Source organism: Sphingobacterium sp. LZ11T8, assembly GCF_024261425.1.
Classification (GTDB): domain Bacteria; phylum Bacteroidota; class Bacteroidia; order Sphingobacteriales; family Sphingobacteriaceae; genus Sphingobacterium.
This window is the reverse complement of the sequence record NZ_JANBZY010000002.1, coordinates 288358-749730: the sequence shown is the minus strand read 5'-3', so window position 1 is coordinate 749730 and position 461373 is coordinate 288358. Positions and strand designations below refer to the sequence as shown.

The 461373-nt window shown below is 37.9% G+C and carries 392 protein-coding genes, 6 tRNA genes and 1 pseudogene (2 of these 399 cut by a window edge); 209 read left to right on the top strand and 190 right to left on the bottom strand.

Features of this window, described 5'->3' with window-relative positions; genetic code table 11:
- Positions 1 to 212, top strand: the 3' end of a protein-coding gene (locus NLF99_RS08165) for a WbqC family protein (RefSeq protein ID WP_185212597.1). The gene continues 511 nt to the left of window position 1, outside the view; 212 of the gene's 723 nt are visible here — the last part of the coding sequence; its start codon lies beyond the left edge, outside the window; the stop codon is at positions 210 to 212.
- 120 nt (positions 213 to 332) lie between these two features.
- On the opposite strand, the gene NLF99_RS08160 is transcribed toward NLF99_RS08165, so the two are convergent.
- A tRNA-His gene (locus tag NLF99_RS08160) sits at positions 333 to 406 on the bottom strand.
- A gap of 157 nt (positions 407 to 563) precedes the next feature.
- The gene (locus NLF99_RS08155) at positions 564 to 2123 is read right to left on the bottom strand and encodes a serine hydrolase (RefSeq protein ID WP_185212596.1); all 1560 of its coding nucleotides are present in this window, start codon (positions 2121 to 2123) and stop codon (positions 564 to 566) included.
- 323 nt (positions 2124 to 2446) lie between these two features.
- On the opposite strand from NLF99_RS08155, the gene NLF99_RS08150 reads away from it, so the two are divergent.
- Positions 2447 to 2875: a four-helix bundle copper-binding protein gene (locus NLF99_RS08150; RefSeq protein WP_237219476.1), complete on the top strand. Its 429-nt coding sequence runs from the start codon at positions 2447 to 2449 to the stop codon at positions 2873 to 2875.
- 188 nt (positions 2876 to 3063) lie between these two features.
- Entirely contained in the window at positions 3064 to 3480 is a 417-nt protein-coding gene (locus tag NLF99_RS08145; protein ID WP_185212595.1) for a hypothetical protein, read from the top strand.
- Between the two features lie 3 nt (positions 3481 to 3483).
- Here the strand turns inward: NLF99_RS08145 and NLF99_RS08140 are convergent, their stop codons facing one another.
- Positions 3484 to 4875, bottom strand: coding sequence for a PLP-dependent aminotransferase family protein (locus NLF99_RS08140; protein WP_254527665.1), 1392 nt, complete (start codon positions 4873 to 4875; stop codon positions 3484 to 3486).
- Positions 4876 to 5017: 142 nt separating this feature from the next.
- Between NLF99_RS08140 and NLF99_RS08135 the strand changes: the two genes are divergently transcribed.
- The 5 genes from NLF99_RS08135 to bioA are packed head-to-tail and all read left to right on the top strand — an operon-like array spanning position 5018 to position 9606.
- Entirely contained in the window at positions 5018 to 5638 is a 621-nt protein-coding gene (locus tag NLF99_RS08135) for a hypothetical protein (RefSeq protein WP_254527664.1), read from the top strand.
- On the top strand, positions 5625 to 6737 hold the full coding sequence (locus NLF99_RS08130) for a pyridoxal phosphate-dependent aminotransferase family protein (protein ID WP_254527663.1): 1113 nt from the start codon (positions 5625 to 5627) through the stop codon (positions 6735 to 6737). Before NLF99_RS08135 ends, NLF99_RS08130 begins: the two co-directional genes overlap by 14 nt.
- Positions 6730 to 7347 (top strand): dethiobiotin synthase, encoded by a 618-nt coding sequence (gene bioD, locus NLF99_RS08125; RefSeq protein WP_254527662.1) that lies wholly within the window; start codon positions 6730 to 6732, stop codon positions 7345 to 7347. The genes NLF99_RS08130 and bioD overlap by 8 nt, the downstream gene beginning before the upstream one ends.
- Positions 7348 to 7351: 4 nt before the next feature.
- On the top strand, positions 7352 to 8350 hold the full coding sequence (bioB, locus tag NLF99_RS08120; protein ID WP_254527661.1) for a biotin synthase BioB: 999 nt from the start codon (positions 7352 to 7354) through the stop codon (positions 8348 to 8350).
- Entirely contained in the window at positions 8332 to 9606 is a 1275-nt protein-coding gene (gene bioA / locus NLF99_RS08115; protein WP_254527660.1) for an adenosylmethionine--8-amino-7-oxononanoate transaminase, read from the top strand. The genes bioB and bioA overlap by 19 nt, the downstream gene beginning before the upstream one ends.
- A gap of 64 nt (positions 9607 to 9670) precedes the next feature.
- Here bioA and NLF99_RS08110 read toward each other — a convergent pair whose 3' ends face one another.
- Positions 9671 to 10573 carry an SH3 domain-containing protein gene (locus NLF99_RS08110; RefSeq protein WP_254527659.1) on the bottom strand — a complete coding sequence of 301 codons (903 nt, stop codon included), beginning with the start codon at positions 10571 to 10573 and terminating at the stop codon, positions 9671 to 9673.
- Between the two features lie 378 nt (positions 10574 to 10951).
- Here NLF99_RS08110 and NLF99_RS08105 point away from each other — a divergent pair, with 378 nt between their 5' ends.
- From NLF99_RS08105 to arsB, 4 genes are all read left to right on the top strand, one after another.
- Positions 10952 to 14131 (top strand): SusC/RagA family TonB-linked outer membrane protein, encoded by a 3180-nt coding sequence (locus tag NLF99_RS08105; RefSeq protein ID WP_254527658.1) that lies wholly within the window; start codon positions 10952 to 10954, stop codon positions 14129 to 14131.
- A gap of 11 nt (positions 14132 to 14142) precedes the next feature.
- Positions 14143 to 15681, top strand: a complete 1539-nt coding sequence (locus NLF99_RS08100) for a SusD/RagB family nutrient-binding outer membrane lipoprotein (protein ID WP_254527657.1) — start codon at positions 14143 to 14145, stop codon at positions 15679 to 15681.
- A gap of 217 nt (positions 15682 to 15898) precedes the next feature.
- Positions 15899 to 16513: a low molecular weight phosphatase family protein gene (locus NLF99_RS08095; RefSeq protein WP_254527656.1), complete on the top strand. Its 615-nt coding sequence runs from the start codon at positions 15899 to 15901 to the stop codon at positions 16511 to 16513.
- 3 nt (positions 16514 to 16516) lie between these two features.
- The gene (arsB, locus tag NLF99_RS08090) at positions 16517 to 17560 is read left to right on the top strand and encodes an ACR3 family arsenite efflux transporter (protein WP_254527655.1); all 1044 of its coding nucleotides are present in this window, start codon (positions 16517 to 16519) and stop codon (positions 17558 to 17560) included.
- 52 nt (positions 17561 to 17612) lie between these two features.
- Here arsB and NLF99_RS08085 read toward each other — a convergent pair whose 3' ends face one another.
- From NLF99_RS08085 to NLF99_RS08075, 3 genes are read right to left on the bottom strand one after another with little or no spacing between them, the layout of a single operon-like run.
- Complete coding sequence (locus tag NLF99_RS08085) at positions 17613 to 18416, bottom strand: class I SAM-dependent methyltransferase (RefSeq protein ID WP_254527654.1); 804 nt, start codon at positions 18414 to 18416, stop codon at positions 17613 to 17615.
- Between the two features lie 12 nt (positions 18417 to 18428).
- A complete protein-coding gene (locus NLF99_RS08080) occupies positions 18429 to 19487 on the bottom strand; it encodes an endonuclease/exonuclease/phosphatase family protein (RefSeq protein WP_254527653.1) in 1059 nt (352 codons plus the stop codon).
- Positions 19488 to 19540: 53 nt separating this feature from the next.
- Positions 19541 to 20044, bottom strand: coding sequence for a GNAT family N-acetyltransferase (locus NLF99_RS08075; RefSeq protein ID WP_185212583.1), 504 nt, complete (start codon positions 20042 to 20044; stop codon positions 19541 to 19543).
- A 417-nt stretch (positions 20045 to 20461) separates the two neighbouring features.
- Between NLF99_RS08075 and NLF99_RS08070 the strand changes: the two genes are divergently transcribed.
- Positions 20462 to 20797, top strand: coding sequence for a phosphoribosylpyrophosphate synthetase (locus NLF99_RS08070; protein WP_185216808.1), 336 nt, complete (start codon positions 20462 to 20464; stop codon positions 20795 to 20797).
- Positions 20798 to 20807: 10 nt separating this feature from the next.
- On the opposite strand, the gene NLF99_RS08065 is transcribed toward NLF99_RS08070, so the two are convergent.
- A complete protein-coding gene (locus NLF99_RS08065) occupies positions 20808 to 21434 on the bottom strand; it encodes a metalloregulator ArsR/SmtB family transcription factor (RefSeq protein ID WP_185212581.1) in 627 nt (208 codons plus the stop codon).
- Positions 21435 to 21696: 262 nt separating this feature from the next.
- Here NLF99_RS08065 and NLF99_RS08060 point away from each other — a divergent pair, with 262 nt between their 5' ends.
- Positions 21697 to 21960 carry a hypothetical protein gene (locus NLF99_RS08060; RefSeq protein WP_254527652.1) on the top strand — a complete coding sequence of 88 codons (264 nt, stop codon included), beginning with the start codon at positions 21697 to 21699 and terminating at the stop codon, positions 21958 to 21960.
- Positions 21961 to 22722: 762 nt separating this feature from the next.
- On the top strand, positions 22723 to 23253 hold the full coding sequence (locus NLF99_RS08055) for a GNAT family N-acetyltransferase (RefSeq protein WP_254527651.1): 531 nt from the start codon (positions 22723 to 22725) through the stop codon (positions 23251 to 23253).
- Positions 23254 to 23395: 142 nt separating this feature from the next.
- Here the strand turns inward: NLF99_RS08055 and NLF99_RS08050 are convergent, their stop codons facing one another.
- Positions 23396 to 24148: a class I SAM-dependent methyltransferase gene (locus NLF99_RS08050; protein ID WP_254527650.1), complete on the bottom strand. Its 753-nt coding sequence runs from the start codon at positions 24146 to 24148 to the stop codon at positions 23396 to 23398.
- Between the two features lie 150 nt (positions 24149 to 24298).
- Positions 24299 to 24835 (bottom strand): GNAT family N-acetyltransferase, encoded by a 537-nt coding sequence (locus NLF99_RS08045; protein WP_254527649.1) that lies wholly within the window; start codon positions 24833 to 24835, stop codon positions 24299 to 24301.
- 757 nt (positions 24836 to 25592) lie between these two features.
- Here NLF99_RS08045 and NLF99_RS08040 point away from each other — a divergent pair.
- The 3 genes from NLF99_RS08040 (at position 25593) to NLF99_RS08030 (ending at position 29550) form a co-directional block, all read left to right on the top strand.
- Complete coding sequence (locus NLF99_RS08040) at positions 25593 to 26018, top strand: hypothetical protein (RefSeq protein ID WP_185212577.1); 426 nt, start codon at positions 25593 to 25595, stop codon at positions 26016 to 26018.
- Between the two features lie 244 nt (positions 26019 to 26262).
- Positions 26263 to 27426, top strand: coding sequence for an acyl-CoA dehydrogenase family protein (locus NLF99_RS08035; protein ID WP_254527648.1), 1164 nt, complete (start codon positions 26263 to 26265; stop codon positions 27424 to 27426).
- A gap of 24 nt (positions 27427 to 27450) precedes the next feature.
- Positions 27451 to 29550: a 3-hydroxyacyl-CoA dehydrogenase NAD-binding domain-containing protein gene (locus NLF99_RS08030; RefSeq protein ID WP_254527647.1), complete on the top strand. Its 2100-nt coding sequence runs from the start codon at positions 27451 to 27453 to the stop codon at positions 29548 to 29550.
- Positions 29551 to 30852: 1302 nt separating this feature from the next.
- On the opposite strand, the gene NLF99_RS08025 is transcribed toward NLF99_RS08030, so the two are convergent.
- From NLF99_RS08025 to NLF99_RS08010, 4 genes are all read right to left on the bottom strand, one after another.
- Entirely contained in the window at positions 30853 to 32301 is a 1449-nt protein-coding gene (locus tag NLF99_RS08025; protein ID WP_254527646.1) for a bifunctional 2-methylcitrate dehydratase/aconitate hydratase, read from the bottom strand.
- 23 nt (positions 32302 to 32324) lie between these two features.
- A complete protein-coding gene (gene prpC / locus NLF99_RS08020; protein ID WP_185212573.1) occupies positions 32325 to 33482 on the bottom strand; it encodes a 2-methylcitrate synthase in 1158 nt (385 codons plus the stop codon).
- A 1-nt stretch (position 33483) separates the two neighbouring features.
- Positions 33484 to 34362, bottom strand: coding sequence for a methylisocitrate lyase (gene prpB, locus NLF99_RS08015; RefSeq protein ID WP_185212572.1), 879 nt, complete (start codon positions 34360 to 34362; stop codon positions 33484 to 33486).
- A gap of 186 nt (positions 34363 to 34548) precedes the next feature.
- Positions 34549 to 35031, bottom strand: coding sequence for a very short patch repair endonuclease (locus NLF99_RS08010; RefSeq protein WP_185212571.1), 483 nt, complete (start codon positions 35029 to 35031; stop codon positions 34549 to 34551).
- Positions 35032 to 35216: 185 nt separating this feature from the next.
- Here NLF99_RS08010 and NLF99_RS08005 point away from each other — a divergent pair, with 185 nt between their 5' ends.
- Both NLF99_RS08005 and NLF99_RS08000 read left to right on the top strand, forming a co-directional pair.
- On the top strand, positions 35217 to 38177 hold the full coding sequence (locus NLF99_RS08005; RefSeq protein ID WP_185216796.1) for a SusC/RagA family TonB-linked outer membrane protein: 2961 nt from the start codon (positions 35217 to 35219) through the stop codon (positions 38175 to 38177).
- Positions 38178 to 38188: 11 nt separating this feature from the next.
- Complete coding sequence (locus NLF99_RS08000; RefSeq protein ID WP_254527645.1) at positions 38189 to 39877, top strand: RagB/SusD family nutrient uptake outer membrane protein; 1689 nt, start codon at positions 38189 to 38191, stop codon at positions 39875 to 39877.
- 49 nt (positions 39878 to 39926) lie between these two features.
- On the opposite strand, the gene NLF99_RS07995 is transcribed toward NLF99_RS08000, so the two are convergent.
- Positions 39927 to 41885, bottom strand: a complete 1959-nt coding sequence (locus NLF99_RS07995) for a M48 family metalloprotease (RefSeq protein ID WP_254527644.1) — start codon at positions 41883 to 41885, stop codon at positions 39927 to 39929.
- 321 nt (positions 41886 to 42206) lie between these two features.
- On the opposite strand from NLF99_RS07995, the gene NLF99_RS07990 reads away from it, so the two are divergent.
- From NLF99_RS07990 to NLF99_RS07980, 3 genes are read left to right on the top strand one after another with little or no spacing between them, the layout of a single operon-like run.
- On the top strand, positions 42207 to 42842 hold the full coding sequence (locus NLF99_RS07990; protein WP_254527643.1) for a DUF6266 family protein: 636 nt from the start codon (positions 42207 to 42209) through the stop codon (positions 42840 to 42842).
- The gene (locus tag NLF99_RS07985) at positions 42842 to 43303 is read left to right on the top strand and encodes a DUF5675 family protein (protein ID WP_254527642.1); all 462 of its coding nucleotides are present in this window, start codon (positions 42842 to 42844) and stop codon (positions 43301 to 43303) included. Before NLF99_RS07990 ends, NLF99_RS07985 begins: the two co-directional genes overlap by 1 nt.
- 25 nt (positions 43304 to 43328) lie before the next feature.
- On the top strand, positions 43329 to 43517 hold the full coding sequence (locus NLF99_RS07980; protein ID WP_185212565.1) for a hypothetical protein: 189 nt from the start codon (positions 43329 to 43331) through the stop codon (positions 43515 to 43517).
- 59 nt (positions 43518 to 43576) lie between these two features.
- On the opposite strand, the gene NLF99_RS07975 is transcribed toward NLF99_RS07980, so the two are convergent.
- From NLF99_RS07975 to NLF99_RS07960, 4 genes are all read right to left on the bottom strand, one after another.
- Entirely contained in the window at positions 43577 to 44701 is a 1125-nt protein-coding gene (locus NLF99_RS07975) for a peptidoglycan bridge formation glycyltransferase FemA/FemB family protein (protein WP_254527641.1), read from the bottom strand.
- A gap of 134 nt (positions 44702 to 44835) precedes the next feature.
- A complete protein-coding gene (locus NLF99_RS07970) occupies positions 44836 to 45039 on the bottom strand; it encodes a YwbE family protein (RefSeq protein WP_254527638.1) in 204 nt (67 codons plus the stop codon).
- Positions 45040 to 45093: 54 nt separating this feature from the next.
- Entirely contained in the window at positions 45094 to 45795 is a 702-nt protein-coding gene (locus NLF99_RS07965; protein WP_254527635.1) for a DKNYY domain-containing protein, read from the bottom strand.
- 86 nt (positions 45796 to 45881) lie between these two features.
- Positions 45882 to 46442, bottom strand: a complete 561-nt coding sequence (locus NLF99_RS07960) for a biliverdin-producing heme oxygenase (protein ID WP_254527633.1) — start codon at positions 46440 to 46442, stop codon at positions 45882 to 45884.
- 222 nt (positions 46443 to 46664) lie between these two features.
- Between NLF99_RS07960 and NLF99_RS07955 the strand changes: the two genes are divergently transcribed.
- Together NLF99_RS07955 and NLF99_RS07950 are read left to right on the top strand one after the other, a co-directional pair.
- A complete protein-coding gene (locus tag NLF99_RS07955) occupies positions 46665 to 48200 on the top strand; it encodes a glycoside hydrolase family 43 protein (RefSeq protein WP_254527631.1) in 1536 nt (511 codons plus the stop codon).
- Positions 48201 to 48394: 194 nt separating this feature from the next.
- The gene (locus NLF99_RS07950; protein WP_254527629.1) at positions 48395 to 50344 is read left to right on the top strand and encodes a glycoside hydrolase family 172 protein; all 1950 of its coding nucleotides are present in this window, start codon (positions 48395 to 48397) and stop codon (positions 50342 to 50344) included.
- Here NLF99_RS07950 and NLF99_RS07945 read toward each other — a convergent pair.
- The 11 genes from NLF99_RS07945 to NLF99_RS07895 form a co-directional block, all read right to left on the bottom strand.
- Positions 50341 to 52098, bottom strand: coding sequence for a hypothetical protein (locus NLF99_RS07945; protein ID WP_254527627.1), 1758 nt, complete (start codon positions 52096 to 52098; stop codon positions 50341 to 50343). The genes NLF99_RS07950 and NLF99_RS07945 overlap by 4 nt on opposite strands.
- 57 nt (positions 52099 to 52155) lie before the next feature.
- Positions 52156 to 52341, bottom strand: coding sequence for a hypothetical protein (locus tag NLF99_RS07940; protein ID WP_185216778.1), 186 nt, complete (start codon positions 52339 to 52341; stop codon positions 52156 to 52158).
- A 316-nt stretch (positions 52342 to 52657) separates the two neighbouring features.
- A complete protein-coding gene (locus tag NLF99_RS07935) occupies positions 52658 to 53107 on the bottom strand; it encodes a hypothetical protein (RefSeq protein WP_254527626.1) in 450 nt (149 codons plus the stop codon).
- A gap of 56 nt (positions 53108 to 53163) precedes the next feature.
- Positions 53164 to 54768, bottom strand: a complete 1605-nt coding sequence (locus NLF99_RS07930; protein WP_185212556.1) for a Na+/H+ antiporter — start codon at positions 54766 to 54768, stop codon at positions 53164 to 53166.
- A 249-nt stretch (positions 54769 to 55017) separates the two neighbouring features.
- A complete protein-coding gene (gene ubiE, locus NLF99_RS07925; RefSeq protein ID WP_185216776.1) occupies positions 55018 to 55755 on the bottom strand; it encodes a bifunctional demethylmenaquinone methyltransferase/2-methoxy-6-polyprenyl-1,4-benzoquinol methylase UbiE in 738 nt (245 codons plus the stop codon).
- Positions 55756 to 55954: 199 nt separating this feature from the next.
- The gene (locus NLF99_RS07920) at positions 55955 to 57454 is read right to left on the bottom strand and encodes a SusD/RagB family nutrient-binding outer membrane lipoprotein (protein ID WP_254527625.1); all 1500 of its coding nucleotides are present in this window, start codon (positions 57452 to 57454) and stop codon (positions 55955 to 55957) included.
- 16 nt (positions 57455 to 57470) lie between these two features.
- Complete coding sequence (locus tag NLF99_RS07915) at positions 57471 to 60608, bottom strand: SusC/RagA family TonB-linked outer membrane protein (RefSeq protein WP_254527623.1); 3138 nt, start codon at positions 60606 to 60608, stop codon at positions 57471 to 57473.
- Between the two features lie 440 nt (positions 60609 to 61048).
- Positions 61049 to 61465, bottom strand: coding sequence for an EamA family transporter (locus NLF99_RS07910; RefSeq protein WP_254527616.1), 417 nt, complete (start codon positions 61463 to 61465; stop codon positions 61049 to 61051).
- Between the two features lie 13 nt (positions 61466 to 61478).
- Complete coding sequence (locus NLF99_RS07905) at positions 61479 to 62273, bottom strand: phosphatase PAP2 family protein (RefSeq protein WP_254527614.1); 795 nt, start codon at positions 62271 to 62273, stop codon at positions 61479 to 61481.
- 82 nt (positions 62274 to 62355) lie between these two features.
- Positions 62356 to 63666, bottom strand: coding sequence for a sensor histidine kinase KdpD (locus NLF99_RS07900; protein ID WP_254527612.1), 1311 nt, complete (start codon positions 63664 to 63666; stop codon positions 62356 to 62358).
- Entirely contained in the window at positions 63663 to 64337 is a 675-nt protein-coding gene (locus tag NLF99_RS07895) for a response regulator transcription factor (RefSeq protein WP_254527610.1), read from the bottom strand. The genes NLF99_RS07900 and NLF99_RS07895 overlap by 4 nt, the downstream gene beginning before the upstream one ends.
- A 336-nt stretch (positions 64338 to 64673) precedes the next feature.
- Here NLF99_RS07895 and NLF99_RS07890 point away from each other — a divergent pair, with 336 nt between their 5' ends.
- The 5 genes from NLF99_RS07890 to NLF99_RS07870 all read left to right on the top strand — a co-directional run bounded on the left by NLF99_RS07890 (position 64674) and on the right by NLF99_RS07870 (position 73793).
- Complete coding sequence (locus tag NLF99_RS07890) at positions 64674 to 65264, top strand: RNA polymerase sigma factor (RefSeq protein ID WP_254527608.1); 591 nt, start codon at positions 64674 to 64676, stop codon at positions 65262 to 65264.
- Between the two features lie 77 nt (positions 65265 to 65341).
- Positions 65342 to 66433, top strand: a complete 1092-nt coding sequence (locus NLF99_RS07885) for a FecR family protein (protein WP_254527604.1) — start codon at positions 65342 to 65344, stop codon at positions 66431 to 66433.
- Positions 66434 to 66559: 126 nt separating this feature from the next.
- Entirely contained in the window at positions 66560 to 69970 is a 3411-nt protein-coding gene (locus NLF99_RS07880; protein WP_254527602.1) for a TonB-dependent receptor, read from the top strand.
- A gap of 16 nt (positions 69971 to 69986) precedes the next feature.
- Entirely contained in the window at positions 69987 to 71417 is a 1431-nt protein-coding gene (locus tag NLF99_RS07875) for a RagB/SusD family nutrient uptake outer membrane protein (RefSeq protein WP_254527600.1), read from the top strand.
- Between the two features lie 12 nt (positions 71418 to 71429).
- The gene (locus tag NLF99_RS07870) at positions 71430 to 73793 is read left to right on the top strand and encodes a PDZ domain-containing protein (protein ID WP_254527598.1); all 2364 of its coding nucleotides are present in this window, start codon (positions 71430 to 71432) and stop codon (positions 73791 to 73793) included.
- 6 nt (positions 73794 to 73799) lie between these two features.
- On the opposite strand, the gene NLF99_RS07865 is transcribed toward NLF99_RS07870, so the two are convergent.
- Entirely contained in the window at positions 73800 to 74858 is a 1059-nt protein-coding gene (locus tag NLF99_RS07865; RefSeq protein ID WP_254527596.1) for an alpha/beta fold hydrolase, read from the bottom strand.
- A 155-nt stretch (positions 74859 to 75013) separates the two neighbouring features.
- On the opposite strand from NLF99_RS07865, the gene NLF99_RS07860 reads away from it, so the two are divergent.
- Complete coding sequence (locus NLF99_RS07860; protein WP_254527595.1) at positions 75014 to 76078, top strand: class I fructose-bisphosphate aldolase; 1065 nt, start codon at positions 75014 to 75016, stop codon at positions 76076 to 76078.
- A gap of 40 nt (positions 76079 to 76118) precedes the next feature.
- On the opposite strand, the gene NLF99_RS07855 is transcribed toward NLF99_RS07860, so the two are convergent.
- The gene (locus tag NLF99_RS07855; protein ID WP_185212549.1) at positions 76119 to 77021 is read right to left on the bottom strand and encodes a hypothetical protein; all 903 of its coding nucleotides are present in this window, start codon (positions 77019 to 77021) and stop codon (positions 76119 to 76121) included.
- Positions 77022 to 77383: 362 nt separating this feature from the next.
- On the opposite strand from NLF99_RS07855, the gene NLF99_RS07850 reads away from it, so the two are divergent.
- From NLF99_RS07850 to NLF99_RS07820, 7 genes are all read left to right on the top strand, one after another.
- Entirely contained in the window at positions 77384 to 77551 is a 168-nt protein-coding gene (locus tag NLF99_RS07850; RefSeq protein WP_185212548.1) for a hypothetical protein, read from the top strand.
- 190 nt (positions 77552 to 77741) lie between these two features.
- Positions 77742 to 79211, top strand: a complete 1470-nt coding sequence (locus NLF99_RS07845; RefSeq protein ID WP_254527592.1) for a glycoside hydrolase family 76 protein — start codon at positions 77742 to 77744, stop codon at positions 79209 to 79211.
- A 100-nt stretch (positions 79212 to 79311) separates the two neighbouring features.
- Positions 79312 to 79950, top strand: coding sequence for a peptide-methionine (S)-S-oxide reductase MsrA (msrA, locus tag NLF99_RS07840; RefSeq protein ID WP_254527590.1), 639 nt, complete (start codon positions 79312 to 79314; stop codon positions 79948 to 79950).
- Positions 79951 to 80219: 269 nt separating this feature from the next.
- Entirely contained in the window at positions 80220 to 80957 is a 738-nt protein-coding gene (locus tag NLF99_RS07835; RefSeq protein ID WP_254527587.1) for a sterol desaturase family protein, read from the top strand.
- Positions 80958 to 82844, top strand: a complete 1887-nt coding sequence (locus NLF99_RS07830; protein WP_254527586.1) for a beta-ketoacyl-ACP synthase III — start codon at positions 80958 to 80960, stop codon at positions 82842 to 82844.
- A gap of 9 nt (positions 82845 to 82853) precedes the next feature.
- Positions 82854 to 83504, top strand: coding sequence for a hypothetical protein (locus NLF99_RS07825; RefSeq protein ID WP_254527585.1), 651 nt, complete (start codon positions 82854 to 82856; stop codon positions 83502 to 83504).
- Positions 83505 to 83542: 38 nt separating this feature from the next.
- Positions 83543 to 83749 carry a hypothetical protein gene (locus tag NLF99_RS07820; protein WP_254527584.1) on the top strand — a complete coding sequence of 69 codons (207 nt, stop codon included), beginning with the start codon at positions 83543 to 83545 and terminating at the stop codon, positions 83747 to 83749.
- Positions 83750 to 83822: 73 nt separating this feature from the next.
- Here NLF99_RS07820 and NLF99_RS07815 read toward each other — a convergent pair whose 3' ends face one another.
- Positions 83823 to 85454, bottom strand: a complete 1632-nt coding sequence (locus tag NLF99_RS07815) for an ABC-F family ATP-binding cassette domain-containing protein (protein ID WP_254527674.1) — start codon at positions 85452 to 85454, stop codon at positions 83823 to 83825.
- 135 nt (positions 85455 to 85589) lie between these two features.
- Between NLF99_RS07815 and NLF99_RS07810 the strand changes: the two genes are divergently transcribed.
- Positions 85590 to 87224, top strand: coding sequence for a glycoside hydrolase family 32 protein (locus NLF99_RS07810; protein ID WP_254527583.1), 1635 nt, complete (start codon positions 85590 to 85592; stop codon positions 87222 to 87224).
- Positions 87225 to 87810: 586 nt separating this feature from the next.
- Entirely contained in the window at positions 87811 to 88830 is a 1020-nt protein-coding gene (locus NLF99_RS07805; RefSeq protein WP_254527582.1) for an OmpA family protein, read from the top strand.
- 221 nt (positions 88831 to 89051) lie between these two features.
- Here the strand turns inward: NLF99_RS07805 and NLF99_RS07800 are convergent, their stop codons facing one another.
- On the bottom strand, positions 89052 to 89576 hold the full coding sequence (locus NLF99_RS07800; RefSeq protein ID WP_254527581.1) for a hypothetical protein: 525 nt from the start codon (positions 89574 to 89576) through the stop codon (positions 89052 to 89054).
- Between the two features lie 267 nt (positions 89577 to 89843).
- A complete protein-coding gene (locus NLF99_RS07795) occupies positions 89844 to 90056 on the bottom strand; it encodes a hypothetical protein (RefSeq protein WP_254527580.1) in 213 nt (70 codons plus the stop codon).
- 285 nt (positions 90057 to 90341) lie between these two features.
- On the opposite strand from NLF99_RS07795, the gene NLF99_RS07790 reads away from it, so the two are divergent.
- From NLF99_RS07790 to NLF99_RS07770, 5 genes are all read left to right on the top strand, one after another.
- Entirely contained in the window at positions 90342 to 90554 is a 213-nt protein-coding gene (locus NLF99_RS07790) for a hypothetical protein (RefSeq protein WP_185212536.1), read from the top strand.
- A gap of 4 nt (positions 90555 to 90558) precedes the next feature.
- The gene (locus tag NLF99_RS07785) at positions 90559 to 90750 is read left to right on the top strand and encodes a hypothetical protein (protein WP_254527579.1); all 192 of its coding nucleotides are present in this window, start codon (positions 90559 to 90561) and stop codon (positions 90748 to 90750) included.
- A gap of 112 nt (positions 90751 to 90862) precedes the next feature.
- Positions 90863 to 91906, top strand: coding sequence for an SMP-30/gluconolactonase/LRE family protein (locus NLF99_RS07780; protein ID WP_254527578.1), 1044 nt, complete (start codon positions 90863 to 90865; stop codon positions 91904 to 91906).
- A 51-nt stretch (positions 91907 to 91957) separates the two neighbouring features.
- Positions 91958 to 92347, top strand: a complete 390-nt coding sequence (locus tag NLF99_RS07775) for a nuclear transport factor 2 family protein (protein ID WP_254527577.1) — start codon at positions 91958 to 91960, stop codon at positions 92345 to 92347.
- Positions 92348 to 93028: 681 nt separating this feature from the next.
- On the top strand, positions 93029 to 93280 hold the full coding sequence (locus NLF99_RS07770) for a hypothetical protein (protein ID WP_185212532.1): 252 nt from the start codon (positions 93029 to 93031) through the stop codon (positions 93278 to 93280).
- A 53-nt stretch (positions 93281 to 93333) separates the two neighbouring features.
- Here NLF99_RS07770 and NLF99_RS07765 read toward each other — a convergent pair whose 3' ends face one another.
- Genes NLF99_RS07765 through NLF99_RS07755 form a run of 3 tightly spaced genes read right to left on the bottom strand, consistent with a single transcriptional unit; the run spans position 93334 to position 95881 of the window.
- Complete coding sequence (locus NLF99_RS07765) at positions 93334 to 94917, bottom strand: glycosyltransferase family 39 protein (protein WP_254527576.1); 1584 nt, start codon at positions 94915 to 94917, stop codon at positions 93334 to 93336.
- Positions 94907 to 95296, bottom strand: a complete 390-nt coding sequence (locus NLF99_RS07760; protein WP_185212530.1) for a GtrA family protein — start codon at positions 95294 to 95296, stop codon at positions 94907 to 94909. The genes NLF99_RS07765 and NLF99_RS07760 overlap by 11 nt, the downstream gene beginning before the upstream one ends.
- Positions 95297 to 95299: 3 nt before the next feature.
- Positions 95300 to 95881, bottom strand: coding sequence for a phosphatase PAP2 family protein (locus NLF99_RS07755; RefSeq protein WP_254527575.1), 582 nt, complete (start codon positions 95879 to 95881; stop codon positions 95300 to 95302).
- 265 nt (positions 95882 to 96146) lie between these two features.
- Here NLF99_RS07755 and NLF99_RS07750 point away from each other — a divergent pair, with 265 nt between their 5' ends.
- Together NLF99_RS07750 and NLF99_RS07745 are read left to right on the top strand one after the other, a co-directional pair.
- On the top strand, positions 96147 to 97220 hold the full coding sequence (locus NLF99_RS07750) for a tol-pal system YbgF family protein (RefSeq protein WP_254527574.1): 1074 nt from the start codon (positions 96147 to 96149) through the stop codon (positions 97218 to 97220).
- A gap of 38 nt (positions 97221 to 97258) precedes the next feature.
- Positions 97259 to 97792: a 5'(3')-deoxyribonucleotidase gene (locus tag NLF99_RS07745; protein ID WP_185216735.1), complete on the top strand. Its 534-nt coding sequence runs from the start codon at positions 97259 to 97261 to the stop codon at positions 97790 to 97792.
- A gap of 99 nt (positions 97793 to 97891) precedes the next feature.
- Here NLF99_RS07745 and NLF99_RS07740 read toward each other — a convergent pair whose 3' ends face one another.
- The 4 genes from NLF99_RS07740 to NLF99_RS07725 all read right to left on the bottom strand — a co-directional run bounded on the left by NLF99_RS07740 (position 97892) and on the right by NLF99_RS07725 (position 99677).
- Positions 97892 to 98347, bottom strand: a complete 456-nt coding sequence (locus NLF99_RS07740) for an Hsp20/alpha crystallin family protein (RefSeq protein WP_185216733.1) — start codon at positions 98345 to 98347, stop codon at positions 97892 to 97894.
- 19 nt (positions 98348 to 98366) lie between these two features.
- Positions 98367 to 98669, bottom strand: coding sequence for a hypothetical protein (locus NLF99_RS07735; RefSeq protein WP_185216731.1), 303 nt, complete (start codon positions 98667 to 98669; stop codon positions 98367 to 98369).
- A gap of 108 nt (positions 98670 to 98777) precedes the next feature.
- Positions 98778 to 99101, bottom strand: coding sequence for a hypothetical protein (locus NLF99_RS07730; protein WP_214656435.1), 324 nt, complete (start codon positions 99099 to 99101; stop codon positions 98778 to 98780).
- A gap of 24 nt (positions 99102 to 99125) precedes the next feature.
- Positions 99126 to 99677, bottom strand: coding sequence for an RNA polymerase sigma factor (locus tag NLF99_RS07725; RefSeq protein WP_185216728.1), 552 nt, complete (start codon positions 99675 to 99677; stop codon positions 99126 to 99128).
- A gap of 133 nt (positions 99678 to 99810) precedes the next feature.
- On the opposite strand from NLF99_RS07725, the gene NLF99_RS07720 reads away from it, so the two are divergent.
- A complete protein-coding gene (locus tag NLF99_RS07720; RefSeq protein WP_254527573.1) occupies positions 99811 to 100776 on the top strand; it encodes a YDG/SRA domain-containing protein in 966 nt (321 codons plus the stop codon).
- A 514-nt stretch (positions 100777 to 101290) separates the two neighbouring features.
- On the opposite strand, the gene NLF99_RS07715 is transcribed toward NLF99_RS07720, so the two are convergent.
- Complete coding sequence (locus NLF99_RS07715) at positions 101291 to 101524, bottom strand: hypothetical protein (protein ID WP_185212522.1); 234 nt, start codon at positions 101522 to 101524, stop codon at positions 101291 to 101293.
- Positions 101525 to 101658: 134 nt separating this feature from the next.
- On the opposite strand from NLF99_RS07715, the gene NLF99_RS07710 reads away from it, so the two are divergent.
- Both NLF99_RS07710 and NLF99_RS19785 read left to right on the top strand, forming a co-directional pair.
- A complete protein-coding gene (locus tag NLF99_RS07710) occupies positions 101659 to 101850 on the top strand; it encodes a CsbD family protein (protein ID WP_093097249.1) in 192 nt (63 codons plus the stop codon).
- Positions 101851 to 102053: 203 nt separating this feature from the next.
- Positions 102054 to 102269: a PLDc N-terminal domain-containing protein gene (locus tag NLF99_RS19785; protein WP_368041466.1), complete on the top strand. Its 216-nt coding sequence runs from the start codon at positions 102054 to 102056 to the stop codon at positions 102267 to 102269.
- Here NLF99_RS19785 and arsC read toward each other — a convergent pair.
- The 5 genes from arsC to NLF99_RS07685 all read right to left on the bottom strand — a co-directional run bounded on the left by arsC (position 102266) and on the right by NLF99_RS07685 (position 108811).
- Positions 102266 to 102613 carry an arsenate reductase (glutaredoxin) gene (gene arsC / locus NLF99_RS07705; RefSeq protein WP_254527572.1) on the bottom strand — a complete coding sequence of 116 codons (348 nt, stop codon included), beginning with the start codon at positions 102611 to 102613 and terminating at the stop codon, positions 102266 to 102268. The two genes, NLF99_RS19785 and arsC, sit on opposite strands and share 4 nt — an antisense overlap.
- A 1707-nt stretch (positions 102614 to 104320) precedes the next feature.
- Positions 104321 to 105460: a catalase family protein gene (locus NLF99_RS07700; protein ID WP_254527571.1), complete on the bottom strand. Its 1140-nt coding sequence runs from the start codon at positions 105458 to 105460 to the stop codon at positions 104321 to 104323.
- Positions 105461 to 105499: 39 nt separating this feature from the next.
- A complete protein-coding gene (locus NLF99_RS07695; RefSeq protein ID WP_254527570.1) occupies positions 105500 to 106852 on the bottom strand; it encodes a Dyp-type peroxidase in 1353 nt (450 codons plus the stop codon).
- Positions 106853 to 106855: 3 nt separating this feature from the next.
- A complete protein-coding gene (locus NLF99_RS07690) occupies positions 106856 to 107407 on the bottom strand; it encodes a hypothetical protein (protein WP_254527564.1) in 552 nt (183 codons plus the stop codon).
- A 312-nt stretch (positions 107408 to 107719) separates the two neighbouring features.
- Positions 107720 to 108811: a LytTR family transcriptional regulator gene (locus tag NLF99_RS07685; protein ID WP_254527558.1), complete on the bottom strand. Its 1092-nt coding sequence runs from the start codon at positions 108809 to 108811 to the stop codon at positions 107720 to 107722.
- Positions 108812 to 109025: 214 nt separating this feature from the next.
- On the opposite strand from NLF99_RS07685, the gene NLF99_RS07680 reads away from it, so the two are divergent.
- The 5 genes from NLF99_RS07680 (at position 109026) to NLF99_RS07660 (ending at position 116602) form a co-directional block, all read left to right on the top strand.
- Complete coding sequence (locus NLF99_RS07680; protein WP_254527556.1) at positions 109026 to 109976, top strand: cytochrome P460 family protein; 951 nt, start codon at positions 109026 to 109028, stop codon at positions 109974 to 109976.
- An 8-nt stretch (positions 109977 to 109984) separates the two neighbouring features.
- Positions 109985 to 110458: a cytochrome P460 family protein gene (locus NLF99_RS07675; protein ID WP_254527553.1), complete on the top strand. Its 474-nt coding sequence runs from the start codon at positions 109985 to 109987 to the stop codon at positions 110456 to 110458.
- Between the two features lie 781 nt (positions 110459 to 111239).
- Positions 111240 to 111578 carry a helix-turn-helix domain-containing protein gene (locus tag NLF99_RS07670; protein ID WP_185212513.1) on the top strand — a complete coding sequence of 113 codons (339 nt, stop codon included), beginning with the start codon at positions 111240 to 111242 and terminating at the stop codon, positions 111576 to 111578.
- A 223-nt stretch (positions 111579 to 111801) separates the two neighbouring features.
- Positions 111802 to 112197: a VOC family protein gene (locus NLF99_RS07665; RefSeq protein WP_254527551.1), complete on the top strand. Its 396-nt coding sequence runs from the start codon at positions 111802 to 111804 to the stop codon at positions 112195 to 112197.
- A gap of 124 nt (positions 112198 to 112321) precedes the next feature.
- Positions 112322 to 116602, top strand: a complete 4281-nt coding sequence (locus tag NLF99_RS07660; protein WP_254527549.1) for a DUF4157 domain-containing protein — start codon at positions 112322 to 112324, stop codon at positions 116600 to 116602.
- A 53-nt stretch (positions 116603 to 116655) separates the two neighbouring features.
- Here the strand turns inward: NLF99_RS07660 and NLF99_RS07655 are convergent, their stop codons facing one another.
- On the bottom strand, positions 116656 to 118425 hold the full coding sequence (locus tag NLF99_RS07655) for a RagB/SusD family nutrient uptake outer membrane protein (RefSeq protein WP_254527547.1): 1770 nt from the start codon (positions 118423 to 118425) through the stop codon (positions 116656 to 116658).
- A 2-nt stretch (positions 118426 to 118427) separates the two neighbouring features.
- A complete protein-coding gene (locus NLF99_RS07650) occupies positions 118428 to 121658 on the bottom strand; it encodes a TonB-dependent receptor (protein ID WP_254527545.1) in 3231 nt (1076 codons plus the stop codon).
- Positions 121659 to 121882: 224 nt separating this feature from the next.
- Here NLF99_RS07650 and NLF99_RS07645 point away from each other — a divergent pair, with 224 nt between their 5' ends.
- Positions 121883 to 122425, top strand: coding sequence for a dihydrofolate reductase family protein (locus NLF99_RS07645; protein ID WP_254527543.1), 543 nt, complete (start codon positions 121883 to 121885; stop codon positions 122423 to 122425).
- A gap of 10 nt (positions 122426 to 122435) precedes the next feature.
- Here the strand turns inward: NLF99_RS07645 and NLF99_RS07640 are convergent, their stop codons facing one another.
- Together NLF99_RS07640 and NLF99_RS07635 are read right to left on the bottom strand one after the other, a co-directional pair.
- The gene (locus NLF99_RS07640) at positions 122436 to 122609 is read right to left on the bottom strand and encodes a hypothetical protein (RefSeq protein WP_254527541.1); all 174 of its coding nucleotides are present in this window, start codon (positions 122607 to 122609) and stop codon (positions 122436 to 122438) included.
- Between the two features lie 80 nt (positions 122610 to 122689).
- Positions 122690 to 123094, bottom strand: a complete 405-nt coding sequence (locus tag NLF99_RS07635; RefSeq protein ID WP_254527539.1) for a hypothetical protein — start codon at positions 123092 to 123094, stop codon at positions 122690 to 122692.
- Between the two features lie 213 nt (positions 123095 to 123307).
- Here NLF99_RS07635 and rraA point away from each other — a divergent pair, with 213 nt between their 5' ends.
- Both rraA and NLF99_RS07625 read left to right on the top strand, forming a co-directional pair.
- Positions 123308 to 123793 (top strand): ribonuclease E activity regulator RraA, encoded by a 486-nt coding sequence (rraA, locus tag NLF99_RS07630; protein WP_254527537.1) that lies wholly within the window; start codon positions 123308 to 123310, stop codon positions 123791 to 123793.
- Positions 123794 to 123913: 120 nt separating this feature from the next.
- Positions 123914 to 125188 (top strand): DEAD/DEAH box helicase, encoded by a 1275-nt coding sequence (locus NLF99_RS07625; RefSeq protein ID WP_254527535.1) that lies wholly within the window; start codon positions 123914 to 123916, stop codon positions 125186 to 125188.
- Between the two features lie 4 nt (positions 125189 to 125192).
- On the opposite strand, the gene NLF99_RS07620 is transcribed toward NLF99_RS07625, so the two are convergent.
- The 3 genes from NLF99_RS07620 to NLF99_RS07610 are packed head-to-tail and all read right to left on the bottom strand — an operon-like array spanning position 125193 to position 128257.
- Positions 125193 to 126770, bottom strand: coding sequence for an ATP-dependent DNA ligase (locus NLF99_RS07620; protein WP_254527534.1), 1578 nt, complete (start codon positions 126768 to 126770; stop codon positions 125193 to 125195).
- A gap of 1 nt (position 126771) precedes the next feature.
- Complete coding sequence (locus tag NLF99_RS07615; protein WP_254527533.1) at positions 126772 to 127776, bottom strand: ligase-associated DNA damage response exonuclease; 1005 nt, start codon at positions 127774 to 127776, stop codon at positions 126772 to 126774.
- A 19-nt stretch (positions 127777 to 127795) separates the two neighbouring features.
- A complete protein-coding gene (locus NLF99_RS07610; RefSeq protein WP_254527532.1) occupies positions 127796 to 128257 on the bottom strand; it encodes a MaoC family dehydratase in 462 nt (153 codons plus the stop codon).
- 419 nt (positions 128258 to 128676) lie between these two features.
- Here NLF99_RS07610 and NLF99_RS07605 point away from each other — a divergent pair, with 419 nt between their 5' ends.
- Entirely contained in the window at positions 128677 to 129132 is a 456-nt protein-coding gene (locus NLF99_RS07605; protein WP_185212499.1) for a hypothetical protein, read from the top strand.
- Between the two features lie 47 nt (positions 129133 to 129179).
- Here NLF99_RS07605 and NLF99_RS07600 read toward each other — a convergent pair whose 3' ends face one another.
- The gene (locus tag NLF99_RS07600) at positions 129180 to 129578 is read right to left on the bottom strand and encodes a hypothetical protein (RefSeq protein WP_254527530.1); all 399 of its coding nucleotides are present in this window, start codon (positions 129576 to 129578) and stop codon (positions 129180 to 129182) included.
- 137 nt (positions 129579 to 129715) lie between these two features.
- A complete protein-coding gene (locus tag NLF99_RS07595) occupies positions 129716 to 129871 on the bottom strand; it encodes a PLDc N-terminal domain-containing protein (protein ID WP_254527528.1) in 156 nt (51 codons plus the stop codon).
- 246 nt (positions 129872 to 130117) lie between these two features.
- On the opposite strand from NLF99_RS07595, the gene NLF99_RS07590 reads away from it, so the two are divergent.
- Positions 130118 to 131419, top strand: coding sequence for an esterase-like activity of phytase family protein (locus NLF99_RS07590; protein ID WP_254527526.1), 1302 nt, complete (start codon positions 130118 to 130120; stop codon positions 131417 to 131419).
- 167 nt (positions 131420 to 131586) lie between these two features.
- Here NLF99_RS07590 and NLF99_RS07585 read toward each other — a convergent pair whose 3' ends face one another.
- The 19 genes from NLF99_RS07585 to NLF99_RS07500 form a co-directional block, all read right to left on the bottom strand.
- Complete coding sequence (locus tag NLF99_RS07585; RefSeq protein ID WP_254527524.1) at positions 131587 to 132057, bottom strand: hypothetical protein; 471 nt, start codon at positions 132055 to 132057, stop codon at positions 131587 to 131589.
- A gap of 64 nt (positions 132058 to 132121) precedes the next feature.
- Positions 132122 to 132253, bottom strand: coding sequence for a hypothetical protein (locus NLF99_RS19685; RefSeq protein WP_302328364.1), 132 nt, complete (start codon positions 132251 to 132253; stop codon positions 132122 to 132124).
- Between the two features lie 787 nt (positions 132254 to 133040).
- Positions 133041 to 133934, bottom strand: a complete 894-nt coding sequence (locus NLF99_RS07580) for an HNH endonuclease (RefSeq protein ID WP_254527522.1) — start codon at positions 133932 to 133934, stop codon at positions 133041 to 133043.
- 24 nt (positions 133935 to 133958) lie between these two features.
- The gene (locus NLF99_RS07575) at positions 133959 to 135065 is read right to left on the bottom strand and encodes a YaaC family protein (RefSeq protein WP_254527520.1); all 1107 of its coding nucleotides are present in this window, start codon (positions 135063 to 135065) and stop codon (positions 133959 to 133961) included.
- 117 nt (positions 135066 to 135182) lie between these two features.
- On the bottom strand, positions 135183 to 138197 hold the full coding sequence (locus NLF99_RS07570; protein ID WP_254527513.1) for a type I restriction endonuclease subunit R: 3015 nt from the start codon (positions 138195 to 138197) through the stop codon (positions 135183 to 135185).
- 30 nt (positions 138198 to 138227) lie between these two features.
- Entirely contained in the window at positions 138228 to 140042 is a 1815-nt protein-coding gene (locus NLF99_RS07565; protein ID WP_254527511.1) for a DUF262 domain-containing protein, read from the bottom strand.
- A 21-nt stretch (positions 140043 to 140063) separates the two neighbouring features.
- Positions 140064 to 140501: a hypothetical protein gene (locus NLF99_RS07560; RefSeq protein ID WP_254527509.1), complete on the bottom strand. Its 438-nt coding sequence runs from the start codon at positions 140499 to 140501 to the stop codon at positions 140064 to 140066.
- A gap of 21 nt (positions 140502 to 140522) precedes the next feature.
- Positions 140523 to 141335 carry a hypothetical protein gene (locus NLF99_RS07555; protein ID WP_254527507.1) on the bottom strand — a complete coding sequence of 271 codons (813 nt, stop codon included), beginning with the start codon at positions 141333 to 141335 and terminating at the stop codon, positions 140523 to 140525.
- A 25-nt stretch (positions 141336 to 141360) separates the two neighbouring features.
- Complete coding sequence (locus tag NLF99_RS07550) at positions 141361 to 142656, bottom strand: restriction endonuclease subunit S (protein ID WP_254527506.1); 1296 nt, start codon at positions 142654 to 142656, stop codon at positions 141361 to 141363.
- A complete protein-coding gene (rhuM, locus tag NLF99_RS07545) occupies positions 142656 to 143660 on the bottom strand; it encodes a RhuM family protein (protein ID WP_254527503.1) in 1005 nt (334 codons plus the stop codon). The genes NLF99_RS07550 and rhuM overlap by 1 nt, the downstream gene beginning before the upstream one ends.
- Positions 143661 to 143663: 3 nt before the next feature.
- Positions 143664 to 146006, bottom strand: coding sequence for a class I SAM-dependent DNA methyltransferase (locus tag NLF99_RS07540; protein WP_254527501.1), 2343 nt, complete (start codon positions 146004 to 146006; stop codon positions 143664 to 143666).
- 579 nt (positions 146007 to 146585) lie between these two features.
- A complete protein-coding gene (locus NLF99_RS07535) occupies positions 146586 to 148955 on the bottom strand; it encodes a hypothetical protein (RefSeq protein WP_254527499.1) in 2370 nt (789 codons plus the stop codon).
- Complete coding sequence (locus NLF99_RS07530) at positions 148942 to 149649, bottom strand: ABC-three component system middle component 1 (protein ID WP_254527497.1); 708 nt, start codon at positions 149647 to 149649, stop codon at positions 148942 to 148944. The genes NLF99_RS07535 and NLF99_RS07530 overlap by 14 nt, the downstream gene beginning before the upstream one ends.
- The gene (locus NLF99_RS07525; protein WP_254527494.1) at positions 149633 to 150955 is read right to left on the bottom strand and encodes an ABC-three component system protein; all 1323 of its coding nucleotides are present in this window, start codon (positions 150953 to 150955) and stop codon (positions 149633 to 149635) included. Before NLF99_RS07525 ends, NLF99_RS07530 begins: the two co-directional genes overlap by 17 nt.
- 30 nt (positions 150956 to 150985) lie before the next feature.
- Positions 150986 to 154138 carry a type I restriction endonuclease subunit R gene (locus NLF99_RS07520; protein WP_254527492.1) on the bottom strand — a complete coding sequence of 1051 codons (3153 nt, stop codon included), beginning with the start codon at positions 154136 to 154138 and terminating at the stop codon, positions 150986 to 150988.
- A gap of 6 nt (positions 154139 to 154144) precedes the next feature.
- Entirely contained in the window at positions 154145 to 155017 is an 873-nt protein-coding gene (gene fic, locus NLF99_RS07515) for a protein adenylyltransferase Fic (RefSeq protein WP_254527490.1), read from the bottom strand.
- Positions 155018 to 155022: 5 nt separating this feature from the next.
- On the bottom strand, positions 155023 to 156222 hold the full coding sequence (locus tag NLF99_RS07510) for a restriction endonuclease subunit S (RefSeq protein WP_254527484.1): 1200 nt from the start codon (positions 156220 to 156222) through the stop codon (positions 155023 to 155025).
- On the bottom strand, positions 156194 to 157759 hold the full coding sequence (locus NLF99_RS07505; RefSeq protein ID WP_254527480.1) for a type I restriction-modification system subunit M: 1566 nt from the start codon (positions 157757 to 157759) through the stop codon (positions 156194 to 156196). Before NLF99_RS07505 ends, NLF99_RS07510 begins: the two co-directional genes overlap by 29 nt.
- A 282-nt stretch (positions 157760 to 158041) precedes the next feature.
- Entirely contained in the window at positions 158042 to 158788 is a 747-nt protein-coding gene (locus tag NLF99_RS07500) for a metallophosphoesterase (RefSeq protein ID WP_254527478.1), read from the bottom strand.
- Between the two features lie 228 nt (positions 158789 to 159016).
- Here NLF99_RS07500 and NLF99_RS07495 point away from each other — a divergent pair, with 228 nt between their 5' ends.
- The 3 genes from NLF99_RS07495 (at position 159017) to NLF99_RS07485 (ending at position 160778) form a co-directional block, all read left to right on the top strand.
- Complete coding sequence (locus NLF99_RS07495) at positions 159017 to 159505, top strand: hypothetical protein (protein WP_254527476.1); 489 nt, start codon at positions 159017 to 159019, stop codon at positions 159503 to 159505.
- Between the two features lie 69 nt (positions 159506 to 159574).
- The gene (locus NLF99_RS07490; protein ID WP_254527474.1) at positions 159575 to 160162 is read left to right on the top strand and encodes a hypothetical protein; all 588 of its coding nucleotides are present in this window, start codon (positions 159575 to 159577) and stop codon (positions 160160 to 160162) included.
- 79 nt (positions 160163 to 160241) lie between these two features.
- Complete coding sequence (locus NLF99_RS07485; RefSeq protein WP_254527472.1) at positions 160242 to 160778, top strand: hypothetical protein; 537 nt, start codon at positions 160242 to 160244, stop codon at positions 160776 to 160778.
- Between the two features lie 56 nt (positions 160779 to 160834).
- Here the strand turns inward: NLF99_RS07485 and NLF99_RS07480 are convergent, their stop codons facing one another.
- From NLF99_RS07480 to mnmE, 10 genes are all read right to left on the bottom strand, one after another.
- Entirely contained in the window at positions 160835 to 161224 is a 390-nt protein-coding gene (locus tag NLF99_RS07480) for a hypothetical protein (protein WP_254527467.1), read from the bottom strand.
- A gap of 32 nt (positions 161225 to 161256) precedes the next feature.
- Positions 161257 to 161466: a hypothetical protein gene (locus tag NLF99_RS07475; RefSeq protein ID WP_254527465.1), complete on the bottom strand. Its 210-nt coding sequence runs from the start codon at positions 161464 to 161466 to the stop codon at positions 161257 to 161259.
- A 35-nt stretch (positions 161467 to 161501) separates the two neighbouring features.
- Positions 161502 to 162959, bottom strand: a complete 1458-nt coding sequence (locus tag NLF99_RS07470) for a relaxase/mobilization nuclease domain-containing protein (protein WP_254527463.1) — start codon at positions 162957 to 162959, stop codon at positions 161502 to 161504.
- Positions 162943 to 163278, bottom strand: a complete 336-nt coding sequence (mobC, locus tag NLF99_RS07465) for a plasmid mobilization relaxosome protein MobC (RefSeq protein ID WP_254527461.1) — start codon at positions 163276 to 163278, stop codon at positions 162943 to 162945. Before mobC ends, NLF99_RS07470 begins: the two co-directional genes overlap by 17 nt.
- An 83-nt stretch (positions 163279 to 163361) precedes the next feature.
- Positions 163362 to 164240 carry a toprim domain-containing protein gene (locus NLF99_RS07460; protein ID WP_254527459.1) on the bottom strand — a complete coding sequence of 293 codons (879 nt, stop codon included), beginning with the start codon at positions 164238 to 164240 and terminating at the stop codon, positions 163362 to 163364.
- Between the two features lie 219 nt (positions 164241 to 164459).
- A complete protein-coding gene (locus NLF99_RS07455) occupies positions 164460 to 165671 on the bottom strand; it encodes a primase-helicase family protein (protein ID WP_254527457.1) in 1212 nt (403 codons plus the stop codon).
- 101 nt (positions 165672 to 165772) lie between these two features.
- Complete coding sequence (locus NLF99_RS07450; protein WP_254527455.1) at positions 165773 to 166078, bottom strand: helix-turn-helix domain-containing protein; 306 nt, start codon at positions 166076 to 166078, stop codon at positions 165773 to 165775.
- A gap of 93 nt (positions 166079 to 166171) precedes the next feature.
- Positions 166172 to 166927 (bottom strand): hypothetical protein, encoded by a 756-nt coding sequence (locus tag NLF99_RS07445; RefSeq protein ID WP_254527453.1) that lies wholly within the window; start codon positions 166925 to 166927, stop codon positions 166172 to 166174.
- 4 nt (positions 166928 to 166931) lie between these two features.
- Positions 166932 to 168062, bottom strand: a complete 1131-nt coding sequence (locus NLF99_RS07440; RefSeq protein ID WP_254527451.1) for a site-specific integrase — start codon at positions 168060 to 168062, stop codon at positions 166932 to 166934.
- A 162-nt stretch (positions 168063 to 168224) separates the two neighbouring features.
- Positions 168225 to 169601 carry a tRNA uridine-5-carboxymethylaminomethyl(34) synthesis GTPase MnmE gene (gene mnmE, locus NLF99_RS07435; protein WP_254527449.1) on the bottom strand — a complete coding sequence of 459 codons (1377 nt, stop codon included), beginning with the start codon at positions 169599 to 169601 and terminating at the stop codon, positions 168225 to 168227.
- Between the two features lie 418 nt (positions 169602 to 170019).
- On the opposite strand from mnmE, the gene NLF99_RS07430 reads away from it, so the two are divergent.
- Positions 170020 to 171249: an MFS transporter gene (locus NLF99_RS07430; RefSeq protein WP_254527443.1), complete on the top strand. Its 1230-nt coding sequence runs from the start codon at positions 170020 to 170022 to the stop codon at positions 171247 to 171249.
- Between the two features lie 328 nt (positions 171250 to 171577).
- On the opposite strand, the gene NLF99_RS07425 is transcribed toward NLF99_RS07430, so the two are convergent.
- The 7 genes from NLF99_RS07425 to NLF99_RS07395 all read right to left on the bottom strand — a co-directional run bounded on the left by NLF99_RS07425 (position 171578) and on the right by NLF99_RS07395 (position 181450).
- Positions 171578 to 171745 (bottom strand): hypothetical protein, encoded by a 168-nt coding sequence (locus NLF99_RS07425; RefSeq protein WP_254527441.1) that lies wholly within the window; start codon positions 171743 to 171745, stop codon positions 171578 to 171580.
- 378 nt (positions 171746 to 172123) lie between these two features.
- Positions 172124 to 172546: a hypothetical protein gene (locus NLF99_RS07420; RefSeq protein ID WP_254527439.1), complete on the bottom strand. Its 423-nt coding sequence runs from the start codon at positions 172544 to 172546 to the stop codon at positions 172124 to 172126.
- Positions 172547 to 172617: 71 nt separating this feature from the next.
- Positions 172618 to 174645 carry a hypothetical protein gene (locus tag NLF99_RS07415; protein ID WP_254527438.1) on the bottom strand — a complete coding sequence of 676 codons (2028 nt, stop codon included), beginning with the start codon at positions 174643 to 174645 and terminating at the stop codon, positions 172618 to 172620.
- Positions 174646 to 174649: 4 nt separating this feature from the next.
- Positions 174650 to 176089, bottom strand: coding sequence for a hypothetical protein (locus NLF99_RS07410; protein WP_254527437.1), 1440 nt, complete (start codon positions 176087 to 176089; stop codon positions 174650 to 174652).
- Between the two features lie 12 nt (positions 176090 to 176101).
- The gene (locus NLF99_RS07405; RefSeq protein WP_254527436.1) at positions 176102 to 177568 is read right to left on the bottom strand and encodes a DUF4407 domain-containing protein; all 1467 of its coding nucleotides are present in this window, start codon (positions 177566 to 177568) and stop codon (positions 176102 to 176104) included.
- A 5-nt stretch (positions 177569 to 177573) separates the two neighbouring features.
- Entirely contained in the window at positions 177574 to 178053 is a 480-nt protein-coding gene (locus NLF99_RS07400; protein ID WP_254527435.1) for a hypothetical protein, read from the bottom strand.
- Positions 178054 to 178789: 736 nt separating this feature from the next.
- The gene (locus tag NLF99_RS07395; protein ID WP_254527434.1) at positions 178790 to 181450 is read right to left on the bottom strand and encodes a DUF5916 domain-containing protein; all 2661 of its coding nucleotides are present in this window, start codon (positions 181448 to 181450) and stop codon (positions 178790 to 178792) included.
- Between the two features lie 2052 nt (positions 181451 to 183502).
- Here NLF99_RS07395 and NLF99_RS07390 point away from each other — a divergent pair.
- Complete coding sequence (locus tag NLF99_RS07390; RefSeq protein WP_254527433.1) at positions 183503 to 184861, top strand: Gfo/Idh/MocA family protein; 1359 nt, start codon at positions 183503 to 183505, stop codon at positions 184859 to 184861.
- A 9-nt stretch (positions 184862 to 184870) separates the two neighbouring features.
- Here the strand turns inward: NLF99_RS07390 and NLF99_RS07385 are convergent, their stop codons facing one another.
- Together NLF99_RS07385 and NLF99_RS07380 are read right to left on the bottom strand one after the other, a co-directional pair.
- Positions 184871 to 185839: a YafY family protein gene (locus tag NLF99_RS07385; RefSeq protein WP_185216674.1), complete on the bottom strand. Its 969-nt coding sequence runs from the start codon at positions 185837 to 185839 to the stop codon at positions 184871 to 184873.
- Positions 185840 to 185846: 7 nt separating this feature from the next.
- The gene (locus tag NLF99_RS07380) at positions 185847 to 186683 is read right to left on the bottom strand and encodes an MBL fold metallo-hydrolase (protein ID WP_254527432.1); all 837 of its coding nucleotides are present in this window, start codon (positions 186681 to 186683) and stop codon (positions 185847 to 185849) included.
- A 203-nt stretch (positions 186684 to 186886) separates the two neighbouring features.
- Here NLF99_RS07380 and NLF99_RS07375 point away from each other — a divergent pair, with 203 nt between their 5' ends.
- Positions 186887 to 188011, top strand: coding sequence for an aldo/keto reductase (locus NLF99_RS07375; protein WP_254527431.1), 1125 nt, complete (start codon positions 186887 to 186889; stop codon positions 188009 to 188011).
- A gap of 62 nt (positions 188012 to 188073) precedes the next feature.
- Positions 188074 to 188517 (top strand): putative quinol monooxygenase, encoded by a 444-nt coding sequence (locus NLF99_RS07370; protein ID WP_254527430.1) that lies wholly within the window; start codon positions 188074 to 188076, stop codon positions 188515 to 188517.
- Positions 188518 to 188615: 98 nt separating this feature from the next.
- Here the strand turns inward: NLF99_RS07370 and NLF99_RS07365 are convergent, their stop codons facing one another.
- Positions 188616 to 188894 (bottom strand): hypothetical protein, encoded by a 279-nt coding sequence (locus tag NLF99_RS07365; protein WP_254527429.1) that lies wholly within the window; start codon positions 188892 to 188894, stop codon positions 188616 to 188618.
- Between NLF99_RS07365 and NLF99_RS07360 the strand changes: the two genes are divergently transcribed.
- Positions 188883 to 189068, top strand: a complete 186-nt coding sequence (locus tag NLF99_RS07360; protein WP_254527428.1) for a hypothetical protein — start codon at positions 188883 to 188885, stop codon at positions 189066 to 189068. The two genes, NLF99_RS07365 and NLF99_RS07360, sit on opposite strands and share 12 nt — an antisense overlap.
- 513 nt (positions 189069 to 189581) lie before the next feature.
- Here the strand turns inward: NLF99_RS07360 and NLF99_RS07355 are convergent.
- Both NLF99_RS07355 and NLF99_RS07350 read right to left on the bottom strand, forming a co-directional pair.
- Positions 189582 to 191771 carry a glutamine synthetase III gene (locus NLF99_RS07355; RefSeq protein WP_185216670.1) on the bottom strand — a complete coding sequence of 730 codons (2190 nt, stop codon included), beginning with the start codon at positions 191769 to 191771 and terminating at the stop codon, positions 189582 to 189584.
- A gap of 201 nt (positions 191772 to 191972) precedes the next feature.
- Complete coding sequence (locus NLF99_RS07350) at positions 191973 to 194768, bottom strand: prolyl oligopeptidase family serine peptidase (RefSeq protein ID WP_254527427.1); 2796 nt, start codon at positions 194766 to 194768, stop codon at positions 191973 to 191975.
- A 99-nt stretch (positions 194769 to 194867) separates the two neighbouring features.
- On the opposite strand from NLF99_RS07350, the gene NLF99_RS07345 reads away from it, so the two are divergent.
- Positions 194868 to 195602, top strand: a complete 735-nt coding sequence (locus tag NLF99_RS07345; protein WP_185212470.1) for an SIMPL domain-containing protein — start codon at positions 194868 to 194870, stop codon at positions 195600 to 195602.
- 844 nt (positions 195603 to 196446) lie between these two features.
- Here NLF99_RS07345 and NLF99_RS07340 read toward each other — a convergent pair.
- The 7 genes from NLF99_RS07340 to NLF99_RS07310 all read right to left on the bottom strand — a co-directional run bounded on the left by NLF99_RS07340 (position 196447) and on the right by NLF99_RS07310 (position 203871).
- Complete coding sequence (locus tag NLF99_RS07340) at positions 196447 to 196896, bottom strand: PepSY-like domain-containing protein (RefSeq protein ID WP_254527426.1); 450 nt, start codon at positions 196894 to 196896, stop codon at positions 196447 to 196449.
- A gap of 38 nt (positions 196897 to 196934) precedes the next feature.
- Positions 196935 to 197378, bottom strand: a complete 444-nt coding sequence (locus NLF99_RS07335; protein ID WP_254527425.1) for a PepSY-like domain-containing protein — start codon at positions 197376 to 197378, stop codon at positions 196935 to 196937.
- 81 nt (positions 197379 to 197459) lie between these two features.
- Positions 197460 to 198737, bottom strand: a complete 1278-nt coding sequence (locus tag NLF99_RS07330) for a cell wall metabolism sensor histidine kinase WalK (protein WP_254527424.1) — start codon at positions 198735 to 198737, stop codon at positions 197460 to 197462.
- Positions 198737 to 199408 carry a response regulator transcription factor gene (locus NLF99_RS07325; protein WP_254527423.1) on the bottom strand — a complete coding sequence of 224 codons (672 nt, stop codon included), beginning with the start codon at positions 199406 to 199408 and terminating at the stop codon, positions 198737 to 198739. Before NLF99_RS07325 ends, NLF99_RS07330 begins: the two co-directional genes overlap by 1 nt.
- Before the next feature lie 61 nt (positions 199409 to 199469).
- Positions 199470 to 201554, bottom strand: a complete 2085-nt coding sequence (locus NLF99_RS07320; protein WP_254527422.1) for a TonB-dependent receptor — start codon at positions 201552 to 201554, stop codon at positions 199470 to 199472.
- Between the two features lie 37 nt (positions 201555 to 201591).
- Positions 201592 to 202881 carry a BamA/TamA family outer membrane protein gene (locus NLF99_RS07315; protein ID WP_254527421.1) on the bottom strand — a complete coding sequence of 430 codons (1290 nt, stop codon included), beginning with the start codon at positions 202879 to 202881 and terminating at the stop codon, positions 201592 to 201594.
- Positions 202882 to 202980: 99 nt separating this feature from the next.
- Complete coding sequence (locus tag NLF99_RS07310) at positions 202981 to 203871, bottom strand: 1-aminocyclopropane-1-carboxylate deaminase/D-cysteine desulfhydrase (protein WP_254527420.1); 891 nt, start codon at positions 203869 to 203871, stop codon at positions 202981 to 202983.
- Between the two features lie 64 nt (positions 203872 to 203935).
- On the opposite strand from NLF99_RS07310, the gene NLF99_RS07305 reads away from it, so the two are divergent.
- Entirely contained in the window at positions 203936 to 204967 is a 1032-nt protein-coding gene (locus NLF99_RS07305) for an RluA family pseudouridine synthase (RefSeq protein ID WP_185212455.1), read from the top strand.
- Positions 204968 to 204982: 15 nt separating this feature from the next.
- A complete protein-coding gene (locus NLF99_RS07300) occupies positions 204983 to 205840 on the top strand; it encodes an aminotransferase class IV (RefSeq protein ID WP_185216655.1) in 858 nt (285 codons plus the stop codon).
- Here NLF99_RS07300 and NLF99_RS07295 read toward each other — a convergent pair.
- Positions 205822 to 206295, bottom strand: a complete 474-nt coding sequence (locus NLF99_RS07295; protein WP_254527419.1) for a DUF1572 domain-containing protein — start codon at positions 206293 to 206295, stop codon at positions 205822 to 205824. The genes NLF99_RS07300 and NLF99_RS07295 overlap by 19 nt on opposite strands.
- Positions 206296 to 206442: 147 nt before the next feature.
- The gene (locus NLF99_RS07290; RefSeq protein ID WP_185212449.1) at positions 206443 to 207033 is read right to left on the bottom strand and encodes a YceI family protein; all 591 of its coding nucleotides are present in this window, start codon (positions 207031 to 207033) and stop codon (positions 206443 to 206445) included.
- Positions 207034 to 207382: 349 nt separating this feature from the next.
- Here NLF99_RS07290 and NLF99_RS07285 point away from each other — a divergent pair, with 349 nt between their 5' ends.
- On the top strand, positions 207383 to 207970 hold the full coding sequence (locus NLF99_RS07285) for an ankyrin repeat domain-containing protein (RefSeq protein ID WP_185212448.1): 588 nt from the start codon (positions 207383 to 207385) through the stop codon (positions 207968 to 207970).
- 30 nt (positions 207971 to 208000) lie between these two features.
- On the opposite strand, the gene NLF99_RS07280 is transcribed toward NLF99_RS07285, so the two are convergent.
- Together NLF99_RS07280 and NLF99_RS07275 are read right to left on the bottom strand one after the other, a co-directional pair.
- Positions 208001 to 208354, bottom strand: a complete 354-nt coding sequence (locus NLF99_RS07280) for a hypothetical protein (RefSeq protein ID WP_254527418.1) — start codon at positions 208352 to 208354, stop codon at positions 208001 to 208003.
- A gap of 32 nt (positions 208355 to 208386) precedes the next feature.
- Positions 208387 to 208614 (bottom strand): hypothetical protein, encoded by a 228-nt coding sequence (locus NLF99_RS07275; RefSeq protein ID WP_254527417.1) that lies wholly within the window; start codon positions 208612 to 208614, stop codon positions 208387 to 208389.
- A 273-nt stretch (positions 208615 to 208887) separates the two neighbouring features.
- Here NLF99_RS07275 and NLF99_RS07270 point away from each other — a divergent pair, with 273 nt between their 5' ends.
- Together NLF99_RS07270 and NLF99_RS07265 are read left to right on the top strand one after the other, a co-directional pair.
- Positions 208888 to 209544, top strand: a complete 657-nt coding sequence (locus tag NLF99_RS07270; RefSeq protein WP_254527416.1) for a suppressor of fused domain protein — start codon at positions 208888 to 208890, stop codon at positions 209542 to 209544.
- Positions 209545 to 209565: 21 nt separating this feature from the next.
- Positions 209566 to 211230, top strand: a complete 1665-nt coding sequence (locus NLF99_RS07265) for an AarF/ABC1/UbiB kinase family protein (RefSeq protein WP_254527415.1) — start codon at positions 209566 to 209568, stop codon at positions 211228 to 211230.
- 133 nt (positions 211231 to 211363) lie between these two features.
- Here NLF99_RS07265 and NLF99_RS07260 read toward each other — a convergent pair whose 3' ends face one another.
- Together NLF99_RS07260 and NLF99_RS07255 are read right to left on the bottom strand one after the other, a co-directional pair.
- Positions 211364 to 213100: a thiamine pyrophosphate-dependent enzyme gene (locus tag NLF99_RS07260; protein WP_254527414.1), complete on the bottom strand. Its 1737-nt coding sequence runs from the start codon at positions 213098 to 213100 to the stop codon at positions 211364 to 211366.
- A gap of 162 nt (positions 213101 to 213262) precedes the next feature.
- Positions 213263 to 214162 carry a DUF3078 domain-containing protein gene (locus NLF99_RS07255; protein ID WP_254527413.1) on the bottom strand — a complete coding sequence of 300 codons (900 nt, stop codon included), beginning with the start codon at positions 214160 to 214162 and terminating at the stop codon, positions 213263 to 213265.
- Between the two features lie 369 nt (positions 214163 to 214531).
- On the opposite strand from NLF99_RS07255, the gene NLF99_RS07250 reads away from it, so the two are divergent.
- From NLF99_RS07250 to NLF99_RS07095, 32 genes are all read left to right on the top strand, one after another.
- Positions 214532 to 214957 (top strand): BT0820 family HAD-type phosphatase, encoded by a 426-nt coding sequence (locus NLF99_RS07250; protein WP_185212442.1) that lies wholly within the window; start codon positions 214532 to 214534, stop codon positions 214955 to 214957.
- Between the two features lie 467 nt (positions 214958 to 215424).
- The gene (locus tag NLF99_RS07245) at positions 215425 to 216582 is read left to right on the top strand and encodes an MraY family glycosyltransferase (protein WP_254527412.1); all 1158 of its coding nucleotides are present in this window, start codon (positions 215425 to 215427) and stop codon (positions 216580 to 216582) included.
- A gap of 14 nt (positions 216583 to 216596) precedes the next feature.
- Entirely contained in the window at positions 216597 to 217556 is a 960-nt protein-coding gene (locus NLF99_RS07240) for an NAD-dependent epimerase/dehydratase family protein (protein ID WP_185212440.1), read from the top strand.
- 44 nt (positions 217557 to 217600) lie between these two features.
- Positions 217601 to 219055 (top strand): lipopolysaccharide biosynthesis protein, encoded by a 1455-nt coding sequence (locus tag NLF99_RS07235; protein ID WP_254527411.1) that lies wholly within the window; start codon positions 217601 to 217603, stop codon positions 219053 to 219055.
- 8 nt (positions 219056 to 219063) lie between these two features.
- Entirely contained in the window at positions 219064 to 220473 is a 1410-nt protein-coding gene (wzx, locus tag NLF99_RS07230; protein WP_254527410.1) for an O-unit flippase-like protein, read from the top strand.
- Entirely contained in the window at positions 220470 to 221363 is an 894-nt protein-coding gene (locus NLF99_RS07225; protein ID WP_254527409.1) for a glycosyltransferase family A protein, read from the top strand. The genes wzx and NLF99_RS07225 overlap by 4 nt, the downstream gene beginning before the upstream one ends.
- Before the next feature lie 116 nt (positions 221364 to 221479).
- Complete coding sequence (locus tag NLF99_RS07220; RefSeq protein ID WP_254527408.1) at positions 221480 to 222502, top strand: glycosyltransferase family A protein; 1023 nt, start codon at positions 221480 to 221482, stop codon at positions 222500 to 222502.
- 48 nt (positions 222503 to 222550) lie between these two features.
- Positions 222551 to 223651 (top strand): glycoside hydrolase family 99-like domain-containing protein, encoded by a 1101-nt coding sequence (locus tag NLF99_RS07215; RefSeq protein WP_185212430.1) that lies wholly within the window; start codon positions 222551 to 222553, stop codon positions 223649 to 223651.
- 61 nt (positions 223652 to 223712) lie between these two features.
- Complete coding sequence (locus tag NLF99_RS07210; RefSeq protein ID WP_185216636.1) at positions 223713 to 224795, top strand: DegT/DnrJ/EryC1/StrS aminotransferase family protein; 1083 nt, start codon at positions 223713 to 223715, stop codon at positions 224793 to 224795.
- 3 nt (positions 224796 to 224798) lie between these two features.
- Entirely contained in the window at positions 224799 to 225440 is a 642-nt protein-coding gene (locus tag NLF99_RS07205) for a NeuD/PglB/VioB family sugar acetyltransferase (RefSeq protein WP_185212426.1), read from the top strand.
- A 130-nt stretch (positions 225441 to 225570) separates the two neighbouring features.
- Complete coding sequence (locus NLF99_RS07200) at positions 225571 to 226293, top strand: WbqC family protein (protein WP_254771280.1); 723 nt, start codon at positions 225571 to 225573, stop codon at positions 226291 to 226293.
- A 106-nt stretch (positions 226294 to 226399) separates the two neighbouring features.
- Complete coding sequence (locus NLF99_RS07195; RefSeq protein ID WP_254527406.1) at positions 226400 to 227371, top strand: glycosyltransferase family 2 protein; 972 nt, start codon at positions 226400 to 226402, stop codon at positions 227369 to 227371.
- On the top strand, positions 227361 to 228287 hold the full coding sequence (locus NLF99_RS07190) for a glycosyltransferase family 32 protein (protein ID WP_254527673.1): 927 nt from the start codon (positions 227361 to 227363) through the stop codon (positions 228285 to 228287). Before NLF99_RS07195 ends, NLF99_RS07190 begins: the two co-directional genes overlap by 11 nt.
- 45 nt (positions 228288 to 228332) lie before the next feature.
- Positions 228333 to 229277 (top strand): glycosyltransferase family 32 protein, encoded by a 945-nt coding sequence (locus tag NLF99_RS07185; RefSeq protein ID WP_254527405.1) that lies wholly within the window; start codon positions 228333 to 228335, stop codon positions 229275 to 229277.
- Positions 229278 to 229336: 59 nt separating this feature from the next.
- Entirely contained in the window at positions 229337 to 229840 is a 504-nt protein-coding gene (locus NLF99_RS07180) for a serine O-acetyltransferase (RefSeq protein WP_254527404.1), read from the top strand.
- A gap of 6 nt (positions 229841 to 229846) precedes the next feature.
- Positions 229847 to 230767, top strand: coding sequence for a glycosyltransferase family 2 protein (locus NLF99_RS07175; RefSeq protein WP_254527403.1), 921 nt, complete (start codon positions 229847 to 229849; stop codon positions 230765 to 230767).
- Positions 230768 to 230800: 33 nt separating this feature from the next.
- Entirely contained in the window at positions 230801 to 231730 is a 930-nt protein-coding gene (locus NLF99_RS07170; RefSeq protein ID WP_254527402.1) for a glycosyltransferase family 8 protein, read from the top strand.
- 39 nt (positions 231731 to 231769) lie between these two features.
- Positions 231770 to 232696 (top strand): capsular polysaccharide synthesis protein, encoded by a 927-nt coding sequence (locus NLF99_RS07165; protein ID WP_254527401.1) that lies wholly within the window; start codon positions 231770 to 231772, stop codon positions 232694 to 232696.
- Positions 232693 to 233532 (top strand): beta-1,6-N-acetylglucosaminyltransferase, encoded by an 840-nt coding sequence (locus NLF99_RS07160; protein ID WP_254527400.1) that lies wholly within the window; start codon positions 232693 to 232695, stop codon positions 233530 to 233532. Before NLF99_RS07165 ends, NLF99_RS07160 begins: the two co-directional genes overlap by 4 nt.
- A gap of 2 nt (positions 233533 to 233534) precedes the next feature.
- Positions 233535 to 234410, top strand: a complete 876-nt coding sequence (locus NLF99_RS07155) for a beta-1,6-N-acetylglucosaminyltransferase (RefSeq protein ID WP_254527399.1) — start codon at positions 233535 to 233537, stop codon at positions 234408 to 234410.
- 18 nt (positions 234411 to 234428) lie between these two features.
- Positions 234429 to 235415: a glycosyltransferase gene (locus NLF99_RS07150; RefSeq protein ID WP_254527398.1), complete on the top strand. Its 987-nt coding sequence runs from the start codon at positions 234429 to 234431 to the stop codon at positions 235413 to 235415.
- Between the two features lie 420 nt (positions 235416 to 235835).
- A complete protein-coding gene (locus NLF99_RS07145; RefSeq protein ID WP_254527397.1) occupies positions 235836 to 236717 on the top strand; it encodes a hypothetical protein in 882 nt (293 codons plus the stop codon).
- Between the two features lie 10 nt (positions 236718 to 236727).
- The gene (locus tag NLF99_RS07140; RefSeq protein ID WP_254527396.1) at positions 236728 to 237819 is read left to right on the top strand and encodes a glycosyltransferase family 4 protein; all 1092 of its coding nucleotides are present in this window, start codon (positions 236728 to 236730) and stop codon (positions 237817 to 237819) included.
- Positions 237816 to 238919: a glycosyltransferase family 1 protein gene (locus tag NLF99_RS07135; RefSeq protein ID WP_254527395.1), complete on the top strand. Its 1104-nt coding sequence runs from the start codon at positions 237816 to 237818 to the stop codon at positions 238917 to 238919. Before NLF99_RS07140 ends, NLF99_RS07135 begins: the two co-directional genes overlap by 4 nt.
- A 19-nt stretch (positions 238920 to 238938) precedes the next feature.
- Positions 238939 to 240054 (top strand): glycosyltransferase, encoded by a 1116-nt coding sequence (locus NLF99_RS07130; protein ID WP_254527394.1) that lies wholly within the window; start codon positions 238939 to 238941, stop codon positions 240052 to 240054.
- A gap of 137 nt (positions 240055 to 240191) precedes the next feature.
- Positions 240192 to 240641: a S24 family peptidase gene (locus tag NLF99_RS07125; RefSeq protein ID WP_254527393.1), complete on the top strand. Its 450-nt coding sequence runs from the start codon at positions 240192 to 240194 to the stop codon at positions 240639 to 240641.
- 3 nt (positions 240642 to 240644) lie between these two features.
- The gene (locus NLF99_RS07120) at positions 240645 to 240914 is read left to right on the top strand and encodes a PqqD family protein (protein ID WP_185212398.1); all 270 of its coding nucleotides are present in this window, start codon (positions 240645 to 240647) and stop codon (positions 240912 to 240914) included.
- A 55-nt stretch (positions 240915 to 240969) separates the two neighbouring features.
- Positions 240970 to 242016, top strand: a complete 1047-nt coding sequence (locus NLF99_RS07115; protein WP_185216608.1) for a nucleotidyltransferase family protein — start codon at positions 240970 to 240972, stop codon at positions 242014 to 242016.
- A 4-nt stretch (positions 242017 to 242020) separates the two neighbouring features.
- Positions 242021 to 243646, top strand: coding sequence for an ABC transporter ATP-binding protein (locus NLF99_RS07110; protein ID WP_254527392.1), 1626 nt, complete (start codon positions 242021 to 242023; stop codon positions 243644 to 243646).
- A gap of 23 nt (positions 243647 to 243669) precedes the next feature.
- The gene (locus NLF99_RS07105) at positions 243670 to 244584 is read left to right on the top strand and encodes a hypothetical protein (RefSeq protein WP_185216604.1); all 915 of its coding nucleotides are present in this window, start codon (positions 243670 to 243672) and stop codon (positions 244582 to 244584) included.
- A complete protein-coding gene (locus tag NLF99_RS07100; RefSeq protein ID WP_185212390.1) occupies positions 244577 to 245377 on the top strand; it encodes a polysaccharide biosynthesis/export family protein in 801 nt (266 codons plus the stop codon). The genes NLF99_RS07105 and NLF99_RS07100 overlap by 8 nt, the downstream gene beginning before the upstream one ends.
- Positions 245378 to 245384: 7 nt before the next feature.
- The gene (locus NLF99_RS07095; RefSeq protein ID WP_254527391.1) at positions 245385 to 247790 is read left to right on the top strand and encodes a GumC family protein; all 2406 of its coding nucleotides are present in this window, start codon (positions 245385 to 245387) and stop codon (positions 247788 to 247790) included.
- 50 nt (positions 247791 to 247840) lie between these two features.
- On the opposite strand, the gene NLF99_RS07090 is transcribed toward NLF99_RS07095, so the two are convergent.
- The 3 genes from NLF99_RS07090 to NLF99_RS07080 are packed head-to-tail and all read right to left on the bottom strand — an operon-like array spanning position 247841 to position 249739.
- On the bottom strand, positions 247841 to 248434 hold the full coding sequence (locus NLF99_RS07090) for a hypothetical protein (RefSeq protein WP_254527390.1): 594 nt from the start codon (positions 248432 to 248434) through the stop codon (positions 247841 to 247843).
- Positions 248424 to 248894, bottom strand: a complete 471-nt coding sequence (locus NLF99_RS07085; RefSeq protein WP_254527389.1) for an RNA polymerase sigma factor — start codon at positions 248892 to 248894, stop codon at positions 248424 to 248426. Before NLF99_RS07085 ends, NLF99_RS07090 begins: the two co-directional genes overlap by 11 nt.
- The gene (locus tag NLF99_RS07080; RefSeq protein ID WP_254527388.1) at positions 248894 to 249739 is read right to left on the bottom strand and encodes an alpha/beta fold hydrolase; all 846 of its coding nucleotides are present in this window, start codon (positions 249737 to 249739) and stop codon (positions 248894 to 248896) included. The genes NLF99_RS07085 and NLF99_RS07080 overlap by 1 nt, the downstream gene beginning before the upstream one ends.
- A gap of 260 nt (positions 249740 to 249999) precedes the next feature.
- Here NLF99_RS07080 and NLF99_RS07075 point away from each other — a divergent pair, with 260 nt between their 5' ends.
- On the top strand, positions 250000 to 250878 hold the full coding sequence (locus NLF99_RS07075; RefSeq protein ID WP_254527387.1) for a ChbG/HpnK family deacetylase: 879 nt from the start codon (positions 250000 to 250002) through the stop codon (positions 250876 to 250878).
- 961 nt (positions 250879 to 251839) lie between these two features.
- Here NLF99_RS07075 and NLF99_RS07070 read toward each other — a convergent pair.
- From NLF99_RS07070 to NLF99_RS07035, 8 genes are all read right to left on the bottom strand, one after another.
- Positions 251840 to 252700 carry a hypothetical protein gene (locus tag NLF99_RS07070; protein WP_254527386.1) on the bottom strand — a complete coding sequence of 287 codons (861 nt, stop codon included), beginning with the start codon at positions 252698 to 252700 and terminating at the stop codon, positions 251840 to 251842.
- Position 252701: 1 nt separating this feature from the next.
- Positions 252702 to 253340 carry a hypothetical protein gene (locus tag NLF99_RS07065; protein ID WP_254527385.1) on the bottom strand — a complete coding sequence of 213 codons (639 nt, stop codon included), beginning with the start codon at positions 253338 to 253340 and terminating at the stop codon, positions 252702 to 252704.
- Positions 253341 to 253514: 174 nt separating this feature from the next.
- Positions 253515 to 254183 (bottom strand): DNA alkylation repair protein, encoded by a 669-nt coding sequence (locus tag NLF99_RS07060; protein ID WP_254527384.1) that lies wholly within the window; start codon positions 254181 to 254183, stop codon positions 253515 to 253517.
- Positions 254184 to 254545: 362 nt separating this feature from the next.
- The gene (locus NLF99_RS07055) at positions 254546 to 255169 is read right to left on the bottom strand and encodes a hypothetical protein (protein ID WP_254527383.1); all 624 of its coding nucleotides are present in this window, start codon (positions 255167 to 255169) and stop codon (positions 254546 to 254548) included.
- A gap of 122 nt (positions 255170 to 255291) precedes the next feature.
- On the bottom strand, positions 255292 to 256569 hold the full coding sequence (locus NLF99_RS07050) for a TolC family protein (RefSeq protein ID WP_254527382.1): 1278 nt from the start codon (positions 256567 to 256569) through the stop codon (positions 255292 to 255294).
- 1 nt (position 256570) lies between these two features.
- Entirely contained in the window at positions 256571 to 257704 is a 1134-nt protein-coding gene (locus NLF99_RS07045; RefSeq protein ID WP_185216588.1) for an ABC transporter permease, read from the bottom strand.
- 4 nt (positions 257705 to 257708) lie between these two features.
- Positions 257709 to 258659: an HlyD family secretion protein gene (locus NLF99_RS07040; protein ID WP_254527380.1), complete on the bottom strand. Its 951-nt coding sequence runs from the start codon at positions 258657 to 258659 to the stop codon at positions 257709 to 257711.
- Positions 258640 to 259341: an ABC transporter ATP-binding protein gene (locus NLF99_RS07035; protein WP_254527375.1), complete on the bottom strand. Its 702-nt coding sequence runs from the start codon at positions 259339 to 259341 to the stop codon at positions 258640 to 258642. Before NLF99_RS07035 ends, NLF99_RS07040 begins: the two co-directional genes overlap by 20 nt.
- 156 nt (positions 259342 to 259497) lie before the next feature.
- On the opposite strand from NLF99_RS07035, the gene NLF99_RS07030 reads away from it, so the two are divergent.
- The 5 genes from NLF99_RS07030 to NLF99_RS07010 all read left to right on the top strand — a co-directional run bounded on the left by NLF99_RS07030 (position 259498) and on the right by NLF99_RS07010 (position 265687).
- Entirely contained in the window at positions 259498 to 261522 is a 2025-nt protein-coding gene (locus tag NLF99_RS07030; protein WP_254527374.1) for a beta-L-arabinofuranosidase domain-containing protein, read from the top strand.
- Between the two features lie 19 nt (positions 261523 to 261541).
- The gene (locus tag NLF99_RS07025) at positions 261542 to 262657 is read left to right on the top strand and encodes an acyltransferase family protein (protein ID WP_254527372.1); all 1116 of its coding nucleotides are present in this window, start codon (positions 261542 to 261544) and stop codon (positions 262655 to 262657) included.
- Between the two features lie 68 nt (positions 262658 to 262725).
- A complete protein-coding gene (locus NLF99_RS07020; protein WP_254527370.1) occupies positions 262726 to 263577 on the top strand; it encodes an AraC family transcriptional regulator in 852 nt (283 codons plus the stop codon).
- A gap of 98 nt (positions 263578 to 263675) precedes the next feature.
- Positions 263676 to 265013 carry an amidohydrolase gene (locus NLF99_RS07015; protein ID WP_254527368.1) on the top strand — a complete coding sequence of 446 codons (1338 nt, stop codon included), beginning with the start codon at positions 263676 to 263678 and terminating at the stop codon, positions 265011 to 265013.
- 2 nt (positions 265014 to 265015) lie between these two features.
- Positions 265016 to 265687 (top strand): ankyrin repeat domain-containing protein, encoded by a 672-nt coding sequence (locus NLF99_RS07010; protein WP_254527366.1) that lies wholly within the window; start codon positions 265016 to 265018, stop codon positions 265685 to 265687.
- Between the two features lie 42 nt (positions 265688 to 265729).
- On the opposite strand, the gene NLF99_RS07005 is transcribed toward NLF99_RS07010, so the two are convergent.
- Entirely contained in the window at positions 265730 to 267559 is a 1830-nt protein-coding gene (locus NLF99_RS07005) for an alpha-L-fucosidase (RefSeq protein ID WP_254527364.1), read from the bottom strand.
- A gap of 303 nt (positions 267560 to 267862) precedes the next feature.
- Between NLF99_RS07005 and NLF99_RS07000 the strand changes: the two genes are divergently transcribed.
- On the top strand, positions 267863 to 268672 hold the full coding sequence (locus NLF99_RS07000; protein ID WP_254527361.1) for a helix-turn-helix domain-containing protein: 810 nt from the start codon (positions 267863 to 267865) through the stop codon (positions 268670 to 268672).
- Here the strand turns inward: NLF99_RS07000 and NLF99_RS06995 are convergent.
- The gene (locus NLF99_RS06995) at positions 268669 to 271116 is read right to left on the bottom strand and encodes an outer membrane beta-barrel family protein (RefSeq protein WP_254527359.1); all 2448 of its coding nucleotides are present in this window, start codon (positions 271114 to 271116) and stop codon (positions 268669 to 268671) included. The genes NLF99_RS07000 and NLF99_RS06995 overlap by 4 nt on opposite strands.
- Positions 271117 to 271268: 152 nt before the next feature.
- A complete protein-coding gene (locus NLF99_RS06990) occupies positions 271269 to 273443 on the bottom strand; it encodes a DPP IV N-terminal domain-containing protein (RefSeq protein WP_254527353.1) in 2175 nt (724 codons plus the stop codon).
- Positions 273444 to 273841: 398 nt separating this feature from the next.
- Here NLF99_RS06990 and NLF99_RS06985 point away from each other — a divergent pair, with 398 nt between their 5' ends.
- Both NLF99_RS06985 and NLF99_RS06980 read left to right on the top strand, forming a co-directional pair.
- Complete coding sequence (locus NLF99_RS06985; RefSeq protein ID WP_254527351.1) at positions 273842 to 276916, top strand: TonB-dependent receptor; 3075 nt, start codon at positions 273842 to 273844, stop codon at positions 276914 to 276916.
- A gap of 15 nt (positions 276917 to 276931) precedes the next feature.
- Positions 276932 to 278443, top strand: coding sequence for a RagB/SusD family nutrient uptake outer membrane protein (locus tag NLF99_RS06980; RefSeq protein WP_254527348.1), 1512 nt, complete (start codon positions 276932 to 276934; stop codon positions 278441 to 278443).
- Between the two features lie 51 nt (positions 278444 to 278494).
- Here NLF99_RS06980 and NLF99_RS06975 read toward each other — a convergent pair whose 3' ends face one another.
- On the bottom strand, positions 278495 to 279037 hold the full coding sequence (locus tag NLF99_RS06975; RefSeq protein WP_254527346.1) for a hypothetical protein: 543 nt from the start codon (positions 279035 to 279037) through the stop codon (positions 278495 to 278497).
- Positions 279038 to 279536: 499 nt separating this feature from the next.
- On the opposite strand from NLF99_RS06975, the gene NLF99_RS06970 reads away from it, so the two are divergent.
- From NLF99_RS06970 to NLF99_RS06850, 25 genes are all read left to right on the top strand, one after another.
- Positions 279537 to 280250: a response regulator transcription factor gene (locus NLF99_RS06970; protein WP_214648416.1), complete on the top strand. Its 714-nt coding sequence runs from the start codon at positions 279537 to 279539 to the stop codon at positions 280248 to 280250.
- Between the two features lie 699 nt (positions 280251 to 280949).
- Complete coding sequence (locus NLF99_RS06965) at positions 280950 to 281546, top strand: DUF4255 domain-containing protein (protein ID WP_185216560.1); 597 nt, start codon at positions 280950 to 280952, stop codon at positions 281544 to 281546.
- 4 nt (positions 281547 to 281550) lie between these two features.
- Positions 281551 to 282873 (top strand): hypothetical protein, encoded by a 1323-nt coding sequence (locus NLF99_RS06960; protein WP_254527344.1) that lies wholly within the window; start codon positions 281551 to 281553, stop codon positions 282871 to 282873.
- 37 nt (positions 282874 to 282910) lie between these two features.
- Positions 282911 to 284332, top strand: a complete 1422-nt coding sequence (locus tag NLF99_RS06955) for a phage tail sheath C-terminal domain-containing protein (protein WP_254527342.1) — start codon at positions 282911 to 282913, stop codon at positions 284330 to 284332.
- A 35-nt stretch (positions 284333 to 284367) separates the two neighbouring features.
- Positions 284368 to 285393: a hypothetical protein gene (locus tag NLF99_RS06950; RefSeq protein WP_185216554.1), complete on the top strand. Its 1026-nt coding sequence runs from the start codon at positions 284368 to 284370 to the stop codon at positions 285391 to 285393.
- Positions 285394 to 285437: 44 nt separating this feature from the next.
- Positions 285438 to 286361 carry a hypothetical protein gene (locus NLF99_RS06945; protein ID WP_254527336.1) on the top strand — a complete coding sequence of 308 codons (924 nt, stop codon included), beginning with the start codon at positions 285438 to 285440 and terminating at the stop codon, positions 286359 to 286361.
- Positions 286362 to 286378: 17 nt separating this feature from the next.
- On the top strand, positions 286379 to 286843 hold the full coding sequence (locus tag NLF99_RS06940; RefSeq protein WP_093096915.1) for a phage tail protein: 465 nt from the start codon (positions 286379 to 286381) through the stop codon (positions 286841 to 286843).
- Between the two features lie 10 nt (positions 286844 to 286853).
- Positions 286854 to 287312 carry a phage tail protein gene (locus NLF99_RS06935; protein WP_254527334.1) on the top strand — a complete coding sequence of 153 codons (459 nt, stop codon included), beginning with the start codon at positions 286854 to 286856 and terminating at the stop codon, positions 287310 to 287312.
- A gap of 2 nt (positions 287313 to 287314) precedes the next feature.
- Complete coding sequence (locus NLF99_RS06930; protein WP_185212337.1) at positions 287315 to 287485, top strand: DUF5908 family protein; 171 nt, start codon at positions 287315 to 287317, stop codon at positions 287483 to 287485.
- Positions 287475 to 288197, top strand: a complete 723-nt coding sequence (locus NLF99_RS06925; protein ID WP_185212336.1) for a hypothetical protein — start codon at positions 287475 to 287477, stop codon at positions 288195 to 288197. The genes NLF99_RS06930 and NLF99_RS06925 overlap by 11 nt, the downstream gene beginning before the upstream one ends.
- Positions 288197 to 289972 (top strand): type VI secretion system tip protein VgrG, encoded by a 1776-nt coding sequence (gene vgrG / locus NLF99_RS06920; RefSeq protein WP_254527332.1) that lies wholly within the window; start codon positions 288197 to 288199, stop codon positions 289970 to 289972. The genes NLF99_RS06925 and vgrG overlap by 1 nt, the downstream gene beginning before the upstream one ends.
- Positions 289973 to 289988: 16 nt before the next feature.
- The gene (locus NLF99_RS06915; RefSeq protein ID WP_185212334.1) at positions 289989 to 290282 is read left to right on the top strand and encodes a PAAR domain-containing protein; all 294 of its coding nucleotides are present in this window, start codon (positions 289989 to 289991) and stop codon (positions 290280 to 290282) included.
- An 11-nt stretch (positions 290283 to 290293) separates the two neighbouring features.
- Complete coding sequence (locus tag NLF99_RS06910) at positions 290294 to 290719, top strand: GPW/gp25 family protein (RefSeq protein ID WP_185212333.1); 426 nt, start codon at positions 290294 to 290296, stop codon at positions 290717 to 290719.
- 27 nt (positions 290720 to 290746) lie between these two features.
- Positions 290747 to 295195, top strand: a complete 4449-nt coding sequence (locus NLF99_RS06905) for a hypothetical protein (RefSeq protein WP_254527330.1) — start codon at positions 290747 to 290749, stop codon at positions 295193 to 295195.
- 15 nt (positions 295196 to 295210) lie between these two features.
- Positions 295211 to 301546, top strand: a complete 6336-nt coding sequence (locus tag NLF99_RS06900) for a hypothetical protein (protein WP_254527328.1) — start codon at positions 295211 to 295213, stop codon at positions 301544 to 301546.
- 4 nt (positions 301547 to 301550) lie between these two features.
- Positions 301551 to 302873 (top strand): contractile injection system tape measure protein, encoded by a 1323-nt coding sequence (locus tag NLF99_RS06895; RefSeq protein WP_254527326.1) that lies wholly within the window; start codon positions 301551 to 301553, stop codon positions 302871 to 302873.
- Positions 302874 to 302923: 50 nt separating this feature from the next.
- Entirely contained in the window at positions 302924 to 304279 is a 1356-nt protein-coding gene (locus NLF99_RS06890; RefSeq protein ID WP_254527323.1) for a vanadium-dependent haloperoxidase, read from the top strand.
- Entirely contained in the window at positions 304269 to 305657 is a 1389-nt protein-coding gene (locus NLF99_RS06885) for an ATP-binding protein (RefSeq protein ID WP_254527322.1), read from the top strand. Before NLF99_RS06890 ends, NLF99_RS06885 begins: the two co-directional genes overlap by 11 nt.
- A 163-nt stretch (positions 305658 to 305820) precedes the next feature.
- The gene (locus NLF99_RS06880; protein WP_185212327.1) at positions 305821 to 307149 is read left to right on the top strand and encodes a gluconate:H+ symporter; all 1329 of its coding nucleotides are present in this window, start codon (positions 305821 to 305823) and stop codon (positions 307147 to 307149) included.
- Between the two features lie 27 nt (positions 307150 to 307176).
- The gene (locus NLF99_RS06875) at positions 307177 to 307647 is read left to right on the top strand and encodes a RidA family protein (RefSeq protein ID WP_254527320.1); all 471 of its coding nucleotides are present in this window, start codon (positions 307177 to 307179) and stop codon (positions 307645 to 307647) included.
- A gap of 2 nt (positions 307648 to 307649) precedes the next feature.
- The gene (locus NLF99_RS06870; RefSeq protein WP_254527318.1) at positions 307650 to 308756 is read left to right on the top strand and encodes a D-TA family PLP-dependent enzyme; all 1107 of its coding nucleotides are present in this window, start codon (positions 307650 to 307652) and stop codon (positions 308754 to 308756) included.
- A 7-nt stretch (positions 308757 to 308763) separates the two neighbouring features.
- Complete coding sequence (locus NLF99_RS06865; protein ID WP_254527317.1) at positions 308764 to 309852, top strand: dipeptidase; 1089 nt, start codon at positions 308764 to 308766, stop codon at positions 309850 to 309852.
- Positions 309853 to 310719: 867 nt separating this feature from the next.
- On the top strand, positions 310720 to 313890 hold the full coding sequence (locus NLF99_RS06860) for a TonB-dependent receptor (protein ID WP_254527315.1): 3171 nt from the start codon (positions 310720 to 310722) through the stop codon (positions 313888 to 313890).
- 8 nt (positions 313891 to 313898) lie between these two features.
- Complete coding sequence (locus tag NLF99_RS06855) at positions 313899 to 315728, top strand: RagB/SusD family nutrient uptake outer membrane protein (protein ID WP_185216526.1); 1830 nt, start codon at positions 313899 to 313901, stop codon at positions 315726 to 315728.
- Positions 315729 to 315739: 11 nt separating this feature from the next.
- Positions 315740 to 316708 carry a discoidin domain-containing protein gene (locus NLF99_RS06850; RefSeq protein ID WP_254527313.1) on the top strand — a complete coding sequence of 323 codons (969 nt, stop codon included), beginning with the start codon at positions 315740 to 315742 and terminating at the stop codon, positions 316706 to 316708.
- An 82-nt stretch (positions 316709 to 316790) separates the two neighbouring features.
- Here NLF99_RS06850 and NLF99_RS06845 read toward each other — a convergent pair whose 3' ends face one another.
- Positions 316791 to 317351 (bottom strand): hypothetical protein, encoded by a 561-nt coding sequence (locus NLF99_RS06845; protein ID WP_254527312.1) that lies wholly within the window; start codon positions 317349 to 317351, stop codon positions 316791 to 316793.
- Between the two features lie 225 nt (positions 317352 to 317576).
- Between NLF99_RS06845 and NLF99_RS06840 the strand changes: the two genes are divergently transcribed.
- Entirely contained in the window at positions 317577 to 318101 is a 525-nt protein-coding gene (locus NLF99_RS06840) for a hypothetical protein (RefSeq protein ID WP_254527310.1), read from the top strand.
- Between the two features lie 108 nt (positions 318102 to 318209).
- On the opposite strand, the gene NLF99_RS06835 is transcribed toward NLF99_RS06840, so the two are convergent.
- On the bottom strand, positions 318210 to 319505 hold the full coding sequence (locus NLF99_RS06835) for a CitMHS family transporter (protein ID WP_254527308.1): 1296 nt from the start codon (positions 319503 to 319505) through the stop codon (positions 318210 to 318212).
- Positions 319506 to 319718: 213 nt separating this feature from the next.
- On the opposite strand from NLF99_RS06835, the gene NLF99_RS06830 reads away from it, so the two are divergent.
- The 4 genes from NLF99_RS06830 to NLF99_RS06810 all read left to right on the top strand — a co-directional run bounded on the left by NLF99_RS06830 (position 319719) and on the right by NLF99_RS06810 (position 328547).
- Positions 319719 to 320840 (top strand): hypothetical protein, encoded by a 1122-nt coding sequence (locus tag NLF99_RS06830; RefSeq protein ID WP_254527304.1) that lies wholly within the window; start codon positions 319719 to 319721, stop codon positions 320838 to 320840.
- Between the two features lie 240 nt (positions 320841 to 321080).
- Positions 321081 to 325061, top strand: coding sequence for a LamG-like jellyroll fold domain-containing protein (locus NLF99_RS19680; RefSeq protein ID WP_302328318.1), 3981 nt, complete (start codon positions 321081 to 321083; stop codon positions 325059 to 325061).
- 216 nt (positions 325062 to 325277) lie between these two features.
- Positions 325278 to 325751, top strand: coding sequence for a hypothetical protein (locus NLF99_RS06815; protein WP_254527301.1), 474 nt, complete (start codon positions 325278 to 325280; stop codon positions 325749 to 325751).
- Between the two features lie 270 nt (positions 325752 to 326021).
- Positions 326022 to 328547, top strand: a complete 2526-nt coding sequence (locus NLF99_RS06810; protein ID WP_254527299.1) for a tetratricopeptide repeat protein — start codon at positions 326022 to 326024, stop codon at positions 328545 to 328547.
- A 142-nt stretch (positions 328548 to 328689) separates the two neighbouring features.
- Here NLF99_RS06810 and NLF99_RS06805 read toward each other — a convergent pair whose 3' ends face one another.
- The 4 genes from NLF99_RS06805 to NLF99_RS06790 form a co-directional block, all read right to left on the bottom strand.
- Positions 328690 to 328896 carry a hypothetical protein gene (locus NLF99_RS06805; RefSeq protein WP_185216512.1) on the bottom strand — a complete coding sequence of 69 codons (207 nt, stop codon included), beginning with the start codon at positions 328894 to 328896 and terminating at the stop codon, positions 328690 to 328692.
- 84 nt (positions 328897 to 328980) lie between these two features.
- Positions 328981 to 329967: a lipoate--protein ligase gene (locus NLF99_RS06800; protein ID WP_254527298.1), complete on the bottom strand. Its 987-nt coding sequence runs from the start codon at positions 329965 to 329967 to the stop codon at positions 328981 to 328983.
- 456 nt (positions 329968 to 330423) lie between these two features.
- Positions 330424 to 330615, bottom strand: coding sequence for a 30S ribosomal protein S21 (gene rpsU, locus NLF99_RS06795; protein WP_093097788.1), 192 nt, complete (start codon positions 330613 to 330615; stop codon positions 330424 to 330426).
- A gap of 82 nt (positions 330616 to 330697) precedes the next feature.
- Positions 330698 to 331330 (bottom strand): HAD family phosphatase, encoded by a 633-nt coding sequence (locus NLF99_RS06790; protein WP_254527295.1) that lies wholly within the window; start codon positions 331328 to 331330, stop codon positions 330698 to 330700.
- 86 nt (positions 331331 to 331416) lie between these two features.
- On the opposite strand from NLF99_RS06790, the gene NLF99_RS06785 reads away from it, so the two are divergent.
- Positions 331417 to 331490 (top strand) — tRNA-Ile (locus NLF99_RS06785).
- 1047 nt (positions 331491 to 332537) lie between these two features.
- On the opposite strand, the gene NLF99_RS06780 is transcribed toward NLF99_RS06785, so the two are convergent.
- The 3 genes from NLF99_RS06780 to NLF99_RS06770 all read right to left on the bottom strand — a co-directional run bounded on the left by NLF99_RS06780 (position 332538) and on the right by NLF99_RS06770 (position 335653).
- Positions 332538 to 332609, bottom strand: a tRNA-Arg gene (locus NLF99_RS06780).
- 89 nt (positions 332610 to 332698) lie between these two features.
- Positions 332699 to 333331 carry a hypothetical protein gene (locus tag NLF99_RS06775; protein ID WP_254527294.1) on the bottom strand — a complete coding sequence of 211 codons (633 nt, stop codon included), beginning with the start codon at positions 333329 to 333331 and terminating at the stop codon, positions 332699 to 332701.
- 12 nt (positions 333332 to 333343) lie between these two features.
- Positions 333344 to 335653 (bottom strand): TonB-dependent receptor, encoded by a 2310-nt coding sequence (locus NLF99_RS06770; protein WP_254527293.1) that lies wholly within the window; start codon positions 335651 to 335653, stop codon positions 333344 to 333346.
- Between the two features lie 171 nt (positions 335654 to 335824).
- Here NLF99_RS06770 and NLF99_RS06765 point away from each other — a divergent pair, with 171 nt between their 5' ends.
- Positions 335825 to 336010: a hypothetical protein gene (locus tag NLF99_RS06765; RefSeq protein WP_254527292.1), complete on the top strand. Its 186-nt coding sequence runs from the start codon at positions 335825 to 335827 to the stop codon at positions 336008 to 336010.
- A gap of 98 nt (positions 336011 to 336108) precedes the next feature.
- Here NLF99_RS06765 and xerD read toward each other — a convergent pair whose 3' ends face one another.
- Positions 336109 to 337002 carry a site-specific tyrosine recombinase XerD gene (gene xerD / locus NLF99_RS06760; RefSeq protein ID WP_254527291.1) on the bottom strand — a complete coding sequence of 298 codons (894 nt, stop codon included), beginning with the start codon at positions 337000 to 337002 and terminating at the stop codon, positions 336109 to 336111.
- A gap of 122 nt (positions 337003 to 337124) precedes the next feature.
- Between xerD and NLF99_RS06755 the strand changes: the two genes are divergently transcribed.
- The gene (locus NLF99_RS06755) at positions 337125 to 339983 is read left to right on the top strand and encodes a pitrilysin family protein (protein WP_254527290.1); all 2859 of its coding nucleotides are present in this window, start codon (positions 337125 to 337127) and stop codon (positions 339981 to 339983) included.
- A gap of 102 nt (positions 339984 to 340085) precedes the next feature.
- Positions 340086 to 340226, top strand: coding sequence for a hypothetical protein (locus NLF99_RS06750; protein WP_254527289.1), 141 nt, complete (start codon positions 340086 to 340088; stop codon positions 340224 to 340226).
- 499 nt (positions 340227 to 340725) lie between these two features.
- Here NLF99_RS06750 and NLF99_RS06745 read toward each other — a convergent pair whose 3' ends face one another.
- Entirely contained in the window at positions 340726 to 341124 is a 399-nt protein-coding gene (locus tag NLF99_RS06745) for a hypothetical protein (protein WP_254527288.1), read from the bottom strand.
- Between the two features lie 203 nt (positions 341125 to 341327).
- Between NLF99_RS06745 and NLF99_RS06740 the strand changes: the two genes are divergently transcribed.
- Complete coding sequence (locus NLF99_RS06740) at positions 341328 to 342314, top strand: hypothetical protein (RefSeq protein ID WP_254527287.1); 987 nt, start codon at positions 341328 to 341330, stop codon at positions 342312 to 342314.
- Between the two features lie 68 nt (positions 342315 to 342382).
- On the opposite strand, the gene lysS is transcribed toward NLF99_RS06740, so the two are convergent.
- On the bottom strand, positions 342383 to 344101 hold the full coding sequence (lysS, locus tag NLF99_RS06735; protein ID WP_185212242.1) for a lysine--tRNA ligase: 1719 nt from the start codon (positions 344099 to 344101) through the stop codon (positions 342383 to 342385).
- Between the two features lie 269 nt (positions 344102 to 344370).
- On the opposite strand from lysS, the gene NLF99_RS06730 reads away from it, so the two are divergent.
- The 6 genes from NLF99_RS06730 to NLF99_RS06705 all read left to right on the top strand — a co-directional run bounded on the left by NLF99_RS06730 (position 344371) and on the right by NLF99_RS06705 (position 349341).
- The gene (locus NLF99_RS06730; RefSeq protein WP_093096812.1) at positions 344371 to 344619 is read left to right on the top strand and encodes a type B 50S ribosomal protein L31; all 249 of its coding nucleotides are present in this window, start codon (positions 344371 to 344373) and stop codon (positions 344617 to 344619) included.
- A gap of 75 nt (positions 344620 to 344694) precedes the next feature.
- Positions 344695 to 345897, top strand: a complete 1203-nt coding sequence (locus tag NLF99_RS06725; RefSeq protein ID WP_254527286.1) for a putative sugar nucleotidyl transferase — start codon at positions 344695 to 344697, stop codon at positions 345895 to 345897.
- A gap of 23 nt (positions 345898 to 345920) precedes the next feature.
- Positions 345921 to 346688, top strand: coding sequence for a triose-phosphate isomerase (gene tpiA, locus NLF99_RS06720; RefSeq protein ID WP_254527285.1), 768 nt, complete (start codon positions 345921 to 345923; stop codon positions 346686 to 346688).
- A 3-nt stretch (positions 346689 to 346691) separates the two neighbouring features.
- Complete coding sequence (prmA, locus tag NLF99_RS06715; RefSeq protein WP_254527284.1) at positions 346692 to 347534, top strand: 50S ribosomal protein L11 methyltransferase; 843 nt, start codon at positions 346692 to 346694, stop codon at positions 347532 to 347534.
- Complete coding sequence (locus NLF99_RS06710) at positions 347535 to 348905, top strand: UDP-N-acetylmuramate--L-alanine ligase (RefSeq protein WP_185212238.1); 1371 nt, start codon at positions 347535 to 347537, stop codon at positions 348903 to 348905.
- 106 nt (positions 348906 to 349011) lie between these two features.
- Positions 349012 to 349341 carry a helix-turn-helix domain-containing protein gene (locus NLF99_RS06705; protein WP_093096800.1) on the top strand — a complete coding sequence of 110 codons (330 nt, stop codon included), beginning with the start codon at positions 349012 to 349014 and terminating at the stop codon, positions 349339 to 349341.
- A gap of 135 nt (positions 349342 to 349476) precedes the next feature.
- Here the strand turns inward: NLF99_RS06705 and NLF99_RS06700 are convergent, their stop codons facing one another.
- The gene (locus NLF99_RS06700; protein WP_093096797.1) at positions 349477 to 350337 is read right to left on the bottom strand and encodes an RNA polymerase sigma factor RpoD/SigA; all 861 of its coding nucleotides are present in this window, start codon (positions 350335 to 350337) and stop codon (positions 349477 to 349479) included.
- Positions 350338 to 350638: 301 nt separating this feature from the next.
- On the opposite strand from NLF99_RS06700, the gene NLF99_RS06695 reads away from it, so the two are divergent.
- Complete coding sequence (locus tag NLF99_RS06695; protein WP_093096784.1) at positions 350639 to 350845, top strand: helix-turn-helix transcriptional regulator; 207 nt, start codon at positions 350639 to 350641, stop codon at positions 350843 to 350845.
- On the opposite strand, the gene fmt is transcribed toward NLF99_RS06695, so the two are convergent.
- The gene (gene fmt, locus NLF99_RS06690) at positions 350842 to 351774 is read right to left on the bottom strand and encodes a methionyl-tRNA formyltransferase (RefSeq protein WP_254527283.1); all 933 of its coding nucleotides are present in this window, start codon (positions 351772 to 351774) and stop codon (positions 350842 to 350844) included. The genes NLF99_RS06695 and fmt overlap by 4 nt on opposite strands.
- A 92-nt stretch (positions 351775 to 351866) precedes the next feature.
- Between fmt and NLF99_RS06685 the strand changes: the two genes are divergently transcribed.
- From NLF99_RS06685 to NLF99_RS06670, 4 genes are all read left to right on the top strand, one after another.
- On the top strand, positions 351867 to 353084 hold the full coding sequence (locus NLF99_RS06685) for an ABC transporter permease (protein ID WP_254527282.1): 1218 nt from the start codon (positions 351867 to 351869) through the stop codon (positions 353082 to 353084).
- A 108-nt stretch (positions 353085 to 353192) separates the two neighbouring features.
- Positions 353193 to 355328: a cation:proton antiporter gene (locus NLF99_RS06680; protein WP_254527281.1), complete on the top strand. Its 2136-nt coding sequence runs from the start codon at positions 353193 to 353195 to the stop codon at positions 355326 to 355328.
- Between the two features lie 17 nt (positions 355329 to 355345).
- Positions 355346 to 356608, top strand: coding sequence for an NADP-dependent isocitrate dehydrogenase (gene icd / locus NLF99_RS06675; protein WP_254527280.1), 1263 nt, complete (start codon positions 355346 to 355348; stop codon positions 356606 to 356608).
- Between the two features lie 64 nt (positions 356609 to 356672).
- Positions 356673 to 356930 carry a hypothetical protein gene (locus tag NLF99_RS06670; RefSeq protein ID WP_254527279.1) on the top strand — a complete coding sequence of 86 codons (258 nt, stop codon included), beginning with the start codon at positions 356673 to 356675 and terminating at the stop codon, positions 356928 to 356930.
- Between the two features lie 225 nt (positions 356931 to 357155).
- Here the strand turns inward: NLF99_RS06670 and katG are convergent, their stop codons facing one another.
- Positions 357156 to 359435 carry a catalase/peroxidase HPI gene (gene katG, locus NLF99_RS06665; protein ID WP_254527278.1) on the bottom strand — a complete coding sequence of 760 codons (2280 nt, stop codon included), beginning with the start codon at positions 359433 to 359435 and terminating at the stop codon, positions 357156 to 357158.
- A gap of 455 nt (positions 359436 to 359890) precedes the next feature.
- Here katG and NLF99_RS06660 point away from each other — a divergent pair, with 455 nt between their 5' ends.
- Positions 359891 to 360277: a hypothetical protein gene (locus NLF99_RS06660; RefSeq protein ID WP_254527277.1), complete on the top strand. Its 387-nt coding sequence runs from the start codon at positions 359891 to 359893 to the stop codon at positions 360275 to 360277.
- 106 nt (positions 360278 to 360383) lie between these two features.
- On the opposite strand, the gene NLF99_RS06655 is transcribed toward NLF99_RS06660, so the two are convergent.
- The 3 genes from NLF99_RS06655 to NLF99_RS06645 form a co-directional block, all read right to left on the bottom strand.
- Positions 360384 to 360468: transfer RNA gene (locus tag NLF99_RS06655), tRNA-Leu, on the bottom strand.
- A 5-nt stretch (positions 360469 to 360473) separates the two neighbouring features.
- Positions 360474 to 360546, bottom strand: a tRNA-Gly gene (locus tag NLF99_RS06650).
- 64 nt (positions 360547 to 360610) lie between these two features.
- The gene (locus tag NLF99_RS06645) at positions 360611 to 361102 is read right to left on the bottom strand and encodes a regulatory protein RecX (RefSeq protein ID WP_254527276.1); all 492 of its coding nucleotides are present in this window, start codon (positions 361100 to 361102) and stop codon (positions 360611 to 360613) included.
- Positions 361103 to 361171: 69 nt separating this feature from the next.
- Here NLF99_RS06645 and NLF99_RS06640 point away from each other — a divergent pair, with 69 nt between their 5' ends.
- The 3 genes from NLF99_RS06640 to NLF99_RS06630 are packed head-to-tail and all read left to right on the top strand — an operon-like array spanning position 361172 to position 364853.
- Positions 361172 to 363607: a bifunctional UDP-N-acetylmuramoyl-tripeptide:D-alanyl-D-alanine ligase/alanine racemase gene (locus NLF99_RS06640; RefSeq protein ID WP_254527275.1), complete on the top strand. Its 2436-nt coding sequence runs from the start codon at positions 361172 to 361174 to the stop codon at positions 363605 to 363607.
- A gap of 1 nt (position 363608) precedes the next feature.
- A complete protein-coding gene (locus NLF99_RS06635) occupies positions 363609 to 364235 on the top strand; it encodes a DUF502 domain-containing protein (RefSeq protein ID WP_254527274.1) in 627 nt (208 codons plus the stop codon).
- Between the two features lie 9 nt (positions 364236 to 364244).
- Positions 364245 to 364853, top strand: coding sequence for a hypothetical protein (locus tag NLF99_RS06630; RefSeq protein WP_254527273.1), 609 nt, complete (start codon positions 364245 to 364247; stop codon positions 364851 to 364853).
- Positions 364854 to 364931: 78 nt separating this feature from the next.
- Here the strand turns inward: NLF99_RS06630 and NLF99_RS06625 are convergent, their stop codons facing one another.
- The 9 genes from NLF99_RS06625 to NLF99_RS06585 all read right to left on the bottom strand — a co-directional run bounded on the left by NLF99_RS06625 (position 364932) and on the right by NLF99_RS06585 (position 374051).
- Positions 364932 to 365324, bottom strand: coding sequence for a hypothetical protein (locus NLF99_RS06625; RefSeq protein WP_254527272.1), 393 nt, complete (start codon positions 365322 to 365324; stop codon positions 364932 to 364934).
- Positions 365325 to 365441: 117 nt separating this feature from the next.
- Positions 365442 to 366512, bottom strand: a complete 1071-nt coding sequence (locus NLF99_RS06620; protein ID WP_254527271.1) for a PA0069 family radical SAM protein — start codon at positions 366510 to 366512, stop codon at positions 365442 to 365444.
- A 55-nt stretch (positions 366513 to 366567) separates the two neighbouring features.
- Positions 366568 to 368700 (bottom strand): polyphosphate kinase 1, encoded by a 2133-nt coding sequence (gene ppk1, locus NLF99_RS06615; RefSeq protein ID WP_214648411.1) that lies wholly within the window; start codon positions 368698 to 368700, stop codon positions 366568 to 366570.
- Positions 368701 to 369298: 598 nt separating this feature from the next.
- The gene (locus NLF99_RS06610) at positions 369299 to 369679 is read right to left on the bottom strand and encodes a hypothetical protein (protein ID WP_254527270.1); all 381 of its coding nucleotides are present in this window, start codon (positions 369677 to 369679) and stop codon (positions 369299 to 369301) included.
- A complete protein-coding gene (locus NLF99_RS06605; RefSeq protein ID WP_254527269.1) occupies positions 369679 to 370257 on the bottom strand; it encodes a DJ-1/PfpI family protein in 579 nt (192 codons plus the stop codon). The genes NLF99_RS06610 and NLF99_RS06605 overlap by 1 nt, the downstream gene beginning before the upstream one ends.
- Positions 370258 to 370275: 18 nt before the next feature.
- Positions 370276 to 370842 carry an NADPH-dependent FMN reductase gene (locus NLF99_RS06600; protein ID WP_254527268.1) on the bottom strand — a complete coding sequence of 189 codons (567 nt, stop codon included), beginning with the start codon at positions 370840 to 370842 and terminating at the stop codon, positions 370276 to 370278.
- Positions 370843 to 371157: 315 nt separating this feature from the next.
- Positions 371158 to 371727 carry a pentapeptide repeat-containing protein gene (locus NLF99_RS06595; RefSeq protein ID WP_254527267.1) on the bottom strand — a complete coding sequence of 190 codons (570 nt, stop codon included), beginning with the start codon at positions 371725 to 371727 and terminating at the stop codon, positions 371158 to 371160.
- Between the two features lie 22 nt (positions 371728 to 371749).
- Positions 371750 to 372322: a Crp/Fnr family transcriptional regulator gene (locus NLF99_RS06590; RefSeq protein ID WP_254527266.1), complete on the bottom strand. Its 573-nt coding sequence runs from the start codon at positions 372320 to 372322 to the stop codon at positions 371750 to 371752.
- 43 nt (positions 372323 to 372365) lie between these two features.
- Entirely contained in the window at positions 372366 to 374051 is a 1686-nt protein-coding gene (locus tag NLF99_RS06585; protein WP_254527265.1) for an RluA family pseudouridine synthase, read from the bottom strand.
- A 145-nt stretch (positions 374052 to 374196) separates the two neighbouring features.
- Between NLF99_RS06585 and NLF99_RS06580 the strand changes: the two genes are divergently transcribed.
- The 3 genes from NLF99_RS06580 (at position 374197) to NLF99_RS06570 (ending at position 376621) form a co-directional block, all read left to right on the top strand.
- Positions 374197 to 375156, top strand: coding sequence for an aldo/keto reductase (locus NLF99_RS06580; protein ID WP_254527264.1), 960 nt, complete (start codon positions 374197 to 374199; stop codon positions 375154 to 375156).
- A 27-nt stretch (positions 375157 to 375183) separates the two neighbouring features.
- Positions 375184 to 375654, top strand: coding sequence for a Dps family protein (locus NLF99_RS06575; protein WP_185212218.1), 471 nt, complete (start codon positions 375184 to 375186; stop codon positions 375652 to 375654).
- A gap of 148 nt (positions 375655 to 375802) precedes the next feature.
- Positions 375803 to 376621 (top strand): ZIP family metal transporter, encoded by an 819-nt coding sequence (locus tag NLF99_RS06570; protein WP_185212217.1) that lies wholly within the window; start codon positions 375803 to 375805, stop codon positions 376619 to 376621.
- Positions 376622 to 377390: 769 nt separating this feature from the next.
- Here NLF99_RS06570 and NLF99_RS06565 read toward each other — a convergent pair.
- From NLF99_RS06565 to gyrA, 3 genes are read right to left on the bottom strand one after another with little or no spacing between them, the layout of a single operon-like run.
- Positions 377391 to 378566, bottom strand: coding sequence for a tetratricopeptide repeat protein (locus tag NLF99_RS06565; protein WP_254527263.1), 1176 nt, complete (start codon positions 378564 to 378566; stop codon positions 377391 to 377393).
- A gap of 17 nt (positions 378567 to 378583) precedes the next feature.
- Complete coding sequence (locus NLF99_RS06560; RefSeq protein WP_214648410.1) at positions 378584 to 379717, bottom strand: lipopolysaccharide assembly protein LapB; 1134 nt, start codon at positions 379715 to 379717, stop codon at positions 378584 to 378586.
- Complete coding sequence (gene gyrA / locus NLF99_RS06555) at positions 379680 to 382244, bottom strand: DNA gyrase subunit A (RefSeq protein ID WP_254527262.1); 2565 nt, start codon at positions 382242 to 382244, stop codon at positions 379680 to 379682. The genes NLF99_RS06560 and gyrA overlap by 38 nt, the downstream gene beginning before the upstream one ends.
- 341 nt (positions 382245 to 382585) lie before the next feature.
- Here gyrA and serC point away from each other — a divergent pair, with 341 nt between their 5' ends.
- The 4 genes from serC to lysA all read left to right on the top strand — a co-directional run bounded on the left by serC (position 382586) and on the right by lysA (position 387204).
- Positions 382586 to 383653 (top strand): 3-phosphoserine/phosphohydroxythreonine transaminase, encoded by a 1068-nt coding sequence (serC, locus tag NLF99_RS06550; RefSeq protein WP_185212212.1) that lies wholly within the window; start codon positions 382586 to 382588, stop codon positions 383651 to 383653.
- A 5-nt stretch (positions 383654 to 383658) separates the two neighbouring features.
- Positions 383659 to 384606 carry a D-2-hydroxyacid dehydrogenase gene (locus NLF99_RS06545; RefSeq protein WP_254527261.1) on the top strand — a complete coding sequence of 316 codons (948 nt, stop codon included), beginning with the start codon at positions 383659 to 383661 and terminating at the stop codon, positions 384604 to 384606.
- 115 nt (positions 384607 to 384721) lie between these two features.
- Positions 384722 to 386035, top strand: coding sequence for an aspartate kinase (locus tag NLF99_RS06540; protein ID WP_254527260.1), 1314 nt, complete (start codon positions 384722 to 384724; stop codon positions 386033 to 386035).
- Between the two features lie 5 nt (positions 386036 to 386040).
- Entirely contained in the window at positions 386041 to 387204 is a 1164-nt protein-coding gene (gene lysA / locus NLF99_RS06535) for a diaminopimelate decarboxylase (protein WP_254527259.1), read from the top strand.
- Between the two features lie 204 nt (positions 387205 to 387408).
- On the opposite strand, the gene clpB is transcribed toward lysA, so the two are convergent.
- The gene (gene clpB, locus NLF99_RS06530; protein ID WP_254527258.1) at positions 387409 to 390009 is read right to left on the bottom strand and encodes an ATP-dependent chaperone ClpB; all 2601 of its coding nucleotides are present in this window, start codon (positions 390007 to 390009) and stop codon (positions 387409 to 387411) included.
- Between the two features lie 244 nt (positions 390010 to 390253).
- Between clpB and NLF99_RS06525 the strand changes: the two genes are divergently transcribed.
- Positions 390254 to 390326, top strand: a tRNA-Thr gene (locus tag NLF99_RS06525).
- A gap of 51 nt (positions 390327 to 390377) precedes the next feature.
- On the opposite strand, the gene NLF99_RS06520 is transcribed toward NLF99_RS06525, so the two are convergent.
- The gene (locus NLF99_RS06520) at positions 390378 to 390614 is read right to left on the bottom strand and encodes a hypothetical protein (RefSeq protein WP_185212207.1); all 237 of its coding nucleotides are present in this window, start codon (positions 390612 to 390614) and stop codon (positions 390378 to 390380) included.
- A gap of 2 nt (positions 390615 to 390616) precedes the next feature.
- Positions 390617 to 391465: a universal stress protein gene (locus NLF99_RS06515; protein ID WP_254527257.1), complete on the bottom strand. Its 849-nt coding sequence runs from the start codon at positions 391463 to 391465 to the stop codon at positions 390617 to 390619.
- Between the two features lie 200 nt (positions 391466 to 391665).
- On the opposite strand from NLF99_RS06515, the gene NLF99_RS06510 reads away from it, so the two are divergent.
- Both NLF99_RS06510 and NLF99_RS06505 read left to right on the top strand, forming a co-directional pair.
- Complete coding sequence (locus NLF99_RS06510; RefSeq protein WP_254527256.1) at positions 391666 to 392274, top strand: RNA polymerase sigma factor; 609 nt, start codon at positions 391666 to 391668, stop codon at positions 392272 to 392274.
- A 12-nt stretch (positions 392275 to 392286) separates the two neighbouring features.
- On the top strand, positions 392287 to 393660 hold the full coding sequence (locus NLF99_RS06505; RefSeq protein WP_254527255.1) for a hypothetical protein: 1374 nt from the start codon (positions 392287 to 392289) through the stop codon (positions 393658 to 393660).
- A gap of 1 nt (position 393661) precedes the next feature.
- Here NLF99_RS06505 and NLF99_RS06500 read toward each other — a convergent pair whose 3' ends face one another.
- Together NLF99_RS06500 and NLF99_RS06495 are read right to left on the bottom strand one after the other, a co-directional pair.
- On the bottom strand, positions 393662 to 394273 hold the full coding sequence (locus tag NLF99_RS06500; protein ID WP_254527254.1) for an HAD family phosphatase: 612 nt from the start codon (positions 394271 to 394273) through the stop codon (positions 393662 to 393664).
- A gap of 87 nt (positions 394274 to 394360) precedes the next feature.
- Positions 394361 to 395551 (bottom strand): proline dehydrogenase family protein, encoded by a 1191-nt coding sequence (locus NLF99_RS06495; RefSeq protein WP_254527253.1) that lies wholly within the window; start codon positions 395549 to 395551, stop codon positions 394361 to 394363.
- A 95-nt stretch (positions 395552 to 395646) separates the two neighbouring features.
- Between NLF99_RS06495 and NLF99_RS06490 the strand changes: the two genes are divergently transcribed.
- The 14 genes from NLF99_RS06490 (at position 395647) to ruvB (ending at position 415297) form a co-directional block, all read left to right on the top strand.
- Positions 395647 to 395853, top strand: a complete 207-nt coding sequence (locus NLF99_RS06490; protein ID WP_093096688.1) for an RNA-binding S4 domain-containing protein — start codon at positions 395647 to 395649, stop codon at positions 395851 to 395853.
- Between the two features lie 87 nt (positions 395854 to 395940).
- Complete coding sequence (gene aroB, locus NLF99_RS06485) at positions 395941 to 397005, top strand: 3-dehydroquinate synthase (protein ID WP_254527252.1); 1065 nt, start codon at positions 395941 to 395943, stop codon at positions 397003 to 397005.
- Between the two features lie 5 nt (positions 397006 to 397010).
- The gene (locus NLF99_RS06480) at positions 397011 to 397736 is read left to right on the top strand and encodes a ThuA domain-containing protein (protein ID WP_254527251.1); all 726 of its coding nucleotides are present in this window, start codon (positions 397011 to 397013) and stop codon (positions 397734 to 397736) included.
- 517 nt (positions 397737 to 398253) lie between these two features.
- Positions 398254 to 401526: a TonB-dependent receptor gene (locus tag NLF99_RS06475; RefSeq protein WP_254527250.1), complete on the top strand. Its 3273-nt coding sequence runs from the start codon at positions 398254 to 398256 to the stop codon at positions 401524 to 401526.
- A gap of 28 nt (positions 401527 to 401554) precedes the next feature.
- Positions 401555 to 403246 (top strand): RagB/SusD family nutrient uptake outer membrane protein, encoded by a 1692-nt coding sequence (locus NLF99_RS06470; protein WP_254527249.1) that lies wholly within the window; start codon positions 401555 to 401557, stop codon positions 403244 to 403246.
- A gap of 120 nt (positions 403247 to 403366) precedes the next feature.
- The gene (locus NLF99_RS06465) at positions 403367 to 404662 is read left to right on the top strand and encodes a D-alanyl-D-alanine carboxypeptidase (RefSeq protein WP_254527248.1); all 1296 of its coding nucleotides are present in this window, start codon (positions 403367 to 403369) and stop codon (positions 404660 to 404662) included.
- Positions 404663 to 404705: 43 nt separating this feature from the next.
- Positions 404706 to 406022, top strand: coding sequence for an MFS transporter (locus NLF99_RS06460; RefSeq protein WP_254527247.1), 1317 nt, complete (start codon positions 404706 to 404708; stop codon positions 406020 to 406022).
- Positions 406022 to 406753 (top strand): (Fe-S)-binding protein, encoded by a 732-nt coding sequence (locus NLF99_RS06455; RefSeq protein ID WP_185212197.1) that lies wholly within the window; start codon positions 406022 to 406024, stop codon positions 406751 to 406753. The genes NLF99_RS06460 and NLF99_RS06455 overlap by 1 nt, the downstream gene beginning before the upstream one ends.
- Positions 406754 to 406773: 20 nt before the next feature.
- The gene (locus NLF99_RS06450) at positions 406774 to 407652 is read left to right on the top strand and encodes a sugar phosphate isomerase/epimerase (RefSeq protein ID WP_185216369.1); all 879 of its coding nucleotides are present in this window, start codon (positions 406774 to 406776) and stop codon (positions 407650 to 407652) included.
- A gap of 482 nt (positions 407653 to 408134) precedes the next feature.
- The gene (locus NLF99_RS06445; RefSeq protein WP_185216367.1) at positions 408135 to 409718 is read left to right on the top strand and encodes a peptide MFS transporter; all 1584 of its coding nucleotides are present in this window, start codon (positions 408135 to 408137) and stop codon (positions 409716 to 409718) included.
- A 202-nt stretch (positions 409719 to 409920) separates the two neighbouring features.
- A complete protein-coding gene (locus NLF99_RS06440; protein WP_254527246.1) occupies positions 409921 to 411711 on the top strand; it encodes a peptide MFS transporter in 1791 nt (596 codons plus the stop codon).
- Positions 411712 to 411732: 21 nt separating this feature from the next.
- Entirely contained in the window at positions 411733 to 413265 is a 1533-nt protein-coding gene (locus NLF99_RS06435) for a peptide MFS transporter (protein WP_254527245.1), read from the top strand.
- Between the two features lie 245 nt (positions 413266 to 413510).
- On the top strand, positions 413511 to 414245 hold the full coding sequence (locus tag NLF99_RS06430) for a polyprenol monophosphomannose synthase (RefSeq protein WP_254527244.1): 735 nt from the start codon (positions 413511 to 413513) through the stop codon (positions 414243 to 414245).
- Positions 414246 to 414274: 29 nt separating this feature from the next.
- On the top strand, positions 414275 to 415297 hold the full coding sequence (ruvB, locus tag NLF99_RS06425) for a Holliday junction branch migration DNA helicase RuvB (protein WP_185212191.1): 1023 nt from the start codon (positions 414275 to 414277) through the stop codon (positions 415295 to 415297).
- Here ruvB and NLF99_RS06420 read toward each other — a convergent pair.
- The 3 genes from NLF99_RS06420 to NLF99_RS06410 form a co-directional block, all read right to left on the bottom strand.
- The gene (locus NLF99_RS06420) at positions 415289 to 415846 is read right to left on the bottom strand and encodes a hypothetical protein (RefSeq protein ID WP_254527243.1); all 558 of its coding nucleotides are present in this window, start codon (positions 415844 to 415846) and stop codon (positions 415289 to 415291) included. The genes ruvB and NLF99_RS06420 overlap by 9 nt on opposite strands.
- Positions 415847 to 415908: 62 nt before the next feature.
- Positions 415909 to 418392 carry a DPP IV N-terminal domain-containing protein gene (locus NLF99_RS06415; RefSeq protein WP_254527242.1) on the bottom strand — a complete coding sequence of 828 codons (2484 nt, stop codon included), beginning with the start codon at positions 418390 to 418392 and terminating at the stop codon, positions 415909 to 415911.
- An 87-nt stretch (positions 418393 to 418479) separates the two neighbouring features.
- Positions 418480 to 419904 carry an ATP-dependent RecD-like DNA helicase gene (locus NLF99_RS06410; protein ID WP_254527241.1) on the bottom strand — a complete coding sequence of 475 codons (1425 nt, stop codon included), beginning with the start codon at positions 419902 to 419904 and terminating at the stop codon, positions 418480 to 418482.
- Between the two features lie 73 nt (positions 419905 to 419977).
- On the opposite strand from NLF99_RS06410, the gene NLF99_RS06405 reads away from it, so the two are divergent.
- Genes NLF99_RS06405 through coaD form a run of 3 tightly spaced genes read left to right on the top strand, consistent with a single transcriptional unit; the run spans position 419978 to position 421763 of the window.
- Entirely contained in the window at positions 419978 to 420763 is a 786-nt protein-coding gene (locus NLF99_RS06405) for a DUF3822 family protein (RefSeq protein WP_254527240.1), read from the top strand.
- On the top strand, positions 420754 to 421287 hold the full coding sequence (gene rsmD / locus NLF99_RS06400) for a 16S rRNA (guanine(966)-N(2))-methyltransferase RsmD (protein WP_185212186.1): 534 nt from the start codon (positions 420754 to 420756) through the stop codon (positions 421285 to 421287). The genes NLF99_RS06405 and rsmD overlap by 10 nt, the downstream gene beginning before the upstream one ends.
- Positions 421288 to 421289: 2 nt before the next feature.
- Positions 421290 to 421763, top strand: coding sequence for a pantetheine-phosphate adenylyltransferase (gene coaD / locus NLF99_RS06395; RefSeq protein ID WP_185212185.1), 474 nt, complete (start codon positions 421290 to 421292; stop codon positions 421761 to 421763).
- On the opposite strand, the gene NLF99_RS06390 is transcribed toward coaD, so the two are convergent.
- A complete protein-coding gene (locus NLF99_RS06390) occupies positions 421755 to 423065 on the bottom strand; it encodes a DEAD/DEAH box helicase (protein ID WP_254527239.1) in 1311 nt (436 codons plus the stop codon). The two genes, coaD and NLF99_RS06390, sit on opposite strands and share 9 nt — an antisense overlap.
- A 420-nt stretch (positions 423066 to 423485) precedes the next feature.
- Between NLF99_RS06390 and NLF99_RS06385 the strand changes: the two genes are divergently transcribed.
- The 8 genes from NLF99_RS06385 to NLF99_RS06350 all read left to right on the top strand — a co-directional run bounded on the left by NLF99_RS06385 (position 423486) and on the right by NLF99_RS06350 (position 429868).
- Positions 423486 to 423827, top strand: a complete 342-nt coding sequence (locus tag NLF99_RS06385; RefSeq protein ID WP_254527238.1) for a hypothetical protein — start codon at positions 423486 to 423488, stop codon at positions 423825 to 423827.
- Between the two features lie 1249 nt (positions 423828 to 425076).
- The gene (locus tag NLF99_RS06380; RefSeq protein WP_254527237.1) at positions 425077 to 425604 is read left to right on the top strand and encodes a phage integrase SAM-like domain-containing protein; all 528 of its coding nucleotides are present in this window, start codon (positions 425077 to 425079) and stop codon (positions 425602 to 425604) included.
- Positions 425605 to 425685: 81 nt separating this feature from the next.
- Positions 425686 to 426327 carry a site-specific integrase gene (locus NLF99_RS06375; RefSeq protein ID WP_254527236.1) on the top strand — a complete coding sequence of 214 codons (642 nt, stop codon included), beginning with the start codon at positions 425686 to 425688 and terminating at the stop codon, positions 426325 to 426327.
- Positions 426328 to 426535: 208 nt separating this feature from the next.
- Positions 426536 to 427990 carry an HAD-IIIC family phosphatase gene (locus tag NLF99_RS06370; RefSeq protein WP_254527235.1) on the top strand — a complete coding sequence of 485 codons (1455 nt, stop codon included), beginning with the start codon at positions 426536 to 426538 and terminating at the stop codon, positions 427988 to 427990.
- Positions 427977 to 428774, top strand: a complete 798-nt coding sequence (locus NLF99_RS06365; RefSeq protein WP_254527234.1) for a DUF488 family protein — start codon at positions 427977 to 427979, stop codon at positions 428772 to 428774. Before NLF99_RS06370 ends, NLF99_RS06365 begins: the two co-directional genes overlap by 14 nt.
- Positions 428767 to 429234 carry a DUF488 family protein gene (locus NLF99_RS06360; RefSeq protein ID WP_254527233.1) on the top strand — a complete coding sequence of 156 codons (468 nt, stop codon included), beginning with the start codon at positions 428767 to 428769 and terminating at the stop codon, positions 429232 to 429234. Before NLF99_RS06365 ends, NLF99_RS06360 begins: the two co-directional genes overlap by 8 nt.
- Positions 429231 to 429503 (top strand): hypothetical protein, encoded by a 273-nt coding sequence (locus NLF99_RS06355; protein ID WP_254527232.1) that lies wholly within the window; start codon positions 429231 to 429233, stop codon positions 429501 to 429503. Before NLF99_RS06360 ends, NLF99_RS06355 begins: the two co-directional genes overlap by 4 nt.
- Positions 429504 to 429607: 104 nt before the next feature.
- Positions 429608 to 429868, top strand: coding sequence for a hypothetical protein (locus NLF99_RS06350; protein WP_254527231.1), 261 nt, complete (start codon positions 429608 to 429610; stop codon positions 429866 to 429868).
- Positions 429869 to 430015: 147 nt separating this feature from the next.
- Here NLF99_RS06350 and NLF99_RS06345 read toward each other — a convergent pair whose 3' ends face one another.
- The 5 genes and pseudogenes from NLF99_RS06345 to NLF99_RS06325 all read right to left on the bottom strand — a co-directional run bounded on the left by NLF99_RS06345 (position 430016) and on the right by NLF99_RS06325 (position 432097).
- Positions 430016 to 430315 carry a helix-turn-helix domain-containing protein gene (locus NLF99_RS06345; RefSeq protein WP_254527230.1) on the bottom strand — a complete coding sequence of 100 codons (300 nt, stop codon included), beginning with the start codon at positions 430313 to 430315 and terminating at the stop codon, positions 430016 to 430018.
- Positions 430312 to 430608, bottom strand: a complete 297-nt coding sequence (locus NLF99_RS06340; protein ID WP_076752779.1) for a helix-turn-helix domain-containing protein — start codon at positions 430606 to 430608, stop codon at positions 430312 to 430314. The genes NLF99_RS06345 and NLF99_RS06340 overlap by 4 nt, the downstream gene beginning before the upstream one ends.
- Positions 430609 to 430709: 101 nt before the next feature.
- The gene (locus tag NLF99_RS06335) at positions 430710 to 431090 is read right to left on the bottom strand and encodes a hypothetical protein (protein WP_254527229.1); all 381 of its coding nucleotides are present in this window, start codon (positions 431088 to 431090) and stop codon (positions 430710 to 430712) included.
- Positions 431091 to 431596: 506 nt separating this feature from the next.
- A pseudogene (locus NLF99_RS06330) lies at positions 431597 to 431740 on the bottom strand (DUF3408 domain-containing protein); the annotation flags it as partial.
- A gap of 12 nt (positions 431741 to 431752) precedes the next feature.
- Positions 431753 to 432097 carry a hypothetical protein gene (locus NLF99_RS06325; RefSeq protein WP_254527227.1) on the bottom strand — a complete coding sequence of 115 codons (345 nt, stop codon included), beginning with the start codon at positions 432095 to 432097 and terminating at the stop codon, positions 431753 to 431755.
- 546 nt (positions 432098 to 432643) lie between these two features.
- On the opposite strand from NLF99_RS06325, the gene mobA reads away from it, so the two are divergent.
- Together mobA and mobB are read left to right on the top strand one after the other, a co-directional pair.
- Complete coding sequence (gene mobA / locus NLF99_RS06320) at positions 432644 to 433078, top strand: conjugal transfer protein MobA (protein WP_254527226.1); 435 nt, start codon at positions 432644 to 432646, stop codon at positions 433076 to 433078.
- 4 nt (positions 433079 to 433082) lie between these two features.
- Positions 433083 to 434342: a conjugal transfer protein MobB gene (mobB, locus tag NLF99_RS06315; protein WP_254527225.1), complete on the top strand. Its 1260-nt coding sequence runs from the start codon at positions 433083 to 433085 to the stop codon at positions 434340 to 434342.
- Positions 434343 to 434421: 79 nt separating this feature from the next.
- Here mobB and NLF99_RS06310 read toward each other — a convergent pair whose 3' ends face one another.
- The 5 genes from NLF99_RS06310 to NLF99_RS06290 form a co-directional block, all read right to left on the bottom strand.
- The gene (locus NLF99_RS06310; RefSeq protein WP_254527224.1) at positions 434422 to 435114 is read right to left on the bottom strand and encodes a M48 family metallopeptidase; all 693 of its coding nucleotides are present in this window, start codon (positions 435112 to 435114) and stop codon (positions 434422 to 434424) included.
- Positions 435114 to 438269, bottom strand: coding sequence for a type I restriction endonuclease subunit R (locus NLF99_RS06305; protein WP_254527223.1), 3156 nt, complete (start codon positions 438267 to 438269; stop codon positions 435114 to 435116). The genes NLF99_RS06310 and NLF99_RS06305 overlap by 1 nt, the downstream gene beginning before the upstream one ends.
- 75 nt (positions 438270 to 438344) lie before the next feature.
- Entirely contained in the window at positions 438345 to 438950 is a 606-nt protein-coding gene (locus NLF99_RS06300) for a site-specific integrase (protein WP_302910816.1), read from the bottom strand.
- A gap of 276 nt (positions 438951 to 439226) precedes the next feature.
- Positions 439227 to 439802, bottom strand: coding sequence for a restriction endonuclease subunit S (locus NLF99_RS06295; RefSeq protein ID WP_302328365.1), 576 nt, complete (start codon positions 439800 to 439802; stop codon positions 439227 to 439229).
- A 90-nt stretch (positions 439803 to 439892) separates the two neighbouring features.
- Positions 439893 to 440786 carry a Fic family protein gene (locus tag NLF99_RS06290; RefSeq protein ID WP_254527221.1) on the bottom strand — a complete coding sequence of 298 codons (894 nt, stop codon included), beginning with the start codon at positions 440784 to 440786 and terminating at the stop codon, positions 439893 to 439895.
- Between the two features lie 105 nt (positions 440787 to 440891).
- On the opposite strand from NLF99_RS06290, the gene NLF99_RS06285 reads away from it, so the two are divergent.
- The gene (locus NLF99_RS06285) at positions 440892 to 441446 is read left to right on the top strand and encodes a hypothetical protein (RefSeq protein WP_024566505.1); all 555 of its coding nucleotides are present in this window, start codon (positions 440892 to 440894) and stop codon (positions 441444 to 441446) included.
- On the opposite strand, the gene NLF99_RS06280 is transcribed toward NLF99_RS06285, so the two are convergent.
- Genes NLF99_RS06280 through NLF99_RS06255 form a run of 6 tightly spaced genes read right to left on the bottom strand, consistent with a single transcriptional unit; the run spans position 441439 to position 447299 of the window.
- Positions 441439 to 442710 (bottom strand): restriction endonuclease subunit S, encoded by a 1272-nt coding sequence (locus NLF99_RS06280; protein WP_254527220.1) that lies wholly within the window; start codon positions 442708 to 442710, stop codon positions 441439 to 441441. The two genes, NLF99_RS06285 and NLF99_RS06280, sit on opposite strands and share 8 nt — an antisense overlap.
- Positions 442711 to 442757: 47 nt before the next feature.
- Complete coding sequence (locus NLF99_RS06275; protein WP_254527219.1) at positions 442758 to 444287, bottom strand: type I restriction-modification system subunit M; 1530 nt, start codon at positions 444285 to 444287, stop codon at positions 442758 to 442760.
- Positions 444277 to 444873 carry a restriction endonuclease subunit S gene (locus NLF99_RS06270; RefSeq protein WP_254527218.1) on the bottom strand — a complete coding sequence of 199 codons (597 nt, stop codon included), beginning with the start codon at positions 444871 to 444873 and terminating at the stop codon, positions 444277 to 444279. The genes NLF99_RS06275 and NLF99_RS06270 overlap by 11 nt, the downstream gene beginning before the upstream one ends.
- A 60-nt stretch (positions 444874 to 444933) precedes the next feature.
- Positions 444934 to 445368 (bottom strand): hypothetical protein, encoded by a 435-nt coding sequence (locus NLF99_RS06265; RefSeq protein ID WP_254527217.1) that lies wholly within the window; start codon positions 445366 to 445368, stop codon positions 444934 to 444936.
- A complete protein-coding gene (locus NLF99_RS06260) occupies positions 445337 to 446539 on the bottom strand; it encodes a nucleotidyltransferase (RefSeq protein WP_254527216.1) in 1203 nt (400 codons plus the stop codon). Before NLF99_RS06260 ends, NLF99_RS06265 begins: the two co-directional genes overlap by 32 nt.
- The gene (locus tag NLF99_RS06255) at positions 446529 to 447299 is read right to left on the bottom strand and encodes a hypothetical protein (RefSeq protein ID WP_185242068.1); all 771 of its coding nucleotides are present in this window, start codon (positions 447297 to 447299) and stop codon (positions 446529 to 446531) included. Before NLF99_RS06255 ends, NLF99_RS06260 begins: the two co-directional genes overlap by 11 nt.
- Positions 447300 to 448001: 702 nt before the next feature.
- Between NLF99_RS06255 and NLF99_RS06250 the strand changes: the two genes are divergently transcribed.
- Positions 448002 to 448895: an OmpA family protein gene (locus tag NLF99_RS06250; RefSeq protein ID WP_254527215.1), complete on the top strand. Its 894-nt coding sequence runs from the start codon at positions 448002 to 448004 to the stop codon at positions 448893 to 448895.
- 70 nt (positions 448896 to 448965) lie between these two features.
- Here the strand turns inward: NLF99_RS06250 and NLF99_RS06245 are convergent, their stop codons facing one another.
- From NLF99_RS06245 to mazG, 5 genes are all read right to left on the bottom strand, one after another.
- Entirely contained in the window at positions 448966 to 449136 is a 171-nt protein-coding gene (locus NLF99_RS06245) for a hypothetical protein (protein ID WP_254527214.1), read from the bottom strand.
- An 805-nt stretch (positions 449137 to 449941) separates the two neighbouring features.
- Positions 449942 to 450715: a sulfite exporter TauE/SafE family protein gene (locus tag NLF99_RS06240; RefSeq protein WP_185216356.1), complete on the bottom strand. Its 774-nt coding sequence runs from the start codon at positions 450713 to 450715 to the stop codon at positions 449942 to 449944.
- Entirely contained in the window at positions 450705 to 451373 is a 669-nt protein-coding gene (locus NLF99_RS06235) for an HAD family phosphatase (protein ID WP_254527213.1), read from the bottom strand. The genes NLF99_RS06240 and NLF99_RS06235 overlap by 11 nt, the downstream gene beginning before the upstream one ends.
- A gap of 59 nt (positions 451374 to 451432) precedes the next feature.
- Complete coding sequence (locus NLF99_RS06230) at positions 451433 to 452602, bottom strand: serine hydrolase (RefSeq protein WP_254527212.1); 1170 nt, start codon at positions 452600 to 452602, stop codon at positions 451433 to 451435.
- Between the two features lie 52 nt (positions 452603 to 452654).
- Positions 452655 to 453458: a nucleoside triphosphate pyrophosphohydrolase gene (gene mazG / locus NLF99_RS06225; RefSeq protein WP_254527211.1), complete on the bottom strand. Its 804-nt coding sequence runs from the start codon at positions 453456 to 453458 to the stop codon at positions 452655 to 452657.
- Between the two features lie 83 nt (positions 453459 to 453541).
- Between mazG and NLF99_RS06220 the strand changes: the two genes are divergently transcribed.
- Positions 453542 to 453850 (top strand): hypothetical protein, encoded by a 309-nt coding sequence (locus tag NLF99_RS06220; RefSeq protein ID WP_093096607.1) that lies wholly within the window; start codon positions 453542 to 453544, stop codon positions 453848 to 453850.
- Positions 453851 to 453974: 124 nt separating this feature from the next.
- Positions 453975 to 454916, top strand: a complete 942-nt coding sequence (locus tag NLF99_RS06215) for a hydrogen peroxide-inducible genes activator (protein ID WP_254527210.1) — start codon at positions 453975 to 453977, stop codon at positions 454914 to 454916.
- A 14-nt stretch (positions 454917 to 454930) separates the two neighbouring features.
- On the opposite strand, the gene NLF99_RS06210 is transcribed toward NLF99_RS06215, so the two are convergent.
- The 4 genes from NLF99_RS06210 to NLF99_RS06195 form a co-directional block, all read right to left on the bottom strand.
- The gene (locus tag NLF99_RS06210; RefSeq protein ID WP_185216354.1) at positions 454931 to 455521 is read right to left on the bottom strand and encodes a riboflavin synthase; all 591 of its coding nucleotides are present in this window, start codon (positions 455519 to 455521) and stop codon (positions 454931 to 454933) included.
- Between the two features lie 547 nt (positions 455522 to 456068).
- A complete protein-coding gene (gene nhaA / locus NLF99_RS06205; protein WP_185216353.1) occupies positions 456069 to 457253 on the bottom strand; it encodes a Na+/H+ antiporter NhaA in 1185 nt (394 codons plus the stop codon).
- Positions 457254 to 457362: 109 nt separating this feature from the next.
- Complete coding sequence (locus NLF99_RS06200; protein ID WP_254527209.1) at positions 457363 to 458679, bottom strand: ABC transporter permease; 1317 nt, start codon at positions 458677 to 458679, stop codon at positions 457363 to 457365.
- Between the two features lie 14 nt (positions 458680 to 458693).
- Complete coding sequence (locus NLF99_RS06195) at positions 458694 to 459599, bottom strand: ABC transporter ATP-binding protein (RefSeq protein WP_185212174.1); 906 nt, start codon at positions 459597 to 459599, stop codon at positions 458694 to 458696.
- Between the two features lie 104 nt (positions 459600 to 459703).
- On the opposite strand from NLF99_RS06195, the gene yihA reads away from it, so the two are divergent.
- From yihA to topA, 3 genes are all read left to right on the top strand, one after another.
- Positions 459704 to 460315, top strand: coding sequence for a ribosome biogenesis GTP-binding protein YihA/YsxC (yihA, locus tag NLF99_RS06190; protein ID WP_185212173.1), 612 nt, complete (start codon positions 459704 to 459706; stop codon positions 460313 to 460315).
- 3 nt (positions 460316 to 460318) lie between these two features.
- On the top strand, positions 460319 to 461170 hold the full coding sequence (locus NLF99_RS06185) for a UbiA-like polyprenyltransferase (RefSeq protein ID WP_185212172.1): 852 nt from the start codon (positions 460319 to 460321) through the stop codon (positions 461168 to 461170).
- Positions 461171 to 461265: 95 nt separating this feature from the next.
- Positions 461266 to 461373 carry the start of a type I DNA topoisomerase gene (topA, locus tag NLF99_RS06180; RefSeq protein WP_254527208.1) on the top strand. The gene runs 2286 nt beyond the window's last position, so the window shows 108 of its 2394 coding nt (coding positions 1–108); its start codon is at positions 461266 to 461268; the stop codon falls past the right edge of the window.

The following is a 461373-nucleotide window of genomic DNA, read 5'->3' as shown; positions in this document are numbered from 1 at the left end:
TTACTTATGTTAATCCAATAGGCGGCATGAGTTTTTATAACCGGGAAAAATATATTCAGTCGGATATAGATATCTTCTTTCATGAAATAAAGCTCCGGGATTATCAACAAGGAGGGCGGGTGTTTGAGCCAGGACTATCCATTCTGGATGCTTTGATGTTCAATAGCAAAGAGGAGGTACATGAGATGTTAGATCAGTATAAATTAAATTAGGAGAGTAAAACGGGTTGATAGATTTCAATCCGTTTTTTGTTTAGGATTTTTTTAATCAGGAGAATGTTAAAGGGAATTTTAGATACAAAAAAAGGAGGCCTTTTGGACCTCCTTTAACCGGGTAAGTAATGGGGCTCGAACCCACGACCCCTAGAACCACAATCTAGTGCTCTAACCAACTGAGCTATACCTACCGTGATTTTGTGATACAAAAGTAGGATTAATCTATATATACTCCAAATGTTTTTACGCTAATCATTGGTTTAAACAGTGAAAAAGCTCATTTCTAATGAGATATTTTTATTTGCAGGATGAAAATCTCCTTTTGCTGCATTAATTATGCTTCGAAAATCAATCTATTCTTTTTAAATCTAAGTCATGGAAGTCAAAAGAAAAGTCTGTTAATGGAGAAACGGCTTTCATTTTTATGCTTTCTGCCTTGGCATTTTCATTCAGGTTGAACATAACATAAGAGTCTGCATTCATGCTGCGGTCATTCCAAGCGGCAACGAAGGTGTTCCCTTGGTAATAATACATTTTGCCCTGCAGCTGTGGAGATCTTGCTGATGTAAAATATAGTTGACCATTACGGTTACTGATTTCGATTTCTCCGAACCATGCGTCTTTATATTTACCAAGAAAAGGAGAGAAGTCTATTTTTTGGTCCTGAGCTTTGATTTTGGCCCAGACCTCATTGGTAACTTTGTCGCCTTCGCTTTCGTTTTTGGATTCCCTAGCTTTAAGTTCTGTCAGGCGGTCGGTTCCTTTGATCCCAAAATAGGAATCTTTGATCTGATTGGTAATCGTGGTAAAAGCATAGCCGGACTGTTGGTTGGTCAGCACGATAATGCCGAGCTTCAGTTCAGGAATCAAGGTCATTTGAGTAACCATGCCACCTAAGCCACCGGTATGTTCGGCAACAAAGTATCCATTCTGATCACTGAGAAAGAAGCCTAAGCCGTATCCTGTGAAGTGTGCATTATAGGGACCTGAACCTCCGATAACGGTCTGTAGGGTCATGATCTGCGCAAGCCGTCTTTCGGAAATGAGTTGCTTTTCCAGGTTGTTCCCATATTTTCCTTTGTTCAAAAGCATGGTTGCCCATTTGCTCATATCCTCTATGCTGCTGTTTATTCCGCCCGCTGCATTGGTTGTTTCGCTTAAGTACCTGGCAATGGTAATCAATTTGCCATCTATAGGGACGTGGGCATCGATTACATTGTTTTTTGACTTCATCCGGCTCAGGGAGGCAGCACTATTCGTCATGCCAAGAGGTGCCATGATCCTTTTCTCTATAAAGTCTTCCCAGCTCATTCCCGAAGCTCTTTTCAAGACCTCGCCAGCGACGATATAAAGTAGGTTGTCATAATCGAATTTTGTTCTGAAGCTGGATACCGGTTTAAGGTACCTCAGGTTATGGATCACTTCTTCAGTATTGAAGTTTGCAGAATCTGGCCAAAACATTAGATCACCAGCACCGAGACCTAATCCTGAACGGTGGGTCAATAGGTCCCTAACGGTAAATTCTGAAGTGACATAAGGGTCATGCATCTTGAATTCTGGAATAAAATCGGTGACTTTGCTATCCCAGGTTAGTTTTCCCTCATCCATAAGCATGCCCAAGGCAAATGCCGTAAAGGCTTTGCTATTTGATGCGATTGCAAAGGCGGTTTGATTGTCAACAGGTTTTTTACTGTTTATGGATCTTTCTCCATATCCTTTTAGGTGGATGGTTTTTCCATCTTTTATAATCCCTAATGCTATTCCCGGAACATTGAAGCTCTTCATGGTTTTTTCTACTAGCTGGTCCAGGTCTTTTTGAGGTAGTCCCTGTGCAATGGACTTGAAGGAAAAGGACAATAGAAAGAGTATTGCCAATAAGTGACTGAAAGAAGATTTGTAATTGTTCATGATTTTCAAATTAGGTTTGAATTGCAAAACGTTCAATTTTTCTGAGGACAGTTGCAATTTCTGGATAAATGTAGCTTGTATTTTTAGGATTATAAAATTCGGTTCTATTTATTTTAAAATACTGGAGTAGAGGGTTTTCTACAAAATTAAAAATACTACATTTACGGTTTTTGGCTAAAATTAATCGTTGATAAAACTGATAATGAGGTTTCAGAAAATAGTTTCAATAGATTCGTTTTTTATAAGAAAAAGATTATCAGTAATTGTAATTTATTTAATACAAATCAAAAATTAACTTATATAAATGAATTTAATTTGAACGAATGTATTGTGAAAGTGTTAACTTAATGGGTATCAATGCTAAAGCTATTGAGCTCAGTTTTATTATTAGCAATAAAAAGGAGAAGCAAATGGAACAAGATCAGTTGGTAAAGAATTGTATAGAGGCGTGTCAGCAATGTGTGGTTGCTTGTTTAAAATGTGCGCAAGCATGTTTGAGAGAGGAGAAACTTGAAATGATGCGCAAGTGCATTCAAACGGATCTGGAATGTGCAGAGATCTGTGAGTCTACCTATAAACTGTTGATTATGGACAGTAAACCTAAGTTGGAGTTAGTTAAGATTTGTTTGGATCTATGTGAAGCCTGTGCGGAAGAGTGTGAAAAACATGCTGCTCATGGAATGGAACACTGTCGTGAATGTGCCGAAGCCTGTAGGTCTTGTGCTGAAGCCTGTAGGAAATTGGTAGCATAATCTGCTGCCAATAAGTATTGATAATAAGCATTAAGAGTTAGATTTTCAAAGAATTAATAAAAAGATAATCTATATCTCCACTGCCATTGACTTGAGAAAGAGTAAATTAACCAATAAATGGATAATTAAGGGTTTTCCTGATAGATCTTTAATCATCTATTATTCACTAACACATAAATTATGAAGCTATGGTTACTAAAAACATACTGGTAGATTCGGCATTGATAGGCACTATCCACTTTTATGCTTATGTATTCAACACTGATAATGGTGTTATAGGGTTTGGCTTATTTCCAAATAATAGTCCCAGACCCATATTTTATCTTTTAAATTCCCAAGGCACGAAAATTTCCCTACATTTTGATGATGAGCTGATCCTAAAAGTTTGCCAACAGAGTAATTTCACTACCCATGAACGTCGGATGCTTTTCCGAGAATTCCTTGATTTTGCAACAAAAATGGAAAAAAAGGCCGCCCAGTTGGTCTTTAGGGATACGAAGATGAATTATTTGGCGGACTCTAGGGAGATGGTGAAATATAAACGCATGTATGTCCATTTTAGAGACGTTCAACCCAAAGAAAGCAGAACAATATTTGCAGACTAAACATTAGATTTCAGATAGGCTAGATCTTAAGATTTGGATGGCTTTTTCCATTTCTTCTAGGTTTAGATTGCCAAATCCTATACGCATTGCCTGAAGGTCCTTTTGTTGGTAAAGCAAGGTTTTCGGAATAAATAGGTTGTTCTTGGCCGCTTGCTGACTGAGCTTGAGCAGATTGATTGGCTTTTTCCATTTCAACCAAAATGCAAGGCCGCCATTGGGGATATTAAATTCCAGCAGGTCACCTAATTCTTTTTCAAGTAGAAAGGCCATGTAGTCCCTTCTTTCCTTGTAAACCTTCAATGATTTTTTGAGATGCCTGTGTATCGCACCTTCCTCGATCATCTCTCCCAAAGCTTGTTCCATTAAGATATCTCCCTGCCTGTCAATGATCCCGAGATGTTTTCTCATTTCAACCATTAGGTTTTCAGGGGCAACTATAAAGCTTGTTCGGAAGCCGGGAGCCAAGGATTTTCCAAAGGAACCAACATAGATCAGCATTCCGTTCTGGTCTGAAGTGGCAAGGGGTAGAAGTGGTTGCTTGTCGAATTGGAAGTCATAATCATGGTCATCTTCAACGATGATGAAGCCATATTGATTTGCCAGCTGCAGGATTTTCATTCTCTTATGGGCACTTAAGCTAGCAGTGGTTGGGTAGTGTTGCTGAGCTGTGAGGTAAAGCATCCTTATGGTCTGCTTTTGGCAGAGTCTTTCAAGTGCCTCCACGTCGATTCCATCATCCTCCAATGGGATTGAGATGATTTTGCTGCCAGACTTCTGAAAGATCATATTTGCAGCGAAGTAGCTCAGTTCAGCGACCAGCACGGTATCATCCTCTGTGAGCAAGATTTCCGAGATGATATAAAGGCTCATCTCAATACTCCTGCTGATAAGGAGGTTGTTCTTGTTGATTTTCAAGGCGCGGCTGCTCTGCAGGTAATCGAGCATCTGTTCCTTAAAATATTCGCTCCCTTCCTGATTGTAGTACCCCATCTTTGACCGGTTGCTCTTGCGTTTCATGTTGGAGCTATAGAATCTAGAGAGATCTTCAAATTGTGTCAATCGGATATCGGGACTGCCATCATTGAATATATAGTCGCAGTTTGTGTGTTCGAAAGGACTGTCCAAGAGAATGGATTTTTTGAAGGTATAGCCAGTTTCCTTTGGATATTGGAAGCTTGAAAGGTCTTGCTGTTCCTGTAGTGGAAGTTGTGAGGCGACGTAGGTTCCTTTATTGGGATGGATTTCTACCCAACCTTGTCCGAAGAGTTCCTCGTAAACCGCAGTAATCGTGTTTCGGTGCACTTCTAATAAATCCCCCAATGCCCTTGTCCCTAATAATTTAGTTCCCGGCTTAAGCTTACCCTGTGCGATGGCTTGGATAAATTGATTTGCCACCTGTAAGTAAATGGGGGTAGCGGAATTCCTCTCTATATGGATAAAACTTTTAAAGGGTATACTAACCGGACTAATCATATTCTTTAAACTGGCACCTTTGAACCATCCGGCAAGGTAGTACTTTTGGGCCAATTAGAAAAATATGAAAGCAATCCTGAATCAAATAGTGGCGGATGCCACGGTTCACGCCAAATGGCTGAATACCCTTTCTTTTATGGAAAATGCTGGTGCCAGAAAGATCTCGGCATGCGAAGACCCTGTTCGTACCGATCTTATCCAATTGAAGCATGCTGCCGAAGAACATAGACATGCTTATTATCTCAAGAAGCAAATTGGTAAGCTAGCTGTGTCTGGTTTTGAGTATTATAAGGAAGATTCATTGTTAGGAGGTAAATCTTCCATTCAATATTTACATCGTTTGGACCTTAAAGCCAGTCGATATCTAAAAGAACAGTTTAGCTTATCTGGTCAGGATTTACGCTATGCAGCCTATTTATTTGTGACCTATGCCATTGAGGTTAGGGCGGATGAATTGTATCCGATCTATCAAGATGTGCTCAGTGAAGCTGGTTCAAAAGTTATGGTGAAATCCATTATCCTGGAGGAAGAAGGTCATCTCGAAGAGATGATCAGCCAGTTGAAAGGTTTTGATGCAGAATGGGAGAGACATGCCCAGAAAGTCTTACAGATCGAGGCAGACTTGTTTCAGGATTGGATAGCTGAGCTGTCGAAGGAAGTTGAGAATTGTGATGTCCATAATTGATGGATTACTTCTTGAACTCCAGAATAGAAAGCTAGAAGGTCGGTACAGGCAATTGAAGAAACAAAAACAAGGTGTTGACTTCTTTTCCAATGACTACCTAGGTTTTGCAAGGAGTGAAGGGTTTAGATCTAGATTACATGATATTTTACTGCAGTACCCAGACTCCATAATGGGAGCGACAGGTTCCAGGTTAATTTCAGGAAATTCAGACTTAAACATGGAGATAGAGCAGTCTGTCGCAAGTCAGCATGGTGTTGAATCAGCCCTATTATTTCCCTCAGGCTATAGTGCAAACTTATCCTTGTTCTCGACATTGCCAAAGAAAGGGGATACGATCATCTTAGATCAAAAGGTCCATCGATCTGTTTATGATGGATGTAGGCTTTCAGCGGCGGTTCGCTGGAAGTTTCGGCATAACGACCTTGCACAACTTGAGGATTTACTGAAGAAGGCTAAAGGAAGAATCTGGGTGGGGATAGAAAGTCTTTATTCCATGGATGGGGATTTTGCGCCAATCCAAGAGATAGCAGCCCTCTGCAAGCAATATGCTGCAGCCTTGATAGTGGATGAAGCTCATGCTATTGGTACATGTGGATTGGGGCTTGTTGATCATTATAATCTGCAGGATCTGGTTTTTGCAACTGTAATCACCTACGGCAAAGCGATGGGCTTGTCAGGTGCATCTGTTTTGGGATCTAAATGCCTTATTGATTATCTGGTCAACTATTCTTCAACGTTTATCTATAGTACTGGACTCCCTGATTTCCACGCCTTAAGTATTAGGGCGTCCTATGAATTTTTAAGTGATAACATGCTGTTAATTAGCGTTCTGAAAGAAAATATTAAACAATGCGATCATGTTAAGGAGTCCGATTCTATTCCATTTAGAAGTCCTATCATACCGGTTAGATTCTCAGAGCCGAGAGATTTGGATAGGGCAACTGGTCTGTTGGAAAAACAAGGGATCTTGGGCTATGCAATCAAGTATCCTACAGTGCCAAAAGGCGAGGAGATGTTGCGCATTTCGATGCATGCCTTCAACTCAAGAGAAGAAATAGAATTATTGAAAAACTGTCTAAAGGAAGTAAATAATGAATAAGAAATACTTTGTAACAGGCATTGGAACCTCTGTAGGGAAAACCATTGTGTCCGCGGTCTTGGTAAAACTTTGGAATGCGGAATATTGGAAGCCGATCCAGTCTGGAGATCTCGAAAGCAGTGATAGCCAAATGCTCAGAACATTAGTAGGAGCTGAGCTAATAGTTCATCCAGAGCGATTTAAATTAAATACCGCTGCTTCCCCGCATTATGCCGCGGAAGTTGATGGGGTGGAGATCAAGCTCCAAGATTTCGAGCTTCCTGAAACTAGCGGAAACCTCATCGTGGAAGGTGCGGGAGGGATGTTTGTACCTATAAACGATCAGCATTTTATCCTTGACCTTGTAGCGTATCTGGACTTACCAGTGATCTTGGTCTGTTCAGACTATTTAGGAAGCATCAACCATAGTTTGCTGTCCTTTCACAGTTTAAATGAGCGGGGGATAGCAGTAGATTATATCGTGCTGAATGGGGAATTCAAGGAAGCAAGCAAAAGAATTTTGATCAAAAACAAACCAGCAGGAAGCAAGATCATCGAGATTCCCCAATTGGAATCATTGGATGCAGCGGGTCTAGAAAAAGCAATTTTAAAAATTAGAATAGAAAATTAAAGAAATGAGTGCTAATAAAACATTAAAACACGATTGGACGAAAGAAGAGCTATTAGAGATCTATAACAGGCCATTATTGGAATTGGTATATGAAGCCGCAACGGTACATAGGCAGTGGCATAATCCACAGGAAGTCCAGATTTCAACCTTGTTGTCAGTGAAGACTGGAGGCTGTCCGGAAGATTGTTCCTACTGTGGGCAGGCCGCACGGTACCATACCGACATCAAAGTGCAGGCCTTATTGCCAACAGAGACCGTTTTGGCCCATGCTAAAAAAGCAAAGGACAGCGGTTCTTCCAGGTTCTGTATGGCTGCTGCTTGGCGAGAGGTTAGGGACAATCGGGATTTTGATAGGATCATTGAAATGGTTCAAGGGGTCAATGAAATGGGCTTGGAAGTGTGCTGTACGCTAGGGATGTTAACCGAGGATCAAGCAAATAGGCTTCAGGAAGCAGGACTCTATGCCTATAACCATAACTTGGATACTTCTGAGGAGTTTTATGATGAGATTATCTCCACTAGGAAGTTCGACAATAGGATAGAAACCATCAAAAATGTCAGGAAAGCGGGGATTACCGTTTGTTCTGGAGGTATAATAGGTCTGGGGGAGAAAGCTGAAGATAGGATTTCGATGCTTCGCACTTTGGCCAATATGGAAAAACATCCAGAATCAGTACCAATCAATGCTTTGGCGAGGGTAGCCGGTACTCCTTTAGAGCATTTGCCAAAGATTGATGTGTGGGAAATGGTCAGGATGATTGCTACGGCGAGGATAGTATTGCCATCTTCTATGGTCAGGTTAAGTGCGGGGCGTATAGAGATGAATGAGGAGGAGCAGGCATGGTGCTTTATGGCTGGGGCAAACTCGATTTTCACGGGTGAAAGACAGACCCTTTTGGTGACTCCAAATCCTGGCGTGGATGAAGATATGCAGATGTTGAAGAACTTGGGATTAAAGCCAATGGAATTGAAAAAGGAGGGCTTTTGCAACAGCAATGCATAGACCGTGATATAGCGGTCAATTGGCATCCCTATTCGCAGATGAAGACCAGTACGCACCTTCCTATCGTACGTGGAAAAGATGCTTATCTTTTCGATATGGAAGGAAATCGCTATCTAGATATGGTAAGTTCGTGGTGGGTTACCCTTCATGGCCATTCAAATTCGTATATTGCCGATAAAGTCTATGAACAGCTTAATACTTTAGAGCAGGTCATCTTTGCTGGCTTTACGCACCTGCCGGCAATTACTCTTTCAGAACGGTTACTAGAATTGCTTCCTTCCAACCAGAAGAAGGTGTTTTATTCTGACAATGGTTCTACGGCAGTGGAAGTTGCCTTGAAGATGTGCATACAGTTTGCCTTCAACCAAGGCAAGCGCAAGAATAAGATTGTTGCTCTAAAGAACGGATATCATGGGGATACCTTTGGTGCCATGTCGGTAAGTGCTCGTGGACAGTGGACTGCTCCGTTTGCAGATTTGTTATTTGATGTCATATTTATTGATGCCCCGACGGCGGAAAACCTGGAAGAAAACAAAAAGATCATTGCTGAGCATGCCGATCAGATAGCCTGTTTCATTTACGAACCTTTGGTTCAAGGGGCAGGAGGGATGTTAATGCATCAGGCCGAACATTTGTCGGACTTAATGGTTTATTGTAAGTCGCATGGGATCATGTTGATTCAGGACGAAGTCTTTGTAGGCTTCGGAAGGACAGGGACTTTGTTTGCTGCAGATCAATTGAGCGAAAAACCCGATGTCATGTGTTTTTCAAAAGGATTGACCGGAGGAACGATGCCTATGGGTATTACGACTTGTACGGAGGAACTTTATCAAGCATTCTATTCGGACGAAAAGAAGATGGCTTTATTCCATGGCCATTCCTTTACTGCGAGTCCGATAGCATGTGCAGCTTCCTTGGCTAGCCTGGATTTATTTCTGCTTGATTCTACTCAGGTAAAGATAAAGGCCATAACGGAATGGCATAGTCAATTTGCTGAAGAGTTAAAGGGATATGAACAAGCAAAAAATGTCCGTCAAACAGGGACCATCCTTGCATTTGAATGGGAAACCCATACCGAGACCTCATATTTTAATAAGGTCCAGGAAAAGTTGTTCAATGAATTTATGGCGAGGGGGGTCTTATTGAGGCCAATGGGCAATGTGCTGTATATCCTGCCCCCATATTGCACGGAGAAAGAAGATTTAGATTATACCTATCAACAGATCTTGGAGCTGTTGAAAAACAATGATATTTAAGAAACTATTTGATAATAGTAGTGTGACTAAAAAGGCTTGCTGAGTTTACTCAAGCAAGCCGTTTTTATTTTTGTATGGTCCTTTCAGAAACCTTGAGATAGGCATTGCCATTTCGTTGATAGGTTTCTTCCTTTTTGGAGATTTTAAAATTGATCTCCTCTTCAGGATTGGCCTCTTCCTCAAACTCTGCCTCTCCTTCCTCCGATATTTTTAGGATAACATCATTTCCAAGCTGATGCTTTTTAGGGAAAACCAACTCCTCTGCATAATAAAAAACACCGGCATCCGAAACCGAAGTGGTTTTCGGTAGGGTCGTGAATTGTTCTCCATCCCAAGCGAAGTAATTTTCTTCGGAAGCTATTCCACAGGCCTCTCCTAGGAATTTAATTGCATAGATGGATTTCGCATAATTTAAACCAGGTTTGGTATTTAATTCACTTAAGGTATAGGATTGCTCAGAAGGATAGTAAGGAAAGCTTTTAGAGGCAAGCAATTCTTTGTTGGTGTTTAATATTTTGGCTTCTACCCAATAATAGTTTTCAAGCTCTTCATTGGATTTCCAAGCAAAGCCATACATGAAGGTTTCCCCGGACTTCTTATTCTGCACATGGTCTAGGCTCAATAGTCCTAACCAGATAAATCCAGTCTTTTTCTGATTGGCCTTCTGATATTCAATTTTATGCCAAGGCAGGTACATACCTCTTAAGGAGATGGGGTTTAATGATAATTCCTCCACAAATTTTACTTCCGTCCCTAAGGGAATTGAATCCAGCAATTCAGCTTTTGAGCTTGGCTCACTTCTGATATAGGCCATATTTACGAAAACCAAAGCTGAGCTATCCTTACTTGTATGGTAAAGGTTAAAGTCATCATAAACAAGGTAAGCAGCCGCTTCTTGTGATTTTGCCTGCTGAATGTTGAATATAAATAATGAAAAAATTATAAGAAGCGCGCTGAGCAATTTCATAGTGTGATTTTAAGACTATACAAAAATAACAAGATCCTTCTCAACAAATATAGCTGAAATCAGCTATTATTATCTATTTTAAGGAAGAGCCTTAAAATTATTTGAATACGGAGGCTTGGGTTTATTTAGTTGACTGTCAGAAACATGGGGGTATAATTGATATAAATCTAAACAATGTCTAGTAAAAAAGTATAGATTTTTCCAATAATATAATCTACTAATTAAGTAGATTTTATATATTTGCAGCAGAATTTATTAAATATGTATATCAAATCAACCCATAACAGTTTTCGAATGTGCGTAGGAGGTAGGTAAGCTAAGGAAGACTATCTCCAGTAATTTCTATTCCATTTTATTAATCCATTTCAAATTATTTACATGAACAGAACGATATATTTTTATCTCGTAGGGCTATTCTTTACCATAGGAATTGGTCAAACACAAGCCCAAAATATCATTAAAGGCAAGGTGCTGAATGAGCTGAATCAAGCGATTTCAGGAGCTACCGTTATCGATAAAACAACGCAGAAGCAAACCCAAACCAATGCTTCAGGGGAATTTACATTAGACTCTTCCAATCCGAGGACCCAGATCAAGGTTAGTTTTCTTGGCTATCAAGATCAGGATCTAGAGGTAAATGCTTCGGAGCCCATTACGGTACGTTTAGTACTTAGCAATGATGTCTTGGAGGAAGTGGTTGTGACCGCTTTGGGGATTTCAAGGGAAAAGAAAGCATTGGGCTATGCCGTGCAAGAAGTGAAATCAACAGAATTACAGACCAGACCTACCAATGCAATGGCTGCATTATCAGGAAAGGTAGCAGGTCTACAGATTGTCTCATCCGGGGGAAATATGGGTGGATCAACCCGTACGCTATTAAGGGGAATCAACTCCATTGCAGGTAGCAATCAACCGCTTTATGTGGTAGACGGAACTCCGATTGATAACTCGGATCTAAACTCCTCTTCGACCATCAACGGCTCGGCGGGTAAGGATGTTGGAAACATGATCCAAGATCTAAATCCAGATGATATTGAGAATATTTCAGTCCTTAAAGGGCCATCTGCTGCGGCGTTATATGGCTCGAGAGCATCCAATGGGGTGATTTTGATCACGACCAAACGTGCGGGAAAAGGCGAGCAAGTCAGCATTGATTTAAATACAGGTCTGGAATTCGAAAACATTGTCAGGCTCCCAAAACGCCAGCATCTATATGGTCAAGGCTATAGCCAAAACTTTCAAACGGTCAATATTGAAGGGAAAGACTATAAAATAGTGGATTACGCTGCTGATGAAAGCTGGGGACCAAAATTAGATGGAACGCCAGTTTTGCAATGGTACAATTTAAATCCAGAAGATGCTGCAGATTATTTAAACCCATCTCCTTGGTTATATCCAGAGCATGATGTCAGTTATTTCTTCAATACCGGTTTGGCAAATACCAACAATATCGCTATTGCGGGAAATTCAGGAAATACGAATTATAGATTTTCTTACACCAACAAGAATGTAAAAGGAACAGTTCCCAACTCTACCTTGGGGCGTAATACCCTAAATTTCTCAGGGGGTACCAAATTAGGTAAGTTGAGCATCAATTCCAGTATCAATTACATCCACAATACCTCTTTAGGTAAACCATGGACTGGAGCATCCAACAGAAATATTATCTTGGAGGCTTTCCAATGGGGAGCGGTGCAGGTAGATTATAAACGCTTAGAAAACTACAAGCGCCCAGATGGAACTCCATTGGCATGGAATAGAACAGGTTGGCAAAACACGCCAGCAGCAGAAGCGACCCGTTTTATCGACAACCCTTATTGGTCGGCTTATGAAAGTTATTTAGAAGAAAAGAGAGACCGTTTCTATGGTAATATTGGCGCACAATATGAAGTGACCGATTGGTTACAGATCGGGGCTAAAGTCCATGGCGATATCTACCAGTTCGGGACTCAGGATCGTATTGCGGTATACTCACGCAGTGCTTCCCAATATGAAGAGACCAGCAATAAATTAAACGAATACAACTATGAATTCTTGGCTACTGCCAAAAAGAATTGGGATAAGATTTCTTTGGTAGCCAACGTAGGAGCAAACTTAAGAGATCAGCACAGAAAAGTTGATTATGCCATCACCCAAGGTGGTTTGATTGTACCTAACTACTACAATTTAAAGAATGCATCCAGCGTAAAGATTGAAAACTTTACCTACAACCGCCGTATTGCCTCTTTGTATGGTAGTGCTTCCTTAGGTTACAATGACCTATTGTTTTTAGATGCTACAGTGCGTAATGATTGGTCATCGACCTTACCGAGCCATGCAAATTCCTTTATCTATCCATCATTTACCGGAAGTTTTGTGTTTTCACAATTGCCAGCTATCCAAAGTCTAGACTGGTTGTCTTTCGGAAAGGTCAGGTTAGGTTGGGCACAGGTAGGTAATGATACCGACCCATACCAATTGAACAAGGTTTATGATGTAGAACAATCATTTGATGGTAAACCATCCAATAAACTGCCTTCAACCTTGAACAATGCCGATCTAAAACCAGAGATCACCAGTTCGTGGGAGACAGGTCTTAACGTGCAGTTCTTCAGAAATAGATTAGGTTTTGATGTTACATACTATCACAACACCTCCAGAAACCAGATACTTCCCATTCCAGTTTCATCAGCTTTTGGCTATGAAGCGAAGGTCTTGAATGCCGGAAAAGTGGAGAATAAAGGTATTGAGGTAATATTGAATGCAACGCCAGTTCGATCTGAAAATTTTGAATGGAACTCAAGTATTAACTGGGCGAGAAACAGAAATAAAGTCCTTAAACTGGATGAACTCGTGAATACCTTAACCTTAAGTTCTTCCTTGATCAACTTGGTGGCTAGAGAGGGGCAACCATACGGACAGCTATTAGGTTATGATTTTGTCTATGCAGATGGGCAACGCGTGATCAAAGAAGATGGAACCTATCAAAGAACCTCTCAATTGGTTCCTTTAGGCTCTGTGTTACCAGATTATCTATTTGGATTCCAAAACAGTTTCCGTTATAAAAACTTCAACTTTGGATTCTTGATCGATGGTCGTGTAGGTGGAAGTTTCTATTCGCAGACCTATAATGTCGGCATGTATTCCGGAATCTTGGAGCGTACCGCTGAAAATAATGTCCGTGAAGATGGTATTGTCTTAGAGGGGGTAAAGGCTGATGTCGTATTTAATGCAGATGGAACCTATTCAACAAGCAATATCAGACCCAATGATACAAGGATTACCGCTCAACAATGGGGAAGGAATGAATCCAGTGGACCGACTACATTCTCCGTTTTTGATGGCACTTTCGTCAAGCTTAGGGAAGTCACTTTAGGCTATACCATTCCTTTAAACAACCCTAAGGTGGTAAAGGGAGTGCGATTATCAGCCTATGCGAGAAATGTTTGGAATATCTATACCAAGAGTAAATACATCGATCCAGAATTCACCAACAGTAGTGGGAATGTTCAAGGAATAGAGGGAGGAAATATTCCAACGCCACTGACCTATGGATTTAATGTTAACCTTAAATTTTAATGCTAGAAAAAATGAAAATTAAACATATCCTATATACATCTTTGCTGTCCTTGAGTTTTATCTCTTGTTCCAAAGATACCTTGCAAGAGATTAATGTCGACCCAAATAGGCCATCAAATGTACCTACACCCAGTCTTTTTCTGTCTGCTGAAAGGCAGGTGGTCAATGCCCTGAGAAGCGAGAGCATTCATTTCCGAGGAGCCCAGCTCTTTGCCCAATATTTTAGCCAGAATATCTATACCGATCAATCCAGGTATTTGGTTTCCGCAGGATATTCCGATGAATATTGGACCAATACGTACAAGGCCTTAAGCAACCTAAATGAAATCATCCTGCTGAATGAAGATGAAGCGACGAAAATACAGGCACAAGCAAATGGTGCTGGTGCGAATTCTACGCAGATAGCTATTGCTAGGATCTTGAAATCCTTTGCATTCCATTCCTTAACGGATGTTTTCGGTGATATCCCTTATGAGTCCTATGGTAACAAGGATGCTGATTTTGAAGCATTGAAGAGAAATCCAGATATCCTGACTCCTAAATATGCTTCTCAGGAGAAAATTTACAAGGATATCCTAAATGAGCTTAAGGTTGCAGCCGATACATTGGCGAAATATAAGGCTGGGGTGACCTTCGGAACTTCAGATATCGTATATCAAGGGAAGAATGAGAAATGGTTCAAGTTTGCCAATTCATTAAGGTTGAGGCTGGCGAATCGCATCCTGACCAAGGATAAGGCATTGGCGACCCAGCATATTGAAGATGCATTGAAAAAAGGCGTATTTACCTCGAATGCTGATAATGCCGGCTTTACCTTTTCCAGTGCTTCACCATATGAAGCTCCATTGTTTAGGGCTACCGTAACGGCAAATAGAAAGGATTTTGCAGTTTCTCATGTTCTTATTGACGTATTGAAAGGGGACCGAGGTCCATTTAAGATTGAAGACCCAAGGTTGAGCAAGTATGCAAAGCCAAACAGTAAAAATATTTATAAGGGTCAGCCTTATGGCTTACCATTAGCAGCTGGAAATCTTTTCCCGTTAGATAGTATTTCTTTGCCAGGAGACTTGGTCAATAGAGCAAATGCCTTTGAGGTTCTGCAGGAATATTCCGAAGTGGAATTCTTGATTTCTGAATATAAAGGTTGGGAACAGGCGAGTTATGAAAATGGTGTAAAAGCTTCCCTAGAACGCTGGGGAGCCAGTCCTGCTGAAGTAACGGCCTATTTAATGAAAGTCCCAAAAGCAAATAAGGAAAATGTCCTCTCTCAAAAATACTTGGCTTTGTACGGTCAAGGTATTGAATCCTGGACAGAGATCCGAAGAACAGGATACCCGCTGTTCCTGGTTAAAAAAGGAGAGGTGGTTTGGTCAGGAACGGTGGAAGGAAAACCAGTATCCTATTCTTTTGTGCCTGAGATAGGAGATGCCATTCCAAGTAGATTGGTGTATCCTTTGAAGGAGCAAAGTACCAACAAGACTAATTATCAATCTGCCTTAAGCAATCAAGGTGATGATGTGCAGTTCACGAAAATTTGGTGGAATAAGTAAAATGTAATCAATAATTGTAAGCGGAGATCATTTATGGGTCTCCGTTTTTTTTATGCACAGTTCTGAAAGCAGCTAGTTGAATAACTTATTGAAAAATTAATATTAAGAATTTGAAATTAAAATTCTAATATCGTAATATTGCGATGTTATTGTCCTTCTTCTCTCTCGGAGGTATGGTCAACAGCAGTATTATATGTTTATTTCTTTATTTCAATTTATGAATGCCAATTTAACAAACAGCATAAACCAATTAAACTGGTTAGGCTTTGACAATGCAGAGCGTAAAGAAACTCTAAGACCATTAATCGACTTCATCCAGCATAAATTAAATGCTCAGGAAAAAATCAACATCAACTTCATCTGTACACATAATTCACGTCGAAGCCATTTGTCTCAAATCTGGGCACAGACAGCAGCTTCCTATTTTAATATTCCCAATGTAAATTGTTATTCGGGAGGGACCGAAGAAACAAGATTGTTTCCAGCTATCATTGATACCTTGCTGGCGCAAGGCTTTGAGGTCCTGCAATTATCCGATTCGGAAAATCCCATCTATGCAATAAAGTACTCGAGAAAGGATTCTCCTATTATTGGTTTTTCTAAAAAACATGAGCATCCATTTAATCCTGACGCGGGGTTTGCCGCCATTATGACTTGTTCCCAAGCAGATGCAGGCTGTCCGTTTATTCCGGGTGCCGAAAAAAGAATTCCGTTGACGTATGAAGATCCCAAGATTTCAGATGGTACACCCGAACAAGCAGAAGTCTATGCCAGACGCAGTCTGCAGATTGCGGAGGAAATGTTCTATGTCTTTTCACAGATCAAATCCTAATAGATGAATTCAAAACTAAAATTCCTTGATCGCTACCTTACCCTTTGGATCTTTTTAGCCATGGCAATTGGAGTTGCTATTGGTAAAATGATTCCTTCATCTTCGCAATGGATCAACCATTTCCAAACGGGCTCGACGAACATTCCTTTAGCCATTGGACTTATTCTCATGATGTATCCACCATTAGCCAAGGTGAAGTATGAGCATATCGGGAAAGTATTCCGGAATATTAAAGTATTGACGACATCCTTAATCTTAAATTGGGTTATCGGGCCTATTCTCATGTTTGTCTTGGCAATATTGTTCCTCAACGGTTATCCCGAGTACATGACGGGATTGATTTTGATCGGTTTGGCTCGCTGTATTGCCATGGTGGTTGTTTGGAATGAACTCGCAGAAGGAAATCGGGAATATGCAGCCGGTTTGATTGCATTGAATAGTATCTTCCAGGTAATCTTATATAGCCTTTATGCTTACGTTTTTATTACCGTATTGCCCCCATATTTCGGTGTTGCTGGAATTTCAGTGGATATTTCAATCTTAGAAATTGCGAAGAGTGTGGGTATTTATCTGGGTATTCCATTTCTAATGGGGATTATTAGTAGATATGCATTAATTGCCTTAAAAGGAGAAGATTGGTTCCAAAATAAATTTATTCCATTCATCTCTCCAATCACTCTTATTTCGCTACTTTTTACCATCATCGTTATGTTTAGTCTCAAAGGGGAAATGATCGTGCAATTACCTCTTGATGTCCTTAGGGTAGCCATACCCTTAGTCATTTACTTTGCCATTATGTTCGTTGTTAGCTTTCTGGCAGGGAAAAGGGTGGGAGCAGATTATTCGCAAAGCACGGCTATAGCTTTTACGGCCGCCGGGAATAATTTTGAATTGGCCATTGCGGTTGCCATTGCGGTCTTCGGAATTAATAGTGGTCAAGCATTTGTCGGGGTGATTGGGCCCTTGGTAGAAGTGCCCGCATTGATAGCATTGGTAAATCTGGCCTTTTGGTTTCGAAAAAAATATTTTATGGTGAAACCAGTGTAATGAAAAAGCATCCAGTTCAAGATAATTCAACTGGATGCTTTAATTTCTTCACTTAGCTTTTTTTCCTTGCTGTAATGGAGTACAACATCGGAATGGTCTTCTCCAATCCTTTGATTTGATAATTGCCGGCTTCAATTTCTACTGTATTTTTAAAACAATTGTAAGGCGAATAATCATATTCTGCGAAGGATTCTATTTGAAGTCCATTGTTCAATAAACCTTGGAAAACTTCAGATAAGGAGTGGTTCCAAGAAACTTCCTCGGCAACAATGTCTGCATTCCGATCGGCATAAGTTCCTTCTTGGACTTCAATGATTGCACCATCATTAAAATAAGAATATTGGAACTTGCTGAAATCATAGTCAAACATCCAGACCACAGGATGGAACTCTACAAATACCAGTTTTCCTCCTGGCTTCAAGCATCTAGAAATGACCTCCGCCCAACGATTCAGGTCAGGTAGCCAACCGATAGTTCCGTAACTGGTAAAGACGATATCAAACTTTCCGTTCAGTGTAGCTGGGGCTTCATAGACATCCGAGCAGATAAATTCAGCATTTAGACCTAGTTGATCGTTTAATTTTTGAGCTTGTTCGATTGCTCGGTCAGAAAGGTCCAATCCCGTTATATTAGCGCCTAAGCGAGCAAGGGAAAGGCTATCTTGCCCAAAATGACATTGTAGGTGAAGGATTTCCTTGCCTTTAACATCTCCCAATAGCTCGATTTCAATAGGATTTAAAGAACTTTTCCCCTTTAAAAAGCCTTCGTTGTCATAAAAGTCACTGTCAACATGCGCTGCGGTTTTTTGATTCCACAGATTTTTGTTGATTTCCTTGTAATTATGTTGTTCTTTCATCGTTTATTGGTCCTACTGAGTGTCTGCATTCCGTTTCTCGGCAGCTACTTCTTTGTCTTCTTGGTTTGCTTCCAATTGATTGTCTTCTTGCTCTTCCTCAGCTCTTTCCTCAAATTGTATATGTACGAATATAGGAAAGTGATCGGAGTTATAGTTGTCCAATTTCTTTAATTCCCTCAATTTAAAATCGGCAGAGATAAATGCATGGTCCAAGGGGAATTGCATCAAAGGTTGTTTGGCGTGGAAGGTATTATAAAAACCTCTTCCTCTACGTGGATCGAGCAGTTCACTCATCTTAAGGAATAATTCGGTGGTATAGCTCCAGGCAACATCATTCAAGTCGCCAATAACTATCACCGGTAAATCACATTCCTTAGCTTTCTCTGCCACGATCAATAATTCCTTGTCCCTTTCTGTTGATCTTGGGTTTTCATTTGGAACAGGTGGAGTAGGGTGTACAGCATATACTTGGACAAGTTGTCCGGAAGGAAGCTCGATCTGGCAATCAATACTGGGTATTTCATCTTCCACAAGGTATTTCACCTCCGCATTATGGATTGGAAATTTAGAGTAAAATAACATCCCATAGGTATTGTCAATTGGAACTTTGACATGGTATTTGTATTCTGTTTCCAATGCCTGCGTTTGTCTATCCCATTCATGGCTAGTTTCTAATAGCAGCAAAAGATCAGGATTATTGCTATGGACAACACTCAAGCAACCTTTATAGTCATCGTTGTCCTCATACACATTGGAAATCATGACTTTCAGGCTATTCTTGTCATCAATTTTATCCGCCTTATAGACTTGTTTTTTCCAAACTGGAGTAAAGGGAAGGATTTGTTTGAGGAGATAGATGATATTGATGAGGATTAATATGCCAAAAACCAGCAGGACGGTATTTTGAAAATCTGCATGAATTAAATATATGATCAACCAGAGTATAGATAGGGCAAGTTTCTGGATTCTAGGGTATTCAAATACGCGAAAGGTCCAATGATCCTGACGGATCAGCGGCAGAAATGTGAAAATTAAAAGTAAACTCCCAAAGACAATTAGTGCGATCTCCATTTTACTAAAATAAGATAAAATTATTTTTGTTTGCCTAAGACTGAAAATGACCGCTAGGGAGTGATCCTTTTCCCCATGATGATGAGTCCCCTTTCCATGTCATCCAATTGCGCAATATTGGGCAGGTTTGCCCATTCCTCAAAATCAAAGTGCCTGAAAAGTTTCAGGCTTGGTTCGTTATGCGAGAATATAAAGCCTAACAGGGTTTTGATCCCCAGACTTGGAGCCTCTTTGATGGCATGTTCCAAAGCTGTTTTTCCCAGTCCCATTCCCCTTATGCTAGGGTCCAAATAAATGCTGATCTCCGCTGTAGCATTATAGGCCGGCCTGCCATAAAAGGATTGAAAACTGAGCCAGCCAACAGTTTTATCCTCCATTTCCAAAATCCATAAAGGTCTATGTTTGGCGTTATGCTCATAGAACCAATTGTTTCTGCTCTCAACGGATACAGGTTCTAGATCGGCGGTAACCATCCTGGAAGCAATCGTGCTATTGTATATTTCTACAATTCGGTCAAGGTCAGCATAGATGGCTTCTCTGAATTTAATGTTAGTCATGTGGATTTCTTTGGACAAATATAAGGTTTTGGGAGAGGTTTGAACCAGAATGCCTTTCCATCGTGCAATTATTAAATAATCTTGGTCCATCCTGTAATCATGTACCCTGAGCAGGGTCGGAGGGATCCTGGTTCAAACAGCAGGCGTATTAGGTACGCCCCAACAGTATTGGGGACAAGTATTTTTAATAATGCCTCGATTATATTATGATCTTGGTTTATCTTCTAATCCATTCTATCCTGGTTCATTTCCAGATCTTGGTCCATCCTCTTATCCATTCCATCCTGGTTCAAACAGCAACATATCAATCCCAGCATCCTCTTTTATTTATTGACTTTAAGATGTCCATTATTTTCGAATATTTTATTAAATTTCAATAATCTGAAAATCAGTGTTGTTACAATAAATCAATATACTATGGAACCAAGAAATAGGAAGAGTTACGATACGTTGAGCGAAGCGGTCAATGACTTGCAAAACATGGGTTATGTAGAGGATTTTGTGATTCAGGAAGATGGGGAGTGCTTGTTTTGCGTGGGGCGATCAAAGGAGCTTTCTCCAGAACAATTTGTGATTGATGAAATCTACCGTTTTGAGGGGATGACCGATCCGGGGGATGAAAGTATCTTGTTTGCTATTTCCTCGACGGATAATCTTATTAAAGGTCTTGTGATCAATAGCTTTGGTGCGGACTTTAGCTTTACAGCTTCAAGATTGGTGGAAGAATTGAACCGAAGAAAGAGAAATGATTAAACAGGTTGGTTTATTGTTTCTTTTCAATCTTGTACACGCATCGGTTTTCATCTGCTAATATATGTTTGACGCGATTCACTTCGAGGTCCTCGCCCAACAATGCCCTAAAGTTCTTGAGTTCTGCGCGGCAGAACTGCTGACATTCCGTTGCCGCAGCGCAAATGGGACAATGGTTTTCAATCAAGTAATAAGTCTGACCTTCCTTCTTCCATTCTGCCATATAGCCTTCTTCAGACCTGATTTGAGCCAACTTCTTTAATTTATCACTTGTGCTCTTGGAGCCCTTTAGTTTTTCCTCATAGCGTAAGAACGAACTTTTCTCACGATCGCTGATCAGCAGATCCAAGGCATTTTCACCTAATAGTGACTTGATGGATTGTAGGAGCTGTACCGTAATATCGGCGTGGTTATCTGGAAACTTTGCTAAGCCGGTCTGGCTCAAGGAATAATAGGTAAAGGGTCTGCCGACACCCGATTTCTTGCATACGCCATGTACCAGACCTTCCTCCGAAAGCTTTAATAATTGCTGCCTCGCACCTTCTTTTGTGATGCCTAATTCCTCCGCAATGCCAGCGGCATCAATTTCGCCGCGCATCTTCATCAACATAATTATTTTGTCTGAATTGTTCTTCTTCATTAGCCAAGTTATTTCTTGCTTTATTCTAACAAATATAATTAAATAATTTCAATAGATTTTTTCGAAGGAAAATAGGAAAAATCTATAATTACCAATAATACACTGTTTTTACAGCTGTAATAGGTTATTTTACTGTTAAACCGGTATTAATTCTATTTTAATAAAACAAGTTGAGGCTTGTTTTATTCAAGCTATTTTTTAACTTTGATTCATACGATCTAGAATCGATTGTTGGCTATTAATCCATTAATACAACCTTATCATGGAGAACTACATATTATCCTTTCGGGCGCCTTTAAATGCACTTTTGCAAAGGCAACAGATTTTTGAAAAGTTAGCTCGTGAATATCCTCAATTGGGTCCCATATCGATTGATATGGATGATAAACAATATGTCATGAATGTAAATGCTCCTGGGCGGCTGGAGAATGATATTCAAAACACCTTGTTGAGCTACGGATTCCGCGTCGCTTTCTTAAAAGCCGATCTGGTTAAAGTACTTGATCCTAAGGTCAAGATTGCTTAATATTTTTTCATTTCTATTTGTCAGGCGGGTCTTTCAGAAGAGGGATCCGCTTTTTTGTTGTGCTAAAAGCAGCATATTCTGTCGTAACCGAGCAAACCAGCCTAACTTTATGAAAGTTTTTAATAATTATTAAGTGTTTTATTTAATGATTTATGTGCCTAGATTTCGATTTAAGCAAGAAAACGCCTTTTAAACAAGAAATTTTACAGGATGGTACAGGATGGATCGATAATGGAATCTTTTTAGATTTGGACAAAGGGCATTGGTACTGCTTTAAAAATAAAACCTAAACTCAACCTTGGTGAAGGGTTATAATTACAATAGGATGGGCCTTGCATAATTATAACCCCTTACTTTATAAAAAAAATCATTGAATAAAAACATAAACAACATACAAGATCATCATTAATTAAATTGGTTCATAAGGGTTATCAATACCCGTTTCTGTAAATTCCCCAAAGCCCTTTGGGGAATTTTTTTTACCTTTCTCTTGTCGATAAAGTTTTGAAAATTTATCGATTTCCATTGGTCAAAATTCTAACTGAAATTCTTGGTTGCATTTAGGCCAAGTCTTGTTTTAGTCTTGGTCTTATTCGAGACATATTTTGAAATTTCCGAATATGTCTCGAACAAGACCAAAAGGAGGGTCGAAGGGTATATTCCATGAAAAATTTTTTTTAGAAAAAAAATTAGACAAAATTTTATCCTAAAATCTTAAGGTAAGAAGAAAACAGAATCTGATTAAATAATGTATTTTTGATTATGTCAAAAGAACAATTTTCGGGATTTACTTTTAGAAAAGCTTTGCCAGAAGAGGCAGAGTTGGTTTGGTCCATTATGCAAGAAGCTATTGATAAGCGGCGTGAAGAAGGGAGTCGGCAATGGCAAGATGGATATCCTAATCTGGATGTCGTGAAAACGGATATTGAAAAAGGATACGGATATGTGAGCATTGACCCTGCCGGTCAATTGACAGGCTATTTAGCCTTAATTTTCGACGGGGAACCAGCCTATGAGGCCATTGCTGATCAATGGTTGACTAATCGGCCTTTCTCGGTAGTGCATAGGATTGCCGTTTCCCAAACTACTTACGTAAAGGGACAGGCAACCTGGATGCTGGAGGAAGCACAGCAGGTAAGTTTGGATAAGGGGTACTTAAGCATGAAGGTCGATACCAATTTTGATAATACGGGGATGTTGCGGGTATTGGAAAAGTTAGGTTATGTATATTGTGGGGAAGTATACTTCCGTGGAAGTGCAAGGAAAGCTTTTGAAAAGAAATTAGATGAATAAAAAAGGGAAAAATAAAATCTTAAAATAAATAGAAAGAGGTTCTTAGGAACCTCTTTTTTTGATGAAATACTTTTTTTTCTGTCACCAAACCCAAAAAATAAACAGGATTTATTTAATAAAGTTTGTTTGGAAGATTAAAAAATTAACTCGGTAGTTTTCCAACACGCATAATGATCTTCCAAGTTACCTGTTTAGCCTCTTCTTCATCGGTCCAAAAAGGCTGTAATTCTTCCTTCAATTTAAAGAGAGGGTTCCTTTCCTCTTGCTGTATATACCGTTGGGTAGCTGACCAGCTCAACAGATGACCTAAAAAGTCCTGCAGTTTATATTTTTTACGGATATAGAATTCAGGGGGCTCGATTTCCCGGAAAGGGAAGGGTATGGTGGTGTATCCTTGTTGCAATAATTTGATTTCAGATGGCCAGTAAGGTCCGACGGTCTTATCATGGAAATTTTGGGTAATGGGGTCGATGTTCTTGTCGACCTGAGGGACAGCATAGGCCCATACCGCAATGATTCCATCTTTTTTTAGGACTCTTTTTGCAGCTTCGTAGAATTTATCGATATCGAACCAATGTATGGCCTGAGCTACGGTGATAATATCGACAGTATGTGCAGGAAGGCTAGGTTCTTCGGCTTTTTCCACATGGTAGGTAACCTTTTCATGCTGAAAAGCATTTTTGATCTGAGCCTCGCTAGGATCCGAGGCATAGACTTGGTCATAGAAATCGGCTAAATGTATGGCAGATTGCCCATTTCCCGTACCACAGTCCCACGCCAAGGCATGCGCTGGAGTTAAGTTGCTGAGATAATCATACAGTTCATGAGGGTATGATGGTCTAAACTGAGCATAAATAGATGCTTGTTTAGAGAAGTTGTCGCTAAATGTTGCCATAGTACCTTTTTATTACATCTATTTGTCTCTTAAATCTACGAATAATTGATGAGCAAAAAAGCTATTGTTTGAGATAATTTTTATTGATTATTAAGAGGATACGGATTTAGTAGATTTTTGTTGACAGAAGATTTGACAGACAGGTCTTTTTTAAAAAATGAATTTATCGAGATCTAATTCACAGAAAAAAGAAGGGGATCCTTCATAATCAAAAATTTCTCCGATTTCGAAGCCCATTTTTTTGAGAACGTTCAGCGACCCGATGTTTTCAGGATGTACGGTGGCATACAGATTTTTTAGGTTCATGACTTCTTTGGCATATATGACGGTCGCAATGCAGGCTTCTGAAGCGTATCCATTTCCCCAATGTTTTCTTTTCAATCTGTAACCCAGATCATAAAAATTGCTCCTGTCGTTTAAGGGGTAATCGATGTACTTTAAGCCGCACCATCCAATCATTTCCATATTGTCCTTTTTGACGATTGCCCAGCGCCCTATTCCATTTTCTTGGTATTGCTTTTGGATAAATTGTATGGCCTCATCGATTTCCTGTATGGATTCTATAGGTTGGTTGAAGATGTACCGATGGACTAGAGGGTCTGAATCCATCTCAAACATGTCGATTCGGTCTGTTAATGAAATTTGCCGGAGAATAAGCCTTTTGGTTTCAGAAATTGGAGACATCATTGAATTCAGTTTAATTTTTGGCTACTTGAAAATACAAAAATATAGTTGTTGGCGCAATTTTTAATTTATTTGTCGAAATAATCTGACAAAAAACAGGAGAAACTACAAATTATATTTGGCGATTTATGGCTTAATTATCTAATTTAGAGGCTTAATAAATCAAAAAAGTTTAATAAATCGTATTTTACCTACCTAAGAAAATCATAGTCAAAAGTCATCAGCCTTGATGACTTTTTTTTTGGGGTCATTGCTCAGGATCAGCCGAGTTTCTGTAGGGACCTTCTTGGTAATCGGGAAAAGCAGGAGTTTCCATCCTTAATAATTAACAATTACTTAATGTTTCTCTATCAAAATTTTATCTAACAATACCATCTTTTATAAAAAATTCAATTAATAAAATAATGAAAGAAATGTTTTTTAGATAAGTTTAAAGAGGTTAATGTCTTGGTTTTTAGTTTAGTGAAAAAATATTTGCAAAGAGTTATTTATTGTGAATCAATAATTCCGACACTTTCTCTTTATTAAAAAAATAATAAAAAATATGTTTTAATATTAAATTAATTTAAATATAGTTATTTTTGCAGAGGTAATTCCTTTGGGTAGTAGTTAAAATTTATTGCTGATTAAAAGTGCTAATCGCAGTGAACTGAACTGTATATGTACATACGATTCGGTTGAATAGTTTATTGACTAGGAGCGATTACGAACATGATTGGGGAGGAGTAGTAAGCTTTTGAAATATCTTAATTATTTTAATATGGAAATACCAAACAACACCTTGGAAGGGCAGGATCTTGAAAGGAAACTACAGGATGTCGCTGCGAATTGTTTTACCACATCAAAAAACTTGGAGAACTTGAGTGTTGAGCAACGGTCGCAGATTGTCGATTTATTTGATCGCATTAAATATAAGGACATTATCGATCAAGGATTTTGGAGTTTAGGCGGTGGATTGAACCATTATAAACTCAGTTTAAACGAGATCAAATTAACTTTATTGGAAATTTTGTCTTCGTGTTCAGACGAAAAGGAAAGATTGATCCTAAAGGAGATGTTTCTTTTCTTAAATATTCTTGATGAACCAAGTTTCTATCAGTTATTTGCCTTGAGACAATTGATACACTGTCCAGAAGAAATATTTGACGAGAAAGTCAAAGAAATCTCGGGAAATTATTTTGAATAATCATTCAACCCTTTTAGGCATCGGCAGATAGGGCAACCTCTCCATTAGTCCTGGTCTTCTGCTTGTTTTGAACCAGGGTAAATAAAAATCCTCTTATTTAGGGTGGGATTTGCCAGCTGACTGATGCCTTTTGTTTTAACGGATAATTTATGGAAAATTGACCAATATTTCCTAAATTTATCCCTAAAGGAGCAATAATTTATTTCTGTTTAAATAGATGCTCTGCAAAACCAAATAAACTTATATGTTTTTGACACCAATCAGCCCTGAGCACCAGTTTTTCAGGGAGAGTTTACGTTCATTTATTAAAAAAGAGATCCTTCCTCATATTGATCAATGGGAGAGTGAAGGTAAAATTGATAAAGCCATCTGGCGAAAAATGGGTGAGATGGGTTATTTAGGCTTAAATTTCCCTGAGGAATATGGCGGCTTGGACCTTGATTTTTATTACTCCCTTATTTTTTGTGAAGAACTATCCCATTGCTTTTCTGGCGGATTTACCATTTCAGTCCTAGTTACTGAATATATGTCTGCACCTTATCTATTAAAATATGGCTCAGCATTTCTGAAAGAAAAATACCTCAGTAAGGTGATTACAGGAGAATTAATCAGTGCTATCGCCATTACAGAACCTGGAGCAGGTTCCGATGTGCAAAATATAAAAACTACAGCGACTGATGAGGGTGATTATTACTTGGTCAATGGTTCCAAGACCTTTATCACCAATGGTTATTACGGTGATTTTTATATCACTGTGGTAAAAACAGATCCTAAAGCTGGATCTTCCGGAATCAGCTTGTTGTTAATTGATCGGGAATCTGAAGGTTTAACAACCAATAAAATTCAGAAATTGGGATGGCATGCTTCCGATACAGCAGAACTTGCTTTTGATAATGTAAAGGTTCCTAAAGACCATTTGATTGGCGAGTTGGGTAAGGGATTTAAATATTTGATGGGGGGATTGCAGCTGGAGCGTTTGACCGCTGCCATACATAGTCTGGCAACAGCGGAATCTGCAGTCGATTATACCCTACAGTATCTCAAAGAAAGGTCTGCTTTTAACAAACAATTGAAGGATTTTCAAGTTATTCGTCATAGGGTGTCGCAGATGATGGCTGATATTGAAGTGTTAAAAAGCTTTGTCTACCACTGCTGTGACCTGGAGAATCAGAAAAAATATGCCGTAAAGGAATGTTCCATTGCAAAACTGCAATGCAGTGAGCTGGCCATCAAGGTTGTGGGGGAATGTTTGCAGTTGTTTGGAGGCTATGGCTTTACAGAAGACTATAAAATTTCCAGGTTATACCGAGATGTTCGCGTAGGAACGATCATTGGCGGAACCTCCGAAATTATGCTTGAAATTCTGTCAAAGATATTCATTGATGAAGTGGATTATGAAAAACGTTAAATAACCGATGTAAATAAGAGGATAATGAGTAAAATTAAGGAGAGAATCAAAGAGCAAATCAGTGTCAGTAAAAATGCTGATGGGGTCTATCAATTGAGATGGATCAACGTAAGATCGCGCCCACATGATCTTTCATTGGATGAATTTAAGTTCTGTATCGAACTACTTCTTTCTGTCCTTAAAAAAAATGATTGTACCAGTCTACAATTGATCTTGGAAGGAAAGTTTAGGGATGCAGACTATGAAGAATTGATCTATACGGCCGGAAAGGAAGGCTTTCTGACAAAGTTAGAGCATATCGATGAAATGATCATCGAGCTTTCTGAAATCGACAAACCTACAGTTGTATTATTTGATAAAGCTTGTACAGGCTTGGCAGCAGCTTTTTTGTTGCTGTTTGATCAACGAATTGGGATCGGTCCTAAAGCCAAGATGGGATTTCCGGAAGGCGCCTTTGGTATGCTGACCGGAAACGGAAGCTTCACAAAGCTTTTAGGGCTTGTGGATGCAGAGTTGGTTTTTGACCTGTTGAACTCGGGTAGGATGATAAAACCTGAGGAAGCCGAAAAAGCAGGTCTTCTTCAAGACAGGATCAGTTCTTGGGAACAGGTCCAAGCTTGGCTTCAGGAAAATTCAACCTTCAACAGTGAGGATAAATTTAAATGGAAGGTAGATCCTGATCAGTTGTCAGCAGCTATACAGCAATTAAATGCCAAATCGATGAAGCCTTTGTTGATGACAGAGGTGTTGTTGAGTTTGATCCAGAACTCGGAAGGACAGAGTTTTAAAGACTTATTGACCAAGGAACACTTGGCTTATTTAGGACTATTGACCGCAAAGGAAACATTGGCAAGGGTAAGGACCTTCCATTATGCCGTAGAGGATGCAATTGCCATGTGCAAGGAGGTTGAGCAGGAAGAGATCAATAAGGTCGCTGTCATTGGGGCAGGGATGATGGGATCGGGGATTGCGTATGAGGTTGCAAAAGCAGGGATTGACGTGATCCTAAAGGATGTTGATCTGCAAAACGCAGAAAGGGGAAGAGCCTATTCCGAAAAGCTGTGCAACAAGCTGATCGAATTAAATAAAATGAAGGAGGATGATAAGCCTAAGATTTTGGAACGAATTCTTCCTACGGATCAATTAGAGGATTTAGATGGTGCTGAAATCATTGTTGAAGCGGTCTTTGAAGATAAACGGTTAAAAGCGGAAGTCATCAATGAAAGCAAGCGATTTCTAGCGCAGAGCGGTTTGTTTGCTTCCAATACAACTTCGCTTCCCATCAGTAAATTATCTAAATCATTTGATGATCCAAGTCGATTTATAGGTCTGCACTTTTTTTCGCCCGTTGACCGAATGGCCCTGGTAGAGGTTATCCGCGGCAAGGAGACTTCGGAGGAAACATTGGACAAAGCTTTGAGTTTTGTTGGCAAATTGAAAAAGATACCCATTGTGGTGAATGATGGGCCTGCATTCTTTACCTCGCGGATATTTTTCTATTACCTTTTAGAAGGAATCACCATGTTGTTGGAAGGTGTTCCTACGGAAAGAATTGAAGAAGCTGCAAAAAACGCGGGTTTTGGCGTTGGGCCATTAGCGGTTTTGGATGAGATATCCTTGCCATTGATGGTGCATGTATATGAGCAGCTTCCTGATATGAGCTTCAGCCAGAAAAGAGTTTATAACTACCTGCAAAGAATGATCAAGAAAGGGAGAACTGGCAGGAAATCTAGTCGTGGATTCTATGATTACCCCGATAATAAGCCGAAAAAATACTATGCCGATCCAGAGTTAAAGGATCTCGATAGCCAAATCTCGGCAAAGGATATCCAAGATCGATTACTGGCCGTCTTAGCCTTGGACAGTTACCGCTGTTTAGAGGAAGGGATTTTATTTAGCCCGATTGACGGTGATCTAGGTTCGGTCATGGGATTAGGATATCCGGTCCAGACCGGAGGCGTATTTGGATATATCGATATGATTGGGTTGGATGAATTCATCAAGATCTGCGAGAACTTTGGACAGTATGGTGATGAATGGGAAATTCCAGATTCATTAATCAAATTGAGAGACGAAGGATTCCAGTTCTATGATGGATTTGAATCTAATTGGGTAGATGAATAGGAGGCTGTTCAGAAAACTTTCAGATAAAGATAGTAGAATTGGGCTTATGAAGATAAGCCCAATTTTGTTTTATAGTCATCCTTCTGAAAGACTCAGCCAATGGTGATTATTAAGATTGTAATTCACCTTCTTTGTTACTTTTTCGTGGAAAATTATCCAAATTGAAGAAGGAGCTCATGGATACCAATTCTATTGTTACTTTTGACGCCTAAAAGTAACCAAACCGAAGAAGGAGCTGATGGATAACAATTCTATTGTTACTTTTGAAGCCTAAAAGTAACCAAACTTACAAAGGAGCTGATGGATAACAATTCTATTGTTACTTTTGAAGCCCAAAAGTAACCAAAAGGCTTCGGCTCATTTAAGATGGCTTTTCGCACGTACCTCCGCACATGAAAAGAATGCCTTGTTGTCGGGAATATCTTTCAAAAGATCATCCCTTTTGATGGGATGATCTTCTGAAAGCATTCCAAGGCCAATCCCATCGCACAGGGCAACGGCATTCTTTCCATTTTTCCGCCATTGGAAATGAGCCGGGGGCTAAAGAGCTTCCTTTGGAAGGATTATTTCTGTATTGAATAACCTCCAGGGGGTGGATCTTTGTGGAATCTGAATGTTTGAAATGGTGAACCCACAGCGTGGGTGAAATGTTTTTCTATACCCTTTCTGTGTCACCCTGAGGGCTCGCCGAAGGGTCTCGGAACTATCCATACTTCACTTGAAATGGTTTTCTCATCTTACGATTTCGAAATGACACACTTCTCTAAATAAAATAAAAAATAGATTCTTCGTTTCACTCTGAATCCCTCTTTAGTGCATTGTGATTCTGAACGGAATGTGAGGAATCTGTACGGTTCTCCTCACTAACTGCTTGTCATCCTTAACCGAAGGCTAAGGAACTGTACGCCAATGTTATGCGTCATTGATTAAGTCTGTAAAATTCCGATATCCTTCCTTCGTGCCAATGACAAGTCTGTTAAATCTGTGTTTTTCCTGATGAATTTTTCTTTTGGCGGACTACTGCCCATGGATGGGCGGAATTATATTAGGTGGTCTATTAACTAGAACATGGGTGGCTTCGTCAGAAATCTGAATTTATCTAAAGTATGTAAGTGGCGGGCGTATGTAATACGCCCCCCACGAAAAGGTGCTTAAATTTGGTCTAGAAAGCTATGTTCAATTCCACGATCTTGCTCTATCCTCTCATCCTTTTCATCCTGGTCCAAAACCTAAATCTTGGTCTATCCTCTAATCCTTCCCATCCTGGTTCAAAAAAAGCGGCCTGTTCAGCCGCTTCTTTATTTATACCATTAAATCCACTAATTCATGGACAGGGATATCTTTAATCTTATCGTAATCCAGGGTGTTTTCAAGAATTGTTTTCTGTTGTTTTTCTGCGAAGACCCTTGCAAGATTGATTTTATACTTTTCGATCAGTTTCGGGATTCCTTCATCACGGCGTCTACGGTGACCAATAGGATATTCCACTACCACCTCTTCCAATATCCTTCCGTCATTCAACTCAACGGTCAAGGCGTTAGCGATTGATCTTTTTTCAGGATCGTGGTAATCTTTGCTGAATTGAGGATCCTCGAAACAGGTTATTTTTTCCCTAAGGGCGTCGATCCTAAGATCTGCAGCAACATTATCTTCGTAGTCAGCAGCTGTCAGTCGACCAAAGATTAAAGGAACGGCCACCATATATTGGATAGCATGGTCACGATCCGCAGGATTATGTAGTGGACCTTTTTTATCTATGATCCGGATGGCTGCTTCGTGAGTCCTGATTTTGATACTCTTGATGTCATCGGATGATTTTCCGGCATCTTTTAATTGCTGATGCAAGGTCATCGCTGCCTCCACTGCAGTTTGAGAGTGGAACTCAGCTGGGAATGAAATCTTGAAAAGGACGTTTTCCATAACATAAGTTCCGTATGGGCGTTGGAATTTAAATGCATTTCCTTTAAAGGAGACATCATAAAATCCCCACACCGGAGCGGTCAATACGGAAGGATATCCCATTTCACCTTTTTGGGCAATCAAAGCCAAGCGAACTGCTCTGGAAGTTGCATCTCCAGCCGCCCAAGATTTACGGCTACCCGTATTAGGTGCATGTCTATAGGTCCTGAGTGACTGTCCATCTACAAAGGCAAGGGAAAGCGCATTGATCAGTTCCTCTTTGTTCAATCCCAATAGTTTGCTCACCACGGCTGTTGAAGCCACCTTTACCAAGATAACGTGATCAAGCCCAACCTTATTAAAGGAGTTTTCCAATGCCAGGACGCCTTGAACTTCATGGGCCATGATCATGGATTCCAAAACGTCCAACATGATCAAAGGTTTTTTGCCGGCAGCAACCCTGTTTCTGGAAATCCAATCGGCAACGGCGAGGATTCCGCCCAAGTTATCTGAAGGGTGTCCCCATTCTGCGGCTAACCAGGTGTCATTGAAATCTAGCCAACGGACCATGGCGCCAATATTGAATGCGGCTTGGATAGGGTCTAATTGAAAAGGTGTCCCTGGGACCTTAGCACCATTTGGAACTACCGTTCCGGGAACAATGGGGCCCATTAATTTTGTGCAAGCGGGATAGGTTAGAGCTTCAAAGCCACAGCCTATAGTGTCAAGGAAACAATAGTGAGCTGTTTTTAAAGCTAAATCACTATTGATTTTAAAATCAAGGATATAATCTGCAATATCAACCAAAACCTGGTCAGGATTTGGTCTGTTGTTTGGAATATGTGATGACATTCTAATATATAAGTGTTTTTGTATTAATTTTTTCTTTCTGCTATGGGGATAAATTCTCTATTTTCCGGGCCTGTATAATTGGCGCTAGGCCTAATGATTTTACCGTCTTGGCGCTGTTCAATCACATGGGCGCCCCATCCCGAAATCCTGGACATGACAAACAGAGGCGTGAACATATCGGTAGGGATTCCCATTATATGGTAGGCCACCGCAGAAAACCAGTCCAGATTCGGGAACATACGTTTTTCATCCCACATTACGGTTTCTATCCGCTCGGCGATATCGAATAAACGCATATCTCCACTTTCTTCGGAGAGTTTTTTTGCAATTTTCTTTATGACTTGATTTCTTGGATCGGCGATGGTATAGACAGGGTGTCCAAAGCCGATGATGACTTCTTTATTCGCCAATCTCTTTTTGATATCGGCTTCGGCTTCGTCAGCGTTGGCATACCGTTCCTGGATTTCATAGGCTACCTCATTTGCGCCGCCATGTTTTGGACCACGTAGCGCACCAATGGCCCCAGCGATACAGGAATAGATATCAGAACCTGTACCGGCAATGACCCTAGCTGTAAAAGTCGATGCATTGAATTCATGCTCAGCATAGAGGTTTAGGGAAACCTGCATGGCCTCTACCCAAGAATCACTTGGTTTTTTTCCGTGCAATAGATGAAGGAAATGGCCACCGATTGTCGCATCATCTGTTTTTACATTGATTTCCTTTTGATTATGACTGTAATGGTACCAGTAGAGTAGGGCAGAACCCATGCTTGCCATTAATCGATCGATAATATTTCTGGTTGTTTCCACCTCGTGCTGGAGGGGCTCGGGCTCAAGATTGCCAAAAACCGAAACCGAAGTCCGGAGTAAATCCATGGGATGCGCAAATTCTGGGATCAATTTCAGTACCTCTTTTAATTGCTGTGGAAGTCCACGGTCCTTGATCAGTTTTTGCTGGTAAGAATCCAGTTCTTTTTGAGTTGGAAGATGTTCATGGATCAACAGGTAAGCTACTTCTTCAAAGCTAGCTTTTTCTGCAAGGTCCAAGATGTCGTAACCTCTATAATGAAGGTCATTTCCGCTTTTACCGACGGTACAAAGGCTTGTATTTCCAGCAGGAACACCCGAAAGGGCAACGCTTTTTTTAGGTTTGAAACCTGATTCATTTGCTTCTTTCATATTATTTGTTTTTAAACAATTGGTCTAGTTCGTTTTCATACCGATAATAGTCGATACTTTGATAAAGTTCTTCCCGAGTTTGCATGCTGTCGATAACTTGCGCTTGGGAACCATCCTTTCTGATATGCTGGTAGACATTGAGGGCAGCTTTGTTGGCCGCACGAAATGCTGATAGCGGATACAGGACGATGGAGACGCGCACATCCTTTAATTGCTGAACAGTGTATAAGTCTGTTTTTCCAAATTCTGTTATGTTGGCTAGGATCGGTAAGCCTGTAGCTTCAGCGAATCGTAGGTAATCCTCCAATTTGGTCACTGCTTCTGCAAAAATGAAATCAGCCCCAGCAATTTGATAGGCAACGGCACGTTCCAAGGCCTTGTCCAACCCCTCGGAGGCAATGGCATCTGTCCTTGCTCCAATTTGAAAATCAGGGTCTGTCCGTGCATGCACTGCAGCCTTGATCCTATCAACCATCTCTTCAGTAGAGACCAGTTCCTTGCCGGGTCTATGGCCGCATCGTTTTGCACCGACCTGGTCTTCCATGTGGATACCGGCGGCACCTGCTTTTTCCAAGGATTTGATCGTTCTGGCGATGTTGAATGCCGAGGGACCAAAGCCAGTGTCGATATCTACCAATAAGGGCAGCGAGCACACGTTGGTGATCCGCTGCACATCGATCAGGACATCCTCTAACGTGGTGATCCCGAGATCAGGGATTCCTAATGAACCAGCTGCTACGCCACCACCGGATAGGTAAATGGCTTTAAATCCAGATTGTTCCGCCAATAATGCATGGTTAGCATTAATAGCGCCTACGACCTGTAAAGGGGTTTCAGATTGAATAGCTTCTTTAAATTTACGACCTGCAGAATCCTTCATATATGTGACGGGATAAATAGTTTATAAAATGATAATGGTAAGGGAAAATGAACTAAGGTAACGTCAATTTGCCTCTCTCTTAAAGGTAGGAAAATTTATGGGTTATCGGAATTTTTATGCTGGAAAAGATGAATAAGAAATTGGCCTTAATAGATAGGGAATAGACTGATTTTGAAAGCCATTGAATTAAGGGTAAAGGCTTCTGGTTTCAATAAACAGATCGATTTGGTTCAGGACTTTTTTCAGATCCTTAATTACTTCATGGGACCAGAACCTGAATACCGTATAGCCTAGATCACGCAAGGCCTTGTTGTTGAAGAAATCCTTTTGCATATTTCTTTCGATTTTTGGAATCCAAAAAGCTTGGTTGCTCTTTATTTTCGATTTTACATTTTCCCAATCATAGCCATGCCAAAATTCACCATCGACAAAGATGGCTAATTTGTATCGGTGGATGACGATATCTGGGCTTCCCGGAAGTTTCTTTTGATGGATTCGGTATCGGATGTTTTTATTCCAAAGTGCTTTGCGCAATATAAGTTCGGGTTTAGAGTTTTTGCCTTTGATCTTAGACATTATCTTACTTCGCTTTTTACTGGTATAAAATCCTTTCGACTCCTCAAAGCGAGGAACTTGTATTGGGCTGTCATTGTAAAACTTATTAACCATCTACTAAAATTAAGGAAAATGTGTGATTTCTGAAGTAATAGGAAAGGTTTTGTAAGAATAGTTATACTTATACTGGCTTGACTTTTCCTAGTAATATTTAATTTGCTGCAAAATTTGTTAAGTGTTGTTTTTTTTCTATTTTGAGTTACAGTAAACCTAGATTTCTAACAAAACCTACTTAACTAATGAAAAAACAGAAGAGTTATTTTAGGACCCTGACAAAGATTCTATTGTTCAGTGGCTCCCTTAGTATGGTTCCCATTTCTCCATTATTTGCGAGTCCGGCAGTCTATACGGCCCCTCAGCAAAAAATCACGGGAACGGTCAAAGACTCAAAGGGGGAGGCCCTTTCCGGTGCGACAATCACCTTGAAAGGAAGCAGAATTAAGACCCAGACGGATGTCAACGGGAATTTTGAATTGTCGGATGTGCCAGCAGGATCGACCTTAACGGTCACCATGATCGGCTTTTTAAACCAGGATGTTCCTGTAACAGGGAATTCAGTAAATGTAGTCTTATCAGAAGATGCGCAAGGACTGGATGAAGTGGTGGTGGTTGGTTATGGTTCCTTGGACAAAAAGGAACTGACCAGTGCCGTAACTACCATCAAGCCCAAAGATTTTGTTCCAGGTACAGTTTCGCCGTTACTTTCGATGCAGGGCAAGGTTGCAGGCCTGAATGTTTCATCAAACAACGGTAGCGACCCGAACTCATCGGTCAGTGTACAATTGCGCGGAGTAAACTCCGTTAACGCCTCACAAGGTCCATTGGTGGTAATTGATGGGGTACCTGGAGGTGATGTGAACTCGGTTGCCAAAGAAGACATCGAATCCATTTCGGTTCTTCGAGATGCATCCGCAGCTGCCATTTACGGTACACGTGCATCCGGGGGTGTCATCTTGATCACTACCAAAAGGCCACAGATCGGAAAACCAACTGTAAACTTTACATCCGAGTACTTTATGGAAACGGTTCGGAAGCGACCACAAGTTTTATCACCAGAGAAATTTGTGGAAGTTGGCCTTGGAGACGACCTAGGCCATAGAACCGATTGGTATGATGAAGTCACCAATAAGAACCCTTTCAGTCACCGTCAAGTGCTGAATGTCAGTGGAGGTTCGGAAGATGCCAACGTCTATGCCACTTTCGTAAAAAGAGATGCCAAGGGTATTGCACTTGGATCTAAAAGAGGGGAGATCGGCGGTCGTGTCAATACCAATTTCAGGTTTTTTGATGGATTTGCAGAATTGTCAACCAATGCCAGTTATAACCAAGTAGATGCCGATTTTACCAATAATGACATCTTCAATATGGCCATGGTATTAAATCCAACCGAAACGCCATACAATGCTAATGACCTGACCGGCTATAATGTTTTGGTCGGAGGTTATGATTATTGGAATCCAGTTGCTGAAGTTATGTTAAGAGATGATAGAAGGCAATATCGCTACCTATTAGCGAACTCAACCTTGAAATTGAATCTTACTGACTATTTAAGCACCAGTGCTACCGTTGGTATCAAAAGTAATTCAGAGCATGGAAGTTTCTTCCGTTCGGCACAACATCGCTTATCTAGACAGGACGGAATCGATGGATATGCAAGTCAGGCATTCCAACGTAATTTGGATCGTGTTTTTGAATGGACGGTAAATTATACCAGACGTTGGGAAGAACATTCGGTCAATGCCGTTGGAGGTTATAGTTATCAAGATTTCAATGGCCGCGGCTTTGATATGAATAACTCTGATTTTCCAGTTGACGGTATCAAAGAAAACGACATGGGGACAGGTTCGTTTTTGCCGGATGGGCGTGCTGGAATGGGTTCATGGAGAAATCCATGGGTGAAATTGGCTGCCTTCTTTGGACGTGTTAATTATTCCTATCTAGACCGATATATTGTGACAGCTACTGCTCGATATGAGGGCTCTTCGAAGTTTGCTCCAGAAAACCGTTGGGGATTCTTCCCAGGTCTATCCTTAGGCTGGAGAATGTCTCAGGAACCGTTTATGAAAGATGTCACCTTTATTGATGACTTAAAATTCAGAGCGGGATACGGTGAGACAGGAAATGAGGGCTTCGGTGCCGAGGTATCAACACGGATGTACTCAGCGGATACTTGGTTCTTGCAAAACGGACAATGGTTCCGTACCTATGGGGTGAAACATAACCAGAACCCAGGCATTAAATGGGAAGTGAAAAAAGAATACAACTTAGGAATGGACTTTACCATCCTGAACAATAAGTTGAGTGGTCGATTTGATATCTATAAACGTAAGATTGATGACCTGATCTATGATATTTCTGTTTCGCAACCTCCGGCGATCCACGATAAAACAACGATGAACGTGGGTAGTATGGAGAATAACGGTTTTGAATTTGAGTTGAATTACAATGCTGTTCAAAAAGAGAATTTCAGTTACAGAACTTCAGTTGTTGCTTCGCACAATACGAGTAAATTAAATTCACTATGGGGAAGCCAGACGTTTTCTGATCGTAAGGGATTCCCAGCTCCAGGTTCTCCGGGATCTGCTGTTAGGTTGTATCCAGGAGAGGAAATCGGAAGGTTCTTCTTATGGCAGTTTGCTGGATTTACCGATGATGGCTATTGGATGTTATACGATAAGGACGGTAATGCCTTCGACGTACGCGACAAGAACAAAACTGTAGGTGATAAGAAATTTGTTGGACAAGCGATTCCTACCATTCAGTTGTCATGGAACAATGAGTTTACCTATAAAAATTGGGATGCCAATATTTATATGAGAAGCTGGATCGGTCATGATGTTTTCAATATGATCAATATGTACTACAGCTTACCAAATGTAAAGGGACAGAATGTATTGGATGAGGCTTATGAAAAACATAAGGATATCAAGGGTGAAAAAGAACTATCTGATTACTGGTTGGAAAAAGGGACTTTCTTGAAAGTGGATGCAATCAATATTGGTTACACGTTCAACAGGGAAATGATAAAGCCATTTAAGAGCTTGAGAGTTTATGCAACTGGAAGAGATCTTTTTGTATTCACCAAATACAGCGGATTGGATCCTGAGGTGAACATCAACGGATTGGATCCAGGCTTTGAGGAAAGGAATGTTTATCCAAAGACAAGAACCTTTATGATGGGCTTACAACTTAATTTTTAATGAAAACGACCATGAAAAAATATATAATATTTCTATGTGCAGGTTTTGGTTTGTTGACAACAAACAGTTGTACCAAGCTTGATCAAGAGTTTTACAGCTCGGTAACACCAGAGACCTTTTTTAAGAGTGAGAAAGATATTCAAGCGGCCTTATTTCGCCCGTTTACCCATGCTAAATGGTATATGGGGGAAGACCGTTGGCGCTTGCAAGAATATACAGCAGATAATTTTGCCATTACCACCAAAGGTAGGCACTGGTATAATGGGGGTGAGAATGAAAGATTTCACTATCATCGTTGGACACCGGATGATGGATGGATTTGGGGTAGCTGGAGAGGCACACTAATGGGTGTAGCTTTGGCATTGGATGCGAAAAGCGATTTAGAGAAGTTAGATTATACGCAATTTGCACTGACCGATGAAATTAAAGCATCGCATTTGAGTCAATTGGATGCCTTGATTGCCTATTTCTATTTACGGGGTTTGGATTATTTCGGAGGGATGCCAATTTTCGAATCACTTGAAGGCGAGGCTTTACCACGAAATACCGATGTGGAACTGTTCAACCATATTGAAAAATTGTTGAAAGCAGCTTTGGAAAACATTCCAGCTAAAAAGGCTGGTGAGCAGGAAGACGGTGCCATTACCAAGGGAGCGGTTGCTGCCATGCTGGCACAGCTTTATTTCAATGCGGAGTCGTATATCAATAAACCGATGTACAATGAAGCGAAAACCTTGGCCCAGGCCATCATCAATAATCAATATGGCAGTTATTCTTTAGATACGCAATGGAATGGTCCCCATACCTTTACCAATGATAAATCGCCAGAAATCCTATGGTCTATGCCCTCGGAATTCAAAAAACTGGAATATAGTTGGTTCTATGCTGATTTTTATCATTATAACACCCGTCAGTATTTCAACCAAGATATGGGGGCGAACAATGGTGCCCACTTGACACCATCGCGCAAGCCAGACGGAAGTTTGTATACCACTGACTTTAAGTTAGGTGCTCCATATGAGAAATATTCAGCTGGCGATTTCAGAAAGAAGCCATACAAATACAATGGAAGTGGAAATTATGAAGGTATGTTCATTATAGGTCCACACTTGACTCCAGATGGAAAAGCAATAGTTGGAGGAGAGGAGTATAAGGATAAGCCATTGAATTTTGTGGATCAGGTAGGAAGGTTTACAGAAGTAGGAGCAGGCAAGAAATATTCGAGTGTCAGTCAATTACCATCTAAAATGTCAGAGGGAGAAGAGAATACGGGAGTTCGTTTGGTTAAAGTTCCGATTCCAAATCTGAACGACAATACCTTGAGATGGGGCGCAGATATGCCTATCATTCGTTTGGCAGAGGTTTATTACATGCTTGCCGAATGTAATTTCCGTGCAGGGAATGCTGCAGAGGCGGCAAATCTGATCAACCAAGTGCGTAAGCGTAATTTTGAAGGTGGAAAGGATCCTAATCCTGTGACGGTTGCTAACCTTGACAAATACCGCTTGCTTGACGAGTGGAGCATTGAGTTTCTAGGTGAAGGAAGAAGAAGGACTGATTTAGTTCGCTGGAAAGCCTTTACTACGGAGAAATGGTGGGATCATGTGGCCAGCAATTCTGCTCATTTAAACAGATTTCCTGTTCCGAATGAAGCTATTGCAGGTAATAATAACTTACAACAGAATCCAGGCTACGAATAATCATATTTGGATGAAAGAAGAAAGAGTGACTGCATCAGTCACTCTTTTTTTATGAACCTCTGTAGAGGTCCTTCTGAAAATTAAGTAGGTTGTACTTATGGAGGAAGTAAGCCCTAAAGGTCATGTAGTAGTATTGATGGATAGCCGTGAATAATAGATTTAAGTTGTCGTCGTGATAGGCTGATCCTTCAAAATATACCAAGTCGTTATTGACAAATCTGGTCAAGCCATCCAATGTATCCTTTGCGAGTTCTACGGTCAAATCTGAATTGCTAAGGAGCGTTGAGATTTCGGTCTTTAATCTCGTTTCCAGGGATTTGTTTTTCATTAAATGACTGATAATTTCAGAATACTCAATCTGTTCATAAACAAAGGCATACCTTTGCGTCAGGTCATAATAGAATTGGATGCGATTCTCAAAGCTTGCTTCCATTTCCTTCATCACTTCATATTTCTTCTTTAATTGGCTTTTGGTCAAATCGTTATCCGCAAGACTATAGAAGGTTTCAAATGATTTTGTGTTTATTTCATTTATCTGTGCCTGTTTAGCTTGAATTTCAATTTCTACGGATTTGAGGATTTGATTAGCATCCGAGCTTTTATATTTTACCCCATCATAATCAAATGATTTGATCTTATAGGTTTTGTTTTTGATATCAGTTAAGGTCTGTTTATCATTCAATAAGGAATTAAGGTCAAAGGAAAGGTCTCGATTATGATCGGAAAATAGTTCAGAGATTGAAATTGGCTCAGCATGGTAATCCAGCTTGGAGAAATCTTCAATTATCGGATTGATGAAGAAATAAAAGTCATTATACATTTCATCAAAATCATTTTTCTCAAAATCCTTCACAAAGTTTTGCTGGAATTCCAGAGTATCTAACTGTTTAATGGGGCCTTGGTGATTGAGGTTGACAAATAGATGGTTTTTTATTTTTTGGAATAAGTTATCCTTATTCTTGAGTAACTCGATAGCAGGAGATTGATTGTTGTAATCAACCTGAATATCCATTTTTGCAATGGCCCTGATGCGGTCTTGAGTTGATGGATGCGACTGCCATTGGTTTTCTATATTCAATTTAGATTTATTGTATTTTGACTCAGCATCCAAAGGTACCATGGGGAAGCCATTGTTGATTTCGTAATTGTTCTTTTTAGCAAGAAATAAATTAACCACCTGCTGGTTTTCATAGATGTCTTTGGGCAACCAGTTTTGGTTATGGTTCTTTTCATAAAAAGAAATGACGCTTTCCAAGGAATGATTTGCGAAGCTCAATCTTTGTAAACTATCTGCCATGGCCTTTGATCCAGCCACATTGGCCGCAATTTCATCAGCATGAAATTCCATTTCCCTGGAAAGGGCAAGATAATTTATGTTGATATAGTCATATAGTTTCTGGAGGATCTTTTGAATTCCATTTATGGAGAAAATGGAAATATATAATGGTAAGGCAAGATAGGAGCTCAAACCGGCAATGTTTTCATGCATCTTTCTCAAGGATTCATTGTTGTAGAGCATGTTGAAAATAACATTGTTCACATTATATACATAGCTGCCGACCTTCATGCTTCGTTGCGAAAAATGGCCGAATTCATGGGCTAGGATAGCCCTCAATTCTTGGTTGGTCAATGAATTTATTAATCCCACGCCAATCTGTAGGTTTTTTCTAACTGGAAAAAACATACTCCAAAAGCTAGAATTATAAAATACGGAAGCATTAACGTTGTAAGTCAAAAAGACCTTTTGAGGGAAGTCAGTTTTTATTTCATTTACTAATTGATGGATCATGGCAAACAATTCAGGTTGTTCTTCTTGGGTGACTTCGATGAACTCACTGGTGTCGGTCTTATTCGTTGCGAAAATAAATTTGATCAAGAAAAACAAGATCATAAACCCTGCTGCAATCAAACCTAATCCGAGTGTGATCGTCAAGAAATTAGGATAATTCACAATCGTCCAGATTCCGAAATAAGAGAAAGAAGCCGTGATTGCTATCGCAGTTAGCAAAAGGATGCAGTAGACTAAAATAAATACGAAAATTGAAAAAAGAGTTTTTTTAACCCGGGATTGAAAAGCTTGGGAAATTTGAATGTCCATAAATGTTAATTAGTTAAGTCTAATATAAAAATTTATACTAAACAAAATTCATAGTTTGTTTTTTAGGCTCCTCTCATTGAGTTGTTTTCTGTTCCATATTGTTCCATATCGTTTCAAACAGTGCCAAACTATTTCAACATGTATTTATGGGCAAAGAAAACTAGAGTTTAGCTGTCGATATCAAAACAGCATTGCATGCAATCGAATGGTTAAATTTTAAAAATTAAAAAAATGGCAATTATTTCAAACGGAATTTTAGGAAGTTTTTCAGGAAAAGTAGGTTCAGTAGTTGGTGGAAGTTGGAGGGGGATAGAATATATCCGCTCACTTCCAAAAAAGGTCAAAAGAGTACCTTCAGAAAAGATGTTGAACCAACAGGCTAAATTTAGCTTAGTCATGAGTTTTGTAAATCCATTGCGAGATTTTTTGAAGGAAAATTATGAGGATGAAAAAATCAGGTACATGACATCGGCGAACCTTTTGTCCAGCCATATTTTGCGGAATGCTGTACAAGGGAATTTACCTGAAATCAAATTGGATTACTCAAAAATTATTATCAGCAAAGGGACCGTAGAACAGATCATTGATTTAAGCGGAAAACAGACAGATCAGTCTATTTTGCTGACTTGGGCTCCAGAGGCGAAGTATTTGGTTCCATTAGCGGAAGTTGAGATTAGAGGGGTCATTTTTAATGAGCATAAAAAGCACTTCCATCACTTGTCATTAGGTACTCGAAAAATATCAACTGCAGAAATTTCAATGAATCTATTTGAGAAAGGCGATAAACTGGCAATATGGGTGTATTCTATTGATAAGAAGACCAAAAGGATTTCTGAAAGTCAATTTGTAAAAGAATTTATTGTCTAATGATCGAGTTGGTCAGAGTGTACAGTGCTGAAAATAGTACTTTATCTCATCTCTATATCGACGGTTTGTTTGCATTTTATATTTTGGAGGATAAGATCAGGTCTTCAAAAGTTTTCGGAAGAACCTGTATTCCTGAAGGGAATTATCCACTTGAGCTAAATAGCACGGCAGCGATGAACAGTCAATATGCGCCTAAATTTGGCAGACGTCACCAAGGTATGCTGGAGATCCGAAAAATTCCTGCCTTTTCACTCGTGTTTTTCCATATCGGAAATTATCATACCGATACTAAAGGCTGTCCGTTAATGGGAAGTTATTTCAGGAAGGAAGGTCAAGATTTTATGATTATTCAATCTGCCTTGGCCTATAAAACTTGGTATCCCGTTTTGGTAGAAAAGATAAGGATGGGGTCGGGAAGAATCAAAATTGTTAACCGCTTACAGGAGTTTAAATATGATTGATCCTCAGAGCAAAATTGGAAAATGAATGAAATTAATTTTAGAGGCATTATCCCAAATCCTATTGATGGTGAGGTCATCATCAATCAAGTTTCCTGGGAAAGTCATGATACTGATCAAATACTTAGGTTTGTTGCTTGATATCTTAAAGCAATGGTTTTATGCCAACCGAGATGTTAAAAAAGACGCTAAAGTAAAAAGATTTGTATTTAGATAATTGAAAGAATAATTAAAATGAGATTGGCAGTCCTTCATTGGACTGCCAATTTTATTTTTTTAGTTGAGATGATAGCTTTGGTTTTGAAATTCCATGGAAGCATAATAGTTGTATTTTTCTTTATTCAGAGGGTAGTCCCAACAACCCATCCGGTGATACACTTGTCCGCCAAAACCTGATTTGAATCGATATAATCCATACATAGGATGTGATTCATCCGCTTGCGGGGATATTCCAAAGAAGTCATATTCAGTACAGCCATTTTCTTTAGCTAACTGCATTGCTTTCCATTGCAGTGCATAAGTGGCCATATAATTTCTGTTTTCGGTAGCAGAAGCTCCGTAGAGGTAAGTTCCTCTATTGCCCGCAAGGACTAAAAACATGGCTGCAAGAGGTTGTTCATCTACTTGAGCGACCAAGAGAAATACCTGCGCAGGTGATTGGGTATCATTTGCCCGAGCGCTTAAAACCACCTTAAAATAGTTGATGTCATGCAGGAAGAAGTTGTTTCTCTGCGCTGTTTGGCGATAAAGTTCATACCAAACATCTAGGTTTTCTATGCCTAAGGATCGGATTTCTACACCTTTTCTTTTTGAGAGATTGATATTATAACGGGTCTTGGACTTCATGTTAGCCAAGATATCTTCTTCATTTTTTTTGAGATCCATGAAGATCGTATTGGAAGGGAGAATATCTGTATTAGCTTTACGAAGATTCCAATTTTCAGTATTGAAGTTAAACCTTAGTTCTTGAATTCTTTTTTCTGGAACACCGATCCAGTTTCCATGAATGTCATAGCAATCATCTTCTTTTGCCCATAAGGATTCCCATGATAGGTCATATCGGATCATGATACAGGATGAGGGAAGATAACTTCTGAGGCTTTCGGAAAGTTGTTCCAGGAAATAGCCTTGGTTTTCAGCCTCTGGTTCAATTTCAGGGCCATAAGGAACATAGGCAATACAGTGATCGGCATCAAGGTGCTGAATGATGATCAGCAGGTCGCCAATGATATAGGTGTCATCAGCTGGATGATTGAACAAATCGGATGACTTTACCTTAAAGTTATAGGCTACGCTTTGAACCCCTTGCATTTTCTTGACTTCAGACCAATAAGCGGTCTGTTGGATAATAGAGGTTCTGTAGATTTCTTTTATCTGTTTATCTTCTAAATCTGCGATCATGATGCTCTTTATTCTATAGGAAAGGCTGGCGAGAATAAATAAATCACCGGTCTTTGTGCCAAAAAGAGGCAAACATAACCAATAAAAGTTGGCTAAACGAATTTAATTGTCACGTTGTTGTTAGAAAGCGCTATTTAGTCTTCGTCGATAATTTCAGCGACTCTACCAACCTGGCCATCAGTGAGCCTAACTTTGATTCCCCGGCTATGGTAGGGAGCAGAAGTAAGGATATCTTTCACAATTCCTTCGGTGAGATTTCCAGATCTTTGGTCTTTTTTTAGGATAATATTAACCAAGATGCCCGGTTTGATGTTGCTTCTAGAATTTGGATCGCTCATTTTTTGCTTTGTTTATAGAGTTGCGAATTTAGCCATTCTAATGGATTTAGTCGATTAACTTTCTTGCTTTATAATTTTTGAATCATTTTGGATAGAGCGAGTGTATTCATATTTTCCATTTTTGTCCAATAGTATGATGGGCTGTTTGATGAGGTTATAATATTCCACTTCAAATGATTGGGGGTCTAATCCAATCTCGAAATCGTAATGAAAAATTCGGAATTGATCTTTAATAAAACCCCATTGATCCAGGGAATAATCATCAACGTCGATTGGAAGGATCTGGTCTTCATAATAGATATGTCGATTGTCCTTTCCATACAGAAAATCAAGGTATTGAAAGGATTTAGGGTCCACATTTACTAGTGCTTTCAGGTTTCCATCTTTTCTGATGTATATTCCGTTTTTATCTTTCCAATAAACGGTGTCGTATTTATCTTGGATATAATTAAATGACTTGCCGTCCAGGCCATCCACTATTACAATCTGCCATTTTGCTTCGGGGTTGTTCATTCGGTGTCCGTAGGCATTAACAATGGTTTTTGCAGGGGAATCATCTTGTAGGCATTCTCGATAGACATGGTTTTTGTCAGCAAAAAATCCCGAAACTTTTCTGAAAGTATCAGGGTCAGCTTTAGGGACTTCAATGACTTGGTTTGTATAGTCCCTAAATTGTAAGACTTTATCTCTATACTGATAAAAATTATCGAATAGTCTTTTGAGGTCTTCTCTTTTTAAAGTTTTGAAGAGTTCCATGGGTAAATTGTTTACATGGTTAGAAGATAAAGATGTAAAAATAAATATACCAAAAATACCAGTTCTAAGACTGTTCTATTTATTCGCTATTTTTCTATTTCAGCCATAAAAACTTCCTCAAAATTATCAAATGTTTGATTGGCAATATCAATTGCTGACTTTTCTTGAGAAGGGTCTGAAGCAAATTTGTTCAATGCATCAGTGTATTTTTTCCACATTTCTTCACTTTGATCCCCATAGCCTTCGAAAAATGAAAAGCCTTTTGTGATGCCATTTTTCTTTAACATTTGAACGATATATGGGCCGCCCATGATGGATCCTTCTAATACGTAGAATGAACTTAATGCCTGCAATGTATTTTCAACTTTGGGCGCTTCTGCTGGAGGTAGGCTGCTTAAATCGAACCCAAGGCTTTGGATGTCTGCTAGAATATAGGAAGAATCTCTGCGCATGGCTTTGTCAGGTAATATTTCGGTGTTAATGAATTTTCCGGTTTCTTGTTCTAAGGCATGGAAATAAGCGTAGAAACTTTTTAAAAAGGTCGCATATTCAGCTTCAGTTTTAATTTTTTTGATTATTCTAACCATTTTAGCTTCAAGCCTTTGGTGAGACCCTTTAGTTTCTTCCTTGATAATTTTACTTAGCATGATTTTTATGTGTTTAATAAATAAACCAATTTTTAGGGCATTAATTGTATTTAGGATGTAAAAAAAGGATTACGGAGATTCCGCAAGCTACAATTTGGATGCGGAAATTGCGTTCAATAATAATCTTTCATTGCATTCATATATAGATGGCTTAAACAATTTAGCTAAGCCTTGATTGGCTGTGAATTATTTGCTATTTTGCAGTTAATCAATACAAACCTTATGAATTACGAACTAACTTTTCAAAGAATATTAGCAGGTATTTTCCTGATTGTTGCTGTTTTCATTTCTTCGCCATTAAGGGCACAGAACCAAGCAAGAATAGTTGGTGATTTTGCAGACCCTAGCGTCATATCAGCCAATGGAAAATATTATGCAGTGGGAACTTCCAGTGAGTGGGCTCCCCATTTGCCCATTTATACCTCGACAGATTTAAGGGAATGGAAACAGGTGGGTTTTGTTTTTGAAAAAACTCCTGACTGGATCGCATCTTCCTTTTGGGCACCAGAATACTTTTATCAGAATGGGACTTACTACGTGTATTACTCCGCAAAGCGTAAGTCAGATGGAGTTTCCTGTATCGGGGTTGCAACTTCCAAATTTCCGGATCGAGGTTTTGTCGATCAAGGGATTGTTGTAGATTATGGAACCGAGTCTATCGATGCATTTGTTGTCAGGGATGGTAAGGATCTTTACATGACCTGGAAAGCCTATGGTCTTGATCAGCGACCTATAGAGTTATTGGGCAGTAAACTTTCAGCGGACGGTATGAAGCTTGAGGGCGAACCATTTTCTATTTTACAAGATACTGCAAAAATTGGTATAGAGGGGCAGAGTTTTATTAAGAAAGATGGGTATTACTATATGTTTTATTCTGCTGGAGCATGCTGCGGTCCAGGATGTGATTACCATGTACAGGCGGTTCGCTCAAAAACTATTAGAGGACCATATGAAGATGTAGGTGAGTCTGTGCTATTAGGAAGCAACGAAAGATGGAAATGCATGGGTCATGGTACTTTTGTGACCGACAAAAAAGGAGATTATTATTACCTATTTCATGGTTATAGCCAAGATGGGACGGTCTTTACTGGAAGGCAAGGTTTATTGGCAAAGTTGGAATGGTCAGATCAAAATAAGCCTGTTTTTGATTTCATAAAAAATGATAGTGAAGATGGATCATCAAGTTTCAGTTTGGATTTCAAGAATATTAAACGATCAGCTTTGTTTGGGCAATGGGATTTTAGGAATGCTATTCCTAAAATAGAATTGAATTCAACGGGCTTGGAACTATCTGCTGCTGAGATAAAAGCAAATGAAGTTGGGTCTGTGTTAACTTGGAGGCCTGCAAGCAAGAAATACGACCTAACTGCCAAATTGGATTTATTGAAGTCGGATCAAGAACTTCTGAAAGGGGTAGTGATCTATGGAGATAAAGATCGTGCTCTTGGTCTATCTGTTCAAGGAAAGAAAGTTATAGTATGGCAGGCAAGTGGGGAGGAGTACAAGATCCTTTCTAGCCAAGAAATTCCAGGGAATACGAAAGAAATTTCCCTAAGGCTTCAGACAAAAGATGATCTTAGCTGTACGGCATCCTTTTCGGTTCAAGAAGATATTTGGAAAGTTATGGAAATAAACGATGCAAGCAGCTTTAACCTTAAGGAACTTGCACCTTGGGACCGTAGTCCAAGGCCAGGCCTGCAAGTCAAAGGTGGTTCCAATAAAAAAGCAGTATTTACTGAACTGTCCTTAACTTATTAAAACATATAAAAACGCCATTCTATCCTAAAAGGTAAAATGGCGTTTTTGTATCCAGATTCCGTACAATTAAGTACAATCTTGACGAATTGCTATTCTGGAAAGAGGGTCTAATTTATGTTATTTTCTTTATCTTAGAGTAGCTTAAACGTTTAATACCTTTATAAACAGCAGTTTAATTTTCAAAATCCATTGCCATGAAAAGAGCTTATTACCTGTCAATTTTGGCCATTACTTTTATTGTTTTAAACAGTCATCCGGCATTTCCGCAAAAATCACCGTATAGTTTTGTTGAGGAGTTGGATAATTTAATCCGTCCTGATTTACTTCCATCCTATAGGACCGGCGAATATATTGAACAAATATCAAGTTATGATCGGACAGGTAAAAACGATGATGGATTTGGAGGAGCCTATTCTTTTATCCGAAAAGAAGGGAATCATTTGGTCATTGCAGATTTTAAGGGATCGGGTGTTGTCAATAGAATTTGGACACCGACCCCAACCGATGATACCCTGGCCTTCTATTTTGATGGTGAAAAAGAAGCTAGGTTGAGGATCCGTTTTTCAGATCTTTTTTCAGGGAATGTTTTTCCATTTGTGAAGGGAATTTCTGGGAATGAGGTCGGGGGCTATTTTACCTATCTTCCCATTCCTTATAAGAAGTCGTTGAAAATAGTTTTTGAAGGGGAGAAAATCCTGTTCTTACAGATCCAGAATAGGCAAATGCCTGATAGAAAAGTTGAATCTTATACCGGGACCTATTCGCCAATCGAAAAGGCCAAGATTGAGGAGCTAAGTAAAATTTATATGGGTATGGATCCAGGTGCCGATCTATTTGCTAAAGGCAAGTCAGCGGGTATTCAGGTCGTAGAAAAGACATTTGTAATCAACCCAGGTGAAGAACTTGACTTTTTTAAAGCAAATAAGGGTGGAAGGATTGTTGGGCTGGAAGTGGATGCAGGGACATCATTTGAAGGGATGGAAAAAGATATTGTATTGTCTGCAATATGGGATGATGAAAAAATTGAAGCTGTTTATGCTCCGGTTGCTGATTTCTTTGGATATGCCTATGGTAAAAAAGCTATGCGGGGTCTATTAATGGGGAGTAAGGGAAACCTAAACTATAGCTATATGCCTATGCCTTTTGACCGATCTGCTGAACTGAAAATGGTCTATAAGAAAAGAGCCAATCTGGAACAAGCGCCCATATCAATCAAAACTAAGGTTTACTATACAGATGAGGCAAGAGAAAAGGAGAAAGAAGGGAAGTTTTATGCGGTATGGCGAAGGGAAAAGCCAGAGACAGGTAAATATTATGAATTTTTAAAAACTAATGGAAAGGGTCATTATGTAGGGACCATTCATCTGGCTCAAGGCTTAAGGCCGGGCATGACCTTGTTCTTTGAGGGGGATGATGTCACCCATATCGATGGGAAACAAAGGTTGCATGGAACAGGTTCAGAAGATTATTATAATGGGGGCTGGTATGCTTTGTTGGACAGATGGGACCGTGGGATAAGTTTGCCCATCCATGGATCACTGGATTATAGTTTGCCAATGGGAAGGACAGGGGCCTATCGTTTTTTCATGACGGATAAAATGCCTTTTGAAAAGGAGATTGACCATGTTATAGAGCATGGTCCAGAAGGTAATGAGTTTCCAGTGGATTATACATCTATCGCCATGTATTATGCTGCCCAACCTTTGCGTTCAAAAATTGAGCCTACAGATGCACTTCGTCAGGTTTATTTGCCAACGGTTCATGAGTATTTCCCACAGTTGATGGAAGTAACACTTGGTGGTGGGGCAGAAGTCAAGCAAGACCGTGGATTAAGGATGCGTTCTGATGGGCATCATACCGTTCGAATTATGCTCACTGATGTTCCAGAAGGCGAGTATAAATTGTCGATTTCCTATTTTGAGAAGGAAAATGGGGCTGAATTCGCCATTTGGCAAAGGCAAAAGCTAATTGCAGATTGGAAGTCAAGCCTAGCTGCACAAGAGAAATTGAATGAGAAGGTAGAAATGGGAACTATTAAGATCACGAAACAAACCAATTCCATTACCTTTCACGTCCGGAAGCAGGGAGAGAAAGGTAATGAATTTGAGCTAGATCGGATATTTTTGGAAAAAATCGGCGATTAACCTTTTTTTCTGACACATCGGATGCAAGCATTCCAATTCGCTGTATAATTTCCGGTATTGATATAATTTCTGGACATGAGACTGTAATTGAACTGTGCAAATACAGCAGCTTCCTTGGTTCTCCAATAGCCTTTTGTTTGCATAAAGTTTAAACTGTTAGGGAAATATTGACTAAATCCTTCTGTGCTGATTCTTTTGTAACCCATTGGAACAAAATTAAGATACCCATCAACATATCCGATTGATAAGGATGTAGGATTTTGTGGGATTATTCTCGTATACCAATTTAAGCCTACAGTCTGTAACTCTTTGTTGGAATAATCATCCAATTGATTGAAATCATCTCTTGTTGGTAAATCCCAAACTCCTTCTGGATAGATTCTTTCACAGATGTTCTTGCCACCTATATTGTAGATATCATTGGTAAACATATCGGTCATGTGGGGGACATCATCGGTCGAATTGAAAATAGGGTTGTCATATCGGAATCTGTATTCATAAAAATTGCCAGGTAGTCTAGGGCTTTTAATATTTCGGTACACATTTGCTCTAGCCCACATGGTATTACCAATTGGAATAGCAGATTCAACCAATTTGATTGAAATAAAATAACTTTTTCCAGGTTGAGGGATAAAATTTGGGAAACTGAATGCACGATTATAAAACTCTCTTTCTAAATAATAAGGGTTGTCACCATATTCAGAAAGTCGCTCGCTTTTTATTTTAAGGGTGTCCAAAGAAACAACCAAGTTTACAGGTGCAGTTCCATTAGCAACTGTATAAAAGGTGTATCTTCTTTTCCAATCTGGTTCTGGAACAGAATCAGTTCCCACTGGTACGGAAAAACCAGAACCATGATGGTTATAGACATTCAAGGCACTTATCATAGTACTTGGGTTCTGGTAACTGCTATCGATTAATCTGAAATCAGCTCTGCTAAGACCTGAGTTGTCCTTGAATCGAGGGCTGGCATAAGCTATTGCGCCGAACATGCCCCTAGAGTTAATTTCAACGATGATCTGAGCGGTTTTCCTGGTCAAGACAATGTTGTTGATGCTGCTACTGCCATCGATGACATTGCCAGTAGTTATGAGGCCAGTAGCATAAGCAAAGTCCTGCCTCAATAAATTATTGTTTCCAGAAGGTTTTACTGGTAGGCTGTTTTGATTTGCTGTAAATACTTCTAAAGGACTGTTGTTGTTGTAAGTATATGCATACCATCGATAATTCGTGTTTCTGTATGCTTCAATGGAAACATCCGTACCACCAACCTGACCATCAGCTTGGTCAACAAATTCGATTGGCTTGCCATTAGGATCAGCTTTATATAGTACAATTTTATATCGCACACCATTTTTCAGTTGGGAGATCGCGCGGGCAAAATTTCCATTGCCCGAAGTTCTGGACTGTTTGTTCTTTACCGTGAGGGATTTCTTTTCCATCTTATCTGGGTAATGGCTGGGTATTTCCTCTGTTACCTTCATAATGGCATCAATACCATCTAAACTTACGATTTCACTTTCTGCTGCAATCTTTCGTCTCCTTGCTGTAACACTATTTGAAGCTTTACTATTATCATGATTCAATTCAGGTTCACTGATGTCTTGGACACCTTGAATTCTAAAGTGAAGTGAATTTTCTTTGGAAGGGTTAGGTTTCTCTGTTTCTCCAGTTTGCTTTTTACATGCTAGTATAGTTAAGATAAAAATCAGGAAAATAGCATGAAATAAATAGGTCTTATTAACTGTTATCATGTTAAATTAAGTATTGGTTTAATTTGAGCTTGGTTCTTAATTGTTTTTTTTAAGAATTTATAGATCAAAATTCTTGAATTTACCATCTGTGTTCATGTCCCAATCTTCTACTTTAGGTTCATTTGAAGGTCCTCCTGTCTTAATATTATAAGATCCGACTGCAATCCCTTCCTCTAATTCGAATTCTTCGATGAGGATAATTGGCTTGACATAAACTTTCTTTTTGTTAGTGCTGTGGTCCATGCTATTTGTTTGCAAAGAAATAGTTATTGTGTGTTTATTAACTAAATAATTAAAAATGTGAGCGAAAATATATTGTATTGTTTAAATAAATAAGTAAATGTATAACCAACATATATTTATGTTAATAAAATTAACTTTTATGTAGTAAGCTTTATTTGGTTTATTAGGATATAATCGTGGTTTTTAAGGAATTGTGGGTATGAAAATAATTTTTTGGAATTATTTTCTTTTGTAACAAAGTAAAATCCGCAACTACGCAGTAGTTGCGGATTTTATTTATCAAGTGTGTATTTTAGTATGGAAAGGTGGGGAGGGTTTATTTTAAAAGCCAGATATTGCTTTTGCCTTCCAAGGCTTCATAAGGTCTGGAGTTGCCATTCAGTAAATCTGTTTCATGGCCTTCTAAATGCCAGTTGAGGTCTTCTTCATTTACTTTTTTCATCTGAAAAATGGCTTCAGGGTCCTTGAAACTAATGTCACTTTTTAGCATGTTGATTTTATTGTCGGCAAAAAGCTGTTCAGCCTCATCTTTGCTAACCTGGATTAAGTTATTGGCTTTTTGGTCAAAATCTGCTAATTCCCTATCCATTTCCCTTGGATAATTATCTGCAAGGTAGGAAGCATATAAGTCCCGGTTTTTGGTTCGTAGGGCTTCATTTTTATAGGCAATGCGTTCAGGGTTCAGTTCAAAGTTAAAGTCTTCGGGATGTTCCCTAAATCCAAATTGTCTGTTTAATTCTTCAATTCTTTGTTCCAATGTCGGCATAAGTTTGATTTTATTGTTTCCTAATAAACGCTTTAAGGGCTGTTTTGTTATTTTTATTATGGCAAATGGCTTTTGAAAACCAAGATGATTCTTTCTTCTTCTAGGTCAATTTGATAGATCTGCTGACGTATCAATTCCTCATCATACTTTTCATCTTTGTTTAAGTTGGTCAAATATATCCTTTGTTCAGCGAAGATTTCCAGTAAGGTCTGCTTGCTTACTCCATTCATCCAACTGTGTTCTTGAACTTTGGATTGATCTTCCCAATACTTCAAGATCCTTTCCATGGCTGCATCGCCTTGATGTTGGTTTTCATATCTATCCTTGACGAAATTGTAGACATGGGATTTTAGTCCGAGCTTCATGTTCCGTCTATTTTCCTCTTCCATTTCTTCTTCATTTTTATAGCCTTTGAAGGGCTGGGTTTTAGCAATCAAATAAGGTAAGGTGAGTCCTTGTATGACCAAGGTCAATAGGATGGCGACAAAGGTGATAAACAAAATAAGGTTCCGGTGTGGGAATGCTTCGCCGTTTGGAAGGGTTAAAGGGATGGCCAAAGCCGCAGCCAGGGAGACCACGCCGCGCATACCTGTCCAGCCCATCAATAGCGGAGTATACCATCTTCGGGTACTAAACTGTTGTTGATGCGCAATCTGGGGCCTAAAAATGAGGGTTGCTAACATGGCAGCAAAGGCCGAAATCATTCGAGCTGCAATTAATACGATGGTGATGATGATGCCGTAGCCAATAGCCGTTCCCAACGGGGTTCCATGAGCCCGGATTCCAGCCACTATTTCGGGGAGGTCCAGTCCAATTAATAAAAAGACCATTCCATTCAATAGAAATACAAAGCTCTCCCAAACGGAGGCCCCCTTGATCCGACTGCTTGCTGCCAAGTACTTAAGCCTTTGTGAGGACATGTACAGACCACCTGCGACAACCGCGAGCACTCCTGAACAATGCGCCTGCTCTGCCAACCAATACATGAAGTAGGGGCTGATCAAGCTCAGGGCAATATCAGATGCTGCTTCGGTGCGCAGGTGTTTATGTATCCAAATAAAGATTTGAGCCACCAAAAGGCCAATGCCAACTCCCCCAAACAGCATCCATAGGAATTGCGTTCCTGCCTCTTGCCAAATAAATTGTCCCGTTCCTACTGCTACCAGAGCAAAACGGAAGATAATTAAGGAAGATGCGTCGTTCAAAAGGCTTTCGCCTTCTAGAATGGCAGTTGTTGATTTGGGGATCTTCACGAATTTGGTGATTGCCCCGGTGCTGACGGCATCTGGAGGGGAGACAATTCCCCCTAGGACAAAGCCTAACGCCAAACTGAAGCCTGGGATGATCTGATTGGATATGATGGCGACTAGAAATGCGGTGAAGAATACCACCAAAAAAGCAAAGCTTCCAATTATCCGCCACCATTTTTTCATTTCCTTGAATGAGACACCCCAAGCGGCTTCATAGAGGAGCGGTGGTAGAAAGACAAAGAAGATAAGGTCGGGGTCTATCTTTAAGAGGGGCAGACCCGGAACAAAACTAATGGCCAAACCTGCCAAAACCAAAAGAATAGGATAGGCTATTTTAAGCTGATTGGCGAAAATGGTTAAAAATACGATCAGAAGTATTAATACCAGGATAAAGGGTAGTAGGGTATGCATGGCAGATTAGTATTTAGTATATAGTATTTAGTATATAGTATTTAGTATATAGTATTTAGTATATAGTATTTAGTATATAGTATTTAGTATTTAGTAGTTAGTAGTTAGTATTTAGTATTTAGACAGGGAAATGGGGTTTTTGGTTGTAATAGTGTGATGTAAATGATTTAAGAAATTTGATATTTTAAACAATAAAAAAAGGATAGTGTTTTGTGACACTATCCTTTTTTTGAAGCTTTTATTTCTGATTTATTTCTTTATTCCTTGGTAAATGGTTGAGGCACCGAAAAATTGAGGCATTATCTTTACGTCGGTGAATCCGGCTTGTTCGAAGCGTTTTTTTAGTTCCTCGCCATACGGGAAGTTTAATGCGGATTTTGAAAGGTATTTATAGGCGGTTTTGTCCTTGCTAAACATACGGCTCAATAAAGGCATTACCCATTTGGTATAGATTAAATGGCCTGACTTCAGGATAAAATTTTGAGGTACGGAGGTTTCAAGGACGATAAGTTGACCACCTGCTGCTGTTACACGATATATCTCTTGTAGGCACTTGTCCAGGTTTTCAAAGTTTCGGATTCCATAGGTAATACTGATGGCATCAAAATTATTGTCTGGAAAGGCAAGGTTCTCTGCGTCTTGCTGATCTAGTTTAATTCTGTTTTCCAGTCCCAATTGTTTTACTTTTTCTTCCGCTACGGCCAGCATGCCTTCTGAAATATCCGTTCCGATAATTTCCGAGGCTTTGCTATTTGCGAAAAGCAGGAGCATGTCGCCGGTTCCGGTTGCAATGTCCAAGATTTTATTGGGACTTTTTGCTGCGACAAGATTGTAGACATTTTTCTTCCAACCTTTTTCCATGCCAAAAGTAATGACCTTGTTGAGTTTGTCGTAATTCCCGGAAATGGAATTGAACATTTTTCTCACCTGTACATGTTTTTGCTCTTGAGAAGCCTGATCTGGAAGAATAATCTTGTTGTCGCTCATTCTTAAATTTTTAATATCTGCCAAAGGTAAGTTAATTCGGGGATAAAACAGACTTTTTGGAGGGAAATTCTAAGGATAAGGAAGGGGAGAAGCATGCATTTACTTGCCCTATGAATGAAAAAAAACAGCAGTAACCATTTGGTTACTGCTGATCTTCTTTTATACTCTTAATCTGATTAACTCAGATTGGTTGTGCAAATTAATTCACGTCCCAGAAAATTTTGCTGGTCTGTGGATCGATGTCTCCTTGAGCAGTTACATTTGCATTGTTGTAGCTGTATTCACTTTGAGGATACATCAAACGAAGCGGGATCTTACGTCCTTGAATATTAGGATTAGCAGATAGAGGAACGTCAGTAGGGAATCCCAATCTTCTGTAATCTACCCAAGCTTCGAAGTTGTTGATACTAGGAAGGGATAGATATTTTTGGTTAATGATCAATTCCAATTTGTTGGCTGCATTATCCCAATTAGCTGAAGCCGCAAGAAGGTCGTCTGCTTCTGTTTGTGCATTGCTGACGTTTAGCCATTTGAAGGATTCCGATACGGCGTTTTCATATGTAGTTTTAGCGTTTCCAGTTAGCCAGCCGCGTTGAGTTGCTTCTGCTTGAAGGAATAAGCTCTCCACAGATGTAAAGAACCACATTGGGTCAGAACCAGAAGAAACGATACCTGGTCCAACTACTCTAGATTGGTTCGCAGAATACAATCCTTGAACGGTTGGTCCGCCAAAAATTGCACCTACATATTCAATGGTAGGATCTACAGGATCATCAGCCTTATCGAAAAGGTATTGATAACGGATATCATTATTTGATACATATCTATCTAATAAATATGCACTTACTCTATTGAATGCGTCTGTTTCAATTCCACTTTGATCTGCTACATAAGACATATAGACAGGGTTTACTTGGCCGTCGTTATTGGCAAAGCTCAAGGTTAAATTGGCTGAATTACCGGCTTCAATAAATCCGCTGCCATCAGCCGTAATTTTTGCAATTTCAGCAGTAGGGTTTTGAGCAAACTCTGATTGGTGGATCAATAATTTAAGGGATTGGGTATTTGCCAGCTTTCTCCACATGGTTAAATCGCCTCCAAAAAGGACATCTGCTGTCGCTGTTGCATCTGAAATTTCGGGGTTAGCCTTGAAAATTTGTCTTGCTTCCTCAAGTTGTACAAGTAAATCCGCATAGATGTCTTGTCCCTTTTCATATGTGGGAGCAATATTTGCATCTCCTTTTAATGCGTCTTTATAAGGAACGTTATTGTACATATCAACAAGGTACATAAAACCAATAGCCTTAATTACCTTGGATACACCTAAGAAAAATGTTTCATTGGTTTCTTCCGCTTTTTGAGCCATTAATTCGGCGTCGTTTAGGACATCAAACCAAGTGGTTGAACTATTAGCCCATTGAGCTTGCTGAAATGCAGGTGTGATACTGTAGTTTTCCAAAGGTAAACTTGGTCCATAACTAGCACCGCGACCATAATATCCGGTCCATGAGGCTGCAAAGGAGTATTGAGTTCCCATTCTTGTTGCTGTCTGCTTCAATACCATCGGTAAGATGTACTGAGGAGTGACAGAGGCAATCGTAGGTCTGTTTGGGTTGGTGTTGATATCAAAGAAACTATCTTTACAACCCGACAGTACTAAAGAAGTTGCTAGTACTGCCAATAATATTTTTTGTTTCATTTTCTTCTCGATTAAATTAGAACCTAGCATTTATTGTAAATCCAAAATTTCTAACAGGTGGGTTTGAAGTGTCATTGACATTACCATAAGCGTTCGGATAATCAGAAGCCATGCTGTCAAAATCAGGGTCCATGAATTTGTTTTCTTTAGGAAGCCATAAAGCTAAATTTCTTCCGACAAGTGCGATAGAAAGACCTTTCAGGGTTTTCTGTCTTGCTGAAAGCCATGCTTCAGGGATATCATACGATAATGCCAGTTCCCTAAATCTCCAATGGTTTGCACTTACAATAAAATTAGATGCAGTATTTCCGAATTCTCCTGTATAGTAGTTGTAAATAGGTTCGTTTTCACCAATTTTTGCAGTGGTGTTAGGTATGTATGAACCTGGGTTGTTTGGATCTTCAATCACAGAGTTAGGAAGGATAAAGGGCTCGCGGTTGTTGTAAGCTGTAGCTTCAGATACACCGGTCCATGCCATTGCAGAACCTAATCCGAAGAATGAAGTTACGTGGCCACCTTTATATTCAAATAACGCTGAAAGGTTGAAGTTTTTGTAGTTTACAGATGGGTTCAATCCGATTATCCATTTAGGAAGGGTTCTTCCAAAGTTTACATTGGTTGATGATTGGAAAGGGCGACCATCAGCTTCACTAACAATGATGCGGCCTTGGTCATCTCTCTCGTAGTCGGTGCCGCGCATAACAAATGCTGGTTCACCCACGATTGCATAGTTTCCTGCAGCAATATATCCACCAACAGCAAGTTCTTTTTGGTTCAATCCTTGAGCCTCGTAGATGCTTGTTACTTCTGAATCGTTCCATAGGAAATTTCCTCTGAAGCTGATACCACCATCATTAAATTTAATTAATGGAGATAAGTTGAAGTCAAAATCAACACCTTTGCTGTTGAATGAAGCGGCATTGGTATTTGTTCTTGAATAACCAGAAGCTTCTGAAGTACTCACCCTGATAATTTGGTCAGTATTTTTCGAGAAGAAGTAAGTAGCTTCTAACGTTAATCTGTTGTTCCAGAAACCTGCTTCAAAACCAGCTTCAGTGGTATTGATACGTTCTGGTTTAAGGTTGTAATTGTAAGATTCATTGTTGGCAGTCAAACCAGAAACTACACCAAATGGGAATCCATTGGCTTGAGAGAATGTTGCTTCAAGAAAGTAAGGGCTAATGTCTGAATTGGCGGTATTGGTCCAAGCACCTCTAACTTTCAAATAATTAAAGAAATCAGAAGTGATGTCAAGAGCATCTGAAACCACTACTGCAGCATTTACTCCAGGGTAAAAGTATGAATTGTTTCCTGGAGCTAAAGTTGAAGTTTTGTCCCAACGGCCTGTGAATTCTAAATTAGCCCAATTTTTGTAATTAAAACCAGCACTTCCGTAGGTAGAAAACAATCTTGTTTTATAACCGTCGGAGTTACCGGTTAAGTTTCCGGTCCTTATGCTGATGTTATATAGTTCTGGTATTACAAGGTTGCCTGCACCTACAGTTGTCGCTCTGTATTCATTCTGTCTTACAAAGGTTCCTAAGATACCGTTGAATTTGAAATCATCATTGATTTGTTTAGTGACATTAGCAAAGAATTCAGAGGTTAAAATTGTTTGGTTATAGCTATATTCTTCTAATGAAGAAGGAATAGGTGTCTTGCCACGAGATTCACCGAAAGGTGTAGATTTATTACCTACGGTAAGATCGCGTTCTGCAATTCCTCTAGACGTTAAACTTGCACGGTAGGTGAAGTCTAACCAATCGAATGGTTTTAAGCCAAGGTCGATATTAGTAATCAAATCCTGCTTTTTGCCAGAAGTACGCCAGTTGTCTAAGGTAAAGTATGGGTTCAAGCCGTAGTTAGTGAACCAGTTCTCGTAAGTCGCGAATTTATTGTTTTTGTAATCTTTATAGCTGGTAAGGGGGATATGCGCAGCTGTATTGATCAATTGGCTGAATAGACCGTCATTACCACCTGTACCTTGGGCTGTGAAATAGTTTTCTGGACCCGATTGGTTAAATGTGTTGTAGTTCTGTTGCGAGTAGTTGAAGTTAGCACCTGCTCTGAACATACCAAATTCACGTTTTGCGTTTAAGCGAATACCATTTCTTCTGTTTTTATCACCAGGTACTATACCTTTGATGTCAGAGTTTTCTAAACTTAAGAAAAAGTCTTTTGCGTTTATAGATACGTTGGTTTGATTAGTGACACCAGTGTCATAGAATTTTTCGCGCTCATCTGTACCGACATAAGGAGTAGTCTGTTGGCTACCATCAGGTAATTGCGGGCCGATATCAACTATTTGACCATCGTAAGCCGGTCCCCATGACCAGTTCTCAACTGGGTCGATGATGCCATCGTAACCCTGTCCAAATTGTTTTTGCAATTTTGGAAAGAAGGAGATGTTTTGCCATTGGGTAGAGTGGCTTACATTAATGTCAGTTTTTTCAGATCCGCTCTTGGTATTAACCAAAATCACGCCGTTACGTGCATCAGGACCATAGATTGCTGCAGCAGCAGCGCCTTTTAACACAGATACATTTTCAACATCATTTGGATTTAGGGAAGAAAGATATTTGATATCCATCTGTACACCATTCAATACCAATAATGGGTTGTTGTTACCTGTCAATGATCTGATACCGCGCAAATTGATGCGGACATCTTCAAAAACGCCAGAATTGTAGGTCGTTACATTCAATCCTGAAACTTTACCTTGTAAACCATTGGCGATGTTTACAGCACTGGCTTTGTTAACGGTTTTGCTATCTACTTGTTCAGCAGAATAGCCTAATTCTCTTTTTTCTCTTTTAACCCCTAATGCCGTTACGATAACTTCTTCAAGCTCGTTGTCAGAGGAGGTTAATTGCACATTTACAGTAGATTGGGTACCTACTGCTACTCTTTGTGTTGCATATCCAATATAAGAAAATACAAGAGTTGCATTTCCTCTAGATACATCGATGGTGTAGTTACCATCACCATCAGACTGGGTTGCAGTATTCGTTCCATCAACACGGATTGATACCCCGCTTAAGGAGGTGCCATCCAAGGCCGAAGTCACTTTACCGCTTACCTGCCTTAGTTGTGCATTTGCTACTCCTACGAATAGCAAGCACAGCAGAATAACGCTGAGTAATCTTTGTTTCATAATACTTCGTTGTTCGTAAATAAATTTTGTTAGTAATACTATTTGTTAAACATTTTCAATAAGTGAAGGCTTATTGATTTCATAATTATTGATTGTGTCAAATATAGAAAAACTTTAACATTTATAAACAAATTGGAATATTACTAAGAAAATATAATACTCTACTTGATAATTGGATTAATAAATAAAAGAATATAATCCTTTTTGGTAAAAGTTGGAAAATATGGGGTTTATATTAGTTAAAACTAATTATTTTGTGATGAATGGTTGTCTGACCCATCATATTTTAGGAATTAATTAAAGTTTTGATAAAATAACTCTTTCTGTCAGTAAAACTATTAATTAATTAAAAATCAATAAGTTAATTATTTGAATATTTTTTTGTAACAAGTTTGATTGATTTTTTGAAATTACACTTGATAATGCCTTAATAACCAACGCTATTTCATGGTAAGAACCAAGGTGCCTAAGATAATTAGCCCGGCCCCAATTGCAGTTTTCATTGTGAGTGCTTCTTTTAAGAAGATAATGGATAGGATAATAGTAATGGCTACGCTTAATTTATCAATTGCAGCAACTTGAGACACATTGCCGATCTGCAGGGCTTTGAAATAGAATATCCAGGATAGTCCGGTTCCAATACCTGATAAGATTAAAAATAAGATGTTCTGCTTTGAGATATTTGCAATTTCTTTCAGCTCCCCTTTGACTAACACGATGCTCCAGATCAGAAATAATACAATGACAGTTCGAATAGCTGTTGCTAGGTTGGAATTGATTTGAGTGACTCCGATTTTTGCGAAAATAGCAGTCAATGCTGCAAATAAGGCCGAAAGTAATGCATAAAAGATCCACATATTGAATAGATATTTAAAATACTCTACAAAAACTTAAGCCAAACGTTTTGTTTTGGTAAAATGGCATTATCATGGAAGCATTTTGAATGTCCTTTTTAGTTAATAGTTTGTTTATTAAAGGATAAGACCAATATGCAAGTTCTGTGGATATAATTCCAAATCCTGCGCCGGCTACTACATCACCGACCCAATGACGATTATTGATGGTTCGGTAAACTCCAGTGAAAAGCGCAAAAGAATAGCCAGAGATTCCAAGCCAGATATTACTGTCCTTATATTCCCTGAACATAAATTGTGCAGAAGAAAATGCCGTAGATGTGTGGCCAGAAGGAAAAGAAAGGTTGTTGGAGCCATCAGGTCTTTCTTCATGGATCAGGTGCTTTAAAGGCAAAACCATTGCCGCATTGAGCATTTGGGATGTGAGGTAGATTATTGTTCTATCGCGTAAATTGTGTTTTCCTTTAATTCCGGCCGCATTCAGACCGTATACTAACAAAGCTGGGGCATATTGGGTATAATTATCTAGCTGTATGTGATCAGGTTGATGTTCAAATATTTCATATCGGGTGGAGTTATTGAGTTCTTTCAAGGATTCATTACTCAGGCTAGCAATCCCAAAACCTATGAACACTGTAGGTGCAATGAGGTGCCTGTAATCCAATTTATAGTTATTTATGTCCTGGTCTTGAATGTCAATTTTAACTTGATTAATTTGGCTAGTGCTATCTTGGGTCTGAGCTGAAACCCTAACCATACTGGATAGCACGTAGGCCAAAGTAATTAGTGTGACTCTAAATTTTATAGACATTCTTGTAATGTTTCCTTTTGATATGGAATACAATATCATTGGAGATTTAGAAGAAATTTTGAATTGCAACAATAGGTATAACTTATATCTTTTGAATTGAAGTTTCCGGCATAAAATGAACTGTAAATTGATGTTTTTGCTGAGAGAATTGGTATTTGATTTCCCATCCTTGATTTTTACAAATCTCTTTTGCGATTGCTAACCCTAGGCCACTTCCGTGTATACTTTTTGAATTCTTGGCGAAACGTGTGAACAGGAATTTAGCTTCGAGTTCCTTTTGACCAGAATTAGAAATTTGAAAGCTTTCACCTGTCAGTATGATTCCTATTCTTCCATTTGGTTCGCTATGTCTCAAGGCATTAATCAAAAGATTGTGAATAAGAATTTCAACAAGACTGCTGTTTCCAAGCTGGTGAACACGAGGGGTGACATCCTTTGTTAAGGTAATCTGAAGCTCTTCAAAATGTTCTTTTAGATTTTCTAGGCTTTCATTAACTATATTGCTGATATTGATTTTCTCGGAGCTGTCGAATTGATTGTTTTCAATTTTGGCTAGCAATAGGAGGTTCTTATTGATTCTAGAGCTACGAGTTAATGCCTGGTTCATTTCTTCGGCAATGTGATATTGCTTTTCCGTCAAATCCTCACTTTGTAATAGGATGTCCAACTTATTTTTAAGGATTGCGAGTGGCGTTTGCAGTTCATGCGAAGCATTTTCGGTAAATTCCTTTTGCTGATTGAAAGTATTGATGTTATGTTTTAATAATTTGTCTAGGGTTTCGTTTAATTCTGCAAATTCCTTGATATCAGTATCCTGAAATTCTAAGGTATTATTTGAATTTAGTTTAAAGGATTTTAACTTTTGTAAAGTGTCTTGAAAAGGCAGCCAAACGGTTCTGGAAAGTCTTCGGTTCAATATCCAGAAGCCAATGATAAGAATCAAGAAGAAAACTAAAGTCGCAATAGCGATATATACAACTGTTTCCTCTGTTTCCTCCACATTGGTTTCAACAACTAAAACATAATTTTGCCCATTAATTTTAATGTTTGTCATCAAGCCTCTGAAACGATCAATGGATTCAGTGTCAAAGTAAATGTTCTGTCTGCGGATTGTGTAAAGACTATCGCTTTTTAAAGGGGCTTGGTTAGCCTTGATTTTGCTGACAGGTTGTATTTCATTCCAGAATTTGATGTTTTGTTGGATGTTTTCCCTACTAATGTTTTGAGCGTTGAATTCATTTTCAATTCTTTGAGCAATCAATTTGTTGTTTTCATCAAGCTCTTTAATCCATATCCAGTCAACTAATAAAAAATAGGAGGGTATACTCAATACAAAGACAATAAAAGCAAATATGCTTAGTTGCTTCAAGGATTTTTGCAATAAGTTTTTCATCCTTCCCATTTGTAGCCAGTTCCGTAGACAGTCTTTAGATAGTGATCACAGCCAGCCTCATTCAATTTCTTTTTGAGATTTTTGACATGAGCATATACAAAATCGTGATTATCGAGCATATCCGCAAAATCACCTGATAAATGTTCCGCTAATATACTTTTAGAAAGGACTCGGTTTTTATTGCCGATAAAATATAACAATAGGTTGAGTTCCTTTTTTGTTAATGGGATAATGTTATGGTTAGAAGAAACAGTTCTTGCTAATAAATCAATTTCCAGTTTGCCTTGTGTAATGATATTGCTGTTATTGAATTGTTTCCTTCTCATTAAGGAATAGATCCGTGCATTCAATTCGGATAGATGGAAAGGTTTCGTCAAATAATCATCTGCCCCGATTTGTAGTCCCTTTATTTTATCATCCAATGAGTCTTTGGCTGATATGATGATGACACCATCTTGTTTTCCTAAAGATTTCAATTCTTCCAAGAGCTTTAGCCCATTGCCATCTGGAAGACTGATGTCCAATAGAATACAATCATAGCTAAAGTTTTCAATCCTATCTTTGGCTTCAGAGAAAGTATTTGCTACTTCGCAAAGGTATCTCTCTTCTGATAGGTACTGAATCATGCTTTTAGCCAATTCGATTTCGTCTTCAATAATCAGAATTTTCATTTCATAGAAATAATTTCATGTAATTAAAGGTACAATTTTGAAGAAAATTAGAAGTAATGAGAATAGAAGAAGGATATATTAAAATGTTTAATAATTGGTTGCCTTCAGATTGAATATTGCAAATATGATCTTTTACTAAGAAATGTTAATTGATAAGTTTTTATTTTTTTTATATAAAATATTATCAATTAATGTTAGTATATCAATATCTTAATCTAAATTTATTAGAAATAATCAATTTACTTGTTGTTAAAAAACGCCATAAAAACTAATGTTATATTCTTTCATATTGTTTTAATAACCTAATAAATTATTAAATATTTAAGGATTTTTAATATGAGCATCGAAAATGAAACCGAGATTTTATGTTCTGTAGCAGACGGAAGTGAAAAATCATTTTTATTAATTTATAATAAATATAGGGAAGGTGTTTGCAATTTTGTGCTTAAATATGTAAAATCAAAAGAATTAGCAGAAGATATTTCTCAAGAGATATTTCTTAAAATTTGGGAAAAAAGGGAAAATTTAAGATCAGTTGAAAATTTTAAGAATTATATAATTACCATATCTAAAAATCACACTTTAAATCAATTAAGGAAAATTAGCAATACCACAATTGCATTTCAATATTTGATGAAGAGTATTTCAATTCAAGATACCTCTACTAATGATGAATTACAATTAAAAGAATACCATTGTTTCATCCGAAAAGAATTTGAAAAATTACCTGCTAAATCTCAACAAATTTATAACCTGTGTAAGGAGCAGGAATTAACATATGATGAGGTGGCAAAAGTAATGGGTTTCAGTCGACATGCTGTTAAAAAACACATGACCCAAACATTGAAAGTATTGAGAACTACAGCTAAAAAACGTTTGGATATTCATCTTTGCATACTTTTTGAAATTATTTTTCTATTGACTTAGAAAAATAATTTCAAAAAGTAGTACCCTACTATAAGAATCATGTGTCTATTAATTATAAGCCTTTATAATAACCATTTATGAATGAAAATCAAAAGTTTTATAATGAATTAGTTCAAAGGTATATTGATGGAAGAGCAAATGAAAAGGAATTAGCTTTGTTTTTTCATTTGTTAAAGGAGGGAAAACTCGATCAATATCTGGAAGAAAATGAGGTTCAAATTAATATTAGTAATAAAATAAATCCAAAAAAGGTTTTATATATCAAATATTTAAAGTATGCTGCGATATTGTTTTTAGTTGGGTTTACTACCATTTCAATAATAAAATATAGAAATACCTTAGAAATAAATGATCAGAAGGCTTTATTAAACAAAATACTTCCTGCTAGTGAAAAAGCAATTTTATTACTCTCTGACGGAGAAGAAATAAAACTGGATTCGAATTCAAATGGTCTTTATTTAAATGGTGGCCAATTGAAGAATGGCTACGGGAAATTAGTAAATGATAATATTAATGAACATTATTTAATTAATGTTCCTAAGGGAGGGACTTTTCACTTAGTATTAAGCGATGGTTCTAAAGTTTGGCTGAATTCAGATAGTAAGTTGAAATTCCCACAACATTTTAATGATGGAGTTAGACAAGTTGAATTGACTGGTGAAGGATTTTTTGAAATTTCGAAGAGAACTATGGAAAATGGAAAACAACAATCATTTATTGTAAAAACGAAACGACAATCAGTTGAGGTTTTGGGTACCTCTTTTAATATCAGGGCTTATGGAAATGAAGAAAATGTAAAGTCAACTTTGTTTTCAGGTATTGTTAAAACGAAGGACAATTACAGTAATCAAATAGCTACACTTGCTCCAGGTCAACAGGCTATTAGTGATTCAACTGGAGCGTTGAATGTATCAATTGCTGATTTAGAAGAAATCTCCGGATGGAGGTCAGGATCATTTATTTTTAATGATGCTCCTTTAAAAGAAATTCTATCCCAAATGAGCACATGGTACGATGTAAAAATAAAAATTAATGGGAATGAAGATTTTCGTTTTAATGGTTTATTTTCAAGAAATCTATCTTTAGGAGATGCCCTAAATGTAATAGGTCATTCGACTGATTTAGATGTTAAATATAAAGATAATCAAGTTATTGTGTCCGCTAAATAGTATAGCCTATGTAAAAGATCGAAAAATAAAAAAAACGGTGATTTTGCGCCATCACCGTTAATTGAAGCTAATCAATTCTATAGGGAAATTATCTCTATTATTAATCAACCAAACTCTTACAAATGTATGGAATTAAAAACCTTAATCAAACTCTCAAAGTTTTGGTCTAATAATCCTTTGAGTCTAAAAATTAGAAACCTTAATTTTTTATTAAAAATTTTCGTAATATCCTTTTTCCTGTTAAGTCAACAGGTTTGTGCAAAGGTCTTTTCGCAGAATATTACATTACAAACAAATTCTGAAAACATAAGCACTGTTCTTAAATCAATAGGAAAACAAAGCGGTTTTAGTATGTTTTATAATAGCTCATGGCTTAAAGGAACTAAACCAATAACAATTAATGTAAAGAATAAACCTATTTCTCAGGTTCTTGATTTAGTTTTTGCTAATCAGCCCATTAGCTATAAAATAGATGGTAAAAACATTCTCATAAAGCAAAATCCTGTTAATAATCAAGAATCTACCATTTCAAATAATAGATTGAATAATCAAGTCAAGATATCTGGAGTTGTATTAGATAGCTTAGGAAAGCCTTTAGAAGGAGTAAATGTAAAAATCAAAAATGCAAATTTAACAACTTTCACAGACGTCAAAGGAAATTTTAGCTTTGAAAATAATATAAATTCAAGTCCAATTATTTTGGTTTTTTCTTATGTTGGATTTCAAACAATCGAAAAGATATTTAACGGAGAAAATCTTCAAGTATTTTTAATTCCTGTTGTTTCTGATTTAGAAGAAGTTGTTGTTGTTGGTTATGGAGCAGTTAAGAAGACCGATTTGACAGGCTCTATTTCAACACTTGGAAAAGATCAAATTACACAAGTCAAAGGAATTTCTAATTTTGCACAAGCCTTACAAGGTCAGGCAGCTGGTGTCCAAGTTAATCAAGCATCTGGACAGCCTGGTGAAGGGATGAAAATCCAAATTAGGGGCTTGAATTCTCTCGGAGCAAGTAATGATCCGTTATACGTTGTTGATGGACTGCCATTAGACGGTTTGTCCGCTCAATTGAATCCGGAAGATATTGAAAACATTTCTGTATTAAAGGACGCCTCTTCGACTGCTATTTATGGGTCTAGGGGGGCAAATGGAGTGGTAATTATTACTACAAAAAAAGGAAAATCTGGAAAAACATTAATCAATTATAGTAATTATTTAGGGTCTCAAAAAATAAGAAAATTTGCTGATTTAATTAACGCTAAAGATTTTGCTAAGTTACAAAATGAAGTTGCTCTGAATGATAATAAACAACTTCCTTGGACTGATCAGCAAATAAAAGATCTCGCTGAAGGGACAAATTGGCAAGATTTAGTTTATCGAAATGCATTAGTTCAAAATCATGATTTAAACTTAAGCGGTGGAAATGAAAATACTAAATATTTTACTTCTTTTGGTTATTTTAATCAAAATGGAATTATTAGAAATTCCGGTTTTGAAAGAATGTCATTTAGAGGGAATATTGAACATAAGCTTTTTGATAAGTTGATCTTTAGTACTAATCTATCTATTCAGAATTCAAAATATAATCGAGCTCAGTATCAATCCGCTGATGGTGGTGGTGGAATTCCTTGGGCTACTATGGTTATGCCTCCAACAATTGGTGTTTATGATGAGAATGGAGAGTACACTAAATTTACTGGTGTATCCTGGGGAGAAACAAATCCTGTTGGTATTTCGGATAATTGGCATAATTCCTCAAATAGTTTAAGAATTATTGGTAGTTCAAGTATTTCATATGAAATCATAGATGGATTAAAATTTAAATCTAGTATTGGTATTGATCATAGTTATAATAAAGGGGATTTATACTATCCGGGTAATATTAGTTTAGGCCAGAAAACAGATCCTAATGGACAACCAATTTTTGGAGTTGCCCAAAAATCTTATGGCAGTACCTTTACTTTGGTTAATGAAAATATCTTGGAGTTTCAAAGAAATTGGGGAGATCATAAATTAGATGCTGTTGGAGGAATAACTTATCAATCAAGTAAATCCGATGATTTAAATAGCGGATCTGGGATAGGGTTTTTAAGCGATATTTATCTCAATAATAATATTTCTTCTGCAATTATTAAAGCCTTACCTAGTAGTAATTGGCAAGATAATAGATTAATGTCATTTTTAGGAAGAACGAACTATTCATTTAAAGATAAATATTATTTGACATTAACTGGACGATATGACGGATCTTCAAGGTTTGGAGCAAGTAATAAATTTGCTTTTTTCCCATCCGCCGCTATTGCTTGGGCAATAAGTAATGAGGAGTTCTTAAAAGATCATTTATGGATATCAAATTTAAAGCTTCGAAGTTCTTATGGTGAATCGGGAAATCAAGCTATTAATAATTATCAGACTTTAGCCAATATCTCAAATACTGACGTCGTATTTAATAATGAAATTAATATCGCGTTTATTCTAGCTTCTTTAGAAAATTCAAATCTCAAATGGGAAACCACAAGACAATTTGACTTTGGTTTAGATTTCAGTTTATTAAACAATAGGTTAGAATTTGTTTTTGATTATTATAATAAAAAAACAAAGGATTTATTATTAAACGTTACTTTGCCTGGTTCTGGTGGTTTTGGATCTGTTCTTCAGAATGTTGGAGTTGTTCAAAATAGAGGTATTGAATTCCTAATATCTGGGACTCCAATTCTTAAAGAAAATTTTAAATGGACTAGTTCTTTTAATTTATCAGCGAATAAAACTAAAGTCCTTGATTTAGGGAATGATGCATATGGCAATCCTATTGAATATAAGGAAATTGGAGCTGGAGGCAATTGGTTCCCTACAATTGTTGGTGAATCACGCATGCAATTATATGGTTATACAATAGAAGGAGTATATAAAACAGACCAGGAGGCTATTGATAATGGTGAGCCAAATAAAAAAGCTGGTGATTACAAATTTAAAAATTGGGATAATAAAGGTGTAATAAATGATAGTGAGGACAGAACTGTTTTGAGCAAACTTGAACCTGATTTTACTTTTGGATTTAATAATAAGTTTTCTATTAAGAATTTTGACTTTTCATTTTTGTTAGTTGGAAGTGTGGGGAATGATATAGTAAATGAATTTAGAAAATATAATATCACATTAAACGGAGAATGGGTTCCAACTTATGAAGCTTTCAATAATAGATGGTCAAATAATTCAACAGACAGCAAATTTGATAAGCCAAGTAATAAAAGCGGTAGTTCTATCCGAGATTATCCTAGCACTTTATGGGTTGAAAATGGAACATATGTAAGGTTAAGGGATGTAACTCTAGGTTATACATTTCCATCGAGGTTTGCCAATTCGATAAAACTTTCTAATATACGTGTTTATATAAGTGCTCAGAATTTTCTAACATTTACGAATTATACCGGATATGATCCTGAAGTATCCTGGTCGTCAGCAAGTATAAATGGCTGGGATCGCGGAAATTATCCTTCTTCAAAATCATTTATTGCAGGTTTAAGGGTTGAATTCTAATTGAAAAATGAAAATTATGAAAACTAAAAAGATATTAATCGCAATTTTAACAGTTTTTTTGTTCTCCTCTTGTGAAAAAATTTTGGAGGAGAAACCAAAAACAATTTTAAGTCCTAATCAATTTTTTAATAATCCAGGGAGTTATGAATCTAGTGTAAAAGGTATTTATAGCGGATTACCATTATATGTTCCATTTACTCATGAAATGATTACGGATTTATATGATGCACCATCTCCAAAAGTAGAACAAGCATTACCTATATATAATAACCAGCCATCTCCATCATATTATAATGCTAGGGATTCCTGGAATGGACCTTATAGAATAGTGAAAAATGCAAATTTTATTTTAAAATACCTTAATGATGCACCCCTTGAGGAGAAAAAGAAAAATGCTTTAATTGCTGAGTCAAGATTTCTAAGGGCCTATGCTTTTTTTAATCTTGTTCAATTGTTTGGGGATATTCCTTTACCATTAGAAGTTGCTAAAAGTTATGAAAGTTTAAAATTACCTAGGACTCCACAAGCTGAAGTTTATTCGCAAATACTTCAAGATCTTCAATTTGCCGAGGACAACCTACCAGAGGTTGAGCCTCAAATTGGAAGAGTGAATAAATTTGTTGCAACTGCATTATTGGCAAGAGTATATCTTACAATGGCAGGAGAACCTTTAAATAAAACTACATATTATAAAGATGCATTAGAAAAAGCAAAAACTGTAATTGGGTCGAAAAAATACTCTCTTGTTTTAGACTATGCAAAAGTATTCCAGCAATTAAATTATACAAGTGAAACCATTTGGGATAAACAATACGTTGCGGGAAGAGGAGGGAATTTTATTCATAATAATTCTAGCACAGCCAATGGATACAATCCTTCCTTAGTACCTTCACAAAATTTTATTAAAAGTTTTCCAAAGGGAGATAGAAGATCACAATGGGGAATAGTAGAGAATTATAAAATTGGGAACCAAGTTTTAGAACGTCCGTTTATTCGAAAATTTGTTGATATAAATCTGATTGATCGTGGTGTATTACCTTCGGCTGCTTCGGTTTCTTACAGTTTGCCTTTAATTCGATTAGCAGAAATGTATTTAATTGCAGCTGAAGCTGAAAATGAAATTAATGGTCCTCAAAATGCGTATTCATATATAAATGAAATAAGGAAGAGAGCAAGGCTAGACGAAAATGATATTACCCATGTACCAGACCTAGTTAATTTATCTAAAAATCAATTGAGAGAAGATATTAGAAATGAATGGAATTGGGAGCTTTATCAGGAGGGATTTTCCTGGATGATTATGAAAAGGACCAATTCTTTTGATAGAATTCAAAAGCAAAGAGGAAGTACATTGACTTTGCCAATTGGAAATTATAACCAAACATGGCCAATTCCGGTGGAAGAAATAATTAATAATAATATACCTCAAAATCCACTATATCAATAATTTAAAGAATCTATGAAAAAATTAAATATATCAGGAAATATTTATGTCCTAATAACTGTTGTTTTATTTTTTATAAGTAAGGAAACTTTTTGCCAAACCTCTGGTATTAAAGAATTTTATTTATCCACTAATGGTAAAAATAATTCTAATGGATCAAAAGAAAAACCTTTCGGTAAATCTGAAATCGCTTTGGAGCAAATTGCCATTTATAAAAAGAAGAATCCTAATTCTAGGGTAAAATTATTAATCAACGATGGTCAATATTATCTATCAAAACCATTGGAAATAAACTTCGATGGCATTACGATAAAAGCCATTAATGAAAGGAAGGTGACTTTTTCAGCAGCAAATAAACTGAATCTGAGCTGGACAAAATCCAAGAATAACCTTTGGACAACTAAGGTGCCAGCAGGGTTAAAATTTCAACGGCTTTTTGCAAATGGTGATTTATTAAATCGAGCAAGATATCCCAATTATGATCCTAAGATTCTTCCTTTCAATGGATATGCTGAGGACGCTATCAGCCCCGAAAGAGTTAAAGGTTGGAAGAATCCACAGGGAGCGATTGTGCATGCCTTACATATTGGTAGATGGGGTGGATTCCATTATTTGGTAACTGGTAAAGATGAGAATGGGGAATTAAAATTAGAAGGAGGGTTACAAAATAATCGACCTAGCAAAATGCATGAAACATATCGGTTTGTAGAAAATGTATTCGAGGAATTGGACACGTTGAATGAATGGTATTTAGATCAATCAAGTTCAACGCTATATTTAAATTTCGGAGATCAGGATCCAAATAACTTTGAATTTGAAGTTCCTCAACTAGAATCTTTGATCTCAGTTAAAGGATCAATGGAAAAACCAGTTCGAGAGGTGCATATAACGGGGATCCGTTTTGTGCAAACAGATCCAACTTTTATGAAAACGGAAGAACCATTATTGAGAAGCGATTGGACCATTTATAGACAGGCTGCGGTCTGTTTTGAAGGTGCAGAACATTGTAGTGTTTCCAATTCTGACTTTATCGATCTGGGCGGGAATGCCGTTTTCTTGAGCAATTATAATAGAGGAGTAAAAGTGAGCGGGAATTTAATGGAAAGGATAGGTGGGGGTGCTATAAATTTTGTTGGGGATCCTCAGGCTGTTCGAAGTCCTTCCTTCAGGTATGAGAAATTCGTTGCTGAAAATGAAATAGACACTATTCCAGGTCCCAAAACGGAAAACTATCCAGCAGATTGTGAGGCGAACGATAATGTGATTAGAAATATTGGCCTGATAGAAAAACAAGTTGCCGGGGTTCAAATTTCAATGTCAGCAAGAATATCTGTACTGCACAACAGTATTTATGATGTACCAAGAGCGGGGATTAATGTAGGTGATGGAACATGGGGAGGACATCAGATTTCATTTAACGATGTATTCAATACCGTCCTAGAAACTAGCGACCATGGTGCTTTTAACTCCTGGGGAAGAGACCGTTTTTGGCATCCCGATAGAAAAGAGATGGACCGAATTGTGGAAGCCCATCCAGACTGGGTTAAATTGGATGCAATTGAAACAACGATCATCAGTAACAATAGATTTAGTTGTGATCATGGGTGGGATATTGACCTTGATGATGGTTCATCGAACTATGAAATATTTAATAACCTCTGTCTTAGTGGAGGATTGAAATTGCGAGAAGGTTTCTATAGGACGGTCTACAATAATATCATGATCAATAATGGGTTTCATCCCCATGTATGGTTCAAAAACAGCCATGACGTTTTTAGAAATAATATTGTGATGCATTCTCATCAAGATATTCAGGTTAACTATTGGGGAGATAAGGTTGATGAAAACTATTATACCAGTTTAAAAGACCTGCAAGCAGACCAAGCCAAATCGGTGGATGCTAATTCATCGGTTGTGGATTTAAATTTCGTAGATGTAGCGATCGGAAAATTTGATTTAATTTCCGGTAACATGAATTTTCAGTCATTGAATTTAAGTGATGTAGGAGTAAGAAATACCAGATTAAAAAGATTGCTGGATTCGCCCCATATCCCTGAAATCCATAAAGAAGGAAATATTTCGAAAGGTGCAGTTTTTGAATGGAAAGGAGCTAAGCTAAAATCTATTGAATCCTTAGGGGAACAATCTGCTGCTGGGCTACCAACGATGGAAGGGGTCTTGGTTTTAGAGCTTGAGGAAAATTCTCCATTGGCAAAAGCAGGGATTCAAAAGTCTGATGTTATTGTTGGATGTCAATCAGTGGATGTCAAGGAACTGAAGGACCTACAGCTTGTATTGAAGAGGGATCAGTATATGAATAAATTGAATATTGAAGTTTTCAGAAATCAGGAGAAAAAAACTATGCAGGTTAATTTATAATGCAGGTCAAATTCCTTGCATAGATTTTATGATCTTAATAAACTCTGCCGGATGTTCATCATGAAAACCATGACCAGAATCGACGGTTATCAGTTTGCAATCTTGGATTAAACCTGCAGCTTTAATGGCATCCTCATCTGACATAGCAGCCATGAGGATGCCATTTTCATCATATTGCTTCCACTTAGAATTCTTGGTGAAAATCAATTTTGTTGGACAGTAAATCTTTTTTAGAGTTTCTGCCTGATCAAAATTCTCAAACCAGGAACAATCGTAAAAACTATCAGCAAATCTTTTGTCATATCGGTTATCTGATGCCGATTCCCATATCTTATTAATGGCTAATGGGATAAAACCTATTCTGAATATTCGATTAGGATATTTTGCTCGGAATTTATTTGCTTTTGAAATAATGGTTTTCCAGAGGCCTTTGAACTTATTTTTCCAATAGCTTCGAGGGAGGTAAAAGGTTAAATAATCTTTTATTTCAGATTGTTGAAGAAAGTCATGGGCTATACGAAAGCTGTCTTGCCAAGCGAAAGTTTTTTGACAACGGTCTTTCTCTGTGGAAAACAAGGGTGGATCTTCTAAGACCGTACTTTGAATCCGAATATGATTTGCAGAAATCCAAGCTGCCAGAAGACCTCCAGAGGAATGCCCTGATAGATAGACAGGTTCTTTTATGACATGATCAATGAACCAGATAAAATCAGTGCCCATTTTTTCTGCGGTGTAACTTTGTGCTTCATGGCTAGATTTCCCATGTCCATGGCAATCTATAGCGAATACATGCCAATCTTGAGATAATTCCGGAAGTACTTTTGCATAATTTTTCCAATCTACCCCTTGGCCATGGATCAACATCAGTGCTGGACCGTTATCAGGTCCCTCACCATAATTTAGCACAATCCCATTTTCTAAATTGACCTGTTTTTCTTCAAAACCGAATTCGGAAATCTTTAACCGTTCTCTATCTTCTGAATGCAAATTATGCTCTACATATATAAAATATAGAATGATTAACAGGGCCAAGATACTAATCAAGATTATTAAGAGGTTCATCATGATTGGTTTTCAATTAAATAGGATAAAATTTCGACCAAATTTAAATAAATATTTTTACCGATTGTTGGTAAATTATTCATTGTTACCAGAAACAATTCTAATGTCATCATGTTCAATTATTATAATAGCCTTTATAAAGATTTAAACATAATAAAATGAATATCAATAAATTGATTGAACACCTAGGATCTGAGGACTTGTTAAAATATCAAAGTAAGACAGTAAAAAAAGAACTGCTTCATTTACCCTCTCCATGCTTTATTGATGATGTATATGGACCGACTGACAGAAATCCGCAGGTCTTAAGGAGTCTAGGAAATATTTTTGGACATGGAAGGTTAGCAGATACTGGTTATCTTTCCATTCTTCCAGTAGACCAGGGCATCGAACATAGCGCTGGCGCTTCATTTGCTGCAAACCCTATTTATTTCGATCCAGAGAATATTGTCAAACTGGCAATCGAGGGTGGATGTAATGCTGTGGCATCAACATTCGGCGTGCTAGGCGCTGTATCTAGAAAATATGCGCATAAGATTCCATTTGTTGTCAAGATCAATCACAACGAGTTATTGTCCTATCCCAATAAAAGTGATCAGATTCTCTACGGAACAGTTCGCGAAGCTTGGAACATGGGAGCTGCTGCAGTAGGTGCGACCATCTACTTTGGCTCTGAGGAGTCAGGAAGACAGATTGTTGAAGTGAGCAAAGCCTTTCAAGAAGCCCATAGCTTGGGCATGGCAACCATCCTATGGTGTTATTTGAGAAATGATGCTTTTAAAAAGGATGGCGTGGATTATCATTTATCTGCTGATTTGACTGGACAAGCTAATCATTTAGGGGTGACCATAGAAGCAGATATTATTAAGCAGAAGTTACCAGAAGTCAACGGAGGCTATAAGGCCTTAAATTTAGGGAACAGTAGTTATGGTAAGCTTGATGAAAGAATGTACAGTGAATTGAGTTCGGACCATCCTATTGATCTTTGCCGTTATCAGGTATTAAATTGCTTTGCGGGAAGATCGGGATTGATCAATTCAGGCGGGGCTTCAGGTAAGAATGACCTTCGGGATGCTTTGCAAACAGCCGTAATCAATAAAAGGGCTGGGGGAACAGGCTTGATCAGTGGAAGAAAGGCTTTTCAAAAGCCAATGAAAGAAGGTGTAGAACTGCTTCAGGGAATTCAAGATGTCTATTTAATGAAGGAAGTGGATATCGCTTAATATTGAAAAGGATAAATGGGCAACCTATCTATTTGCCCATTTACTCTTCATTTTTACTGGTATCAGGTTCTTCGCCCATTGCATATTTTCGGATAATATATTCACTGGCGAGTTTTAGTCCACGTTCGCTATGTTCGGGATGCAATCCTGCCGTGGTGAAAAACTCAATTTCATTATTGACCTTCGAATACCAAATTCTATTTACATCCTTAAGACCTAAAGTATCATATCTCGTGATTTTTCTAAAGTTTTTTAATCTGTCTTCATCCAAAGCTATTACCTTTTGATTCCACATGTTATTGTCTAAACAGTCTACCACAATGTATCGGTCCTTAAACCAAACCATGCACTCCTTTTTATCCTTGAAGGTAATATAACCTAAACTTGCAGCAATAAGTCCGGCAGATCCCACCCACATTATTGCCTTTTTGTTGAATTTCGAAGTATTGGTTCCTGATTCCGGAGACGAGGAACCTATTCCAGAGCTTTGTCTACTTGTATCAGGAAATTTTGGATCCTCTTTTTCAAGAGATTGGTTTAAAGGTAATATGGATGTCTCTCTTGATTTAGGGTTTATATCCGCTACCCAATCATCGATCCTAAATGGTCTTGGTTGAAAGTCAATCAGCACGGCCAAAAGCTTTACAATAGTTTCATCGGGATTGCTGGTTTTACCATCAATAAAATATCGTACAGGTTTTAATTTGTCAATGTCAATTCCGGCTATTGATTTTTCGAGATCTCCAAGTTCATCCTTTAAAATAAAGAAATCTCTCAGCGTTTTTCTGTCATCAGGATTCATACCCTCATTCAAAAGGAATAGGGCATAGTCTCTAAGATTAGCAGAAGTTGGATTTGCTAATCGGTCATGTAATTCATTGTTTTTGTGTTTTTCCCAATAGTTGGCAAGAACGCGTTCTTTAAATTTATTGAATGCTGACATTCCTATAATTAAATATTTTCCTCCCCAAGATTTACGGATCCGTAATTCTAATTAATAATACATTTCACAGCCAAAACAGTTTCACAACAGATCGCTTTGGAAATACCGGAATTCACATGGAATTACCGGAAATATCGTAAAAGGTTGATTATGAGCGGCTTTTAGTGCTTTAGTTTTGCTTTTGAAATCAGCGGTTAATACTGTTTGTGCTTTCAAGGAAAGATACAAAAGAGATTTCAATATTGAGGAATTCATGCCCCTCAATTCCAAAAAATTCAGAAGGCCTTCTGGAAAATTTTCTAGCAATCCCATATAAGGTGTATGTGGACCTAGCAGGCTTTTACCTTCTAATTTTTTGAAAAATGTGGTACTTAATCCTTTACCATTTAATGAACACAGGCAACCCAACTATGCCTATTGAACCGATTGACAATGATGCAATAATAATCCAATCCAACTCCGATTCGGGAGATGATGACCCAGTATATGGGGATCAGGGGCAGGTACGACCTCCACGTCCTAAAAAATAATACAATTAGAATTTGGTTGCCATTTCTGGCAACCAAATTATTCTCTTTTAAATGCTATTCCTGTTGTCCAATTGATTCTGAATATATGGTAATTAATTTTTTGTTTAATTTTTATGTATCTTAATCTTCACATGCTGAATGTTCAGCTTGTGATGCTACAATAACTTAAACCCAACATTTCTTAAATCAAATGCTTAAAAGTACCAGTCTGCCATTCGCAATAGCTTCGATTACTATTGTAATCAGCTTAATTTTCTTTCCTTATTCCAAATCTTTTTCTCAAAATGCTGTAGCAAGCAATGCCACAAAGGATACTTTTTTTGATCTGCCAGATGAGAATCTGCAAAGATCTATGGCATTAGTTGATAGCACTATTGCAGTTTATTTTGAACCGAATTCCTTTAAGATGAGTAGATTTTACAATCCTTTCAATAAAGTGAAATCTGAAGAGACTGCAAGTGTGTGGATGTATTCAGCTGGGATAGAAGCGGTGAATGCAATTTTATCGGGTTTAAGTGCAAACAAAGAATATGGCAACCAAAAGATCTATCAGGCAAATTATGCTAAATATGAAAAGCTACTTTCAAAATTATATGAGAACCTAGATTATTATTTGGGAACATTTGAATTAGTATCCTATACTCAAACAAAAACTTGGTCCGTTTATGCGGTTGATCGGGTAGGAGAAAAAGGGAAAGCCAATGTGACAGGCATATTAAATGTCTATGATGATCAAATGTGGTTATTACGGGAATTGATCCATTCCTATAAATTGACTGGAAACAAGAGTTATCTGGAAAAGGCTGAATACCTCACGGCCTATGTCCTTGATGGATGGGACTCAAATGTAGATGAAAATGGAAAGGAAATTGGCGGTATATCATGGGGCCCAGGTTATACAACTAAACATGCCTGTAGTAATTCCCCATTGATTAGTTCTTTGGTTTGGCTACATGAAATTTATAAAAACAAAAATGATCAGATTGAACATCGTTCTATTGATGTTAAGGATGGCAAAACCAGACTTTCGAAAATGGAACCTAAGCAGGTTTATTATCTGAATTTTGCAAAAGCTATTTACAAATGGCAAAAAGAAAACTTATTAAACCAAGAGGGTGTATATACTGATATGATGGGGGACTGTGATCCTGATTGCAAAATCCGTTATGAGGAAATAAACGGTAAAAAATATCGTGCGAATACAAAATTGACCAAGGCAGTCGGGGAATCATACTCCTACAATTCTGGAACTATGCTTTCGGGAGCTGTTGATTTATTCCGGGTCACAAAAGATGAACAATATGACAATGATGCCAAAGAACTAGCCAAGAACAGTTTTTCTTTCTTTGCAAAAGAAGGTAAAGAGATCCCTGATTATTACTCCTTTGGAACAGAGGGTTTCAAGAATTGGTTTAATGGAATATTATTGCGAGGGTTTAAGGATTTGGCCATGAGCAACAGTAATTACGGGCAATATATACAACCATTTCAGAAGAATCTAGACTATGGCTATCAACATGCCAATAAGGATGGATTCTTGGCATCCAATCTCTTAAAGGGATGGGATGAAGGAAAGGATACTAATGGCTTGGAGGGAATGTTCATGTTTACCTATGCAGCAGAGTATGCCTTATTAGCAGAGTATTATTACGGACTATAGCTTTATCATCCCTATTATTTATCAACTAAATATCACATTTGAGACCCTAAACTCATTTTTTGTACAAAATCCTTAACTTTATGTTTCAAATCTTAAAGCCATGAAAAAATTAGCAGTAATTGCTTCAACAGTCCTAGTCACTGTAATCATCATGACCATGGGCTTTACGGAAGGAAATCAAAAGGAAGAAAAATCAGAAACTAATAGCACAATGAGTTTAACAGGAAAAGAAAAAGAGATATATTTTGCCGGCGGATGTTTTTGGGGAACCGAACATTTTTTCAAATTGGTAAGAGGGGTAGTGGGTACAGAAGTTGGTTATGCCAATGGAAACAAAACCAATCCTACATACGAAGAAGTTTGCACAGGCAGTACCGGAGCCACTGAAACCGTAAAGGTAATTTACGACCCAGAAGTAATTGATTTAGGGCTATTAATCGATCTTTACCTTGAAAGTGTAGATCCAACAACTTTAAATAGACAAGGAAACGACAGAGGAACTCAGTATCGTACAGGAATTTATTATACCGATAAAAACGACGAACCTCTGATCAAGGATAAACTTCATGCCCTGTCTTTATCCATTCAAAGCCCTGTGGTTGTAGAAAATGAACCTTTGAGAAATTTCTATGATGCCGAAACCTATCACCAAGACTATTTAGATAAGAATCCAGGTGGATATTGCCATATAGGTCCTGAGCTTTTTGAGGTTGCCAAAAAAGCAAATCCTAAAAAGTAAAAGGTAAGAACTTAAGAGTGAGGGAAGCAAATAATATTTTTTGCTTCCCTTTTTTTGTGTTTAACATGAATATAGCTGTTTTCAGGGGGAGTATTTCTTCATTATTTTTCGCTAATTTGAATCATTCGATGAGGAAGAATTACAAATTCTTATTTTATGGAAATTTACATTGACAAATATTTGCCTACATTCTACGTTTTGAATAATAAACAATCAATAATAAGAGTTAATATATAAATTGAATTTCAATAGCTGAAGCCTAATTATTAATGAACGAATTACTGGAAAACACATTCAATTTCGTGCTCTCGAAATGGTACTACACAAGTGTATTTTTCTTCGTGTTTTTTAGTGTCCTTTACTTTGTAGGAACCTTTATTACAGAAACTATTGTACAGTATAAAACGAAGAATGCGAGTTTGAGGCAGATCGTATTTGCTCAAAAACCTGGGCAAAGGGCTAAAGAAATTAAGAACTCCTTGCTTTCCATCCTTGTATTCTCACTACAGGCGATATTTTTTCAATATTTATTCTCCATAGGAGTGTTTAAGGTCAGGTTTGACAATAATTGGAATTGCCTCTGGGAAATTCCGTTGCTCTTTCTTTGGAATGAAATGCACTTTTATGCAGTCCATTGGCTATTGCACAGACCTTGGTTCTTTAGGAATGTCCATAAGGTCCATCATTGGTCGAAGGAACCTACAGCATATTCTATTTTTAGCTTCCATTGGATCGAATCCTTCCTTTTAGGGACCGTAATTTTCTTTCCATTGTTTTTCCATGATTTTCAGGTCTATTCCATTTTGAGTTTGCCAGTTATGAGTTTGGTCATCAATTTGCTTGGACATTGTAACCATGAGATACCAAGTGATAAACCAAATACGTCATTTTCAAAATATACTTTTAGGCACAGCATGCACCATAAATGGGGTAGAGGCAATTTTGGTTTTATGCTGGGCATTTTCGATAAGATCTTCAATACTCAAATTTCAGATAATAAACACTAAATGAAAAAAGACAATAGACCAGTTTATATAAATGCCATTGGGATGCATCTTCCCAATTCACCGGTTTTCAATGAGGACATGGAAGATTTCTTAGGCTTGATTGGCGGGAAGCCCTCCAGAGCAAAGGAAAGGATGTTGAAACAGAATGGTATCAAGACAAGATATTATGCCCTTGATAAAAGCCAGAACTCGACGGATTCGGTAGCAGGAATGGCTGATAAAGCCATTAAAAACTGTTTAGCAAAAGCAAATGTCAATAAGGAAGACGTGGAGCTGTTAACTGCTGGTACAACTCAAGGCGATGTGCCTATTCCTGGCTTTGCAAGCATGGTTCATGCAGAATCAAAATTGCCAGTGTGCAATATTGTCTCGCATCAGAGCGTCTGTTCATCAGGCATTATGGCCTTAAAAAGTGCCTATTTGCATATATTGACTGGAGAAAACGAAAATGCCATTTCTTGTGCAGCAGATATGCCCAGTCGTATGTTTAAGGCCTCACGGTTTGCGAATCAACCCGAAATTCAGGAGAAAGGCTTGCCATTGGATACCGATTTTTTGAGATGGATGCTTTCGGATGGAGCAGGGGCCATGTACCTATCTGATAAACCTAATGCCAAAGGATTGAGCCTTGAGGTTGAATGGATAGACGTAAAATCCTATGCCAATAGTTTTGAGGTCTGCATGTACACTGGTGCCAATAAAAAGAAGGATGGCACAATTGATAAATATTGGTTGGATTATCCAAGTTTTTCAGCCGCCGATGCCGATGCCGCAATTAATCTAAAACAAGATATTAAGTTGGTCAACAATACCGTTAACCTCGGTGTTCAACATCTTTTTCAATTGATTGAAACCGGGAAAGTTGATCCTAAAAGAATAGATTGGCTAGTATGTCATTATTCTTCAGAATATTTTAAACAACCTATTGTAGATCTTTTGAAAAAAGGAGGATTAATCATTGATGAAGATAAATGGTTTACCAATTTACATGATAAAGGTAATACGGGTGCAGCCTCCATCTACATTATGTTGGAGGAATTACTATATAGTGGGAAGTTGAAGCCAAATCAGGAAATCCTATGTATGGTTCCCGAGAGCGGCCGTTTCATTACCACCTTTATGCAGCTCAAGGTAGTGGGCAATGCTCAGGAAGAGAAAAAACCATTGATCTCAAAAGAAGATGAAATCTTAGCGCCTGAAATCCATATTGATAATAAACCTATACAGGAGAAACTCGTGCGTGACCTTACGCAGATTTGGGTAGATTTTGAACTATCTCTACGTAGCACGCCGATTATCGAAAGGATTTACAATGGGACGATCAGTCTGGAAGATTATAAACTCTTATTGTTAAATTTAAGGCAACAGGTTATCGATGGATCGCAATGGATTGCGCGGGCTGCCTCCAATGTGAGCATGGATTATTTTGATATCCGTTCTTCCTTTATTTCCCATTCTCGCGATGAACATAAAGATTATCAGATCCTTGAAAAGAACTATATCAATTGTGGTGGAAATAAGGAAGCCCTCTATCAGGGTGAGAAAAATATTGGTTCGGAGGCTTTGAGTGCCTATATGTTCCATAAAGCAAGTCAACCCAATCCTTTTGACTTGCTAGGAGGAATGTTTATTATTGAAGGCTTGGGCAATCGTTTGGCTGGAAAATGGGGCCGTGCTATCCAGCATCAATTGGATCTAAAAGATGATCAGGTTTCTTTCTTTATCTATCATGAAACCTCTGACTCCAATGACAACCATTTTGAGCGATTTGAAAAGGCTCTTAATTCAGAATTGTTAACTGAAGAGATGGCAAAAAGAGTAGCCAAAACGGCGAAAGTCGTGGCGAAACTATATCAATTGCAATTGGCAGAAATCGGAAATTATTAATCAGCTTCTATGTTACATACCAGCGAATATTTCGAACATAAAAAGAACAATCCCAGAGACCCAAGTCATTGGCATGCATTGTTCTTGGACAATAGTGTCCCCTTTAATAAAGATGCAAAGGCTGCTTTTTTGTTTGATTCCAATAGAAAGAGCAAGCAATTTATGTTGCCTTTTTTAAGGGTATTTGGACGATTGACCATTATTATCTTACAGATCTTTAAAGCAGTTGCTCCCAATCTGATCAATGCCCCTAAGACCCTACATCGCTTCCTTTATTGGGGCATGAAGTATTGGGTTTCTCCTGAAGCCAACTTTTTGATCTTGAGGCATTTTTACCTAGGGTCTGAGGTCTTGCGATTTATCAAAGACAATGTTAAGGGAGCCGAGGATATTCCAATGAATCCCTTAAAGCCATTGTCTTTAGAAGTGGTCAAGGATAACTTGTTCTTGGAACATGATCTTAACCTTTACAATTTCATTATCAATTTAAATACAGCAATTCAGGAAAAGGGATTGAAAATTGAACCAGTTTCCAGTCCAGATTTCTCTGCAGTCTCTGCGGGACCTATTCCCTTTGAGGAATTTCCGAATCGCTGGACCAATATGATGGACCTCTCCTCGGCGATTGAGGTATTCACACCATTTATCAATTCTTTTTAACCGATAATGATTTTTGGAGAGCATCTAACTCTTTGCAATTGGATGAGGTCATTGGAGTATATGCAGCTACGATAATGAGCTGCCCTGAAAAGCTCATTGCCTTGAACAATAAACATCCCATGATTCCATTGCCTACTTATGGAGCAGGATTTAGGCTAACCCTACATGGTTTATCTACCGAGGTCCTACATCATCTGATTTCACAACAGAAACTGCATTCCGAAGAGACTCCGGTCGTTGTATAATTGAGGAAAATTAATAAATTGAAAAAGGGTTAACACGATAAATGTTAACCCTTTTTCTATAATATCTGGAGATTTATTTCTCTATCTCTTTCAAGCTATTCATTTTCTTGTATTCCAAGAATCCTTTGATGTCTTCAAAATGCTCACGTACGCGTTTGTTTCCGAATTCAAAAACCTTGGTTGCCAATCCATCCAAGAAATCGCGGTCGTGGGAAACCAAAATCAAGGTGCCATCAAAATCCTGCAGAGCATCTTTGATGATATCTTTAGTTTTCATATCCAAATGGTTGGTAGGCTCATCCAGAATCAATACATTTACGGGCTCCAACAACAACTTGATCATGGCCAATCTCGTTTTTTCACCCCCAGAAAGAACCTTTACCTTTTTCGTCGTATCATCACCGCTAAACATAAATGCTCCTAGAAGATCCTTGATCTTAACCCGTACATCACCAACTGCAATCTGATCGATAGTTTCAAATACGGTTAGATCTTCATCCAATAAAGCAGCCTGATTTTGGGCAAAATAACCGATTTTTGCATTGTGGCCAACTTTTAAGGTACCTTCAAAGTCGATCTCACCCATGATCGCTTTGATCATCGTGGATTTACCCTCACCATTCTTGCCTACAAAAGCTACCTTCTGTCCACGCTCAATGACCATATTTGCCTTTTGGAATACCAAATGGTCACCATAGGTCTTGGTGAGATCTTCAACAATGACAGGATAAGTTCCTGACCTTGGTGAAGGCGGGAATTTCAGGCGCAAAGCTGAATTGTCAACTTCATCGATTTCAATGATCTCCAATTTTTCCAACATCTTAACCCTAGACTGAACCTGTAATGTTTTGGAATAAGTCCCTTTGAAACGGTCAATAAATTCTTGATTATCGGCGATAAAGCGTTGTTGCTCTTCATAAGCCTTCAATTGGTGCAATCTACGTTCCTTGCGAAGTTCCAAATAATGGCTGTATTTGGCCTTGTAGTCGTAGATTTTACCCATGGTCACCTCAATGGTTCTATTGGTAATATTATCTACGAATGCGCGGTCATGGGAAATCACGATCACCGCCTTTGCCTGATTGACCAAGAAATCCTCTAACCATTCAATACTCTCGATATCCATATGGTTGGTCGGCTCATCCAACAAGATCAGGTCTGGTTTCTTTAATAGGATTTTCGCCAATTCGATCCGCATACGCCATCCTCCTGAAAATTCAGAAGTTTGACGATTGAAATCTGAGCGCTCAAAGCCCAATCCCTTCAATACCTTTTCAACCTCAGCATCGTAATTTGTCTCTTCAATAGAATAGAATTTCTCGCTCAGTTCGGAAACACGTTCGATCAATCTCATGTAATCATCCGTTTCATAATCGGTACGGATATTCAACTGTTCATTAAGCTCCTCCAGTTCATCACGCATTTTATAGACCTCTTCAAATGCCTTTGAAGTTTCCTCAAATACGGTCATATTATCCTTGGTCAACAAATGCTGCGGTAAATATGCGATTACGGCATCTTTAGGACCAGTTACATTTCCTGTTGTTGGTTTCCCAACACCAGCAATAATCTTTAATAAAGTGGATTTACCCGCACCATTCTTACCCATTAAGGCGATTTTGTCATTCTCATTGATTGAGAAGGTCACATCGGAAAAAAGAGTTGTTCCCCCAAAGGAAACGGAGATGTTATTTACATTGATCACGATTCGCTCGAATTTATTTTGAGCTGCAAAGATAGAGGAAAAATTCATTCTTTCGACCGAGTTCCTAATTTTAGGATTTCAATTGAAGGCCTTTTGTTAAAAATTCTTATCTTACTCTTACCTAATCCATTCGCTATGAAAAAACTAACCCTGCTTATCCTGTCGGTCTTGCTGAGTGCTGGCCTTACTGCCGCTGAAATCACCTTAAAGATCAATAAGAAATACCTCAATTTTCCGATATCCAATACGCAGGATCGGAAGAAAATGGAATTTAAACCAGATGGACATGATACTTGGTCAGTAGTTGTTAGGCTAGCCCCTGAGCATGCAGATTATTGGGTGTTTTACGATGTGTCCCATTTAAAGGGGAAAAATCTAAAAATCACCTTTGATGGAGATGAGAAGGCCTTAAAGCAGATCTATCAAGCTGATGAGATCAAGGGTCAGGAAAGTCTATATCAAGAGCAGAATCGCCCTCAATTCCATTTCTCTACCAAAAGGGGATGGATCAATGATCCTAATGGTTTAGTTTACTATGATGGAGAATACCATTTGTTTTACCAGCACAACCCTATGGAAAGGGAGTGGGAAAACATGCATTGGGGCCATGCTGTCAGTAAAGATTTGCTTCATTGGGAGGAGTTGCCTACAGCCTTATATCCAGATAAATTGGGGACCATGTTTTCTGGTTCTGCAATTATCGACTATAATAATACCGCTGGTTACAATAAGGGGGAGAAGCCAGCCATGATTGCCTTTTACACAGCAGCTAGTGCCGACAGACAGGTTCAGTGCATGGCTTACAGTCTTGACAATGGAAGAACCTGGACCAAATATGATAAGAACCCATTGATTGATTCCAAGGAGAAGTGGAACAGTCAGGATACTAGGGATCCCAAAGTCTTCTACCATGATCCTTCAAAACATTGGGTGATGGTTCTCAACGAGCTAGATGGTCATTCCATTTACACTTCAAGTAATTTGAAGGACTGGACCTATCAAAGTCATGTCTCCGGTTTTTGGGAGTGCCCAGAATTATTTGAACTTGCGGTTGACGGCGACCAGAATAATAAAAAATGGGTTATGTACGGAGCTACTGGTACTTATATGATCGGTTCATTTGATGGCAAGAAATTTACGCCTGAGGCTGGCAAGTACTTTTATAATGCAGGACATCTCTATGCTGCGCAGACTTATAGCAATATTCCTGAAAAAGATGGCAGAAGGATTCAGATCGGCTGGGGGAGGATCCCTCAAGGTGATATGCCCTTTAATGGGATGATGATGCTTCCTACGGAATTGACCTTAAGAAATACCAAAGATGGACCGCGACTATTCAGTGTCCCAATTAAGGAAACCGAGAAACTCTTTAACAAGGTCGATTCCTGGACGAATTTAACGGCAGCGAAAGCTAACGAGTTATTGCATAAATACAGTGATAAGGACAAATTGCGCATAAAAACAAAGATCAAACTTTCCCATGCCACTGATGCAGGATTCAATCTATATGCCCAAAGGATGATCAGTTACGATATGAATTCCAACATGCTGAATGGCATGTTCTATTCACCACAGGACCCGACGAGCATGGAACTATCAGCTGATATCTATATCGACAGAACATCCATCGAAGTTTTTTTCGACAACGGAATCTATTCCAGCTACCTAGATCGCAAACCCGATAAAAACAATACGGAAGGCTACCATTTCTGGGGAAACAATATTGAAATATTAGAACTTGAAGTCTATGGTGTAAAAGGAATTTGGTAAAGAAACTGATGACTGGCTCTTGAATTTTTAAATATAGAACTCTATGGGCAAGGTCAATAAGTTAAGGTTTTTTTGTGTGATACTGAGGAACGAAACATCTCGGAACATTGCAAACCTAATTTTTGGAATGATAGCATTGGCGTGCAGGTCCTCAATCTTCGAATGAAAATGACAAAGTCATGAGGGGAAGAACCGTACAGTTTCCTCACTATACGTTCAGAATCACAATGCGCCAAAGAGGGATTCAGAGTGAAACGAAAAATCTATTTCTTATTTTTTTTAGGATTTTTGTCATCTTGAGCAAAGCGAAAGAACTGTTTTCTATCTTCAAAAATATTCATTGAAAAATATTTCACCTACGCTGTGGATTGGCCATTCTAATCATCCAAGTTCTACAAAGATTCCACCCCCTTTGGGGGTTTGCAAATCTATCAATGAGCAAATTATCTTGGCCCATCCTCTCATCCTTTTCATCCTGGTTCGACCCAACAAACCTTCCCCTCGATCACACTCCTTCAAAAACTCATTATTTTCGTGACAATTAACACCTATTATTCCTATATTTAGTTACACTAATTAATGAAAAATGAACAAAAAAACCATTTTATTAGGTATACTGCCGGCATTCCTGACCGTGATGTCCTGTAATAATTCGGCTAATAAAGATGCTGAGGCCAATCAAGATAGTATTACTTCTTCCACTGTTGATACAACGGTAAGTACTTCCACCGTTCCAGCCTCAACTTCCTTCAACCCGGAATCTTTAGCAGAAGCAACCGCAGATATGGGGCAATTTCCATATTATTCCATCCCAGAATGGGTGGATGCAAAAAGCAGCTATGGTTTCGATAGGGAATCGGATTTTGGAAAAATTGAGTTCTATACAGGAAATTCATTTTACCCACTGGAGGGAAAGGTCAAGGTGAAGGGATATGCCATGAATGGAACTTGGGATGAATATAAATTTGTTCAATCCTTTGCCAAACATTTCGAAAGCCTTGGCGCTAAAAAGTTGTTTGAAGGACAAATTCCACAGGACCAAATTGATGCCTTGAATAAAGCTAAGAACAAGGATAGCTATTATTTCGATTTTGCAACCTCCAATATGGAGAATCTTGTAACCTATGGCCTGAAGAAAGAGGGTAAACTGGTCCTTTTTGCTATTGCTAGCAATTCTGCCTATGCTGCAATTTATACGGGAGAAAGTGATGCTTTCAAACAGACTGTAGGCATCATTAAAGCAGATAAAATTGAAAAGGATTTGAACGAAAAAGGAAAATCTGTCCTACACATTAATTTTGATACGGATAAAGCCACATTGAAAGCTGATGGCAAAGATGTTGTTTCGGAAATTGGCAAGGTCCTGAATTCCAATGCGAGCTTGAAATTAGATATCAATGGATATACAGATAACGTAGGCAATGCAGACCATAATCTAAAACTATCAAAAGATCGAGCTAATACGGTTCTTTCTACTTTAGTTCAGGATGGAATCGATAAATCAAGGCTTACCGCAAATGGTTTTGGAGCCAATGATTTTATCGCTGACAACAATACCGATGTTGGAAAAGAGCAAAATAGGAGAGTCGAATTGGTAAAAAAATAAGCCTTATTTATTCATTTTATCAATAATAGAAACGATCAACATAATCAACCCTCCAACTATATAAATGGACATAGGGACCACAAAGAACCACTTAAATGCCCAGTATTGATATTTGGACATCTTATTGAACATTTTTGGACGTTTCATATATAAAGAACAATCCTAAAAGAAAAAGGGTCCGCATAATTTTATGCAGACCCTTTTTGCTTCTAACTGTTATTTTATTTTAAAACGAATTTAAATCCTAGCGAAAACCTAGAGGCTTCAAAATGTGAACCATGAGATAGGTTCCACCATGGTTTCCAATCTACGTGCATCGCTAATGGTGTTGAAGGAATTCTGAATTCCATACCTAAAGCTGGACGGATTGCAAAATCCGTATGGGTGTCCCCATCCCAGTGTTTGTCATCATCATACCAATCATCATCCCATTTTCCATGGTCGATAAATGATAATTGAGGACCTACACCTACATACCACGTTAACCCTCTGGTACCAGAGATACGTTGGTTGTATGAATAATCAACACCTACCACGGTAATGTGGTCTCCAAATAATACTTGGGCATTTCCTGCGTCTCGACCACTGAAGCTATGTTTGATCTGTGGTCCAAATAATGATTCTCCATCACCCACATCTACTCCCAGACCAATGGCAGTACGGTAAGGTGTCTGTGCGTTTGCCTGCTCATTGGCAGCAAACATTAAAATAAAAAGGGTTAGAATAGGTAAAAATACTTTCTTCATGATAATAAATAATTGTTTCAAATTTCAAACCTTCGATATGAAAGTTTCCGCTGTTATAACAAATAGTTTGCCAAAAGGCACCTTTATCCCCCTTTAAAACACTATATGACAGATTTAGAACAAAATAAAAACCTCAGGCAAATCTTTCCTGAGGTTTCAAGTTTTTAAAGATTTATTGAATTATAATAATTTGCTGTGTAAATCGCCAAGGTTATCAACTTCATCATCTTCTTCCTCATGATATGGCTTATTATTATCATTTAAAGTTTAACCTTCGCCTATAGGTTCATTATCATCTTTCAATGGATCTTCTTTTTGATCATATTCCTGTGAGCCCTGGTCGGAATCCGGATCATAGAAAGGATTTTGGTAATCAGGTTCATTATTTTTTTCGTTTTTATTGTCTTCTGGATCCTGAATTAAGCTAATCGCAATAATAGGTCCTTGACTATTCATTGCATAATTGACTTTTGAGTTCATAATCTTTTTTTATTAAGTAAACAGGTTGATAATGATTTAGTTGTAAAAATTATATTTGATGTCGAGTATAAATACCCTTTCTCAATATTTGTTCAACAAATTTCTACCTAGTGTTTTCATTATATAATAAATGAATTGTTTAATTATCCATTTTGCAAAGAACCAGGTTACTTTGATATTCTTTAGGGTAACCTGGTTTGTTTATTATCCAATAAACTCGTCGGACTTTGTGTTTTATTTGCCAACGAATTCATCTGCAATATGTTCTATATTAAAAAATGTGTTATGGCGACGAAAAATGAAAGTGCTACGGAAGGTTTAAATAATAAGGGAAGACCAGATAAAAAGAAAGATCTGACAGCCTTTATGAAACGGAAAGAAAAACATCAAGATGGAGCAGGGGAAGCCGGTGTTGACCCACAGCAGGAACAACTTAATACTATGCCTAATCCTCATGAATTTCCCAAAGAACCTAAAAAAAAGAAAACTAAAAAATGATCACATGAAAAAGTTAATCCTATTGACACCCGTTGTTGTCTTTACCTTATTGATGTTGGCATGTACGAATACAAAAAACATGGACAACCAAAATAAAATAGATCAACCCATTGATACTGCAGATAGGCTAGATAGTGTGGATAGTGCTAGAATCGATAGTACCCTAACGGAACAGCCAATCAATCCTGTGGAGTAGAAAATATGTGATTGTTATTCAAAGAAAATTGATTTAAGCATCATCCATATATTAAGGTTAAAGTATTCCGATAAAAAATCATATTTTTAAGAATACTTTTAAACCTATTGCAATGCATAAAATCTTCTTAACAACATTTTTGCTATCCCTTATTTTAGCCTCCTGTACAAATACCGCTAAAGACCAATCTAAAAAGGATGTTCAATCTGATACCAGCAGTATTTTTAAAGATTTTCCCAAAATTGGAAAGATCGAAGTTCTAGATCCCGCTATGTTGAATATTGTGGACAGTACTGCTCAAGTAGAGAAATTAGCTGATGGGATGACATGGGCTGAAGGTCCAGTTTGGGTGAAGGACGGCAACTACCTATTGTATTCGGACACTAGGCAGAATATTATCTACCAATGGTCGGAGTCTGCAGGGCTTCAGGAATTCATTAAACCCGCAGGTTTTGAAGGGCCAGAAGTCTATTCCGAAGAACAGGGGACCAATGGTCTGTTGATAAACCAACAGGGTCAATTGGTAGCATGTGATCACGGTAATCGTCGAATTGCTCAAATTGACCTGAAAACTAAGAAAAAAGAAACATTGGTTGGAAACTGGGAAGGTAAAAAGTTCAATTCACCAAATGATATTGCTCAACATCCTAATGGGGATTATTATTTTACTGATCCACCTTATGGATTACCAGGTCGTGAAAATGACACCGAAACAAAGGAAATCAAAGAAAATGGTGTCTATAAAGCTAACCAAAAAGGAGAGGCAGTTCAGGTTGTTTCCAATTTAGCAAGACCTAATGGTATTGCTATTTCCGCAGATGCAAAACAGGTTTTTGTAGCATTGAGCGATGGAAATAACCCTTACATCATGGCATATGACATCAAAGCAGATGGCTTATTGTCTGAAGGTCGAATATTCTTTGATTTCAAAAAGAATTTTCCAGAAGAATCCCTTGCAGCAGATGGTATCAAGGTCGATGCAAATGGAAATATGTATGCAGCTGCCGGTGATGGAGTTGTGGTCATTAATTCTACTGGAAAACCTATAGGAAGAATTCGCTCTACCGTGCATACTGCTAACTGTGCCTTTGGAGCTGATGGCTATCTTTATCTGACATCAACGGATCAGTTATTGAGAATTAAACTAAAGATCTAAAACAATGATGGGAGGCAACTGTCTTTATAGTGAACAAAAAACATTTTAGCTATGGAAGATCAAATCCTCGATTTAGAAAAGAAGTACTGGCAGGGAATGGCCAGTCTAGATTATGATACTGTCCGAGACCTTACCTATTTTCCATGTACCGTAGTCAGTAAGTATGGCGTAAAATACTTAGATGAACCGACCTATAAGAAAAACTTTGATATGGGGAAAGGTATGAAAATGGAAATTAAGGGAATTTCCGAAGCTGTCGTGCAAATGTTCAGTAAGAGTTTTGCAACCATTGGTTATTTAATCGATGTTGAATTTGAAAGCCAAGGGCAATTTCGCAAAGCCAAATGTGCATGTAGCTCCGCTTGGATCCAAGAAAACGGAAAATGGAAATGTTCCCTGCATTCTGAAGCAGATTATTCCCCAGCTGAACAGAAAAAATAAGAGAAATAACAGCTCATTAAAATAGAAAAAGGACTTGAATCAGTCCTTTTTCTATTTTTTATTTTCTCAACAATACAAACTTAATCATGTTTAAACAACTAATAAATAACTTGTTGCATTTGCTTCGTTGAAATCTTTTTAATTATTAGAGAATAACAATAAAAATATTACGGAATACCGTAATGTTAAATAGTATTTTTGAGATATATTTGCCTTAACCAAATCGTCAAATTATTAACAATTAATTAGTGTCATGCTAAACAAATGCTTCTATTGCGGGTTTAGGGCTTTGAGTAAAAAGCACCTTAAAGAACGTAAGTGCCCAAAAAAAACGTTTTTCCTGAAAATATTTTTTAAAAACTGCACAACAGGATTATTTTAATCGCCATTTGAACGTAAATGGCCTATTATTTTTGTGGTCTTGTTCTGGAAATATTGTCTCCGTATAATAATATTGCTTTTTATGGAAAACCGTAAAATTTTTGTTGATTTAAACAATATATTCATAACCCACAATTACCGGATATCGTTTATTAATTATTGATTATTATGAAATATTTTTGCATTCATTGTGGATATTGGTCTTTTGTGAAAGAACATTTAAAAATGCGTGAATGTCCGAAAAAGCCATTCTTGCTCAAGCTAATTAATAAACATTGTTCAACTAGATTTATTTAATTCATGAATTGGAAGAAAATCCTTTTGGGAGAGATTCTGGTATTGGTTCTTTTGAAAGCGGGAATCCTGCTCAATAACCTTGCAGGAAATACTTGGTCCTTTATTATCGGAATAGGTTTCCTTTTGATCTGTATAACCCTGTTCTCCTATGCACGTTTCAAAAAGCTGGAACAGCCAGATCTTGTTACTGCATTATTATTGACCATTATCTATATCCCGATGACCCTGATCAATTCTTGGCGGTATATCTTTTAAACAATTATATCTTTATATTTTAAACCTAAGGTTGTCATTTATGGCAACCTTTTTTATTCTTTGTATGACATAGGATGTCGATTTCCAATGGTTTCTTTGGCTGAGAAGAGTTGGTATATATACCAATACCTCACGGCTTGATGACTTCGTTCCTGCACCAAAACCTTTCTCAATTTTATTTCTTTGAATAGATTGGAATATTGATTTTCAACGGAAATATAATTATTGGAGGGAACAATAAAGTAGGCATTTTCACCCTTTTGTATAGGTGGAACCGACAGGTTTATCCAGGCATATTTATGGATGTCCGTCAGTTTTCCTTCAGCTATCATGCGCATTTCCATTGGCCTTGCCAAATAGAAGTATAAGTGGCCAGCGGGGAACCATTTATCTACCAATAGTGCATCATGGATGGACATTTCACCTTTGCTGATATCTTCTGTCCTTAACGCTTCAAATTGGCCCTTTAAATCCTTCCAGCCCATCATGTCAAGCGTAATATCTCCCTTGCCCAATTGATCGTTTGTCGAATTTGAAAAAAGGTTGCCGGGATAGAAATTGATCAGGAGAACCCCAATGGCCATGATAATAAGGGTAAAACTAAGCTGAAAATTTAATAATTTCCTGATTTTCGAAATCCTGTTAAGTATGATCTGTTGGTCGATCCACATGCTGCTTATTAGCATAATCCCAAAGAAACCTGGACCACTCCAATGTGGCAGGACTTGTCTGAACAGGGAAATTGCCGTAGTTGCGCCAATTATAGGTAGGGAGGTCAGTAACAAGAGGTAAACTATATCTTTTGACAGCCCTTTTATCTTAAACTTATCCTTGAATAAGGAAATAAGGATAAAAACATACATATAGATCAATAGGGGATTATTATAGAAGATCTGTCCAAAAAACGCTTGGGCAAAATAGTCCCATCGGATTCCCGAATCTAAGTAACTGATGCGCTGACTATGGAACTTCCAGGTGATAAAACCATATTCTTCATTCCAAAGCCAAATGGGAAGCACACAGATCATAAAGAGAACCATCCCTAGGTAGAACGATCTATTTTTGAGAAATGGTCTTTGGAAAAGGAGGATATAGGAAATAAAACCTATACCTAAAAAAATGGAATGTACCTTACTCATGCAGGCTAATCCTATCCATAGACCCAGTAGCAGAAATTGATTGCTTTGCTTATGTCGGTCTGTTGTGGTCAAAATCACTACCATACTATATATGGCAGCGATCCAAAAAGTATTTGCTATGGAGTCTGGTAGGATAAATAGGCCGGAAATGATACTGGAATAAATGGATGCCGTGTACAGGACGGCCGCAATCAATCCTGCTCTTTCGCTCATCAGATGTCTCGCTATTCCTGCGATTAACCAAGTGTTGAAAGCCGCCATGATGATTGCTCCAAAACGCATGGAAAAATCATTGACCCAATGAAGGTTAAGCGTAAAAAAACGGATCAATATACCAACCATAGGTGGATGGTCAAAGTGGTTCCAATCTAAGTGTTCCGCATAACTGTAGTAATAGACTTCGTCATTGCCCAGTTCGATAAAAAGGGCAAACAGGCATCGCAAGATGCTGCTAACAATGATTAGCCACCTCAGTTTAATCCTGTATTCATTTTCCATTGTTGAACGTAAAGAGTAGGTTGGCAGAAAAATTCCAGATGAAAACTATCCCAATAGCGAGGAGCTTACTGAAATAGAAGTTTAACTTTAACTTTTGGTGAAAAAGATATAGAAATGTACTGTTGAGTGCCAATCCAATGCTGCTGATCCCTAGGAAATAAAGGAATTGTTCTAAAACCTGCGGGTTTTTGCTGGAAAAGGTCCATATCCTGTTCAAGATATAATTATTGACCACGGCTAATGAAAAACCAATGGCATTGGCGATGAACTTATTTATCTTTAGTTTTTCCTTGCAGAGCCAGGTGAAAAAGAAATCGATGGCCATTCCCAAAAGACCTACCGCCGCAAATTTGGCAGCACTCAGCGCTATCTTTAGCATAGATTATACTTTAAAGTTATTAGGTATGGAAAGGCTGAAGCCATTTTCACCATAATAGGAAACCAACAAACCATATAAACAGGAGAAGCTAATTCCCAATAAAGAACCAAACCATACGTCATCAAGGTAGTGCTGACCTAGGTAAACCCGTGAATAACCCGTCAAGCAAGCTAGCAGGAATGCAATAATGGCCAAATTTCTATTTTTAGAATATAGGGCAATACAGGTGGCCAAGGCAAATGCCGAGGTAGTATGGCCAGATGGAAATGCGTTGTGGTAGGACATGGGCATCCAGGCCAAGGAATGAAAGGAGGGGTCATCATGAAGATTGAAACCCGGTCTATGGGTATGGAAGGTTCTTTTTAAGAGTGAACAGATCAATCCAGAGCCTATATAGGTTGCTGCAATTGCTACGCCCAGCCTTTTGGACCATAAAAAGAAACAAAGTAAGGCTAAGGCAATCACAATGATTCCATCGCCAAACTGTGTGATGACCGTGAAAAAATAATCGAAAAATAAAGAATGCTTGGAATTGATAAATAAAAATGACTCTTGTTTCGGAATTGAAAATACAATGCAACTCAAAAAAAAGTACCAGGTTAAAAAACAATTATAAAAATACCTGTTTTCATGGTAGAGTTTTAGGATACGTTTCATGAGGTTAATTTGCTTTGATCTTTAAAACATAAAATTATGGTTGAAATATTAAGAAAATGTTATCACAAATACTTAACTTCATTAAGTTTCTATTAATAAATAACCGCTGTTTAATGACAGTTCAGTTTAGGGGCAGAACCATTTCGAATTCTTGGGAAATATCTTTACTTTCAACTACTCTTAATCAATTATTATGAACTGCAAATATTTTGGAGGCATTCCAAACATGTTCCCTAGCAAGTCCTTTCTGCTTTTCTTTCTGTTTTGCTTGTTTTTCCAACCGATCAATGCCCAAGAGAATCGACTGATCGGGCGTTGGGTCCTTGATTTTGTCACCGATGCCAATAAGATGATTTCCGATATACATTCGCCCTTGTTTTCCAATGAAACCATTTATGAAATATCAAAAGATGAATTAAAAATCAACGATCAACCATTTAAGGCCAGATATGATGATCTCAAAAATATTGATATGGTCCACCGATCCCTTTTTTATTCTTTTGACTCAGATTACCTTGTGATACAAGAGCGTGGCGACCCTGATCATATCTTTTATTTTTTGAAAGACTCCATATTCATAAAAACATATCCTGAATTTCATGCAAAATATGCAGAAAGAAACGATGAGAAATTATTGATTGAAGATACCTTTAACAAGGTGAGGTTTACCAGCAATATGGATTTTGCAAGCAGTATGGCATTTTATTCCTCGGAACTAAAAAAGAAGTCAAGATCCGAATTCTTTTGTGAAATTGAATTTGTACTGGATACGAATAATGTAATCAGGGATGTCGTATTTCTAAATCCAGTTGACTTAAAACTGGAAACCGATCTCAGGAAAGCACTGAATAAGATCAGTGGTTTTTTCTTTAACGATTTTAAAGAGAATGTTCTTGTCGTTCAAAGGATCCATTATTCGACTTTCGATAAAAAAGATGTCGGAAAGGAGATCAAAGATGCAATTTCATCGTTCCAACTAGGGGATGACTTATACCAAGAAGGAAAATATGAAGAGGCCTTACCTCATTTAGAAAAAGCGATACAGGTTCCGGTCAATCGAAAACAATTTTTTTACTATAATGATTGCCTTCGAACCTTGGGGATCTGTTATCTGATGCTAAACAGGAACGAGGATGCCTGTAAAGTTTTTAATGATTGGGGAGACAGCTCAAATTTTAATGTCCGTAATTATTTAACGTTCTTTTGTAATAATAAGGTAATTCTCGAACCTCCTGATAAAGAAAGATTGATCGAAAATATCAATTAGATGATTTTTCGGTATCAAATAATTTCATATCTTCCAATATGTCAACACGTAAAACTATTGCCATCGATATGGATGGGGTCTTGGCCAATAACATGGCGCATTATTTAGCTTATCATTTCCAGGAAACAGGAATCCGGATCACTGAAGCCGAGATCCAAGGAAAACCAGAAGCCGAATGCTTTGAGGACCCTGCTGCAGTCTACCGATATTTGGAGAAACCTGATTTCTTTAGGACCCTTCCCCTGAATCCTGATGCCCAAGAAGTGGTCAAGCGTCTGAACGATAATTTTGATGTGTATATCGTTTCGGCAGCAATGGAATTCCCTTGGAGCTTGGTCGAAAAATTTGATTGGTTACAAGAGCATTTCCCATTTATTACTTGGCATCAAGTGGTATTTTGTGGCAATAAGGGCATCATCAAAGCAGACTATATGATCGATGACCATATCTATAATCTACGTTCTTTCTCGGGTACTGGCCTGATATTTAATTGCTATCACAATATCCATGAAACTGGTTTTGAAAGATTGAATGGATGGAAAGATGTGGAGCGATACTTCTTTGGATCATAATCCTTTCTTCAGCGATTTCACAAGGATAATTTTTTATACAAAGGAAAGAGCAACCTCATCAGGTTGCTCTTTCTATGGTTCTATGTTTTCTCAAGTCTACTAGGAGACCTGAACTTCCTGTGCCGGTTTTATTTTGGAAGGATCTTTCTGAAGGATTACCGTTAAGATACCATCCTCAAAACTGGCATGTACATTCCCTAACAAAATCTCATCCTGCAATTGGAAAGCTCTTTCAAACTCACCTAATTGCTGTTCTTGGTAGATATATTTTAATCCTGGCTCTAATTCTGCAGCTTTACAGGTGATTGTCAGGACCTGGTCGGTTATATTTACCTGAAATTGTTCCTTCTTCCTGCCTGCCGCATATACCTGAACCTGGTATAATTCTTCATTTTCTGCAATATTCACTGGGATGTTTGCTTTTTGACTTCTGTTGAAGGGATTTCCTTCATTGAAAAAGTGATTTTGAAAACGGTCAAATTTTCTCTTAAAATTGCTTCGGCAAAAATTTTGCTGAGCTTCTGCGTCTTGGTTATATGTTTCTCTTCTGAACATTTTTATCATTTTTTATTAATTAGTAAATAGGGACAATGCTGGGTTTGCTCGCTCTGTTCACATATTGAACAGGAACTATAGCCTGTGGATTTGCAGTAAGGTAAGGACCGTTTATCGTGCCCTCAAATGCTGCCCTGTAGGCAGGATAGTCTGCATGTTTTCTACGTCTGCTGATTTTGGAATAAACCAAGGTTCCGATGGAAAACAAGATGGTTGTAACCAACAGTACTTTAAAGATTGTTCCGATCAGCAATGTTGCAATACCTGCTATGGCTGTTACTACAAGTAATCTTGGGATTATTAATTGAAATTTATTTTTCATGTTTTTCTTATTTTGTTCTATTTAAAGGCCTTTGATGTAGTAGACGCAGGAACCCATCCTTTTACCTTAAATTATTTTGAAAAATATTCAATTTCCCCCTAGGCAAGCCTAAAACCCACATTTTGAATCAAAGCGGCGCTTCCATTCTTCCCGCAATCTTTCCTTTTCTTCCTCACTTAAGTCGGAACGATCTAGTTCTCTTTGTCGCATTTTACGGCCAAAGCCAGAACCTGGCTTTCCAAAGCCTCTACCAAATAGGAGCTTAGAAAGGATAAACAATCCGAGTGCCTGCCAGTAATCAATGGTTTTCAGACCGAATATCTCGGGCATCAGCTTGTTCCATAGAAATTGAAGCAAGGCAATGAGCAGGAAGAAGAAGATAACAATGGCTATTCCTATAAAGATCTTTTTCCCTTTTCTTTTAGTATTCATTGAGCTATTCATCGCTATTTTTTTTTAAGATTTTAATTCATTATAGAGACCCCGCAACCTTAATCTAAGATGCTTAACCGCATAGCTTTTTCGGCTGATGATGGTCTTGAGGTTTTCATTTTCAAGATTTGCAATTTCCTGTAGGGTCATCTCTTCGATTTCATTAAGGATATACACTTTGCGCTGTTTTTCGGGCAGTTCTTCCAGAGCCTTCATCAGCTCGTCCCAGAAGATATCCTTGAACATCTTGAGTTCGGGATTGTCCGTTTCATCGGCAACCAAGAGATGTGCAATAGGGAAGGAGTCCTCATCGGCAGCTTCGGTAAGCTCGTCCAGCGATTCATCCTTCTTTTTTCGATAACTATCTGTGATTTTATTTCGGGTAACGGAATATAACCATGCCCCAGCATTGCCCAAATCTTCAATATTGGTAACCCTCGAGAATTGATACCAAACCTCCTGCAGGATATCTTCCGCATCGGCAGTCTTTTTCACCCGCGCCTTGACAAAGCGCAGCAACTGGCCGCCATATTCCTTGACAACCTCCGAAAAAGTTTTGGCGTTTTTTTCCGACATACGTTCTAGCTGTGCCTCGTCCATAAAGACAAAGACGAATCAAAAGAGTTTTTACTTTAAAAAATAAAAAAATAAAGGGTTGCAAAATGGCATTTTAAAAACTACTTAATAAAAAAAATCAATAAAGATAGACTTGTTAATTCATTTATTCTATAAAAATCCTTATCATTGGTTACTACCTAATGAATTAATGATGAGCAATCGAAACTTTGGAAATATTAATGGTGTAATTGAAGGAGATAGGTTTGAAAATAGAATGGAGCTGTCAATTAAGAAAGTCCATAAACCTATTCAAGCAGGTATTAGTGGTGCAGCAGCCGAAGGTGCAGATTCTATTGTTGTGTCTGGTGGATATGAAGATGATGAAGATCTTGGAAATCTAATAATTTATACTGGACATGGGGGGAGAAGTGAAGGCTCAAAAGCACAAGTCTCGGATCAAACTTTAACCCGAGGAAATAAAGCCCTTGCTTATTCTTACGAAAATCAATTGCCAGTCAGAGTAATTAGAGGAGCATCAAAACATTCCGAATATGCTCCAGATCATGGATATCGATATGACGGTTTATTTTATGTAACAGATTATTGGCAAGAGAAAGGAAAAAGTGGATTTGTTATTTGGAGATTTAGATTAGAAAAAATAAATAACATTAATCCAATTTCTTTAGCAAAGGAACATATGGAAAATGATTTATTAAGGATTGATGAATTGCCAATAATAGATCAGGTTTCTAGAAAAGAGTATATAATTAGCAGAATAATACGAGAAACAAAGATTTCACAAGGAGTTAAAAGGCTTTACAAAAATACTTGCCAAATTTGTGGAATTAGATTAATTACTGCAGTTTCTTCCTATTCTGAAGCAGCACATATTAAGGGTTTAGGGAAACCTCACAATGGACCAGATTCATTTGAAAATATTCTGTGCCTTTGCCCAAATCATCATACTATGCTTGATTTGGGAATGATTACAATTACTGAAGACTTTCAAATCATTGGTTTTGAAAGAGCAAAATTGAATGTACATCCGGAACATAAAATTAATTTGGATTTTCTAAATTACCATCGAAAACATCATTATAAAGGTGATTTTAATTGAAAACAAAAGCCATGATTTATTTAACTATTTAAGTTTTGGGTTAATAAAATTATGAGTATTAATATATTAAAGAAGTCAACTAATTTTTGAATTAGAAATAATTAATGCAAGGCTTTGTCTTGGTAATAATTATAAAGTCAACATTCTGTCCAATCAACTAATTAATCTTGGCCCATCCTCTCATCCTTTCCATCCTGGTTCAAAACTTCCATCCCATCCATTCCATCCTGTTTCAAACCACCCTTACATCCACAAAACCACCCTCCCCATCCATTCCATCCAAATAAAATGAACTATTTTCTTTCCAGACTGTTCACCCAATGAATACTACCGATAAATAAGCTCGCAAAGGCATTATGAAGAAATAGTATGGACAGCTTACCTTAAGGCAGAAATAGGTAAAATGTCTAAATAATTGACAGCTCCAAATTAATTTTGGGGCTGTTTCTTTAAATAAAAAATGCAGGCATTTTGCCTGCATTCCGTGGGAAAACTAATTAAATTTTCTTTTTGCTTATACGAAGACTCCGAAACTTTTTTGGACCAACTGGGCCAATTTATCTACTGAAATACTAGGTCCAGGATCTTCGGTGCTTGTCCATTCCCGTGTCGCTGGGTTATAGGACAGGATATAATTGATGTTATCGTCCTCAACCACATTGAATGAATGGGTCTTAGGGTCATAAGTCACGCTGAATTGAATCTCACGGCCTTCATGATGATATGCAAAAGTTCTGTTTAAATCCATGTAATTAAAACAAAGAATCAATCATTTGGTTTTTGCAATCTTCTCCTTGAATTCAAAAAAAATAAAACTATTTAGGTTTAGCATTGTTCCTATTATACACACATATTTATTAATTCACTTAAAATAAAAAGCAAATGGATTCATTAGATTTAAAAGGAAGATGGAATATTTTAAAAGGAAAAGTAAAACAGCAATATGCAGATCTAACGGATGACGATTTATTGTATGTTGAAGGAAAAGAAGACGAACTATATGGTAAACTTCAGAAAAAAACGGGTAAAACTCGTGAAGAAGTTCAAACATGGTTAAGAGATTTGGATAAATAATATCCAAAACTCATATAAAGGAAAATGCCCAGCCATACGGTTGGGCATTTTTCATTCTATCCTAATTGTATGTACTTATGCAAAGGAGTTAATGTGATGTTGTTCCATACAAAAGTAAGGCTATTCTTACTTTCTATAAATACCAGTTTTTAGGTAATTATTGTACAGATTTTTGTTAATTTTAACTAAATAAAATCCTGATTATGAATTTACTGTTTATCAATATTGGCTCTATCGAGATTGTTTTTTTGTTAATAGGAGCATTACCGTTTTTTTATACCCTATTTCATATTATCCACAATAAATCCCTAAACGTCAATCAAAAATATCTGTGGACTTTCATTATATTAATTGGAAGTTTACTTGGTATCCTTATTTATTGGTTATGGGGAAGGAAAAATGAAGCTATTGGAACTTAAATTTTCAAGAGCTCAATGATCTTTTCAATTGGTCTACCGATTGCAGCTTTTCCATCCTTGACTACAATCGGTCTTTCTATCAGGACTGGGTTTGCAAGCATAATATCTATCCATTCCTCATCCGATAGGTTTTTATCTTTATAGTTCTCCTTGAATATAACCTCATTCTTACGGATCAAATCCAACGGCTTCATTTTCAGCATAGCTAAGATTTCCTTTAATTCAGCTTTTGATGGAACCTGTTTAAGGTATTCCTGAATTTTGATTTCCTCCTGTCCCTCCTGTAAAAGATTTAAAGTAGCCCTACTTTTACTGCACATGTTGTTATGGTATATCTTGATCATAATCTAATTTTTTTGAAAGCATTTATCATTCAACTCTTCAAAGTTAATCCATAGGATCTGAAATGCAGGTAGGTTTATATAATTCTCTTAGTTACTTTTTCGCGGAAAAGTAACCAAACCGACGAAGGAGCTCACGGATACCAATTCTCTTCGTTACTTTTGAGGCGCAAAAGTAACCAAAACGCTTCGGCTCATTTAAGATGGCTTTTCGCACCATCCACTTCACATGAAAAGAATGCCTTGTTGTCGGGAATATCTTCCTTCAAAATTCTCCCTTTTGATGGAGAATTTTGAAGGAAGCATTCCAAGGCCAATCACATCGCGCAGGACAACGGCATTCTTTCCATTTTTCCGCCATTGGAAATGAGCCGGGAGGCTAAAGGGCTTCCTCAGGAAGGTGAATGTTTGTATTGAGAAACCTCCAACAGGGGTGAAATGTTTTTCTATACCTTTCCTCTGTCACCCTGAGGGCATCCCCGAAGGGTCTCGGAACTATCCATACTTCACTTGAAATAGTTCCCTCATCTTACGATTTCGGGATGACAAACACCTCTAAATAAAATAAAAAATAGATTCTTCGTTTCACTCTGAATCCCTCTTTAGCGCAATTTTATTCTGAACGATCAGTGAGGAATCTGTACGGTTCTCCTCACAGACCGCTTGTCATCCTTAACCGAAGGTTAAGGACCTGTACGCCAATGCTATCTGTAATCGATTATGTCTGTAAAATCCCGAGATCCTTCCTTCGTCAGGACGACAGCAGGGGAGTAACCAATGCCAATTCCCTCGCGGGGGGCCACGACATTCTTTCCATTTTTCCGCCATTGGAAATGAGCCGGGAGGCTAAAGGCTTCCTTCGGAAGATTTTTGCTCGATTATAAGAGGAACCCCCAGCGGGGGTGAAATCTTTATAGAAGCGTGATTTGTCCTTCGGCCAACCCACAGCGTGGGTGAAATATTATTCTATACCTTTCCTATGTCACCCTGAGGGCATCCCCGAAGGGTCTCGGAACTTTCCATACTTCACTTGAAATAGTTCCCTCATCTTACGATTTTGGGATGATAAACACCTCTAAATAAAATAAAAAATAGATTCTTCGTTTCACTCTGAATCCCTCTTTAGCGTAATTTTATTCTGAACGATCAGTGAGGAATCTGTACGGTCCTCCTCACAGACCGCTTGTCATCCTTAACCGAAGGTTAAGGGCCTGTACGCCAATGCTATCTGTAATCGATTATGTCTGTAAAATCCCGAGATCCTTCCTTCGTCAGGATGCCCCCTGAAAAGGAGAGCTTTTTCTGCGATATACTGCCCTTGAAGGGCTGAATTATTTTAGAAATGATATTCAACAAAACAGGAGTAGCGAAAAACTGATGTTCGATTAATCGAACATCAGTTTTTCGCTACATCCAGGCTAACGTGCCATTCCAGCTAAAATAATGAAACCGCGATGGGGGTTCTTTTACTAAAATTTCAAGAGCCTAAATGTTTTCGTTGCTAAAAAGCTGCCATCACCTTTCGATAAATTTTATCAAAATTTTAAACCCTCAGGACGACAGCAGGGGAGGAAAGAAGATGGAGGACCTGTACGCCAATGCCATCCTTAATTAAATAAGTCCATAAAATTCCGAGATCCTTCCTTCGTCAGGTTGACAATCACGTCCAAAAAAAACCGCGATAAAATCAATTTACCGCGATCTTAAAATCTACAAATTATAAAAGCTTGGGTCAAATGCCTCTTTTAGGTTTTTAGGTTCCACTTTTTTCTTATGATTAAGGGCATGACGACTTGTTGATGAAGTGACATAGGCCTGTTGTCTGGTCCGTTGTAGATTGCCTATTGGGCTATTTTCCTCAATGGTCCTGAAAGGGGTAAAGGATAGATTTTCCATGATTTCAAAGTTGCCATCTGCGGGAACTTCCTGTTGAAAAATGCTGATCTTGGCTACCGTTTGAAAGGGCGAAAGCTCTTGATCCCATTCAACTGTCAGATCATTGATCGGCAGTTTGTCCAGATCATTGCAGAGCTGCACCTGCAGTTCAAAGGTCATATCGTTTTTAGCGATCTCCTCAATAATTGCAGAACGATAGGGCCAATCTTCGGATTCTATGTTCACATCTTTCTGTTGAACCCGCTGTTTGGTCTCCTCGGTTGGTTTTACCCTGACCTTAGCCATGTAATCTCCATGCCTCACTGCGCCCATACTATAGAATTCGTATAGAAAGCTATTGATGGCAGGGATCTTTTCAAAGGTTTTTAAGGCATTCAATTCCTTGAGCGCTTCCCAATTTGGAAAAGCCTTTTTATTTTCTGTGGCCCACAATGCGGCAAATTCCAGTTTACCTAAGGCCCCTTTTTCAAAGAAATCGGTCAACTTAAGGAATAGCTTGGAAATAAAGACATAATGTTCAGCCGAATTGCAGAAGAATACCGGATTATTGATCAGGTTATAATCCATATTAGGGGAATCTACCTCGTTAGGTGCCAATTTTTTCCCTGGTATATCAAAGACCTTAATGGCCATACCCTGGGCATTGCCACTTAATTTATCTGGCAGGACCCTTGACGAGCCATTGGAAAATCGGATGACAGCTTCGTGCTTTCCAGGCTGTGAATATACGCCCTGCGCAAGCTCGGGCGGAAGATTTCCCAAGATTTCAAACTCTGCCTTTAGGGCGGCATAGCCATTGGCATGTGCATCTCGGGTGTAATGGTTGATATTGCTCAGTTGCTTGGTTTCCTGGATGTAGTTTTGGATATCCTTATTGATGGTAGCCATATATTCTTCGAAATTCTCTGGGATTTCCTCCAAATCAGGGCTATATTTTATATACTCCTTGTTCATGTTCTATAGTTTAGCATTTTATGAATATTGTGTGATTATTTATGCCAGTTCACTGATCCATTTCAAGGCAGAAAGGCTTGGGATAAAACAATACGCTCCACCTTTTACGATGTTGTAGGTCTGGAGGTTATGGTACCGTTTGACCATGGGATCAGCGGGGACAGTGAACAGTCCATCTTTTTGAACTGATATCAAAGGGTCGGTTTCGGTTCCCAGGTTTTGGGAATTCCCATCGTTTACCCATTGGGCCTGTAAGAATTCCATGGTACCCATTGCATTGGCACTGATGGCGAGGAAATACTGACCACGTTCCTTGCCATCATTCTTGGTAACCTCAGGAGGGACGATATCTCCAAAGGTGACGCTCTTTCGAATGATGCGGTGCAAGCGAACATCTTCCATCACAAAGTTTTTGGAATCCCGAGGATTCATCCTGCGGATATGCGAAGAGAAAGGGCATTTCTTGCCATATTCATCGTGCTTGAATGAAAAATCATTGTTCTTGTGCATATTCTCGCCCAGTTCTTTATCATCCACATCTGGACTTAGGACCAAGGGAGCTCCACTTCGCCAACGGCCTACTGTCTTTGCTGCCAATAGCTCGCCTTCCTCTGGACTATTGCTGTTCTCTTGGATAAACTTATTGAATTCAGCAACCTGGCTTTGGTATTTACGCACTGCCAAAAAAGAACCATTTTTTCCCAGAACTTCCGGTTGAGGAAAAGGAGCGATTACTCCAGCTTCACCCGGATAACCTAAGATAAATTCCCCCGCCTTGATCGGACGGTCATAGCTGGCGGGTAATTCAATGCCGCTGCCCTCAATTTCCGGATTGCTGATGCCATCCCTGAATCCAAAGACATTCTTGACCTCTTCCGTTGCACCAAAATCATGCTGAAACAAGACCTCAATGCCGGATTTCCCCTCCAGCTCTTTCCTGAACTGTTGCAATAATTCTTGCCATGCGTCTGCAGAATCGGCAATTACGGCGGCAGCGACATGGATTTCCTGCTTAAAGGCTTTTTCCCAATGCTTGGGGTCATTGACACCCACATCCTTTAAGAACTTGGCTCGAGCGGCCATGCCTTCCTTGAACGATTCCGGAAAGGAATCCAGGGAGTCTTTCGGTAATCCCAATGCTTCCAATCCTTTATAGGTAAAGGTTAAAAATACGGTAGCCCCTTCGTTTTTGTCCCAATCTTGGGCAGAATGCACCAAGGGTAGGACGGCCTTGATCATTTCCTTTCCTGCTTCGGGAGACTTGATTCGGAGTGCTGCCATCGTCCCATAATAGGGAATGGGTCGGCTACGTAAGATCATGGATTGGATATCCTCCAATTCAATTTCCACCTTGTTCGGATTAAAAATCCTTTTTAAAATCTCAAATGCCATAGCCTAACTTGTATTCGCTTCATCAATTACCTTGTTCAGTCCAGATACGATCTTGTCCTGCCTTCGGATATCGTTCACCGTTAGGTGTGGCACACCAACATACCAACCCGTTGCAGTAATCTGATGATCAATGATAAATTGTTTGACGCTTGGATCCTTGATGCCAGGCCAGCCTTCCACATTTCCAAAGATGATATCCATCAATTCCGGGATTTTGGTCGCAAAATCATCGATATATGCATCCCAATCGCCATCGTAGGCCGTACAGAACAGTATTTTGCTGTCATTGTCCAACAGGACAATCCGCAGGTCATGTAAGGTACCTACGCGAGTTGCCCCGCCAAGATTACCATCGGCAATCTCCATGATTTTCTTTAATCGCTCTCCACCACCAGGTTTTAAATCCGCAATAGCTGTCAGTTCAGACACACGCCCTGAACGAAGACCTTTTTTTCCCGCGGACTCAATAGAATGGTCATAACCATCATTGGCAGCTTCCTTGAAATTGGCAATAATCAGGTCTTTCTTTAGTTTCAAATCTTCTAACATACTCATCGTTTAATCATTTAAATTTTAAAACTCTGTTTCTTATCCTCTTCAAAAAAACAGGTCAATTAATTAAATGTTTTAGAAAATACTTAGTGGTATTATTAAAATATTTGTTTAAACAATTAAAAAACAGGGATATAAACGATATTTACATAGATTTTCGGAAAGCAGGACTAAAGTAAGGAAACCTTAAAGATTAAATTTATTTTCTGCCCATGAATTTTTTATTTCCTTCGGTTCATGCGATTGAGCAATTGCAATTATATTGGGATTTTTTAGCAATATTTATCCTATGGAATGGCAACTTAAGTCAAATCTCTAACGATCTAACCACCTTTTAAATTCAGAGACCTTGTTCTTGCTAATAAGGATTGGGGTTTCACTTTTTGCCGTGGTTTCAATTCGCAGTTGATTCCTCCCATACACCCAGATATTGGAGATCGCTCGGATATTAATGATAAACTGTCGGTTGGCTCTATAGAAGACCTCTTGGTCCAGCTCATTGACAAGCTCATCCAAACTTCCATTGACGCTATAGGTGTTTTGATCAAATGTCCTTGCTATTATAGCATTGTTGTTCAACTCAAAATAGGCGATATCATCGGTATCCAAGGCAATAACCTCATCCCTGATATAGGAGAGGATACGTTTTCGAGTCGGTTTTTTATCGGAGAATTCTTGAGCGATATTGTTCTTTACTGTTTCGAGTTGCTGGTTCATGATCTGTAGGGTATTCACTTGCATGTTGAGTTCTGCAATCTCAGCCTCTTTTTGCTTTTCGTAAGACCTATAGATCAAGCGGATCAATAGGAAGGAAGAGAGGCTAATGAATAAAGTGAAAAGAATTCCACCCACAACAAATTTTAGGAATAGATCCTCTAACTGAGCCTGAACTGCAGCAATATTGGCATGGCTGGCCAGCATCCAATCTGTTCCCTGAACTGGGTAGACACTGACTATTTCGGAACTTCTTTGGCTATCCGAGGGGAATTCCCGGGTGCCAGAGCGTTCCTTTCCTTCCTTCAAGATCTGGCGAAATGAATTCCGTTGACCGGCTATATTGATGGAAGAATTTGAGGCGTCGATCTTTTGTCCGATCAAGGATGGATCGGGGTGGCATAGCTCAATGCCTTGGGTATTATACATGCAGACAAATTCACTCTGCACATCCGTGTTCAGGATGCTTTTCTGAAGGTTCGCAATCACCGTTTCCTTTGCAATCCCAGCATGGATCTGTTGTTCCAACAAAATGCCCAGTTCCCTGATTTCTCTTTTACCGGCACTTTCTTTCTGTTGCAGCAAGGAAGTCTTAGCTTCTTGGTAGTAATAGCTCAATGAGGCCGCAGAAGCCAGAAAAGCCAGCAGAGTTAGGCCTATAAATGTCCATAAGTAATGTTTGGAGCTTTTCATTTTATTTGTTGAGACATTCAAATGTATAGCTTTTGTGAGGGAATCAAAAATTCCTGGACTTAAACCTGATTTAATACTTTCCTTCACGGAACTGGATCCCCTTCAAGGCCAAATATTCACTTTTAGCTTCCATTTTATCCCTTTCAAGCTCCTTGAAGCGGCATTGCTTCAGGTTTCAAGCTAATTTTGAGCCATGAACCATCAATCAGTTAAGATGAAAAGATCACTTTATGTCCCCTTGGTTTTATTTGCGGGAATCATTGTTCTGCAATTTTTGCCCTTTGTAAGAGCGGATTCGGTACAGTCGGATCCAGCAAAACCACTGGCCGGAGTTCCGGAGGAAATCAATGCTATTTTAGAAAAGTCCTGTTTCGATTGTCATTCCTCCCAAAGCAATCTCAGTTGGTATGATAAAATCGTACCCTTAGATTATTTTGTCAATGGCCATATCGCAAAGGGTAGGGCAGCATTGGATTTCTCAAAGTGGGATTCCTTAGAAAACCCGGCCAGAAACAATCTCCTCTATTATAGCTTGAATAAAATATTGGAGGGTGAAATGCCCCTGAAATCATATAGCTATATACATGGGGATAACAAACCCACAGAGAATGATATCGCAATCCTAAAAAGGTATTTGACTGAGCGTACGCCTAGGAAAGCATTTGATCCCGCACTGGTTTTAGATAGCAATAAAAACCTCAATTCCCCAAAAGCGGTGGAAAAAATGATTGTTGCTCCGAATGCCAATGGAATCGAGTATATCCCTGATTATAAAGATTGGAAGCTGATCAGTTTTTCAGACCGATTTGATAATGCTACGATGAGGCTCATCTATGCCAATGATATCGCCGTAAAGGCCATTGAGGAGAATCGGGTTAAACCTTGGCCTGATGGAGCCATTTTTGCAAAAGCAGCATGGAAATCAAGGAGCAATGCGGACGGAACGCTATCAACCGGGGAGTTCTTTCAGGTAGAATTTATGATCAAGGATGCCCAGAAATTCAAAAGCAGCTTGGGTTGGGGCTGGGCAAGATGGCGGGGAAAAGACCTGAAACCGTATGGTGGAAAAGCGATTTTAACGACGGAATGTACCAACTGCCATAAACCACTCAAAGAAAGCGATTATGTTTTTACTAGACCTTTTCTGCTTAAGAACCTTAATTAAATCCTACCATGAAACATTTCCTATACATCTTGATTTCCTTCTTGTCTGTCCTTCAAATTAGCTGTAAGGACCATGCTGATCGTTTGCTGAACCGAGAAGCCTCCATAATAAGTCTTGGGAAACTGCCTGAAAACCCTTTGCTTTTGCATGCCATAACCCTTTCAAATAATCCAAAGGACAGCTGTATGTCGGTAATTTATGCCAATGATTTAGCTTGGCAGGAAATAAAAAATTTAAATCGACATAAATTTCCTGAAAAAGCTAACATTTATCAAGTATCTTGGGCAGTAGAAAATGACAAGGAATGGTTCGGCGTCCTAACGCCCAAAAGAATAGTACAGGTCGAACAGATTGAATTCCTTAAAGATTTTAAGTATCAGTACCGCCAATATCTGGATGAAGATTTAGATTCTAAATCAGAGCCTGGAAAGAAAAATAGGGCTGAAATAATACTTGAAAAACTGAAAAACTTAGAAAAATAATCCTTCGATAAAAAATTTCAATTTCCATCAGAATTTCTTGGTCTCATCCCAGTCTCATTCGAGACACATTCCGAATTTTCCGAATGTGTCTCGAATGAGAGTAAAACAAAGTCAAAATAAAATGTCTGATCAAAAACCAATTTTAAATGAAAAATTGCTACGCATCAAGGAAAATTCCATTTGTTAATTGAAGAATTCTTCCTTTTATCATTCCCTGGACCAATCAGGTATATATTCTGAAATTAATAGTCATTTCTAAATAGCCCATCAGAAGAAAATACTGCAATAAAGTCTGAGCAGCTATTAATTGTTTAAAAAATTTAAAAAAGATATTTAAATAATATTGGAGAAATGGTCAGCATAACTTTGGGCCGTTTTGACGCAATGGATATGAGCAAAAATCAGCATTCGTTTTTTCTTATTTACCGCTATGATAGACATAGGTATCTGAAGGAATATTCCCTAATCCTAGAGCTGCAGGATTTACTGCCTCTTTCTGGCATGTCTTTCAAGTATCGCTTTGGGCATTGCAGTCAAAAATATCGATTGATACCTAGGTTCGATGGGCCAAATGGTTGGAAATTAATATACTTTCAGGTAGCAGCATGCAGAAAAGATAAAGTAATTGCTGCAATGATAGCTGAGTCCAATAAGTACTTAATACATTTATTTCAATTTCTTAACGTAAAAGCCACGCAATGTGTTTAATTAAAAATTAAATTTGGCCCATTAGGATAGAGTAGCGAGGGGTTAGTACATGATAGAAATCAAATCATAATATATGAACGAAAATCCATCCAGACCAAGATTCAATGAATTGCTGCGGGTGAGAAGGTTGTTGGAAAAAATGTATGAAACGTTAGTCGATCATACCGAGATTTCCCGAACAAACAGTGAATTTTTTAAAAGTACCCAACTTTTTAACTCCCAAACCAAAAACATTAAACCAATTCCTGATAACTCACTTATTGATGTTGATGATCTGATTAAACTGCTAAAAATAAGTAAATCAACCTATTATAGGATGAAAAATGACCATATTATAAAACCCATTAAAATTGGTGGAAGAGATTATTTTACAATTGAAGAAATCAATAGATTGCTGGGAAGAAAGAGATAGGAGATGAAAGGATAATTTTATTATTAAAAGTGGCCATTTTTTATGGCCATTAATTTAACATACAATATTATTTTAAAATGAATTGAAATAATGCCAAATTCTATGATTCTTCAATGATTTGTAGGGGTATAAAAAGAATTTTCTTCAAAAAACAAATATCATCCATAGCTGTTTCCTCAAATAAATTCATTAAATTAGTTTAAACTAACCAAAACACATCGCTATGAAACTCAACAATATCAGGTTAATGGTCAGGGACTTTGACAGTTGCTTTACATTTTACAAGGAGACTTTAGGTCTGGAATGTGCACATGGGGATGTGGGGGAGGTTTACGCCAGTTTTAACATTGGGATTCCTGGGGGCTTGGCGCTTTTTAAGTCGGAGTTGATGAATATGGCCTTGGGTATTTCGGCGATGGAGAACAGGCGTGGGTCGAATGATCAATTTGCCTTGATCTTGGAGGTTGATGATGTTGATGCATCTTTTGAGGACTTAAAGAAAAAGGGCATTGATTTTATTACGGTTCCGATGGATATGGATGACTGGGGGATTCGGGTTGCCCATTTCCGCGATCCAGAGAGTAACCTGATCGAAATCTATACCGAGCTAAAGGGTTAAATATTCTGAGCTTTTCATTATAGGATCTTAGGCCGTCTCTTCTTTTATAAATTGACTACTGCTAGCTATTGCTATTTCTGCATTTCCTGCGGAAATTTAAGGGATATGTCTTAACGATTCCGATATGAAAGCTGCTGAAGCAAAGTCAGTGGCAAGTCCTGCCAAATCGAGCAGCTCTTTTTTCTCTAAAGGGGCTGATTCTTCATTTTTTTGCGATAGTGCCACCCATGCTGATTTCTTTCAGAGGAAGTCGGAGAGCTCTTCATTTTTTGTTCAGCCGAAGTTGAATGTTTCTGAGCCGAATGACCGGTATGAGAAGGAGGCCGATGCTACTGCCGATCGGGTAGTTCAGAAGATGGAAGAGAAGGAAAACGCGGGAAAGGAGAAGGATGAGCTGAAACCTTCGATTACACCATTGGTTCAGAGAAAATGTGATCAATGTGCGCAGGAGGAAAAGCTGCAACGCAAGGAAACAGGGAATGAAGAGGTTCAGTTGAAGGAGGAAGACAAAGATAAAAGCAAGCGGAAAGAGCAGGATCGGGAGGATAAAACGCTTCAGAAACAGGCGGATGCTAATGAGAGCCAGATGAGCGTAGTCCTGGAAGATGGGAAAAGGCGGGAGATGAAACTGCGGCCTCAAAATCGGCGAACCTTAAGGAACAGATCTAGACATCAGCTTCAAAATGAATCCGAGGTTAGAAGAGCGGTAAACTTGGAACGTAAGGCTGATGAAAGGGAAAGGGATAATACGATGCAGCGAAAGGCTAACAGCCTGAATGCATTCAGGAATAAGGCTCAGACGTCAGTAGAGAATAACCTATCTGCTTCGAAAGGAGCGGGTCGTCCATTGCCGGAGGCTTTATTGAGGCAGATGGAAAATTCCTTTGGGGTTGACTTTTCGCAGGTTCGGATCCATGATCATAGCATGGCGGTTCAAATGAGTAGGGATCTGCATGCGCAGGCCTTCACCCATGGGAATGATATTTATTTTAATACAGGAAAGTTTGATGTGAACAGTCATGCGGGCATGCATCTCTTGGCCCATGAACTGACCCATACCATACAGCAGGGCGGGGCAAGACCGAAGCAGGTGCAGCAAAAGTCTGCCCATACTGCTGGCCCTAATCCAGCACATGCGGCAGTAAATCCGAGTTTGAGCAGTACGGATAAGAAAATTGCCAAGCAGGATGAGGAGGATGGCTTTTTAATGGAGCAGGCCAAAGAGGCCCTTTGGTCCCTGCTGAGGGAGGCTTCGCCTGAGGTCTACGACATATTTAGGGTACAGGGTTTCAGCAATTGGGCGAAGGGGAAAGTAGCCGACTTTGTGAACAGCACCGTGAATACCTTTAGTGAACCGATTCGGTTGGGAGCTTCCATTATCAGTCTGATCAAGACCAATTTCCATCTTTTCAGGGCTTGGATGGTTACGGCCATTGAGCGCTTGAAACAGGGGGACTGTTCGCCATTTGTGGAAGCGACAGACTTTATCAACAATATATTGGAAGGGATTGCAGATCCCGTTCTCGATAGGATCAAGACCTTTTTGGCTCCGATCAAGCGATTTATCGACCATGTATGGAACGATATCGGGAAGCCGATCTGGGATTTTGTCTCCAGGATCTTCGGCAGGATCTGGGATGGTATCAAATGGGTAGCGGAAAGGATATGGAACCATATTCAGACCGTTATTTCGGTCTATGCGGATATATGGCATTGGTTTGCCAGGGCGATAGGTTTTGAAGGTGATGATCAGGATAGTCTTTGGGAACAGGTAAAAAGGAAGGTCCTGAGTCTATGGGAAGAGGTGAAGCAAGCCTTGGAACCTTATAAAACCCAATTGATGATATTGGGTGGCATTATTCTGCTGTTATCTCCTGCGGGGCCATTTATTGTTGCTGGAGCTATGATAACCGGCATTATGTATGCGGTATCAAGGATCAGGCATTATATCATACATCGGGATGCCATCATTCGAGAAAGAGGTTTTATCAATGGGGTATTGATTCCGGGCCTGTTTCAGGCGATCCAAAGTTTGAGTACTTTCTTGCGCGCTAAGATCGCAATGATCAGCGGTACTTTGCATACGGCAGTAATTTCCTTGCAAAGTATCCCGCAGGATGTTTCTGCCTTGATGCTTACGGCTATCAATATGGCGGTGAATTGGTTGACGGAAAAGTTTGTGGAGTTGGAAGCATGGGCGAATGTACAGGCTACCCAGCTGATCGTCAATCTGCAGCTTGCCTTTGCTCGGATCAGGATATTCTTACAACCGATCACGAGAATATTGGCAAAGATAGGCCGTGCGATGACCAATTATATTCAATTGGGATTCTTGATCTTGGATGACCTCTTCCATAGGATCCCGAAATGTATACGGGATAAAATAATTGCATTTTTTGTGAAATATATATTTAAGCATATTCCATTGCTCCGGGAGGTTCAGGATGTGGAAGGTGCTTGGACCGCCATGCGGACCCGGTGCATGCTCATACTGAACATGATGTTTGTCCATGGAGATGTAAAGGGAGCATTATGGGAGGTGTTTAATCTGTTGCTCGAGGTATTAAGGTTTCCAGCTGAGTTGGCAGTCAGAGTCTTCAATAAAGCCTTTGAAGTATTTGACAGTATCATCGAAAGGCCTAGGGTATTCTTTGTGAATATGCTGCAGACGGCCAAGCTGGGCTTTATCGGTTTCTTTGAGCGTAAATGGACCCATCTAAGGGAAGGATTTACGACCTGGCTGTTTGATGCCGTCCAAGGAAGTCCGATCTATATACCTAGGGCCTTTAATTTTACGGAGATCTTCAGGATGTTGGGCAGTCTGTTCAGTGTGGGAATGGAAAAGGTCTATCGGAGCATTGAGCGGAAAAGAGGGGCAGAATTGGCTGCAAGGGTAAGGCTGTGGATCAGTAGGATCGGTCGTGCCGCCGGACAGGCCTGGAGTTGGGTTGTTGCCCTGCATGAGCACAGCTTGGATGAGATCATTACGATGATCCGGGATCGTGGAGCTGAACTGTTGCAGACCTTGGTGGATTCGGTTATCGACTGGCTAGTGAGCAATATTATCACCCGGGTAAGTGCAAGGCTGGTCAGCATGTTGGATCCTACGGGTATCATGGCGGTAGTCAATTCCATAGTTACTTTTTATCGGGCAGTCGAAACAGCGATCGATAGGGCGAGGGAGATCTTGGAATTGGTAGAAGGCGTGCTGGATAATGTGGGGGAAGTAATGGCAGGTACCTTTATGAATGCCGCATTGCGTTTTGAAAACAATTTGCAGCGGGCAATACCGTTGTTCTTGGAGTTTTTGTCCAATCAGGTCAGCATGAGTCGGGTCGGAAGAAGGATTAGGGAAATGGCTACCCGAGCTGAGGAATGGATCGATGAGAAAATCGATTGGTTGGTAGACCGATTGTTGGCGGCCGGAGATTGGCTGGTCGACAGGGGTAGGGAAGCCATAGCAGCACTGGTTGGCTGGTGGACCGCGATGAAATCCTTCAGGGCCAGAGATGGTAGGGACCATGAGCTTTATTTTGATGGTGAAGAAGAGAATGCGACTTTGATGGTTGCCAGTAGAAGGGGGACCACATTTGAAAGTTTTATCCGTAATGTGCCTGTTGCCAATGATGATGACAAGCGAAGGGCACAGCAAGCGGCCTTACCTATAGCCCAGGAAATAGACCGGGAAAAAATGAACTTTATTCCTCGCACATTGCCTCCAGAAGAAAGACGGGCTGCCTTTTTAGCTAAAAAGGCCAGGTTGGATAGTCTGTTGAATAACCTTTCTGAACATGTCGCTATTTTGATCTCTGAGGGCGATCTGCCGGATGGTAGCTATGAAAATCCGATTGCAATCCGCTGGACCAAACGCGGGCATGTGCTTGCGATAACCGATCTGATTCCGAAAGATTCTTTATGGCGAAGTAGAGGCATGGTCCCACCAGATCCTATAGAATCAGCGCCAGCTGATCGTAAGACCCGTGTGGAGCTTCCGCCGACCACGAGAAGGGGCTATAGTGGCAGGAATGAAATGCCAGGCGAAGGGACTGAGTTTATTATGATTGGGGTGGACAGTGAGAACTTTGTGCGGATAGGGGATAAATTGCAACGGAGTTCAACTTCAGGTTCGGGTGCCGAAAAGGATAGGTTCAGGAGGTTGATGACAGAGAATTATCACTTGACCTTATCGGGTTATGATTTTGACCATGTTAAGGACCTAGGCTTTGGCGGACGCGATCAGGTTGCCAACCTGTGGCCATTGCAGAATGACCTGAATCGGAATTGGGGTAATTTTGTCTATAGGCAAACAGTCTCTTATCGGGATGCTGAAGGTAGGCCACAGGTTAGTACGCCTATGGATCTAAGGAATAAATGGTTTGTTGTCAATGAAATTGGGGATATATAAAAAAAGTGGCTGCTAGATCTAGCAGCCACTGGAAAACGATAATTCATTTTATTTTACCAACCTGGGTTCTGTACCAGGTTTTCATTTTTTACGATGGCTGTAGCCGGGATTGGGTACAGGTATTGTTTGTTATTAGGGTCCCAAGTACGGGGCTGGGCCTTGAACCATTCCAAATGTTTATCTGCAGTGAGGGTTTGAAAGTTGGTAGCCTTTCCACCGATAGCGACTTTAGCAACACCTGAAGGTACTGTGATGGATGGTCCAGATTGACTGCCATCGTAGAACACAACATCCATCTTACCATCATGGTCTAAATCCATTAAAGTATTCAAGGCTGGCACATAGATACCCGTCCAAGGTAGGTTTGCCATCAATTCACCTAATTTCCAACGCTTCAAATCATTGAATCTGAAACCTTCTAATGCAAGTTCTACCTGTCTTTCCCGACGAATCTCTAAGAGGATAGGGTCAGAAATCTTAGGGAAGAAGGTCTTTTGAAGGAAAGGGTCTACTTTTGAAGGTAATGCATTGGTTCCTCCAGTCACCCCCGCGCGAGCGCGAAGTGCACCAATGGTCTTTTGCCAATCTGAAGCCGATAATTGCTTTAATTCAGCTTTTGCCTCTGCATAATTTAATAAAACCTCTGCAAAGCGCATCAACGGGACAGCATTGGTGTTGTAGCCACCATTGTCATAGAAGCTATCATCCAAAGTATATTTGATAGGCTGATAACCCGTATAGGTAAAGCTGCTGAAGTTGGGCGGAGCTGGAGCATCATTGCGTTTGTAACCGGGTGTACGGATCAACTGCGAAAGGCGATTGTCCCTGTTTTGGGTTTCCTCAAAGAATTCTTCGGTTTTGTAGTTAGCACGGTCGGTATATGGAGTTCCATCGATATTCAATATGCTGTTCACAAATTCCCTGGACAAGCTCAATCTAGGACCGTAGGTTGCGGAAGTCCACCACCAGTTGGCATCATTTAAGATGGCCAATTCCTTGCTGAATGCTACAGCTAGCATAACCTCAGAGGTAACCGGCGTATTGCTGATAAACAGCTGCCTTTGGGATAATTTAACCCCTTGGGCAGTATTCAGGGAATAAGGACCTTTTGACATCAGGATATCGCCGGCATCAACCACCATTTTAAAGAAATCATCTGGTTTTGTTGGTAGATCAAGTGCATGGTATTTACGGAAGGTCCCTTCGAATAGTGCCACTCTGGTTTTTAGGCCAAGGGCAGTCCATTTGTTGATTACCGTACCGTCGCCTGCACTTTCAGTGATGTTTTGGTAGGCATAGTCAAGGTCTTCCAAGATGTGCTTTACTACTACCTCCCGAGAGTCCTGCTTTGCAAAAAGAACTTCCCTTTCATCTTGCGAGATTGGATGGTCTATCCATGGCACATCTCCAAATCGTACGACCATATTATAATAGAACCAAGCCCTGAAGAATCGAGCCAGTCCGGTATAGTTATTACGGATCGTTTCATTAACCTCCTCACGGTTGTTCTTGACGATCATTTGGTTGATGTTCCTTAAGGTAGACCAAGACCAGCCCGAACTCACTTCAGGAGAATAGGCTCCCTTGACCATAAAGTCATTAAGGCTATTGACCACAGAATAATCGGTCATGGCATCGCCCTTATAGGCATCTGAACCGGAGGTAATATTGTTGTAGAATGAAATACTGTAGGTTTTCAATCCGTTTTCGGTTCCAAAGATATCATCTTCGGTTGCGGTTGCTTGGGGCATTTCAGATAGTTCACAAGAACTGAACAGCAATGCGATAGCAGGTAGATATAATAAATTTCTTAATGTTTTCATGATTATAATCCGATAGATAGGTTAAAACTATAGCTTTTCATAACCGGGTAATTGAAACCATCACCATGTCCTGTCGAGATATCAGGATCTGAAGGTCTTAAGTTGCCGACATCTAGATCTTTTGTCCTTTTGTAGAATGGGGACCAAGTAAATAGGTTTTCACCAGATAATCCAATCCTTAGGCTCTGAACTTTAAGTTTTGAAGTGATTGAACTAGGGAAATTATAGCCTATCTGCAGGTTTTTCATACGGATGTAAGAGATTTCCTGTAAGAACCTTGTTTGTGGATTGACCTTAATGGATTCATTATATCCTGCATAACGTGGGAAGTATCCATTCGGATTGTCCTCAGTCCAATAATTGTCAACATGCCAAGATGGAAGGTTGTTGTAAGGTCTATTATATTGTCCCCAGAAGATTGATTCGTTTCCAGGATACCACTGTTGCTTACCAACACCTTGGAAAAAGGATGATATGTACACATTCTTCCAGTCCAAGTTGAGGTTGAAGCTATAGATGTAACGTGGTTCTTTGTTACCGATGATTCTTTTGTCACCATGGTCAGTCAAGGTATTTGTTCCATAATCAATGACACCATTTCCATCTAAATCAGCAAAGCGTACATCACCAGGATAGATCTTACCAGAATTGGATGATTTAATCAAGGATTGTGTAGCAGCAGCATCGATTTCCGCTTGGTTCTGGAATAGGCCTTGGGTTTCATAGCCCCATATTTCACCTAGGGTCTGGCCGATATAATAATCAGAAAGGTTTCCGGTTTCATTGTTGTAGCGATCGATGGTTGATTTATAATCAGCCAAAGTTCCTTTTACAGACCAGTTAAATGGACTTCCTGAAGCTTCAAAGCTATCTCTATATCCTAGTGAAAGTTCAAAACCTTGGGTAGTCATGTCGGCATAGTTTCCTTTAGGGGATGCTGCACCGAATACATCTGGCAATGTCATACCTACGGTGTACATATTCAATGTTTTACGTTGGTAGAAATCAGCCGTAAAAGTCAATTTATTATTGATGGCAGAAAGATCCAGACCTATATTGGCCGTTCTTGCAGTTTCCCAGGTTAGGTTGTTTGGAATAACCACTGGAACCCCTGTATATGGATTTTTAACCCCGCCAATCACCCTGTTGGAGATACTGATGGAATACTGATCCATAAAAGCATAGGGGTCAATATTACCATTTCCAAGTGAACCATAGGAACCTCTTAGTTTTAAATCGGAGATAGCGCTCTTGTCTACTTCAAAGAAAGGTTCTTCCGAGATTCTCCATCCCACGGATGCAGAAGGGAAAAAGGCCCACTGCTCATTGATAGGGAACTTGGAAGATCCATCGTAACGTCCATTGAATTCAAATAGGTATCGATCTTTATAGATATAATTAGCACGCATAAAGACGCCAACGTTTCTGTATTTGTTGTAACCAGCAGTTGCGGTGGTATTTTGACCTAAAGCTAGGTTGATATTGTCAACATCTTCGGTCAGAAGCCCTGTCTTTGTGATATAATCTGATTCGTAAACGCGTTGTTCATAGTTATAACCCAATAAACCTTTGAAATAATGGTCGCCAATGGTTTTTTCGTACTCACCATATAAGTTTCCAAATAGGTATTTCCATTGTTGGTCGACCAGATAGATATTGTTGTTCATGGAGGTTTCCAGTTTCAACATTTTTCCTTCAGCAACACTGTATGGAACTGGCACGCGGACGCGAGTAGAATTGAAATCACGGTTCCTGAAGGTGAAATCACCTTTTATTCTCAGGGAGTTATCCAAGAATTTAGTTTCGAATGCCGTGGTATTTCGAAGGTCAGCGTTTTTAGTGGCTGTACCATTCTTGCCGTAAATGAAATCACCGACAGTATAGGCTGCCGAGAAACTGAAGGAGCCATCAGGATTAAAAATTGGAGAGGAAGGGTGACCTTCATCAGCTATGTTTCTCCAGATATTTCCACCTTCACCAGCTGTCGAAGGATCCCAATATTTAGCATAGGAGTAGTCGATGTTATTGGTAATCCTTAACCAATCATTGACCTGCATTCCTGCTTTAGCTCTAGTGTTGTACGTGTTATAATTGTCGGTATTGAAATTATACATACCGTTGTAGTCATAAGTTCTGCCAGATAGATAATAGTCGAATCTACCGGAGTTTCCTGAAATGGAAAGGTTATGGTCCTGAACAAAGGTGTTGTCCTTGATCAGGGTGCCATAATAGTCCTCATTGCCATAATAAACGTAGTTTCCTTTATCATCTACTGTAACTTCTTCAGTAATGCCTTGTTCTTTACGGCGTTTGAATTCTTCTAACCATTCTGTAGTAAAGATCTGGGTCTTATTCAGTTTACTTGGGATTGATGAATAGTTGTTCCATGCATTATATGCTGTAAAGAAGTGGGAAGCATAGGTATATCCATCTGTAATAAAGTCGGGTCTAGCGATTGGCTTCTGGAATGAAGCATTTCCGGAGTAGGTAATGCTTGTTCGGTCTGCCTTAGCTCTTTTGGTTGTGATCAATACCACACCGAATGTACCGCGAGATCCATAAATAGCCGAAGATGAAGCATCCTTTAAGACCGATACAGATTCGATATCATTGGGGTTCAGTGAGGAAGGATCGCCTTCAACACCATCGATTAAGATCAAGGCACTTCCACCTTGCCCGATGGAGGTGGTACCACGGATGTTGAAACTAGGATTACGGGTTGGTTTACCGTCAGCAGGAACAATGTTTAAGTTAGGAACAGCACCCTGCAGCATTTGGCTGGCATTTGCCAAGACCCTTCCTTCGAAAACTTCAGGACCCACTTGGTCTACAGCTCCGGTAAGGTTGGCTTTCTTTTGTGTTCCATAACCTACAACGATCACTTCTTCCAGATTGGTGTCGTCAGGAGTCAGGGTTATCTGCACATTACTTGATGTTACCGTCACGTTTTGTGCTTCAAAACCTAGGTAACTGATTCGCAACTGCTGCCCTTGACTAGCTTCGATTTCAAACTCACCATTTTCATTGGTACTGGTAGACTTCTGTGTGGTCAGGTTAGTAATTGTTACTGGGGATAAAGGATTTCCATCTTTATCCTTTACAACACCTCGAATAGTCGATTGTCGTAGTTCTGAACCAATAGCTTTGAATGGCTCAGCAAGTCTCAAGTCCACATTTGCCCAACTGGGATAAGAAAGGCAAAGGGCGAGACTAACAATTAATGTTTTTCTCATAGTGATTAAAACGGTTTAGTGTTTTGGCAAAAATGTAGTTTTAAGATTGATTCAATGTTAAGCTAATATTATATTAACTTAAAAATCTTAAATAAGTTTGATAATAAATAGTTGAATATTAGTAATGTTGAAATGTTTTTAAAGATTTCTTAAGAAAATATTTGAAATTTATACGAGGATATTCTTGGGAAATACCGTTACTTTTTATCCATAACCTTGATGATATGAGAAAATTATCTCTCTTTATAGCTTGCAGTTTAGATGGTTTTATCGCTAAGCCAAATGATGATCTCAGTTTTCTGAATTTAGTTGAAAAACAGGGCGAAGACTACGGATACGCAGATTTTACCGCAGATATTGATACAATTATCATTGGTAGAAAGACTTTTGATTTTGTTGAGCGAACCATAGGTGTTCAACATTATGATCAAGCTGAACGTCAGGTTTATGTGATTACGAGCTCCGATAGACCGGCACAGGGAAATATTAAATTTTATAATGGTAATGTTATTGCATTAGTAAAGGATTTGAAAGCTGCTGATGGCAAAGGTATTTACTGTGATGGAGGGGCAGAGCTGATCAATGAGCTATTAAGAAATGAATTGATTGATGAATTGATCATATCTATAGTTCCAGTTTTGTTGGGAGAGGGGGTACGGCTATTTAAGGAACATATGACAGAACAAATCCTTGAGTTACATTCGGTTAAATCATTCGAGACTGGTTTGGTACAGCTTCATTATCGACGGAAGGAAAGTGCGAAATAGGATTGGGCAATCAATAGAATTCAATTAGTCTTTGATTGATGATGTCGTACTCATAAAGTTTTCTATTTTCATTATCGATATACAGCCATTGTAAAATATTCTGCTTATTATCTTGGTCTGTTCCAAGGCCAATGACCATATAGGGTCGGTCTTCAAAAGTTATTTCATCGATTTGATAAATCATCTTGGCCTGATCCTTTTCCTTTAGGATTTCTTTGGTGAGAGGTTGGGTGCTATAGGCAAGATAGTATTCTAAGTATGCAGTTAAAAATATGCAAGGTAGGAATCTGTTAATTGTAGATCAGGAGATTTGGCATATTGTAGGAGGTTTGGATAAGCTCTTCGGAGTGCATGTACCTTTCCATCCATTAATTTTGTATAATCCAAGAGGACTTGATTGATTTCCATCAAATCACCATCAATATTTTTAATTTCCTCCTCTTTCCATAGCACTTCAATGATATCACCACGCAGCAAATCCTTGCTAGGTTCTTTTTTAGCCATGAAGACCATTGGCCATGATTTATTTCCTTCTTGCACAAAGAACAGAGTTATGTCTCCCTCATCGTTATACTCCTTAAAGACCAAGGTATCTTTAACCTGCGCTTGAGTTGCATTTATATGAATGAATAGGAGTGCGAGGAAGAGTAGTAAATGTCTAGCTATCATGACTTATCAATTTGAAATTGAAGGAATTTAATTTAAATCATTCAAAATTTACGAATAAAGCTTTAAGAAATTAGTATTAGCCTTTATTATTAACTGAAAGTAAAAATTATGAAACATGTAAATATTCTTTTGAGTGAAGCTGCACAATTGCTTTTTTGAAAGCTATCTTTGCGCCATATTTATAAAAAATAGCTGTAATTAATATTAGAAAATATGAAGATGATTTTAACTGCCGATCTATGTGATGCGTATATGCCAAACCTTCAGGTTGTAAAACCCATTGGATTCATGAATTATGGGAAGAAGAAGAGTTTTCATGGACAGATTGTAACTGTGAAAGTTTTTGAAGCCAATGAATTGATCCGTGCGATATTGGAGGAAGATGGCAATGGAAAGGTGTTGGTAGTTGATGGTGCTGGTTCAGATCGTAGGGCTTTGGTCGGCGGCAATATTGCAGCTATGGCACAGGAGAATGGTTGGTCTGGCGTATTGATCAATGGCGCGATCCGTGACGTTTTGGAAATTGCTGAGGTGGATATGGCGGTTCTTGCCTTGTACAGCAATCCACACCGTAGCGCCAAAGAGGTGCAAGGCGAAAGAGACTTGACCCTTCATTTTGCCGATGTAGATTTTATTCCTGGCCATTTTATCTATGCTGATGAGGATGGAATTATACTTTCAGAAAAGGAACTTTCATAATATTTTACTCTAAAAAGGATCATTATGAAGTATCCTTGGCTGTAAATGATGCGCCAATACGCCTAGACTGTATTAATTTAACTAACTTTGTAGCTTTACATTCATTTTAAATATTCAGCAGTGTCTTTAGATAAATTAAAACTTAGCAAGCGTCTCCATGCATCGATGAACGAATTGGGTTATTTTACAGCCAAGGAATTCCAGTTAAATGCTCTTTCACGCATCGTCGGTGGACATAGCATCCTCGGCATTGCTCCAGAAGGTGCCGGAAAAACCACGACTTATGTCCTTGGGGTATTGATGCGGTTGAAATATACCGACGATGAAGCTCCTAAAGTTTTAGTCTTAGCACCAAATGAAGAAAGAATCGCTGAAATCGTAGAGCGTTTTTATGCCGTAAGCCGTAATAAGAATCTGCATATTATGGGACTTAAGACCAGCGGAGGGATGGAAGAGGAGATCGAAGACCTGGTCCGAGGTGTAGATATCGTTGTGGCTACACCTGCCCGTGCGCGGGCGGTCTATTTGAAACTGGGCCTTAACCTAAACCGTATCGAAACCTTTGTGATCGATGATGCAGAAGAAATCGTAAAGCAAGGGATGCAAACCAACGTTCGCGAATTGGCGCAAAGTTGTGGGAAAGTGCAATACCTATGCTTCAGTACCGTTGAACATGAAAAGCTGCATCTGATGATTGACGGTTTTATGCCTTATGCAACCCTTGTAGAAGTGGATGAGCTTGGCGAAAACAGTCATGACACCCATGAACTGATGCTTTATCAGGTGCCTAATTTCAGTACAAAGATCAACCTTTTGAATGATCTAATGGCTGATGATGAAGTTTTCGATAAAGTAGTTGTCTTTGTAAATACCAAACATACTGCCCATAACCTATTGGATAGGCTACATGCCAAAAAGGGTGTTGCTGCTATCTATAGGCCTATGTTCCATGATGACTATGGCTTTGATGATATCAATATCTTTAAACAGAGGCCCGAATGCCGTATCCTGATCGTAGCCAATGAAGGCCTTGAGGATATAGACTTAAGCGCTGTACCTTTTATCTTCCATTTTGAAATTCCAGAGAACAGGGAAGAATTTATTAAGCATGTCCTGAAGATTGGTGAAGATGAGGTTATCGCCATCAGCTTTGCTACCGACATTGAGCTTCCTGAGGTTAAGAAAATCGAACAGAGTATTGGCAAAAAGATCCCTGTGATGCCACTTCCGGAGGATCTAACGATCTATAAACCATCTGAGGTATCTAAAGAAAAAGCTGTTGAGGATGAAAGTAGAGGGGGAGCCTTCCATAAAAAGAAGGAAAGCAACAGTAAGACCTACAATTATGGGAGTGGAGTGAAAGCTAAGATGACCAAAAAGAATAAAAAGAGGTAAGCACCTAGATCAGCTTTTTGATTTCTTGGATATCATCTATTTCTGAAGGGAGTTTATCTTTTCGCCAGCGAACAATTCTGGGGAACCTGAGGGCGACGCCCGACTTATGTCTGTTACTTGGGGCAATGCCTTCGAAGGCTATCTCGAAAACCAATTCAGGTTTTACGGTACGAACAGGGCCAAATTTCTCTATAGAGTTTTCACGAACGAACTTGCTGACCTCAGCGATTTCCGTGTTACTGAGTCCTGAATAGGCCTTGGCAATGGTTACCAATTTATCCCCGTCTTTCACGGCAAAGGTATAGTCGGTGTAGTGCCCACTACGGCGGCCGCTACCCCGTTGTGCATAGATCAGTACGGCATCGATGCTCATCGGATCCACCTTCCATTTCCACCAGAAACCTTTCTTTCTCCCAACCTGATAGGCCGAATCTTTGGCCTTTAACATCAAACCTTCTGCATTTATATTTCCAGAGGATTCCCGAACCTTATTGAGTGAATTCCAATCGCTGAAATCCAATAATTCCGATAATAAGAAATTTTCTGAATTCAATTTACCCAGGAGGTCTTCTAATATTTTCCTTCTCTCCTTCAGTGCCATGTCTCGTATATCCTGTCGGTTCAGTTCCAAGATGTCAAAGGCAATAAATTTTATAGGGACCTCTTGCATCATTTTCTTGGAAATATTCTTCCGGTTCAGCCTTCTCTGCAATTGATTGAAGGTCATGACGCCATTTTCATCATAAGGAACGATCTCTCCATCGATGACAAAATCAAAATCCACCTCTTTCAGATCTTCCAATAGTTCGGGGAATTGCTCATTTACCAGCTCCTCACCACGCGACCAAATAAAGGTTTCGCCTTCCCGTTTGATTACCTGTCCGCGGATTCCATCCCATTTATATTCCACTTGCCAATCTTGCTCCATGCCTAGACTTTCAAGATCCTGAACCAAGGGATTTGCAAGGCTAAAGGGATAGGGAACGGATAGGTTGATGTTGATATGTTCCCCCTTGATAAATTTTTCAAAGGAGAGCAATTCAGGATCCCAATCCGACATAAGGCTATGGGCTACCAGGTTTGCATCCAAATCATAATACTTGGCAAAAGCATTAATGAGCGTTTTAGAAGATACACCGATCCTAAAACTACTGCCCATAAGTTTATTGAACACAAAGCGTTCGGTCTGTCCCAGGCTTTCCCATGAAGTGAGGATGTAAGATTTGATTACATCATCAGGTTTTCCCTGAAGAGCCATGATTTCCTGAATCCACTGGTCCAAGCTTTTTTCGACAGTATGTTTGGCGGGCGGTATGATCAAGGCAATGGTCTCCGCCAGATCACCTACAGCTGTATATGATTCCAGAAACAGCCATTCAGGAATGCCACTGTATTCAATGGCCAATTGACGCATGATATTGGTCTTGACAGAACGGCGCGGCCTTTTTCCCGTAAAGAGACGGATGAACCAATACTTATCCAATTCGGAAGATTCAGCGAGGAACTGTTCAATAGCTAGGATTTTGCTATTGGTCTTATTGCTGCTGTCCAGCGCATTTATCAGTCTTGCCAGTACCTTCATCTTATTCCTTGATTAGCTGTTCATCAGTTTCTTCTTCGCTGCCAAAAGCAGTTGTAATTTCCTCAGCTTCAATGCCTATTTCATTGAGGTACCTCGAAAATTCTGCTTTAAAACCGTGCGTAACATATACCTTTTCCGCAGCTGTTTCACGCACCGCAGTCAATAGGCCTGGCCAATCGGCATGGTCACTGATGGCAAATCCCGCATCAGCACTGCGCCATCGCCGGGCACCGCGAACCTGCATCCATCCAGAACAGATTGCCGTTTGTGCATTGGGAATATTCTTCAAGATATTGGAACCAAATAGGGAAGGAGGTACAATGATAATTTCGCCTTTCATGTCCTTTGGGCGATCATTGAAATCAATAGTTTTATAGGCAGGTAAGGAAATGCCACTTTCGGTAAAAGCTGCATTGATCCTGGAAATGGCATAATGCACATATAGGTCATCAAAACCTTCCAACGCCTTCATGATACGTTGAGCCTTTCCTAAGGCATAGCCGATGATTATCGAATTATTTCCATTTCGTTTATTATTGGCCACCCATTCCCCAAGGTTTTGGTTGATTTCGTCAACCGGTAGCCAATTGTAGATGGGCAGACCAAAGGTGCTTTCAGAAATGAACTCATGGCAACGGATCGGTTCAAAAGGAGTGGAGAGGCCATCATCCTGGATTTTATAGTCCCCGGAGACAACCGTTACTTTCCCCTGAAATTCCAATCGAACCTGTGCCGAACCAATTAAATGCCCTGCAGGGTGCAGGGAAACCCTTACCGAATTGATTTCGATAGCTTGGTTGTAATCCAGTGTCTGAACCTTAATATCCTGTCCTAGCCGCAGTTTGAGTATCGGAGCCGTCAGTTCATGGCATAGATACCGCTTCATACCTATCCGGGCATGGTCTGCGTGTGCATGCGTAATAATGGCATAATCCACCGGCAACCAAGGATCAATATAGAAGTTTCCTTGAGCACAATATATCCCTTCTCTCCGAAATTCCAACATAGGCCCAAGGCTTTAGGTTTTAGTCTTTAAAACTGTACAGAAAGATTACATCACCTACATAGACAGGTTTGTCAGACTCCTCACTCATGAGTTTAGCTTGAATGGTCGCTTTTACCGTACCACGCAGGTTGTTGATAGATTTCACCAGAGCATGCAATCGAACACGGGTATTCACTTTTACTGCTTGCCCGAATTTAAGGTTTTCAATACCGTAGTTGATTTCCATCTTCACATTCCTGACATCCGCAATCTGCTTCCATAAATGGGGGATAAGGGATAGGGTCAGGTAGCCATGTGCAATGGTGGTTCCAAATGGGCCTTCATTCTTCGATTTTTCCTCATCTACATGTATCCATTGATGGTCCAATGTAGCATCAGCAAATAAATTGATCTGTTTTTGGTCAATTAAATGCCATTCAGAAAGACCTAATTCTTTCCCTTCATAAGTTTTGTACTCTTCGTAATTATTGATGATTACCATAGGTATTATTAGTATATAAAAATAAGCTAGTGATTTTTTTTGATTAATTAAAGGTTTTTAATCCATGAAAATCCCAATCAGCTCAGTCTGTAGGGTTTAATTACCCTTATTTCTAACAATTGATAGCTCCATATGTTTGCACTGGAGCCTAGGTTTCCCTAAATGAAATATGAATTGCATATGGTTATTTGATAAAGCGTATTTCCTTTATCAATGCGTAATGTAATAGACAAACTTACCTACAGCTTCTGCAATCTTATAGACCATCAATACAGCAATCAAAGCTGCAAATCCTAGTATGATTTTTTTATTTTTCATAATCCGTTTTAATAATTGGTTATCCTAATTCGGTAATCGTTACAAAATTTACTTAATTTATGTAAAATTCTTTTTTCAGGCATTAATTTATCACAGATTTCATGCAATTATACATTCCAAAAATAGAGTTAGACAGCTTAGATAAATCTGGATTGGAAATCTACCAAGGTTTAGATGCTGAACCATATGGCCCGGACCTGGCGAGCAAAGTCTGCAAAAAGCTGATGCAAAATCCAGGAGAGGATACAGGCCTATATTTTTCCCATCGTGATTATTGCGGACTGGGACTGTATTTTATCAACCAACAATTTATGCTAGGCGTAGTAAATGATGGTTATGGACCAGAACCAATGCTGGCAAGCTGCGAATCAGATACTGATTTAGTAAACTGGCTGAGTCAAGAATCTGATCAAACCATGTCGCTATATGGAAGTCACTTTAATAACCAAACCATTACTAAGTCCCGTTTGGAATGGTATCTAGAAGAAAATTATTCACCTACCTGGAATATGTACTGTTTGTATATGAATGATAGGCGGGGAAAAGGAAGACCATGATAATATTTCGAATAAAGCCTAATCCGAAAAATTAGGCTTTATTGATTTTAATTGATTTTTTTACCGGTAATTAGGATCTGCTTAGTTGCTTTACTTCCAAGCGTAGAAACCGATAATGAGTTTTCGTCTTTGATATATACGAATACTCCCTTTGGATCATCGTCATCATTGCTCATCGTACCGTTCTGCTCATAGACATCAAAAGTTTCCGAAACACTTCCCGAAGCTGCATTTGTCGTGAATTTTAACTGGTCTTCACCCGCTTGAGTAACCGTTACGATGCTATTGTCATAACTGGTGAACTTGCCGTTAGAAAGATGAATGCTCAAATCTCCCTGGTAACTCCCCACAGCATCAATAGGCTTCAAATTACTGTCTTTGCTACAAGACGTTGTTCCAATAAGACCCAATGCAATAAATAGCATAAAGTGTAATTGCTTTTTCATATTAAGTAGATTGTGTGATTTCTTGACACGAAACAATTTCCCTGCCAAAGATAAAAATCTGTGGATCCGGTAAATGGTAAAATAGGGGATATACCAAAGAAAATAAAGGAAATCGGAAATGTTAAGCTAAATATAGGCTATGCTGCTTTTTTGGAATTATTCAAGGCTAAGTAGATAATTGAACCAATCACATTAAAAACCAATACAACCAATATCCAGACCACTCTTTGGCCACTGGATAGTTCTCGGTTCGTGACGATATGGTAGATGGAAAAGACTGTAATAAATAACATAATTATCCAAATCGCACTAGCTATTAAACTGCCTAAGAAAAGTAAGTTCATAATGATTGATAATTATGGTGATTGATGTTGTTATCATGAATTTAGAAAGAATTGTTGGGGAATCAAAATAGGGAGGGAGACTATTATGATATATCTAAGAAGGTATATTTCTAGCAATGATAATAATTTCACCATTGCTTAACATCTGTTTCATATTCAACATCTTTATTTGTGCCAATTTATTAAGCTATATTAATGATAAAACAAATTCACACACTAGCGACTGCTTTAACCTTTATTGCAGCACTAACTTCTTGCGAAAAAGATCAAGATCACAACCAGTCCAAAGTTGTAGACTATCCTGCTATGGCGGAAGTAGAAACTCCCAATGTACTGATGACGACCAAAGATGGCGTAAAAGTCTATAATGGTGGTTTTGGTTCCGCTATAGTGGCAGACCCGAATGATCCGGAAGTATTTTATATGATGACAGATCGAGGAGCCAATGTAGCTGGACAGGCTAAGAACGCTATTATCATTGGAAAGTCGGACTTCGCTCCACAGATTGGAAAATTCAGGTTGAAGGAAGGGAAATTAGTCCTGGAGCAAGTAATCGAATTGAAGAATGAAAAAGGTGCCAAGTTAAATGGCTTACCGAATCCAAAGGGAATGGGGTCAACGGGCGAAATTCCTTATGATCTGAATGGACAGCAATTGGCAGCATCGGCAGACGGTATCGACTCTGAAGGTTTGGTTATCGCCGCGGACGGCACGTTCTGGATCTCGGATGAATATGGTCCACATATCGTTCATGCCGATATCACTGGAAAGACCATTGAACGTATCAACCCTTTTGGAACTGGCTTCGGTGGCCGTAAAATTCCTGCTGTCTTTGCTAATCGCAGGGCCAATAGAGGGATGGAAGGCTTGACGATTACCCCAGATGGCAAGACCTTGGTCGGTATTATGCAATCCCCGATGTACAATCCCAGTTCGGCTGCCATATCAGGTTCAGTGATCATTCGTATCCTGACCTTTGACATCGCATCCGGAGCTACAAAACAATACGCTTATCTGATGGACAACCCCTCACTTACCGGTGTAAGTGAAATATTGGCCCTGAGTAATACGACTTTCCTAGCCTTGGAAAGAGACGGTCTCTATGGTGCTGATCCTGCAAAACCTGCACAATTCAAAAAGGTATTCAAAATCGACATCAGCAAAGCGACTGATATCTCTGATGCCTCAAATGCTGCTTCAGGGAAATTGTTTAAAGGAAAAACTGTTGAAGAACTAAAGGACCAAGCTGGACTGGCTGCTGCTGGTATTACCCCAGTTACAAAGACTCTAGCCATTGATTTATTAAAGGATCTACCAGAGGTCTATCCACACGATAAGGCGGAAGGTCTTACTATGTTAAAAGGAAATATTCTGGTGGTTTCTAATGATGATGATTTTGGAGTTGTCGATAATGGAAATAGTGGCTTTGCCCAGAAAATCCTTCCAAGTACCAAAAGCGTAGATAGGAATAGATTGTATTTCATTAAAATGAAATAAGAAGGAGTACTGTATTTTTATAATATAAATGAGGCCGTATCAAATATGAATTGATACCGCTTTTTTATTTTTGTTGGATTAAGGAAACTGGGTTTGTTCTAAGATTTTTCTAGTAATTGTTATTACCCTGAACCCTCAATCAAGAATGCTTTGTGTCAAATATGAATTTAAGGTACCTTATCAAGGGCAGTAAATTTTAAAAGATCATCAGACCTAAGCCAAATACCAAAATCAACGCCTTCATGACCAGGAGTAATTTCATCTTTAGCAATTATCTTATAGTATACTATATACGAAAGATAAGGTTCGCTTTGCCTGACTATGGACTTAGGAGCTGACTTTAATTTAGAAATTAATGTTGGAGTAAATATTTCCTGAACCCTTTCTGTAAAGAATATTTTAGAATCTATGTAGTTTTTTATTCCAGCCTCATTACATAGAATGCATCTAATTGAATCAGTACTATTACTGATTAAGGAGTCAATATTCTTGTTTTCAATCAACTTAATTATGTGTTCTGCTTTCTTGTAGATTAAACTTGAGTCAATCTGTCCATAAGATTTTGAACAGAGTAAAAAAGAAAAATTATAGCTAGTGTCTTCATGATCACATTTTGAGTATCGGATTGGTTTATACATCAATAATAATTACAAGCTATTTATCAATGAATCCTTTATACAAAGCCCCTCAAAAAGAATAGGTTTATTTTGTGATAAGCGAAATAAACTCACCAACGATAAAACCAAATCTATAAATAGCAAAAGCTGATAATAGGATTAATATTGCTACAACTAACTTTCTGTTCTCAATTAATATTTCAATTGCTCTATTCATAGCCTTAAGTTATTAAGAAATATTGAATATTTGAAGGTGTTTTTGTGCCTACTTTATTTGGAGGAAATAATTACAAATATATTAATGATAGGAACTTCTTTCGATATTAATAAGTAAATGATAATCTACCTGGACCTTATCAACACGATAAGGCGGAAGGACTACTATGTTAAAAGGAAATATTCTAGTGGTTTCTATTTAGGATGGTTTTGGAATTGTCGATAATGGGAATAGTGGCTTTGTCCAGAAAATCCTTCCAAGTACCAAAAGCGTGGATAGGAATAGATTGCATTTCATTAAAATGAAATAATAAGGAGTCTGTGATATTATAAAATATATGAGGCCGTATCAAAATATGAGTAAATGCAGTAGATGATCTAAGCTTTTACTAAATTTAAAAATTATCTTATAAGTGCCAAATTATCCAGTTAGGCTTTTTTAACTGTTAAATATTTTTAACTATTAATAGATTTACATTAATCTATTAATGATATTACGGATATAGTATTTTCTGAAAAATTATCTATAAAGGCAAGTTCACAATAATTGTTAAGAATATAACTGATGTAATGGATTTAGGATGATTTTTTGAGGATTAAATTAGGAGCAAGGATAGATGTGTTAGTATTTTTCTTAATCAATATTCCATTTCTAAATTTTCAAGTATTGATTCTTTGGATTTTAATTTCAATCTAATAAAATTAAGGTCGCTTAGAAGTATTTTTAAGTTTGTTAATGATATTTGTTTATGACATATAGTTAAGAATCTATTGCTCAAGGTTGTATTTTATAGTTTAGTGAACTTTAATGTTAAACGATCACATAGCTTTTTTATAGAAATTGAATTCAAAAAGGCACTTTTTTCTAATGATAGCTTGAAATTTAATAAAGCAATTTTGTGTGAGATGAAATTTAATAAAATTTGATTAGAGTCAGGGTCAGGGAAAAAAACACCAAAAGTAAACACTTCTTTTCCCAAGAACAAATTCATAACAACAATTACAGCTGTTTGGCCTTCTAAATTACAATAATAAATTCCTCTTTGTTCTTTGTTGAAAACATCAAACATATAAGCTTCATCATAATATAATTTGAGTGCCGGATTCATAATTTGATCTCGAATTATATTGAAGTTATTTTGTTTCAGCAGTCTATAACCTATTTTACTAAATAATAATAAGTACGCAGATTTTAATAAACCAACTCTAAATAAATGAATATCTATTTTTGGAACTATGGGTTTTAAATAAAGTAAATTTCCTGGATTAATATGGTTATTTACAAATAATTTCAATTTATCCTTATGATTATTTTTGTTACTGTGGGTCAATTGGAGAGTACCATCTTTATTAGAAGTAGCTGTCCCTTGAAAAACTTCATTATTTCCGTTATGTACCCTAAATTTTTGATTATTTAGATTCTGGAAAAAAGTTTTTCTATTGAATTTTATACCCTTGTATAGTTCATAATCAATGCTTGAGCCAGTTCTATTATTACAATCAACACAAGTATAACATCTTATTTGTCCCCCTAATGAATGAGGAGGGACATGCTCCTTAGTTAATCCTTGAGGGACATTAGATGGATTTTCAATACTAAATTCTTCATTACAAATAGGACATGAAATAGTATCTTTCTTTTCAAATACACTCAAATAATCACTAATGAAATCTCTAATCATTTAAAAACCGAAATAGTTTCTATATTAATTTATTTTAGCCATTGGAATAGCACAAACTTGTTTGGTTATGTAACTAACTAATATGTAAAAAAACTGATTGGGGCATGAGACAATTGCTTCATTAATTGCTGCTTGGTACTCTCCCTTTAAGATTTCCTCATTTAATGTTGGGCGGTACCTTGCTACAGTTCCTAAATAAAATGCAAAACCTAAAATACTATTTAGTCTATGCAGCCTAGAATTTTCTAAGTCCAAATAAAACCTATATCCAGATCTCGTAATCATTGGGAAAATTCCTAACTCCTTGATATTCTTAAGAAGCTTAGGATAGCAAATTTTCCAACTCCTGGATGAATTGTAAGTGTATTTTAGAACTAACTTTGATTTAAAGTGATGACAACGGTTATCATCTATTATATCTAGTTTTTCAAATAGGTCATTGAATTTACCTTTGTATAACTTTGTAGTATTCATCAATTTATCAAATTTTTTTTCATAAGATAAAGTCAAATAAATTTTTTTCCGAGTTCTATCTGTACGAATTTGAATATCTACTGGTAAAAATTTTCTCTTAGTTCCTGGAAATAAACCTAATGCATAGGAAATTTCATGAATTTCTGGTAAATCTCTTAATAAATCACTAAAAGTTATATCTACTCCGTCTTTGTTGCTTATTTCCCAATCTAAAGTCTTTGCAAATTCATGGAAAATAGAAATACCTGAACCATTTAAACTTGCCAACTTCAATGTCTCTTTACTATTCGGAGGTAAACTTAATCCATGATGTTCAACCTTTTTCTCTAGGTCATAACCATTTTGTATTAAATAGACCTTTACCAAATTAATAAATGAATAATATAATAATGTCCCTTTAGAAGGCATTGCTGCAGTCAGTGATGAATTATAAAAATCTTGTGAGAGCTTTGTGAAGTAAATAGACTTTCGTAAATTTTCTTTTCTTTTTTTTGCATCTCTTTTTACAGATGATAGTTCACTAGATAAAAATGCTTCTAAATAATTAAAGGGCTCAGATGTAAGAATAAAAGCCGAACCTGCTTCATTATTAAATGGAAAGTATTTTACAGGTCTATAATCTCTTAGTGCCATCTCCCCAATTTCTTCTAATTTCATAATTTATTTATTAATTGTAAATCATATAAAGGAATAAGTTAATTTTATTGCATCAATAAGTTTATTGAAATAGTGTATAATTTAATCTGTTCAAGAAATATTCTCATTAAAATAAATTTACCTCCCTATTGCTCTTTGTGTACTCAATTTAAAATCCTGTTTAAAATGATTATCTAGCCATTGCTTCGCAAAGTCCAACTGTACTTTACGCATTTGCAAGGCAACCTGATCTAAAATCTTATTATAAGCAATATCACGTGTATAGTTATCTTGGTTATTCAAATACTTTGATTCATAATCAGGATGCTGCTGAATTTTCTCCACAAAAGTCTGAAAGAACAAACGCTTATCATCAGGTGTAGCATCCCAATTTGCAAACCAGCGTTCATTAAATTCTCGAATGATACTATCCAGCTCAGACTTATCATCTGTTCCATGTGCTCCTCTAGGATTCGAATTAGTTGGATCTAACTCCGATTCGGAATCATCCAGACTTAATTTTTCGTTTAATCGTACACGTTCAATTCCATAAGTAGATAAGTCTACAGACTCCAGTAACTCATCCAAAAGATCTTCTTCGCGTTGCTTCACTTGCATCTTTGGAATCAAGAACTTTAGAAACCAGAAAAGTTTCTCCCAATTCATATTCTCAAATGAGATAATGGCCGCCAATTGACCATACACCTTTACAAAATGTTTAGCTTTAATTTTAATGTCTGCCTTTTCTTCCTCATTTAGTTCTAAAACCTTATTAAAACGTTGAGCCGCAGTATCTATAATTGGACTTAACTGATCTGCAGGAACACTCTTGAAGAACTTTGTATTGAAATCTTCCACTTCACCCCATTCATATATACTCGTTTCATCTAATGCATCTTTGAGATCATGCAAAACATTGACATCCGTTTCTGAACTCAAGGTTGTAGAAGTATAGAATGGATCAAATGAGGATTTAATGTCTGAACTATCATTAAAGAAATCTAATACAAATAGATTTTCAGTTTTCTTACCTAGTTTTGGTGCAGATCGGTTCAACCGTGACAAAGCCTGCACACAGAGTACACCCTGCAATTTCTTGTCAACATACATGGTTGTCAACTTAGGTTGGTCAAAGCCTGTTAAATATTTATTAGCAACAACCAGAATACGATATTCGTCCTTGTCAAATTCGTCTTTGGTGTCAGATTCTGGAAAACCATTCATTATAGCCTCGGTATATTCTATACCGTCTACAGTTTTAGCTCCCGAAAAAGCGATAATAATCTTAATTGGAGAACCCTTCTGTGCATTCAATTCCTTAAGTGTTTTATAATATCGAATAGCCGATTCAATACTTTGTGTTACGACCATAGCTTTAGCCTTGTTATGCAGAGTTTTTTTATAAAAGACTTTTTCCATGAAATGGTCTATTATGATCTGTGCTTTGGCCTTGATAGTTCGCGGATCTTTTTCAACAAAACCTTTCAATCTACGTTGAGCTTTCTTTGTATTGAACTCTGGATTATCTTCAATCGATTTATGCAGCTGATAGTAGCTTTTGTAGGTTGTGTAATTGGAAATAACATCTAAAATAAAACCTTCCTCAATTGCCTGCTTCATCGAATATAAATGAAAAGGTTTAAATGTATCATCAGGTTGTTTAGTTCCAAAACGCTCCAAAGTAGAATTTTTGGGGGTTGCAGTAAAAGCAAAATAAGATGCGTTTTTACGCATTTTTCGAGCTTGCATGGCTCGAACTATTAGGTCCTGGGCATCTACTTCACCTTCTTCATTTGATTCTATCGCACCCAAAACTTGATTCATCTTATCTGAGGCTGATCCACCTTGACTACTATGTGCTTCGTCAATAATAATAGCAAATCGTTTATCATTCATAGTGTCAATGCCATCCAAAATATGAGGAAACTTCTGGATAGTCGTGATAATAATTCGCTTTCCAGACTCCAAAGACCGTTTCAGATCTGTGGAGGAAAAGGCAGGTGCTACAATATTTTTGACATCAGAAAAGGATCTAATATTTTCTCGCAATTGCCTGTCCAAAATTCTCCTATCCGTGACAACAATCACTGAATCAAACATCGGCCTTCCTTCGTTATTTTCCACCTCAATCAGTTGGAAAGCTGACCATGTAATTGAATTGGATTTTCCAGATCCTGCCGAGTGCTGAATTAAATATGTTTCTCCAATACCTTTTTCGTGTACATCGGAAATAAGTTTTCTAACGACATCCAATTGGTGGTATCGGGGGAATATATAATATTTCTTTGTTAATGGGTCTTTGTCTTTGCCTTCTAACAGCATATAGTGCTGTATAATCTGTGCTAACTGCTCCCTGTTAAAAATCTCTTCCCAAAGATATGCCGTTTTATGTCCATTTGGATTGACAGGATTTCCCTTTCCATAATTATTTCCCTTGTTGAAAGGTAAAAAGAATGTTTCCTTACCCTGCAATTTCGTGGTCATAAATACCTCATCTGTATCCACAGCGAAGTGAACTAAACAACGACCAAATTGCAGCAATGGCTGTGAAGGGTCCCGAGCAAACTTATATTGATTGATACCTTGAACAGCAGCTGTTTGACCTGTCCATTCATTTTTTAACTCAATAGTACATAAAGGGATGCCATTCACAAATAACACCATGTCTATTTCTTCTCCTGGGTTAACAGATGAATAATGAACCTGCCTTGTTATAGAAAATTGATTGACTTCAAAATTCTCTCGAATGGATTGTGCTGAACTTGCACTTGGCGCTTCATAAAATAAATTGAAATAGGCATTATCAACTTCCAATCCTTTCTTCAGTAGCTTTAGTACTCCATCTTTTTTTACCTTACGGTCAAAACGCTCCAGAATTTTCAGTTTCCAATCACTACTCACCTTTAACTTAGCCAATTCCTTTGCTTGGGTCTTTTCCAAGAAATCCCAAAAACGTTTAGTATCAAGTGCATATCGCTTATCAAAATCTAAAGGGGACCCGATATAATAGTTTTTGCCAGTCAGGTAGCTTCCTTCAGATTCATAAAAAGAATTTACCGACAAAGACCTCTCTTTCAGCTCTTCTACCGTATAGCCTGTTAGATGTTTTTCTATTGATGATTCTAATGCTTGTTCGTTGTATTTTGAGGTCATGACTAATCAATAAGTATATGATAAAAAAAATTAAATCTTATTAATATTCTTTCCGTTTATCTTCCAGGTTTCGAAAGCTAAATCAAGCATAATGTTTTGCTTTTTATCTATACTTTCTTTATTCCAATAATCAAATTCAAAATTTATTTCAGACTTGAATCTATTTAATGCTGTATGAACTCCTACTGAGTATTTATTATCCAATAATTTTGTTGATATAAGATCCGATTTTGCATATTCAGATTTCTTTTTCTCATACCAATCTGAATCTAAATCATTAAAATTGTTTACAGCTTGGTTAATCATACCTTCTAATAAAGTTGTGTTTCCTAGACGATATGTAAAATATTTATAATCTTGCAGGTCAGTAAATTCATTTGGAATTATTTCATTCTTAGGGGTTTGCGGGTAAATATGTTCTATTTGAAGACTATTAATATAATCATTTCCTTGCAATGGTAAATTACATTTGTCACGAATTGTATTTTCAAGCTTTCCTAAAATATATCGTTCTCTGTATAATGGACTATAGTGTAAATGAGAAATGGTTCTAAATCTATTTTTAAATTCTGCTAACCTTTCTGTCAAATAAGGAATAAATTCTTCGTCAACTAATGGTATAATTTCGTCAACTGTTTTTTTACCACGTAATTTTACAGCCCACTTCGTAAAATTCGTTTCGTTTGCCTTTGCTTGAATATTAAGCGTGATTGAATAGAAGAATAAACTTTCTAGTTGTTTTGCCAAGTATTCGATACATGCATTTTCGGCTTGTTCACTTAGTGCCAACAATAATATTAAATGCTGTCTGGATCTATATTTATTTACATAGCCAATGCTAGTGACATTAGGGAATTGACCGCCATCTTTAACGAGTTCAGTAGCTATTACTAAATCAGAATATCGCTTTGACATTGCTTTCAGCTCTTTGGCGAGACCTAATGGATTCTTTTCGTAATTAAGTGCCTCTACACCTTCTTTTGAGATGAACCATCTATATAATTCATCTTCACGAATAATACCATTATGATATCTAGCTATGACAAAATATCTTAAAAAACGTAATGGAGATGAGTCTTCTCTACACTGCTGCAGATTTAACATGATTTCTTTCCATATATGTTTTATCTTTTGAAAATCAGCCTCATTAGCTTTAGCAAAGAGTAAATTCTTCACTAAATCCATTGCATTTAATCCCGCCCCTCGCTGATTTATTGTTTCAAATATTTTAAGTGCACTACTTAAATTTTCTGACTCTATGATAACTAACTCTACTCTTGTCAAAAAGTATTTCACATAATCTAATAGATTATCTGTTCCTTCATCAAGGATTTGGCTAAATGAGCTTTTTACCTTCAAGTACGCTTCTTGCATACGTTCAACAGAAGATGTGTAAACATCAGTATAGTCTTCATTATTGATTAATTTTCCTAAAAAACCACTACTTTCTTCATATTGCAATTCCAAACGTAATTGTTCTCTATCTGATTCTAAATCAAAATCAGTAAGTAATTCTTCTACATTTTTTAAGTATTTTTTTTGTTTGCTATCTAAATCTATAGTGTGTAACAAATCACGAAATGCACAAAGAGACAACATAATTGTCGTTAAACGCTGTTGACCGTCTATTACATCGTATTTCCCCTTATTCTCTACTATAATAATCGAGCCTATAAAATAGCTACTAGGATGAGAAGAGAAGGGTTCGTATTCATTCTCTATATCTATTAAAAATTGCTCTACTTGATTGTCCGCTTTCCAAACATACTCACGTTGATAGTCAGGTACAATGAAGAAATAGTCCTTCAGTCGACTAATACTTTTTACTTCTGCTTTAACTTCCATTATTTATAATTGGTTATTATCTTAAATCACTATACTATCTCTCAATATATAGTGTAATTTTTCACTATTCTTTAATTCTTCTTTACTAAGTTTACTCGCTATTAATATTTTGCCTTTAAACTCGAAACTATCTTCATTATAACATACAGACCATGGCTTTCCTAAGTCATTTGCACAAATCGCACCCTCCAACAAACGAATATACTCTATACGCTTGTATAAGATTTCATCTTCAAAATACAATGACATTTGATGATGGGCTTTTAAAAACTCAAATAATTCCCTCGGACTTACAAAAGATGGAGCAGGTACAATTCCTGTTTGTACAGAAAGGAATTGGCTCAAATATTTAGATCGTTCTACTTCGAAACAATCTGTAAATACATAACTCAAACGCATCGGCGTCTTAAAATTGAATGGTAGCGAGTCAAAAATATTTTCTAGACTTGGTTCTGTCATAATTTAAAATCTGTGTAATTATTAATCCTTCAAATTGGCAAATGGTCGTTGACCATAATAATGACTGAATTCTTTGATTAATGCAGTTTCTATTTTTGCAGGAATTCCATTTGGTAATTCAAGCCAACAAATAATTAAATTATCAGCATTAGCAAGCTGCCAAATGTACCTGCCACCCCAATGACCAACTGGTTTTCCTTCTCCAAATTGGAAATACTGCTTAAGTCTTGAATGTATTGTCGCAGTGCCTGTTTCGCTACCAGCCTTACCTATATATAGTATAGGGGAGTTGTTTACCCAATTGGATTGCAAATCATCTATAGGAACGTTTGGATTTCTACCCTTGAATGCTCCGCCTGAACCTATTGAAATAAACTCTGGTAATTCTGTAGAATAAAGAATAATATATACTCCTCTCACTTTAGGAAGAGTTTGGTAACTAGTATTCTTGATAGCCTCAATAGTAACAAAGCCTTTAAAACCCAATTCATTCAATTGTGGTATTATAGGTTTATTGTGATTTAGATTGATCGTATCATAAATATTATTTGTTATATCCTCAGATTTAGTTTGAGACACTATTGATTTTGAAATAGGTGGCTGAAAGAAAGATTTATCATCATTTCCTAAAACCTTAACTACTCGACGAAAATCAGCAACTGTATACCCACTTCCAATTCCCCAGTCCGTTGCATAAAAGCCTAAGGCTCTTATTTTATTGCGTATTTTTTTTTGCTCGTTGCTAGTAGCTCTTAGTTTTTGCTCAATCAGCATTTCTATTTGCGCAGCTTCTGTTACTGAAAATTCAGATTTTCCTTTCATATTTAAATTCATAATTGGTTAATAAAGAATCTTAGCCTTACGCTACTTTCACCTTACCAGTAACCACCTCGTTGATGAGGCTTTGCTTGTAGGCTTTGAGTTTTTCGATTTGTTCGGTTTTCAAGGCAATGGCTTGGTCTATTTTTTCCGTTTGCTCTTCAATAAACTCAAGTATTATCTTTTGTTCAAAGTATGGAGGTAAAGCCACATGTAAACTAAATAGTTCAGTAGTGTAGAGTCTAACCAAACCTTCAACTATTCCACTTGATTTAATAATAAATTGTTTAATATAGTCTGGTGTTCTAAACAAATATTCCAAATATTTTATATCATAAATAATTTTAGAATAGTACACCGCATAATCAGGGCTAACGATACCAATTATACCATTCGAATTCTTGAAAAATACTCCTAAATGCGGTTTGAGTTTATTAAAAACCAAATCATTTGGCATAACAATTTTATTTCCTTCATTGGTTTTTGCAACTTGCTCCTTCTCATGAAAGTCTTTTCTCGGTACTAATCCATGTGTTTGACTCATCATTAAAAGCGGTTCATTACCAAACTTAGATCTTTCATTTCTTTCTTTCAATATATTCTTCAACCTCTTCACCTCCCAATGGCTCGGTATTTCACCAATCCAATCGATACCAGAATCTTTTAATTCAACATTCGGTTGAATGCCTTTGGTTATGGCTTCGTGGATGACTACTTGGCGGCGTTCTTTTAATAAGGCTATTTGCTGTTCTTTTACCGAAACGAGTTCATCAATCTTCCCACATTTCTCATCCAAAAAAGCTGCAATGGCTTCCTGCTCAGAGATTGGGGGGAGGGTATAAATGAAATTATTTATAGCAGAAATTGCAACACCACCAATTAAACCGCTTAAAGAGTTTTTAAATTGATGTTGAAATACTCTACCTTTTAGCGAGTAATATATAAACTTTGAATTATTATCATTATTTGTATTTACGCAAGCTAATTTATTTACAAAACATACGGATTGTTTAGTAAAGGCAATCTTTCGTCCAGCACTCCCTCCTTCAATACATATTAAAGAAGATTTTTGTGGTGCGACTTTAAAATTTTGAAAATCAGAAATTCTTAGACCATTATCATAATTGATTGTAGAATAGTTTACATCAATATCCTTTGAAGATATATAAGCTAATTCTGTAACATCAGAACTTTCATATTTCTTCTTCTGGGAATCGTTTAAACTATCTCCGTAAAATATTTTATTTATGAATTTACTCTTAATAAGCTCCCAATGACTTGGAATTTCTCCCAGCCAGTCTATACCCGAGTTTTTGTATGAATCGTATGTTTGCATTAGTTCTTTTTCTTTTGCTCCAGCTGTTTAGCGGTTTGGTCAATAAATTTCACGAAATCTTGTTCAGCACGAGAGAGTTCATCTTGTGTTTGCGCCTTGTAGGCAGCATAAGCTTGTTCTGCCTTCTTCAACATCTGCTGATGACTCACTGTACCCGCATTGTCCAACACTTCATTTCCTGTCATGCGAATAAAATCATCCAAACGCGCAATCCAGTCTTTCATGTACATGGGTTTACGATTCAAGGCTTGCAACTCGGCCAATTCGAGATAAGCTGTTACTACGCGGTTCAAGATATTCAACTCCTCCTCGGTCAAATAATTTTTAGCCGTTGTAACCTCTTCTTTCGTTGGTTTAGCTCCTTTAAAATGCGTTAATCCCAAATTTGGTTTATCTGTCGAAATACGATGAAAAATCACTTCAGCAGCCGTTTGTCCATGCGCTGCAAAATGCATCTTGTTTTGTACTGTCTTAAAAAACAGTTGTGAACTTTCTGCTTTCGGGTCGTAATCAATACTGGTAGCATAAATATCTAAAACCTTGCGCCAAAACACTTTTTCCGAAGAACGTATATCACGTATACGGGCCAATAATTCATCAAAGTAATTACCACCACCTGCTTGCTTGAGCAATTCGTCGTTCATCGTAAAACCTTTCACGATGTACTCACGCAAACGCTGTGTCGCCCACTGACGAAATTTGGTTCCTTGCAAGCTTTTCACACGGTAACCTACCGATATGATTACGTCGAGGTTGTAAAATTTGGTGTCATAATTTTTCCCATCTGTAGCAGTTGTTCGGAAATTCCGAACAACTGAATCTTCCACCAATTCACCTTCCTCAAATATATTTTTGATATGTTCGCTAATCGTTGACTTTGCTTTCTGAAACAATTCAGCCATCTGCGCTTGCGTGAGCCAAACCGTTTCATTTTCTAGACGGGTTTCTATTTTCGTAACCCCATCTTCCGTTTGATATATTAAAATATTAGTAGCTTGTTCCATCGCTTAAAACTTTAGAATATCTGCTAATAAACCATCGCTTTGTTCTTCCAAAGCCAATAGATCTTTGGTAATGTCTTGCAACGCACGCAAAGGCGTATGTTGATAGAAATATTTATTGAAGGAGATTTCGTAACCAATCTTCACAGAATCTAAGTTAATCCACGCTTCCTCAACATGTGGTACTACTTCACGTTTGAAATAGGTTAATATCGTTTCGCTCAACGGAATTTGTTCGCTGTCACGTAAATCAGATTCCGTCTCGTATATAATATACTCTCCGGACTTGCTTGTCGCATAATAGCCAAAGTAAGGCAAATCCTCTTCACCACAGCCTAAATGATTCAACAGCTGATGCAATTTATCACCTTGTAATTTTTCAATCTTTTTGATGACTTTCTCCGCCTCAGCGTCATAGATTGATATCGCATTCAATATAGTTTTCTTTTCAGTCGCCCCTAAGCCCATCTTTTGCAATTTCACTTGCTCATCGATCACACTACTAAAAGCGTTGAAATCCATAAAGACAGCATCACCTACATATTGCCAAAGTTGAAGTGCAGCATCGTATAATGCCTTTGGCTTTAGCCATGTTGACTTATCAATTAATTTGCTAATTTGCTTTTTATTCAATCCCCATTCTTCCTTTTCTGCACGTTTGCTGATCTCCTCGGCATGCGTATCTAAGCCTGCATATACCAAGTCACCATAGGCCTCATACAAGGCTTGCATAGGTACTTGTAATCCTTTATCGAAACGTAGCACGTCCAAAGCCTCCTTGGTAAATTGACCCTTTAGCCGTTTAGGTCTCTCGATATTTACTTTGTAATATCCAAAGTCCATATTTTGGAATTGCTTGATTTTTAAAGCTGAATCTTTTGGATTCGTGTCCCAATTCTCCAAATAAGCTTGTGCTATTTGTGAAATTTGTTCTGGCGAAAACTCTGAGTTCTTATTGCCTAAATTCTTTCGTAGCTTCTGAAATAAGTTATTGGCATCCAACAATTGTACTTTGCCTATTCGCTCTTTGCTTTTATTATTGTTAAGCAACCAGATATAGGTTGTAATGCCTGTGTTGTAAAATAAGTTATTGGGAAGCTGAACAATAGCATCCAGCAGATCATTCTCGATGATATAACGTCGAATGTTGCTCTCTCCCGAGCCAGCATCTCCTGTAAATAGTGAAGACCCATTGTGAACGGAAGCAATACGCGAACCTACACGATTAGATGTAGGTGCTTTCATTTTATCCACCATCTCCATCAGGAACAATAATTGACCATCTGAAGAGCGTGGCGTAGCGTCTACCGTTTCCCAATTGCCCCAGTAGTCTTTGAGTTTGATTTGAAAACGATTATCAATAACATCTTTTCCATCTTTTATATATTTCTGTTCCGAAGCCCAAGATTTTCCGTAGGGTGGATTCGACAGCATAAAATCAAACTTCATGTTAGAAAACTCATTGGTCGATAGTGTAGAGCCAACACGAATATTCTCAGGATTTTTACCTTTGATCATCATATCCGACTTACAAATCGCATAGGTTTCATCATTAATTTCTTTGCCATACAGGTAAACATCACCTGTATAGCCTATTTTGCTCTCTTCATCTATGAGGTAGTTTTCACTTTCGGTAAGCATTCCTCCAGACCCACACGCAGGGTCATAAATGGTAATAATATTTGGTAGTTGGTCCTTTATTGGTTCGAATACCAAAGTGGTCATTAGTTGGATTACCTCCCTTGGTGTAAAGTGTTCTCCTGCCTCCTCATTATTCTCTTCATTGAATTTACGGATCAATTCCTCAAATACATAACCCATTCCAAGGTTTGAGAGTGCAGGCAATGGTCTCCCTTCAGGGTCGTTCTTCTCTAAAGGTGTAAGGTTGATATAAGGGGAGGTAAATTTTTCCAATACATCAAGCAAGACATCTTTTGTTGCCATATGTCGAATTTGGGACTTAAGCTTAAATTTCTCAATAATCTCTTTTACATTAGCAGAGAATCCATTAAGATATTCCTCAAAATTTGCGACCAATTTTTGTTGAGAATTAGTGGCCGTACCTTTGAGCTTTTCCATCGTCCATGATGAGGTGTTGTAAAAAACATAGCCTGATGCTTCTTGCAGACTACTTGCATCTAAATCTATAGTGCTAATATTTTCTTGCTGGTAACGTAATTCTTCCAAAACTGCTGCTTTAGTAGTTTCTAATAAGGAATCAATACGACGTAAAACCACAAAAGGGAGGATAATATCTCGATACTTTCCTCGGACATAAACATCACGCAAACAATCGTCTGCAATTGACCAAATAAAGCTAACTAATTTATTATGTGCAATATGATTCATTCTTTAGTAAAATAAAAATAAGTTGATGTATTATGGCAAATTAACATTTTTCTATTCCATTTCATTATGGGAATCCGTAAGAATTTCTTGATATGAAATTTTATAAAACAATAAGGTCTATTAATTCTAAATTGATTTAGATTAAAATTATTTTGTAATAATTAGTATGTAAGGAGATATAGGATTTTACTAAATTTTATAATGGAGTTAAATCAAATTAATTTGATATTATTTAACAGACTTACTTCCCGATACAATAACTAACAAGTGTTTAAATTTCAGTATGTTAGAGGTTATCAAGGTGTAGCAAAAGAACAGTTATTTTAGAGAAAAATAAGTTTTCAACATCTGAAGTAATTTCGCTTGTTATTTCACCAAATTCTTTTTTTGAGAGACACATGTACGGAGTTATATAGAGTTGAAAATTTACCGACTACGTGACTACATGGCTACAAAATGAAGTGACCAATGCTTATCTACCTGCTAATTAGGTGTTTATTTTATTTTTAACCGATTTCAATATTTTTATTTCACCGACTACAAGGGTTAGTTTGTAGTCGGTAAAATGAATAGTTGCAACTAATTTATTGTACCCTCCAACACTAGATCCTGTACATTTTGAATCGATGTTTTTATATTAAACTTTTCAAATTTGTAGCTCATATAGCGTGAGATAAAATCATCATGTGTTGAAAGGACTATTTGGTAATCTGAAAATTCATTTCTGAGAAGCTCAATAAAAGAGTGTACATTTAGATTATCCATTGTTTGAATTGGATCGTCAATTGCTAATAATTTAAAGTTCTCATTCGTATTGTATACTTTATTTAGAGACAAACAAAATGCTAAAGAAACAACAGCCATCTGTCCAGCACTCAAATGAAATACAATATCGTGATCTGAATCTTTCCCTGTTTTAAGAACAACATTATTTCGTTGATCAGTTTGCGAAATGTCTATGAAAATTCCGAAACCTTGCTGGTAATTTTGTAAAATCTTACCTGAATATACAAAGAATGGAATTTTGATTTTTTCAATCATTTCTGCTTTATGATTTTTTAAAGTTTGGAAAACAGTATCGTTTATTGATTGTAAACGATCGAGTAGTGTTGTAAGTTTATCTACTCTTTCCTTTAAAAATAAGAGTCTTTCGTTCGATAGTAAGCCTAGTTTGAAATGAAGATATTTCTTTTTTTGTTTAAGCAAATCAACAGAAACCAGATTCAATTGCTCCTCTTCGTTATCGAAATAGGTCGAGTATAATTCTTTGTTTTGAATTTTTTGATCTTCATATTTGTACTGGTTCAACAAAACATTTTCAAAATAATTTTTCAGTTCATCTCTTTTAGTATCTAAACTAGATACACTATTGGGTAACGTGGTTAAGAAAATTTCTAATGAAAAACCAAAATCTATTTTTAAGAAACGTTCTTTAATATTATCTATTTTAGTCTGTAAATTTGGATAATTCCGTAATAGTGTAATAATTGAAGCTTCTGTTGTTCTATTCTCTTTTAAATAATCATTAATCTTAGTTTTAATAACTGTGTGAAATTGTTTTAATTCCTCAAGCAATTTTTCTTTTTCATCAATTTTGTCTTGATTGAATTTTTTAAGATTCTCTATTTGTTTCTCGTATGATTCAGTAAGTTCTTGAGTATTGTTGAAATCTGAATTACAAAGAGGACAATGATTGTCAAATAACTGATCTTTTTCTAATGCATTCTGATAATGAGTCCATACCGTTTCATTTGCAGAAACTAAATTAGAAATTATTAAACCTATTTCTCCTAAATCTTTATCAATAGCCGTAATTTTTGTTTCTAACACTTCATACTTTATTTTTTGCTCGTCATCAAAGAATTCCTGTATTGTTTCTGGGGAAATTGATTGATCTTCTTTTAATTCTAAAAGTTTAACGTATTGTGTGATTTTCGAGTTTTTTGAATTTAATTGTTCGATTAAAATTTGATCATATAAATTTGAAATAAGTATAGAATTTAATAATGTTTGATTAGCCAAAATTTGATTATTGATTTCATCAAAAACTAATGATTTTTTATATTCCTCTGGATTGAAATTTGCTTTGAAAATAATTAATTTATCAAGTTCTTCAATGTGTTGGGAAATCAGTCCGTTTGCTTCTGCCAAATTTTCAAAAGGCTCCGATTTATCAAAATTGAATTCTTTTTGTTCAAATAACTTTTGATACTCTAAATTCTGCTCCTCCGTTTGCGATGATTCGAGAATAGTAATTTCTCTATCAAGAGCAATTTTTTGATTTCTGAAATTCCCCACAACTAACTGTAGTTGTGATTGTTCTCTTTCCTCTTTTTCAATGTTGAATAAAAAAGCAAGTGACGAACCTTTTACATCCTCTTTTAATTTGAGAAATCGTATACTATCTTCCTGTTGAATATAATTAAACAGATAATAAATTGAATCGAGACCAACTTTAGCATCATTACCAAGAAATAAATCATTGATTTTATTTTGATCTACCAATTGATTTTGATCTATATCTAAAGATATGAAGTTATGACCTCCTTCTGAAAGATAAGTTGAAAAGAAAAAATGAGAGTCTTCAGGAATAAAATCTTTAGCAATAGTCGCTCGTTTTGGTGAATTTACGTCATCATATAACTTTGTTATGACAATTTCTTGATAATCTTTTTCAATCAGTAACTTAATTACAACATTTTTCCCATCAGTATTTTGAAAGAATGGTTTATTTCTACCTCTAGTTTTAAACTGAACATCTTTAAACGTTTGTATCCTATCAAATTTACCAGTGATACACAGCTCTAACGCTTCAAAAATTGTAGTTTTTCCAAAACCATTAGGTCCGGAAAGAATCTGATTTTGATTTCTGGTTTTCTGAAAGTCAACAATTATTTTGTTTTTGACTCCTTTGAAATTATATATCAAAAGTTTTTTAATTCGGATCATTTGTCAATAAGGTAAGTAGGTTATTAATTTCAGATTCGTTTTCAATAGATGAAAAATCTAGATTCTGAATTTGTTCATCAGATTTCAATAGTTCTTGAAATATAGAATAATCATCACCTAATTTTTTCTTCAGTTTTTCTTCTAAAGTGATAAATTCATCTTCATTAAATTTCAATGTCAAGAATGGTAATTTGATGAATATTTGTAATAGCAACAAATAATCTTCTTGTTCTTTACTAAGACCATTCGATAGAATGTTTTGAAAAGCTATTTTGTTATTTACTGCACCTTGTAACTCCTCATTCGATGTATAATTTGAAATTTTTTCTAAAGCATCTGAAGTATATACAATCACATACTTTTTAACATAAAACTGATCCTCTTCAATTAATAATATCTGTGTTTGTAATCGCTCAATTTCTGCTATATTAGCTGAATTAACGAGAACAATAAGAGAGCTGTTTTTTTCCAAAGCGGGGTAATTCTCTTTAGAACACGATTGATTGAAATGAGTTAGAAACTCACGATACCATTCACTCTCATTTAATATTGTTTTATTCCTTACTTGTTCTAATTGATCAGAATCTATTTTTTTAACGAAGTAATAGGATTTACTCTCCTCCTGAAATCCATTAATTTCTTCATTAAAAATGAAATTATTATTATAAAGAATAGTTTTAATTATTGCTTCCATTGGTTAAGTTGGTTTTAGCGGTGTCTCTACAAACGAATGTAGTAGAACCATTATATTGCATAAATCCCTTGAAATCAATTGTTTTATCTTCAATTTTTCGAATATCAAAAAAATCAGGATTCAAGTCATGAAATGTACCGTTGATCTCTTTATTGATTAATGATGTTTTTTCCCAAAGTAATTTATGAGAATCTAGATTATTAAGAATGTTTTGTACTACCTCTTTTGCATCCTCCTTTTCCTCAATGATGGTAGTTAATACATATCTCAATGAAGAGTATTGAAGAGTAAATTCCTCTTTCATAATTTCAGGGTAAATGTTAGGTAAATTTAATAACAACTTAAAAAACACCTGTTTTAAGCCATCCGGATTGAACACCATGTGAGTATTATACTGATATTTTGGGTTTCTATTCAAGCTTAATCGACGAATAAAAAGTAAAAAATCTTCATCTGAAAAACCATGATAAATTTGATCAATGAGTTTATCAACCTCTGATAATTCAATTTCGTCAAGGGATGATTTCTTTTTTACTTCATCATATGAATCATAAAATAATTTTCTACAGATATAAATATCATTCGTTGAAACATCTACATTACTGTTTATTATTTCCATAATTTCTTCAAAACTGAACTTAATTTCATATTCGCTTTTAGAGTCTTTTGTCGCATGTTCAGACCTAATTTTCGAGTCCAGTTCAAAACATAATCTTTTAAGAGCCATTGAAGCTAGCCCTTCATTATCCGCGTGAAAATCAGCACTTTTCAAATGACCTATAATATATTGGTCTATTTGATTCGTACCGCAATGAAAAACGCCTATTTCATATTCAAATCTTTTGATAGAATTAGGGTTTCCTCCGACAGAAGAAAAATCATTATCCGTTGGCCAATTTGTTATGTTCTCAACTACATGTAAATAATTTGATCCGTTGCACCATTGACCAGGATTATAATTCCCTGTTTCAATTTTCTTTCCATCACCGTCCTTTGAAAGCGTTCCATCTGGTTCTCGTTGATAAATTGGAGCTCCTGTAAAGACAGATTTATATGTATTTATTAAATGTCCTTTTGAGTAATATGCTTTAACTTGGTGTACAGACAATAATTCCTTTATTGTACCAATCTCTTCTCTTGAAATCGCTACATCTTCGTTGTTTTCATATTCCAAAAAATGAATTCCAAATTCACCTTGTTTATATTCACTAATTAATCGACGTATTTCCTTAATCGCCACCAGTATTCCAACCAGACCTTGATGCGAGTATCCACTCCAGCTTGCGGTCGCATTTCTATTACTCATTATTTAAAATGTTAATATTATTAATTAGCTCTAACTTATATTAAAATACCTATCAAAGTAGACTTTCAGCTTCTCCAATACCGTTTCTTTTTTCTTGGCTAAATCACCAGTTGGTGAAAACCTTGAAACAGGTGGTAAGATTTTAGCAAATGAAGTACCTGCAGATTGGATTTCGCCATTCTTGAAAGAGTGATCAACGAAAGTTTTGGTTTCTTCTTCTTTCAAACGCTCTTCAGCAATGATTTGGTTGAGTTCTGCTTCCTTCTGTTCAGCAACATATTTTTGCCAGTCCTCATCTACATTCGATGAAGCAGTTAGTGAATCCACAAATTTTACGATAAGGTCTCGTTTATTTCTTAGGTCTACACTTGAATCAATAGCCTTTTGGATATTTACGACAATCTCTTTGTCTTTCAAATGACCTTCATGGTATTTTTTGATAAGCATTAGGATGTAATCAATATTGATTTCAACCTGCTTAATCAATTCCATTTCAAATTCGATATCATCAACTACATTTTCACGATCACCAGTACCTTGTCCTCTAAATTGATTGTACAATTCTATATACATGCCATGATAATCTTGAAAATCTCGATCCGATAGAATTTCATTACCTGCAAACTCATCAAAAGAACGTAAGATATTTACGAGCTTTAGAATAGCTCCATACAAGCGTATAAACTCTTTTTGAGCCTCTTCACTTATGATTGGCACACCAATAGGGAAACGCTCTAAAAGCTCTTCTACCATGTCTTTGTAACCTCTTAAATCCTTTTTGCCGTCGTTGTAACCATTATAGTATTCATCGAAAGTTTTGAGTAAGACGATACCCCCAGCTTCTTTATTTCCAAATAATGCTAAAGCTTCATTTGTAGCATCCTCCAAATTTCTAAAGCAAATGATATTACCAAAGGTCTTAATCGAGTTTAGAATACGATTAGTGCGCGAATATGCTTGCAATAAACCATGCATACGCAAGTTTTTATCTACCCAAAGTGTATTTAAGGTTGTCGCATCAAAACCTGTTAAGAACATATTTACTACGATTAATAAGTCGATCTCTCGATTTTTCATGCGTAAAGAAACGTCCTTATAATAGTTCTGAAACTTATCTGGAGAGGTATCGTAGTTGGTTTTAAATTCTAAATTATAATCGATAATGGCATGATCCAAGAAGTCACGATGAGAAGTACTTAATCCTTCTGTTGATTCTGAATTTTCGTCTTCTACACCATCTTCTTCGGCATCGTTCTGACCAAAACTAAATATCGTCGCTATCTTAAGTTTTCTTAACTCTGGAACTTCCTTCTGCTGACGTTTGAACTCTTCATAATAAAATTTTGCGGCATCAATAGAAGACACTGCGAAAATAGAATTGAACCCGCTACGACGAATTTTTTCTTTAATTTCCTCTATTCGATTACGATCCTTTGCAGATGCTACCTCATGCACATTAGCTAAAGCTGTCATGTAATAAGGCTTCGAATTACGCATTGTCTTTTGATCGAAATGTTCTAGTATATAACCGACATTATTAGCGATATATTTAGGCGATAATAGCACCTCCTCCCTATTAATATCACGTACTTTACGATCTGCAATATTGTCTTTCTCTTTTATCGTACGAATATAATCTACTCGGAAAGGCAATACATTTTTGTCTGCAATAGCATCGACAATTGTATAGGTATGTATAGCGGATTGATGTTTCTCCTCAGGGCAATTATTGGGATCACCATGCGGATAACAACCAAAGGCTTGAATAGTCGTTTTTAGATGTGCTTTACCTCCACTATTTGCATTTTTGGCAAAAATTGGTGTTCCTGTAAAACCGAACAAAAAGTACTTCTTAAAAGTCTTCATGATGGATTCATGCATATCACCAAACTGCGAACGATGACATTCATCAAAGATAAAAACTACTGGTTTGCTGTATATCGCATGATTCTTTTGCTTTTTAATCAGAATAGACAATTTCTGTATGGTCGTAATAATGATTTTCGCATTCAGATCATCCAATTGCTTTTTCAATACTGCCGTATTGGTATTGCTATTTGCTGCACCTTTTTCGAATTTGTCATACTCCTTCATGGTTTGATAATCCAAATCCTTACGATCGACAACGAAAATTACTTTTTCTATAAAATTTAATCTGCTAGCTAGTTGCGCCGTCTTAAATGAAGTTAAGGTTTTACCTGAACCTGTCGTATGCCATACAAACCCACCTGCATCAATAGTCCCATATTTTTTATAATTATAGGATATATTGATTTTCTGCAAAATGCGCTCTGTTGCTACAATCTGATAAGGACGCATCACCAATAGCAATTTATCAGATGTAAAGACACAGTATTTGGTTATAATATTTAGGATAGAATGTTTGGCAAAAAAAGTCTTACCAAAATCCATCAAATCCAATATCGGGCGATTACTGCCGTCTGCCCACCATGAAGTAAACTCGTAGCTATTGCTTGTTTTTGATTTTTTAGTCCCTTGTTTTTCCTTCTCTTTAAGGTGCGTATAGCGAGTGGTATTGCTGTAATACTTAGTCAATGTTCCATTAGAGATAACAAACAATTGTACATACTGAAATAAACCACTATCAGCCCAGAAAGATTCACGCTCATAGCGATCTATTTGGTTAAAAGCTTCTTGCAAAGATACGCCACGCTTCTTCAACTCAATATGTACAATCGGCAAACCGTTCACCAAAACTGTCACATCATAGCGATTCGCACGTTTTCCTTCAGCAGTCTCATATTGATTAATAACCTGAAGATGGTTATTGTGGATATTCTTTTTGTCGATCAAATAGATATTGCGCAGTGACCCATCTTCACATTGCAATGCTTGAATATAATCCTCTTGTATTAATCGAGTTTTATCCTCAATATTCGCATTGGGATTCGAAAGTTTACTTTCAAAAAACGATTTCCATTCCTTTTCGGTGAATTGGTAATCGTTTAATTTCTCTAGCTGTAGACGTAAATTATTAACCAATTCAGCATTCGAATGAATCGTAACGAATTCATACGCTTGTTTCTCTAATAGGGCTATAAAAGCCTTTTCAAGCTCTGCTTCAGATTGATAATGCACTTCTCTTTTGTATTCGGTTGTATATTCGGCCACTACCGTAGATTCCGAATTTTCTGATATGAGGTTATAATTGGTTACTGGCATTCTTTATTAATTTTCTTCGTAGTAATACGAATAGTCAATTCCTTTCATAAACATTTCTCGGCTATTGATATCCTCAGTCAATGCACCATTTAAGGTGGATTTTAAGACTTGGCTATCCATAACACTTTTAATCATCGCTTGATGATAATCATTCTTAGCGATCTTACTCCAATCCACACATTTCTTTTCGGCGCGTTTGAGCATTAGATCCAACCAAATACGTGTACTTCGACCATTCCCTTCCATGAATGGATGTGCAATGTTCATTTCTACATATTTGTCTACAATCTCGTCAAAAGTACTATCTGGCATAGCCTCAATGTCTTTCAACGTATTGGGTAAAAATTGCGCCATAGCAAACTGAAAACCGCCTTTAGCAATATTCTTCGTACGAATCTGACCAGCAAAATCATATAAGCCACCAAACAAATACGCATGAATTTGTTGCAGGCCTTTGATTGTACCGACTTCTATGCTATCAATAAACGAACTTTCGAATAGCGCATAGGCTTTCGTCTTACTTTTGCCGTCAATGGTTTTATCACTATAAGTAAACCACTCGATAAAACGATTGGCTTTAGTACCAGGGAAAGTCTTACCTAAAGCTATAATCCCTTCATAATTTAACACATCTGACTTATATCGTTTCCCATCTGATGCTAACAATTTCAGTTGGGTAGTGGCACTAACCAACTGATTATTCTCTTTCTTCAGCTTCGCTTTTAAGTATTTCCAATAATTTCGTGTTTTGGTATAATCATCTTGATCCGTCAGCACGGAAACAATATCCAATACCGAAAACCACCATTTGCTCTGCTCATCATCCCAAATGGCACGTACCTCACGATCATCGAAAAAACGTATCGAAACTTTATCCATAGTCTTTAAGCCGTTAAGGGTTCAAAAGTCAATAACTTGCCACGATAATATTCATACTGTTGTCTGCGTGCTTGTATCTCAGCTGGCAAACCTATAGAAATATCATTGACCAAAGCATCAAATTTATCTAATATACCTACTATGCGCTCTTGCTCTTCTATTGGAGGAATAGGAATTGGATATCTTTCTAACATTGGTTTTCTTAAAGATGTTACCGACGAACTAACTGAATTACCCATTATATACTTATAGAAAGTTTGTTTCATATAAAAGTATAAAAATTTAGTACTTAACAGACTATTGTTAACTAATATCCTATATGCTCTTTGGTGAAGTGCATATTTTCCTCTTACATAATGTAAAATTTTACCAACTCCAACACCATCTCCAGATGTTATAATACATTCTTTATCATCAAAATCATAACCATCAATTTTTAATACATCTTGAGACCTAACATAAAAGTCGAATTCTGCATCTAATATTGCATCAACAGTATTTCGTGAACCTGTCTTTAATAATGCTACTTCCTTCAAACTCTTCCACTCCACATCCTTACCTTCAAAAGAAAGCAGTTCATTACGGTAGTATTCGTATTGGTGCGTACGCGCCTCCAGCTCCGCCTCCAGCTCCGCCTGCAGCGCAGTAAATTTATCCAAAATAGAAACTATCTCTTCTTGAACTGGTAAGGGTGGAATGGGAACCTTCATATCTAAAATTTTTGACATATTAGGATGCTTTATTCCAGAACCTCTATAGAATGACGCAATTAGATCTATATTTTTTAAAAAAATATAATAAAGAAACTTAGTTAATAAACCTGAATTTTCATTAACAACAGCTATTCTATTATCAGAAGTAATAAATTTTCCATTGTAATATTGTACCACAGCATTACCTCCCCATGGAATGGCAATTATCTCATCTTCAATTGCATTCCCTTCAGCGAAAACTTCAGAAGTAAACAAATCAGATACATTAGTTGTTAAAATTTTGATTGTACCATTAGACACAATCATTGGTTTTAACTCATTCGCTAAATAATATTTATATTTTCTGACCTTCGGCTGTTTATAATTATCAACTGAGTTAAACTTTTTATCCCATGCAGTAACTTCCCAAACAGTCTTATATTCAACCCCATCAGGACAATATTGAGCAATTAATTCGTCTATTTTACTCATTGCACACTCCTTCCAAATCATTGACAATAGCATTTATAGAAATGCGTAATTCCTGCTGACGAGCTACAATCTCTTTGATACGTTGATTCAAGGCAACGATATCAGTAGCTTCTGTAGTATTTTCCTGTTCTACATACGAACTTACTGCAATATTATAATCGTTCTGTGCGATCTCCTCATTAGGCACTAATCTCGCGAAGTGATCCACTGTTTCACGAATGATAAACGCATTCAGAATTTTCTTTCGATTATCGTCCGACAATTTATTCTTATTACCACCACGTACAAATTCGGCAGAAGCATCGATAAATAAGGTCGCATTATCCTTTTTACTTTTCTTCAATACGATAATACAAGTCGCTATCGACGTACCAAAAAATAAATCTGCTGGTAATTGGACGACTGCATCTACATAATTATTGTCAATTAAATATTTACGAATTTTTTGTTCTGCTCCACCTCTGTACAATACCCCAGGAAACTCTACAATGGCAGCCGTACCCGAAGTAGCCAACCACGAAAGCATATGCATCGTAAACGCCAAATCGGCTTTAGACTTCGGTGCTAATACACCAGCAGGGGCAAATCGTGGATCATTAATCAATAGCGGGTTGGCATCGCCTTCCCATTTAATGGAATACGGTGGATTTGACACGATAGCATCAAAAGGCTCATCATCCCAGTGCATCGGATCCATCAAGGTATCGCCGTGGCTGATATTGAACTTCTCGAAGTTGATATCGTGCAAAAACATATTGATACGACAAAGGTTGTAGGTCGTGATATTCACTTCCTGACCATAAAAACCCTGACGTACATTATCTTTACCCAATACTTTGGCAAACTTCAACAACAAAGAACCCGAACCACAAGCTGGATCATATACTTTGTTTACTTGTGTTTTGCCTACTAACGTAATTTCAGCTAATAATTCAGAAACTTCCTGAGGCGTAAAAAACTCTCCTCCTGATTTTCCTGCATTACTCGCGTACATGGTCATCAGGTATTCGTACGCATCACCGAAAGCATCAATATTATTATCTTGATAATCGCCCAATCTTAGTCCAGCAATTGCATTTAAAATTTTGGCTAATCGTGAATTTCGTTGCTCTACCGTGCCACCCAGTTTATTGCTATTGACATCAACATCATCAAATAAGCCTTTTAGGTCATCTTCGCTATCTGTTCCATTAGCGGATGATTCGATATCTTTAAAAATACGGTGTAAATCCACGTTTAAGTTTGGATTGTTTTCCGCATTCCGTTGTACATTTTGAAATAACTCAGATGGAAGAATAAAAAATCCTTTTTCAGAAACGGTATCTTTTCGACCAAATTCGGCATCACCATCCGATAGTTTTGCAAAATCAAAATAAGTATTTCCAGTATCCCATTCTGCTTTATTGATATGTGAGGTTAGATTTTCAGATATAAAACGATAAAATAAAATGCCTAATACGTAAGATTTAAAATCCCATCCATCAACACTTCCTCTTAAATCATTGGCAATCTGCCATATTGCACGGTGTAATTGGTCTCTCTCTTGTTCTCTTGTCATCTGAAATATTTAATTTTTTGTCCTTCAAAAAGCTGAATTAAAATCATCTTTTATTTTCATAATTCTAATAATAAAAGTGATGCTAATAAATGGTCTAAATATACTCAAAAAATAGCTAGTATAATACGGTAAACCATAATAAAAGGCAATGCAGTAAAATAAAGATAACTGGCTATTGAAAAGAAAAAACCATTTTAATCGCCTTTAGATTCCACGAAATCTAAAATTGAAATCCCCCACTATCTAAGCATTGATTTTCAATGAATTTTAAATTGCTTAATTTTACACGTCAATAATCAATTCCTTTTGATAGCCATTATAGGGTTCATCAATATAACCATGAGGATTGCAAATAATTTCTGTTTTGCCAATATGATAACGTGTCGGGGTATGGATATGGCCATGAATCCAAAAGGCAGCCTGGTGCTTTAATATAAAATCTTCCATATTCGAAGCATAAGCAGCTGTTACTGGATCGTTTTTATATTGTTCCGAAACAGATTGCAAACTTGGCGCATGATGCGTAATGACAATATTTTTCGATTTCTTGGAATCTTGCAAACTTTCGTCCAGCCATTTGCGGGAGACTTGATGAATTTTATACGTATCAATAGTCCGTATTTTAGAATAAGAAGGATCTCGCTTTATCATCTTATAGTCGTTCATAACGGCTTGGCAAATGATACCATATTCCATCGGATTACCAAAAATGGAAAAGTCTGTCCATAAAGTACATCCATGAAATCGAATATCATCAATATCAAAAAAAGAATCTTCCAATACATGAATGTTAGTGTTTTTAGCCAATGTCCTTAGTTTATTTAGTATTTTGGGATAAGAGCTTTTATAATATTCGTGGTTCCCAAGCACATAAATCACAGGCTTATCTTTAATTCTTGATTGTATCCAATGCAATCCCTTTATCCCTAAGTTTATGTCGCCAGCAATCACAACAACATCAGTATTATCAAAAGACAATTCCGTAATACCAAACTCTTGATGCAAATCGCTGATTATTTGTATTTTCATATTGTAATTCGTTACACCATATCAAAATACAACATTTTAACTCATAATTTCTTTATCTTTACCCTAATAATTTATTGAACGAAACAGCGTAAGCTATCGTTATGGTTTATCAGAAATTGCGACCTTCAGATTACAACCGTTTTAGCGATAGACTTACGCCCGTGCCTCATAATGGGCGTGGGCTAAGTCTATCTGGTTGTAGGGCCGTCGCAAGCCTCTGATAAGGATATGATCTTAGTTTCACGCCTTTCTTTATTCTCATTAGAAGATTTCATTATGGTGCAAACAAGATATTACTTCAAGAACAAAAAGTCAGCGTTACAAAACTTACCTGAAGATCAAGTTGCATTAGCATTAAAGTTATACCAGCAAAGGACACCTATTGAAAAGATTAAAAATCAACTTGCTATACAAGGTGATTTAAATAAAAGGAATTTCTATAAGCTTTTACCGTACGAAAAGTCAACTGCTGATTGCTATTGTGGTAGCAAGCTATTTTACAAGATTTCACCTAATACAAATCCATTAAAAATAAAGTTTCTGTGTCTCTCTTGTGGTCACTACGAGGCACCGTGGTGCCAATGTGATGAGTGTGTAAAAACAAGAAATTTAAGACGAGAAGAAGGCATGAGGGAATTTACGATTTGTATGATGGATTATTTATTCCCTGATGAAAAACTATATGCAGATGATCCATTTGATACACCTAAAACATAGAACAATCACAAATTAATTTACATCAAACTTTATTAAAATATTTTAATATTAAAATTAACAAATACTCATATGAACATGGAGACACCTGCTACTATCCGAATTTTCCGCCTTGCTACTACTTTATTATTTATGACAAACTGTAAGCCTTCATTGACAAAGGAATCAAATGCAATAAAGCCAATAATTTCTGTACTAGATACAATTTCACATGATAATATTGTAATAATCCAAAATCAGATAAAAGAGGGTCATTCAAATTTGGAAGCTTATCAAAAGAAGGTTGAGGATATATTGGGATCTGATGATTCTGATTTCAAACTAAATGATTTCTTTTTAAAGCAAAAAGAATTAACAGCACTGTACAGCAATAATGTCGAAAGATATGACAAACACCTTACTGGAGCGCAACGTAAAGTTTTTAGAAAATCGATGTTAAGTGGGGTAAAAAGATCTTTTGAATTTGTATTAGAGCTCGATACCATTACAACTCCACAATTTTCTAACTTATCTAATGAGAGAAAATTAAAAATTGTAACAGATACGAAAACCAAGATCGCTAAAGAATTTGAGGGAATGTCTGCAGCGAATGAATACTTCAAGAAAAAAATTTACAACACTACGGAGGCGATATTGGGCACGAATGAATATCTTGACTAAGAATACACGTGCAACTCTATCTTTTTATAATATTGGCTTATATTAAGAGAAAACATTAATAATATTTATAAGAATTATCATGCAGCAGGCTATTTACCGAGGAAACCATCGAGAGTTCATCCGTGAGCTATTCTCAACTGAGTTTATAGAAATTTCGAAAAAAATCACCAACTTATTTATTGGTCAGCTACTTGAAAAGGTTGCTATTGAAAAGAATGACACATATTACGTTTACCCGACAAATCTTCTCGAAAGGCTAAGCTATGCTTGCGGCGATCACAACCCTGAGCTAGATTATGAATTGTATAAACTGTTAAATGGACTGAATATGTCCTCGCAGAAGATTCTTTCAATATTAGTAGCCGATATTATTAGCTCCGACGAAGAATCTCTGAGTTATTACTTAGAAGCTTTCAGTCAACAAAGTGAAGAAGTCCAGGGAGTCATGATCGAAGAGTATTTTGCAGAACAGCATGATTCCCTTCCTGATTACTTACGAAAAAAACTAAGTGACATGATTTATAATTTTGCAAGCGAATTTGATCTTTCAGATGGGCGTACCGATATTGAAACTTATATCGAGAAGCTTGAATACTACAAGAATTTATCCAGCTAAAACTAGCGATGTGGTACAGCTGTCTTACACTCCCAAGTTCAATAAACCCATATCTGTCAACGTCTTTTAAGAAAAGCTTGAACAACCATCTTTATCAATAAATAACCCCCATAGCCCAAAGCGATCAGAAAGCCTACCCCATAAAGGGTAGATAGCGTTTGAAAACTTGTCAATGCGATCAAACCAATAGAAAATCCTGCTATCCCTACAATGTATAGACTATTTTTCCAACCAAACCAATAGCTTAAATAACAATATGCACCAATAGCTCCAATTATTGGCATTATGTACAATGCTGGAGAATTCTTTAGGTCTTCAGGATAATTGGGGATATATAATAATTTATATAATATTATTACTATTGCAATATTAAAAGCGATTTTAAATAAGAATCCATAAAATTTCACAGATGATCTATAATCTTCCTCGTCCTCGTAGTAACTCATCGTAATTAATTGAAATTTAGCCTATTTAAAACTTACTCACTCCATAACGTTACGATATCAGTCCCCATATCAGATGGGAGAAATTTAAGTTTTGACAGCTTGCCGGTACTCAAATTTTTACCATACCATTCATCATCTTCACAATCCCTAGTTTTAAAAATCATTGGAACATTGGCTTTTTTACAGCGATCAATTATTCCTTCATGAATCTGTTCTAATAGTTTGCTTTTCTGTAGGCTCATGCTCTAAAGATACGGAAATATAAAAAATATTAATATTATAAAGATGGCTTATTTTTAACTTTCTTATCATTTCGCTGTGTATTTAGTCCATCTTTAGAATAACCAGGATTAAAAATACTGCTAATATTATTAATGAAATCAGTCGCCAATTTTCCAGTGATTTCTGCCTTTTCAGGAGAAATGTTATCTGATCTTGTTGTTCCTGAAGCTGATTTAAAATCTGGCTGCATAGTTTTTCGGATTTTGAGGTCTCCGTTTTTATTCGATTGAAGATTACGACCTGATTGTTTTTCAATGTTTCGAACCTCTCCAACACTTGCTTTTGGAATTTGATCTCCATGTCGCGCTCTTGTTGCAGCGTTTGATTTATTAATTGTCTCGCTGTCTCTAACTTGCTCATAACCTAGTTTTTTAAATATTTTGTTAGAACTAAAATTTCTGTCTATATCGCTTGATTTATAAGCTTTACCATTGTAGATTAAGCTCATGCCAGTCACTCGTCCAGTTTTGGCGACATTGAATAGGCAATTAATGCCACTTTGCTCTAAACTCCCTATAAATGAATCTATTGATTTATTTTGTGATAATGCTTGATTTACAGCTGCCTTTATAAATACAGAAGCCACACTTCCTCTGATTTTTACATATAAGCTATTGAATCCTTGCGACACCAACGCTTTATTAGTCCTTTCGTTGATGTAGTTGGCAAACTCAGGTAATTTAGAGTGATTTGTAAGTTCAAAGTGTTCCAAAACTCGGGGCAATACAAATTCTTTTTTGAGTTTAGAAGCAGGTATCACTTTCCCTTGATAGAGGAATAGTAGTCCAACTGGATTGCTATCGGTGTCTTGTCTGAAGAATATTTTTATTCCCTTTTGTTCTAATCGAATGACAAAATCATTTATATCAGCAGCTTTATCTTTCGAAACGGATACCAATAGTTCAAGCTCAGCTTTTAGAGTTGGTTTTTTAGTTCGCAGCATGTACTCGATTTCATTTTTTGTGATATTCTTATTGGTAGCATCGTAAATGCTATTGACTTTTATTAAACCATATTTATCTTCTAGACTCCGAAGAACCTCATTGCTTTTATGATAACTGTTACTATCAGAAACTGTCTTTCCATCTAGCTTAGTTCGGTGACAAAGAATATGGCAATGCGGATGATCCGTATCATTATGCCTAACAATAGCATACATATTATCTCCAAACCCCATTCCATGCATATATTCCTTCGCTATAGCCAGCATTAATTCATTAGATAATACTTCGCCTTTACCAAAATTTAAACTGGTGTGGAATGTAGTGCGTTCTAGCCCTGGATTTAATAGTTCTAAAAAAAGCAGTTCTTTTCTAACAGAATCTGTTTCCAACGAAGAAAAATTTGATTCAAGCAATTCAGCTCGCTCATCGATATCAGGGTGATTTATTTTGTTGGTATTGTATTCTAATGCACCTATAAAACTTTTTCCTATTTTAATCTTGGCTATCATGATGGATCAAATATTTAGTAAGCATCTCAACATTCATCCTGATAGATTGAATGTTTGTTAAAATCAAGTTCCCATCGATAGTTCCCGCGTTAATGCTTCGAGCAATCTGATTGATATTATTTCCAATCCTTTTAAGTTCGACAAATGAAGCTTGGTCTACTAAGGGTATATCTGCAGGTTTAATCTTTGCTGTAAGCACGGCCATTCGTACCAAGTCTGACATATTCATTCCGGCAAATCTACAGAGACGTTCTATTTCAAAAAGCTCAGCTTCAGAAACTCGGAAAGTAATTTTTATAGTTCTATTTTGTTTACTCATAATAATGCGAACACAGTGAGAATTTTGGAATGAGCAAGCGTGGTTTGTCCGACAACCACATAGCTTGCTCTTTTAATCTATACCTAAAAAATAGTTTTCTTTTCACTCGATAAGAAATCATTTAAATCTTTGTAATCCTTAAAGCGATATCTCATATCCGAAAATTTAGCTCCTATACTTTTTGAAATTTGCCGCAGTTTATTGGTAGCCGTATCTCCTGCTTTATCATTATCAAGACAGCCTATAATATGCTGTTTAGAAATCAGAAGCTCGCCCGTCATTTTGATATTATTAACTGAATTTAAAATACAATAGCCCAGCTTATATTCCTGATCAGGAAACAATATTAGAAAACTTAAAAAATCTATAATTCCTTCAAAACAAACAATAGCGTTTGTATTTGGGTTATCAAAAACTGTTACTCCCTGCTTAGTTGCACATTTGAATCCGCTTGCAAATAAGTTATGCCCATTAAGCTGATTTTTTGCACCAAGATTCCAATATATCTTATCATGAATCTTATATTGGTAAGCCTTTAAATACCTTGATGCTACTTCTAGATCAATTTTTCGATTACACTGTAGGTATTTACATAGCCCCGGATGATTCAAGATAGATTCGCTTTTGATTATTTTAAGGGAAGAGGAATTGTGTAATTTCACCTGTAACGAATTTGTTGGGTGGTGAAAAGAAAAATTGCCATTAGAGAATTTATCTATAATATCTTTTACAGTTAAACTCGGAAATAGTAGCAAAATTAGATCGATTAGGGTACCACCGAGATTATCTGCAGAATAATCGACCCATAGGTTGTTAGAAGACACTTTTAAACTTCCGGTATTCTGCTCCGGATTTATTAAAGATTTATACATCCAATATCCATGATATTTTCGTTCTGGGTAGATACCGTTTGTTGCCAAAAAACTGGTTATTGGCTGTTTGTTTATTTCTTGGGGTAACATAATGACATTTTTTTTGATGATTTGATGATAATACGATGTAATTGTCTTATAATAAAAAACATACAACATCATCAATTGATCATCAAAGCATCATTTTTTGATGATTTTTGATGATCTCAATTTGCTTTATAATAGCAACATTGATGATTGATGATAGTTTGATGACAACTTGATGATTAAATATCATATTGATAATTAAATAATTATAAAATTAAATCATCAAATCATCAAGATTTGATCAATGTCAGACCTTTTTATAGTATAGAACCGACCTTTTAATTGTGACTCATATAAGATACCGCTATGATCATACTTATATGTCGTGTAATTAAACGTGTTATCTGAAGCCGGTATATTCCAAACGTCTATGATCTTTTTCGCTTCTGCTCTGGTTACTTTTATATTATTGCTTCTCAATAATTCGATGGCATCTTTGTTCGTGAAGTTAAAGACCTCTATACCATAGCTGTCCATTATTTCCGACATTATTCCCAAGAGCTCTGTCTCAACTTTATTTCGGAACCTCTTTTTTATTTTTAACAATGAATCAGTAATCAACTGTTCTGGCGTAAACCACATTCTACTTTTCTTTTCACTAGCTATCTCACGTTCATTTAAGTAGTACATTAATGCTGGTACTTCAGTCTTCATTTTTTCAAAGAGAAACGGGTCCGTTGTTTTTAGCGCAGGAACCTTACGAATCCAATATCTGGTCTCTAAGGGATCTATAGTGATAAAATCCTCCTCATTATTCGAACAAAGTATGAACTTTCCAAAAAATTCAACTTCACTTCGGTCGATGCCCTTAGATTCCATCTTATATGCACGTGCGGTAGATAAATTTTTTATTTTTTCTGAATCTTCTCGACGATCAAGCAAGACTTCGTCAACTGCTATAACAAGTTTATTTATCCAGGAATCGTTGAAGTTCGATCTGAAATCTTCATTATTATTATAAGTCATATTGGCTCCAAAAATTTCTTTTAAGAGAGCCAAAAAGGTCGACTTTCCGGTTCCCCTCTCGGTACTAACTAAGCACAGGACGGGTAATCTTTCAGTTGGCCGTCTGTAGAGGATTGTTAGGTAATCTAAAGCAACGGTGATTTGGTCGCGGAATATGTGTTCTAAAAAGTACAGTATATTTTCAAAGTCACCCTTTTTGGGTTTGACCAGTAACGGTTCATACTGATTATAGAACCCTTTGTAAGACCGTTTATAATCCATGTGTGATGGAATATTACAAAAACCATCATACTTTGGTATTTGATCAAACACTTCGGACCATTTGCGTCCATAATCTTGTTTAATTACATCAAGTGACCATGGAGCTAAAGTTTCTACAAAGTCTCCAGATAAAAGTGGCTTTTTAATTTTTTTATAATAAGCAGTCCTGACCCTTATGTAAGGGTATGTAGTATTTTCATTCATCATATGGAATTGATTTATTGAGCAGGATACGCTATCTTTGACTGTCAGGTCTATAATCGGCATCAGCCCGTAAGAAATTTAAAAGAAGAGATAGGTAGCAATGCTTATCCCTTCTTTTTTGAAGTTGTTTTTGCGGTATAATTAAAGGCTTGAATTTGTGATTCGTTTGTAGACTTATATCGATTACCCATCAACCAGGAATCAATAGCTTTACGACTAAAAAACAATTTTGAACCACCAGCTTCCGATTTGGAATAAGGAATTTTGGATTCGTGTACGAGCTTATAGATATATGCAGGCTTATACCCTGTATAAAAAGCTAAGTCTTCAACATTTAAAATGTCCTTAAAACCGATTAGATATTTTTCTAATCGGTCTAATTTTTCTAAGATTAATTCGTTTTTCTCCATCTTGTACTTTGATTGTTAAGTCAAGCAAAGAAAGATGGAATAGTAATAAAATCCGGCCGTAAGTTAAGTTCTTAACCAAATTAACCAATATTCTTAACCGTATTTAGGTGCAGATAAAAATATCGACTCAATTATGCTTTGTTCACGCGCATATTGATTCTTTTTTTTAATGATCATTTTCTTTTTTGCCCTAGAAACTGATGATTGAAGAGCAGGAAGATTGATGTCACCTTTAAAATCTGTAAATATTCTTAAAAAATAATCCCAAGGAAATTGTGAAATTCTAGGTAACATCCTCTCGTACACAACATTGATCTGAAGATAATCCATCTGAAGAGAGAAGAGAGGCTTTTCTGGTAAAACTCCTTTTAATAGTATTTCTGTAAATTGCTTTTCCATAATCAATTGAACATTTACATCTTCAAAAATTAAATATCCATTTGAAACCAAACTTCTGTATATAGCAATAGCTTCTTCATATTGGTAATTAGATTTAAAATCAGAATAGGATTTGTTCAGCCTTTTCTTAACAGCGGGTACAAATCTCGTTTCAAATATATCATACCAAGTCAACTGAAATATTACACCAAAAAACAAAATAGCTATGAAAAAGAAAAACTGTAAATATAAATCAGAATTTTTCAATTGAAAAAAAGCTATTAAAGATAAGCCAACGGTGACTATATGAAAAAACAATCTGGGTTTTTCGACTTTCGATTTAAATTTATTTAATGGCTCATCAAACATAAATTTAACAAATAAAATACCCCAATGCCACCAAGCTCTAAAAATTTGATAAGTCAAAATAGCAGCTGCAGTGTAATATATTACATCTAGTAATGTTTTCATATTTTTAAAAATTAAGTTCTGGAATTATGTAAGCAGATTCACGCATCTTAGCATCCGCTATCTTTGCATAAATGGCGGTTGTTTTTATAACTTTATGACCTAACCGTTTTTGAACAGTGTACAAATCAGCACCATTCTCCAATAGCAACACCGCATTTGTATGGCGTCCAGAATGAAATGTTATATGACGCATAATTCCAGCGTTTAACACCCATTTGGCTAATTCATTATTGTAAGTCATGCCATACCTTAATCCCTTAAAAACACGTTCATTAGGGCTCCCTCTTTCTCCTAGAAGATCTACTGTCTGTTTAGATACGTAAAGGTATTCTACACCATCAGTTTTCTGTTGTCTGAAATTTATACGATATACACCATTACCTTCATCACGTACCTCAGACCAGATTAGCTTATTGCAATCGGACCATCGAAGTCCTGAAAGGCATGAAAATAGGAATGCGTTCTTTAGAACAGGGTATTTGCAGTCAGTAATAATTAGTTTTTGGAGTTCTTCAAAGGTTAAATATTCTCTTTGAGACTCCCCTTGCTCAAAGCTCTTTAGTTTTTGGGCAAGATTTACGGTTAAGTAACCGTCATTAAAAGCGCTTTTCAAGCACGCTTTAAATTTATTGAAATAGGTGTACTTTGAATTTGTAGAAAGAGGTAGATTACTTTTGGTTCGGGCATCACGATCAAAATAATTTCGAATCATTTTGCAAAAATCTTCCGTTACCTCATCAAAAATTAAATTAGGACTTATGATCTTAACCAAGTGAGATTGTACGGAAGTCCATACACCATAATTCTTATTCGAATTAATATGATCATTAGCTTTCTCCTTAAAATAATCTAAGAAAGGTCTCTTTGCCTTAATATTATTTTTAAGACCATATTTGCCCTGGGCATAATCTGCTTTACGTATAGCTAGTATACTCTCAGCGAGCTCAAGATTCTCTTTGTTATTTTTCTTTTCACTAGCTAGTTTAGGCTTTTCAAATTGGTATAGCTTAAGGTACTCAAAATCTCTAAGATGTGTGCGTTTTCCATTATCACCCACTGCCATGCCTTTATAAAATTCTATATAAAGACTAATCATTCCGCTCTTCAGCTTTTTCTCTTTTAGTGTTATTTTCATTAGACTATATTGAAGGTGTACATTGCTACACCTTCAATATAGTCGAGGTGTAGCAAATAGACAACGAATATAGTAATAAAGTAATCTAAAGAAAAGTGAAGCGTCTCATAAAACACTGACAGTCAAATAAAAGAACGCAAAGTAAACTAAAGAAAAACAGATTTATTTACCGATACAAAACTTACTAAAAATATTCTCCAGCAAATCATCTGTAGTCACCGTTCCAGTTATTTCCCCAAGATGGTGCAGCGCCTGCCTGATATCCATAGCAAGAAAATCCGAAGTAATCGGGTTCTCAACTCCATACAACACCTTCTCCAGCGCTTCCTGCGTATGCTGCAAAGCTTCCACATGCCTGATATTCGTCACCATGACATCATCCGTATTGATATTAGAAAGATTAACCTGGTTCAGGAGTTCATCCTTCAGTTCATCGATTCCGATTTGATGCTTGGCCGAAATATATAGCGGATTCAGTACCTCATAATCCTTTTTCTGGTCTTCCGAGAGAAGATCAGACTTATTGATAATGGTCACAAATGGAATATTCAAACCTTTGACTTCATCGATCTGCTCCTGTACGGCAGAGATCTGGTCTTGGGTAGGGTCGAAGAGGTAGATGATCAGTCGGGCCTGCTTCATTTTCTCACGGGTCCTTTCCACGCCGATGGCTTCCACCACATCTTCCGTATGACGGATTCCGGCGGTATCGATAAAGCGGAAAGTCACGCCATGAATATTGATCTCATCTTCGATGGTATCACGTGTTGTACCGGCGATATCGGAAACAATGGCTCTTTCCTCGTTCAACAAGGCATTCAATAGGGTAGACTTGCCCACATTCGGTTTTCCGGCAATCACCACTGGAACACCGTTCTTCAGCACATTCCCCTGTTCGAAGGATCGGATCAATTTGGCAATGACCGAGTGGATCTGCTGGATCAAGGCTTTCAGCTGGTCACGATTGGCAAATTCCACATCTTCCTCCGCGAAATCAAGTTCCAATTCGATCAGGGAGGCGAAATGTACCAGGTCCTCACGTAATTGCTTCAGCTGATTGGAGAATCCACCGCGCATCTGCTGCATGGCGATCTGATGGGATGCTGCAGAATTGGAAGCAATCAGGTCTGCAACCGCTTCTGCTTGGGAAAGGTCCATTCCACCATTCAGGAAAGCCCTTAAGGTAAATTCACCGGCACGCGCTGCTCTAGCACCTATCTTGATCAGCAGGGTGATGATGCGTTCGATGATATAGGCCGAATTATGGGTCGATATTTCAATGGTATCCTCCTTGGTATAGGAGTTAGGCCCCACAAAGAGGGTCACCAAAACCTCATCGATAATATGTTCGCCATCGCGGATGGTTCCGAAATGCACGGTATGCGAAGCTTGCTTCGTCAAATCCTTACCTTTGAAAACCTCATTGACCAAGTTAATGGCCTTGGAGCCCGATAGACGGATCACTGCAATTGCGCCATTGGCCCCTGGAGAGGTCGCCAAAGCGATAATAGTATCTTGTGAAATTAACCCTGTAGACATATCGCAAAGATAAGAATAGTCGGGAGTATTTGGAATGGAGCTTATGGATCCTGAGAGGAAACATAATTAAAAGTTTTAGAGATCCTAAGTCTGCAATTGGTTTTTACATTGTTCTGAAATCAAAAAACGGATTGTTAGTTCTATCGGGATTCAGCTTGGTCTCATTCGAGACATATTTCGAAATTTTCGAATATGTCTCGAATAAGGGTAAAGCAAGACTCGAAGAGTATTCAGAAGCAGCATCCAACCCAAAATTCAAGATTTTTGCCCAGTCTTATTTATTAAAAATTTGAGGGAATATTGAAGGACGGGAAATAGATTGTCAAAATTTCAATACGGAAATGCAAGTGCTCGATGCAATCCCTACCTTTGCTCGGCTTAGAAGATTATTACACATATTTAGCCGAGCATTTTTTATATGGAAGAATCCACTAAAGCACCGCTTTCTGCGTACCAGAAATTGGTGATTTTCATACTAGCTTTTACCCAATTTACCGTTGTCCTGGATTTTATGATCATGTCTCCAATGGGGGATATGCTGATGAAAGCAATCGACCTAAAGCCTTCTGAATTTGGTGTGGCCGTTTCTGCCTACGCCTTCAGTGCCGGGATTTCAGGACTCCTGACTGCAGGATTTGCCGATCGTTTCGATCGTAAGAAGCTGCTGCTCTTTTTCTATACCGGATTTATCATCGGAACTTTTCTCTGCGGTTTTTCCACCAGTTATCCCATGTTGGTGGCTGCTCGGATAGTGACGGGTCTGTTCGGTGGAGTGATCGGTTCCATTTCCATGGCGATTATCACCGATGTATTCACCTTGGACCAGCGTGGTCGGGTGATGGGGTTTGTGCAGATGGGTTTCGGTGCCAGCCAGGTCTTGGGGATTCCAATCGGACTCTATATCGGTAATGCCTGGGGTTGGCAAAGTGCTTTCCTGATGATTGCCATCGTAGCGGTCCTGATTGCCGTATTGATCTTCCTGAAATTAAAACCTATTACCGAACATATCGGCCTGCAGAAGAAACAATCTGCCCTGCAGCACCTATGGGGGACCTTTACCCGCAAGGAATATAGGATCGGCTTTATGGCGACCGCATTACTTTCCGTTGGAGGATTTATGATGATGCCATTCAGCAGTGTTTTCGCCGTGAACAACCTACATGTTACCCACGAACAACTGCCACAGCTGTTTATGATCTCCGGAATTGCCTCTCTTTTGATTATGCCAATGGTCGGTATGCTCAGCGACCGATTTGACAAATACAAGATCTTTGCCATCGCTACCACCTGGATGATGATCATGGTCTTGATCTATACCTCTTTAGGTCCGACAGCCTTCCCGATCGTAGTCGTATTGAACATCTTGATGATGATGGGGATCTTAAGCCGCGTAACGCCTTCTTCAGCCTTGGTGTCCGCAGTGCCTGAAAAAGAAGACCGTGGCGCCTTTATGAGCGTCAGCGCATCCCTGCAACAGATGTCGGGTGGGATAGGAGCCATTATCGCCGGCCTGATCATCGTCCAACAAACCAACGAAAGCCCAATCGAACATTATACCACGTTAGGTTATATCGTCGTCGTGATCAGTATTATTACGCTGCTGATGATGTATGGGGTGAGTAGGTATGTTAAGGGGAAGAGTAGTTAGTAGATAGTATTTAGTAGTTAGACGGTTGAACCAGGATGAAAAGGATGGGAGGATGGGCCAAGATCTGGGAATGAACCAGGATTAATGGGATGGGAGGATAGGCCAAGATCAATTTGTCGCTGGAAAGTCCCCGATACTGTAGGGGCGAATGGCATTCGCCCGCCACATACAAACTTGAAATAATTTCTCCCTTTAGGGTGAAAAAAACCTTCATCCATACCTTTAACTTTACAAAAAAATGGTTTCCTCATCTTACGATAGCGGAATGACAACCATCTCCAATTATTAAAATAAACAATAGATTCTTCGTTTTACTCTGAATCCCTCTTTAGCGCATTTTGATTCTGAACGAACAGTGAAGAATCTGTACGGTTCCCCTCCCAACAGGTCCTGTCATGCTGTACCGAAGGTACAGGAACTGTACGCCAATATAAATTAATTGTAGATAGAAGAACCGTGCAGCCAATGCAATGGTGTTTTCATTTGAATTTTGCATAGTTTCGAGATTCTTCGTTCCTCAGAATGACCCCGAAAAGGGACTAAATTTGAAGAAAAATATTTCACCCACGCAATAAGTTTCTCAATACAAAAATTCATTTCTCTTCCCAATGAAACCCTTCTGCAGTTGGTGGGTGGGGCTGAACCCATTATCGCCGGTCTGGTTTCGTCCAACTAACCAGCAAAAGCCCGATCATCCACTATACCTCCCTTAAGTACATCGTAATCGTGATCAGTATTATTACGTGGTAAGGATATATGGGCTGAGTAATTATGTTTGGAAAAAGATTAAGTAGTTATTATTCAGTATTTAGAAAGCTTGAACCATTTAGCGATGCTGGTAATTCCTGGAGTTCTATATTATTGTATATATTGTTTATTTAAAAAATGGAGTTTTGACACTTGGTTGATAAAAATTAAAAAATTCAACAACAATTGGACTGGCCGCCATTAGCATGATAATCAAAATTGCAGAAAAAATAATTTGAAGAACAATAGAAGAATTGGTTTCTTTTAATTGACTCTTCAGTAGTTTAAAAACCAATAGACTAATTAAATAACTTACTAATATTGAGATAAGTGTAATACCTGCATAGGTTAGTAAAATTCTGAAAAGTTTATTGCCATATAGCTCCTCCGATTGCATTGAAATTAAATTTAATGTTGAAGAAACAGTAGGGAATAAGTCTTTAAATATTAAACCTGTTGCAAGAAAAGAAATTCCAATTAAGAGGTTATTGTTATTTTTTTTGTCGTCACTTTCAACAGACGTAACAGGGAACCTTCCTAAATTGACCATTAATATTAGTGTTATTATTATGGTGACTAACGAAAAAATAAAATAAATAAAAAAGTAATTAGGGTTCATAACTATTTAGATTTTAAAGATATATACCAATTATTCATATTTGCGATTTCATTCGAAATGTATGCTGGAGGGCTTGATCTTACTGTTGTTTCAACTAAAGCAAATTTTTGATTTTCAAACAAATAATAGTTTCTGCCATTATAAGGTAAATTAATAGCAATTAAAGAATGACCATAGATTTCACTAGACAAAACAATTAAATCATAGCCGTAATTGGAGAGTATGGTGTAAATTAATAAAGTTCGGGAATCACAATCTGCATTTGATGTAACCAGCACTTCCATCGGTGTCATCAATCCAAAAGGCTCATTCGGTACACATACCGCATTTCCTTTGCTTAAATAAGACTGAATGAAATTATCTGAATATAGCTGTGGATTACATTCTTCAGGAAGAATTAAAGAATAATTGTAATCTTGAACAAAAGAAATTACCATGTCTGCAAATTGAATTTTATTCAGCTTTTTATCTACTGCAATGCTATCAAACATATTGTATAATCCAACTAATTTTTCTTTGTCAAATTCTTTTAATTTATGAATAACAAAATTGTAGTTATTCGCATTGGGAGAATGGGAAAGATTTCTTTTTAATGATCTAGATGCATTGTACTGTGATTTATATGCGAAATATTTTCCTGAATAATTATTCCCCTTATAATCTTTCCAATTTTTAGAGAATCTAAAAATTGTATCTTGACCACTATCTGTGATTATTTTTTCCAATTTTGGCTTTGGTAAATCTTTAATTGTATTGTCTGAAACTAGGATTTTTGGAATATTAACTATAGGTTGGAAACTTTGGGTAATTAGAGTTATTAGGAGCCATATGAGACCTCCAGCATAAAAAACTCCAATCAGTATAGCAAACCCTTTAAATATTATTTCCCAAAACTTTATTGGAATAATAACAAAGAGGATAATGAAACAGATTATTGGAAAAATAAATGACAACCCTGGAATAACTAAAAAAATCATTCCTAGAAAGATTAATGGAATAATCCAACTAATACCCAATTCTGATTTTTTATTTTCCCTAGATATGCTTTTTTTGGATGGAAAATTATTACTGTCGTGCTTTGGGTTCTTCAGACTGGAAGAGCTTGGTTGTTGAATTGCCGGATTCGGATTATTTCCATTATTTAATTTTATATTTTCTAATTCATCGTTTTCGTTATCAGTGTTTTCATTTTTAGAATTTATAGGCTTAGCATTATCAAATCTAAAATTCGCTTCAGGAAAGTAATTTGTTTTTATGGATGGAATAAATATTGGTCCTTTTTGATTTTCAGGAATTTCATTTTCTACTGAGCCAGGATTTGGAATTGCATTAGGAATTTTATCTTGAGAATATGGTTTTTGAGAATATTCCCTAACTACTTTTTTGTCTTTAATTATTTCTGATATATAGGCATTTACATCGCAATTTATTGTACCAAATATTTCTTTGTTTTCGATTTGGTGCATTTTTCGTAAATAAACTACATTATAAAAGTTGATGTTTTGTAGTTCTACTAGATGTTTCTCTCCTGTTTCCTGTGAAATTAATAAGTATTTTGTTGGAAGTTGTGTATTATCAAATGTGAATTTATCAGCATTAATTTGAAAGTCACCTTCTTGGTGAAGATGTAAACCGTTACATGTTTTTTTTTCTGAATTAATACATGTACAATCTAGTGCTGGGTTTAAATAAATTTCTGCTTCATAAATATTAACCTGATAAATGGGGAGGTCCAGTCGATTAGGTAAATATTCACCATTATACTTACCCATCATCTTTCCAAAAATATAAGTTTTTCTTTCCCAGAAATAAGGCACCTCGATTTCTCTATAATAAAGACCGAGTTCTTCGTCATATTCGTTGTATTGACGTTCCGCTCTTTGGTAAATAGTCTCAATTTTCTGTTTGTTTTCTGGAGAACTTTTTTCTCGCCCTTTGTTGTCAATTGAAACAGGTGATGATTTTTTTTTGGATCTTCCAAACAGAAACCAAAGAAGGAAAATAATGACAGAGATTATTAACAGATTCATAATTCTAACTATAAATTTTAGCTAATAAATCCTTGTTATTTGGATATTGGATGTCTGATTTTCTTAAAGTTCTAAAAGGTGCATCAGCCCAATGCTCATATTTTTCTAAAACGCTATATTCTTTTTCTATCTCCAATTCATGTTTTAATAATTCATATTTCGAGATGTTTATATCTTTCAGGATTTCTATCTTTTTTAATAGTCTTACCTTTATTTCCTCCTTTTGATTAATAACTTTTTGATTTAAAATTTGCTTGTAGGTTTCACAATTCATTTTATAAAAATCAATAATCATAGCATTTTCAGTTCCTGATCTAAACTTATAATAATTGAATTTTTTTCGAAGTAGGAACTTTGCTAATCCAGGAGCTAAGAAAAAACATATTGTTACTAAGGATAGAATTAATGCATATATATTCTCACCCATTAATAATTTGATTTTAAGGGTATACAAACTATTTCTATGTAAAAGCTCCTTTAATTGATTGTGGCTATCAATTTTTTCTTCCATAAAAGGTAGGGTAGAATTGATATAATGCTGGATAATTTCCTTATGTGGTAAATTTTCTAATCTTAAATTATTGAGATAAAACGTAAAGTTTTCGTCGCTAAGGAAAACATTTTCAATGAACGTGTTTAATTCAAAAATCAGATTTTCAGTTTCTTTGTAGTTTATCTTTTTTGAGAGGAAATTTTTGTTTAACTCTTGCAATCTAAATTTATAAGCTTTTAGTTTTTCAATTGTTATTAAATCTTCATCTTCCTTTTCCTTAATCTTATTAATAATATTAAACAATGATTGATCCAATGGAAATTGCCTAGAATATATCAGTTCCTCCTTATTATTTAAGTCTTTAAATAGTTTAGAATAATGCTCATCATTAATAATGTAGCTATCTAGTAAGGATTGTGATCTATAATTTTCAAGCTGTATAATCTCTTTTTTTCCGAGATTCAATATGTTTAAATCTATAAGTAACCATACATTTAATGGTTGTGAAATGGTCAATGCAATAAATACTATGAAAAAACCTCTAAAAAAAAATGAAGATGAGAGTAAAGAATTGATTTCTTGAGTGTTTCTAATGTCTTTTATTTTTGCAATTCTTTTTTTCTTTTTGTCCGCGGTGAACAAAATTGATGGGGTTATTGTGTATAATAGAAATAAATAAATATTTGCCAACAACAATCCTATAAAAAGCCCTATGGGAATACTTAATAATTTAGAAAACCCATCAAAAATATTGTAGATAAAGAAAATTGTGCTAATTGCAGTATAAACGAAAAATATTAGGACAGCAAAGCCAATTGTTAAAAAATAATATTTAATTGATAGCTCTTTTTTTGATCCACTTTTATTCTTTAAATATTTTTCAATAACATATACATCCTCAGAAGAGAAGAATAATAGAAATTGTTCAATTTTATTCAGATGTGCCTTCATTAATGAGTTCTTTTAAACGATTTCTCGTTCCTCCGAGTCTAGGGCAGTTTCTCCTTCAATTGTTGTTTCATTTTTTTGCATAACACTTTCTATATATTCATCTGGATTATTGATTACTATAGATTCTTCTATTTGTTTCTTTCTGGCAAATGCTAATGAAATCAACTCTTTTTGAAGCTTTGAGTCTAACTGTTGGGAATATTCTAGGATTTCTTTAGATAATTCTTCTTCAAATTCTTTTCTAGATTTTAAATCTGTGTTTTTCTTAATATAGAGTTGTGGATTGTTGTCAATAATTTCTTTTTCCTTCTCTTTGAATTGCTTAATTGCATAATCAGAGAGTTCTTTTTGAATATCAGATTCCTTTATCTTCTCATATAATTTAATATCTGCAGCGTGGTTAATAACTAAATGTCGCTCTAATCCTTTTTTATCTTCATAATAGTCATAGCGTATTTCGATCCCATTATTCGCCATCATTAAATCTTCTATATTTTCTTTTAGATAATCATAAGGGGTTTTGGTTAACATTAATTTGAAGAAAATAGGAGTAAGTTCAATTGCCATAAAAAGTAACGTAATAAACAATGTAATTGAAAATCCAGCTACTTGATGGGCAATTTTTATCCTTTCCAACAATCCATCTAATCCGTTGGCAGCTTTTTCATTGTTTTGTCGCTCTTCTTCTTTCTTTTTTCTTAAATCCTCTTTTCTTTCTTGAAGTACCTTAAATTCTGCAGCGTTTAGTTCATTGAAACGGAGTAATTGATTTTCTGCATTTTCCCTTTCTCGTCTTAATGCTAAGGCTACAGGTCCTTCACCTTTACCTCGTCCTCCTTGACCTTCAGTCATTTCACTTTGGAACCTATCGTCGTATTCATTTATTTTTTGGATTAAAGCAGCTTGTTCTTTGTTTAGTTTTTGGAAATCAAGGTCTAAGTTTTTTTCTCTTTCTGCAAAAGTCTTGTCCACTTCCGCCGCATATTCCGTTTGTTTCTGAATTTGGATTTTTCTTAATTCAGTGTCAATTTCTGTCTTAAACATTCTTATCTCCACTGGTTTAGAAATGCTGATTGCGATTATCATTCCCATTATTATTCGAGGTAAGGCTCCTTTGATTTCGTCCCAGGTTATTTTTTCTGTACCATCACCTTTTCCTGTGGCGGCTACTATAAAGCGGTCTAAATTAAAAATCATTAAACCCCATATTAATCCAAAAACAATTGCTAATAAGATAGTTGGCAAATGAATTGGATTTGTTAAAACATTTCCTCTCGGTTCAAAGATTGTATAAAATGCATATCCTCCAGAAAGTCCTGCCATTAATCCAGTAGCGAAGACTATTCCTCCCAAACAAGCATATTTCACCTGATCACTATAGGTTGATCGTTCTAGTATGAATTGATCACCTCCAGCAGAGGCCCATAAAAATTTAATAAACTTTCCAGGTTTTCTGGTGTTGTAAAATTGTGAATCCATAAAAATTATCTTATTTTATACTTAGGGGTTTGATTTATTGTTGAAGTATTATGTAAAGAATACTTTTGGAAATTTCCTGTATTTTTAATTTTGAATTTTTGTAGGTCATAAATATTTGGTAGAAATTTGGGCCGAAATGTATTATATTGACTATTAATAACATCTATGACTTCAATAATTTCTGTATGTTTTTTTCTATGACCGAAGAAAATAATTTGTAATCCTTTTGAAACATCTAGATTTTCAAGGTTTAAGACAATTCGACCTTTGCCTTTGTATATTTTTAAATTTTGAATTTTTATATAAAATAACCCCCTTGTCTTGTAATGGATTACCATTATTCCCTTTGAATTAATGTATTCAAAGTCAAAGTATTCTAAGTGGAATTTTGTGTTTTGGAATAAACACTTGAATTTCTTAATAATTAATTTGATCTCATTTCTTAATGAAAACCAAAGAATAGGTATAGTATCAAGTATTTTCATAATTTCACACCTAATAATTAATGATAGTTTTCAATTTTGATCGTTTGATTTCTCAAAAAATGAAGTTAGTTAATAATTATGTAAAAATATAAAGGATGAATCAAAGGGTTTTACGGTTTTCCGTAATTAATTTATTTTTTTAATTACATTCATTTTACAACAATAACTCAGTAGTTTAATTTTCTGAAGAAAGGGGGCTTAAAAAGAGCTCGGATGCTCATTTCCAATGGCGGAAAAATGGAAAGAATGCCGATGCCCTGTGCGATGGGATTGCTAAAATAATTGAACCCTTCTAGGGTTCTTTTTTGCAAGAATTCTGCATTGTAAGTGAGTTAAGGAACATTTCTCTTCTGACGGAAGCGGGGTGGTTAATTTGCGATCCAAAAGTAACAATGGGATTGGTAGGCTTTTCGGCGATCATCGATCGAAGCCGAGATGCCGCTCGACCATTGATCTTGGCCCATCCTCTCATCCTGTACCCTGAGCGGCGTCGAAGGGCATCCTGGTTCCTTACCAGATCATGGTCTATCCTCCCATCCCATTAATCCTGGTTCAAATGCATGGGCGGGAGAATGCAAATCGACCTTGCAAAATGTGATAATTTTTGCAGAATGAAATTCTGGCAATGATCCTGTTTCCTGGTCTCGTAGGTTAGCGAAGCCGAGGTGCCGCTCGATGATTCTTCGGAATACGGTAGAGGTCATCTCGACGCCGCTCGATGATCATGCAGTTGTTCCTACCAGCCGATCCAATAGTTCAGCTTCAGCATAAATGTATTCGTCGGAGCAATTCGCCAGATGTTATCGAGGTTGCTGCCCCAACCGGGTTGGTAAACTGGCATCCTGCCGGATCTGTTATGCTCCCAAACGAGGTAAAGGGTAGAACCGGGCAGGTATTCCCAGCGTGCTACCAAATTGGAACGGAATTCATTGAAACTGAAATTTGGATCCTTGAAGCTTCCTGCTTGTGCACCGGTGCCTACACTGTACATACCATCTGCATAGCTGATCTGCTCCGGACTGAATTCTTGGAATCGCTCAGAATAGGTTCTGGAAAGGGTATTTGTGGCGTACTTAAATCGATCGTATTGCGCTGTCGATGTAAACGGTGAGCCATAATATTGAATGGAAAGGTCAGGGGTGATGTTGCCCTGCAGCCTAAAGGTAAATCCATAGGTCTCCTGCCGCATCCTTCCCATCACATAGGTCACTTCATCAGCATTGATGCTAGGGAGCTCACTGCTGCTTACATATTGCAAGTTATCCTTGTTCCAGGCATAGTTGAATTGCGTAACCAAATGTATATGGTTTCCTAAGCGGAAAGTCAGGGACGGTCTGATTTCATTGTATCTTGTTTCTCCGTCCAGGAAATGCTTGCCGTCGTAGTCAACCTTGATGAAAATACGTTTTGCACGGTCGGAGTTCATGGAGAAAGTACTCGTAAAGTTCGGGTTATAGCGAAGGTCATAACCACCGCGGAGCATGCGGCTGTCAACTGAGTTCCAGCTAAAGGCTTCCTTTAGGTCCATTTCTATTCTTCGCTTGATGGTCAAGCTTCTAAAGCGGACTGCAAGGTTGTTGTCCATGGCCTTGCCACCATAGTTCCAAACGTTCCTTTGGGTCAAGGTGATACCAGCAGCGCGGAAAGGTCCCCATGGATCGGTCTTGCGGAAAGCAAGTTCCGATTCGTTCAGTTTATAGTCGGTTTGTTTAAGGTAACCGACCTCATTTAAATCGAAACCAGGGGAGGACCAGCTAAAGGTTTCCGCATAGTTCCATTGGGCATTTCCCTTTTTCCCGGCCTTGATGTATCCGCCGGTTCCACTAAGAGAAGTGGCGTCTGGATTCATGTTGAGGTATTCTGCTCCCGATTTTCGTTGGAAGAAGTGCGTGGCATTGGTCTTGGTGGCCATTAAGGCATCTTTCGTTCCCGAAAGCGTACTGTACATGGCTTTGGTTTCCACATAATAGAGGCGATTGGAGAAATACTTGGTAAAGTCAACTCCAGCGGTAAAAGCGTCTTTAACCAGGAACTCCTCTAGATGCGGAGCATCCATCTTGCGGTTTACCGAAGTGATCATACCGCCCAAAAGGGTATTTCCGTCCCAGTTTTTCTGCACCCTGGCTACGGTATAGTTGGTCAATGGTTCGGTTTGTATCCGTTCCTCAGCAGAACCGAGCTGGGTCACCTTTTGGGAAGTCTTGGCGGTTATACTTTCCAAGATCCCTATGGTAAGACCTTTGCGGTTTGTTCCGGTAAGTTTCATGGCACCAAGGATGGGCACGAAATCGGTGCTGCTGGCAAAGATCTGCTGATTGTCTACCAATGGGTATTGATATCGAGATCTGGAACCGATCCGGCGGGAATAGAACATCATTCCGCCTTCATTGTTGTCAAATTCCAAAATATGCTTTCCTTCCAAAAAGAAGGGTCTTTTTTCTTCATAAAATACCTCGTAGGCAGTTAGGTTCATGACAGAAGGATCCAGTTCGACCTGACCATAGTCAGGATTGATGGAAAGGTCCATGGTATAATCTGAAATGGCGAATTTAGCATCCAGACCCGCATTTGGTTTCCAGCGGTTACCATCTTGATAGGGACTGTTGGCGATCTTTGGTTCGCGGATCATTTTGTTCATCACATAGGGCAAGAACTCAATCCCTTTAGGTTTTGGTAGGTCCTGCATGCCATGCATGGTTCCGAAGGAGAACACATGCCCATTGTTCTTGATCGGGATCATGGACCAGTTCTGTACCTCGTTATTTCGGCGGATTATCCGGCGGACATGCAGTCCCCAGATAATGTCGTCGTTCTTTTGGTTGTATCGGATCTGGTTGAATGGGATTCTCAGTTCCGCGGTCCAGCTGGAATCGGCCAGGTCTTGATGGGTACGGCCTTCCCATACGGCATTCCAGGAAAGGTTGACCGATAGTTTGTCGGTTACCGTAAGGTCTGTTTTATTACCACCAAGGTTGATATTGAATTCCACGGCAGCGCGGTAATCGTGGTAAGGGTCGAAGGCAATACTGATCAGGTCGCCATTGCTGTTGTCGTCCCGGTTTCCGATAAAGGCGTTCATGGTCTCAGGGTGGATGTCCTTGCAATAAACCCCAACATAGATGTTCTTGTCATCGTAAAAGATCTTCATTTTGGTCCACGAGCCGGTATGTGCCCGTTCAAAGGGGATAACCTGGGAAAATTTCTCCGACCAGACCCCTTGGTTCTGCCAGAGGTCTTCATCCAGTTTTCCATCGACCTTAGGTTGATGTTCCGAGATTTTGGTGGCTTGGTAATCCCGTTTGTAGGCATCTTCAAAAGATACAACAGGCTTACGCTCATCTTGACAGAATGCAAAGCTTATATGGAAGAGTAAGATTAATGACAGTACGTATTTCATCGGTTGAGTTTAGGAAAACACGAGGTTTTAAATCGATCGTGCCAAATGTATTAAATTATTGATTAATAATAGGGGGAAGGGATGTTTAATTTCTGTTACCTGATAGGGAAAAAGGAGGGCGACATGTTTCTAGGGGATTGCATAGATCGGGTTTTGAACCAGGATGTTCGGGATGTGAGGATAGACCAAGATCATTGGTAAAACGTGGCGATATAGGCTATATTTGACCACAATCCTGGTTCAAACCATCCCATCAAATCATTTTTTATTCCATGTGACATTAGTTATTAATTTTTTTGTCCCTGATTATCAGTTGAATATACTTTTATTTAATATGTATATACTTATTAATTTTATTTGTATGATATTCTATGTTATTTTTGTGATATAAACGGTAAAATATTACCTATAGCACTGCTTTATACCTATGAAAATCAATAAAATACAACATTAGTAAGTTTTTATTATTTTTGTTTGTCCTGTATGTTTATACAATAACGAGTTAGCGCGTTAGGACATAAACGAATAATCAACCAGTAATTTTTACTGAAACCTAAGATTCTCGTTTAGTAAATTGAATTAATGTTACTTGTGGGGGATTATGAGGGTGATTCCCCATTAAGTAATATTGGCCTTATCGAATTGTTTGAATACCTCATTTGCATTTTTATTCTGAACGATCAGTGAGGAATCTGTACGGATCTCCACCTTATGACCTTGTCATACTCAATCGAAGATTGAGGACCTGTACGCCAATGCCATCCGTAATTGATTAAGTCCGTAAATTTCCGAGATCTTTCTTTCGAACCATTGACAAGTTGAATTTCAAATAATTTTCTTCGTTACTTTTGATGCGCAAAAGTAACCAAACCGACGAAGGAGCTCACGGATACCAATTTTTCTTCGTTACTTTTGAAGCCCAAAAGTAACCAAAAGGCTTCGGCTCATTTAAGATGGCTTTTCGCACGGTCATCCGCACATGGACAAGAATGCCTTGTTGTCGGGAATATCTTCCTTCAAAATTCTCCCTTTTGATGGAGAATTTTTTGAAAGCATTCCAAGGCCAATCCCATCCCACAGGGCAACGGCATCCTTTCCATTTTTCCGCCATTGGAAATGAGCCGGGGCTAAAGGGCTTCCTTCGGAAGGGAAATGTTCCTTAACTCATTATCAATGCGGAATTCCTGTAATAAAAAGAACCCTAGAAGGGTTCAATTATTTTAGCAATCCCATCGCGCAGGGCAACGGCATTCTTTCCATTTTTCCGCCATTGGAAATGAGCCGGTTGCTAAAGGACTTCCTTTGGAAGGATGGAGTTTGTTTTGAAAACCCCCAGCGGGGGTGAAATGTTTTTCAATAAATCTTTTGTGTCACCCTGAGGGCTTTCCCCGAAGGGTCTCGGACCTATCCATTCTTTATTTGAAATAGTTTACTCATCTTACGATTCGTAATGACAACCATCTCAAAAAAATAAAAACAATAGATTCTTCGTTTCACTCTGAATCCCTCTATAGCGTATTTTGATTCTGAACGATCAGTGAAGAATCTGTACGCCAATGCCTTCGGTAATTGATTAAGTCTGTAAAATTCCGAGATTCTTCCTTCGTCAGAATGACATCGTGGCGGAAACCGAAGGTGCAGGAAAGTACGCCATACAATCCTATTAAATGTTCCAAATATGAAGCGGGCGAATGCGATTCGTCCCTACCAAGCGTGATAAATTAATAACCGAAAGGCATATCACCAATGATTTTGGTTTAATAATCCTGTGCCGAGTCTCGAGAGATATCAAGCAAAGCCAAGATGCCGCTCGTCAATCAGAATTGATCTTGGTCTATCCTCCAATCCCGTTTCCTGAGTGGCGTCGAAGGACATTCTAGTTCGTTCCCAGTTCTTGGTCCATCCACTCATCCATTCAATCCTGGTTCAAAAAAACACCAGTCCTCCCAAGCCAGAAATGTCTCAAATCTCAAATCTCACATCTCACATCTATTGTCTAATATTTAATTTTTGCCTATCTTAAAAGCTATAAACCTTAAAACCTCTATCCTTATGGGAAACATAAACCTCAATCGTAGGCAATTTATTTTTGGAACTGGTGCCTTACTGTCCATTGCTGCCTTGCAGCAGGCGGGCTTTGCAGCGGAGATATTAAAAGCTAGAACGGTAGCCTTGATTGGTGCCGGATGGTATGGTAAAAGTGACCTGTTCAGGTTGCTACAGGTAAGTGATGTAGAGGTGGTTGCGGTTTGTGATGTGGACAAAAAGCACCTGGAGGAAGCCGCAAAGCTGATTTCCCAAAAGCAGAAATCCAAAAAGGTACCCAAGAAGTATTCGGATTATAGAAAGCTATTGGCAGAAAACAAGCTGGATCTGGTGTTGGTCGGTACGCCAGACCATTGGCATGCCCTGATCGGAATTGCTGCCATTGAATCGGGAGCACATGTGTATCTGCAAAAGCCCATCAGTGTGGATGTTATGGAGGGGGAAGCGGTAGTTGCAGCGGCAAGAAAGCATAATAGAAAGGTTCAGATCGGTACGCAGCGTAGAAGTACGCCGCATATGATCGATGCCAAGGAAAATATAGTGGAGAGAGGATTGTTGGGTAAAATTTCGCATGTGGAAATGTGCTGTTATTACCATATGAAGAGCAATGCCAATCCGCCAGAAGAACCGGTTCCAGATTTCTTGGATTATGAAATGTGGACAGGTCCTGCGCCATTGCGGCCTTACGATGGGCTTCCGCATGGTGGTTGGTGGCGCGCATTTATGGAGTACGGAAATGGGATAACGGGCGATATGTGTGTGCATATGTTCGATACGGTTCGTTGGATGTTAGGTTTGGGCTGGCCCAAAAAGATATTGGCAACAGGAGGGATCTATGTGCAGAAAGAAGCGAAATCCAATATCGCCGATACGCAGACCGCTATTTTTGAATACGATGACCTGAATTGCGTGTGGACCCATCGCACCTGGGGTACGCCGGCAGATCCTGAATACCCATGGGCATTTGTAATCTATGGCGATAAGGGAACATTGAAAGGAAGTACCATGAAATGGGAGTTTATTCCGGAAAAAGGGGAGAAGGTCGTGCGTGATGTGGTCTATGAAAGAGAGCAATACCCTGAGGACCTGAAGGAACCTCGGATTGAGCTCAATGCAGCACCAGCGACAAGAGGTCAGATGCGGAACCTGCTTTCTGCCATCGATAAAAATACATTACCGGTTGCAGATGTGCTTCAGGGACATATCTCTACAGCATCCTGTATTCTGGCAAACCTGTCCATGGAATTAAATCGTCCATTGGTCTATGATCCGGAGAAGAAAGTCTGTGTAGGAGATGAAGAAGCTACAAAGAGATTGAAAAGAGAATATAGGGCACCTTGGAAACATCCTTACCAAGGCGCTTAAAAAGAAATACTATTTTATGTTGTTTTGTATAGCCTGAAAGAGTTTATTAAAGCTGTGCTTAAGCTCTTCAGGCTCTTTTATTTCTATCTTGTCGCCAAACATCATGAGCCATCTCGGGAACTCATGTTCGATGTCTCGGCTTTCAAAAACCATTTCTATTTTATCCCCAACCTTAGCTTCAGATACAAATCCATAAGTGTTTCTTTGCCAGCGCATAAAAGGAGCGAAGTCACGGCTAACCAGAACCTTGGATTTGATCTTGGGTAGCTCGGGGGATTTCTGGTTCGACATGTATTCATCAATGCTGATATGCCTTTTGCTGAACTTGTTTTCTAGCGCTGTGACCTGTGCAATCCGATCGCTCCGGAACTGCCTGAAGTCCATACGTTGCAGGCAATAGGCAACGATATACCAAAACCCTATCTCGTGGACAATGCCAATAGGTTCGATAATCCTTAGGATGGCTTCGTCATCCTTGATGCCTTGGTATTCAATTTGGATCTGGGTTTTATTGGCAATAGCTTCAATGGCGGTACTCAATACATGCGGAACCTTTTCAGGGAAGATAGGTACATGCTGTTTGCGCATGATGATCTGTTCCTGCATATTCGTCACTAGGTCTTGGTCATTGCTCTTTAAGATGGCCTTGATTTTCATCAATGCGGAAGAGTAAAGCGAGAAACCTGCTTGATCAAGGTATTTCTCGGCCAACTTTTCCGTAGCGACAAAGCAAAGGGCTTCTTCCTTACTGAATGAAACCGGCGGAAGTCGGTAACCGTCCATAATGCTGTAGCCCATTCCAGCTTCACCAATCAATGGAACACCTGCCTGCTCCAGGCTTTTAATGTCCCTATAAATGGTACGAAGGCTGACATCAAAGCGATCGGCCAATTCCTGCGCCTTCACAACCCTTTTGGATTGCAATTGAATCAATATCTCAACAATACGGTCGAATCTTTTCTTGATATCTACGGACATGAATAGCTTAGATTTCGCTTAATTTAAAAGTGTCTTTCAGTCTAATTCCTTTTTCGGTGTACTGCAAGGTTGCGCACTCATTTACGGAGTCATGCTCGAAGAACATGATATATTCATTATCAACGATCTCTTTCCAGTAATCTTGTCTTTCCTGCATGGTTACCAGTGGTCTCACATCATAGCCCATGACATAGGCAATTGGAATATGTCCTACAGAAGGCAGTAAGTCCGCCATGTAGAGAATGGTTTTTCCTTTATATTGGATCTGCGGAAGCATCATGGCCTCGGTATGGCCATAGGCAAAGCGCATATGGATCTCAGTGTCGTATTGAGGACTTTCGATATCGATAAAGTTCAGTTGCCCACTTTCTTGGATTGGCATAATGTTCTCCTTCAAAAAAGACGCTTTCTCCCTTGGATTAGGATTAACTGCCCACTCCCAATGATCCTTATTGGACCAATATCTTGCATTTTTGAATGCTGGCAATAGTTTTTCACCTTCTCTTTTAATGGCATCACCACAATGGTCAAAATGCAAATGGGTCAATATTACATCGCTAATGTCATCACGGTGGAAACCAAGTTTAGCTAAAGACTTATCCAACGTATCGTCGCCATGCATATGGAGGTGGCTAAAGAATTTTTCATCCTGCTTGTCGCCGATCCCAGTATCGACCAGCGTCAATCGCTTGCCATCCTCAATAAGCATCAAACGGTTTGCCCAGGTACATAAGTTGTTTTCGTCAGCTGGATTCGTTCTCTGCCAGAGGCTTTTTGGTACAACGCCAAACATGGCACCGCCATCTAATTTGAAAAATCCAGTATCTATGCTATGTAGTTTCATTTGTGATTACATTTAATGTTCTCATTTGGCAGGTAAGCCAATTATTATAAAATTGATGTTTTATGTCGGCTAAACCAAGTATAATTTGAGATTTTCGGTATAATGAAAGTCAAAAGTAAAATTGGTAGTTAATCCTGTAATCCATATAAGCTTTTAATTGTTTATTCTACAGACCTTTGGAATACATTAAACCATCAGAGAATATGAGGACAAACAATCGTAGAGAATTTTTAAAGAATGGAGCATTAGCAGGATTGGGACTGATCAGCTCCAATGTTTTATTTGCTAGTTCAACCATGGAAATAAATAAAGACAGTAGCCTCAATTTTCAGGAAACAGGAAAGAGGCTGTTAGGATCTGGAAAACATCAATTAGCGGTGTCCGCATTTGGCTTAGGCTGTATGGGCATGAGTTTTCACCGCAGTTTTGTTCCTGACCGTCAGATGAGCATAAACCTGATTAGAAAAGCAGCAGAATTAGGCTTAAATTTCTTCGATACCGCCGAAGCTTATGGTCCGCGGATCAATGAAGAATTAGTAGGAGAGGCCTTACAGCCTATTCGTAAGGATATATTGATAGCAACCAAGTTTGGCTTTGTGGACGGAGTTCCGGCCAAAGGTTTGGACAGCAGACCGGAAACGATCAAGAAGATGGTGGATCAATCCTTAAAACGCTTGAAGACAGATTATATAGATTTGTTATATCAACATCGAGTTGATCCAAATGTTCCGATGGAAGATGTTGCCGGAACTGTAAAGGAATTGATCCAGGCAGGGAAAGTCAGGAACTTTGGCTTGAGTGAAGCGAGTGCTGAAAATATCAGGAAAGCCCATGCTGTGCAACAGGTTACGGCCTTGCAAAGTGAGTATTCCTTGGTTACCCGCCAACCTGAAACCACAGTGATACCTGTTTGTGAGGAATTGGGGATAGGTTTTGTTCCTTACAGTCCATTGAGCAGAGGATTGATAACGGGTTATATCAATGAACGGACGAAATATAATTCTGACAATGATAACCGACCAGCCTTGCCTCGTTATCAAAAGGATGCCATTATTGCCAATTGGCCTTTGATCGATGTGCTTAAGGATTTTGGTGACCATAGAGGGTTGACCGTAGCTCAGGTAGCATTGGCATGGCTATTGGCCCACAAACCTTTTATAGTTCCCATTCCGGGAACCACTAAACTGGCACACCTGAAAGAAAACATGGATTCTCGGGATTATCAATTTGATCCGGCAGAATTAAAGGATTTGACCGCCGCATTGGATAAGATCAAGATTGTAGGCGAAAGGGCAGTTGGTCAGCAGGCAAGTCAGATCAATAATTAAGAATTGCTGGCTCAACAATTTTACTGCTTTTGCGTTATTATTAGTAAAAAATCAGTTATGCTATGGAAATGAAAGAGTATTTGATGAGTTTTTTGGTTTTTTTAATGCTTTTTAGCTTTGGAAATCTGTTTTCTCAAGAAAAATCTGGGGGTTTTGGCGAAAAAAAGCAAATTCACTTGATCAGGATAGCAGAAATTGATGTAATTCCAGAATATTGGGAAGAATATAAGGAGATTGTTCTGCATGGAGCCAGAGAGTCTGTAGAGAAGGAGGAGGGTGTCATATCGATCTTTCCCATGGAGATCCAAGCCGAGAAACATAAAATCAGGATCTTGGAGATCTATAGGGATCAAAAAGCGTATGAGGACCATATCAAGTCCAAACATTTCCAACATTATAAATCGTCGACCTTAAAGATGATCAAGGATTTGAAACTGGTAGATATGAATGCCTTGGATGTTGGACTGATCAAGAAGATTTTTATTAAAGAAAATATCAGCGATTAGAAAAAGTAACTACCGTAATTGTGGTAGCTAATACCGTAATATGTATAAAAATAACAAGGCTAAAAGCGGGATATTTGAGGAGTTAGTTTGTTATTTTATTAAAGAATAGCATCAATTGAGGGGAAAGGGAAAATCCCCTCTTTTTTTGTGCCAGGATGCCCTTTGACGCCGCTCAGGGTACGGGATGGAGGTTCGACAGGCTCACCCACCGGCTGTGCCAAGAACTCTGTTACTTTTTCGCGGAAAAGTAACCAAACCGCTTCGGCCCATTTAAGATGGCTTTTCGCACCATCCACTACACATGGATAGAATGCCTTGATGTCGGGAATATCTTTTGCAAGATCACCCCTTTTGATGGGATGATCATGAAAAAGCATTCCAAGGCCAATCCCATCGCACTCGGCAACGGCATTCTTTCCATTTTTCCGCCATTGGAAATGAGCCGGTTGCTAAAGGACTTCCTCCGGAAGAATGGATGTTTGTTTTGTGAAACCCTTGGAAGGGGTGATATCTTTATAGAAGATTTGGCCAATAAGCAGACCAACCCCTAGCAGGGGTGAAATATTTTTCTGCAATTTGTCTTGAAGAAATAAAATAGTTCGTTCGCTGTGCTCACGATGACAACGATTCTAAAAAAAATACAACAATAGATTCTTCGCTGCGCTCTGAATCTCTCCCCAACCCATTTCCAATTCTGAACGATTAGTGAGGAATCTGTACGGTTCACTATAAAAATTGCCTGTCATTCTTTACCGAAGGTAAAGGACCTGTACGCCAATATAATCCGCAATGTTTTCTTTCAAAATATGCCCCTATGGTATTTGCCGCCTTTTCAATGGTGGGCAGGACATAATCATGGCCCATCCTCTCATCCTTTTAATCCTGGTTCAAAACCAGTTCTTGGCCCATCCTCTCATCCTTTCCATCCTGGTTCAAAAGCGTATCCAATAAACCCCAACGAAAGTATCTAAAAACTGCGTTTTGTTCCCTCTACTCCCCAGCAAAAAAGGGGCAATCTTTTCAGATTACCCCTTAATGGTTATTGTTTCTTGTTTAGTTAATGCTTAGTGGATGAAAAGCAATTCGCGTAATTTTGGCAAAGGCCATTTAGCGTCATCAACGATTTTTTCAAGTTTGTTGACATGGTAGCGGATTTCGTCGAAGAACGGTTTTACAACCTCGTCGTAAGCGATCGCTTTTTCACGCATGTCGTCGATGGTGTTTGCTTTTTTACGGGCTTGACGCATTTCCTCTGCCTGTTCAAGGATAATGTTCACGTGCTTGGAGATACGCTCCACATAGTTTAGCTGTGAACTGTAAGCCTCTTTGCTCAGACCTAAGTCCTTAAGGCCTCTTACGTTTTCAATCAATTGGTTTTGATAGATCAAACATGCAGGTGCAATCTGACTAGTTACGACATCACCAATCACACGAGCTTCGATTTGAAGTTTTTTGAAGAAGTTCTCCAATAAGATCTCATGTCTAGCTTCAGATTCACGTCTTGAGAAGATTCCTAGGGTTTCGAAAAGCTCTAGAGACTCTGGTTTTACATAGACATCAAGGGCTTTTGGTGTAGACTTGATGTTAGAAAGTCCTCTGCCAGCCGCTTCAATTTCCCATTCTTCGCTATAGCCATTTCCTTCGAAACGGATTGCTTTTGAATCTTTGATGTATTTACGGACAACGTTTAGGATCGCAAGGTCTTTCTTGATTCCTTTTTTGATCTGTTTGTCGACTTCATTTTTGAATTCAATCAATTGCGTAGCAACGATTGCATTCAAAATGGTCATTGGCAATGCTGAGTTTGCAGAAGATCCAACAGCGCGGAACTCGAATTTATTGCCGGTGAAAGCAAAAGGAGAAGTACGGTTTCGGTCGGTGTTATCCAATTTCAGATCAGGGATTTTTGGAATACCGTGCCATAGGTTTGCATCAGCCTTAACTTTTTTGGCAACGCGAGCAGATTCAACTTCTTCTAGGATTTCATCCAATTGAGAACCTAAGAAGATAGAGATAATCGCTGGAGGAGCTTCGTTGGCACCTAGGCGGTGGTCATTGGAGTGACTTGCGATAGATGCTCTCAGTAGGTCGGCATGCTCATAAACAGCTTTGATGGTGTTGACAAAGAACGTCAAGAACATCAGGTTGTTTTTAGGAGTTTTTCCTGGCGAAAGCAGGTTCACACCTGTATTGGTGATCAAGGACCAGTTATTGTGTTTTCCGGATCCGTTTACACCGCTATACGGTTTTTCATGTAATAAAACCTTAAAGTTGTGACGAATGGCAACTTGTTCCATTACGTTCATCAACAATTGGTTATGGTCGATAGCCAAGTTGATCTCTTCAAACATAGGAGCACATTCAAATTGAGAAGGGGCAACCTCGTTGTGACGAGTTTTCAAAGGGATACCTAATTTCAGGGCTTCGTTTTCAAGGTCCACCATGTAAGCTAATACACGCTCAGGGATCGCACCGAAGTAATGATCCTCTAATTGTTGTCCTTTAGCTGACATGTGTCCGAATAGGGTTCTTCCTGTCAATTGTAGGTCAGGACGAGCATTATATAAGGCAAGGTCAACCAAGAAATATTCTTGTTCGATACCCAAAGAAGCATTTACTTTGGTAACGGCTTTATCAAAATATTGAGCAACATCAGTTGCAGCTTTGTCAATAGAAGCGATAGCTTTTAATAAAGGTGCTTTGTAATCTAGGGATTCGCCTGTGTAAGAAACGAATACGGTAGGGATACATAAGGTTTTGCCAGCACCAGTTTCAAAGATAAAGGCAGGGGATGAAGGGTCCCAAGCAGTATAACCTCTAGCTTCGAAAGTATTACGGATACCGCCGTTCGGGAAAGAAGAAGCATCTGGTTCTTGTTGTACCAATGCATCCGCGTTGAATTTCTCGATTGCGCTTCCATCCGTGTCCGGTTCAAAAAAAGCATCGTGTTTTTCAGCTGTTGATCCAGTCAAAGGTTGAAACCAGTGGGTATAGTGCGAAGCACCATTTTCTAGGGCCCAAGTTTTCATGGCTTGCGCGATGTAATCTGCTAATTCTCTGCTGATCTGTTTTCCTTCGTCGATAGATGATTTTAATTCGCTAAAAGTAGACTTTGAAAGGTAATCTCTCATTTTAGAGATGCTGAACACATTTTTATTGAAAATGTGAATTGCGCGTTCTGAATTTACCTCAGTTGTTTCATTGAACATGTGCTTTGAGGCAGTTTCAACTGCGGCTAGTCTGGAGTTTAACATGCTGTTAATATTAGATATACTTAAGTTTTTGTTGATTACTGATTTTTTCTTCTAAATTTTTATCAAAAGTATAGTAAAAACATTTTACTTGGATAAAATTTTTGAAAAAAAATGTAAAAAAGTATGGTTTTTAGTGTTTTTTAACAAAAACAGGCGGTAATTCCCAAGAATTACCGCCTGTTTTGAGTTTCTATTGTAAAATTAGTTGACTTCAAGGCCCCAATCTATACCTTTTTCTGTTGCTTTGACTCCTTTTTTGATCCAATTTGCTGCTGGTTTTCCTTTTAGGAAGTGATCAAAGAATTGAGCTTCGCGAATTTGAATGTCTTTTCGGTTCTGTCTTTGGATTAGATTGTGGTCATCACCGTTATAGTTCAATAACCAAACTGGTTTATTCAATCTTCTCAATGCAGTAAAGAATTCAATCCCTTGGTACCAAGGCACAGCTCCGTCATTGTCGTTGTGCATGATCGCCACAGGTGTGTTGACCTTGTCCATAAAGAACAGTGGCGAGTTCTCTATATATAGATCTCTAGCTTCCCAAAGCGGCTTTCCGATACGGCTTTGTGTATTCTCATATTGGAACTGTCTGGACATTCCCGTTCCCCAACGGATTCCACCGTAGGCCGAGGTCATGTTGACAACGGGAGCACCAGCCCATGCTGCGGCATACATATCGGTACGGGTAATCAGGTGGGCAACTTGATAACCACCCCAGCTCTGTCCTTGGATTCCCATTTTAGTGGAGTCCACCCAATTGTTGTTTCTAGCCAAATGATGCATACCTGAATTAATAAACTCTTCAGCTGATCTTCCTGGATAGCCAGTTTCATAACGGATGTCCGGTGCGAAGACCAAATAACCGTTACTTACGAAATAAGGGATATTCAAACGGGATGGAGTAGGAGCCGGCGCTTGGTAGCCATATAGCCCATCTGATAGCGTTTCGTAGAAATAAGCAATAATCGGATATTTCTTATTCGGATCGAAATCTTCAGGCTTATAGAGAATACCTTCCGATTTATAGCCTTTTGGTGTAGTCCAATGTACCAATTCAGCCGTTCCCCAATTGTAATTCGCCTGTTGAGGGTTAATATCGGATAGTCTGGTTTCGTTTTTGAAATTCGCTAATAGATATAGATCCGGTGAATGCTGGTAATCCTCTTTTGTATAGATAAGCTTGTTCAATTTTTCATCCGCATTAAGCATTCTATAAGTATGCGGACCTGACCATAGTTTGCTGATTTCTTTTTTTCCTAATTTATAGAGACCTTGATTTTTGTCGATTTTATTGAAACCATTTAAGAAAACAGTCTTTGACTCATCGATCTGGTTGTAATTGATCCTTGGGTCATCGTTCCTATATAGGTTTTCCATACGATAGACCATTTGGTTTTGTCTTCCAAGGCCGTTGGTTAGGTTGGTTTTGTTTTTTCCATCAAGGCTTAATTTCCAGATATCATATCGGTCATTGATATAGATGTATTTGCCATCCTTTGACCATCCAGCGATTCCATAGGGTCCTGGAGCGGCAGGGACATCATTTTCTTCATCCACAAAGCTGACTTGCAAGCCTTCATTCAGTTGTTTCGTGCTTTCAGATGCGATATGGAAGCTGTACCAATTACCATTGCTACGGTTGAAATAAACGACATAATCGCCGTTTGGTGCTAATGCAGCATATCCAGAGTTGGATTTTGTGACCAATTTATTTTTACCTGTCAGGGTTGATATAGCGTAGATATCAGAACGCATGCCACCTTCCCATTGGGTTTCTATTCTGTATTCCTTGTCGGAAGTCGCCATCGCCCATTCGTTGTCAGCATCGCCGGTCAAGGAGATTCTATTGAATGTTTCATCAGATAATGGAATCACATTTCTATTGGAGGCCAGATTGACCATGGCGGTATAGTTCCTGGATAGGTCTCTTCTTAGGTTAACCAATTGCATAGGTTGCAGGTAATCATCTTGCCAGTGCCAGATATCCACTTTGGCATGCTCGAATTCCACTAAAGTGGTGTCCTTTACCCTTGGAATTGGAGCCAATCCGAAAAACAGTCTTTTTCCAGATTTGCTAAAGGTTAAGGAGCCATCACCGGATACAAACCAGTTTTGAGGAATCCCATTGGAATTTCTATCAGCCAATATCACGGCGGAGTCTTGGTTTGCGGTATAGTAATAAAGCTTATATTCCTTTAATAGGGATTTTTCAGGAGTCTTGTCCGCTAAGAAGCTCAGTTGCTTTGTAGCATCATCAAACTGAATGTTCTTATAGGTTCCTTTGCCTGAGCTTATTTTCTTTTTGGATTTGTTGGCAAGGTCCATAATAAATAGACCGGATTCATTTAAGGAGTCTTTTTCTGGACCTTTAATGGAGTAAACCAAGAATTTCCCGTCATCACTCCACTCGTAACTATCCGCTTTTAAGATATTGCTTGTATCAGCCGTATTTAAGTTGAGGACCGTTAAGGTAGGGGTAGGTTTTTCCTTTTTGGATGCAGATTTCGTTTTACTGCTGTCCGAGCTTTTGGGGATGATGGTTTCGTGCAGGAAGGCAACGAAGTCATTTCCATCCTTAGCGATTTTATAGGATTTCACCTGTGCAAATTTGCTGGACTGGTTTTTAGCGATATTAAAGACCAAAAGAGAGTCCTTCGGCATTTCATCAGGTTTCTTTTTCTTGATCTTTGCCTGCCTTACTTCCTGAAAAGGAGCTTTGATTAAACCAATCAAATGTTTTTCATCCTTGGTCAGCTTAAGGTCTGCACCTCTAGGGATTTGAAGCAGTTGTTGATTGTTTGCATTTTTTACAATGGAAGTCGCATCACCTTCTTGTGGGGTAATGCTATAATAAATCAGATTTCCAGATTTGCTGATCTCAGGTTTACTGATAACATTCCAGGAATCATAAACAGTGTGATCAATTGGTTTTTTCTGTGCATAAGTTAGTGAAATTGCACTTAAACCAAATAGTATTAAGCCAAATTTACGTTTCATATAAATTGATGTTTGGAATTTCAATAATACCCAAAATTTGTTAACTTAGGTTAGGTTAAAAGATAACAATTTTAGTATAATCGCATTAATTCACTTTATATGAAAAACACAGGTATTATAATCAGTATTATCGCCGGCCTATCCATCATTGTGTTTGCCATGATCTTTGGTAATGCCTATAAGTATAAGTACAGAAATTCCAATACGATTAATGTGACCGGTAATGCGATGACTAATTTTGAGTCTGATATCGTGAAATGGTCTGCAGTGTTCAGCCGTAAATCCATGGATTTAAGTGAAGCTTCCGAACAATTGAAGCGAGATCGTGAATTGGTGAAGGATTTTTTGGTTCGCCAAGGGATCAATGAAAAAGAGATTCTGTTCAATGCCGTTAATATTGCCCGTGACTTTACCTACCATACCGATCAGAATGGAAATAGCTTCAATACCTTTACCGGATATAGCCTTTCGCAAAATGTTTCCATTGAATCAAAAGATTTAGATAAGGTTGCCAACGCTTCGCGTGAAATCTCCACCTTGATCTCGCAAGGGGTAGAGTTGGCCTCCAATGCTCCTAACTACTATTTCTCGGGTCTTGAAGACCTGAAATTGAAGTTGATCTCGGAAGCTTCCCAGAATGCAAAGGTAAGGGCAGAAAACATTGCTAAAGAAGCTGGATCCTCATTAGGTTCTCTAGTGAAAGCCGATTTAGGGATTTTTCAGATTACCGGTCAGAACGAAAATGAAGAATATTCCTATGGTGGTGCCTTTAACGTGACCTCAAGAAAGAAAACCGCGAATATTACCGTGAAGACTAGTTATTTATCTGAATAGTATTTAAGTATATAGTATTTAAGTATATAGTATTTAGTATTTAGTATTTAGTATTTAGACTTGTGGTGGACTTGGTATTTGAACCAGGATTGGGGTTCGACTCCGCTCACCCACCGAGGATGAGAGGATGGACCAAGATCATGGTTTGAACGTAGTTTCTAAGACTATATTTAATCATATTTCCATAGGGGCGAATCGCATTCGCCCGCTTCATATTTTGAATAAATAATAGGTTTGTAATACGTGCTTTCCTACATTTTCGGTTTCCGCCACGGTGTCATTCTGACGCAGGAAGAATCTTGGAACTATGCAAACCTAATTTCATTGGCGAACAGGTCCTTGATCTTCGATCAAGAATGACAAGAACATTTTGAGGCATTCACGTACAGATTCTTCACTGATCGTTCAGAATTGGAAGCCTCCTGAGAGGGATTCAGAGTAAAACGAAGAATCTATTTCTTATTTTTTTAGGGATGCGGGTCATTTCGAATCGCAAGATGAGAAAACTGTTTTTGGCAAGCCTGCTTAGTTCCGAGACCCTTCGGCCGAGCCTTCAGGGTGACACAAAAGGGTTATAGAAAAATATTTCACCCCCCGCTAGGGGTTGTCCTTTTGACGATTTACCTTTCTATAAACATTTCACCCACTCTGTGGGTTGACCATTTCAAACATACAATTTCTATAAAGATGTCACACCCCGCTGGTTTCTTTCTCTACAGTAACAAACCGTCTTAATACTAAATACTTACTACTAAATACTAATTAATGATATAAAGAAAGGTCCTATGATGTTCCACAGGACCTTTTTGTCTAAATACTAAATACTTTCTACTAAATACTACTTTTACGGATCTATCCTAACGAATTTACCGTCTTTGTCGAATACAAGATCTAAGCCGTTTGTAAGTTCGACATCGTAGCCGTGTTTTTCTTTTTCAATGCTATTGATGCCAGCATTAGCATAGTTTTGTTTTACATAGTCTCTGATAGCTGTAGGGATCAAATTATCTGGTAATGTTGCTGTATCGGCTTTAGCATAGATATCTAACCATTGACCATTTTTGTCGAATTTGATTTCTATTCCGTTATCAAGGAGTACATCAAATTCTTTTCCAGAAAGCCCTTCTTTTTCTTCAACTACGGATAAGATTTTCACGCCTTTGAAGTTTTCGTTTAAGAATTGATTTGCACTTTGTGGAAGCTGATCCTCAGTAATTACAGACTCTTTATCACAAGACATCGTTAAAGTAGCGAATGATAGAAGAACAGTTAGTGCTAGAAGTAATTTTTTCATTTTAAAGTTTTATTAAGATTATTGTGTGTGTATTTCAATTAGTCATCAATCTTGATGAAGTCAGCATTTTTGTTGAATTTAACTTCGATTCCGTTGGTTAATTCAACTTCATATCCCTTTTTTTCTTTTTTGATCTGTACGATATTGTTGTCAGGGAAGCTTTTTTGAACATAAGATTTAATTTTTGCAGGAACGATGTCTTGAGGTACTGCAACAGTATTTGCATCTACTTCAGTCCATTCACCCTTGCTATCAAATTCTACTTCAGTTCCACTTGCAAGCACTACCTTGTATTCAATAGAAGATAATGTTTCCTTTTCAGATTTTGTCAAGGCAACTTTATCATTTGCATAATGCTTTTGAAGGAAGTTTTGCGCTGTTTTAGGCAAGTTTGCAACTTCAATTACTTTTTCCTGAGCCATTGCTTGGAAAGATGATCCAGCAATAAACAATAACATCAGTGTTTTTATTAGATTTTTCATGTCGTTTAATTTTTTGTTTAATCAAATTTCTATGTCAAATCTGGAAAGAATTGGGAAAAAGGGGATTATTTCTGAATTATTTCAAATTTTTAGTTTAAAATGCTGTTCTGCTTGGGCATATCCGTATTCAATTTGGATATGAGGGTATTTGTCCAGGATCGTTTGAACGATCGATAGACCTAGCCCATTGGATTGACTATCCTGATTGCCTTTATGGAAGCGTTTGAAGATATACTGTGGGTTTAAGGCTCCATTTTCACTGCTATTGGCAAAGTCAATCTCTCTTTTGTTTACCGTTATTCGGATAAACCCTTCTTTATAATTGTATTTTATGGCATTCCTAAGCAGGTTGGAAATCAAGATGTGGGCAAGGTCAAAGTTGAGATTAGCAATAAATTGATCATGCTGGATAAAATCGACTTTTAGTTCCTTGAATTGAATGAAATCCTCCAGTTCTTCCAGTTTCCTTTTGATCAGGTCATTGAAATTGACCTCAGTGCTGCTGCTGTATTGGTTGTTTTCGATCCTGGAAAGCATAAGCAAGGATTTATTCAGGGCCACCATCCGGTGAAGAGCCTGTTTAGCTTCAGCAATCTTAATGGTTTTTTCCTCAGGGAGGTCACCTTCTTGCAGGAGCAGGTCTAATTTGCCGATAGTAATGGCCAAAGGCGTTTGGAGCTCATGGGATGCATTCTCCAAAAACAGCTTTTGTTCTTCGAATAGGCCTTCATTGCGGTCTATCATTTGCTTGATCTGGGTATTTAGCTCTTCAAACTCCTTGACCTTGGTGACGGTGGATTCGAAGGTTTTACTATGACCAAATCGGTAGTTGCTTAGGTTTTTTAAAATATTTTGAAATGGTTTCCAGCCCTTGCTCATCACGAAATAATTGATGATCAATATGCTTAAAACGATTACAAGGTATAAAACTGCAAGCGCTATGGCGAGATTGATCAGGTAATCATCCTCTTCGACAGTGGATGTTCTGATGTCCAGGCCATAGGCTATCCTATCTTTTGAGTAGAAGCCCGTTCTTAAGATTCTGTATGGTTCATCCTCATCATCATAGGGCATATACATAAATTCCCTTGAAAAATGGTTTTTGTCAATATCTTCCTTGGCTTCGGTCGGGTAGATCTTGAACTGGTTTATCCCATATTCCTTGTTATTATTGATAATATCGGGATTGTTGTAGGCTTCTCGGATAATTTCTAGCTTTTGGTTCTTTAAGCCATCATCGATGTTATCATAGACCTCATCCATCAGGAAGGCATAGAACAGCAATGCCCATACTGCCATAATGATCAGGATGGCAATGGCCAGAAACTTATTGGTGTAATATTTTATTGATACCGACATTATACTAATTTATACCCGACCCCATAAACTGCCTGAATATCCATTTCCGCTGAAGAATCTTTCAATTTCTTGCGGATGTTTTTAATTTGTGAATAGATAAAGTCCAGATTGTCCGCTTGATCGGTATGGTCTCCCCAAACCGACTCCACTAAACTTGTTTTTTCCAGTAACCTGTTCGGTCTTAGTAGGAAATAGTGGAACAGGTCAAACTCCTTACGGTTGAAGTTGATGGGGTTTTCATTGATCTGGACAATTCTGCTCTCGGGGTTAAGACTAACATTTTTATATTTTACCCATTGTTCACCTTCATTGGAATTCCTGCGGATAATGGATTTCACCCTAGCCAGCAATTCAGCAAGGTGGAAGGGTTTGGCGAGATAATCGTCTGCCCCGATCTCTAATCCCAAGACTTTGTCCTCAACAGAGTCTTTTGCCGAAAGGATCAGCACCGGTTGTTTTTTATGCTCCTCTTTAAGTGCCCGCAAAATATCGAGTCCACTGCCTCCGGGGAGCATGATATCCAGTAAAATGCAGTCATATTGATAGTTCATGGCTTTTTCTAGGGCTGTATTGTAATCTGTTGCTGATTCAATTAGGAAGTTTTCAGATTTAAGGAATTCTTCCATGGTGAGCAATAGCTCTTTCTCGTCTTCAATAATTAGTATCTTCATCTTATAACAGTTTACAATAAAGCCAATAGATTCTGGAAAGAATCTGGAAAAAGCAAAAACCTTACAAAATTACCTTGACTCCGGCATAGAAATTCCGAGTAGGTGCAGCATTAAAATAACGGTTACCCATTGCATTTATGTCATTTCCTAAGCTGTATTTTTCGTTCAGGATATTATCGGCACCTGTAAATACCTGCAATTTGTATCTGCTGGAGATAGGGGTTAGCCAAGATATTTTGGCTTGCAATACATGGTATTTAGATGCTGAAACTGTATTGGCGTCATTTAATGGAATACTTGATGTGAAATTATGTAAGATGTTTAAATCTATATCCTTAATGAAATTGAATGAAAGTGTATTTGCCCATATCCAATTCGGAACGGAAGTAACTTTGTTTCCATTGAAATTGTTTTCTCCAATCACATATTCCTTGAATTTATAATCCTGGTAAGTTAAGTTGCTGGATAGGATCAAGCCATTTAAAAATGCTGAATGATCATTGGCAACCAGTTGAGTCAGGACCTGAGCTTCAATTCCCTTTTGGTCAATTCTACCTGCATTTTGGAAAAATTCATTTCCGGCATCGTTCAATTGTCTGATGATACCATTTTTCATTTGGTAGTTATAGGCAGCAAGATCGGCAATAAATCTACGGTCATGGGTTTCAAAACGAATTCCAGCTTCATAGTTTACACCGGTTTCAGTGTTGAGGTTTTGGTTGATCTGATTGTCTGAGGACCTAACTTCGGCAATGGTAGGAGTTGAGTATCCTTTGGAAATGGATGCCCTGATAGCGAAGTTATCTGTCGCTGCATAGGATAATCCCAATCTAGGCATCCAGCTCTTGTCAAAGTTGATTTCTCCATTTACATTGACTTCGCCTGCGGCTGTTTTCTTAAAGTTTATATCGTTAAAGTTCAAGCCGATAGATGCCTCTGCTGTAAGTTTTTGGTAAAGTTTGGTTTTGAATCTATAGAAATAGAAATGTTGAAAGTTTTCTAGCTTGTCATCATCCGTTAGGTTACCAATTTTTCCAAGGTTATTTGTGTAGTTCTTGACATTGTACCAGCCTTTTTGTCCTTCGCCTCCTAATTGCATTTCCCATTGGAAATCTTGCTTATCGATATTTTCGTAGGAGAAGTATGTCCTAAAACCTAGGTTTTTCTCAATCCTGGATTCGTAATTGGTAATAAATGGATTCTCCAGGTCGGTATAACTCCCAAATAAGGAAACCACATTTTTCAATCTATTTGTTATCTGGTATTCATTGGTAATACCTCCGATAAATGTTTTGTTGTAAATAGCAGCTTTTTGATCTTTGGCGCTTTGGAAAGGCCCGCCAGCTGGCCTGAACTGTGTTGGATCCTCATCATATTGCTGTTGGGTCAATGCACCAGGGGTTTGATAGCCCATGTCGGTATAAAGTGCGAATCCCTTTAATTTACCATGGGCATTGTATTTCCACTGATGTGCAGTCTGGAAAAACAATTTGTCCATTGCGGTATGTTGCCTATAGCCATCTGATCGCAAGTACGCTTGGTCAAATGAAAAATTATAGTTTTCATTGACTTGATGGTTAATCTGCAGTTGCTCATGGAATAAACCAAAGGAACCTCCAGAAAGCATTAAGTATTTTTCGTTATTGACCTGTCCGAAACCTTCAGGGATAAATCTGATAACACCACCTGAATTAGGACCATATAAGGAACCGTCTGGGCCTTTAATGATCTGGATACTGTTGATACCCACGGGATCAAGGATATTCAAATAGGTGTTGCCGCTAGCGTCGGTAAAAGGTATTTCATCTAAATATATCTTGGTATTCCTTACTCCAAATGGTGAGCGGAGCATGCTTCCGCGGAGTGCAAGTCGATAGCTTCCAGGTGATCTTTCTTCCATTCTCAATCCGCTGGTGGTATTGATTGCGCTCAAGAAACTGCTAGGGGATTGAGATTCTATCAATTTTTTGGAAACAACCTTGGCTGAAGTCGTTAGGTCCAGCATGGCTTGTGAGTTGAAATGTGCTTTTATTTCAATAGGTGCTATCTCGTTGATACTAGTGTCCCTTGAAATGGTTTGTGCATTTGCCGAAAAGAAAGAAATAGTCGCTGAAAGGCTGATTAAGCCAAATTGTTTAAAATACATGTAGGTTAATATTATTAAAATATTAATATAAAAATAATTAGAATGCTTCGTTTAAACCCAAGAATAAACCATGCTGCCCAAATTTACCAAAAGCATAATCAATACAAAGGTTAGTTCGGGTCGCTTTGTTAAATAATAATCTCAGGCCGGCGCCAGCAGCTGGTTGCCATGTCTGGAAAAGCTTGGTTCCCATTTTATCATTTGCTGTTTGGATATTTGCAAAGACGACACCGCTCAGGAACTGATTCCTTAAAATTGGGTATCTATATTCTACTTCTGAGTAAAAGAAGGAAGTTCCTTTGAAATATCCCATGGTATAACCGCGGCCACTACGGGCGTAAGTGTCTTTTGCAGTACCGGGAAGATCGATATATGGAAGTTTACCACCTAGGTTATAAGATCCAAAGTTCCAAAAAGCAATCACATGGTTTGGTCTATCTGTGGATAATTGCCAATATTTTCTGAAATCTGTCTGTAATTGATAGGCATTATGTGTGCTTCCCAGCCACGTTTGATTCATGCGAAGGACCATGTCCACATAATAGCCTTTATAGGCAGAGTTAGGGTTATCCCTGGTCATATATTGCATATTGACCATAAAACCGTTGTTGTTTACGCGAGTGGGATCGAAATCATTCCAACGGCTGTAAATTTCTACAGGAGACATATTTTCTTGGCTACCTACTGTACTTAACTGTCTTTTTAATTCGAAAAATACACCAACACCAACAAATGCTCCTGGGAATAACTGTTTATATACCCGTTCATTGATGGTGTAGGCCATATATTTGTTGACATATCGCTGTCTATCCGGGTTGTTCAGGATGAGTTCTTCTTCAGTGGGGTTCTCTAGTGTTCCGCCAATTCCAAGTCCGTAATCAAGTCCTACCGCTTTTGCTACCATGGCCCCGCCCTTTATGTTCCATTTGTTGCCAGGGGTGTAGATGTCATGCAATAGATAGCCCACGATAATACCACGGGTGGTGGCACTTAAAGCGGTGGCAGCAATAGACATGGCGGTATTGGGTTCATTACCGAGAACTTTTCCGCCCACGGCCTTAATCCCTATTTGGGCGCCTATGGAGGGGTTATAGTTAATATTGGGTAGATAGGAAATTGCAGATCTTTTACCAGAAGGTTGTTTGTTGTCTTTTTTGAAAGGATTAATATCCCGGAATGCATCAACGATATCGTATAAATGGGCCGTAGGCAGTACACTGTCCCTTTGTTCTTTCGTACTTACCGTATCGTGGATTTGTATTTGAAGCGCGAAGGATGGTAATTGAGCTAGGACAAATAATAGAAGTAATAACAGCTTTATGCGCATTTTATTTTTTTATTATTGGTTGATTTAGTGGTAAATGCTGATCCATTTGGCCGTAAAAATATTATTAATAAGTGATTTCACCTTAAGATTAATGTCATTTTACATGTTAAAAAGATCAAGGTATCCCAACAGACCCGTTATCCCACCTGTATGAATAACCAATATTTTGCTTTTCGGTTTGAAATAATCTTTTTCAATGAGATCATAAACCGCGTACATAAGCTTTCCCGTATAGGTAGGTTCGACCATGATTCCAGTGGAGCTGACAAAATTCTTGATAAAGGCGATCAATTCTGGTTTGGTCTTGGCATATCCAGAGAAATGATAATCAGGGTGCATAATTATCTTTTCGGTCGGTACATTCCATTGGGAGAAATCTGCCAACAAGCCATCGGCTCCTTTTAAAACAGGCACTGTATGGACCTGGGATTTGAGTTTTTCTTTTTCAATCCCTAGTTGAAGTCCAGCGACCGTAGTCCCTGTTCCTGAAGCTACAAAGATATGGTCGTATTCTTGTTTGAGTTCAGTTATTAGTTCAGCACACCCCAATAGTCCGCGCTCGGATTTTCCACCTTCATCAATAAATAGACTGTTAAGGGGGTCGTGCTTTTTTGAGTAAAGCTCGGTTTTGTGTCTATAAGATTCTCTATCTACGAAGTTGAGTTTGAGGCCGAATATTTTGCACATATCCAAAACGGGATTTCGTATTTCCTCGCCACGGACATAGGCGGTTGCCTGGAATCCGAAAGTTGCTGCTGCAGCAGCACAGGCCAACAGATGGTTTGACCAAGCGCCTCCAAAAGTCACTAAATTGTTGATGTCTTTTGATTTAGCATATTCCAGTTGATATTTTAATTTACGCCATTTGTTCCCCGAAATAAAGGGATGGATCTTATCATCACGTTTGATAAAAAGACTGATATCTTTTTCTTGGAATCGAGGGTCCGATATTTCTTCTTCGGGGCTGAAAATTTGAAATGGCAAATGCATGTGTTAAAATTATGCTTTTTTCTTGCAGGAAATAGAATGATTATAAAAATGCTATTTTTGCAGCATGACAGATCATTTGGATAACGAGCAAGAGGAGCAGGAGCTCTATGAACATTTAAGAATTGTTGCGGATAAAGGGCAGGCCTTGTTGCGCATCGATAAATTCTTGATGAATAGGGTTGAAAACACTTCACGAAACCGGATTCAAAATGCTATAGATGCTGGAACGGTAAAGGTCAATGATAAAGTAATCAAGGCAAGCTATAAGGTGAAGCCATTTGATGTCATTACCGTGGTATTGCCCGATCCGCCAAGAGATACCGAGGTATATCCAGAGGATATTCCCTTGGATATTGTATATGAAGATGAGGACGTTTTATTGGTTAATAAAGAGGCTGGTATGGTCGTTCATCCTGGATTTAATAATTACACCGGTACCTTGGTCAATGCCTTGACCTTCCATCTCAACCAATTGCCGACCCTGCCGGGTAATACCGGACGTCCTGGATTGGTCCATCGGATTGATAAGGACACTTCGGGACTACTCGTCATTGCCAAGAATGAATGGGCAATGACCTTTTTGGCGAAGCAGTTTTTTGAGCATAGCATCACCCGGAAGTATGTAGCCTTGGTTTGGGGTGATATTGCTGAGGACGGAACCGTATCAGGATATATTGGTCGTAACTTGAAGGATAGAAGGATCATGGATATGTACGAGGATGAAGAGAAGGGGAAGTGGTCGGTTACGCATTATCGTGTTCTGGAACGCTTAGGCTATGTTACCTTGATCGAATGTCAACTGGAGACCGGAAGAACCCATCAGATCCGCGCCCATATGAAATCCATTGGACATCCGCTTTTCAGTGATGAATCCTATGGTGGTGATAAAATCTTAAAAGGCACGTCGTTTTCCAAGTACAAACAGTTTGTTGAGAATACCTTTAGCTTGCTTCCCCGTCAAGCCCTGCATGCCAGGAGTTTAGGGTTTATTCATCCAAAATCTAAAGAATTTTTGCATTTTGAAGTACCAATGCCGGAAGATTTCCGTTTAGCATTAGAGAAATGGAGAAGTTACAGCTCAATTAATCAAAGTTAGATTCTAAATATATTTATGCCCACACATTTTATTAACTACAACGGTACTGTGGTACCTCAAGATATGGCTATACTAGACGCTGATAGCCGCGCATTTCGTTATGGAGATGGTATTTTTGAAACCATGTTATGGAAGGATGGGGATATCCGTTTTCTGGACCTTCATTTGGAGCGCTTGGCGGAAAGCATGAGCATGTTGCATTTTGATGATGCCGACCAATTTGATTCCTTTTTTATCCGCAGTAAAGTAGAAGAGTTGCTTCGCAAAAACAATATGGTGGGACAGCAAGCCCGGGTTCGCCTTATCGTCTTCAGACAAGGGGGAGGGCTGTATAGTCCAGAAACCAATAAAGCGGCCTATATTCTGCAAGTAGATCGAAAACCAGAAACCCTGAGGGATAAAAAGACTGGTTTAATCATTGATATATATACCGAATACAAAAAGGCTTATTCAGAGCTATCTAAGATTAAGTCCAATAATGCCTTAATCTATGTAATGGCAGGACTTTTCAAGAAAAAGAATGCCTTTGATGAAGTCTTGATCCTTAACCAATCTGGTAACCTTTGTGAGGCTTTGGCCTCAAATATTTTTATCTATTATGATAAGGTGCTCTATACGCCAGCGTTATCTGAAGGATGTATTGCAGGGGTTATGCGTCGAGTAGTTATGGATATGGCGCAGGAGCAAGGTATTGAGGTTGTTGAGGCTGAAATAAAACCTGATATTGTCAAAGTAGCCGATGAAATATTCTGTACCAATGCCGTTGAAGGGATTCAATGGGTGATGGGATATAAGCACAAACGCTATTTCAATAAGATTTCAAGGATATTCCAAGATAGGTTATTGTCTTGGTCCTATGAGACTGAGGAGTAAGTCAGCATTTTCTTGAGCAGGACTATTTGGCCAAGGTGATAATAGGCATGTTCAATCTGTCCATCGATATTTCTTAAATAGGAACCGTATTTTTCATCGAAGAAATCTTGCTGTAGTTTAGCATCATAGATTTCCTCAATGGATTTGGCGAGGGTTTCAGATTGGTAGAATAAATCATTTTTTAAAGATTGCCATTCTTCATTGTTCTTTAAATCAACCATGGGAAAGCTAAGGGAGTCTTTAATATCCAGGTTTCCGGTTTGGAAAAATTGGTTTATCCCTTTGATATAATAAAGGACATGGAAACTGAGGTCGTAAATTCGGTTTATATTAGGGACTTTTTTCATGGCCAGTTCTAAATGTATATCACTCAATTCTTTTTGCCAATTGCTGTTCGCGATCCAAGTCCCGGAAAGCATGACTTCCCTGAACCTATTAGCAAGGTATTTACACATAAGGAGGTTTATTGAATAGCATAAATGCTGTTTATTATCAAATATAACAAAGAAAAAGGGATAGTTTTTGCTATCCCTTTCTAATTAATATATAGTTATTTGTGATTCAAGGCTATAATCAACGTGGATTAATTTTCCCCTTAAGAGTTAGTTCTTAACCAATTCCACATTTACTGTGATGGCAACTTCAGGAGCGACTGCGTCGATTCCTGCAGCGGTTTTGTCTGCATATTTAATGTTGTAATCAAAACGGTTGATTGAAGTAGTAGCTGTAAATCCAGCTCTGGTTTTTCCCCAAGGATCTAGGATAGTACCGTTATTTTGGATCACATCAAAGGTTACACTTTTTGTTACGTCTTTAATGGTTAGGTCTCCTGTCAGTTTGAATTTACCTTTGCCAGCTTTTTTAAGGGTGGCATTTTTAAGGGTCATTTTTGGGAATTTCTCTGCACTGAAGAAGTCATCGCTCTTCAAGTGATTGTCTCTTGCTTCAATTCTAGTATCGATGCTGTTCACATCAATGTCAAATGAAACAGTAGCATTGTCAAAGTTCACAGAATCTTTAGATTCTACTTGACCTTCCAACTTGGTGAAATCTCCATCAACGAAAGAGATTCCTAAGTGTTTGATTTCAAAACGAGCATTCGTATGTGCAGGGTCAACAGACCATTTTGTTTGTGCGAATGCAACGTTGCTAACTAAAATCAGGGCTGTAAAAAAGCTTAATAGAGTTTTCATATTCATATATTTTTAATTTCGTTTTTGTTTATTACTGCAAATTTTGGGATAAAATTATACTTGCACATTGATCTATGATAATAAATGAAAATAGATTAAAAATGTTTTATTTGACTAGGATTTGAAGCCGATTAGCTACAATAAAATATAGATTGGTTTACGCTGTGATGTAATGTAAAAATTAAATATATTTATTGTGATTTCAGGTAAGAATGAGCTTATTATTGAAGTTAATAAATTCAATGAAGATTGGATTGATAGAGACTGTTTAATAGAAGGTTTTGAAATATTAATAACTGGCAATAAAGTTGTTTGTTCAAAATCTGAATAAATACAATGAAAAGCAAAAATGAAAATAGGATCAGAGATTGAAAGTGCAGTAAGGCGGGGAGATACTGTCTACCTTGAAAAGAACCTCATTGATAGTCAAGTTAATGACGTTAATGAACAGTCGCAAAACCTATTAATGATTGCGACCTATCAGAATGATTATCCAACGGCAGCTTTTTTGGTTAAGCGGGGAGCGGATCCCAACCAACAAGATGAGCTGTTGAACAGTCCCTTTCTATATGCTGCAGCATCAGGATATTTAGATTTAGTAAAATTGTACCTTGCCTATGGGGCGCGTTTTGATGTTTTTAACCGATTTAACGGTACGGCATTGATTCCAGCTGCTGAAAAGGGATATGTTGATGTAGTTCGGTTATTATGTCACACGAAGAACTTTCCAATAAACCATATTAACAAATTAGGTTGGACTGCATTGTTAGAGGCTGTTATTCTTGGGGATGGCAGCAAGGATTATGTGGATATTGTAAATATACTTTTGAAGGGCGGAGCCGATAAGTCTATCGCTGATAAAGATGGGGTATCTGCTTTGGAACATGCTGAACAGAAAGGCTTCTCTGATATCGTCGAAATATTACAGATGTATTAATCAAATATAAACATTCATAAAAGGGCTGGATCATGTTATTTTCTTGATTACTTTTTCGACTCTTTTTCGTTTACTGTCTTTTTCGATTTCCTCTAATCTGCCCGATAAAGTTTCGGTAAATTTCTTGGAATATGGTGATTTTATTTTAGTACTGACCAGCTCAGCGTACATTGCTAATTGGTTTGTAGGGCATTGCGATAATTGTTTGATGATTGCATTGAAAGCAAGTTCCTGGTATGGTGGGAGGCTTGTTAGATTGGTTAATATGGCGACATAATTGTCCCTGGTGATCACGGAACCTTGTTCTACCGCATTTTCAAGTGTCATGATGTTATTTGCGATATGATCGGCCTCAAGCAGGGATATGGTTTTTAATGCTGTCATAGCTCCCCATTGAAGTCTGTTGTTTTTACTTTTTAAGGCATCCATAAAATCATTACAATAAGGATTTGAGGTGATATTTCTCCTATCTCATAAAGAACTTTGATGCTGTCATTCTGTAAGTCTTTTTGTTTGCCCTGGATTAATTGGAATAGTTCCTCAATAGCATTTTTATCATTGTTTTGAGCTATTTCTTGAGCCAATAGAATGTTAGGTTCTTCATCGCGTCTTCCTAACACAGATGCTAATCTATCTTTTATCATGTTTTCAAGGTTTGATGGTGTAATTTATGGGAAATACAGAAGAGATTCCCATTTAGAATGAAATTTTACATTACTGAAAATCCGGTTAATTTTTGGATTATGATTTTCGATTATTAACTTATAACCAATTGAAAACTGAACATTTCTTGAATCATGCATTTGAATGAGTGGCTTGATTTTAGATGTATTTCAAGGAATAATCTAGGGAAAGCATTCCTATTTGTAAATAAGCTCAAACAATTGAGTGTGTAATGTATTAATTAAGTAAGCAATATGACTAAAGAAGAATATTTATCGAAATATAACGAGGAAGATACGGTAGGTTGGACCGCAATCGATGAACAGCTAACTACAGTGTATCCAGGAATTGAACCTAGGCATTATGGACCATTATGTGGTTTGCATTTTGCCGCAGGCGGAACCGATCCTATTGACGGTATAAGCGTATATGATAATAGGCAAGATCCAGCCCATTTACATTTAGTTACGTACGGTATGAGTGAACTTTACTATAATCCTGAAATGGCGAGTAGTGAATTTAGTAAATGGGGTTTTGAATTCACCTTTAGGTTGGTACCTTTTGCTGAAGATCAAGGTGATCCAGGATGGGCGATGCAGGTTTTCAATAATCTGGCCCGATATGTTTACCAGAGTGGAAGATGGTTTGAAGAGAATCAGTTCATTCCGGCAAAGGGTCCAATCCGATTAAATACAGACACAGCAATTGTTGGTTTTGTCACCACTCTTGACCCTCAATTAGGGCGGATCAATACAGCGCATGGAGAGGTGTCTTTTATCCAATTGGTAGGAGTTACGCAAAAAGAACTTGACTTTCTAATGGAGGCAGCTTCCACCCAAAAGGTTGCTGATTTTATTAGTGAAATGAAAATGGGTAATCCATTGTTGGTTACGGATTTAAATAGGAAATAAAAAGGCATCATAAATATCAATATGAAGCATATCAATGGTTTTCAAAAGATAAAGCGTGTTGGACAAATTCTAAAAATCCTTTCGAAACATGGATTTGATGAAGTTGTCTCCAGGTCCAATCTTGATAGGATATTGCCAGATAGTTTCTTGTTCTGGAATAATCATGCTCGAAAGGTATTTGAGGAAGATTTTAATGTAAGGGTCCGACTAGCTATTGAAGAATTGGGTCCAACATTTATTAAGTTGGGGCAATTACTGAGCAATCGCCCAGATATTATTCCCAAAGACCTACAGGAGGAGCTAATAAAACTGCAGGATGAAGTTGCTTTAGAAGGTATTGATATCCGAAAAAGGTTGGCCGATGAATTAGAGGTTGACCTTGATGAACATTTTATCTCCATTGATGAAATTCCTATAGCTTCAGCCTCAATTGCTCAGGTCTATCGAGCTACTTTAAAAAATGGTAAAGAGGTTGTATTAAAGGTAAAAAGAGAGGAAATTGACGAGGTCATTCAAGCTGACCTGGATTTTATCAAAGATTTAGTCAAGCTACTTCAGCGGAAATATGAAGTAGTCTATAAAATGAACCTTTATCAAATCGTTCTTTCTTTTGAAAGTTCCCTGTTGAATGAGCTTTCGTTTACCAATGAAATAAATAATATCGAGCGGTTTAGAAGAAACTTCAAAGAGAACAAGGATGTTTATGTTCCTAAAGTTTATAGGAAATTTAGTACAGATACCTTGATCTGCATGGAGTTTATAGATGGCGTAAAGGTTAATGATCAAGAAGGATTTAAGCAATATGGGCTATATCCAAAGTCGGTTTTGCAAAATGTATTAGATCTCTATTTAGAACAGGTGCTGATGCACGGTTTCTTCCATGCCGATCCCCATCCCGGAAATGTTTTTGTCAACCATCGTGGTCAGATCGTTTTTATAGACTTTGGCGCCATGGGATTTATGATTCCAGAGGATAGAAAGATCATAGAGGCCATGGTTCTTGATTTTCTGGCAAACGATGCCAAAAGTTTGATAAAAAACATAAAGAGACTTTCTGTAGCCCACCATATTGAAGATGAAAGGCGGTTGGAAAGAGATGCTTATGAAATATTTGAGATGATCAAGCAAAATGCCCTTGATGACATTGATATTTCAGTGATGTTGCAAAAATTAAATATCGTTTTGCAAAGTAATCATATCTTATTGCCAGATTTTGTTTACCTCTTGCTTCGTGGAGTTTCAATATTAGAGGGTACAGGTCGACAATTAGATGCTGATCTCAATGTGCCTGAGAGTATTGAACCCTTTGCCAAAAAGATAGCGGCTGAGAAATTTTCTTCAGAATATATTTTAGGGCAATTGAAGGAGAAAGCCAAATTTGCCAAGGATGTCCTGACTGAAGTGCCTTTGGATCTGTTGACCATTTTAGAAAAGGTAAAAGAGGACAAAATAACCGTAAACCACAAAATGCAAGATTTTGATAATCTTCAATTGATCCTGCATAGGATGGGAAATAAATTTTTGCTGTCCATTTTGGCAATGACCTTTGGAGTTGGGGCAAGTATCCTTGCGCATGGAAGGGTTGGTTATCTGATCTGGGGTATTCCTGTACTTTCGTGGTTTGGCTTTATCATGAGTTTTATCTTATGTTTCGCCTTGTTGAGCCATTTGTATAAGAGTAAATAGTATTTAGACACAAGACACAAGACATGAGACATGAGACAATTGTCAATTGTCCATCCCTAAATAGGGTTGACTGTTTAATACTTTTTGAAGGATAATAGGAAAGGGCAAACTGATAGTTTGCCCTATTTTATTTTTAGAATATGCTTTTTAAGTGTTTGTAGTTTGACTTAATGGTTTCAAAGACTTCGTCCATCCGGCCGCCAAGGATCAGTTTTCCCATACTTTCTGTCATGCCCACGACTTGATTTGCGCTGATGTGGGAAGGCATTGCCAATGCGCTAGGGTTGGTGAAGATGTTCAATAGGAATGGACCATCGACGCGTAAAGTTTCCGCGATGACCGAATCTACCTCTTCTGGCTTATGGATATTGATAGCTGGGATGCCGAAGGCTTCAGCAACCTTAGCGAAGTCCGGGTTTTCCATATCAGTTTGATTATCAACCAAACCAGCTACTTGCATTTCAAGTTTTACCATACCTAAAGCTCTATTATTAAAAACAATAAGCTTTATGGGAAGATTATATTGTTTTATGGTTGCTAAATCTCCTAACAACATCGAAAGGCCACCATCGCCGCACATAGCTATGACCTGTCTTTCAGGATGGGCTAATGCCGCTCCAATTGCCATAGGCATGGCATTGGCCATGCTACCATGATTAAAGGATCCAAGCATCTTCCGGTCGCCTGTTTGCTGTATATACCTAGCACCCCATACACAGGTCATTCCAGTATCAAGGGTAAAGATGGCATTAGGGCTAGCATGTTTGTTGATCACATCGGCAACAAATTCAGGTTGTATGGCATCTTTTGTGCCTATATCGTCAACATACTCATGAAGGTTATCCTGTACTTTCTTTGCGAAATTGCCCAATGAGTCCAGAAAGGCGCTGTCCACTTTTTCCTCTAAAAGTGGTAATAAAGCGAGTATGGTTTCTCGGATATCGCCTACTGCCGCGAGATCGAGCTTACATCTTCTGCCGAGCCTTTCTTCCGCTGTATCGATCTGGATTATTTTGTTGTCGGTTGGCATAAAATCATCATATGGCATATCAGTACCTAACAATAGCAGTACATCCGCTTCTTTCATCGCTTGGTAGCAGGAAGGGATGCCTAAAAGACCAGTCATTCCCACATCATAGGGAGCAGGCAGTTGGGCATTCATTTTTCCCCGAAAGCTATAGCCTACTGGTGCTTTTAGTTTCTGTGCCAGGAGCTGTAATTCTTGCCTAGCACCTATAGCGCCAATTCCAGCATAAAGAGTGATTTTCGATCCTTTATTTAGGAGGTCAGCAATTTTTTGAAGTTCAGTGTCCGAGGGTCTGATTAAAGGGTTACATCGGAAAATTTGGGTTGAGGTTATTGATTCTTTGGCCTTTAATTTAGAAACATCGCCCGGTAACCCGATGACACTGACTCCCTTTTGAGAGATTGCATGCTGAATTGCAGATTGAATGATACGAGGAGCCTGTTCGGCCGTAGTAATCAATTGGTTGTACCCACTACAGTCATCAAATAGTTTATAGGTGTTTGTTTCTTGGAAATAGCTGGTTCCCATTTGATTTGTTGGAATGGTTGATGCAATCACTAACATAGGTACATGCGCACGATGGGCTTCATAAACCCCATTGATTAAATGCACATGTCCGGGTCCACAGCTTCCTGCACAGCATGCTAAACCATCCAACTCTGCCTCAGCGGCAGCGGCATAAGCTCCAACCTCCTCATGCCTGACATGGATCCATTGGATTCTACCATCTTTTCTAATTGCTTCATTGAAAAAGTTCAAACTATCACCTGTTACTGCATATACTCGTTTAACTCCCGCTTCAACGAGCATTTCTACCAATTGTTCTGCAACTATTTTAGCCATTTTGAATAAGATTTTATGTTATATTTCCTTTATTAAACAACAGGTTTTCAGTCTTTTGGTTTCTTGAAACTTAAAAATATTCGAAACAGAAGTAGGATAAGGGCACAAAAAAAGCGGCCATTTAGCCGCCTTTAATAAATTTATTAATTTTCTGTAAGGTTCTTAAAACTTATAAGTCACACCCGCACCAAGGATCTGTCTTACTTGTAATCCTGGGCCTTTGGTGCCATCGCTTTTAGGAACATTCACGTTGTCATCATATACCAGTTGAACGGCCGCATTTACTGATATGAACCTATTTACCTGTAGATTTAGGTTTGCTAAATAGTCTACATCAATATTTTGTGGATCTTGAAGATAATTAGAGTATAATTTCAGGATGGTTTCAAAAGTAATGTTTTCCATTAACCCGACTTTATAGTAAGCATCTAAAGCTGCACCAAATTCGTTTCTTGAGAATTTATCTGGATCAACACCGTAATCTGGTCTTAGGCTTTCAGCTCCCACCATCACAAACCTTGCAGATGCCGGAGAGATATTGATTTTGAAATTGTCTGATTCTTTGAAAGCCATACCTGGACCGAAACTTAAATATGCAGGAGCAAATGGGGCAGAAATCTTTCTTCCTCTAATCTGATCCTTATATTCATAACCATTTGCAAATTGGGTATTGAAGTTCATGAAAAAGGTGTAATACCATTTTTCAGCAGCTTGGTAGCCTAGTAAACTGTTAATAGCGAAACGGTCATCGTTTTTTCTCCAATCTGTTTCTTTTTGGTAGGTCTGTCCATAGGCAGCGATCAATTTATTATCCCAATTCCATTTGTCTTTTTTGTAATTGAAATCGTAATTGAAAATCAGATTTCCAGCCAAGGAGTTTACACCACCCGCAGCCCAGTTTGAAAAGGAACTTTGGTTTAATAGAAAGGTGTTTTCACCCATGATGGTCCAAGTTTTGGTTGTGTCAATCTCTAGGTTTTCCTCACCTTCAGACTCTTGAGCTGAGACTTGCAAACTAAGGAAGGTAACAGCAGATAAAAAAGCAACTTTTAATACTTTCATGATTGATAATTATTTTGTGAATAGTTGTGAAATTTGCGGCGCTAAATTATTAAAACTTAATTTTTATCCAATGAGTGGCTGTGGGAGAAGGGGGTTCGGCTGGTTAAGGAAATTCAGGAAATCATAGGATAACTTTGATTTAAAGTCAATGGGGGTAGTTTATAAGGTTTTTAATGGTTGCCTAATTAAATTTTGAAAAAAATTAGGTATTGTAACTTTTACAAAATTATATTTTGAATAAAAGGATTTTTCATTATGAAAAAACGAACTGATTTTTCCCGAATTGGTCTTATAAATCTGTTTATGAGTTGACTGAAATCAGTAAGGTTTGGACTGGAATTTGTTGTAATAGATAAAAAATATTGAAAGATGGTAATTGCGGTTGATTTTGATGGAACCATTGTTGAGCATAGATACCCAAGGATTGGGAAACCCATTCCTTTTGCAATAGATATTTTGAAGCAATTACAGAATGAGCATCATATATTGATATTGTGGACGGTGAGGGAGGGTGAGTTGTTACAGGAGGCTATTGATTATTGTAAAGATCAAGGGTTGGAATTTTACGCACATAATTCGAATTTTCCTGAAGAGGACCGGAGTAAAGGTCCAAGAAAACTAAGTGCTGATTTATTTATTGATGACCGAAACTTTGGTGGGCTACCAGATTGGGGGATAATTTATCGGGCAATAAACAAAAAAATGGCACATGATCTAGCCTTTGATACGGATGCGGTTTTCGAAGAAGGCATTCGTCCCGCCAAGGTTTCAGCTTGGAAAAAGATCTTTAAATAATTTATTTATTAATTTAAATTTTCTATTTTTATAATATAATTATTGATTTCAGTTCCTTTTGCTGGGGTTATGGTATTAATTCCTTTGCAATAATCTAGATATTGTTCCATACCTCTAAATTATGGGTTTAATAATTGGCTTAATGGTATTAATTAGGGCTAAGTAAATTTGATAAGTCTTAGAAATTAGATGTTTAAGCACATAAATGAGGGTGTAAGGTTTGGGCTACAAATTGAGAAATATAAGGTGTGGATAGGCTTAATCAGTCGTTTGCCCTTTAAATATGTTATAAATTTGTTCCAAACAAATGCTCATTTTATAAAGCAAAATTAAATCGTTGGTTAGATATAGTGTTACTAAATCAGCTTTCAACTAAAGTCTAAAAAATTAAGTCGATGGAGTTTATCATTCTACTTGTTCCTTTCTTATTAGCCATATTTCTTGGGAAGATTATCATCCCATATATTATGCTTATAACATATAGGAAGAGGTTATTTGATCCCATCGATGCAAGAAAAGTCCACCAGAGTATTATCCCTAGATTAGGTGGAGTTGCATTTGTTCCCATTCAATGTTGTTTATTAGCCATTACCGTTGTATTAGTTTATAAGACTAATTTTGTCAATTTAGGCATTGTGACATGGGAAGTATTTCCGATGTTCATCATGTTAATTTGTGGTCTGGTAATTCTTTATATCATTGGGATAGCAGATGATTTAATTGGAGTAAGCTATAAATGGAAGTTTGTTGCACAGATTTTGGTAGCTACATTCTTTCCTCTAGCTGGATTATGGATCAATGATCTTTATGGATTGATGTTCCTAACTTATCTGCCAGCATGGGCTGGCATTCCGCTCACAATTTTTGCTGCTGTACTTATCATCAATGCGATCAATCTGATCGATGGTTTGGATGGATTATGTTCTGGCCTGGTTGGCGTTGGCTGTTTGGTATTAGGGACCTTATTTGCATTCTATCATGCCTGGATCCATGCCTTGTTAGCATTTATTACAACAGGTATTTTAATATCATTCTTCTATTACAATGTTTTTGGTGCATCCAAAAGGAGGAGAAGGATATTTATGGGTGATACAGGCAGTATGACCTTAGGATATACCATGGCATTTCTAGCCATTAGCTTTGCTATGAACAATAAGAGTATCAAGCCTTTTTCTGAAGGAGCTATTGTTGTAGCTTTCTCGACATTGATCGTTCCTGTTTTTGATGTAGCAAGGGTAATATTTATCAGATGGTACAAGGGCTTGCCTTTGTTCAAGGCAGATCGTAGCCATTTGCACCATAAATTACTTCGATCAGGTCTATCACATAAGAGTGCCATGATGAGTATCATTGGTCTCTCTTTGTTTTTCTGTGCTTTTAATATTATCACCGTTCAATTCATTAGCAATAATGTAGTTGTTCTTTTGGATCTTGTTTTGTGGTTCTTGTTTACATTGACTTTCAATTATTTTGTGAACAAAAGAAATGCTAAACTTGTTAATCAGGAAATGGAACAAGGAACGATAAAAGTAGAAACTGCTCAGTTTACTGAGGCTCAGGTTAAAGAGGTTAAAGCTGGGGAAGCTCCAGATGCAGTTTCAGTCACATTAATAAATAAAATATAACATTTAGATTTTAGATGAATATAGCTATTATCGGTGGTTCAGGTTTTGTTGGCACAAAGCTAATTGGAAACCTCATTGATACTCCCACACTAAACCTTATCAATATTGATAAACAACAAAGTTCTAGTTATCCACAGTTGACAAAAATTGCGAATGTTCTTGATAAAGTTCGATTAAAAGAGCTTTTGAAGGGCCAAGATGTGGTGATTTTGTTAGCAGCAGAGCATAGGGATGATGTTTCTCCGACGTCACTTTATTATGATGTGAATGTGGAAGGGATGAGGCATACCCTAGAAGCCATGGAAGCTAATGGTGTTAGCAGGCTGATCTTTACCAGTTCTGTAGCGGTTTATGGCTTGGATAAGGATAATCCGGATGAATCTTTTCCTGCGGATGCATTTAACCATTACGGTAAGAGTAAATGGGAGGCTGAGCAGGTTCTTCAAGAGTGGTATAAGACCCATGCTGACTGGAACATCAATATCGTTCGCCCTACAGTGATCTTTGGAGAAGGTAACAGAGGGAATGTTTTTAACCTGTTGAATCAAATTGCATCAGGTAAATTCATGATGATCGGTGATGGAAAAAATCAAAAGTCTATGTCCTATGTTGGGAATGTCGTTGCATTTCTAGAATTCTTGATTCAACATAAGCGAGAGGGTTATAATGTATATAACTATGTAGACAAGCCCGATTTTACTACCAATGATTTGGTTTATCATACTGGTGAGATTTTGGGTAAAAAGATTCCGACTACCCATATCCCTTACTGGATCGGGATGCTAGGAGGTTACGGCTTTGATGTATTGGCATTTTTAAGCCGGAAAAAATTGACGATCAGTTCTGTTCGCGTGAAGAAATTCTGTGCAGTTACTAAATATGATTCTACAAAAGCGATGTCTTCAGGTTTTGTTCCCCCATATTCTATGGAGGAAGGCTTAAGGAGAATGTTGAATGCAGAATTCGGGAAATAATATAAAATCATAATTTTATATTAAAAATTTTGAAACTATAAAGCATGGGGCTTAAAGAGCAAGCTGCTAAAGGAGTATTTTGGGTTTTTGCTGAACAGTTTGGTTCGCAACTGATCGGTTTTGTCATAAACCTGGTTTTAGCAAGAGTTTTATTGCCATCTGATTTTGGAACAATTGCTTTGTATGGGGTAATTATGAGTGTATCCGCTGTTTTGGTAAACGGGGGATTGACAAATAGCCTTATACGAAGTCAAGATGTCGACCAAAGGGATATGTCCACTGTGTTCTGGTTCAATTTTGGTGTCAGTGTTATCCTGTACTGCATCATCTTTTTTACCGCTCCACTTGTTGCCGCTTTTTATGAAATCCCAGTTCTTACAGGATTAATCAGGACTTATGCCATCATCTTAATCATTGATTCCTTTGCGGCAGTTCAAGCGACGAAGGTCATTAAAGAGATGAATTTCAAAAGGGCGTTCAAGATTCAGTTACCATCCATGCTGGCTGGCGGTGCATCTGGGATTTTCTTTGCGACCCATGGGTTCGGTGTCTGGTCACTGATCTATTCTTCCCTAGTTCAAAACTTTGTTTATACATTACAATATTGGTTGTATAGTGATTGGAGGCCTTCTTTTGTCTTTGATAAAGAGAAATTCAAATACCATTTTTCCTTTGGTGTGAAATTGACCGCTTCGTCATTGTTGGATACGATTTTCAATAATTTGTACAACATTATCATTGGTAAGAAGTTTTCTCCAACCCAATTGGGTTATTATAATAGGGCTGATTCATTAAAGCAATTGCCGATTACAAATATAGCTGGGGCTTTAAATAGGGTTACATTTCCACTGTTTGCCAAGCTAGCCCATGATGATGCTGCATTGAAAAAATATTATCAAAGTATTATTTTGGTTGTGATCTTTCTGATAGCTCCATTGTCAGTTTTAATGGTTGTAGTTGCAGAACCTTTGATCCGGTTTTTATTGACAGATAAATGGTTGCCTTCTGTCCAATACTTTCAAATCTTATCAATAGGAGGGATTTTTTATCCAATCCATGCCTATAACCTGAATATCTTGCAGGCAAAAGGTAGGTCCGACCTTTACTTGAAAATCGAGGTTTTCAAAAAGATAGTTATTGTTTCGGTCATTTTATGCTGTTTGCCATTCGGTATGATTGGTTTAGTCTGGGGTAGTGTTATTATTTCAGTCATTACGGTTTTCATAAATACCCATTACACTTCTAAGTTTATTAATTACCCTATTTGGAGACAATTTGCTGATTTGTTGCCGAGTATTATCAGGGCGTTAATTGTAGGTGGGCTCGTTTTCCTAATTGACCAATATTTACTTATAAATTACCACGATTTAATTCGTTTGATAATATCTGTTTCCATATATTTGTGTACTTATTTTGGCGTTGCTTATCTATTAAAGACTAAGGAATTGGCTATATTAATTGACTTAATTAAAGGTAGCCGCAAGAATAAAGAGACTTAAACAACTTTATGGGCGTTAAATTGACCAAAAAGGATGTTATTTGGAGTTATTTAGCGCAATTTTTTGGAATAGCTTCAGGTATTTTCATCCTTCCTATTATTTTAAGATTACTTTCAACAGAGGAAATTGCATTAAACTACTTGATTGGATCCTTGGGGTCCATGGTTGCTTTGTTCGATTTTGGTTTTGCACCGCAGTTCGGAAGGAATATTACCTATGTATTTAGTGGGGCCCAAGAAATTCAAAAAAAGGGTATCCAAGATGTAAATGGATTAGGAGAGATTAATTATAATCTTCTCGCCAATATGATCAATACGGCTAAATTCGTGTATCTACGGATTGCTATTTTTTCTGGGATAGTTCTTTGTACGTTTGGGACCTGGTATATCTACAGTGTCACCAACGGTTTTACAAGTGTGAACCATGTGATCTGGATTTGGATATTTACCATTATTTCCATCTTTCTGAGTTTCTATTTTACCTATTTTGATTCTTTATTGATAGGACGAGGATTGATCCGCAAAGCCAAAATTGCCGGGATCATCTCCAAAGTTGTCTATATTTCTCTAGCCATCTCCTTTTTGTACATGGGCTATGGACTTTTTGGAGTGGCGATTTCCAGTCTATGTTCCACCTTTGTATATAGATTCATTTCTTACCGGTTCTTTTATGACCGTGATTTCAAAGAAAAGCTGAAAGGGATAAAACCAAAGCCTGAAGAAAGAAAGGATTTGTTTCTAAAGATTTGGCACAATTCAAGTAGATTGGGATTGGTGTTTATCTCTGCATATGCCATAAATAACCTCAGTATGTTTTTAGCAGGTTTATACCTGAGCAGTGAGGAGGTCGCATCTTATGGTCTGTTAATCCAATTGGTGGGTATTATAGGGGTGGTTTCAGGAACATTGATCAACAGTTATAACCCTACATTTGCTTCGCTGCGAATCTCAGGGAAATCAAAGGAGGTGATGCAAACTTTCTCCTTTGCATTGTTCGTGTATCTTTCCTTATTCATTATGGGGGCCTCTTTTTTGATTTTCTTGGGCCCAATGGTACTTGAATTTATAGGTTCTAATGCAGTTTTGCCAAATGCCTATATCATGATGGCATATTGTTTAGTTGTCATTTTAGAAAATAACCATTCCAACTTTGGAACTTTGATAGTGACCAAAAATGAAGTTCCTTTTTTGAAGTCGTCCATCATTGCAGGATTTTTTGTTGCAATCGGTGATTTCCTGGTTCTAAATTATCTTTCGTTTGGAGTTTTAGGGTTAATTCTAGTCCAAGGGATAGTACAATTGGCTTATGCGAATTGGAAGTGGCCACTACTGGTATGTCAAGAGTTTTCAACCAGCTATTTGAAGATTTTGCGCCTTGGTTATAAGGAAACCATTTTAAAAGTTAAGCTCCTGAGATGAACGAATTAGCAATAGTAATTCCTTATTTCAAGATTGATTATTTTGAAGAATGTATAAAATCTTTAGCTAACCAAAGCAATAAGAGGTTTTCTGTTTACATAGGAAACGATTTAAGTCCGGATGACCCTTTACCTATCATCGAAAAATATTTATCATCAGACCAGTATTTCTATTTCAATTATTCCGACAACTTAGGTGGGAAAAATTTGGCTTTTCAATGGATGAGAATTTTGACTGAGGTTAAAGAGCCTTGGTTTCAAATATTGGGTGATGACGATTCCATTTCCTCAAACTTTGTAGAAGAGTTTTATAAGAATTTAGCCTTCATCGATTCTTGCTGTCATGTGTTAAAATTTAATACAATCCTTGATTTTGTAGGTGACAAGGAAGTTAGGTTTTATAATGGATTTAGAACTGGTTACTATGACACCTATAATCTAATATTAAGAAAGATTGCGGGAGGACTGAACAGTAGCCTAAGTGAGCATGTTTTTAGGAGAGAAAGGTTTAATGATGTCGGTTTTGAAATTTATCCTCTAGCTTGGCACACAGATGATTTTTTGATCTTGAGTATGTCAGGATTCAATAAAATTTACTTCATCAGTGATTCCAGTGTGGTAGTGAGGGTTTTTAGAAACAGTACCTCCGGTTCTGAAAAGAATCACGTTGAAAAGTCGGATGCTACAAAAAAGTATTTGAAGGATTTTGCACAGCTATTGATCCATAGCAATAGGGGGGTCCAAGATAAGAGGGACTTTTTAATTGCAATAAGAAAGTATAAATTTGAAGTCGGGTTAGACTATATATCGGAGATTTATTCCTTGTTTGGTCTATTAGGTACTGTGTATTTTCGGTTATATTCAATTGGCTTAAGTTTAAAGATAAAATAAGGGTTTTCGGTAGAGTAAAAATTAGCATAGTTCTTTTGTGTGAATTATTAGAAAATTGTAATTAAAATATTGTCCTAATATTTTACAATTTATTAATATATCCCTATATTGGACCCATGATCCAAGTAACAGTAATTGTTCCGGTTTTTAATGTTGAAAAGTACATCAGAGAGTGTTTTGAGTCGGTTGCTCTTCAGAATTATCCTTATTTGACCTGCATGTTCATTGACGATGGGAGTACTGATGCAAGCTTTGATATTCTTCAAAAGAAAATTGATAGCTATAATGGACCAATCAATTTTAAGTTGCTCAAGAATGATAAAAACCTAGGGGCTTCAGGAACTAGGAATCGAGGGATCAGAGAAAGCCAGTCCGATTATATTTATTTCTTAGATAGTGATGATGCAATTTCTTCAACTTGTATCGATGAGTTGGTATACCATGTATTTAAACATCCAGGTGTCGATATCGTTCAAGGGGAAATTTTAAGTGAGGTTGCAAATATCAACCATGTTCTGAAAATCTCTGGTAAAGGATATCCAGATTATTCTTGTGACATACATTGGGTCCGGTCAAACATTTTCAATAGCTTACCTATTTCACCTTGCAATAAGCTTATTCGCTTGGATATCTTAAAGAGGCATGAAATCTACTTCATGGAGGGTATTGTGAATGAAGATGTGCTGTGGACCTATCATTTAAGGAAGTACATAAAAAGTTTAGCCTTCAATTTCAGAGAAACTTATTTCTATAGACATAATCCTAATTCAGTTACTATTTCTGTACAAAATGAAAGACGGAGATTAGTGGATCAGTTCTTTATTTTGGACAGTTTTCTTCAAGATATTGATTCAAGCTATAAGGAAGTTGACAATTTTGGAATTCTAAAACAGTATTCTCATGTGAAATTAATGACTATTTCTCCCGAAAATCAGGAATATTTTATTGCAAGTTTAAACACCTGTATTCGGAAGGCTTTGAACACCCAAGGAATTTTGAAATTTTATAAGCCATTTTTCTACTATTTAACCATTTCAGGCGCGATTTTTGGTAGATCCTTATTCATTTGGCGTAAATTTCTTGGTATTTTATTTAGGTACAATAAAGTTATTGAGAAACAGCGACTTAGGGAGATTTAATCAACAAAACTGAACTATTTTATTCATTTACCTATTAGTTAATACATCATGGGGAAAGTAAAGGCAATCGCATTCTATCTTCCACAATTTCATCCAATTAAAGAAAATGATGAATGGTGGGGGAAAGGTTTTACAGAATGGACAAATGTTGCAAAAGCAAAACCAATGTTTCCGGGACACTATCAACCACATATTCCTGCCGACTTGGGTTTCTACGACTTACGTCTTTCTGAGGCACGGATTGCGCAGGCAGATTTGGCAAAGAAATATGGTATTTCTGCGTTTTGTTATTGGCATTATTGGTTTGGGAATGGGCGCCGGATATTGGAACGGCCATTTCAAGAGGTTTTGGAATCGGGTACCCCAGATTTCCCTTTTTGTCTAGCCTGGGCAAATGAAACCTGGAGCGGAATCTGGCATGGTAATCCCAAAACTATTCTAGTTGAACAGGTTTATCCTGGAGAGCAAGATTATATCGATCATTTCAATAGCATATTACCTGCATTTAAGGACAAACGATATTTTAAGGTTGATGGGAAACCATTATTTATGGTTTATAAACCAATGGAAATTCCTGATTTGCCGTTGTTTGTTTCCACATTTAGAAGATTAGCTACCGAGAATGGTCTCGAAGGCATTCATTTAGTTGCGACTAATGTCGATCCAGATTGGGATACTGAAAAGTACGGATTTGATGCTCTAACTCCTGCGGTTCATACAAAGGATTCTTATTTAAGATCTGCAAATAAATTTGTTGACATATATAGGAGAGCGAAGACAAGTAGATTAAATAAGTATTATAAAAAAATATTTAAGCGTCCTGTTAGGATTTATAACTATAAGGATGCTATTCAAGAGTTTGATGAGAATTCGGGCAACAATATTTATTATCCAACCGTGATTCCAAATTGGGATAACAGCCCAAGAAGCGGATTAAATGGATTTATACTTCATGATTCTACGCCTGAACTATTTAAGAAGGCAATGGTCAATGCGGTCAAGATGGTGAAAAAATATGATCCCGAGAATCAGATCGTTTTTATTAAATCTTGGAATGAATGGGCTGAAGGCAACCATTTGGAGCCAGATTTAAAATTCGGTCATAAATATCTAGAGGTTGTAAAGGATGTCCTACAAACAAAAGATTAATTAAGGCTTTTCAATAAAAAAAGGTATCATTTATTTAATTTTCCAACTCGAAATTAATTAGATGATACCTGTAACAAAACCATTTTTACCTCCAATAGAAGATTATAAGCAATACTTGGACAGTATTTGGTCTAGGAATTGGCTTACAAATATGGGTCCTCTTGCCAGTAAACTGGAGATGGAGCTGAAGGATTATTTCGATGTAAACCATTTATTATATGTTACTAATGGTACAGTAGCACTTCAATTGGCAATCAAAGCCTTAGACTTAACCGGAGAAATCATAACCACCCCTTTTTCATTCGTTGCCACTACGTCTTCCATTGTTTGGGAGGGCTGTACACCTAAGTTTGTGGACATTGATCCTAAAACTTTGAATATAGACCCCAAAAAAATTGAAGAGGCAATCGGACCAGATACAAGTGCTATATTGGCTACCCATGTTTATGGAAATCCATGTGATGTTGAAGCTATTGAAAAAATTGCCAAAAAGCATAATTTAAAGGTGATATACGATGGGGCACATGCATTTGGAGTAAAAGTGAATGGTAAATCAATTTTTGAATATGGTGATATCAGTACTTGTAGTTTGCATGCCACAAAGCTTTATCACAGTATAGAAGGCGGATTGGTTGTTACAAAGGACCCAGATTTGTTGAAGAAAATCGCTTACATGAGAAATTTTGGAATCTCTGGATATAGCAGTTTTTCTGAATTGGGGTTAAACGGTAAAAATTCGGAATTCCATGCAGCCATGGGCTTGGTCAACTTTAAGTGGTTGGACAAGATTATCAGCCGACGCTTAGAAATAATACAGCGATATTCCGAAAATCTAAAGAATTTTAAAGCAACAGTACCCGTTTGGCATGAAAATTCAAACCAAAATGGTGCATATTTGGTTTATGTAATAGAATCAGAAGATCTATTATTAAAAATCAAATCCACTTTGGATACATTTGAAATTTTCACAAGAAGGTATTTTTACCCTAGCTTGTCTTCAAGTCTACCTTATCTTGATCCAGTATCAATGAAGGTTACTGATGACATAGCGAAAAGGGTTTTATGTTTACCATTGTACTATGAATTGACAGATGATGAGGTGGATTGGATTTGCCGCATTATTTTAAGAAGTCAAAACAATTAGTACATGTTAATATTTGGAGCCAAAGGCCTTGCAAAAGAAGTTTTGGAGGTTTGTTTGGAAACAGTAAATAAGAGTAATATCGTATTTTATGATGATGTATCATCTGATTTACCTGATAAGCTATATAATGAGTTTTTAGTCCTGCGAAACCTAAGTGAAGCAAGTGATTATTTTGCAAAGGTCGATAAGAAGTTTGTTTTAGGATTAGGTGGGCCATTATTAAGAGCTGGAGCGTTCAGAAAATTTGTTGAAGCAGGAGGGATACCCCATTCATTGATTTCCCAGACCAGTAAGATTGGTTCTTTTGGGGTGGAGGTTTCAGAAGGGGTAAATGTAATGTTGAATTCAGTCATTACCAATGATGTTAAGATTGGGAAAGGAGTTTTAATCAATCAAATGGCATCGATTGGACATGATGTGATAATTGATGACTTTGTTGAAGTATGCCCTGGAACTGCGATTTCAGGACATTGTAAAATAGGTGAATTGAGCTTCTTAGGAACAAATTGTACCATCCTGCCAAATGTCACAATCGGAAAGAGAGTGGTAGTAGGGGCAGGTTCAGTGATAAATAGAGATATTCCGGATGGCAGTACAGTTGTGGGTGTGCCAGGGAAAATAATAAAAACCAACAATTATTATTAAGGTTAATAGTTAGAATAAAATTTATAATTTAAAACAAATGTGATATGATATAAAAAGGGATATAGTACTCGAAAAAATCACACACACTAAACACACGCTAATAATAGTAACATCTTAGAACAAGTTCATTATGCTTAGAAAAAAAATAGGTATAATGCAGCCATATTTCTTTCCTTATTTAGGATATATCAGTTTGATCAAACATACTGATAGGTTTATTCTCTTGGACACCGTCCAATTCATTAGACGGGGTTGGATAGAAAGAAATCGGATTTTAAAGCAAAAGGAAGGATGGTTGTATATCCAGGTTCCATTGAAAAAAGAAAATGGAAGATCTACCTTAATTAAAGATTGTGTTTTAGATAACACTAAACCTTGGAAAGAGAAAATACTAGCACAATTTCAAATCTATAAGAAAATTGCGCCGAATTACGAGTTAGTGATGGATTTTTTGAGAAAGACATTTTCAAAAGATTTTGATAATATCACTTCATTGAACCGCCATGTCCTTACTGAAATATGTAAGTATTTGGATATGGAGCGTGATATATCAATTTTTTCAGAAATGGGAATTAAAATTGATCAACCTCAAGATTCAGATGAATGGGCATTAAATATCTGTAAAAGATTAGGAGCAAAGCTCACTTACATTAATCCTATTGGAGGTATGAGTTTCTTCGATCGAACAAAATATTTCAATGCTGATATTGATATGTATTTTCATCAAATCAATCTTCAGGAATATAAACAAGGATACAGAGAATTTGAACCAGGATTGTCCATTTTGGATGCGCTGATGTCCAATACAAAAGAAGAAATCCATAATATGTTAGATCAATTTGAATTTATTTAGATCCCCTTTAATTACACCAAACAAACAACAATTTTAACATAAGTAGTAACTATTTATCAAATAATAGGTTTTTGTTTCATGACGGAAGCCTATTGAGAATTTAACTATGGACGAAAATAAACAAGGAAATGTAGATGTTTCAGTTGTAATGACTACATACGGACATGAAGATTTTATTTTAAAAGCAATCAATGGGGTTGTTAGTCAGGAGTTTAATGGTGTTATTGAATTAATCATTTCGAATGATAAATCACCAGATAATACTCACCAGGTGGTCGAGAAATATATAAAAGAGAATCCCTGTCCGCCTAATGTTATTATTAGGTATTATAACCATGAAGTTAATAAAGGTTCCATTAAAAACTTTATTTGGACCTTTAAGCAAGCGAAAGGAGAGTTTATCGCAGTTTGTGAAGGTGATGACTATTGGATCGATGTGAAAAAAATCCAGAGGCAGGTTGATTACCTGAATGAAAATCAAGATTGTAACCTTGTATACCATAGAGTTCTACTATATGAGAATGAGGAGGGTCGCTTTATGCATGAAACCTTGAATAAAGAGGAGGAAAGTTGTAAAAAAACTATTGAAGAGATATCAAACGGTAATTTTATCCATACTCCTTCTGTACTCTGTAGGAATAACTTAAAATCTATAGATCTTTTAGAACATTCACTTGTTGGGGATTATGTATTGTGGTTTCTAAATGGTGAAATGGGCAAATATGGCTATTTACCGCAATTTATGGCGGTTTATAGGATGTCTAATATTTCTATTTTTGGGAAGAAATCTATCTATTTCCAATCCATCCATGTATTGAAGGCTGTTTTAAATCTAAAAAACTACACAAAAGACAATAATATTAAAAACAATTTTGTTCTTCAGAGCCAGAGGATTTCTGAGGATATAGGTATATCGGCTTTGTCTGGGAAAGAGTTTATGGACCTTTTCAAGATCATGGTTAAGATTTCTCCTAGTAATGCTGCCTATTTAATAAAAAGGTTGGCTACCAAAATTTCATTTAAAAGAGCTGCCATAATCGCAATGATCTTTTCAAACCTTGAACTTTATGCCGCTTAATCTCTCAAAATATCCAAAGGTTCTGCGATGCCTTGCTGCTGGATATAGCAGGAGGATTTTCAATCTCCCGCTATTCTCCAATGAGGAAGCGGTAATTGAAATATGCCAATCTCAGGAGAGAAGAGATGATATTCCGAAATTAATCTGGATCTATTGGGAAGAAGATGAGTTGCCGCAAATTGTAAAAGGGTCAGTAGAAAAAATAATTAAACTTAATCCCGATTTTGAAGTAAAGGTTCTATCTAGTCATACTATTAAAAATTATCTGCCTGATTTTTATTGCCATGCGGAAGTTCCTATACCAAATAAGACCGATTTAATGAGATTAGAATTGTTGTTTCGGTATGGAGGTGTATGGATGGATGCTACTATCATCTTACAAGAAAGTTTAAACTGGATATACCAGGAGCCATTAAGAAACAAATATGATGTCATTGGTTATTATAGATCGGTAAATACCTATGATAACAACTTTCCGGTAATTGAAACTTGGTTTTTAGCCTCTCAGGTTGGCAATAAATTTATAAAAGATTGGCTGGATGTACTTAGTCCATTAAGGGATATGGGGAGTCCCCAGTACTTTAAGATGCTGCAGGAGAGGGAGGATTACGCCATTATCCAAAAGAATATTGAGCCTCCATCATATTTATTGGTTTACCTGGCATGTCAAATTGCTCAAAGAAACACACTTGGATATAATTTATATCTACGTAAAGCAGAGGCAAATGCATTTTTTTTACAAAATCACTATGAATGGAATTCTAATGTAATTTCTTATGCCCTAACTCGTTTGGACGCAAGTCAATCAAACTATAAACTCATTAAGTTGACGTCGGGGGATAGGTCTCTTTTAAGTAGTTTGGAGGAGTTGAGGTTGATTAATAAAAGAAGTTTTATCGGTCAGTTATTGAATTGAAAATCTTAATAAATATTGTTTTTGAATAAATAACAAACATGTTTTATGATTGAAAAGGAATTAGTTAATTTTATTAAAAGTTTTGGAGTTAATTTTCTAAAGAACAGTTTCATTAAAAATGGAACACATCATTTAGAAAGTAATATTTCATTGCTTAAAAAGAATGCTATTTCCTCTGTCAAAATACCTAAAAAAGTATGGATCTATTGGGATTCTTTACAGGTTCCTGATTTGATAAAGGCAATAATTGAAAACAACAAAAGGAAAAACCCTACCTATGAATTTACGGTGTTGAATGAAACCAATCTCTTTGATTTCATTCCAAAAGTTGATTTTCATAAAGACATGTTGGCTGCCCACAAAGCAGATTATATCCGGTTGAAATTACTATCTACAAATGGTGGTATTTGGTTAGATGCGACTACTATTCTGGTAGATAAATTGGATTGGATAGAAGAGATGAGTAATTCAAGCCATTATGATTTGATCGGTTATTACCGTGAGAAAAGTACTGTTTGTAAAGAATTTCCCATTGTAGAAACTTGGTTTTTAGCAACAGGGCCGAACAATTATTTTATTAACCGTTGGCTGGAAATGTTTTCCCCAATAATAAAATATGGTAGTAAAGGATTTTTTGAAGTATTAAAATCAAGAGCGGATTATAAATTGATATCACAAGACTTGTCAAATCCAGCTTATCTCATGTTAAATATGTGTGAGCAGATTGCTAGCCGAGAATTGAAGGATGTAAATATGTATTTGAAAAAATGTGAGGACAGTGCATTTTTTATCCAGGAGAATTGTGATTGGGATTTTAACAGGATTAATTATGTCCTATGTAGGCAAAAAATGAACATTAATAATTTTCCTGTTTTGAAATTGACATCAAAAGATAGAGAGTTAGTTGAATTTTATTCAAAGGTCAATTTGATAAAAAGAGAGAGTATAATAGGCCAAATTCTAAATAATAAATCGAACGTAGCATCATAATATTCATGTTGAATAAATATAAAAACTACACAAAGAGCCAATATATAAAAGGGGACAGAATGTATTATCCAGCAAGATTTTCTAGGGAAAATATTATTGATTGGATTCTTTGTTCTGAAAGATATCTTTTGAGGTCATTTGTAGTTGCCTTAAGATCTGAAGAATATTATACTTTTTTGCAACCTAATAAATTGTTGAAGTTTTATTATACGAGAAAGAAAAATAAACTAGGATCAAAGCTTGGGTTTTTTATTCCTGCCGGTTGTTTCGGGTTAGGATTGCACTTGGCACATTATGGTTCCATAATTATCAACCCAAAAGCAAGGATAGGGGAAAACTGTACCATTCATGGGAATTGTTGTATTGGTAATACCGGAAGTGATGATAATGGCTTGCCAGTCATTGGAGATTTTGTGGATTTTGGTCAAGGTTGCCAAGTTTTAGGAGATATTACAATATCGAATCATGTAAAAATTGGAGCAGGGTCAATTGTGTTAAATTCAATCCTTGAGGAAGGTGTTTCTGTTGTTGGAATTCCAGGTAAGGTAATCGTTAAAAAATAATCAAGTATGTTAATTTCATTTGTTCTTCCAGCATATAAATCGAAATTCCTTAAACAAGCAATCGATAGTATATTAGATCAAACTTATTCAGAAATAGAGTTAATAATTATAGATGATAATTCTCCAGAAAATTTATATGAAATAGTTTCAACTTATCAGGACCCAAGAATTTCTTATTATAAAAACGAAGTAAATATTGGAGGGAAAGATCTTGTAGCTCAATGGAATAAATCAATTGATTATGCTAAAGGAGATTATTTAGTTTTAGCTGCAGATGATGACCTTTATCATCCTGAATTTACCGCAAATTGCATAGAGTTGATTAAGAAATATCCAGAGGTTGATATTTTACGCGCTAGGGTCTCTGTAATAAATGATGCTGGTGACCTATTGGAAATCGATGGAATCTTGGCCGAAAAGTGTAGCCAGATGGAATATGTCTATGACTGGGTAAAAGGCATTCCGTTTGTATGTATTGGAAATTACATGTTTAAGACTAAAGTGATCCAAAAAGAAAGGTTTGACAGTTTGCCTTTTGCCTTTGGAACTGATACTATTAGTACAGTGAAACTGGCTAGAAATGGAATAGCTAATACAAGTCAATTATTATTTGATTTTAGGGTCTCAGATATCCATCTTTCAAGTGATAAAACGAAATATGAACACAAAATAAAGGCAATTACTCATCTTTATACCATGATGCGAGCAATTGATTATCATCAGCCAAAGGATGAAATTGAGAAGCTGTGTTTGCAGAAAATCCAATGGGACACCCTTTATCAAAAATGTGTTTATGATTATTATAATGTAGCTGTTAAGAATTTACCTATAAATAAAGCAAGATGTATAGAGAATTGTGAATTATTAAGTAGAAAGGATAAAATGATTATGTACTTTAGATTTTTTAAGGACAAACTACTACGTTAGTTAAGAGGAAAGTCCTAATAATTTATATTTTTTATGCGTGTTTCGGTTCCAATAGTAGTCGCATTTACTGAGAATTATTTTATTCCTGCAGTAACCTGTTTGTCTTCCATTTTAAAAAATTCAAATCCAAAATATCAATTTGAAGTAATCTGTTTATTAACAAAAGACCTTCCTGAGGATCTGCAGGGCTTATTAGCGAAGTTAAATCCACAACGGATGAAATTCACGTTTCTAAACCTTGACGGGGCATTAGAAGGCGTTTATGTAGATGAGCGATATACCATTGCTGCCTCATTTCGATTGTTATTACCCGAACTTCTAAAACAATATGATCGTGTAATTTATACCGATTGCGATGTTATCATTCAAAAGGATCTCGGTGAATTATATGAATCTATGGACTTAAACGGTAACTACCTAGCTGCCGTTTATGAAGCTGCATTGGAATCACAGATACCGTATTTAGAAGAAATTGGCTGTGAACCCGGTTTCTACTTTAATTCTGGTTTTTTGCTGATGAATTTGGAGTTAATGCGCCAAGACAATATGTCGAAAAAGTTTATTGATGGTCTGAAGGTTCCTTATTTACAATTCCCAGACCAGGATGTACTCAATATTTATTGTAAAGGGAAAGTATTGGGCCTATCGCCAGTATATAATGGAATTCGTACCTTTTTCCTTCCTCAATTCAAGCCTGATTTTCTGAAAAAATATACGGAGACTGATTGGAATCAAATTCAAAATACTGGAACAATACATTATACAGGTGGAAAACCATGGAATGAGTTGACCATAAAATTTGAAGTTTGGTGGAAATATTATTTTGACTTACCTCAAGAATATAAAGAAAAATGGAATCCAAATATGAAACTTCAATCATTAGCGAAGTTACTGCTAATGCCAATATTAGGAAAAGTTAGTTTAGGTTCAATTGCGTTAATTCGAAAAATTAAAAATATTTGATTTCTAATAATTTTTTTCAATTCTCTAATTTATTGAAAGGTGCTAGGAAGTATAAAAAATTTACCCATAATTAGTCAAATCTGGTCATTCATAAGAAAAACCAAGATTATCAAGAAGCATAAGGAAGTTGCTAGTTTTTGGCATCCTGTAATCGATCAATATTATTCTGGTCAAATTGTTCTTGAAAATTTAAAACCTAAAAAAGAATTTCAAACCGATAGGATTATTTGGCAGTATTGGGGTCAGGGCTGTAGCGATGCTTCTCTTCCTGAGGTTGTGAAACATTGTTTTGAATCAGTAGATCAATATAAAGCCGATTATTTAGTAATTCGAATTGACGACTCAAATTATAAGGATTATGTGGATCTTCCAGAATATGTCATTGAAAAATTAGAAAAGGGTATTTTTAAGAGAACTTTTTTTTCTGATCTACTTCGACTTTCATTACTCAGTCTTTATGGAGGCGTGTGGCTGGATGCTACGATTTTATTGACAGCTCCATTAGATGAAAAATTTAAATCCTTGCCTTACTTTATGTATCAAAGGGATAATAAGGAGCAAAAAAAGAGTTTTTGGGAGAACAGTTATGCCTTTTATTGGGGATGGGACAAAGAATTTAAAGTCAAGGTATTAAACAGCATTATCTATGCTGAGAAAGGCAATGACTTGATAACAGATATGTTGGAGTTGATATTATATTATTGGCGAACGCAAAATGAAATTATAGATTATTTCTTCTTTCAAATTTTATATAATGAACTTGTAGAAGGGGAATTAAAGGACAAGCAGTGTCAAGTGGTCAGTGATGTATATCCTCATATCCTTCAGACTAAATTCAATGGGTTAGAAGGATTAATGGAATATGGGGAGGCTTTGAATTTTACATCAACTCATAAAATGTCCTATTTTGATGCTGATGGTATGAAGAAAATGAATGCATTTTTACAAAACTCGAATAAATTATGAAACACGCATTCCTGATTATAGCTCATAATGAATTTGATATACTATCAATTCTGGTCGATCTTCTAGACGATAGTCGAAATGATATCTTCATCCATATTGATAAGAAAGTGAACGATTTACCTGCAATAAAAAGTAAATATTCGAATCTGTTTTTTGTAGATAATTCAAGCAGGATAGATGTTAGGTGGGGAGATATCAGCCAGATTGAAGCAGAATTTGCCCTTTTTGAATTGGCAAATCAAAACGGTCCTTATGCCTATTATCACATGATTTCCGGCGTCCATCTCCCATTGGTCAAACAAGATACCTTTCATGAATATTTCTCATCCATACCCATTTCCCAAGTATTCGTTCCGATGCCCTCGAGTCCTGAAGAACTTGAAAGAAAAGGGAATCGTATGAATTTATTTATGAAGAGCTTTAACTCCAGATTGATGTCTCAAAGGTTATGGAGGGTAGGAATCAAGGTGCAGGATCTACTTGGGGTATATGTGAATAAAGATCGCACCTTTATTAAGGCTTCAAACTGGGTTAGTATTACTGATGACGCCGTAAAATTCCTTTTGTCTAGAAAGAAAACAATATTAAAAAAATATAAATATACCATGTGCGGAGATGAGCTTTTCGTACCTACTGAACTTGTCTATTCTGGAAAAAATTGGAACATTATGTATTCTGATAGGGTATTGATGCATAAAGTTGGTAATGCAAATTCAACAATTTTTTCTCAAGAAGATCTTGGGTCTTTAATTGAATCTAATTGCTTATTTGCAAGGAAATTTAGCTCATCACATTTTGGAATAGTTGAAAAGATATTGGATAGAATTAAATCCTAATTATGAAACATGCATACCTGATATTAGCTCATAATGAGTTTGAGGTTTTAAACAGACTTATTGAATCACTTGATGATGTGAGAAATGATATCTATATCCACTTCGACGCAAAAGTTAAAGAGTTACCGACCTTAGCGGTAAAATTTTCGAAATTATTTATTCTGGAAAACCGCGTAGATGTTAAATGGGGAGATGTAACTGTAGTGGAAGCTGAACTGAATCTTTTCGAGGCAGCCTCAAAAAACAAGTCCTATCAATATTACCACTTATTATCAGGGGTAGATATGCCAATAAAGTCCCAAGATTTCATTCATCAATTTTTTAACTCCAACCAAGGAAAGGAGTTTATTGGTTTTTATACTGGGGACATAAGTAAAGAAATTGATAGGAAGGTAAGAAGGACCCATTTGTTTTCAAGTTCTTTTAGAACGAATGAAGGAGTTTCCAATCAACTGAAAAGAATTGTAAGAGCAAGTTTAATTCGAGTTCAGGAACTTATTGGTTATAAAAGGAATAAAAGTATTGAATTCAAGAAAGGGACGCAATGGTTAAGTATTTCTGATGGCTTGGTTAAACTAATATTAAAGGATAAAAATAAGATTTTGCGAATATATCAAAACAGTTTTTGCTGTGATGAAATTGTAGTTCAAACGATTTGTTGGAATTCCGTATACAAAAATAAAGTTTATGATTACAAGGATGAGGGAAGAGGCTGTATGCGAGAGATTCGATGGGAAAATAATGTGATCAGAGATTGGGAAGATGCTGATTTTGAGTATTTAATACACTCAGATAAATTGTTTGCACGGAAGTTTAATTCAAAGAGTATCAATGTTGTAGATAAAATTCTACAGTATGTTCAGACAAATAAAGCTTAGTTTTGTGGGGACTTGAAAATGAATAGAAAGCCACTAATTTCGATAATTGTTCCTGTTTATAATGCAGAGAAAACTTTGCATATATGTTTGGATTCTTTATCATCCCAGACTTACAAAAATTTACAGATAATTTTCATCAATGATTGTAGCACGGATAAAAGCTTACAGGTGTTGGAAAAGTTTAGAGACCAATCACAGTTTGATGTAGAAATCATTATCCATGAGGTGAATAGGGGTGTTGCAGCTGCTAGAAACACGGGGTTGGATGCTGTAAAAGGGGAGTATATTTATTTTGTTGATGCAGATGATGCAATTGACCATGATGCCTTGGAGTTGTCAGCTGAAAAGGCTGAAAAAGAGAATCTCGATATTTTGGGATTTAGTTGGTATCTGACTTTTGAGAAAAATGAAAGAAAGATGAATCAGCCAAATTTTGAATCACCGATGGAGGCAATTGAAAAGATGATGAGGGGAACGATGAGGTGGAACCTATGGCTGTTTTTGTTCAAGACAAAATTATTTGTTGATCACAATATTCGATTCATTGAAGGTAAAAATATGGGGGAGGATCTGATGGTAGCGATTAAATTGTTCTGTAGTGCGAAAAATGTAGCTTATTTAGATCGTCATTTTTATCACTATGGACAAAGTAATACCGCTTCATTGACAAAAACCTATTCCGATAGTCATATTGAACAAGTGTCAGCAAACGTAGAAGACGTTGAAAACTATTTAAAAAACAGTGAATTATCAGATAAGTTAGGTAACTTAATATATTATTTAAAATTAAATATAAAACTACCATTATTAATTTCTGAAAAAATCTCTCAATATGAAAAGTGGCTAAGCTGGTTTCCAGAGGCAAATCCGTATGTGATGGAAAACACAGCCCTTCCTATGAGAACAAGACTTTTACAATTAGCTGCAGTCAAAAAACAATTTTGGCTGATTAAACTTTATAATAGAGTTGTTTTGAGAATGGTTTATGGAGTATTGTATAAATAATCATTGTACTATATGATTCGATTGTTGCTTTATATTATTCTAGGAGCTTCGGTGAGTTTTTATCTCTTTCCGATCTCTTTCACTTTTCTACCTAGCCTAAACACCAAAATGATCCTAGCATTGCTAGGTGTTATGTTTGCTGGGATGAATTGGTTAATGGAAAAAGAAATTAAAATTTCAAAAGGGTTTTTAGTTTCAGTCATATTAGCTTTGTTGTTTTCATTCATCTGCTTCTATTCTACCGACATAAATAAAACTACCGATTACGCCTATGCTTCTTATATACTAAGTTTTGCTGTTTGGTACTTTGGCGCTTATGCTATCTGTACTATGATTAAATCTGTCCATGGGAAAGTTGATTTTAAGTTAATAACTTTTTATGCCACAGCGGTTTGTGTCTTTCAATGTATAGCAGCACTTATGATTGATAATATCCCAAGTGTCAAGCTTTTCGTAGATAGTTATGTGTCTCAAGGCCAGGAATTCTTTGAAGAGGTCGGAAGACTTTATGGGATTGGTGCAGCATTAGACCCCGCTGGTGTTAGGTTTACCATCGTTTTATTAATGATTACTGCAACCCTAAATAATGATGAAAAAGTTAGGAACAATACTTGGTCAATTAGTTTATTGTTAATCGCCTTTTTCTTTATTGCAATTATTGGAAATGCCATTTCTAGAACGACCATTTTAGGATTGGGGGCATCCTTAGGCTATTTAGTATTTGGTTCATCCGTTTTTAGACAAGCTGTAAAGAAGTATTCTGGAAAATTAAGTCTTTTGTTCGGACTATTTCTGGTTGTAGCCATTGGAGTATCCATTTACCTATACAATACCAACGCAGAGTTTTATGATCAAATGCGTTTTGCTTTTGAGGGTTTCTTCAATTACGTTGAAAAAGGTGAATGGAGAACAGACTCAACAGATAAGTTGAATAGGGAAATGTGGGTATGGCCAGAGGATCAGAAAACTTGGTTAATCGGTACTGGATTGTTTGACAACTTCGTATTCAGTACGGATATTGGCTATTGTCGTTTTATCCTTTACTCTGGCTTAATTGGTTTTTCTGTATTCGCCCTTTTGTTTGTGGTAAATGCATTGGTTTTTATGAAAAGACACCCTGATTATTGGATGTTTTTCTTGATTTTATTGGTTTTAACCTTCGTTATCTGGTTTAAGGTTGCAACTGATATCTTTTTTATATACGCAGTTTTTTATTGCATCGATTCGTTAAAGGTTACAGAAGATATAGCTGAAAAAGAAGAAGTTTATGAAGATAGTTTATTGCATCCTAGGTACATTTAACTCAGGAGGTATGGAGCGAGTATTGGCTAATAAAACCAATTATCTTGCTAAACTTGGACACGATATCAGCATCATTACTACTGATCAGAAAAATCGAAAACCTTATTTTGATTTGGATGAATCAATAAAGCAAATAGATTTAGGCATAAATTATACAGAAAATAATAGTTCTGGTCTTCTTAAAAAGCTTTTTGATTACCCCAAAAAACAGGCATTGCATAAAAAATTGCTAACAGAACAACTGTTAGCAATTCAACCTGAAATCTGTGTTTCCCTGTTCGATCATGAAGTAGACCTATTGCCTGAGATAAAAGATGGAAGTAAGAAGATTGTTGAAATACATTTTTCAAGATTTAAAAGATTGCAATATGGTCGGAAAGGAATTTGGAAGATTATTGATAGCTATAGAAGTAAAAAAGACCTAAAGACCGTTCAGAAATATGATAAATTCGTCGTCCTTACAGAAGAAGATAAATCCTATTGGGGCGATCTTCCAAATATCATTGTAATCCCAAATGCCAATAGCTTTCCAGTTTCGCAACGTAGTAATTTAACTTCGAAACATGTTATTGCTGTCGGACGCTATGATTATCAAAAAAGATTTGAGGATCTAGTGGATGTTTGGAAAATAGTTCATCAACAAGAGCCAGATTGGAAGCTGAATATCTTTGGAAAAGGACCAGAAAAGGAAAACTTACAGAATCAAATCAATAAGCTGGGACTCGAAAAGACTTTAATTCTTCAAGAACCAGTAAGAAATATAGACCAACAATACTTGGATAGCTCAATGATAGCCATGACTTCAAGGTATGAAGGTTTACCAATGGCCTTGCTAGAGGGGCAGGCGTCCGGATTGCCTATGATATCATATGCATGCAAATGTGGGCCACGTGACATTATCCAGGATGGTAAAAACGGATACTTGTTAGAAGAAGAGGATAAAGCAGGTATGGCAAATAAAATATTAGAGTTGATACGTGATCCAGAATTAAGAGATACGATGGGACAGCATGCATTTGAAATGTCTGGAGATTTTTCAGAAGCAGCAGTTATGAAAAAATGGATTCAATTGTTTAATGATGCCTTGAATAGACGCCAATGAAAACTATTGTAATATCTGCCGTAAATTTAGTTGAAGCCGGTACTTTGGCTATCCTTCAGGATTGCTTGAGGTTTTTGTCAGACTATGCAGTGAAGAATGGTTACCGTGTTGTAGCTATTGTATATAAAAGAGAATTAACTGATTTTCCCAACATTGAATATATAGAGACACAATGGCCAAAGAAAAGATGGGTTAATAGGCTTTGGTATGAATATGTCTCTTTAAAAAAGATTTCCAAAGAAATAGGTCCGGTTGAATTATGGTTTGCTTTACATGATACGAGCCCTTCCGTAATTGCCAATAGGAGAGCGGTATACTGTCATAATTCATTTTCCTTCTACAAATGGAAAATGCACGATTTGTTTTTTGCCCCTAAAATTGCCATGTTCGCAATCTTCACCAAACTTATCTATAAGACCAATATCCATAAAAATGAGTATTTAGTTGTTCAGCAAGAATGGTTTAGGAGAGGGCTAAGCAAAATGTTTCATATTGATCCTAAAAAAATTATTGTCACTAGACCGAAAATTGTTGACAATGCAGTGGAGGTCATTGATCAAGAGCGAAATTCCAATTATAACTTTTTATTTGCAGGTTCTCCAAATAGTCATAAGAATTTTGAAGTTATCTGTGAAGCAGCGAGAATATTAAAGTCAGATTATGGTTTAAATAATTTTAAGGCTACTATCACTGTAAAAGGTAATGAGAATAAATATGCCAATTGGCTGAAAAATAAATGGGGAAGTGTAAATAATATTGAGTTTTTAGGTTTTATTCCAAAAGCGAAATTGCTTGAACTCTATGGAATGACCGACTGTCTTATCTATCCTTCAAAAGTTGAATCTTGGGGCCTGCCAATTTCAGAATTTAAGAAATATGATAGACCTATGCTTTTGGCTGATTTACCTTATGCACATGAAACCGCAGAAGGAAGTAAATTGACGGCCTTTTTTAATCCGGATAAACCAAAGGAATTGGCTGATTTAATGGCTCAATTAATAAAAGGAGATTATTCTTCACTAAAACCAAAACCGGTTGTTCCACTTGATGAACCAAAAGCTGACAATTGGGATGAATTATTTAATATTTTACTAAAATAACCGACGTACAGTTTATCATATGAAAGTTCTACAATTAGGTAAGTTTTATCCGATCCGAGGCGGTGTTGAAAAGGTTGAATACGATTTGATGCTTGGTTTATCAAATCAAGGTGTTCATTGCGATATGCTTTGTGCTTCCACAGAAGATCATCCAGAGGCTACAATACATCTAAATAAGTTTGCAACACTATTTGTCGTTCCGACTCAAATTAATGCTGCAGCGACCAAATTAGCCCCTAAAATGATCAGCAAACTCCGCAAGATATGTAGGAACTATGATGTCATTCATGTACATCACCCTGATCCCATGGCAACTTTGGCTTTGTTTTTATCGAATTATAAAGGCAAGGTTGTTCTCCATTGGCATAGTGATATCCTAAAGCAGAAGACTTTATTGAGGCTGTACAAGCCCTTTCAGGATTGGTTGATCAGGAGAGCTGATATAATTGTAGGAACCACCCCAATTTACGTTGAGCAGTCCAAGTTTCTAAAGCAGGTTCAATCAAAAGTGGATTTTATTCCCATTGGTGTGGATGTTGATCCTGAAATATCTCCATTGCTTGAAGATATTAAAAGGGAATATCCGAATAAGAAGATAATTTTTTCATTGGGTCGGCTGGTTGAATACAAAGGCTATGAGTACCTAATAAAATCTGCCAAATTCCTGGACGATAGTTATCAAATTGTAATCGGTGGCAAAGGACCACTGAAGGAAGAATTAGATGCTTTGATCTCTGAAAATGGATTAGGATCCAAGGTGAAATTACTAGGATTTATGACTGATGAAGAAGTGGTTGGATATTATCAAGCCTGTGATTTGTTTTGTTTAAGCTCCATATTAAAGACTGAAGCATTTGCTATTGTTCAAATCGAGGCAATGGGATATGGAAAACCTATTGTTTCAACCAGAATCCCTGAATCTGGCGTAAGCTGGGTAAATCAAAATGGTGTTTCGGGATTGACCGTAGAAATAGAAGATGAACGTTCTTTAGCGGATTCATTCACTACAATCCTGACCAACGAAGATGTCTACAAAAATCTATCGGATGGAGCGAGAAAACGCTATTTTGAGCATTTTACGCGACAAAAAATGGTAGATAAATGTTTACAAATATATAATAAGATTTTAGCCTAATATTGCCAATACCTAATTTAGCGCAAAATCGTAGAAGATGATTTTTATTGACGTTCAACAAATTTTCTTGCGATTCTTTCGTTGTTCTTATTCTTTCTTGCTAAATTATCATTATTTAACCTAAAAAATATTGATTAATGGACGAAAACATGAATGCAAAGAGCCATAAGGTTCCTAATCAATTATTTTTCAATTTAATCCAAGAAGATCTTAACCTTGGAAAAACCGTGAAATTTAATGTTTCAGGAAACAGTATGTTGCCCTTTTTAAGGCATGCAGATCAAGTTACAATCAAACAACCCATTAATAATAATGTTAATATAGGTGACATTCTTTTAGCCAAACATGAAGGAAAAATTGTTTTACATCGATTCGTTGGAATTAAAGATGGTAAACTAGTCCTTGCAGGCGATGGAAATCTCTATCAAAAGGAATTCATCCTTAAAGATGATGTGTTAGCAATCGTAATGAACGGCTTTAGAGATCGTAAAGAGCTTAATGTTAATTCTTGGTATAAAAAGAAGTTAGGGATGTTGTGGTACTATTTAAGGCCATTTAGATACCTCATAAGTAAATTTAATAGTTGAAAAATGAAATTGAGAACTGATTTGCAGCTTCGGAAGTTAGGAAATGACTATATCATTATTGACCCAGGTCAGGAAATGATTGATATGTCCAAAGTTTTTACACTAAACGAGACTGCTGCATTTTTATGGGAAGAGTTACAAGGTAAAGAATTTACTGAAGAAACTGTTTCCGATATTTTGTTGGAAAATTATGAAGTGAATGAGGATGTGGCGGTAAAAGATGCCAAAAAGCTTATCCAGACCTTTATAAAAGGAGGTTTAATCAGAGATTAAAGTAATGCTAAATAACAGGATTATTAATATATTTTTTTTATTACTTAAATCTGGATTGTGGAAAAATGCTAATTTAGATACAGAGTTTTTTCCTTTAACTAACCGAGAATGGGAAGAAATCTATAAAATTAGTATAAATCAAACCGTAGAATGTATCGTATTTGACGGTATTCAAAAATTAGAGCCAAAATACCAACCTAGTAAAATTTTGTTGTTGAACTGGGCGGTGAGAGTTGAAAAGCATGCGCAAAGGAATGAAAGAATGAATGAGATCATCATCAAATTACATTCTCTGTTCCAGGAACATCAAGTAAACAGCATATTGTTGAAAGGTCAAGGCCTTGCAAAATGCTATGACAATCCTGCAAGAAGGGTATGTGGTGATATAGATCTATTTTTTGAAGACAAAAACACTTATACGAAAGCATTTAATATTATTAACGAAAAAGGGTTAGAGATCAATTCTATGCCCGGATTTAGTTCCGAGTACAATTTTGAAGGATTTGAAGTCGAACATCATCGCAATATGTTTGATATCCATAATCCATTCGTTCAAAATAAACTGGAGAAAATCCGACTGGAGGAGGTCAATAACTTCACAACTTTAAATATTGAAAACACTAAAATACAATTACCGTCTGCATTAGAAACAATTATCCAAGCTAATTCCCATATCCTAAAGCATTTGCTTTCCTATGGTATCGGAATACGTCAATTATGTGACTCTGCAAGGATTTATGCACATTATAATCAAGAGTTGAGGACAAGTAATTTAAAAGAAATTTATTCCTCATTGGGGATAAAGAATTGGATAGATATGTTGCACCTCTTGTTAGTTAAATATTTGGGTTTAGAAGAATCTAATCTGCCTTATAAACTGACAGCAAATTTAGACGCGGATTGGATGATGGAAGATATTTTGGTGTCAGGGAATTTTGGGTTTCATAATGCAAATTTTGTAGATAAAGAAATCAATTTGAATGGCGGACGAGCGAATAAGAAAAGTAGGATATGGAAAAGCTTTTTGAAATATGTTAAGGTAACACCTTCAGAAGCAATCTGGTTTCCAATTATGCAATTTTATTCAAGGTTCAAAATATAAGGTATTGTTAGCAGGAATTACATATCAGCTAAAATGGGCTTGGGAACAAGCAAAAGGTCATAAAAATGAACTGATAGTTTTTTTCATCCTTGAGTTAATTGGAATTGCCTGCTCGTTATATTTTGTTGTATGGTCGAAACATGCAATTGATTTTGCAATAAGCGGTGATAAAGCTTCCGTTGATAAAGCGCTAATATTAACCGTATTATTTATCGTTCTTGGACTTATTGTTAAAGCTTGGGGATCTTGGATCAATGAAAGGACAAGAGCAAAAATGCTCATTGAAGTTCAAAATAAACTGATCAAGATCCAGATGTTGTCAAGATGGAAAGTAATTAAGAATTGGCACACTGGAGACATGCAGATAAGAATAAATAATGACGCCAATGAAATCGTGCAGATGATTGGTTTCTCATTTATTTCCTTTCTGATTACAGTGATCAAATTACTTGCTTCGTTTGCATTGCTTTGGTCCATGGACCCAATGCTTGCATTATTGATTTTGGCAATTTCACCATTGTTCATTTTTACCAAAATTTATTTCAAGAAACTAAGATTTATCAATAGATCTTTGAAAAAAGCAGAATCAAATTTAGGTAAAGTGGTACAAGAAAACCTGAGATTCAGAATGGTTCTCAGAGCTTTGGGACTTCAGAATTTCAGATGGCAGAAAGTTGAAGAGAGCCAAGCTAACATATATGATTTAAAACTGAAATTGTTGAATTTTTCAACAATTTCACAGAGTTCTTTGAAGTTACTTATCAATATCGGTTTCCTACTGACTTTTGTCTGGGGAGTTTATAAATTGAGAACTGATGAAATTACATTTGGAATGATGACCGCTTTCCTTCAATTAGTTGGAAGGATCCAAGGGCCATTATTGCTCCTTATGAGTTTTATTCCTGTTTTTATAAAATTTAGAACAGCAGCTGAAAGGGTGGAAGAGGTTTATAAAACAGAAGTTGAAGAAGAATATACCCCTGAATTTATCAAAGACCCATATGAATTGATCATCAAAAACTTAAGCTTTAAATATGAAGATAATTTGGTGATCGATGATTTTAACCTGAAAGTGAAAAAAGGCGAGCCAACAGCCATCATTGGTTCAAGTGGCAAAGGAAAAACAACGCTGATTAGGTTGTTGTTAGCTGTAATCCAACCTAACAAAGGTGAAATTTATGTGGAAACAGGGCTAAAAACATATGCAATTAATCATAATCACCGTGTAAATATAGCTTATGTACCGCAAGGAGATAAACTGTTTTCAGGTACCATTAAGGAAAATATCCTGACTGATACTGAAAATGTTAATCCTGAAAAGATATATGAAGTCTTGTACCTGAGTTGTTCCGAATTTGTTTATGACCTTCCTGATGGTTTGGATACGGTAGTTGGAGAATCCGGGTATGGTCTTTCCGAAGGGCAGGCTCAGCGTATTGCACTGGCAAGGGCATTAATGAAGGAAAACAGCATTTGGTTATTTGATGAAGTAACATCGGCTTTAGATCATAAAACATCAGAACTATTAATAGAGAGATTGATGAGTGCAGCGAAGAACAAGATTGTAATTTTTGTAACACACGACTTAAAATTGGCCGAAAAATGTAGTCAATCGGTTTATATGCAGTAATAAAAAATTTTTTGAAGGAAATAATGAAAACAGTGGACTATTTAGTTGCTGAGAATTTGATTAGGATCGTATATGATGATTCAATTGATATTCAAAGTAGTTTATCTTCATTTATTGATTTTGAGGTTCCATTTGATCAAAACGCAGAGGCCATTGTACACGTTGAAATTGTTTTGGAACCCACTGACATTGACCTCACAAATGCCAAACTTCTAAGTGATGTTTCCATTATCTGGGGCGATAGGTTCAAATTTGAAGAAACAGAACAAAAGTATGTCACCTCTGTGGAAAATGGAAATGCTAAAGACACTGAAATTTGGAGAATGATAAGTGATAAAGACTTCCGATTCTCGAAAATTCACATAAAAAAACAAGAGTTGTATGACTCAAATATTTTAAGCTGGCTCATTATGGTTGCATTTGGTCAGCGAGTTCTTTCAAATAATACAGCATTGATACATTCCTCTGTAGTCGAGAATGGAGAATATGCTGTTTCCTTCTTAGGAAAAAGCGGAACTGGGAAAAGTACACACAGTAGGTTATGGATAAGTACCAATGATGGTTTTCAACTATTGAATGATGATAACCCAGCAGTAAGAATCGTGGGTGATGAAGTATTTATTTATGGAACTCCTTGGAGTGGAAAAACAGCTTGTTACATTAATAAAAAGCGAAAATTAATGTCAATTATTAGACTGACACAAGCAAAAGAAAACCAAATGGAATGGAAAAGCAAAGGTGTTGAATCCCTATTGGCTCTGTTGCCAAGCTTTACCGCAATCAGATGGAATGCAAATATTTTTTCTTCCATGGTTACCATCCTTGAAAACATTATCCAACGAACTAATGTTGGACAATTAAATTGTCTCCCAAACCAGGAGGCAGCTATACTATGCTTAAATGAAATTAAAAAAGTAAATAAACTTGAAAATGAATAGATTAATTATCAGCCTGTTTGCATTGACTTTGTTTGGACTTAGTTCATGCGTTGTTTCTAAAAAGGTAACTTACCTTGAAAATATGGTTCCAGGTTCTGAATATCCTATGCAGGAGATTCCAACCTTAAAGATTCAGAAGTATGATAGATTGAGCATTATTATCAGTTCAAAGACTCCTGAATTGGCAGCACCATTCAACCCTGATGGTGGAATTTATAATGTAGGTGATAAAGGTGAAATTACAACCTCAGCTACAGGAGTTCCAACTGAAAAAGGATATTTAGTGGATAAAAACGGAAATATCGACTTTCCAGTTCTTGGTGTCATCAAAGCAGAAGGTAAAACTGCCGAGGAACTTAAGAGTTTTATTACGGACAGGTTGGTTAAAGAAAATTTAATCAATTCTCCTTTAGTTAGAGTAGAACTGCTGAACATTAAAATCATGATGATGGGTGAAGTTGGTGCTGTAGGTATCCTGAATGTTCCTGATGGTCAGATTTCTATTCTAGAAGCAATTACTCGTAGCGGTGGTCTAACCACAAATGCTTTAACCGAAGCCATTACGGTCATCAGAGAAGAAAACGGCTACAGAAAAATGTATACAAGTAATATTGAAGATGTTAATCTATTCGACTCTCCAGTTTATTATTTGAAACAAAATGATATCGTCTATGTAAAACCTAGATCTGCCGTTCCTACTCCTAGAGAAGACTTAACATGGAGATACATTGGTTTTGCTACCGGTATGTTGACCCTTGGTGTGAGCCTTATAGCATTATTTAATAGAAACTAACAAATTAATGGTTAATCATTCAATAAATAAGCCTTTTCAAGGAAAAGGTAAACAAGATCAATCTCTTTATGTATTAGATATCTTGCGATATCTTTTGGGGAACTGGAAATGGTTCTTGTTATCGATATTGATCTTTGGTGGATATTTTTATTACCAATACAGTAAGACTCCATTTTTATATAAAAAGGATCAAACTGTAATGATAAAGACAGCCACGAACTCCATGAGTGCCTCTAGGATCACCAGACCTAATAACTTTTACAATTTTGTAAATGTTAACTCTGAAATCCTTCAGCTTAGATCGCAAGAGTTAATGCGTAATACCATTAGTCTCTTGAATGCGGATGTAAGCTATTCTAGGAAAGATGGACTGAGGTCAGTGGAACTCTATAAAACTTCACCGTTTATTGTTCGTTTTACAAATGTTCCTCCACATGCTGGGTTTTCATTTAATCTGAAATATAAAGGAAACAATCAGGTTGAACTATCTTCATTTTCAAACTCTGACCCAGATAAAACAGTAACAGTAAAACTTAATTCAGAAGCCAAAACACCAGTTGGAAATGTAATCATTTCAGCCAATTCTGATAAAGCATATCGTGTAAATCTTTCTGAGGATATTACGATTACCAAAAGCCCTATCGAATCTATGGTAGGTTACTTTTTGGGAAATCTTAATATCGTTCAAATGGAAGATGTAGAAATCCTTCAGATGACTATGGAAGATACTTCTCCATTGCGTGCAGAAGACATGATCACTAAGTTGATTGAGGTGTACAATCAAATGACCATTGAAGATAAAAAGACAGTCGCTAATAATACGGCTGATTTCATCAATGACAGGATTGTAATCATTGAAAAGGAACTAAGTTCAGTGGAATCTAGCTTGGAAGGCATGAAAACCCAAAACCAAGGGTTGGATGTTAAATCTGCAGGTGAGGCTTATTGGACCGAATCTAGAACTTACCAAAGCTCAAGTAAAGAGTTAGAAACGCAATTGAAATTGGTAGAGATCATGCGCCAAAGGTTAAGTGATCCTAGCCGAGTGGATGATCTTATTCCAAGTAACACTGGATTGGTAGATAATAATATCGAGGACATCATCTCTGAATATAATACGTTGTTATTGAGAAGAAACCGTTTGATGAGTGGAAACAGCTCAGAAAACCCAATTGTTCAAGATCTGAACAGTGCACTTTCTCAGGTAAGACAAAATATCGCCCGTGCTATTGATAACGTAATTTCTGGTTTTAGGATCAGAATGAATAACATGAGGGAAGAAGAGAATGCAGCGATCGGAAAAGCGAGAAGCCTTCCTTCAAAACAACGAATTATGTTGTCTGCTGAACGTCAGCAAAAGGTAATTGAAGAGCTTTATATTTTCTTGTTGAACAAACGTGAAGAAAACGCGATCAATAGAGCTATGACGGATGATAACATCCGTGTTATTGACTCTGCATCGGGTTCTAATGCTCCTTTCTATCCTAGCAAATTCAAAAAAGTTGCCATTGGTGTAGCCATTGGTATTGCAGTTCCAGCAGCCATATTGTTGTTGATGCTTTTATTGAATACCAAGGTTAGAAACCGTAAGGATATTGAAGATGTAGTAAGTGTTCCTTTCTTGGCCGAGATTCCTTTCTCAACAGAGATGAAAAATGCCAAGAGTGATATCGTTATCAAAGAACAAGGCGTTGATGAGGTGACAGAAGCATTCAGGATTTTCAGAACGAACCTAAGCTTTATGTCTTCTGGTGATAAAAAACAAAAGGTCGTAACATTTACTTCATTCAATGTAGGTGCCGGTAAAACCTTCTCCGTTATTAATTTAGGAGTGAGCATGACCTTCTTGAAAAAGAAAGTCGTTTTAATCGACTTAGACCTTAGAAAGGGTACTTTAAGTAACATCACAAAATTCCCTATGCCAATTGGTGTTACGCATTACCTTTCTGATAGTTCTGTTACGGTAGATGAAATCATCTATAAAGATAGAACAGATGCCGAGATAGACATCGTTCCGATTGGTGTGATAGCGCCGAATCCAGTTGAGCTATTATTAAGTGAGCGTTTGGATCAATTGATCGCTGAACTAAAAGAACGTTATGACTATATTATCGTTGATAATGTTCCATTGGGAATCGTTGCAGACGCTGATATCGTGAATAGGATTACCGATGTGACCATATTCGTTGTTCGTGCTGGTAAGATGGATAGAAGACAATTGCCTGATGTTCAGAAAATCTATGATTCTTCAGCATTGACCAATATGGCCATCCTATTAAATGGGGTGAAATTCGGAAATAACCCTTATGGTTATGGTGGATATGGATATGGTGGTTATGGCTACGGTTATGGCTATGGTTATTCAGCCCAACAGAAAAGAGGTTTCTTCTCAAGACTATTTGGAAGAAAATAAAATGAACAATACAGAAAAAGCCCTATAGAATATTTATAGGGCTTTTTTTGTTAATCATTTTCTGATTCTATGATTTTATGAATGGAATCGATGTATCCCTGTAATTCTCTATTTTGCTTTTTTACGATCCGTGGTTTTAAATAGAGCCAAACAAATAATAGCCAACCCAAGGTTAAGGCATAAGTAATAATAGCCATTCCGTAGCTCATCCTTAAACAGAATTCATAAAGGTAAATCAAGATACCAATGATAAGCAGTGAAAAATAAACATTCATAAAACGGCTTTCTATATTCCTTTGTTTCTCCTGGATATTAAGTAAGGAATTTAAATAAGCCTTATTGTCCTGATCTTTGTTTAACTCAAAAATGGATTTATAAAATAGATTGAACTTTATTAAGGAAAGGGAAATCGCCAGAATAATAAATGACATTCCAATTTTTGGATAAATAGTGCTAGCATCATATAAAAACCAGATTGAAAGAATAAAGATAACGGTTAGACCCAATGTGATATTTGAGGTCCATTTCTTCTTCAGAGAATTCTTTCTATATTTTGAAAGGCGTTGTTTTAGTTCTCTTAAATCTGGAGAGATAGCGGGTTGCTTCTTCCAAATGTGAGATAGATTTAACTCGTTATTTTCCATGATTTTTAAATTTTATATTTAATCTTTCTTTTATCCTATGGATTTTGACCCTAATATTGCTGTCAGATAATCCAACAATTTTTGATATCTCCTGTTGTTTGATCCCTTCCAATTCCAAAGAAATAATGATTCTATCCAACTCCGGAAGTTCAGAAATGAATTGATATAATAATTTTATCTCTTCATCCAATTCATGATCCGCATTGTCCTCCTCAGGAAGGAATGTTTCCACCTTCGAAATTTTTTCGTTTTTCTTGATCTGGCTTAAACAGGTATTGGTTGCTATCCTGAATATCCAGGTTCCTATACTGGCCTCATTCCTAAACGTTGAAAGCTTTTTCCAAACTGTAATAAAAGTTTCTTGGGCTAAATCCTTTGCTTGGTCTTGGTCATTGATGTAACCCATGCACAATCGATAGATTTTGTCCCAATATTCCTCGTATAATTTGTTGAAATCCATTACTTTAGAAAGTTTTGAACTTGTTGTAAATACCAATCTTTAGCATCATACATGATAAAGTGTAAACTGTTCTCAGCATACCTAAAATCAGCAGATCTCAAGTTGACATATTGTTGCTCTATTGCGGGTTTGATTTGTTTGAAGCTACTTTCAAGCAAAATCAAGGTAGGACATTGAATCGATTTTATCTCTTCCCTCAAATCGGTGTTGCTGAAATCGCAAAACATCTTTCCAAATGTTGATCGGTCAGATTTCATGGTCCAATCCAAAATTATTTGTTGTTTACTTGTATCTTGAACCATACCTGTCATTACTTGTTTTTGCATTGCTTTAAACTGTTCATCAGTAATTGAATTCATCTGATTGACAATTGCAGAACAATCAATATTAGGTTTTGATTTATAATTTGGGTCACTCAATGCAGCCAAGCAAGGAACCGCATCAACTACCACAATCTTGTTGATTAAAGTCGGTTCTGTAGCTGCAATGTCCATGGCCATCACTCCGCCCATACTATGACCGATGATAATTGGATTTAGAATTTTTTCGCTTTTAATATATTCAATAATATCATTTCGCCAACCTTTAAAGCTTGGGTCTGTTTGCGCAGGCACAGAAGCAAAGCCTGCCATGGTTAATACATAATAAGTGTAATCATTCCCAAGGGCATCAATCGTTTCTTTCCAAACCTCTCCAGATGATGCAAAACCCGGGATAAATAGGATGTTTTCCTTTCCATTTCCAATCTTTTCTATTTGGAAACTATTTTCTTTGGTTTGAGCGTCTGCTGTTGATACCAATGCTACAAAGGCGATAGCGGCTAGTAAAATGTTTTTCAAGTTCATAACTAATTGTTTTTGTTTTCCTTTAGATATGATTTTGAAAAAAATGTTACAGTATATTTCATAAATATATTACTATTTCAATATTGCGTTGAGTAAGTTGGTGAATAACAGTTCGATAAAAGAAATTGCTTTGTTTTTTTATTCAGATAATGTTGGTTTTATTACTTCCACTTCTTAGCATATTTTTTTAAATTTATTACATCCAAGCCTTAAGCTCTTGGTTTATAAATCAATAACCATTTCCTAATACAGCACTGATTATGTCCAAAAACCCCTTATTCCGAAAATTGATTGCCTTAATTTTGCTTACTTCGGTATTTGCTCCATTGTTTGGTCAAAAAGCTCCAAAACTCATCATCAGATCCGATGATATCGGTTCGTTTAATGCGACAAATCTTGCCATTATTGAAACCTATCAAAAAGGCATAACAACTTCAGTAGAACTGATGGTAAATTGTCCCTGGGCACCTGAGGCTGTGAAGATGTTAAAGGAAAATCCAAATTTAGATGTTGGAGTGCATTTGATGATTACCAGTGAATGGGAGAATTGTAAATGGCGACCTTTGACATCGGCGAAAAGTTTGGTTGATGATTATGGCAATTTTTTCTCTTTCATCTACCCAAATAAAAAGGTACCGATGGCATCCATTCAGGAGCACCAATGGAAATTGGCGGATATTGAAGCAGAGTTCAGGGCCCAAATTGAAATGGCGAAGAAATTGTTACCGCGAATTTCACATATATCCACACATATGGGTTGTGGTAATTGGGATAAGGAGGTTAAGGAAATGTTGATCAGGCTTTCTAAGGAGTACAATCTACCTCAGGATATGGATTATGAATTCTTAATGTTCCCAGATTTAGACCTGAAAAGCAAAGCTAATGTAGAAGAAAAAATTCAAGCTTTTTTGAAGGCGCTTGATGAATTAAAGGAAGATAAAGTATACTTGTTTGTGGAACATCCTGGCCTTGATGTCAGTGAAATGGAAAATGTAGGCCATGAAGGTTATAGAAATGTTCGTGAAGATAGGAGTGAGGTAACCAAAATCTTGCTAGATTCTAGGATTAAAACCAAAATCCATCATTTAGGAATTGAATTGACAGACTTCAAATCCTTAAAACAAAAGAGGGTTGAATAAAAGCCCTTAATGAATAAAATTAAAAAACGGATAAATATACATGAGATAAATGGATATTAATGCTAAAGCAGAAATCCATATGCGGTATAAATAATGCATCATTCGATAATCTCCTGTGATATACCAATTGGCATAGATAGCAGCACTTGAGAAAAAAATAATAAAGCTGAAGAATAAGACGATCACCATATAATAATTTTGTTCATTTGTTAATTTCCTTATTTCAAATAATTAGAATTTTTGGTTGGTCTGATAACTTCAGTTATTCTTCAAATATATATAATATATTCATAATAAGAAATTTTAAATCTTTGAAATTTCTAAATTATTTTTGAAATAAAATATAAAAGCTTTTTTTATATAGTTGTTTCGTTGTTGTGAATGAACTATTCTTAATAGAATTTAATATATTTGTTCTGTTAAAAAAAGAATCCCTTTTGGTTATGCAGTTCAAAAAAAGAACATTCACTTTGCTTGATAAGTTGTTTCTTTCCGTGTTTATCTTAAATATTCTGAATTATTTTCTGTTCGAAAAAACACTAATTTCCCTTAGGGTAATTTTTTTCTTTTTCCTTTTTGGAATGGTTTTCTATTGGTTGATCCGAAAAAATGACCTATTGCGTAATGTTGGAAAATTAGAAAGCATATTCTATAGTATAATCCTTACTGGATCCTACCTGACTTTTATTTTTCTAGGTCTAAATTATATGTTTTGCTCATCCGAAACCGAAGTTTCGACCTATAAGGTAAAATGTAAGATAAATAAAATTTGGTTTCCAGAGGAAGGAATGACACCAAAAGTAGTAAAAGCGGAATTCGAAAACGGATTCCATAAAAGAATAGGGCTCTCAGAAGGCATAAGAATTCAAAATGTACATCCAGATTCTTTGAATGTCTATTTATCCTTGGGCTTATTTGGAATTCCTGTAATCAAAAAAGTGGAATTTGATCATTCGCATTCTTAAAAACCGTTCAAATATGTGCCTCCGTCCATTTCAATAGCCATAAAATGGATGATACTTCCGTAATTATCTGTAGTAATCGGTTCTAATAAATATTTTAATATAGTTTTTATGGGATCGGGGTTGTTCAATTCTAAAGGGACATCTTCAAAAATATTATAGGAGAAAGTGGCAGTTTCTATAATTATCTTTTGCTCTTCTGTCAATGCTTCATCTTTAATATACCTATTCAATGCAACTTTTAAGCTGTTTTCATCAAAATCAGATTGAACAAAGATCAACGCCTTCCTTCCCCAAGTGATACTTATAACATAGATCAGGTCATCGTCTTTTAATTTAGCCAATTCCTCTAAATAATTCTTGATTCCATCGCCCCCTGGATCTATAAACATATCAAATAAGGGAATCTCATATTCCACAAGAATATTGGATTTTGGCATTTTGTTATTGACGTCTAATCCAAACCATTTTCCAAGGTCCATTTTTTGGCCAAAATTAGTATATAGGTCTTCGAGGTTTCGAATAGAGTAGAATGAATAACTCGCAATTCCTGCATTTCCTGTTGGAGCACCTTTTGCCTTCAATTCATCAGAAATTACCTTGTACATGTTTTCCTTGTTAGGTACTATTTCAGGAAACTCATATTTAAACGAGGTTGAAATGGGGGTAATCTTTTGATTGGTTTTGATATCCTTGAATTCATGCTTCTCTGTATTGATCGATTTCTTACTAAGTACGGCGCCTAGAAATAAGCCTTCCGGATTTTTACCAAAGTAAGTCGAAGAATTTCTTGGTTCCTGAGCCGATAGGAGACCCAAGGTTAATATATAAAGCAAAACAGTTATTAATCCAGTTCTCATTTTATTTCTTTTCAGGGGTAAATACATAATTCTTCTTTAACCAGATTAGTCTGGAATTATTCAAGGGCTCTGAATCAAGTAAATGTCGGTTATCGGGCATTTCATATTGTTGACCAATACTTAGCTGAGCTCGGTTCTTATTATTGGCGTTTTTTTTGAAAAAGCTAATTTTAAGGGTTAGGGTTGAATCAGCATTCCTTGTTGCCCAATTTTTCCAACTATTGTTTTTGGATTCATGGATTTGAAGAGTTTGCTCTGTCCATTTTATCTGATAGGATTCCATGGGCATTTTTGATTTATGCACAAACATGGAGTCTTCTTTGATCAGGATGGAATCTGGCTTGAAATAGGTCACACGGTTCCCGAAATGCAATTTGATATCTGCCTCGCTTAGGTCCTTTACCACAAAGCCCTTAAGGAATTCTATGAAATCTTCATTTTTTTCAGAAGTGAATTTATATAAAATAGCTTTGGGTTTTTCAACAGGTTCAGGCTCTGGCTCTGGTTCGGGTTCCGGTTTTGGAGCTGGCTTTGGTTCAGGTTCGATTTCACTTGGTCCGCAAGAATGTAAACTAATGAAGAAAATGGAGAGCGGAATTATTAATAAATAAATAGCAAAGCGATTGGTTATTAATGTCATACCTTAGTTATTAAAAAATTGGTAACAGCTAGAAAAAAAGTGTAATTAACGTAAATATAAAAATAATTTCTATTTATTTAATAAAATAAATAAGGTGGTTGAAAATTAGCATTTCCAACCACCTCATTTCGATTTGATATAAACCTATTGTTAAATTTAAATTAATAACCTTTCTTATTGCTTTTCTCTGCTTACAAAATAGTCGATCCAAATTGGCGCAAAAGGAGAGGTACAGCCCTTAGATACTGGATAGTCCTTGTAAACACCTAATTTATGTCCGATTGCAAGAGCACGGTCCCTATATTGAGGTTGCTTTATGCCAATTTGAGCTAAGGTACTGTTCATGGTCCATTGTATTTCAGGTTTTGCTTCGAGCATATGTTTTTCAATATAATCCAATAATTTTGGGCTGTCCTCCAATTCAGGATTCCTCGCTATATTTCCGGAAATCAAACTCCATGCTAGTCGCTGCAACATGACATTATCAGCTTTTTCCCACTCTAATCTTAAAGTTTGCTTATCTAAACTGTCTTTAACCAGGTAACTATAAAGCCAATCAATAACATTTGTGAATTTCTCTGATGAAACCATCGCCGTCAATTGTGCATTACTTAATTTTTTAGGGTCAAGAATAAGGATGGCTACACATCGTGCTTCCATGTTGTTGGTCTCCCATAGCTCAAGTCCAAGTTCTTGATCCTTTTTAATCTTAGTAGCTATCTTACGAACATCGCCCATTTTCACACCGTATTGATTATCGCCTGCACCTCTTTTTTTATTCTGAGCTATCAGTTTTTCAGATCCTAAGGACTTTAATTCCTCAAGAATTTCTTGTTTGGTCATCTTTGCCATGTCTTTATAGGAAGTTTAATGTGGTAATTCCTGTGATTAGATGTTGGTATGAACCATTTCATCTTACGTAAAAATAAGAAATCTTGAATAAGATTGATTCACAACATAAAAAAACTCCTTAGGCGGGGAACCTAAGGAGTTTTAACTAACCAATTATTAACCTAAATTATGAAATTTGATTAGATATATTCAATGTCTGTGCCGAAATGGAAATTAACATTTCGTTTAACTATTTTTAACATTTTCTTGTTGAATGCCAATAAAAACATCTTAATCCATTGCTATTTATTTTATTTTTAAGTCTGCTGACAATCTGACATTCAAAGGTATTGTACAATTTGTCATTCAGTAGATTATGTTTTTGAAACAATCAGTTCTCCTTTTATCATATTTAAATCTTCAACACATCGCTTGCAAGATTCGAAGCGTCTTATTGGGCTTGGCATCTCTTTGGCTTTTTCATTCGAATTAAATTCAACGACATATCCAATTTGATCCATAGTCGTAAAATATACGGTGTCTGCATTGTTTTTGTTGGCAGAATTGTATACCATTATTCTCTTATTGGCGGATCGGTTATCTATCCAAAGGTCCATTTTTTTAGAGGTCAACCAACCCGTAACCTTAGCATTATATTGAAGGTACAAAGGGTATTCTAGATAATTTAATAGATAACAATAATGTTTGAAATCAATTTCATAAGGGAACAGAAGCAAGCATGTATTGGGGTCAATCCGAATAAGTTTGATGATGACATGGTATTCCATTTCGTTGATCATCTCACAAAAATCCATGCAGGCTGCCTGGACCTCATTGTAAATTGGGCCTTCAACTAGGATACCTTTGTCATTATTTATTTGGGGATAATCATTTTCGGAAAATTCAGGCCGACTCGCAGTTGACTTACCAGTAATCCAGCTCACTATAAGAACAATAATGACTATAGCGATGATAACTATACTAATAATTGTACTCATGGCTTTCTTAAATTAATAATGGTTTGATAGACCGCTATAAGAAGGGCCGTTCACTTAAAAATAGAAATAAAATGTTGATAATAAAATAATTGCTGAATTTTATTGAAGCTTTTAATGTTGACTTATTGTTCCAAAATTATTTTCAAAAGATCATATTTAGCTTGCCAAATGTCCTGACATGATTTTAGGTAATCACTATTGGCTTTATTGAAGTCAATTAATAGTATTCTGCCCGCCTGATAGGCGGCCAACTTTTCTTCTTTGTTTTGTAATGCTAGGTCCTTGATTCTATTTAGACTTTCAATCTTTTGTTTTGAAAAAATGATTTTTTCCTGTTTTTGTTTTTTGTCGATTTCATCATTCAATTGAAGGTCTTCCAATTGTTGTATATAAACTTTTTCACTGAGTTCAGCTTTCTTTATCGCGTTGCTATTACTAAAATATGCTGAAATTGGAATTCTCAAACCTAGATTTGCATAACTATAGCCATACCAATTGCTTTTGTCAATAATATTAAAGGAATTACTGAAATACTGAGCCCCATAATAAGCGTTAAATGACAGGCTGGGTAGAACCTGTCGCTTTATTCCCTTTAATTGGACCATGGATAATTGCTGGTCAAGCTCAACCAGCTGTTGGTCATAGATCTTTTTTTCAAAAGCACCCAACTCCATTAATATTTCTTCCATATTGTTGCTCAGCACCCTAATGGAATCTAGCGGATAATACCTGCCTAATTCTAAATTTGCCTCTTTTAAAATTGACCATGATTCATGCATCAAGATCTTTTTTCTTTGTACTTCTTGCTGTGAAAGACTGTAATCTTCAGAACTTCCTCTACCTGCCAAAAATCTTTCCTTATTGATGTTGTTGATCTCTTCAAATAGAGCGGAATCTTTAAGGGCAAATTGATATTGTTCGGTTGCTAAAACAATCGAAGCATAGGCCAGGGTAGAATTAATCTTCCAATCCTGCTCTGCTAAAGATTCTTCCACCTTGGCTTTCTCTAAAGCGATCAGGTCCTCCTGTTGTTGGCTCTTCCTATTAGGATCGAAAAGGTTCCATTCCAATTGTAAACCAGCTTTGGAATTCCATTTTGTAGAAAATTTCAATGGTAATATAGCACCTTCCTCTGCATTGGGGTCAAAGGCAATTGCAGGAACCGGCGTCGTTGGAATAATTAGATTCCTCTGCAAATTGGCGTCGCCATAAATTACTGGAAATCGCTCAGACCTCCTTACATTCAATTGGGCTGCCTGAACTTCTTTATTCAGTTTCTTAACTTTTAGATTACTCGATTGACCTATATAGTTCCACAGATCCGAAATGCTCAGGCTCTGGGCATTTCCGGATAAGGTAAATCCAATTAAAAGTAAAATAAGATAGATAGATTTCTTCATGTTAAAAAACTGATGCGGGTTCTAATTTTGATATTTTTCTAACGGCAAAAAGAGATCCCCCAATGGATATTATCATGGTTACCAAAAGCAAAAACAAAGCAAATGGTATACTTACATTTATGTTTAATCCGCTTTTTTCAACCCCAAACTTAAACCCATAGATCAATAACATCGCTACAGCATATCCAATGGTTGCATAAAGAAACGCTTGCGCAATGATCAGGCGGTTTACAAATTTGTTTTTAGCTCCAATTGCTTTTAAGGTACCATAGTCTTTGATCCGGTCCAATGCAGAAGAATATAATGTGAGGCCAATAATAAAAAATCCAGAGATCATGGCGAATACCACTAATGTGCCAAAACTCATCCCCATATTCGATGAGACCAAGATTTCCTTGACTGTTGAAGATTTTAGTTTTTCAGCATCCCAAGCCCTTAAATGGGGAAAGTTCTGATTGATTACCTCGATCATCTCCTTTTTATCTTGCCCTTCGGCAAGCCTGGCAATGATTAAACTGACCTTATCATTCGGGAAGTTTCCAAAATAACTTGCATTTTCTAAAGTCGTATACATAAAGCTGGCTCCAAATGCCTGGGCATTTTTGGTGATGACCGCTAATTTTGCACTCTTGCCATTGATTTCAATTGGTTTATTAAGATATAGTGAAGTTTCCCAACTTCTTGCATTAAAATATTCTGCACTGACGGCGTATGGCTGTAACAGATCCTGAACTGAGCCGCTATCAATTTTATTTACCTCCGGTCCCATCAGAAATGCTGGGGCTGGTGCACCAACTAAAGTGACTGCAGCAGTCTTGCCATCCAGAAAAGTGGCCTGAGCGTTAGCCAATATTATTGGAGTTGCTGTTACTATTCCTTTTAAGCTGCCGATTTCTTGGACAGATCGCTGATCAATGCTGTTTATGGAATTTACATTTCTGCTTTGGGACTCAATTATCCATAAATCATCTTTTTCAACGGGCGCATTGTTAACCAAGTTTCCCATTAAACCCATCAGAAAAAATAGGAGGCTTAACTGTTGTCCAATGAGGAATACACTGATCACGATTGCAGTGACTATTCCAAAGCTTTTGGCCCGATCAAAACGAATAAATTTCCAAGCTAATCCCAACATGCTATCACAATTTTATCCTACATTCAACTTTAGAATTGATCAATAGAGTAGAATTGCCCTCAGGTTCTATGCGAATCCTTCTTACCCTTCGATCTTCTGCCTCATTTGCCGTCTCAAACAATATGGATTTGTTCATTAGGGTAGGACTCAAATAGACAATCTTTCCTTTTCCGATGACAGCAGGTTTACCCACAAAGTTGATGTCTACAGTTTGTCCGATCTTTACGCTATCCGCAAATAATTCATCAACCTCGGCCTCAATGACTATATTTTCGCTGTCGACTATTTTCCCTAATTCAGCTGTACCATTGATGGTTTGGCCAATCTCCACGTTTAGTTCAGATACTATTCCTTTCTTGATGGCTGTAACCTGATAATCCTTTAAGCTTTGTCTATTTTTTGCAATGATGATGGATTGTTCTTTTTCCGTAGCTTGATTGGCCCTGATCTGACTTTTTAAACCTGAAATTAATTCTTCCTGTTGCTTGACATTGGAAAGATCTTTGTCTACATTTTCCCTTGTTTCTGCATTTTTCGCTAAAAGGGACCTAGACGTTTCATATTTCGACATTAACTCTTTTAATATGATTTCCTGCTTGGCCAAATCCTTGGTACTTGCTTGATGTTGAGCTTTTAGGCTCTCTAATTGGCTTTGTGATTGAGCAAGATCTAATCCCTCCATATTTTCTTTCAAGGTCATTAAGACCTGTCCTTGTTCCACTACATCACCTTCTTTGACCATTATTTCCTTGACCTCGGCACTGATCGGTGAACTTATCTGTACCCAACCACCTTCCGGTAATACCTTACCGATTGCAATGACTGAGCCGTAAATTGCAGACAGCTTCGCTTTCTCTTGCTCTTCTTGTTTCTTCTTTTCGTTTTTGCAACCAATTAAAGCAGTCAAAATCATGAAACAACCAAAAATGCTTAACCTATTTATAATCTTCCTCATTGCGAATACTGTTTGAAACATTTCCTTCCTCTACATAAATGACATGATCAGCGAATTTTCTCAACCTTAGGTCATGTGTGACAATAATTACTGCCTTACCTTCTTGCGCGAGATCCTTGAGTTCCTCCATGATAATGGCTGCGCTTTTTGCATCTAAGGATGCTGTTGGCTCATCACATAAAATCATGGTTGGATTGGTCACTAAGGCCCTCGCTATGGAAACCCTTTGTTTTTGACCCCCACTTAATTTTTTGGGCAAGTTGTGCAAACGATCGGCAAGACCAACTGCTTCTAGGGCTGCAATTGCCTTTTCTTTCGCTTCCTTTTTATCCACCGCTTGCAGTAAAAGGGGTTGCATCACGTTTTCCAAAGCTGTGAGAGGCTCCAAAAGGTTGAACTGCTGGAATACAAAACCTATATCATGCAACCTTAAATCTGCAAGTTTGTTTTCCGACAGACTTGTTACCTCTTTGTCTTTATAGAAAACCTTTCCAGAACTAGGATAAATGATGCAACCAATGATGGATAATAAAGTTGTTTTTCCAGAACCGGAAGGCCCCATGATTAAGGTCAATTTGTTGGACTCAAAACTTAGGCTACTTTTAGCCAATGCAGTAATGCTAGTGTCTCCAGTTTGATATATTTTTTCAACGTTTTCCAGGCGAACGATTTCTTCAGGCATGCTTTTCCAGCTTTGTTTTTAAAAATAACCAAGAATTAGCCTAAAGCCAAAAACAAAAGCTAATTTCTTTATTAAAATGGGAAATGATTATTAAAAAAGCCTTAACTTCATGCTAAGGAATGTCCTTGCGGATTTATCTCAAATAAACCTAATACCATGAATAAACTAATCAATTTGTCTTTATGTGCCTTTCTATTGACATTCGGAAGTGTTCATCTTCAAGCTCAACCCTATAAACAGAATAAAGCGCCGCTCATCCAGAAACCTTTTATGGAGTTGCCTTTGGGAGCAATAAAACCTCAGGGTTGGTTAAAGGAAATGCTGAACTCCCAGAAAAATGGAGCTACGGGACAATTGGATCAGCTCTATCCATTAGTCATGGGAGACAGAAATGGATGGCTTGGAGGAGATGGTGATCAATGGGAGCGAGGACCTTATTGGGTGGATGGACTCTTGCCTTTAGCATACCAGTTAAATGATAAGGGATTAAAAGCAAAAGCGCAACGCTGGGTGGAATGGGCCTTACAAAGCCAATCTGAAGATGGCTATTTTGGACCTGCGAAGGATTATGATCATGAACCAGGAATTCAGCGGGACAATTCACATGATTGGTGGCCTAAGATGGTCATGCTCAAGATACTGCAACAGGATTATTCCGCAACTGAAGATCAAAGGGTAGTAAACCTCTTTACTAAATATTTTCACTATCAACTTAGAACCTTAGAAGAGAAACCACTAGGACATTGGACCTTTTGGGCTGAATACCGTTCAGCCGATAATCTTCAGGCTGTTTATTGGCTTTACAACATTACGGAAGACCCTAAATTGCTTGAACTTGCAGATATCTTGCATGCCCAAGGTTTTGATTTTACCCAAAAGTTCATTCAGCGGAATATGTTGGCTACTTTTAGAAGCATTCATTGCGTGAATTTAGCGCAAGGGCTGAAAGAACCAGTAATTTTTTACCAACAAAGTAAAGACCCAAAACATCTGGCCGCAGTGAAACAGGGCTTATCTGACATTAAATTATTTAATGGTCAGGCGCAAGGAATGTACGGTGGGGATGAGGCCCTGCATGGTAGTAACCCGACGCAGGGATCGGAACTCTGTTCAGCAGTTGAATTGATGTTTTCCTTGGAAAAGATGCTGGAAATAACCGGAGATGTTGGTTTTGCAGAACACTTAGAAAAAGTAGCATTCAATGCTTTGCCAACCCAGATTTCAGATGATTTTATGCGCCGTCAATATTTTCAGCAGGCCAATCAGGTTCAAATTACTAGACAGATGTACAATTTTGATGTCAATCATCAAGGGACCGATGTGGTTTTTGGACTTTTGACGGGTTACCCATGTTGTACTTCCAATATGCATCAAGGTTGGCCCAAATTCACGCAAAACCTTTATTATGCAACCGCAAATAAAGGAATTGCATCCATGATCTATGCACCTTCATCTGCAGTTGTAAAAGTTGGCCAGGCTGGAAAAATTGTTCAAGTTTCGCAAGAGACTTTTTATCCATTTGAAAACAGGATCAACCTTACATTTAATCACAGAGAAAGTGCTATTGAATTTCCTTATCAGCTTAGGATACCCACTTGGACAAAAAATGCCAAAATCCTGATCAATGGCGAAGAATTCAATGTAGATACAAAACCTGGTTCTGTAATCGAAATAAATAGAGCCTGGAAAAACAATGATGTCATGTCTTTGGACTTTCCAATGGAATTCAACTTTGAGACCTATCACGAAGGTTCTCGGGCCATAGAAAGAGGTCCATTGGTTTATGCATTGGATATCCCAGGTGAAGAAAAAGAAGTGTTCCTTGAAGACAAGGAAAAGGTCGCCTATGGAGATTCATTTATTGAGGTCCGGCCGACAGCAGATTGGAATTACGGTTTGCCTTTGTTCAACAAAAATGAAATGGCTTCGCTATTTCAGGTTTCTGAAAAAGACAATGCCAATAAAGCCTATCCTTGGAACCGTGAAAATGCACCAATTGAATTAAAAGTAAAAGCTAGGCAACTTCCGTTTTGGAAATTATATAATGGAATGGCAGGACCGATGCCGACAGCTGATATGTACGGATTAAATATCAATGATTTAAAAGAAGTTGAAATCCGTTTGATTCCATATGGTTGTACCACATTAAGGATTTCTCAATTTCCTATGCTTAGAAAATAAACCTATTGAACCCTATTTTATGAAAGTTATCCCTTCACAACGATTAGAGTCCCTAGATATACTCAGGGGACTGGACCTGTTTCTGTTGGTTTTTTTACAGCCTGTTCTGATGTCAGTTGGGCAAATATGGGACAACCCTGGATATCACAGCATGTTGACCCAGTTTGAACATGAAGCTTGGGAAGGTTTTAGACTATGGGATATAATTATGCCCTTGTTCCTCTTTATGACAGGGATTACCATTCCATTTTCTTTAGATAGAAAAATCGGAAACGATAGTCCCGACGTATACAGGCACATCATAAGGAGATTTCTGATTTTGTGGATCATTGGAATGATTGTTCAGGGTAATCTCTTGGCCTTTGACTGGAAAGTATTACGGTTATATTCCAATACCTTACAAGCTATCGCAACAGGATATCTAATTACCTCTTTGGCTTATCTCCATTTCAGCTTCAAAAAACTCATAGGTATGGGTTTGTCCTTATTGATCATTTATTCTATCCCCATGTCTACTTGGGGAGGTTATGAACCCAATTATAATTTTGCCATTTATCTCGACAAAATGTTCCTTCAAAATTTCATGGATGGAGTGAAATGGCAAGGCGATGAATGGGTGTTTTCTGAACATTATCAATATACCTGGATCTGGAGTAGTTTAACCTTTATCGTTACAGTTTTGATGGGATGCCTTACTGGTAAAGTAATTAAGGATGGCAAAGATAAAGACCCAAATGGAACAACCGTAAAATTGATCATTGCAGGTGTAATTTGTATTGCGGTTAGCTTAATATGGCAATTTCAACAACCAATCATCAAGAAAATATGGACAGGGAGCATGACCCTGTTTTCAGGTGGAATATGTATCTTATTAATGGCCATATTCTATTATGTGATTGATGTCAAGCAAATAAAGATGCCCTTTCGCTGGTTAAAAGTTTATGGAATGAATTCCATCGTTGCTTATGGATTGGCTGAAGTTATTGATTTCAGGAGCCTGGTTCATTCTTTGACTTTTGGTTTAGAAAAACACTATGAAGAATATGCCCATTTGATCCTGACCGTCGGGAATTACTCTATTGTCTTACTTATCCTTATTTTCTTGTACAAAAGAGGGATTTTTGTCAAAATCTAGATTTGAACAGATGATTCCGTTTGCTATTCCTTAATTTTAGGTTACTTAATCTTTTCTGAGGAAATCAAATGGATGACAAAAATGTAATTCCTACTCTAGATATGCATGGTTTTCGTGAGGAGCAATTCGCCGGTAAGAAAGAATTGCTCTTCAATGAAATCCTTGGCGAAAAGATAATTGAGAAACCCCATAAACATGATTTCTTTTTTATTATTCTTTTTGATCATGCCTCAGGAATCCACAATATCGATTCTGTTGATTATAGCATTGGAAATAGGGAAGTCCATGTGCTTTTTCCTGAACAGATCCATAAATGGCATATCCAGGAGGGTTCAAAGGGATATCAGCTCATGATTGACAAAACCTTTCTTGAACAGTTTGCACCAGCATTTCGTTATTCTTTTACAAATTATCAGAACCATCCTGTTATTAGGCTCAGCAATGAAGCTTTCGAAAAATTGCTATATGAGTTCAATGCGATTCGAGATGAATTGTTGCTTACTCAACCTGTCAACCAATTGATCTCTGCACGTGCCGCTGTAATTGCCGCATTAGTGAGCAAGGAGGCCGAATTTGATATTGAGGAATTTAAGGTCTATCAAACCAATCCACGATTGGCTAAGTTCAATTGGCTTATTGATAAATTTTACAAGGAACAGAAATCGATTACTTTTTATGCAGAACAATTAAACATCAGTGCTAATTATCTCAATATCCTTTGTAAGAAAAATCTTAAGGTATCAGCAAATAAGCTTATCCATCAGCGAATTACTCTCGAATCAAAACGGCTATTACAAACTTCTGAGCGAAGTATTAAGGAAATTGCTTTTGATCTCGGTTTCTCCGACCATGCCTATTTCTCCAACTTCTTCAAAAACCAAACAGGTTTAAATCCAAGTCAATTTCGTTCGCAGTTATAAAATTTACAAGAAATTGGATGTAATTTCCAAGATATTGGAACTAGATCATCCTACCTTTGTATTATAGATCACAATAGCTCATTCAAAATTAATTGAATATGAAACTTTCAAGAAAAGACTTCTTACGGAATTCAGCCATGAGCGTTGCAGGAATAGCATTTGGAACAAATGCGTTTGCTGCAAACGCTGATAAGACGGCTAGTGGGACTCCATCCATCAACTATTATAAAAACATGAAAAATCTTAAACTTAAAAATGTAAGGCTTGAAACTGGTTTTGAATATTTTGAAGATGAGGTGGCTTCTACAAAAACTGATCTCTTTTCCGTTGATATCGAAAATGGAAAAATCAAAAATATCAGTTCCAATACGAATGATCCCGATGCAGTTGATGCCAAAGGACTATTGATGTTGCCTTCCTTTAAAGATATGCATATTCACCTTGATAAAACTTATTATGGTGCTAATTGGCAGGCCGTAAAAAGAAGGAAAGGAGGAGTGAAGGGGATGATTGCCCTGGAACAGGAAATCATGCCGGAGCTATTGAAGAACTCAACCTTCAAAGCGGAGAAACTGATCGAGTTATTACAGTCCCATGGGTCTGCATTTGCAAGGAGCCATGTCAATATTGAACCCACATCGAAATTAGATTCCCTAAAAAACCTCCAAAAGGCATTGGACCATAAAAAAGATGGTTTTGGAGCTGAATTGGTAGCTTTTCCTCAACATGGGGTTTATTATACCGACTCTGTTCCATATTTAAAAGAAGCTGCTAAAATGGATATTGATTTTATTGGCGGTCTTGATCCCTTCAGTATTGATGGAGCTATCGAAAAAACTATGGACTTTACCGTTCAATTGGCTTTGGATAATCAAAAAGGAATTGATATACACCTCCATGAAACAGGTGATTCCGGAGTGCAGACCATTGAATACCTGATTAAAAAGGTTAATGAAAATCCAATCCTGAAAGGAAAAACTTATTTGAGCCATTGTTTTGCTTTAGGAAAAATTGACCAAGCAAAACAAGAAGAATTAGCCGAAAAATTAGCTGAAGCAAAAGTGGGAATAATATCCACGGTTCCATTTGGAGGATTAATCATGCCAATACCTACCTTAATGAACAAAGGGGTAGAAGTAATGGTCGGTAATGATAGCATAGTTGACCATTGGAATACCTTTGGTTCAGGAAGTGTTTTGCAAAAGGCAAATTTGGCAGCGCAATTATATGGTTACTCAACTGAATTGGCCTTATCAAGAATGTTGAGCTTAGCGACTGCAGGTATCACACCATTAGACGACAAAGGAAATCAACTTTGGCCAAAGGCGGGTGATAATGCAGACTTGGTTCTGATTGATGCCAGTTGTTCAGCTGAAGCAGTTTCAAGGGTTTCTGAAGTTAAATCTTTAATTTATAATGGAAAGGTAGTTTATTGATTATGAAAGCATTAACAATGAGTTTATGCCTTGCATTAGGATTTTCCTCATGCCAGGCCTCAACAAAGAAAGAACAGGAGTTAGAAATCGTGGATCAACAAGGATTAGTGAAAATGGTGGAAAGTAAAAATGTAAAGGCCGTGGAAACCGCATTGAAAGCTGGACAAGATGTAAATACGGTAGATGCCAATAAACGGAACTTGCTATTGATTGCTACGAAAAACCAAGATTTACCTATGGTAAAGTTGTTGGTTTCCTATAAAGCAGATGTTAACCAACAAGCTGACAATCTGGATAGTCCATTTCTGTATGCTGGTGCAACCGGTCAAACGGAAATGCTCAGATTATTTTTAGAAAATGGAGCTAGGTTTGATGTGTTCAATCGTTACCATGGATCGGCATTGATTCCAGCGTGTGAACGGGGGCATGTGGAGACTGTCAAGTTATTGGCAAATACTAAGGGATATCCTATCGATCATGTGAATAGATTAGGATGGACAGCCTTAATGGAGGCAATCGTATTAGGAGATGGCACCGAAAAATACCAAGAGATTGTTCAAATCCTAAAGGATGCAGGATCTAGAATGGATATTCCAGATAAAGATGGGATAAGTCCAGTTCAACATGCCAAAAACAGGGGATTCAAAGAAATCGTTAAAATAATAGAGGGATAAATCGAAAGATTTATCCCTCTATTATTTTAACGATTTCCATATTTAGAGATTACTTTCTATAGCACCTACCTCTTCAGAGAACAATTCAATAGGTTTATCGAGCAAAACAGCAATTACAGTTGTATTTTTATCCAATCTATCCTTAGGAATATCAATATAAACTATTCCAGGCGTAGCACTCCAATATAGCTTGTTATAAATCTCATGGCCAATCATAGACCCTTCACCAACAATACGGATCCTCGCAATATTGTTCTTCAATCCCTTGATGGCAATTGGACCTGTAGGTTTACCCTCCACAAATAGATATAGCGTTTGTTTGTCTGGGGATAAGGCCGTTTTTCCGTTAAAGTGATTTGCTGGGATTCCTTTAGCTGCATCTTGGAGAATTTCAGCATGTTTTTTAACCCAATTCTTAGTTTCCTCGCTATGGAAATTAAAGGATTCAGCTAATTTGCTGCCATCATCATTGATAGAACCTTTGAATAGGTTTGCACCAATTGAGGTCATATCCACAATTTTACGGATAGATTCTTGCGGGGTTTTCGCATAGAGAAAGTCAGTAATGCCAACTGGTTCTGGTAGGATGTGAGGATTAATAGATGGCTTTTTATTGAATTTTACAGCAACTACGGAAGCAACTGGGTCAAAATTAGCTGTAGGAATCTGCAACTTCAATTTGCCAAATTCATACTCAAAAGGAACATTTTCGTTTGTTCCTAGCATCTTTATTTCCAAAGGTTTATCATCAAAACCTTGCATCTCTACATAATCCTTAACCTGATCCAGGTAGATAAATAAGGCTTTTCCATCTTTAGAAAAACTGTTCTTTTCATTTACTAAATCTTGCGATAGACCAGCTCTAGTACCATAGATTGCTTCGGAATATTTCTTGGTCCATCTTGCTAATTCCTTCAGAATTGCAACCTGTTCTTCAGGAATTGTTCCGTCAGCCTTTGGGCCGATATCTAACAACAAGTTTCCACCCATTGCCAAACATTCAATCAAGGTTCTTACGATCATATTTGGACTCTTGTAATGTTTGTCAAAATGCTGGTATCCCCAAGAGTCATTCATGGTATAGCACAATTCCCAATATCTATGGTCAGGGCGTTGAACTGGAATACCTTGTTCTGGAGTAGCGTAATCCCCATGGTTATTCAATCGGGAATTGATAATGATGTTTTTATTATACTTACGAAGTAAATCTAAAGTTTCCTTGGCTTTCCATTCTTCAGAAGAATGCTCCCAGTCTCCATCAAACCAAATTAGGTCGGGTTTATAAGCAACTGACAATTCCTTTAACTGTCCTTGATAATAATCTTGAAATTTGGTCCATCGATTAGGCTCATCCTTGATATCATACCTTTTTTGGGTTCTCGTAATGATATCGTAATTCGGGTGGCTCCAATCAGGTAAAGAGAAGTAAAGTCCGGTTTTTAAGCCCGAAGCTTTTAGTTCCTTCACAAATGGAGTCAATACGTCTTTTTTTGCAGCAGCGTCTTTGGCAATAGTAGTTGGTTGGTCCATTTTACTGTCCCATAAGGCTACTCCATCATGGTGTTTTGTGGTAATAACGGAATACTTAGCACCAGAATCTTTAATTAATTGAACCCACTCTTTTGGATCGTATTTGTTAGCAGTAAATCCCCGGAGTTGTTTCATATAGTTATCATGACTCAGATAATTATTGAAAAATGCCCAAGATTCTGATATTCCATCCACAGAGTATATTCCCCAATGAATAAAAATTCCTAATTTAGCATCATCGAACCATTCCATTTTTGGGCTTTCAATGTCTTTTTTGTTTTCTTGCCCATTAACATGTGTCATCAAAATCCCTAATGCCAATGTGATTAGTGTGCGGCGCATAAAGTATATTAAAAAGTTTAAGTTTCTACTTGACAAATAATGATACGGATAAATTCTTTAATAGCTTAAATAAAGCTGAAAATTCACAAATTTTTCTGAGATGACTTTAGTCTTATTCGAGGCATATTCCGAATTTTCCGAATATGTCTCGAATAAGACCAAAGCGAAGTCTAGAGCATTGTCTAAAAGTTTTTTCATTTTTTTGAATTTCTAAATTTTCTGGTTATCATTTTTAGATGTCTAAAAAAATTAAGGAATTCCAATATATTTGATGGAATAGCGGAAATATAATAGTTTCACAAGATGCAAGGAAAGAAAATAACCATTAAGGATAAACTAGAGCCTCAGCGACTGATAAAAGTAGCTGCATTTGATCGAGCTAAAAATCGAACGAGACCTCATAAACATAATGGTTATCTAGAATTGGTTTTCCTTTCTTCGACCAGCGGTAGACATTATATTGATGGGAAGGAAGCAGAGGTGAAAGTACCCTGTATCTTGGTAATCCGAAAGGATAATGTACATCATTGGGAATTGGAAAATCCCGTAGAAGGCTATGTGCTTTTGCTGAAGAAATTATTTGTGGAGCAAAGCTTAGATTTTGAAATCAGTAGGTTAGTGGAAGAGGTTGTCCAATTTGACCAAATCTTCTTAAAAGAGAAACTTGCCATAGAACAGATTTTAGGATTGTTGGCGACAGAGAATAATAAAATCGTACAGGAAGGGTTGTTTAAAGCCATGTTGGCAAAGGTTTTGGAGAATGCTGATCAACAGATTTCTTCAAAGTTCATCCAGAACAACCTGTATATAAAGTTTTGCGAATTGCTGAACAAAGAGGCAAAAGTGGTCAACCATGTTGCTCATTATGCTTCCCAATTAAATACCAGTCCACAAAATTTAAGTGCTGCCTGTAAGAAGCATGTTAACCTTACGGCATCCGAGGTATTGGCGGGATATATTATCAAAGAAGCCAAAAGGCTATTGTTTTACACATCAAACAGCATTTCAGAAATTGCTTTCATGCTAGGCTTCTCTGATAAATCTAATTTTTCAAAGTACTTTAAACGCTATACAGGAATTACACCCACGGAATTCAAGAAACAAGATCCTTAAAATTCCTTCTCACCGAACTCACTTTTTGGAAGTTTAATGATCTGATTCAATTTATGTAGGTTGAAATTCAGATTGATCAAAAAGACATTCTTTTCATAGATGTAATTTGTCGTGGTATAGAAATCATTTGAATAGGTCGTAATTCTTTGTTCATTAACTCCCCATTTCTTGTTGAGTTCGATAAACTGCCATAGCAATTGAGCCGTAATGGCACCTTTTAAGAATCCCTTACTGAGGTTGAAATGTGGAGTCAGGAACCTTGAATCCTTTCCTTGAACTGTTGGTCTTTCGGATAGGTAATTGACCTGTAAACCGGTGCTCCAAGTTGGAGCAAAATCTGCTTGTATCCCAGCATTGATGGAGTACACCCAGTCTTGGTTTGTTCGGGTTTCTTGATAGTTCAGTACCTTTCCTGAAACCTTGTAATTATAAATATTTGCACCAGCATTGACCTTTAACCATGACAATGGCTTTCCCTCGCCACCGATTTCCATACCATATCTTGAAGCATAGTCTGCATTGGTAAATACACGGCGTAAGATCGTATCCGCATAAACAGAGTTTACACGCTGGATTGGATTTTTAGTATGTTGGTAGTAAGCATTCAAGAATAAACTACCTGCATTTAATTTTTTCACAAGTCCCGTTTCCGCATTTGTAGTGAATTCAGGTAATAACTCCGGATCACCTTGTTCCAATGTTTCCGAGTGTTCACGCTCAGGAATAGGGTTTAGCTCAAAGTTATTGTTTCTTTGCACCCTTCTTGCAGCTGCTAATTTCCATGACCAACCAGCTCCCAGATCATGCATCAGATTAAAGCTTGGGTAGAGTTGGTGGATGGAATAGGGATATTCTTGATTATTGTCCAATAGCAGGAGATCTCTTTGATAATACTCATAACGAAGGCCAAGGGAAAGTTGTGTGTTGTTGAATTTCCGGTCATATTGGCTAAACAGGGCATGTACTCGGTTGGTTGCATTTAAACGGCCCGTGAATTCAGGGTTTATTTGAAGGTATTGGCCACCCTTTTCCTTATAAAAGTATTCAAAATTTCCCTTTTGCCTATCATTCCTTAGTTGGTAACCTGAAATCAATTCTGCATTGTCGAATTTCCATTGATGTTGTAGGGAAAGCCGCAAACCATGCAATGGATTTGTATAGATATTATGGGACCATTGCACCGTATCGACGTTGTTTTCAATATTCCCATTTTTTGTGGATCCATAGATGTTGGCAAATTCATAGATGGCTCCCAATTGTAGGGAGTGCCTTGGATTTATTTTATATTGATAAGAGAAGTCCACTAAGTAAAACTCACCTTGTTTGTTCTGTAGATTGGAATTGAAGTAATCTAAGCTGGAGATTTGATCGCCGCTGGAAGGCTGGATAGTTCTGTTATTATAATGAATATCAGCGAGCCTATCTTGGAATCTTCTTGAAGCCAGAACCCCTAAATTCAGGTTGTGTTTTTCAGATAGTTCATATGCAGCGTTTAATCTTAATCCGTAATTGTATTTGTCAAAACTACGTTCTCCTTTTGAAGGGAAGAAGGTTTGTTTGTCTCCAATGATGGTATTTACATCACCATCCCTGAAGCCAGCATTATCATTTCGAAGGTAGTTGGCAGATCCATTGAGTTCCAGCTTATCTTTTTTCAATTGGAAAGAAATATCACCTCCGAATCGTTTTTGACTTTCGATATTGTCATAATCGTCGATGCTAGGTAAGCCAGTCTGAAGGTTTAAGATCCATGCGAATCCATTTGCTGCTGATTTCTTTGTTTTTAAATTGATAATACCACCTTTTCCATCTGGATCATACTGCGCAGTAGGGCTTGTGATATATTCCACTTCTGAAACATCATTGGCAGCAATCTGCCCGAGTATGGTAGCAGGATCTATAAAGGATGGTTTACCATTGATTAGTACGATAACACCTGAATTCCCACGCATACTGATGTTTCCATTGGCATCAACTGATGCTGAAGGAAGGTTTTTGACGATATCTAAAGCAGTTCCGCCGACAGCATTTTTATATTGGCTGGCTTGATAGGTCTGTCGATCACTGCTATGTTTCTGGGCAGCGATATTTGCCGTAACAGTTACCTGTTCTAAACTTTGCTGAGCACTAGAAATTAAGATGTTTCCTAAATCAATGGATTTTTGACCCTTTATTTCAATTGGACTGTTCTTTTGACTGTAGCCAATAAACTTGATCTGTAATATGTATGGACCATTTTTCAGGTCCGTGAACTGAAATCTACCGGTTGTATCGGTAATCATTCCATCGATTACCTTTTTGTTGACATCTAATAATCCTATACTGGCATAGGCTATTGGAGCTGATGATAGTGAATCTTTAACTGTTCCGGAGATTTTTGATGTTTGGGCGATGCTAAATTGAATAGAGAAAATGAAGCAAAGTATGGCAATAATCCTTTTCAATGGTTTAAGTTTTTTTTCAAAAATAGAAAAGTAAAATCAGGATATGGATTGGATTGGAAATTATACCATTATATTTTCAAATCGACTTTTTATTAATTGAAAAATCCCCAATACGATTAGGTATTAGGGATTTTTAATGGGCTTGATCCAATCTATTTCTTAAGATATAGATTGAAGTATTTTGCAATTTTATCGTACATGTGGATTCTATCCTTTCCAACTACATTATGTTCGTGTGTTGGGTATAGGAAGTAATCAACCTGTTTACCGGCTTCAATACATTTTTGGATAAATTCCATGCTATGTTGTTGAACTACTACAGGATCTTGAGCACCATGAATAATCAATAAGTGACCATTCAATCGATCAGCCTTGTCTAGCATAGAGGTTTTTTCATACCCTTCAGGATTTTCCTGTGGGGTATCCATATAGCGTTCGCCATACATCACTTCATAATATTTCCAATCGATTACCGGTCCACCTGCTACTGCAGCTTTAAAGATATCGTTATGTTTGGTCATCAATGAGCTCGTCATAAATCCACCAAAGCTCCAGCCAAATATTCCCAAGTTTTCTGCATCTACATAAGGTTGGGATTTAAGGTATTCAATACCTTTCAATTGATCAGCCATTTCGGCTTCACCTAGATTGCGATGGGTTATGCGGGTAAAGTCACGACCGCGTGCATCGGAACCTCTATTGTCCATCGTAAAGACAAGGTATCCTTGCTGTGCCATGTATAAATCGAAATAACCCACGCCACCTAGCCATTTGTCCGTAACCAATTGCGCATGCGATCCACCATATAAATAAACCATCACAGGATATTTCTTATTGGGATCGAAATTGACAGGATAGGTGATTCTAGCATTCAAAGGTGTTTTACCATCTGCTGAGGTAAGGGTTTTGAACTCAATTTTAGGTAAATCAACCTTTCCAGTGAATGGATTAGTTGCTGTAACCAGTTTTTCGGCCTTGTTAGATTTTTTGTCAATAACCTGAACGATATTAGGGATATCCAAATTGCTGTATTGATCCAAAATATACTTTCCAGAGCTACTAACAGTTGCATTATGCGTACCATTGATACTGGTCAATTGGGTAGTTTTTCCAGATTTCAGATCGACTTCAAATAAATGGCGTTCCATTCCCTGATTACTGGCGCCAATGTAATATCCTTTACTTCCTTTCGCATCAAATCCTTGAAAATCTGTTACTATGACATCCTTATAACCTAAGTTTTTGATCAGTTTACCATCTGTGGTATAAAGGTAAAGTTGGTTAAAGCCATCTTTATCGGTCTGGTATAAAAACTGATTCGGGTTATTTGGCAGGAATTCCAATGCTACCTGAGGTTCAACCCAAGAAGTTGAAGATTCTTCGAATAAAGTTTGCACAAGAGCTCCGCTTCTTGCATCATATTTATTCAATTTTAGATGGTCCTGTCCTCGGTTTAATACCCCAACATATACAAACTCATTTGAAGGATCCCATGTTACAATTGTTAGGTATTGTTCTTTTGGTTCCCCAGTTTGCAACTGAACATACTCTCCAGTTTCTGTATTGAAGATGTTCAATGTAACTTCCTCACTTTTCATACCAGCCATAGGATAGCGGATGTCCTTAATGCTGGCCACTCGGGTATCCCATTGCGGTAATGGATATTTGCTGACCATGGTTTCATCCTTGCGATAATAAAGCAGCTTTTTGTCATCTGGCGACCACCACATTCCTTTGGCAATACCAAATTCATTACGGTGAACGACAGAGCTCCCATTTACTATGCCATCAACTGTGTCTTTGGTGACGGTTATTTTGCTGCCATCGGCTTTAAGGATTTCAATATTATTACCGATCAGGTAGGCCGTGTTTTTATTTGCATGGCTAAATTCCTCAGCATCCCTGTTACTTGGAAGGGTCGCATTGAGCTTAGCTTTTTTGCTGTTTACATTGAAATTGATGTTATAGCTGTTTTTTTCACCATTGATAACCAGGTTGATGTTTTCCTTATCAATCCATTTGTAATTATTTGGAAAGGAGCGTAATGAGAATTTATCATTTGCGGCTATTTCCTTTAAGGCTTGTAGGATATCGTTGGTTGAAGCCAATTGAACAGGATTCCAATTATTCTTTGCTTCGCGAGCCAATAGGTTTTGGTAAGTACTGTCCAGGTTGGAGAATGCATCTGCATCTTTGATCCATTTTGCTGCAGTCAGTGTTTTAGGAGCAAACTTGCTTGGTCCATAAACCGTTTCATCGATTGTGAAACCTCTTTGACCATAAGCAACTGAAGAGCTTAATAATAGTAATGCCAGTAGCTTTTTCATTATTTAATCAAATTTTATGATGACGAAATTAAGGAATTGTTAGGAAAGGAAGGGAGAAAATGGTAAAAGTCAGGATAGTACAGGACACATAATCGGAAAGAGAGGACTATCTTAGTTTTAAGTTGAACTGGGACAACCACATATTGCTCAGACAATTAACCATATAACCTGTAAACACTAATTAAGAACAGACTCAGAATAATTAGATACAAAAGTTACATATAAGATCCAGGGTAATCCTGGGCTTTGAGTGGATTTCTACTCGATGGGATTTATTTGCCTTTAAATAGGGCGAGGTGGGTGTGTATTGGTTTTTGGTTAAGAGTTTTAGGAGCTGGTATTCCTGTTTTTTTAAGAAAACAAATAACACATAATATAAACCTTTTAAACTTAAAACCATGATGAGAACCTACATCCGATGTGTTCCTTTATTGTTATTTTTCTTGTTAGCAAAAATGACATATGCCCAGGAACTCACGATTACTGGACGAGTTACCTCGACTAACAACGAGCCCTTAGCAGGTGTTTCGATCAAGAGTAGCTCTGGCAATGCCAGTACAAGCACTGATACCAATGGTGTTTATGAAATCAAGACCAGTTCAAATGCTAACCTGACCTTTACATTTATAGGTTATATTACCCATAGCGAATCAGTTAACAACCGAACGGAAATCAATGTTCAGATGAGTACCTCCTCTGAATCCATTGAAGAAGTAGTGGTAGCTGTAGGGTATGGGGTAGTCAAGAAAAGTGATCTGACCGGTGCAGTTGGTACCGTTCAAGGCGAGGCATTGCGTGAAAGACCAGCATCCAATCTGAACCAAGCCCTAGGAGGAAAAATAACGGGTGTAAATGTTTCCACCAGCTCTGGCCGTCCAGGCGGTCGGGCCAATATCAGGATCCGGGGGTCAAGTTCCATCTCCACCACCAATAATCCATTGTACGTAATAGATGGTGTAATCATGAGTAGAGATGGATTACAGAATGGTAGTTCACCGATTGATTATATCAATCCAAATGATATTGCTTCCGTGGAGGTATTAAAGGACGCCTCATCAACAGCTATCTATGGTGCCCGTGGTGCCAATGGGGTCGTTATTGTAACTACTAAGCGTGGTACTTCTGGAGGTGGAAGAGCTACATATGATGCAGAGGTTGGGGTAGGGTATGCTCCAAAATTATTGCCGGTTTTGAGTTCAGAAGAATTCTTAGCTGTTGAAGAATTAGCCTATGAGAATGCTAAGAAATTTGACCCTGTAGGTTGGGCTACAGGCACAAAATATACCGATCCTAAAACCAAACGGACCAACCCATTACTTTTTGATTCCAATGGCAAACCGCTTTACAATACGGATTGGCAGAAGGAGGCTTTCCGAAATGCCATTACACAGAACCATCAATTGGCTTTTACCAATGGAAATGAAAAAGGTTCTTATGGTGGATTTGTGAATTACAGAAATGAACAAGGCGTTGCATATGGCTCATGGCAGAAAAGATATTCAGCAAGATTTGTATTTGATACTGAGATCAAAGATTGGTTAAAGGTAGGTGGTGTATTGAGCTATACGGATCAAAAGGATAAGCAAGTTGATGAATTGGGCGGTGGAGGAATTACCATGATGCGTCAGGTACTTGAGGCATTGCCATTGATACCTGTTCGATATGCAGATGGTAGATGGGCAAGTAACCGCGATTATCCAGGTATGGAAGGTGGGGATAACCCAATCCGTGTAGCTGATGAAAGACTTTATTACCTATCTACCCAACCCTTTATTGGTAATATGTATGCCAATATAAAATTAATGGATGGGTTAGAGTTCCGTACCTCGATTGGTACGAATATCATCAATCAACGAAAAGATTATGCAGCAGCTGTAGGTCTGCAATATATTTCAAGTGATGGTTCTGCCAATGTGGACAATAAACGATTCAACTCCTGGCAATTTGAGAACTATTTTACCTACTTAAAAGATTTTGGAAATATTCATTCCATTAATGCTATGTTAGGTTTTTCATGGCAGCATACCGATTATTTTGGTTCCTATGCCAGTTCCAGCAAGTACACGGATTTCTACTATCAATTCAATAATTTGGGAGCAGGGGCTACCATGAATGCACCTTCTTCAGGTGCGAATGCCAATGGATTGAACTCTTACTTCACGAGGATCAACTATACCTTGTTGAACAAATACCTATTCACCTTTACTGGTCGTGTGGATGGATCTTCCAAATTTGGACAGGATAACCAATATGCCTTTTTCCCTTCTGCAGCAGTGGCATGGAAAATCAATGAAGAGAACTTCTTAAAAGATTCGGAGAGCATCTCCAATTTGAAGTTAAGGATGAGCTATGGAGCAACGGGTAACTCTGAAATCCCAGCCTACCGCGCATTAGCCGGTATGGGGAATTATGAAATCATTCAAGGTGGTGATCGTATGGTCGGTGTAGGGACTGGCAGAATTGCCAACCCAACTTTAAAATGGGAGCGGACGGAGCAAGTCGATCTGGGACTTGAATTAGGTTTGTTCCAAAACAAGTTGAACTTCGAATTGGATGTATATCACCGTCAGGTTAACGATATGCTACTCGATGCCCCGATTCCATTGTCCAGTGGGTATGGAACCATTTTCAGAAATATCGGAAGTATGAAAAATGATGGGATAGAATTTGGCGTCAACGTGGCCAATATCGGCAATGATGTTTTCAGTTGGTCAGGATTGTTCAATTTCTCCTACAACAGAAACCAAGTTTTGAGATTGATTGGTGGTGCAGATATCTATAGTGGTGCGACCATTATCAGAGAAGGCGAGCCGGTTGGATCTTTTTGGGGTTTCCAACATCTAGGGACCTGGTCCAGCGCAGACGAAGCTGAAGCCAAGAAATATAATATGCTTCCTGGTGATGTGCGATATCAGGATATCAATGGAGATGGCGTCATCAATGATAATGATAAAACCATTATTGGTAGAGGGATTCCAGATGGTTATGGAACATTCTCCAACACCTTCAAATATAAAAATCTATCCTTATTGATCGATTTGCAATATATGTTTGGTAATGACGTGATTGATCGCAGTATTCACTCTGCTGAGGACAGACAGGGGATAGCAAACAGTTATAAGACGGTATTGAACGCTTGGACAGAGAGTAACCAAAACACTCCGATTGCACAGGTACGACCTATCAATGCCTATTATACAACAAATAACGATAGCCATAAAGTTTCAGATGCCTCCTTTATCAGAGGTAGAAACCTAATGCTTTCTTATACATTGAATCCAGATGTAGTTTCAAGAATGAAATTGGATCGACTACGCTTTTTTGCTTCCGTACAGAACTTCTTTGTGATCACGAAATATTCGGGTTATGATCCAGAGGTTTCTAATTCAGGCTCTGCATTTGATCAGGGATTTGGTCTATATGATTATCCAAGACCAAGGGTATTTACATTCGGATTAAACATTGGATTATAATAAAACAGGAAAATCATGAAATACATTAAATATATCAAGAGAACGATTCAAATAACTACAGCCGTAATATTAACGGCAGGTATAGTAGGCTGTTCGGGTTTTTTGGACGAATCCGATCCCAGTAATTTTACGGTGGAGAACTATTTCACCAAACCTGAACATGCCCGTAGTTCCGTAAGTGCTATTTACGCCAATTTAAGAAACCCAATGGTAAGTGGATTTGGTGGGGGAACCTGGATGATGCTTGAATTTGCTACCGGATTGGCGGGAACAGATTTAGGTCAGGCGGTAAACAGTTACTACGTAAAGGACCTCAGAAACACTTCAGACAATGGTTATGGCCTAGACTATTGGACGACCTATTATAAAGGTATCGGAAATGCAAACCTTTCAATTACGTATATTCCTCAAATCACGATGGATGAAGCTGAAAAGAAACGGATCTTAGGAGAAGCTCATTTCTTAAGGGCATTTTTCTATTTTAATCTGGTGCAGATGTTTGGGGAAATCCCTTTGGTAACGGAAGCTGTAAGTCTGACATCAGAGCAGCTTTACCCAGAACAGGCAACCGTAGAGAAGGTCTATGAATTAATAGTAAGTGATCTGAAAGTTGCAGAGAACTCCGGTTTGCCATGGAGTGATCAAAGTGGGAAAGTAAATATGGGAATTATTAAATCCTTGATGGCAAAGGTTTACTTGACCATGGCCGGTTATCCATTGAACAAAGGGGCAGCTTATTTTGACCTTTCAGCCAAAGCATCTGAAGAAGTCATCAACTCCAAGCAATATCAATTGTTCCCTGCCTATGCCGATCTACATGATCCCAAAAAGAAAAATGGGGTAGAGAATATCTTTAGCATTCAATATAAAACGCAGGTCATTGCCTCCAATTGGCAAGTCGCCATCATTCCTTACAACAAGAATATATCTGCGTATTCAGATGAAACAGGTGGAATCTATGCTACCAAGGATTTTGTGGAATCCTATGATGCAAATGACTTACGACGAGCTGAAAAGCAGTTTTTCTTTACCAAATATACCCATGAGTCTGATCGTAGCAAAGAAGTCAATTTAGGGGGATATTTCCTATATAAGCATTTTGATGAGGCGGCGCAGACAAGTACGACAAACAGTGACCTGAATTGGTCTATCCTTCGATATGCTGATTTGTTGTTGATGTATGCTGAGGCAGCAAATGAAGTGACTGGACCTAACCAAAAGGTGTATGATGCGGTCAATGCGATCAGAAAAAGGGCAGAACTTCCAAACTTGAGCGGTTTATCCAAGGATCAACTTCGGGAAGCTATCTGGAAAGAGCGTTGGCATGAGCTCTGCTATGAGAATGTCACTTGGTTTGATATGGTCCGCTTGAGGAAGGCTTTCAATGTGAGTACCAAGAAATTCGACAATTACGTAGGTCACAAATTCTCCTATGGTCCAGTTTTGACCGAGCGGGAGTTATTGTTTCCAAAGCCTACAGCAGAAATCAGGAATAATAATAAACTAGTGCAAAATAAGGGCTATTAAGTGTTATAGATGTTTATTTAGAAAGCCGTCGATTGACGGCTTTCTTTATTTTTAAAACTTATACCGTGCGACCATACTGCCCCGATTGGAGGTTTTTGTTCCAGAAAAACCAGTTTCAATCTCGATGATATCCTTATTGATCAATGGGATTTGGTAGCCGGCAACCAATGAACGATATAAAGCAGGTTTGAAATCAGGACCTATCCTTTGTCCATCTGCTTTTTGTAGGGTGCTGCCTTCAAAAGCTAACCCTAAAGATCCGGCAATATATAGGTTCTTCGAAAGATAATATCGAATTCCTCCATTCAGGGAAAAAACCTCATGTTTCCAGATTTCAGGCATCGTTAAAAGAACATTTTTGGATATACCCCGAACGGTGACCTCATAATTTAAGGTTGAAAAGAAACTTATTTTATTTAAAGGTCGGTATTCATAGATCATTCCTACTCCATAGGAAGCACCATGATGGGAAAAATCATAACCCAGCATCGGACCTATTCCGATTGAATGGGTTTTTGCAGGTAAAGAGTCTTGGGCGTAACTTATATTCAGGACGCAGCAGAGAATCAGTGTTGAAAATAAAGGATAGTTCATATGAAAATAATTTGTATTAAAACGATAATTATTTCTATACGGTAAAATTATTCCAAAGTAATTGAAAAAGAAATTTCTTTAACGTTTTTAACATAATAACCAGTTTATTATTAAAAAGTTAGCATTTTTTAACAGTTGGTTTGTATGAAAGCAATTAGATATTTTTAGCTCAATTAAAAGTTTGTTGTACGCTTATTTTTATTTATAATGATAATTAATTGATTTTTTTAGGTAAGCGATATATAATCTATTTCATTTTTATATATTTTTGCTTTCTGAAATTATAAGTCTTTAGTTATAAGATATTTCATAAGCAGTTTGAAAAATCAAAAAAGCCGTTCACTAATTATTTAATAGGCCTTACTCATTCAAAGTTATATCCTACTCATTGCCATTTAAATTATTGCCATTAAGCATTAGATTTAATTCAAATTGAATCAATATTGGTTAATTACTGATTTTGATTTTAGACGTTTCGCTAACTTTTAATACGCATCCGATGAATCTAACACAGGATACACAATCAAGCCAATATTACGATTTCAACGGTCATATTATTGATATGGTTGGCCAGATTCTGCAGCAGAAATTCCTAAAGGTGGAAATAGGTGATTTTGATGTAGGAAACTTAGTTGTTGAGAATCATAAAGAGCCAACGAATTCCTTCTTTTATAAATGTAGAACGGATGGGATGAATCATGCTAACCCAGAAACTGAACAGATCTGGTTAGCTTATTTTGATTTCTTCTTTCCTCCTGAAGATATTGTCCCTTTAATGCCGGAGCTTTTCCATGCTATCCGGCAAAAAGAATTGAATAAGGTCTATTTCTTTTTTCAGCGTGCAAGGCCACAGCAGATTGGCGATTATAAATGGCATTTTGCTACCAGTAAATTATTTGCCCTTGGTGATGAAAGCCAGCCTGGGATATTATTTCGATATGCTTTTGAGTTGAATAAGGCAGAGAATAAACCACTTTCCTTAAATGATGAATCCTATTTCCAAAAGTATTGTAACCGTGTGATGTTGCTGAGCAAACGTGAAAAGGAAGTCATCAAGTTGATTGTTGAAGGTAAGTCTAGCCAGGATATCTCGGAGTTGTTGTTTATTTCCATCCATACCGTGAACAACCATCGAAAGAACATTACCAACAAATTGGAGATTAATAATCTATGTCATCTGACCAAGTTTGCCATATTGTTCAATATGGTTTAGGATGAATGCCTTTAAGGTAAAAGCATTAAGTTTAATTTTTTGTGTCAATCTGAGGAACGAAGATTCTCGGAGGTATACAAACTATAATTGAAATGGCTTACAGGTCCTTTACCTTCGGTACAGGATGAAGGAATTGATGCTGGTAAACCATACAGATTCTTCACTTAGCGTTCAGAATTGGAGATGTACAAAAGTGGGCTTCATTGAAAAGCTTATCCAAATAACCATCGACTATATCCTAAAGGGTCAGCGAAGTCGAGATGACAACAATTTTCATTGTTTCTTTTTTGCGTAAATGTGAGAATTAAAAATTAGGACTAAATATCCCCCTGCTTGAGGTTCATTAAATGATAAATTTAATTTCGAAAGCTCGCATTTCTCCGAGATGTTTCGTTCCTCAACATGACACCAAAAAACTTAATTTAATGACATTTCACCTCTGCTGGGGTTAGCCATTATTACCAATCTTCCATCTACACATATTTCACCCTCGCTAGTTTTTTAAAAATGAGGCATGGATTGTTCCAAGACCCTTCGGGGAAACCTCAAGTTGACATTTAGAAAATAAAGGAATGACAGCTGCCTTCAATGAAATGACTATTGCTAGCTATTGATGTGGAAAGGTTTTATGCAGAAATTTATTCAAGAATTACAGTATCTAGGAACAAGCACTCTAGCTTCCATCAATAACCAATCATCATGATAGATCAAGCCCTTATATTGTTTAAGACTGAACTGCTGGCTTATTTAAGTTCTAAAGGAGATAATGCGGCCGGAGTCATCATCGATAATATTGGTTTGTCTGAAACTTCTGCAGGCAATGGTTTGCCCGATAATATTGTAATCAGTCTGGTCAATATTGAGGAGGAGAATACCCTGAAGAATCAATCGCCGTTGCGACGGATGCCAGATGGTTCAGCATACTATGAAAACCCTGCTATCTATATCAATCTTTATGTATTGATTACATGCAATTATGCTGGAGACGGTTATTTATTGGCCCTGAAAAGGCTATCCATGGTGATCCGTTTTCTGCAAAGTAAAAGCAGTTTTTCATCATCCAATCCTGTAAATATTAATCCAATTGATCCTGACAATACTGAACCCTTCCATTTTAATATGGAGCTCTTCACCTTATCCTTTGAACAGATCAATTACCTATGGGGATCCTTGGGGGGTAGGCAAGTGCCATTCGCGATGTATAAGCTCCGGTTGATAAGCCTGTCTGAACATGTGAAAGTGAGGAATGCTCCTCTAATTGAGGAAATTGAAACTAAGCTCAGCAAAATAAATTGACGCTATGAGAACGCTGTACAAACCGTTATTTGAGGTAAAACTCCTCCACGAATTCTATCTGACCGATAGAACTGGAAATAACGTTTTTGATTTGAGCGCACAAGCAGATCGACTGGATTTTCTCTTTCAGAAATATGAATCTTTTGCAGAAGAGATCAATAATGATCTGTCCTATGAAGTTTCGGAAAGTTATCAGGATATGTTAAAGAACTATGGCTTAAAATTATTGCCAAGTTATTCTGGATTAAAGGTATTGATAGAAGTTAAACTCAAGAAATTAGCAAGTGGAGTGAGTACTTTTGAACCTATACATAAGTTAGGGGATGACCTACATATCCCAGTTTTGATCAAGAGAAGAACTTCAAGATTTGATTCAATTAGCAATCAAAAAGTAGAACGAAATATCAATTTCACTTATTTATTCTGCAATGATTCCTCCTTATCTGGCTCCCGAAACTTTCCATATCTACATACTGAAGTGGCCAATCATGATGCCGCTCTTGAATATGAGCAAGGGGAATTGGCAAAGTTTGGTCCTAATGATATAAGGGCATTTTATGTAGATACGGCCAATAACAAGCAGTGGCTAAGTAAAGCTGGAAAGTCATTTGCCAATGAAAATGATCGGTTATTATGCGGGGCTAACTTTAGTTATTCCTTCGTAAATGCCAATAATATCAGCAAAGCAGATTTTATACTCAAGGATCATTTGGGGAATATTATCCAAGAACTACATTTTAAAGCTTCCAATCCATTTGCAAAGGTTCATTTAGCTTTTGATCCTAAACTATTGAAGATGCTACCAGAGGAAAAGATTAGCAATGAGTTGGTCTATAACCTGGAAGTTAGTGGAACGGGCTCTTTTGCTAAATCCCATAAAGTTGTTTTTTACTCCGATAATCAAGAGTTAAGTAGCAGCATTGGGGTGATTCTCATTAAAGTGAAAGGGAATATAAGTGGCTATAAGCTATTTGATGCATCAGGTAAACTGATTACCCGAAAAAATCAATTTAATGTCACTGATCCAGCAGCACCGGTATTTGAAATTAATATCTCCAGCAAGGCTTCATTTTGGAGGTATATCAATAACAGAAATCGTGCTTTACAGAATGGTCTTTATTCTGACCTTTTGCAAACCATTGATGCCGTGTTAATTGCTAAAGAACCGCGACCATTGACCGCTAACACTACTTTATTTAGGTTACCGGATAGTAGTTTATTTTATCTTCCTAATCCTACAGGGACTCAGGAAATCCATATTGAGAATAAAAAGATATACAGTGATATAATGGTACCAGAATCAGATTTATTTCCACTGGCACCATGACCATAATTAAAAGAATAATAAATCAAAATCTATTGTTATGCAAGAATATAAAACCCCCGGAGTGTATATAGAGGAGATTCCACATCTTCCACCTTCGATTGCTTCGGTAGAAACGGCTATTCCAGCATTTATTGGATATACTGAAATAGCAAAATGGAAAGAAACAGATGATCTTAGGAATAAACCCTGGCGGATTGAGTCCATGCTTCAGTATGAACAATATTTTGGATATCCAGATCCGGAGAAGGAAAGCTTATCTGTTGTCTTTGGACCTAATGCAGATGTCAATGGGAAGATCGATGATACAAAAAGATCTAAATTCCTGATGCATTATAGTATGCAGCTATTTTTTGCGAATGGTGGAGGTCCATGCTGGATCTGTTCTGTAGGAAACTATGTAGACAGTGGAGGTTCTATTGTTGCCAGTAATCTGACGGATGGGCTGAAAGAGATTGCAAAGATCAATGAGGTGACCTTGTTGGTTTTTCCGGACTCGACCAATTTGAGTACAGCATCTGATTATTACAATGTGCATACAGAGGCTATCAACCAATGTGTAGAGCTACAGGACCGTTTTACCGTTTTGGATGTCTATCATGATCCGGCTAATCTGACACAGTGGAGTCTAGATATCGATTTATTGAGAAGTACACTCTCTGGAACGACAGAATTCTATAAATATGCGGCAGTATATTTTCCAAAATTGTTTACTGGAGTTGATTATAACTATAAGGTAGCTGGGGATCCAAGTAAGGATAACGATGAACTGGTCAGCATTACCGGAGTGGCCGGAGCTAGCACCCTTAAAGAATTACTGGCTATCAATAATGAGAAATACTTTCAGGCAAAGAGTGCCATAACCAATATTCAGATGCTTATGCCAGTTTCTGCTGCCATGGTGGGGGTATATGCTCAGGTTGATAATGCAAGGGGAGTCTGGAAAGCACCTGCAAATGTCAATGTTGCCAATGCGATCCGGCCAGAATTCCTGATCAATCAAAAGGAACAGATGAACCTTAATGTAGATACGACCGCTGGTAAATCCATTAATGTTATCCGCTCATTTCCTGGAAGAGGTCCTGCCATTGTGTGGGGAGCTCGCACATTAGCGGGAAATGATAATGAATGGCGTTATGTTCCAGTGCGGCGATTCTTTTCCATGGTGGAGGAGTCTGTTAAAAATGCTACTGAGCAATTTGTATTTGAACCCAATGATCGCAATACCTGGGTGCGGGTTAAATCGATGATCGAGAATTACCTGACTCAGCAATGGAAAGCTGGTGCATTAATGGGCGCATCGACCAAAGAAGCATTCTTTGTTCATATCGGGCTTGGGGAAACCATGACGGAATTGGATATCTGGGAAGGCAGGATGATCGTAGAGATCGGTATGGCGGTTGTTCGTCCGGCCGAATTTATTATCCTTCGTTTCATGCATAAAATGCTGGCAGAGTCCTAAGCCAAGTTTATTGTAAATTTTAAAAAACCATTGTTATGACCATTGAAAGCTCAAATATGCGAAACCCGAAAAACGGGAATTGTAATGGTAATGAGGCAAAGACAATAACTCAGAAAAATCTCCATCAGATAAAGGAAGATTACTGCAATAGACTGAAAGGGAAGTTAGGTGAGTTGAGTGAAAGTGAGGTCACCAGTGATGGGACCCTGATGATGTACGAAAAGAAGAAATGTGTTTTTGTCAAAACAGAAAAGAATTACCAAATGCTCCGAAACCTGGAATTGAAGGTCGGGGTAGAATTGATACAGTCATCGGAAGAAATAAAAAAGAATGTTGCGGCAAGCATCAGCCAGAATGATGCATTGGTGGCAGGGTTGAAAGCGGTGTTGATGACGGCCAAGAATGCAAAGGTTGCTTTCGGAAATCTTCGGGAATCTGCAGCAAAATTGGATGCTGCTATGAATGATAGTTGTAATTCTGGGCAACTAAAGATTTTGGGATGCTCAAATGACAACTGTAATGATGCTGAAAAACGAAATGAATCGGATAATCGGCCAAATGAATGCCAAGATGCCTGTCGGATTTTGAACAAACTGGTTGAAAGACCGGTTGACCTGAGCCTAGAAATTGATATTATCTGCAATTCCGTGGCTGATATCATTGGTATACAGTCCTTTTCAAATATTAAATCCTTAGAGAAATTCCAACAGGATTTTGCTGGCAATGCCAAAACTTTTGATGATCTAATCCAAGCGCAGATCAATACGGCGACCGCGGGATTAAAGAAATCTCAAGATGATCTGACATTGGCGATTAAATCCCATACGCAATCCAGTTATACCCTTTATGGTAAACGCAATGAATTGGAAACCTTGGTTGAAGTCAAGGATTATCTATGCTGCCATAAATGCAGTTGCATCGGCGACTGTGGTTGCAATGAAGGGAATAATGAGGAGAATAACAGATTCAAGAAGTGTAAATGTGATATCTGCGACATCTGTAGGGAGGTCACTGAAATCTATTGCATCCGTGATAATGAAGGTGGCTCAAGCTGTGATTGATTGAGGAAACATTTTCAATATGGTAAATTTTAAAATAGACAATTATGTTAAGCTATAATGAAATAAGCAATTCTGAGCAGGATATTTTTGATTGCTGCGATCAAAAACCAAACGGTAATGAGCCAGGAGGAGATTGTTGCTATGATGCATGGATGGGTGATCTGGTCCAAGTAACCTCAGATTGGAAGGCAGCAAATGCCTACGCCAGCAATAAGGAACTGGAATATAACCTGAGCATTGAGGAAAGAGATCGACTCAAGGCATGGTTTGCTGACTGGGAAGCTACAGATGAAAATGCAGATGCCCTGTGTCGCCAACTGGAACTATTTATCCTCTTGCTACAAAAGGTCTGCATCGTTACGGACAAAACCAATAAAGCCATAGAGATCTTATTCTGTATGGTCGAGGATCTTTATATCCGTGTGGATAGATTGAAGTCCAACTATGACAAGTTAATCCTATGTATCAATTGCTTGAAACGACCAGAGTTGGCACCAGGAATTGGGATCATGAAAGTCCTTGAAGACTATGGCCAGAAATTAGATGCTGTGATCTTAACCCGAGACATCATGATTCCACAGGTTGTTGCCGTAGTAGAATTAGCCTACGGTCTGCACATCAATATCTGTGAAGAGTATGGTCTGAAAAGGACCATTCAATATTGGAAGGATAAATTCCATTGTAACCAATCGGGTACCGAAAGTACAGCTTATGCAGAGCAGGCCAAAATTGAAAGCAGTTCTGATTCCCATGAATGCTGTTGTATAGAGCCACATATCCACCTGCCGATCGATTCTGATGAATATTACCATCAATTGGAATCAGACTATAATCAGACCAAGCAGCGTGTTGATGTGCTGAAAAAGGAATTGGATTCCGCAAAAGAGAAAAGGGATGCACTTTTTGCATGCAAGCAAAGTCTTGAGAATGCAATCAATGAGGTGAATCCTGCAAATAAGTGTAAATAATCAATAAATCATTTGTTATGTCAAACGATCCTAAAAAAAACTACCCACTACCGAAGTTCCATTTTCAATTGGATTGGGGTGGTACTAGAATTGGTTTTACAGAAGTTAGCGGACTTGACTTTGAAACTGAGGTTATTGAATACCGTGAAGGCAGTAGCCCTACCTATAACAAGACAAAACAGCCTGGATTGACCAAATACCCGAATGTTACGCTGAAACGCGGTACTTTCTTTGGGGATTTTGAATACTTTGAACAGTGGAAAAAGACCATGATGTTCCAGGAAGGCAAGGAGAAATTTAGGAGGGATGTTACCATTCGATTACTGGATGAAGAACATCAACCGATCATCTCCTGGACGCTCTCAAGAGCTTGGCCTTCAAAGGTACAATCCACTAATTTGAAAGCCGATGCCAACGAAGTGGCCATTGAAACCATGGAATTGGTGCATGAGGGTTTATCCATTGTAGAAGCTAAAAAATAAGTTATAAGCCATGGCTGACAGTTTATATCAAACGGTCAATTTTCATTTTTCAGTGAATTTTACATTGAAAGGGAATAAGGCTGTGGATATTAAATTCCAGTCTGTAACTGGTTTGGACTCTTCGATTGATATAGAGACCATAAAGGAAGGTGGTGAAAACAGGTTTGAGCATATTGTCCCCGGACGGCATAAATATGGTCCCTTGGTACTAAAAAGGGGATTGATCTCACCGGGTTCATCAGCGATTACGGATTGGTTGAAAAAGGCTTTCGACGACCAGGTTTATGAAACCCTGGAAACCGTGGTAATCAATCTATTGGATGAGGAACATCAATCCATTATGCATTGGAAAATTAACAATGTATGGCCAAGGAGCTGGAAACTTTCAGAACTGAATGCCGGGAGGGCGGAAGTACTGATCGAGACGCTAGAGCTGAATTATAACCGATTAATTTTTCAAAAATCATAGTTATGCCAGTTGAAGTTAGGGAGTTGGTCATTAAGGCGACGGTTGTTCAGGATCTTGCTTCCCCTGAAGGAAATGGAGGTTCTCAGGATAATGGTGTCACTGCATCAGAGGAGCTGATCAAGATTTGCGTAGATAAAGTTTTGGATATTATTAAGGACAAAAATGAGCGCTAATTATAGTTCGGGGAAATTGGAGAAACTGTTGATCTATTCTTTTACAGATAGGCAGTTTCAGGTTAAGGGTGTGGAGCAAACCAATAAGCCAGCATTCGTAGCCCCGATCAATCCTGAGGCTTTTTCAAAGAACTTTAAAATTGAACACGATGTACAAAGACCTCACGGGTCTGGCTCTTCAGAAGTGAAATTTAAATCTACTGCGCCAGAGGAACTGAAGCTTGATTTTATTTTGGATGGTACCGGAACCATGGAAGGCTATTGGGAGGAATACAAAACCAAACCCGTCAACGAGCAATTGAAAATCTTCATGGACTGTGCCTATAATTACCAAGGTGACATCCACCGCCCCAATTTTTTGTTGATTATCTGGGGTTCAGAGATTCGATTCCGCTGTGTATTAGCAAATCTGGATGTGAATTTTACCTTATTTAAGCCTGATGGTACACCATTGCGGGCAAGGTTATCCGCAACTTTTCTGGATTACCAGTCTCGCGAGCAGCGCATGGCAGAGGACAATCCCTCATCTCCAGATTTGACCCATCACCGAGTAATCAAACAAGGTGATCGATTGGATCTGATGACCTATGGTATTTACAATGATCCGAAGTACTTTTTACAGGTTGCGAAAGCTAATGGTCTGACCTCAATAAGAAGGTTACAACCAGGAAATGATATATATTTTCCTCCTTTTAATAAAAACGAAAACTAATGGAAGAGCTCATCATACCGAATCCGTCCCAACATGATACTATTTCATATGAAATATCATTGGGTGGGTCTAAAATGGATTCTTCTTACGAAATACTCAGTATCTCCATTGATAAGGAAGTCAATCGGATACCCACTGCAAAGATTTTGTTAAAAGATGGTGATGCCGCATTAGGCAGTTTTGAAATCAGCAACAAGGAGGATTTTTTACCCGGCAGAGCGATTGAAATCAAGTTGGGTTTTGATAGCGACAATAAACAAGCATTTAAAGGCATCATCACGAAACAACAGGTAAAGGTTAAAGAAAATGGAAATACGCAATTGCAGATCGAATGTAAAGATGCCGCAATGCGAATGACCTTGGGAAGGAAAAGCAAATATTATCTAGACCAAAAAGACAGTGAAGTAATGGATAGCATCATCAGTGCTTATGCAGATTTAAAGAGTGATGTTGAAGCTACTCCCTTGAAACATAAAGAACTGATTCAGCATCACCTCAGTGATTGGGATTTTATTGCTTTGCGTGCCGAGGCCAATGGACAATTACTGTTTGTGAATGATGCTGAGTTGAAAATAGAATCTCCCAAAACAGATACTGATCCTGTATTACAGGTTACCTATGGGTCTTCAATAATGGAGTTTGAAGCGGAGATGGACCTTCGCAGTCAATGGTCAAAAGTAGAGGCTCATTCCTGGGATTATAAAAACCAGGGATTGTTTACCGCAGAGGTTGATGAAGTTTCAGGATTTACGCAATTGGGAAATGTGAACAGTTCTGATCTTGCTTCTGCCAATAAATTGGAAAAGTTCTTACTCCATCATAGCGGTAACCTTTTGGAACAAGAACTAAAGGCTTGGGCAGAAGGGGCAATGCTGCGCAGTAGATTAGCGAAAATCAGGGGCAGGGCAAGATTTACTGGTTTTGCTGAAGTAAAACCTGGAGATATGGTGAAGATCGCCGGTGTCGGTGATCGATTTAACGGCAAGGCCTTTGTGACCGCGGTAAGACAAGAAGTAGGTGATGGTACTTGGTATACCAATATTCAATTTGGTTTAGATCCTGCAAGGTATTCTTCTTTATATCAAGATATTGATGATTTTCCTGCTGCTGGCCTGTTAGGTTCAATTCAAGGGCTACAGATAGGGAAGGTCCTGCAGTTGGAAAATGATCCAGATGGTGAAGACCGAATCTTGGTCAAGATTCCAATCATAGAAAACAATTCAAATGGCACTTGGGTTCGGGTGGCAAGCTTGGATGCAGGAAGCGATCGTGGTACTTTTTTTAGACCAGAGATTGACGATGAGATTATCGTAGGTTTCATCAATAACGATCCAAGGCATGCCATCATGTTAGGCATGTTGAACAGTAGTGCAAAACCAGCTCCACTTAAAGGAGCTGATGCCAATGATGAAAAAGGAATTTTCACCAGAAGCAATATGCGTGTGCATTTCAATGATGCCACCAAGACAATCAACATAGATACACCAGCTGGGAATAGTATAATCCTTGATGAAGACGGCAAGAAAATAGAAATCAAGGATCAAAACAGCAATAAAATAACGATGGATAGCAATGGGGTCATAATGGAAAGTCCAAAAAACATCGAAATAAAAGCTGGTGCTGAACTGAAGATCAGCGCCGGAACCAAAATGGAAATTATAGGAAAAACCATGACCCTGAAATCAGATACGAATGTGAATATCAATTCAGCAATGACAAAGATTAATTCAGATGGAGTAACCGAAATCAAAGGGTCTTTGGTAAAGATAAATTAGAAATATAGAACTGGTTATGGCTTCAGCAGCAAGAATAAACGATTTGCATACCTGTCCCATGGTGAATCCTGGGCCAGTGCCGCACGTTGGTGGTCCAATTATTGGTCCAGGCGTACCAACGGTCCTCATTGGAGGCGTTCCTGCTGCTGTTGTTGGTGATTTGTTAGTCTGTACTGGTCCGCCAGACAGTATTGTTCAAGGTTCCATGACCGTCATGATCGGTGGAAAACCTGCAGCAAGACAAGGTGACATGACTGCACATGGTGGCACCATTGTAATGGGATTTACAACAGTTCAGATAGGAGGTTAAAAATAAAGGACATGGAAAATTCTTTCAGTTCATTTTTAGGAACAGGCTGGTCTTTCCCGCCCGAATTCAATAAGGTCTCCAATTCGGTGGAATTGGTTTCCGGAATTGAAGATATCGATCAAAGCTTGAATATTCTGTTGTCAACAGCTTTGGGCGAAAGGGTCATGCAACCTAAATATGGCTGTGACCTGACTGATTATGTCTTTGAATCGCTGAACAGTTCCGTGATTGGCTACCTAAAGGATAGGGTGACCAATGCCATCCTGTTCTATGAACCGAGGATCCGAGTGGAACAGATAGAAATAACAAGTAGTGATTCCATGGAACTTATTGAGGGTCGCTTTACGATCAGCATTCAGTATTTCGTTCCAGGAACTAACTCCAGGTTTAACTATGTCTATGATTACTATTTAAATGAAGCATTAAAATCAATTTAAGTTGGATATTCCTAAAAGTCAGAAGTCATGCAATGTAAAGAGCTTATACATCCATTTCAAAACGATCCAGGTGTCAGCCAAAGGCAGCGGGTTATGGATGATCTGTTGGGGGCGACTGCCCAAATCGATGCAAGGAGCTTAGCAGACCTGTTGGATTATTTTGAAAAACTCTCTAGACATATCAACTATTATGATGCAGATCTCAATGTATCGGATTGGCAATCCTTTTTTCAGAACAGTTTGCCTTTTACCATTACATCCATTTTAAAATATGATGCCGACTCAATAAGGGAAAAGCTTGCTTTCTATAACTTGCTTTTTGAAAAATCACCTTCAAAATCCAGCCTTCAATTGATCGTAAACTATGTTTTTCGATCTATTATCTACAAAATCTATTTCTGGAACTCTAAGCTCGAAGGCTCCGATTTGCCTGTAATGTTGTCATTGGATAAAATCATAAAAGATAAACTAGCTGACAGCTTGAAGGTCTTTATAGTTCAGGTCAATTCCGCAGTTAAGTTTTTTGGGACCAAGCCGATAAACCTTATGTGTTTCCTGGAATCGGATGAATGGAATTTAGACTTAACAGATTTATATGCTGTAAAAACCACACAATCCATACAGGATTCTGGAAAGAGTAAAAGATTGAGGATGATTGCCCTGAAGAATGAAATTCTTGCTATCGGCGAATCTTTTATTACCGTCATCGATTCACTTCATGCATCAGCTGAAACTAGCCTAGAGCCCAGTTTCCTTTCGTTAAATGATGAATTCAAAGAGAAATTGAGTCCACATTTGGCCTTATTGTTCTCTTTTTTGAGGCTTTTCAGATATCTGCAACAGGATTTAAATTCTTTTACGAAAAAACACCTTGATTTCTTTTATAAAGAGGTCTTGTTGCTGCGTGCAAAACCTGCTATTCCCGATCAAGTGCATCTGGTTTTTGAAATACAAAAGCATATTCAAAAGTATCTATTGAAGGAAGGGATCATAGTTAAGGATAGCAAGGATGCCAATAAGGTAGAGGTCCAATTTGCTTTGGATGATCAGATTGTGGTCAATAAAGCCAATGTTGTCGAACAACGCACGCTTTTCCTCAATAACAAAGTGCATGCAAGCAACAGCTATTTGGAAGGTGTGTATATGTCCAGCAATGCTAAAATGGCTGATGGCGTTGAAAAACCATTTGAGGATATTCAAAATTCAAGCTGGCCAACCTTAGGTTCGGCACTCAGTAAATACGTAGATCCTGAAAGCAAGTTTTTGAAACCCTATCCAAATGCAAGGTTAGGTTTTGTTTTTGCCTCACCCGTTCTCTTTTTGAGTGAAGGCACTCGGAAAATTGAAATTACCTTGGCCTGTAAACTGCATCAGAATGTATGTGAAAATGAAAATGATGTCTCTGCATTTTATGAACGAGTACGGACAGTCATCAATGATAAATTCTACCCGATCAACCGTGATCTCATAGCACAAGCTGTCAAAAAAGGGATCAGTAAGTCACTTAAGGAAAAGCTTGAGGCGGTATTATGGAAAGACAGCCCCATTGGGAAGCAAATTTCCTGTTATTATCCATTAGAAGAGGCTTTATTTGAGAAAACCATTACCGATTTAGAATATAGAGAACTTATTTCTTCAGCAGAAGAAATTGCTGTTCTAAAAGATATTTTTAAACCGATCAAAGCATTCAATATCGCATTGACTGGAAAGAAAGGCTGGTTAGTTCCCGACCAAGGGGTTGAAATAGCCATGTCTAACATTAGTGGTTCCAGTACTTTTGAAATCAACATTTCCTTGGCAATGAGTCCGGATCAAGAGGGAATAGTGAACTATGATGAGGAACTGTTCCAAGAAGGTTTTGATACCGCATTACCACTGATGAAAATCAACCTTGACGATCGAGTGAAAATAGAGCAAGATGTTAAGTGGACAAGTCGAGAATCCTGTTGCGAAAGAAAAGCTGAAGATGAAATCCAGTTAGTTTCCCTGTATCAATTTTTCCGGAGCGTTAAGATTTCTAATACAAAAGGTACTAAGATCAAGGTCAATGTATGTGGCCTTAAGAATTTTGTTGTTCAGAATAGCGAGAGTTTGCAGAACATCAATAGTCCGATCTATCCCTTTGGTACTCGCCCTGAGATTATTGATTTTGATATAAAGAACCCGCCAAACCTTAATAATCCGACCAACTTAAATTTGTTGGGTCCAGATTTCTTTATTGGAAGTCAAGAGGTATTTACCAAGAAATGGAACGAAATCCATATTAAATTAGATTGGAAAGAAAAACCAACCGACTTCAGGGATTATTATAAAGGATATTTAAAAGAAGGTGGGCTATTTGGTCTTGATGAAAATAAGTTTTTGATCAATTTAGCCGTTTTAGAAAACGGCAAATGGATAAAGGAAAAATCGCATGGCTCTCCTACAACTAAGGCAGTTACCATTCAAGGGGAAACTTATAACGATAGGAAGCTATTTGAAAACAATAATAGTTCAACCTGCTCTGGAAGCAGTGAGTTCGATCAGACAATTTTTTTGAGGAATACCTTTTTTGAACTCAATCAGAAGTTTTCAAAAAACAGTTCCCCAATAGAACAATATGAAGTCGGGACCTCTGAAGGCTTTTTAAAAATTAACCTACAGGGGCAGGATTTCTGCCATAAGGTCTATTCCTATGTTCTAGCTAGGCAGATGATGGCATTGGGCAAACTCCCCGACAGCAAATTAGAAGATGCCATTTACTATGATGGTGCCGGCAACCTAATAGTTTTCAGCACCAATGATATTTTGGAGAGCATCGAAACTGCAAAAACCGTTTCCACAAGAGTGGAGGATGATGTCAATAATCCATCTGATGGTATTAAATCTAAAATGGGAGATATTGGTGCCGGTAAAATCAATGAGGCCGAAGCCGATTCGATCCGTCGAACAGTTCTACCTCCAATGTTTGGAGAGCTTTCCAATAAGAATTTAACAGGTGATGTTTCATTTCTGAAGAACCAGATCCTACAGATTCGAAATATCATTGACAATAATGATCTCTTTCAGGCAGTTATCCCGAATGAACCTTGGACACCAATCATCAAAAAGATGGAAATTGACTACTCTGCTACGGCAAGTATGGAGGATATAGAACTCATTCATCTCTATCCTTTTCCTGGTACCTATAAGCTCGAGCAGTTAGAACATCAACCCAGCTTATTGCCGACCTATTGTGATGAAGGAAATTTATTTCTTGCTTTCAAGGATCTGGTACCAGGCAGCAATGTGAATATACTTTTTCAAATGGCGGAGGCAACTGCCGATTCCGAATCAGAAAGAGAACCGGTTTCATGGCATTATTTGGACAACAATGAATGGAAACCGCTAAGGAATGGATTTGAAGTGTTGGAAGATGATACCGATGGTCTGACCAGTTCTGGAATCATTAAGTTTTCCATTCCTGCCAATATCAGCAATGAAAACACAGTCCTTCCGAAAGGATTGCACTGGATAAAAGCTGGAATCGCCAAAAACAGCAAATCGGTCAGTGAAACCATTGGGCTATTTACCCAAGCCATTAAGGCAACCTTTACCAATGAAGCTTTGAATGACAAGTTAAGGTTGGATAAAGGTTTGCCAGCAGGTTCGATTTCAAAGATGAAGGATGCTGATGTCGCCATCAAATCTGTTTCTCAACCTTATGATTCTTTTGCTGGAAGGGTGCCTGAGGCCGAAGGGCATTTCTATATCCGGGTATCCGAGCTCTTAAAACATAAGGGTAGGGCAATTCAAAAATTTGATTACGAGCGATTGGTCTTGGAAGCATTTCCTCAATTATATAAAGTGAAATGTGTGAACCATAGTTTCGCATTGGATGCGCATCACTATGTCAACGATATTCCGATGGCCCCTGGCTACATTATTATGGCGGTTATTCCCGATATGAATAAGTTGAAAGCTTCCCAATTGTTTGAACCTAGGGTTCCGGTAAGTCTACTTGAAAGTATCCAAGAATACCTACAGGAAAGAAGTTCCCCATTTGTCAAGGTTCGGATCATGAACCCAAGGTATGAGGGAGTCAACTTCTGTTTGAAGGTGAAACTGCTGAAAGGTATGGATGAATCTTTCTATAGAGAAAAATTGAAACAAGATCTGCGTGAATTTCTTGCTCCCTGGGCAATCGGTGAATTTGATAAACTGACCTTTGGCCAATGTATCTACGAATCTGATATCGTAGGTTTCTTGGAGTCAAGGGATTATCTCGATTATATCGTGGAATTATGGATGAAACACGCCGATGAAGCAGGCTCTGTATTGGGTACTTTCAATAAGGTTGTCTGTCCGATCAGCCCAAGGTCCATCCTGATTGCTGGAAATATCGATGTCAAGATTGAACAGGCAGATTGTGAAAGATGGGCATCTCGCAAAGAGGCAGAACCATGCCGCAATCCGGCCATCCCAATTGAAAATTATTGTAATAGGAATTATGCATAGGTAAAATGCAAGATCATGGCAAGCCAAGGAGAAAATAAGAAAACGATAAACAAGGACAATGCTGGTTTCCCTGCGTACTTAGATTTTGAAAAACTAAGAACAGAAGGAATAGCATATCTTGGTAAACTCTCTGGAAAAATCTGGACAGATCATAATGTCCATGACCCTGGTATTACCATCCTGGAAGTACTGTGCTACTCGCTTCTTGATTTAGGCTATAGAACTAATTTACCAAGCATTGATTTGTTCAGCAGGGATCCAAAGGAAACCGGAGCTGATAATAATTTCTTTACGGCTGCTGAGATCCTGAGCTGTAATCCATTGACCATAATGGATTATAGAAAGTTCCTGATCGATATTGAAGGCGTAAAGAATGCTTGGTTAGAAGTCGCTACCGATCAAACTGACTTTTGTAGGCCAAGATATGATCAGCAGTCAACCAATTACCAAAACAATGATTGCGTTCAATATCTCAATGGGCTATACCATATTTTTATTGAGCCTGAAAAGGATGTGAATAAGGATTTTCCTGATAAATTAACAGCTAATGCTTATTTAGATGCATTGAATAAAACCGTCAAAGACAGATTGATGGCCCATAGAAACTTCTGTGAAGACTTTTTGGATATTACCATGCTTTGCAAGGTAGATATTGGTGTCTGTGCCGTGATAGAATTGCAAAATGACGCAGATATCGAAAAATCTTATCAGGATGTCGTGCAAAGGCTAAGGGATTTTATTTCACCTGTACCAAAATTCTACACCCTACAGGAACTCTTGGACCGTCAAAAAGATATAGAAGATATTTTTGCGGGTAGACCATATAATCCTGCGGAAAGCCATGGCTTCATCGATACAGAGGAGCTGTCAGCCTTAAAACTGAAAAAGGAAATCCATATTTCAGACCTGTATCAGGTAATTTTAGCCTCTACGGGTGTGAAATCAGTAAATAAGCTAGCCCTAAGAAATTGCGAAACAGGACGGTTTAGTGATATAAATGCATGGAAGTTTAATGTCCCCGAAAATCACATCACTAATTTTTCGGTAGCCTGTTCTGGTATTCAATTCACGAAAAACGGAATCCCGATTGATTTTGATAGTAAAAAATTTGATGGACTGTTTAATCTCAATTTCGCAAATTCAGGCAAAGTATTGTACCAGTTGCCATCGGCTTATTTAGACCATGCCATTCCATCTGGTACCTTCCATGAGAACTTAGATGAATATTTCCTGTTACAGGATGATTTTCCAAGGGTATATGGCATCGCCGAAGGTGGACTGCCAGATGATGTCTCAAACTTGAGGAAAGCACAGGCACTCCAGTTAAAGGGCTATTTACTGTTCTTTGACCAGCTATTGGCCGGCTATTTGGCCCAGCTGAAAAACATTCGAGCCTTATTTTCCATGAACTCGGCAGAGGATGGTCAACGAAGAACCTATTTTCTCAATCAATTGACCGAGAAACCAGAGCTGAGCAAATTACTTCGGTTTGCTGTCGGAACAGATCAGAATGAAGTTTTAGGAGCAGTTGGTGATAGCCTAATTCGCGTGATTAAAAAAAGTCAATTGGACCAATTGATCATTGACCATGCAATTGATATTCCAGCCATGCAACAGTTCCAATATAGTTCATTGATCAAGCAACAGATAGCAATCAAACAGTTAATAGAGGACTTTAGCAACAATAGCTATGAATATGGCTTTGTCCAAGATACTGAAGGAAAGATCTACTATTATCTCAATGGTACTTCAGATGATTTCGCTCTGATCAGTAAAATAAGCTTTCCTTCCACTTCTGCTGCAAATCTGCATCTCAGTTCAGTCGCCTATGTGGGTTCCTTTGAAGAAAATTATAGGAGTTTTATCATTGATGAAAACCATGTTTCCTTTGATATTGAACTAAACATGGCTTCCTTCAAGTCCTATCTTGCCTTGATATTGGAAGATGATAATCTGTATGCAGAACGCAGGAATACATTCTTAAACCATCTCTTAAGTCGATTTGCAGAAAGGTTTACGGATGATGTGCTCATGCAATTCAATCAACAACCTAACCAGTTGATTCAAGCTAAAGAGGATTTTCTCAGCCATTATGATGAGATCAGTTCCAATCGAGGCAAGGCTTACGATTACTTAAAAGATGAATGGAACAATGATAATATATCTGGTTTTGAGAAGGAAGCCAAATATCTTGCAGGGATCACCAATAAGCAATTGCACAGCCTGTGCAACTTTGTTGTTGAGCAGTTGGATGAATATTACCTCGTTGAATTAAGCATAGCAGAGGATACCTATTTCAAACTGTCAGAAAAGTTTGATTCTCCGAAGGAGGCTGAAGAAGCTGCACAGATGGTTTTCGATTCGCTTGCCCAACCAGAAAGGTTAAGGACAAAGTATATCCCTCACGAAAAGATGTACAGCATTGTGCTGCAATATGACGATCGTTCAAGTGTTCCATTCTACAAACAATATGCAACCTCTCAAGAGGCCGATGAGGTAAGGACTAAACTGAATCGGATGTTTTCCAAACAGCCTGTAGAAGATGTTTATATCAGTAGTTATGCGCATAAGGTACAGTTGCTGGACCATAACGGTAGTATTCTTAGGAACTATGTGGAAGCTTTTGATTCCGATGTCAGTGCCATGGAGGCTGCTCGAAAGAATATGAGCAAATTGAATGACAGCAATATCTGGTCTCAAGAAGATTCAAAACAACCTAAAATAACTCAGCTTACTTTCAATGATCTTGATAAGGATGATTCAAATTGTTTGGACATCAAAGCCTTTAAGATCAATATCAGTAATACCATTGTTGGTAAACCCGATAAATTTACCTACGATATTTTGGACCATGCCAATTCCTTTAAATTTTATGCGGTAAAAGAATTTTCAAGTAACAAAGAAGCGAAAGCCAATGCATACTTAGTATTGAAACTTGCTGGAAATTCAAAAAACTACGCCTTTTACCGATCCGCCATTGATTCCAAATGGCAACTTCAAATTGTCTATCAAGAGCAGGTCGAAGCCATCTGTTATACAGAATTTGAAACCGAAGAGGAAGCAAGAGAACTACGTGATCTGATTATCAGCTCTTTTCAAAAGGCCACCTATAGGTTGTCCACAAATTCATTTCCAAAGGGATGGAAATTTAATTATGAATTAGGCTTTGACCAAGACTCCAATTATAAGTTCAGTAGTAGCAAGGAATATCCATATAAGGAAGAAGCTATTAAAGCTTCACATGCTTTCCAACAAGCTACCCCAACATTAAGGGTTGGTAAAAGTAAGAATGGAATTATCCTGACCCAACAAAACAGAAGCAGTAAATTGCCTACGGTCAATTTGGATACTCCGGAATTTCAGGAGGAAAGCATCAATCGAGCTTTAGATTCGCAGAAGAGCATTGCTCAATATGCCAATAGCAATAAATCCCAGAACTTTAGAACCTCCATAAGGAAAGAGTCTACAGAAAATTCTGCCCGATATATTTACCGGCTGGTGGATAAAGATCATGTCTTGGCCTATTATCAGCAACAATTTCTATCTAAGGAAGAAGCGGTTTTATCCAAAATGAAATTGTCCAGGTTGTTTAAGAGAAAACTAAACTATCTACAGTTATGTCTAGGGTCTGCGGTGGTAAGAGAAGTGTCAGGAGCAAATAAGCAAAAAACCAAGGCATATACCTATCAGGTTCGGGCTCATAATATCCTATACAAGTCTGCCGGACATATCAATGAAGAGTTGGTGCTATTCGAAAGCTTTGATACCTTTTCTACCAAGGAACAGGCGCTTGAAGCTTTTGAAAATAACTATTTCCATATTTTGGAACTAGCGGCAGTAGAGCAGAATTACGGAACTCTCATCAGTTTCGAAGAGAAAAGGAATACTAATACAGCCGCCCTGGTCTATATTCCTTTGGTAACTCAAGAAGAGATTAATACATTTGGAGAAGGCAGCATTCCACAAATGCTGATGCAATTAGTGCGGGCCTATCCAATAAAAAGGAATGATGAACTGTACTATTTTGAGACTTTTCATTCTGCAAAGAATCCCCAAGGTTGGCATAGTGTCAAAGATTATCCCACTGCGGAGGCAGCTATGCAGGATTTTCTCTTTTTCTTGATGCTCTTAAAGTATGCAGGCAATTTATATGTTGACTGTGATTTTAATGATGATGGAAAAGGTGATTTTCGGATCTATATCCGCGAAGTATTGGCGGAAAGTACCCAACGCTTTTTCACTGAGGAAGAGGCATGGGGACTGGCAGGTGTCGAGAACCTGATCTGTGCCGTTCAATCCAACATCGGTTTCCGAAAATATCAGCGGAAGGAAGATTGCTGCTTTTCATTCTATATTAATTGCGGTGCAGACTTCTTGATCCACCCATGCACATACGATACGGCCAAAAAGAGAAATCAGGTTGTCCTTGATCTATATGATCAATTCAAACGCTTTCATGAAAGAAATGCCTATTCTATTTCTAATGAAGATAATGCTTTGATTTTTCACGATGAAGGCGGAAAACCTTTTGCAACCAAAAGGTTTGGAGCAAATGACAACCAAGAATATTGTGACCTTCTTTTTGATTATCTGGAGGAATTACAGGCATTAGGAATTGAATATGTCGTTGAAAAGGAATTTGTTTTTATAAAGGACAAAAACGGACAGGTAATACTCCAATCTTATAACCAAGGTTGGACTGTCGAATCATTTAAAGAGCAATTGGAACTTTTTCTCTGCTTTTTTCCTATTACCCGAAGCAAAAATCAAAATAATGAAGGCTATCAATATCAGATAGAAATAAAACTGCCTGGCTTTAATTCATGTAAAGAGGAGAATACTGTAAACTGTGGCTGTTCAGATCCAGTGGAGGAGGAGCCTACCTGTTATGTGGCTTGGAAAACTTCCTGCCCAATTGATAATTGCTATATGGCCATGCGGTTGTACAGCTTGACCAGCTATATGCTCAGCAATTTCGAAAATTATCAATCCATCCTGGATTGCAGCAGCAATTCATTTGGAATTGCAATGGATTTCAACCTTCCGGAATATAGGGAACAGTTTTCTATTAATGGAAGGCAGATTGCCTTTAATCCTCAGTGCTATGAAACTTCGCAAGAGATGTGCATGGCTGTCGATCGGGCAAAAGAACTCATTAATGCCGAAGGTTTACAGTTTGTCGAACATATATTGCTCAGACCTCGATGTGAAGAAGACTGTGAAATTCGACAAAGCCTATATTGTAATGAAACCTATTCCTATTGTGGCTTCACTTGGAAAGCTGACCAAGAAGATCCATGTTCCGATCAATCGGATATTTGCTTTGTCCCAGCGATAGATCCCTATTCCTTTATTGCAACCGTAGCTCTACCTGCATGGCCGAAAAGGTTCCGCTCTAAAACGGGAAGAATGCTAATGGAGGATATCTTATACCGTTTGGCACCAGCCCATGTAATGTTGAGGATATTGTGGCTAGCGCCTCATGATTATTGCTGTTTTGAATCAAAATACAAAAACTGGAGGAAATGGCTTGCCAAGAAAAAAACCTGTATAGAAAATTTCTCCAGCGATGATTTCTTGAATTTCCTATTCCATCGTAATTATGAAGATTTAGTGGATTGCGAAACTTGTAAACCATGTAATAGTCAGGTTGAAACCTATAATCCTTGCCTGTATCGTGAAGTTAACCAAGAAAACAGTTACAGCATGCAACAAAGTTTCCTAGACCAGGTAAATGCTTCATTTTGCTGGCGGGTTTCCTATCCTGGTGAATACCAATTCATCAGTTGCGATCAAAACAATCAACCCAATTATGATTACATCCGCAAGGTCCAGAAAGAGAATAAGGAAGAAGAAAAAACTATTGCTCCTGTATTAAATACGGTAAAGCGAGGTAATACTAAAGAATTGAATCTACTGAAAGAAAGACGCATGATGCACTATCGATCAGCAGTAGAACAAGTTGCTGAGAAACTCCAGAAAAACCTGGTTGTTCAAAGTGTCCAAAATTATTTGAGCGATCCTAATCTGGCCATAAACCAACTGGAAGCTATAGTTACGCAAATCATTGAAAACAAAAAAACTACGGCAAAGAACTACGTGGTCCTGAATAAACCTCAGATGCACCGTGTCTTGGAATCCGTAGTCTGTTATGCCTTGGATCAGGTCAACCATAAGAAAAAGAACAAAACCGATCTTTCCCTACTCAATGCCGCTTTTGAAAGGTTGCGGAAAGCGAAAATTGATGTAGCTGCGATCTATAATCATTGGGATGGAACGGAATTAAAGAAATATCAACCCGCAATCAATGTACTTGAAATCAAGAATCTGCTATTAGGAAATAAGAAGTGAAATCATGCTGCATATCATCAGAAAACAGCGTATTGAGCTCCTATTATCACAAGGAGAAGCTAGTTTTAGCATTCAGCAAAAACTAAGTGATCAATATTGGGAGTTTTTTGTGCCTTTGATGGATGAAATCCTGTCGGGTTTATCCAACGATGATGAAGTGTTATCAATAGATTCCTTGACCATTGATCTGGGTATTATTAAGCTAATGGATTTAGATCATATTAAATCCAATGGGAGATTAGTAGAAAACATAAAACAGCAATTAGAAGAACAGATACTAAAAGAAAGAGCATTAAACCATCGAGTGAATATTCAGCATACCACTCTCTCGGACTTTCATAAATGGATTTCTTATTTGCGACAGGGCTATTTAGATTGGAATGTTGAATTTCCGATAGATGCTTGGCAAGAACATGTCCTAGAATCCCTTTCTAGTAAGATGGAAACCTTGAATCATTTCATACTGGAGGTAGAACGTAGTCCCAATTTCCGAATTCGATTAGTGAGGCAACATTCAGATAGCTTTTTGAATACATTGATTAAAGTAATAGCTCCAAAACAGGAAAAATCATTGGATAAAATAGTAAAGGATTTTTTCGCTTTTGTATCCAAATACAAGGAAATTAATGCTGGAAACAAAATAGTTTGGCGAGAGAAGTTCTGGCTGGATTTGCTTCAGGTCGTTTCAAAAGAGTTCTTTAAATCAGACTCAGCTGAATTCAAAAATCGCATAGAGCAAATTAAAGTGGATTACAATTCCTTTGCCAATCCGGTGATTGATCAGGTACGAAGTTTTGAAGAATTTAAAGATATAACCGAGATTAAAGAAGCTATTTTTCAGGACCATGTAGGGTTGGTTTTATTACATCCCTTTTTAAACTCATTATTCAAACAGTTGGGATTGGTCAAAGACAAAGATTTCATCTCTCTGGATGCTAAGGAAAAAGCTATCTACCTATTACATTTTGCAGCAACTGGAAAGCAACAGCCTAAGGAATATGAATTGACAGTTCCAAAACTGCTATGCTCATATCCGATAAAAGCCGCAATCCCGACATCAATAGAAATGAGCAAGGATGAAAAGGAGGAAGTCATTGCTATGATGGAAGCCTGTATCCCCAATTGGGAGATATTGAAAAAGACTTCTGTTGATGGGTTAAGGGAAGGCTTTTTACAGAGAAAAGGCAAAATAGAGCTGGGAATGGAAAAGATTACGATACAAGTGGAAAAAGGTCCTATCGATATGTTGCTGGATTATCTGCCGTGGAATTTGAATATGATCAAGTTCCCATGGCTAAAACAGCTTATCCATGTAGAATGGAGGTGAATTTTAGAGGCTTATGAACGAATTATTGAATGAATTTATAGTATAATATCATGTCAGAAAAACCGCTAGTGTTAAAATGGAATCAACTTATGCTGGAGGCCATCAAGTTGACCAAAACCTCTGCTCCATTGGCTGCAAGAGCATTGGCAATGATGCATACAGCAATGTACGATGCATGGTCTGTATATGATAACTGTGCCTATAGCACAAGTACAGCTAAATATATAAAAATCCCAAAATCAAATTGTGCCAAGGATAATATCCGTAAGTCCTTCAGTTATGCTGCTTACCGGATTCTGGTGAACCTATTCTGGTTAAAATTGCCAGCTGAAGAAAAGGATATTTTCCGTGATTTTATGTGCCAGTTGGATTACGATCCTGACCATAAAACCCTGGACATTTCCAAGCCGGAAGGGATTGGCAACCTTATGGCAAAATTAACCATTGAACAGCGATATGGGGATGGAAGCAATCCTTATGGAAGCCTGCATATGCCAAGATTTTCTGACTATACAGGTTATAAACCTATCAATCCTCCCGAACACCTGAATAATCTCAGTTATTGGCAACCCCTTCAAAAAATTAAGGAAGGAGCCAAAATCAGCTTCCAACGATTCCATGTTCCACATTGGGGCTTGGTACAATCCTTTGCCCTTCCATTTAACTGGCAATTTAGACCTGACGCACCTTTTACGAAGGAACAACCTGAGTTCAAGCAACAAGCCCGGGAAATCTTGGATATCAATGCTGCATTGACGGATGAACAGAAAGTCATTGCTACTTACTGGGAAGACGCCAGAGGTACCTTTACGACTCCTGGGCATTGGTGTGAGATAGCGCAGTTCGTTGCCCAAAAGGAATTCTACAGGAACTCCCAATGCATCAAGCTTTTCTTTGTGCTCAGCAATGCGTTGTTGGATGCATCAATTGCTAGTTGGGAATGCAAACATCAATATCAATCTGTCAGACCTATTACGGCGATCAGGAACTTATTCAATGGCCTGCATGTACATGCTTGGGGAGGCAGTTGTAAAGGAACAGAGACGATTAAGGGGGATCAATGGAATCCTTATCTGAAAACGCCAGCGACCCCAGAATATATTTCTGCTCACAGTTGCTTTAGCCGCGCAGCTGCGGTTATCCTGAAGAACTTTACAGGGAATGATGCCTTTGGAGGCAGGACAACCTTAAAAATGGGTTCTTCAAAAATTGAACCTGCGGTAACTCCATGTATGGATATCGTGCTGGAATGGCCGACCTATTCTTTCGCTGCTGAGCAAGCGGGACTTGCCTGTATCTATGGGGGAATTCATTTTCCCAAGGCTACTGCTGAGGGGCATAAGCTTGGTTTGAAAGTAGCCATGACTGTTTGGGAAAAAGCAAAAGTCTATTTCAATGAAAAGTAAAAAGGCAAATACAGATCTAAGCATTAGCTTTCTTGATATCAACGCCCCGGCAGAACTCAAATTCCTGGAGCAGTTGATCTTGTACCGTTTGAGCAATTGGTTTCCCGGTGAAACTGAATTTGAAAAGCCTAAACCTCTTTATAGGACCTGGTCCAAAAAGCTGCAAGAATTTATCAAGCATCATCAACTCAATGAACAAGAAGCTTGTCTATTACTGATTGGGATGGCTCCTCATATGCAAGCCGACCTCTTTGATAATGCCATAAACTTTAAACTGCAGCGCTCGGGAGATTTTCAAAAAATAGGTGGGGTAAGGGGAAAGGATTTTAGAGGATTTATCCCAACGGGTGAAACTGCTGTCTTTCTTTTAGGCGATGATGATTTTGATAAAAAGACCGCAATCCATAAGCTGTTTTGGGCTGACCATATTTTTGACAGTAAAAAAATCCTATGGTTAGATGATGTTCCGGCAGGAGAGCCTGAGATGAGTGGAAAGATCTTGATTTCCAAAGAATACCTCGATGCATTTATCTATGGCGAGTCTACCCAGCCTAAGTTCAGTGTTAATTTTCCAGCTAAATTAATCCGTACTAAATTGGAATGGAAAGATTTAGTCATCAATGATGAGCTCCAAGAGCAGATCCAGGAATTGAAGAGCTGGTTAAAATATAACAGCATCCTGATCAACGAATGGGGAATGGGGGGTAGGATAAACAATGGTTATAAAGCCCTGCTATACGGTCCTTCAGGGACCGGTAAAACGCTTACCGTTGGGTTATTGGGCAAAGAAGTCGGGAAGGATGTGTACAAAATCGATCTCTCGATGGTCATGTCGAAATATATTGGGGAGACCGAAAAAAATCTGGAACAGATATTTGCAAAGGCCGAGGACAAAGGTTGGATCCTGTTTTTTGATGAGGCGGATTCCTTATTTGGAAAAAGGACCAATGTTCGGGATGCCCATGATAAATATGCCAATCAAGAGGTTTCTTACCTGCTACAACGTATTGAGGAGTATAATGGCATGGTAATCCTTGCTACCAATATGAAAAATAATATTGATGATGCCTTTATGCGCAGGTTCAATGCCATTTTGAAATTCACTGTTCCCGAAGCGGCAGACCGCGCCAAAATATGGAAGTTGAGTTTTCCAGAAGAGGCCTTGTTCTTTAATGACAAGAACGAAAAGGTAGATATTCCGGAACTCGTGAAAAACTATGTTGTATCGGGAGGCTCTATCGTCAATGCGGTACACTATTCCTGTATCAAAGCCATTGAAAAATCTACTCCCGACAAAGATCAAAAATCCATATATCTCTCCGATGTATTGGACGGAATCCGTAAAGAATTATTGAAAGAAGGCAAACCTTTCCATTAACAGCTACTCTGAATATGGGGCAATATTAACTTCATGCCCCTTAGAACCCTGAAATATTTATTTTTAAAATCCCTCTCTTATTCGCCTAGGTATTACTATTTTAGGGATAGCAATTACCTTAGGCTTTCGCTATGAAAGCTTCCTAACCTTCAATATAAACTAAATGGTATTTACAATCGTACTTCTTAGCCTATTGTTGCTAATCATTTTCATTACCTATTTTAAAATCAACACTTTTTTGGCCTTCCTGATCGTTTCGATCTTAGCCGCTATCGTCCTGGGAATTCCATTGGCAAAGATTCCGGGAACAGTTGAAAAGGGGATAGGATCTATCATGGGCGGGCTTACCCTGATCATTGTATTAGGTGCCATGCTCGGAAAGTTGATAGCCCATAGTGGCGCAGCAGAAAATATTGCAACCGTTATGGTTCGCCTGTTTGGGGTCAAGCATCTGCAATGGGGAATGGCCTTTACAGGTTTTATTGTCGGTATTCCTTTGTTCTATGGCGTAGGCTTTGTGCTTTTGGTTCCCCTAATTTTTTCAATAGTCTATAAATACAAATTACCATTGGTCTACATCGGTCTGCCGATGTTGGCAGCTTTGTCGGTAACCCATGGATTTATTCCTCCGCATCCCTCTCCAGTAGCCTTGGTGGTCCTGTTCAATGCCAATATGGGATTGACATTGATCTATGGATTGCTCATTGCTATACCTGCCATAATTATTGGCGGTCCTTTGTTCAGCAAAACCCTCAAGAATATCAAGGCTGGTAAATCTGAAATCTTTCAACCGGTAGATCCAAAACCAGAGGACGAGGACTATCCTAAACCTGGGGCTTTCAATAGCTTCTTTACCGCTTTATTGCCGGTGGTCATGATTGTTCTCTTTACCGTTTTACCATATGTAGTACCAAAAGAATCTACCTTTTTGCATGAAATCATTGCATTTTTAGGCTCGGCAAATATCGTTATGCTCATTGCAGTTATCTACGCTATGTTTTCTTTAGGGATCTTTCAGGGCAGACCCATCAAAGACGTAATGTCGGTGTATGCAGATGCGGTCAAGGACATTGCGATGATCCTCTTGATAATTGCTGGTTCTGGGGTGTTCAAAGAGGTAATGGAGGCCAGTGGTGTCAGCTTAAAATTGGCTGAGGCCCTGCAAGGCTTACCTATCCATCCGTTAATCTTAGCATGGATCATTACGGCCATAATCCGTGGATGCATAGGCTCGGCAACAGTTGCAGCACTCACTGCGGCAAGTGTGCTATTGCCTTTGTTGCAGGCTACTGATATCAATCCAAACCTGATGGTCCTTTCGATCGGTGCGGGAAGTCTCATGTTTTCACATGTAAATGACTCCGGATTTTGGATGTTTAAAGAATATTTAGGAATATCGGTAAAAGATACTTTTCGATCATGGTCCATGATGGAGGCTATTGTCTCCACGGTTGGTCTGATCGGTGTAATGATCTTATCTTTATTTATATAAAAATTACTAATCAAAAAATAATAAATCATGTGGAATGCAGATGAACAATTTGAAAAATTAGGTTTAACATTACCTCCAGCACCAAAGCCACTTGGGGTGTACAAACCATGTTTGGTCGATGGAAAATATCTTTACTTATCTGGTCATGGTACGGTTCAAAATGACGGAACCTTAATCATCGGGCGCGTTGGTGAAGATATGGACATGGAAGCTGGTAAGGTAGCTGCTAGACAGGTCGGTCTGGCTATGCTGGCTACGATAAAAGCCAATTTAGGTTCGCTGAATAAAGTAAAACGCGTTATCAAAGTTTTAGGAATGGTCAATGCCACGCCTGCTTTTGAAAGACATCCCTATGTAATCAATGGTTGTAGTGAATTGTTTGCTTCGGTTTGGGGCGAGGAAAATGGTATTGGAGTGCGATCAGCAGTAGGCTTTGGTTCACTGCCAGACAATATCCCGGTGGAAATTGAGGCTATGTTTGAATTACATGAAGGCTAATCATGGAAAAGTGGTTTGAAGTAAAAAATTCAGATTGTATCGCTTCACCTGCTCTTTTACTGTATCCTGATCGGATAACCCGTAATATTCGCTTGCTCAAAAGAATGGTCGCCAATGATACGTCAAGGTTGCGCCCTCATGCAAAGACCCATAAAATGCTTGAAGTGAGCAAGATGATGATTGAGGAAGGTATTGAGCAGTTTAAATGTTCTACCATTGCTGAAGCGGAAATGCTGGCATTGAGTAATGCTAAGGATGTCCTTTTGGCCTATCAGCCCGTGGGACCAAATATCTCACGGTTTCTGAAATTGATCCAAGAGTATCCGAACACCCATTTTTCCTGTTTATTGGATAACGTAGAATCTATTACAACAGTCAATTTTCAGGCAAAGGAGCAGGGAATAAAAACCAGCTTCTACCTGGATCTTGATGTAGGCATGGGTAGGACTGGTGCTTCCATAAAAGACATTGAAAAGCTCTGGAACTGCATTGCTGAACAGGACAGCTTGCTTTTGGAGGGCATACATGGCTATGATGGGCAGATCAACAATGTTGATGCTTCCATACGTGAAAAGGAGGCAGATTCAGGGTATGATTTACTCAAGCTTGCATTTGATTATTTTCAGGAAAAATGTACTTATCCATTGAAAATAGTAGTGGGCGGTTCGCCTTCGTTTACACGGCATGCTGAACGTCCTAATGTGGCCTGTAGCCCTGGAACCTTTGTGTTTTGGGATTGGGGTTACTCCCAGAAAATACCCGAACAAGCTTTTGAAGTCGCCGCAGTACTTTTGACCCGAGTGATATCCGTGATCAATGAGCATCGCATATGTATAGACTTAGGTTACAAGGCTGTCGCTTCGGAATCTCCATTGCCAAGGGTTAAGTTTTTGAATGCCGATGATGCAGTTCCGATATTACAGAGTGAGGAACATATGGTGCTCAACGTCAATGATAGCAATGAGTATCCAGTAGGTACGGAACTCTATGCCATTCCTTTGCATATCTGCCCAACAGTGGCCTTGTATGATAAAGTCTCGGTCATCGCAGACCATCAAAAGGTTAAGAATTGGCAAGTTGTTGCGAGGAATAGAATGTTAAATATTTAAGGATATTATGGAAGTACAGCCTTTTTTGATCGATGGTCACCTTGATCTAAGCATGAATGCCATGGAATGGAATCGAGATCTCCGGATCCCCATTTCAGAGTTGAACCGGAGGGAAGAGGGCATGGTCGATAAACCAGATCGCGGCAAAGCGACCGTCACTTTCGATGAACTTCGAAAAGGGAACATAGGTCTGGTCGTTGCCACCCAGATTGCAAGGTATGTAGAGCACGGAAGTGTTCTTCCAGGTTGGTTATCTCCCGAACAGGCATGGGCACAAACTCAAGGGCAATTAGCTTGGTACAAAGCGATGGAAGAGGATGGGCAGCTAAAAATGATCCGGACAAAAGCGGAACTGGATGCCCATGTCGAGCATTGGAATGATAATATTGGAGATGTGAAAAAAGCCATCGGATATATCCTTAGCCTGGAAGGTGCTGATTCCATCGTTAACCTGTCATATCTTGAAAAGGCATATGATTATGGCCTTCGTGCACTTGGTCCCGCCCATTATGGACCAGGTCGGTATGCCAATGGTACGGATTCCAATGGAAAGTTAAATCAGGATGGAATTGCCTTGCTCCAGGAAATGGACAACCTCCAGATGATCCTTGATGCAACCCATCTCAATGACGATGCATTTTGGGATGCTTTAGATCGATATAAAGGTCCTATATGGGCCAGTCACAACAACTGCCGGACATTTGTTGATCATAACCGTCAATTTTCTGATGATATGATCAAGGCTCTGGTTGACAGAAATGCGGTTATTGGCGTTGCACTGGACGCCTGGATGATGGTCCCAAATTGGATACGGGGAACATCTACTCCAAAAGAAACAGGTTGCAATATGGAGATCATGGCCAACAATATCGACCATATCTGTCAGATTGCCGGCAATACCAACCATGTAGCAGTAGGCAGTGATTTGGATGGCGCATTTGGAAGAGAACAATGTCCCTATGATCTGGAAACCATTGCCGATATCCAAAAAGTATTCCCGATCCTAAGAAATAGAGGCTATGCGAAGGAAGATATACAGAAGATTGCAAACGGCAATTGGTTGAGGTTTATGAGGGGGAGTTTGAACCAGGATTAAAGGGATTTGAGGATGGACCAAGAACTGGGAATGAACCAGGATTAAAGGGATTAGAGGATGGATCAAGAAGTGGGAATGAACGAGGATGGGGTTCGACTTTGCTCACCACGAGGATTGGAGGATTGGCCAAGATTATTGTTTTTCCCTCTCAGTTATTAGTTTTCAAAGTTGATAGAGACATATGGAATGGGCCAGACGGTTTAAACGAAAATACGTTACCATAAATGGGCAATTTATGACAATCTGCCCCAGAATGGCTGAAAGATTTTAGAAAGGTATTGAACAATATAAGGTAGCGAAAAAAAGGTATTCGATTAATCGAATACCTTTTTTTGTTAATTCTAGGTAACTTATCGTAACAGGGACTTTCTTGCAAAAAAAATAATCCAAATCTTGACCCATCCTCTCATTCTTTCCATCCTAGTTCAAACTAAAAATTTTAATAAACCTCTAGCATTTTCATTTTTTGACCTCCATTTTTCCTTAAATTTTCATCCTATCTGTTTTATCGATTTTAGTCTGACCTGACTTTGACCTTATTCGAGACATATTCCGAATTTTCCGAATATGGGTCGAATGAATCTCGAATTTGTCCCGATTGCAAAACTCAAATTTTTATTGATTTTCAGGTTCATGTTATACATAATAAATTGTGTAACAAAATTGTTATTAACGTAGGGTTAATATTAGTAAATACCCAAAATAATGGTTTTAGCACAGTAAAAATGGGGTTATGTGTTTTTATTGATTTAATTTTTTAATGAAAATTCCTGAATTCGTTAAAAATTTACGCAAACGATTGCTGTTTTTTTTCCTCTAATTAACTCTTATCATTACCCCAATAATCAATTTTACTAACCGCTAACTATGAACATGAAAAAGGGTCAACCTATTAAAAAACCTATGTCCAATGTTTTTAAGCTTGTCCCAAAATGGGGTCAGGTTTCCGTAGCAACCTTATTGATTTCATCGATGTGTCCAATTGATGTTTTAGGTGCCACAAACATTTCGGAATTATTTTCAGCCGTAACCATGATCGATCGACAGCAGACCGTTTACACAGGAACGGTGAAGGATGCCAATGGTAATCTTTTGCAGGGGGTAACCATCTCCGTAAAGGGACAGACCAAGGCTCTGACTTCTACCGATGCCAATGGTAGGTTCGTTGCTGAAGTACCATCAGATGCTACCCTTGTTTTCAAATTGGTAGGCTTTGAATTCCAGGAAGTGCCGCTGACAGAAAATGAAAAGGACATTACAGTAACTTTAAATGAGGATCTGGCAGGAATCGATGAAGTTGTTGTTGTCGGATTCGGTACGCAAAAGAAAGAAAGTAATGTGGGCTCGCAGGCGACAATCAAGCGAGAAGAGCTCAAGGTTCCAGTTGCTAACTTAACGACAGCTATTGCGGGTCGTTTGGCTGGGGTTGTTGCGACGCAACGCAGTGGAGGTCCTGGTTCTGGTGGTGCAAACCTGTTTGTTCGCGGGGTATCGACTTTCGCAAGTTCACCTCAGTCACCATTATTGATCGTCGACGGAGTACCAGATCGTGATATCAACAATATCGATCCAGAGGACATCGAAAGCTTCACCATCCTGAAGGATGCAACCGCCACTGCCGTTTACGGTACGAGAGGTGCGAATGGGGTTATTATCATCAATACCCGTAAAGGTAAGGCTGGTAAACCTTCCATTTCTGCCGAACTGCAACAGGGTATCACTGGATTTACGTACCTGCCTGATTTCGTAGATGGACCGACCTTTATGGAATTGTTCAATGAAGGTTTGACCATGCGTGGCAAGCAGCCTTTCTATACACCAGAAAGAATAGAATTGCACAGAACTGGTGCCGATCCAGATCTATATCCAAATGTGGACTGGTATGATGTGCTTTTCAAGAACAATGCTACCAATAACAGAGCTAACGTAAATATTACCGGTGGTGCAGATATTGCCCAGTATTATTTGTCGCTAGGCTATTACAACGAAACTGGTCAGTTTAGAACGGAAGATATCGATACCTATAATTCAGCATTGAAAGAAGATCGATTTAATTTCACCAGTAATTTGACCGTCAATGTAACTCCAAATACCAAGATTGACTTTGGTATCAATGGTTTCTTGAAAAACTATAATGAACCGGCAAGGGGTAGGGACTATATTTTCGCTTTGGCCACCCAGACCTCTCCACATGTAATTCCAGTTCAATACTCGGATGGTTCATGGCCATTTGTGAAGGGAGCTACAGAAAACCCTTACAAGGCTTTGACGCAATCGGGTATCAATAACAGATATGATAACGTAGTTCGTTCCAACCTGAGATTGACCCAACAATTAGGCTTCTTGACCGAAGGTTTGAGCGCAAATGGATTATTCGCATTTGATGCTACGGTTCAATCCGTACTTTCCAGGGTTAGAAACCTACCTTCTTATTTTGCAGAAGGCAGAGATGATGAAGGCAACTTGATTTTGAACTTGACGGATGCAGGATCTCCAGACCTAAACTTTGGATTAGGAAGATCATCTACCCGTCGTCTTTATGCAGAAGCATCATTGAACTATAACCGTGCATTTGGAGACCATGAGGTTGGCGGTTTATTGTTGTTCAACCAAACGGATTTCTCAGATGCAGCATCCAATGTTGGTTCGTACCAAGCAGCTATTCCTTACAGAAATAGAAATTTAGTGGGAAGAGCAACTTATGCTTACAACAGAAAATACCTTTTTGAATCCAACTTCTCTTATTCCGGATCTGACAACTTTACGCCAAATAACCGTTTTGGTCTGTTCTCTTCCGTAGGTTTAGGCTGGGTGATCTCGAATGAGGAATTCTTTGAACCATTAAAAGACCATATCGATCACTTGAAATTACGCTATTCCTATGGTTCTTCAGGAAACTCAAATACTGGAAACCGTTTCTTGTACCTAACAAGATTTTCGCAAGATGGTGGTTCCTATAATTTCGGTATTCCAGGATCTCAAAGAGGTTTTACAGGTTATGTAGAATCCTTGATGCGTGGTGATGTAACTTGGGAAACTTCCTACAGACATAATATCGGTTTCGAGATCAACCTGTTCAATAGCGAATTGCAATTCATTGCTGAGTTATTCAAGGAAGATAGAGAAGGTATCTTGATGCAAGGATTGGATATTCCTTATGTATCGGGATTTAATTCTGGAAACGTTCCTTACAAAAATATCGGTGAAACAGCCAATAAGGGTATCGACTTGACCTTGGAGTACAACAAGCAAATGACCAATGGTTTCTTTATGGCAAGAGGTACGATGAACTACAACTCTAACCGTGCTGTGAAAGATAACTTACCACCATGGGCATTCCCATACCTGAACAGAGAAGGTCACCGTATCTCTCAACGTTTCGGATACATTGATCAAGGTTTGTTCAAGACTGATGAGGAAATTGCAAACTCAGCATCTCAAGCTGGTGATGTACGCGTAGGTGATATCAGATACAAGGATTTAAATGGAGATGGTATCATTAACTCCAATGACCAAACTGCCATTGGATATGGCTCAACACCATTGTTGACTTATGGTATTACCTTAGGTGGAGGATTTAAAGGATTTGATATGAGTTTATTCTTCCAGGGTTCAGGTTTGGTGGATCTTAACTATGCAAGTGGTTTCGCAGTGACCCCGTTCTCGCAAGGTGCGACTTACGGAAACATGTACACCAATCTATTGGATCGTTGGGATCCAAATAACCCAGATAAAGAAACTTTATACCCAAGGTTGTCAACCAACGAAACCGTTACGACCAACTACTATGGAAGTACATATTGGTTGCACCGTTCGGATTTCATTCGCTTGAAGCAAGCCGAATTTGGTTACAACTTTACAGACAGATCATGGTTGGATAAAATTGGTGTTTCTAAGTTCCGGATCTATCTGAATGGAACCAATTTGTTCACAATTTCAAACTGGGATTTCTGGGATCCAGAAATGGGAGATGGTAGAGGAGCAGCTTATCCTATCACACGAGTTTACAATATGGGGATAAGACTAAATTTTAAATAAGAACAGCAATGAAAATCAATTATAAAAATATTACGTGCATGTTGTTGCTTGCAGCAACGACGATGTCCATGAACAGTTGCAACGATAAGTTCTTCGATGCACAACCGGACAACCTATTGAATATTGAAACCATTTTTTCCAACCGTAGGCAGACAGAAAACTATTGGGGAGGTTTGTATTCTCCAATCCAAGATGTTTGGGATCAGCCATATAGTTACTTTTGGTCAGCGATCACCGACGAAATGGATGTATCCAATTGGCAGGAATTCCCAGCGAATTCAGGGGCATTATCAGCGGATAATGTAAATACCATGTATGTCAATTATTACAATAAGATCAGACAGGCTCAGATTTTCATTGATAATGTTGATCGCTGTACAGAACTATTGACAGCAGAGAATGGTGCTACATTGGTGAAAGAATACAAAGCAGAGGCGAAATTCTTAAGAGCTTTTTATTACTGGTCGGTCATGAAGATGCATGGTCCAGCGGTAATCCTTCCTTTGATCAGTGAAGAGGCTGCGGGAGATAATTACCAGATTCCTAGAAGTTCTTGGGATGAGTCGGTTGCCTTTGTTATTGCACAGATAGATGAGTCGATCAAAGACCTTCCGGTTGAACATTTCCAAGCGGGAACGACAACAGCTGATGGTACACAATTAGGTCGAATCAATAAAATGGTCGCCGAAGCTGTAAAATCTGAAATTCTATTGTTCCATGCTAGTCCTTTGTACAATGGTAACACGGCTATGGCCAATTGGAGAAACTTAGATGGTAAGCAATTGATCAATCCAACATATGATGCTTCACGCTGGCAAAAAGCTGCTACCCAAGCAAAAGCGGCAATCGATTTAGCCGAAGCAAATGGTAAGGCCTTATTTGTAAAAACGGGTGCCAACGATTTTGAAACAGCCTTTCTTTCCACTAGAGATGTATTCTGGGACGGATACCAAAAAGAAGGTATCTGGTTAAGACCAGCGACCAACCGTTACCAATGGGAAATCCATGCCTCACCTAGAGCGATCTCGGGTACAGCATACAATGGATTGGCAGTTGTTCAAGAGTTGGTGGATGATTTCAGGATGCAAAATGGACAAACGATCCAACAAAGCAATACTTACAATGAAAACACCTATTCAAGTGTAGAGACAAGATACTATGCAGAAGGAACCAACAAAATGTATATGGACCGTGAACCAAGATTCTATTCCTATATCACATTTAATGGATCATTGATTCCGGGAGCTCCAAAAACAGGGATGAAATGGGTAGAGTTTTTCGCAACAGGTAATTCAGGTAAAAATGGTGCCCCTAGGGATTGGCCTAAAACAGGTTATACCGCTAGAAAGAATGTTCACCCCTCATTTTCTGTGGACCCATCGAATGCCACTAACCGTGCAGCCATGTTGATCAGGTTATCGGAGCTATATCTAAACTATGCTGAGGCATTGAATGAAGCACAACCTAACCATCCAGATGTATTGGTTTACTTGAATAAAGTTAGAACAAGAGGTGGACTTCCAGCCTTGACATCAGGTCTATCACAAGCGAGAGTAAGACAAGAGATCCGTACGGAGCGTAGAGTAGAGTTATGTTTTGAAGGAAAGCGCTTTTTTGATGTAAGAAGATGGAAAGTTGCTGACCAAGATGGTTACAGACAAGGTGGAAATTATGAAGGAATGGATATGACCAAAGGTTCGGCTATCAACAGTCCTGATTTCCATAAACGTGTGCCAGCAGTATTGAGAGCACCATGGGAGGACAAAAATTACTTTATGCCTTGGCATCAAATGGAAATTGATCGTAATAAACAATTGGTACAGATTCCAGGCTATTAATCATGAATTTTATGAAAAAGAATAATAAATCATTTATTGCAATCTGTATAGGGTTATTGGCCATGGTTTCCTGTAAGGAAGACATCCCAACCTATGAAGAATTGAACGATACCCGAGAAGAAGCGAAATTAAATGTACAGAAGGCTACTGATGGTAGACAAGACCTTGTGCTTTTTCCTCAGGTCGATGAAAGAAAAGACCAGTTTAGGGTTAATTATGGTGGGGTAGGTTTACCAGCTGAAGATCTACGTGTAAGCTTTGCCCAAGACCAAAAAGCCTTGGACAGTGTCAATAAGATCCGTGAAATCAATGGACAGGAGTTGCTATTGCCATTTCCGGCAGGAAGTTTCAATATCGATAAGGAGTCTGTCGTGATCCCTAAGGGGAAGACCAGTTCTGAATATCTGACATTGACCTATAATCCTAAGAAGTTTGATCTGAGCAAGGAATATATGTTAGCACTAACGGCTACGAATGATCAAGGATATTCCTTTTTCCCAACTGGGAAAACCATTCTTTATTATGCAGCGGTAGTGGAGAAGGTTCTTCCAAAAGCAAAATGGGAGGCTAAGGCAGATTCAGAAGAGTTAACAGGTGAGGGAGAATCAAATGGTAAGGTAAAATTTGTGATTGATAACAGCATCAATACATTCTGGCATACACAATGGCAGGGCAGTGAACCTAAGTTCCCACATTGGGTAGAGGTTGATTTCAAGGAATACCTGTATGTTACTCAGATTGGTTTGACCAGGAGGCAGAATAATACCAATGGCTTTAAAACCTTTGATATTTTAGGTAGCACCGATGGAACCACTTGGAAAACCCTAGCTGCTGATCAAGTTATGGAAAGGACAGAAATCGAGATGCAGAAATTTGCGGTTCCAGCTCAATACCTAAAAAAGATCAAGATCAATATTAAGGACAATTTCAACAATCAAGCTTCCACTCATCTTGCTGAAATTGATGTGATTGGGTATTAAGAAAAGCGTTAGTTAAGTTTAGATAATTATTAGATTAATTAGGTTATGGTCGTTTAGCAATAAACGGCCATTTTTTATCACTTTAGTCTGTAAAGTTTTCGTTGTAGTAATCCTTGGACAGAATGCTGAATTTCCATAGATTAATTTTTTGATAGTTAGCCATTCTCACTTTTGTTGTCACAGTCTGGATCACACTAGATTTTCCCTTATAAAGTTGTATCATCTTATCCCCCCTAAAGTAGTTATCCGATAAAAAGTAGTTGTTAGATTTTAATTTTAAACGGTAATTTTTAAAGATTTGAGGGTTATAGATATCAATAGAGATACTTTTTATAACTTTTTGTGGCGTGATTAAAAGATAGATTCTTGTCTCTTCATTTTTCTTGGTAAAGTGGCTTTTGGCGAATCCTCCAACTTTATTGGCCAGGTACTCGGAGGCATTGGATGCTGTATAGTTCAAGATAATTAAAGTGTTGTTATTGTCATTTGTTAAGCTGACTATTTTCCAATCTTTCTTTTGAAGATAATTTATGCTTTTGTCGGCATGCATCTTTTTGAGCATAATAATTTGCTCAAGGGATAGATTTTGGGCATAGTTTAAAGAACAGATAAAGAATAAAATAAGGGTAAGAATATGTTTCATTTCAAAAAGTTTATGCAAAATTATATTAATATTTCCTATTAGTTAAATGTTTATTAAAAATTTAATGTATTTTTAATTGCCTAGCATTTTGCTAATCTTGATGGAAGAAGTCGTATTCACGCGCTGAGATTGGCGTTAATATTTACTTAAAATCCAATAAATTGAACATAAATGATTATTTTATGCTTGATAACGATTTAATATTAACACACTAGCTAGTTTACTATGGAAAACAGATTGGAAAAGGAATCCTTAGAATTGATCAAATCGCTTAAATTACCAGCATTAGTTTCAGAAATTTTCAATGGGAATATTTCAGATCCGGAGATAGATGAATTGATGAAATATGATTATCATAAAGCTGACTCGATTTTTGAATTAAGTGAGGAAGGACGAGAAATCTATCATGTGGAAAGATTTATGCCAATTTTACAATTCAATAGTTTAGAGATATTGGCTTATGATGTTTTGCGATCAGGATTTATTCTTTATAATTTGGAGCTAGGAATAGAAAATCCACATGCCTATACCTGGGATGGTGTATGGTTAGATGAGGTTTCTTTTTGGTGGGAAAACGAATGGCAGGACGATGAAATCCGTAAGGTGGCCAAAGCGCTTGATTTGAAATACGTTGATGAAATCATAGAAAGTTTGGAGCAAAATGATGAAGAAGGTACGCTTTCCACTTTTGAAGAAAAAGATGCTTGGTTGAATAAAATGATTAATAAATATGGATTGAGGGTGGGATAAAAGGTATTCTTGGATTGCCGTTAGGATGGATCTATATCGGATTAGAAACCGATAAAGATCCATTTTTTGTATTATATCATGGGATTATGATGTTGAACCTTTTCTGAATTACATCCATAAATACATAATGAACAATAAGACGATGCCAAAAGCCCATACCCAGAAGAAAGCATATTTAATATATTTTCCCAATTCCACATTGGCTAATCCCACTGCCAACCACACAGCTGGAGCAAAAGGGCAAATAAATGTACCTACAATATTTCCTACCATCATAAATTGTATTGCCCGGCTGCTATCGACTCCATATTCCGAAACGATCTGTTCGATGACAGGAAATAAAGCGAAATAGGTCGCGTCTGTACTGAGCAAGAGTTCAATTGGAACACCGAGAAAGGCGATGATATAGTGTAGATTGGGAACCGCCTGTTTTGGTAATACTTTTACGAGATCATTGGCAATGGATTCAAGCATACCACTTTCGCTGAGGATACCCATAAAAGATCCTGCAACAATAATTATGGAAGCCATTAATAAGGCATTGGGGGCATGAGCTTTTATCCGTTGCATCTGTTGATCTTTTTTTGGAAAGTTTAAGAAGAGAATGATACTGCAGCCCAACATAAATATTAAACCCGGTGGCAATATTCCAGAGAACAATAATATAAAGATAAATAGAGCAATCAGACTGTTTAACCAAAGTGGTTTAATATGTTTTTTGTCAATATGTGTTGTATGTTCCATTATTTCTGGGTTTTCTTCTTCAAGTGTTAGATCAACCAACTTTCCATTGTTCTTCACTTTCTCTCGCCAACCAAAATAAAAGCCCATCATCAGGACCAATAAAAAGCCCATGATCTGTATTGGAATCAAAGGTTTCCATAAATCAAAGGGATCCATTTCCAGAACAATGCCGGCTCGGCCCATTGGGCCTGCCCAAGGGATCAGGTTCATGACTCCAGCACTTAAACCAACCAAGAGGAGTAGCAAATGGGGGCTCATTTTTAGGCGTTGATAGATAGGGAGCAAGGGAGGAATCGTTAAGAGGAAGGTTGATGCTCCGGACCCGTCAATATGGGCTATAGCGGCTATTATTACCGTACCGCAAGTGATGGCTATCGGATTGGAACCCGTTTTTCTCAGAACAAGATTTATAAGGGGGTCGAAAAACCCGATATCCTGCAATATCCCAAAAAAGAGGATCGCAAAAATAAACATGACAGCAATCCCAGTAACTTTATTGATTCCTTCAGTATAGAAGGTTGCAATTTCACTTTGGGAAAACCCCGCCAGCATTGCAGCCGCAAGGGGGACAATACTCAGAACGACAATGGGAGAAAATCGCTTACCCATCAAAAGAATAACAATTACCAGGATTGTTATCAAGCCAATAATACTTAGCATATAAGATTTATTTTAATTGATTATCTAGGGAGATATATTTTAAGCAACAAAAAATTAATCATTGATAAAATAATTATCTTTACAATTGGGTTGCAAATTAGTGATCTATTCAGGAATTAATAGGAGATAAGGAATTCGGAATGGTTTCTAAAGCTGTATAATGCTTTCCGAAATATTTCCGAAAGAACTAAGGGCTTAATTATCAAAAAAATTATGGTGGTTTTATCTAACAAGGAGGATTTGATTGAATTAATTGAACGGGTAATTGAAAAGTATGAAAAAGATACAGGCAATATCATCAATAAAAATACCAATCGGGAAAATTATGTAAAATTGGCCAAGGTCTTGAGTGAAATCAGTAAACAATTGCCGTATACTTCCTCGGACCTATTGCATGAGGAATATGAAGAAGATGTGCAGCCTAACCTTAGCTATCCTAATCGAAAATATGATATTACCGGTGGTCAATTGAAAGATGCATACTTTGGGATCGTCAATAAGCCTCGACCATATCTGATCGATGCATGTTTAATTTATCTGACGGGCAAGGGGGCTGGAGCAATTCGAGAATTTCAATGTGCAACAGCTACTCGCTGGTCTTTGCTTCAAAGAAATTTGGGGCTGAAGCCTAAAACGCTAATCACCTTACTTGTATCGAGTTTTGTCCTTATCCTGATATTTGGAATTACTGTACTTCAATTAGGCAGAAATAAGAATATTGAAACTGCTTACCAACCTACATCAGCTGAAATAAAGGCTTTATCTGGGATTTGGCTGTACTATACTGGAGCACCTCAAGCTAGATCCAATGAACCGGGACGATTTCGTCAATTTGTAAACAATATCGTGGAAGTGAAGTACCATGACGGGAGGTTTGAATTTATTCGGCATGGAGCTAATATCAATCATTATGGTCATATGGTCTACAATTCGCCGACAGTTGTGTCAATCCATAGTTATGTGAAGCGAAAGAAAAATGGGGAAGTCCTATCGCCAAGTCATTCCTTGGCAAGGATGGATAGTTTGAATAGAAGTATGGTTGCATTATCTGCTACCTGGAGCTTTGAATCAGAGAATAGGGATGAAATCATTGCTATCCGTAATCTATATAAAAAGCTGGCAGATGATGGACGTTTGTCGGAAATCAAAAATACACAGGACAATGCAGCCTGTAAATGCAAGATTATGGAATGGCGGTTTGGAAATAATAGCAAACAATTTAAACTTCAATACCAACATTTGGATAAGCACGAAAATGAGGAGTTGAAAATGAATTTGAATGAAGAAAGTATTTTATTGTTGAAGCCTCGAAAGGATGTAGTTTTGTTGGAATAAAATCATGTTTATTTACTTGAATCTTTTCATTAGTTTCTTCTTGATTATTAATAAATTATAACCGGTAATATGCTGTTCTTCAGTTTGTTGCCTACTTCCCTAAGTATTTTTGCTACTTCACTCATTTACGGTTGCTATTCACTCATAACCAAGCTTTTGCTACTGTTTAACTAGTAGTTTTAAGGTTCCATTTTTATCAATAGATAATTTGGTTCTTTCTATAATTTAAACAAAATTATCATGGAAAACTTGTTTTCATTTAAGGTTAAGGAAGGTCAGATACTTCCTGATACCGGAGTGCTCAAAAATCTGAATTGGAAGACGGTGGGAGAAGTTGGTTTGGAAGGGACGGCGATGAAGCTTTCCGATTCGCACGTGGACATGGAATTAGAAATACCGGATGATCAGCTCAATGAATTTACCTTGACATTGGAGGTAACTCCAGATCAGGTAAATGGAAATAAACAGATGATTTTTGAGAGTGAGGGGAAACCGATCTCACTTTATTTGGATCCTAACGGAAATTTGATCACAGAAATGGAAAGTGATCAAGGCGTGAAAAGTTTAATGAGTTCCGAACCAATGCCAGCAGGCAGGGCTAGTACCATTCGCGTGTTAAAATATGCCGATGGAAAGGCCGAATTGGAAGTCAACGGGAAAGTCGTGGCCACTGATGCCAATATGGGCAAAATAAATAATTGGGGCAAACAGCAATTCCGTTTAGGGGGATCCTTTAATGGTTCTGCCAATTCTTTCCAAGGGAGCATTGCTAAAATAGAAATGGAAAATGGTGCGATTAGCTCAAGCTTGCTACAGGAAAGGGCAAAAGAGGTGGGCATCATTTCGCAAAAGATTAAAGCAGCTTTAGATATTCAAAATATTTTAGTCCATATAGATTTTAATGAAGGAAGAAGTCAATTAAAAAGGATCAAGCAGGTCATGCAGTCCTTAGGGATTAAGTCTATCGATGATTTGGGTACCTTGAAGTTGGATGGGAGTAAAAGTATTAAGCCAGGCGATGTATTGATTGGCAGAAAGAGATCTTTTTTAGACTCGATTAGATGGGAGTCTGTGTCAGAAGCCTTCAATTCGGCAACCATTACCTCCAAAGTGGATATGTTGAATAATAAACTGGGGAATGCCAAGAGCTTCAAACATTTTGATATCAAGAAAACTACAGTACCTAATATACTGGGGCGAGGAGGAAACAGAAGGAGAGGTATAAATTTAGGTGCTTCCAATCCACAGTCTACCGGGATGAAATGGAAGGATCTTTTTAAGGAAACGGATGGAAAAATAGAATTAAAGAACAAGACCGATTTCAAGAAAACCTTTGAAGCGATAAACCCTTCTTTATGGCCTACTTTGATGGAAGGTTATCAGGTCATGGGAGGTCCATCTGTAATTGGGCAAAGGGAGACGGTCATCATTGCCAAAAAGATTGATTTAACCAATGTGCATTTGGAGGTTTCAGCTGATGTGGAGACCTTAACGATATATGCGGAAGAGTTGATCTGTGGGCCAGATGCGTGGATTATTTGGAAAAGGCCAGGTGGATTTACCCCGGCACGCACGGATGATCCTTATTTGAATGGTTTACCGAATTATAACCGTTCACCGCGGAGTCGAGACTATGATAACCATACCGGACGGCAAGGTGGTCGAGGAGCAGATGGTATGGTTGGGCAAAATGGAGCGGCAGGTAGAAATGCACCCAATTTAAAATTATGGGTAAAGGATTTGAAGAATCTTCCAAATATAGATTTGAATGGTGAAAACGGTATTCAAGGAGGCCAAGGACAACGCGGTGGGAATGGTGGCAATGGAGAGGGTGGACGATTTGGGAAAGCGTGGTTTTGGGGTTCTTGCTATAGTGAAGGTGGGAATGGAGGCCGTGGTGGAGACGGTGGCAACGGTGGAAATGGAGGAATTGGTGGGGTGGGAGGAAATGCCGGTAATATTTCCATCGGAGTACTTATAGGAACTTTGGAACAATCTGTTACCCAACAAAGTTTTAAATGGAAAAATCAAGGTGGACAGGCAGGTTTTGGAGGTCCCGGAGCTGAAGGTGGTGATGGTGGACAGGGTGGCAGACCGGGAAATGGAGAGGATTGCCATGGTGCGAGGGCTGGTGATACGGGAGCGAAAGGACAACGTGGTTATGATGGACCTTTGGGGCAATATAATGGACAGGATGGGGAAAATGATTTTTTTCAATTCACACAAGCTGATTGGGACGAACAGATGACCTTGCCATTTATTACTTCCGCAAGCACCTATGAAATTTTTCCCGGCGATAAAATAATCCTCAAAGGAAATGTCTTTACGAATGCTGATACCTTTATTTATGATGGAACTGTAACCTTGTCGAAAAACTTGCTCCCTGATGGTACAATGGAGGTGACCATGCCGGCCGATGCCAAGGGTGGCTCTAAGGTGATATTTTTTAGGAGAGCCTTAGATAATAAGGAAAGTAATCGCATTATTGTTCGGATCAAACCTCAACTGGATGAGTTTGTAAACGGACTGATTCCGGGTTCTTTGGTGGAGGTCACAGGAAAGGCATTTTTGGATGGAGCAGCGATCTTGGTCAATGGTCAGAGTCTACCTACCACGGTTTCGAACCCTGGAACAAAACTGAGTTTTACCATGGTAGGAGTCGATGAAGGAATGCAGGTGGGAGTTGAAAAATCCTTACTGGTCCAGAATCCTGATGGTATGCGCAGTAATGTCCGTGTTGCCAAGGTGAAAGGGATACTTGAAATTCGCTTTAAATATGGTCACAACAATTTAGGATTCCATAATCCTAACATCGGTAAGCCAAGTTGGGATACCTTTAAGGCAACCTTTGGAAGTTCAGAAGTTTGGCATGAGACGATCGATCCCATATTTGGACATCCTATCCTTACCGCTGCATTTTACGCCTTTTATTATTACTTCCTGAAAGGGAAGGGAGATGGTGGATTAGCTACTGGATTTTGTACATCGATGTCGGCCAAGGTTGCCGATAACCTATTTAATGAAAACCTGAATATCTCCACCATTCCTCAGGCAGATATTATGACTGAACTCACCGGTATACATGGCAAGTTGTTGAGCAAGGAATCTTTGCTTTATTTTCACGATTGTGGAAGAAGGGCAGGAAAGAATATTGAGACTGCCATAAGGCAGATTGAAACCACCTTCCTGAAAGGATGTGATCGAAATAATTCACCTTTGCTGTTTTTTGTTCCTTCGGGTGAGGTTTGGGATAGTGGTTATTTTGATAAGTTGAGTGATTCACATTGTATCTTCCCTTATAAATTTATATATCCTGAAAATCATCCCGGAGCCCAGCTTTCTGCTGATGGAAAAACAACGATTAATAGTTTGGATGGCGTGCAGCTCAAAGTATGGGATTGCAATAACCATGATAATGAAGATTGTTTCCTAACTTTTTCTCTAGAAGACGGAGAATTGCGATATAGCTACAACAAGAAGGCAGGCTTTACTTTAAGTAACGGAATTACCTTAGCTATGATGAGCAATGGAGCCTATAACCTGGCGGATCATGATATGCCGTTTTCTGGACCTTTTGGGCTGAGCACTTTTATTTTAGACTTTTTGTTGAGCCCAGCGGATATTGAAGTTACCGATGCTGAAGGTAGAAAGACCGGAAACTTTGATGGAAAGCTGTATAGTGATATTCCAAACAGTCATCCTTGTTATCTTATCCCTGGAGCTTATCTGTTGCCATTTGGACAGAGCTTGACCCGTAATATCAAAGGCACTGCAAATGGCAGCTATACATACAATAGTATCATGCCGGATGGAGCGATGATAAAGCTGGAAAACATAGAAACCAAGAAAGATGAACGTGATATCTTGATGGTCAATGCAGATGCTACACAGATTAGGATAAAGAGCCAAAGGAATAAACCATTGGGACTGACCTTTTCCAGGGTCATTGAAAATGAAATCCGAAGTATTAGCATAAAAGGATTGCAATTGCATGAAACCGAAGATGTGGACATGACCTTGGCACCAGACTTAAGCTTCTGTCGATTTGCTAACCCAAAGATGATCTCCGAGGTATCTGTTGAAGCTACTGTAATGGATGCTACCAAAGCTATAAAATCGCAACTGATGAAGAGCATACAGGTTCAAGCCGATGCTGACTTGGTATTTGCCATGAGTAATTGGAAGGATATGAACTTTCAATTGGATTCTATTGCTTACTAGCAAAAATCAGTGGCAAAAAGATTGATTTTGAAGCCATATTATTAAGGTTTTTGACCTGATTTACGGGTTGGCAGTTGAATAATTAAAGTATTATTAAAAAATCCCTGATTTCAGCTATAGGTATGCACTTGTTTTTGGAATAAATTTGTAATAACAATTTGAAAGTATGTTTCAATATTGGATTTGAAAACAAGTAAAAAAATAAAAAAGCATATTATGATAAGAAAATCTTTTGCATGCCTAGCCGTATTAGGCGCATTGACCCTAGGAAGTTGTGGATCTAGCTCGAAGAATGCAGCGGAATACAACAATTCAATCATTACAGTGATCAATGAGAATGAGTCACATATTGCCAATATGAACTCAGCGATGACCTCTGCGGATTATGCCAAAGCAGAAACCGTACGTGGCGAATGGGAAAAAGCTTTAAGTGCTGATATCAAGAAAGTAGAAGATCTTGGTGATTTTAACGGAGACGGTGAATTTCAGAAAGCTGTCGTGGATGGCTTAAAAGGTTACCAGAAAATCGTAACGGATTCTTATCCTAAATTGATCGAAATCCGTAAGAACAATGTTGAAGATCCAGCTACGGAAACTAAGTTGTTGGATGATATCAATAAAGCTTTTGAAGATGCTGCGAATAATGTGAACAAGGCTTCAGATGCCTTCGAAGCAAAATACAATAAGTAGGTTATTATTAAGTCAAATAAAATGGCCCTGACCTGAAGGTTGGGGCTATTTTTGTTATAATAATTCTTGATTTTAATCTATATAGAGAAATAATTCCTTTTGTTCCAAATGTAAATATATTGGCATTGAGTTTGCCTATTTCTTGACAATCCCCCTGAATGTGAATTGAATTTTTTAGTTTTGGGTATCACACTTTAGGGGGAGAACATAAATCATTATTATTTCCATCAGGAAAGAATGTTTGGGAAAGCTATGAAATACGGACGAACAATGATACTTAAACAGAGGATTCGCAATAATTACTTAAAATATATACTTACCGGAACCTTTTCCGTTATGCTGGTTGCAGGCTATGCGCAAGAAGAGAAAAAGGAGCAGGTGCCTACCAAACCATTGGAAAGAACTAAACCACAGGATATGGATTCCATTGAGGTGGTTAGGGATTACCGTCCAATGTTGGCCGATGCAGTAAAGATGCGAAGGAGTCCGGAGATGAACATCGACCGGAAAGCTTTAGAGGTCGAACTTCGCCAGATTGCCGCAAGTATGTACTTTAAGAAGAATGGTTTCAAGGAGCCATATCACTTTCCTCTTCCGCAGAAATATCCAAATGCTAAGGGCAGCAATATTGACAACAACAGGATCGGTATTATTGCCTATAGGGGTAAGGAATTTGAAAGAGCGACTTCCATTCTGAAAAAAGTAGAGCCGGGAGATGCATTTTATCAAAGCTCCATTATCGCCTTAGGCTATATGGCTCAAGAAAGCGGAGATAAACAAGGCGCTCGTGACGCTTTCTATAAAGCTTCAAGACTTAGTTTCGACGAAGATCTAAAGGCAGATGCGCTATATAACTACGCTAAAATCTTATATGACCTGGACTCTGTCCAAGCCTCCTTAGTTCCCCTGCAGCAATTTATTCAAATGACCTATGACAATCTTGACAAAGAGGAGAAAGGTTCAGAGACTACAGAAGTAAGAATGGCTAAGGTTTTGGCGGGTTCCAGCAATTTTCAGGTCGCTGTTTACCTGTTGGAATCATTCGACAATAGGGAAGAGGTTGCCGATAGGGTCTACCAGAAGATAACCTATTACAGAGGGTTGGAGTTTTACAATGAGCGTGCCTTCGAGAACAGTATTTCCATGTTCATGCGTTCCGAGAAATACCCGTTTGATAAAGAAATGGCAGCATTAGCTACCTATTGGAAGGCAGAAGCCATGTACGAGGTCCGTAAATACGGTGAAGCGGTCGATAACTTTACCAAATTCCTTCAGTTGCCCGTTGCCAAGCAAACCTCTGTGTACAATTATGCAAATTATGCCTTGGCATACTCAGCATTCCGTATCAACAGATATAGTGTGGCGGCGCAGTACTTTGAACGCTTTCTTGCATATGAAGGAGGGGGATTGGATAAAAACACCCGATTTGATGTGATTGCACGATTAGGCGATTCTTATCTGTCCATGCGAAACTATGGAAAAGCCAATGAATACTACGATCAATTGATCGATGAAAAGGCTCCAAATCAGGATTATGCCTTGTTCCAACATGGTATTATCCAAGGATTGCAGGGTGACAATGAAGCCAAGCTCAATACTTTGCGTTCAGTAGTGGAGAAATTCCCAGGATCCAATTATGCAGATGATGTGGCCTTTGAAATCCCATATATCTATTTCGTGAAAGGTGATTACGATGTTGCAATCGAAGGTTTGCAGAAGATGATCGAAAAATATCCTCGTAGTAGCTATGTTCCGAGAGCATTGATGACCATTGGGCTTGTCCAATACAATAAAGACGATTCCGAAGCTGCAATGGCTACCTTTCAGAAAATTGTAAAGGATTACTCTAAAACCAGTGAGGCCTCACAAGCATTGCTATCCATAGAAAATATATATCTTGATCAAGGTGATGCTACCAGTTATATCCAATATGCTACCAGTACGAATATCACTGACCTGAGTCCAGCAGAACAGGATAACCTAGCTTTTCAAGCCGGTAATACCTTATTCAACAGAGGGCAATATGGTCCAGCTGTGGAAGCCATCAATGCCTATTTTGATAAATTTCCGAAACCTAGGCAAGAGAAACATGCGCGATACATCAGAGGGGTGAGTTTATATCATACGAACCGACCTGAGGAAGCCTTGCATGACCTAAACATCATTCTGAATGACTGGACAAGCCAGTACACCGAGAAAACCTTGATGACTGTCGCTGCACTGTACCTGAAACTGAAGGAATACAACGAAGCTATCGTGCACCTCAAAAAACTGGAACTCAATTCAGATTATAAGGATAACTATGGCTATGCCATTACCAACCTGATGATCTGTTATTATGAAATCGGTGACTATGAGCAGATGCAGAATTATGTGGAACTGATCAAGAATTACAATAATGCAACCGAGGCAGAAATTGCAACCGCCCATCTCTATAGCGCCAAAGCCTATGAGAAAGAAGGGAATGCAGAGTCTGCTTTGAAGGAGCTGAATCTGGCAGCACTGAAAAGTAAGGCTACAGCCAGTGCAGAAGCTAGGTACCGTGTAGCTGAATTACAATATGCCAAGAAACAATACACAAAAGCACAGGAATCAGCCTTTGATGTAATCAATAACATGGATAACAATGATTATTGGGTTGCAAAGAGCTTTATCCTGCTTGCTGATACCTATGCCCGCAAAGGGGATGCTGTTCAGGCAAGAAGTACTTTGGAGAGTGTTATTGAAAATTACGAAGGCGATGATGATATCATCCCTGAAGCAAAAGATCGTTTGCAGAAATTGAAAAAGAAGTAAAAGTTTTATTAATGAGTTTTACAGCTCTAAATAAGACCATAAACAATAGAAAAAGCCTTTCAGGACATCCTTGAAAGGCTTTCTTTTTTATAAGGATTCAAGACATGAAATTATGTAAATACCTTATCCTCCATATTTTCTATTAAATTATTAATGTAACGGAATAAAAAAGGGTGTAATATGCATTGGTATCTTTTACCCATTGAACCTGAACAGGAAGCACATTCTTTATGTCCTTGATATTATTTTCCTCAATGTAGGCTTTTATCTTTGCCTCTATTTTTATTCCACCAGTATTTTTTTCATTGGCATGAACATCGACGCTGCCCGTTATTACCTTTATTTCCATATAAATATTTTTGCTGTTATGATTATAGATTGGGATGTGTTGACCTGAATCTTAAATTCTCATCGCCACAGCCTAGCATTCCATCTACCTAAATATAGAGATGATTTCATCCACCGTCACCTTACCAAAATAAGATGTAAGATCAACAGAATTTAGCAAAACCCGAATATCATTTTCATTGTGATTGATTCCAACAAGCTTGTTTTCCAATTCTTCAATAGGTTTAGAGGCAAAGAAATCTCCGAAGATCTTTACCGCATTGATCACTCCGCCCTGTAAAACATCCATATGGAGCTCTATAAATCCAGATGGTACTTTGATCGCATTCTTGAAGTTATACATGGGCGAAAAACCAAAGTTCCAATCCCAAGTACCATACTTTTCAGCGATTAACTTTTCTACAGCTTTCACGTCTTCATCCGTCAGTTCATAAACCCTCGCTTGAGGATCATCAATCATCATCTGATCGATTAAGGCTTGTTTAATATGATCTATGCTCACTTGTTCAGGTAAGTATTCCTTCAGGTTTATCACCCTTGAACGATTGGATTTTACGGCCTTATCCTGAAACTTTAATGGATTTATCTTCAAAGCATCCGCCAAAATACTCATCTCCGAATCAAACAATATGGTGCCATGTTGGATCATCTTACCAGCTTTGGCAAGCTTTGCATTCCCACTGAACTTCTTGCCATCCACCAATAGGTCATTTCGTCCTTCCAAGCGGGCAGGGATTCCAAACTGATGTAGTACGTTGAGTACTGGCTGAGTGAACTTAGCGAAGTCCATAAACTCTTCTTCAATTAACTTAGTATGGAAAGAAAAATTCAGGTTCCCTAAGTCATGGTACACCGCCCCTCCACCAGACATCCTCCGAACCACTTTAATACCATTCTCCTGAACATATTCTAGATTGATCTCTGCCAAAGTGTTCTGGAACTTTCCTACAATGATTGCAGGTGCATTGATGTACAATAGAAATATAGGCTCAGTAGGATATTTGTAAAGTAAATATTCTTCTAGCGCAATGTTGAAATATGCATCAATAGAAGATGAATCGATAATTAACATATTTTTTATAGGATAAAATCAAAGCTACTGAAAATTTAAAGGAATTGGGATTTGCCGGATTTCAGGAAACCAATTATTTCTGAAATGAATGAGGAGATAGAAGCTTGTTTAGATAACCCCTGGAGGGGGTGAAATATTTTTCTATACCTTTTTGTGTCACCCTGAGGGCAGCCCCGAAGGGTCTCGGAACTATCCACAATCATTTGAAATAGATTGTTCATCTTACGATGACAACGATCATTAAAAAAAATAAAAATAGATTCTTCGTTTTACTCTGAATCCCTCTCTGAGATCTTGTATTCCTCTGGTGACAATGGAAAAGGATAGCTTATTTGTGACTTAAATCCTGCAGGGGAGCAGAAGTATTTTAGGTTAAATCAAAGTTGATGTTCGCTGGAAAACGCTCAACTATATAGAATAAAAAAAAGCTGCCCTTGAGCAGCTTTTTTTATATCATTACGCATTATCTTGATTTAAAGATTGCTTATAAATAGCCTTCTTAACTTGGATACGACGAGCAACAGATTTTTTCTCATAAGCTTGACGCGAACGTAATTCTCTTAAAACACCAGTCTTCTCGAATTTCTTCTTGAAACGTTTTAATGCTCTATCTAGAGATTCTCCTTCTTTTACATTTACAATAATCATAGCTTTTTTGTATACCTCCTTCCGTCGTGAAAATTCTTGGTCTGCAAAGATAAGTAAAGCAATGACATTACGCAAGGTAATTCTAATATAATTTCAAGTCAGCAACAATCTGCTCCAATGGCCTCTCTGCGCTGCACAGAACTGTCTGGATACCTAGCTTTTTGGCTCCTTCCAAATGTTGCGGACTGTCATCAACAAACAGCGATTCTTCAGGAATTAGATTGTTCTGCTCCAATACGCGTTCAAAAATCGCAGCATCGGGCTTGCGTAATCCCTCTAAATGGGAATAATATGTCCGTTCAAAAAACACATCATTGCTTGGGACGCCATATTTCTCCTGGATATGGTTCATGCAATATGCATAGTGCAGTTCATTATTATTGCTACAAAGGAAAGTACGGTAATTGTCCCTTAGATTCTCCAAGATTTCGTGCTTTCCTTCTGGTACACCAAGCAACAAGGAATTCCATGCGGTATCTATCTGTTCATCGCTCAAATCGTATCGATCGGCCTTTTTACGGACGCCATCCCGAAACTCCGGAACAGAAATCTCACCTTTGTCAAAAGCATCAAACAAAGAGTCCTGACCATGATGTCCAAAAAAATCATCCACGTTTTTAATCCCTAAATCCATAAAGGCTTGACGCACTTTAGGAAAGTCAATCATAAAGATTACATTTCCATAATCCAGAATAACATTTTTAACTTTTTGCATATAAAAATTTTGTTTTCTCGTCTCAAATATCGATAATTGCATCGTCAAAACGGGTATCCTATACCCATTTTAACAGCACAAAAACTGCGCCTATAGCTCAGTCGGTTAGAGTAGAAGACTCATAATCTTTTGGTCCCTGGTTCGAGCCCAGGTGGGCGCACAGAACAAACTCCCTCACCATTAAATGGTTGAGGGTTTTTTGTTGGAACTAAGCAAGCGTAAATTAGCGAACGCATAAATTAGCTTTTAAAATTTTTGATATAGGACCTCATGGCGATTCCATTATTTGAGCTAACATGTCAGGTTAGCCTAGAGATAGCGCAAAAAGATGTTCGATTAATCGAACATCTTTTTGCATTAAGCCTTTTGTTCGATACCATTTCTAAAATAATTCTGCCCTTCTAGGGTAGAATGTCGCATAAAAGCTTTCCTTTTCCGGTGTCAACCTGAGGCACGAAGGTTCTCGGAACCATACAAACAATGATTGAACTGGCGAACAGGTCATCCATCTTCGATGGATAATGACAGCAGGTAGAGGCATTCTCGTACAGATTCTTCACTTTCCGTTCAGAAATGGATATTCCTGAGAGGGATTCAGAGCACAGCGAAGAATCTATTTTTTATTTTTTAGGGATCGTTGTCATTCCGTAATCGTAAGATGAGGAAACTATTTTCTTTAGAAAGATTTGCAGAAAAATATTTCACCCACGCTGTGGGTTATCCCTTGGACGCTACAACATTCTACAAAGATGTCAGCCTCGCTAGGGGTTTTTGATTAGAATAATTAGTATTTAGACATGTTGGACCAAGTTGGTCCTTTTTTTATACCCCTAGTTTTTGGAGAATATTCTTGCCATGGAGAAGGTTTGTTTTTAAAATATTAGAAGGATCTGCTCATAAAATGATAAAATAACCCTGTTTTTTTGACTGAAAATTTGGGGATATAGTAGGGGTTTTATTCGAGGCATGTTCGAGAATGATTCGGGAATAGTATTGGAATACTATTGCTCATTTTGCGAATTTTCAATATATGTCTCGAATGAGGTCAGAATTAAGGCTGCAAGTATTGGCTAAATATAAAAAGATAAAGGTTAAGGTCCTGTTTCCAATTTTTATCAATTTGGAAAAGTTTTCGTTTGGCAGGAGTCTAAATAATTAATACTCCCTACTAAACACTAAAAAAGCCGCTCAAAGCGGCTTTTTTCAGTACCTTCGGTAGGAATCGAACCTACATCATCAGAACCGGAATCTAACATTCTATCCATTGAACTACGAAGGCGGCTCGCCAAAAATAATACTTTTTATGGGTTTTATATAACAATAGCCTGCTGATTTTAGCAAGCTATTGATTTTGAGCCTCTCAATATATTAATGACCTTCGTGGTCTTCTGCTACAAGGTGGAATTCCACTTTAAGGTCTAGGTCGTTTGCACCACCGAATTTGTTGAAATCTGGATTGAAGATGTCAGTTTTAGGATTGATCGTATTCTTAACGCCAGGGTTTAAGTGACGCATCAAATAACGGAAGGTAAAACTGTCTGAAGCTTTCAAAACGGTGATATAACCTGTAACACCTACGTTAGCGGCTTTTCCATCAGCTGTCTTGTCGCTGTATTCAGCTGCAAGGGTACCTGCTGGCGCTCCTAAAAGGAATGCAAAATGCTGATCGGCACGGTCGATGAAGGTCTGCTGACTTTCGCGACCTGCGAAATCCTTAACCATGAGGTTGAATCGGTATGATTTACCTACTTCCAAATGAACATGAGCGCCAACTGGTGGAAGGAATTTCTCGCCTGTAAACTCCACTTTTTCAATTTCAGGATTAGCGATATCATGGTAGTGGTAATGGTCATCGTGTTTTTCAGCTTCCACTTCGGTAAAGGTCAAGGTAGCTGCACTTACTTCTTCTTGGTCTACTTCAGGAGTAGGATCATCTTTAGAACAAGATTGGAAAGTGAAGAAAGAAGCTAATATGAATAAAATAAAGATGTTTGATTTCATGATGTAATTTTTTTAGAATTTATAGTTAAGTGATAGAATAAGATTCCTTCCTGGGCGGTGGGCATAGTACCTAAAACGGTCCATGTAATCTTTGTAGCTTGTATTGAAAAGATTTTCAACGGCCAAGGAAAGTTGGAGCTGTTGTTTATTAATAGTTAGTGGATGTGTAATATATGCATGAAATAATTGGTATGCAGCTGGAGGAGCAACGTAATCCGTTCCTTCAGTATACCTATTCTGTTTGGCTACATACTCATGGCTCAGCTTAATATATCCTTTTTCAGGACCAGCATAATACCACTGTACGGCATTTTGTATCCTGTCTGAAGGGATATAGGGCAAGAAAGTGTCGGTACTGATGTTCTTGGCCCGGACTAGGCTAGCTTGCAGGGTGTATTGAAGGATTGGCATAAACTTCCATTTCAATTGAAGGTCTGCACCATAGAATAGCGCTTTGTCCTGTCCATAACTAAATACTGGAAAGGTACCACGGATGGTCTGGCGCACAGAATCTGGATTTGGCGCAGCGTAGATATAGTTATGGATATATTGTCCAAATACATCTGCTGTCAAGGCTAAAGTTTCAGATTTATGGGAAATGGAATGAACCCATTTTAATCCTTGCTCTGCTTTGAGGTCCAAGTTTCCGATTTCATAGATGCCGGCACCGTGGTGTACACCATCGCTGTACAGTTCGTTGGCCGTAGGCGCACGCCAAGCAAGGCCAATGCTGCTTTTGTATTGCCAAGTAGGATTGATGTTGTACGCTGCGGCAATGGAGCCAGAGAGGTTATGGAAGCTTCGCGTATCCTCCAACAAATATTGCTGAGGGACTGACTGTTCTTTATCGGTATATTTATAACGATATCCTGCTGCGTCGAAATACCGATAGTCGTAGCGCCAACCTGCTTCCAATAGCCATTTGTCGAATTGGAATTGATGGATCCCGAAAATGCCCAGGGAATAGTTATCGAAGTTAGGGATGATAGGAGTGGTACCCGTTCCGGCGGTATTATTGTTTACCTGGTTACCTAGATCGATCCCAAAACTATGCGATTTAGCCTTCAGCATCACTTCGAGTTGTTGTGTGGTCAATACCATATCCGACATGGGAATATTGTCTGCAACTGCTCTGCGCATATCAAATTCCTTCCTATGGTTCTGCTGGAAAGAATATTGGGCTTCCAGTTGAAGTCCGCTGTTCAGTTTGTATTGATATTTTAATTTCCCTAATTGATGGGTTACATCTTGTTTAGGGGCATTGATCTTATAGCTGAAATCGTATTTTTCAAATGGTTCCCCATTTTCTATCCGCGCATAGATATCTTCGATACTTCCTATATGGGCACCATAGAAAACCCCCAGTTCAGTTGAAAATCTGCTGTAATATGCTTCCAAGAAATTGTTTTCCTTGCGGTACTGTACCGTTCCGGAGAAATTGATCTCTTCAACGCCGGTATTTCCCAATATATAATTTGGAATCCTGCTATCGCCAAGTTTTTTACCTGAACCTTGAAGTTTCCAAGCTAAGCCTTCGATGGATTTAATTCCGCCTTGTAATTGTAAGTTGGCAGATCCACCGCGTCCATTGGACTGGGCAATAAGATCGGCTCGGCCTTGGAATTTGTTAGGGTCGATTTGCTGTGCTTTCGCGATCAAAACTCCACCCAATGCATCAGCGCCATAGCGAACTGCCTGTGCACCTTTGATGACTTCAAATTCATCTGCCGTAAAGGGATCCATTTCTGGAGCATGTTCCATTCCCCATTGCTGTCCTTCCTGTTTCACTCCGTTGTTCAGGAGGATGATCCGGTTGGAATGCAAACCATGAATGACCGGTTTTGCCACAGAATGGCCTGAATTAAGGATGGAAACACCCGATAGCTGAGAAAAGACTTCAGCGGCTAACTTACCTTTGCTTTTTTCGATCTGTTCCTTATCGAGCTTAGCCCTTACGGCTGCTCGCTGTTCTTCAACCTGTGCAGAAACATGTACAGCATCGATTTTCTCGGTAAAGCTTTTTAGCTTGATTTTCAGTACTGTATCGTTATCCACATGGATGGGTTGTTCAAAGTTTTCATAGCCTAAGGCCGTAACTTTTAGCGTAAGATGCTGATGTCCTTGGCCAACCTTGATCTTAAAGTTTCCATGGATATCGGATGAGGTACTGATGTCGGAGTTTTGGATACTGATATTTGCTGCAAATATCGGCTGATCCTGCTCGTCCATGACAATACCTTTTATATATTGATTGGAGTTGTCCTGAGCTACAGCGCTATTTATTAGAAATAGGATGAGCACAGTCCATGCATATTTCAACATGTATTGTTATAAAAAAAGGGTATTAAATGCTATATATTACACGTTTGTGGTAAAATAGTCATAGGGAGGGGCCCGGAGGCTTTTGCTGGATTTGGGTTCCAATATCGGAGCTTCAAAAACTAGGATGCTTTGAATGCTATTTAATAGAAAACCTTTCGGATTAGATTCCCAATGGAAGGGGTTTTCAATCTGTATGCCTTGCTGAAAGAAAAGAAAACAATAGTGACAGTCCTCTCCGTGGGAATGATCGTGCTGATGTTTATGGTTTACTTCGCAGGCATCTTGGTTTTCATGGGAATGATCATGGCGGTGCAAAACGATCAGGCTGATGGAAAGGAACATGATGCCAATCCATAAGGATGATATTACCTGTTTATACGACCTCAATAATCTAATCACAGTGCAAAGATAAGTTAAATGCAATGCTGTTGCAAATTAAATTAAACTTTGTTGCATTATGACCTAGGGTGAAACTGGGTAATTACACTTTGTAGGTATTCTTTGTCGATGTGAGTATAAATTTCGGTAGTCGTAATGCTCTCATGGCCAAGCATATCCTGTACTGCCCTTAAGTCTGCACCACCTTCAACCAGGTGGGAGGCAAAACTATGGCGAAAGGTGTGGGGGCTGATCTCTTTGCTCAGACCAATCTTATTGGCGAGGTCTTTAATGATCAAATAGATCATGACTCGGGACAATGGTGCGCCCCTGCGATTTAAGAAAACATAATCTTCTTTGCCAGGTTTGATTACCTGATGTACACGGATCTCGTCCAAATAAAGCTTTAGGAACTTGATCGCTTGCTGACCTATTGGGATAAGTCGTTCTTTATTTCCCTTTCCTTCCACTTTTATGAACTCCACATCAAGGAAGAGATTCGATATTTTGAGGTTGCAAAGTTCAGAGACCCGAAGTCCACATCCGTATAGGATTTCGAGGATGGTTTTGTTCCGCATGCCTTCTGGCGATGAAAGATCAATGCCAGCGATAAGTTCGTCGATTTCTTGGATACTGAGAACAGCAGGGATTTTTCTGGAAAGGCGAGGGGACTCGATCAATTCAGCTGGAATATTTGGAAAGCCATGTTCAATCTGAAGGAATCCGAAGAAAGTCTTAATGCCAGAAAGGAGTCGGGCTTGGGTGTATTCGGAAACGGCGAATTCATTGATCCATTGCAGAAATTGCTGTATATGTTGGGTTTGGAATTGCTTCAGTTCAATTTGTTGTAATTCGGCAAAACTCTGAAGTTTTTGGACGTCATTTAAATAGGCTGCAATACTATTGTCACTCAATCCTCTTTCCAATAATAAGTAACGTTTAAAATCCCTTTTTGTCAGTTCCCAATCCATTTGTTAAAAATATATAATTCTATAGTTTGAATAGAAGATTTGTTTTAAAGCTAAATAAATTTATTGTAGATTGCTTTCCAAATATAATTTAGTAACCATTCTAGTAAATTTTTTTTGAAATTATGAAACTTCTAAAACCCTTGGCATTAGCATTTTTATTGCCTTTTGCAACAGAAATGGCTAGTGCTTATGTGCCAACAAACTTTAACCCAGAGGCGAAGGTCATCTTGATGAATGACTCGCTGAAATGGGACGCTAAATTGCCATTTGATAAAGATGTTATTAAAGGCAAGTTAGCAAATGGATTTCAATACTATATACGCAAAAACTCGGAACCGGAAAAACGTGTGACCATGTACTTGGCGATGAAAGTCGGTTCTATCCTGGAAAATGAAAAGGAATTGGGATTGGCGCACTTTATGGAGCACATGAACTTTAATGGTCTTAAACATTTCCCTAAGAATGATTTGATTGACTATTTGCAAAAAGCAGGTGTCCGTTTTGGATCGGACTTGAATGCCTATACCAGTTTTGATGAAACTGTCTATCAATTGCCTATTCCTTCTGATGATCCTGAATTGTTAAAAAATGGATTACAGGTAATGCGTGATTGGGCACAGGATGCCTTGTTGGAAACCGACGAGATCAATAAGGAGCGTGGCGTAATCATGGAAGAGATGCGTGGTGGTAGAGGCGCTCAGCAACGTATGCGTGATCAGTACATCAAGGTGATGTTAAATGGCTCGCGCTATGCAGATCGTCTTCCAATCGGAACGGAACAGGTGATCATGAATTTTGATCCGGAGGTAATCCGTAATTTCCATGCTGAATGGTACCGTCCTGATCTGCAATCTTTAATTATTGTAGGGGATGTAGATCCTCAGCAGATGGAGGCGGAAGTGAAAAGATTGTTCTCGGACATGAAGGTTCCTAAGACCATCAAACCGCGTACAGAATACAAGGTTGATCTATTAAACAAGAACCAATTCATTAAGGTAACAGATCCAGAAATGACCTATACGGTTGGTCAGATCATGATCAAGCACCCAGAAGAAAAGGTAAGCACGGTCAAAGACTATAGAAGAGAATTATTGAAGGATGTCTTTAACCAAATGATCAATGCCCGTTACAGTGAATTGAGTCAATCTGCTAATCCTCCTTTCATTCAAGGTGGTGTGGATATCTCGGGATTCCTTGGCGGATTGGATAATTTAGGTGCATTTTTCGTTTCTAAACCTGGACAGTTCGAAGAAGGATTTAAAGCAGTGGTCAGAGAATTGGACCGTTTCCAAAGGTTTGGTTTTACAGAAACTGAATTTAAACGCGCTGTCAGCTCAATTGCGAAAAATAATGAGACTTCTTATGTGGAGCGTGACAAAAGAAAGTCAGATAGCTATGTAAATGCTTATCTGAACCATTTCTTGAAGGATGGTCCGGCATTGAGCAATGAGGATCGCTATGAAATCACGAAACAATTATTACCGACATTGACCCTAAAAGAGGTGGAAGCAGTTGGTAAGGAATTCTATAAGGATATAAACCGAGATGTTTTGATCTTGGCTCCGGATGCAGAGAAAGACAAACTTCCTGAAGAAGCCGCTGTAAATTCATGGTTTGCAGCTATCGAAAAGGAAGATCTAAAACCGTATGATGATAAGGTTTCTGATTTACCAATGTTATCTAAGACGCCAGTGAAGGGTTCGATTAAATCTGAAAAATCTATCGACGGCATTGAAACCAAGGAATTGACCTTGAGCAATGGCGTTAAGGTTTTATTGAAACCAACCAAATTCAAGAATGATCAAATCATGATCTCTGCTTATAGCCCAGGTGGTACTTCATTATATTCAGATGCTGATTATATGTCTGCAACTTTTGCTGGAAATTTAGTGAACAGTTCAGGTATCGGACAATTGAATACCGTGGAATTGCAGAAAAGCTTGACCGGCAAGGAAGTCAACATTAGCCCTTACATTACGGAGCGTTCTGAAGGGTTGAGAGGTGCTACAGACAAGGAGAGTTTGAAAACTGCCTTCGAAATGGTCTATGGATACTTTACCGAGCCTAGAATTGAGGATGATGTGTTCCAAAGTACCATTAGCAAGCAAAAGGACATGATGGCAAACCGTGACAACGATCCAAACTTCGTTTACAGTGATGCTATACAGCGTACGCTTTATGGAAATAGCATCCGTCGTGTTCCTTATGGTATTAACGAACTTGATAAAGTGAACCAAGCTAGAGCGTTAGAGATCTATAAAGATAGATTTGCCGATGCTTCTGATTTTACTTTTGTGATTGTTGGTTCCTTCACTGAGGAAGAAATCAAACCATATTTAGAAGAATATGTTGCTTCATTGCCAACAACAAACCGTGCTGAAAAGCCTAAGGACCTGAACCTTTATGAAAAAAATAAGGGAGTTGAGAAAATCGTAAATAAAGGTAAAGAGGCGAAGGCCATGGTTCGTTTGACCTTATATGGAGATTATACCTATAATGAGCAGGAGAACATCAATGCAAGCGCTGTGGAGACTATTCTAACCAATAAATTGATCGAGCGCCTTCGCGAGGAAGAAAGTGGTGTTTATGGAACTGGAGCAAGGTTCTCCTACAGTAAATTCCCTAAACCAAGATATTCCTTCCTGATCGTTTTTGGAACAAGTGTGGACAAATACCCTTCCTTGATCAACTCATCCATGGATGAGATCAAAAAGTTAAAAGCCAATGGTCCATCACAGGTTGATCTGGATAAGTTCAAGATTGAAGAAAAGCGTCAGTTGGAATTAAGCCTAAGGGAAAATGGTTTCTGGGCAAGTGAAATACTTGGTTCAGTTCAGAATCAAACGGATCCAACCAATGTTACCCGTTATCTGGAAGAACTAGATAAAGTAACCGTGGAGTCTGTCAAAGAAGCCGCAAATAAGTACCTGAAAGAAGAAGACTTCTATAAGTTTATTCTCCTTCCGGATGCAACTAAATAAAAACAAAAACCCCCGCCTTAAAACGGGGGCTTTTTGTTTTTAGACATCAGACAATAGACATCAGACAAAAGATCTTCAGCTTTCACAGAATAATTTTCTTTTTTGGGATTGTTAGAAGGATGGGGCAGGAAAGGAATCAAATTTGGTAGGGGCATCGCATACGGCCAAATGCATTTGAACCAGGATGGAAGGGATTGGTGGATAGACCAAGATCATGGAATGAACCGGGAACCTAAGGATTAGAGGATAGACCAAGATTGCAGCAATATGGGGTTAGAAAGGTGTCAAATTTGGTAGGTAAAGACCCCCTTTTGGGGTTCCATTATTTTAGCAGAGATGGAACGCTAGCCTGGAGGTCGCGCAAAAACGCTGTTCGATTAATCGAACAGCGTTTTTGCATTAACCCTGTATTGTTCGATACCATTGCTAAAATAATACTGCCCTTCTAGGGCAGTATGCCGTAAAAAAGATATTTTTCTGGAAATTAAACTTGGGATTGCTTAGCTAGAAACATAGTTCTAACCAACTTGTAATTGGTAAGCACGAAAATTCTCAGAATAAACACAGCATATTTCTCTATGAAATTTTATGTTAGCCATTTTGGCGTACAGTTCCTCAATCGAAGATTGAGGATTACATTTTTTTTTAAAGAATTGGGAGTGCGATAATAGTTTTGCTGCTCTAGCCGTTTCGACGTCTTGTTGTCTTATGTCTAATGTCTTGTGTCTAATGTCTAACCACCTTACTTCTCCTTCATCTTCACGTATTTATGTGAATAGCAATCAAAGCAGTCTTCTTGTAGGACAAGGGTGCTATCTTGTCGGTAAACAAATACCTTATGTGGGGCTTCATTGAGCAGCCAGCTGTCCTTGTTATTGAGCATGGACTTGGTCAAGGTGAGTTTATAGGGCAGGGTGGAAGTCAGTTCACCATTTTCGTAGTAGTACACGCTGTCTTTTGTTATTTGCAGATGCTTGATTTCGCGGGTAGATTCGGGTGTTTTCGTGATTCCGGCAAATCCGCCAGAGGTTTCAATCCATTGCCAATTCCCCATGATTTTTGGAGGTTTTGTGCTGCTGCCTTGGTTGCTTGCGCAGGCAGCCAAAAGGGGGATGAAATATATAAAATTGAGCTTTCTCATAGATTTTGTTTTTAGCCATACAGTCTAAAATAAGTAAACGGTAAAATATTTCAATTGTTTTGATTAGATGGGATACCTCAATTTTTAGCTATGATTTGAACCTGAAAAATTATTTGATAAAAAACCCATTTTTCATTAATCTTTTGACTGTTTCGATTGTCATAAAACATATATTTACATTTATTAACTGTTTGATAAAAATTATGAAATCACATTCTATTAAAATCATTGCTTTTTCATTATTCGTATTTATTTCGTGCTCAAAAGAAAATAATATTCCAATACGGGAAGATGAAGAGCAGTATAAATTTGTTTCTATTGCTGTTGATGATAAAAATGATGAATTTTTGGTTGATGAGCTTAATGCAGACCAGATTTATCCAGGAAGGATATTCAATTTAAAAAGTCAACAAAATGGATTTGACTTGGATTATTTTGATGCGTATAAAAAGCAACCAATAAGTTTCAGTATCTCCCAAATGAATCTTGCTTTCGAGAATGAAAAATTTGAAAGTTTCAAGCAGTTTCAGGACCTTATGATAGAAAATAAAGATAGAGCGGTAAAATATTTGGAATCAACTGCTGGTTCTGGACTATATTTTAATGATTTCAATATGTTTAAGGGCTATTTTGTTAATGTGAAGGAAAGAGATCTATTCTATAAGGAGATGTTGGGTTACAAAGACGTAAAGAACAGCGTATTTGGTTTTGACAAAAGTTTGACTGTAAATCCACGAATGGATTTACCTGATCAAAATGAATTGATCTTGCAATCTGATTATGACAAAATAAAAATCAACAATCCTGATCTGTATTATGTTAATTGGGTCTATTATGGTCTGGTTTCTTATTATGTCCTGCAATCAGACTTTCCTCAAGCGGAATTTGTTAATGCATATGAAAAATGCGTAAAGGATATTAAATTATCTGCTCAAGAAATGAAAGTTTTAGATGAAACAAGATTCGTTGTTTATCATCGTAATAGTGGCATGAAAGAAACGTTAATTGAGAAGGCGACAGGAGCTGAAAAAATCAATAGTTTATTTAAACGTTGGACAAAGATTAAAAAGGAAAGTATTTTGGAATTGAATTATCCATTATATTTTACAGCTGTAAAATTGGGTAGTTTCAGTAAATATTTTCAGGAGTATAAGTATGATTATATGATAAAGCAATTAGTTGTTAACTAATCCACATTTAGGATTAAAAAAAAGCTCCAATGATTATTCATTGGAGCTTTTTTATTGTTTTGTTATGTTTATTCGAACCAAGCCAAGACTTCGTCTTTTGTTGGCATGGCAACGTCTAATTTCATTTTCTTACGCATTCCGCCCAAGTCATTGAAAACTTTGTTTGGGTTAGCTTCTTTGAGAAGTTCAATGGTCGTGAATCCCATTTTTTGAAGTACGGGAACCCATGCTTCAGGAATTCCTTGTTCTACATAATCAGCTGTTGAAGCAACTTTAGCAACTTTTTCAGGACGCATCTGAGGGAAGAATAGCACTTCTTGGATCGAAGGGTTGTTGGTCAGGAACATGATCAATCTGTCCATTCCGATTCCTAGTCCTGAGGTAGGAGGCATACCGTATTCCAATGAACGCAAGAAATCCTGGTCAATGAACATGGCTTCGTCATCACCTTTCTCAGATAGTTTTAGTTGATGCTCGAAACGTTCTCTTTGATCAATAGGATCGTTAAGCTCAGAATATGCGTTGGCAATTTCCTTACCGCAGACCATCAGTTCAAAACGTTCTGTCAATTCTGGATTGTCTCTATGTTTTTTTGTCAATGGAGACATTTCGATAGGGTAGTCTGTGATAAATGTAGGCTGGATAAAGTTCCCTTCACATTTCTCTCCGAAGATTTCATCGATCAACTTTCCTTTACCCATCGTGTCATTTACATCGATTCCCATGCCTTTTGCTGCCTGGCGGATTTCATCCTCCGATTTTCCTGTGATATCAAAACCGGTGAACTGTTTGATAGCATCCGTCATGCTCACCCTAGGATAAGGCGCTTTGAAATCAACCTGATGCTCGCCAAATGTAGCTTCTGTAGTACCGTTTACCGCGATTGCACAGTGCTCTAATAGATTTTCTGTGAAATCCATCATCCAGTTGTAGTCTTTATAGGCTACATAGATTTCCATAGCGGTAAACTCCGGGTTATGTGTTCTGTCCATACCTTCATTTCTGAAGTTTTTGGAGAACTCATAGACTCCATCAAAACCTCCAACGATCAATCTTTTCAGATAAAGTTCATTGGCGATACGCAGATACAATGGGATATCCAATGCATTGTGATGGGTAATGAATGGACGTGCAGCCGCTCCACCAGGGATTGCCTGTAAGATCGGAGTCTCTACTTCCATATATCCAGCGTTGTTGAAGTATTCACGCATAGCGTTGAACAGCTTCGTACGCTTAACAAAAATCTCTTTATTATGGGAATTTACGATCAGGTCAACATAGCGCATTCTATAGCGTTGTTCTGGATCTGTAAAGGCATCAAAAGTCTTTCCGTCTGCTTCCTTAACGATAGGAAGAGGTCTCAAAGCTTTGGTAAGTACCTTTAAGGTTTGGACGTGGATACTGATTTCTCCCGTTTGGGTAGTGAACACAAAACCAGTGATACCAATGATATCACCGATATCCAATAACTTTTTGAATACGGTATTATATAAGGTCTTGTCTTCGTCAGGGCAGATGTCATCACGTTTTACGTAAGCTTGAATACGCCCGGTCGAATCTTGAAGTTCCAAGAATGAGGCACTCCCCATCACACGGCGACTCATGATACGTCCAGCAAAACTGATGCTTTTATAATTGATCTTATCTCTTTCGTAGTTTTCTAAAATATCTTCAGCCGTAGCATTTACTTTGAACTCTTCAGCTGGGAAGGGGTCAATGCCTAGGTCGATCAAGGCTTTCAGGTTTAGCCTTCTTTGTTGTTCTTGTTCAGATAATCCGATGCTCATTTTACGTACAACTTATAATGTTGTGCAAAAGTATGAAATTAGAACTATTTAATGATGCTTATGAAGAAAAAAGGCTTGTATTTGACGGGATTTGTTTACTTTTGTAATTCTGCTGATGAAAATCCTCGGAAATGTATTTGCTGATTCAAAGGCAAGTAGAACTTATTCACAGGTGTGGAAATGAATTTGTTTATGTTTTTTGTATTTGAATGAAAAATAAATTATCTTTGCACCTCAATTGTTGAATTATATAGTAATCATAAGATAAAATGAAAAAAGATTTGCATCCATCAAACTACAGATTAGTTGTATTTAAAGACATGTCTAATGACTACGCTTTCGTTACTAAATCTTGTGTTGATACAAAAGAAACTATTACTTGGGAAGATGGTAACGAGTACCCATTGGTAAAGTTAGAGATTTCTCACACATCACACCCATTCTACACTGGTAAGATGAAATTGGTTGATACAGCTGGACGTATTGATAAATTCCGTAGCCGTTACAACAAAAAGTAATATTCTTTACTATAAAGAAACTGATATTATCCCGATAAAGTTTATTTGTCGGGATTTTTTATGTACATTTATTTCATGTCGCTAACCATAGTTTTATTTGATAACGCGCACTGGCGTAAGCGTCTCTTTCCTTTTGCTTCAACCCGTCCGGTTGGCAATATCAGAACAGGTATTTGTACATTGAATGAAAAATGGGAGCATATTTTCCAATCTCCGGCAACTTATTTTACTGCTGATCATCTATCCGGAAAATATCCCTTTGAACATCAGGATTCTCCTGAATTTCTTTTTATCAGGGCCAATGTCCTGCCTTCTGAAAGCTTGGTCAAAGAATTGAAAGCAATGGAAAAAGGAGATGTGCTGGTCGATGAAACTTCATGGATCGCCATCAAGACCAGCGAACCTAGTCTGGACCTTGAAAACCTATTTGAAAATTACAATCCCATCAAGTCATCTTCTGAAATACACTGTTTAAGATTTCTGGAAGATATATTCCTTCAAAATAAATCCCAATTACTTTTCGACTATAATTTATTGACCGCTGGTCGCCAATCTGCTGCTATCAGTGAGACTAACATGGTGTTTGGTTCTTGGATATTTATTGAAGAGGGTGCTCAGGTGGAAGGAGTAAGTTTAAATAGCTTGGAAGGGCCTATTTATATAGGAAAGGATGCAAAGATTGAAGAAGGGGCGTTTTTGAAGGGTTATGTGGCTATTGGTGATGCTGCCAGGGTGAAGTCGGGAGCGAGGATATATCCAAATACCAGTATAGGTCCGGGAAGCACCGTTTGCGGAGAAATCAATAATACGGTGATCTGGGGAAACAGTGCCAAAGGACATGAAGGCTATTTAGGTTGCTCTGTGATCGGCGAAGGCTGCAACATAGGAGCCGGATCCTCCAATTCGAATCTGAAAAACAATTGGCAGTTTGTACGGTTGTTTGATTATGAGGATCTTAGCTACCGTGAAACCAGTGAATATAAATGTGGATTATTTATGGGTGACTATGCGATGTGTGCCATAAATTCTTCATTTACAACAGGGTCCGTAATTGGCGTCGGCTCACAGATTGCAATGTCAAAATTTATTCCCAAATTTGTGCCTGATTTCAGTTGGTTGACCGACAGAGAATCGACTGCTTATACTTTTGAGAAATTTATCAATATGATGGAGCGAAGGGAACAAATAACAGGTTCGGAAAGTCTGCAAAGCAATCTCTCCATTTTCAAATATATATTTGATGATGTCAAATACCTGCATGTGGAAAATCAATCTTAAACATATAATAAATACAAAACACTATGCGTAAAAATATTGTAGCTGGAAACTGGAAAATGAACATGGATTATGAGCAAGGAATTAGCTTGTTCTCAGAAATCGTGAATATGGTGAAGGACGAGGTGATTGGAAATCAAGAAGTCGTTGTATGTAGCCCGTTTATCCATTTGGCAGCAATTTCTAAATTAAGTGCTTCTACCAAGAATGTATCTATCGGTGCTCAAAACATCAATGAACACGAATCTGGTGCTTATACTGGTGAGATCTCTGCATCGCAGGTGAAATCTACTGGTGCAGAATACGTGATTTTGGGACACTCTGAACGCCGTGCTTATTTTGGTGAAACAGATGAGCTTTTGGCAGAGAAAGTTGATGCCGCACTTAAGCATAATCTTAAGCCTATTTTCTGTATCGGTGAAACTAAGGATGAGCGTGAGTCGGGTTCTTATTTTGATGTGATCAAAACACAATTGAGCAAAGCCTTGTTCCACTTAGATGCAGAAGCTTTTAAAAACATCGTTTTGGCCTATGAGCCGGTTTGGGCAATCGGAACTGGATTGACAGCTAGCCCTGAGCAAGCTCAAGAAGTCCATGCTTTTATCCGTAAAACCTTAGCTGATCAGTTTGGTCAAGAGGTTGCTGACAATACTAGCATTCTTTATGGTGGTAGTGCCAATCCATCAAACGCACAGAGCCTATTCTCTCAGCCTGATATCGACGGTGGATTGATCGGTGGTGCATCATTGAAATCACGTGATTTCTTGCAAATTATTAACGTTTTTAACGCTTAAAATATGAAGTATACAGCAGTTGCTTTTACATCCTCCAATATTGAGGAATGGCAAAAGGATTTGCTTATAGCTGAATTGGCAAACCTTGGTTTTGATACTTTCGAGGATCAAGACCAAGGTTTTGTTGCTTATATTCCAGCTGCCAACCTGGATATCCAGGCTCTTGAGACTGTTTTGGTCGCCGAAACAGAAGGCTATGACATTTCCTATGTGGTGAAAGAATTGGAGAACAAGAACTGGAACCAAGTTTGGGAAAGCAATTTTAGTCCTATTGTAGTCGATGATCAATGTTATGTTCGGGCTACTTTCCATGAGGATAAGCCTGAATATCCGTATCAGATCATCATTGATCCGAAAATGTCTTTCGGAACAGGCCATCATCAAACTACCTCCATGATGCTTTCGTACATCTTGGAAAACGATTTTGATGGCAAGGCTGTTTTAGATATGGGCTGCGGAACTGGGATCTTGGCGATCCTGGCTTCTAAAAGAGGGGCATCGAATATTCTTGCCGTTGATTTTGACCCCATCTGTGTGGAAAGTGTCTTGGAAAACAAGCTGCTGAACCATGTAGACAATATTGAAGCTAAATTGGGCTCTAAAGAGGCAATAGAAGGCAAGAAATTTAATACCATATTGGCAAACATCAATAGGAACATCTTGTTGGATCAATTTGATGTATATTTTGCTGACCTTGAAAATCCTGGAGAGTTGTACATCTCCGGTTTTTATGATGGTGAGGATTTAGAAATCTTAAAGAACAAAGCTGAAAGCTTAGGTTTTCAATTTGTAGAAAAAAAAGTGCTGGATACCTGGTGTGCAGCCAAATTCATTAAAGCAAACTAAATGCGCATTCATTTTATTGCCATAGGCGGAAGTATCATGCATAATTTAGCTATTAATTTAGCTGAACAAGGCCATCAAGTAACGGGTTCTGATGATCAAATCGTAGAGCCTTCGAAATCTCAGCTTCGTGAAGCTGGTTTGTTGCCGAAAGAGCTTGGTTGGTTCCCGGAAAAGATTACAGAAGATATTGATGCTGTAATTTTGGGGATGCATGCCGATGAAAACAATCCTGAACTACAAAAAGCTAAGGATTTAGGGATCAGGATCTACTCTTTCCCTGAATTTGTCTATGAACAGAGTGCCGAGAAAACACGTGTTGTCATCGCCGGTACGTATGGTAAAACAACCATTACCAGTATGATCATGCATGTCCTGAAAAAACTGGGACGGAATTTCGATTATCTGGTAGGGGCTCAGTTGGAAGGATTTGATGACCTTCTGCAATTGAATCCTGAAAATAATTTAATGATTATTGAAGGGGATGAGTATTATGCTTCAGCAGTTAATAAACAATCAAAATTCTTAAAATATAAGCCCAATATTGCCTTGATCAGTGGTATTGATTGGGATCACTTTAAAACCGTTATCACAGAAGAAGAATATTTTAAGCAGTTTGAGGACTTTATACGTACGATTGTACCTAAAGGCACGCTAATATATAACAAGGACGATAAAAACACCAGAGAAGTGGTCGAAAAGACCATGGATATCAAAATAAATCGCCATGGTTATAAATTGCCAGAGTATACCATTAACAAAGGCGTAACATACATCCATGTCGCCGATGAGAATATTCCCCTAAAGGTTTTCGGAAAACATAATCTATCCAATATTGCTGGGGCTTTCACGGTTTGTGAGTGGCTAGGAGTGAAGCGAGATGAGTTTTATGGCGCAATCCAGGATTTTAAGAGCTCAATCCGGTACCTTGAGTTTGTCGCCAGCCAGAACGGAAGTGTAGTATATCAGGACTTTGCACACACGCCAAGTAAACTGCGGTCCAGTATCCATGCCGTTAAGGAACAATTCCCGAATCAGGCATTGGTAACTGTCATTGAATTAAATGCATACGACAGTCTTGACTCTGAGTTTATTACGGAATACGCAAATTCGATGAATGAATCGGATTTCGCTGTCGTATTCGTTAATACATCACTTATAAAGGAAAAAAATATTGCTTTAGATAACTTAATTTGGCGTTTAACTGAAGCTTTTAACCATCCTTCCTTCCATGTGATCACGCAAATGTCTGATTTAGAGGATTTTTTGGAGACTTTTAAGTCTAATGGGTATAATTTGCTGTTTATGAGTTCAAACAACTACAATGGAGTAAATATGAGTAGTTTTGCAGATAAATTTTTGAGAAATTTTTAACATTCTTTCTGAATTTTTTTAAAATTTTAATAATGGGATTTTGAAATTTACTTTATTTGTTTAAATTTGATAATTACTTAATAAATAAATATTTTACATTTTACCCATGAATGCATTAGGAAAAAAAATTAGATTACTTAGACATCAAAAAGGATGGAGTCAGGAGGATGTAGCAAAAAGGCTAGATATTTCGATTCCCGCTTTTTCTAAGATTGAAACTGGAATTACTGATGTCAATTTATCGAGATTAAACCAAATTTCTAAATTGTTTGGATTATCTCTTGTACAATTGTTGTCTACTTCAGACCCTGAAGAAGACAAACAAATTCAGAATGAAGTAAACGAGCTTCAAAAACGTCTTCAAGCACGTGAAGTAGAAGTTATCGATTTGCAAAAAAAGGTAATTGACTTATACGAACAATTACATAAGAAATAACAAAATTATTTCTAAAGGAAAAAGCCTTGTACATTGCGTGCTAGGCTTTTTTTTATTTTCAGTGAAAAAATATTAAACAAAAAAAATGCGCAATTTTACTTGCGCATTCCTATTGTTAAATCATAAAGTCTCTTATTATCCTAAATATGATTTTAGGATCTTGCTTCTAGAGGTGTGTCTCAGACGCTGTAACGCCTTGTCTTTAATTTGACGCACACGCTCTCTAGTCAAGCTGAATTTCTCTCCAATCTCTTCCAATGACAATTGATGGTTTGATCCTAATCCGAAGAACAATACAATGATTTCTCTTTCGCGCTCTGTTAAAGTAGCCAACGATCTTTTGATTTCTTCCGATAAAGACTCATCGATTAATGAACTGTCAGTGTCAGGGTCGCTGTTTTCCAAAACGTCCAATAGGGTGTTTTCTTCACCTTGTACAAATGGTGCATCCATAGATACGTGACGTCCAGAATTACTTAATGTATCCGAAACTTTGTCAACCGTGGTTTCCAAAATATCCGCTAATTCTTCTGGAGATGGTTCACGCTCATATTCTTGCTCCAATTTTGAAAAGGCCTTGCTGATTTTGCTTAAGGACCCTACTTGGTTCAATGGTAAACGAACGATACGAGATTGCTCAGCAATTGCCTGTAAAATTGATTGACGAATCCACCAAACTGCATAAGAAATAAACTTAAACCCTTTTGTCTCATCGAATCTCTTTGCTGCTTTTATTAAGCCTAAGTTCCCTTCGTTGATCAAGTCCCCTAAGGTCAAACCTTGATTCTGGTATTGTTTTGCAACGGATACTACGAAACGTAAGTTGGTTTTTGTTAATTTCTCCAAAGCAACCTGATCGCCTTCACGAATTCTTTGAGCTAGAATAACCTCTTCTTCTGCCGAAATTAAATCTACCTTGCCGATTTCATGCAAATACTTGTCTAGTGATTGCGATTCACGGTTGGTGATGGATTGTGTAATTTTGAGCTGTCTCATCTAAATAAATAAACCTTTCTTTTCTGAAATGTTTGCAAACATAACGAATTTATCCCAATTATTTCTAATCTTATTGTAATTTATTAACTCATTATGAGTTAGTTATCTGTGGTGAGTTGATGTTATACTAACATCAAAAATCATTCCAAAAACCTGTCAATCTCGCCGATTTACAAGTATTTAACACACATTTAACTAATTTTTCTTGCGTATTTCATTTTCCTTTTTCTCGTTATAAAACAAATCGAAACATGAATTGTTTTCATCAATAATATTATTCAAAAGCAAAAATAGATCTGTTATGCCTATAATTGTTCATTTAGACGAAATCATGTCTCAGAGAAAAATGTCTCTGAATGAATTGAGCGCAAAAGTTGGTATCACACTTTCCAACCTTTCCATAATTAAAAACCAAAAGGCTAAAGCAATACGAATCAGTACGTTGGATGCGATTTGCAAAGCCTTAGACTGTCAGCCTGGTGATATTTTTAAGTATGTAGAAGATTAATCTGTCAATTTGTCCAAGCGAAAGCCCCTAAGAAAATCACTAACTAACATTCTCTTCTTTCCTTCAATTTGTACTTCAGTAAGTTTTAGATAACCGTCTCCAGTTGCAAATTTCAAACTCGTTTTTCCATCCGATAGGTAAGAACCAGGTAAATCATTGTGTCCCGTAATTTCTTTTTCAGCCGAATAAATCTTTAAGACCTTGCCATCTAAGTGGGTAAATGCCGCTGGATATGGACTGAGTCCCCTGATTAAATTATAAATTTCTTCCGTACTTTTATTCCAGTCGATCAGGCAATCCTCTTTAAAGATTTTAGGAGCATGCTTTAATTCTGAATTCTCCCCTAAATCATCCTGTGGGATTGGGTTGATGTTGCCTGTTTTTATGGCATTTACGGTTTTTATCAGTAATTCTGCTCCAGCAACCATCAATTTGTCATGAAGGTCTCCGGCATTATCGGTGTCGGAAATAGGGACTTCTGTCGAATATAGGATGTTCCCAGTATCAATTTCATGCTGCAATAAGAAGGTCGTGACACCTGAACTTTTTTCACCGTTAATAATTGCGTGATTAATTGGAGCTGCTCCGCGATAATTTGGCAGTAGTGAGGCGTGTACATTGATTGTTCCCTTTGCGGGCATGTTCCAGACCAATTCAGGTAACATTCTGAAAGCAACCACCACTTGCAAATCTGCACGGTAGGATTTTAATTCTTCCAAAAATGTGGGGTCTTTTAATTTTTGCGGCTGAAGCACAGGGATGTTTTGTGATACCGCAAATTGCTTTACAGCGGATTCATGGATTTTCTGGCCTCTTCCTGCAGGCTTATCAGGACCCGTAACTACTGCAACCACTTCTTCGCCCGCATCGATCAATGCTTTCAACGAAGCAACTGCAAAGTCTGGGGTGCCCATAAATATAATACGCATATATGAATAAATTACCTTAAGGATGCTAAGACATCCTTATTGTTGGACGACAAATTTTATTAACTTTGCGAAGTTACAAATTTAATTTAAGCTTGAATTTTCCATATTTCTTAGCCAAGAGGATCACACTTGAAGGAAACCGTACGTTTTCCAAATTAATCGTGCGCGTCACTATTGGGGCTTTGGCCTTGGCTATTATGGCTATTATTCTTGCTGTAGCAATCCTTAATGGATTCAAAAGCGAAATTACGGAAAAACAAAGGGGCTTTTTTGGTGATATCATTATCCTCAAGAATGAACAAAATGACTCCTATGTCAATTCCCCAATTTCAATGGACGAAAAGCAATTAGCTCGAATCAAACAAAATCCCAATGTTTTAGAGGTTTATCCTTTTGCTACCAAGGCCGGTATCATGAATGTGAAGGGGGAGGTTGAAGGAGTCCTGATGAAAGGGATCGATAAAGACTATGACCAAGACTTTCTGTCCAAAACAATCCTTGAAGGCGATACCATAAACTTTTCTGCCGAAGATGCCGATAATCAACTCTTGATTTCTTCCTTGATGGCCAATAGGCTCCATCTGAAAGTTGGTGAAAGCTTTATCATGTACTTCATCCAAGAGCCGGTGAGGAAACGGAAATTTGTTGTCAAAGGAATCTTCTCCACCAACTCCGAGGAACTTGATAAAATTTATGTGATCGGTTCGCTTCCCTTGATCAGAAGGTTGAACAATCTCGAGGATCATCAAGCTGGTGGTTATGAAGTCCGTGTTAGGGACTTTAACCAACTCTTTAAAACTACAGATGAGCTAAACAATAATTTGGGGGTAAGTCTATATGCTACCAATGTTGTCATGCAAATGCAGGATATTTTCAATTGGCTGAATATGCTCGACATGAACGACAATATTATTTTTGTTCTGATGGTGGTGGTGGCAGTCATCAACATGATCTCAGCATTATTGATCTCCATTTTGGAAAGATCACCGATGATAGGGATGCTTAAGGCATTAGGGATGAGAAACACAAAGATCAGGACTGTATTTCTGTACAATTCATTATACCTGATCGGTTACGGACTTGTCCTTGGCAATCTGGTAGCCTTAGGTTTATACGCATTCCAGACCAGTACGCATTTTTTCAAGCTCGATCCAAGTATCTATTATGTTTCCTTTGTGCCCATGGAAATATCATGGATGGCAGTTTTATGGCTAAATGTTTCACTCATTGGCATTGCCTTGGTCACTTTGTTTATTCCATCCATGTTGATCTCGCGGATATCACCGATTAAGACCATACAATTCAAGTAACATTCTTGCCAAATTACTGGCCCTAATCATTATTTACCTTAATTTTCATTATCTTTCCGATGAAAACAATCTCAGTTTTCAATTGTATTGACTTACAGAAATAATTATATGAGCGACAAAATTTTTGACCACTTAATCCACGCGTTCGAAGCACCACTAACTAATCCGGTGCTTATATTTTCTCTAGTACTCTTCATTATTTTATTGTCACCCATATTACTGAGACCCATCAAAGTCCCAGGTATTATAGGACTGATTATCTCAGGGATGATCATTGGCCCGCATGGACTGAACTGGTTGGAAAAGAATTCCGCTGTAGACCTTTTTTCTACCATTGGATTACTTTACATCATGTTTATTGCAGGTTTGGAGCTAGACATGAACGAATTCAAAAAGACCAAGCACAAGTCTGCCATGTTCGGTCTTTTCACCTTTATTATCCCAATTTCCATTGGATTTCCGGTCTGTTATTATGTCTTGGACTATAGCCTGCTCACCAGTATTTTGATTGCGAGCATGTTTGCCACCCATACTTTGGTTTCTTATCCTATTGTTAACCGTTACGGTATTTCGAAGAACGAGGCCGTTGCTATTACCATTGGGGGAACCATCTTAACGGATACCGCGGTGTTGATCATTTTGGCTGTCATCAAAGGTGCTTCACAGGGTGATATCAACAATGAATTCTGGGTAACCCTAGGTATTTCCTTTGCGATTTTCCTATTTATCATGTTCGGCGTCATTCCAAAAATTGCGAAATGGTTCTTTGAAAAGGTGGAAAGTGAAAAAACTGGACATTATATTTTCGTGCTTACCGTGGTGTTCTTTGCTGCTTTCCTTGCCGAGATGGCAAACCTTGAACCCATCATCGGAGCATTCGTTGCCGGATTGGCATTAAATAAACTGATTCCCCATTCATCCGCTCTGATGAACCGGATCGAATTTATTGGTAACGCAATATTTATCCCATTCTTCTTGATTTCCGTAGGGATGATCGTCGATATTGGTGTGATTACCAATAGCTCGGGATTGACTGTGTTTTATGTAGCCGGTGCATTGACCTTGGTAGGTATCGTAGGTAAGTTCTTGGCAGCTACGGCGACCCAATGGGCTTTCAAATATTCTACCAACGAGAGGAACCTGATCTTTGGCTTAAGTAATGCCCATGCGGCTGCGACTTTGGCTATTATTATGGTCGGATATAATAATGATATTATTGATGAGAATGTCCTGAACGGTACGATTATGCTGATTCTTGTCAGCTGTATCATAGCATCTATAGTCACTGAAAATGCTTCCAAGAAAATTGTATTGGAAGGAAGACAGCATGAAGAACATATCGAGCATGTGGAAGAGCATGACGAGCAGATCGTCATCCCTATTGCGAACCTGAATAATATGGAAGCCATCCTAGATTTTGCCACCTTGGTCAAATCAAAGAAATCTCCGCATCCATTGAATATCCTAAGTGTCGTGCCTAATGATGAATTGGCCGAGAGAAACCTGCATCAAGCTAGGCAGAACCTGGATAAAATGGCGAGATACGCCTCAGGTTCAGAAACGGAGGTCGAATTGCAGACCAAGGTCGATTTCAATATTGCAAATGGGATCAGTAGGGCATCCAAAGAAGCTTTTGCAGACTGTCTAATCTTAGGTTGGCCAAGTGCAACGAGCTTTGTTGAAAAGATCGTAGGTGAAAAAACCGAAAGTATCCTGAACCGAACAGACTCTACCTTGATGATGTGCAGGATCGAGAAACCGTTCATTACCAATAAGTCCATCACCGTTTTCGTTCCGCCATTAGCTGAATCTGAAGTAGGATTCGCTTATTGGATGGAGAAAATGACCAAGTTGGCATCCGAATTGACCCTGCCTATTACCTTCGTATGTAATCATAGAAGTCATCAGGCCATCATCCAGATGCTGGATTCCCTGAAATCTAGTGTTCCTGCAACTTTTGAACACTATGAAGATTGGGACAACATCTATGGATTGGCAACATTTAGCAATGCCGACTCGATGTTAGTCTTTGTTTCTGCTAGATATGGTGATGTTTCCTATCGAGATTCATTGGACGGACTTGCAAAGAGAGTAGGGAAGTACTATAAAAATCAGAACTTACTATTAATCTTTCCTTCTCGTCTTGAGGACCAACATATTGATGAATACGAAGATATCCAAACTGCGCCGATCTTTAGAAGGATCAGCCGTGAAATTGGGAATATGTTTAGTAAAGATAAATAACAATAAATCAGATTATTATGTCAAATAAGATCAGTATAGATTCAACAGGTAAATTATTAGTTCCCGATCAGGTTACCATACCTTTTATTATCGGCGATGGAATCGGTCCTGATATTTGGAAAGCTTCAGTAAGGGTTTTTGATGCAGCAGTTCAAAAGCTATATGCTGGAAAGCGTAAAATAAATTGGAAAGAGGTCCTTGCTGGAGAAAAAGCTTTCAATGAAACCGGAAGCTGGTTGCCAGAAGAAACCTTGGATGTTTTCAAGGAATACTTGGTAGGGATCAAAGGACCATTAACCACTCCAATTGGAGGAGGTATTCGTTCCTTGAATGTAGCATTGAGAAAAGAGTTAGATCTATATGTCTGCCAACGCCCCACAAAATGGTATGAAGGCGTTCCTTCGCCGGTAAAACATCCCGAAAAAGTGGACATGGTAGTTTTCAGGGAGAATACAGAGGATATCTATGCAGGAATTGAATTTGCAGCGGGTACCGCTGAATCCAAAAGAATCCAAGATTTTCTAAAGAATGACTTAAACGTCGATTACAACTTCAGCAACAGTACTGGGGTAGGATTGAAGTTTGTCTCTGAAGAAGGATCAAAGCGACTTATCCGTGCGGCAATTGAGTTTGCATTGGCAGAAGGACGTAAATCCGTAACGCTGGTCCATAAAGGCAATATCATGAAATATACTGAAGGGGCCTTTAAAAACTGGGGTTATGAATTGGCAGAAAAAGAGTTTTCCGACAAAGTCTATACTTGGAACCAATGGGAACAGACCAAGGCTAAGGATGGTCAGGATGCTGCAAATGCGGAGCAGAAAGCAGCTGAACAAGCCGGTAAACTGATCATCAAAGATATTATTGCCGATAACTTCCTTCAGCAGATCCTGTTGGCACCACAAGATTATGATGTGATTGCCACCCTGAACCTGAACGGAGATTATATTTCAGATGCTTTGGCTGCCATGGTAGGAGGAATTGGAATTGCCCCCGGAGCGAATATTAATTTCAAGACCGGCCATGCCATCTTTGAAGCGACACATGGTACTGCACCAAGGTTCGCAAATACCAATACCATGAATCCTTCATCTGTAATCCTTAGTGGGGTTATGATGCTGGAATACATGGGCTGGATAGAAGCTGCAGATGCCATTGTTGTTGCATTGGCAAAAACCATCAAGGATAAAACGGTTACCGTAGATTTCTATAACTTGATGGAAGGAGCAACACTTCTCAAAACATCGGAATTCGCAGATAAGATCATCGAAAAGATTTAATACTTTGCATTTCATGCATAAAAGCTGAACTTTACAAGGTTCAGCTTTTTTTGAACCATTATTTATGCAAAAATCAGATATCCCAAATTTTATCAGCTCTTCAGGCGTCTTCAATGTGCAGGAACTTGAACAATTGGCCAGTATTGAAGCAATCCCCACGGACGGAGAAATCGACAGCTTCAAATACGAACCCGAAATCCAGGAACTATTAAACGCCTTTATCGGCGATGAAAGCACCCGCATAACACACCAACTCCTCAAAGCCAAAGAATTCCTTAATCAAGGAAGGGTAGAAGAGGCATGGAAACTTATGCTGCTATAAAATAGAAAAGAGTGGAAGGATTCCACTCTTTTCTATTTTATAGCAGCAGTATCGAGATATGAGATTTGAGTATTGAGATATTAACCGTGTCAACTATATCTATAAAATAGACATAAGACATAAGACATAAGACATAAGACATTAAAACAAAGACATGTTTCAATCCCTGTGTCGTCTTAAATTTCCGGTTTCTATCTCATATATCTCACATCTCAAATCTCTGTACTATATCTCAAACCTATCAGCATTCATCACTTTGGTCCATGCTTTCACAAAATCCCTAACGAATTTCTCTTGTGCATCAGCACTTGCATAAACCTCAGCTACGACGCGGAGCTCAGAGTTGGATCCAAAGACTAGATCGGCTCTAGTTCCTGTCCATTTCGGTTGGCCAGTCTTGCGGTCCGTACCAATGTATAGCTCTTTGTCCTCAGATGCTGCTTTCCAGGAAGTATTCATGTCAAGCAAGTTTACCAAGAAGTCGTTGGTCAATTGACCTGGACGATCAGTGAAAACACCATCTTTAGAACCGTCGAAATTAGTATCCAATACACGCATACCTGCTAAAAGAACGGTTAATTCAGGAGCTGTAAGATTCAATAATTGAGCTTTGTCGATCAATAATTCTTCAGTACTTGAAGTGTATTTTCTTTTCTTGTAATTTCTGAAACCATCAGCGATAGGCTCTAAGAACCCTACAGATTCCACGTCGGTCTCCTCTTGCGAAGCATCCATACGACCTGGAGTAAATGGAACTTTAACTTCGTTTCCAGCATCTTTAGCTGCTTTTTCAATCCCTGCATTACCCGCAATAACAATCAAATCCGCAATGGTCAGCTTCTTGCCTGTGGTTTGTGCTTGGTTGAATTGGTCTTTTATATTTTCCAATACGCCCAATACCTTATTCAATTGCGCTGGATTGTTTACTGCCCAGTCCTTTTGAGGCGCTAAACGAACACGTGCACCATTGGCACCTCCGCGTTTGTCAGAACCACGGAAAGTGGAGGCTGATGCCCAAGCTGTGGAAACTAATTCAGAAACACTTAAACCTGAAGATAATACCTTGTTTTTAAGGTCTTCTACATCCGCTTCGTTAACCGTTTCATGGTTAAGTTCAGGAATTGGATCCTGCCATAGGAATTCTTCAGCAGGTACATCCGGGCCTAGATAGCGGGAGCGTGGCCCCATATCCCTATGGGTCAACTTAAACCATGCTTTTGCAAATGCATCAGCAAATTCATCTGGATTTTCTAAAAACCTACGTGATATTTTTTCGTAAGCAGGATCAACCCTCAAGGAAAGATCCGTCGTTAACATCGTTGGCTTACGTTTTTTATTAGGATCAAATGGATCAGGAATAACATCATCAGCATCTTTTGCCACCCATTGGAATGCACCGGCAGGACTTTTGGTCAATTCCCACTCATACCCAAATAGGTTTTCAAAGAAATTATTACTCCATTGTGTCGGCGTTTCTGTCCAGATTACTTCCAGGCCAGAAGTGATAGCATCTGCACCAACTCCTGAATTATAGGTGCTTTTCCAACCTAAACCTTGATCTTCTAAACCTGCAGCTTCCGGTTCCTTGCCTACATGGTCCGCTGGACCGGCACCATGGGTTTTTCCGAATGAGTGACCACCTGCAATAAGCGCTATGGTTTCTTCATCGTTCATCGCCATACGGCCAAAGGTATCACGGATATCTTTCGCAGCCAATAGCGGGTCAGGATTACCATCTGGACCTTCTGGGTTTACATAGATCAATCCCATTTGAACTGCCGCCAATGGATTCTCCAGATCCCTGGAATGCACATCGCCATCCGCTTTTTCTTCCCCCGATAGCACACCATGGTCTTTATCTACGATTCCTTCTGAACCATGCGAATATCTTACATCGCCACCTAACCAAGTATCCTCAGATCCCCAGTATACATCCTCATCGGGTTCAAAGGCATCCACACGACCACCTGCGAAACCAATGGTCTTAAATCCCATAGATTCCAAGGCTATATTTCCGGTCAGTACCAATAAGTCTGCCCAAGAAAGTCTCTTGCCGTATTTTTGTTTGATTGGCCACAATAATCTCCTTGCTTTATCCAAGCTCACGTTGTCTGGCCAGCTGTTCAAAGGAGCAAATCGCTGCTGTCCTGTTCCAGCACCACCGCGACCGTCACCTACTCTATAGGTACCCGCTGAGTGCCATGCCATACGTATGAATAAACCACCGTAATGACCAAAGTCGGCAGGCCACCAATCCTGCGAATCGGTCATCAAAGCATGAAGATCCTGTTTTACTGCCTCTAGATCCAATTTCTTGAATTCCTCAGCATAATCAAAATCTGGATCCATCGGATCAGATAGATTTGAATGCTGACGCAATAAACTAACCTTTAATTTTTTGGGCCACCAATCTGAAATTGTGGTTCCTCCGCCCGCAACCGTCAAATTCTGTTTAGCACTTCCATTATGAAATGGGCATTTGCTGATGTCATTTCCATTTTCCATATCTCTGAATTTATTTTCTATATAATATTTAAGTTAAATCGTATTTAATTGAACATCAAGGTGCATAGGCATAAATTCTTTGCCTCCTGCTTTAAATTTAACTAAAGATAGATAAATAAAACCTAAGATTATCATGCGTCTTGATAGATTTTATCTATGTAACATCAATGAAAAAATTAATAGTTTGAGAGGAATTTTAATATAGTTAAACTTTGGAAAACGCACTTAGGAAACGCTCAAGAGGATCAGATAAGATAGAGGTCTCAGGTACAATAGAAGGTCTAAGGTAAGGATAGAAGATCAGGCAAGAGTAGAGCTATCAGGTTTAAAAATTAGTTAATACTCCATTGCAAAATCAAAATATAATAAGCGCTTTTTCGTTATTTTATATGGTATTTCAATGACAGTATGATAAGCCCCGATTAATATTGCTCTATATAACTAAATTAAATGCTATGAAAAAGAAACCAATTGTTATAGTTCTTGTCACTATTCTCTTGATTCCCAATTTACCTGTAATCAATAAGTATGTCGCTCATCGATTGGATGAGGGGCATTTCAGATATGCTAACTTAGATGGGTCGTATACAACGACACAGCATTTTTCATTTAAAAGCCCAGCGTTTTCAATGTTTGGCTTTAAACAATTTATAAAAGAAACATCTCCAGCCAAAGAAAATCAAAAGCTGTATCGACTGTACAAAATTAATCCGCTATGTTTTTGGAGGTGGAACAATTATCTAAAAAACTCTATACATTTTGAATATAAGGATTGGGAAAATATCGAAAAGAACAGGCAAAAGAAGGGGATAGCTACCAACTCGACCTGGCAAAAATTCTAGCATCTTACATAAACAATATGAGGAATAAGAATAGCAGGTTCAGGTCTAAATACTAAGTACTAAATACTGTTATACTAAAAAAGCCGCTATAAGCGGCTTTTTTCTGTACCTAGGGCGGGAATCGAACCCGCACTCCCTTAACGGGAACAGGATTTTAAGTCCTGCGTGTCTACCAGTTCCACCACCTAGGCAACTGAGCGAAAGACGAGATTCGAACTCGCGACCCCAACCTTGGCAAGGTTGTGCTCTACCAACTGAGCTACTTTCGCTTGACGTGGTGCAAATATAGAGAGAAAATTGAAATCCTAAAATTATTTTTTCAAAAATATTTCATTAATCCCCCAATCCATTGTCTTTCAGTATCTCTAAGATCAAATTATTTTCATACCCTCGGCCCAAGGCATATTGATAGAGTTTATTTCTATGTTTATAGGAGTCTGACTCTTTAATTAAGGCCGATTTCTTCACCAAGATCGACCTCAATTTCTCAAAATAATCGTTCGGGTCGATCTCCTTCATCGCAATCTTGATCAAGGGAGCTGAAACCTGTTTCAATTTCAATCCCTGCATGATCTTGATGCGGCCCCAACCTTTTATCCTAAACTTCCCCAGGACATAGGCCTTCGCAAAACGCTCCTCATTGAGGAAATTATTTTCAATCAGGTAGCTGATAATATTTTCAACATCCTTACTATGTAAACCCCATTGGTATAATTTGTCACGAACTTCCTGTTGTGATCGCTCTTGATAGGCACAATAGGATTCGGCTTTCCGCTTGGCTTCCAGGGGAGTATAGGTTCTCTGTTTTTTAATAGGCTCATCCATAATGCAAATCTTCAAAAAATGATGAACTTTTAAAAAAAATGATGAACTTCGTTCTTTATTTGCAGAATCATGTATACTATTAAATTTATTTGCGAGGAATTAAATATAAAACCTTTGATATCAAATGATTTAACGTCTAAAATCAGCGAACTAGTATACGATAGCCGTAAGGTAAACAATCCTGATGAATCTCTATTCTTTGCCCTAAAAGCCACTCGTGATGGTCATGATTTTATTCCAGATGCCTATAAGAAAGGGATCCGTAACTTCGTTGTCTCCCATTCCGTAGCCTTTCTGGAGGATAAAAACGATGTCAATATCATTCAGGTCGATCATGTATTGCATTTTATGCAAGAACTGGTTTCATACCATAGAAGGCAATTCCATTACCCGATAATTGGAATTACCGGCAGTAATGGTAAATCTATAGTCAAAGCTTGGTTATTTCAGCTGTTGATTCCAGAAAAGAAAGTTTACCAAAGTCCCAAAAGCTATAATTCCCAACTTGGGGTCGCATTATCCTTATGGAACTTGGGACCACAATATGATCTTGCCCTAATTGAAGCTGGAATCAGTGAACCTGGTGAAATGTCCAGCTTACAACAGATGATACAACCTAATATTGGAATTTTCACTAATATTGGAGTGGCGCATTCCCAGAATTTCTCAAGCAAGCAAGAGAAATTAAAGGAAAAAATGAAACTTTTTTCCGAGGTGGAAACCTTAGTCGCCGGATCTGAATATATCGAAAGAGAAGATATCGATCCCAAAATCCGCTTGGTAACCTGGGGAAGAACGGATATGGATCAGATCCAATTGATCCATGAAGAGACCCATAGCCAACTCAGTAAACTAAAGATCAGGATAGGTGAGGTTATCTGCATATGCCAGGTTCCTTTTACCGACCGCGCATCCATCGAAAACATAATGAGCTGTATAGCTTGCATGTATTTTATGGGTTACGATCCAGAGACCATCGTCGAAAGGATCCAAAACCTTAAGCCACTTGAAATGCGGCTGCAATTAAAGAAAGGGATCAATAATAGTTCGATTATCGATGATTCCTATTCCAATGACCTCGCATCTTTAAAGATTTCCCTGGAGTTTTTAAATCAACAGAACCAACACAGCAGCAAATCGCTAATCCTTTCTGAAATGGAAGGATTGGCTGAAAGTGAAAAATTACAGCAAAAACTGATTGCCTTGCTGAATTCTTCCCAACTCCAAAAGTTCATTTGGGTTGGTAACAGATACCCATGGTTTAAGGATATTGAAATAGATCTCATAAAGGACTATTCCAGTACTGAAGAATTTCTGGACCATTTGGCCGAATTGGATCTCAGTAATGAAAGTATCCTGATCAAGGGTGCGCGAAAATATCAATTCGAACGTGTAGTACAAAGGTTGGCCTTAAGGTCTCATGGGACGGTTCTTGAGATCAATTTGAATGCAATTTCAAACAACCTGATGTTATATCGCTCATTGATCCCTAAGAACGTCAAGCTTATGGCCATGGTAAAGGCTTTCTCTTATGGCAGTGGAAGTTTTGAAGTGGCAAATCTCTTGCAATTCAGCAAGGTCGATTACCTGACCGTTGCCTTTGCAGATGAAGGCGTAGAATTAAGGACTGCTGGCATCGCTTTGCCAATCATGGTCTTAAGCCCAGATCGCGACACCTTCCAATCCTTGATCCAGCATAATCTTGAACCCGAAGTCTACAGTATGGATTTTCTGGATGAGTTTTTAGAATTCCTGAAGGAACAGAATATCAGTGATTTCAAGATTCACCTGAAATTGGATACCGGAATGCACAGGCTTGGCTTCTTTCCTTCAGAGATTCCCGCAGTGCTGGAAAAACTCAAAGGTCAAAATCAGGTCAAAGTGCAGTCGTTCTTTACCCATTTAGTGGCATCAGGCGATCCAGGCCAAGATCCCTTTACCGAATCACAGATCTCAACCTATCTAGCTGCAGCAAAGCAATTAGAAAGTGGGTTGGGCTATACCTTTATAAAACACGTAGCCAATACTTCAGCGATTGTCCGTTGGCCAAAGGCCCATTTGGATATGGTCCGTTTGGGCATAGGGCTTTACGGTGTGGATATGGATAAGAATTTGCCTACCCTTGAACAGGTCAGTAGTCTCAAGACTACCGTGACCCAGATCAAGAATTTACCGGCAGGGGAGACCGTTGGTTATGACCGAAAAGGAGTTCTATCAAGGGACAGTAAAATCGCTACGGTAAAAATCGGTTATGCGGATGGTTATTCCCGCCGATTTGGTAATTCAGTTGGAAAAATGCAAATTAATGGTTTCCTTGCACCCACAGTCGGCAATATCTGTATGGATATGTGCATGTTGGATGTTACCGGACAAAATGTTCAGGTAGGAGATGAGGTCCTGGTCTTTCCAAGCATAGTGCAAGCAGCCTCCGATATCGGTACGATTCCATATGAACTGCTGGTCAATATTTCAAGTCGAGTAAAACGAGTCTATTATTACGAGTAAAATGATAACTAAATTTTTTCAACAATTCTTTTATTACCTCATTAAAGGAACACTGGTCGTAGCACCTGTTGCCGGAGCGATTTTCGTGATCGTTTGGTTGGTGGCGACATTGGATGGCGCATTAAATATTACAGAACATTTTTTGGTTGATGAAACCGGGAAACCGCTTTATATACCAGGATTAGGGATTGTCTCGGTCATTCTTTTATTGACATTGATAGGTTTTATTTTTACTACATTGGTTACTGCACCCATCCGGAATTGGTTGAGCAGGACGATCAGTAAGATTCCATTGTTCAATACCTTATATTCTTCCATCAAGGATTTTACGGAAGCCTTTGTGGGCGATGCCAAAAAATTCAATGAACCTGTTTTGGTTGAAGTAAACGAATTTGGCCTTAAAAAAATTGGTTTCTTGACCCAGAAAGATTTACATATCATCAACCTCCCTGGTGAAGTAATCGTTTATTTTCCTTATTCCTACTCCGTAGCCGGACAGGTCGTGGTTGTTTCCTCGGAGAAAGTGACCAAGTTGAATATTTCCGCTACTGATGCCATGAAATTAGTGGTTTCTGGAGGGGTAAGCGGTTTGGAAGGTAAAAAGGAGTCCAAGAAAGAACAGAATTAATAGAAAACCATGTTTTGGAAAAATAATTCAAAAAACATCAAGGAGCTGGAATACAAACTTTTGTATTCAGATGCTGAACTTAGTTTTTTGAATGCGCAGACCGAAAGGGAACTTTCGAAGTTGTATTACAATCAATCGACTGAGAATGGTATCCTGAAAAGCAAGTACCAGGAATACCAACAGGAGGTATTGGCCATTTCAAAAAACACCAAACACTCGGTAGATGAAGAAAGCAAATTGCTCTCAAAATTTATTGACTTGTATGCCGGACTTTCCAGTTCCGAACATTACCATATGGTAGATATAGCTATTGAAGATGTTGAGGCTAAAATACCAGCGTTGCTGCTTTTTCCGATTGTGCAGAATGCAATGATCAATGGATACAATAGCATGCAGAATTTTCCCATGAAACTAAAGTTAAAGGTAAAGGCACAGCAGCTAAGTCTAGAGGTCAGTAACCGCGTAAACCATTACCTAAGCAATCAGGCTGATGATCCTAGGGTCAAGCAATTGGAAAGTAGGTTGTTCTTGGAGTATGCAGATGATTACAATCTCTTTATCAATAGCAATTCCAATCTTTTTAAAATTACCCTACTGATAAAGCTTAAAAGAGACTGATAACATTTACTCATACAAAAAAGAGCAATCAATCTGATTGCTCTTTTTAAGTTAAATTAATCTGTATATATCGAAGTTTTAGTCTCTTTTACAATTGGCTGTCCAAGTTTCTCCTTCATCTGTAGTGTATCCAATTGTCAACTGATCAGCATCAATGGAAATCAGTCCAAGTTTTCCGTCTTCTAAGAACAGTTTATTGTTATCCCCTTTTTGCATCTTAACATTCAAGATATCTGGAATGTCACTATCAAAGATAAAGGAGTAATTAGAACCACCAACTTTGGTGACTGTTACTTTACCATCTGTTGAAGGTACGTTTTTCTCACTATCGTTTTTGTTAACATAACTGATTTTTCCTTTGTATTCATCCACAAATATGTCGTTATCTGCCGGATCATCGTCCTTTGAACATGCAGAAACTGCGAACAATACCACAAACAATAGACTCAGTAATTTCATTGATTTTTTCATAGTGCAAATTATTTTATCGTTTTTCTATAGTTTATCGCTACACTATGTCCAAAGGATATGCCAAGCAGGTCGCAACATAGCTGTTACAACATTATTTTAACATAATTTTAACATTCCTTAACCTAATGTTTCAAATAGGTTTAATTGGGGATTTTGTTGCTTTTTGAAGTGTGAGAGGTCATATTCAAACATACTTTGGTTCAATTTATTCTTCTTGCAATGAAGTCTGAAACTATCTCGGATAATTTCAGCAATCTGTCCTGTACCTCTCATCCTGTTTCCAAATTCACTATCATTTACTTTACCGTTATGGCATGCCTGAATGCTGTGCCAAATCTTATTGGCACGATCTGGATAGGCTTTGTTCAGCCATTCTTCAAAGATCTTTGAAATTTCACCATTTAAGCGGACCACGGTATATCCTGCCCATTGTGCACCTGCAGCAGCAGCTGCTTTTAATACCTTGGGTATTTCATGGTCAGTAAGGCCAGGTATGACCGGAGCGCACATGATTCCCACAGGGATGCCATTGCTCGAAAGGGTTTCGATCACTTTGAGCCGTTGTTGGGCAGTAGCCGTCCGAGGTTCCATTTTTGAACGGGTCTCCTTGGTCAAGGAATTGATGGAAACAAAGACCATACAGAGGTTTTTCTGCGCCATCTCCATTAAGATGTCCAGATCACGCAATACTAGGCTGTTTTTGGTAATGATCCCTACAGGTTGACCATGTTCCAGCGAAATTTTTAAGATAGCTCTGGTGAGCTTAAACTTGCGCTCTAAGGGTTGGTAACAATCTGTGTTGCCAGAAAGTGAAATAGGGGTTCCGTCCCAATTCTTTCGGGTTATAAAATCACGGTACAGTTTTGGGCTGTTGGACTTGACTAAAATCTTGCTTTCAAAATCTAGTCCAGCACTGTAGCCCCAATATTGATGGGAGTTTCTTGCATAGCAATAAATGCAACCATGTTCACAGCCCTGATATGGATTGGCGGAATATTCCATCCCCACATCAGGACTGCTTACCTTGTTGACTATGGTCTTCGGGTGGATGATGGTAAACTGGGTATTCGGAATATCCTGTTCCCAATCATCGATCCCTTCTGTATGATCTTGTGTATAACTAAGCTTAGAAAATACATTGTGTATATTCTTTTGCGCACCTCTCCCTGAAATAAATCCATTTTCCATCTCACCAATATTTTTACTAAAATACTAAAAATATTAGCAAAATAAAAAATGTCTTTTATTCTTCTACGGGTTCTAATACCGTGGCTTCCACTTGTTTGATCTCTTGGTCATCAGTTTTTGCCTTTAAATAATTGTGGATTTCGATCTGGGACCTACAGATTGGGTCATCGTTGCGGACATACTCATTGTTCTGTTTGTTGTTCAGGACCCTAGCCTTGACATTATCGCGCAATTGGATTTCGAGCATATCCAAAAGCTCATGTTTTAGCTTTTTACTGCTGATCTTAACTGCAGCCTCAATACGATGATCGAGGTTTCTGGTCATCAGGTCAGCGGAAGAAATATAGGTCAGTTCCTTTCCTGCCGCATAAAAATAGAATACGCGGGCATGTTCCAGGAACTCGTCAACAATGCTTATTGCATTGTATGGAACTGCAAATTTTCGCTGGTTCACTGCACAGAATATCCCTCTAACGATTAAATCCACCTGAACTCCCGCAGAAGAAGCCTCATAGATCTTTTTGATAGATTCCTTATCACTCAGCGAATTGATCTTAATGATAATTCGTGCTGGCCTTCCTGCCTTTGCCTCTGCAATTTCCTTGTCGATCAGGGCCGATAATTGCAATCTCATATCAAAAGGGCAGATCATCAGATGTTTATTGTGATGGATCTGTTGTTCTATTGGGACCTTCGGTTTTTGCAGAGCATTGAAAATCTTGTTGATGTCAGCCATTACACCCTTGTTGCTGGTCATCAGGCAATAATCTCCATATAATTTGGCGGTCTTTTCATTGATATTGCCCGTGCTCACAAAACCATACTGAATGGTCTTGTTCTGTACCCTTTTTTTGATGATACAAAGTTTGGCATGTACTTTCTTGTTTGGCACGCCAACCAAGACTTTTACCCCCTCCATCTCAAAGCGCTCCTTCCACTCCAGGTTATGCTCTTCATCAAATCTTGCACGTAGTTCCAGCATAACCGTAACTTCCTTGCCATTTCTTGCCGCATTGACTAGGGCATTGGCAATCTTGGAATTGCTGGCCATCCTATAGATGGTAGTCTTGATCGATTTTACATCGGGATCCATCGCCGCTTCACGCAATAGATCAATCATCGGACGGAACTCATGGTAAGGGAAGGAGAGTAGGACATCTTTCTTCTGTATAATGTCGGTTACTCGGTCCAGCCCCGTGAAATCGGGATGTTCAAATGATCGGCGTTCTTCCGGTTTCTGATAGGACTTGAACACATCTGGGAAATCCATGAAGTGTTTAAAGTTATGGATCTTCTGACCTGGAATGATGGAGTCCTTCTTGCTAAAGTTCAATTTCTTGATCAATAGATCCAATAACTTAGGGTCCATTTCCTGATCGAAAACAAATCTGGTCGGTTTACCCTTCCTTCTGGTCTTGATTCCTTTACTGATTTTATCCGCAAAAGAAGTGTTGACATCGTTATCTAAATCAAACTCGGCATCTTTGGTTACCTTAAAGGTGTTTGCCACAAACTCATCAAACCCAAAGTAGGAGAATATATACGGTAGGTTTACCTTGACAATATCCTCTACCAGGATAATGTCCTTTTGGTTTTTTGCCGAAGGCAAGATTACAAATCGCCCAAGTTGACGGGATGGAAGTTCGATAATGGCAAATTTGGTGTCATATTGCCAATCATCTTTATACATGGCAATCCCTAGGTATAGACTTTTGTCCCTTAAGTACGGCATAGGCTTACTCTCATCCAATATCAAAGGAATAATATTGGTTTCCACCTCTTCATCAAAATAATTCTTGACAAACTCCAATTGGGTAGGACTTAAGTCCTCTGCAGACTTGATATAGACCTTTTGTTTGGCCATTTCTCGCTGCACTTGGTTCCAGATCTTGTCAAACTTCCGCTGTTGCTTGATCACGATTTCCGTAATCTTCTCCAGAATGATCGCTGGAGCTTTGTAGAAATAGCCATTGGACTCCTTCGTGTTTATTTCAGCTGCCCTTTTTAGTGCGGCTACCCGAACCCTGAAAAATTCATCGAGATTATTGGAAAAGATTCCCAAAAACTTAATTCTTAAATGTAAGGGGACTGTTGGATCCGCAGCTTCTTGTAAAACTCGACCATTAAAACTTAACCAACTAATATCTCTCGGGATAAACTTGCTTGCCATTTCTCTATCTATCATCATAGCTCAAAGATGTTCGAGCTTTATTTGGTAAAAGTTAATAAATTAATATCAAATTATTAAATAATCAGGGAAGACAAAAGATATTAATTTAATCTAAGGGTCTCTACCTCTTTAGCCTCTCTAAACTTGATTTTTATAACTATTTGCCAGATTTTAACTTGAACTTTTTATGTATTTACGGATTAATAATTACCTTCAATTAATTGTCGGTTAAAATTAGATAAAATAACTGTAAATAATAATTAATAAATAAACTATTTAGTAACATGGTGAGGGATTGGTCAATAATTTTCGAATAACATAGGGAGTTATAAAACTGACAAAATAAAAGAGCATCCAAGAAAACCTGGATGCTGTCATTACTACTATAATCGCAATAAATAAAATGCAATTTAACAACAGCTATTTTCCTGCTTTAATGAATTTAAGAATGGCCTTTGCATCCAATAAACATCTTTAGGTTAAATTATTGTTTGTTAAATATTTTATTTTTATAAATTTATAAATAAATAATTATAAAAGAAAAAATATTTACGTAAAACAACAAAAGCTGCTATGATTAAACATTGCAGCTTTTGTTGTTTTATTTTTTAATGGTTTATTTGCTTACTCCTCGACGACTCAAGATATTGATGGCCTCATATTTACTGTTGTCATAGTGGGGGTCTTCGAGCTGAAGACTGGTTGGATATGGCTTACTCTTGTCAAAGAAATAAATCTTCGTCACGCTGCCATAATCATTCACAGGGAACAGATCTGCACACTTATCGTATTGTGCGTTCAATTGATCCTTCACTGTAACAGCGTAGATCCTGATTATCCCACCCTTATTGTTTTCATTGCGCACAAATGCTACCTCTTCAAATCCACCGGGTAGGTCCTCAATGGAGGGTTGGGAATAGGCATCATATATGAAATATCCCAAAATCAAGATCAAGGGGATGGCAATAAACCATATTTTCTTCTTTTTTTTCTCCATTATAGAGTGATCTTTACGCCTAATAGTTTATAGAATTCCTTCAGGATGTTCTGATGGCCAGGCCATGCTGGTGAGGTAACTAGGTTTCCGTCAACTACTGCTTGGTCTGCCGGAATGTTTTTCCAAGTGCCACCTGCCAACTCGATATCCGGACCTACGGCTACATATGCCGTTAAAGTCCTTCCTTGCAATACTTTTGCAGCGGTCAAGACCTGTATACCATGGCAGATTGCTGCAACAGGTTTTTCTTTATCAAAAAAGTCCTTTGTAATCTCCAGGACGCGTTTATTCAAACGGATATATTCTGCCGAACGTCCACCTGCAATATACAGTCCGTCATAATCTTCGGTATTGATCGAATCAAAATCTTTGTTGATTGCAAAGTTATGTCCTCTCAATTCCTTATAAGTTTGATCTCCCGTGAAATCATGGACTGCTGTAGGGACTACATCGCCTTTTTTGCGGTCAGGAGCTACGGTATCCACTTCGATTCCAACAGACTCCATTGCTTGAAAAGGAACCATTGCTTCATAGTCCTCTACGTAATCACCAACTAATAATAATACTTTCTTTGCCATAATATTGAAAATTTAATTTTACTGTTGTCTTTTATTGATAATCTCAGCCATCAGCCGTTTCGTCTTTCTGACTTTTGCCTCCAATTGGCTCCTCAATACATTGCTAATAACACCTTTTCCCTCCTCAAAGTTTTTGCTGAATTCAGGCAGGGAGAAGGTCTCCAAAACTTGGGCAGCATCCCTTGGCATCCTTGCTTCTGCTATTTCCAAAACGGACTGTCCGCCACGGGCACCCTGACTGGTCGCTAACAGAAAAACCGGTTTCTCAGGAAATACCTTTCTGCCCTTGATCCTGGAAATCCAATCGATCAGGTTCTTGTAGCCCACATTATAATTGCCATTGTTCTCTGCAAATGAGATGATTATGAAGTCCGCCCAGTCAATATGGGCAGCAAATACTGTCGCTGCATCGGGAATGCCGATCTCTTTCTCCAGATCCTTTGAAAATAAGGGTAGTTCAAAATTGTTGATGTCTAAAACAAGGATTTCATCATCAACTTCCTTATAATACTTACTTACACTGTTTACTAATTTTTTATTGATTGAATCTGAACTATTGCTAGCTCCAAAAGCCAATATTTTCATATCCATAAATTTAAGGAATATGAATGAGAATTAGTAGGGAAGGTTGAGATATTGACCAAATATGACATTGAAACAATTGCTGATTAAAGATGATTTTGTCAATTTTTGGCGCCTTCATAAAATTTTATTTTGGAAGTTTGGACCGCTATTTCTTTCGAAATTCATTTTACTCTCATTCGAGACATATTCGGAAAATTCGGAATATGTCTCGAATGAGGTCAAATTGAAGTCCAAAAAACTTAGCTGGAAAACCCAATCATATTTGGGGGTGGATCCTAAAAATCTGTAGGAATAAATTCTGTAAATCAGGTTAGTTTAATGACTAACTGAAATTTTATGTTTTTGCAACAGCCCCGGTAAACTGACCAAGCTAAATTTAGCAGCCTTGATTTTGTTTTGGTCTGGATCGAGCTGTAGGTTTTGAGATCCTCGGAAATCGACCTTTTCAAGGTTGCTATTGAAAAACTGGCTTCCACCTAAATCCGAACCCTCAAAACTGCCATTGCTTAATTGGGCATTTTCAAAATCTACCTGCTGCAACCTGCAGTTAATGAATTTTGTCCCTTTGATATTGCAATTGAAGAAGGAGCTGTGATCTAATGTACAGCCTTCAAACTGTAATTGCAAGTTAAATGGATTGGCGCTGTCAAAACGCATCCCCAGCAATTTGCAGTTTTTGAACTTACAGTCCTGGAAACTGGTTTGCTCTATCTTGGATAGGGAAAGATTGCACTCGGTAAATATACAATCTATAAACTTAACTTCGTTTAGGTTCAGGCCTTCAAAATTGCATTGTTCAAACCTGCAATATTCATACTCTGCCTTTATGAATGTGTTCTCTTGAAAATTGATATTTTTGAAGGTCTGATCTTCAAAGTATTCCATGCTTAATTATATTTTTATTAACTCAATCGTTTAGGATCTCTTTACGGATTCGGCTTAGGGAACTGTCTGTTACCCCGAGGTAAGAGGCTATATATTTTAGTGGAGCCTGTTGGATAATCTGCGGCTTTTCTTCCATCAGGTGCAGGTAGCGCATCTTTGCAGGTTCGGTGATCATCTCGGTTGCTCTTTTCTTGCTGAGGTAGAGCTCAAAGGCCATCCATGCACGGCCCCATTCCCGAAAGGCTGGAATCTTATGGAAAAGGTCTTGAAATGTTTCATAATCGATTTTCCAAAGACAGCAATCGGTAAGGCATTGGATATATTCTTGGGTCGGTATCCTTTGGAAAATAGAAGCTACTTCGATGACCACTTCATTCTTTCCTGAAAAACCCGTGGTTATTTCATTTCCGTCATAGTCATAGAGATAGGTTCGTACGAGACCGTCCTCCAAAATATAATATTCATTGGCTACCTGACCTTTTTCCAGGATAAAATCTCCTTTGGTCAAGTTTATTTTTTCGTGAGCATGATAAATCTGATCTAAATCTGCTGCTTCTAGTAGTGGATGTTGATAGGCGTATTTTAATACTTCCATTGTTGGAAATTTATTCTACCAATATAAAGAAAAGCCTTGATAACTAAAATGGATCTTTGACTTCAAATTGGACCAAGGCCTTGGTCATGGGATGAACAAATTGAATAAAAGCGGCATGCAGGTGCAGGCGATCTGCACGCTTCCCATAGAGATCATCGCCGATTATGGCACAGTTTAAGCCTTTTGCATGCGCGGAATGCACCCTTAATTGATGGGTCCTGCCTGTCAAAGGAAAATAATGGATCCGGGTTTTATTACCTTCAATACTGACTACTTTATATTTTGTTTGCGCAGGTTTTCCATGTTCGTAACAAACTACCTGCCTTGGGCGATCATCTAAGTCAACACGTAAGGGGAGGTCAATCAACCCTTCTTTCCCTTCAATAAGTCCATCCAATAATGCCGTATATCTCTTTTTAACGGTATGTTTGATGAATTGATCCTGGATAAACTGATGGGCATCCTTACTTTTGGCTAGGACTAAGATTCCCGAAGTGGACATATCCAAGCGATGGATAATCCATGGGCTATCAATTTCGGGATATCTGTTTTGGATTCGAGTCTGTACACTGTCTTTTACATTGATTCCGGGAACCGAAAGAAATTCTGCAGGTTTGTTGACCACTATGATGGCTTCATCCTCATAAATAATTTCCAATTCCTTGTCAGCTGCTGGGTTTTCAAGCATAGGATTATCATCTACATCCAAACCAACGAGCATATGTTCAAGAATGGGTTCACACTTGCCACGGCATGCCGGATAGTAGTTTTGGTGCTTGCGGACTTCCAGGTTAGGAGAGGATCCCCACCAAAATTCAGCCATACAGATCGGTGTTAAATGATGGTTGAAGGCATATTGCAGTAATTTCGGTGCAGCACATTCACCCGCACCAGCAGGAGGCTGGATATTTTTGCTTTCATTAAATATGGCAATGACCGATTTGGACTCCTGTCTTGCATTCAAGAAGTGGTATTGATCAAAAAGTTGGTTTTGGAGATTCGAAGACCTAGATTTTCGTTCTGCCTTTAGCTCTTCTATTTGATCGAGGATATGGTTTAGTGCATCCTCAGCCAGCTTGATTTGCTGAGAAGACTTTTCTTTCTGTACATCATAATGGTGTTGATCCCTATAGCTTTGTTTGATTAAGTCCTCCAAAAGTTCCTGATATGTTTGCTCAGGCAGACAGGCTTGCTGGGTTATCCTACTTTCTTTGCGTTCCGTCTTGTTCTTCTTATGTAGTTTCCTCAGCTCTGATAGGATCTGTTCCTCATGTTTTTTGCATTGGACCAAGTTTTCCCTTAGCTCTTTTAATTCAGTCGAGTTTTGAAGGGCCTCTATGTATCTATTGATCTGGTTGATGTGCTCTTCTTCTTTTAGAAAGAAGCCTTGGGGATCAAGCATATCGAAAATAGGAGGGACAAAGTACCTATGTTTATTGCTGCCAGCCATTTTTCCTGAAACTGCGGCTAGAAAGCCTAGATTTCCTGCTTGATCCTGCACAACCAGGACCCCGAACATTTTCCCGATGACCAATCCTTCTTGACCATCCTTCAAACCGAAATTATGAATGAAATCATCTTGGACGGCTAAGTATTCTTGTACTTGCTCAGCAGCCATTATGCTCAGTTCATGCGGGTCATAACAAAAAGGAAAGGTAAAACGCAATGGAAGTTCAATTCCTGTTGTATCTTTTTGAAAATGATGGAAGTAGGGGACTGAAGTAGACATTCTTAAATTTTGCAAAGGACAAAAATAATAATAGTTCGGATAAGGCAAGGATTTATCGACTTTTTTATGACAATAAACTCCCTGAAATCGGCCTTAATCCCTCAAAAAATGGCTATATTGTTAATGTTAAAATTAGAAAGCTCATATGGAGAAATCAGTACAACTTGCCCATTCCGATTTACATATTGTACCGATAATTTTCGGTGGTAATGTCTTCGGATGGACTTTGGATGAACAGCAGTCCTTTAAGATCATGGACAGTTTTGTGGATATGGGATTTGATGCCATCGATACGGCAAACAACTATTCCCATTGGGTTCCAGAAAACATAGGTGGCGAGTCTGAAACCATTATTGGAAATTGGTTCAAAGAAAGAAAAAATAGGGATAAAATTGTCTTGATGACTAAAGTCGGTGGACGGTTTGGCTATGATAGCCAGAAAAATACGAAAGCCTCCTACATCAAGGAACAGGTCGAACTGTCTTTAAAAAGGCTTCAGACTGATTATATCGACTTATATCAAACGCATTATGATGATACCAGCACTCCGGTCGAAGAGACCTTAAGGGCATACGACGATTTAATTAAAGAAGGAAAGGTAAGGTACATCGGAGCTTCGAATATATCAACGGAGCGCCTAATCGAGAGTTTAGATACCTCTTCCAAGCTCTCTTTACCTGCCTATATCTCTTTACAGCCCGAATACAATCTTTATGATCGGGAGAAATATGAACATGAATATGAGGCCACCGCAAAGGAGTACGGTCTAGCGGTTATTCCTTATTATTCTCTGGCCAGTGGATTCTTATCAGGGAAATACCTTACGGATGATGATTTTTCGAAGTCCGCAAGGGGAGAGGGTATTGAAAAACGCTATTGGAATGAACGCGGAAAAAGGATTGTCGCAGCATTGAACGAGGTAGCCTCTGCATACAGAACTTCTGCTTCTTCAGTTGCCTTAGCGTGGCTATTGGCCCAACCAACCATTACTGCACCAATTGCAAGTGCTACAAAAGATGCCCATTTACAGAGTTTTGTTGCTGCATTGCAATTGAGGCTAGGCGAAGAAGCAATTGAAAAACTAAATGACGCTAGTCGTTATTAATATATATTAAACATAAAATTAAAAGCTATGAAAACAGATATCGGAATAAAAGAACAAGACACTAAAGTAGTTGCAGGAATTTTGAACAAACTTGTGGCTGATGAAAATGTGCTGTATACCAAAGTCAGGAATGCACATTGGAATGTGGAAGGTCCGGACTTCCATGCCCAGCATATCTTCTTTGAAGAGCTCTATTCGGAATTGGCTGAAATAATCGATGAGGTTGCAGAGCGTGTTCGTGCCATCGGTCACTATGCCGTAGGAACATTGAAAGAATTCCTGGAGCTTACCCAGCTGACTGAAATGAAATATAAAAAGAATGATAGTCAGGGTTTTATTTCAGAATTGTTGAATGATTACGAGAGCTTGATTATCTCTTTAAGGGAAGATATTAAGTTAGCTGAGGAGCATAATGATGCTGGTACAGAGGACTTTCTGGTTGGCTTGTTGGAGAAACATGAAAAAACTGCTTGGATGTTGAGATCGCATTTGAGATAAGCTAAATTTAAAAAGCTCTGGATCATTGGAATCCAGATGGACAATTTTACGAAAGCACCCATAGGGGTGCTTTTTGTTTTTTGCTGTTATTTTTTAGTTTTCTAGTTTAGAATGGTTAATTTCAAAAAATTATTCTCCGCTGGATCAAATGATAGAAGAATTAGTAGAATTTCTTGGAAAACAGAGTGCCGTAGTTGCTGCATTATTTGCTGGATTGTTTACTTGGGGTGTAACAGCCTTGGGAGCCGCCAGCGTATTTATATTTAAAGGGGTAAATAAAAGATTGCTGAACGGGATGCTCGGTTTTACGGGCGGGGTAATGATTGCAGCAAGTTTCTGGTCACTATTGGCGCCAGCCATTGAAATGAGTTCAGGGGAAGGTTTCAGCAAGGTTATGCCATCGGCAATCGGATTTGTCCTGGGGGCACTTTTCATCTTTGGCTTAGATAAGCTGATGCCCCATCTTCACCTTAACTTCTTGAAATCTGAAGGTCCAAAATCCTCCTTGCACCGTACTACCTTATTGACCATTGCGATAGCCTTACATAATATTCCTGAAGGTTTGGCGGTCGGGGTTTTATTTGGTGGTGCAGCCTCTGGAGTTCCTGAAGCGAGCATCACAGGGGCGGTCCTATTGGCCATGGGTATCGGCTTGCAGAACTTTCCTGAAGGTGTTGCAGTATCCATGCCCTTACGCAGAATGGGCCTATCAAGATGGAAAAGTTTCCAATACGGACAGCTTTCAGCAGTGGTAGAGCCAATTTTTGCCGTCCTAGGAGCCTTTGCCGTTGGTTTCTTTATGCCAGTTCTCCCATATGCACTTTCTTTTGCCGCTGGAGCGATGTTGTTCGTCGTTATTGAAGAAGTTATTCCAGAAACACAACAGGAAGAACACTCCGATATTCCGATCCTTGGATTTGTGTTGGGTTTTGTAGTGATGATGGTGTTGGATGTGGCTTTGGGCTAGATTAGGACATTAGAAAATAGACACAAGACCATATCACGCTTGGTAGGGACTTATTGAATAAGCCAGTTAGGCAATGTCATAAAGTTTAGTTTTTTCTGTCATCGTAAGTTTGAGAAAGTATAATTGGAGAAATGCTAACTTTCCGAATCAAAGCCAACCATCATGGTATTAGTGTACAGTTCCTTGACCTTCGGTCAAGGATGACAGGGTCGGCGTTTTTTCAGTCATGCTGAAGTACGAAGCATCTCGGAGAAATGTGAGCTTTCAAAATCTAAGACAACCATCATAACATTGACCTACAGTTTCTTGACCTTCGGTCAAGGATGACAGGATCGGCAGGAGGGGAACCGTACAGATTCTTCACGAATTGTTCAGAATCAGAGATGCAATAAAGAGGGATTCAGAGCACAGCGAAGAATCTATTTTTTTGATTTATTTAAGGATCGTTGTCATTGCGAATCGCAAGATGAGCAAACTATTTCCTTTCTTCAGGAAGATTCATTAAAAACATTCCATCCACGCTGTGGGTTGGCCATTTTAAATATCTAGATTTTACAAAGATGTCAGCCCCTCTGGGATTTTACTTCTACAGTATCTTAGACTTTCCTTCCTGGTTTAAATGTCTGCGTGCGTATGCATTTACGCCTCTACAGTATTGTAGAGTTCCCATAGCGATATTGGGCCATCCTCTCATCCCTTTCATCCTGGTTCAAACCGAAAAAAAGGGATGACCATCTGATCATCCCTTTTATTATGTTGTATGCCAAACTTAGTTTAGCGCTTCGATTTTAGCTTGCAATTCGGCAGATTTTGCTTCGTCGTTCATAAAATCATAGTAGTTTTTAAGGTTTCTTAAAGCATCTACGTTTTTAGCGTCAAGTTCAACAGCTTTTTCCAAGTAAGGAACCGCTCTTGCGATTTTACCTTTGATAGCTTCTACTTTTTTGTTGTATTCAGCGGCAGGAACTGATTTGTCTTCGTTTAACTTCATCAATTCATCACGACCACCATTCATGATAACTACGGCAGCATTGGTGTTTGCTTCCAGGTAGTTAGGGTCGATCTCGATTGCTTTTTGGTAAGAAGCTAATGCTTTTTCAGGATCTCCTGCAGCACCATAAGCAAGACCTAGGTAGTAGTGAAGGCTTTTGTTCTGTGGGTCTTTTGATAATTGAGACTCGATATCAGATACAATCTTAGCTTCATTTCCAGTGATCAGGTTCAATTCGATGTTCTGAACAACAGCATCGTTATCATTAGGATAAGCCGTTACTGCTTCAGCAGCAGCAGCGATTGCTGATGTAGTATCACCTTTTTGAAGGTATAGTTTAGGAAGGTCCACCATAATTGTTTTATGGCTAGAGTATTCCTTAACCGGAACTAGCTCTTTGTATTTTTCGATGGCCTTGTCGTATTCCTTGTTCTGAACTGCCGCTAGACCGGAATAGAAGGTAAGGGTAGTATCACCAGGAAGGTAAACTAAAGCGTCGCTAAAGTCTGAATAAGCTGTTTTATAATCTTGTTTATCCCAAGCTGCAACACCTTGGTTGAATTTGTATTGACCTAAAGTCTGACCCGCAACAGTGATGTTTTCAGCGTGTTTTTTGTCTTTGTCAAGTTCAGTAGCTTTTTTGATTGCGTCTTGCGCTTTGGCAGCGTCTTCTGCATTCTTGTCTAAGCTAGCTAAGTTTGAGTAAACTAGGGCATAATATGTCCATGCTTCTGGATCATCTTTCGTTTTGTCATGTACTACTGCAGCATCGATTGCTTCTTTTGCAGCAGTAAGGTTTGATTTACCTAATTCAGCAGAACCTGCTCCCTTAAGTTCTTCAAACTTTACAATTGCAGCTTTTGCTTTTTTCACATTGCCCGACTGTGCGAAAAGGGCAGTGGAACTGGTTGCAAAAAGCAATCCTACAAATAATATCGATTTTCTTAAATTCATATCTATTTATTGTTTGTTTAATTTGTAAGTTGGTTTAACAAAAGATTCACTCGGTCTAATTGAGCTTCGTCTTCAGTCTTTTGATAGAATAAAGCTAAGGATTTCAAAGCATTTATTTCATAAGGCTTAATTTCATTTGCTTTTAGCAAATAATTTTGGGCATTATATTGTGCTTCTTGATTTTCATTATCCTTCAAGAAAGTATTCAAGTTGATTAGACCTAGGGCTAGATTAGACTCATAGTTATTTGGGTCCAATTCAAGTACTTTCTCATAATATGTCTTAGCTATCTCTAAATTATTGGCATTTTCATTTGCATATCCTGCCAAGTAATTTAATTCTATATTTTCCGGCTCGAGTTTGATGGCCTGTTCAATAATAGGAACGATGGCATCATATGCATCACTTTTTGCATATTTATCGATCAGCAAGAACAGCAAAGCTTTGTCATCAGCATATTTGGTCCTTCCTTCTTCCAAGGTTGAGAGCGCTTGTTGCTTCTCATCCAGTTGGTCGTATAGATTGGCCAATTCGATATACTGGTTTGGAGTCATGTTACCAGCTTCATGGATCTTTCCATAATACTTGATGGCTTCCTCCGGTTTACCTGCTTTGCTGGCTAAAAGTGCTAAATTGTAGGTTACATCTCCACTTTTGGCATCTAAGGCATCAACCTTGCTGAAATCTGCAAATGCTTCGTCAAACTTTTTGTTTTCTAGTGATTTGTTTGCGCGATAAATCAGTGCAGCAGCCAAATTTTGGTTGACATAGCTTATTTCTCCAGAGTATCCCGGTCTGTCTTTCTTATCGATCTTATCCATCGTCTGATAAGTCAGATCGATAGGGTCAGCATTCAACTTAATGGTCCTTGCAGAATCTGCATAAGCAATTGAACTCAAAACCATGGCTCTTAAGACATTCACGCGCGTTTTGGAAGAGTCGCGTCTTGTCTTGTAGATATTGTCGATTTGTTTCCTGGCATTATCAAGGTTGGCGATGTTACCAGTTTGGGTGTATAATGCAAAGGCATTGCTGGCTTCTTTATAAGCCGATTGTCCGAAAGCACTATTGGCACCCAATAGTAATATAGCTCCTAAAGCACTTGAAATATATCTATTCTTGTTCTTCATTCTCCGTGTTAGCTGATTCATTGTCTGTTGAGTTTTCTGCTCCTTCAGCACCTTCAACGTCAAATTCCTCTTCTTCCTCTTGTCTTTCAACTTTGGTCACTGATGCAATTTCGTCGTTGTCTTTCAAAGTGATCAATTTCACACCTTGGGTAGCACGACCCATTACACGTAAGCTTTCAACTCCGATACGGATTACAATTCCAGATTTATTGATGATCATCAAATCGTTCTCATCAGTAACACCTTTAATAGCAACCAATTCACCTGTTTTGTCCGTAACGTTGATTGTTTTTACACCTTTACCACCACGATTGGTAATTCTATAATCATCGATATCGGTACGTTTACCGTATCCTTTCTCTGAAACTACCAGTACAGTGGTTTCTTGATTATTAACACTAATCATGCCAACTACCTCATCTTTTTCATGCGCTAAGGTAATACCACGAACACCTGTAGCTGTCCTACCCATCGGTCTTACGGTCGATTCATTGAATCGGATCGCACGACCAGAACGAAGAGCCATGACGATTTCGCTCGTACCATTGGTCAATGTTGCTTCCAATAATTGGTCACCATCATTGATGTTGATCGCATTGATACCATTTGCCCTTGGTCTTGAGTAAGCTTCAAGTGAAGTTTTCTTGATGGTACCTTTCTTAGTACACATGATGATAAAGTTGTTCTCAAGGTATTCTTGGTCCTTCAGGTTGGTTACCTTAATATAGGCCTTGATCTTCTCATCTTTTGGAATATTGATGATATTCTGAAGGGCACGACCTTTAGAAGTACGGCTTCCTTCAGGAATTTCGAATGCCCTTAACCAGAAACATCTACCTGCTTCCGTAAATAACAATAGGTAGTTATGTGCAGATGCTGTAATGATATGTTCCGTAAAGTCTTCATCGCGGGTTGTAGAGCCAATAGCTCCCTTACCACCGCGACCTTGTACACGGTACTCGGTTAATGGAGTACGTTTTACGTAACTGTTGTGGGAGATTGTGATTACTACCTCTTCATCATCGATGAAATCTTCCATACGAAGATCTTCTGCAGAATGAACTATATGAGAACGTCTTTCGTCGCCATATTTTTCTTTCACTTCAATCAGTTCATCTTTAATGATCTTGAAGCGAAGGGATTCATCAGCAAGTACTTCTTTCAAGTATTCGATGGTTTTCATCAACTCAGCATATTCTTCCTTGATCTTGTCGCGTTCCAGTCCTGTCAACCTTCTTAAGGTCATGTCCAAAATGGCTCTAGCTTGGATATCAGAAAGCGCAAAACGCTCCATCAATCCAACACGTGCATCTTCTGGTGTATCTGAATTACGGATCAATTTGATTACCTCGTCTAGGTGATCTAGAGCAATTAGGTAACCTTCAAGGATATGGGCTCTTTTTTCAGCTTCAGCTAATTCAAACTTAGTCCTACGGATAACCACATCATGTCTATGTTCAACGAACTCATGGATCATATCCTTTAAGTTCAACATTTGTGGTCTACCTTTTACTAAGGCAATGTTGTTAACCGAAAAAGAGGTTTGCAAAGCGGTATGCTTATATAGGTTGTTTAGAACCACATTGGCATTCGCATCACGTTTTATTTCATAGATAACGCGGATATCTTTAGAGGATTCATCCCTGATTTCCGAGATACCTTCGATTTTTTTCTCCTGTACCAAATCGGCTGTTCTTTTGATCATATCCGATTTGTTGACTTGGTAAGGGATTTCTGTTACGATGATGATTTCTTTACCTGTCTTTGTGGTTTCGATTTCAGCCTTAGCACGCATCACGATACGGCCACGACCTGTTTCGAAAGCTTCTTTTACTCCATTGTAGCCATAGATCAAACCACCGGTAGGGAAGTCTGGTCCTTTGACATGGGTCATCAATTCAGAGATTTCAATATCTCTATTATCGATATAAGCAATGGTACCATCGATAACTTCGCTCAAGTTGTGCGGAGCCATGTTGGTTGCCATACCTACAGCGATACCAGAAGCACCATTAACAAGAAGGTTAGGGATTCGGGTAGGAAGAACGGTAGGTTCTTCAAGGGAGTCATCAAAGTTTAACTGGAAATCAACGGTGTCTTTGTTAATGTCCGCCAACATTTCTTCGGTAATCTTCCTTAAGCGAGCCTCTGTATAACGCATCGCTGCTGGTGGGTCACCGTCAATCGAACCGTAGTTACCCTGTCCATCGACTAGGGGATAGCGCATGGACCAGTTCTGGGCCATACGGACCATGGTGTCATAAACGGATAAGTCACCGTGTGGGTGGTACTTACCGAGTACATCTCCAACAATACGAGCAGATTTTTTATAAGGTTTACCACTCGTTACCCCAAGGTCTAGCATACCATACAATACACGACGGTGTACTGGTTTCAGACCATCACGGGCATCAGGCAATGCACGCGAAACGATTACCGACATCGAATAATCGATGTAGGCAGATTTCATTTGGTCTTCGATATTGATGGGGATGATCCTGTTTTCAGCAGGAACTAAATTGTTTTCGTTTTCTGTTTCTTCAGCCATTATATTTTGGTTTCAATCAATATAATAAGTGTTATATCTATAAAAGACACGTAACAGGCGAAGATACACATTTTTTTAGGTTTTTGGTACGGATTTCATCATTAAAGATATCCACAATGGAGGCGATTTGTTAATATTTTTCATAAAGTTATTTGTTTAAACAGGTATATTTGTTCAATGAGAGAATGATACCAAATGTCTTTTTAATTTAAGATATTTTAAACAAATATGGATTTTGTTTTAAAAATTTTTAAAAATATTTTACCTTTGGGCATTCAAATTAAGGTCAAACGATTGTTTAATCGTTAACCTCCTAATTTTTAACAAATTATACAAGTCTAATGAAACATAATTTCGGTGCAGGCCCATGTATTTTACCAAAAGAGGTTTTTGAAGAAGCTTCAAGAGCGGTAATTGATTTTAATGGTACAGGTTTATCAATCTTGGAAATTTCGCACCGTTCCAAAGAGTTTGAGGAAGTCGTAATCGAGACTGAGAAATTGGTCCGTGAATTACTGGAAGTTCCTGCTGGATATTCCATTTTATTCCTTCAAGGGGGTGCGAGTCAGCAATTTGCCATGGTTCCTATGAACTTATTGCCTGAAAATGGCAAGGCTTCATACCTAGATACAGGTGTTTGGGCAACAAAAGCTGCCAAAGAAGCTAAAAAAGTAGGACAGGTGGAAATCGTTGCTTCGTCGAGTGACAAAAATTACAACTATATTCCAAAGGATTTTGTAGTGCCATCGGATGCTGCATATTTCCATTACACTTCAAATAATACCATCTACGGAACAGAAGTATTTGAAAAACCTAGCACATCGGTAACAACCGTTGTTGATATGTCTTCTGATATTTTGAGTAGAACAATCAATGTGTCTGAGTTTGGTTTGATCTATGCTGGTGCCCAAAAGAATATGGGTCCTGCAGGTGTTACGTTGGTAATCATCAAAGATGATCTGTTTGCTAAGTCTGGTCGTACCATTCCAACGATCTTTGATTATGAAGCACATGCCAAAGCGGGTTCTATGTACAATACGCCGCCAGTATTCTCCATCTATGTTTCCATGTTGAACCTACGTTGGTTGAAAGCTAAAGGTGGAATTTCGGTAATTGAACAAGAGAACATCATCAAGGCACGTACTTTATACGATGAGATTGACCGCAACCCATTCTTCAAAGGAACGGCAGCCGTGGAAGATCGCTCTAGAATGAACGTGACTTTCGTGATGGATACGCCTGAGTTAGAAGCAGAATTTTTGGCCTTAGCTAAGGAGCGCAATTTAATCGGTATCAAAGGTCACCGTTCTGTTGGTGGATTTAGAGCATCGATCTACAATGCATTGAGCATCAGTTCAATTAATGCATTAGTGGATACGATGAGAGAATTTGAAGAAAAGAAGAAATAATTACTATGAAAATTTTAGCTAACGATGGGATTGATCCTATCGGTAAAAAAATTTTAGAGGATGCGGGCTTTGTAGTGGATACAAACCATATTCCTCAAGATGAATTGATCAATAGATTGAATGAATACGATGCCGTTACGGTACGTAGTGCTACGAAATTACGTCAGCCATTGATCGATGCTTGCCCGAATATCAAGGTTATTGGTAGAGGTGGGGTTGGTATGGACAATATTGATGTGGATTACGCACTTTCAAAAGGTATCGCTGTAGTGAATACGCCAGCGGCATCTTCACATTCAGTTGCTGAATTGGTATTTGCACATCTATTGAATGGTGTTAGGTTCCTATACGATTCTAACCGTAAAATGCCTGTAGAAGGAAACAGCAATTTTGCTGGATTGAAAAAAGCATATGCTGCAGGTTCTGAATTGCAAGGAAAAGTATTGGGTGTTGTTGGTTTTGGCCGTATCGGTCGTGAAACTGCTAAGATCGGTTTAGGATTGGGAATGACGGTGATCTATTCAGATTTGTTTGAAGGACCAAATTCTCTGACTTTAAACTTTGCTGGAGATGTAAGTGTCAATGTCCCTGTTGAGCAGGTTGATATCGATACCATCTTCAAGAAATCAGACTTTATTTCCCTGCACGTTCCATTCACAGACAAGCCTGTTATCGGTAAAGAAGAGTTTGCATTATTGAAAGATGGTGTTGGCTTGGTAAATGCTTCCAGAGGAGGCGTTATTGAAGAGTTAGCTTTGGTGGAAGCGTTGAATTCTGGTAAAGTTGCTTTTGCTGCGCTTGATGTGTTTGATAATGAACCGACTCCAAGAGCGGAAATATTGAATCATCCTAAGGTTTCCTTGACTCCCCATATTGGTGCTGCAACCAATGAGGCGCAAGAACGAATCGGAGAGGAACTAGCCCAGTTATTGATCGATAACTTGAAGAAGTAGTTCTTCCGCATTAAATTATATGCGGCACAAAAGCTTTTATTTGCATTTGTGCCGCTTTTTTTTGTCAAAAGACTTATATTCACAACCTCGTAAAAACAAATAGTTTAAAATAGATATGAAAATTCTAAAATTCGGTGGAACATCCGTAGGGAGTGCTGAACGTATCCAGAGTTTATTGGATATCGTTAATCCCGCAGAGCGTCAGATTGTGGTGCTTTCAGCAGTGGCTGGAACGACAAATGCATTGGTTGAAATCTCTAAAGCTTACTTGAATGGTAAGAAGGATGAAGCCAAGGAATTGATCAAGGAACACAAGAACAAGTACGAAGCTTTAATCAAGGAACTCTTCAGCACTGAGAACGGATATAAGCAGGGTAAGGAATTGATAGATTATCATTTTAACTTAATTGCATCTTTGTCGAACGATCTTTTTACACCTACGGAAGAAAAGATCATCCTGGCACAGGGTGAATTGATGTCCACTACATTGTGGCATCTTTACCTGAGTGAAAAAGGCATAAAATCCGTATTGCTTCCGGCTCTTGATTTTATGAAAATCGACGAGGACAATGAGCCAATGGTTCCATTCATCAAAGAGAAATTGGAAGCGATTTTGGCTGAGCATCCTGATAATAGCTTATTTATCACGCAAGGATATATCTGTAGAAATTCCTTTGGTGAAATCGATAATTTACGTCGTGGTGGATCAGATTATACCGCATCATTGATCGGTGCTGCCATACAAGCCGATGAAATCCAGATCTGGACGGATATCGATGGTATGCATAACAATGATCCTAGAATTGTAAAGGGCACTACGCCGATTGCAGAACTGAGTTTTGACGAAGCTGCCGAGCTGGCCTATTTTGGTGCTAAGATCTTACATCCGCAGAGTGTGTTTCCAGCGCAACGGTATAATGTGCCAGTTCGATTGTTGAACACGATGGACCCCCAAGCTTTTGGAACCTTTATTTCTAAAAACGGTGGACAGAAAGGGTCGATCCGTGCGGTTGCAGCGAAAGATGATATTACGGCAATCCATATCCATTCATCAAGAATGTTGTTAGCATATGGTTTCCTGAGAAAGATCTTTGAAATTTTTGAACGTTATAAAACGCCAATCGATATGATTACCACTTCAGAGGTGGCTGTATCCTTGACAATTGATGATACCAAAAATTTAGATGATATCATCCGTGAAGTGGAAGATTTTGGAAATGTAAGTGTCGATAGAAATCAAACGATCATCTGTGTGGTGGGTGATTTTGGAGCTAATACACATGGTTATGCTGCGCGAGTTTTAGATGCAGTGAAACATTTGCCATTGCGCATGGTTTCTTATGGAGGTTCAGATTACAATGTCTCCATGCTTTTGGATTCTGAGCACAAGGTAGAAGCATTAAGGTCGTTACATAATAGAATTTTTTAAAGAGAATGAACATCAATCAAATTGATTTAGGACGTTTAAACGAATTTGAAACTCCATTTTATTACTATGATCTGGACCTGTTGAATGAAACATTGGACAGGGCCAAGGCGGCAGCTGATAAAAGAGGATTTCATGTTCATTATGCACTAAAAGCTAACTTTAATGACAGGATTTTAGATTTAATCCAATCTAAAGGCTTTGGTGCGGATTGTGTAAGTGGAAATGAGGTTCAAAAATCAATTGATTCTGGTTTTCCTGCCAATCAGATTACCTTCGCTGGTGTTGGAAAATCCGACAAGGAGATTAATTTGGCATTAAGGCATCATATTTTTGCTTTTAATGTGGAATCTATCCAAGAGCTATTGGTAATCAATGAATTGGCGGCTAAACAGAACGTTAAGGCTCAAGTTTCGTTGCGCATTAATCCGAATGTAGATGCCCATACGCACCATTATATCACCACCGGTTTAGATGAAAATAAATTTGGTGTGCCCAATTCTGAATTGGAAAAGGCGGCTTCCGTATTAAGGGAATGTGATCATATTGATCTGTTGGGTCTGCATTTCCATGTAGGTTCGCAGATTACCGATATCAATGTGTTCAAGAGTCTTTGTGTAAAGGTAAATGAGTGGAAGAATTGGTTTGAAGAGCGCGGAACTACCATTAAAGTATTGAACGTAGGTGGTGGGCTAGGCGTGGATTATCATGAACCAGATGCCCATCCTTTTGCTGACTTTGAAGCTTATTTTGATGTATTCGATAAGTTTCTGGAAAGAACTCCGCAACAAGAGGTGCATTTTGAACTGGGCCGTGCTTTGGTAGCACAAGCAGGAACTTTGTTGAGCAGGGTATTGTACACTAAAAGCGGGGTTAAGAAAAACTTTTTGATCCTTGATGCAGGTATGACCGAGCTTATGCGTCCAGCATTGTACCAGGCATTCCATAAAATCGAAAAATTAGGCAAAAACGAGGGTATTGAAAAATTGAACTACGATGTGGTTGGGCCAATCTGTGAGAGCTCAGATTGTTTTGGAAAAGAAGTAACACTTCCTGTTTCAGAACGTGGAGATCTGATCGCTATCCGTACTGCAGGTGCTTATGGCGAAGTAATGGCTTCGAAATATAATCTTAGAGATGAAATCAGGTTTGTGTTTTCTGATGGGATTTGAGATGTGAGATTTGAGATGTGAGATAGTAGAAAGGGATTTTTAGTTATTAAACGAGAGATTTAGAAATTGTGGCACGTTTGATATCTCAATACTCATATCTAAATACTCATATCTAAATACTCATATCTAAATACTCATATCTCAATACTCATATCTAAATAAAAAAGAACTCCTGAGCTAAATCAGTTCAGGAGTTCTTTTTATTTATTCCTCATTCTTGTTGAGGAAGACGAATTTTCCATCAAATGCATCCAGTTTGATTACGGAATCTCTGGATATTTTTCCTGATAGTATCTCTTTAGAGAGTTCGTTGAGGATTCTTTTTTGGATGACACGTTTCAATGGTCTTGCACCATAGACAGGGTCGTATCCTAATTGTGCTAACCAATCTAGGGCTTCGTCAGAAGCTGTTAGGAAGATGTTTTGTTCAGCAAGTTGTTTTTCAACCCTGTTAAATTGCATCCTAACGATATCACCAATTTCTGTTCTGGACAGCGGAGTAAACATGATCACCTCATCAATACGGTTCAAGAACTCTGGACGGATAGATTTTTGCAATAGATCAAGGACTTCATCCTTTGTTTTCGCTACGACTTCTCCTCTGTTCTCATCATTCAATTTAGAGAAATTCTCTTGGATAATATGAGAACCGGTATTGGAGGTCATGATGATGATGGTGTTCTTAAAGTTTACTACACGGCCTTTGTTGTCTGTCAAATGGCCATCATCCAATACTTGTAATAGGATATTGAATACATCCGGGTGTGCTTTTTCGATTTCATCTAATAGCACCACTGAGTATGGTCTACGACGTACGGCTTCGGTTAACTGTCCGCCTTCGTCATAACCCACGTATCCTGGAGGCGCTCCGATCAAACGCGATACGGCATGTCTTTCTTGGTACTCCGACATATCGATCCGGATCATGGCCTGTTCGTCATCGAACAGATATTCTGCCAAGGCTTTTGCAAGTTCGGTTTTACCGACCCCTGTTGTACCAAGGAAAATAAAGGAACCGATTGGGCGTTTAGCATCACTCAATCCGGCCCTTGATCTACGGATCGCATCAGCAATAGCTTCAATAGCCTCATCTTGTCCTGCGACACGCTTATGTAATTCTTCTTCCAGGTTCAATAGTTTTTCCCTTTCGGATTGAATCATTTTACTGACAGGGATACCGGTCCATTTTGAAACCACATCAGCGATATCTTCGGAAGTTACTTCTTCCTTAAGCATACGGCTGCTGTCTTGTTTCTCTGAAAGTTCTTTTTTCAAAGCATCCACTTTGTCCTGAGCTTCCTTGATCTTACCGTACCTTAATTCTGCAACCTTTCCGTAGTCGCCCGCACGTTCAGCCTGTTCAGCTTCCAGTTTGTAGTTTTCTATGTTTTGAGCCTCCGCGTTGACCTGGTCCACCAAGGTCTTTTCAGATTGCCACTTAGCCCTTAATGAATCTCGTTCATTGGAAAGGTTGGCGATGGTTTCTGAAAGTTCAGAGATTTTCTTCTCGTCTTTTTCACGCTTGATCGCTTCTCTTTCAATTTCCAATTGCATGATCCTTCGTTCCAGTTCATCGACCACAACCGGAACTGAGTCCATTTCGAGCCTCAATTTGGACGCTGCCTCATCGACTAGGTCAATGGCCTTGTCTGGTAAGAAACGGTCCGTAATGTATCTTTGTGAGAGTTCTACAGCCGAAATGATAGCCTCATCCAGGATCCTAACTTTGTGGTGGGTTTCGTAACGTTCCTTGATACCACGTAGGATAGAGATTGCATCTTGGGTATCTGGTTCTTCCACCATCACTTTCTGGAACCTACGCTCTAAGGCTTTGTCCTTTTCGAAATACTTTTGATACTCGTTTAGTGTCGTTGCACCGATTGTCCTCAACTCACCACGCGCCAATGCAGGTTTCAGGATGTTTGCAGCATCCATAGCGCCCTCACCGCCACCAGCACCAACTAAGGTGTGGATCTCATCAATGAACAGGATGATTTCACCGTCGCTGTCCGATACTTCCTTAACTACAGCCTTTAGGCGTTCTTCGAATTCACCCTTATATTTCGCACCGGCAACCAATGCACCCATATCCAAAGAGAATACGGTTTTGGTCTTCAAGTTTTCAGGAGCATCGCCTTTTATGATTCGGTAGGCAATACCTTCGGCAATCGCTGTTTTACCTACTCCGGGCTCACCAACCAAGATCGGATTGTTCTTTGTCCTACGGGATAAGATCTGCATGACGCGTCTGATTTCTTCATCGCGACCGATTACAGGGTCGAGTTTGCCAGATTCAGCATATTCATTAAGATTCCTAGCATATTTGTTCAATGCATTGTAGGTTGCTTCGGCATTTTGGTCAGTTACCCTTGAATTTCCCCTCAATTCTTTTATTGCGGTTTTTAGGTCTTTTTCAGTGACTCCTTGGTCTTTCAATAGGCTGGCAACCTTGTCGCCGGATAGCAATAGTCCTAACAGGATATGCTCAATGGAGACGAACTCATCGTTAAATTCCTTCAAAAAGCTCTGCGCTTTCTGTAATACAGCGGTAGCGGAGTTGCTTAGATAAACATTGCTTCCGCTTACCTTAGGGTAGGATTCGATAATTTTATCGACCTCTTGGCTCAGGTAGCTGATATTGACGTTTAGTTTCTTGAGTAAATGGGAAATGACATTTTCATCTACTGATAATAAGGCTTTCATGATATGCGCTGGCTCGATCGCTTGTTGCTGATGGCCAGATGCAATTTCTGAAGCTTTTTGTATTGCCTCTTGGGCTTTGATTGTAAAGTTGTTAAAGTTCATATGTAGTTTCGCTATATGTAATATTAGGTTAACAAAAGGAATGCCTACAGTGTTTTTAGTTATTTTACTGTAATATTGACAGTTAAGTTTAAATACATATGCCAAAAAGACATACAGTAATTAGTTTTTGTGAAAATAATGGCTTGTAGGTCATTTAGTTAGAGTTTTTGTAAGAATGAAGGAGTTCAAAAGATTTGTAAAATTGATATGAAGTTCACATATTTGCATCGCTTTTAAGGGAAATGCCTCCTTAGCTCAGCTGGTAGAGCAACTGACTTGTAATCAGTAGGTCATTGGTTCGATTCCGATAGGAGGCTCAAAAAGAGGGTATCAATTGATACCCTCTTTTTTGTTTTTCTATTTTTTTTCTATTTGAGCATCATCGCCTCTTTATGGTTCAGTACCTGTTTAAAGGTTGGTGTACCGTTTTGGAAAAGGCTTTTATGGTGCGGTGCAGGGATCAGAACTTTTACTTCATATTTTTCGAGTGGGATAAAGAATAGAATTCCATGTTCGACAAAGTTTTCATCTGTTATCTCTGTGAATTTCTCTGCTTTATCGTTGATACGATTTAATGATTCTAATTTTTTAATGACCTGCTGCATGTTTATTTTTCTTCATGAAAAACCAATATTGGCACCTTTGAATGCAGAGCAAGGTTATTGCTGATGCTGCTGTTGAATAGGCGATCAAAGAAGCTTCGGTTTCTCTTAACGACACCAAATATATCAATATTGTTTTCAAGGATATAATTTGCAATGGTATTTTCTATGCTTTCAACCTCATCCAGGAGAACATAATTAATGTTTTCTTGTGGAAATTCCTTTTGCCAAGCTTCCGTCTGCAATAGTACATCGGCCACTTTATCATTGTGCATCACGTGTAAGCATTCGATTTTAGCATCCACAGCTTTTGCCATGATGAGCATTTCCTTCAACGCGGATTTGTCCTTTTCACGGAATAGAGTCGTGAAGACAGTGCGCTTGATACCTTGATATTTAGCATGTGGAGGGACAGCAAGAACTGGGTTTTGGATAGACTTGATAACACTTACGGTATTGGTTCCGATTAATTTGGAAAGAAATCCAGATTCACCATGTGTTCCCATAACCACCAAATGGATCTTTTCGCGTTCTACAATGCTTTTTACCACTGAAGCGACCGGCCCTTCTTCAAAAAGAAAAACTAATTCAACTTCTTGCATCCCGATCTCGGAAGCGATCTCTCGGAGTTTTTGGGTTTTCTTTTTATAGACTTCGAATTGGTTGAGCTCAATGGTCTGATAGACTTCTCCTAAAAGTTCCGGTTGTCCACCGTGCGTTGCGGAAAGGACCGGCTCTAGATAGGAGTATAGCACATAAATCTTGGCATCAATCGATTTGGCAATATGTAATGCATAGAGGAACGCATTATTGGCGATTTCGGAAAAATCTGTAGGAAATAAGATGGCTCTCATAGTCGTTAATTTTGTGTTTGTTAAATTTACCAAATAATGGGCAAGGAATTAATGACCTTTATCATTATTTTATACCAACTGTAGCATGGAATTGTTTTATATCGTTATCCTAATATAGAATATTTATAGCAGGATTTGTATGAATAAAGCTTAGCTTCATCTATAGTTTTTTTAATTACAGAAGATTAGAGAAGACATAGGTGGGAATTTTAAGGAAATATCTCAGTAACAGTACAGCATTGAACCTAAGGACAGCTTTGGAGCAATGTGCTATGTCTAATTCTGAGAAGAGTAAATCCTTTCTATACAAGAAATTCTATGGTTATGTGATGGCTATCGTGATCCGCTATATGAAGCATGAAATGGAGGCTGAGGAGCTGGCCAATGAATGTTTTGTGAAAGCCTTCAATAAGATCGGGACCTTTTCATTGCATGAAGATCCCAATGTTTTAGAGAAGACTTTTAAGTCTTGGATAGCGAGGATCGCAGTTAATACGTCGATCGATGCCCTGCGGGTTCGGAAGCAGATGTATATGCTGGACGATTTGAGCAGTAGTGATACCTTACATTATTCCGTAGATAATGGAAGCAGGTTGGAATATGAGGATATGCTTTCCTTGATACAGCAGTTGCCAGATATTCAGCGATCGATCTTCAACCTGTATGAAATTGAAGGTTATTCGCATGAGGAGATAGGGAAGGAACTGGGAATCCCAGAGAGTACTTCCAGGACTTATTTGACAAGAGCGAAGCAAAAGTTGCGCAAATTGTATTTGAGTCAAATTGATTTAGAAAATATTAAATCCTGATTCGTTTAGATAATGGAAGAGAAGAATAAAAAAGATATTGTCGAACAGATCGTCGAAAAGATGAAATCCATGGAGGAACTTCCGTATAAGGAAGGTGCATGGGAGAATTTTCAGAGTCGATATGGTGCTGCCCCGGTTAAAAGGAACAAAACTTTCTATTGGGCTGCCAGCGCTGCGGCAATTTTATTGTTGGGAATTGGAACGGTTATGTATTGGCCGGAAAATACCTCTAACAATATTGATAATCAAATTACCGCTAACCAAGATCCTGTTGTAGACAATGAAACCGGTTTTCAAGATAACGGCGGTGACCAGGATGTTGTAAGCGGTCAGGATGAAAGTGTAATTGGTTCTCAAGGTAATTTAATTGCAAGTCAATCTGATTTGAATACTTCTGTACAAGGGAATGGCCTAATAGCTCAAGCGGGAGGTGAGGATGCTAATGCAGAGATTAGAGGTTACCAGGACCTGGGATTGATATCCAATTATTCAAATGATGGTATCTATCCGAGCGGTATCCAGATCCCTAATGCACTTCATTCCTATAATCTATCCAATAAAAGAGCGAAGATTGAAATGGATAACGACCTGAGAGGTTTCAGGGAAAATAATGTCAATAGCGAATTGGCATATCAAGCCCAAGAGGCAAAGAATGGTGCTGAGCCCTTAATAAAAAATAGGAAATTCAATTTTAGGGAGAAGTTTGATTTAGGGCTTTTCGTTTCTCCGAATTCCACCAATGAACGGTTCAATTTTGGAGGCGGGATGTTGTTAGCCTATAATATCAATAAGAATGTAAGTGTTAGGACTGGATTGGCTTACAATCGCTATGATGTTTCTCAAATGAAAGATCCAGTGGCGAATTCAGAAACTCCTGTTGTGGCCAGTAAAGATGCCTTGCAGAAAATTACGGCTAACGGTCTGACCCAGAATTTTGCAAGCAGTAATGCCATCATTCTACCGAATGTAAATGCAATTTCGGGAAATGTCCAAGCATTGGAAGTTCCCTTGGATGTTCGGGTAAAGTCTAAGTCTGGGTTTTATGCTTCCTCTGGTATAACTTATGCCGCTGTATTCAATCAGAACAGATATGCACATTATGTAGAGAATGCCAATACTGAATTGTTTGGCAATGGTCTTCCTGAGAGTGAGGCGGATGTAAAAACGGCTGTTAAGCAGGTTTCCAGAGCAATCAAGACGGAGGATGAAAACGTGAGCAGCAATGGATTTGGTGGTTTTGTCAATTTCTCCATCGGTAAAGAAATGAAGATGAACAAAAACATCAATCTTTCGGTTGAGCCTTATTTTAAAATGCCTGTAGGCAGTTTTAAAAGAGCAGATATGAATTATACCAACGGTGGTATAAGGATCATCACTAACTTCTAGGCTACAGTTGGTCGATACGGACCCAAGCCATTCCAGCAGAAATTGCTCCTTGTACTCCAGGATCACCGTCTTCAAAGACCAAGCAGTCGCTTGGATTGACATTTAAGTGTTCCGCAGCCAATAAAAAAGGTTGAGGAGAAGGTTTACCTTCAGGCGTGTCGCCTGCACAGACCAAAGTCTCATATCTTCCGACTACGTTAATGACATCCAAAGTAATGTTGAGGGTAGAGCGGCTTCCACCAGAAACAATCCCAATTTTTCTTGATTCAGCAAAATCATAAAGGACCTGTCTGACAAATTCTACGGGTTGTGTCTTTTGAATAAAATGTTCAATAAAGATGGCAGACTTTCGTTTTGCAAATTCAATTCTATCCAAAGGAACCTGATAACGGGAAGAGATTTCATCTGCCACATGCACTGTAGGCCATCCTGCCGTTTCATCGATCAGATCGGGGTTCAATAGAATGCCGTGTTCCTTGGCAGTTTCTACATAAGCAGCTTTATGGGCATGCATATTATCTGCTAGGGTGCCATCGACGTCAAACAGTAATGCTTTGAAAGGGGATGCGATTTCTTTTAGTTTAAGGTATTTCTGATAATTTTCTTCCGTCATGCCGCAAAAATAAGAAAGTCTCCATGAATTGGAGACTTTCGTGATCATTTTATGGTCATACCTTGAATCAAGGTATGCGTGTTAATCTTATTTTTCAGATTTACGACGTTTCAGCTCTTTCATGATTAAGCTCAACTCACGTCCAGTCTGTCCACCTACGGAGGTGTTTTCCTGAGCGCGACGGAACAGATAAGGCATTACTGATTTTACCGGTCCGTATGGCATATATTTAGCCACATTGTAACCTGCAGCAGCCAAATTGAAAGAAAGGTTGTCCGACATTCCTAAAAGTTGTGCGAAAAACACGTTAGGAAGATTGTGAGGGATGTTTCTTTTTTCAAGTTCATTAGCCAATAACCTGCAGCTTTCCTCATTGTGCGTACCTGCCATCAGGCCGACTGTATCAATGTTTTCAAGACAGAAGTCCACAGCGGCATTGTAATCGGTATCAGATGCTTTTTTGTTAGGTTGGATCGGGGAAGGGTAATTGTTCTCTTTTGCCCTTTCTCTTTCAATTTCCATGTAGGCACCGCGAACAAGTTTGGCACCAAGGTGGAAACCTTGAGTTTTAGCATAGGCAAAATCAGCTTTAAGGGAAGCTAATTTGTCATGACGGTACATTTGATAGGTATTATATACAATCGGGCTTTCCGAATTGTATTTTTCCATCATTTCTCTAGCAATATCATCAATGGTATCCTGGATCCAGGAGTGTTCAGCATCGATAAGCACGCGGATGTCGTTATCATAACAAGCTTTACAGATACGGTCACATCTCTCCATCAGGCGTTTGTATTCCGCTTGTTCTTCAGGGGAAAGTGATTCTTTAGCATCGATTTTGGCCAATAGGTCAAATCTTCCCAAACCAGTAGGTTTGAACACACAGAAGGAGATCAGAGGGTTTGCTTTAGCAGCTTCTACGGTCCTGAGGATTTCAGCGCAGCATGCATCGAAGCTTTCTTCCGAGTCTTCGCCTTCCACAGAATAGTCAAGGATAGTAGTTACATGACCTTTACCAAGGTCTTGGATTGCGGTTTGGCAATCTTGGATACTTTCTCCTCCACAGAACTGTTTGTAGATAGTGTTTTTGATAATGCCTTGAATCGGTAATCCGATATTCAACGAAAAGTTTGTAATTGGTGTCCCTATCTTAATTAGGGTATTGCTCGCGACCATTTTAAATAACCAATACGCTTTGTTAAGGTCTTTGTCGCTTTTGCCTTGAAAGGCAATTTCGGTGTTGTTAAAGTCAAGCTTTAAGGGTGAAGCTATGTCCATATTACTTTAATTTGATGTTGGTAAAATTAGGCTTTTTTTATGAATTAAAAACATAGTTATAATGTAAATCCTGTCAATTAAAATTACTTTTGTTTATGCAAACGTTTACATTAGAAGGGGACTATATCCAATTGATCCAATTATTGAAAGTCATGAACTGGGTTGAGCATGGTGCCATGGCTCAATGGGTGGTGGAAGAAGGACTTGTAAAGTACAATGGCCAAGTCGATTACAGGAAAAGATTAAAAGTTAAGGTAGGAGATATCGTGGAATTCGATGGGAATAAAGTGAAAGTTCAATAATTCTTAAGCTCTGTAAAATATCTGTTTACAGTTTTAAAAATCCAATTACATTCAATAAAAAAATCTATCTTTAGGTAGAAATTATATATGAAGAAGATTAATAGTTTAGGATACGAAGTCGTATTCGATGATGAGTTAGATGAACTGCAGTCCTTTCTCATTGATCATGATTATTCGCAACTCTTGATTCTCGTAGATCGAAACACGAATGATCATTGTTTACCTGTCATTCAGGCTGCCATACCTGATATTGTTGATTATGATATTATTGAGGTAGATCCAGGAGAAGAGAACAAGAACATAGACTTCTGTATAGGTGTTTGGAAAACCATGTTGGACTTTGGCGCCGATCGAAAAGCCCTCATGCTAAACTTAGGCGGTGGAGTAGTAACCGATATGGGCGGATTTGCCGCTTCTACCTATAAACGAGGTATTGATTTTTTAAATGTTCCTACAACTTTGCTTTCTCAAGTTGATGCCTCCGTGGGTGGTAAGACTGGGATAGACTTGGATAATGTAAAAAACATAATAGGTACGTTCAGCCAACCAAAGGCTGTGTTTATATCCTATAAATTTCTTGAAACATTAGATGACCGTCAGGTCCTTTCGGGATTTGCTGAGGTCATCAAGCATGGTTTGATCCAGGATAAAGATTTATTTAGCCGTTGCAAAACAGTTAGTTTGCCTGTTATACCTGAAGGTATGGTGTACGATTCTGTTGTCATTAAGAATAAAGTTGTTCTAGAAGATCCTACTGAAAAAGGCTTAAGGAAGATCTTGAATTTTGGACATACGATAGGACACGCTATTGAAGGATATTCCTTGGTAACTGATGTAAATCCATTATTACATGGAGAGGCAATTGCTATTGGAATGATCTGTGAAGCTTATCTTTCACATAAGGTTAACAATTTGGATAAAGCCGAATTGGATGAGATAGTCAATTACCTATTGTCAATCTATCCTAAATACAATTTAAATTCAGCAGTTTATCCTGAGTTATTGGCATTGATGAAGAATGATAAGAAGAATGAAGGCAATAAACTTGGATTTGCGCTGTTAAGAAAAATAGGAGATTGCGACTTCAATAAATATGTAGAAGAGGATTCCATCATTGAGAGTCTAGATTTTTATCAATCAAAAACCAAATAAATCAAATGAAAAGAATTTGCATACTGACCCTAGTCTGTTGTTTAAGTATCTGTTTTACTTTTGCTTCAGGAATTGTAAAGCCAAAGAAAGTTTTAGTTTTTACCAAGACAGCAGGTTTTAGGCATGACAACATTGAAGAAGGAGTGAAGGTCCTGACCAAATTGTTGAAGGATGAAAACATCGGAATGTTTCATACGGAGGATGCAAATGTCTTTCTAGCGGATTCATTAAAGGATTTTGATGCTGTTTTGTTCTTTAGTACCACCGGTACCATCTTAGATGAGCAACAAAAGGTAGCTTTCCAGAATTTCTTGAAATCTGGTAAAGGTTTTATGGGTGTTCATGCAGCGACAGATACAGAACACGAATGGCCATGGTACAATAATTTAGTAGGAGCATATTTTGCCAGCCATCCTGCTGTGCAAGAAGCGAAAATTGATGTAAAGAACAGGAAACATTTGGCTACAAAGCATTTGCCAAAGGTATGGATGCATAAGGACGAATGGTATGACTTCTCCAAAGTAAAACCTGATCTTAAGATCTTGATGACCATCGATGAGAAATCCTATGAAAATGGAAAAATGGGTGATTTTCATCCCATAGCTTGGTACCAGAAGTTTGAAGGAATAAAAGTCTTTTACACAGGCTTAGGACATACGAAGGAATCTTTATACGAACCGAACTTCCAAAAACAGCTCGTGGGAGGCCTAAAATATGTTTTAGGTTATTAATTGATTCTCAATAAATGATAATAAAAAGGAGGTATTTTACCTCCTTTTTTTATTGTAAATAAATTGTTGCGGAAAAGTCTTGTTTATTAAAAATTATTCATAAATTAGTTCTAATTGTAAACTTAATTCTAAACAAAATCAATTCCTGTTAATATTGTATTATTCCATTTTTATATGAAGGAAAAGTACAGCAGAAATTTAAAAGTGTTTGATGTACACTTTGTTAACATTAAGCAGAGGGGGTGAATTGAAAGGGAAAGTGCCATAAATACCGATAACTTTAATAAACTAAATAACTTTAACTAACAGCTTATGACACACGAGTACTTAAATCCAATTAGTAAACCAAAATAACTTAAAAGACTACATTTCTTTTTAGGAAGATAGAAATTCCATAAATGGGATTTCTATGGCTTTAAATAATAAATATTTAATTCATGGCTTTGCTATGCCTTGAGATTAAGATTTATTGCATCATTGAACTAATAATTTAACAAACTAACTAACAAATTCTATTATGGGAAGATCAATGAAGTTCCATAGCAATTCTTTTATTCCCAAAAGACTGCTAAAAAATGGACTTCTGATTTCAATGGGCGTGCTCGCGATGAGCAGTGTCTCCGCATCAGAAGTTTCAATTTGGAATAAAATCGCTATGCATCCATTATATGCGATGCAAAGTCCAGTAAAAGGTAAGATTATTAACCAGGCAACTCAAGAGCCAATTGCTGGAGCTACCATTAAAATCGTCGGCAAGACGTCGAGTACCTCATCAGATGCTTCTGGAAATTTTGAAATCGATGCGCAAGCAAACGATGTCCTAATCATTTCCTATGTAGGTTTTGCTTCTGCTCGTTACACGATCAGCTCTACCACTCAACCCATTACCATTACGCTTACAGAAGATAGCAGTAATCTGGAAGAAGTGGTTGTAACTGGTTATGGTACGCAAAGGAAGAAAGATTTGACAGGATCCGTTGCAGTTGTAAACGTGTCGGAATTGAAGTCTCAACCTGCAGGTAGTGCCGTTGAAGCTTTGCAAGGACGTGCAACAGGGGTTCAGATTGTCAATGACGGTGCTCCAGGTTCAACTCCTCAAATCCGTATCCGTGGTTATTCAACCATTAACAACAACGAACCACTGTACATCATCGATGGAGTACCTTATGAAGGCAAGTTGAGCTGGTTGAACCAAAATGATATTGAAAGTATGCAGGTGTTGAAGGATGCTTCTGCAGCTTCAATCTACGGTGCCCGTGCGAACAACGGGGTTGTAATCGTGACGACCAAATCTGGAAAAGAAGGAAGTACCAAAATCACCTTAGATGCCTATGCAGGCGCAGGTATTCCAAACAAGGGCTCCTTTCCCAAGATGCTGACTCCTCAGCAGATTTTGGATATCGACAATAAATTCAATGGAACGAGTTTACAGCTTCCTGACTATCTATTGGCCGGTTCTAAAACCAACTGGGATGTGACAGCAGCAGATGCGGACATGAACAAGTACAATTATTTTGCTAAAGATCGTGCATCGTTCTATCAAATTACTAAAGCCAATAAAGCAGGTACAAAGTGGTTTGATGAATTATCGCAAACTGCTCCAATCCAATCGTATCAATTAGCTGCCACGGGAGGAAATGAAACTTCTCAATATGCTTTCTCAGGAGGCTACCTTGATCAAAGAGGTAGTATTATTCATACCGGTTTCCGTCGTTATAACGTAAGGACCAATACCCAATTCAATGCATTCAATAAGAAACTAAGATTTGGTGAAAATCTTTCTTATGCTTATACAGAAGGTCATGGTATGGGTGTTAACCCAAATACTGCGGGTGGTTATCAGGGAGAAGGATCTGTATTGGGATTCGCTTACCGTATCCAGAACATTATCCCAGTGTATGATGAGGGTGGAAACTTTGCGGGTTCATTTGGTAAGGATTTAGGAAACGGTGAAAACCCAGTGGCTTTAGCTTATCGCGCTAAGGATAACATGAACCGTTCGAATTTCTTCTTCGGTAATGCATTTGCAGAGTACGACATCATCGATGGTTTGACATTACGCTCTAACTTCGGTTTGAGATATGAAAACTACAATGGCGTAAGTTACACTTATCCAAACCCAGAGTTCTCTGAAGGTAGTTTCAATAACGGTATGAGTGAATACCATGGATATACCACAGAATGGACTTGGACCAATACGTTAAACTACAAACCTAATCTAGGTGAAGATCATAGTCTTAACGTAATGGTAGGTACTGAGGCCATCAAAAACCGAAACCGCGGTATTGATGGAAGTAGGAATGGTTATTTTATCATGAACAGTTTAGACTATTTATATCTAAATGCAGGTAGTTCGAACTTCAACAATAATGGTTCAGGTTCAATTGGAAGTATGTTCTCATTGATGGGAAAAGCAGACTATGCTTACAAAGACCGTTATTTATTGAGTTTAATTGCTCGTCGTGATGGTTCATCCAATTTCGGTGAAAACCATTTATACGGGGTATTCCCAGGGGTAAGTGCTGCATGGCGTATTTCTCAAGAGGAGTTTGCTAAAAGCGCAGAATGGTTAACTGACTTAAAACTTCGTGCAGGTTACGGGGTGACAGGTAACCAACGTATCCCAGGATTCCAGTATTTGAACAGATATTTAGCTTCCTTGACAGAATCTTCATACCCGATCAATAATGGTGTAGTGAATGGTATCTGGCAAAACTCTTACTCTAACCCAGATATTAAATGGGAGCAGGTTAAATCATTGAACGTAGGTTTGGACTTCACGGTATTGAACGGTGATTTAGACGGATCGATCGACTGGTTTGACAAGAAAACAACTGATATGTTGTTCTTGGTTCCACTTCCAGCTGCTGCTGCAGGTAGAGCTGCCTCTCCGTACCAAAATATCGGTGATATGAGCAATAAAGGATTTGAGTTCTCTTTGGGCTACCACTATGGACACAGACAAGAGAAACCATTTACTTTGGATTTAGCTGCTAATTTCTCAAACTATAAAAACGAAGTGGTTGCATTAGCTCCAACCGTATCACAGGTTAACTACGGTGCCTTCCGTTCTATGGAAACTTCAATCTTACAGAAAGGTCAGCCATTCGGTTCATTCTATGGTTATCAAGTAACCGGTATCTATCAAAGTGTGGATGATGTAAATAATTCACCTTCATATGATGATGCAAGACCAGGAGGTTTGAAATATGCAGACATAAATGGAAACGGTGAGATCGACCCAGGTGATAGAACAATTATTGGTAATCCACACCCAGACTTCACTTATTCATTGAATATTAACGCTGCTTACAAAAACTTTGACGTATTGTTATACTTCTATGGTTCCCAAGGAAATGACCTGTATGAAGCTACTCGTTACTTTACAGACTTCGGGGTATTCCGCGGACAAAAGAGCGTAAGGGTATTAGATGCATGGAGTGAATCAAACAAAGGTAGCAATATCCCATCTCTACCTAATCCAGCTGACAAAACAAGTGCGATGGAATACGCAACATCCTCTTATTATGTACAGGATGGTAGTTTCTTGAAGCTTAAGAATTTCCAAATTGGATATAACTTACCAACTAAAAAGCTATTTGGTGAGAACACTACATTCAATAGGTTAAGATTATATTTAGGTGTTACCAACTTATTCACGATTACCAAATACGAAGGCTTAGATCCTGAGGTTTCAGCTACTCCATCTGCCTACCCAGCATTGGGTGTTGACTTTGGGGTATATCCACAGGCTCGTCAGTACACATTTGGACTTAATTTAGGATTTTAGTAGGTAGAGAATATTAAATAGAACAATCATGAAACGAAATAAATTAATGATTCTTTTAGGCGCGGGAATGCTACTTGTTACTTCCTGTGGAAAAGAATTTTTACAGAAATTACCTCAAGGCCAGTTGTCTGAGCCTCAGGTAGGGAATAAAGATGGTGTGGAAGGTGCGCTGATCGGTGCATACAGTATCTTAAATGGTAATGTAAGTGGCACTTGGGGCAACTATGCTTCTGCACCTAGCCAGTGGCTATTTGGTGAAGTTGCTTCAGACAATGCACACAAAGGTTCGGAGCTTACCGACCAGACACCAATGAACATGATCGAAACCTATAATGCGATCAGTACAAATGACAACCTGTCCCAAATGTGGCAAGTATACTTTGAAGGGATTTTACGCTGTAACAATACTTTGAAGTTACTTGCAGCGGATCAAGCGGGGCCAAAGGAAATCTCTGCCGAGCGAGCTAAGGAAATCGAAGCTGAGGCAAAAATGTTGAGAGGCCATTACAACTTCTTCCTATGGAGGATCTTTAGAAATGTCCCAATCATTACCGAAGCAACGACTACTGCTGAAGCACAGACCATTCCAAATGACAAGGATATTACTCCGGCTATTGAAGAGGACTTCAAATTTGCGGTCGCTAATTTGCCAGCTACCAAAATCAAAGATGAGTTTGGTCGTATGGACAAAAATGCTGCAAAAGCATATTTAGGTAAGCTTTATCTATACCAAAAGAAATACGCTCAGGCATTGACTTTGTTTAAAGAGGTTATGGCAGGTAAGGATATCACGACCATGCCTTACTGGAATAACTTTGATGTAACGAAAGAAAACGGACCTGAAGTGGTGATGGTTTCAAAACACGCCATCAATTCCAATGGTGCTGCTGATAACTCCAACGTAGGAGATATGTTATCCGGTCTGTATGGAAGTTCACCAGTAGGATGTTGTGGATTCTATCAACCAACTATTGATTTGGTAAATTCATTCCAGGTAGATGCCAATGGTCTTCCATTATCAACTACCGCTTACCGTGCTACTCCATACCTTTCCGATTTGAAAAACCCAACAGATTCATACGTATTAGATGTGAACTTGAAATTCGACCCGCGTTTAGATTATACCGTTGGTCGTAGAGGTGTTTCATATTTGGACTATGGAATTATGCCAGGTAATGCATGGATCCGTGACGCTAAATACGCTGGACCTTTTGTAACCATCAAAACCATGATCCCTGTATCTCAATTTGCTACCAATGCAGCTCCGGGAGCCAATTACCTTACCGGTTTGGATGTGAATATCATCCGTTTAGCTGATGTGTGGTTGATGGCTGCAGAATGTGAGGTTGAAGCAAATAACCTTCCAGGAGCTTTGAAATTGGTGAATGATGTTCGTAAGCGTGCTGCTACGCTTCCTGCAAAGAAAACAGGAACCGGTGCCAATGCCGCAGCATATAACGTGAAGCCATATCCAGCCTTTGCATCCCAAGCTGATGCACGTACTGCCGTAAGAACGGAGCGCCGCATCGAATTGGCAATGGAAGGACACCGTTTCTTTGACCTTGTACGTTGGGGAGTAGCTAAATCAGTATTAGAAAGCTATTCAACATTTGAAGGTTCATTTCTGCCTGCATACAAAGGTTTAACCTTCTCTGCAAACAGTGAATACTGGCCTGTTCCTCAGGTAGAGATCGACCGTAGCAACGGTGCTTTAAAATAGAACTATTAGGTTAATTCAATAAAAGAAGATGGGGCTGGTCGAAAGATCAGCCCTTCTCTTTTTCTATAAAATCTTTGTTTCATACTTCCTTAAATTCTAAACAATGATTATGTTTACAATATGAGAAGCATACTAATCCTAATGGGGTTATTGGCCTGCTTGACAACCAAAGCGCAATCTACCCTCAACCTAAATGATGAATTCCAAAAATCAACCGTTTTACCAAAGCATTACTACGGCTTTAGTCTTTACGATGTCGATCAACAACGCTTTGTTTACAACCATAATCAGGACAAACATTTTACTCCAGCATCAAATACCAAGGTCTTCACTTTATTTGCCTCCCTAAAGCTCATTGGTGATTCTATCCCAGGGATTGCATATGTTGAACGTGGTGATTCCTTGATTTTCTGGGGAACCGGTGATCCTAGCTTCTTACATCCAAGGTTAGATAATGGAAGAGTGTATAACTTCTTAAAAAACAGCAAGAAAAAACTATTCTACTCAAGTTCTCCTACGCAAGAACCAACTTACAGAAACGGTTGGTCGATCGAAGACTATGAATTCTACTACCAACCAGAACTGTTTCCTTTTCCGATCTATGGTAATGTTGTGCAGTTTAGGGAGGTTGATGGCAGACTCAGATTATTCCCAACCTATTTCGAACGCGATGTAAAGCAGCTATCTGATACAACAACTCGATATAGAATACATAGAGCAATGGAGAATAACAGCTATGAAATCAATGAGCTTCCTTTGCCTAAGAATTATGTCAATGAAAAACCTTTCCGACCTAGTGATAGCCTTTTGGTGCTATTGCTACAGGATACCTTGAAAAAGGATGTCGGATTGGTAAATCAGAAGCTGCCTCAAGATTTCAAGATCTATAATTCTGTAGAAAAAAGAGCAGTAGAGCGTGAAATGATGCTTCCAAGTGATAATTTTTTGGCTGAGCAACTAAACATGGTTGCATCCTTCTTGAAATACAATAGCTTCAAAACAGAAGACCTGCGCCAATATATGACTGACACCTATTACAGCAAATTAAGTGATAGCATTGAATTGAGAGATGGTAGCGGTTTGTCGAGTTACAATAAAATAACACCAAGGAGTATGGTGGAGGTTTTGCTTCAGATCAGTAATGAAGTCCGTGATGAGAACGCCAAGCTATATTTATTTCCGGCAGGAGGATTAGAAGGCACGCTAAAGAATGTTTACCCAACACCGGGAGGAAAGGCCTTTGTTTGGGCTAAAACAGGAACAATCAACAGTGTTCACTGTCAGAGTGGTTATATCATAACCAAACGAGGTAAGCGCTATGTTTTTTCTTTTCTGAACAATAATTACTTGGGGAGTTCAAGTCCAGTTCGCAAGGAAATGGTACGGATAGTTACCCATATCTACGAAAATTTTTAAACCAGTTCTAAAATCAAATGGTATATTCGCATAAGCAAATCTTATGAAAATATTCAAGAAGAATGATAAAAGATTAATCAGATCATGGTCCATGTACGATTGGGCCAATTCTGCCTATAATCTGGTCATAAACTCCACCATTTTTCCAGTATATTATACGGCCATCACAAAAAATCCGGAAACCAATGACACGGTTTCCTTTTTTGGTATTGAGGTCATTAATACTGCACTATCCAATTTCGCACTTTCCATTGCTTATTTATTGATGGCTTTAGGCTTGCCGTTTATTTCAGCATATTCTGATGCGGCAGGAAAGCGTAAGTTCTTCATGAAGCTCTTTACCTATATCGGTGCCATTGCCTGCATGGGATTGTTTTTCTTTAAGATAAATACCTTGGAATGGGGGATCTTCTGCTATGCAATAGCTGCTATGGGCTATATTGGCGGAGTAGCCTTCAATAATTCCTACCTGCCTATTATTGCTACGCCAGATCAGCAGGATAGGGTCAGTGCACAGGGATTTGCCTATGGCTATGTTGGATGTGTGACACTTCAGATCATTTGTTTCGTGTTTATTTTTAAACCAGAGTGGTTTGGGATCAGCGATGCTTCTTTCCCTGCAAGATTTTCATTTCTATTGGTGGGACTTTGGTGGTTGCTGTTCGCACAGATTCCATTCCGATTCTTGCCAAGAAATAGACCTACTGTAGGTTCTGAGCGCTTGCCTTTCTTTACGAAAGTGAAGAAGGAATTCAGCAGTGTATTGGGACAAATAAAACAGATCGAAGCCATCAAGACCTTTTTACCGGCCTATTTTTTCTATTCCATGGGAATTCAGACGCTATTGATCGTTGCTGCGGCATTTGGAGAAAAAGTGTTGAATTTAGGTGCAAGTAAACTGATTGCATCCATTTTATTGATACAGATCGTAGCAATTGGTGGGGCATACATCATGTCTGTTGCAGCCAAAAGGTTTGGAAACATCAAGGTTTTGCTTGTTGTGGTGTTCTTTTGGATACTGATTTGCTGTGCCTCATTCTATATGACTACGGAATATCAATTTTACGGAATGGCCTTTGCTGTAGGATTATTGATGGGAGGGATACAGTCCTTGTCTAGGTCGACCTATTCTAAGCTTATCCCAGAACATATTGAAGATACCACATCCTTCTTTAGTTTCTATGATGTTTCGGAGAAGGTAGCCATAGTGATCGGCTTATTCAGCTTTGGTATCATTGAACAGATCACGCAAAACATTCGATATTCGGCATTGTTCCTGTCTGTATATTTTATCATCGGGTTTTTGTTGTTGTTTCGTGTTTTAAAATTTAATAAATTACAGATTATTGAAAGCGATTAATGCATAAAGTAGAGTTATTTATCCCTTGTTTTATTGATCAATTATATCCTGAAACAGCCTTTAACACCGTGAAACTATTGGAGAAGGCAGGTTGCAAGGTCATATACAATACCGATCAGACCTGTTGTGGACAACCAGCATATAATGCCGGATTTTGGGATGATGCCAAGAAAATTGGCCAGAAGTTCCTGAATGACTTTCATGAAGAACATCCCATCGTCAGTCCATCGGCATCCTGTGTGGGAATGGTTAGGGGAGGTTATGATGATCTTTTTACCAATTCCATTGAGCACAATAAGTGCAGGGCCATACAGCGCAATATTTTTGAAATCAGTGATTTCTTGGTCAATGTTTTGCAGAAGGAATACTTCGGGGCAGAATTAGTCGGGACAGCGGTCTATCATGATTCCTGTTCTGCATTACGGGAGTGCAAGATCAAGGATGAACCAAGGCGCTTATTAAGCCATGTAGGTGGATTGGATATCGTAGAAATGAGAGATCAGGAAACATGCTGCGGTTTCGGTGGTACCTTTGCGGTTAAATTTGAAGGAATATCGACGGCCATGGCGGAACAGAAAGTTCAAAACGCCCTGGATGTCAAGGCGGATTATATTATATCTACTGATTCGTCCTGCTTATTGCAATTGCAGGCTTATATTGAAAAAAATCAACTTCCCATTAAGACCATGCATCTTGTCGATGTATTGACTTCTGGATGGGCTAATATCTAATAACTTTATATAACAAAATCATGAGTTCAAGAAGAGAGTTTTTAAGAAACTTAGGTCTAGTAACAGCTGGAGTAACATTAGCACCTTCGCTAGATGTATTCGCTGCTAAGAAAGACTGGTTTCAAATTTCATTAGCGGAATGGTCTTTACATAAAAAACTATTCAAAGGGGATTTGAAAAATATTGATTTTCCTGAGTATACAGCAAAAAACTTTGGTATCCATGGAGTTGAATATGTAAATCAATTCTTCAAGGATAAAGCTAAGGATATGACTTACTTAAAAGATTTGAATAACCGTGCTAAGGACAATGGCGTGAAAAACGTATTGATCATGGTGGACGGGGAAGGAAGTCTAGGAGATCGTGATGAAACTAAACGCAAGCAGGCTGTAGAGAACCATTACAAATGGATCGATGCCGCTAATTTCCTAGGATGTCATGCCATCCGTGTAAATGCTGCGGGTGAAGGAACTAAAGAAGAAGTTAAGGAACAAGTGGTTAAAAGCTTGTCTACCTTAGCTGATTATGGAAAAAAAGGTAAGATATCTGTAGTCGTTGAAAATCATGGTGGAATTTCTTCCCACGGTGATTGGTTGGCAGATGTATTGAAAACTGTAGGTAAGAAAAACTGTGGTAGTTTACCAGATTTCGGTAACTTCTATGAGTACGACCGCTATCAAGGGGTTAAGGACTTAATGCCGTATGCTAAAGGCGTAAGTGCTAAATCTCATGCTTTCGATGCGAATGGTAATGATACGGGAATCGACTATGCCAAAATGATGCAGATCGTTAAATCCGCTGGCTACAATGGTTATGTAGGTATCGAATTTGAAGGTGATAAGATTTCTGAAGACGAAGGAATCAAATTAACAAAGGCTTTATTGGAGAAATTCAAATAATAGTCAAGAATATGATAGAAAGAGGCAAGGATTTATATTCTTGCCTCTTTTTTATTTGATTTAACCAATTCCATATTTTGTCGTAGCATCGTAATAAATTGTTTACACAACTATTTTATTTTTTATTTTCCGAGAATTCGCTGTTACTGCCTTTTGATTTTGATTGAAATTCTAAAAACAAGAAAAATAAATTTATTTCTAAAAAAGTATAGATTCTTTACCTTTTTTACGCTCTAATTTGTGTTGCGTTTCAAAAATATCAACAGAAGGATTGTTTTCATTTAAATCTTTCATTAAAAAAATTAATAGGACTTTAGTGGATTGATTAAACTTTTGGCTGAAATTGATATCTTAACAATTGAATGTTAAATACCGATAGGCCTGTTAACTTAGTATTAATTGTAAATAAAAATTTGTTAATTTGCTATCCGTAAAAAATATTGTTCTAAAAAAATCTTAATTAACGTAAATATCAATAACCGATGAATCAAGAAAAAGACCAAGAGTTGGTCCAGCACCTTGCCAAACAAGGAGTTGACGACAAAATGGTAATGGGACATCCTGCAAGTCTATTTGTCCTATTCTTTACTGAGATGTGGGAGCGTTTCAGTTATTACGGAATGAGAGCCCTTCTGACCGTATTCCTAATCACTGAAATTTCTAAGCAAGGCTGGGGATGGAGCAATAAAGAAGCCATGGAATTGTATGCTTGGTATACAGGCTTGGTTTATTTGACACCATTAATAGGAGGGATGATTGCCGATAAGTTGACCGGTTACCGTAAAGCCATCCTTTTAGGTGCCTTAATCATGACCCTAGGTCATGCCTCAATGGCTCTCGAAGGGACTTCGCAATCCTTTTTCTATGTCGGACTTGTCTTGATGATCTTAGGTAATGGTCTATTCAAACCAAATATTTCATCCATGGTAGGTCAGTTATATCCAGATACATCTGCGAAAAAAGATGCAGGTTATACAATTTTCTACATGGGTATTAACTCAGGTGCATTCTTAGGAATGTTATTATGTGGTTATATCGGTGAAAAAGAGGGTTGGCATTACGGATTTGGATTAGCTGGGGTATTTATGTTCTTCGGTATGATCCAATTCTATTTCGCGCAAAAGATCTTTGGTGTAATCGGTGAAAAACCAGGTACTGTTCATTCACCAGAAGAACATGTCCACAACATTCAGGAAGAAGACCATACGCCTAAAAACGTGGTTAGAGACCGTTTGGTAGTGGTAGCCGTATTGATGATTGCCAGTATCTTTTTCTTCTTTGCCTTTGAGCAAGCCGGTGGATCGATGACCATTTTTGCAAAGAACTACACCCAACGTGTCCTTGATGGGGATACCGGTGAGATCTTTAAATGGGTAGATGCAGCCTTGACCATATTCCCGATCCTGATCGTAACATATGTCCTTTTCAAATTATCACAACAGATTTTCAGCAAGTATCCTTTGACCGTAATTTTTACAGCCATCTCTTTTGCTATCATCTGGGCATTGGGTATTTGGAAAGTGAATAAGGAATTCTCTGTTGAAACGACAGAAGTTACAGTTTCTTGGTTCCAGATCTTGAACTCCTTCTTTATTATCACGCTTGCTTCTTCCTTTTCTAAATTATGGGAAAAGGTATGGAATCCTTCAGGTCCAGTGAAGTTTGCTTTCGGATTGATCTTGGTAGCCGTAGGTTTCCTTGCTTTGGCATATGGATCGATGTCTATCCCTTCAGGTGCGCAGACAGCCTCAGTGAGCATGATCTGGTTAATCTTGGCCTATTTCTTTCATACAACTGGAGAATTATGTGTATCGCCGGTAGGTCTTTCTTATGTAAGTAAGCTTTCGCCTAAGAAATTTGCTGGTTTGTTATTTGGATTATGGTTCACTGCCTCTGCGATTGCAAACTTTATCGCAGGTATGACCGGTTCATTTATTGATAAGATTACCGAAACTTACTCGATGACAGTTTTCTTCTTGATCATCGCAGCTCTTCCTATATTGGTTGCTATCCTATTGTTGATCTTTAATGGTAAATTAAAGAAAATGATGCACGGCATCCACTAATTGAAGATTTTAATTCATTTTGAATAATTTTTGAAACAAATATAAAAAGCCGAATCCTAACAACATTCGGCTTTTTTCATTCAAAATAATAGACCCTTAGAGGCCTTAAGAAAATTTAACCTTAGCATTGAATCCTAAGGAATCCTGAAAGTTTTTTTATTTTTACAAATTCAAACTTAGCGTTTGATTGAAATTACAGTTTATGAGTCAAGCTTCAGATGCTTCTTTTTCAGAAGAATTAGAAAAACAGGGAATCGATGGAAGCCTTGTATTAGGTCACCCATCAGGTTTATTTGTTTTGTTTTTCACAGAAATGTGGGAGCGTTTTTCCTTCTACGGAATGCGCGTGTTACTTATCAATTTTTTAACCAGTGCAATTATTTCAGGTAGTCCATTTTCCGGATGGGGTTGGGATCCAGTCCAAGCCGGTGCATTATATGGTACCTATGCCATGTTGCTGTATATCTCACCCATATTTGGTGGTATTTTAGCCGATAAGTATTTGGGGTATCGATATGCCATCGTTATCGGGGCTGCCATCATGACCCTAGGGCACCTGTTCATGGCTTTTGATACGCCGCTGTTTCTTTATCTAGGTCTCGGAGCATTGGTTGTCGGTACGGGATTCTTTAAGCCGAATATGACCTCCATATTATCCGAGATGTACAAGAAGTTCCCTCAGAAGAAAGATGCTGCCTACACCATATTCTATATGGGGGTGAATTCAGGCGCTTTCTTTGGTATGATGCTTTGTGGTTATTTAGGGGAAAAGGTCGGTTGGCATTGGGGTTTTGGTTTAGCAGGTATCTTTATGTTTTTAGGAACATTACAGTTCTGGTATGCCAAGCCAATCTTCGGAAAGGTTGGAGATAAGCCAACGGCAGAGATAAAAGCTGAAAAAGCTGAAGCTGCAGCCTTGGCAAATCCAGATGATAAACCAAATCCATTTACAAAATTAGATATCTTCCTGATTGTTATCATGACCATCCTAGGATTGGGTTATGCATTCAATGACCCACTATCTAAGATTTCAGGCATTGATATCTTCTCAAGTCTTCAGATGGGATCTATGGCTGGCCAAAATGTTGCCATATTTGCAGCATTGATCATCTTCCTGTTTGTTGTTATTTCAAGATTGTCCAGATATACAAAAGTTGTCCGAGACCGATTGATTGCTGTCATTATCTTTGCGTTCTTTGTGATCTTCTTTTGGATGTCCTTTGAGCAAGGTGCCTCTTCCTTGGTCATTTTCGCTCGGGATAGTGTCGATAGAAGTTTATCAGGAAATTCCCTGACTATTTTCAATGTGGTCAATAGCTTATTGACTATCGTTCCATTAATTTTCGTGACCTATGCGGTCACCATGCTAACCAAAAAGACTTTTGGCAAAGCACCACTTTCCAATATAGTTCAGGTGATTTGTTTTACAGCAGTATGGGGTTTAGCCTTATGGATGCTGTACCGTGAGTTCACTGCCGAATCTTCAGAGATTGCGGTTTCATGGTTCTCCATCCTGAATTCCTTCTTTATCATCACATTTGCCAATTTTGTGTCTAAAATATGGGATTCCAAATATAATCCACCAGCAACCGTAAAATACGGAATGGGCTTGATTGTCATGGCGATAGGTTTTGGTTTATTGGCCTTTGGTGCAAATGGACTTCAAGAAGGCGTAAAGGTTTCTATGGTCTGGTTGATTCTGGCCTATATGTTCCATACCCTTGGCGAGCTCTGTCTTTCACCGGTAGGTCTGTCCTATGTTTCCAAACTTGCACCAGCTAGGATGATCGGATTTATGTTCGGGATGTGGTATTTGGCATTGGCAATCGGAAATAAATTAGCGGCCATTATTGGTGGGCAGATTGAAATTATCACCAATCAGTACTCCTTGAGTACATTTTTCTTGATATTTACCATTGTGCCGATCGGAGCTGGGATTATCGTGATGTTGCTTCACCCAATCGTGAAGAAGCTGATGCATGGCGTAAAATAGAATCTTAATACAATTAATATAATGGCTACTGAGGCGCATAGAACTCTTGAGGAGATTCAAGATTTTAAAGGCAAATATCCGAAACAGATCTGGAGACTTTTCTTTTCCGAGATGTGGGAGCGATTCTGTTTTTACGGAATGCGCGGGATGTTGGTCTTCTTTATGATTACACAACTGAATTTTGGTGAAAAGGAAGCCAATCTTCAATATGGAGCTACACAGGCATTTGTTTATGCCTTTACCTTCATCGGGGGTCTCTTCGCAGACAAAATCCTAGGTTTCAGAAAATTCCTCTTTTTTGGAGGATTATTGATGATCGTGGGGTCTGTGTTACTAGCAATTGATACCCACCAATTTTTCTTCTTTGGTTTGGCCTTTATCATTATAGGTACAGGATTCTTCAAACCAAATATTTCAACCATGGTAGGGGAGCTCTATAAGGATAATGACAACCGCCGTGATGCCGGATTTTCACTGTTCTATGCAGGGATTAACCTAGGTGCATTTTTAGGTGGATACATCTGTGTTGCTATTGGAAAGGGGTACATGTTGAGTTCTGTCATTGATGAGGCTTACCGTTGGAATGTCGCTTTTGGTCTTGCTGCCTTAGGTATGTTGATCAGTTTGATCAATTTCCAATTTACCAAGCATGAGTTAGGACCGATTGGTCTGCAACCTGGACATCCAGACGCTATTGTTAAGTCTAAGCCCCTCCCAAAATGGGTGGAATATGCAGTGTATGCGAGCACCTTGATTTTCGTGCCCTTGATCCAAGTGATGGTCTCCAAAACCGAGTACACAGACTATTTTATGTATACCATTGGTCCATTGACTTTGATCTATCTTTTCTATGAGATGTCCAAAGTCGAGAAAAAGGAACGCCATAAATTGCTTGCCGCATTGATATTCATTTTATTTTCTATTGTATTCTGGGGTATTTACGAACAGAGTGGAGGTTCATTGAGCATCTTTGCCGCCAATAACCTAAATGATTCTGTGGCAGGCGGAGCTTTCCGTTTGGACCCTAATGGAGTCAATAACTCAGGTGGGGCATTCTTCATTATTATTTTGGCACCGCTGTTTGGACTGTTATGGTTGTGGTTAGCGAAAAGGAAAATCGAACCCAATACCATTATTAAATTTGGTTTAGGCTTTATCTTCCTTGGCTTGGGCTATTATGTGCTGTTCGCTACGCGTTTCTTTGCAGTTGAAGGCATGACTTCCCTAGATATCTTTACAGCGGCATTATTGGTGATTACGATAGGGGAGCTTTGTCTTTCACCAATAGGTCTATCCATCATGACCAAATTATCCCCAGCTAAACTACAAGGGATCATGATGGGAATGTGGTTTTTGGCCAGTGCCTATGGGCAATACGTTGCGGGTCTAATCGGAGCCAATATGGCCGAAGCCCGAGAAGGTGCATCTTTGATGGATAAGCTATTGACATATACCGAAGGCTATAAGCAATTGGGCTTATATTCCTTGATCGCAGGTGCAATCTTGATTATTCTATCTCCATACATTAAGAAATTAATGCATGGCGTAAATTAATATTTAATTCAACAATTAATCAAAGGCCGGGTGGGAAATCATCCGGCTTTTTTGTATGTGTTAATTAATCCTGTGTTTGGTCTCAACGGATATCGAGCGAAACCCAGATCCCGCTCGACCATCGGAATAGATCTTGGTCCATCCTCTAATCACTTGCATCCTGGTTCAATCCCCCAATATCTTCTGGTACCGAACCCAATTGTTTGAGACTAATTGCTTAACTTTACGCCATCAAAATTTAAGGTGTGTCAGATAGCATTGTAATCATTCCTACATATAACGAAAAGGAAAACATAGAACGAATCATACGAAAGGTCTTTTCATTAGAAGTAGATTTTCATATCCTTATCGTTGATGATGGATCTCCGGATGGAACTGCAAATATCGTGAAAGAACTTCAGGCTACTGAATTCGCTGATCGGCTCTTTATCGAAGAACGAAAAGGTAAATTGGGATTAGGTACAGCCTATATCCATGGGTTCAAATGGGCTTTGCAGCGTTCGTACGAATTTATCTTCGAAATGGATGCTGACTTTAGCCATAATCCAGATGACCTGATCCGTCTGCGTGAGACCTGTAAAACAGGCGCTGCCGATATGGCGATTGGTTCCCGATATATTAAGGGTGTAAATGTAGTAAATTGGCCTATGAACAGGGTTTTGATGTCTTATTTTGCATCAGCTTATGTTCGGTTGATTACCCGGATCAAAATCCAGGATGCTACAGCAGGCTTTGTTTGTTTTAGGAGAGAGGTTCTAGAAACCATACCTTTAGACAAAATAAAGTTTGTGGGTTATGCCTTTCAAATTGAAATGAAGTTCACGGCCATACAATATGGTTTCAATGTTGTGGAAATTCCTATTATTTTTACAGATAGGTCCTTAGGTACCTCAAAAATGAGCACCAAGATATTTAAAGAAGCTTTTTTTGGAGTTATCCAGATGAAAATAAATAGCTTGTTTAAGAATTACGAGAGATAATTGTTCACTAAAGATTTGTGTTCTAAGATATGAATGAAAACCTTGACCCCAATCCTGAAAGATTAACCTCGACTGATAAAGACTTGGAGAGGGTGCTTCGTCCGCAGACTTTCGAAGATTTTACCGGTCAGGCTAAGATATTGGAGAACCTTTCCATCTTTGTTAAAGCAGCTAAGCTCCGTGCCGAAGCGCTTGACCATGTACTGTTACATGGCCCTCCCGGATTAGGTAAAACTACCTTATCCCATATCATTGCCAATGAAATGGGCGTAGGGATCAAAATAACTTCAGGACCTGTATTGGATAAACCGGGCGATCTAGCTGGGCTATTGACTAATCTTGAAGAGGGAGATATTCTTTTTATTGATGAGATACACCGTTTAAGCCCCTTGGTTGAAGAATATCTGTATTCCGCAATGGAGGATTTCAAAATCGACATCATGCTCGAAACGGGTCCAAATGCACGTTCTGTGCAGATTTCTCTAAATCCTTTCACCTTAGTGGGAGCAACGACACGTTCTGGTTTATTGACAGCACCGCTACGGGCTCGTTTTGGAATCAATTCCAGGTTGCAATATTATGATTCCAAACTATTGACGGATATCGTCATGCGTTCTGCCCAGATATTAAAGGTTCCTATTTCAGAAGAAGGGGCTTATGAAATTGCCAGAAGAAGTCGAGGAACCCCGAGGATCGCCAATGCTCTTTTGAGAAGAACACGTGACTTTGCACAAATCAAAGGAAATGGATCTATTGATAAAGCCATCGCTCAATTTGCCCTTAATGCCTTGAATGTGGATGAACATGGCTTGGATGAGATGGATAATCGTATCTTAAGTACCATTATCGAAAAATTCAAAGGTGGACCTGTAGGGCTAAAAACCATTGCCACCGCCGTGGGAGAGGATGAAGGGACCATTGAAGAAGTGTATGAACCATTCTTGATCCAAGAAGGCTATATCATGCGCACTTCAAGAGGAAGGGAATGTACGGAATTAGCTTTTAAGCATTTGGGGAAGACACATTTCAATAAAGGGAATACCTTATTTTAATCCCATTTTAGCTAATCTATTTAAGATATAGGTACCTCTACTCCTTAAAGCAGGGGTATTTTCTTTTTCTAGGCTCAGTTCAATGATAAGCTTTAATTCTTTCGCAACCCATTCAAAAGAAGGGATTAACCTATACAGGATATCGAAGGCATTGACCTTTACAGCAACAGGACAATCGTTCAGGTCAATGATGGCAAAGCTCTTTGCCAGGATTATTTCTCTTTCTTTCTCAGTTAAGGTGATACTTGTATTGGATTTTGATATAAGCCACATCAATAGCTTAGTATAGCTCCTTAAACTGCTCCAATTTTTCAGGTCTCGGTAATTTATGATCAATCTTTTATAGATAGCATTAAAGTGTTCTGGGTTCTTCAACAGGATATGTTCCATTGCCCAGGCACTGCGAAAACATAAGCGGGGATTATTCTCTTCTATACTCCATTGAAGAAGTTGATCTAGGCTGATTACCTTTAAAATTTCCTTATTTAAATCAGAAGCCCCAAAATGCATTAGGGCTTCTTTAAATTTATCTTCAGTTTTTTCGCTCATATTTTACCCACTAAAATGGATCATAAAATAAGGATAAAAACTGTTTATATTAAAATGGAATTTTATTTGAGTGGTTTTTCCCGATTCATTTCCATCATATCCACCTCATTCATTTCAGAAGAGCCTAAAAGGTGCTGACTGAAGTAATCTGCCATTCTCCAAAAGAAATATTCGGTCATATCGCCAAATCCATGTCTTTGGCCTGGCAATAATAGGAAATCAAACCTTTTATTGGCTCTGATTAAAGCATCTACCATGCGGATTGAATTCGCTGGATGCACATTATTGTCAATATCCCCAGTTACGATCAGTAATTTTCCTTTTAAATTCTTTGCCAGTTCTGTGTTCCGTTGGATATTATAGCTAAAGGTGGTATCGCCTTTTGCACTGATTTCTTCTTTCACGCCGTGATGTCTTTCGCTCCACCAACGATTATAGATGTTGTTTTCATGGTTACCTGCACCAGAAACAGCCACCTTAAAGAAATCTGGGTAGACCAACATAGCAGCCGTAGACATGAAACCTCCGCCTGAATGCCCAGTAATCCCAACTTTACTGATATCTATAAACGGATATTTATCGGCTAATTGTTCAGCTGCGACCTTTTTATCTTCCAATCCATAATCGCGAAGGTTTCCATAACCATAGGTATGGTACCATTTTGAACGGGAGGGATGTCCGCCACGGTTACCTACTGAGATCACGATAAAACCCATCTGTGCCAATCTGTCGATCCTGTCCATGGATTTTCCAAAGCTTTTGTTTACTGCTTCAGTCTGTGGTCCTGGATAAACATATTCAATGATAGGATAGGTCTTGGTTGAATCAAAGTCGAATGGCCTGTACATCACGCCATATAGGTCGGTTATCCCATCTCCAGCTTTAACCTTAAATGGCTCTGGGAACTTATATCCTGCAGCGAAAAGGTTTGATAAATCGGTTTCTTCCAGTTTCATAATCAGCTGTCCGTTAGCATTATATAGGTTGCTAACTGGAGCTGTATTTACCCTAGAATAATTATCAATGAAGTAATTACTGCTTTCACTGCTCACGATCTGATGGTCGAAGTCTCCCGGGGTCAATAATTTTATCGCACCACCGCTCTTATTTACGGAGTAATAATACGAATAGTAAGGATCCATGTTTTTTTCCTTACCATTCGCCTTGAAGTACAAGGTTCCTGATTCCTCATTGTAACGGGTCAAATCGTCACAGTGGAACTCACCTTTGGTGATCTGATTGATCATTCTTCCATTTTTATCATACAGATAGAAATGTCCCCAACCATCTCTCTGGGACCAATGGATAAATTGACTGCCATTATTGACGAAATAAGGCTTTTTGATATCTTGGTAAACATTCGAACGCTCTTCTAATACCGTTCTGCTGTTTCCGTTCACATTTACGGCAACAATATCTATACGCTTCAAATCGCGACTGGATCTGGCTATATAGAATTCTTCATCGTTCCCCAACCAATAGTTGATGTAATGTTTGCCTTTGTAGCTTTCTTTTGTTCTGTCCTTATTCCAGTTGCTGATCGTTTGATTTTTGAAAGCAGCTACATTGATCTGCTTTGCTTTTAATGTGCTACTATCGAATAAATAAAGCTCAACTTCAGTTGAATCGGTTTCACCTGGCATCAGGTATTTGTAGGTTTCCAAGGTAGGGCGTTTTGCTGCTACATTGTTAATCACCCATAATGCGCTGTATTCTCGGTTATCTTTGCGAGTCAAAGTGAAATATTTTCCATTAGGTGACCAATTGATCCAAACAGGTTTTCTTTTTTTCTTCTCTTCATCCTCGGATTTCTTATCACCTGTCGTGACACTGTATTCATCCCCACCCCAGGCATAGTATTGTACACCATCTGTGGTGATCTGATGCTCAATTATCGTGGAATCCTTTTCATCTTTTTGGGCCTTTAGGTAATTGCTATAATCCATCCAATATAGATTATAGTTCTTGGCATAATAAACCCTGCTGGTATCCGGATTGAAATTTGCCCAGAACAGTTTGGTCTTTTCCTTACTGTCTTCACCTAATTCCCTTAGATTGCTGTTGCTGATGTTATATTCGAAATAATACAGTTTCTTTTTGATGGTATCTTTCTTGTTCGTCAGCTTTTGGATTTCTTCTTTTGTTTTTAGCGTATCCTTTGTGCTTTGTACTTCGAATCGAATCAGGTTTTCATTATCCATGAAACGAAGGTTCCTGATTTCTAGATGCTGTGCATCAAATGGGTTTTTGACAATGGAAGTGATTCTGGAAGCCATATCAGCATGGTCAAATAATTCAGACTTCTTTTTGGTTTTTGGATCTACCAGGTACCATTTTTTGCCAGATGGACTATTGTATTCGTACCAGAATTTATCACCAAAATTTATCCAATTGGGATTGACCTCTGTAGAGAAGATCAATTTACTAAGTTTGCTTGGTGAAAACTTAGAAGCCAATTGGTAGTTTGGTTTGGTTAAGGTAGATTTTTCTTGTCCTTGAGAAATTGTAAAACTTAGCAATAGGACAAAGGTTAAAAAATGCTTCATTTGAGTAATTTAGTCAATATTTGATTCAGCGAAAATATCCAATTATTGACCCAAAAAAGAAGCTATCATGTATTATTTTTGATAGGATTAGGCTTCGTAAAACTTTTCGTTGAAATTAACCAGGAATAGCTCTTGGGTTGCACGGGTGATGGCCGTATATAACCAGCGCATGAACTCCGTGTTCAGCATTTCATCGTTCATGTAGCCTTGGTCAACGAAAACCAATGGCCACTGTCCACCCTGGGCTTTATGACAGGTTATCGCATAAGCAAACTTGATCTGTAGGGCATTGTAATAGGGGTCTTTTTTGATGGAATCCATCCTATCTTTTTTGGCAGGAATATCCTGATAATCCTCAGCGATACTGTTATACAGTTTCTGTTGTTGCTCGTAAGGAAGATTTGGAGAATCTACATATAGACTATCCAATAAGACCCGACATCGGATTGCATCCCCTTCATTGTTGTCCATAAACTCGAGGTAGAGATCGGCAAACCTAAAGCCGTGCATCTCATGTACATTACTTACTTTCTTGATGACTGCCATATCCCCATTGGCAATAAACCCAGTGTTCTTCTCATCGTTGTCCTGTAACCAATAATAGTTATTCTTGACCACCATGATGATGTCACCACCGGTAATTTCTTCATCTCTAAAGAGGATCTGGTTTCGGATATGCTGATTATAAAGGTTTGCTGATTTATTGGAGCGGCAAATGACCATGGAGTTTTCGATGCCAAATTTATCATAGGCATAGTGCAATCCTTCAATCAGCCGCTCACCATTCATCCGAAAGATATCCTTGAAGGCTTTGGTGACAAACTGAGGATAGCTGTATTCTACAAACTCCTCATCCAATCGGATCTCATTCCTGATTTTGGTGGCATTATAGAGAATTCCTGAATTTTTGTCCTGACGGACCACATCGGTCATTTCATAGGTGAATATCTGCAAACCGAATTCTGCATTCATATATTCAGCGTCCAATGCGGGGCTCTGTTCCAAGCCTACGGGTGGCAGCTGCGCCGTATCACCAACCAGCATCAAGCAGCAATTCTCACCGGATTGCACAAACTCGATCAGGTCATGCAATAGTCCATTGGAAAACATACTATGGCCTTCATTGCTGATCATGGATGCCTCGTCAACAATAAAAAGCGTGTTTTCGTGTATGTTTTCAGCTAAACTGAACTGCATGTCCAGAGAAACCGCATTCTTCTTTCTGTAGATTTTTTTATGGATGGTCAGTGCATTCCTGCCCGAATAGGAGGACATCACCTTTGCAGCTCGTCCAGTCGGTGCCAATAATACAGATCTCTTCTGGAATTTTGGAAGCGTTTTGACCAATGCACTGATGATGCTGGTCTTTCCTGTACCTGCATAACCTTTTAGTATAAAGCATGATTCCTCAGAAAAGGTATGCAAAAATTCCCCCAGTAGGGCAAATACCTGTTCCTGCTGTTGCGTTGCTTGGTGTGAAAACTGTTGTAAAAGGCTGTTTTTTATCTGCACAACCCAAAGTTATCCAAAAGGTTGGTCAATCCAATTTTAAAAACTAATTTTGTGTTTATACCATCTGCAAAGAATGAATTATACTTCAAAACAATTTCATATTCATTATATAACGCAATACACCCTGATCGTTAAAGCAAATTATCAGTATGATAAATTATATGTTTTAGATCAAGACAATCAACTTTTGCTGTACATGAACTTTGAAAGCCATAATCCTTCTGAAGAGGCACTCAAATTATTGAGCTTACCCTTTCAAAATGTTTATGTCAGTATTCCAAGCCATAACCTGACTTTTGTACCGGATGATCTTTATCAAGAAGTAGATCTGGATAAATATCAGGAATTTATGGAGAATCCGGCTCAGGAAATGAACCGCACTTCGATCGATTTCTTGCAAATCCAGGCATTTTACCAATCGGATGTATTGTTGCAACACCGATGGAAAACACTTTTTCCTGACGCTAAATTTGTGCCTGAATTTAAACTCAATCTGCTTCAGGCCAGACAATTCATCCCTTTAAAAGGCGATGTGTTAGGTGTTGTTTTTGATGATAACTCAGCTGATATCTATCTATTTATAAATGGTCAGTTCAAGTTTTATAATACCTTCGAGATTGTAAGCGATGATGACCTGAGTTACTTTATCTTGAACATCTTCGATAACTTTGGAATTGAAGGAAAGGTTAATAAAGTCCTGTATTCCGCTATCCATGCAGACCAATCCTTTATTCAAAAACTGAGAACCTATTCTAACGAACTGATTGAAATTTCGGCAAGTAAACCAGCTGTTTCTTTAGATGATGAATCAGAGGATTACAACAAAAGCTACTTAATAGATTTACCTACATGCGAATAATAGGAGGAAAGGCTGCCGGACTGCGGTTAAACCCTCCGCAAAACCTTCCTGTAAGACCAACGACGGATATTGCAAAAGAAGCCCTGTTCAATATCTTGAACAATAGGATTGATTTTGATGGACTGGAATGCTTAGATTTATTTGCTGGAACAGGTAATATATCCTTTGAATTGGCGTCTCGAGGGGTTAAGAAGGTAAATGCTGTTGACTTGCATGGAAAATGTGTCCTATATATTACGGAGACTTCTAAAAAATTAGATCTTTCCCAGATCAAGGCCAGAAAGGCTGATGTTTTTAAGTTTATTAAAGCGGATAAGGAAAGCTATGATTTGATTTTTGCAGATCCTCCTTATGATTTAGGTCAATTGCCGATGTTGGCTTCCATGGTTCTTGAAAATAACCTCCTTAAGGATGGAGGTCTTTTGATTGTTGAACATCCTAGTAACCGCAAAATGATCGATCACCCCAATTTTGTCGAAACCAGGCAATATGGGAATTCCTCATTTAGCTTTTATTCTAAATAATTATGAAAATAGCTGTCTTTCCAGGATCCTTTGATCCTTTCACCATTGCCCATCAGGATTTAATAAAAAGAGCATTGCCTCTCTTTGATAAGATATATATTGCTATTGGTGTAAATAGTTCCAAGGTGGGAATGATGGATGTAGAAAGCCGCCGATCTTCGATTACGGACCTTTATAGAGACAATGATCAAGTGGAGGTCGAATTCTATAATGGTCTGACCGTTGATTACTGTGAATCTATTGGAGCTAATTTTATTTTAAGGGGTCTGCGAAATGGTACCGATCTCGATTACGAAAATATCATTGCTCAGAACAATTTGTTATTGGCCCCTCAGATCGAGACTTACTTTTTGGTAAGCAGGAGCGGAGAGGCTCATATTTCTTCTACTATTGTTCGCGATATCTGGAAAAACAATGGAGATATCAGTCACCTTGTACCCGATATTATCCTGCAGTATATCAAGAAATTAGATTAGGTTTATCCTGACTTTTTGTCCCTTGATTTTACCGTTAGTGCCATTTTTGACAACCTTATTGGCGACTTCTGAACGGATAGCCACATAGGAATCATGAGGTTTCACTACGATCAAACCTAAATCATCTTTGCTAATCTCGGGTAAGTTCAAGATATATCCTACGATATCGATCTTGTTGACCTTCTGTTTCTTCCCGGCATTGATCCTTAAGGTCTTAAATTCTGGTTCTTCAGGAATAGGATAGAAGCCATCCAATTCAAGGGTCTCCGCACCTTCTAGATAATGAGCTGCGCGATCCTCATCGGTCAGGATACCATATACATAGCCCTTTTGTCCATTTCTGCCTGCACGTCCGTTTCTATGGATAAATTCATCCTCCTTATAAGGGAATTGATAGTGTACCACATGGTTCATTTCAGGGATATCCAAACCTCTCGCGGCTAAATCCGTGGTCACCAAAATGTTCTGGCTGCCATTCTTGATCTTAATGATTGTCAACTCACGGACAAACTGTTCCAATCCTCCATGGTAAGGTATGCTCTCGATCCCTTTCCCTTCCAATATCTCGGAAATATTATCTACAGCTTCCCTATGGTTACAGAAAACCAAAACCCGTTCGTTCCCAATTTTACAAAGCAATTTGAACAGGGACTCCAGTTTTAATTTAGTACTGCTCATGACCCTATAGTAAGTCAGGTCTGGTCTTAAACCGTGGTTATCTACATAATCCAATTTAATTGGGTCATTCAATTCCAGGAACGCTGGAATCTCTTCCATATCTGTTGCAGATGTCAGGATCTTATGCTTCACATCTCTACATGCCCTGACGATATAGCTTAATTGGTCCTGGAATCCTAATTCCAGTGATTTATCGAATTCATCCAATACCAATGTATGGCAACCTTCCAAAAGTGCAGGAACGCGGTCGATATGATAGATGATCCTTCCGGGAGTACCGATGATCAAAGTAGGTTGCTGTTTTATTTTATCTTTCTCCAGTTGGCTGTTGTTTCCGCCATATAATAAGGCAACATTGATAGCACTGTTCATTTGCTTGATAACCGATTCGATCTGCAATGCTAGCTCACGAGTAGGCACAACGATCATGGCTTTAGTACCTTTACTGATGTTGTCACCCAATAATTTGAACAATAACAAACTAAATGCTAGTGTCTTACCAGAACCAGTAGGAGATAGGAGTACAAGGTCACGGGATGTACTGAACTCTTTTAATACCTCTTCCTGCATAGGATTTAGTGCTTCGATGTTCAGATTTTTTAGATAGGTGTTCAAATGTTGCATGGACAAAATTATCATTAATGATCGGTATTTAAGCTTCCTAAGCTAAATTGAGCAAAAAAATTATAGGTTTGATTTTTTGGCATAGGTTTTGAGTATAAGATAGTATTCATAATTTAGGTTAATAATTGGTTAGTTAAGGATTGAAATCTCCCCGATTTCAATCCTTTTTTCTTTGAGACTAATTTGACCTTATTCGAGGCATATTCCGAAAATTCGCAAAATGGATAAAATAATTTCAAACAGATGTTCGAATGTGCCCCGACTATGTCTCGAATAAGGATAAGATAGAAACTATGCAATCGACAGAATTTTATCCTCCTTTGGGAAGGTAATTGGTGAACTATTCTTTCCTTCGGTTAGCACCTAATTGTCGTCCTGACGTAGGAAGGATCTTGGAACAATGAAAACCTAAATTTAGCTATGATTGCCTTGGTGAATAGTTCCTTTACCTTCGGTTGCCACCAAATTGTCGTCCTGACGCAGGAAGGATCTCGGAACAATGAAAACCTAAATTTAGTTATGATTGCATTGGCGTACAGTTCACAATTCTTCAGTTGCCACCAAACTGTCGTCCTGACGCAGGAAGGATCTCGGAACAATGCGAACCTAAATTTAGCTATGATTGCCTTGGCGTACAGTTCACAATTCTTCAGTTGCCACCAAACTGTCGTCCTGACGCAGGAAGGATCTCGGAACAATGCGAACCTAAATTTAGCTATGATTGCATTGGCGTGCAGGTCCTGCACCTTCGGTGCAGAATGACAGTACCTATGGGGGGGGAACCGTACAGATTCTTCACTGATCGTTCAGAATTGGATATTCCAGAGAGGGATTCACGATCCTTGAAATAGTTCTGTTTAGATATTTTCGTTAACTAATGACATTGACCGATGGGGAGGTTCATTAATATCTTGCTACATCCTCTTATCCTTTCCATCCTGGTTCAAAAGCGTACAGTTCCTTAACCTTCGGTTAAGCATGACAGGATATTAGGGAGAAGAAGCGTACAGATTCTTCACTAGCCGTTCAGAATTGGAATTGAGATAGAGAGGGATTCAGAGAGAAGCGAAGAATCTATTGTTGTTAATTTTAGGAATGCTGTCATCGTGAGTAGAGCGAACGAACTTTTTTTCTTTCTTCGGGAAGATATTTGGAACAACATTTCGTTGAACAATCCGATTTTCTACATAGATGTCACCCCTTCCAGGGGTTCTCAATTTATACAAACAACAATCCTTCCGTAGGAAGTCCTTTAGCAACGGCTCATTTCCAGTGGCGGAGAGATGGAAAGAATGCCGATGCCCCGTGTGATGGGATTGGCCTTGGGATGCTTTCAAAAAATTCTCCATCAAAAGGGAGAATTTTGAAGGAAGATATCCCCGACAACAAGGCATTCTTGTCCATGTGCGGATGACTGTGCGAAAAGCCACCTTAAATGGGCCGAAGCGTTTTGGTTACTTTTGGGCTTCAAAAGTAACGGAGAATAAGTATTTTTTTCCTTAACTTAATGACATTGCCCGATGGGGTTCCTATCTCTAAATTTCAATACCCATTTTCCTATTACTTGCCTACCAATGTCATCACATTCTAATAAAAATTACATGCCTTTGTTACTTGTCCATTACCAAAAAACAAATTGCTTTACAGCTTACCCTTGATGGAATTGAATAGGATGTAGTTTTTATTGTTTTGTAATAAAACTATAAGATTTTCTTTTGGTTTATTTAAAGGAAAGAGCTTAAATTTAAAATAAATTTTCAGTAAAAATACATCAAAGATTAAAAACAGGGAAAACGATTGTAAATAAAGGCTTTACAATCGTTTTTTGATTTTTTGGTAATGATGTAAAAAGCAGAAAAAAGCGAGGTTAGGCAAAAGTAAGGTTACTAAAACGTTACTTTCAAGTATTAGAAGCAACCGCTTTAAAATACTGTATTTCAGCTTTCTGCATAGTTTTTCATATTGTTCCGTAGCTCACATAGGTTTAATTTTATCATTAAGAATTGTGAGTATGGAAACGACAAAAAAATCAACGTTTAAGGTTCTTTTCTACCTTAAAAAGAATGCCCCGAAGAAGAACGGGAAAGTTACGGTTATGTGCAGAATTACTGTAAACGGTAATCAATCTGCATTCAGCACAAAGCTGGATATTTCCGCAACAAATTGGGATTTGAAGTACGGCAGGGTTTTAGGTAAAAGCCGAGAAGCACAAGACACAAACAGCAAACTCGACAAAATCCGTTTGGGTATCGAAGAATGCTATTCCAAAATTTTAAAGAATGAGGGAGCTGTAAACAGTACCAAACTTAAAAATGCCGTTCTTGGGATGGAAAGCGGAGAACTGACCTTTTTCAAATTCTATGAACAGTTCCTTTCGGACTATGAGAAAAAGGTCAATAACGGACTTCGGGTAAATGGTACACGCAGTAAATACAAAACACTTTTAAAGCACCTGCGTAATTTTGCACTGACAAAGTACGGATATTCTGACTTATCATTCAACGATCTTACATCTGATTTTGTACAGGACTTTGATTAGTACCTGCGTGACGACCAAAGCTTGACACACAACACCATTTGGCTGTATATGATTGGATTTACTACGCTTTGCCGATTGGCAATGAGTAGAAAACATCTTGCTTTCAACCCGTTCAGCGAATACAAGAATACCAAAAAGGACAAAGATCGTGGGTATCTGCTACGGAATGAATTGGAACCGCTCGTAACCTTTAACTGCGAGAAAAAGAAAGACGAATTAGTTAAAGACTTGTTTATTTTCAGTTGCTTTACAGGTCTTTCTTATTCAGATATAAAAGGACTTAAGAATAGTAATATTCAAGATTTTTTTGACGGTAACCGATGGATTATCATACGTAGGAAAAAGACAGCCACATCGTCAAACGTGATGCTGTTGGATATTCCCAAAATGATTATTGAGAAATATGCGGGATTTTCAAAGGATGGAAAGGTATTTCCTGTACCTTCAAATACAGTCTGTAATGATAGCCTAAAGAGAATATCACAACTTATTGACTGCCTGAAAGAAAAGAAAGTAACCTTTCATTTGGCACGCCATACGTTTGCCACGCTGTTTTTGAGTGAGGGTGTTCCGCTGGAAAGTTTGAGCAAAATGTTAGGGCATAAGAATATTGCCACAACACAGATTTATGCCAAGATACTTAACGAGAAAGTTGGAAAGGATATGCAAAAGGTATCACACAAATTTAAGGGTATGGAAAGCTCTTTTGTAGCTCAACTCTGAAACATATAAAGCAATTATAGAAAGCCAACACAGTTTTTGTATTGGCTTTTTTGTATTTTAGCTGTTGAGGAAACAAATAAATATTTACAAACAATTAAAAACGAATAACTCTCGCCCACCCGAGAGTTGTGTGGTATGTTACGAAACCCTCGTCATAACAAGAAGCGAAAATAAAGACACTAAATTTGAATTAAATTGACCGTAGAAAATGGCGAAATTAGAAACGAAAAATATAAATTCACTTTGTGGAAGAAGTCAAATAGTTGACAACCCATTTCTGAGTGTTTACATAAATGACTATATCAGAAAATTTCGAAGCTATAACGAAGATGAATTTGTCATAACGATTTCAGGTCTAAATAGCTTCATTTCGCAAGATGACACTATTTTAAATCGCTTATTTGAACAGTTAAAACAAAATAAATTTACTATTGAAAACGTAGGCAATAAAAAAAATACTAATGATATTCAAATTAACTGTAGAAACGCCACAAAGAACTCATCTTACAATTTCAAATATCAGATTCAAGACATTCCAACGTTAATCGAACTTTCAGGCAAAACAGATTTACCACTAATTGGAATAATTATAACCAAGATTGTTGCACAAATAATTTGCAAAATAAAAACGCTATACAAGGCTGTAGTACTTGATTTAGATGATACTTTATGGTTTGGTACACTATCTGAAATTGGGATTGATGAAATCATGAAGAATATGAAAACTGAAAAGGGAGTTTCTTTTATTGAATTTATGAAATTTGTTAAAACGCTTGGGAATGAATTAGGTATTTTCATTGCAATCTGTTCAAGAAATGACTCTAAAGAAGTTGAATCGGCTATAAATGAATTAAGCGAAGATATTTTTCCTCTAAAAAATCAAATAGATTTTATAATTACAAATGAAAATGATAAAAGTGAAAACATCAAAATCATAGCTAATCAACTATCTATTTTACCAAGTTCTATTCTATTTATTGACGATAATCAATTAGTCAGAGATGAAGTTAAAAGCAAATTACCCGAAGTATTTGTTCCCGAATGGAATAATCACAACGAATTAGTCGCTCAATTAATTGTAGGATGTTTGTTTGAAAGAAATGAACTGTCTTTAAGTTCACAAAATAGACGGAAAGAATATAGAATAATTCAAACGGAACGCAATCAAAATTATTTACCCACATTATCAATTAAAATAATAAACGACAATAAACATATTGAATCCATAAAATTATATTCCAAATCAAACCAATTCAAATTTTCGAGTATTGACAATGATTTTCATAAAGGAGCAAAATCTGTTTATTTTGAAATACTTAGAGAAAATGGTGAAAATTTAGGAGTTTGCTCTGCAATAACATACATTATCACCAATAGCACTATGCAAATTCTTAATTGGGCTTTGAGTTGTAGATATTTTGAGATAGGAGTTGAAGAGTTTATATTAAACTTTATACAAAATATTGCTAATAAAAACAAAGTTTTTATTAATTATGTAGATTCAGGAAACAACCAAAAGGTTAATGAACTTATTTTGAAATATTCAGACGCTTTTAAAACTAACGACAAAAATGACGTGATTGAAATCATTTTTACAACAAATATTTTAGAACAAATAGCCACTAACACAAACATAATAGAATTTAAAAATGGAAAAACTTAAATTATATACATTAGGCTATACATTGTTTCAAAATGGAAATATGATAGACATTGAAAAAATGCTCAATACTTTGAAAGATTTCAAAGTATCGCATTTAGTAGATATCCGTTCTGTTCCTTACTCAAAACAATTTCCACAATGTAATGCAGACAACCTAAAATTAGCAAGTAAACATTTTTCAATTTCATATGGTCATATGCCAGAACTTGGAGCAAAGGCAAGTCCGATGCAAGATGTTTTTTCAAAAGCTTCTGATATATTTTTTGAAGACATATTTCCAATTTCAAAAAGTAATAGACCTGAAAAAACAGAACTTTTTGATTACGAAGAAATCGTTGATTTTCAAAAATTCAGAAATGATGAGTATTTCTCAGAAGGCATAAAAAGAATTGAAAAGGCATATGAAAATGAATATACTGTTGCACTTATGTGTAGCGAAAAAAGACCTGTAGATTGTCATAGATTCTTTTTTGTAAGCCAAAAGATTGAAGAGAAGTTTGGAGATTGGATTGAAGTTCTTCATATAACTAAAAACAAAAATGGAGAAATTGAAACTGTATCTAATGAAAACATAAATACAGAGTTATCCGAAGTGATATTCAATAAAACTGAAATCAAAAAATTAGATGTTTTAAATTCAAGTTTTTTTGAATCAGCTAAAATTGAGAATTACTTTGGCAACACGTTACAAGATAAAAAAAATGACTTTTGTGATAGATATTGGAATCTATTACACGGTTGGAAATTAGACAAGAACAACAATAATTTTAACGAGTATGATTAATTTATTTAGCATAGGTTTTACCCAAAAATCAGCAGAGGATTTTTTTGGATTATTAAAGAATAACAATATTGACTGCCTGATAGATGTTAGGTTAAACCCAAATGGACAATTATCAAGATTTGCCTTTGAAAAAGATTTGCCTTTTTTCTTAGACAAGTTGGCTAATGGTTGCAAATATGCTCATAGAGTGGATTTAGCACCACAAAACGAATTACTGAAAGAAGTAAGAACCAAAGGTTCTGCAATGAGCAAAGACTATAAATTATTTGAGGTAGAGTTCAACAAGTATTTAGAAAAAGAATCAAAAATTGATAATTTTGTTGAACAATTTAAAGCCTTTAAAAATGTTGCACTTCTTTGTTCAGAACATACAACAGAAAAGTGTCATCGTAGATTAGTAACTGATATGTTACTTAATAAATTCAGCAACAATATAAAATTTGGTAAACATTTGAAATGAAAAAAAAAGTATTACTATTAGCTGTTAGCTGTAAAACCGGTGGTCTATGTCCAGGAGGACTTGACTTGGACAATCCAAGCCAATGGATAAGAATAGTTAAAGACGATGGTCGTGCAGGTGCTGTGCAAGGTCACGAAATTGACTTTGCCAAACCTCTTGATATTATTGAGTTTGATGGAAGACCAATGCCTCAAGGCAAACAACAGGAAAATTGGGTGATTGATAATAATTCTGCAGAAAAGTTGGAAATAGAACTGAAGATGTTTTAGAATGGGCATATCAACAATATGGCTATAAGGGTTTTTGGGGAAATTATAGAGCATACTTAAATGAAGACGAATTTGCTGCTGTAAGTGCACCGTCAGAATCATTTATGAAAGTCTCAAATGTAAAAATTTACAAAAACAATAATGATAAGGCAAAAATTGATTTTGATTGGTCGGGTGCAAGATTCAGAATTAAGTGGGTTTCAATGACAGACCAAGACTTTTATGATAGGATTCGTGAAGGTGAAGTTACTTTTGACAATGCGTATATAATAACTTCAATCCCGAAAGAAATTGACGAATGGGTTAATCCCAATACAGGCGAAAAACAAGCATACAAATTTGTAAGTAAGATATTCAATATTTAACGTGAGAAAAACCAGAGAACACAACATGCAGTTTGGCAAAATGGCGGGTTTAGTGCAGAACTCAAGGGTAGTTCTTCGATTGAACTTTTGTACAAAACTGAACATTTTTTGCTTCGATTCCCGCCACTTCGCCAAGCTTCTAAAACGTTAAATTCCTAAACTATCCCAACGCTGATAGTTATCTTCCAATACCTTGATAATATCGCTTTCACGGAAAAGGATTTTCCGTTCGAGCTTGATAAAGGGTATCAGTCCGTCATCTCTGTACTGTTGTAACGTCCGTTTGCTGATATGCAACATCTCGCAAACCTGTTCGCCCGAAAGATAAATTTCCCCTTTTAAGAGTGGATGAAAATATTCCCTGATATACAGCAGTTCATTTTTGATACCTACCACAGCTTCGAGCAAGGCAAGCATATCCTCGTTTGAATTTCCAATGTGTTTCATTTCTTTTGCTTTTTTAATGGTCGCTCTCCCTGCATCAGTAACTCCACTTCGGACAATCTGAAATACGTTTTCCGATTGATTTGCGTTGCCCCAAGAATGCCTTTTGCCCTGTACGTCTGCAATGTTCTTTTGCTAATGTTCAGTAGTTGGCAGGCTTCCTGTTGGTCGAGCCATTTCGTTGCCTGTTGCAATGCTTTGTAGGGTGCGGTCATTTCCGCAATTAGATTGGAAACTTCCTTTACTTCCCTATGCAATGCTTTTAAAATCTGAATGTCTAAAACTGTTATTTCCATATCTGCATCATTTAAACCTCTAAAATAAAAGCTATTTACATAGGTCATTCCAATGTTGCCGTCAGAGGTAGCGTTTGGCGTTCAGATGTAAAATACTCGGCTTATATTCCCAACTTTGGCTTATTGTTTTTCTGGAGAGCTTGTTGCGGTTTGATTGCGTTGTCTGTCTTCAAGGAAGGTTTTTTGTTTTTCTGTACAATCTGACTTTTTTCATCGTTTTTGAAATCCGAAAACATAACCGTTTTTGTTGCACCTATTACGCTTTCAGGTTCGGTAGTTTGTTTTTGTTGTTCAACACGCTTGCCCCCGAACAGCTTGCCCAGACCTAAACCCTTTGTATCTTTGAATTGACGTTTAAAGTTGGTAATGAAATTGGAAATTGGGTCGCTATGCTTATCGACCTGCATAAAAGGAGTGTTCTTTTTCTTCTCAGATAGCTCGTTTTCTTTACGCTCTTTTTCGGTAATTGTTTTTTGTTTCATAGGTTCAAAATTTCCCCAATATAGAACCCAAAGGAATGTATTTTTTTCATTTGGCATTACGTGGCAGTATTTGGCTTATGTTGGCACGATATGAATAGAAAGTAATCCTTAAAACACTTTAAATTTTCCTCGCAAAGCTCTTATACATTTAAAGAGTTTTGTACGGATAAAGGAAAGCATACCAAAAACACCCCATACTTTGCCCTTACGTGTTTTTTGTATCCTTTCTTTGATTGGAATTGATAAAAAAAAGAACAAAAGATAGCAAAGATAAGGCGGACAGCCACCGCACCACCCAACCAAAAGCTTACGGCATAATAGCAGGGCCAATATGGTGGCTTCGCCCAGTTGTTGTGTGATTGCCCTGCCACCCTTCGGGATTTATTCCGTTTCCTTTTGGTTCTTCCACCTGTCCGTCTTGTTAAAATGGCTTTCTTTTTTTCTGTTTTTTTGTTTTGGAAACAATTTTTAAGAAGGAGTTACGCATCCTGACCAAAGGACGGTTATCAAAATAACGGTTTGTGCTTATCGTTATAGATTTCCTTAATGAGTTCCCCAAACTCCTGAAAGTGGTATTCGATAATATTGTCCAGATACGCATAAATCGTCAGTTTGTCGATGCCCATAATATTGGTAAGCCTGTTAAATGTTTCGTGGTGTTCCTACCGTACATAGACCGATTTACCCCTACTTGCAGTACTGTTCGGAATTTTAAAGAACTGTCCACAGTAATCCTCTTTGGTCAGCTTCTTTGGCTTGGAGGTACTTTTTTTCGTACTGTTCGCTGACGGTTTAGTTTGTTCCGTTTCTTTTGCTATTTCCTCGAGTTCTTCTCCTACCATTATACGCATAATAGCTTCCTCATCAACTTCGGGTTTTGCAAAGTCTCCCCGATGTGTTATTCCTTGTTGTTTCATCAAAGATTGTTTCTTTTCATCAGTTAGGAAATTTTCAATAGAAAAATCCTCTTTTTTGGTTTGCTGATTTTTGTTTTCTTCGTGTATCATATCTCTAAATTTTAATATTATATCCAATTAGCTGTTTGGCTAGCTAAGCAGTCAGTTGTATGTACGATTGCACCTATGTAACAACCTATCTACCTATGCACCTGCATACACTTAACTGCTAGTTCATTAACTCAAAAATCTGTAATTCGTCTGAATTCAATCACGCAGATTTGCTGTCGGGATTTTTGCTGTTCAGTTATTTAATTATGGGCATAACCAATCAGCCAGTTAACCAGATACAAAGGAAATAAAAGCAATTTCAATCCCCATAAAGGTGGTACTATTTGGCGTTTATTGGCTTTGTTTGGCGTGATTGTAAGTTGTTGTTATTCAAATAGTCTTATCGAACTTTGTAATGGAAGCGACTGCTTTTTTCGGCTAACTCCAATCCGTTTGCAAAACGGATTTTTCTGAACTCCTGTTCAGAGCAAGTTATCTCTTGAGGTCCTCGAAATAAATTTCCGCACCTCAAGAGCCCTTGCCCTTGCAGGGGGCTGGAAACGGCTCCGAAGTTGCTCGTTTGTTTAAAAATTAAAATGGATTATTATGGAAGAGAAAAACAGAAAACAGATTAGGAAAACAGGACGAAAACCAAAGATTGACCCTGCGGTAAATCGGTATTCCATCAACCTGAACGCAGAGGACAATGCCAAATTTCTTGCCCTCTTTGACCAATCAGATATGAAAGTAATCGCCCATTTTATTACTGCCTGCATCTTTCAGAAGACCGTAAAGACCGTAAAGATTGATATGAATGCAATAGAATATCACGAAAAGTTGACCCGATTTTTTAGCCAGTTCCGAGCAATCGGAACAAATTACAATCAGATTGTGAAGATATTGTACCGCAATTTTTCGGAGAAAAAAGCAGGAACATACCTTTTTAAATTGGAAAAAGAAACGATAGAATTGGTACAAGTTACTAAAGAAGTTATCCGTTTGACACAAGAATTTGAAGAAAAACATCTGAAAAAAGATTAAAGTTATGATTGCAAAAATTGGAAAGGGAAGCAATATGTATGGAGCGATTTTGTACAATCAACAGAAAGTATATAAAGAAAACGGAGCGGTTCTGCTCTTGAACAAGATACCTGACACAGTTGACGGCAAGTATTCCGTAGCCTATTTTAAAAAATGCTTTGAGCCGTATTTATCGGCAAACATCAAAACGGAAAAGACGGTACGCCATATTTCGCTGAACCCAGATCCTGCGGATAAGGTCAGCGATGAGCAGTTTACGGAAATGGCACAGGAGTATATGGAACGTATGGGGTATGGTAATCAACCTTATATTGTTTTCAAGCATACGGATATTGACCGAACACATATACACATTGTTTCAACCTGTGTAGACATTGACGGTAAGAAAATTCCTGATGCTTACGACCATCCACGCTCAATGGCTATTTGTCGGGATTTGGAAACGAAATACAACCTGCAAAAAGCCACCGAGCAAGAGCAGAAACAAACCGATAAGATTTTCAAAAAAGTGGAACAGCAGAAAGGCGACATTAAAAGTCAGATTGCTTCGGTAGTACGGCATTTGCCGAAATATTATCAGTACACAAGTCTTGGAACATACAACGCTTTACTTTCGTTTTTTAATATCACGGCAGAGGAAATAAAGGGCGAACGCAACGGAGAACCTGTACACGGATTAGTATATTTCGCTTTGAACGACAAGGGAGAAAAGGTAAGCAATCCATTCAAAGCATCGCTATTCGGAAAAGATGCAGGCGTTGCACAACTTCAAAAACATTTTGAGCACTCCAAAGAGAAAATGAAAACTAACCCTGCAAGGTCTGTCCTAAAGAATACCGTTGAATTGGCTATACACACCACAAACAACGAAAGTGAATTTAAAAAGCAATTGACTGAGGAGGGTATTAATACGGTTGTGAGACGTAATAGTGAAGGACGAATTTACGGTATGACCTTTATTGACCACGAAAACCGTAGCGTTTGGAACGGCTCACAATTAGACAGAAACTTGTCGGCAAACGTATTCAACGATTGGTGGAACAACGGAAATAAACCCGAATTGAAGATACAGGATAGCCCTGTTTCCAATACCAACACGATAGACCACCAACCAACGAAAGACCTTTTTGAGTTTATCTCTCAGGAGCATTCAGCTAATTCCGATTTGGGATTGTTCAACTTGCTACCCGATGCACAGGGTGAAGATTACGAGGAGGAACAGTTTGCTAAACAAATGAAGAGAAAGAAGAATAGGCGAATCTAATATTGCTCCTTCATCTTTCTGTAAAGTAAGGTTTGTTATTCATATTATGAATAAACAACAGTAGGTAGAATCTTTGCAATCAGGCAAATGAATTTAATTTTTCCTTTCTTTTCTCCCAATCAGGCATCATCAAAGTGAGTAAATCAAAAAAATCCTGATTATGGTGTTTATGAACCGTATGACACAATTCATGCATAATGACATACTCAATACACCTTTTAGGAGTGTGAATTAATTTAGGATTGAAGATAAGTTTATTTTTAATAGTACAACTTCCCCATCGGGTGGGCATATCCTGAAAATAAATGTCATTCGGAGCCTTGAAGCGTTCTGAAAATTTTTTAATGATAGGTTTTGCTATTTCGCTTATTTTACTGTATGCTCTTTGTTTTAACCACTCATCGAAAAACATCTGTGCTTTTTCCTTATTTTTTACTGTAATTAAAAACAGATTTCCTTTGTAGGTGACTTCTTCCTTCTCAGATTTTTCAACAACTAATTTATACTGCCTTCCTAAATATAAAATAGAATACCCCGATTTTATTTCATAGGAAATTTCTGTTGCATCAAAATTCAAGAAATAAGACTGTTGTTTGCATATCCAGTGGGCTTTTTTTAAAAGTGATTCTTTAATTTTTCCCAACGATATTTCTAATGGAGCTACAACAAAGACAGAAGTGTCTGGCAATATTTTAATACCAATCGTTTTGCGATTAGAGTATTGTAATTCAAATTCTATCTTTTGTTTTCCGTATTGAATGCTTTCTTTCATTATCTGTTTGCGATGGCAATATCAATTAATTTTTTTGTTAATTCATCTGCCTTAGCCATAGAAACATCAAAGACATCCATTAAATAATCTCCAAAATCTAATTCGATTTTATTGATAATGTCAGTGCGTTTATGCCAATCTACAACTTCAAATTTTGTAACAATTTCATCAAACATTTTTGTAATTTCTACTTCTTTATCGATTAAATAACTTTCTTGCTTTAGCAGTTGAAAAACAGCAATATTTCTAGTTTTTTCTTTAATATCATCTGGAATATCATCAGAAAAACCTTTTGCAGCTTGTTCTTTATAGTCGGTCAACCTTCTTAATGCTTCAATTTCAGACAGACGATTCGCACGCATTTCTGCAATAGTTTCGCTGATTAGTTCAGATAGTTTTTTGAATAACGCAGGATTAGCATCAATATTGATCGATAAATATTTTGAAGTTGCAGCTGCAATCTTTTCAGCTTTAGCTCTTGGCCCTACGAGTTTTTCAACTTCTTCAGCAAAGGCTTCCGTATCTAGAATATTCAGAGGTTCCACTAAACGGATGATTTCTTCTGTAATGACGTGCTGATCCAGCAATTTTTGCAATTGCTTTTCGTATTGTGTAAAACTGATTTTATCCAGATAGATCGAATTTGCTGCTACACGAATACCTGCAAATTTTTTAAGATCGTCTTTATATTGCTTAATTTCTTGCTCTGGTGTTTGGTTATGAAAGTCAATAGAAGACAATGCTACCTTTAGTATTCTGGCAAAAACATTAAATTTATTATAGAAATCATCTCTTATAGACTGGTCAGATAAGAAGACTATATATTCATCGATATTTTGCTTATTGCTAATGGTTTTGAAAATATTTAACAAATCAGTATGAGCACGAGGTAATTTATTTATTTCTTCAGAAATATCCGTTAAAGAACCTGCCAGATCTTTTGGATCAAAAGAATTATCATCCCCAGAATAATTCTCCAAAGCTTCCTGAAGCTCTTCCATTATACCTGCATAATCAATAATGTATCCATAATCCTTGCCTGGAAAAACTCTGTTTACTCTGGCAATTGCCTGAAGCAATGTATGTTCCCGTAACTTACGGCATAAATACATCACAATCGTCTGAGGTACATCAAACCCGGTAAGAAGCTTATCAATAACAATCAGTAATTCAATATTTTCACCTTTTTCGTATTGTTGTATGATATCTTCATCTATCCGCTGACCGTATTTTGTTTTTAATAACTCATAATATTGAGTGACTTCGGGTGATTCAGAGCTGTGTACGTCTTCATTATTTTCTCTTGTATCGGGAGCCGACATTACCACTTCCGTTTTTACTTTCCCGATCAGGTCAAATGCTTTCTTGTATTTAACGGCAGTTAATTTGTCTGGACAAACCACCATTCCTCTGAAACCTGAATGTATTCCAGTTTTATCTTTTCCCCAGTTTGACTGAAAATGTTTGCTGATATCAAAAGCAATTTGATCAATGTTTTGTTCCGTTTTGGTAATCAACCCTGCCCGGCTCATTTTCTTTTTCAGATCGGCACGTTGATATTCTTCAAGATCTTCCATCACCATATCCACACTTTTATCAAGCACTTTTCGGTTTACATCCTGTACAGCCAATCTTCCTTCATATAAAATAGGAATAATAGCACCATCTTCAACTGCTTCTGAGATGGGGTAAGTATCTATTATACCTCCAAATTTATTCGCAGTGTTCTTTTGTTTTTTCATCAACGGCGTTCCTGTAAACACGATAAAGCAAGCATTAGGTAATACTTTTTCCATATTCACATTAAAAATACCATGCTGTGTTCGGTGTGCTTCATCAATTAATACAAAAATATTGTGACTGGTTAATTGATTATCTGGTAAACTTTTGACTGCTGCATCAAACTTGTTAATAATAGTGGTAATTACAAAATCCCCATTACCTTTCAGTAAGCTCACTAACTGTTTACCAGATGCGGCATTGATGACATCGACTTCTACTTTTTGTAATGTTTTTGTGATCTGTCCGTCTAAATCAATTCTATCTGTTACTAAAATAATCTGAGGATTATTTATTGTGTCTTGAATTTTACGAGCCAGCATTGCCATTGTCAAAGATTTTCCGCTACCTTGTGTATGCCAGATAACCCCTCCTTTTCTTTTACCGTTACGAACAGGTTTTATCCGTTCAATGATTTTGTTGATGGAAAAGAACTGCTGAAAGCGGGCAATTTTTTTGACAACACCAGCTTCAAACAGAATAAAGTCCTTAACAATAGTTAATAAACGCTCAGGACTTAACAAACCTTGGATAAAAATATCCTGTTGGGTAGGTGCTACGTATTGTTGATACTTTTCTTGGTATGCAATATGGTCTGATTTAGTTCTAATATCTGGATTTGAGAAAAGTTTTCTTTCTATATCCTTTGATAAAGCGGTATTTACTAATCTATCTAAACTGTCAACAAACTGTGTTTCCTTTTCTTTCCAGATCGCCCAAAACTCTTCTTTCGTGTTTGTAGTGGCATATTTAGTTTCTAACAGAGACGTTGCTAATAATACCTGACTATACACATACAAACTTTGAATACCATTTTCTTGTTGGTTCCTGATATGCTGGGAAATTGCCTGTTTTATTGGTTCTTTAATTGTTGGACTTTTACACTCTATAACAGCTAATGGAATACCATTGACAAATAAAACAATATCAGGTCGGTACGTATCTTTTCGTCCTGTACGTAATACCGAAAATTCTTCCGATACGTGGTAATAATTGTTAGCAGGATTTTCCCAATCAATATATTGAATGGTATGACTTTTTTTGTCACCATCAATAGATTGTTCTAAAGCATGTCCAAATACCAACAAATTATAGATTTGATTACAAGCTTGAACCAATCCCTCAGAAAGCGGTATATCCTGAATTTTCTGGATAGCTTTTTCAATATTTGCTGGTTCAAACTTCGTTTTTTTGCTTCCGATTTTAATATCATTAATATACATCAAACGCTCTCGGAGGATATCAGTTAAGATCACGTTACTTTCTCTATTCTCTCGAAGTTGTAAGGCTTCGCTGGAAGATAAGTAACTATACCCCAAATTAATAAGTAGTTTGAGTGCCGGAATTTGTGATATATTATCTTCGGTAAAAGCCATTAGAGATTATGAGTTACGATATATCTACAAATGTAATAAAAATGACTATCATAACTCATAATTATCCCCTCACAACTACCTTAATGCCTTAAACATTTGCTCAATTGCTTTCTTCTTTTGCTCCATATTAGGATGAACATAGAGATTTAAAGTGGTACTGATGTTGGAATGCCCTAAGAGTACACTCACAGTTTTGTAATCACAATTACTTTCGATACATCTTGTGGCGAAGCTATGCCTTAGACCATGAAATTTTAGTTCCGGCATATTGAGTTCTTTCATTAAGTTTTTATAATAACTGCGGTATGTTCGAGGTTCTGTAGGTTTAACATCGTTTGTCAGAACAAAAAATGATGGATTAACGATTTTTTTAAATGGTTTCAATATCTTCAATAAATCTTTACTGATTGGAATTTCCCGAATAGAGTTTTTAGTTTTTGGCGTATCTAAAATGAGTTCCGTTCTACGGTTTCCTTCTTCGATCACATAAATACGCTGAATTGTGCGATTAACACTGATAACTCCATTATCGGTGTCTATATCCTCCCAGGTTAAGGCACACACTTCTCCAATACGCATACCTTCACTCAAACAGATATAAACACCTAAGTTTCTGAATGTAAAATGTTCTTGTATATAGTTCATTATTTTTTTCTGATCTGCCCGGCTTAATACTTCAATATGGAACTTTAAATTATTTTATTGCAAAATCAGGTACGAATCTAAAGTATATTTTTTACAGTCTAAAATTCTTCACCTTTGAAAAATATAAAGTTGGGTCTGGTATTCCTCATATTTATTTCAAAGATTATGGAGAATCATTATTTTTTTGCCCATCATTTGATGAACAGCGTAATATAGAACAATTACTATCATCAATTGATGAGAAAATAAACATTCAAAAAATCTTATTACAAAAATATGAATTACAGAAAAAGCATTTGTTACAGAACCTGTTTATATAAACAGGTTCTGTAACAAATATTGTTTTTGAGAACGGTATTCCTCCAAAATTTTTTTCTCGGTTTCTATTTTTAATTCAATGGAATAAAGAAGTTTAGCAATAAAAATTTGTTCTTCCAAGCAAGGTAATAAGATAGTCAATTTCATTAATTCAATTTTAGACATATTATACCGAGTACTTCCTTGCGCTAACTTAACTATTTCATTTCTAAAGGTAGAGCTTCTGAATAAATAACTTGAAAAAAGTGGGTTAAGAATCTGAGATGATAAAGGTCTATACCCAAAACAAAAACTATTTAGGTACATTTCGCTAACTTCATCTAATAAGACTGAAGACATTCCAATCTCATTAGGTGTTTCAGAGGATATAGTAAAAAACACATCTCCATATTGCACATTATTCTGATTTTCAGTTTCTAAAATTTCTACAAGTCCACAATTTCCTATTTGAATTTTGGACGAATCAAAAATTTGCTTGTACTGAATATATGGTTTACCTATTCCAAAATTGTCTTTAGTTTTTCCTGAAAGACCATTAAAAGTTTCTCCTATCTCTCTTAACCTCTTCAGTTTCCATTCATCCTTAAATTCTCTGAATCTGGTCTCTTGAGAAAATAGCTTTTCCCTTAGCCCTTTACTATGGGAAATAATATCTCAAATCTAATCAAACTCTATTTCAAAATATTGAAGAATAGCTTTGTAATTATCCTGAGCTGTAAGACAAGTATCTAACAAATATTCTCTTATATTAATCCACTCCTGTAAACCTCTATAGTAGAACAGTTTAATATCTTCATCGATAATGAAGGGCACAATATTATTAGCAAGGCATTCTTTAAACATGATTAACCGACCAACACGCCCGTTTCCGTCCTGAAAAGGGTGAATGATTTCAAACTGGTAGTGAAAGTCTATAATATCTTCAAAAGTTTTCTGTTCAATACTGTGGTAACCAGAAAGTAAATCTTTCATTTTTGTCGTCACCTCTTTAGGTGAACAAGTTTCATTGCCACCTACTTCGTTAGGAAGTTTTTTGTATTCGCCAACATTAAACCAGTCTTTTCGACTATCAGATGTTCCTGACTTCAGTAGATAATGTAATTCCTTTATAAATGATTCTGATAATTTAGATTTTGCCTTATCAATGATTAAATCAATACATCGAAAGTGGTTGGTTGTTTCTATGATGTCATCTACATTAACGCTTTCTTTAGAAGCTCCGATAGTATTTGTTTCAAAAATATATCGGGTTTGATCATGAGTCAACTTGCTTCCTTCTATCCGGTTTGAATTATAAGTCAGATCGATTTGCGTACGGTGATAAATACCACCTTTGAGCTTCATTTCTTTTTGTTCTTTGAGATGATTGAGTAATTGATTATCACTAAATTTCTTCTTATTTGCTTTCTCAGGTAATATCGCATCATCGGGAATATTCCATGTTTTACCTGTTAAAAAAGCTCCTTTAATTCTTCCTGTAGCACAATAATTCCGGACGGTTCGTTCTGGAACATTCCATTTTTTTGCAAACTCACTTACTGAAATATAATTCATAGCTTTTGATTATAGATGCCGTTATCGGCAAATATACAATAAATTACAACTATATATTTCTTAATTTTTGCCGATAACGGCATAATTAAGGATTTAATTTCCTATGTGAATACGATTCGCTATCAGCTATATGAACAAATTCTTAATCAAAAAAATGATTTGGTTCAAGTTAAGGATACTTTAAACTATGAACAGCCAACTAAATATTTGGTAACAAATACAGATTATTCATCTGATATTTCGTTAATTCCAGTTCTAACTGCAAATAAATCTTTTGTATTAGGATATACCGATGAAGAATTTGGTATTTATGACAAAGGACAATCTATCATTTTCGATGATTTTACAATGGATATAAAGTTTGTGGATTTTCTATTCAAAGTAAAATCATCAGCAATTAAAATTTTGACAGCTAAACCAAATGTGAACCTAAAGTTTGTATTTGAGTATTTGTCATTTTTAAATCTATCCTCAAATGAACACAAAAGACATTACATCTCCGAAATTGAACCTATGGAAATACAATTGCCAAATTATATTCAACAAACATATGTTGCAGATTTTCTATCAAGTATTGACGATAAAATAAAAACTGAATTTGAATTTCATATGCTATTAATTAAGCAGAAACAATATCTTTTAGCCAATTTATTTATATAAACAAATTGGCTAAAAAGTATGTCTTTTGTCTCTCTAACTTCTGTAAAATATTGGTTTCAATTTCAATTTTTCCATCGATAGATAATAAGAAGTTAGCTATTTTATGTTGCTCTTCAATTGTCGGAAAATCTATTTTGACTCCTAATAATGTAGTCTCATGTATCCGTTTACTTCCAGAACCTGTTGCCAAATCTTCTAATCTTTTGTAAAAATCTGCTCTCCCTAAAAAATATAGAAGATATGCAGTGTTAATTTTTGAATGGTTAATATCCAAAGCAGGTACGTCTCCAGAAGATAAAAATCCATCAAATTCATCAGGAATTATACCAAAAGCTCCGTTAAACAGATTTTGCTTTCCGTAAATAAATTGCCCTTTCTTTCTAATGAAATAATTTGTTGCACCTAATGATAAAGTATTTGTATTATCATTTTGAGAAACACCTTTTAAATGAAGTTTTACAGTAAGTAATCTACTTTTGTCAATATTTCTTGATTTTATTTTTTCTGGAACAGACATAACTTCTGATAATTCTTTCGACTCCCACTCAGGAAAATTATTTCCGAACTCATCTTTAAACTTCAATTGACCAGAGAATAACTTCTTACTAAGCGTATTCTTTAATAACTTCAGTTCCTCAATTATTTTGTTTTGGGTTGCAATCCTTTGATCTATTAGAGAAAAGAATGAGGCGATTTTTTGCTGTTCTTTGAGATTTGGGAATGACAATTTTATTTTTGAAATACGTCCTGTACTAATACTTAAAACCTTTGTCCCCTGTGACTCTTTCTGTATTTGAGTTCGTACTGAATTAGACTTGAATAAATAACCATTAAAACCTAAATAAAAAATGTTCTTTTGAGGTCTTGCTAACAAAGTATGCAAACCAGACAGAAGTTTTTCTCCATTTAGATTGATAACTTCAATACTTTTTCCTACATCTTTTAAATCTTCGGAAGCATCTGCAAAAATGACATCTCCCTCTTGACAATAATTTTCTTCTGAAATTCTGTGGATGTTTATTTCATTATTTATATATGGAGTAACTTCATTAGCAATATCAAACAATGTTTGATATTTAGTGTGAATATCACCATAATGGATATTTTTCACAAATCCATTTTCATAATTTAGGTTATCACGAGAAAATGAGTTGGTTACTTTGAAATCCATAATCTCCCCCAACTTCTTCGTTTCCCATTCCCCTTCAAACCCCGGAAATCTCAAATGGGGAACGTTACCTACTTTTAATTTTTTATTTTCCATCTCGATGACTCAATTTTCGTTAGTAAAAACATTAAGGATTTAAAAAATTAAAAATCAATACCCAGCTCTTTCAAGTATCCACCGATTTCCTTATCCAACTCATCTCGTTTTGCTTCCAAAGATTTGATTTCCTGCATCACTGCCTGAATGTCGATTTCGGGTTCTGGTTCAAAAGTATCAACATAACGAGGAATGTTGAGGTTGAAATCATTCTCCTTTACTTCTTCAAAACTGGCTATATAAGCGAATCTTTCTTCAACAATTCCTGTTTCCATTGCCTGATCATGAAACTGCGTAAAAATATCTGTAATATGCTGAATGTGTTTTTCCCCTAAGGAGTTTTGATTTTTCCCCGGTACAAAATCTTTGCTGGCATCAATAAACAGTACTTTCTCTTTGTTTACTTTTTGCTTGTTGAAAATAAGAATAGCAGCCGGAATACTTGTGCCAAAAAACAAATTGGAAGGTAAGCCTATCACTGCTTCAATCAAATCTTCTTCAATGGTCTTAGTTCTGATTTTTCCTTCAGCAGCTCCTCTGAATAATACACCATGTGGTACAACTACACCTGCTTTACCAGTATTATTCAATGATTCTATCATATGTGAAATAAAAGCCCAATCTCCTTTAGATTTTGGTGGCAAACCTCTCCAGAAACGATTGTAAGAGTCGCTTGCCAAATCATCGGCTCCCCATTTGTCCAATGAAAAAGGAGGATTGGCTACTACCGTATCGAATAACATTAAAGCATCTCCTTCCTTGTGCTTTGGATTTCTCAACGTATCTCCCCAACGTATCACAGCACTATCATAGCCATGCAGATACATATTCATTACAGCCAATGCCCAAGTACTACCATTTGCTTCTTGACCATATAGCGAAAAGTTATTATCACCCACCTGGCGTCCTGCTTTGATTAAAAGAGAGCCTGAACCACAAGTAGGATCATAAATACGTGAACCTGGTTTAGATTTGGTTAACTTAGCCAATAATGTAGAAACCTCCGCTGGAGTAAAGAATTCTCCTGCTTTTTTCCCTGAATCAGATGCGAAATTAGCAATCAAAAATTCATAGGCTCCTCCAATGACATCGTTATTCTCTAAATGAGAAGAAGAAAGGTTTAAAGAATAAAAATCGTTCAATAGATTACGTAATCTGGTTATTTTGCCTTTTGCATCTCCCAAATTAGAACTGTTAAAATCAATATTTCTAAAAATATTAGATCCATCGTGACCGCCTAATTTTTCTCTGTTTGCTTCCTCCAATTCCGCTAAAGCATGATTGATCATTTCCCCAATCTTTGGATTGTTACGGTTTTCATATAAAAAATAAAAGCTTGATTCTTCAGGGACTATAAAACGCTCTCGCTCCAATGCTCTTTTTACACGCTCTTCGTTTCCTTCATATTTTTTGGCATATTCTTCTTTTTTCTCATTGTACACATCGGTTACATACTTTAGAAATAACATGGTGAGTATGTAATCTTTATATTGAGAAGGGTCGATTGTACCACGAAATGTGTCACAAGCTTTCCATACGGTATTGTTTATATCTTTTTGACTTACTTTAGTACTCATTTTGTAGTTTTTTATAAGTTACTGTATTGATTAAATTTTCTTTAAGAGTGATTAACTCCTTTTGAATAACAACTTGTTCTTTTTTTAAGAAATCTAATTTTATAATCTGCTTTTGTGTGTCTAAATTAGGAATAATAATTTCCAAGTCTCCTAATTCTTGTTTTGTGACCGAGGGAATATTTTGGGTCGTCATTTTAGAAGCAAATACTTTTAATGTTTCAGGATGATTCAGATACCAAACCAAGAATTCAGGCAGAATAAGATCATTCTGAATAGTTAAAACCAGAAAAGAAGCACTGGCAATAGTAAATGAATATTCATTGCGGAATAAGGTGGCAAAAAAGCGTCTTCCTTTGGCATTGAACAAAACCTCGTTATATTGTAAAAAATTTTTTTCGATAGCCGGCTTTATCAAAACGTTAGCTTCAAGATCCTTTCTTAAATTCCCGTCATCATCATAATCAGAAGTTCCAACCATTCTAACATAGGCATCGGTCAGTTGCTTTTCATCATTGTTAACGGTTTTAGGAACCACCATTCCCGACCTTATATTAACAATATCTGATAATTTAAACTTTTTGTTCATTTCTTTATTTTTAAACAAGCTCTCCGTTCTGTAAAAGAACAGAGAACTTGCAAATTAACATCAATTATGAGGATATTCGGGACCTAACCAAACTTTATATTCCAAATACTTGTCATAATAATATATCCATTCAGATATCCACGGAATGACTTCTACTAAATCAAGATAAGGTCTACCTTTTAAATCAAAAACTGGATGATACAAACAAAGTGAACCATCACCGTTAAAATGTGTATCCGCACATTTTATAAGATTTTTAGTTTCTACCATTACTCTTTCAAATCTATTGGGGAAAAATGGAGAACATAGCAATTTCAAATGATATTTTCTGTTATTCAATTCCAATGTGCCCTTTCCTTCAAGTAATTTCCCTTTAACCTCAAAAGATAACCATTTGAATTCTTTTTCACATTCAATCATCGTTTTATACAAAAATCCCATCCAGTATTTTTTAGCACGCTCTTTAGGATTCAGCATAAAATCCATGACTTCCATTTTTTACACCTGATGAGGTATTAATTTGACCACTTGAGTCTGTGTAAGCTGTTCCAGAAAGCAATGCGGCTAATTGAGGATTCCCTTTAAAACTTTCTTCCAACTTAACCAAAGTTTGGATGTTTTGTTTGTAATATCCGTTTCCAAATAAATCTTTGTAATTCTGCTCATTGGTAGAGTTGGATAAAAACGTACTGACCTTTCTCTCTAAATCTGTTACAAATCCCACATAACTTTCGTAATGCTTATCAGTCCAAGAATCAGTGAAATTCTCACGCTTCTCCTTATCTGGATATAAATCTATTGGGTTATAAACCTGAAATCGAATTCCTTTATACTTATAATCGTCAGCTAAATGTTTCATTTTTGCCATCGCATTTTTAAGTGCTGCTTGAATTGATAACTCTTCATTATAGCTCTGAGCCAGTAAAGTTGTTAATACAATACTTGAAATAGCAGGTGTTTTAGCTAAATCTTTATTTTCATAATACAAATCACGGTAACGTTTTATAATTTGCACCGTTCTTTGCAATGGAGATTTAACATATACATCTTTTGGCAAATCCTCAGTTTCTACTTTTGCTTCTGTAAGCATCACAAATCGTTCTGTAAGCATAAATTGAGATTTATGCTTTTCAGAAATATTTTTAAACCAAGCATCATACCCCTTTGGATCTGTGCGAGACCAATCCATTAAGGTTTTATCATTTGGTATCATCAATCTTGTGCTGTCTGAAGTGATTTTACATCCAGATAGAATATCCATGTGAAAATCGCTATTATAGTTGATTCTAATGCAACGGTTTTTCTTCTGAAGAAGTGGTGAATAGGTTCCATGATTATCTAAAACACGGAAAACTTCGTCATAAATTTCTTTGGGTGTATGATTTAAATAAGAATCATCTAATTTTAAAACAATATCTAAATCAAATTCTTTACCTGGTAATGGCTTAATAGTTGTTCCTATTAACAAAGAACCTTGTGCATACACATTAACTGTGTAATCTTTAAAAAATTCTTCATCTTTATCAAAAACATCATTCACTGCTTTATAAGCAGAAATCATCTGTTCTTTTCTGGTGTCATCTAATTCTAAATTAGCCGCTGCAATAGCAAGTAATTCTTCCTTTTTAAATTCTTCTTCTTTGTATTTTGTATAATTATTTCTCATTGATTAAGTATTTTGTGTGTTCTCCAATTTTAGCAATTTGTTCTTCATTTTCAATTACTAACAATCTTTCGATTTCGCTGATGTCTACTACCATGAAATCACTGCCTAATTTGCGAGGATTTTTTAAAAGTCTCTTCAGTTCTACTTCTTGTTCCGGAGTTGGAAGAAACTCAACAATGTCATAAATCAAAACTTCATAACATTGATGAAAAGTACTGTAACCAAATACTTTCATCGTTTTTTGCACCTCTCTGAATGATTTGGAGTAAAAAATATCTTTATCAAATCCATGGTCTTCAATAAGCTCTTCGTTGAATTCACGGTCATAGGTTGTTTCACGGTTTTTTCTGGATTCAAACCATTTAATAACATCTAAAGCATGTTCACCTTTCACTCGAAAACGTAAATCGTCTTTGCTAATTTCATCCGATTTGATTCCCTTCGCTCCGCAATCTTCCTTATATCCCCATTTTTCAAATTCTGAAAAACCGTTAATTTTTTTGTAAACACCACCTACAGGTTGTAGTTGGTCTTTAATACGGTGACCACGAACTAACAAAAATTTAGAAGTACCAGGAATTTTAATTCTGATTAAATAACTGATAGAAAATCGAACATCCTCATTTTTTATCTTTGTAAAATTGGACTGTAAATAGGTATAAATTTGATTTTTGTTATCTAGCAACGATTCTGTTGCTTTTTTTATGATAACCTTACCAGCAGCCATACCTAAAGCTGCTAAAACTGTGTTTGCTGCCATTAGCTTAGATTTAAATATTTATAAAAATTGCTTAATAGAGCATTATAACCAATGAAAACTTGTGTATATACATATTAATACATAGTTTTGCTAAACGAAACAGACTATAATACTCTAACCCATAATGAGGTGACTAGCCTCAGGAGATGTATTGTTAAGCGCAATACGGGATTTTACAAGTCAAACATCAAAAATATCTTAAAACCAAATCTATGTGCAGTAGAATTTGGTTTTTTTTGTTTTAGTAATTCTTGTACAAAGATAATGAAAATATTTTGAATTCACAAATAAAAAATACAAGTACAAGAATTACAAAATAAAAATAGACATCTTTAAGATGTCTATTTGGTTTAATATGTATTGATATTTTAAGAAAATATAGTTGATTGGGACGGATTTCTGAAAAATATGTATATTTGCTACGAGCGAACGGAAATGTATTGAAAAACAAAGCAATAAGCACCGTTACCAAATCGTTACCTGACTTTTTTGATAATCTTTATAAAAGCTTAGTATTCAATCGATACAGCTTTTTCCTGAAAACTTTAAAATAAAATATTTTTAAATATTCGCTGCTTATAGGGGTAAAACAGGGGATTATTTAGAAAATCTGTTTTGGCGGAATGCTAATTTTGCATAAAAGGCATCCCTTTTGCTTAACAGTAGCGTAACATTATAAGAATACAAACAAAATCAAGCGTTATGATTAAAAGAATTAGCGTACCATTACTGTTGATGTCAGCCTTGTTTATTACTTCATGTGGTGTAAGCAAGAAGACTCACCGAGCTTTGGAAGCTCAATATAAGGAACTGGGTGATAAATATAATCAGAGTCAGTTAGACCTTGCAGAAAGTAAAACCAGAGTGAAGAGCTTGGAGGAACAACTTGAGCAAGAACGCAAGAACAATGCGGGCTTAAGAGAGGCCTTAGCTAAACTTCAGGGAACATTGGATAACAGTATCAACCAAAATACCCAAGGAAATGTCAATATTTCCAAATTGGTCGATGAAATCAATGCTTCCAATAAATACATTCAGCACTTAGTAAACACCAAACAAAAAAGTGATTCACTTAATATGGTGTTGACAAACAACTTGACACGTTCATTAAGTCGTGAAGAAATGAACGATGTGGATGTTCAAGTATTAAAAGGTGTGGTTTATATTTCATTGTCTGATAATATGTTATATAGGTCAGGTAGTTATGAGATTTCAGACCGTGCAGGAGAGACCTTGTCGAAAATTGCCAAGATCATCCAAGATTACAAAGATTACGATGTGCTGATCGAAGGTAATACCGATACGGATCCGATCTCAAAGCCTAATATCCGCAACAACTGGGATTTAAGTACATTGAGAGCCTCATCAGTCGTTCAAGCATTGCAGAACACCTATGGAGTTGATCCTAAGCGTTTGACAGCCGGTGGACGTGGTGAATATAACCCTGTCGCCAGCAACGCCAGCGCAGATGGTAAATCTAAAAACCGTAGAACACAGATTATCATTACCCCTAAACTGGATCAGTTTATGGAGTTGATCGATAAAGCTCCTGAAACCGAAAATTCAGAAGTTCCGGTTGATACAACATCATTTTAATAAAAACCAATAAGGGAGTCGTAGAAGACTCCCTTTTGGTATTTAGACATAAGACAATAGACACAAGAAATTAGAACTTTCTTGTGTCTTTTTTTGTTTGAACCAGGATGGAAAGGATGAGAGGATGGACCAAGATCTGGATTTGAACCAGGATGGAATGGATGAGAGGATGGACCAAGATCTGGATTTGAACCAGGATGGAAAGGATTAGAGGATAGACCAAGATTTGGATATGAGTCACGAATAAAGGGATTAGGGAAGTGTTTTTTGTTTACTCTTATTCTGAACGATCAGTGAGGAATCTGTACGGTTCTCCACCAAAATGTCCTGTCATTCTGGACCGAAGGTCCAGGACCTGTACGCCAATGTAATCTTTATTTAGATTCTTATTATCTATAGTTCCGAGATGTTTCGTGCCTCAACATGACTGGCGCAGGGAAAATAATAGGCATAGTTCCGAGATGTTTCGTGCCTCAACATGACTGGCGCGGGGAAAATAATAGGCATAGTTCCGAGATGTTTCGTGCCTAAACATGACAGGCATGCGGACAATAAAAGGCATGGTTCCGAGATGTTTCGTACCTCAACATGACAGGCATGGTTCCGAGATGTTTCGTACCTCAACATGACAGGCATGGTTCCGAGATGTTTCGTGCCTCAACATGACAGGCAGGGTTCCGAGATGTTTCGTGCCTCAACATGACAGGCATGGGGACAATAAAAGCCATGGTTCCGAGATGTTTCGTACCTCAACATGACAGGCATGGTTCCGAGATGTTTCGTACCTCAACATGACAGGCATGGGGACAATAAAAGGCATGGTTCCGAGATGTTTCGTGCCTAAACATGACAGGTGTGGGGATAATAAAGGGTATGGCTCCTAGATATTTCGTGCCTCAACATGATGGATTTGAGGATAATAAAAGGTATGTTTCCGAGATTTTTCGTGCCTCAATATTTCTGATGGTGAAAATGCTCTAATGTCTTATGTCTTGTGTCTTGTGTCTTGTGTCTTGTGTCTTGTGTCTTATGTCTTATGTCTAAAATCACCCAAACATCAACATCAGCGATGATATAATCACCAATGCCAGAATGACGATCTTAAATTCTTTTTCAGGAATGATCTTGACCAGTTTTATGCCGATGTAGCCTCCTAGCAGGATAAAAGGAATGGCAAGGCAATTTAGGATGATGCCTTCCCAGGTCAGGTTTTTCCAGACAAAAAGCTGGAGGGGTATCTTGGAGAAGTTGAGGATCATGATAAACCAAGCTCCGGTTGCGACCAAGGTTACTTTGTTGAGCTTGCGGGTCAGCAGGTAAATGGTGAGGGCTGGACCTGCGGCATTTCCGATCATCGTTGAGAATCCGACCAAGAGACCGAAGGAAGGAGAATACCACCAATTGTCGGTGAAATCCCTAGCGTCATGGTTTTTCTTGGCTTTGTTGGTTCCCCAGATCATCAACAGGACGGAGATGAAGATACAGGCCCCCATGATAAACTTAAAGGTGCCATCGTCAATATATTCTCCGACAAAGAGACCTATAAAAAGTCCGATCATGGAAAAGGGGAGCATGGATTTAATTTCGGACCAAATAAATTGTTTCCTATAATAGATCACCGCAAGGAGATCTGCCATGCAGAGGAGAATCAGAACGATCCCTGTAGAAAATTTGGCTCCAAAAAGAAGAGCAAACATTGGGATCGTAAAAGTTCCTACGTTCTGGATGCCGGTTTTAGAAACGCCAATGAGCATGGCACAGAAAAAGTAGAGTATCCATGCAGCTGGAGATGGGATCAGTTCTAATGCATTATCCCACATTCTCTTTGTAAAGTGATTTTAGCCTGTCGACATTCATGTATTTATAGTCGTCGATATATTCGAGACAAACAGGCAGATCTTCTTTCTTATGGGAACTTAGGACCCCAATGACATTCATATTGGCATTTAGACCAGCAGTAACACCGGAAAAAGAATCTTCAAACACAAAACAGTTTTGCGGATCCATATTCAGGTTATTTGCTGATTTCAGGTAAACTTCAGGATGAGGTTTGTGCAGTTCCACATTTTCGGATCCGAGGGTTGACTTAAAGAAACTACGGATGTCCAGGGCGTCCAATATCAAGTCCATATTAGCACGTGGAGCAGAGGTCGCAACTCCCAGTTTAATATCGTTGTCTTTTAAGTTGCTCAAGAAATCTGGAAGGAAGGGGATTGGTTTCGCTTCCACTTTATATATTTCCCTGAACAGGCCTTCTTTTTCCATTTCAAGGTTTAAAAGTTCCTGTCCAGCAATGGGTCTTTTAAAGAAGTGGGTAAATATATAGCTGTTATGTTTGCCATACATATGTTTTTCAAATTCCTCATCGGAATAAGGGATTTGGTACTTATCAAAAAATGCTTCAAAGGCTTTGGCGTGGTATGGATTAGTGTGGGCAATTACACCATCCATATCAAAGATGACGGCTAATTCTTTCATTGGGGCAAAAATACAAATATTATCTTTAAAACTGCTTTAATTCAGTAGTTTGGGTAATTTTATTTGATTCTGTCGCCAAGCATGATATAGGCTTGGTCAATGAAATTATAGAATGCGGAACCTGGATTGGATCTTGGCTTGCCACCGATGCCATGACCTAAACGAACAATGATCAGGTCATCCTGCGGGATCGAAATAACATATTGGCCAAGGTGGCCATCCATATAGAAATAATCTTTGTCCTTGTATTTACCAATCCACCAGCCATATCCATATTCCGGAGAGTCTGCAAAGGTATTGGTGACAGATTGTTTGATATAGGCAGAGTCCAAAAGCTGCTGACCATTCCAGTTTCCGTGGTCCATGTACAATTTGCCGAATCGGGCAAAGTCGCGGGCATTGGAGGCTACACAGCAATAGGCTTTTTCAATTCCGTATTTTTTGCTGTCAACCTGCCAAAGTGCAGTATGCTCAGCTCCCATTGGCTTCCAGAAATATTGGGAAAGCAATTCCGATAAGCTCTTTTTTGTAGCTCGTTGTAACGCTATTCCAAGTAATTGGGTATCTCCGCTTTTATAGATGAACTTTTGTCCCGGTTGGTTGTTGATGGGAAGCTGGTCTAAAGTTCCAACGATATCTTTATCAAAGTACAATCTAGTTGTGATGGAAAAAGGGTCGTAATAGCTTTCGTCCCATTTCATGCCGGAGCTCATGGAAACGAGGTCAACCATTTTAAGTGAGTCTGCATAGGGGCCGATCAGTTCTGGAACAAAATCCTTGACATTCTGTTGCAGGCTCTTTACCTGTCCGCTTTCAATTGTTTTTCCCAAGAGGGCGGCGACCATGCTTTTGGCCATGGAGAAAGAGTTGGATCGGGAGGAATCAGAATATCCTCCATAATACTCTTCAAACCAGATACTGTCTTTATGGATGATCATATAGGCCACAGATTTCCATCGGTCATGAATGCTCCTCAAGCTATCGGTTATTTTAATGCTATTATATTCTTTGGAGATGTTCCAGGGCTGCGGGGTTCCGGTTTCAATTTCATGGTTGTCGAAAAAGCGGTAATCATCGAGATAGGCCGTTTTATGGCCATGTAGGTAAGTGACATAGACCCCTTTGAGCAGGAAGTCTTTTCCGGTGGCATATAAATACACAACGGCGATGAGGAGAACCGACACAATGACGATTCCCAACCATTTAAGGAGCTTCAAAATAATTTGCATACGACAGGTTTTGTACCGTATTAAAGTTATCAAGAAAAAAACACAAGTACAATTATTTCAGCTTTTTAGCTTCGTTCCAGTACACATCCATTTCTTCCAGTGTCATGTCCTTTAATACCTGTCCGTTCTTGGCCGCTTGGGTTTCTAGATAGGTAAAACGATGGATAAATTTTTTATTGGTTTTTTCCAATGCATTTTCCGGATTGATACCGATATGTCGAGCATAATTGATCAAGGAGAATAGAAGATCACCAAATTCCTCTTCCGCTTTTTCCGCATTGATAGTTCCGTTTTTAAGGTCAAATTCAGCTTTGAATTCCGTTAATTCTTCCTCGACTTTATTCCAGACTTCGGTTTTATCTTCCCAATCAAATCCTACACCACGAACCTTATCTTGTATCCGATAAGCTTTAACCAGAGCTGGAAGGCTTTGCGGTACTCCCTGAAGGACGGATTTGTTTCCTTCTTTAAGTTTGATGGCTTCCCAGTTCTGTTTCACATCTTCATCATCCTTTACTTCCGTATCCGAATAGATGTGCGGATGTCGTATGATCAGTTTGTCACATACCGCGTTTAGGACATCTACGATGTTGAACCTGTTTTCTTCCGCTGCAATTCGAGCATAAAATACCAAGTGCATCATTATATCACCCAGCTCTTTTTTTATTTCTTCATAGTCTTTTTCAAGGATAGCATCTGTAAGTTCATACAGCTCCTCAATGGTCAGGTGCCTTAAAGATTCCATAGTCTGTTTTTTGTCCCAAGGACATTCAATCCTTAATGTATTCAGGACTTCGAGTAATCTTTCAAAAGCTTCTGAAGCTGTATTTTTTGCTGGGGGAGGTGTGTGAGCCATAGTGAGGTAATAAATTTAATGATCATTTTGAAACAATAGCCAAAGTTATGTGTTTTTAAAGAAACGTACATTAAGAATATAAAATGGATAAAACATTTAAATATGCAACAATGACAGAAGCTTTAGATAATCTGTCGAAGAATGGGTATTCAATTGATTATAATGTTGAGTTTGATAAACTTTCGGATGAGGCTGCAGTTTATGAAATTGATGTGCTTTATCGCTATGAAGGCGAGTCAGATCCGGCAGATGAATCATCGGTCTATGGTATCCGGAATACCAAGACAGGGGAGAAGGGCGTATTTGTTGCCGGAAACCTATCATTGATCGAAGGTAAAAAGAGGGATATAATTTTAGATTTAGAAATGAAATACAAGCAGCATCATCATTAAAATGAGCTGTTGATTAACACAAAGCCTGGGGATTCCCGGGCTTTGTTTGTTTTATGTCCTTTTTAAGTTAGGATTCTAAATGGCATAATAACTTCATTACATTTGTATAGTTAAAATTTATAACATGACCCTAGTCCAATTAGAATACATAATTGCCGTCGATACCTATAGAAGCTTTGTGGCTGCTGCTGAGAAATGTTTTGTAACCCAACCCACTTTGAGCATGCAGATCCAAAAATTAGAAGAATCATTGGGTGTAAAGATTTTCGATAGAAGTCGGCAGCCCGTGGTACCCACTGAAATTGGGGAAAAGATCATCGAGCAAGCGCGTACAGTCCTAACGGAGAGCAAAAAGATCTCCGAGATACTGCAAGCTGAAAGGGGCGAGTTAGCTGGAGATCTAAAGATAGGGGTAATCCCGACTGTTGCTCCTTATTTATTGCCGAACGTGATTTCGAATTTCATGAAGAAATACAACAAGTTGAAATTGCAGATCTGGGAATATACAACGGATCAGATCATTCAGGAATTAAAGATAGGTACACTGGACTGTGGAATCCTTTCTACACCATTACATGATCCGGGAATCCAGGAAATTCCGTTGTTTTATGAAACTTTTGTAGCCTATGTATCGGATCGCAGTTCTGTTTATGAAAAGAAAATGATCAATGTGGAGGATATTTCCAGTGAAAAGCTATGGCTATTGAATGAAGGACATTGTATGCGGGGTCAGGTCTTGAATATCTGTAATTTCAAGCACAACCAATCTAAAGAAGGTACCTTTGATTATAATACGGGCAGTGTAGAAACGTTGAAGCGGATGGTAGATCTCAATGGCGGTCTGACGATCCTTCCAGAGATGAGTATTTCCAACTATGATGAAGATCAATTGGCGCATGTTCGCTATTTCCGGAATCCGGAGCCAGTGCGGGAGATCAGCTTGGTGACACCGCAGAATTACGTCAAGAAACATGCGATAAACATGTTGAAGAATGAAATCCTGAATATTGTACCGGAGAAATTTAAGACAAAACGCAAAAAAGAAGTAATGGGCTTTTCAATATAAAAGCCCATTTTTTTTTATTGTCTCATAGCGAGCAGTTTGCTTACATACTTACCAAGGATATCAAATTCCAGATTGACGGTGGAGCCAATCTCGATGGTTTTGAGGTTGGTGTTATCCAGTGTATAGGGGATAATTGCTACGGAAAAGCTATTCTTGCCAGAATTCACTACTGTTAAGCTGATGCCATTTACGGTAATGGATCCTTTTTCTACAGTCAGGTTATTCAAAGCGGCATCATATTCAAAAGTATATACGACACTTCCTTCCTGAGGCTCAACGGCGGTACAGATGGCGGTTTGGTCCACATGGCCTTGAACAATATGTCCATCCAATCGTCCATCCACTTTGACACATCTTTCAAGATTCACTATATCGCCAACTTTGAGTTTTCCTAGATTACTTTTTTCAAGTGTTTCATGAATCGCCGTAACCTGATGGGTATTTTCTTCAATACCGACCACTGTTAAACATACGCCGTTGTGGGAAACACTCTGGTCGATTTTAAGGTCAGGGGATATGGGCGATTCGATGAAGTAATGAATGTTGCTTTGTTCCAACTCAATTTTCTTAACCGTTCCTAAAGTTTCTATAATGCCTGTAAACATATTTCTGAATGTTTTTTTCAAATATAATATAAACAATTTTCTTCCTAAACGGGCAGGGTTGAAAAAATATTTTAAAAAAGATTTGCATATGTGTAAAATGTACACTATCTTTGTGGTATCATAATTTAGGTTTATAATTGGTTATTAAAGGTTTTCATTCTCCCCGTTTGAAAACCTTTATTTTTTTAATTTTATTCTCCTGATTTCCAACAAGTTAAATATTTTATATACAAGAATACGGTTTAAATCCTTCAATAAATTTGGAATTTATATAAGTAAATCTCTATCTTTGTCTTAGGTTTAGGTTGATTACCTCATAAAAGAGGTTATTTTTTAAAGCTTGAGCAGTCGCCCGATTGACTCAAGCTTTATTTTTTTTATGGCCTTTTTTCCTTATAAATTTCCAGATATCTGTAGCTTAATATTTCCCATAACGATAATCCGATTGAATATAATATTTATTAAAAGTAGAATGCGCGCATATTATTTTATATAAGCGCGCATTCTTTTAATATATATGCAAAAAGGACGTTGTAACGTCTATTTTTTAATCAACTTTAAATTTATCTTTTTTTGCCACAAAGGATAGGTATAAATACCCGCAAGTACCTGATATTAATGAACCTATGAGAACTGCGAATTTTGCTTCTTCTATAAATACAGGGTCTTTGAAGGAAAGCATGGAGATGAAGATAGACATGGTAAATCCAATACCACCCAACATACCTACGCCGATCATGTGTTTCCATCCGGCCATATCTGGGAGATTGGCCAATTTGGTTTTTACACAGATCCAGGTGGTCAGGTAGATTCCAATGGTCTTTCCGAAGAAGAGTCCTAGGATAATTCCTAACCCAAGTGGTGTATTGAGGCCGTGGACCATTTCACTATGGATGGTAATATTGGTGTTGACCAGGGCAAAAAGAGGAATAATGATAAAATTTACTGGATTTGCCAACGCATGTTCCAGTTTTTCCAATGGGGATTCTGTTGCATCCGGTGTTGTTGGCAAGGTCATGGCAACCAATACACCGGCAATGGTAGCGTGGATTCCAGAGTGATGGATAAAGTACCAAATGAAGAGTCCTGGGATAATATAGGCCCAAACGCTTTTTACACCGGTACGATTGAAAACTACCAATAATCCGGTAATACCTGCGGCGTATAGCAAATAGGTGTAATGCAGTTCCGTAGAATAAAAGATGGCAATGACCAAGATTGCCAAGAGGTCATCGACAATGGCCAAGGCAGCCAGGAATATTTTCAGGCTTGGTGGAACTCGTTTATCGAGTAGGGATATAATGGCCAGAGCAAAGGCAATATCAGTTGCCATTGGAATACCCCAACCGTGATGTGAAGCTTGGTCATGATTAAAAATGGTATAGATTACGGCCGGAACAATGGCACCACCAACAGCAGCCAAAATAGGCAATATTGCATTTTTAGGGGAGGAAAGTTCGCCTTCCACCAGTTCACGTTTTATTTCCAGGCCTACCAAAAGAAAGAAAATGGCCATCAAACCATCATCAATCCATTGCTTAAGGCTGTAGCGTAGTTGGATGGTTTCGTTTTCGAAACCTAATTTAACTTGTAAAAGCTCATTGAATGCGGTTGAGGAGGAGGTGTTTGCAATGATCAGGGAGATCACAACACATAAAAAAAGTAGTATACCGCCGGATGTATTCGAGGAGAAGAACTTCTTGAATACCGACAGATTAATTTTATCAGTCATTTGAATTCTGTTTGTATTTAATTACAGCGATGGTAAAGGTATAAAAAATTTAAAAGCCCTTCCTAAAATTAACTTTCAGAAGGGCTTTTAAAATGTATCTTTTTGGTTGCTAACTTTTGTATCGGAACCATTTAATAAGTTCCTTAAAGCTGGCTTTCTTGCCGTACATCAGAATACCGATACGGTATATCCTTGCCGCAACCCAAGTCGTGAAAATAAATCCGGCGACGAGCAGGATAAAGGATACGATGATTTGCCAAGTTGGCACGCCAAAAGGAATCCTAACCAGCATAGCAATAGGGGAGGTCAGCGGGATAAAGCTCAACCAAGTCGCAATTGGACCATGCGGATTATTGACCAGTACGCCGAAAGATAGGATGTAGGCCAATAATAAAGGTGTTGTAATGGGCATCGTGAACTGATTGGCCTCTGTTTCATTATCTACAGCTGAACCCACTGCTGCAAACAGTGCGCTATATAGCATATATCCTCCAATAAAGAACAAGAAGAACGTTATCAAAAGTTCTGGGATATTTACAGCGTCCATTGCAGTACTGATTTCAGTAATGATGGAATTATTGTCCATTTGGATTTCAGCACCTTGTGGCGCATTCTGCATCATTTCTTTTTGAAAGTCAGATTTATCGATCAAGGTATTGGAAGCAATGCTGATCAATCCAAAACTTAGGATAATCCAAAGGACGAATTGGGTGATGCCTACCAAGCCGATCCCGATTATCTTTCCCATCATCAATTGGAAGGGTTTGACAGAAGAAATAATGACTTCAATGATCCGGTTTGATTTTTCTTCAATAATTCCCCGCATCACCTGGGCTCCATAAAGGAAAAGGGATAAATAGATCAATACGGAGAGCGCCATGGCAATTCCCATTGCAATCCTTGTATCACTGTCTTTGGCTTCACCTGAGGCTGTGATTTCTTTAGCAGCAGTCTTGATCTTTGTGTCGATGCTTTTGATCTTGGAGGCGTCTATATTGAGTTCCTTGTACTGATAATTTAGCAAGATATCCTCCAGTTGTGATTCTACTGCGGATTTGGTGCCAATATTCGGTTTTCCGGAAGAAAGGAATTCAATATGGTGGGTTTGATAAAAGTCATCAGGGATCATGAGGATATTGGTATTTCCATCAAGGTCCTTGATTTCCTGGATCTGCTGATTGAGTTCTTGGGTGGATTGGGTAAATGTAATCTGATCTGTATTCTTGAGTTGTTGACCGACTTCTTTAGTGTTGTCGACTACATATATCAATGCTTTGGAGTCTTCGAAACTCTTTTTGGTCAAAAAGAATACACCAACATACATCCCTATGAAAAATAGAGGCACCAGAAAAGTAGTGAGCAGGAAGGATTTTTTCTTGACCCTACTTAAATATTCTCTTTGAATGATTAATAATATCTTGTTCATATACTTTTCGGCTGTTATTTAGTTACTTTATCAATAAAGATATCGTGCATGGAAGGAATGATTTCAAAGATCTGTTGGATTTCGATTTGAGGAATCAAATGGGTCAATACATCATTTAAGGATTTGTCTTCAGGAACCTGGATAGTGAGGGCATTGCTGCCGTTGGATTCGTTTTCCATGATTTGCCATAAAGTTGGATCGAGCTGAATGCGCTCGGTTTCTGGTTTCAAGCTGTATTCGATCTTATAGGTTTGATTTCTATAATTATTCTTGATTTCCTTTACGGAGCCTTCTAGTATAACCTTTGATTTATTTAGGAGTGCGATGTTATCACATAGGGCTTCCACAGACTCCATACGGTGGGTGGAATAAATAATGGTGGCTCCCTTTTTATTGAGTTCAAGGATTTCATCTTGTATAACTTGCGCATTTACGGGGTCAAATCCGGAGAAAGGTTCGTCTAGGATAATGAGGTCAGGTTCATGCAGGACAGTTGCAACGAATTGTACTTTCTGCTGCATCCCTTTACTCAAATCCTCTACTTTTTTGTCCCACCAGCTTTCTATTTTCAATTTTTCAAACCAGTATTTGATCTTTTCCTTTGCGTCGTTTTTGCTAAGGCCTTTCAGTTGGGCAAGGTAGATCATTTGGTCACCGATGAGCATTTTTTTATAGAGACCACGTTCTTCCGGTAGGTAGCCGATTCTACCGATATGGGAAGAGTTCAATGGCTGGCCATCGAAGAGGATCTGTCCTGCATCGGGTGCTGTAATTTGATTGATTATTCGGATCAGCGATGTTTTTCCCGCGCCATTGGGGCCTAATAGGCCAAATATTTTTCCGGAAGGTACATGTATGGAAACATCGTCTAATGCTTTATGATTGGCATATTGCTTAACAATATTCTTAATTTCGAGCATATATATGGATTTGTTGATGAAATTATGAATTTTTCTTGAATTGAATGCGGTCTAGGTATTATTCTGATAAGAAATAAAAGCGTTTTTAATCGTACCTTTGCCTTATGAATATCAATCGAGCAGAATTCTTAACCAGTAATACAGATGTCAATAAGCTTCCTGAGGCGAATAAAGCGGAGTACGCCTTTATTGGTCGGTCGAATGTAGGGAAGTCTTCTTTGATCAATGCAATCACCCGTAGGAAGGGCTTGGCTAAAACTTCACAGAAACCTGGTAAGACCCAGTTGATCAATCATTTTATCATTAATGATGAGTGGTATTTGGTCGATCTACCGGGTTATGGATTTGCTCAGACTTCCAAAAAGAACCGTGCGACCTGGGAGAAATTCATCCGTGAATATTTGACGAAGCGTGAAAATTTGCAATGTGTATTTGTTTTGATTGACAGTAGACATGAGCCACAGAAGATAGATTTGGATTTTTGTTATTGGTTAGGGGAGCAAGGGATACCTTTCTTTTTGTTGTTCACAAAAGCCGATAAACATTCTGGGGTCAAAGCGGATCAAAATATCGCCAAGTTCAGAAAGGCATTGAAGGTTTGGTTTGAGGAAGTGCCTCCACATATCTTGACTTCTGCAGAGACAAAATTAGGTTGTGAGGATGTATTACAGACCATAGGTGAAATCAACAATAACTTTGTTTCTCCACTTAGCTAGTTTATGAAAAAATATATGTCCTTGGTGCTCTTTGCACATAGTATATTTGCTCTTCCTTTTGCTATCATCGGTTTTTTCTTGGCTATCCATACGACGGATTATCAATTTGAATGGAAATTGTTCCTTTTGATGTTGGTGTGTATGGTGACGGCAAGGAATGCGGCCATGGCATTTAATAGGTATTTGGATCGGGATATTGATGCTTTGAATCCACGAACGGCTGTTCGAGATATTCCCGCGGGGCGGATCAGTCCCAAGCAGGCCTTATTATTTACGGTAATAAACTGTATTGTTTTTATGGTTGCCTGTTATTTCATCAATTTCATGTGCTTTGTGCTGTCACCAATAGCTTTGTTCGTGATTTTGTTCTACTCCTATATGAAAAGAATATCTCCTTTATGTCATATTGTTCTAGGGGTAGGATTAGGTTTGGCGCCGGTTGGTGCATATTTAGCCGTTACAGGGGAGTTTAATATCGTACCGATTTTTTATGGATTGGCCGTATTGACATGGGTCAGTGGCTTTGACATAATTTATGCTTTGCAGGATGAAGAATTTGACAAGGCGAATGGGTTGAATTCGATTCCGGCAAATTTTGGAGGAAAGACGGCATTAAGGATCTCTGAAGTGCTTCATGTCCTGTCCTTTATATTTGTGCTTTTACCTGTTTTATATATGCCGGTCGGCACCTTATATTATATAGGTGTTGCCTTTTATGCGGCATTATTAATTTATCAGCATCGAATCGTAAGTCCGACAGATTTAAGTAAGGTAGACCGAGCATTTATGACCACCAATGGCATTGCTTCCGTGGTTTTTGCAGTGTTTTATTTACTGGATATTTGGATTAAATGATAAATGATTGTACTCACTTTTTTGCCATTGGGGATAAAAAAGAATTTGCATTCCATTTTGAAATCGTTTTCTTTGCATCAAATCAAAGAATTTAAATGGCAAAAAATTTATTGATAGTCGAGTCACCCGCAAAGGCTAAAACAATAGAAGGATATTTAGGCAAAGATTTTTTAGTAAAATCCAGTTATGGTCACATCCGTGAT

What these genes read in the sequence shown, in the direction of transcription:
- bioB (WP_254527661.1), top strand. Translation starts at nt 7,352, where the DNA reads ATGAGTGCTAATAAAACATTAAAACACGATTGGACGAAAGAAGAGCTA.
- NLF99_RS07885 (WP_254527604.1), top strand. Translation starts at nt 65,342, where the DNA reads ATGAATGAAAATCAAAAGTTTTATAATGAATTAGTTCAAAGGTATATT.
- NLF99_RS06465 (WP_254527248.1), top strand. Translation starts at nt 403,367, where the DNA reads ATGAGAAGCATACTAATCCTAATGGGGTTATTGGCCTGCTTGACAACC.
- NLF99_RS07930 (WP_185212556.1), bottom strand. Translation starts at nt 54,768, where the DNA reads ATGCATACCCTACTACCCTTTATCCTGGTATTAATACTTCTGATCGTA.
- NLF99_RS06580 (WP_254527264.1), top strand. Translation starts at nt 374,197, where the DNA reads ATGGAGAAATCAGTACAACTTGCCCATTCCGATTTACATATTGTACCG.
- NLF99_RS08025 (WP_254527646.1), bottom strand. Translation starts at nt 32,301, where the DNA reads ATGTCATCACATATTCCAAACAACAGACCAAATCCTGACCAGGTTTTG.
- NLF99_RS08005 (WP_185216796.1), top strand. Translation starts at nt 35,217, where the DNA reads ATGAAAAAACAGAAGAGTTATTTTAGGACCCTGACAAAGATTCTATTG.
- NLF99_RS07610 (WP_254527532.1), bottom strand. Translation starts at nt 128,257, where the DNA reads ATGGTAATCATCAATAATTACGAAGAGTACAAAACTTATGAAGGGAAA.
- NLF99_RS08080 (WP_254527653.1), bottom strand. Translation starts at nt 19,487, where the DNA reads ATGGAGATCGCACTAATTGTCTTTGGGAGTTTACTTTTAATTTTCACA.
- NLF99_RS07295 (WP_254527419.1), bottom strand. Translation starts at nt 206,295, where the DNA reads ATGTGTAAATACCTTGCTAATAGGTTCAGGGAAGTCATGCTTTCCGGG.
- NLF99_RS06230 (WP_254527212.1), bottom strand. Translation starts at nt 452,602, where the DNA reads ATGCAAATTATTTTGAAGCTCCTTAAATGGTTGGGAATCGTCATTGTG.
- NLF99_RS07955 (WP_254527631.1), top strand. Translation starts at nt 46,665, where the DNA reads ATGAATTACGAACTAACTTTTCAAAGAATATTAGCAGGTATTTTCCTG.
- NLF99_RS07805 (WP_254527582.1), top strand. Translation starts at nt 87,811, where the DNA reads ATGAACAAAAAAACCATTTTATTAGGTATACTGCCGGCATTCCTGACC.
- NLF99_RS07975 (WP_254527641.1), bottom strand. Translation starts at nt 44,701, where the DNA reads ATGATCGCAGATTTAGAAGATAAACAGATAAAAGAAATCTACAGAACC.
- NLF99_RS07410 (WP_254527437.1), bottom strand. Translation starts at nt 176,089, where the DNA reads ATGAAGGCACATCTGAATAAAATTGAACAATTTCTATTATTCTTCTCT.
- NLF99_RS07485 (WP_254527472.1), top strand. Translation starts at nt 160,242, where the DNA reads ATGCAGCAGGCTATTTACCGAGGAAACCATCGAGAGTTCATCCGTGAG.
- NLF99_RS06600 (WP_254527268.1), bottom strand. Translation starts at nt 370,842, where the DNA reads ATGAAAATATTGGCTTTTGGAGCTAGCAATAGTTCAGATTCAATCAAT.
- NLF99_RS06710 (WP_185212238.1), top strand. Translation starts at nt 347,535, where the DNA reads ATGCGCATTCATTTTATTGCCATAGGCGGAAGTATCATGCATAATTTA.
- NLF99_RS06255 (WP_185242068.1), bottom strand. Translation starts at nt 447,299, where the DNA reads ATGGCAGCAAACACAGTTTTAGCAGCTTTAGGTATGGCTGCTGGTAAG.
- NLF99_RS07330 (WP_254527424.1), bottom strand. Translation starts at nt 198,737, where the DNA reads ATGTCGGTATCAATAAAATATTACACCAATAAGTTTCTGGCCATTGCC.
- yihA (WP_185212173.1), top strand. Translation starts at nt 459,704, where the DNA reads ATGAATATCAATCGAGCAGAATTCTTAACCAGTAATACAGATGTCAAT.
- NLF99_RS06860 (WP_254527315.1), top strand. Translation starts at nt 310,720, where the DNA reads ATGAACATGAAAAAGGGTCAACCTATTAAAAAACCTATGTCCAATGTT.
- NLF99_RS07580 (WP_254527522.1), bottom strand. Translation starts at nt 133,934, where the DNA reads ATGATTAGAGATTTCATTAGTGATTATTTGAGTGTATTTGAAAAGAAA.
- NLF99_RS06565 (WP_254527263.1), bottom strand. Translation starts at nt 378,566, where the DNA reads ATGAATTTAAGAAAATCGATATTATTTGTAGGATTGCTTTTTGCAACC.
- NLF99_RS08105 (WP_254527658.1), top strand. Translation starts at nt 10,952, where the DNA reads ATGAACAGAACGATATATTTTTATCTCGTAGGGCTATTCTTTACCATA.
- NLF99_RS07915 (WP_254527623.1), bottom strand. Translation starts at nt 60,608, where the DNA reads ATGAAACAAAGATTACTCAGCGTTATTCTGCTGTGCTTGCTATTCGTA.
- NLF99_RS08045 (WP_254527649.1), bottom strand. Translation starts at nt 24,835, where the DNA reads ATGATGTCTCCAATTTCTGAAACCAAAAGGCTTATTCTCCGGCAAATT.
- NLF99_RS07475 (WP_254527465.1), bottom strand. Translation starts at nt 161,466, where the DNA reads ATGAGCCTACAGAAAAGCAAACTATTAGAACAGATTCATGAAGGAATA.
- NLF99_RS07605 (WP_185212499.1), top strand. Translation starts at nt 128,677, where the DNA reads ATGCAATTATACATTCCAAAAATAGAGTTAGACAGCTTAGATAAATCT.
- NLF99_RS07265 (WP_254527415.1), top strand. Translation starts at nt 209,566, where the DNA reads ATGAAGCATATCAATGGTTTTCAAAAGATAAAGCGTGTTGGACAAATT.
- icd (WP_254527280.1), top strand. Translation starts at nt 355,346, where the DNA reads ATGTCAAATAAGATCAGTATAGATTCAACAGGTAAATTATTAGTTCCC.
- NLF99_RS07000 (WP_254527361.1), top strand. Translation starts at nt 267,863, where the DNA reads ATGCAAGGAAAGAAAATAACCATTAAGGATAAACTAGAGCCTCAGCGA.
- bioD (WP_254527662.1), top strand. Translation starts at nt 6,730, where the DNA reads ATGAATAAGAAATACTTTGTAACAGGCATTGGAACCTCTGTAGGGAAA.
- NLF99_RS06885 (WP_254527322.1), top strand. Translation starts at nt 304,269, where the DNA reads ATGAAAAGTAAAAAGGCAAATACAGATCTAAGCATTAGCTTTCTTGAT.
- gyrA (WP_254527262.1), bottom strand. Translation starts at nt 382,244, where the DNA reads ATGGCTGAAGAAACAGAAAACGAAAACAATTTAGTTCCTGCTGAAAAC.
- NLF99_RS06440 (WP_254527246.1), top strand. Translation starts at nt 409,921, where the DNA reads ATGAGTCAAGCTTCAGATGCTTCTTTTTCAGAAGAATTAGAAAAACAG.
- NLF99_RS06520 (WP_185212207.1), bottom strand. Translation starts at nt 390,614, where the DNA reads ATGCAGCAGGTCATTAAAAAATTAGAATCATTAAATCGTATCAACGAT.
- NLF99_RS07730 (WP_214656435.1), bottom strand. Translation starts at nt 99,101, where the DNA reads ATGAATACTAAAAGAAAAGGGAAAAAGATCTTTATAGGAATAGCCATT.
- NLF99_RS07370 (WP_254527430.1), top strand. Translation starts at nt 188,074, where the DNA reads ATGGAAATGAAAGAGTATTTGATGAGTTTTTTGGTTTTTTTAATGCTT.
- NLF99_RS06875 (WP_254527320.1), top strand. Translation starts at nt 307,177, where the DNA reads ATGTGGAATGCAGATGAACAATTTGAAAAATTAGGTTTAACATTACCT.
- NLF99_RS07895 (WP_254527610.1), bottom strand. Translation starts at nt 64,337, where the DNA reads ATGAAAATTCTGATTATTGAAGACGAAATCGAATTGGCTAAAAGCATG.
- clpB (WP_254527258.1), bottom strand. Translation starts at nt 390,009, where the DNA reads ATGAACTTTAACAACTTTACAATCAAAGCCCAAGAGGCAATACAAAAA.
- ruvB (WP_185212191.1), top strand. Translation starts at nt 414,275, where the DNA reads ATGAATGAAAACCTTGACCCCAATCCTGAAAGATTAACCTCGACTGAT.
- NLF99_RS07600 (WP_254527530.1), bottom strand. Translation starts at nt 129,578, where the DNA reads ATGAAAAAGCAATTACACTTTATGCTATTTATTGCATTGGGTCTTATT.
- NLF99_RS07355 (WP_185216670.1), bottom strand. Translation starts at nt 191,771, where the DNA reads ATGTTAAACTCCAGACTAGCCGCAGTTGAAACTGCCTCAAAGCACATG.
- NLF99_RS07075 (WP_254527387.1), top strand. Translation starts at nt 250,000, where the DNA reads ATGTCCAAAAACCCCTTATTCCGAAAATTGATTGCCTTAATTTTGCTT.
- NLF99_RS07830 (WP_254527586.1), top strand. Translation starts at nt 80,958, where the DNA reads ATGAAAAAAGACAATAGACCAGTTTATATAAATGCCATTGGGATGCAT.
- NLF99_RS07025 (WP_254527372.1), top strand. Translation starts at nt 261,542, where the DNA reads ATGAAAGTTATCCCTTCACAACGATTAGAGTCCCTAGATATACTCAGG.
- NLF99_RS06325 (WP_254527227.1), bottom strand. Translation starts at nt 432,097, where the DNA reads ATGATACACGAAGAAAACAAAAATCAGCAAACCAAAAAAGAGGATTTT.
- ppk1 (WP_214648411.1), bottom strand. Translation starts at nt 368,700, where the DNA reads ATGATGATAGATAGAGAAATGGCAAGCAAGTTTATCCCGAGAGATATT.
- NLF99_RS06775 (WP_254527294.1), bottom strand. Translation starts at nt 333,331, where the DNA reads ATGAAATCAAACATCTTTATTTTATTCATATTAGCTTCTTTCTTCACT.
- mobC (WP_254527461.1), bottom strand. Translation starts at nt 163,278, where the DNA reads ATGAGTAAACAAAATAGAACTATAAAAATTACTTTCCGAGTTTCTGAA.
- NLF99_RS06305 (WP_254527223.1), bottom strand. Translation starts at nt 438,269, where the DNA reads ATGGCTTTTACCGAAGATAATATATCACAAATTCCGGCACTCAAACTA.
- NLF99_RS07240 (WP_185212440.1), top strand. Translation starts at nt 216,597, where the DNA reads ATGAATATAGCTATTATCGGTGGTTCAGGTTTTGTTGGCACAAAGCTA.
- NLF99_RS07680 (WP_254527556.1), top strand. Translation starts at nt 109,026, where the DNA reads ATGAAAAGATCACTTTATGTCCCCTTGGTTTTATTTGCGGGAATCATT.
- NLF99_RS07810 (WP_254527583.1), top strand. Translation starts at nt 85,590, where the DNA reads ATGAAAAAACTAACCCTGCTTATCCTGTCGGTCTTGCTGAGTGCTGGC.
- NLF99_RS07320 (WP_254527422.1), bottom strand. Translation starts at nt 201,554, where the DNA reads ATGTATTTTAAACAATTTGGCTTAATCAGCCTTTCAGCGACTATTTCT.
- NLF99_RS07735 (WP_185216731.1), bottom strand. Translation starts at nt 98,669, where the DNA reads ATGAAAAATAAATTTCAATTAATAATCCCAAGATTACTTGTAGTAACA.
- NLF99_RS06575 (WP_185212218.1), top strand. Translation starts at nt 375,184, where the DNA reads ATGAAAACAGATATCGGAATAAAAGAACAAGACACTAAAGTAGTTGCA.
- NLF99_RS07055 (WP_254527383.1), bottom strand. Translation starts at nt 255,169, where the DNA reads ATGAGTACAATTATTAGTATAGTTATCATCGCTATAGTCATTATTGTT.
- NLF99_RS08100 (WP_254527657.1), top strand. Translation starts at nt 14,143, where the DNA reads ATGAAAATTAAACATATCCTATATACATCTTTGCTGTCCTTGAGTTTT.
- NLF99_RS07440 (WP_254527451.1), bottom strand. Translation starts at nt 168,062, where the DNA reads ATGAAAATAACACTAAAAGAGAAAAAGCTGAAGAGCGGAATGATTAGT.
- NLF99_RS07910 (WP_254527616.1), bottom strand. Translation starts at nt 61,465, where the DNA reads ATGTGGATCTTTTATGCATTACTTTCGGCCTTATTTGCAGCATTGACT.
- NLF99_RS07270 (WP_254527416.1), top strand. Translation starts at nt 208,888, where the DNA reads ATGACTAAAGAAGAATATTTATCGAAATATAACGAGGAAGATACGGTA.
- mnmE (WP_254527449.1), bottom strand. Translation starts at nt 169,601, where the DNA reads ATGTCTACAGGGTTAATTTCACAAGATACTATTATCGCTTTGGCGACC.
- NLF99_RS06815 (WP_254527301.1), top strand. Translation starts at nt 325,278, where the DNA reads ATGATAAGAAAATCTTTTGCATGCCTAGCCGTATTAGGCGCATTGACC.
- NLF99_RS07675 (WP_254527553.1), top strand. Translation starts at nt 109,985, where the DNA reads ATGAAACATTTCCTATACATCTTGATTTCCTTCTTGTCTGTCCTTCAA.
- NLF99_RS06810 (WP_254527299.1), top strand. Translation starts at nt 326,022, where the DNA reads ATGATACTTAAACAGAGGATTCGCAATAATTACTTAAAATATATACTT.
- NLF99_RS07175 (WP_254527403.1), top strand. Translation starts at nt 229,847, where the DNA reads ATGTTAATTTCATTTGTTCTTCCAGCATATAAATCGAAATTCCTTAAA.
- NLF99_RS08095 (WP_254527656.1), top strand. Translation starts at nt 15,899, where the DNA reads ATGAATGCCAATTTAACAAACAGCATAAACCAATTAAACTGGTTAGGC.
- NLF99_RS07430 (WP_254527443.1), top strand. Translation starts at nt 170,020, where the DNA reads ATGGAAGAATCCACTAAAGCACCGCTTTCTGCGTACCAGAAATTGGTG.
- NLF99_RS06495 (WP_254527253.1), bottom strand. Translation starts at nt 395,551, where the DNA reads ATGGACATAGCTTCACCCTTAAAGCTTGACTTTAACAACACCGAAATT.
- NLF99_RS07135 (WP_254527395.1), top strand. Translation starts at nt 237,816, where the DNA reads ATGAAAACTATTGTAATATCTGCCGTAAATTTAGTTGAAGCCGGTACT.
- NLF99_RS07575 (WP_254527520.1), bottom strand. Translation starts at nt 135,065, where the DNA reads ATGAAATTAGAAGAAATTGGGGAGATGGCACTAAGAGATTATAGACCT.
- NLF99_RS06730 (WP_093096812.1), top strand. Translation starts at nt 344,371, where the DNA reads ATGAAAAAAGATTTGCATCCATCAAACTACAGATTAGTTGTATTTAAA.
- NLF99_RS07950 (WP_254527629.1), top strand. Translation starts at nt 48,395, where the DNA reads ATGAAAAGAGCTTATTACCTGTCAATTTTGGCCATTACTTTTATTGTT.
- rpsU (WP_093097788.1), bottom strand. Translation starts at nt 330,615, where the DNA reads ATGATTATTGTAAATGTAAAAGAAGGAGAATCTCTAGATAGAGCATTA.
- NLF99_RS06505 (WP_254527255.1), top strand. Translation starts at nt 392,287, where the DNA reads ATGGAAGAGAAGAATAAAAAAGATATTGTCGAACAGATCGTCGAAAAG.
- NLF99_RS07525 (WP_254527494.1), bottom strand. Translation starts at nt 150,955, where the DNA reads ATGAGTAATAGAAATGCGACCGCAAGCTGGAGTGGATACTCGCATCAA.
- NLF99_RS07695 (WP_254527570.1), bottom strand. Translation starts at nt 106,852, where the DNA reads ATGGCATTTGAGATTTTAAAAAGGATTTTTAATCCGAACAAGGTGGAA.
- NLF99_RS07990 (WP_254527643.1), top strand. Translation starts at nt 42,207, where the DNA reads ATGGCAATTATTTCAAACGGAATTTTAGGAAGTTTTTCAGGAAAAGTA.
- vgrG (WP_254527332.1), top strand. Translation starts at nt 288,197, where the DNA reads ATGGAAGAGCTCATCATACCGAATCCGTCCCAACATGATACTATTTCA.
- NLF99_RS07035 (WP_254527375.1), bottom strand. Translation starts at nt 259,341, where the DNA reads ATGCCTGAAGAAATCGTTCGCCTGGAAAACGTTGAAAAAATATATCAA.
- NLF99_RS06880 (WP_185212327.1), top strand. Translation starts at nt 305,821, where the DNA reads ATGGTATTTACAATCGTACTTCTTAGCCTATTGTTGCTAATCATTTTC.
- NLF99_RS07470 (WP_254527463.1), bottom strand. Translation starts at nt 162,959, where the DNA reads ATGATAGCCAAGATTAAAATAGGAAAAAGTTTTATAGGTGCATTAGAA.
- NLF99_RS07420 (WP_254527439.1), bottom strand. Translation starts at nt 172,546, where the DNA reads ATGGTCAATTTAGGAAGGTTCCCTGTTACGTCTGTTGAAAGTGACGAC.
- NLF99_RS07070 (WP_254527386.1), bottom strand. Translation starts at nt 252,700, where the DNA reads ATGAGAACTGGATTAATAACTGTTTTGCTTTATATATTAACCTTGGGT.
- NLF99_RS08085 (WP_254527654.1), bottom strand. Translation starts at nt 18,416, where the DNA reads ATGAAAGAACAACATAATTACAAGGAAATCAACAAAAATCTGTGGAAT.
- NLF99_RS07350 (WP_254527427.1), bottom strand. Translation starts at nt 194,768, where the DNA reads ATGAAACGTAAATTTGGCTTAATACTATTTGGTTTAAGTGCAATTTCA.
- prpB (WP_185212572.1), bottom strand. Translation starts at nt 34,362, where the DNA reads ATGAAGGATTCTGCAGGTCGTAAATTTAAAGAAGCTATTCAATCTGAA.
- NLF99_RS06620 (WP_254527271.1), bottom strand. Translation starts at nt 366,512, where the DNA reads ATGGAAAATGGATTTATTTCAGGGAGAGGTGCGCAAAAGAATATACAC.
- NLF99_RS08155 (WP_185212596.1), bottom strand. Translation starts at nt 2,123, where the DNA reads ATGAACAATTACAAATCTTCTTTCAGTCACTTATTGGCAATACTCTTT.
- NLF99_RS06865 (WP_254527317.1), top strand. Translation starts at nt 308,764, where the DNA reads ATGGAAGTACAGCCTTTTTTGATCGATGGTCACCTTGATCTAAGCATG.
- NLF99_RS07225 (WP_254527409.1), top strand. Translation starts at nt 220,470, where the DNA reads ATGAACGAATTAGCAATAGTAATTCCTTATTTCAAGATTGATTATTTT.
- NLF99_RS06985 (WP_254527351.1), top strand. Translation starts at nt 273,842, where the DNA reads ATGATGAGAACCTACATCCGATGTGTTCCTTTATTGTTATTTTTCTTG.
- NLF99_RS08110 (WP_254527659.1), bottom strand. Translation starts at nt 10,573, where the DNA reads ATGAAATTGCTCAGCGCGCTTCTTATAATTTTTTCATTATTTATATTC.
- NLF99_RS07095 (WP_254527391.1), top strand. Translation starts at nt 245,385, where the DNA reads ATGGTTAATCATTCAATAAATAAGCCTTTTCAAGGAAAAGGTAAACAA.
- NLF99_RS07870 (WP_254527598.1), top strand. Translation starts at nt 71,430, where the DNA reads ATGAAAAAATTAAATATATCAGGAAATATTTATGTCCTAATAACTGTT.
- NLF99_RS06695 (WP_093096784.1), top strand. Translation starts at nt 350,639, where the DNA reads ATGCCTATAATTGTTCATTTAGACGAAATCATGTCTCAGAGAAAAATG.
- NLF99_RS06405 (WP_254527240.1), top strand. Translation starts at nt 419,978, where the DNA reads ATGAATTATACTTCAAAACAATTTCATATTCATTATATAACGCAATAC.
- NLF99_RS07105 (WP_185216604.1), top strand. Translation starts at nt 243,670, where the DNA reads ATGAAAACAGTGGACTATTTAGTTGCTGAGAATTTGATTAGGATCGTA.
- NLF99_RS07015 (WP_254527368.1), top strand. Translation starts at nt 263,676, where the DNA reads ATGAAACTTTCAAGAAAAGACTTCTTACGGAATTCAGCCATGAGCGTT.
- NLF99_RS08135 (WP_254527664.1), top strand. Translation starts at nt 5,018, where the DNA reads ATGAAAGCAATCCTGAATCAAATAGTGGCGGATGCCACGGTTCACGCC.
- NLF99_RS07385 (WP_185216674.1), bottom strand. Translation starts at nt 185,839, where the DNA reads ATGTCCGTAGATATCAAGAAAAGATTCGACCGTATTGTTGAGATATTG.
- NLF99_RS08050 (WP_254527650.1), bottom strand. Translation starts at nt 24,148, where the DNA reads ATGGCAACATTTAGCGACAACTTCTCTAAACAAGCATCTATTTATGCT.
- NLF99_RS06805 (WP_185216512.1), bottom strand. Translation starts at nt 328,896, where the DNA reads ATGGAAATAAAGGTAATAACGGGCAGCGTCGATGTTCATGCCAATGAA.
- NLF99_RS06940 (WP_093096915.1), top strand. Translation starts at nt 286,379, where the DNA reads ATGTCAAACGATCCTAAAAAAAACTACCCACTACCGAAGTTCCATTTT.
- NLF99_RS07210 (WP_185216636.1), top strand. Translation starts at nt 223,713, where the DNA reads ATGATACCTGTAACAAAACCATTTTTACCTCCAATAGAAGATTATAAG.
- NLF99_RS06900 (WP_254527328.1), top strand. Translation starts at nt 295,211, where the DNA reads ATGGCAAGCCAAGGAGAAAATAAGAAAACGATAAACAAGGACAATGCT.
- NLF99_RS07780 (WP_254527578.1), top strand. Translation starts at nt 90,863, where the DNA reads ATGCATAAAATCTTCTTAACAACATTTTTGCTATCCCTTATTTTAGCC.
- NLF99_RS07900 (WP_254527612.1), bottom strand. Translation starts at nt 63,666, where the DNA reads ATGAAAAACTTATTGCAAAAATCCTTGAAGCAACTAAGCATATTTGCT.
- arsB (WP_254527655.1), top strand. Translation starts at nt 16,517, where the DNA reads ATGAATTCAAAACTAAAATTCCTTGATCGCTACCTTACCCTTTGGATC.
- NLF99_RS07850 (WP_185212548.1), top strand. Translation starts at nt 77,384, where the DNA reads ATGTGGTACTTAATCCTTTACCATTTAATGAACACAGGCAACCCAACT.
- NLF99_RS06845 (WP_254527312.1), bottom strand. Translation starts at nt 317,351, where the DNA reads ATGAAACATATTCTTACCCTTATTTTATTCTTTATCTGTTCTTTAAAC.
- NLF99_RS06450 (WP_185216369.1), top strand. Translation starts at nt 406,774, where the DNA reads ATGAGTTCAAGAAGAGAGTTTTTAAGAAACTTAGGTCTAGTAACAGCT.
- NLF99_RS06910 (WP_185212333.1), top strand. Translation starts at nt 290,294, where the DNA reads ATGGAAAATTCTTTCAGTTCATTTTTAGGAACAGGCTGGTCTTTCCCG.
- NLF99_RS07795 (WP_254527580.1), bottom strand. Translation starts at nt 90,056, where the DNA reads ATGAACTCAAAAGTCAATTATGCAATGAATAGTCAAGGACCTATTATT.
- NLF99_RS06560 (WP_214648410.1), bottom strand. Translation starts at nt 379,717, where the DNA reads ATGAATCAGCTAACACGGAGAATGAAGAACAAGAATAGATATATTTCA.
- NLF99_RS06630 (WP_254527273.1), top strand. Translation starts at nt 364,245, where the DNA reads ATGTTTTGGAAAAATAATTCAAAAAACATCAAGGAGCTGGAATACAAA.
- NLF99_RS07590 (WP_254527526.1), top strand. Translation starts at nt 130,118, where the DNA reads ATGATAAAACAAATTCACACACTAGCGACTGCTTTAACCTTTATTGCA.
- NLF99_RS06670 (WP_254527279.1), top strand. Translation starts at nt 356,673, where the DNA reads ATGCAAAAATCAGATATCCCAAATTTTATCAGCTCTTCAGGCGTCTTC.
- NLF99_RS07860 (WP_254527595.1), top strand. Translation starts at nt 75,014, where the DNA reads ATGAATATCAATAAATTGATTGAACACCTAGGATCTGAGGACTTGTTA.
- NLF99_RS06280 (WP_254527220.1), bottom strand. Translation starts at nt 442,710, where the DNA reads ATGGAAAATAAAAAATTAAAAGTAGGTAACGTTCCCCATTTGAGATTT.
- NLF99_RS06870 (WP_254527318.1), top strand. Translation starts at nt 307,650, where the DNA reads ATGGAAAAGTGGTTTGAAGTAAAAAATTCAGATTGTATCGCTTCACCT.
- ubiE (WP_185216776.1), bottom strand. Translation starts at nt 55,755, where the DNA reads ATGAGCGACAACAAGATTATTCTTCCAGATCAGGCTTCTCAAGAGCAA.
- mobA (WP_254527226.1), top strand. Translation starts at nt 432,644, where the DNA reads ATGGAAGAGAAAAACAGAAAACAGATTAGGAAAACAGGACGAAAACCA.
- fic (WP_254527490.1), bottom strand. Translation starts at nt 155,017, where the DNA reads ATGGATAAAGTTTCGATACGTTTTTTCGATGATCGTGAGGTACGTGCC.
- NLF99_RS06445 (WP_185216367.1), top strand. Translation starts at nt 408,135, where the DNA reads ATGAATCAAGAAAAAGACCAAGAGTTGGTCCAGCACCTTGCCAAACAA.
- NLF99_RS07740 (WP_185216733.1), bottom strand. Translation starts at nt 98,347, where the DNA reads ATGTTCAGAAGAGAAACATATAACCAAGACGCAGAAGCTCAGCAAAAT.
- NLF99_RS06755 (WP_254527290.1), top strand. Translation starts at nt 337,125, where the DNA reads ATGAAACTTCTAAAACCCTTGGCATTAGCATTTTTATTGCCTTTTGCA.
- NLF99_RS06365 (WP_254527234.1), top strand. Translation starts at nt 427,977, where the DNA reads ATGGAAAAACTTAAATTATATACATTAGGCTATACATTGTTTCAAAAT.
- NLF99_RS06210 (WP_185216354.1), bottom strand. Translation starts at nt 455,521, where the DNA reads ATGTTTACAGGCATTATAGAAACTTTAGGAACGGTTAAGAAAATTGAG.
- NLF99_RS06380 (WP_254527237.1), top strand. Translation starts at nt 425,077, where the DNA reads ATGGAAACGACAAAAAAATCAACGTTTAAGGTTCTTTTCTACCTTAAA.
- NLF99_RS07650 (WP_254527545.1), bottom strand. Translation starts at nt 121,658, where the DNA reads ATGAGAAAAACATTAATTGTTAGTCTCGCCCTTTGCCTTTCTTATCCC.
- NLF99_RS07520 (WP_254527492.1), bottom strand. Translation starts at nt 154,138, where the DNA reads ATGCCAGTAACCAATTATAACCTCATATCAGAAAATTCGGAATCTACG.
- NLF99_RS07310 (WP_254527420.1), bottom strand. Translation starts at nt 203,871, where the DNA reads ATGCATTTGCCATTTCAAATTTTCAGCCCCGAAGAAGAAATATCGGAC.
- NLF99_RS06250 (WP_254527215.1), top strand. Translation starts at nt 448,002, where the DNA reads ATGATTAAAAGAATTAGCGTACCATTACTGTTGATGTCAGCCTTGTTT.
- NLF99_RS07945 (WP_254527627.1), bottom strand. Translation starts at nt 52,098, where the DNA reads ATGATAACAGTTAATAAGACCTATTTATTTCATGCTATTTTCCTGATT.
- NLF99_RS07660 (WP_254527549.1), top strand. Translation starts at nt 112,322, where the DNA reads ATGAAAGCTGCTGAAGCAAAGTCAGTGGCAAGTCCTGCCAAATCGAGC.
- NLF99_RS06345 (WP_254527230.1), bottom strand. Translation starts at nt 430,315, where the DNA reads ATGAAACACATTGGAAATTCAAACGAGGATATGCTTGCCTTGCTCGAA.
- NLF99_RS06700 (WP_093096797.1), bottom strand. Translation starts at nt 350,337, where the DNA reads ATGAGACAGCTCAAAATTACACAATCCATCACCAACCGTGAATCGCAA.
- NLF99_RS07250 (WP_185212442.1), top strand. Translation starts at nt 214,532, where the DNA reads ATGGTAATTGCGGTTGATTTTGATGGAACCATTGTTGAGCATAGATAC.
- NLF99_RS07130 (WP_254527394.1), top strand. Translation starts at nt 238,939, where the DNA reads ATGAAAGTTCTACAATTAGGTAAGTTTTATCCGATCCGAGGCGGTGTT.
- NLF99_RS06800 (WP_254527298.1), bottom strand. Translation starts at nt 329,967, where the DNA reads ATGTTAATTATCGATTCATCTTCTATTGATGCATATTTCAACATTGCG.
- NLF99_RS06480 (WP_254527251.1), top strand. Translation starts at nt 397,011, where the DNA reads ATGAAAAGAATTTGCATACTGACCCTAGTCTGTTGTTTAAGTATCTGT.
- NLF99_RS07010 (WP_254527366.1), top strand. Translation starts at nt 265,016, where the DNA reads ATGAAAGCATTAACAATGAGTTTATGCCTTGCATTAGGATTTTCCTCA.
- NLF99_RS07195 (WP_254527406.1), top strand. Translation starts at nt 226,400, where the DNA reads ATGGACGAAAATAAACAAGGAAATGTAGATGTTTCAGTTGTAATGACT.
- NLF99_RS08145 (WP_185212595.1), top strand. Translation starts at nt 3,064, where the DNA reads ATGGTTACTAAAAACATACTGGTAGATTCGGCATTGATAGGCACTATC.
- wzx (WP_254527410.1), top strand. Translation starts at nt 219,064, where the DNA reads ATGGGCGTTAAATTGACCAAAAAGGATGTTATTTGGAGTTATTTAGCG.
- NLF99_RS07415 (WP_254527438.1), bottom strand. Translation starts at nt 174,645, where the DNA reads ATGAATCTGTTAATAATCTCTGTCATTATTTTCCTTCTTTGGTTTCTG.
- NLF99_RS07940 (WP_185216778.1), bottom strand. Translation starts at nt 52,341, where the DNA reads ATGGACCACAGCACTAACAAAAAGAAAGTTTATGTCAAGCCAATTATC.
- NLF99_RS07595 (WP_254527528.1), bottom strand. Translation starts at nt 129,871, where the DNA reads ATGTTATTTATTACAGTCTTTTCCATCTACCATATCGTCACGAACCGA.
- NLF99_RS06235 (WP_254527213.1), bottom strand. Translation starts at nt 451,373, where the DNA reads ATGAAAGAATTAGCCGTCATCTTTGATATGGATGGTGTAATTGCCCAC.
- aroB (WP_254527252.1), top strand. Translation starts at nt 395,941, where the DNA reads ATGAAGAAGATTAATAGTTTAGGATACGAAGTCGTATTCGATGATGAG.
- NLF99_RS07565 (WP_254527511.1), bottom strand. Translation starts at nt 140,042, where the DNA reads ATGGAAGTTAAAGCAGAAGTAAAAAGTATTAGTCGACTGAAGGACTAT.
- NLF99_RS07360 (WP_254527428.1), top strand. Translation starts at nt 188,883, where the DNA reads ATGAAAAAGCATTCCAAGGCCAATCCCATCGCACTCGGCAACGGCATT.
- NLF99_RS06515 (WP_254527257.1), bottom strand. Translation starts at nt 391,465, where the DNA reads ATGAGAGCCATCTTATTTCCTACAGATTTTTCCGAAATCGCCAATAAT.
- NLF99_RS06595 (WP_254527267.1), bottom strand. Translation starts at nt 371,727, where the DNA reads ATGGAATACTTTGAAGATCAGACCTTCAAAAATATCAATTTTCAAGAG.
- NLF99_RS07080 (WP_254527388.1), bottom strand. Translation starts at nt 249,739, where the DNA reads ATGAACTTGAAAAACATTTTACTAGCCGCTATCGCCTTTGTAGCATTG.
- NLF99_RS07020 (WP_254527370.1), top strand. Translation starts at nt 262,726, where the DNA reads ATGGATGACAAAAATGTAATTCCTACTCTAGATATGCATGGTTTTCGT.
- NLF99_RS07960 (WP_254527633.1), bottom strand. Translation starts at nt 46,442, where the DNA reads ATGCTAAGTAAAATTATCAAGGAAGAAACTAAAGGGTCTCACCAAAGG.
- NLF99_RS07920 (WP_254527625.1), bottom strand. Translation starts at nt 57,454, where the DNA reads ATGAAACAAAAAATATTATTGGCAGTACTAGCAACTTCTTTAGTACTG.
- NLF99_RS06640 (WP_254527275.1), top strand. Translation starts at nt 361,172, where the DNA reads ATGTATACTATTAAATTTATTTGCGAGGAATTAAATATAAAACCTTTG.
- NLF99_RS07965 (WP_254527635.1), bottom strand. Translation starts at nt 45,795, where the DNA reads ATGGAACTCTTCAAAACTTTAAAAAGAGAAGACCTCAAAAGACTATTC.
- NLF99_RS07765 (WP_254527576.1), bottom strand. Translation starts at nt 94,917, where the DNA reads ATGGAAAATGAATACAGGATTAAACTGAGGTGGCTAATCATTGTTAGC.
- NLF99_RS06385 (WP_254527238.1), top strand. Translation starts at nt 423,486, where the DNA reads ATGATTGCCTTGGTGAATAGTTCCTTTACCTTCGGTTGCCACCAAATT.
- NLF99_RS07530 (WP_254527497.1), bottom strand. Translation starts at nt 149,649, where the DNA reads ATGGAAGCAATAATTAAAACTATTCTTTATAATAATAATTTCATTTTT.
- NLF99_RS07505 (WP_254527480.1), bottom strand. Translation starts at nt 157,759, where the DNA reads ATGACAAGAGAACAAGAGAGAGACCAATTACACCGTGCAATATGGCAG.
- NLF99_RS07180 (WP_254527404.1), top strand. Translation starts at nt 229,337, where the DNA reads ATGTATTATCCAGCAAGATTTTCTAGGGAAAATATTATTGATTGGATT.
- NLF99_RS07935 (WP_254527626.1), bottom strand. Translation starts at nt 53,107, where the DNA reads ATGCCGACATTGGAACAAAGAATTGAAGAATTAAACAGACAATTTGGA.
- NLF99_RS06185 (WP_185212172.1), top strand. Translation starts at nt 460,319, where the DNA reads ATGAAAAAATATATGTCCTTGGTGCTCTTTGCACATAGTATATTTGCT.
- NLF99_RS07160 (WP_254527400.1), top strand. Translation starts at nt 232,693, where the DNA reads ATGAAACACGCATTCCTGATTATAGCTCATAATGAATTTGATATACTA.
- NLF99_RS07030 (WP_254527374.1), top strand. Translation starts at nt 259,498, where the DNA reads ATGAATAAACTAATCAATTTGTCTTTATGTGCCTTTCTATTGACATTC.
- NLF99_RS07710 (WP_093097249.1), top strand. Translation starts at nt 101,659, where the DNA reads ATGGATTCATTAGATTTAAAAGGAAGATGGAATATTTTAAAAGGAAAA.
- NLF99_RS07345 (WP_185212470.1), top strand. Translation starts at nt 194,868, where the DNA reads ATGAAAAACACAGGTATTATAATCAGTATTATCGCCGGCCTATCCATC.
- NLF99_RS07065 (WP_254527385.1), bottom strand. Translation starts at nt 253,340, where the DNA reads ATGACATTAATAACCAATCGCTTTGCTATTTATTTATTAATAATTCCG.
- NLF99_RS06855 (WP_185216526.1), top strand. Translation starts at nt 313,899, where the DNA reads ATGAAAATCAATTATAAAAATATTACGTGCATGTTGTTGCTTGCAGCA.
- NLF99_RS06470 (WP_254527249.1), top strand. Translation starts at nt 401,555, where the DNA reads ATGAAACGAAATAAATTAATGATTCTTTTAGGCGCGGGAATGCTACTT.
- NLF99_RS07790 (WP_185212536.1), top strand. Translation starts at nt 90,342, where the DNA reads ATGGCGACGAAAAATGAAAGTGCTACGGAAGGTTTAAATAATAAGGGA.
- NLF99_RS07450 (WP_254527455.1), bottom strand. Translation starts at nt 166,078, where the DNA reads ATGGAGAAAAACGAATTAATCTTAGAAAAATTAGACCGATTAGAAAAA.
- NLF99_RS07085 (WP_254527389.1), bottom strand. Translation starts at nt 248,894, where the DNA reads ATGGATTTCAACAAATTATACGAGGAATATTGGGACAAAATCTATCGA.
- NLF99_RS06965 (WP_185216560.1), top strand. Translation starts at nt 280,950, where the DNA reads ATGATAGATCAAGCCCTTATATTGTTTAAGACTGAACTGCTGGCTTAT.
- NLF99_RS06745 (WP_254527288.1), bottom strand. Translation starts at nt 341,124, where the DNA reads ATGAGAAAGCTCAATTTTATATATTTCATCCCCCTTTTGGCTGCCTGC.
- NLF99_RS06455 (WP_185212197.1), top strand. Translation starts at nt 406,022, where the DNA reads ATGCATAAAGTAGAGTTATTTATCCCTTGTTTTATTGATCAATTATAT.
- NLF99_RS07305 (WP_185212455.1), top strand. Translation starts at nt 203,936, where the DNA reads ATGACAGATCATTTGGATAACGAGCAAGAGGAGCAGGAGCTCTATGAA.
- NLF99_RS06645 (WP_254527276.1), bottom strand. Translation starts at nt 361,102, where the DNA reads ATGGATGAGCCTATTAAAAAACAGAGAACCTATACTCCCCTGGAAGCC.
- NLF99_RS06840 (WP_254527310.1), top strand. Translation starts at nt 317,577, where the DNA reads ATGGAAAACAGATTGGAAAAGGAATCCTTAGAATTGATCAAATCGCTT.
- NLF99_RS07715 (WP_185212522.1), bottom strand. Translation starts at nt 101,524, where the DNA reads ATGGATTTAAACAGAACTTTTGCATATCATCATGAAGGCCGTGAGATT.
- NLF99_RS07665 (WP_254527551.1), top strand. Translation starts at nt 111,802, where the DNA reads ATGAAACTCAACAATATCAGGTTAATGGTCAGGGACTTTGACAGTTGC.
- NLF99_RS07120 (WP_185212398.1), top strand. Translation starts at nt 240,645, where the DNA reads ATGAAATTGAGAACTGATTTGCAGCTTCGGAAGTTAGGAAATGACTAT.
- NLF99_RS07340 (WP_254527426.1), bottom strand. Translation starts at nt 196,896, where the DNA reads ATGAAAAAATTACTTCTAGCACTAACTGTTCTTCTATCATTCGCTACT.
- rsmD (WP_185212186.1), top strand. Translation starts at nt 420,754, where the DNA reads ATGCGAATAATAGGAGGAAAGGCTGCCGGACTGCGGTTAAACCCTCCG.
- NLF99_RS07555 (WP_254527507.1), bottom strand. Translation starts at nt 141,335, where the DNA reads ATGAATTTAAATATGAAAGGAAAATCTGAATTTTCAGTAACAGAAGCT.
- NLF99_RS07645 (WP_254527543.1), top strand. Translation starts at nt 121,883, where the DNA reads ATGAGAAAATTATCTCTCTTTATAGCTTGCAGTTTAGATGGTTTTATC.
- NLF99_RS07150 (WP_254527398.1), top strand. Translation starts at nt 234,429, where the DNA reads ATGAATAGAAAGCCACTAATTTCGATAATTGTTCCTGTTTATAATGCA.
- NLF99_RS06570 (WP_185212217.1), top strand. Translation starts at nt 375,803, where the DNA reads ATGATAGAAGAATTAGTAGAATTTCTTGGAAAACAGAGTGCCGTAGTT.
- NLF99_RS07045 (WP_185216588.1), bottom strand. Translation starts at nt 257,704, where the DNA reads ATGTTGGGATTAGCTTGGAAATTTATTCGTTTTGATCGGGCCAAAAGC.
- NLF99_RS08035 (WP_254527648.1), top strand. Translation starts at nt 26,263, where the DNA reads ATGTTTTTGACACCAATCAGCCCTGAGCACCAGTTTTTCAGGGAGAGT.
- NLF99_RS07985 (WP_254527642.1), top strand. Translation starts at nt 42,842, where the DNA reads ATGATCGAGTTGGTCAGAGTGTACAGTGCTGAAAATAGTACTTTATCT.
- NLF99_RS07585 (WP_254527524.1), bottom strand. Translation starts at nt 132,057, where the DNA reads ATGTATAAACCAATCCGATACTCAAAATGTGATCATGAAGACACTAGC.
- NLF99_RS06625 (WP_254527272.1), bottom strand. Translation starts at nt 365,324, where the DNA reads ATGAAAAAATCAATGAAATTACTGAGTCTATTGTTTGTGGTATTGTTC.
- NLF99_RS07615 (WP_254527533.1), bottom strand. Translation starts at nt 127,776, where the DNA reads ATGTTGGAATTTCGGAGAGAAGGGATATATTGTGCTCAAGGAAACTTC.
- NLF99_RS07770 (WP_185212532.1), top strand. Translation starts at nt 93,029, where the DNA reads ATGAATTGGAAGAAAATCCTTTTGGGAGAGATTCTGGTATTGGTTCTT.
- coaD (WP_185212185.1), top strand. Translation starts at nt 421,290, where the DNA reads ATGAAAATAGCTGTCTTTCCAGGATCCTTTGATCCTTTCACCATTGCC.
- NLF99_RS07155 (WP_254527399.1), top strand. Translation starts at nt 233,535, where the DNA reads ATGAAACATGCATACCTGATATTAGCTCATAATGAGTTTGAGGTTTTA.
- xerD (WP_254527291.1), bottom strand. Translation starts at nt 337,002, where the DNA reads ATGGATTGGGAACTGACAAAAAGGGATTTTAAACGTTACTTATTATTG.
- NLF99_RS08060 (WP_254527652.1), top strand. Translation starts at nt 21,697, where the DNA reads ATGGAGAACTACATATTATCCTTTCGGGCGCCTTTAAATGCACTTTTG.
- NLF99_RS07100 (WP_185212390.1), top strand. Translation starts at nt 244,577, where the DNA reads ATGAATAGATTAATTATCAGCCTGTTTGCATTGACTTTGTTTGGACTT.
- NLF99_RS07170 (WP_254527402.1), top strand. Translation starts at nt 230,801, where the DNA reads ATGCGTGTTTCGGTTCCAATAGTAGTCGCATTTACTGAGAATTATTTT.
- NLF99_RS07200 (WP_254771280.1), top strand. Translation starts at nt 225,571, where the DNA reads ATGCTTAGAAAAAAAATAGGTATAATGCAGCCATATTTCTTTCCTTAT.
- NLF99_RS07245 (WP_254527412.1), top strand. Translation starts at nt 215,425, where the DNA reads ATGCTTATAACATATAGGAAGAGGTTATTTGATCCCATCGATGCAAGA.
- NLF99_RS06350 (WP_254527231.1), top strand. Translation starts at nt 429,608, where the DNA reads ATGAAAGTCTCAAATGTAAAAATTTACAAAAACAATAATGATAAGGCA.
- NLF99_RS06660 (WP_254527277.1), top strand. Translation starts at nt 359,891, where the DNA reads ATGAAAAAGAAACCAATTGTTATAGTTCTTGTCACTATTCTCTTGATT.
- NLF99_RS07405 (WP_254527436.1), bottom strand. Translation starts at nt 177,568, where the DNA reads ATGGATTCACAATTTTACAACACCAGAAAACCTGGAAAGTTTATTAAA.
- fmt (WP_254527283.1), bottom strand. Translation starts at nt 351,774, where the DNA reads ATGCGTATTATATTTATGGGCACCCCAGACTTTGCAGTTGCTTCGTTG.
- NLF99_RS07140 (WP_254527396.1), top strand. Translation starts at nt 236,728, where the DNA reads ATGGAGCGAGTATTGGCTAATAAAACCAATTATCTTGCTAAACTTGGA.
- NLF99_RS07570 (WP_254527513.1), bottom strand. Translation starts at nt 138,197, where the DNA reads ATGACCTCAAAATACAACGAACAAGCATTAGAATCATCAATAGAAAAA.
- NLF99_RS07205 (WP_185212426.1), top strand. Translation starts at nt 224,799, where the DNA reads ATGTTAATATTTGGAGCCAAAGGCCTTGCAAAAGAAGTTTTGGAGGTT.
- NLF99_RS07050 (WP_254527382.1), bottom strand. Translation starts at nt 256,569, where the DNA reads ATGAAGAAATCTATCTATCTTATTTTACTTTTAATTGGATTTACCTTA.
- NLF99_RS08075 (WP_185212583.1), bottom strand. Translation starts at nt 20,044, where the DNA reads ATGACTAACATTAAATTCAGAGAAGCCATCTATGCTGACCTTGACCGA.
- NLF99_RS07760 (WP_185212530.1), bottom strand. Translation starts at nt 95,296, where the DNA reads ATGCTAAAGATAGCGCTGAGTGCTGCCAAATTTGCGGCGGTAGGTCTT.
- NLF99_RS06375 (WP_254527236.1), top strand. Translation starts at nt 425,686, where the DNA reads ATGAGTAGAAAACATCTTGCTTTCAACCCGTTCAGCGAATACAAGAAT.
- NLF99_RS06835 (WP_254527308.1), bottom strand. Translation starts at nt 319,505, where the DNA reads ATGCTAAGTATTATTGGCTTGATAACAATCCTGGTAATTGTTATTCTT.
- NLF99_RS06705 (WP_093096800.1), top strand. Translation starts at nt 349,012, where the DNA reads ATGAATGCATTAGGAAAAAAAATTAGATTACTTAGACATCAAAAAGGA.
- NLF99_RS07005 (WP_254527364.1), bottom strand. Translation starts at nt 267,559, where the DNA reads ATGCGCCGCACACTAATCACATTGGCATTAGGGATTTTGATGACACAT.
- NLF99_RS06335 (WP_254527229.1), bottom strand. Translation starts at nt 431,090, where the DNA reads ATGAAACAAAAAACAATTACCGAAAAAGAGCGTAAAGAAAACGAGCTA.
- NLF99_RS06610 (WP_254527270.1), bottom strand. Translation starts at nt 369,679, where the DNA reads ATGGAGAAAAAAAAGAAGAAAATATGGTTTATTGCCATCCCCTTGATC.
- NLF99_RS07535 (WP_254527499.1), bottom strand. Translation starts at nt 148,955, where the DNA reads ATGATCCGAATTAAAAAACTTTTGATATATAATTTCAAAGGAGTCAAA.
- NLF99_RS06240 (WP_185216356.1), bottom strand. Translation starts at nt 450,715, where the DNA reads ATGTGGGATAATGCATTAGAACTGATCCCATCTCCAGCTGCATGGATA.
- NLF99_RS06950 (WP_185216554.1), top strand. Translation starts at nt 284,368, where the DNA reads ATGACCATTGAAAGCTCAAATATGCGAAACCCGAAAAACGGGAATTGT.
- prpC (WP_185212573.1), bottom strand. Translation starts at nt 33,482, where the DNA reads ATGAAAGAAGCAAATGAATCAGGTTTCAAACCTAAAAAAAGCGTTGCC.
- NLF99_RS06195 (WP_185212174.1), bottom strand. Translation starts at nt 459,599, where the DNA reads ATGCTCGAAATTAAGAATATTGTTAAGCAATATGCCAATCATAAAGCA.
- NLF99_RS06725 (WP_254527286.1), top strand. Translation starts at nt 344,695, where the DNA reads ATGTCGCTAACCATAGTTTTATTTGATAACGCGCACTGGCGTAAGCGT.
- NLF99_RS08040 (WP_185212577.1), top strand. Translation starts at nt 25,593, where the DNA reads ATGGAAATACCAAACAACACCTTGGAAGGGCAGGATCTTGAAAGGAAA.
- NLF99_RS06585 (WP_254527265.1), bottom strand. Translation starts at nt 374,051, where the DNA reads ATGTCTACTTCAGTCCCCTACTTCCATCATTTTCAAAAAGATACAACA.
- NLF99_RS08010 (WP_185212571.1), bottom strand. Translation starts at nt 35,031, where the DNA reads ATGGTTAATAAGTTTTACAATGACAGCCCAATACAAGTTCCTCGCTTT.
- NLF99_RS07060 (WP_254527384.1), bottom strand. Translation starts at nt 254,183, where the DNA reads ATGACCAAACAAGAAATTCTTGAGGAATTAAAGTCCTTAGGATCTGAA.
- NLF99_RS07275 (WP_254527417.1), bottom strand. Translation starts at nt 208,614, where the DNA reads ATGATAAAAGATAGATTAGCATCTGTGTTAGGAAGACGCGATGAAGAA.
- msrA (WP_254527590.1), top strand. Translation starts at nt 79,312, where the DNA reads ATGAAAAAATTAGCAGTAATTGCTTCAACAGTCCTAGTCACTGTAATC.
- NLF99_RS07855 (WP_185212549.1), bottom strand. Translation starts at nt 77,021, where the DNA reads ATGTCAGCATTCAATAAATTTAAAGAACGCGTTCTTGCCAACTATTGG.
- mobB (WP_254527225.1), top strand. Translation starts at nt 433,083, where the DNA reads ATGATTGCAAAAATTGGAAAGGGAAGCAATATGTATGGAGCGATTTTG.
- NLF99_RS07550 (WP_254527506.1), bottom strand. Translation starts at nt 142,656, where the DNA reads ATGCAAACATACGATTCATACAAAAACTCGGGTATAGACTGGCTGGGA.
- NLF99_RS07775 (WP_254527577.1), top strand. Translation starts at nt 91,958, where the DNA reads ATGGAAGATCAAATCCTCGATTTAGAAAAGAAGTACTGGCAGGGAATG.
- NLF99_RS07260 (WP_254527414.1), bottom strand. Translation starts at nt 213,100, where the DNA reads ATGGCTAAAATAGTTGCAGAACAATTGGTAGAAATGCTCGTTGAAGCG.
- NLF99_RS07400 (WP_254527435.1), bottom strand. Translation starts at nt 178,053, where the DNA reads ATGAAAATACTTGATACTATACCTATTCTTTGGTTTTCATTAAGAAAT.
- NLF99_RS07460 (WP_254527459.1), bottom strand. Translation starts at nt 164,240, where the DNA reads ATGTTACCCCAAGAAATAAACAAACAGCCAATAACCAGTTTTTTGGCA.
- NLF99_RS06460 (WP_254527247.1), top strand. Translation starts at nt 404,706, where the DNA reads ATGAAAATATTCAAGAAGAATGATAAAAGATTAATCAGATCATGGTCC.
- NLF99_RS06905 (WP_254527330.1), top strand. Translation starts at nt 290,747, where the DNA reads ATGCAATGTAAAGAGCTTATACATCCATTTCAAAACGATCCAGGTGTC.
- NLF99_RS06390 (WP_254527239.1), bottom strand. Translation starts at nt 423,065, where the DNA reads ATGCAACATTTGAACACCTATCTAAAAAATCTGAACATCGAAGCACTA.
- NLF99_RS06895 (WP_254527326.1), top strand. Translation starts at nt 301,551, where the DNA reads ATGCTGCATATCATCAGAAAACAGCGTATTGAGCTCCTATTATCACAA.
- NLF99_RS07290 (WP_185212449.1), bottom strand. Translation starts at nt 207,033, where the DNA reads ATGAAAACTCTATTAAGCTTTTTTACAGCCCTGATTTTAGTTAGCAAC.
- NLF99_RS06220 (WP_093096607.1), top strand. Translation starts at nt 453,542, where the DNA reads ATGGATAAAACATTTAAATATGCAACAATGACAGAAGCTTTAGATAAT.
- NLF99_RS06275 (WP_254527219.1), bottom strand. Translation starts at nt 444,287, where the DNA reads ATGAGTACTAAAGTAAGTCAAAAAGATATAAACAATACCGTATGGAAA.
- NLF99_RS06370 (WP_254527235.1), top strand. Translation starts at nt 426,536, where the DNA reads ATGGCGAAATTAGAAACGAAAAATATAAATTCACTTTGTGGAAGAAGT.
- NLF99_RS06830 (WP_254527304.1), top strand. Translation starts at nt 319,719, where the DNA reads ATGGTGGTTTTATCTAACAAGGAGGATTTGATTGAATTAATTGAACGG.
- NLF99_RS07220 (WP_254527408.1), top strand. Translation starts at nt 221,480, where the DNA reads ATGATCCAAGTAACAGTAATTGTTCCGGTTTTTAATGTTGAAAAGTAC.
- NLF99_RS06770 (WP_254527293.1), bottom strand. Translation starts at nt 335,653, where the DNA reads ATGTTGAAATATGCATGGACTGTGCTCATCCTATTTCTAATAAATAGC.
- prmA (WP_254527284.1), top strand. Translation starts at nt 346,692, where the DNA reads ATGAAGTATACAGCAGTTGCTTTTACATCCTCCAATATTGAGGAATGG.
- NLF99_RS07655 (WP_254527547.1), bottom strand. Translation starts at nt 118,425, where the DNA reads ATGAAAACATTAAGAAATTTATTATATCTACCTGCTATCGCATTGCTG.
- NLF99_RS07980 (WP_185212565.1), top strand. Translation starts at nt 43,329, where the DNA reads ATGAAATTAATTTTAGAGGCATTATCCCAAATCCTATTGATGGTGAGG.
- NLF99_RS06990 (WP_254527353.1), bottom strand. Translation starts at nt 273,443, where the DNA reads ATGAAAAAGCTACTGGCATTACTATTATTAAGCTCTTCAGTTGCTTAT.
- NLF99_RS06945 (WP_254527336.1), top strand. Translation starts at nt 285,438, where the DNA reads ATGTTAAGCTATAATGAAATAAGCAATTCTGAGCAGGATATTTTTGAT.
- NLF99_RS07280 (WP_254527418.1), bottom strand. Translation starts at nt 208,354, where the DNA reads ATGACAGCATTAAAAACCATATCCCTGCTTGAGGCCGATCATATCGCA.
- NLF99_RS07455 (WP_254527457.1), bottom strand. Translation starts at nt 165,671, where the DNA reads ATGATGAATGAAAATACTACATACCCTTACATAAGGGTCAGGACTGCT.
- NLF99_RS06680 (WP_254527281.1), top strand. Translation starts at nt 353,193, where the DNA reads ATGAGCGACAAAATTTTTGACCACTTAATCCACGCGTTCGAAGCACCA.
- katG (WP_254527278.1), bottom strand. Translation starts at nt 359,435, where the DNA reads ATGGAAAATGGAAATGACATCAGCAAATGCCCATTTCATAATGGAAGT.
- NLF99_RS06850 (WP_254527313.1), top strand. Translation starts at nt 315,740, where the DNA reads ATGAAAAAGAATAATAAATCATTTATTGCAATCTGTATAGGGTTATTG.
- NLF99_RS07500 (WP_254527478.1), bottom strand. Translation starts at nt 158,788, where the DNA reads ATGAAAATACAAATAATCAGCGATTTGCATCAAGAGTTTGGTATTACG.
- NLF99_RS06890 (WP_254527323.1), top strand. Translation starts at nt 302,924, where the DNA reads ATGTCAGAAAAACCGCTAGTGTTAAAATGGAATCAACTTATGCTGGAG.
- NLF99_RS07800 (WP_254527581.1), bottom strand. Translation starts at nt 89,576, where the DNA reads ATGAAGAAAGTATTTTTACCTATTCTAACCCTTTTTATTTTAATGTTT.
- NLF99_RS06635 (WP_254527274.1), top strand. Translation starts at nt 363,609, where the DNA reads ATGATAACTAAATTTTTTCAACAATTCTTTTATTACCTCATTAAAGGA.
- NLF99_RS06765 (WP_254527292.1), top strand. Translation starts at nt 335,825, where the DNA reads ATGGAAGGGGTTTTCAATCTGTATGCCTTGCTGAAAGAAAAGAAAACA.
- NLF99_RS07445 (WP_254527453.1), bottom strand. Translation starts at nt 166,927, where the DNA reads ATGAAAACATTACTAGATGTAATATATTACACTGCAGCTGCTATTTTG.
- nhaA (WP_185216353.1), bottom strand. Translation starts at nt 457,253, where the DNA reads ATGACTGATAAAATTAATCTGTCGGTATTCAAGAAGTTCTTCTCCTCG.
- NLF99_RS07845 (WP_254527592.1), top strand. Translation starts at nt 77,742, where the DNA reads ATGCTTAAAAGTACCAGTCTGCCATTCGCAATAGCTTCGATTACTATT.
- NLF99_RS06540 (WP_254527260.1), top strand. Translation starts at nt 384,722, where the DNA reads ATGAAAATTCTAAAATTCGGTGGAACATCCGTAGGGAGTGCTGAACGT.
- NLF99_RS07510 (WP_254527484.1), bottom strand. Translation starts at nt 156,222, where the DNA reads ATGATTTGGAAGGAGTGTGCAATGAGTAAAATAGACGAATTAATTGCT.
- NLF99_RS07395 (WP_254527434.1), bottom strand. Translation starts at nt 181,450, where the DNA reads ATGAAATACGTACTGTCATTAATCTTACTCTTCCATATAAGCTTTGCA.
- NLF99_RS07390 (WP_254527433.1), top strand. Translation starts at nt 183,503, where the DNA reads ATGGGAAACATAAACCTCAATCGTAGGCAATTTATTTTTGGAACTGGT.
- NLF99_RS07685 (WP_254527558.1), bottom strand. Translation starts at nt 108,811, where the DNA reads ATGAAAAGCTCCAAACATTACTTATGGACATTTATAGGCCTAACTCTG.
- NLF99_RS07215 (WP_185212430.1), top strand. Translation starts at nt 222,551, where the DNA reads ATGGGGAAAGTAAAGGCAATCGCATTCTATCTTCCACAATTTCATCCA.
- NLF99_RS06435 (WP_254527245.1), top strand. Translation starts at nt 411,733, where the DNA reads ATGGCTACTGAGGCGCATAGAACTCTTGAGGAGATTCAAGATTTTAAA.
- NLF99_RS06930 (WP_185212337.1), top strand. Translation starts at nt 287,315, where the DNA reads ATGCCAGTTGAAGTTAGGGAGTTGGTCATTAAGGCGACGGTTGTTCAG.
- NLF99_RS06260 (WP_254527216.1), bottom strand. Translation starts at nt 446,539, where the DNA reads ATGAGAAATAATTATACAAAATACAAAGAAGAAGAATTTAAAAAGGAA.
- NLF99_RS06970 (WP_214648416.1), top strand. Translation starts at nt 279,537, where the DNA reads ATGAATCTAACACAGGATACACAATCAAGCCAATATTACGATTTCAAC.
- NLF99_RS07700 (WP_254527571.1), bottom strand. Translation starts at nt 105,460, where the DNA reads ATGAACAAGGAGTATATAAAATATAGCCCTGATTTGGAGGAAATCCCA.
- NLF99_RS07970 (WP_254527638.1), bottom strand. Translation starts at nt 45,039, where the DNA reads ATGAGCGATCCAAATTCTAGAAGCAACATCAAACCGGGCATCTTGGTT.
- NLF99_RS06360 (WP_254527233.1), top strand. Translation starts at nt 428,767, where the DNA reads ATGATTAATTTATTTAGCATAGGTTTTACCCAAAAATCAGCAGAGGAT.
- NLF99_RS06270 (WP_254527218.1), bottom strand. Translation starts at nt 444,873, where the DNA reads ATGAACAAAAAGTTTAAATTATCAGATATTGTTAATATAAGGTCGGGA.
- NLF99_RS06955 (WP_254527342.1), top strand. Translation starts at nt 282,911, where the DNA reads ATGCAAGAATATAAAACCCCCGGAGTGTATATAGAGGAGATTCCACAT.
- NLF99_RS07875 (WP_254527600.1), top strand. Translation starts at nt 69,987, where the DNA reads ATGAAAACTAAAAAGATATTAATCGCAATTTTAACAGTTTTTTTGTTC.
- NLF99_RS06545 (WP_254527261.1), top strand. Translation starts at nt 383,659, where the DNA reads ATGAAAATTTTAGCTAACGATGGGATTGATCCTATCGGTAAAAAAATT.
- NLF99_RS06265 (WP_254527217.1), bottom strand. Translation starts at nt 445,368, where the DNA reads ATGGAAGTCATGGATTTTATGCTGAATCCTAAAGAGCGTGCTAAAAAA.
- NLF99_RS07620 (WP_254527534.1), bottom strand. Translation starts at nt 126,770, where the DNA reads ATGAAGGTACTGGCAAGACTGATAAATGCGCTGGACAGCAGCAATAAG.
- NLF99_RS08070 (WP_185216808.1), top strand. Translation starts at nt 20,462, where the DNA reads ATGGAACCAAGAAATAGGAAGAGTTACGATACGTTGAGCGAAGCGGTC.
- NLF99_RS07300 (WP_185216655.1), top strand. Translation starts at nt 204,983, where the DNA reads ATGCCCACACATTTTATTAACTACAACGGTACTGTGGTACCTCAAGAT.
- NLF99_RS06355 (WP_254527232.1), top strand. Translation starts at nt 429,231, where the DNA reads ATGAAAAAAAAAGTATTACTATTAGCTGTTAGCTGTAAAACCGGTGGT.
- serC (WP_185212212.1), top strand. Translation starts at nt 382,586, where the DNA reads ATGAAACATAATTTCGGTGCAGGCCCATGTATTTTACCAAAAGAGGTT.
- NLF99_RS07540 (WP_254527501.1), bottom strand. Translation starts at nt 146,006, where the DNA reads ATGAATCATATTGCACATAATAAATTAGTTAGCTTTATTTGGTCAATT.
- NLF99_RS07255 (WP_254527413.1), bottom strand. Translation starts at nt 214,162, where the DNA reads ATGAAAGTATTAAAAGTTGCTTTTTTATCTGCTGTTACCTTCCTTAGT.
- NLF99_RS07785 (WP_254527579.1), top strand. Translation starts at nt 90,559, where the DNA reads ATGAAAAAGTTAATCCTATTGACACCCGTTGTTGTCTTTACCTTATTG.
- NLF99_RS07890 (WP_254527608.1), top strand. Translation starts at nt 64,674, where the DNA reads ATGAGCATCGAAAATGAAACCGAGATTTTATGTTCTGTAGCAGACGGA.
- mazG (WP_254527211.1), bottom strand. Translation starts at nt 453,458, where the DNA reads ATGGCTCACACACCTCCCCCAGCAAAAAATACAGCTTCAGAAGCTTTT.
- NLF99_RS06980 (WP_254527348.1), top strand. Translation starts at nt 276,932, where the DNA reads ATGAAATACATTAAATATATCAAGAGAACGATTCAAATAACTACAGCC.
- NLF99_RS06925 (WP_185212336.1), top strand. Translation starts at nt 287,475, where the DNA reads ATGAGCGCTAATTATAGTTCGGGGAAATTGGAGAAACTGTTGATCTAT.
- NLF99_RS07880 (WP_254527602.1), top strand. Translation starts at nt 66,560, where the DNA reads ATGGAATTAAAAACCTTAATCAAACTCTCAAAGTTTTGGTCTAATAAT.
- NLF99_RS06740 (WP_254527287.1), top strand. Translation starts at nt 341,328, where the DNA reads ATGAAATCACATTCTATTAAAATCATTGCTTTTTCATTATTCGTATTT.
- NLF99_RS07905 (WP_254527614.1), bottom strand. Translation starts at nt 62,273, where the DNA reads ATGTCTATAAAATTTAGAGTCACACTAATTACTTTGGCCTACGTGCTA.
- NLF99_RS08055 (WP_254527651.1), top strand. Translation starts at nt 22,723, where the DNA reads ATGTCAAAAGAACAATTTTCGGGATTTACTTTTAGAAAAGCTTTGCCA.
- NLF99_RS07745 (WP_185216735.1), top strand. Translation starts at nt 97,259, where the DNA reads ATGTCAACACGTAAAACTATTGCCATCGATATGGATGGGGTCTTGGCC.
- NLF99_RS07640 (WP_254527541.1), bottom strand. Translation starts at nt 122,609, where the DNA reads ATGATTTATCAAATCGATGAAATAACTTTTGAAGACCGACCCTATATG.
- NLF99_RS07865 (WP_254527596.1), bottom strand. Translation starts at nt 74,858, where the DNA reads ATGATGAACCTCTTAATAATCTTGATTAGTATCTTGGCCCTGTTAATC.
- NLF99_RS06590 (WP_254527266.1), bottom strand. Translation starts at nt 372,322, where the DNA reads ATGGAAGTATTAAAATACGCCTATCAACATCCACTACTAGAAGCAGCA.
- NLF99_RS07090 (WP_254527390.1), bottom strand. Translation starts at nt 248,434, where the DNA reads ATGGAAAATAACGAGTTAAATCTATCTCACATTTGGAAGAAGCAACCC.
- NLF99_RS07425 (WP_254527441.1), bottom strand. Translation starts at nt 171,745, where the DNA reads ATGCAAAATTCAAATGAAAACACCATTGCATTGGCTGCACGGTTCTTC.
- NLF99_RS07750 (WP_254527574.1), top strand. Translation starts at nt 96,147, where the DNA reads ATGAACTGCAAATATTTTGGAGGCATTCCAAACATGTTCCCTAGCAAG.
- NLF99_RS07040 (WP_254527380.1), bottom strand. Translation starts at nt 258,659, where the DNA reads ATGAGGAAGATTATAAATAGGTTAAGCATTTTTGGTTGTTTCATGATT.
- arsC (WP_254527572.1), bottom strand. Translation starts at nt 102,613, where the DNA reads ATGATCAAGATATACCATAACAACATGTGCAGTAAAAGTAGGGCTACT.
- NLF99_RS08130 (WP_254527663.1), top strand. Translation starts at nt 5,625, where the DNA reads ATGTCCATAATTGATGGATTACTTCTTGAACTCCAGAATAGAAAGCTA.
- NLF99_RS06935 (WP_254527334.1), top strand. Translation starts at nt 286,854, where the DNA reads ATGGCTGACAGTTTATATCAAACGGTCAATTTTCATTTTTCAGTGAAT.
- NLF99_RS07490 (WP_254527474.1), top strand. Translation starts at nt 159,575, where the DNA reads ATGAACATGGAGACACCTGCTACTATCCGAATTTTCCGCCTTGCTACT.
- NLF99_RS06290 (WP_254527221.1), bottom strand. Translation starts at nt 440,786, where the DNA reads ATGAATTATATTTCAGTAAGTGAGTTTGCAAAAAAATGGAATGTTCCA.
- NLF99_RS06415 (WP_254527242.1), bottom strand. Translation starts at nt 418,392, where the DNA reads ATGAAGCATTTTTTAACCTTTGTCCTATTGCTAAGTTTTACAATTTCT.
- NLF99_RS07335 (WP_254527425.1), bottom strand. Translation starts at nt 197,378, where the DNA reads ATGAAAAATCTAATAAAAACACTGATGTTATTGTTTATTGCTGGATCA.
- NLF99_RS07560 (WP_254527509.1), bottom strand. Translation starts at nt 140,501, where the DNA reads ATGACAGAACCAAGTCTAGAAAATATTTTTGACTCGCTACCATTCAAT.
- NLF99_RS07185 (WP_254527405.1), top strand. Translation starts at nt 228,333, where the DNA reads ATGATTGAAAAGGAATTAGTTAATTTTATTAAAAGTTTTGGAGTTAAT.
- NLF99_RS07325 (WP_254527423.1), bottom strand. Translation starts at nt 199,408, where the DNA reads ATGAAGATACTAATTATTGAAGACGAGAAAGAGCTATTGCTCACCATG.
- NLF99_RS07725 (WP_185216728.1), bottom strand. Translation starts at nt 99,677, where the DNA reads ATGTCGGAAAAAAACGCCAAAACTTTTTCGGAGGTTGTCAAGGAATAT.
- NLF99_RS07375 (WP_254527431.1), top strand. Translation starts at nt 186,887, where the DNA reads ATGAGGACAAACAATCGTAGAGAATTTTTAAAGAATGGAGCATTAGCA.
- NLF99_RS06500 (WP_254527254.1), bottom strand. Translation starts at nt 394,273, where the DNA reads ATGACGGAAGAAAATTATCAGAAATACCTTAAACTAAAAGAAATCGCA.
- NLF99_RS06605 (WP_254527269.1), bottom strand. Translation starts at nt 370,257, where the DNA reads ATGGCAAAGAAAGTATTATTATTAGTTGGTGATTACGTAGAGGACTAT.
- NLF99_RS07315 (WP_254527421.1), bottom strand. Translation starts at nt 202,881, where the DNA reads ATGCGCATAAAGCTGTTATTACTTCTATTATTTGTCCTAGCTCAATTA.
- NLF99_RS06915 (WP_185212334.1), top strand. Translation starts at nt 289,989, where the DNA reads ATGGCTTCAGCAGCAAGAATAAACGATTTGCATACCTGTCCCATGGTG.
- NLF99_RS07365 (WP_254527429.1), bottom strand. Translation starts at nt 188,894, where the DNA reads ATGCTTTTTCATGATCATCCCATCAAAAGGGGTGATCTTGCAAAAGAT.
- NLF99_RS07480 (WP_254527467.1), bottom strand. Translation starts at nt 161,224, where the DNA reads ATGAGTTACTACGAGGACGAGGAAGATTATAGATCATCTGTGAAATTT.
- NLF99_RS07125 (WP_254527393.1), top strand. Translation starts at nt 240,192, where the DNA reads ATGGACGAAAACATGAATGCAAAGAGCCATAAGGTTCCTAATCAATTA.
- NLF99_RS08065 (WP_185212581.1), bottom strand. Translation starts at nt 21,434, where the DNA reads ATGAAGAAGAACAATTCAGACAAAATAATTATGTTGATGAAGATGCGC.
- NLF99_RS07670 (WP_185212513.1), top strand. Translation starts at nt 111,240, where the DNA reads ATGAACGAAAATCCATCCAGACCAAGATTCAATGAATTGCTGCGGGTG.
- rhuM (WP_254527503.1), bottom strand. Translation starts at nt 143,660, where the DNA reads ATGGAACAAGCTACTAATATTTTAATATATCAAACGGAAGATGGGGTT.
- NLF99_RS06475 (WP_254527250.1), top strand. Translation starts at nt 398,254, where the DNA reads ATGGGAAGATCAATGAAGTTCCATAGCAATTCTTTTATTCCCAAAAGA.
- NLF99_RS06215 (WP_254527210.1), top strand. Translation starts at nt 453,975, where the DNA reads ATGACCCTAGTCCAATTAGAATACATAATTGCCGTCGATACCTATAGA.
- tpiA (WP_254527285.1), top strand. Translation starts at nt 345,921, where the DNA reads ATGCGTAAAAATATTGTAGCTGGAAACTGGAAAATGAACATGGATTAT.
- NLF99_RS08000 (WP_254527645.1), top strand. Translation starts at nt 38,189, where the DNA reads ATGAAAAAATATATAATATTTCTATGTGCAGGTTTTGGTTTGTTGACA.
- lysA (WP_254527259.1), top strand. Translation starts at nt 386,041, where the DNA reads ATGAACATCAATCAAATTGATTTAGGACGTTTAAACGAATTTGAAACT.
- NLF99_RS08150 (WP_237219476.1), top strand. Translation starts at nt 2,447, where the DNA reads ATGTATTGTGAAAGTGTTAACTTAATGGGTATCAATGCTAAAGCTATT.
- NLF99_RS07825 (WP_254527585.1), top strand. Translation starts at nt 82,854, where the DNA reads ATGTTACATACCAGCGAATATTTCGAACATAAAAAGAACAATCCCAGA.
- NLF99_RS07495 (WP_254527476.1), top strand. Translation starts at nt 159,017, where the DNA reads ATGATCTTAGTTTCACGCCTTTCTTTATTCTCATTAGAAGATTTCATT.
- NLF99_RS07145 (WP_254527397.1), top strand. Translation starts at nt 235,836, where the DNA reads ATGATTGATAATATCCCAAGTGTCAAGCTTTTCGTAGATAGTTATGTG.
- NLF99_RS06340 (WP_076752779.1), bottom strand. Translation starts at nt 430,608, where the DNA reads ATGGAAATAACAGTTTTAGACATTCAGATTTTAAAAGCATTGCATAGG.
- NLF99_RS06420 (WP_254527243.1), bottom strand. Translation starts at nt 415,846, where the DNA reads ATGAGCGAAAAAACTGAAGATAAATTTAAAGAAGCCCTAATGCATTTT.
- NLF99_RS07835 (WP_254527587.1), top strand. Translation starts at nt 80,220, where the DNA reads ATGAACGAATTACTGGAAAACACATTCAATTTCGTGCTCTCGAAATGG.
- NLF99_RS08030 (WP_254527647.1), top strand. Translation starts at nt 27,451, where the DNA reads ATGAGTAAAATTAAGGAGAGAATCAAAGAGCAAATCAGTGTCAGTAAA.
- NLF99_RS07190 (WP_254527673.1), top strand. Translation starts at nt 227,361, where the DNA reads ATGCCGCTTAATCTCTCAAAATATCCAAAGGTTCTGCGATGCCTTGCT.
- rraA (WP_254527537.1), top strand. Translation starts at nt 123,308, where the DNA reads ATGAAGATGATTTTAACTGCCGATCTATGTGATGCGTATATGCCAAAC.
- NLF99_RS07380 (WP_254527432.1), bottom strand. Translation starts at nt 186,683, where the DNA reads ATGAAACTACATAGCATAGATACTGGATTTTTCAAATTAGATGGCGGT.
- NLF99_RS06490 (WP_093096688.1), top strand. Translation starts at nt 395,647, where the DNA reads ATGCAAACGTTTACATTAGAAGGGGACTATATCCAATTGATCCAATTA.
- NLF99_RS07635 (WP_254527539.1), bottom strand. Translation starts at nt 123,094, where the DNA reads ATGATAGCTAGACATTTACTACTCTTCCTCGCACTCCTATTCATTCAT.
- NLF99_RS19680 (WP_302328318.1), top strand. Translation starts at nt 321,081, where the DNA reads ATGGAAAACTTGTTTTCATTTAAGGTTAAGGAAGGTCAGATACTTCCT.
- NLF99_RS07285 (WP_185212448.1), top strand. Translation starts at nt 207,383, where the DNA reads ATGAAAATAGGATCAGAGATTGAAAGTGCAGTAAGGCGGGGAGATACT.
- NLF99_RS07235 (WP_254527411.1), top strand. Translation starts at nt 217,601, where the DNA reads ATGGGGCTTAAAGAGCAAGCTGCTAAAGGAGTATTTTGGGTTTTTGCT.
- NLF99_RS06310 (WP_254527224.1), bottom strand. Translation starts at nt 435,114, where the DNA reads ATGAAAGAAAGCATTCAATACGGAAAACAAAAGATAGAATTTGAATTA.
- lysS (WP_185212242.1), bottom strand. Translation starts at nt 344,101, where the DNA reads ATGAGCATCGGATTATCTGAACAAGAACAACAAAGAAGGCTAAACCTG.
- NLF99_RS06200 (WP_254527209.1), bottom strand. Translation starts at nt 458,679, where the DNA reads ATGAACAAGATATTATTAATCATTCAAAGAGAATATTTAAGTAGGGTC.
- NLF99_RS06975 (WP_254527346.1), bottom strand. Translation starts at nt 279,037, where the DNA reads ATGAACTATCCTTTATTTTCAACACTGATTCTCTGCTGCGTCCTGAAT.
- NLF99_RS19785 (WP_368041466.1), top strand. Translation starts at nt 102,054, where the DNA reads ATGAATTTACTGTTTATCAATATTGGCTCTATCGAGATTGTTTTTTTG.
- NLF99_RS06790 (WP_254527295.1), bottom strand. Translation starts at nt 331,330, where the DNA reads ATGCAAAAAGTTAAAAATGTTATTCTGGATTATGGAAATGTAATCTTT.
- NLF99_RS06960 (WP_254527344.1), top strand. Translation starts at nt 281,551, where the DNA reads ATGAGAACGCTGTACAAACCGTTATTTGAGGTAAAACTCCTCCACGAA.
- NLF99_RS19685 (WP_302328364.1), bottom strand. Translation starts at nt 132,253, where the DNA reads ATGAATAGAGCAATTGAAATATTAATTGAGAACAGAAAGTTAGTTGTA.
- NLF99_RS07690 (WP_254527564.1), bottom strand. Translation starts at nt 107,407, where the DNA reads ATGAGTATGTTAGAAGATTTGAAACTAAAGAAAGACCTGATTATTGCC.